The sequence below is a fragment of the Burkholderia sp. HI2761 genome (assembly GCF_002223355.1).
In the GTDB taxonomy this organism is placed as follows: domain Bacteria; phylum Pseudomonadota; class Gammaproteobacteria; order Burkholderiales; family Burkholderiaceae; genus Burkholderia.
Window position 1 is genome coordinate 1,415,357 of sequence record NZ_NKFN01000004.1, and the last position, 457,448, is coordinate 1,872,804.

General features: G+C 67.1%; 410 protein-coding genes, 14 tRNA genes, 1 other RNA gene and 3 pseudogenes (2 of these 428 running past the window's edge). 151 read left to right on the forward strand and 277 right to left on the reverse strand.

All coding sequences use genetic code 11. The features are described from left to right. The 5 genes from CFB46_RS13395 to CFB46_RS13415 all read right to left on the reverse strand — a co-directional run. On the reverse strand, positions 1-161 hold the start of the coding sequence (locus CFB46_RS13395; RefSeq protein WP_027784565.1) for a 3-ketoacyl-ACP reductase. The gene continues 580 nt to the left of window position 1, outside the view; 161 of the gene's 741 nt are visible here — the first part of the coding sequence; its start codon is at positions 159-161; its stop codon lies off the left edge, out of view. Positions 162-295: 134 nt separating this feature from the next. After that, positions 296-1,477, reverse strand: coding sequence for an acetyl-CoA C-acetyltransferase (locus tag CFB46_RS13400; protein ID WP_089500248.1), 1,182 nt, complete (start codon positions 1,475-1,477; stop codon positions 296-298). A gap of 99 nt (positions 1,478-1,576) precedes the next feature. Continuing rightward, positions 1,577-3,439 carry a class I poly(R)-hydroxyalkanoic acid synthase gene (phaC, locus tag CFB46_RS13405; protein WP_089500249.1) on the reverse strand — a complete coding sequence of 621 codons (1,863 nt, stop codon included), beginning with the start codon at positions 3,437-3,439 and terminating at the stop codon, positions 1,577-1,579. Between the two features lie 360 nt (positions 3,440-3,799). Continuing rightward, positions 3,800-4,639 carry a peptidoglycan editing factor PgeF gene (gene pgeF, locus CFB46_RS13410; RefSeq protein WP_089500430.1) on the reverse strand — a complete coding sequence of 280 codons (840 nt, stop codon included), beginning with the start codon at positions 4,637-4,639 and terminating at the stop codon, positions 3,800-3,802. A gap of 6 nt (positions 4,640-4,645) precedes the next feature. After that, entirely contained in the window at positions 4,646-5,851 is a 1,206-nt protein-coding gene (locus tag CFB46_RS13415) for an RluA family pseudouridine synthase (RefSeq protein WP_089500250.1), read from the reverse strand. Positions 5,852-5,892: 41 nt separating this feature from the next. Between CFB46_RS13415 and CFB46_RS13420 the strand changes: the two genes are divergently transcribed. Next, complete coding sequence (locus CFB46_RS13420) at positions 5,893-6,717, forward strand: outer membrane protein assembly factor BamD (protein ID WP_027784570.1); 825 nt, start codon at positions 5,893-5,895, stop codon at positions 6,715-6,717. A 121-nt stretch (positions 6,718-6,838) separates the two neighbouring features. Here the strand turns inward: CFB46_RS13420 and CFB46_RS13425 are convergent, their stop codons facing one another. The 3 genes from CFB46_RS13425 to CFB46_RS13435 form a co-directional block, all read right to left on the reverse strand. After that, complete coding sequence (locus tag CFB46_RS13425; protein WP_089500251.1) at positions 6,839-9,088, reverse strand: ATP-dependent DNA helicase; 2,250 nt, start codon at positions 9,086-9,088, stop codon at positions 6,839-6,841. A 55-nt stretch (positions 9,089-9,143) separates the two neighbouring features. Next, the gene (locus CFB46_RS13430) at positions 9,144-9,359 is read right to left on the reverse strand and encodes a YdcH family protein (RefSeq protein ID WP_006478692.1); all 216 of its coding nucleotides are present in this window, start codon (positions 9,357-9,359) and stop codon (positions 9,144-9,146) included. Between the two features lie 76 nt (positions 9,360-9,435). Further along, positions 9,436-10,185 carry a hypothetical protein gene (locus tag CFB46_RS13435; RefSeq protein ID WP_089500252.1) on the reverse strand — a complete coding sequence of 250 codons (750 nt, stop codon included), beginning with the start codon at positions 10,183-10,185 and terminating at the stop codon, positions 9,436-9,438. 164 nt (positions 10,186-10,349) lie between these two features. On the opposite strand from CFB46_RS13435, the gene CFB46_RS13440 reads away from it, so the two are divergent. Further along, positions 10,350-12,674: a Tex family protein gene (locus CFB46_RS13440; RefSeq protein ID WP_089500253.1), complete on the forward strand. Its 2,325-nt coding sequence runs from the start codon at positions 10,350-10,352 to the stop codon at positions 12,672-12,674. 117 nt (positions 12,675-12,791) lie between these two features. Here CFB46_RS13440 and CFB46_RS13445 read toward each other — a convergent pair whose 3' ends face one another. The 17 genes from CFB46_RS13445 to ndk form a co-directional block, all read right to left on the reverse strand. Continuing rightward, entirely contained in the window at positions 12,792-14,708 is a 1,917-nt protein-coding gene (locus CFB46_RS13445) for a potassium transporter Kup (RefSeq protein WP_027784574.1), read from the reverse strand. Between the two features lie 274 nt (positions 14,709-14,982). Beyond that, on the reverse strand, positions 14,983-15,579 hold the full coding sequence (locus CFB46_RS13450; RefSeq protein WP_006485899.1) for a phosphoribosyltransferase: 597 nt from the start codon (positions 15,577-15,579) through the stop codon (positions 14,983-14,985). A gap of 7 nt (positions 15,580-15,586) precedes the next feature. After that, a complete protein-coding gene (locus CFB46_RS13455; RefSeq protein WP_027784575.1) occupies positions 15,587-16,933 on the reverse strand; it encodes an adenylosuccinate synthase in 1,347 nt (448 codons plus the stop codon). Positions 16,934-17,047: 114 nt separating this feature from the next. Further along, positions 17,048-18,196 carry an ATP phosphoribosyltransferase regulatory subunit gene (locus tag CFB46_RS13460; protein WP_006496416.1) on the reverse strand — a complete coding sequence of 383 codons (1,149 nt, stop codon included), beginning with the start codon at positions 18,194-18,196 and terminating at the stop codon, positions 17,048-17,050. A gap of 113 nt (positions 18,197-18,309) precedes the next feature. After that, on the reverse strand, positions 18,310-18,501 hold the full coding sequence (locus tag CFB46_RS13465) for a DUF2065 domain-containing protein (protein WP_006478685.1): 192 nt from the start codon (positions 18,499-18,501) through the stop codon (positions 18,310-18,312). Between the two features lie 36 nt (positions 18,502-18,537). Beyond that, on the reverse strand, positions 18,538-19,437 hold the full coding sequence (hflC, locus tag CFB46_RS13470) for a protease modulator HflC (RefSeq protein WP_089500254.1): 900 nt from the start codon (positions 19,435-19,437) through the stop codon (positions 18,538-18,540). Between the two features lie 15 nt (positions 19,438-19,452). Beyond that, a complete protein-coding gene (gene hflK / locus CFB46_RS13475) occupies positions 19,453-20,799 on the reverse strand; it encodes an FtsH protease activity modulator HflK (protein WP_027784578.1) in 1,347 nt (448 codons plus the stop codon). 47 nt (positions 20,800-20,846) lie between these two features. Further along, complete coding sequence (gene hflX, locus CFB46_RS13480; RefSeq protein WP_179235074.1) at positions 20,847-22,019, reverse strand: GTPase HflX; 1,173 nt, start codon at positions 22,017-22,019, stop codon at positions 20,847-20,849. A 72-nt stretch (positions 22,020-22,091) separates the two neighbouring features. After that, positions 22,092-22,331, reverse strand: coding sequence for an RNA chaperone Hfq (gene hfq, locus CFB46_RS13485; protein ID WP_006399927.1), 240 nt, complete (start codon positions 22,329-22,331; stop codon positions 22,092-22,094). A 141-nt stretch (positions 22,332-22,472) separates the two neighbouring features. Next, positions 22,473-23,810: a ribosome biogenesis GTPase Der gene (gene der / locus CFB46_RS13490; protein ID WP_089500256.1), complete on the reverse strand. Its 1,338-nt coding sequence runs from the start codon at positions 23,808-23,810 to the stop codon at positions 22,473-22,475. Positions 23,811-24,057: 247 nt separating this feature from the next. Further along, positions 24,058-25,203, reverse strand: a complete 1,146-nt coding sequence (bamB, locus tag CFB46_RS13500) for an outer membrane protein assembly factor BamB (protein ID WP_089500257.1) — start codon at positions 25,201-25,203, stop codon at positions 24,058-24,060. 41 nt (positions 25,204-25,244) lie between these two features. After that, positions 25,245-25,874 carry a tetratricopeptide repeat protein gene (locus CFB46_RS13505; protein ID WP_006478678.1) on the reverse strand — a complete coding sequence of 210 codons (630 nt, stop codon included), beginning with the start codon at positions 25,872-25,874 and terminating at the stop codon, positions 25,245-25,247. 55 nt (positions 25,875-25,929) lie between these two features. After that, positions 25,930-27,270 carry a histidine--tRNA ligase gene (gene hisS, locus CFB46_RS13510; protein WP_027784582.1) on the reverse strand — a complete coding sequence of 447 codons (1,341 nt, stop codon included), beginning with the start codon at positions 27,268-27,270 and terminating at the stop codon, positions 25,930-25,932. A 20-nt stretch (positions 27,271-27,290) separates the two neighbouring features. Further along, on the reverse strand, positions 27,291-28,595 hold the full coding sequence (gene ispG / locus CFB46_RS13515) for a flavodoxin-dependent (E)-4-hydroxy-3-methylbut-2-enyl-diphosphate synthase (protein ID WP_027784583.1): 1,305 nt from the start codon (positions 28,593-28,595) through the stop codon (positions 27,291-27,293). Positions 28,596-28,707: 112 nt separating this feature from the next. Next, positions 28,708-29,724: a helix-turn-helix domain-containing protein gene (locus CFB46_RS13520; RefSeq protein WP_089500258.1), complete on the reverse strand. Its 1,017-nt coding sequence runs from the start codon at positions 29,722-29,724 to the stop codon at positions 28,708-28,710. A gap of 163 nt (positions 29,725-29,887) precedes the next feature. Next, the gene (gene rlmN / locus CFB46_RS13525) at positions 29,888-31,027 is read right to left on the reverse strand and encodes a 23S rRNA (adenine(2503)-C(2))-methyltransferase RlmN (RefSeq protein WP_089500259.1); all 1,140 of its coding nucleotides are present in this window, start codon (positions 31,025-31,027) and stop codon (positions 29,888-29,890) included. Positions 31,028-31,082: 55 nt separating this feature from the next. Continuing rightward, entirely contained in the window at positions 31,083-31,508 is a 426-nt protein-coding gene (gene ndk, locus CFB46_RS13530; RefSeq protein ID WP_027784586.1) for a nucleoside-diphosphate kinase, read from the reverse strand. Between the two features lie 249 nt (positions 31,509-31,757). On the opposite strand from ndk, the gene CFB46_RS13535 reads away from it, so the two are divergent. After that, a complete protein-coding gene (locus CFB46_RS13535; protein WP_006484459.1) occupies positions 31,758-32,456 on the forward strand; it encodes a Bax inhibitor-1/YccA family protein in 699 nt (232 codons plus the stop codon). Positions 32,457-32,519: 63 nt separating this feature from the next. On the opposite strand, the gene rlmD is transcribed toward CFB46_RS13535, so the two are convergent. After that, positions 32,520-33,917, reverse strand: a complete 1,398-nt coding sequence (gene rlmD / locus CFB46_RS13540) for a 23S rRNA (uracil(1939)-C(5))-methyltransferase RlmD (protein WP_089500260.1) — start codon at positions 33,915-33,917, stop codon at positions 32,520-32,522. Positions 33,918-34,144: 227 nt separating this feature from the next. On the opposite strand from rlmD, the gene CFB46_RS13545 reads away from it, so the two are divergent. Beyond that, a complete protein-coding gene (locus CFB46_RS13545; RefSeq protein ID WP_089500261.1) occupies positions 34,145-34,999 on the forward strand; it encodes an endonuclease/exonuclease/phosphatase family protein in 855 nt (284 codons plus the stop codon). 30 nt (positions 35,000-35,029) lie between these two features. Here the strand turns inward: CFB46_RS13545 and CFB46_RS13550 are convergent, their stop codons facing one another. The 10 genes from CFB46_RS13550 to ffs all read right to left on the reverse strand — a co-directional run bounded on the left by CFB46_RS13550 (position 35,030) and on the right by ffs (position 44,637). Beyond that, on the reverse strand, positions 35,030-35,806 hold the full coding sequence (locus CFB46_RS13550) for a 3'-5' exonuclease (RefSeq protein WP_089500262.1): 777 nt from the start codon (positions 35,804-35,806) through the stop codon (positions 35,030-35,032). 3 nt (positions 35,807-35,809) lie between these two features. Further along, entirely contained in the window at positions 35,810-36,898 is a 1,089-nt protein-coding gene (rpoS, locus tag CFB46_RS13555; protein ID WP_027784590.1) for an RNA polymerase sigma factor RpoS, read from the reverse strand. Positions 36,899-36,909: 11 nt separating this feature from the next. Beyond that, positions 36,910-37,815, reverse strand: coding sequence for a peptidoglycan DD-metalloendopeptidase family protein (locus CFB46_RS13560; protein WP_089500263.1), 906 nt, complete (start codon positions 37,813-37,815; stop codon positions 36,910-36,912). Between the two features lie 5 nt (positions 37,816-37,820). Then, on the reverse strand, positions 37,821-38,753 hold the full coding sequence (locus tag CFB46_RS13565) for a protein-L-isoaspartate(D-aspartate) O-methyltransferase (protein ID WP_027784592.1): 933 nt from the start codon (positions 38,751-38,753) through the stop codon (positions 37,821-37,823). Further along, positions 38,750-39,511, reverse strand: a complete 762-nt coding sequence (surE, locus tag CFB46_RS13570; RefSeq protein WP_027784593.1) for a 5'/3'-nucleotidase SurE — start codon at positions 39,509-39,511, stop codon at positions 38,750-38,752. The genes CFB46_RS13565 and surE overlap by 4 nt, the downstream gene beginning before the upstream one ends. A 222-nt stretch (positions 39,512-39,733) precedes the next feature. After that, a complete protein-coding gene (locus CFB46_RS13575; RefSeq protein ID WP_027784594.1) occupies positions 39,734-40,939 on the reverse strand; it encodes a CaiB/BaiF CoA transferase family protein in 1,206 nt (401 codons plus the stop codon). A 49-nt stretch (positions 40,940-40,988) separates the two neighbouring features. After that, complete coding sequence (gene recR, locus CFB46_RS13580; protein WP_027784595.1) at positions 40,989-41,585, reverse strand: recombination mediator RecR; 597 nt, start codon at positions 41,583-41,585, stop codon at positions 40,989-40,991. 31 nt (positions 41,586-41,616) lie between these two features. Continuing rightward, positions 41,617-41,943 carry a YbaB/EbfC family nucleoid-associated protein gene (locus CFB46_RS13585; protein ID WP_006482124.1) on the reverse strand — a complete coding sequence of 109 codons (327 nt, stop codon included), beginning with the start codon at positions 41,941-41,943 and terminating at the stop codon, positions 41,617-41,619. A 95-nt stretch (positions 41,944-42,038) separates the two neighbouring features. Beyond that, positions 42,039-44,411: a DNA polymerase III subunit gamma/tau gene (locus tag CFB46_RS13590; RefSeq protein WP_089500264.1), complete on the reverse strand. Its 2,373-nt coding sequence runs from the start codon at positions 44,409-44,411 to the stop codon at positions 42,039-42,041. Positions 44,412-44,538: 127 nt separating this feature from the next. Next, positions 44,539-44,637, reverse strand: an RNA gene (ffs, locus tag CFB46_RS13595) — signal recognition particle sRNA small type. Between the two features lie 387 nt (positions 44,638-45,024). Between ffs and trxA the strand changes: the two genes are divergently transcribed. From trxA to CFB46_RS13635, 8 genes are all read left to right on the forward strand, one after another. Continuing rightward, positions 45,025-45,351 carry a thioredoxin TrxA gene (gene trxA / locus CFB46_RS13600; RefSeq protein ID WP_006402348.1) on the forward strand — a complete coding sequence of 109 codons (327 nt, stop codon included), beginning with the start codon at positions 45,025-45,027 and terminating at the stop codon, positions 45,349-45,351. 194 nt (positions 45,352-45,545) lie between these two features. Beyond that, the gene (rho, locus tag CFB46_RS13605) at positions 45,546-46,808 is read left to right on the forward strand and encodes a transcription termination factor Rho (protein WP_006478662.1); all 1,263 of its coding nucleotides are present in this window, start codon (positions 45,546-45,548) and stop codon (positions 46,806-46,808) included. Positions 46,809-46,936: 128 nt separating this feature from the next. Beyond that, positions 46,937-47,437: a MerR family transcriptional regulator gene (locus tag CFB46_RS13610; RefSeq protein WP_089500431.1), complete on the forward strand. Its 501-nt coding sequence runs from the start codon at positions 46,937-46,939 to the stop codon at positions 47,435-47,437. After that, the gene (locus CFB46_RS13615) at positions 47,434-48,990 is read left to right on the forward strand and encodes an MFS transporter (protein ID WP_089500265.1); all 1,557 of its coding nucleotides are present in this window, start codon (positions 47,434-47,436) and stop codon (positions 48,988-48,990) included. The genes CFB46_RS13610 and CFB46_RS13615 overlap by 4 nt, the downstream gene beginning before the upstream one ends. Positions 48,991-49,028: 38 nt before the next feature. After that, a complete protein-coding gene (locus tag CFB46_RS13620) occupies positions 49,029-49,862 on the forward strand; it encodes a zinc-dependent peptidase (protein ID WP_089500266.1) in 834 nt (277 codons plus the stop codon). Positions 49,863-50,021: 159 nt separating this feature from the next. Next, positions 50,022-50,285 carry a type B 50S ribosomal protein L31 gene (locus CFB46_RS13625; protein WP_027784600.1) on the forward strand — a complete coding sequence of 88 codons (264 nt, stop codon included), beginning with the start codon at positions 50,022-50,024 and terminating at the stop codon, positions 50,283-50,285. Positions 50,286-50,428: 143 nt separating this feature from the next. Continuing rightward, entirely contained in the window at positions 50,429-52,261 is a 1,833-nt protein-coding gene (locus tag CFB46_RS13630; protein ID WP_089500267.1) for an ArnT family glycosyltransferase, read from the forward strand. Positions 52,262-52,263: 2 nt separating this feature from the next. Then, the gene (locus tag CFB46_RS13635) at positions 52,264-53,619 is read left to right on the forward strand and encodes an MATE family efflux transporter (RefSeq protein WP_089500268.1); all 1,356 of its coding nucleotides are present in this window, start codon (positions 52,264-52,266) and stop codon (positions 53,617-53,619) included. 11 nt (positions 53,620-53,630) lie between these two features. Here CFB46_RS13635 and lipA read toward each other — a convergent pair whose 3' ends face one another. From lipA to CFB46_RS13660, 5 genes are all read right to left on the reverse strand, one after another. After that, on the reverse strand, positions 53,631-54,596 hold the full coding sequence (gene lipA, locus CFB46_RS13640; RefSeq protein WP_089500269.1) for a lipoyl synthase: 966 nt from the start codon (positions 54,594-54,596) through the stop codon (positions 53,631-53,633). 2 nt (positions 54,597-54,598) lie between these two features. Next, positions 54,599-55,714: an acetoin dehydrogenase dihydrolipoyllysine-residue acetyltransferase subunit gene (locus CFB46_RS13645; RefSeq protein WP_089500270.1), complete on the reverse strand. Its 1,116-nt coding sequence runs from the start codon at positions 55,712-55,714 to the stop codon at positions 54,599-54,601. A gap of 4 nt (positions 55,715-55,718) precedes the next feature. Further along, positions 55,719-56,723 carry an alpha-ketoacid dehydrogenase subunit beta gene (locus CFB46_RS13650; RefSeq protein WP_089500271.1) on the reverse strand — a complete coding sequence of 335 codons (1,005 nt, stop codon included), beginning with the start codon at positions 56,721-56,723 and terminating at the stop codon, positions 55,719-55,721. A gap of 54 nt (positions 56,724-56,777) precedes the next feature. Beyond that, positions 56,778-57,761 (reverse strand): thiamine pyrophosphate-dependent dehydrogenase E1 component subunit alpha, encoded by a 984-nt coding sequence (locus CFB46_RS13655; protein WP_027784606.1) that lies wholly within the window; start codon positions 57,759-57,761, stop codon positions 56,778-56,780. A gap of 68 nt (positions 57,762-57,829) precedes the next feature. Then, the gene (locus CFB46_RS13660) at positions 57,830-58,888 is read right to left on the reverse strand and encodes an ATP-NAD kinase family protein (RefSeq protein ID WP_089500432.1); all 1,059 of its coding nucleotides are present in this window, start codon (positions 58,886-58,888) and stop codon (positions 57,830-57,832) included. 530 nt (positions 58,889-59,418) lie between these two features. On the opposite strand from CFB46_RS13660, the gene CFB46_RS13665 reads away from it, so the two are divergent. Then, positions 59,419-61,338 (forward strand): sigma-54-dependent Fis family transcriptional regulator, encoded by a 1,920-nt coding sequence (locus CFB46_RS13665; protein WP_089500272.1) that lies wholly within the window; start codon positions 59,419-59,421, stop codon positions 61,336-61,338. A gap of 19 nt (positions 61,339-61,357) precedes the next feature. Here CFB46_RS13665 and CFB46_RS13670 read toward each other — a convergent pair whose 3' ends face one another. After that, a complete protein-coding gene (locus CFB46_RS13670; protein WP_089500273.1) occupies positions 61,358-61,792 on the reverse strand; it encodes a carboxymuconolactone decarboxylase family protein in 435 nt (144 codons plus the stop codon). Next, positions 61,776-62,237: a MerR family transcriptional regulator gene (locus CFB46_RS13675; protein WP_027784610.1), complete on the reverse strand. Its 462-nt coding sequence runs from the start codon at positions 62,235-62,237 to the stop codon at positions 61,776-61,778. Before CFB46_RS13675 ends, CFB46_RS13670 begins: the two co-directional genes overlap by 17 nt. Positions 62,238-62,512: 275 nt before the next feature. Here CFB46_RS13675 and CFB46_RS13680 point away from each other — a divergent pair, with 275 nt between their 5' ends. Together CFB46_RS13680 and CFB46_RS13685 are read left to right on the forward strand one after the other, a co-directional pair. Beyond that, a complete protein-coding gene (locus CFB46_RS13680; RefSeq protein ID WP_089500274.1) occupies positions 62,513-63,115 on the forward strand; it encodes a ComEA family DNA-binding protein in 603 nt (200 codons plus the stop codon). Between the two features lie 88 nt (positions 63,116-63,203). Beyond that, on the forward strand, positions 63,204-63,635 hold the full coding sequence (locus tag CFB46_RS13685) for a YidB family protein (protein WP_027784612.1): 432 nt from the start codon (positions 63,204-63,206) through the stop codon (positions 63,633-63,635). A gap of 115 nt (positions 63,636-63,750) precedes the next feature. On the opposite strand, the gene clpB is transcribed toward CFB46_RS13685, so the two are convergent. Further along, on the reverse strand, positions 63,751-66,348 hold the full coding sequence (gene clpB, locus CFB46_RS13690) for an ATP-dependent chaperone ClpB (RefSeq protein ID WP_027784613.1): 2,598 nt from the start codon (positions 66,346-66,348) through the stop codon (positions 63,751-63,753). 155 nt (positions 66,349-66,503) lie between these two features. Next, a complete protein-coding gene (locus tag CFB46_RS13695; RefSeq protein ID WP_089500275.1) occupies positions 66,504-67,022 on the reverse strand; it encodes an Rrf2 family transcriptional regulator in 519 nt (172 codons plus the stop codon). Between the two features lie 244 nt (positions 67,023-67,266). On the opposite strand from CFB46_RS13695, the gene CFB46_RS13700 reads away from it, so the two are divergent. Beyond that, positions 67,267-67,827, forward strand: a complete 561-nt coding sequence (locus CFB46_RS13700) for a group III truncated hemoglobin (protein WP_089500276.1) — start codon at positions 67,267-67,269, stop codon at positions 67,825-67,827. A 77-nt stretch (positions 67,828-67,904) separates the two neighbouring features. Here CFB46_RS13700 and CFB46_RS13705 read toward each other — a convergent pair whose 3' ends face one another. The 6 genes from CFB46_RS13705 to CFB46_RS13730 all read right to left on the reverse strand — a co-directional run bounded on the left by CFB46_RS13705 (position 67,905) and on the right by CFB46_RS13730 (position 74,329). After that, positions 67,905-68,381, reverse strand: a complete 477-nt coding sequence (locus CFB46_RS13705; RefSeq protein ID WP_089500277.1) for a molybdenum cofactor biosynthesis protein MoaE — start codon at positions 68,379-68,381, stop codon at positions 67,905-67,907. A 107-nt stretch (positions 68,382-68,488) separates the two neighbouring features. Beyond that, positions 68,489-68,746, reverse strand: coding sequence for a molybdopterin converting factor subunit 1 (moaD, locus tag CFB46_RS13710; protein ID WP_027784617.1), 258 nt, complete (start codon positions 68,744-68,746; stop codon positions 68,489-68,491). Positions 68,747-68,765: 19 nt separating this feature from the next. Continuing rightward, on the reverse strand, positions 68,766-70,013 hold the full coding sequence (locus CFB46_RS13715) for a molybdopterin molybdotransferase MoeA (RefSeq protein WP_027784618.1): 1,248 nt from the start codon (positions 70,011-70,013) through the stop codon (positions 68,766-68,768). Between the two features lie 233 nt (positions 70,014-70,246). Beyond that, positions 70,247-71,698 (reverse strand): threonine synthase, encoded by a 1,452-nt coding sequence (thrC, locus tag CFB46_RS13720; RefSeq protein WP_027784619.1) that lies wholly within the window; start codon positions 71,696-71,698, stop codon positions 70,247-70,249. 10 nt (positions 71,699-71,708) lie between these two features. Further along, complete coding sequence (locus CFB46_RS13725) at positions 71,709-73,037, reverse strand: homoserine dehydrogenase (protein ID WP_089500278.1); 1,329 nt, start codon at positions 73,035-73,037, stop codon at positions 71,709-71,711. Between the two features lie 53 nt (positions 73,038-73,090). Then, the gene (locus CFB46_RS13730) at positions 73,091-74,329 is read right to left on the reverse strand and encodes a pyridoxal phosphate-dependent aminotransferase (protein WP_089500279.1); all 1,239 of its coding nucleotides are present in this window, start codon (positions 74,327-74,329) and stop codon (positions 73,091-73,093) included. Between the two features lie 315 nt (positions 74,330-74,644). On the opposite strand from CFB46_RS13730, the gene CFB46_RS13735 reads away from it, so the two are divergent. From CFB46_RS13735 to CFB46_RS13775, 9 genes are all read left to right on the forward strand, one after another. Continuing rightward, on the forward strand, positions 74,645-75,019 hold the full coding sequence (locus CFB46_RS13735) for an Mth938-like domain-containing protein (RefSeq protein WP_012328660.1): 375 nt from the start codon (positions 74,645-74,647) through the stop codon (positions 75,017-75,019). A gap of 124 nt (positions 75,020-75,143) precedes the next feature. Further along, positions 75,144-76,820, forward strand: coding sequence for a glycosyltransferase family 39 protein (locus tag CFB46_RS13740; RefSeq protein ID WP_089500280.1), 1,677 nt, complete (start codon positions 75,144-75,146; stop codon positions 76,818-76,820). Between the two features lie 13 nt (positions 76,821-76,833). After that, positions 76,834-77,205: an EamA family transporter gene (locus CFB46_RS13745; protein ID WP_027784623.1), complete on the forward strand. Its 372-nt coding sequence runs from the start codon at positions 76,834-76,836 to the stop codon at positions 77,203-77,205. 130 nt (positions 77,206-77,335) lie between these two features. Continuing rightward, positions 77,336-78,487, forward strand: a complete 1,152-nt coding sequence (locus tag CFB46_RS13750; RefSeq protein WP_089500281.1) for a DegT/DnrJ/EryC1/StrS family aminotransferase — start codon at positions 77,336-77,338, stop codon at positions 78,485-78,487. Between the two features lie 6 nt (positions 78,488-78,493). Continuing rightward, positions 78,494-79,531 carry a glycosyltransferase gene (locus CFB46_RS13755; protein ID WP_027784625.1) on the forward strand — a complete coding sequence of 346 codons (1,038 nt, stop codon included), beginning with the start codon at positions 78,494-78,496 and terminating at the stop codon, positions 79,529-79,531. Next, positions 79,528-80,475: a formyltransferase gene (locus CFB46_RS13760; protein WP_089500282.1), complete on the forward strand. Its 948-nt coding sequence runs from the start codon at positions 79,528-79,530 to the stop codon at positions 80,473-80,475. The genes CFB46_RS13755 and CFB46_RS13760 overlap by 4 nt, the downstream gene beginning before the upstream one ends. After that, entirely contained in the window at positions 80,472-81,527 is a 1,056-nt protein-coding gene (locus CFB46_RS13765) for a bifunctional UDP-4-keto-pentose/UDP-xylose synthase (RefSeq protein WP_011352307.1), read from the forward strand. The genes CFB46_RS13760 and CFB46_RS13765 overlap by 4 nt, the downstream gene beginning before the upstream one ends. Before the next feature lie 13 nt (positions 81,528-81,540). Beyond that, on the forward strand, positions 81,541-82,437 hold the full coding sequence (locus CFB46_RS13770) for a polysaccharide deacetylase family protein (RefSeq protein ID WP_089500283.1): 897 nt from the start codon (positions 81,541-81,543) through the stop codon (positions 82,435-82,437). A gap of 103 nt (positions 82,438-82,540) precedes the next feature. Further along, complete coding sequence (locus tag CFB46_RS13775; RefSeq protein WP_089500284.1) at positions 82,541-83,002, forward strand: peroxiredoxin; 462 nt, start codon at positions 82,541-82,543, stop codon at positions 83,000-83,002. A gap of 198 nt (positions 83,003-83,200) precedes the next feature. Here CFB46_RS13775 and CFB46_RS36755 read toward each other — a convergent pair. Further along, positions 83,201-83,442, reverse strand: a pseudogene (locus CFB46_RS36755) (hypothetical protein); the annotation flags it as partial. Here CFB46_RS36755 and CFB46_RS13785 point away from each other — a divergent pair. Further along, positions 83,338-85,140 (forward strand): PhoH family protein, encoded by a 1,803-nt coding sequence (locus CFB46_RS13785; RefSeq protein ID WP_089500285.1) that lies wholly within the window; start codon positions 83,338-83,340, stop codon positions 85,138-85,140. The pseudogene CFB46_RS36755 and the gene CFB46_RS13785 overlap by 105 nt on opposite strands. Positions 85,141-85,374: 234 nt before the next feature. After that, a complete protein-coding gene (locus CFB46_RS13790; RefSeq protein ID WP_089500286.1) occupies positions 85,375-86,466 on the forward strand; it encodes a C40 family peptidase in 1,092 nt (363 codons plus the stop codon). Between the two features lie 146 nt (positions 86,467-86,612). Here the strand turns inward: CFB46_RS13790 and CFB46_RS13795 are convergent, their stop codons facing one another. From CFB46_RS13795 to CFB46_RS13840, 10 genes are all read right to left on the reverse strand, one after another. Further along, on the reverse strand, positions 86,613-87,623 hold the full coding sequence (locus CFB46_RS13795) for an inorganic phosphate transporter (RefSeq protein ID WP_027784632.1): 1,011 nt from the start codon (positions 87,621-87,623) through the stop codon (positions 86,613-86,615). A gap of 10 nt (positions 87,624-87,633) precedes the next feature. Then, entirely contained in the window at positions 87,634-88,260 is a 627-nt protein-coding gene (locus CFB46_RS13800) for a DUF47 domain-containing protein (protein ID WP_006478627.1), read from the reverse strand. Between the two features lie 138 nt (positions 88,261-88,398). Continuing rightward, positions 88,399-89,781 carry a replicative DNA helicase gene (locus tag CFB46_RS13805; protein WP_027784633.1) on the reverse strand — a complete coding sequence of 461 codons (1,383 nt, stop codon included), beginning with the start codon at positions 89,779-89,781 and terminating at the stop codon, positions 88,399-88,401. Between the two features lie 142 nt (positions 89,782-89,923). Further along, complete coding sequence (rplI, locus tag CFB46_RS13810) at positions 89,924-90,376, reverse strand: 50S ribosomal protein L9 (protein ID WP_027784634.1); 453 nt, start codon at positions 90,374-90,376, stop codon at positions 89,924-89,926. A 27-nt stretch (positions 90,377-90,403) separates the two neighbouring features. Beyond that, positions 90,404-90,679 carry a 30S ribosomal protein S18 gene (gene rpsR, locus CFB46_RS13815; RefSeq protein WP_006486248.1) on the reverse strand — a complete coding sequence of 92 codons (276 nt, stop codon included), beginning with the start codon at positions 90,677-90,679 and terminating at the stop codon, positions 90,404-90,406. Positions 90,680-90,683: 4 nt separating this feature from the next. After that, positions 90,684-90,983 (reverse strand): primosomal replication protein N, encoded by a 300-nt coding sequence (gene priB, locus CFB46_RS13820; protein WP_027784635.1) that lies wholly within the window; start codon positions 90,981-90,983, stop codon positions 90,684-90,686. 40 nt (positions 90,984-91,023) lie between these two features. Further along, entirely contained in the window at positions 91,024-91,398 is a 375-nt protein-coding gene (rpsF, locus tag CFB46_RS13825; protein WP_027784636.1) for a 30S ribosomal protein S6, read from the reverse strand. 232 nt (positions 91,399-91,630) lie between these two features. After that, on the reverse strand, positions 91,631-92,524 hold the full coding sequence (locus tag CFB46_RS13830) for an anti-sigma factor family protein (protein ID WP_089500287.1): 894 nt from the start codon (positions 92,522-92,524) through the stop codon (positions 91,631-91,633). Beyond that, entirely contained in the window at positions 92,514-93,155 is a 642-nt protein-coding gene (locus CFB46_RS13835; protein WP_089500288.1) for an RNA polymerase sigma factor, read from the reverse strand. Before CFB46_RS13835 ends, CFB46_RS13830 begins: the two co-directional genes overlap by 11 nt. A 168-nt stretch (positions 93,156-93,323) precedes the next feature. After that, complete coding sequence (locus CFB46_RS13840; RefSeq protein ID WP_089500289.1) at positions 93,324-94,235, reverse strand: LysR family transcriptional regulator; 912 nt, start codon at positions 94,233-94,235, stop codon at positions 93,324-93,326. A gap of 172 nt (positions 94,236-94,407) precedes the next feature. Between CFB46_RS13840 and gcl the strand changes: the two genes are divergently transcribed. From gcl to lysM, 4 genes are all read left to right on the forward strand, one after another. Then, a complete protein-coding gene (gene gcl / locus CFB46_RS13845) occupies positions 94,408-96,183 on the forward strand; it encodes a glyoxylate carboligase (RefSeq protein WP_089500290.1) in 1,776 nt (591 codons plus the stop codon). 43 nt (positions 96,184-96,226) lie between these two features. Further along, positions 96,227-97,036, forward strand: coding sequence for a hydroxypyruvate isomerase (hyi, locus tag CFB46_RS13850; RefSeq protein ID WP_027784641.1), 810 nt, complete (start codon positions 96,227-96,229; stop codon positions 97,034-97,036). Positions 97,037-97,077: 41 nt separating this feature from the next. After that, on the forward strand, positions 97,078-97,971 hold the full coding sequence (locus tag CFB46_RS13855; RefSeq protein ID WP_089500291.1) for a 2-hydroxy-3-oxopropionate reductase: 894 nt from the start codon (positions 97,078-97,080) through the stop codon (positions 97,969-97,971). 461 nt (positions 97,972-98,432) lie between these two features. Further along, positions 98,433-98,903, forward strand: coding sequence for a peptidoglycan-binding protein LysM (lysM, locus tag CFB46_RS13860; protein ID WP_027807606.1), 471 nt, complete (start codon positions 98,433-98,435; stop codon positions 98,901-98,903). A 104-nt stretch (positions 98,904-99,007) separates the two neighbouring features. Here the strand turns inward: lysM and CFB46_RS13865 are convergent, their stop codons facing one another. Continuing rightward, positions 99,008-100,030 (reverse strand): asparaginase, encoded by a 1,023-nt coding sequence (locus CFB46_RS13865; RefSeq protein WP_089500292.1) that lies wholly within the window; start codon positions 100,028-100,030, stop codon positions 99,008-99,010. Positions 100,031-100,301: 271 nt separating this feature from the next. Between CFB46_RS13865 and CFB46_RS13870 the strand changes: the two genes are divergently transcribed. The 3 genes from CFB46_RS13870 to CFB46_RS13880 all read left to right on the forward strand — a co-directional run bounded on the left by CFB46_RS13870 (position 100,302) and on the right by CFB46_RS13880 (position 102,155). Further along, on the forward strand, positions 100,302-100,592 hold the full coding sequence (locus tag CFB46_RS13870; RefSeq protein ID WP_027784645.1) for a PsiF family protein: 291 nt from the start codon (positions 100,302-100,304) through the stop codon (positions 100,590-100,592). A 257-nt stretch (positions 100,593-100,849) separates the two neighbouring features. Next, positions 100,850-101,299 carry a membrane protein gene (locus tag CFB46_RS13875; protein WP_027784646.1) on the forward strand — a complete coding sequence of 150 codons (450 nt, stop codon included), beginning with the start codon at positions 100,850-100,852 and terminating at the stop codon, positions 101,297-101,299. A 268-nt stretch (positions 101,300-101,567) separates the two neighbouring features. Next, a complete protein-coding gene (locus CFB46_RS13880) occupies positions 101,568-102,155 on the forward strand; it encodes a BPSL1445 family SYLF domain-containing lipoprotein (protein WP_027784647.1) in 588 nt (195 codons plus the stop codon). A gap of 123 nt (positions 102,156-102,278) precedes the next feature. On the opposite strand, the gene CFB46_RS13885 is transcribed toward CFB46_RS13880, so the two are convergent. The 9 genes from CFB46_RS13885 to mltG form a co-directional block, all read right to left on the reverse strand. Then, positions 102,279-103,343 (reverse strand): glycosyltransferase family 4 protein, encoded by a 1,065-nt coding sequence (locus tag CFB46_RS13885; protein WP_089500293.1) that lies wholly within the window; start codon positions 103,341-103,343, stop codon positions 102,279-102,281. Positions 103,344-103,626: 283 nt separating this feature from the next. Further along, on the reverse strand, positions 103,627-104,802 hold the full coding sequence (locus tag CFB46_RS13890) for an AAA family ATPase (RefSeq protein ID WP_089500294.1): 1,176 nt from the start codon (positions 104,800-104,802) through the stop codon (positions 103,627-103,629). A 44-nt stretch (positions 104,803-104,846) separates the two neighbouring features. Continuing rightward, a complete protein-coding gene (locus CFB46_RS13895; protein ID WP_027784650.1) occupies positions 104,847-106,019 on the reverse strand; it encodes a mechanosensitive ion channel family protein in 1,173 nt (390 codons plus the stop codon). Positions 106,020-106,108: 89 nt separating this feature from the next. Next, positions 106,109-106,465, reverse strand: a complete 357-nt coding sequence (locus CFB46_RS13900; RefSeq protein ID WP_006485939.1) for a Rap1a/Tai family immunity protein — start codon at positions 106,463-106,465, stop codon at positions 106,109-106,111. Positions 106,466-106,586: 121 nt separating this feature from the next. Continuing rightward, positions 106,587-107,297, reverse strand: a complete 711-nt coding sequence (locus CFB46_RS13905; protein ID WP_027784651.1) for an ankyrin repeat domain-containing protein — start codon at positions 107,295-107,297, stop codon at positions 106,587-106,589. Between the two features lie 43 nt (positions 107,298-107,340). Next, a complete protein-coding gene (locus tag CFB46_RS13910; RefSeq protein ID WP_089500295.1) occupies positions 107,341-108,120 on the reverse strand; it encodes a TatD family hydrolase in 780 nt (259 codons plus the stop codon). Positions 108,121-108,261: 141 nt separating this feature from the next. Continuing rightward, positions 108,262-109,290: a DNA polymerase III subunit delta' gene (locus CFB46_RS13915; protein ID WP_027784653.1), complete on the reverse strand. Its 1,029-nt coding sequence runs from the start codon at positions 109,288-109,290 to the stop codon at positions 108,262-108,264. A gap of 19 nt (positions 109,291-109,309) precedes the next feature. After that, positions 109,310-109,930 carry a dTMP kinase gene (gene tmk, locus CFB46_RS13920; RefSeq protein WP_027784654.1) on the reverse strand — a complete coding sequence of 207 codons (621 nt, stop codon included), beginning with the start codon at positions 109,928-109,930 and terminating at the stop codon, positions 109,310-109,312. Then, positions 109,930-110,949 (reverse strand): endolytic transglycosylase MltG, encoded by a 1,020-nt coding sequence (gene mltG / locus CFB46_RS13925; protein WP_089500296.1) that lies wholly within the window; start codon positions 110,947-110,949, stop codon positions 109,930-109,932. The genes tmk and mltG overlap by 1 nt, the downstream gene beginning before the upstream one ends. A 77-nt stretch (positions 110,950-111,026) precedes the next feature. Here mltG and ygfZ point away from each other — a divergent pair, with 77 nt between their 5' ends. Both ygfZ and CFB46_RS13935 read left to right on the forward strand, forming a co-directional pair. Then, on the forward strand, positions 111,027-112,061 hold the full coding sequence (gene ygfZ, locus CFB46_RS13930) for a CAF17-like 4Fe-4S cluster assembly/insertion protein YgfZ (RefSeq protein WP_089500297.1): 1,035 nt from the start codon (positions 111,027-111,029) through the stop codon (positions 112,059-112,061). A 76-nt stretch (positions 112,062-112,137) separates the two neighbouring features. Then, complete coding sequence (locus CFB46_RS13935) at positions 112,138-112,983, forward strand: NRDE family protein (RefSeq protein WP_089500298.1); 846 nt, start codon at positions 112,138-112,140, stop codon at positions 112,981-112,983. Positions 112,984-112,999: 16 nt separating this feature from the next. Here CFB46_RS13935 and CFB46_RS13940 read toward each other — a convergent pair whose 3' ends face one another. The 6 genes from CFB46_RS13940 to CFB46_RS13965 all read right to left on the reverse strand — a co-directional run bounded on the left by CFB46_RS13940 (position 113,000) and on the right by CFB46_RS13965 (position 116,687). Further along, entirely contained in the window at positions 113,000-113,446 is a 447-nt protein-coding gene (locus tag CFB46_RS13940; protein WP_027784658.1) for a GNAT family N-acetyltransferase, read from the reverse strand. Between the two features lie 41 nt (positions 113,447-113,487). Then, on the reverse strand, positions 113,488-114,447 hold the full coding sequence (locus CFB46_RS13945) for an alpha/beta hydrolase (protein ID WP_089500299.1): 960 nt from the start codon (positions 114,445-114,447) through the stop codon (positions 113,488-113,490). A 159-nt stretch (positions 114,448-114,606) separates the two neighbouring features. Further along, positions 114,607-115,086 carry a PaaI family thioesterase gene (locus CFB46_RS13950; protein ID WP_006483907.1) on the reverse strand — a complete coding sequence of 160 codons (480 nt, stop codon included), beginning with the start codon at positions 115,084-115,086 and terminating at the stop codon, positions 114,607-114,609. Continuing rightward, positions 115,083-115,397 (reverse strand): Dabb family protein, encoded by a 315-nt coding sequence (locus CFB46_RS13955; RefSeq protein ID WP_006483902.1) that lies wholly within the window; start codon positions 115,395-115,397, stop codon positions 115,083-115,085. Before CFB46_RS13955 ends, CFB46_RS13950 begins: the two co-directional genes overlap by 4 nt. A 452-nt stretch (positions 115,398-115,849) precedes the next feature. After that, entirely contained in the window at positions 115,850-116,107 is a 258-nt protein-coding gene (locus tag CFB46_RS13960; RefSeq protein WP_027784660.1) for a hypothetical protein, read from the reverse strand. A 292-nt stretch (positions 116,108-116,399) separates the two neighbouring features. Then, a complete protein-coding gene (locus CFB46_RS13965; protein ID WP_027784661.1) occupies positions 116,400-116,687 on the reverse strand; it encodes a hypothetical protein in 288 nt (95 codons plus the stop codon). 875 nt (positions 116,688-117,562) lie between these two features. On the opposite strand from CFB46_RS13965, the gene CFB46_RS13975 reads away from it, so the two are divergent. Together CFB46_RS13975 and CFB46_RS36430 are read left to right on the forward strand one after the other, a co-directional pair. Continuing rightward, positions 117,563-117,883, forward strand: a complete 321-nt coding sequence (locus CFB46_RS13975) for a hypothetical protein (protein WP_027784663.1) — start codon at positions 117,563-117,565, stop codon at positions 117,881-117,883. A gap of 209 nt (positions 117,884-118,092) precedes the next feature. Next, entirely contained in the window at positions 118,093-118,308 is a 216-nt protein-coding gene (locus tag CFB46_RS36430; RefSeq protein ID WP_080681343.1) for a hypothetical protein, read from the forward strand. 132 nt (positions 118,309-118,440) lie between these two features. On the opposite strand, the gene arsN2 is transcribed toward CFB46_RS36430, so the two are convergent. The 5 genes from arsN2 to CFB46_RS14005 form a co-directional block, all read right to left on the reverse strand. Then, positions 118,441-118,869, reverse strand: coding sequence for an arsenic resistance N-acetyltransferase ArsN2 (gene arsN2 / locus CFB46_RS13985; protein WP_027784664.1), 429 nt, complete (start codon positions 118,867-118,869; stop codon positions 118,441-118,443). A 21-nt stretch (positions 118,870-118,890) separates the two neighbouring features. Next, positions 118,891-119,613, reverse strand: coding sequence for an arsenical resistance protein ArsH (gene arsH, locus CFB46_RS13990; RefSeq protein WP_089500433.1), 723 nt, complete (start codon positions 119,611-119,613; stop codon positions 118,891-118,893). 20 nt (positions 119,614-119,633) lie between these two features. Beyond that, the gene (gene arsB, locus CFB46_RS13995; protein WP_027784666.1) at positions 119,634-120,710 is read right to left on the reverse strand and encodes an ACR3 family arsenite efflux transporter; all 1,077 of its coding nucleotides are present in this window, start codon (positions 120,708-120,710) and stop codon (positions 119,634-119,636) included. Between the two features lie 67 nt (positions 120,711-120,777). Further along, complete coding sequence (locus tag CFB46_RS14000) at positions 120,778-121,272, reverse strand: arsenate reductase ArsC (RefSeq protein WP_027784667.1); 495 nt, start codon at positions 121,270-121,272, stop codon at positions 120,778-120,780. A 22-nt stretch (positions 121,273-121,294) separates the two neighbouring features. Then, the gene (locus CFB46_RS14005) at positions 121,295-121,630 is read right to left on the reverse strand and encodes an ArsR/SmtB family transcription factor (protein WP_027784668.1); all 336 of its coding nucleotides are present in this window, start codon (positions 121,628-121,630) and stop codon (positions 121,295-121,297) included. A 796-nt stretch (positions 121,631-122,426) separates the two neighbouring features. On the opposite strand from CFB46_RS14005, the gene CFB46_RS14010 reads away from it, so the two are divergent. Further along, positions 122,427-124,568: a hypothetical protein gene (locus tag CFB46_RS14010; protein WP_089500300.1), complete on the forward strand. Its 2,142-nt coding sequence runs from the start codon at positions 122,427-122,429 to the stop codon at positions 124,566-124,568. Between the two features lie 97 nt (positions 124,569-124,665). Here the strand turns inward: CFB46_RS14010 and CFB46_RS14015 are convergent, their stop codons facing one another. From CFB46_RS14015 to CFB46_RS14035, 5 genes are all read right to left on the reverse strand, one after another. Then, positions 124,666-126,066 (reverse strand): sensor domain-containing diguanylate cyclase, encoded by a 1,401-nt coding sequence (locus CFB46_RS14015; protein WP_027784670.1) that lies wholly within the window; start codon positions 126,064-126,066, stop codon positions 124,666-124,668. A 258-nt stretch (positions 126,067-126,324) separates the two neighbouring features. Further along, positions 126,325-127,503, reverse strand: a complete 1,179-nt coding sequence (locus CFB46_RS14020) for an acetyl-CoA C-acyltransferase (protein ID WP_027784671.1) — start codon at positions 127,501-127,503, stop codon at positions 126,325-126,327. Between the two features lie 50 nt (positions 127,504-127,553). Continuing rightward, a complete protein-coding gene (pncA, locus tag CFB46_RS14025) occupies positions 127,554-128,186 on the reverse strand; it encodes a bifunctional nicotinamidase/pyrazinamidase (protein WP_027784672.1) in 633 nt (210 codons plus the stop codon). A 44-nt stretch (positions 128,187-128,230) separates the two neighbouring features. Next, a complete protein-coding gene (locus tag CFB46_RS14030; protein ID WP_027784673.1) occupies positions 128,231-130,315 on the reverse strand; it encodes a 3-hydroxyacyl-CoA dehydrogenase NAD-binding domain-containing protein in 2,085 nt (694 codons plus the stop codon). Between the two features lie 191 nt (positions 130,316-130,506). After that, positions 130,507-132,150, reverse strand: coding sequence for a 3-(methylthio)propionyl-CoA ligase (locus CFB46_RS14035; RefSeq protein ID WP_027784674.1), 1,644 nt, complete (start codon positions 132,148-132,150; stop codon positions 130,507-130,509). Positions 132,151-132,328: 178 nt separating this feature from the next. Here CFB46_RS14035 and CFB46_RS14045 point away from each other — a divergent pair, with 178 nt between their 5' ends. The 5 genes from CFB46_RS14045 (at position 132,329) to CFB46_RS14065 (ending at position 136,144) form a co-directional block, all read left to right on the forward strand. Beyond that, positions 132,329-133,897 (forward strand): protein adenylyltransferase SelO, encoded by a 1,569-nt coding sequence (locus CFB46_RS14045; protein ID WP_027784675.1) that lies wholly within the window; start codon positions 132,329-132,331, stop codon positions 133,895-133,897. A gap of 43 nt (positions 133,898-133,940) precedes the next feature. Beyond that, positions 133,941-134,372 carry a peptide-methionine (R)-S-oxide reductase MsrB gene (gene msrB, locus CFB46_RS14050; protein ID WP_027784676.1) on the forward strand — a complete coding sequence of 144 codons (432 nt, stop codon included), beginning with the start codon at positions 133,941-133,943 and terminating at the stop codon, positions 134,370-134,372. 130 nt (positions 134,373-134,502) lie between these two features. Then, a complete protein-coding gene (locus tag CFB46_RS14055; protein WP_027784677.1) occupies positions 134,503-135,033 on the forward strand; it encodes a septation protein A in 531 nt (176 codons plus the stop codon). 1 nt (position 135,034) lies between these two features. Continuing rightward, positions 135,035-135,343 carry a BolA family protein gene (locus CFB46_RS14060; protein WP_027784678.1) on the forward strand — a complete coding sequence of 103 codons (309 nt, stop codon included), beginning with the start codon at positions 135,035-135,037 and terminating at the stop codon, positions 135,341-135,343. A gap of 18 nt (positions 135,344-135,361) precedes the next feature. After that, positions 135,362-136,144 carry a peptidylprolyl isomerase gene (locus CFB46_RS14065; protein WP_027784679.1) on the forward strand — a complete coding sequence of 261 codons (783 nt, stop codon included), beginning with the start codon at positions 135,362-135,364 and terminating at the stop codon, positions 136,142-136,144. Between the two features lie 171 nt (positions 136,145-136,315). Here CFB46_RS14065 and CFB46_RS14070 read toward each other — a convergent pair whose 3' ends face one another. Beyond that, positions 136,316-136,861 (reverse strand): GNAT family N-acetyltransferase, encoded by a 546-nt coding sequence (locus tag CFB46_RS14070; RefSeq protein WP_034185421.1) that lies wholly within the window; start codon positions 136,859-136,861, stop codon positions 136,316-136,318. 5 nt (positions 136,862-136,866) lie between these two features. After that, on the reverse strand, positions 136,867-140,931 hold the full coding sequence (gene purL, locus CFB46_RS14075; RefSeq protein WP_027784681.1) for a phosphoribosylformylglycinamidine synthase: 4,065 nt from the start codon (positions 140,929-140,931) through the stop codon (positions 136,867-136,869). Between the two features lie 329 nt (positions 140,932-141,260). On the opposite strand from purL, the gene CFB46_RS14080 reads away from it, so the two are divergent. From CFB46_RS14080 to pgi, 3 genes are all read left to right on the forward strand, one after another. Beyond that, positions 141,261-142,562, forward strand: coding sequence for an FAD-dependent oxidoreductase (locus tag CFB46_RS14080; RefSeq protein WP_027784682.1), 1,302 nt, complete (start codon positions 141,261-141,263; stop codon positions 142,560-142,562). A 52-nt stretch (positions 142,563-142,614) separates the two neighbouring features. Further along, positions 142,615-144,159 carry an NAD(P)H-hydrate dehydratase gene (locus tag CFB46_RS14085; RefSeq protein WP_027784683.1) on the forward strand — a complete coding sequence of 515 codons (1,545 nt, stop codon included), beginning with the start codon at positions 142,615-142,617 and terminating at the stop codon, positions 144,157-144,159. A gap of 111 nt (positions 144,160-144,270) precedes the next feature. Further along, the gene (gene pgi / locus CFB46_RS14090; RefSeq protein WP_027784684.1) at positions 144,271-145,893 is read left to right on the forward strand and encodes a glucose-6-phosphate isomerase; all 1,623 of its coding nucleotides are present in this window, start codon (positions 144,271-144,273) and stop codon (positions 145,891-145,893) included. 116 nt (positions 145,894-146,009) lie between these two features. Here pgi and CFB46_RS14095 read toward each other — a convergent pair whose 3' ends face one another. Beyond that, on the reverse strand, positions 146,010-146,711 hold the full coding sequence (locus CFB46_RS14095) for an ABC transporter ATP-binding protein (RefSeq protein WP_027784685.1): 702 nt from the start codon (positions 146,709-146,711) through the stop codon (positions 146,010-146,012). Between CFB46_RS14095 and CFB46_RS14100 the strand changes: the two genes are divergently transcribed. Next, a complete protein-coding gene (locus tag CFB46_RS14100; protein WP_027784686.1) occupies positions 146,710-147,384 on the forward strand; it encodes an arylesterase in 675 nt (224 codons plus the stop codon). The two genes, CFB46_RS14095 and CFB46_RS14100, sit on opposite strands and share 2 nt — an antisense overlap. Positions 147,385-147,455: 71 nt before the next feature. On the opposite strand, the gene CFB46_RS14105 is transcribed toward CFB46_RS14100, so the two are convergent. The 7 genes from CFB46_RS14105 to tig form a co-directional block, all read right to left on the reverse strand. Then, a complete protein-coding gene (locus CFB46_RS14105; RefSeq protein ID WP_027784687.1) occupies positions 147,456-149,393 on the reverse strand; it encodes a SurA N-terminal domain-containing protein in 1,938 nt (645 codons plus the stop codon). A 183-nt stretch (positions 149,394-149,576) separates the two neighbouring features. Continuing rightward, positions 149,577-149,653, reverse strand: a tRNA-Asp gene (locus CFB46_RS14110). A 23-nt stretch (positions 149,654-149,676) separates the two neighbouring features. Next, a tRNA-Val gene (locus tag CFB46_RS14115) sits at positions 149,677-149,752 on the reverse strand. Positions 149,753-149,972: 220 nt separating this feature from the next. Beyond that, on the reverse strand, positions 149,973-152,396 hold the full coding sequence (gene lon / locus CFB46_RS14120; RefSeq protein ID WP_006489349.1) for an endopeptidase La: 2,424 nt from the start codon (positions 152,394-152,396) through the stop codon (positions 149,973-149,975). Positions 152,397-152,593: 197 nt separating this feature from the next. After that, positions 152,594-153,865 (reverse strand): ATP-dependent Clp protease ATP-binding subunit ClpX, encoded by a 1,272-nt coding sequence (clpX, locus tag CFB46_RS14125; protein WP_027784688.1) that lies wholly within the window; start codon positions 153,863-153,865, stop codon positions 152,594-152,596. 164 nt (positions 153,866-154,029) lie between these two features. After that, positions 154,030-154,683, reverse strand: coding sequence for an ATP-dependent Clp endopeptidase proteolytic subunit ClpP (clpP, locus tag CFB46_RS14130; protein ID WP_006496351.1), 654 nt, complete (start codon positions 154,681-154,683; stop codon positions 154,030-154,032). Positions 154,684-154,823: 140 nt separating this feature from the next. Then, complete coding sequence (gene tig / locus CFB46_RS14135) at positions 154,824-156,170, reverse strand: trigger factor (protein WP_027784689.1); 1,347 nt, start codon at positions 156,168-156,170, stop codon at positions 154,824-154,826. A gap of 391 nt (positions 156,171-156,561) precedes the next feature. Here tig and CFB46_RS14140 point away from each other — a divergent pair, with 391 nt between their 5' ends. Together CFB46_RS14140 and CFB46_RS14145 are read left to right on the forward strand one after the other, a co-directional pair. Further along, positions 156,562-157,707 carry a glycerate kinase gene (locus CFB46_RS14140; RefSeq protein ID WP_089500301.1) on the forward strand — a complete coding sequence of 382 codons (1,146 nt, stop codon included), beginning with the start codon at positions 156,562-156,564 and terminating at the stop codon, positions 157,705-157,707. A 62-nt stretch (positions 157,708-157,769) separates the two neighbouring features. Beyond that, entirely contained in the window at positions 157,770-158,219 is a 450-nt protein-coding gene (locus tag CFB46_RS14145) for a MarR family winged helix-turn-helix transcriptional regulator (protein ID WP_027784691.1), read from the forward strand. Between the two features lie 206 nt (positions 158,220-158,425). Here CFB46_RS14145 and CFB46_RS14150 read toward each other — a convergent pair whose 3' ends face one another. Together CFB46_RS14150 and CFB46_RS14155 are read right to left on the reverse strand one after the other, a co-directional pair. Continuing rightward, positions 158,426-159,424 carry a 2-dehydropantoate 2-reductase gene (locus CFB46_RS14150; protein ID WP_027784692.1) on the reverse strand — a complete coding sequence of 333 codons (999 nt, stop codon included), beginning with the start codon at positions 159,422-159,424 and terminating at the stop codon, positions 158,426-158,428. Between the two features lie 105 nt (positions 159,425-159,529). After that, the gene (locus tag CFB46_RS14155) at positions 159,530-160,681 is read right to left on the reverse strand and encodes a helix-turn-helix transcriptional regulator (protein ID WP_027784693.1); all 1,152 of its coding nucleotides are present in this window, start codon (positions 160,679-160,681) and stop codon (positions 159,530-159,532) included. A gap of 132 nt (positions 160,682-160,813) precedes the next feature. Here CFB46_RS14155 and CFB46_RS35895 point away from each other — a divergent pair, with 132 nt between their 5' ends. The 5 genes from CFB46_RS35895 to CFB46_RS14175 all read left to right on the forward strand — a co-directional run bounded on the left by CFB46_RS35895 (position 160,814) and on the right by CFB46_RS14175 (position 164,726). Beyond that, a complete protein-coding gene (locus CFB46_RS35895) occupies positions 160,814-160,987 on the forward strand; it encodes a hypothetical protein (protein ID WP_179235068.1) in 174 nt (57 codons plus the stop codon). Then, positions 160,984-162,030 (forward strand): porin, encoded by a 1,047-nt coding sequence (locus tag CFB46_RS14160; RefSeq protein ID WP_027784694.1) that lies wholly within the window; start codon positions 160,984-160,986, stop codon positions 162,028-162,030. The genes CFB46_RS35895 and CFB46_RS14160 overlap by 4 nt, the downstream gene beginning before the upstream one ends. 21 nt (positions 162,031-162,051) lie before the next feature. Then, positions 162,052-163,260: an MFS transporter gene (locus tag CFB46_RS14165; RefSeq protein WP_027784695.1), complete on the forward strand. Its 1,209-nt coding sequence runs from the start codon at positions 162,052-162,054 to the stop codon at positions 163,258-163,260. A 14-nt stretch (positions 163,261-163,274) separates the two neighbouring features. Then, positions 163,275-164,384, forward strand: a complete 1,110-nt coding sequence (locus tag CFB46_RS14170) for a class II histone deacetylase (RefSeq protein ID WP_027784696.1) — start codon at positions 163,275-163,277, stop codon at positions 164,382-164,384. A gap of 111 nt (positions 164,385-164,495) precedes the next feature. Next, the gene (locus CFB46_RS14175) at positions 164,496-164,726 is read left to right on the forward strand and encodes a membrane protein (RefSeq protein WP_027784697.1); all 231 of its coding nucleotides are present in this window, start codon (positions 164,496-164,498) and stop codon (positions 164,724-164,726) included. 104 nt (positions 164,727-164,830) lie between these two features. Here the strand turns inward: CFB46_RS14175 and CFB46_RS14180 are convergent, their stop codons facing one another. Together CFB46_RS14180 and CFB46_RS14185 are read right to left on the reverse strand one after the other, a co-directional pair. Further along, positions 164,831-165,124 carry a hypothetical protein gene (locus CFB46_RS14180; protein ID WP_089500302.1) on the reverse strand — a complete coding sequence of 98 codons (294 nt, stop codon included), beginning with the start codon at positions 165,122-165,124 and terminating at the stop codon, positions 164,831-164,833. Positions 165,125-165,305: 181 nt separating this feature from the next. Next, positions 165,306-165,392: transfer RNA gene (locus tag CFB46_RS14185), tRNA-Leu, on the reverse strand. 246 nt (positions 165,393-165,638) lie between these two features. Here CFB46_RS14185 and hpnD point away from each other — a divergent pair. Beyond that, positions 165,639-166,472, forward strand: a complete 834-nt coding sequence (gene hpnD / locus CFB46_RS14190; protein WP_027784698.1) for a presqualene diphosphate synthase HpnD — start codon at positions 165,639-165,641, stop codon at positions 166,470-166,472. A gap of 10 nt (positions 166,473-166,482) precedes the next feature. Here hpnD and CFB46_RS14195 read toward each other — a convergent pair whose 3' ends face one another. From CFB46_RS14195 to CFB46_RS14205, 3 genes are all read right to left on the reverse strand, one after another. After that, on the reverse strand, positions 166,483-167,703 hold the full coding sequence (locus CFB46_RS14195; RefSeq protein ID WP_089500303.1) for a DUF1501 domain-containing protein: 1,221 nt from the start codon (positions 167,701-167,703) through the stop codon (positions 166,483-166,485). A gap of 67 nt (positions 167,704-167,770) precedes the next feature. Then, positions 167,771-169,273, reverse strand: a complete 1,503-nt coding sequence (locus tag CFB46_RS14200) for a DUF1800 domain-containing protein (RefSeq protein WP_027784700.1) — start codon at positions 169,271-169,273, stop codon at positions 167,771-167,773. Positions 169,274-169,407: 134 nt separating this feature from the next. Next, positions 169,408-169,686 carry a hypothetical protein gene (locus CFB46_RS14205; protein WP_027784701.1) on the reverse strand — a complete coding sequence of 93 codons (279 nt, stop codon included), beginning with the start codon at positions 169,684-169,686 and terminating at the stop codon, positions 169,408-169,410. Between the two features lie 258 nt (positions 169,687-169,944). Between CFB46_RS14205 and ompR the strand changes: the two genes are divergently transcribed. The 4 genes from ompR (at position 169,945) to CFB46_RS14230 (ending at position 173,424) form a co-directional block, all read left to right on the forward strand. Continuing rightward, a complete protein-coding gene (gene ompR / locus CFB46_RS14215; protein ID WP_006478565.1) occupies positions 169,945-170,679 on the forward strand; it encodes an osmolarity response regulator transcription factor OmpR in 735 nt (244 codons plus the stop codon). A gap of 41 nt (positions 170,680-170,720) precedes the next feature. After that, positions 170,721-172,082: an ATP-binding protein gene (locus CFB46_RS14220; protein ID WP_027784702.1), complete on the forward strand. Its 1,362-nt coding sequence runs from the start codon at positions 170,721-170,723 to the stop codon at positions 172,080-172,082. 189 nt (positions 172,083-172,271) lie between these two features. Next, complete coding sequence (locus tag CFB46_RS14225) at positions 172,272-172,820, forward strand: peroxiredoxin (RefSeq protein ID WP_006478563.1); 549 nt, start codon at positions 172,272-172,274, stop codon at positions 172,818-172,820. 76 nt (positions 172,821-172,896) lie between these two features. Continuing rightward, entirely contained in the window at positions 172,897-173,424 is a 528-nt protein-coding gene (locus CFB46_RS14230) for a carboxymuconolactone decarboxylase family protein (protein ID WP_006478562.1), read from the forward strand. 123 nt (positions 173,425-173,547) lie between these two features. Here the strand turns inward: CFB46_RS14230 and ispF are convergent, their stop codons facing one another. Beyond that, entirely contained in the window at positions 173,548-174,033 is a 486-nt protein-coding gene (ispF, locus tag CFB46_RS14235) for a 2-C-methyl-D-erythritol 2,4-cyclodiphosphate synthase (protein WP_027784703.1), read from the reverse strand. Between the two features lie 29 nt (positions 174,034-174,062). Then, the gene (ispD, locus tag CFB46_RS14240) at positions 174,063-174,773 is read right to left on the reverse strand and encodes a 2-C-methyl-D-erythritol 4-phosphate cytidylyltransferase (RefSeq protein WP_027784704.1); all 711 of its coding nucleotides are present in this window, start codon (positions 174,771-174,773) and stop codon (positions 174,063-174,065) included. 20 nt (positions 174,774-174,793) lie between these two features. Between ispD and mfd the strand changes: the two genes are divergently transcribed. From mfd to CFB46_RS14260, 4 genes are all read left to right on the forward strand, one after another. Continuing rightward, positions 174,794-178,351 (forward strand): transcription-repair coupling factor, encoded by a 3,558-nt coding sequence (gene mfd, locus CFB46_RS14245; protein WP_089500304.1) that lies wholly within the window; start codon positions 174,794-174,796, stop codon positions 178,349-178,351. A 104-nt stretch (positions 178,352-178,455) separates the two neighbouring features. Beyond that, a complete protein-coding gene (gene argE, locus CFB46_RS14250) occupies positions 178,456-179,676 on the forward strand; it encodes an acetylornithine deacetylase (protein WP_027784706.1) in 1,221 nt (406 codons plus the stop codon). A 60-nt stretch (positions 179,677-179,736) separates the two neighbouring features. Beyond that, positions 179,737-180,756, forward strand: a complete 1,020-nt coding sequence (locus CFB46_RS14255) for a threonine/serine dehydratase (RefSeq protein ID WP_027784707.1) — start codon at positions 179,737-179,739, stop codon at positions 180,754-180,756. A 144-nt stretch (positions 180,757-180,900) separates the two neighbouring features. Further along, positions 180,901-181,335, forward strand: a complete 435-nt coding sequence (locus CFB46_RS14260; RefSeq protein WP_027784708.1) for a DUF3574 domain-containing protein — start codon at positions 180,901-180,903, stop codon at positions 181,333-181,335. Positions 181,336-181,420: 85 nt separating this feature from the next. On the opposite strand, the gene CFB46_RS14265 is transcribed toward CFB46_RS14260, so the two are convergent. Beyond that, on the reverse strand, positions 181,421-183,943 hold the full coding sequence (locus CFB46_RS14265) for a penicillin-binding protein 1A (RefSeq protein WP_027784709.1): 2,523 nt from the start codon (positions 183,941-183,943) through the stop codon (positions 181,421-181,423). Positions 183,944-184,386: 443 nt separating this feature from the next. Here CFB46_RS14265 and CFB46_RS14270 point away from each other — a divergent pair, with 443 nt between their 5' ends. The 4 genes from CFB46_RS14270 to CFB46_RS14285 all read left to right on the forward strand — a co-directional run bounded on the left by CFB46_RS14270 (position 184,387) and on the right by CFB46_RS14285 (position 187,795). After that, a complete protein-coding gene (locus CFB46_RS14270) occupies positions 184,387-185,067 on the forward strand; it encodes a PspA/IM30 family protein (RefSeq protein ID WP_027784710.1) in 681 nt (226 codons plus the stop codon). Between the two features lie 89 nt (positions 185,068-185,156). Beyond that, entirely contained in the window at positions 185,157-186,347 is a 1,191-nt protein-coding gene (locus tag CFB46_RS14275; protein WP_027784711.1) for a tetratricopeptide repeat protein, read from the forward strand. Positions 186,348-186,585: 238 nt separating this feature from the next. Then, positions 186,586-187,017, forward strand: a complete 432-nt coding sequence (gene mscL, locus CFB46_RS14280; RefSeq protein WP_027784712.1) for a large conductance mechanosensitive channel protein MscL — start codon at positions 186,586-186,588, stop codon at positions 187,015-187,017. A gap of 331 nt (positions 187,018-187,348) precedes the next feature. Next, positions 187,349-187,795, forward strand: a complete 447-nt coding sequence (locus CFB46_RS14285; protein ID WP_027784713.1) for a hypothetical protein — start codon at positions 187,349-187,351, stop codon at positions 187,793-187,795. A 66-nt stretch (positions 187,796-187,861) separates the two neighbouring features. On the opposite strand, the gene CFB46_RS14290 is transcribed toward CFB46_RS14285, so the two are convergent. Continuing rightward, entirely contained in the window at positions 187,862-188,755 is an 894-nt protein-coding gene (locus CFB46_RS14290) for an NAD(P)-dependent oxidoreductase (RefSeq protein WP_027784714.1), read from the reverse strand. Between the two features lie 146 nt (positions 188,756-188,901). Here CFB46_RS14290 and CFB46_RS14295 point away from each other — a divergent pair, with 146 nt between their 5' ends. Further along, positions 188,902-189,111 (forward strand): dodecin, encoded by a 210-nt coding sequence (locus CFB46_RS14295; RefSeq protein ID WP_006493215.1) that lies wholly within the window; start codon positions 188,902-188,904, stop codon positions 189,109-189,111. Positions 189,112-189,328: 217 nt separating this feature from the next. Further along, positions 189,329-190,258, forward strand: a complete 930-nt coding sequence (locus tag CFB46_RS14300) for a LysR substrate-binding domain-containing protein (RefSeq protein WP_006478550.1) — start codon at positions 189,329-189,331, stop codon at positions 190,256-190,258. Positions 190,259-190,349: 91 nt separating this feature from the next. On the opposite strand, the gene CFB46_RS14305 is transcribed toward CFB46_RS14300, so the two are convergent. Beyond that, positions 190,350-191,762: an 8-oxoguanine deaminase gene (locus CFB46_RS14305; RefSeq protein ID WP_027784715.1), complete on the reverse strand. Its 1,413-nt coding sequence runs from the start codon at positions 191,760-191,762 to the stop codon at positions 190,350-190,352. Positions 191,763-192,270: 508 nt separating this feature from the next. Here CFB46_RS14305 and uraH point away from each other — a divergent pair. Together uraH and CFB46_RS14320 are read left to right on the forward strand one after the other, a co-directional pair. Next, positions 192,271-192,624, forward strand: a complete 354-nt coding sequence (uraH, locus tag CFB46_RS14315; protein WP_027784716.1) for a hydroxyisourate hydrolase — start codon at positions 192,271-192,273, stop codon at positions 192,622-192,624. 53 nt (positions 192,625-192,677) lie between these two features. Next, positions 192,678-193,871 carry a urate hydroxylase PuuD gene (locus CFB46_RS14320; RefSeq protein ID WP_027784717.1) on the forward strand — a complete coding sequence of 398 codons (1,194 nt, stop codon included), beginning with the start codon at positions 192,678-192,680 and terminating at the stop codon, positions 193,869-193,871. A 99-nt stretch (positions 193,872-193,970) separates the two neighbouring features. Here CFB46_RS14320 and CFB46_RS14325 read toward each other — a convergent pair whose 3' ends face one another. Further along, the gene (locus tag CFB46_RS14325) at positions 193,971-194,381 is read right to left on the reverse strand and encodes an ACT domain-containing protein (protein ID WP_027784718.1); all 411 of its coding nucleotides are present in this window, start codon (positions 194,379-194,381) and stop codon (positions 193,971-193,973) included. A 177-nt stretch (positions 194,382-194,558) separates the two neighbouring features. Between CFB46_RS14325 and CFB46_RS35265 the strand changes: the two genes are divergently transcribed. After that, entirely contained in the window at positions 194,559-194,723 is a 165-nt protein-coding gene (locus CFB46_RS35265) for a hypothetical protein (RefSeq protein ID WP_227789485.1), read from the forward strand. 76 nt (positions 194,724-194,799) lie between these two features. On the opposite strand, the gene CFB46_RS14330 is transcribed toward CFB46_RS35265, so the two are convergent. The 11 genes from CFB46_RS14330 to CFB46_RS14380 all read right to left on the reverse strand — a co-directional run bounded on the left by CFB46_RS14330 (position 194,800) and on the right by CFB46_RS14380 (position 205,014). After that, complete coding sequence (locus CFB46_RS14330) at positions 194,800-195,312, reverse strand: ureidoglycolate lyase (protein ID WP_027784720.1); 513 nt, start codon at positions 195,310-195,312, stop codon at positions 194,800-194,802. Then, positions 195,309-196,322 (reverse strand): allantoicase, encoded by a 1,014-nt coding sequence (gene alc / locus CFB46_RS14335; RefSeq protein WP_027784721.1) that lies wholly within the window; start codon positions 196,320-196,322, stop codon positions 195,309-195,311. The genes CFB46_RS14330 and alc overlap by 4 nt, the downstream gene beginning before the upstream one ends. Positions 196,323-196,384: 62 nt before the next feature. Further along, positions 196,385-196,906, reverse strand: a complete 522-nt coding sequence (uraD, locus tag CFB46_RS14340; protein ID WP_027784722.1) for a 2-oxo-4-hydroxy-4-carboxy-5-ureidoimidazoline decarboxylase — start codon at positions 196,904-196,906, stop codon at positions 196,385-196,387. Then, a complete protein-coding gene (gene puuE, locus CFB46_RS14345; RefSeq protein WP_027784723.1) occupies positions 196,903-197,856 on the reverse strand; it encodes an allantoinase PuuE in 954 nt (317 codons plus the stop codon). The genes uraD and puuE overlap by 4 nt, the downstream gene beginning before the upstream one ends. A gap of 147 nt (positions 197,857-198,003) precedes the next feature. After that, positions 198,004-198,795, reverse strand: coding sequence for an aspartate/glutamate racemase family protein (locus tag CFB46_RS14350; RefSeq protein WP_027784724.1), 792 nt, complete (start codon positions 198,793-198,795; stop codon positions 198,004-198,006). Between the two features lie 10 nt (positions 198,796-198,805). Next, the gene (locus CFB46_RS14355) at positions 198,806-200,290 is read right to left on the reverse strand and encodes an NCS1 family nucleobase:cation symporter-1 (RefSeq protein ID WP_027784725.1); all 1,485 of its coding nucleotides are present in this window, start codon (positions 200,288-200,290) and stop codon (positions 198,806-198,808) included. Between the two features lie 149 nt (positions 200,291-200,439). Then, positions 200,440-201,144: a GntR family transcriptional regulator gene (locus tag CFB46_RS14360; protein ID WP_027784726.1), complete on the reverse strand. Its 705-nt coding sequence runs from the start codon at positions 201,142-201,144 to the stop codon at positions 200,440-200,442. 320 nt (positions 201,145-201,464) lie between these two features. Further along, positions 201,465-202,403 carry a muramoyltetrapeptide carboxypeptidase gene (gene ldcA, locus CFB46_RS14365; RefSeq protein ID WP_027784727.1) on the reverse strand — a complete coding sequence of 313 codons (939 nt, stop codon included), beginning with the start codon at positions 202,401-202,403 and terminating at the stop codon, positions 201,465-201,467. Between the two features lie 100 nt (positions 202,404-202,503). Continuing rightward, a complete protein-coding gene (gene tadA / locus CFB46_RS14370; RefSeq protein WP_027784728.1) occupies positions 202,504-203,100 on the reverse strand; it encodes a tRNA adenosine(34) deaminase TadA in 597 nt (198 codons plus the stop codon). Next, positions 203,097-203,498, reverse strand: a complete 402-nt coding sequence (locus CFB46_RS14375) for a DnaJ family domain-containing protein (RefSeq protein ID WP_027784729.1) — start codon at positions 203,496-203,498, stop codon at positions 203,097-203,099. The genes tadA and CFB46_RS14375 overlap by 4 nt, the downstream gene beginning before the upstream one ends. Before the next feature lie 280 nt (positions 203,499-203,778). Continuing rightward, entirely contained in the window at positions 203,779-205,014 is a 1,236-nt protein-coding gene (locus tag CFB46_RS14380; protein WP_152777301.1) for an MFS transporter, read from the reverse strand. A gap of 303 nt (positions 205,015-205,317) precedes the next feature. On the opposite strand from CFB46_RS14380, the gene CFB46_RS14385 reads away from it, so the two are divergent. From CFB46_RS14385 to CFB46_RS14435, 11 genes and pseudogenes are all read left to right on the forward strand, one after another. Beyond that, on the forward strand, positions 205,318-206,088 hold the full coding sequence (locus CFB46_RS14385) for a GntR family transcriptional regulator (protein WP_027784731.1): 771 nt from the start codon (positions 205,318-205,320) through the stop codon (positions 206,086-206,088). Continuing rightward, a complete protein-coding gene (locus CFB46_RS14390) occupies positions 206,085-207,824 on the forward strand; it encodes a fumarate reductase/succinate dehydrogenase flavoprotein subunit (protein WP_027784732.1) in 1,740 nt (579 codons plus the stop codon). The genes CFB46_RS14385 and CFB46_RS14390 overlap by 4 nt, the downstream gene beginning before the upstream one ends. 11 nt (positions 207,825-207,835) lie before the next feature. Beyond that, complete coding sequence (locus CFB46_RS14395) at positions 207,836-208,081, forward strand: 4Fe-4S dicluster domain-containing protein (RefSeq protein ID WP_027784733.1); 246 nt, start codon at positions 207,836-207,838, stop codon at positions 208,079-208,081. Between the two features lie 48 nt (positions 208,082-208,129). After that, on the forward strand, positions 208,130-209,554 hold the full coding sequence (locus CFB46_RS14400; RefSeq protein ID WP_089500307.1) for an ABC transporter substrate-binding protein: 1,425 nt from the start codon (positions 208,130-208,132) through the stop codon (positions 209,552-209,554). 45 nt (positions 209,555-209,599) lie between these two features. Further along, the gene (locus CFB46_RS14405) at positions 209,600-210,475 is read left to right on the forward strand and encodes an ABC transporter permease (protein WP_027784735.1); all 876 of its coding nucleotides are present in this window, start codon (positions 209,600-209,602) and stop codon (positions 210,473-210,475) included. Continuing rightward, the gene (locus tag CFB46_RS14410; protein WP_089500308.1) at positions 210,472-211,260 is read left to right on the forward strand and encodes an ABC transporter ATP-binding protein; all 789 of its coding nucleotides are present in this window, start codon (positions 210,472-210,474) and stop codon (positions 211,258-211,260) included. The genes CFB46_RS14405 and CFB46_RS14410 overlap by 4 nt, the downstream gene beginning before the upstream one ends. 39 nt (positions 211,261-211,299) lie before the next feature. Further along, the gene (locus CFB46_RS14415; RefSeq protein WP_027784737.1) at positions 211,300-212,295 is read left to right on the forward strand and encodes a HEAT repeat domain-containing protein; all 996 of its coding nucleotides are present in this window, start codon (positions 211,300-211,302) and stop codon (positions 212,293-212,295) included. Then, the gene (locus tag CFB46_RS14420; protein WP_027784738.1) at positions 212,292-212,570 is read left to right on the forward strand and encodes a gamma-butyrobetaine hydroxylase-like domain-containing protein; all 279 of its coding nucleotides are present in this window, start codon (positions 212,292-212,294) and stop codon (positions 212,568-212,570) included. The genes CFB46_RS14415 and CFB46_RS14420 overlap by 4 nt, the downstream gene beginning before the upstream one ends. Positions 212,571-212,674: 104 nt before the next feature. After that, a pseudogene (locus CFB46_RS36880) lies at positions 212,675-212,770 on the forward strand (NAD(P)-binding domain-containing protein); the annotation flags it as partial. Positions 212,771-212,948: 178 nt separating this feature from the next. Further along, positions 212,949-213,422, forward strand: coding sequence for an NUDIX hydrolase (locus CFB46_RS14430; RefSeq protein WP_089500434.1), 474 nt, complete (start codon positions 212,949-212,951; stop codon positions 213,420-213,422). 91 nt (positions 213,423-213,513) lie between these two features. Beyond that, the gene (locus CFB46_RS14435) at positions 213,514-213,963 is read left to right on the forward strand and encodes an acetyltransferase (protein WP_089500309.1); all 450 of its coding nucleotides are present in this window, start codon (positions 213,514-213,516) and stop codon (positions 213,961-213,963) included. A gap of 82 nt (positions 213,964-214,045) precedes the next feature. Here the strand turns inward: CFB46_RS14435 and CFB46_RS14440 are convergent, their stop codons facing one another. Beyond that, entirely contained in the window at positions 214,046-214,669 is a 624-nt protein-coding gene (locus tag CFB46_RS14440; protein WP_051421400.1) for a 2'-5' RNA ligase family protein, read from the reverse strand. Positions 214,670-214,786: 117 nt separating this feature from the next. Between CFB46_RS14440 and CFB46_RS14445 the strand changes: the two genes are divergently transcribed. Next, entirely contained in the window at positions 214,787-215,404 is a 618-nt protein-coding gene (locus CFB46_RS14445) for a 3'-5' exonuclease (RefSeq protein ID WP_027784743.1), read from the forward strand. Positions 215,405-215,616: 212 nt separating this feature from the next. Here CFB46_RS14445 and guaA read toward each other — a convergent pair whose 3' ends face one another. The 5 genes from guaA to CFB46_RS14475 all read right to left on the reverse strand — a co-directional run bounded on the left by guaA (position 215,617) and on the right by CFB46_RS14475 (position 221,320). Next, entirely contained in the window at positions 215,617-217,236 is a 1,620-nt protein-coding gene (gene guaA, locus CFB46_RS14450) for a glutamine-hydrolyzing GMP synthase (protein ID WP_027784744.1), read from the reverse strand. 106 nt (positions 217,237-217,342) lie between these two features. Further along, a complete protein-coding gene (locus CFB46_RS14455; protein WP_027784745.1) occupies positions 217,343-217,951 on the reverse strand; it encodes a hypothetical protein in 609 nt (202 codons plus the stop codon). A gap of 6 nt (positions 217,952-217,957) precedes the next feature. Beyond that, complete coding sequence (guaB, locus tag CFB46_RS14460) at positions 217,958-219,418, reverse strand: IMP dehydrogenase (RefSeq protein WP_027784746.1); 1,461 nt, start codon at positions 219,416-219,418, stop codon at positions 217,958-217,960. A gap of 297 nt (positions 219,419-219,715) precedes the next feature. After that, a complete protein-coding gene (locus CFB46_RS14470; protein ID WP_027784747.1) occupies positions 219,716-220,528 on the reverse strand; it encodes a DUF2182 domain-containing protein in 813 nt (270 codons plus the stop codon). A 27-nt stretch (positions 220,529-220,555) separates the two neighbouring features. Continuing rightward, on the reverse strand, positions 220,556-221,320 hold the full coding sequence (locus CFB46_RS14475) for a DUF899 domain-containing protein (protein WP_027784748.1): 765 nt from the start codon (positions 221,318-221,320) through the stop codon (positions 220,556-220,558). Between the two features lie 114 nt (positions 221,321-221,434). Between CFB46_RS14475 and CFB46_RS14480 the strand changes: the two genes are divergently transcribed. The 3 genes from CFB46_RS14480 to CFB46_RS14490 all read left to right on the forward strand — a co-directional run bounded on the left by CFB46_RS14480 (position 221,435) and on the right by CFB46_RS14490 (position 224,461). Continuing rightward, on the forward strand, positions 221,435-222,655 hold the full coding sequence (locus CFB46_RS14480) for a hypothetical protein (RefSeq protein ID WP_027784749.1): 1,221 nt from the start codon (positions 221,435-221,437) through the stop codon (positions 222,653-222,655). 31 nt (positions 222,656-222,686) lie between these two features. Continuing rightward, on the forward strand, positions 222,687-223,373 hold the full coding sequence (locus CFB46_RS14485) for a Vgb family protein (RefSeq protein WP_027784750.1): 687 nt from the start codon (positions 222,687-222,689) through the stop codon (positions 223,371-223,373). Positions 223,374-223,495: 122 nt separating this feature from the next. Continuing rightward, on the forward strand, positions 223,496-224,461 hold the full coding sequence (locus CFB46_RS14490) for a DMT family transporter (protein WP_027784751.1): 966 nt from the start codon (positions 223,496-223,498) through the stop codon (positions 224,459-224,461). Between the two features lie 42 nt (positions 224,462-224,503). Here CFB46_RS14490 and CFB46_RS14495 read toward each other — a convergent pair whose 3' ends face one another. Continuing rightward, complete coding sequence (locus tag CFB46_RS14495; protein ID WP_027784752.1) at positions 224,504-224,827, reverse strand: RnfH family protein; 324 nt, start codon at positions 224,825-224,827, stop codon at positions 224,504-224,506. A 4-nt stretch (positions 224,828-224,831) separates the two neighbouring features. After that, positions 224,832-225,269: a type II toxin-antitoxin system RatA family toxin gene (locus tag CFB46_RS14500; protein ID WP_027784753.1), complete on the reverse strand. Its 438-nt coding sequence runs from the start codon at positions 225,267-225,269 to the stop codon at positions 224,832-224,834. Between the two features lie 99 nt (positions 225,270-225,368). On the opposite strand from CFB46_RS14500, the gene smpB reads away from it, so the two are divergent. Continuing rightward, positions 225,369-225,815, forward strand: a complete 447-nt coding sequence (smpB, locus tag CFB46_RS14505; RefSeq protein ID WP_027784754.1) for an SsrA-binding protein SmpB — start codon at positions 225,369-225,371, stop codon at positions 225,813-225,815. Between the two features lie 154 nt (positions 225,816-225,969). On the opposite strand, the gene CFB46_RS14510 is transcribed toward smpB, so the two are convergent. From CFB46_RS14510 to ppsA, 3 genes are all read right to left on the reverse strand, one after another. Next, positions 225,970-226,905: an SPFH domain-containing protein gene (locus CFB46_RS14510; RefSeq protein WP_027784755.1), complete on the reverse strand. Its 936-nt coding sequence runs from the start codon at positions 226,903-226,905 to the stop codon at positions 225,970-225,972. Positions 226,906-226,937: 32 nt separating this feature from the next. After that, entirely contained in the window at positions 226,938-227,372 is a 435-nt protein-coding gene (locus CFB46_RS14515; protein ID WP_027784756.1) for an NfeD family protein, read from the reverse strand. Between the two features lie 203 nt (positions 227,373-227,575). Next, positions 227,576-229,975, reverse strand: a complete 2,400-nt coding sequence (ppsA, locus tag CFB46_RS14520) for a phosphoenolpyruvate synthase (protein ID WP_027784757.1) — start codon at positions 229,973-229,975, stop codon at positions 227,576-227,578. Positions 229,976-230,352: 377 nt separating this feature from the next. Here ppsA and ppsR point away from each other — a divergent pair, with 377 nt between their 5' ends. Beyond that, entirely contained in the window at positions 230,353-231,168 is an 816-nt protein-coding gene (gene ppsR, locus CFB46_RS14525) for a posphoenolpyruvate synthetase regulatory kinase/phosphorylase PpsR (protein WP_027784758.1), read from the forward strand. A 97-nt stretch (positions 231,169-231,265) separates the two neighbouring features. On the opposite strand, the gene CFB46_RS14530 is transcribed toward ppsR, so the two are convergent. The 16 genes from CFB46_RS14530 to rpsB all read right to left on the reverse strand — a co-directional run bounded on the left by CFB46_RS14530 (position 231,266) and on the right by rpsB (position 246,911). Next, the gene (locus CFB46_RS14530; protein WP_027784759.1) at positions 231,266-232,048 is read right to left on the reverse strand and encodes a TrmH family RNA methyltransferase; all 783 of its coding nucleotides are present in this window, start codon (positions 232,046-232,048) and stop codon (positions 231,266-231,268) included. Continuing rightward, positions 232,045-232,689, reverse strand: a complete 645-nt coding sequence (rnhB, locus tag CFB46_RS14535) for a ribonuclease HII (RefSeq protein ID WP_027784760.1) — start codon at positions 232,687-232,689, stop codon at positions 232,045-232,047. Before rnhB ends, CFB46_RS14530 begins: the two co-directional genes overlap by 4 nt. Continuing rightward, entirely contained in the window at positions 232,686-233,855 is a 1,170-nt protein-coding gene (lpxB, locus tag CFB46_RS14540) for a lipid-A-disaccharide synthase (protein ID WP_027784761.1), read from the reverse strand. Before lpxB ends, rnhB begins: the two co-directional genes overlap by 4 nt. Before the next feature lie 3 nt (positions 233,856-233,858). After that, positions 233,859-234,647: an acyl-ACP--UDP-N-acetylglucosamine O-acyltransferase gene (gene lpxA / locus CFB46_RS14545; protein ID WP_027784762.1), complete on the reverse strand. Its 789-nt coding sequence runs from the start codon at positions 234,645-234,647 to the stop codon at positions 233,859-233,861. A gap of 67 nt (positions 234,648-234,714) precedes the next feature. Continuing rightward, complete coding sequence (fabZ, locus tag CFB46_RS14550; RefSeq protein ID WP_027784763.1) at positions 234,715-235,182, reverse strand: 3-hydroxyacyl-ACP dehydratase FabZ; 468 nt, start codon at positions 235,180-235,182, stop codon at positions 234,715-234,717. Between the two features lie 129 nt (positions 235,183-235,311). Further along, entirely contained in the window at positions 235,312-236,391 is a 1,080-nt protein-coding gene (gene lpxD / locus CFB46_RS14555) for a UDP-3-O-(3-hydroxymyristoyl)glucosamine N-acyltransferase (protein WP_027784764.1), read from the reverse strand. A gap of 16 nt (positions 236,392-236,407) precedes the next feature. Continuing rightward, on the reverse strand, positions 236,408-236,905 hold the full coding sequence (locus tag CFB46_RS14560) for an OmpH family outer membrane protein (RefSeq protein ID WP_034185423.1): 498 nt from the start codon (positions 236,903-236,905) through the stop codon (positions 236,408-236,410). 64 nt (positions 236,906-236,969) lie between these two features. After that, positions 236,970-239,279 (reverse strand): outer membrane protein assembly factor BamA, encoded by a 2,310-nt coding sequence (bamA, locus tag CFB46_RS14565; protein ID WP_034185424.1) that lies wholly within the window; start codon positions 239,277-239,279, stop codon positions 236,970-236,972. A 61-nt stretch (positions 239,280-239,340) separates the two neighbouring features. Then, positions 239,341-240,714: an RIP metalloprotease RseP gene (rseP, locus tag CFB46_RS14570; RefSeq protein ID WP_027784767.1), complete on the reverse strand. Its 1,374-nt coding sequence runs from the start codon at positions 240,712-240,714 to the stop codon at positions 239,341-239,343. An 11-nt stretch (positions 240,715-240,725) separates the two neighbouring features. After that, positions 240,726-241,922 carry a 1-deoxy-D-xylulose-5-phosphate reductoisomerase gene (locus tag CFB46_RS14575; RefSeq protein ID WP_027784768.1) on the reverse strand — a complete coding sequence of 399 codons (1,197 nt, stop codon included), beginning with the start codon at positions 241,920-241,922 and terminating at the stop codon, positions 240,726-240,728. Between the two features lie 14 nt (positions 241,923-241,936). Next, positions 241,937-242,758 (reverse strand): phosphatidate cytidylyltransferase, encoded by an 822-nt coding sequence (locus CFB46_RS14580; RefSeq protein WP_027784769.1) that lies wholly within the window; start codon positions 242,756-242,758, stop codon positions 241,937-241,939. Further along, positions 242,752-243,534 carry a polyprenyl diphosphate synthase gene (uppS, locus tag CFB46_RS14585; protein WP_006478494.1) on the reverse strand — a complete coding sequence of 261 codons (783 nt, stop codon included), beginning with the start codon at positions 243,532-243,534 and terminating at the stop codon, positions 242,752-242,754. The genes CFB46_RS14580 and uppS overlap by 7 nt, the downstream gene beginning before the upstream one ends. Positions 243,535-243,583: 49 nt before the next feature. After that, positions 243,584-244,144, reverse strand: a complete 561-nt coding sequence (gene frr, locus CFB46_RS14590; RefSeq protein ID WP_027784770.1) for a ribosome recycling factor — start codon at positions 244,142-244,144, stop codon at positions 243,584-243,586. A gap of 112 nt (positions 244,145-244,256) precedes the next feature. After that, entirely contained in the window at positions 244,257-244,970 is a 714-nt protein-coding gene (pyrH, locus tag CFB46_RS14595) for a UMP kinase (RefSeq protein WP_027784771.1), read from the reverse strand. A gap of 156 nt (positions 244,971-245,126) precedes the next feature. Next, positions 245,127-246,008, reverse strand: a complete 882-nt coding sequence (gene tsf / locus CFB46_RS14600) for a translation elongation factor Ts (protein ID WP_027784772.1) — start codon at positions 246,006-246,008, stop codon at positions 245,127-245,129. Between the two features lie 162 nt (positions 246,009-246,170). Further along, positions 246,171-246,911, reverse strand: a complete 741-nt coding sequence (gene rpsB / locus CFB46_RS14605) for a 30S ribosomal protein S2 (RefSeq protein ID WP_006758564.1) — start codon at positions 246,909-246,911, stop codon at positions 246,171-246,173. 377 nt (positions 246,912-247,288) lie between these two features. On the opposite strand from rpsB, the gene map reads away from it, so the two are divergent. From map to CFB46_RS14625, 3 genes are read left to right on the forward strand one after another with little or no spacing between them, the layout of a single operon-like run. Continuing rightward, entirely contained in the window at positions 247,289-248,104 is an 816-nt protein-coding gene (gene map / locus CFB46_RS14615; protein WP_012328760.1) for a type I methionyl aminopeptidase, read from the forward strand. Positions 248,105-248,150: 46 nt separating this feature from the next. Further along, positions 248,151-250,727 carry a [protein-PII] uridylyltransferase gene (locus CFB46_RS14620; protein ID WP_027784773.1) on the forward strand — a complete coding sequence of 859 codons (2,577 nt, stop codon included), beginning with the start codon at positions 248,151-248,153 and terminating at the stop codon, positions 250,725-250,727. 17 nt (positions 250,728-250,744) lie between these two features. Further along, positions 250,745-252,814 (forward strand): pseudouridine synthase, encoded by a 2,070-nt coding sequence (locus CFB46_RS14625; RefSeq protein WP_080681346.1) that lies wholly within the window; start codon positions 250,745-250,747, stop codon positions 252,812-252,814. A gap of 78 nt (positions 252,815-252,892) precedes the next feature. Here CFB46_RS14625 and def read toward each other — a convergent pair whose 3' ends face one another. From def to CFB46_RS14650, 5 genes are all read right to left on the reverse strand, one after another. Continuing rightward, positions 252,893-253,426, reverse strand: coding sequence for a peptide deformylase (def, locus tag CFB46_RS14630; RefSeq protein ID WP_027784775.1), 534 nt, complete (start codon positions 253,424-253,426; stop codon positions 252,893-252,895). Continuing rightward, a complete protein-coding gene (ligA, locus tag CFB46_RS14635; protein WP_027784776.1) occupies positions 253,423-255,498 on the reverse strand; it encodes an NAD-dependent DNA ligase LigA in 2,076 nt (691 codons plus the stop codon). Before ligA ends, def begins: the two co-directional genes overlap by 4 nt. Positions 255,499-255,663: 165 nt before the next feature. Continuing rightward, positions 255,664-256,953 carry a cell division protein ZipA C-terminal FtsZ-binding domain-containing protein gene (locus tag CFB46_RS14640; protein ID WP_027784777.1) on the reverse strand — a complete coding sequence of 430 codons (1,290 nt, stop codon included), beginning with the start codon at positions 256,951-256,953 and terminating at the stop codon, positions 255,664-255,666. 85 nt (positions 256,954-257,038) lie between these two features. Next, the gene (gene smc, locus CFB46_RS14645) at positions 257,039-260,551 is read right to left on the reverse strand and encodes a chromosome segregation protein SMC (protein ID WP_027784778.1); all 3,513 of its coding nucleotides are present in this window, start codon (positions 260,549-260,551) and stop codon (positions 257,039-257,041) included. A gap of 139 nt (positions 260,552-260,690) precedes the next feature. Next, positions 260,691-261,632, reverse strand: a complete 942-nt coding sequence (locus CFB46_RS14650) for a DMT family transporter (RefSeq protein ID WP_027784779.1) — start codon at positions 261,630-261,632, stop codon at positions 260,691-260,693. A gap of 159 nt (positions 261,633-261,791) precedes the next feature. On the opposite strand from CFB46_RS14650, the gene dapC reads away from it, so the two are divergent. The 6 genes from dapC (at position 261,792) to cls (ending at position 267,971) form a co-directional block, all read left to right on the forward strand. Beyond that, a complete protein-coding gene (gene dapC, locus CFB46_RS14655; protein WP_027784780.1) occupies positions 261,792-263,024 on the forward strand; it encodes a succinyldiaminopimelate transaminase in 1,233 nt (410 codons plus the stop codon). 44 nt (positions 263,025-263,068) lie between these two features. After that, positions 263,069-263,896, forward strand: coding sequence for a 2,3,4,5-tetrahydropyridine-2,6-dicarboxylate N-succinyltransferase (gene dapD / locus CFB46_RS14660; protein WP_006478479.1), 828 nt, complete (start codon positions 263,069-263,071; stop codon positions 263,894-263,896). Further along, positions 263,896-264,264, forward strand: a complete 369-nt coding sequence (locus CFB46_RS14665; RefSeq protein ID WP_006478478.1) for an ArsC family reductase — start codon at positions 263,896-263,898, stop codon at positions 264,262-264,264. The genes dapD and CFB46_RS14665 overlap by 1 nt, the downstream gene beginning before the upstream one ends. Positions 264,265-264,351: 87 nt before the next feature. Continuing rightward, on the forward strand, positions 264,352-265,491 hold the full coding sequence (dapE, locus tag CFB46_RS14670) for a succinyl-diaminopimelate desuccinylase (protein ID WP_027784781.1): 1,140 nt from the start codon (positions 264,352-264,354) through the stop codon (positions 265,489-265,491). 11 nt (positions 265,492-265,502) lie between these two features. After that, positions 265,503-266,411 carry a 50S ribosomal protein L3 N(5)-glutamine methyltransferase gene (prmB, locus tag CFB46_RS14675; RefSeq protein WP_027784782.1) on the forward strand — a complete coding sequence of 303 codons (909 nt, stop codon included), beginning with the start codon at positions 265,503-265,505 and terminating at the stop codon, positions 266,409-266,411. Positions 266,412-266,531: 120 nt separating this feature from the next. Beyond that, entirely contained in the window at positions 266,532-267,971 is a 1,440-nt protein-coding gene (cls, locus tag CFB46_RS14680) for a cardiolipin synthase (protein WP_027784783.1), read from the forward strand. A 63-nt stretch (positions 267,972-268,034) separates the two neighbouring features. Here cls and CFB46_RS14685 read toward each other — a convergent pair whose 3' ends face one another. Then, positions 268,035-268,514 carry a glutathione peroxidase gene (locus CFB46_RS14685; protein ID WP_027784784.1) on the reverse strand — a complete coding sequence of 160 codons (480 nt, stop codon included), beginning with the start codon at positions 268,512-268,514 and terminating at the stop codon, positions 268,035-268,037. Between the two features lie 135 nt (positions 268,515-268,649). On the opposite strand from CFB46_RS14685, the gene CFB46_RS14690 reads away from it, so the two are divergent. Beyond that, complete coding sequence (locus CFB46_RS14690; RefSeq protein WP_027784785.1) at positions 268,650-270,581, forward strand: ATP-binding cassette domain-containing protein; 1,932 nt, start codon at positions 268,650-268,652, stop codon at positions 270,579-270,581. A 184-nt stretch (positions 270,582-270,765) separates the two neighbouring features. Here CFB46_RS14690 and CFB46_RS14695 read toward each other — a convergent pair whose 3' ends face one another. From CFB46_RS14695 to alr, 3 genes are all read right to left on the reverse strand, one after another. Continuing rightward, entirely contained in the window at positions 270,766-271,032 is a 267-nt protein-coding gene (locus CFB46_RS14695) for a DUF2866 domain-containing protein (protein ID WP_027784786.1), read from the reverse strand. 148 nt (positions 271,033-271,180) lie between these two features. Then, the gene (gene radA, locus CFB46_RS14700) at positions 271,181-272,557 is read right to left on the reverse strand and encodes a DNA repair protein RadA (protein WP_027784787.1); all 1,377 of its coding nucleotides are present in this window, start codon (positions 272,555-272,557) and stop codon (positions 271,181-271,183) included. Between the two features lie 11 nt (positions 272,558-272,568). Further along, positions 272,569-273,639, reverse strand: a complete 1,071-nt coding sequence (gene alr, locus CFB46_RS14705; protein WP_027784788.1) for an alanine racemase — start codon at positions 273,637-273,639, stop codon at positions 272,569-272,571. A 218-nt stretch (positions 273,640-273,857) separates the two neighbouring features. On the opposite strand from alr, the gene lplT reads away from it, so the two are divergent. Further along, a complete protein-coding gene (lplT, locus tag CFB46_RS14710; RefSeq protein WP_089500311.1) occupies positions 273,858-275,165 on the forward strand; it encodes a lysophospholipid transporter LplT in 1,308 nt (435 codons plus the stop codon). 58 nt (positions 275,166-275,223) lie between these two features. Further along, a complete protein-coding gene (gene thiD, locus CFB46_RS14715; RefSeq protein ID WP_027784790.1) occupies positions 275,224-276,033 on the forward strand; it encodes a bifunctional hydroxymethylpyrimidine kinase/phosphomethylpyrimidine kinase in 810 nt (269 codons plus the stop codon). Positions 276,034-276,051: 18 nt separating this feature from the next. On the opposite strand, the gene CFB46_RS14720 is transcribed toward thiD, so the two are convergent. From CFB46_RS14720 to tsaB, 4 genes are read right to left on the reverse strand one after another with little or no spacing between them, the layout of a single operon-like run. Further along, the gene (locus CFB46_RS14720; protein ID WP_027784791.1) at positions 276,052-277,017 is read right to left on the reverse strand and encodes a DUF1853 family protein; all 966 of its coding nucleotides are present in this window, start codon (positions 277,015-277,017) and stop codon (positions 276,052-276,054) included. Then, positions 277,014-278,045: a uracil-DNA glycosylase gene (locus CFB46_RS14725; RefSeq protein ID WP_027784792.1), complete on the reverse strand. Its 1,032-nt coding sequence runs from the start codon at positions 278,043-278,045 to the stop codon at positions 277,014-277,016. The genes CFB46_RS14720 and CFB46_RS14725 overlap by 4 nt, the downstream gene beginning before the upstream one ends. Then, positions 278,032-278,532 (reverse strand): ribosomal protein S18-alanine N-acetyltransferase, encoded by a 501-nt coding sequence (gene rimI, locus CFB46_RS14730; RefSeq protein ID WP_027784793.1) that lies wholly within the window; start codon positions 278,530-278,532, stop codon positions 278,032-278,034. The genes CFB46_RS14725 and rimI overlap by 14 nt, the downstream gene beginning before the upstream one ends. Beyond that, on the reverse strand, positions 278,529-279,296 hold the full coding sequence (gene tsaB, locus CFB46_RS14735) for a tRNA (adenosine(37)-N6)-threonylcarbamoyltransferase complex dimerization subunit type 1 TsaB (RefSeq protein ID WP_027784794.1): 768 nt from the start codon (positions 279,294-279,296) through the stop codon (positions 278,529-278,531). The genes rimI and tsaB overlap by 4 nt, the downstream gene beginning before the upstream one ends. Before the next feature lie 147 nt (positions 279,297-279,443). Between tsaB and CFB46_RS14740 the strand changes: the two genes are divergently transcribed. The 3 genes from CFB46_RS14740 to aceA all read left to right on the forward strand — a co-directional run bounded on the left by CFB46_RS14740 (position 279,444) and on the right by aceA (position 283,324). After that, positions 279,444-279,713 carry an acyl-CoA-binding protein gene (locus CFB46_RS14740; protein WP_011352486.1) on the forward strand — a complete coding sequence of 90 codons (270 nt, stop codon included), beginning with the start codon at positions 279,444-279,446 and terminating at the stop codon, positions 279,711-279,713. Between the two features lie 357 nt (positions 279,714-280,070). Beyond that, positions 280,071-281,621, forward strand: a complete 1,551-nt coding sequence (locus tag CFB46_RS14745) for a DEAD/DEAH box helicase (RefSeq protein ID WP_027784795.1) — start codon at positions 280,071-280,073, stop codon at positions 281,619-281,621. Positions 281,622-282,016: 395 nt separating this feature from the next. Next, a complete protein-coding gene (gene aceA / locus CFB46_RS14750) occupies positions 282,017-283,324 on the forward strand; it encodes an isocitrate lyase (RefSeq protein ID WP_027784796.1) in 1,308 nt (435 codons plus the stop codon). Positions 283,325-283,533: 209 nt separating this feature from the next. On the opposite strand, the gene CFB46_RS14755 is transcribed toward aceA, so the two are convergent. Both CFB46_RS14755 and CFB46_RS14760 read right to left on the reverse strand, forming a co-directional pair. Beyond that, positions 283,534-283,968, reverse strand: a complete 435-nt coding sequence (locus CFB46_RS14755) for a universal stress protein (RefSeq protein ID WP_011549516.1) — start codon at positions 283,966-283,968, stop codon at positions 283,534-283,536. Between the two features lie 159 nt (positions 283,969-284,127). Beyond that, positions 284,128-285,033, reverse strand: a complete 906-nt coding sequence (locus CFB46_RS14760) for a LysR family transcriptional regulator (RefSeq protein WP_027784797.1) — start codon at positions 285,031-285,033, stop codon at positions 284,128-284,130. Between the two features lie 156 nt (positions 285,034-285,189). Here CFB46_RS14760 and CFB46_RS14765 point away from each other — a divergent pair, with 156 nt between their 5' ends. Both CFB46_RS14765 and aceB read left to right on the forward strand, forming a co-directional pair. Then, positions 285,190-285,951, forward strand: coding sequence for a haloacid dehalogenase type II (locus tag CFB46_RS14765; protein ID WP_027784798.1), 762 nt, complete (start codon positions 285,190-285,192; stop codon positions 285,949-285,951). A 67-nt stretch (positions 285,952-286,018) separates the two neighbouring features. Continuing rightward, positions 286,019-287,611: a malate synthase A gene (gene aceB, locus CFB46_RS14770; protein WP_089500435.1), complete on the forward strand. Its 1,593-nt coding sequence runs from the start codon at positions 286,019-286,021 to the stop codon at positions 287,609-287,611. Between the two features lie 130 nt (positions 287,612-287,741). On the opposite strand, the gene CFB46_RS14775 is transcribed toward aceB, so the two are convergent. Next, positions 287,742-288,155, reverse strand: coding sequence for a gamma-glutamylcyclotransferase family protein (locus CFB46_RS14775; protein WP_027784800.1), 414 nt, complete (start codon positions 288,153-288,155; stop codon positions 287,742-287,744). A gap of 278 nt (positions 288,156-288,433) precedes the next feature. Here CFB46_RS14775 and CFB46_RS14780 point away from each other — a divergent pair, with 278 nt between their 5' ends. Beyond that, positions 288,434-289,315: an AraC family transcriptional regulator gene (locus CFB46_RS14780; protein WP_027784801.1), complete on the forward strand. Its 882-nt coding sequence runs from the start codon at positions 288,434-288,436 to the stop codon at positions 289,313-289,315. 25 nt (positions 289,316-289,340) lie between these two features. Here the strand turns inward: CFB46_RS14780 and CFB46_RS14785 are convergent, their stop codons facing one another. The 9 genes from CFB46_RS14785 to gltX form a co-directional block, all read right to left on the reverse strand. Continuing rightward, the gene (locus tag CFB46_RS14785) at positions 289,341-289,805 is read right to left on the reverse strand and encodes a GNAT family N-acetyltransferase (RefSeq protein ID WP_027784802.1); all 465 of its coding nucleotides are present in this window, start codon (positions 289,803-289,805) and stop codon (positions 289,341-289,343) included. Positions 289,806-290,026: 221 nt separating this feature from the next. Beyond that, positions 290,027-290,103, reverse strand: a tRNA-Asp gene (locus CFB46_RS14790). Positions 290,104-290,176: 73 nt separating this feature from the next. Continuing rightward, a tRNA-Glu gene (locus CFB46_RS14795) sits at positions 290,177-290,252 on the reverse strand. A gap of 64 nt (positions 290,253-290,316) precedes the next feature. Beyond that, a tRNA-Asp gene (locus tag CFB46_RS14800) sits at positions 290,317-290,393 on the reverse strand. A gap of 80 nt (positions 290,394-290,473) precedes the next feature. Then, positions 290,474-290,549, reverse strand: a tRNA-Glu gene (locus CFB46_RS14805). A 63-nt stretch (positions 290,550-290,612) separates the two neighbouring features. Further along, a tRNA-Asp gene (locus tag CFB46_RS14810) sits at positions 290,613-290,689 on the reverse strand. Positions 290,690-290,767: 78 nt separating this feature from the next. After that, positions 290,768-290,843 (reverse strand) — tRNA-Glu (locus tag CFB46_RS14815). A gap of 137 nt (positions 290,844-290,980) precedes the next feature. Then, positions 290,981-291,056 (reverse strand) — tRNA-Ala (locus CFB46_RS14820). A gap of 129 nt (positions 291,057-291,185) precedes the next feature. Beyond that, complete coding sequence (gltX, locus tag CFB46_RS14825) at positions 291,186-292,595, reverse strand: glutamate--tRNA ligase (RefSeq protein ID WP_027784803.1); 1,410 nt, start codon at positions 292,593-292,595, stop codon at positions 291,186-291,188. A gap of 279 nt (positions 292,596-292,874) precedes the next feature. Here gltX and CFB46_RS14830 point away from each other — a divergent pair, with 279 nt between their 5' ends. Further along, complete coding sequence (locus CFB46_RS14830; protein ID WP_027784804.1) at positions 292,875-293,792, forward strand: patatin-like phospholipase family protein; 918 nt, start codon at positions 292,875-292,877, stop codon at positions 293,790-293,792. Positions 293,793-293,941: 149 nt separating this feature from the next. Here the strand turns inward: CFB46_RS14830 and CFB46_RS14835 are convergent, their stop codons facing one another. The 17 genes from CFB46_RS14835 to cysS form a co-directional block, all read right to left on the reverse strand. Beyond that, the gene (locus CFB46_RS14835; RefSeq protein WP_027784805.1) at positions 293,942-294,616 is read right to left on the reverse strand and encodes a C40 family peptidase; all 675 of its coding nucleotides are present in this window, start codon (positions 294,614-294,616) and stop codon (positions 293,942-293,944) included. Between the two features lie 128 nt (positions 294,617-294,744). Then, positions 294,745-296,367, reverse strand: coding sequence for an ABC transporter ATP-binding protein (locus CFB46_RS14840; RefSeq protein WP_027784806.1), 1,623 nt, complete (start codon positions 296,365-296,367; stop codon positions 294,745-294,747). Continuing rightward, complete coding sequence (locus CFB46_RS14845; protein WP_027784807.1) at positions 296,364-297,461, reverse strand: ABC transporter permease; 1,098 nt, start codon at positions 297,459-297,461, stop codon at positions 296,364-296,366. The genes CFB46_RS14840 and CFB46_RS14845 overlap by 4 nt, the downstream gene beginning before the upstream one ends. 48 nt (positions 297,462-297,509) lie before the next feature. After that, entirely contained in the window at positions 297,510-298,553 is a 1,044-nt protein-coding gene (locus tag CFB46_RS14850; protein WP_006481944.1) for a microcin C ABC transporter permease YejB, read from the reverse strand. Positions 298,554-298,605: 52 nt separating this feature from the next. Then, on the reverse strand, positions 298,606-300,480 hold the full coding sequence (locus tag CFB46_RS14855) for an extracellular solute-binding protein (protein ID WP_027784808.1): 1,875 nt from the start codon (positions 300,478-300,480) through the stop codon (positions 298,606-298,608). Between the two features lie 139 nt (positions 300,481-300,619). After that, positions 300,620-300,976 (reverse strand): hypothetical protein, encoded by a 357-nt coding sequence (locus tag CFB46_RS14860; protein ID WP_027784809.1) that lies wholly within the window; start codon positions 300,974-300,976, stop codon positions 300,620-300,622. Between the two features lie 336 nt (positions 300,977-301,312). Then, positions 301,313-301,645, reverse strand: a complete 333-nt coding sequence (gene cyoD, locus CFB46_RS14865; RefSeq protein ID WP_027784810.1) for a cytochrome o ubiquinol oxidase subunit IV — start codon at positions 301,643-301,645, stop codon at positions 301,313-301,315. Continuing rightward, entirely contained in the window at positions 301,646-302,254 is a 609-nt protein-coding gene (gene cyoC / locus CFB46_RS14870; RefSeq protein ID WP_027784811.1) for a cytochrome o ubiquinol oxidase subunit III, read from the reverse strand. Next, positions 302,254-304,260 (reverse strand): cytochrome o ubiquinol oxidase subunit I, encoded by a 2,007-nt coding sequence (cyoB, locus tag CFB46_RS14875; protein WP_027784812.1) that lies wholly within the window; start codon positions 304,258-304,260, stop codon positions 302,254-302,256. Before cyoB ends, cyoC begins: the two co-directional genes overlap by 1 nt. A gap of 3 nt (positions 304,261-304,263) precedes the next feature. Beyond that, complete coding sequence (cyoA, locus tag CFB46_RS14880; protein ID WP_027784813.1) at positions 304,264-305,151, reverse strand: ubiquinol oxidase subunit II; 888 nt, start codon at positions 305,149-305,151, stop codon at positions 304,264-304,266. 278 nt (positions 305,152-305,429) lie between these two features. Further along, positions 305,430-306,959 (reverse strand): complex I subunit 4 family protein, encoded by a 1,530-nt coding sequence (locus tag CFB46_RS14885; protein WP_027784814.1) that lies wholly within the window; start codon positions 306,957-306,959, stop codon positions 305,430-305,432. A gap of 843 nt (positions 306,960-307,802) precedes the next feature. Beyond that, a tRNA-Ser gene (locus CFB46_RS14890) sits at positions 307,803-307,896 on the reverse strand. 111 nt (positions 307,897-308,007) lie between these two features. Then, positions 308,008-309,261, reverse strand: a complete 1,254-nt coding sequence (locus tag CFB46_RS14895; protein WP_027784815.1) for an aspartate kinase — start codon at positions 309,259-309,261, stop codon at positions 308,008-308,010. Between the two features lie 342 nt (positions 309,262-309,603). Beyond that, positions 309,604-311,025, reverse strand: a complete 1,422-nt coding sequence (gene tilS / locus CFB46_RS14905) for a tRNA lysidine(34) synthetase TilS (protein ID WP_027784816.1) — start codon at positions 311,023-311,025, stop codon at positions 309,604-309,606. Between the two features lie 46 nt (positions 311,026-311,071). Next, positions 311,072-312,043: an acetyl-CoA carboxylase carboxyltransferase subunit alpha gene (locus CFB46_RS14910; protein WP_027784817.1), complete on the reverse strand. Its 972-nt coding sequence runs from the start codon at positions 312,041-312,043 to the stop codon at positions 311,072-311,074. A 103-nt stretch (positions 312,044-312,146) separates the two neighbouring features. Beyond that, complete coding sequence (locus tag CFB46_RS14915) at positions 312,147-312,974, reverse strand: DNA-3-methyladenine glycosylase family protein (RefSeq protein WP_027784818.1); 828 nt, start codon at positions 312,972-312,974, stop codon at positions 312,147-312,149. 43 nt (positions 312,975-313,017) lie between these two features. Next, a complete protein-coding gene (cysS, locus tag CFB46_RS14920; protein WP_027784819.1) occupies positions 313,018-314,415 on the reverse strand; it encodes a cysteine--tRNA ligase in 1,398 nt (465 codons plus the stop codon). Between the two features lie 234 nt (positions 314,416-314,649). Between cysS and CFB46_RS14925 the strand changes: the two genes are divergently transcribed. From CFB46_RS14925 to CFB46_RS14940, 4 genes are all read left to right on the forward strand, one after another. Further along, positions 314,650-315,375 carry a tetratricopeptide repeat protein gene (locus CFB46_RS14925; RefSeq protein ID WP_027784820.1) on the forward strand — a complete coding sequence of 242 codons (726 nt, stop codon included), beginning with the start codon at positions 314,650-314,652 and terminating at the stop codon, positions 315,373-315,375. 39 nt (positions 315,376-315,414) lie between these two features. Next, a complete protein-coding gene (locus CFB46_RS14930) occupies positions 315,415-315,990 on the forward strand; it encodes a peptidylprolyl isomerase (RefSeq protein ID WP_027784821.1) in 576 nt (191 codons plus the stop codon). Positions 315,991-316,078: 88 nt separating this feature from the next. Next, positions 316,079-316,570: a peptidylprolyl isomerase gene (locus CFB46_RS14935; RefSeq protein ID WP_027784822.1), complete on the forward strand. Its 492-nt coding sequence runs from the start codon at positions 316,079-316,081 to the stop codon at positions 316,568-316,570. Positions 316,571-316,597: 27 nt separating this feature from the next. Next, positions 316,598-317,398: a UDP-2,3-diacylglucosamine diphosphatase gene (locus CFB46_RS14940; RefSeq protein ID WP_027784823.1), complete on the forward strand. Its 801-nt coding sequence runs from the start codon at positions 316,598-316,600 to the stop codon at positions 317,396-317,398. 43 nt (positions 317,399-317,441) lie between these two features. Here the strand turns inward: CFB46_RS14940 and cysE are convergent, their stop codons facing one another. Both cysE and CFB46_RS14950 read right to left on the reverse strand, forming a co-directional pair. Beyond that, complete coding sequence (cysE, locus tag CFB46_RS14945) at positions 317,442-318,215, reverse strand: serine O-acetyltransferase (protein WP_027784824.1); 774 nt, start codon at positions 318,213-318,215, stop codon at positions 317,442-317,444. A gap of 278 nt (positions 318,216-318,493) precedes the next feature. Beyond that, positions 318,494-319,318: an RNA methyltransferase gene (locus CFB46_RS14950; RefSeq protein ID WP_027784825.1), complete on the reverse strand. Its 825-nt coding sequence runs from the start codon at positions 319,316-319,318 to the stop codon at positions 318,494-318,496. Between the two features lie 281 nt (positions 319,319-319,599). On the opposite strand from CFB46_RS14950, the gene CFB46_RS14955 reads away from it, so the two are divergent. Further along, complete coding sequence (locus tag CFB46_RS14955; RefSeq protein ID WP_027784826.1) at positions 319,600-320,403, forward strand: inositol monophosphatase family protein; 804 nt, start codon at positions 319,600-319,602, stop codon at positions 320,401-320,403. A 303-nt stretch (positions 320,404-320,706) separates the two neighbouring features. Further along, positions 320,707-322,329, forward strand: a complete 1,623-nt coding sequence (locus CFB46_RS14965) for an NAD(P)/FAD-dependent oxidoreductase (RefSeq protein ID WP_089500312.1) — start codon at positions 320,707-320,709, stop codon at positions 322,327-322,329. Positions 322,330-322,446: 117 nt separating this feature from the next. On the opposite strand, the gene CFB46_RS14970 is transcribed toward CFB46_RS14965, so the two are convergent. Both CFB46_RS14970 and CFB46_RS35290 read right to left on the reverse strand, forming a co-directional pair. Continuing rightward, positions 322,447-323,142: a methyltransferase family protein gene (locus CFB46_RS14970; protein ID WP_034185426.1), complete on the reverse strand. Its 696-nt coding sequence runs from the start codon at positions 323,140-323,142 to the stop codon at positions 322,447-322,449. A 75-nt stretch (positions 323,143-323,217) separates the two neighbouring features. Continuing rightward, positions 323,218-323,514: a hypothetical protein gene (locus CFB46_RS35290; RefSeq protein WP_143751619.1), complete on the reverse strand. Its 297-nt coding sequence runs from the start codon at positions 323,512-323,514 to the stop codon at positions 323,218-323,220. Positions 323,515-323,523: 9 nt separating this feature from the next. On the opposite strand from CFB46_RS35290, the gene mutS reads away from it, so the two are divergent. Beyond that, positions 323,524-326,181: a DNA mismatch repair protein MutS gene (mutS, locus tag CFB46_RS14975; RefSeq protein ID WP_027784830.1), complete on the forward strand. Its 2,658-nt coding sequence runs from the start codon at positions 323,524-323,526 to the stop codon at positions 326,179-326,181. Next, positions 326,162-327,433 carry a hypothetical protein gene (locus tag CFB46_RS14980; protein WP_152777306.1) on the forward strand — a complete coding sequence of 424 codons (1,272 nt, stop codon included), beginning with the start codon at positions 326,162-326,164 and terminating at the stop codon, positions 327,431-327,433. Before mutS ends, CFB46_RS14980 begins: the two co-directional genes overlap by 20 nt. Here CFB46_RS14980 and CFB46_RS14985 read toward each other — a convergent pair. Beyond that, complete coding sequence (locus CFB46_RS14985) at positions 327,413-327,955, reverse strand: FKBP-type peptidyl-prolyl cis-trans isomerase (protein ID WP_027784832.1); 543 nt, start codon at positions 327,953-327,955, stop codon at positions 327,413-327,415. The two genes, CFB46_RS14980 and CFB46_RS14985, sit on opposite strands and share 21 nt — an antisense overlap. A 32-nt stretch (positions 327,956-327,987) precedes the next feature. On the opposite strand from CFB46_RS14985, the gene CFB46_RS14990 reads away from it, so the two are divergent. Together CFB46_RS14990 and CFB46_RS36885 are read left to right on the forward strand one after the other, a co-directional pair. After that, the gene (locus CFB46_RS14990) at positions 327,988-329,208 is read left to right on the forward strand and encodes a cupin domain-containing protein (RefSeq protein WP_027784833.1); all 1,221 of its coding nucleotides are present in this window, start codon (positions 327,988-327,990) and stop codon (positions 329,206-329,208) included. A gap of 56 nt (positions 329,209-329,264) precedes the next feature. Continuing rightward, entirely contained in the window at positions 329,265-329,510 is a 246-nt protein-coding gene (locus tag CFB46_RS36885; protein WP_011657350.1) for a hypothetical protein, read from the forward strand. On the opposite strand, the gene CFB46_RS35900 is transcribed toward CFB46_RS36885, so the two are convergent. The 11 genes from CFB46_RS35900 to CFB46_RS15050 all read right to left on the reverse strand — a co-directional run bounded on the left by CFB46_RS35900 (position 329,511) and on the right by CFB46_RS15050 (position 338,885). Continuing rightward, complete coding sequence (locus CFB46_RS35900) at positions 329,511-329,714, reverse strand: hypothetical protein (protein WP_175888588.1); 204 nt, start codon at positions 329,712-329,714, stop codon at positions 329,511-329,513. A gap of 103 nt (positions 329,715-329,817) precedes the next feature. Then, positions 329,818-330,594 carry an MBL fold metallo-hydrolase gene (locus tag CFB46_RS15005; RefSeq protein WP_027784834.1) on the reverse strand — a complete coding sequence of 259 codons (777 nt, stop codon included), beginning with the start codon at positions 330,592-330,594 and terminating at the stop codon, positions 329,818-329,820. A gap of 4 nt (positions 330,595-330,598) precedes the next feature. Beyond that, positions 330,599-331,744, reverse strand: a complete 1,146-nt coding sequence (gene bamC, locus CFB46_RS15010; RefSeq protein WP_027784835.1) for an outer membrane protein assembly factor BamC — start codon at positions 331,742-331,744, stop codon at positions 330,599-330,601. A gap of 111 nt (positions 331,745-331,855) precedes the next feature. After that, positions 331,856-332,761 (reverse strand): 4-hydroxy-tetrahydrodipicolinate synthase, encoded by a 906-nt coding sequence (dapA, locus tag CFB46_RS15015; RefSeq protein WP_027784836.1) that lies wholly within the window; start codon positions 332,759-332,761, stop codon positions 331,856-331,858. A gap of 46 nt (positions 332,762-332,807) precedes the next feature. Beyond that, positions 332,808-333,410 (reverse strand): class I SAM-dependent methyltransferase, encoded by a 603-nt coding sequence (locus CFB46_RS15020; RefSeq protein ID WP_027784837.1) that lies wholly within the window; start codon positions 333,408-333,410, stop codon positions 332,808-332,810. Between the two features lie 8 nt (positions 333,411-333,418). Further along, a complete protein-coding gene (locus tag CFB46_RS15025) occupies positions 333,419-334,621 on the reverse strand; it encodes a tryptophan--tRNA ligase (RefSeq protein WP_027784838.1) in 1,203 nt (400 codons plus the stop codon). Positions 334,622-334,629: 8 nt separating this feature from the next. Further along, a complete protein-coding gene (locus tag CFB46_RS15030) occupies positions 334,630-335,292 on the reverse strand; it encodes a site-2 protease family protein (RefSeq protein ID WP_027784839.1) in 663 nt (220 codons plus the stop codon). 47 nt (positions 335,293-335,339) lie between these two features. Continuing rightward, complete coding sequence (locus tag CFB46_RS15035; RefSeq protein WP_027784840.1) at positions 335,340-335,972, reverse strand: L-threonylcarbamoyladenylate synthase; 633 nt, start codon at positions 335,970-335,972, stop codon at positions 335,340-335,342. A 72-nt stretch (positions 335,973-336,044) separates the two neighbouring features. Then, on the reverse strand, positions 336,045-336,875 hold the full coding sequence (locus CFB46_RS15040) for a 3',5'-nucleoside bisphosphate phosphatase (RefSeq protein ID WP_027784841.1): 831 nt from the start codon (positions 336,873-336,875) through the stop codon (positions 336,045-336,047). Positions 336,876-336,957: 82 nt separating this feature from the next. Then, positions 336,958-337,848: an alpha/beta fold hydrolase gene (locus CFB46_RS15045; RefSeq protein ID WP_027784842.1), complete on the reverse strand. Its 891-nt coding sequence runs from the start codon at positions 337,846-337,848 to the stop codon at positions 336,958-336,960. A gap of 179 nt (positions 337,849-338,027) precedes the next feature. Continuing rightward, entirely contained in the window at positions 338,028-338,885 is an 858-nt protein-coding gene (locus CFB46_RS15050) for a ferritin-like domain-containing protein (RefSeq protein WP_034185427.1), read from the reverse strand. Between the two features lie 143 nt (positions 338,886-339,028). Between CFB46_RS15050 and CFB46_RS15055 the strand changes: the two genes are divergently transcribed. From CFB46_RS15055 to CFB46_RS15065, 3 genes are all read left to right on the forward strand, one after another. Then, positions 339,029-339,553 carry a gamma carbonic anhydrase family protein gene (locus CFB46_RS15055; protein ID WP_027784844.1) on the forward strand — a complete coding sequence of 175 codons (525 nt, stop codon included), beginning with the start codon at positions 339,029-339,031 and terminating at the stop codon, positions 339,551-339,553. Positions 339,554-339,578: 25 nt separating this feature from the next. Further along, the gene (hslO, locus tag CFB46_RS15060; RefSeq protein WP_027784845.1) at positions 339,579-340,529 is read left to right on the forward strand and encodes an Hsp33 family molecular chaperone HslO; all 951 of its coding nucleotides are present in this window, start codon (positions 339,579-339,581) and stop codon (positions 340,527-340,529) included. Positions 340,530-340,666: 137 nt separating this feature from the next. Beyond that, complete coding sequence (locus CFB46_RS15065) at positions 340,667-341,032, forward strand: hypothetical protein (protein WP_027784846.1); 366 nt, start codon at positions 340,667-340,669, stop codon at positions 341,030-341,032. A gap of 89 nt (positions 341,033-341,121) precedes the next feature. Here CFB46_RS15065 and ftsB read toward each other — a convergent pair whose 3' ends face one another. The 9 genes from ftsB to CFB46_RS15110 form a co-directional block, all read right to left on the reverse strand. Then, on the reverse strand, positions 341,122-341,547 hold the full coding sequence (ftsB, locus tag CFB46_RS15070; protein WP_027784847.1) for a cell division protein FtsB: 426 nt from the start codon (positions 341,545-341,547) through the stop codon (positions 341,122-341,124). Between the two features lie 81 nt (positions 341,548-341,628). Next, entirely contained in the window at positions 341,629-342,912 is a 1,284-nt protein-coding gene (gene eno, locus CFB46_RS15075; protein WP_027784848.1) for a phosphopyruvate hydratase, read from the reverse strand. 107 nt (positions 342,913-343,019) lie between these two features. Continuing rightward, the gene (gene kdsA, locus CFB46_RS15080; RefSeq protein ID WP_027784849.1) at positions 343,020-343,874 is read right to left on the reverse strand and encodes a 3-deoxy-8-phosphooctulonate synthase; all 855 of its coding nucleotides are present in this window, start codon (positions 343,872-343,874) and stop codon (positions 343,020-343,022) included. Next, positions 343,871-345,529: a CTP synthase gene (locus tag CFB46_RS15085; protein ID WP_027784850.1), complete on the reverse strand. Its 1,659-nt coding sequence runs from the start codon at positions 345,527-345,529 to the stop codon at positions 343,871-343,873. The genes kdsA and CFB46_RS15085 overlap by 4 nt, the downstream gene beginning before the upstream one ends. A 190-nt stretch (positions 345,530-345,719) precedes the next feature. After that, positions 345,720-346,565: an alpha/beta fold hydrolase gene (locus tag CFB46_RS15090; RefSeq protein WP_027784851.1), complete on the reverse strand. Its 846-nt coding sequence runs from the start codon at positions 346,563-346,565 to the stop codon at positions 345,720-345,722. 138 nt (positions 346,566-346,703) lie between these two features. After that, positions 346,704-349,193 (reverse strand): DNA internalization-related competence protein ComEC/Rec2, encoded by a 2,490-nt coding sequence (locus CFB46_RS15095; protein WP_027784852.1) that lies wholly within the window; start codon positions 349,191-349,193, stop codon positions 346,704-346,706. Between the two features lie 57 nt (positions 349,194-349,250). After that, positions 349,251-350,039 carry a TatD family hydrolase gene (locus tag CFB46_RS15100; protein WP_027784853.1) on the reverse strand — a complete coding sequence of 263 codons (789 nt, stop codon included), beginning with the start codon at positions 350,037-350,039 and terminating at the stop codon, positions 349,251-349,253. Positions 350,040-350,105: 66 nt separating this feature from the next. Beyond that, a complete protein-coding gene (gene lolD, locus CFB46_RS15105; RefSeq protein ID WP_027784854.1) occupies positions 350,106-350,864 on the reverse strand; it encodes a lipoprotein-releasing ABC transporter ATP-binding protein LolD in 759 nt (252 codons plus the stop codon). Continuing rightward, positions 350,857-352,110: a lipoprotein-releasing ABC transporter permease subunit gene (locus tag CFB46_RS15110; protein WP_027784855.1), complete on the reverse strand. Its 1,254-nt coding sequence runs from the start codon at positions 352,108-352,110 to the stop codon at positions 350,857-350,859. The genes lolD and CFB46_RS15110 overlap by 8 nt, the downstream gene beginning before the upstream one ends. 147 nt (positions 352,111-352,257) lie before the next feature. Between CFB46_RS15110 and CFB46_RS15115 the strand changes: the two genes are divergently transcribed. The 5 genes from CFB46_RS15115 to CFB46_RS15135 all read left to right on the forward strand — a co-directional run bounded on the left by CFB46_RS15115 (position 352,258) and on the right by CFB46_RS15135 (position 358,979). After that, the gene (locus tag CFB46_RS15115) at positions 352,258-353,334 is read left to right on the forward strand and encodes a hypothetical protein (protein ID WP_034185429.1); all 1,077 of its coding nucleotides are present in this window, start codon (positions 352,258-352,260) and stop codon (positions 353,332-353,334) included. A 14-nt stretch (positions 353,335-353,348) separates the two neighbouring features. Next, entirely contained in the window at positions 353,349-355,046 is a 1,698-nt protein-coding gene (gene recJ, locus CFB46_RS15120; protein ID WP_027784857.1) for a single-stranded-DNA-specific exonuclease RecJ, read from the forward strand. 152 nt (positions 355,047-355,198) lie between these two features. Then, a protein-coding gene (prfB, locus tag CFB46_RS15125) for a peptide chain release factor 2 (protein WP_105132571.1) occupies positions 355,199-356,303 on the forward strand; the annotation gives its coding sequence in 2 pieces (ribosomal slippage) (positions 355,199-355,279 and positions 355,281-356,303; 1,104 coding nt in all). A 73-nt stretch (positions 356,304-356,376) separates the two neighbouring features. Further along, entirely contained in the window at positions 356,377-357,903 is a 1,527-nt protein-coding gene (gene lysS, locus CFB46_RS15130; protein WP_027784858.1) for a lysine--tRNA ligase, read from the forward strand. A 347-nt stretch (positions 357,904-358,250) separates the two neighbouring features. After that, complete coding sequence (locus CFB46_RS15135; RefSeq protein ID WP_089500314.1) at positions 358,251-358,979, forward strand: glycine zipper 2TM domain-containing protein; 729 nt, start codon at positions 358,251-358,253, stop codon at positions 358,977-358,979. Between the two features lie 150 nt (positions 358,980-359,129). Here CFB46_RS15135 and iscX read toward each other — a convergent pair whose 3' ends face one another. From iscX to CFB46_RS15195, 12 genes are all read right to left on the reverse strand, one after another. Further along, positions 359,130-359,339, reverse strand: a complete 210-nt coding sequence (gene iscX / locus CFB46_RS15140) for a Fe-S cluster assembly protein IscX (RefSeq protein ID WP_027784860.1) — start codon at positions 359,337-359,339, stop codon at positions 359,130-359,132. A gap of 19 nt (positions 359,340-359,358) precedes the next feature. Next, positions 359,359-359,700: an ISC system 2Fe-2S type ferredoxin gene (gene fdx / locus CFB46_RS15145; RefSeq protein WP_006478392.1), complete on the reverse strand. Its 342-nt coding sequence runs from the start codon at positions 359,698-359,700 to the stop codon at positions 359,359-359,361. An 88-nt stretch (positions 359,701-359,788) separates the two neighbouring features. Next, on the reverse strand, positions 359,789-361,657 hold the full coding sequence (hscA, locus tag CFB46_RS15150) for a Fe-S protein assembly chaperone HscA (RefSeq protein ID WP_027784861.1): 1,869 nt from the start codon (positions 361,655-361,657) through the stop codon (positions 359,789-359,791). A gap of 54 nt (positions 361,658-361,711) precedes the next feature. Beyond that, complete coding sequence (hscB, locus tag CFB46_RS15155; protein ID WP_027784862.1) at positions 361,712-362,239, reverse strand: Fe-S protein assembly co-chaperone HscB; 528 nt, start codon at positions 362,237-362,239, stop codon at positions 361,712-361,714. 96 nt (positions 362,240-362,335) lie between these two features. Next, positions 362,336-362,659 (reverse strand): iron-sulfur cluster assembly protein IscA, encoded by a 324-nt coding sequence (gene iscA / locus CFB46_RS15160; protein WP_014896627.1) that lies wholly within the window; start codon positions 362,657-362,659, stop codon positions 362,336-362,338. Between the two features lie 66 nt (positions 362,660-362,725). Next, a complete protein-coding gene (gene iscU, locus CFB46_RS15165; protein ID WP_006478389.1) occupies positions 362,726-363,133 on the reverse strand; it encodes a Fe-S cluster assembly scaffold IscU in 408 nt (135 codons plus the stop codon). A gap of 66 nt (positions 363,134-363,199) precedes the next feature. After that, entirely contained in the window at positions 363,200-364,423 is a 1,224-nt protein-coding gene (locus CFB46_RS15170; RefSeq protein WP_089500315.1) for an IscS subfamily cysteine desulfurase, read from the reverse strand. 65 nt (positions 364,424-364,488) lie between these two features. Next, a complete protein-coding gene (gene iscR / locus CFB46_RS15175) occupies positions 364,489-365,028 on the reverse strand; it encodes a Fe-S cluster assembly transcriptional regulator IscR (protein ID WP_006401955.1) in 540 nt (179 codons plus the stop codon). 114 nt (positions 365,029-365,142) lie between these two features. Beyond that, the gene (locus CFB46_RS15180) at positions 365,143-365,625 is read right to left on the reverse strand and encodes a low molecular weight protein-tyrosine-phosphatase (protein WP_027784864.1); all 483 of its coding nucleotides are present in this window, start codon (positions 365,623-365,625) and stop codon (positions 365,143-365,145) included. Positions 365,626-365,726: 101 nt separating this feature from the next. Then, positions 365,727-365,954 carry a hypothetical protein gene (locus CFB46_RS15185; protein ID WP_027784865.1) on the reverse strand — a complete coding sequence of 76 codons (228 nt, stop codon included), beginning with the start codon at positions 365,952-365,954 and terminating at the stop codon, positions 365,727-365,729. Between the two features lie 128 nt (positions 365,955-366,082). Continuing rightward, positions 366,083-367,495 carry a lactate utilization protein B gene (locus tag CFB46_RS15190; RefSeq protein WP_027784866.1) on the reverse strand — a complete coding sequence of 471 codons (1,413 nt, stop codon included), beginning with the start codon at positions 367,493-367,495 and terminating at the stop codon, positions 366,083-366,085. Between the two features lie 34 nt (positions 367,496-367,529). Then, positions 367,530-368,252 carry a (Fe-S)-binding protein gene (locus tag CFB46_RS15195; protein ID WP_027784867.1) on the reverse strand — a complete coding sequence of 241 codons (723 nt, stop codon included), beginning with the start codon at positions 368,250-368,252 and terminating at the stop codon, positions 367,530-367,532. A 183-nt stretch (positions 368,253-368,435) separates the two neighbouring features. On the opposite strand from CFB46_RS15195, the gene CFB46_RS15205 reads away from it, so the two are divergent. Beyond that, positions 368,436-369,245 carry an IclR family transcriptional regulator gene (locus CFB46_RS15205; protein WP_027784868.1) on the forward strand — a complete coding sequence of 270 codons (810 nt, stop codon included), beginning with the start codon at positions 368,436-368,438 and terminating at the stop codon, positions 369,243-369,245. Positions 369,246-369,356: 111 nt separating this feature from the next. Here the strand turns inward: CFB46_RS15205 and pbpG are convergent, their stop codons facing one another. Next, positions 369,357-370,523 (reverse strand): D-alanyl-D-alanine endopeptidase, encoded by a 1,167-nt coding sequence (gene pbpG / locus CFB46_RS15210; RefSeq protein WP_027784869.1) that lies wholly within the window; start codon positions 370,521-370,523, stop codon positions 369,357-369,359. A gap of 655 nt (positions 370,524-371,178) precedes the next feature. On the opposite strand from pbpG, the gene CFB46_RS15215 reads away from it, so the two are divergent. Further along, complete coding sequence (locus tag CFB46_RS15215; RefSeq protein WP_006481973.1) at positions 371,179-371,745, forward strand: phasin family protein; 567 nt, start codon at positions 371,179-371,181, stop codon at positions 371,743-371,745. A 194-nt stretch (positions 371,746-371,939) separates the two neighbouring features. Here CFB46_RS15215 and lpdA read toward each other — a convergent pair whose 3' ends face one another. The 3 genes from lpdA to aceE form a co-directional block, all read right to left on the reverse strand. Further along, complete coding sequence (lpdA, locus tag CFB46_RS15220) at positions 371,940-373,703, reverse strand: dihydrolipoyl dehydrogenase (protein ID WP_027784870.1); 1,764 nt, start codon at positions 373,701-373,703, stop codon at positions 371,940-371,942. A gap of 285 nt (positions 373,704-373,988) precedes the next feature. Further along, complete coding sequence (gene aceF, locus CFB46_RS15225; RefSeq protein WP_027784871.1) at positions 373,989-375,638, reverse strand: dihydrolipoyllysine-residue acetyltransferase; 1,650 nt, start codon at positions 375,636-375,638, stop codon at positions 373,989-373,991. A gap of 68 nt (positions 375,639-375,706) precedes the next feature. Beyond that, entirely contained in the window at positions 375,707-378,403 is a 2,697-nt protein-coding gene (gene aceE / locus CFB46_RS15230; RefSeq protein WP_027784872.1) for a pyruvate dehydrogenase (acetyl-transferring), homodimeric type, read from the reverse strand. A 273-nt stretch (positions 378,404-378,676) separates the two neighbouring features. Here aceE and fixL point away from each other — a divergent pair, with 273 nt between their 5' ends. From fixL to CFB46_RS15250, 4 genes are all read left to right on the forward strand, one after another. Then, positions 378,677-381,193: an oxygen sensor histidine kinase FixL gene (gene fixL, locus CFB46_RS15235; protein ID WP_027784873.1), complete on the forward strand. Its 2,517-nt coding sequence runs from the start codon at positions 378,677-378,679 to the stop codon at positions 381,191-381,193. Continuing rightward, positions 381,190-381,828: an oxygen response regulator transcription factor FixJ gene (gene fixJ / locus CFB46_RS15240; RefSeq protein ID WP_027784874.1), complete on the forward strand. Its 639-nt coding sequence runs from the start codon at positions 381,190-381,192 to the stop codon at positions 381,826-381,828. Before fixL ends, fixJ begins: the two co-directional genes overlap by 4 nt. Before the next feature lie 242 nt (positions 381,829-382,070). Further along, positions 382,071-382,931 (forward strand): bifunctional methylenetetrahydrofolate dehydrogenase/methenyltetrahydrofolate cyclohydrolase FolD, encoded by an 861-nt coding sequence (gene folD / locus CFB46_RS15245; RefSeq protein ID WP_027784875.1) that lies wholly within the window; start codon positions 382,071-382,073, stop codon positions 382,929-382,931. A gap of 246 nt (positions 382,932-383,177) precedes the next feature. Beyond that, positions 383,178-385,265, forward strand: a complete 2,088-nt coding sequence (locus tag CFB46_RS15250; protein WP_027784876.1) for a M3 family metallopeptidase — start codon at positions 383,178-383,180, stop codon at positions 385,263-385,265. A gap of 57 nt (positions 385,266-385,322) precedes the next feature. On the opposite strand, the gene dinB is transcribed toward CFB46_RS15250, so the two are convergent. Together dinB and CFB46_RS15260 are read right to left on the reverse strand one after the other, a co-directional pair. Next, positions 385,323-386,486 carry a DNA polymerase IV gene (gene dinB, locus CFB46_RS15255; RefSeq protein WP_027784877.1) on the reverse strand — a complete coding sequence of 388 codons (1,164 nt, stop codon included), beginning with the start codon at positions 386,484-386,486 and terminating at the stop codon, positions 385,323-385,325. 183 nt (positions 386,487-386,669) lie between these two features. Beyond that, positions 386,670-387,935: a branched-chain amino acid ABC transporter substrate-binding protein gene (locus tag CFB46_RS15260; RefSeq protein WP_256980660.1), complete on the reverse strand. Its 1,266-nt coding sequence runs from the start codon at positions 387,933-387,935 to the stop codon at positions 386,670-386,672. A 206-nt stretch (positions 387,936-388,141) separates the two neighbouring features. On the opposite strand from CFB46_RS15260, the gene CFB46_RS15265 reads away from it, so the two are divergent. The 3 genes from CFB46_RS15265 (at position 388,142) to CFB46_RS15275 (ending at position 390,445) form a co-directional block, all read left to right on the forward strand. After that, positions 388,142-389,089, forward strand: a complete 948-nt coding sequence (locus tag CFB46_RS15265; protein WP_027784879.1) for a LysR family transcriptional regulator — start codon at positions 388,142-388,144, stop codon at positions 389,087-389,089. A gap of 15 nt (positions 389,090-389,104) precedes the next feature. Further along, positions 389,105-389,635 (forward strand): ureidoglycolate lyase, encoded by a 531-nt coding sequence (locus tag CFB46_RS15270; RefSeq protein WP_027784880.1) that lies wholly within the window; start codon positions 389,105-389,107, stop codon positions 389,633-389,635. 117 nt (positions 389,636-389,752) lie between these two features. Continuing rightward, positions 389,753-390,445: an aspartate/glutamate racemase family protein gene (locus tag CFB46_RS15275; protein WP_027784881.1), complete on the forward strand. Its 693-nt coding sequence runs from the start codon at positions 389,753-389,755 to the stop codon at positions 390,443-390,445. Positions 390,446-390,540: 95 nt separating this feature from the next. On the opposite strand, the gene CFB46_RS15280 is transcribed toward CFB46_RS15275, so the two are convergent. Beyond that, positions 390,541-390,617, reverse strand: a tRNA-Met gene (locus CFB46_RS15280). Positions 390,618-390,800: 183 nt separating this feature from the next. On the opposite strand from CFB46_RS15280, the gene xth reads away from it, so the two are divergent. Further along, positions 390,801-391,577, forward strand: coding sequence for an exodeoxyribonuclease III (gene xth / locus CFB46_RS15285; protein WP_027784882.1), 777 nt, complete (start codon positions 390,801-390,803; stop codon positions 391,575-391,577). Positions 391,578-391,599: 22 nt separating this feature from the next. On the opposite strand, the gene CFB46_RS15290 is transcribed toward xth, so the two are convergent. From CFB46_RS15290 to glnA, 4 genes are all read right to left on the reverse strand, one after another. Beyond that, complete coding sequence (locus CFB46_RS15290) at positions 391,600-393,708, reverse strand: prolyl oligopeptidase family serine peptidase (RefSeq protein ID WP_027784883.1); 2,109 nt, start codon at positions 393,706-393,708, stop codon at positions 391,600-391,602. An 88-nt stretch (positions 393,709-393,796) separates the two neighbouring features. Next, positions 393,797-395,311, reverse strand: coding sequence for a nitrogen regulation protein NR(I) (gene ntrC, locus CFB46_RS15295; protein WP_027784884.1), 1,515 nt, complete (start codon positions 395,309-395,311; stop codon positions 393,797-393,799). Between the two features lie 46 nt (positions 395,312-395,357). Further along, complete coding sequence (gene glnL, locus CFB46_RS15300; protein ID WP_027784885.1) at positions 395,358-396,500, reverse strand: nitrogen regulation protein NR(II); 1,143 nt, start codon at positions 396,498-396,500, stop codon at positions 395,358-395,360. 160 nt (positions 396,501-396,660) lie between these two features. Then, positions 396,661-398,076 carry a type I glutamate--ammonia ligase gene (gene glnA / locus CFB46_RS15305; protein ID WP_027784886.1) on the reverse strand — a complete coding sequence of 472 codons (1,416 nt, stop codon included), beginning with the start codon at positions 398,074-398,076 and terminating at the stop codon, positions 396,661-396,663. Between the two features lie 406 nt (positions 398,077-398,482). On the opposite strand from glnA, the gene CFB46_RS15310 reads away from it, so the two are divergent. Then, positions 398,483-398,947 carry a rhodanese-like domain-containing protein gene (locus tag CFB46_RS15310; RefSeq protein WP_027784887.1) on the forward strand — a complete coding sequence of 155 codons (465 nt, stop codon included), beginning with the start codon at positions 398,483-398,485 and terminating at the stop codon, positions 398,945-398,947. 116 nt (positions 398,948-399,063) lie between these two features. Here the strand turns inward: CFB46_RS15310 and CFB46_RS15315 are convergent, their stop codons facing one another. From CFB46_RS15315 to hrpA, 5 genes are all read right to left on the reverse strand, one after another. After that, complete coding sequence (locus tag CFB46_RS15315; RefSeq protein WP_089500317.1) at positions 399,064-399,879, reverse strand: competence/damage-inducible protein A; 816 nt, start codon at positions 399,877-399,879, stop codon at positions 399,064-399,066. Then, positions 399,876-400,703 (reverse strand): EI24 domain-containing protein, encoded by an 828-nt coding sequence (locus CFB46_RS15320; RefSeq protein WP_089500318.1) that lies wholly within the window; start codon positions 400,701-400,703, stop codon positions 399,876-399,878. The genes CFB46_RS15315 and CFB46_RS15320 overlap by 4 nt, the downstream gene beginning before the upstream one ends. 126 nt (positions 400,704-400,829) lie before the next feature. Beyond that, the gene (locus CFB46_RS15325; RefSeq protein ID WP_089500319.1) at positions 400,830-401,804 is read right to left on the reverse strand and encodes a sterol desaturase family protein; all 975 of its coding nucleotides are present in this window, start codon (positions 401,802-401,804) and stop codon (positions 400,830-400,832) included. 16 nt (positions 401,805-401,820) lie between these two features. After that, a complete protein-coding gene (locus CFB46_RS15330; protein WP_027784891.1) occupies positions 401,821-402,810 on the reverse strand; it encodes a YVTN family beta-propeller repeat protein in 990 nt (329 codons plus the stop codon). Positions 402,811-402,989: 179 nt separating this feature from the next. Further along, complete coding sequence (hrpA, locus tag CFB46_RS15335; protein WP_089500320.1) at positions 402,990-407,186, reverse strand: ATP-dependent RNA helicase HrpA; 4,197 nt, start codon at positions 407,184-407,186, stop codon at positions 402,990-402,992. 23 nt (positions 407,187-407,209) lie between these two features. Here hrpA and argA point away from each other — a divergent pair, with 23 nt between their 5' ends. Both argA and CFB46_RS15345 read left to right on the forward strand, forming a co-directional pair. Continuing rightward, entirely contained in the window at positions 407,210-408,589 is a 1,380-nt protein-coding gene (argA, locus tag CFB46_RS15340; RefSeq protein WP_027784893.1) for an amino-acid N-acetyltransferase, read from the forward strand. Between the two features lie 54 nt (positions 408,590-408,643). Further along, the gene (locus CFB46_RS15345) at positions 408,644-408,919 is read left to right on the forward strand and encodes an oxidative damage protection protein (RefSeq protein WP_027784894.1); all 276 of its coding nucleotides are present in this window, start codon (positions 408,644-408,646) and stop codon (positions 408,917-408,919) included. 166 nt (positions 408,920-409,085) lie between these two features. Here the strand turns inward: CFB46_RS15345 and CFB46_RS15350 are convergent, their stop codons facing one another. The 3 genes from CFB46_RS15350 to CFB46_RS15360 form a co-directional block, all read right to left on the reverse strand. Then, positions 409,086-410,498, reverse strand: coding sequence for an MFS transporter (locus tag CFB46_RS15350; RefSeq protein WP_089500437.1), 1,413 nt, complete (start codon positions 410,496-410,498; stop codon positions 409,086-409,088). 88 nt (positions 410,499-410,586) lie between these two features. Continuing rightward, a complete protein-coding gene (locus CFB46_RS15355) occupies positions 410,587-411,783 on the reverse strand; it encodes a CaiB/BaiF CoA transferase family protein (protein WP_089500321.1) in 1,197 nt (398 codons plus the stop codon). Beyond that, positions 411,780-413,531: an acyl-CoA dehydrogenase family protein gene (locus CFB46_RS15360; RefSeq protein WP_089500322.1), complete on the reverse strand. Its 1,752-nt coding sequence runs from the start codon at positions 413,529-413,531 to the stop codon at positions 411,780-411,782. Before CFB46_RS15360 ends, CFB46_RS15355 begins: the two co-directional genes overlap by 4 nt. A gap of 172 nt (positions 413,532-413,703) precedes the next feature. On the opposite strand from CFB46_RS15360, the gene CFB46_RS15365 reads away from it, so the two are divergent. Further along, the gene (locus CFB46_RS15365; protein ID WP_089500323.1) at positions 413,704-414,606 is read left to right on the forward strand and encodes a LysR family transcriptional regulator; all 903 of its coding nucleotides are present in this window, start codon (positions 413,704-413,706) and stop codon (positions 414,604-414,606) included. Positions 414,607-414,618: 12 nt separating this feature from the next. On the opposite strand, the gene CFB46_RS15370 is transcribed toward CFB46_RS15365, so the two are convergent. From CFB46_RS15370 to CFB46_RS15385, 4 genes are all read right to left on the reverse strand, one after another. Next, a complete protein-coding gene (locus CFB46_RS15370; RefSeq protein ID WP_089500324.1) occupies positions 414,619-416,037 on the reverse strand; it encodes an amino acid permease in 1,419 nt (472 codons plus the stop codon). Between the two features lie 91 nt (positions 416,038-416,128). Further along, on the reverse strand, positions 416,129-417,199 hold the full coding sequence (locus CFB46_RS15375; RefSeq protein ID WP_373558188.1) for a porin: 1,071 nt from the start codon (positions 417,197-417,199) through the stop codon (positions 416,129-416,131). Between the two features lie 71 nt (positions 417,200-417,270). Then, complete coding sequence (locus CFB46_RS15380; RefSeq protein WP_089500325.1) at positions 417,271-417,657, reverse strand: RidA family protein; 387 nt, start codon at positions 417,655-417,657, stop codon at positions 417,271-417,273. 33 nt (positions 417,658-417,690) lie between these two features. Continuing rightward, positions 417,691-418,905 carry an amino acid aminotransferase gene (locus CFB46_RS15385; protein ID WP_089500326.1) on the reverse strand — a complete coding sequence of 405 codons (1,215 nt, stop codon included), beginning with the start codon at positions 418,903-418,905 and terminating at the stop codon, positions 417,691-417,693. A 192-nt stretch (positions 418,906-419,097) separates the two neighbouring features. Here CFB46_RS15385 and CFB46_RS15390 point away from each other — a divergent pair, with 192 nt between their 5' ends. Continuing rightward, on the forward strand, positions 419,098-419,580 hold the full coding sequence (locus CFB46_RS15390; RefSeq protein ID WP_089500327.1) for an Lrp/AsnC family transcriptional regulator: 483 nt from the start codon (positions 419,098-419,100) through the stop codon (positions 419,578-419,580). A gap of 82 nt (positions 419,581-419,662) precedes the next feature. Further along, positions 419,663-419,737, forward strand: a tRNA-Val gene (locus CFB46_RS15395). 116 nt (positions 419,738-419,853) lie between these two features. Here the strand turns inward: CFB46_RS15395 and CFB46_RS15400 are convergent. The 10 genes from CFB46_RS15400 to hutH all read right to left on the reverse strand — a co-directional run bounded on the left by CFB46_RS15400 (position 419,854) and on the right by hutH (position 432,484). Beyond that, a complete protein-coding gene (locus CFB46_RS15400) occupies positions 419,854-421,308 on the reverse strand; it encodes an aspartate aminotransferase family protein (protein ID WP_089500328.1) in 1,455 nt (484 codons plus the stop codon). Positions 421,309-421,342: 34 nt separating this feature from the next. After that, positions 421,343-422,680, reverse strand: coding sequence for a glutamine synthetase family protein (locus CFB46_RS15405; RefSeq protein ID WP_027784905.1), 1,338 nt, complete (start codon positions 422,678-422,680; stop codon positions 421,343-421,345). A gap of 12 nt (positions 422,681-422,692) precedes the next feature. Then, entirely contained in the window at positions 422,693-423,499 is an 807-nt protein-coding gene (locus CFB46_RS15410; RefSeq protein WP_089500329.1) for a gamma-glutamyl-gamma-aminobutyrate hydrolase family protein, read from the reverse strand. 753 nt (positions 423,500-424,252) lie between these two features. After that, the gene (gene hutG, locus CFB46_RS15420; protein ID WP_089500330.1) at positions 424,253-425,050 is read right to left on the reverse strand and encodes an N-formylglutamate deformylase; all 798 of its coding nucleotides are present in this window, start codon (positions 425,048-425,050) and stop codon (positions 424,253-424,255) included. 66 nt (positions 425,051-425,116) lie between these two features. After that, positions 425,117-426,493 carry a formimidoylglutamate deiminase gene (locus CFB46_RS15425; RefSeq protein ID WP_089500331.1) on the reverse strand — a complete coding sequence of 459 codons (1,377 nt, stop codon included), beginning with the start codon at positions 426,491-426,493 and terminating at the stop codon, positions 425,117-425,119. Between the two features lie 197 nt (positions 426,494-426,690). Next, on the reverse strand, positions 426,691-427,914 hold the full coding sequence (hutI, locus tag CFB46_RS15430; protein WP_089500332.1) for an imidazolonepropionase: 1,224 nt from the start codon (positions 427,912-427,914) through the stop codon (positions 426,691-426,693). 4 nt (positions 427,915-427,918) lie between these two features. Next, a complete protein-coding gene (locus CFB46_RS15435; protein WP_089500333.1) occupies positions 427,919-428,530 on the reverse strand; it encodes a HutD/Ves family protein in 612 nt (203 codons plus the stop codon). Between the two features lie 2 nt (positions 428,531-428,532). Beyond that, complete coding sequence (gene hutU / locus CFB46_RS15440) at positions 428,533-430,221, reverse strand: urocanate hydratase (RefSeq protein WP_089500334.1); 1,689 nt, start codon at positions 430,219-430,221, stop codon at positions 428,533-428,535. A 39-nt stretch (positions 430,222-430,260) separates the two neighbouring features. Further along, positions 430,261-430,956 carry a histidine utilization repressor gene (hutC, locus tag CFB46_RS15445; protein ID WP_027784912.1) on the reverse strand — a complete coding sequence of 232 codons (696 nt, stop codon included), beginning with the start codon at positions 430,954-430,956 and terminating at the stop codon, positions 430,261-430,263. A gap of 4 nt (positions 430,957-430,960) precedes the next feature. After that, positions 430,961-432,484, reverse strand: a complete 1,524-nt coding sequence (gene hutH, locus CFB46_RS15450) for a histidine ammonia-lyase (RefSeq protein ID WP_027784913.1) — start codon at positions 432,482-432,484, stop codon at positions 430,961-430,963. A gap of 212 nt (positions 432,485-432,696) precedes the next feature. On the opposite strand from hutH, the gene CFB46_RS15455 reads away from it, so the two are divergent. Further along, positions 432,697-433,617, forward strand: a complete 921-nt coding sequence (locus CFB46_RS15455; RefSeq protein WP_089500335.1) for a glutamate/aspartate ABC transporter substrate-binding protein — start codon at positions 432,697-432,699, stop codon at positions 433,615-433,617. 21 nt (positions 433,618-433,638) lie between these two features. On the opposite strand, the gene CFB46_RS15460 is transcribed toward CFB46_RS15455, so the two are convergent. Both CFB46_RS15460 and CFB46_RS15465 read right to left on the reverse strand, forming a co-directional pair. Next, positions 433,639-434,394: a 4'-phosphopantetheinyl transferase family protein gene (locus CFB46_RS15460; protein ID WP_089500336.1), complete on the reverse strand. Its 756-nt coding sequence runs from the start codon at positions 434,392-434,394 to the stop codon at positions 433,639-433,641. A gap of 129 nt (positions 434,395-434,523) precedes the next feature. Next, positions 434,524-435,564: an alpha/beta hydrolase family protein gene (locus CFB46_RS15465; RefSeq protein WP_089500337.1), complete on the reverse strand. Its 1,041-nt coding sequence runs from the start codon at positions 435,562-435,564 to the stop codon at positions 434,524-434,526. Between the two features lie 380 nt (positions 435,565-435,944). Here CFB46_RS15465 and CFB46_RS15470 point away from each other — a divergent pair, with 380 nt between their 5' ends. From CFB46_RS15470 to CFB46_RS36440, 3 genes are all read left to right on the forward strand, one after another. Further along, complete coding sequence (locus CFB46_RS15470) at positions 435,945-436,886, forward strand: LysR substrate-binding domain-containing protein (protein ID WP_089500338.1); 942 nt, start codon at positions 435,945-435,947, stop codon at positions 436,884-436,886. Positions 436,887-437,049: 163 nt separating this feature from the next. Further along, a complete protein-coding gene (locus CFB46_RS15475) occupies positions 437,050-438,282 on the forward strand; it encodes an MFS transporter (protein WP_089500339.1) in 1,233 nt (410 codons plus the stop codon). Then, positions 438,273-438,395, forward strand: coding sequence for a hypothetical protein (locus tag CFB46_RS36440; RefSeq protein ID WP_256980661.1), 123 nt, complete (start codon positions 438,273-438,275; stop codon positions 438,393-438,395). The genes CFB46_RS15475 and CFB46_RS36440 overlap by 10 nt, the downstream gene beginning before the upstream one ends. A 22-nt stretch (positions 438,396-438,417) precedes the next feature. Here the strand turns inward: CFB46_RS36440 and CFB46_RS15480 are convergent, their stop codons facing one another. Both CFB46_RS15480 and CFB46_RS15485 read right to left on the reverse strand, forming a co-directional pair. After that, positions 438,418-439,896, reverse strand: a complete 1,479-nt coding sequence (locus CFB46_RS15480; protein WP_089500439.1) for a cryptochrome/photolyase family protein — start codon at positions 439,894-439,896, stop codon at positions 438,418-438,420. A gap of 312 nt (positions 439,897-440,208) precedes the next feature. Beyond that, entirely contained in the window at positions 440,209-441,189 is a 981-nt protein-coding gene (locus CFB46_RS15485) for an acetyltransferase (protein ID WP_089500440.1), read from the reverse strand. 665 nt (positions 441,190-441,854) lie between these two features. Between CFB46_RS15485 and CFB46_RS15495 the strand changes: the two genes are divergently transcribed. Next, positions 441,855-443,222 (forward strand): MFS transporter, encoded by a 1,368-nt coding sequence (locus CFB46_RS15495; protein WP_027784922.1) that lies wholly within the window; start codon positions 441,855-441,857, stop codon positions 443,220-443,222. Then, on the forward strand, positions 443,209-444,258 hold the full coding sequence (locus tag CFB46_RS15500) for a lactonase family protein (RefSeq protein WP_089500340.1): 1,050 nt from the start codon (positions 443,209-443,211) through the stop codon (positions 444,256-444,258). Before CFB46_RS15495 ends, CFB46_RS15500 begins: the two co-directional genes overlap by 14 nt. Positions 444,259-444,336: 78 nt before the next feature. Here the strand turns inward: CFB46_RS15500 and CFB46_RS15505 are convergent, their stop codons facing one another. Continuing rightward, entirely contained in the window at positions 444,337-445,374 is a 1,038-nt protein-coding gene (locus tag CFB46_RS15505; protein ID WP_089500341.1) for an AraC family transcriptional regulator, read from the reverse strand. Between the two features lie 227 nt (positions 445,375-445,601). Here CFB46_RS15505 and CFB46_RS15510 point away from each other — a divergent pair. After that, positions 445,602-446,710, forward strand: a pseudogene (locus tag CFB46_RS15510) (fatty acid desaturase). A gap of 37 nt (positions 446,711-446,747) precedes the next feature. Here the strand turns inward: CFB46_RS15510 and CFB46_RS15515 are convergent. From CFB46_RS15515 to CFB46_RS15550, 8 genes are all read right to left on the reverse strand, one after another. Further along, positions 446,748-447,368, reverse strand: coding sequence for an HAD family hydrolase (locus CFB46_RS15515; RefSeq protein ID WP_089500342.1), 621 nt, complete (start codon positions 447,366-447,368; stop codon positions 446,748-446,750). 122 nt (positions 447,369-447,490) lie between these two features. Continuing rightward, complete coding sequence (locus CFB46_RS15520) at positions 447,491-448,363, reverse strand: hypothetical protein (protein WP_089500343.1); 873 nt, start codon at positions 448,361-448,363, stop codon at positions 447,491-447,493. A gap of 51 nt (positions 448,364-448,414) precedes the next feature. Then, entirely contained in the window at positions 448,415-449,071 is a 657-nt protein-coding gene (locus CFB46_RS15525; protein ID WP_089500344.1) for a TerD family protein, read from the reverse strand. A 97-nt stretch (positions 449,072-449,168) separates the two neighbouring features. Further along, positions 449,169-450,185 carry a DUF475 domain-containing protein gene (locus CFB46_RS15530; protein ID WP_027784929.1) on the reverse strand — a complete coding sequence of 339 codons (1,017 nt, stop codon included), beginning with the start codon at positions 450,183-450,185 and terminating at the stop codon, positions 449,169-449,171. Positions 450,186-450,228: 43 nt separating this feature from the next. Continuing rightward, entirely contained in the window at positions 450,229-450,969 is a 741-nt protein-coding gene (locus CFB46_RS15535; RefSeq protein WP_089500345.1) for a VWA domain-containing protein, read from the reverse strand. Positions 450,970-450,989: 20 nt separating this feature from the next. Beyond that, positions 450,990-452,096, reverse strand: a complete 1,107-nt coding sequence (locus CFB46_RS15540; RefSeq protein WP_089500346.1) for a toxic anion resistance protein — start codon at positions 452,094-452,096, stop codon at positions 450,990-450,992. Between the two features lie 356 nt (positions 452,097-452,452). Further along, entirely contained in the window at positions 452,453-452,869 is a 417-nt protein-coding gene (locus CFB46_RS15545; RefSeq protein ID WP_089500347.1) for a hypothetical protein, read from the reverse strand. A gap of 45 nt (positions 452,870-452,914) precedes the next feature. Next, positions 452,915-453,544, reverse strand: a complete 630-nt coding sequence (locus CFB46_RS15550; protein ID WP_089500348.1) for a LysE family translocator — start codon at positions 453,542-453,544, stop codon at positions 452,915-452,917. A gap of 332 nt (positions 453,545-453,876) precedes the next feature. Here CFB46_RS15550 and CFB46_RS15555 point away from each other — a divergent pair. Beyond that, positions 453,877-453,966, forward strand: a tRNA-Ser gene (locus CFB46_RS15555). Between the two features lie 232 nt (positions 453,967-454,198). Here the strand turns inward: CFB46_RS15555 and CFB46_RS15560 are convergent. The 3 genes from CFB46_RS15560 to acs all read right to left on the reverse strand — a co-directional run. Further along, positions 454,199-456,214 carry a sodium:solute symporter family protein gene (locus tag CFB46_RS15560; RefSeq protein WP_089500349.1) on the reverse strand — a complete coding sequence of 672 codons (2,016 nt, stop codon included), beginning with the start codon at positions 456,212-456,214 and terminating at the stop codon, positions 454,199-454,201. Beyond that, the gene (locus CFB46_RS15565) at positions 456,208-456,561 is read right to left on the reverse strand and encodes a DUF4212 domain-containing protein (RefSeq protein WP_089500350.1); all 354 of its coding nucleotides are present in this window, start codon (positions 456,559-456,561) and stop codon (positions 456,208-456,210) included. Before CFB46_RS15565 ends, CFB46_RS15560 begins: the two co-directional genes overlap by 7 nt. Positions 456,562-456,643: 82 nt before the next feature. After that, positions 456,644-457,448, reverse strand: partial view of an acetate--CoA ligase gene (gene acs / locus CFB46_RS15570; protein WP_089500351.1) — the end only. Its footprint extends 1,178 nt past the window's final position; the window shows 805 of its 1,983 coding nt (coding positions 1,179-1,983); its start codon lies beyond the right edge, outside the window; it ends in the stop codon at positions 456,644-456,646.

Consider the following 457,448-nt stretch of genomic DNA (forward strand, 5'->3'; position numbering starts at 1 on the left):
TCGTACCCGAGCGCCTTCTGCTCCTCGAGCCATTTCACCCGGCGCGGCGAGTTCGGGCCGCAACCTGCGACCACCTTGAAGCCGTCTTTCGACAGGCGCTGGCAGATGCTGGTGCCGATGCCGCCCATCCCGCCCGTTACGTACGCAATTCGCTGAGACATAAATCTCACTCCATTTTTTGGTTTCGAGAGCTGCCGAAGGCCCCCTCTGACTTCACGTGACGCCGGCCGAAGCCGCAATCGGCCGGCGCACGGATTCGGTTCGCCAGTGGCGAACGGCGGTTACGGACAGCCGGTTACGGACGTTCGACCGCGAGCGCGACACCCATCCCGCCGCCGATGCACAGCGACGCCAGCCCGCGCTTCGCATCGCGCTTGACCATCTCGTGCAGCAGCGTCACCAGAATCCGGCAGCCCGATGCCCCGATCGGGTGCCCGATCGCGATCGCCCCGCCGTTCACGTTCACCTTCGACGTGTCCCAGCCCATCTGCTTGTGCACCGCCAGCGCCTGCGCCGCGAACGCTTCGTTGATTTCCATCAGGTCCAGGTCGCCCGGCGTCCAGCCCGCGCGCTCCAGTGCACGGCGCGACGCCGGCACCGGGCCCATGCCCATCACGCTCGGGTCCACGCCCGCGTTCGCGTATGCCTTGATTCGCGCGAGCGGCGTCAGGCCCAGCGCCGCCGCCTTCTGCGCCGACATCACCAGCACCGCCGCCGCGCCGTCGTTCAGCCCCGACGCGTTCGCCGCCGTCACCGAGCCGTCCTTCGAGAACGCCGGCTTCAGCCCCGCCAGCGACTCCGCCGTCACGCCGTGACGCACGAACTCGTCGGTCGCGAACTGCAGCGGCTCGCCCTTGCGTTGCGGGATCGACACCGGCACGATCTCGTCGGCGAAGCGCCCGGCCTTCTGCGCGGCTTCCGCCTTGTTCTGCGACAGCGCCGCGAACGCGTCCTGCTCTCCGCGCGTAATCCCGTATTCCTTCGCGACGTTCTCCGCCGTGATGCCCATGTGGTACTGGTTGTACACGTCCCACAGCCCGTCGACGATCATCGTGTCGACCAGCTTCGCGTCGCCCATCCGGAACCCGTCGCGCGAGCCCGGCAGCACGTGCGGCGATGCGCTCATGTTCTCCTGGCCGCCCGCGATCACGATCTCGGCATCGCCCGCGACGATCGCGTTCGCCGCCAGCATCACAGCCTTCAGGCCCGAGCCGCACACCTTGTTGATCGTCATCCCCGGCACCGCGCTCGGCAGCCCCGCCTTGATCAGCGACTGCCGCGCCGGGTTCTGCCCGGAGCCTGCCGTCAGCACCTGGCCCATGATCACTTCGCTGACCTGCTCGGGCTTCACGCCCGCACGCTCCAGCACTGCGCGGATCACCGTCGCGCCCAGTTCGGGCGCCGCGATCTTCGCCAGCGAGCCGCCGAATTTGCCGACCGCGGTCCGTGCGGCCGATACGATCACTACATCCGTCATTTCCCTGTCCTCCAGGCCCGCACGACACGGCGCATCGTTACCGACCCTGTTAAAAAAACTGCGGTGCGCCGGACAGCGTGCGCCGCTGTCCGGTTTTCGTCAATCGCGCTGCAACACGTAGCGCCCGGGCGCCGGCTCGATCACCGGGAATTGCGCGGAACCCGGCTGGGCCGGCGGCGCGACCTTGCGGCCGCCGTACGCGTCGAGCCACTCGACCCACGTCGTCCACCAGCTTCCCGGCTGCTCGGTCGCCGCGGCGAACCAGTCGTCCGCGGATTCGGGCAGCTCGTCGTTGACCCAGTAGCTGCGCTTTTTCTTCGCCGGCGGATTGATCACGCCCGCGATGTGCCCCGACGCGCCGAGCACGAACTTCAGCGGGCCCGAGAGGATCGACGTCGATGCGTAGGCCGTCTGCCACGGCACGATGTGATCCTCGCGCGAACCGTAGATGAAGGTCGGCACGTCGACCAGCGACAGGTCGACCGACTCGCCACACACGGTCAGCGCACCCGGCTCGCGCAGCTTGTTTTCGAGATAGGTATGGCGCAGATACCACGCGTACATCGGGCCCGGCAGGCTCGTCGAATCGCTGTTCCAGTACAGCAGGTCGAACGGCGCGGGCGTACGGCCCTTCAGGTAGTTGTCGACGACGTAGTTCCACACGAGATCGTTCGGCCGCAGGAACGAGAACGTGTTCGCGAACTCGACGCCGCGCATCAGCCCCGGTTGCGTACCGGTCTTGCCGCCGATGGTCTGCTCGCGCATCTGCACGTGCGCCTCGTCGACGAACACGTCGAGGATGCCCGTGTCGGTGAAGTCGAGCATCGCGGTGAGCAGCGTCATCGACGCGGCCGGGTGCTCGCCGCGCGCGGCGAGCACCGCGAGCGCGGTCGCGAGCATCGTGCCGCCGACGCAGAAGCCGAGCGTGTTGATCTGCTCGCGGCCGCTGACCTGCTGCACGGCGTCGATCGCCGCGAGCAGCCCTTCGTTCATGTAGTCGTCCCACGTCTTGTGCGCGACCGATGCATCCGCGTTGCGCCACGACACGAGGAACACCTGATGGCCGTTCGACAGCGCGTGCGCGACGAGCGAATTCTCGGGTTGCAGGTCGAGGATGTAGAACTTGTTGATGCACGGCGGGACGATCAGCAGCGGCCGCTCGAACACCTTGTCCGTCTTCGGCGTGTACTGGATCAGCTGGATCAGGTCGTTCTCGTACACGACCGCGCCTTCGGTACATCCGAGGTTCTTGCCGACCACGAACTGCGATTCGTCGGTCTGCGAAATCTTGCCGCGCTGCAGGTCGCCGAGCAGGTTCATCATCCCCTGCCGCAGGCTTTCGCCCTGCGTTTCGAGAATCGATTTCTGTGCGTCGGGATTGAGTGCGAGGAAATTGCTCGGCGCGGCGGCGGCCGTCCATTGCTGGACCGTGAAACGGATACGCTCGCGCGTCTTCGGATCGGTCTGAAGCGCGTCGGCCAGCTCCTGCAGATAGCGCGCGTTGAGCAGATACCAGGCGGCCGCGAAGGCATGCGCGGGCGATGACTTCCACGCGTCGCCGCTGAAGCGGCGGTCTTTCAACTCCGGCGACTCGAGCTTCGCGGCGGCCGCCTGCTGCATCAGCGTCATGCAATCGCGCGCGTAGTCGGCCTGCAATGCCTGGAGCCGTTCCGGCGGAATCGCGGCGACCGGCAGCTTCAGCCCCGCGAACGGCGACGCCATCGCGCCGAGGTCGGGCATCGACGGCATCTGGAACGGAAACGACGTCGGGAACTGGAATGTCGCGAACGGGTTGACGGAGGCCGATGCCGTCGCGGCGCGCGCCGGGTCGGCAAAACCGCGCCACGCGTTCAACCACGACTCGAACATCTGCTGCATCGGCTGGGCGGCCGGATCGAAACCGGGACTGCCCGCGGAAGTGCCCGCATGAGCGGACGTCGACGAATTTTTCGATGCTGTCATTACCTGCCTTACCGGTGATTCGTGAGCGTCAATCGTGAAATCCTGCTCGCGCGCGGCGCGCCGGCTGCGAGCCGGGCCGTCATGCTCTGGAGAGGCGTCTCCAGATTCTGCCGCAGTGCGGTATTTTTATCATTATCGTTTTCCCCATGTGAAGCGTCCGGTCAAACCACTGAACATTTCCGCACGGAGATAATCCGCGCACGACAGACGGGACAAGGGTTTCGGTGAAACATAAAACATTTTGCTTGACTTGACCTCGGGATTTTTCATTCAGTCGCGCATGCACCGCCGCATTGCCGCGCCAATATCGAGATAACCCGATTTCGCGGCGCAACAAAGCCGGCGCGCATGCGCATGCGATCAATCGGCCAGCCAGATTGCCGCGGCCATGCGGCCCGTCACGCGGTCGCGCCGATACGAATAGAAACGTGCGCGTTCGGCGACCGTGCAGGCCGTCCCGCCGCTCACGTGCACCACGCCCGCACGCGCGAGTCGCAGCCGCGCGAGCGCGTACAGATCGGCAAGAAACTTGCCGGGTGCGCCGTCGATCGCGACGAACGCATGACGGGTTTCATCATGCTCCGACTGCGGAGCCGTGTCGAGAAACGCGTCGCGCACATCGACGCCGACCTCGAACGCCTGCGGGCCGATCGCAGGCCCGAGATACGCATGCAGCGTGTCCCTCGCGCCGCCCGCGAGCGCCGCGACGCGCGCGGCCGTCTGCTCGACGATGCCGGCCGCGAGCCCGCGCCAGCCCGCATGCGCGGCGCCGACCGCGCGGCCCTGCGCGTCGCACAGCAGCACGGGCAGGCAATCGGCCACCATCACCACGCAGACGGCGCCGGCCTGATCCGTGACGCTCGCGTCGGCCTGCACCGGCGCCGTGGCGGCAGGCGCCGCGGCGATCACCTCGTCCGCCCGGACGATCCGCGCGCCGTGAACCTGCTCGAGCCATGCGGCGCTCGACTGGCCAGCGAGGGCGAGCACGCGTGCACGATTGACGGCGACATGGTCGGGATCGTCACCGGTATGCAGGCCGAGATTCATCCCACCCGGCAGCGCGGCGCCATCCTGCCAGCGCCCGTACGGGCCTTCGCTCACACCGCCGTCGCGCGTCGTGATCAGCGCGCGCACGCGCGGCGACACCCGCCAGTCGGGTCGTACGCAGTCCTGCCACGTCAACGGCGCCAGGTTCGTCATCGGCACTCACTCCTCCTCATCGTCCGGGTACGGCTCGTCGTCGTGATACTCGCCGCCGAAATCGTCATCGTCGTAGACACCGTCGTCGTCGAACTCCTCGTCGCCCTGCCCGAAGCCGAGCGCCGCGACCAGTGCGTTCATGTCGTCCGGCAGCGGGCAGCGCCACTGCATCGCCTTGCCCGTGACCGGATGCACGAGGCCGAGCCGCCACGCATGCAGCGCCTGTCGTGCGAACCCGTCCGGCAGCGGCGCGACCGAACGCTTGCCGCGCGCGCGCCCGTAGACCGGATCGCCGAGCAGCGGATGCCCGGCGTGCGCGCAGTGCACGCGGATCTGATGCGTGCGGCCGGTTTCGAGATCGCACTGAATCGCCGAAACCGGCTGACGTTGCCACAGGCATGTGTCAACCGTACGGAAATGCGTACGCGCGGGCTTGCCCGACGCGCCGGTGACCACGGCCATGCGCGTGCGCTCGCGCGGGTCGCGGCCGATCGGCGCGTCGATCGTGCCCTCCTCGGGCATCGTGCCCCACACGAGCGCGAAATAGCGGCGCTTCACCGTGCGGGCCTGCAACTGGCGCACGAGGTCCGTCTGCGCGGCCAGCGTGCGGGCGACCACCATCAGGCCGGACGTTTCCTTGTCGAGCCGGTGGACGATCCCCGCGCGCGGCAGGCCGGCCGCCGCGTCGCCGTAGCGATGCAGCAGACCGTTGAGGATCGTGCCGCTCCAGTTGCCGGCGGCCGGATGCACGACGAGACCGGCCGGCTTGTTGATGACGACGAGCGCGTCGTCCTCATAGATCACGTCGAGCGGCACGGGTTCCGGCGTGAACGCGAGCTGCTCGGGCAGCAGATCGGGCACGAGCTCGATCTTCGCGCCGAGCGGCACGGGCTGGCGGATCTTCGCCGGCGCGCCGTCGATGAGCACGCGCTGCGCCTCGATCCAGCTCTGCAGGCGGCTGCGCGAGAATTCGGGGAACAGTTGGGCGAGCGCCTTGTCGAGACGTTCGCCGGCGAGCGACAGCGGCACTTCGACGATGCGCGGCGCCTCATCGGCCGCCACGGACGGCACAACGGGGGGGTGCAACACGTCGCCGGCCAGATCGTCGTCGAGGGAATCCCCCGACGCAGCGTCGGCGGGCCGATCGCTTGGGCTATAATCTTCGCGATTTGGTGTGCCCGGCTGGGCATTCTGCGAACTTGAACGGGTCATTTAGACTGGGTCACCGAGACTTGAAGCTAGGACATGCGAGCATGATGAATTCGACCAAACGTACGGCCAGAACCGTCGCCGCCCGGGCTGCGGCGGTAGCGGCCGTGGCCCTCATCGCCGGCTGCCACGGCTTGCCGCAGAAGCAGGACGAGACGGCTACCTGGTCGAACAACAAATTATACTCAGAGGCCCAGGACGCACTGTCCGGCGGCGACTGGGGCAAGTGCGCGAAATATTTCGAATCGCTGCAAGGCCGCGATCCGTTCGGCCATTTCGCGCAACAGGCACAGATCAACGTTGCATACTGCAACTGGAAGGACAACGAAGCGGCAGCCGCCGACCAGGCCGTCGACCGCTTCATCCAGCTCCACCCCGATCATCCGGATATCCCGTACGCGTACTACCTGAAGGGGATGATCCACTTCAACGACGATCTCGGCCTGTTCGGGCGCTTCTCCGGCCAGGACATGAGCGAACGCGATCCGCAGGCGCTGCGCGAATCGTACGATGCGTTCAAGGTCGTCGTCGATCGCTTCCCGAAGAGCAAGTACGCGCCCGATGCGGCCGCGCGGATGCGCTACATCGTCAACGCGCTCGCGTCGCACGAAGTGCACGCGGCCGACTACTACTATCGCCGCGGCGCGTATGTCGCGGCGATCAACCGCGCCCAGCTCGCGATCAAGGACTACAAGGGCGCGCCGGCGATCGAGGATGCGCTGCACATCATGATCCTGTCGTACGGCAAGCTGAACCAGCCGGAACTCGCCGAGGACACCAAGCGCGTGCTCGCGGGCACGTTCCCCGACAGCCCGTACGTCACGGGCCATTCGCGCCCCGGTGCGAAGAAGTCGTGGTGGCAGTTCTGAAGCACGGCGCGATGTAACACCGTTGCGCACACAAAAAACCCGGCCATCGAGCCGGGTTTTTTCATTGGCGCCGCATTCGGGCGGCGCCACGGCGTTCACGCGGCAAGCGCCGCGCGTGCGGTCACGCGCCCTTGTCCGCGCGGTGCTCGTCGAAGAAATCCTGCACGACCGCGATCTCGCGCGTGCGCTTGAACGGCGGCAGGCTTTGCCAGATCCGGCGCCCGTAAGGCTTGTCGACGAGTCGCGTATCGCAGATCATCAGCACGCCGCGATCCGTCTCCGCACGAATCAACCGGCCCGCACCCTGCTTCAGCGTGATCACGGCCTGCGGCAGTTGATGCACGGCGAACGGGCTCAGCCCCTTCTTCGTCAACGCATCGAGCCGCGCGGCCAGCACCGGGTCGTCCGGCGGCGCGAACGGCAGCTTGTCGATCACGACCAGCGACAACGCATCGCCGCGCACATCGACGCCTTCCCAGAAACTCTGGCTGCCGACCAGGATCGCATTGCCATACGCGCGGAAGCGGTCGAGCAGCTCGGTGCGGCTTGCGTCGCCCTGCACGAGCAGCGGCGTGTTCCAGCCGCGCGATTCGATCACGTCGCGCAGCTTCGACGCGATCCGGTCGACCGCGCGCAGCGTCGTGCACAGCATGAACACGCCGCCGCCGGATGCCTCGATCGCCGGCAGCGCGGCATCGAAAACGGCATCGGTAAAGGCTGGCGAGGACGGCTGCGGCAGGTTGCGCGGCACGTAAAGCAGCCCCTGCGACTGGTAATCGAACGGGCTGGCGAGCGTCATCGAACGACGCGAGCTGAGGCCCATCTGCGCCGCGTAGTGCGTGAAATCGCCGCGCACCGACAACGTCGCCGACGTGAACACCCATGCACGCGGCACGCCCGCACGCTGCTTCGCGAAAATCGGCGCGACCGACAGCGGCGTTTCATGGAGCTGGACGGTATGCGCGAACACCTCGACCCATCGCACCTTCTCGTTCGGATCGCCGTCGGAGGCCGCCTTGTCGCCGGCCGCGGCCGCGTCGGCCTTCGCAGCCGCTTCCGCCGCGCCGGGCGCGACCCAGCCCGCCAGCAGGTCCTGGAGCTCGCGGGCGCGCCGCAGGCACGCGCCGAGCGATTCCGCGCGCTCGGCCTGGCTCGCGAGCGCCGATGCGAGCGCATCGAGCGCCACGTCGAGCGCGTCGAGCGCACTGAACATCGGGTGATCGTCGCCGAGCTGGGCGAGCGACATGCGCACGATCTGGTCGTTCGCGAACGCGAGACGCAAGTCGCGCGCCGCGCGCTCGAGATCGCCACCGAGCTTCACCCACTCGACCGCGTCGCGCGCATGGCTCAGGCCTTCGGCCACCGTGTCGCGCGCGAGCTCGAGGATCTGCGTCGTCGACAGCGTCTCGCCGAAGAACAGCGTCGCCGTCTCCGGCAGCTGGTGCGCTTCGTCGAAGATGATCGTGTTCGCGTTCGGCAGCAGTTCGGCCATCCCCGTGTCGCGCAGCATGATGTCCGCGAAGAACAGGTGATGGTTGACCACGACGACGTCTGCCTGCTGGGCCTCGCGCCGCGCCTGCATCACGAAGCATTCCTTGTAGTGCGGGCATTCCTGGCCGAGGCAGTTGTCGCGCGTCGACGTGACCATCGACCACACGGGCGCCGTTTCCGGCACGCTCGCGAGTTCGGCCTTGTCGCCGCTCTTCGTGAGTTTCGCGAAGCGGACGATTTCCTGCAGATACGCGGTATCCTGCCGCGACGGCAGCCGGCCGTTGTCGGCCGTGCGTTGCAGGTAGTAATGGCACAGGTAGTTCGAGCGTCCCTTGAGCATCGCGACCGTCACCGGCACCGCGAGCGCGTTGCGCACGGTCGGGATGTCGCGCTGGAACAGCTGGTCCTGCAGGTGCTTCGTGCCGGTCGACACGATCACCTTGCCGCCCCACAACATTGCAGGCACGAGATACGCGTAGGTCTTGCCGGTACCCGTGCCGGCCTCGACGATCAGCGTGTTGTCGGCTGCGTCGTTGTCGGATTCGGCTGCCGCCGCGTCGTCCGAGGCCGGCCCGGCCGTCTTGTCGCCGTCGCCGAGGCGGCGCGCCGGCCGCTTGCGGGTTTCGAAGATCTCGGGCTCGGGCATCCGGCGTGCGGACGCTTCCATCGCCGACGCGACCGCGCGCGCCATCTCGATCTGCGACGTACGCGGCCGATAGCCGTCGAGCACGCGCGCCAGCAACCCGCCTTCGCCGAAGATCGTGTCGAGTTCGTCGACGCGCTTGCGGCTCAGCTCGAAAGTGCCGTCGGGCGCACGAACGCGCCCGGCGGGCGTCGTATCACGCCGGGCATCGGGGGTGGCTTCAAGCGGTGAATTCAAGGCAAGCGTTCCTGTGTCCAGCGCCCGAGCGGCGCCGGCGCTTGCCAGGCCGCGCTCAGGCGCGCTTATCCGGTTCGAGCTGCGATTGCAGCAAAATGATTTTGTCCTTGGCCGCCAGCTTTTCCTTCTTCAGCCGGTGCAGCGTGATGTCGTCGATGTCGGAGTGCCCTTCTTTCAGCTCGATCTCCCGAGCGAGCTGCTGGTGCTGCTCCTGCAATGCAGCCAAACGGTTGTGCAATTCCTGCTGCTGTTCCGTGTGACGGTTTTGCATACCTGCCTCCTCATCGAAGCAGCGCGACGGCTGGCGTGCCGACGCGCCCGAGACTGATCCCGATCAATTCAACACGTTACTGCCCCTGTTGTTGCTGCTTGGCCTTCTCGGCCGCTTCCTGCTGACGCCGCTCGACATCGGCCTGGTGCTGCGCGGCTTCCTTCTGCTTCTGCTCGTAGCGCGTGGCGTTGTCCGCCCGCTCCTGCGCCTTCTGCGCCGCCTGCTGGTGCGCCTGGTCGAGCTTGCGCTGGAAATCCGCCTGCTTCTGGTCGTATGCCTGCTTGCTCGCCGCGCGCTGCGGGCCTTCCGCGCCGCGCTGCGCCTGCTTCAGTGCATTCTGCTCCTGCTTGTCGCGGAATGCAGCCGCGTTGGCCGCGTCGTTCGCCGCCCGCTGCGGCGCTTCCGCCGCATTCTGGGCCTGCTTCAGCGCCTGCTGCTGGTCGCGCTGCTGCGCCCGCACCGCGCGCTGCTCGTCGTTGAGCGCGAGCTGCTCCTGGCGAATGCTTGCCCGCTCCTCGCGCATCTGGTCGCGCGCCTTGCCGAGACAGTGGTTGACGAAGAACGTGCTGTAACAATCGTGCTCCGCCACCGCATAACGATAATCGTTTTCCGCGGAGCGCTGATTGAGCACTTTTTGGCGGGCGTCGAAATCCGGGGCGGCCGAGGCCGCAACGGGCGCGGACGCAGCGGCGTCCGGCGCGCTGGCGCCCGAGGCCTGCGCGAATGCGCCGGAAGGCCCGGCAGACAAAGCGGCGGCGAGCGCTGCGCCGAGCGCGACGAGAGAAATGCGGGAAGTTGGCAACGTCGTAGGAAAGCTGCGGGACATGTGTCAAATTCTATCACCCCCGGCTGGACGCTCCGCCATTTATGGCAAAATGCCCCGCTTCATTCACCCGCGGCCTCTGGCCCGTCGGGCCCGCCGGGCAGCCCGCCGCTCCGGGCCTGCCGGCCCGCGCCGCGATTTCAGCAGGCAGACAAACCATCCACGACATGACGGAAACCGTAGCACTCAAGATCGTACAGCGCATCGCCACCGAACTGTCCGTCCAGCCGCGCCAGGTCGCGGCGGCCGTGCAACTCCTCGACGAAGGCTCGACCGTTCCGTTCATTGCCCGGTACCGCAAGGAAGTGACCGGCAACCTGGACGATACGCAGTTGCGCCAGCTCGAGGAACGCCTCCTGTACCTGCGCGAGCTCGAGGATCGCCGCGCCGCGATCCTGTCGAGCATCGACGAACAGGGCAAGCTGACCGACGAACTGCGTGCCGCGATCGACGCGGCCGACAGCAAGCAGGTGCTCGAGGATCTTTATCTGCCGTACAAGCCGAAGCGCCGCACGCGTGCGCAGATCGCCCGCGAGGCCGGCCTCGAGCCGCTCGCGCAGGCGCTGCTCGCGAATCCGCTGCTCGACCCGCAAACCGAGGCGGCCGCGTACGTCGACGCCGACAAGGGCGTCGCCGACGTGAAGGCCGCGCTCGACGGCGCGCGCGACATCCTGTCCGAACAGTTCGGCGAGACGGCGGAGCTGCTCGGCAAGCTGCGCGACTACCTGCACAACCAGGGCGTCGTGTCGTCGGCCGTGGTCGAGGGCAAGGAAAGCGAGGAAGGCGAGAAATTCCGCGACTATTACGACTACGCGGAAACGATCAAGACCGTGCCGTCGCACCGCGCGCTCGCGCTGTTCCGCGGCCGCAACGCGGGCGTGCTGACGATCAAGCTCGGCCTCGGCGAAGAACTCGACGCGCAGGTGCCGCATCCCGGCGAGGCGATGATCGCGCGCCATTTCGGCATCGCGAACCAGAATCGCCCGGCCGACAAATGGCTGTCCGACGTCTGCCGCTGGTGCTGGCGCGTGAAGGTGCAGCCGCATATCGAAAACGAACTGCTCACGCAATTGCGCGAAACGGCCGAAACCGAAGCGATCCGCGTGTTCGCGCGCAACCTGAACGACCTGCTGCTGGCCGCACCGGCCGGCCCGAAGGCCGTGATCGGTCTCGACCCCGGCCTGCGCACCGGCGTGAAGGTCGCGGTCGTCGACCGCACCGGCAAGGTGCTCGCGACCGACACGATCTACCCGCACGAACCGCGCCGCGACTGGGACGGCTCGCTCGCGAAACTCGCGCGCATCGCCGCGCAAACTCAAGCCGAACTGATCAGCATCGGCAACGGCACCGCGTCGCGTGAAACCGACAAGCTCGCGAGCGAACTGATCGCGAAGCACCCGGAGCTGCGCCTGCAGAAGATCGTCGTGTCGGAAGCCGGCGCGTCGGTCTATTCGGCGTCCGAGCTCGCCGCGAAGGAATTCCCCGAAATGGACGTGTCGCTGCGCGGTGCGGTGTCGATCGCGCGCCGCCTGCAGGACCCGCTCGCCGAACTCGTGAAGATCGAGCCGAAGGCGATCGGCGTCGGCCAGTACCAGCACGACGTGAATCAGCGCGAACTCGCCCGCTCGCTCGATGCGGTCGTCGAGGATTGCGTGAACGCGGTCGGCGTCGACGCGAACACGGCGTCGGCCCCGCTGCTCGCCCGTGTGTCGGGCCTGAATGCGACGCTCGCGCGCAACATCGTCGACTATCGCGACGCGAACGGCCCGTTCCCGTCGCGCGAGCACCTGCGCAAGGTGCCGCGCCTCGGCGACAAGACCTTCGAACAGGCCGCCGGCTTCCTGCGCATCAACGGCGGCGAGAATCCGCTCGACCGCTCGTCGGTGCACCCGGAAGCGTATCCGGTCGTCGAACGGATGCTCGCGAAGATCAACAAGCGCATCGACGACGTGCTCGGCAACCGCGAAGCGCTGTCGGGCCTGTCGCCGACGGAATTCGTCGACGAACGTTTCGGTCTGCCGACCGTGCGCGACATCCTGGCCGAACTGGAGAAGCCGGGCCGCGATCCACGCCCGGAATTCAAGACGGCCACGTTCCGCGAAGGCGTCGAGAAGGTCTCCGATCTCGTGCCGGGCATGACGCTCGAAGGCGTCGTGACGAATGTTGCCGCATTCGGCGCGTTCGTGGATATCGGCGTGCACCAGGACGGCCTCGTCCACGTGTCCGCGATGTCGACGAAGTTCATCAAGGATCCGCACGAAGTCGTGAAGGCCGGCCAGGTCGTCAAGGTGAAGGTGATCGACGTCGACGTGAAGCGCCAGCGCATTGCGCTGACGATGCGCCTCGACGACGACGCGGCAGCACCCGGCATGTCGTCGCGCGGCGGCCAGGATCGCGGCAACGCCGGGCGCGGCGGCGCCCGTCCGCAGCGTGCGCGCGAGCCGGAACCGGCCGGCGCGATGGCTGCGGCATTCGCGAAGCTGAAGCGCTGAGCAGTCGAAAGCCTCGACGCACAAAAAAACCCGCCGAAAGGCGGGTTTTTTGATTGCTTCGGAGAAGCGCGCGGCCTGATTCGGCATGGGCCGCATACGCGGCCCGCTTGCGCCCCGTCAGATCTCGATCTTCGTGCCGAGCTCGACGACGCGGTTCGCCGGAATCGAGAAGAAGTCTGTCGGCTTCGCCGCGTTCTGATGCATCCACGCGAATACGCGCTCGCGCCAGATCGACATCCCGGGCAGATGCGTCGGCACGACCGTTTCACGCGCGAGGAAGAACGACGTATCCATCAGCTCGAACGTCATGTCGTGCGCGCGGCCGAATTCCTCGAGCACGGCCTTCACGTCCGGTGTCTCGTTGAAACCGTACTCGGCCTTGACGATGTACAGCCCGCCGCCCGCATCGCGCGAACTCAGGCGCTTGTCGTCGCGCACGTAAGGAAAGTCGCGCGTGACGAACGTCAGGAAAATGGTTCGCTCGTGCAGCACCTTGTTGTGCTTGAGGTTGTGCAGCAGGCTGACGGGCACGAGCTTGTCGTTGCCGGTCAGGTAGATCGCGGTGCCCGACACGCGATGCGGCGGATGCGCGAGCAGCCCCTGCAGGAACGGTTCGAGCGGAATGCCGTCGGCGGCCGTGCGCTCCTTGACGATGTGGCGCCCCTTGTACCAGGTCATCAGCAGGAAGAACAGCAGCCCGCCGATGCCCAGCGGCAGCCAGCCGCCCTGCGCGACCTTCAGCAGGTTCGCGCCGAAAAAGCCGAGGTCGATCGCGAGGAACACCGCGATGATCGCGCCGACCAGTATCCGGTTCCAGTTCCACACCTTCACCATCACGACGCACGCGAGCACCGTCGTGATCACCATCGTCGCCGTCACCGCGATGCCGTACGCGGCCGCGAGGTTCTCGGAGCTCTTGAAGCCGACCACGATGCAGAGGATCACGAACAGCAGCAGCCAGTTCACGACCGGCACGTAGATCTGGCCGATCGCGAGTTCCGACGTATGCAGCACCTTCATGCGCGGCACGTAGCCGAGCTGGATCGCCTGCGACGTCAGCGAATACGCACCCGAGATCACGGCCTGCGACGCGATCACGGTCGCAACCGTCGACAGCACGACGAGCGGCAGCAGCCCCCATTCGGGCGCGAGCAGGAAGAACGGGTTCTCGATCGCCTTCGGGTTCTGGATCAGCAGCGCGCCCTGGCCGAAGTAGTTCAGCACGAGCGACGGCATCACGAGCCCGTATGCAGCGAGGCGAATCGGCTTCGCGCCGAAGTGGCCCATGTCCGCGTAGAGCGCTTCCGCGCCGGTCAGCACCAGCACGACCGAGCCGAGCACGACGTAGGCCTGCAGCAGATGGTCGGCCATGAACGACGCTGCGTAGTACGGATTGATGGCCGCGATGATGCCCGGCACGCGCATGATGTGGTACACGCCGAGCGCGGCGATCACGACGAACCACAGCACCATGATCGGACCGAACAGCTTGCCGACCAACGCGGTGCCGTGACGCTGGATCCAGAACAGCGCGATCAGGATCACGATCGTGATCGGCAGCACGAGGTGCGACAGGTGCGGCGTCGCGATCTCGAGACCTTCGACGGCCGACATCACCGAGATCGCCGGCGTGATCACCGCGTCCCCGTAGAACATGCATGCGCCGAATATCCCGAGCGCCATCAGCGCACCCGCGACGCGGGTTTTCGAGTCGAGCGGCCGCAGCGACAGCGCCATCAGCGCGAGCACGCCGCCTTCGCCGTTGTTGTCCGCCCGCATCACGAACAGCAGGTACTTGACGCCGACCACCAGGACGATCGCCCAGAACAGCAGCGAAATCACGCCGAGAATCGAGCTTTCGGTCAACGGAATGCCGTGCGCGGGGCTGAACGCCTCCTTGAGCGAATACAGCGGGCTGGTGCCGATGTCGCCGAACACGACGCCGATGGCTGCTATCGCTAGCGCCCGCATCGAGTGTTGCTGCGTCGAATGCGGCGCGTGTGCTGCGTCGGTCGCGTGGATCGTGTCGTTCATATGAAGCGTAATAATCGGGTCCGGGTCGGACAAAACGAGCGCTATTCTACTCGCGCCCCCGTGAAACGCCGCCCTGCTCTGTTGCCGTGAAACCACGTGATCCACGCTGCGCATGCAATCCGGCGCGAGCTGTGGCAGGGCTGCCATCATAGCCGGGGCGGCGCCGTCTGCCTACCGGATACGCAGCGCACGCCGCACCGCGCAAACGGTGCCGCAACGAAAAACGGCGCCGCAAGCGGCGCCGTACAAGGCTTTCGTTCGATCGGCCGGACGCTTACGCGCCCGAACCGTCGCGCTGCGCGCGACCGCGCTTGATCCACGCCTCGAGGTTGTGCGGACGAACCGTGTCCCACTCCTCGAACGGTTGATGAATCCACGGATTCGTCGGCAGGAACTGCGTGTGATAGTCGGGCTTGACCTTCGAGCACCCCTTGTACCAGAGCACGGCCGAACGCACGGCCGTCACGGACGGGTAGCGCTCCTTCAGGTGCTCCTGCACGCGCGCGAGCGTGACGCCCGAGTCGACGAGATCGTCGACCAGCAGCACGTTGCCCGCCAGATTGCCGCGCGTCATCGTGATGTATTGCGCGATGTCGAGCTCGCCCTGCTCGGTGCCGGCCGCTTCCCGGTACGAACTCGTCGCGAGGATCGCGAGCGGCACGTCGTAGATGCGCGACAGCTGGTCGCCGACGCGCAGGCCGCCGCGCGCGAGGCACAGGATCTGGTCGAACTTCCAGCCCGAGGCATGCACCTGGAGCGCGAGCAGCTCGATCAGACGGTGATACTCGTCCCAGCCTACCCACAGGTTCTTGTCGTCGTTGCGCGGATCGGTCATCAAGTCTGCCGCCGTCATCGTGATTTGCTGCGTCATCTGGAAATTACACCTTGAACGGATGGCGGAGCAGGATCGTTTCGTCGCGGTCCGGGCCCGTCGACACCATGTCGACCGGCACGCCAGCCACTTCCTGGACGCGGGCGAGGTAGGCCTGCGCGTTCGCCGGCAGCGCGTCCCACGTGTTGATCCCGACGGTGCTTTCCTTCCAGCCGGCGAACGTCTCGTACACCGGTTCGCAACGTGCGACATCGACCGCGCCGCGCGGCAGGATGTCCACGTCCTTGCCGTCGACGTGATAGCCGACGCACAGCTTGACTTCGTCGAGGCCGTCGAGCACGTCGAGCTTCGTCATGCACAGACCCGACACGCCGTTGATCTGGATCGAGCGGCGCAGCGCAGCCGCATCGAGCCAGCCGGTGCGGCGCGGACGGCCGGTGACCGAACCGAATTCCTTGCCGACGTTCGCGAGCGTGACGCCGATCTGGTCCTGACGCTGCGGGTTGTCCGCATCGTACAGCTCGCTCGGGAACGGGCCCGAGCCGACGCGCGTGCAATACGCCTTCGTGATGCCGAGGATGTAGTTGAGCTTCTGCGGACCGACGCCCGCGCCGGCCGACGCCGCGCCTGCGACGCAGTTGCTCGACGTGACGAACGGATAGGTGCCGTGGTCGATGTCGAGCAGCGTGCCTTGCGCGCCTTCGAACAGCAGGTTCTGGCCCGCGTTGTTCGCGTCGTACAGGCGGCGCGACACGTCGGCCACCATCGGCTTCAGGCGATCGGCATAGCCGAGCATCGTGTCGAGCGTGGCCTGGAAATCGACGGCCGCGCCGCCCAGATACTGGGTCAGCACGAAATTGTGGAAATCGAGATTTTCGCGCAGGCGATCGGCGAAGGTCTTCGCATCGAACAGGTCCTGCACGCGCAGCGCGCGGCGGCCGACCTTGTCTTCGTACGCGGGGCCGATGCCGCGGCCGGTCGTACCGATCTTGCCCGCGCCCTTGCGCGCTTCGCGCGCCTGGTCGATCGCGATGTGGTACGGCAGGATCAGCGTCGCGGCTTCGGAGATGAACAGGCGGTCGCGCACGTTCACGCCGGCTTCTTCGAGCTCGCCGATTTCCTTGAACAGTGCTTCGGGGGACAGGACGACGCCGTTGCCGATGTAGCAGGCGACGCCTTCACGCATGATGCCCGACGGAATGAGGCGCAAGATCGTTTTCTTGCCGCCGATGATGAGGGTGTGGCCGGCGTTGTGACCGCCCTGGAAACGCACGACGCCCTGAGCGTGGTCCGTCAGCCAGTCGACGATCTTGCCCTTGCCTTCATCACCCCATTGCGTTCCCACGACGACGACATTGCGCCCGGGAGTCACGTTCACTGCGCTGGCAGACATGTTGATTCGTTAGCTGGTTAAAAACGTATTCTACCTATGTTCGCGGGCGATTCCGAATTTTTCCGTTTCGCTTCAACGATATGCACGCCGAAGCACGGGCCCGCGAACACCTGTTTATCGGGGTTCGACCACCCATGCGCCGTTGCGCTCGACGAGCGAACGATCGCACGCGAACTCGTCGAGCACGTGGTCGTGGCCCGGCAGCGCCTGGATCACGACCTCGCCCGCATCGCGCAGCGCCGCGACGGCCGCGCCCAGCGCATCGTCCTGCGCCCACGGCGCGAGGATCGCGGTGCCGCGCGCCTCGACCGGCGAAATCCGCGCGAGCTCGCGCAGGTCGAGCGAGAAGCCGGTCGCCGGACGAGCCCGGCCATAGGCCTGCCCCACGTGGTCGTAACGGCCGCCGCGCGCGATCGCGTTCGGCACGCCGTCGATGTATGCGCTGAACATCGCGCCGCTGTGATACGCATAGCCGCGCAGGTCGGCGAGATCGATCGCGACCTCGACGCCCTTCGCCTGCGATGCAAGCTGCGCGAGATCGTCGAGCGCCCGCGTGATTTCGGGCAGCACCGGCAGGCGCGTGCGCGCCTCGGCGAGCACGCTCGCGTCGCCGTAGAGGTTCGGCAGCGCGCGCAGCGCGGCACGCGTATCGGCGCCGAGATCGTCGGTGAGTTCGTTCAGCAGCGGCACGTCCTTGCCCGACAGCGCGTCGTACAGCGACTCGCCACGCTCGGCGGCCTGCGCGTCGCGCGCCAGCAGCGCCGCCAGCACGCCCGCGTGACCGAGGTCGAGACGGATGCGCGACAGGCCCGCGAGATGCAGCGCGTCGAGCATCAGTTGCTGAATCTCGAGATCGGCTTCGAGCCCGGCGTGGCCGTAGATTTCGGCGCCGATCTGGATCTGCTCGCGCGTCGCGTGCAGGCCGCGCGGACGCGTATGCATCACGTGGCCCGCGTAGCAGAGGCGCGTCACGCCCTGACGGTTCAACAGGTGCGCGTCGATCCGCGCGACCTGCGGCGTGATGTCCGCGCGCAGGCCGAGCGTGCGGCCCGACAGCTGGTCGACCAGCTTGAAGGTACGCAGGCGCAGATCGGCGCCGCCGCTCGTCAGCAGCGACTCGAGATACTCGAGCAACGGCGGCATCACCATTTCGTAGCCGTACGAACGGAAGCGGTCGAGCAGCCGGCGGCGCAGCTCCTCGATCTTGCGCGCTTCCGACGGCAGCACGTCGGCGATATTCTCGGGAAGTAACCAGGTCGACATCGGTACGGTCCTACGACGGGAAACGGCGCGCGACACGCGCGCCGCGAGTTGAATCGGAACTTCGAAATCGGGCGGAACGAACGGCGGATACGCCGTCCGGATCGGGGCGCCGGTCAGGTCGCGAGCAGCAGCAGCACGAGCCCGAGCACCATCACGATCAGCCCGCCGATCCGGATATGATGCGGCGGCCGCTCGGCTATTCTACGAAACGTGTCGCGCCAGGCGACGGGAAACACGAAGGGGAACGCCCCCTCGATGATCAGCATCAGCGCTACTGCGAGCAACAACGAGCCAGCCAGGTCCATGCGAGCGACGGCGCCGCTCGACGCGGCGCCCCAAGGTCAATGTTTGCGGGGAGCAGGCGCCGCCGGTGCGGCACCGCCCGTCGGGCTGCGCATGAAGCGGAAGAACTCGCTGTCGGGATCGACGACGATGATGTCGTTGCGCTTGAACGTATTCCGGTAGGCCTGCAGGCTCGCGTAGAACTGATAGAACTGCGGATCGCGACCGAATGCATCGGCGGCGATCGTCGCGGCCTTCGCGTCGCCCTCGCCCTTGATCGTCTGCGCGGACTTGTACGCGTTCGCGAGCACGGCCTGCTGCTCGCGTTCGGCGTCGGCCTTGATCTGCTCGACGTCGGCCGCGCCTTGCGCACGCACCTGGGCCGCCTGATCGCGCAATGCGCCGATCATCCGTTGATAGACGGCGTCCGTCTGCGCGGCCGGCAGGTCGACACGCGTGAGCTGGACGTCGACCACGTCGACGCCGAAACCGGCCGCTTTCGCCTTCGCCGCATCGCGAGCCGCATCGGCGATCGCGCGCTGGCCGCCGAGGGCATCGTCGAGCGAGTGCTTGCCGAATGCATCGCCGAGCGCGCTCTTCAGCGTGCCGGACAGCCGCTCGGTCGCCGCCGCCGGGTCGCCGCCCGTCGCGGTGAAATATTTCATCGGATCGCTGATCCGATACTTCACCGCATACGCGACGAGCAGGTCGTGCTTGTCTTCGGTTGCCAGCTGCAGCGGATCGGACGACTCGAGCGATTGCAGGCGCGTGTCGATCAGCGTGGCCGTCTGCAGCGGCGGCGGCAGCTTGAAATGGAGGCCGGGGCCCGCGAGTTCCGGCTGCGTGCCGTCGCGGCCCGACAGCACGGCCGTATGGCGCGGATCGACGGTGAGGACCGTCGACGACGCCGCGAAGGCAACGATCACGATTGCGACGACGAGCGCAATGATTCGGTTCATGTTCTGCGCTCCCCGTTACTTCGTATCGTCTTCACGCGACCGGCTGCGAAACGCGTCGCGCGATCGCAGCACGTCGACACCCGACGCGGTGGCGGCCGGTGCGGCGCTCGCCGGCGCGGCTGCGGCTGCCGACGGCGCCGTGGCCGCCGGTGCCGACGCCGCATCGGCGGCGGACGCGCCGGTCGAGGTCGCGGCGTTTTGCCGCCCCTGCTCGACGAGCTTGTCGAGCGGCAGGTACACGACGCTGTTGCCGCCCTTGTTGCCGACGAACACCTTCGTCGCGTTCGAATAGATTTCCTGCATCGTCTCGAGGTACATCCGCTCGCGAATGACCGCGGGCGCCTTCGAGTACTGCGCGTAGACCTGCTTGAAGCGGTCCGCGTCGCCTTCGGCTTCCGTGACCACGCGATCGGCATACGCCTTCGCTTCGTCGACGAGCTTCGCCGCATCGCCCTGCGCCTTCGGCAGCAGGTCGCTCGCATACGCCTGCGCGGCGCGCTTCGCGGCCTCGCGCTCGTCGCGCGCCTTCGCGACTTCGGCGTAGGCGGCCTGGGTCTGGTCGGGCGCCGCGACGCTCTGCATCGTGACGGCCGTCACCTCGAGCCCCGACTGGTAGCGATCGAGATCGCGCTGGATCGCGCTGGAAAGCTGCTCGCGCAGCGCATCGCGGTCCTGGTTCAGCATGTCGGCCGCGCTGCGCGTGCCGACGATCGCGCGCACCGCGGCCTGAGCGGCCTGCGACACGCTGCGCTCGGGATCGACGCTGCGGAACAGGTAATCGGTGGCGGAACGGATCCGGTACTGGACGATGAAACGCACGTCGACGATGTCGGCATCGCGCGTCAGCATCGCGGCCTCCTTGACGTTCGCGAGGCGTACGACGTTGTTGCGGCCGATCTCGATCGAGCGGACCTGCGACGTGTCGACGATCTCGTGAGACGCGAACGGATACGGCGCGCGCCAGTGCACGCCCTGGCCGACCGTGCCCGACACCTTGCCGAGCTGCAGCACGACACCCGTCTGGCCTTCCTGCACGACGAACAGCCCGCTGCCCGCATAAACCGCGACCAGCACGCCGATCACGATGCCGACGCCGACCCGTGCGGCCCGGCCGTTGTCGGGACGGAAGCCGTTGCCGCCCTTGCCGCCGAACAGGCCGCTCAAGCGACGGTTGAAGTTACGCCACATCTCGTCGAGATCGGGCGGACCGTCGCCGTCGCCGCCTTGCGGGCGTTTCGATTCGTTCGCGCGGGGGCGGGATCCGTCCTTGCCATTGCCTTCGCCGCGTCCCCAGCGGGGATCGTTGATCGACAGCAAGGCGCGCATCCGCCGCCAGGTACTCCGCTCGTTGTATTCGTTCACCAGAATTTGTTCACCAGATTGGACGCCGGCGAACCGGCCGGGACCGGTTAGCGCCCGTGTTCGGAAATCGTGTGGTCTTCGTGCGGTTCAGCGGACGTGCCATCGAGCGCGTCGGGCAACGTCGCGCTGGAAAGGTGTTCCGCGGAGGCGATTTCGGCGATGGCGGCGCGCAACGTATCAAGACCCTGACCGGTGCGCGCGCTCAAAAAGACGCGCGAAATATTACCATACTCGTCCCGCTCGACCGCGTCGCCGCGGGCCGCCAGCTCGGGCACCGCGTCGATCTTGTTGAACACCAGCACCTGCCGGATCGTGTCCGCGCCGATCTCGTGCAGCACGCCGTTGACCTGCTCGATCTGCTCGAGCCTGACCGCGCTCGACGCATCGACCACATGCAGCAGCAGATCCGCATGGATCGTTTCCTCGAGAGTCGCGCGGAACGCCGCGACGAGCTGGTGAGGCAGCTCGCGGATGAACCCGACCGTATCGGACACGACGATCTGCCCGACCTCGTCGCCGAGATACACGCGCCGCGACGTCGTATCGAGCGTCGCGAACAGCTGGTCGGCCGCGTATGCCTGCGCTTTCGTCAGCGCATTGAACAGCGTCGACTTGCCCGCGTTCGTATAGCCGACGAGCGACACCGACATCGTGCCGCTGCGCGCGCGCTGCCGGCGCTGCGTGCTGTGCTGGCGGCGCAACCGGTCGAGCCGCGACTTCAGCATCTTGATGCGTTCGCCGATCAGCCGGCGGTCGGTTTCGAGCTGGGTTTCGCCGGGGCCGCGCAGGCCGATACCGCCCTTTTGCCGCTCGAGGTGGGTCCACGCGCGAATGAGCCGGGTCGACAGGTACTGAAGCTGCGCGAGCTCGACCTGCAGCTTGCCTTCGTGGCTGCGGGCACGCTGCGCGAAGATGTCGAGGATGAGGCTCGTGCGATCGATCACGCGCCTGTTAAGCGCCTGCTCCAGATTGCGTTGCTGGGCGGGCGCCAGGGCGTGATTGAAGATGACGATTTCGACGTCGTGCGCGTCGCAGGCAAGCCGCAGTTCTTCGGCTTTGCCGCTGCCGATGAACATCTTGGCATCGGGACTTGAGCGACGACCCGTGAGGGTGACGGCGGGACGGGCCCCCGCGCTGGAGGCGAGAAGACTGAGTTCTTCGAGACTGGCTTCGAAATCGGTCTTGCCGAAATCGATGCCGACGAGCGCTGCGTTGATCAAATTATCGGGTGTCAAGATAAGGCGGCTGGCATCGGTCGCTCGCGGCGACCGGATGCCGGCCGCTGCAATAGGTTAGGACGAAGCTTCCGCGTCCGGGTGGAAATTCACCGGGCGCGCCGGCACGACCGTCGAGATGGCGTGCTTGTAAACCATCTGGGTCACCGTATTACGGAGCAACACGACGTACTGGTCGAACGATTCAATGTTCCCTTGAAGCTTGATGCCGTTGACGAGGTAGATCGAAACGGGAACGTGCTCTTTGCGCAGTGCGTTCAAAAACGGGTCTTGTAACAATTGCCCTTTGTTGCTCATGGCGTACTCCATCTTTTTTTGCAGGTTGATCTGAATTGGCGGCGAAGAAAAAGAGATCCGGCGCCAATCGCTACACTATAGCCGATTTTGCCTGCCCCGCCCGGGCCTAGGCCATGCGGCCTGGCCGTTGCGGGGCATGCTTCAGCCCTTGTCCGCGTACGGGTTGTTCGACGAACGGAACTCTATGCGCAATGGAGTCCCGGTCAGCGAGAAAGTTTCGCGGAACCGGTTTTCGAGGTAGCGCTTGTAGGTTTCCGTCACCGCGTCGAGCGCGTTGCCGTGGATCACGATGATCGGCGGATTCTGGCCGCCCTGGTGCGCGTAGCGCAGCTTCGGACGCACCGGGCCGCGACGGCGCGGCTGCTGGAACTCGACGGCCTCGATCAGCGCGCGCGTGAGCTTCGGCGTCGGCAGCTTCGTCATCGCCGCCGCGTACGCGTCGTCGACCGAACGCATCAGCGCGCCGATACCCGTCTTCTTCGCGGCCGAAATGAAGTGCGATTTCGCGAAGTCGAGGAATTTCAGCTTGCGGGTCAAATCCGCTTTCGCGCGGTCGCGCGCGTGGTCGTCGAGGCCGTCCCACTTGTTGACGCCGATCACGAGCGCGCGGCCCTGCTCGACGACGAAGCCGGCGATGTGCGCGTCCTGGTCGGAAATGTCCTGCTGCGCATCCAGCAGAAGAATGACGACGTTCGCGTCGGAGATCGATTGCAGCGTCTTCACGACCGAGAACTTCTCGATCGCCTCGAACACCTTGCCGCGACGTCGCAGGCCGGCCGTGTCGATCAGCGTGTATTTCTTGCCGTTACGCTCGAAGTCGACGTAGATCGAATCGCGCGTCGTGCCCGGCATGTCGAACGCGATCACGCGGTCTTCGCCGATCAGCGCGTTGACGAGCGTCGACTTGCCGACGTTCGGACGGCCGACGATCGCGATCTTGATGCCGCGCGACGGATCGTCCACGTCCGCTTCCTCGGGCTGGCCCGCGTACGCGACCTCGAGCGCCTCGTTGATCATGTCGGTCACGCCGTCGCCGTGCGCGGCCGAGATCGCGCGCGGATCGCCGAGCCCAAGCTCGTAGAAGTCCGTCGCGACCGCCGTGTACTTCATCCCCTCGGCCTTGTTGACGACCAGGAAGATCGGCCGGCCGGTCTTGCGCAGGTAGTCGGCGATCGACTTGTCCTGCGGCGCGAGCCCGTTACGGCCGTCGACGATGAACACGACGACGTCGGCTTCCTCGACGGCCTGCCGCGTCTGGCGCGCCATTTCGTGCAGGATGCCGTCCTTCGCGACGGGCTCGAAGCCGCCGGTATCGACGACCAGATACGGCCGTTCGCCGACGCGCCCTTCGCCGTAATGGCGATCGCGCGTGAGGCCCGGCAAATCGGCGACCAGCGCATCGCGCGAGCGCGTGAGCCGGTTGAACAGCGTGGATTTCCCCACATTGGGGCGCCCAACGAGGGCAATGACCGGTTTCATCTGAGTTTTCTACGGTGAAGCGCAGCAGCGGGAGGCCCGCTGCTGCGGGCGGCTGCGCTGAATGAAAATATCACGAATTCGCGCCGCGCCGAATGCGCGCGCCGGGCGCGCGTTGCGCGCCGTCGTCTTTCGTCTCGAACTGCCTTTCAAATACCGAGCGGCCGGGAACACCGGCCGCCTTCAAGTCGCGCGGCCGCGGCGCGCGGGACCCGCCCGCCGCGCCACGGCCACGCTGGTTTCCTGCGCGTCAGCGCGGGCGGAACCCGTACAGGCCGCCGTCCTTCGTCTGCACGACGAGGGTATTGCCCGCGAGGACCGGCGCCGCCGTAATCGCGCTGCCGTCGGTCTTCATCCGCGCGATGAAGCTGCCGTCTTCGCGCGACAGGAAGTGCACGAAGCCCTTGTAATCGCCCATCACGACCGCATGCCCGAGCAGGTACGGCACGCCGACGTCGCGGCTCTTCAGCTTGTCGTTGCGCCAGAGCTGGTTGCCCGTGGCCGCGTCGTACGCGGTGACGACCGACCAGTCGTCGCCGCCGGCGACCACCGAATCGTCCTGCGCGAGGCCGCTGCGGCTCGAGAACGGCTTTTCCCACAGCGGACGCCCCGAGTTCGCATCGAAGCAGCCGAGCTGACCCTGGAACGTCACCGCGCAGGCTTGCGCACCCACGAGCGTCGGCGGGCCGCTGACGTCGTTGATGCGCTCGACCTCGGTCACGCCCTTCGGGAACGACACCGGGGTCTGCCAGAACGGCTCGCCCGTCTGCAGGTTGATCGCGACGAGCCCGCCGCCCGGGAAGCCCGCCAGCACGGCCGCGTCGCCCGCGAACGTCATGCCGGCCGACACGCGCAGGTTCAGCGGCACCGCGCGGTTGCGGTAGTTCCACTTCTGCTCGCCCGTCTGCGCGTTGAACGCGATCACCTGGCCGTCGATCGTGCGGACGACCACGAGGCCGTTACCGACGAGCGGCGGCGAGAAGATCTCGCCCTGCACGCTGGTCTTCCACAGCTGCTTGCCGTCCGGGCCCAGCACGAACACGCCGCCCTTCAACGCACCGACCGCGGTCAGGTTGCCGTCGCTGCCGACACCGGCCGACAGGTCCGAACCGACCTTCGAGCGCCAGAGCGTCTGGCCCGTCTTCGCGTCGATCTTCTCGACCGAACCGTTTTCGCCCGCCGCATAGACGGCGTCGCCCACGGCCACAGGCGAGAACAGGTAGCGTCCGGCCTTGCCGACGCTCGCCTTCCAGACCTGTTGCACGTCCATGACGGGCTTGAACTCGGTGAGCGGCGTCGGCACGCGGCGCGCGTCCTTCGACGACGAGCAAGCCGCCAGAGCGAGGACAGCCGCCGCGCAGGCAACGGGCACAGCGTAACGTTTCAGCAAATTCATCGGTTAGCGAAGCAGAGTTAAGAGGTTGAGGGGACCGGGATTCAGCCGCCGAGCGCGTCCAGCTTGAACTGCACGAGCTGGCGCGCAGACTGGTCGTCCTTCGACAGGCCGTCGAGCGCGAGCTTGTAAGCCGCGCGCGCATCGTCGGTCTTGCCTTGCGCGGCCAGCAGATCGCCGCGGCGATCGGCCACGAGGCCCTTGAATGCATCGACCGGCGTACCCGACAGCAGCGCGAGGCCCGCATCGTACGCCTTCTCGTCGAGCAGCAGCGACGCGAGGCGCAGCTTCGCGATCTGCTTGTACTCGTCGTCCTTGGCGTGATCGACGGCCCATTGCAGCTGCGCCTTCGCGCCAGCCGCGTCGCCGGCCGCATACAGCGTCTTCGCGGCCGCAAGGGCCGTCATCTGCGCATACGGCGTGCTGCCGAACTTGTCTTCCATGTCGGCAGCCGCGCGGGCCATCGTGGCCTTGTCGTTCGCGGCGGCAGCCTTCTGGACCTGCTCGTACAGCCCGGACGCCTCGGCAGCCTGACGGCGCTGCCAGTAGTTCCAGCCGTTGAAACCGGCCGCGACGACGAGCGCCGCGAGCACGATCCACGTGGTGAGGTTGCCCCAGCGGGCCCACCACGCCTTGAGACTTTCAATCGATTCTTGTTCGTCGTGATAACTCATCGGCGAGCGATTCCTTCCTGTTCAGGCTTTTCTTGTCGAGCGAATGCGAGCGCGATCAGTCGTCGCCGTCTTCGGCGGATGCAACCATCGCATTGATTAGGAATTCGGTCAAGCTTTCGACCGGTACGGTCTGCTGAACGTTCTTTTCCCCTTCCGCACCCGCGCCGCGCAACGCTTTCACGCCCACCGTGCCGTTCGCGACCTCTTCTTCGCCGAAGATCACCGCGAACGCGGCGCCGCTTGCATCGGCCCGCTTCATCTGCGACTTGAAGCTCGCCGGCGCGCCGTCCGCGCTGCAGTGGAAGATCACGTCGAGGCCCGTGTCGCGCAGGCGCTCGGCCGCGATGAACGCCTGTTCGCGCGCGGTTTCGCCCTGATGCACCACGTACACGTCGACGCCTTCCTGCTCGGGCGCCAGATCTTCTTCCTTCAGCAGCTCGAGGATGCGCTCGATGCCCATCGCCCAGCCGCACGCGGCGGTCGGCTTGCCGCCGAGCTGCTCGATCAGCGGATCGTAGCGGCCGCCGGCCGCGACCGTGCCCTGCGCGCCGAGCTTGTCGGTCACCCATTCGAACACGGTCAGGTTGTAGTAATCGAGGCCGCGCACGAGACGCGGGTTGATCTTGAACGGAATGTTGTTCGCGAGCAGCAGGCGCTGCAGCCCGTCGAAGTGCGCGCGCGATTCGTCGCCGAGGAAGTCGATCAGCTTCGGCGCGTTCTGCGCGATTTCCTGCAGCGCGGGATTCTTCGTGTCGAGCACGCGCAGCGGGTTCGTATACAGGCGGCGCTTTGCGTCCTCGTCGAGCACGTCGGCAAACTGCTCGAGGTACTTGATCAGCTCGACGCGGTGCGCGGCGCGCTCCTCGGCGAGACCGAGCGAGTTGATCTCGAGCTTGATGCCGGTCAGGCCGAGGTCGTCCCACAGGCGCTGGCACATCATGATGATCTCGGCATCCGCATCGGGACCCGCGAAGCCGAGCGCCTCGACGCCGACCTGGTGGAACTGGCGATAGCGGCCGCGCTGCGGACGCTCGTGACGGAACATCGGGCCGATGTACCACAGGCGCTTCGGGCCGTCGTACAGCATGTTGTGCTCGATCGACGCGCGCACGACGGCCGCGGTGTTTTCCGGGCGCATCGTCAGGTTCTCGCCGTTCAGCGCGTCGGTGAAGCTGTACATCTCCTTCTCGACGATGTCGGTGACTTCGCCGATGCCGCGCGTGAAGAGCTGCGTATGTTCGACGATCGGCGTGCGGATGTTCTGGTAGCCGTACGCGCGCAGCAGCGATTTCACGGTAGCTTCGAAGAATTCCCACAGGCCGGCATCCTGCGGAAGGATGTCGTTCATGCCTTTGACGCCGGTGAGCTTCTCGATCTTGCGTTTCTGTTCGGTCATCGTTCGTGTGTGTGGACGAATTAGTTCAGGGCCTCGGTGCGGCCGTAATTGCGTGCGACGTAGTCGCTGACGATCTGCTGGAATTCCTCGGCGATCCGCTCGCCGCGCAGCGTCTTGACCTTCTCGCCGTCGATGAAGACGGGCGCGGCCGGGTTCTCGCCCGAACCCGGCAGGCTGATGCCGATGTTCGCGTGCTTCGATTCGCCCGGGCCGTTGACGATGCAGCCCATCACCGCGACGTTCATCTTCTCGACGCCCGGATATTCCTTGCGCCAGGCGGGCATCTGCTCACGCAGGTAGGTCTGGATCTGCATCGCGAGTTCCTGGAACAGCGTGCTCGTCGTGCGGCCGCAGCCCGGGCACGCGATCACCATCGGCGCGAACGAGCGCAGGCCCATCGTCTGGAGGATTTCCTGGCCGACGATCACTTCGCCCGTGCGCGACGCGCCCGGTTCCGGCGTCAGCGAGATGCGGATCGTGTCGCCGATCCCTTCCTGCAGCAGCACGCCGAGCGCCGCCGTCGACGCGACGATCCCCTTCGAGCCCATGCCGGCCTCGGTCAGCCCGAGGTGCAGCGCGAAGCCGCAGCGGCGGCCGAGTTCGCGGTACACGGCGATCAGGTCCTGCACGCCGCTGACCTTGCACGACAGCACGATGCGGTCGCGGCCGAGGCCAAGCTCCACCGCGCGTTCGGCCGAGCCGATCGCCGACTGGATCAGCGCCTCGTACATCACGCTTTGCGCGTCCCACGGCTGCGCGCGCGCGCCGTTCTCGTCCATCATGCGTGCGAGCAGGTCCTGGTCGAGGCTGCCCCAGTTCACGCCGATCCGCACCGGCTTGTCGTACTTCGCCGCGGCTTCGATCATCTGCGCGAACTGCGTGTCGCGCTTCGCGCCCTGACCGACGTTGCCGGGGTTGATCCGGTACTTCGACAGCGACTCCGCGCAGCCCGGGTAGTCGCGCAACAGCAGGTGGCCGTTGTAGTGGAAATCGCCGACGAGCGGCACGCTCACGCCCATCCGGTCGAGCTGCTCGCGAATCGCCGGCACCGCGGCCGCGGCTTCGGGCGTGTTGACCGTGATGCGCACCAGTTCGGAGCCCGCGTTCGCGAGTTCCTTGATCTGGATCGCCGTGCCGATCGCATCGGCCGTGTCGGTATTCGTCATCGACTGCACGCGCACCGGTGCGTCGCCGCCGATCGTCACGAGTTGCCCGCCCCAGCGGACATCCACCGCATGCGATACACGGCGCGGCTGATGCCCGCCGAACACCGGCTCGGTTGAACAAATCTGACTGCTGCGTGGGGATTGAGCTTCGGATTGCATCGATAGATCCATTTACGCGGAATGCGCCGCGACGCGACGCATGAATTGAAAAAGCGCCGTGCCCTCACGGCCTGCCGAGATCGACGGCAAGCCTTCGCCACGGCGCTTGACGTCAGGGCAACGTGAACCGCGCCACGTTACCCCGCGCTGCCGAATATTTTGCCGGATCGACCGGTTTTCCGTCGAACGCAACCGCGTCGAGGCCGGCCTTGTTGCCGATCGTGACCTTGAACGGCCCCTCACCTGCAACCTGCTTCGTTTCGCCGGCTCGCACCAGCGCCGAGAACAGCTCCTTGCCGTTCTTGTCGCGCACGCTGAACCAGCAATCCTGCTTGACCTTCAATTCGATCATCGACTGGCCTGCCGCCACCACGACGCTCGCCGGCTGGGCCGGCGCGGCCGTGCTCGCCGCCGCCGTTGCCGCCACGGGCTGCGATGCCGCGGCCGTCGCGACCGGGGCCGCGGGCGCCGGAACAGCCGACGCAATCGCCTGCGCCGGAGCAGCCGATGCGGTAGCCGGCGCCGGAACCTCATTCGTCACCGCCGCCGACGCGCCATTCGTGGCCGCTTCTTCGGCAGACGACGATGCCGCCGCCGCGCTCGCGGCCGACGCATGCTCGGCGTCGCCGCCCTTGAAGCGCGCGAGCAGGCTCGCCGAATCGCCGCCAGTGTGCCACATCAGTACGGCGACCACCGCGACGACGACGATCCCCGTTCCCCACAGCCACGGATGGTGGCGCGACGAGCTGCCCAACGGAATCGACACGCGGCCGCGCGGCAGATCCGTGCCCGACGACGCGGGCATCGACAGGTCGACTTCCGGCACCCCGCGCTCGCGGCGCAGCGCCTGCGCGAACGGTTCCGGATCGACGCCGAGCATCTTCGCGTAGCTGCGCACGACCCCGAGCGCGAACGTCACGCCGGGCAAATGGCTGATGTCGCCGGCCTCGAGCGCCCGGAGCTTTTGCGGTGCGACCTTGAGTCGCGCCGACACGTCGTCGACCGACCAGCCCTTCGTCTCTCGAAGCTGCGCCAGCCGGCTGCCGACCGCCGCCAGCGATTCCAGTCCCGCCGGTGCCGGCTTCGCGGCATTCGTCTCTGCGCCGTTAGACGGCTGCGGCTCACTCATCCTTGTCCTCGCGTCGATTCTTCTTCACTGGCGGCTGCCGCCGGCTTCCGCCGGCCGGCACCCGCAACGGTTCATACCATGCGCGGCGCCGAGGCGCCGCGACCGATCGCTATTCGCGTGTTGCACCGCCAAAGGGTTCGGGCACCCCGGCCAGGTGCCCCCGTCAAACTGCCCGAACTTCGATGATTTTTCCTGCTGCGCCCGTTCGTTCCGCCAGGCGCGTACGATCCTTCACCGCGCCGGCCAGTTGCCCGCACGCGGCGTCGATGTCGTCGCCGCGCGTCTTGCGCACGGTCGTGACGACACCCGCGTCGATGAGGACCTGCGCGAAGCGCTTGATCTGCTCCGGCTTCGAGCGGATGAGGCCCGATTCCGGAAACGGATTGAACGGGATCAGGTTGAACTTGCACGGCACGTCGCGTGTGACGGCCAGCAGTTCGCGCGCATGCGCTTCGGTGTCGTTGACGCCGTCGAGCATGCAGTATTCGAACGTGATGAAGTCGCGCGGCGCGACTTTCAGATAACGCTGGCACGCAGCCATCAGCTCGCGAAGCGGATACTTCTTGTTGAGCGGCACCAGCTCGTCGCGCAGCGCATCGTTCGGCGCGTGCAGCGAAACGGCCAGCGCGACCGGCAACTCGGCGCCGAGGCGGTCCATCATCGGCACCACGCCGGACGTCGACAGCGTGACGCGACGGCGCGACAGGCCGTACGCGTTGTCGTCGAGCATCAACCGCATCGCGGGCACGACCGCGCTGTAATTCAGGAGCGGCTCGCCCATGCCCATCATCACCACGTTGGTGACGACCCGTTCGGCCTTGCCGTTCGGGCCGGGCGCGCGGCCCAGCGACGCTCGCAATGCAAATTCGGCCATCCGGAGCTGGCCGATGATTTCGGCTGTCGACAGATTGCGGGAGAAGCCCTGCTTGCCCGTCGAACAGAAGCGGCAGTTCACCGCGCACCCGGCCTGCGACGACACGCACAGCGTGCCGCGCGTCTCTTCCGGGATGAACACGGTTTCGACCGCATTGCCGTTTCCGACGTCGATCAGCCACTTGCGCGTGCCGTCGGCGGAAACGTGATCGCTGACGATGTCCGGCATCACGATCGATGCGCGGCCCTTGAGCTTCTCCCTCAGGGACTTCGCGAGATCGGTCATGCCGTCGAAATCGCCGGCGTTGTACTGGTGGATCCAGCGCTGCAACTGCTTGGCGCGGAACGGCTTCTCGCCCAGGCTGCCGCAGTACGCGACAAGACCCTCGGCGTCGAAGTCGAGAAGATTGACGGAAGTTTCGCTCGTCATGATGTGCTGCCTTGCCGCGTGCGCTGAATCCTGCCTACTTGCTGTCAGCCAGGGCTTAACGCGAGTAAACGTTCATTTCCGGGAAGAAGAACGCGATTTCGACCGCTGCCGTTTCCGCAGCGTCCGAGCCGTGCACGGCGTTCGCGTCGATGCTGTCGGCGAAGTCGGCGCGGATCGTGCCCTTTTCCGCCTTCTTCGGATCCGTCGCGCCCATCAGGTCGCGGTTCTTCAGGATCGCGCCTTCACCTTCCAGAACCTGGATCATCACCGGGCCCGAGATCATGAAATCGACGAGATCCTTGAAGAACGGACGCGCTGCGTGAACCGCATAGAACTTCTCTGCGTCGGCGCGCGACAGGTGTGCCATGCGCGATGCGATGATCTTCAGGCCGGCGCCTTCGAAACGGCTGTAGATCTGGCCGATCACGTTCTTTGCCACCGCATCCGGCTTGATGATCGACAGGGTGCGCTCGATTGCCATAAAAACTCCAAAAAATTAAGAAGTTACAGGTTCAAATGAATCCGCTATTGTAGCACGATCCCGTGTATCATTGCGATTGAACCCTTACACGAATGAAAGGTTCAGAATCCATATGTTTTGTGCCTCCGAGCCATTGAAACCTCGCGGCACGGAACGTATCTTAGCCATAGCTGCCCCGGTTTGCTGCGCCGCACATCGCGCGCGCCGAACCGGCCCCGGACGCTCACGCGTTCAATGTTAGGAGAAACCATGAACGACTATCCGTACAATTTCGGCCGCGGCGGTTCCGTCAGCACCGCCGAGGTTCGCAACCGCGTGCTGCGGAACACGTACTGGCTGCTCGCGCTGTCGATGGTGCCGACCGTGCTGGGCGCCTGGGTCGGCGTCGCGACGGGCTTCTCGCTGTTCGCGGCCACGAGCCCGATGATGAGCCTGCTCGCGTTTTTCGCGATCGCGTTCGGCTTCATGTTCGCGATCGAGCGGACCAAAAACAGCGCGGCCGGCGTGTTCGTGCTGCTCGGCTTCACGTTCTTCATGGGCCTGATGCTGTCGCGACTGCTGAGCTTCATCCTCGGCTTCTCGAACGGCCCGTCGCTGATCATGCTCGCGTTCGGCGGCACCGGCATCATCTTCGCCACGATGGCGACGATCGCCACCGTCAGCAAGCGCGACTTCTCCGGGCTCGGCAAGTGGCTGTTCATGGGCGTGATCGTGATCCTGCTCGCGTCGGTCGCGAACATCTTCCTGCAACTGCCGGCGCTGATGCTCACCGTGTCGGTGCTCGCGATCGCGATCTTCTCGGCCTACATGCTGTTCGACGTCCAGCGCGTCGTGAACGGCGGCGAGACGAACTACATCTCGGCCACGCTCGCGATCTACCTCGACCTGTACAACGTGTTCACGAACCTGCTCGCGCTGCTCGGCATCTTCGGCGGCAACCGCAACTGACGTTCGCTGCGCACCATGAAAAAACCGGCCCGCGGGCCGGTTTTTTTACGTCCGCCGCCCGGCTCAGTCGCGCTCGAACAGCGCGATCGATTCGACGTGCGACGTATTCGGGAACATGTTCACGACCCCGGCGCCCTTCAGCCGGTAACCGGCCTCGTGCACGAGCAGGCCCGCATCGCGCGCGAGCGTCGACGGGTTGCACGACACGTAGACGATGCGCTTCGGCAGCGGGCCTTCGCCGCTCTGCGCGATCTCGGCCAGCGCCTTCGACACGGCGAGCGCACCTTCGCGCGGCGGGTCGATCAGGAACTTGTCGAATGCGCCGAGTGCGCGGATGTCGTCGCCCGTCACTTCGAACAGGTTCCGGCACGCGAACGTCGTGTGGCCGTCGACACCGTTCTCGCGTGCGTTCGCCAGCGCGCGCGTGGTCAGCGTGTCGCTGCCCTCGATGCCCATTACTTCGCGCGACAGCCGCGCGAGCGGCAGCGTGAAGTTGCCGATTCCGCAGAACAGGTCGAGCACGCGATCGTCGCGCGACGGCGCGAGCAGGCGCAGCGCCCGGCCCACCAGCACGCGGTTGATCTGGTGGTTGACCTGCGTGAAGTCGGTCGGCTTGAACGGCATGCGGATGCCGAATTCCGGCAGCGTGTAGTCGAGCGATACGTCGAGCGGATAGAACGGCGTCACCGTGTCGGGGCCCTTCGGCTGCAACCAGAACTGCACGTTGTGCTCGTCCGCGAACGCGCGCAGCAGCGCTTCGTCGTCCGCATTGATCGGCTCCAACACGCGCAGCACGAGCGCGGTGACGGCCGAGCCGACCGCGAGTTCGATCTGCGGCATCCGGTCGCGAATCGACAGCCCTTCGACGAGCCGGCGCAGCGGCACGAGCATGGCCGACACGTGCGGCGGCAGCACTTCGCAGCTCGTCATGTCGGCGACGTAGCTGCTCTTCTTCTCGTGGAACCCGACCAGCACGCCGCCCTTCTTCGCCACGTTGCGCACGGTCAGGCGCGCACGGTAGCGATAGCCCCACGACGGACCGTGGATCGGCGCGAACATCGTTTCCGCACGCAGCTTCGCCAGATGCCACAAGTTGTCCTCGAGCACGCGCTGCTTGACCGCCACCTGCGCGCGCATGTCGAGATGCTGCATCGAGCAGCCGCCGCAGGTGCCGAAGAATTTGCACTTCGGCTGCGTGCGCATCACGCTCGGGCGCAGAATGTCGACTACCGTCGCCTGCTCGTAGCTCGGCTTGCGGCGATAGCTCGAATAAGTCACGCGCTCGCCCGGCAGCGCGCCTTCGACGAAGATCACCTTGCCCGGCTGACCGTCCTCGGTCATCGTGCGGCCGACACCGCGCGCTTCCATGTCGAGCGATTCGATCTCGAGAACCGGGGCGGGCCCGGGCGCGACGGGCGCGTTTTTCGATTTGCGCGCAGAAGTGGGGACGGCTTCGGACACCAGCTTTTCCTGACAAACGTTGAAGAAGGCGAGATTGTAGACGACGAAGGCGCCCGTCGCGCGCTTTGGATGACGCAGGCGCCGAACTTGCGCACGGACAGCCCTGTGGGGCGCCCGGGCGGCCCTGCAATGCGGCTTCGGGATGCGCCTGCGGCGAGCCGAGCCGAGCCGCAAAACGGCCCGGCAACGCCCGAGGCCCGACATTCCGCTCGACAGGAGATTCGACCATGCGATTGATCGACTGGAACATCCAATGGGGTCGGGACGCCGACGGCGTCGTCGATCTTTCCCGCACCGTCGCGGCCATCCGTCAACTCGGCGATTTCGACGTGCTGTGCCTGCAGGAAGTCACGCGCGGCTTCGATGCCCTGCCCGGCCGGCCGGGCCCCGACCAATTCGCCGAACTCGCCGCGCTGCTGCCCGGCTATACGATCGTCGACGCCATCGGCGCCGACCTGCCGGCCATCCGGCCGGGCGCCCCGCGCCGCCAGTTCGGCAACGCGATCGCGACGCGGCTGCCGCTCGGGCGCGTGCGGCGCCAATCGCTGCCGTGGCCGGCCGACGCCGGCGCACCGTCGATGCCGCGCGTCGCGCTCGACATCGAATTGCAGGCGCCCTTCGGATCGTTACGCGTGATCACCACGCATCTGGAGTATTACTCGGTGCGCCAGCGGCTTGCGCAGGTCGACGCGCTGCGCGACCGGCATCGCGAGGCCTGCGCGCACGCGGCACACCCGGCTCCCGCCGAAACCGCCGAGGGGCCGTTCAGCGCGACCGGACAACCGCGCGAGGCGATCGTCTGCGGCGATTTCAACAGCCCATTCGATAGCGACGCGTACCGGCGCTTCCTGGAGCCGATCGCCGACGCGCCGAGTTTCGTCGACGCCTGGGTCGCACGGCATCCCGGTCGTACGCCGCCGCCGACGGCCGGCGTCTACGATACGGTGCAATGGTCGGAGGGGCCGCTCGCGTGCGATTTCGTGTTCGTGACCGACACGCTGTTGCCGCGCGTCGTCGGCTGCAGGATCGACGGCGACGTACGCGCGTCCGACCACCAGCCGGTGCTGCTCGAACTGGCCTGATCGCGCCGGTTGCGGCACGGGCCGCCCGCGCTACGCGTCGAAGCCCGCCAGGTATTCGACCCAGTGCGGCGCCGGTTCCTGCGCAAGCGCGTTCTTGACGATCAGAATCTCGTCCGCGTACTCGCTCGGCGTCAGGCCGCCGCGCATCAACTGGAACCGGCAATACAGCAGGTAGGTGTTGACGACGTCGGTTTCGCAATAGTTGCGGATTTCGTCGATCCGCCCGTCCCGGAACGCCGGCCATACCTGGCTGCCGTCCATCCCGAGCTTGCCCGGAAAGCCGCACAGCTTCGCGAGCGCATCGAGCGGCGCGTTGGCGCGCGCCTGATACATCGCGAGCACGTCCATCAGGTCGGTATGCCGCGAGTGATAGCGCGAGATGTAGTTGTTCCACTTGAATTCGCGGTCGTCCTCGCCGAGATCCCAGTAGCGGGTGGCGGGAATGCCGTGCACGAGCGCGCGGTAATGGAGGACCGGCAGATCGAAACCGCCGCCGTTCCACGACACGAGCTGCGGCGTGTATTTCCCGATCACGCGGTAGAACGACTGAATCAGCGTGGCTTCGTCGTCCTGCGGCGTCCCGAGCGAGCGCACGCGAAAACCGTTGTTGTCGCGGAATACGCACGAGATCGCCGCGATCCGCTGCAGATGGTGCGGCAGGAAATCGCCGCCGGTCTTCTCGCGGCGTGCGGCGAATGCGTGTTCGGCCACCGCGGCATCGTCGAGCGTCGCGGGCAGGTCTTCCAGACGGCGAATGCCGTCGACATCGGGAATCGTCTCGATGTCAAAAACAAGAATCGGAGTCATCGGTTACAGAACGGCGTCCTTGCGCACGCCGTTGGAGGCGAAGAACCGCTTGAGGCGCACCAGCGCTTCCTGCTGGATCTGTCGCACGCGTTCGCGCGTGAGCCCCATCTCGTCGGCGAGCTCCTCGAGCGTCGCCGGTTCGATATGGTTCAGGCCGAAGCGGCGCTCGATCACGTGCCGGTGCTTGTCGGACAGCCGCGACAGCCACGCGCGCGTCAACGTTTCGAGCTCGCGGTGCTGCACCTCGGCGTCGGGCGACTGGCTCTGGTCGTCGGGCAGCAGATCGAGCAGGCTGCTCGCGGGATCGAGGTCGAGCGGCGCGTCGAGCGACGCCGTGTGTTCGTTGAGCGCGAGGATATCGGTGACTTCCTCGGCGGTCTTGCCGGTGAGATAGGCGATGTCGTCGATGCTGGCTTCGCGGCGCTCGGCCGCCTCGCCCGTCGACATCGAATTCTTTTCGAGGTGGCGCTTCGCGCGCAATACCTGGTTCAGTTCGCGGATCACGTGCACGGGCAGGCGCACCGTGCGGGCCTGGTTCATGATCGCCCGCTCGATGCTCTGCCGGATCCACCACGTCGCGTAGGTCGAGAAACGGAAACCGCGCGTCGGGTCGAATTTCTCGATCGCATGCATCAGGCCGAGGTTGCCTTCCTCGATCAGGTCGAGCAGCGGCACGCCGCGGTTCAGGTACCCCTTCGCGATACTGACGACGAGACGCAGGTTGCGCTCGATCATCACCTGGCGCGCCTCGAATTCGCCGGCCTTCGCGAGGCGCGAATAGCGCTGCTCTTCCTCGACGGTCAGCAGCGGCTTCACGCTGATGCGGTTCAGGTAATGCTGGATCGTGTCGGCCGTGAGCTCGGCCTGCAGCAGCGTGCGGAAATCGTCGACGTCGGGCGCCGCTTCCTGGCGGCCTTCGCGCTCGTCGTCGCCACCGTCCGCTTCGCCGTCGCGTGTATCGAGATCACGTTCGTTTTCCGCGGCGTCGTCCTCGTCGTCCGTCGAAGCACCTACTCGCCCCACCGATGCTTGCGTGGCACGACTGATCTTCTCAGACTCGGCTTGCGGCTCGTGGCGCTTCGATTTCGGCATGGTCGTCTCGGTTATTGAGGCGGCAAATACTTCAGCGGATCGACAGGCTTACCCTGCCGGCGAACCTCGAAATGCAGCATCACGCGGTCGGCATCGCTGTTACCCATCTCGGCGATCTTCTGCCCCTTCGTTACCGCGTCCCCCTCTTTTACCATCAAAGCGCGATTGTGTGCATACGCCGTGAGGTAAGTTGCATCGTGTTTGATGATAATGAGGTTGCCGTAGCCACGCAGGCCGTTGCCGGAGTAAACGACGCGGCCGTCCGCGGCCGCCTTCACGGCTTCGCCGGCCGTCCCGCCGATATTGACACCCTTGTTCTTCGCATCGTCGAACCCGTTCAGCACGGGGCCGCGCGCGGGCCATGCGAACGTCACGGGGCCGCTCGGCGCGGCAGCCGTATCGCTCGATCCGGTTGCCGCAGCCGGCGGCGTGGCGGCGAGCGAGGACGACGTGCCCATGGCCGGCGTGGCCGGCCCGCTGCTCAGCGGTGCGGTCGCGACTGCACCGCCGGCGATCGGCGCGGTGGCCGGCGCGCCCGCAGCCGGTACGCCCGCGACCGCGGCGCCGCCTGGCGGCGCCACGCGCAGCAACTGGTCGACTTCGATCTGGTTCGGGTTCGTCAGATTGTTCCACGACGCGATGTCGCGATAGTTCTGCCCGTTCTCCAGCGCGATCCGGTACAGCGTGTCGCCCGGCTTCACACGGTAGAAGCCCGGCGGCGGCGGGCCGAGCGGCACCGCGGGCTGCGCGGCGGCGGTCGTGCCGAGCGAGCCGGAGCGGTCGACGACGGGCGCGTTGTCGAGCCGCGTCGCACAGGCGGCCAGTAACGTGGAGAACGCAGCCACACAGATCGCGCGCTGGGCGAGCGTGAGCGGTTCCCTGGATCGGTTGTTTTGCATCGCGCGCAACATACTCATCGGTTTCAAATCACTCCGGATTTTAAAGGGACAAAGAAAACGCGATCAAGCCGGGACTCTCGCCATTGCGCGTGCGCAACGCGCTCGACGAGCGTGAGCACCTGGTGCTGCCCGCTCTGCGCGCCGACCGGCGCGATGAGCCGCCCGCCGATCGCGAGCTGCTCGAGCAGCGCCTGCGGCACGTCGAGCCCCGCCGCCGCGATCACGATCGCGTCGAACGGGGCCGCGGACGGCAGGCCGACACGCCCGTCGCCGTAGTGCAGACGGATGTTCGGCACGCGCAGCGGCCGCAGGTTCAGCTTCGCGCGCTCGTAAAGCGGCTTGATGCGTTCAATCGAATACACGTCGCGTGCCACGTGGCTCAGCACGGCGGCCTGATAGCCGCAACCGGTGCCGATCTCGAGCACGCGCTCGAGCGTGCGGCCGGCCATCGCGAGCTCGATCATGCGCGCGACGACCGACGGCTTTGAAATGGTCTGCTGGTGGCCGATCGGCAACGCCGAATCCTCGTAGGCCTGCGTCGCGAGCCCGGGATCCACGAACATGTGGCGCGGCACCGCGGCCATCGCGTCCAGCACGCGCGCATCGGTCACCCCGTTCGCGCGCAGGCGTTCGACCATCCGCTCGCGCACACGTTCCGACGTGAGCGCGAACGCGCCGGCCGGCACGATGCTCGGCGCAGCCGGCTTCGGCAGCGCAGGCTTCAGCACGGTCGGCTTCGGTGCGGTCGCCGGCTTCGCGGCGGCGATACCCGGCAGCGGCGCCCGCACGGCGGCCGGCTTCACCGCAACCGGTTTCAGCACGGCTGCGGGTTTGTCGGCGGCCTTCGACTTCGTGCCCGCCACTTGGCGTTCACCGGCCCGACCTTCCGACTTGCGTGGCGCTCGCTTGAGATCTTCGAGCGCGAGCGGGAACCGCTTCGCGCGCTCGCCGCTCATGAAGCCCGCCCTCCGGCGCGCGCCCATTCGCGCGTCGCGGGCAGCATCTGCGTATGCGTGAGATCGAGCTGCAGCGGCGTGATCGACACGAAGCCGTTTGCGACGGCGTGGAAATCGGTGCCCTCGCTGGCGTCCAGCGCCTCGCCCGCGGCACCGATCCAGTAAATCGGCTCGCCGCGCGGGTCGGTCTGGCGAATCACCGGCTGCGACGGATGACGCTTGCCGAGGCGCGTGACTTTCCAGCCCTTCTGTTGGTCGTACGGCAGGTTCGGAATATTGACGTTCAGCAGCGGCTGGCCGGGCAGCGGATGTGCGAGGTAGTGCGCGACGATTTCCGCGGCGACGCGCGCGGCATCGGCCAGATGGGCCCAGCCCTTGTCGACCAGCGAGAACGCGATCGCCGGCACACCGAACATGATGCCTTCGGTGGCGGCTGCAACTGTCCCCGAATAGAGCGTGTCTTCGCCCATGTTCTGGCCGTTGTTGATGCCCGACACGACGATATCCGGCCTCGCATCGGCCATCCCCGTCAGCGCAACGTGCACCGAATCGGTCGGCGTGCCGTTCACGTAGAAGAAACCCGTACCCGCTGCGCGCTGCACCGACAGCGGCCGCGACAACGTGAGGGAATTCGACGCGCCGCTGCAGTTCTGCTCGGGCGCGATCACCGTAAGCTCGGCCAGCGGCTGCAACGCTTCGCTGAGCGCGGCGAGACCGGGGGCGAGATAGCCGTCGTCGTTGCTGAGTAGGATTCGCATCCGGCGATTGTAACCGAGGAAAGATGGCGCGAGAGCGACAGTCCGGCCACCGCGGACGGGCGGGTATACGCATGGGCACGCGCTGCGCCGCCGCACTGCGCGGCGGCGTTCCACGCGCTGGGGAAAACACCGGGCCGCCGGGTTTTCCGCCCGGAGAAAATCTCCTTGGGAACATCATCCCGTCATCGGGCCGCCCGGCGCGACGCGCCAGGCCGGGTGCACTCAGATCGCGCCGGCCTCGCGCAGGGCGGCAATCGCCTGCCCGTCGTAGCCGAGGCCGCGCAGCACCTCGTCGGTATGCTCGCCGAGCTCGGGCCCGAGCCAGCGTGTTTCGCCCGGCGTATCCGACAGCTTCGGCGTGATGTTCGGCAGCGGAATGTCGGTGCCGTCGGCCAGCTTGAAACGCTGGATCATCTGGCGCGCGACGAACTGCGGATCGGTGAACATGTCGGCGGCGCTGTAGATGCGCCCGGCCGGCACGTCGGCCGCGTTGAGCACGACGAGCGCCTCGTCGATCGTGCGCGGCGCGAGCCACGCGGCGATCGCGTCGTCGATTTCCTGCGTGCGCGGCACACGCCCGTCGTTTTGCGCGAGCGCGGGATCGTCGGCGAGGTCGTCGCGTTCGATCGCCTTCATCAGCCGCTTGAAGATCGGATCGCTGTTGCCGCCGATCACGATGCTGCCGTCGCGGCATGCATACGTATTCGACGGCACGATGCCCGGCAGCGACGCACCGGTGCGCTCGCGCACCATCCCGTACACGCCGTACTCGGGCACCACGCTTTCCATCATGTTGAAGACGGCTTCATACAGTGCAACGTCGACCACCTGCCCGGCGCCGCCATTGACCTTGCGATGATGGAGCGCCATCAGCGCGCCGATCACGCCGTGCAGCGCGGCGATCGAATCGCCGATCGAGATGCCGATGCGCGGCGGCGGCAGATCCGGATAGCCGGTGATGTGACGCAGCCCGCCCATCGATTCGGCGATCGCGCCGAAGCCGGGCCGGTCGCGGTACGGGCCCGTCTGCCCGTAGCCGGACAGGCGCACCATCACGAGGCCCGGATTGTCGGCCGACAGCACGTCGTAGCCGAGCCCGAGCTTTTCGAGCAGGCCCGGACGGAAGTTCTCGATCACGATGTCGGCCTCGCTCGCGAGCTGCCGCGCGATCGCCTTGCCGGCGTCGGCTTTCAGGTTGAGCGTGACCGATTTCTTGTTGCGCGCCTGGACGGACCACCACAGCGACGTGCCGCCCTGCTCCGGGTGGAGTTTGCGCCACTTGCGCAGCGGGTCGCCGCCGTTCGGATCCTCGATCTTGATCACTTCCGCGCCGAATTCGGCGAACAGCCGCGACGCGAACGGCCCCGCGATCAGCGTTCCGAATTCGAGCACCTTGACGCCCGCGAGCGGGCCCTGGCTGACGCTCATGTGTCTCCCTGACATGAAGGAACGGCGCCGCCCGCGGGCGGCGCCCGGCTTACATCGTGCGGCGGTCGAGCATCGCGCGGGCGATGGTGCCCGCGTCGACGTACTCGAGCTCGCCGCCCACCGGCACGCCGCGCGCGAGGCGCGTGACCGCGAGCCCGCGCGCCTTGAGCGTCTGGCCGAGGTAGTGGGCGGTGGCTTCGCCTTCGTTCGTGAAGTTGGTCGCGAGCACGACTTCCTTGACGACGCCGTCGGACGCGCGCCGCACGAGGCGGTCGAAATGGATTTCCTTCGGGCCGATTCCGTCGAGCGGGCTCAGTCGCCCCATCAGCACGAAATACAGCCCGCGGTAGGTCATCGTCTGCTCGAGCATGATCTGGTCGGCAGGCGTCTCGACGACGCACAGCAGCGTCGGATCGCGCTCCTCGTCGCTGCAGACGTCGCAGATCTGCGCTTCGGTGAACGTGTTGCACTTCTCGCAGTGCTGCAGATGCTCGGTCGCGAACAGCAGCGAGCGGCCGAGCCGCTCCGCGCCCTCACGGTCGTGCTGCATCAGGTGAACCGCCATGCGCTGCGCGGATTTCGGCCCGACGCCGGGCAGCACGCGCAACGCTTCGACGAGAGCGGACAAGGCGGACGGCTGTTTCATACGGCGGCAAACGGTGACAAGGACGCCGCGCTCAGAACGGCAGCTTGAAGCCCGGGGGCAGCGGCAGGCCCGACGTCATCCCGCTCATCTTTTCCTGCGACGTTGCTTCGGCCTTGCGCACCGCGTCGTTGAACGCAGCGGCGACGAGATCCTCGAGCATGTCCTTGTCGTCCGCGAGCAGGCTCGGGTCGATCGACACGCGGCGCACTTCGTTGCGGCACGTCATCGTCACCTTGACGAGGCCGGCGCCCGACTGCCCTTCGACTTCGATGAGCGCAAGCTGCTCCTGCATCTTCTTCATGTTTTCCTGCATTTGCTGCGCTTGCTTCATCAGTCCGGCGAGGTTGCCTTTCAACATGGGAATACTCCTTCTTGATCGTGTGAAAACCGGCACGCGGCGCGTGCCGGCCAATGTGTGCGGGGCGTGATTGTGCCTGTCGCGGGGCGCTCAGTTCAATGCAGCGTCGGCGGCGCGCCGTCCGGCGCCGAATCGGCGAGCGGGCGCACCGATCCGTCGACGATGCGCGCACCGAACTCGCGCACGAGCTGCTGGACGAACGGATCGCCGTGAATCTCCTGCTCGGCTTCGCGCTGGCGCGCCGCGCGTGCGGCCGCATCGAGCGCTGCCGCGGTGCGCCGCGCGGGCCCGACCTCGACGCTCACCTCGACCGGCTTGCCGAGCGCATCGGCCAATGCGGCCTTCAGCTTCGCCACCTGTGCGGCGTCCGCATACTGCGGCACCGGCACGGACAATTTCAATGCGCTCGCATCGACGGCCGTCAGTTCGCTGTTGAACGCGAGCTGGTACGCGACACCCTTCAGCGGCAACCGCGCGGCCAGCGCCGGCCATTCGCCGTCGAAGCCGATCGGATCGAGCGCGATCGCGGGCGGCAACGGGCGCGAGTCGATCGGCGCGGCCGGACGCGCGTCCGCCGGCTTCGGCGTCACGCGCACGTCGTCGGGACCGCTGTCGAATACCGGCACGAAGCCGTCGTCGGAACCGCCGAACATCTCGTCGGCGCTGAGCGGTACGTAGTCGTCGGGCGGGATGTCTTCCCAAGGCGGCGACGGCTGGCGCGAATCGGCTGCTTGCGGCGCACGGGCAGCGGCACGCGGCGTCGGCACCTGGACGGCCGGACGCGGTGTGGCCAGCTTGTCGGCCGCCGGCTGGGTTGCCGCCGGCTTGGCGGCAGCAGCGCCTGCGCGCCCACGGTCCGACGACACGCGCATCCCCGCATTGCGCAGCACGTCGAGCGCGGCGGCGGCACCGCCTGCGCGCGCCGACCGCGCGGCGGCGGGTTCGGGCGATGCAGCGCGCGGCGCCGGTTCGGCCGCGGGAGCCGGTTCGTCGTTTCGCTGCATGGCGGCAACGGCAGGCGGCTCAGGTTCCTTGTGCGCGGGAGGCGGCATGTCGACTGCGGGCACTGCCTTCGCTTCCGGCTGCGGCGGCTCGATAGCTTGTGCGTGGGCCGTGACCGGTGCCGGTGCCGGTGCTGCCGACTCTGCCGGTGACGGGACGGCAACCGGTTGGGCGGCCGGCCGCTCGGCTTCGTCGCCTGATTGCGCCGGCGCCGAACGTGCGACCGGTGCAGCCGGCGCCGCGGCTTGCGGACGCGCTGCGGCAGCGGGCGCAGCCGATACCGGCTTCGCCGCGGCGGCTGCCGGTGCCGCGGCTGCGCGCGGGGCCGGCACCGTACGCGGCGGCACGGACGGCTGGCCGCCCGGCGCACTGCCGGCGCCAACGGTCGGCTCGAACGCGAGCATCCGCAGCAGCGTCATCGTGAAACCGGCGTATTCGTCCGGCGCCAGGCCGAGCTCGGCACGCCCTACGGTCGCGATCTGATAGAACAATTGAACCTGTTCGGGGCTCAGCGTCTCCGCGAAACGACGCAGGTCGGCCGCTTCCGGCCATTCGTCGAGCACCGAGCCCGGCGCGAACTGCGCCCATGCGATCCGGTGCAGCAGGCTCGCGAGATCCTGCAGCGCGGTCGAGAACGACAGGCTGCGCAGCGACATCTCGTCGGCAATCGCGAGGATTTCCGGGCCGTTGCTTGCCGCGAGCGCGTCGAGCAGGCGCACCATGTAAGTCTGGTCGAGCGCGCCGAGCATGCCCGACACCGCCGACTCGGTCACCTCGTTCGCCGAATAGGCGATCGCCTGGTCGGTCAGCGACAGCGCGTCGCGCATGCTGCCCTGCGCGGCGCGCGCGAGCAGACGCAGCGCCTGCGGCTCGAACGTGATCCGCTCTTCGCCGAGGATCCGCTCGAGATGCGACACGATGTGCCCGGCCGGCATCTGCTTCAGGTTGAACTGCAGGCAGCGCGACAGCACGGTGACGGGGATTTTCTGCGGATCGGTCGTCGCGAGGATGAACTTGACGTGCGGCGGCGGCTCTTCGAGCGTCTTCAGCATCGCGTTGAACGCGTGGTTCGTCAGCATGTGCACTTCGTCGATCATGTAGACCTTGAAGCGCGCATCGACGGGCGCGTACACCGCGCGCTCGAGCAGCGCGGCCATCTCGTCGACACCGCGGTTGCTCGCCGCATCCATCTCGACATAGTCGACGAAACGGCCCTCGTCGATCTCGCGACAGGCGCGACACACGCCGCACGGCTGCGACGTGACGCCGGTTTCACAGTTGAGCGCCTTCGCGAAGATCCGAGACAGCGTCGTCTTGCCGACACCGCGGGTTCCGGTAAACAGATAGGCGTGATGGAGACGCCCGCCGTCGAGCGCGTGCGTGAGCGCCCTGACGACGTGCTCCTGGCCGACGAGCGAAGCGAAATCCTTCGGACGCCACTTGCGTGCGAGAACTTGATAGGTCATCGGGAAATTGTATCAGTAACGCTGCGTCGCGCCGACACGCGAAACGGTGCGGAACACGGGCAAGGCGCAGGTCGAACGGAGTGTGACGCAGAAATAAAAAACGCCCTACGAACGGGGCGAGAAGGAAGGTGACGAGCCCAACCCTCGGCACTGGCAGAAAACGATTGTGGCTGCTTCGTTCCCGACCTGACCAGGTTCACCGCCCCACCATGCGAGGAGGCCCGTCACGGCATATTCTATCACCGCTTCCGGACGAATGCGACCGTTTGTTCGCATCAATGCGAATATCGCCGGGCAAACCGGCACGTCGTCCACTTGTACACGTCGAATGCGGCCCGCCCCTTGTAATTCGCGGACCGGCCTCCACCTGCGTGGCACGACGGTCGAACGTCGCGTCGTACCCCTACTCGCGTAGCGGCTACTATCGCCGCCCGCAGCAGATAGCAATTTAGGCTAATATGACGCCCGAACGACCCGCGAGCCGCGGCATGCAGCGCTTACGCCCTCTTTCCGGAAGGCGGAGTGGCCTGCCGCGGCGGCCGGCAGCCCACGGCGGCCGGTACGCCGCAACGCGCAAGCAGGCAGTCCCCGAACCGTAAGAGGTATTGACCCAATGAGCGAACAGATCAAACACATCAGCGACGCATCGTTCGAACAGGACGTCGTCAAGTCCGACAAGCCCGTACTCGTCGATTTCTGGGCCGAATGGTGCGGCCCGTGCAAGATGATCGCCCCGATCCTCGACGAAGTCGCGAAGGACTACGGCGACAAGCTGCAGATCGCGAAGATCAACGTCGACGACAACCAGGCCACGCCGGCGAAATTCGGCGTGCGCGGCATCCCGACGCTGATCCTGTTCAAGAACGGCGCGGCCGCCGCGCAGAAGGTCGGCGCGCTGTCGAAGTCGCAGCTCACCGCATTCCTGGACAGCCATCTGTAATACCGGCAGTTCCGCGGACGTGTTGTCAGTCGGCAACACGTCCGTCGTCAAGCCGACGATCGCTCGCTCAAGCGCGAATCGGCCTATGCTAGAATTAAAAAACGTCGGCAAGACGCATTAAGTCTCTGAGCGCTTCCGCTCGCCCTCCTCCCTTATTTTCTTTCGTCGCTTCTCCTCCCTGGCGGGTTCCCCGTATGCATTTATCCGAGCTCAAGTCTCTGCACGTGTCCGAACTGATCGAAATGGCCAATGGCCTGGAGATCGAAAACGCGAACCGCCTGCGCAAGCAGGAGTTGATGTTCGCCATTCTTAAAAAGCGCGCCAAGACGGGAGAGACGATCTTCGGCGACGGCACGCTCGAAGTGCTGCCGGACGGCTTCGGCTTCCTGCGCTCGCCGGAAATGTCGTACCTCGCGAGCACCGACGACATCTACATCAGCCCGTCGCAGATCCGGCGCTTCAACCTGCACACCGGCGACACCATCGAAGGTGAAGTCCGTACGCCGAAGGACGGCGAGCGCTACTTCGCGCTGGTGAAGGTCGACAAAGTCAACGGGCAGCCGCCCGAGGCCTCGAAACACAAGATCATGTTCGAGAACCTCACGCCGCTGCATCCGAACAAGCCGCTGTCGCTCGAACGCGAAATGCGCGGCGAGGAAAACGTCACGGGCCGCATCATCGACATGATCGCGCCGATCGGCAAGGGCCAGCGCGGCCTGCTCGTCGCGTCGCCGAAGTCGGGCAAGACCGTGATGCTCCAGCACATCGCGCACGCGATCAAGCAAAACCACCCGGACGTGATCCTGTTCGTGCTGCTGATCGACGAGCGTCCGGAAGAAGTGACCGAAATGCAGCGCTCGGTCGCCGGCGAAGTGATCGCCTCGACGTTCGACGAACCGGCCACGCGCCACGTCCAGGTCGCCGAAATGGTGATCGAGAAGGCCAAGCGCCTCGTCGAAATGAAGCACGACGTCGTGATCCTGCTCGACTCGATCACGCGTCTCGCGCGCGCATACAACACCGTGATCCCGGCGTCGGGCAAGGTGCTGACGGGCGGTGTCGACGCGAACGCGCTGCAGCGTCCGAAGCGCTTCTTCGGCGCGGCGCGCAACATCGAGGAAGGCGGCTCGCTGACGATCATCGGCACCGCGCTGATCGAAACCGGCAGCCGCATGGACGACGTGATCTACGAAGAGTTCAAGGGCACCGGCAACATGGAAGTGCACCTCGAGCGCCGTCTCGCGGAAAAGCGCGTGTATCCGTCGATCAACCTGAACAAGTCGGGCACGCGTCGCGAGGAGATGCTGATCAAGCCCGAGATCCTTCAGAAGATCTGGGTGCTGCGCAAGTTCATCCACGACATGGACGAAGTCGAGGCCATGGAATTCCTGCTCGACAAGATCCGTCAGACGAAGAGCAACTCCGAGTTCTTCGACCTGATGCGCCGCGGCGGCTGATCGCCCCCGCTCCGCGCCACGGCCGCCCGCGCAACCTGCCCGGCGGCCGTTTTTCGATCTCAACCTGAACGTGAACGTACAGGTTGATCTATAATCGCGTCATCGTCCCGCCGAATCTCGTCCACCCGATGCCGAACGATGCCTCCACCCCGCTGTTGACCGTCAGCGACGCCGCGTCGCGGCTCGGCGTCACGCCGCGCACGCTCAAATATTACGAAGAGCGCGGGCTCGTCACGCCGTCGCGCAGCGAAGGCCGCTACCGCCTCTACGACGAAGCCGACCTCGAGCGCTTCGCGCGCATCCTGCGCTTGCGTGCGCTCGGCTTCTCGCTGCACGGCATCACCGAAATGCTGAAGCGCCCGCTGGAAGAAACCGGCGACGGCCGGCGCCGCTATTCGGATGCGTCGCTGCGCGACATCCGCGCGGGCCTGGCCGAGCAGATCGATACGCTCGACCGGCGGATCGCGGCCGTCCAGCGCGAGCTGAAGGAAGCCGTCGCGCTGCGCAAGGAGTTGCAGCACGACATCGACTACGTCGAACGGCGCCTCGCCGGCGAAAACGCCGAGGCGCTGATCGCGCAGCGGCAGGCCGAAGCCGGCACGCGGCGCGCGCGCAAGGATCGCGAATGAACGCGGTGCCGGGCCGGCCGCCGCTGTGGAGCCGCGCGAACCTGCGCGCGGACCTGTTCCCGTGGGCGCTCGCGCTCGTCACCGGCATCGACTACTTCGACAACGCCGTCTTCTCGTTCTTCGCGAGCTACATCGCGGGCGGCATCAACGCGTCGCCCGACGAACTCGTCTGGTCGTCGAGCGCCTACGCGGTCACGGCCGTGCTCGGCATCCTGCAGCAACAATGGTGGGTCGACCGGCTCGGCCATCGCCGCTACGTCGCGGGCTGCATGCTGATGTTCTCGTTCGGCGCGATCGCGGCGGCGCTGGCCGACACGTCGCTGGAACTCGCGTTCGCGCGCGGCTTTCAGGGCTATTTCATCGGCCCGATGATGGGTGCGTGCCGGATCCTGATCCAGATCAGCTTCAAGCCGCAGGAACGTCCGCCCGCGACGCGCGCATTCCTGATCATGATCCTGCTAGGCAGCGCGCTCGCGCCGATCGTCGGCGGGCTGCTGGTCGCGCATTCGACGTGGCGCGCACTGTTCGCGTGCACGGCGCCGGCCGGCATCGCGTTCGCGATCCTCGCCTTGCTCACGCTGCCCGATTCGGGCCGCACGCCGGACGACGAACGCGGTTCCGGACATTTCTGGCCGTACGTCGTGTTCGCGCTCGCGCAAGGGGCGCTGCAGATCGTGCTGCAGCAGGTGCATTACCAGCTCTACAGCGGCTCGCCGATGCTGATCCTGCTGACGATCGCGGGGCTCGGCGCGCTCGCGTGGTTCGCGTATCACCAGTGGCATCACCCGACGCCGCTCGTGCGGCTGCATGCGTTTCGCGAGCGGACGTTCCAGATCGGGCTGCTGCTCTACATGTTCTATTACTACGAGACGACGGGCTTCAGTTACCTGACGTCGCGGTTTCTCGAGGGCGGGCTCGGCTATCCGGTCGAGAACGCCGGGCGCCTCGTGGGCACGATGTCGCTGATCTCCGCCACCGCGCTGTTCGCCTACCTGCGCTACGCGAAATTCGTCACGCACAAGAAGTGGTTCGTCGTGCCGGGGTTCGCGATCGCCGTCACGGCCGCGCTGTGGATGACCCGGATGACGCCGCAGGTCGGCGAAGCCGCGCTGATCGTCCCGCTGCTGCTGCGCGGGTTGCTGCTGCTGTTCATCGTGCTGCCGGTCGCGAACCTCACGTTCCGGATTTTCGCGATCGACGAATACACGCACGGCTACCGGCTGAAGAACATCGTGCGGCAACTGACGATCTCGTTCGCGACGTCGTCGGTGATCATCGTCGAGCAGCACCGGCTGGCCGTGCACCAGACACGGCTCGTCGAGCGTGCGAACGTGTTCGATCCGCTGTTCCAGCAGACCGTCGATGCGCTGACGCGCAGCTATGCGGCCGCCGGCCACGCGCTGAACGACGCGCACGGCCTCGCGATCGCGTCGATCGCGCGGATGGTGGCGCAACAGGCGTCGTTCCTCGCGTCGCTCGACGGCTTTTACTTCCTCGCGGGCGTGGCGCTCGTCGGCGGCCTCTTCGCGGCATGGCAAAAACAGATCGATTGAGTTAAAAGACAGGCTTTGGTTTTTCATCCGCGGCCTCCATGCTTTCGAAACTGACCCGCTGGTTCGACGACCGCCGCCGCGACCGCGCGCTGCGCAGCCATCCGATTCCCGACGCGCTGTGGCTGGAAACCGTCGAGCGCCTGCCGTTCCTCGCGACCCTGCCGCCCGACGCGCTCGGCCGGCTGCGGGAGCTGACGAGCCTGTTCGTCGCGAAAAAATCGTTTTCGACCGCGCACGGGCTCGAGCTGACCGACGCGATGATCGTCGCGATCGCCGCGCAGGCCTGCCTGCCCGTGCTGAATCTCGACCTGTCGCTGTACGACGGCTGGGTCGGCGTCGTCGTGTATCCAGGCGAATTCGTGATCCGCAAGACCGTGCAGGACGAGGACGGCGTCGTCCACGAAGTCGAGCAGGATGCGAGCGGCGAGGCATGGGAAGGCGGCCCCGTGATCCTCTCGTGGGAAGACGCGCAGATGACCGACGGCCGGGACGCGTACAACGTCGTGATTCACGAGTTCGCGCACAAGATCGACATGGTCAACGGCGCGGCCGACGGCTATCCGCCCCTTTTTCGCCGCTGGCATGCGCCGCATCTCGACGCACAGGCGTGGGCCGACGTGTTCGAACACGCATACGACCAGTTCTGCGGGCGCGTCGACGCGGTGCCGGACCGCGCGTGGGCGCGCTTCGAGCGGGACTCGCTGATCGATCCCTATGCGGCCGATCATCCGTCGGAATTCTTCGCGGTGTGCAGCGAGGCGCTGTTCGTACGGCCGAAAGCGTTCGAGTCCGAATTTCCGGAGCTGTACCGGTTGCTCGCGCGCTACTACCGGCAGGATCCGGCCGGCACCGGCGCGCTCGACGCACCATGAAAATTATTCGTCAACCGTCTGATTTTCTGGCATAATCGCCGTTTTTCGACCTTAGGCAAGTGGCTCGCGCCGGGCTTGGCGTCGTCTGGTGATACGCGAATTCGCGCACGCCGGCACGGCAAGCGGCGGGTTGGCTACCGCTCTCACCAAGGAAAGACCATGAAAGAAGGCATCCACCCGAATTACCGCGAAGTCGTCTTCCAAGACATGTCGAACGGCTTCAAGTTCATCACGCGCTCGACGATCCAGACGCGTGAAAACATCGAACTCGACGGCAAGACCTACCCGCTCGCCAAGATCGAAGTGTCGTCGGAATCGCACTCGTTCTACACGGGTCAGCAAAAGATCATGGACACGGCAGGCCGTGTCGAGAAGTTCAAGAACAAGTTCGGCGCACGCGCCAACGGCAAGGCTGCAAAGTAAGCTTTGCACCGATCCGGTGGTTGCAACGCACCGGTACCGCACGAAAGGGCAGCCCAGGCTGCCCTTTTTTGTCTCTGCTCGCCCGGAAGGCGCCGACCGGCGCCCGGGCAACGGCCTGACGCACAACAGCGGGCGCGACTACAATGCCGGATGCTCGAAACCGGCTCGACCGCGCGCAACCGCGCCGGCCGCCCGCCCATAACAAATCGCTCATCTGCATGAAGCCTGTCGTCCGTCTCACCGCCTCCGCCACGCGTGCGCTGCCGCGCTGGCTGCTGCTCACGCTCTGCTTCGTCTACGCGGCGTTCGGCCTGTTCGGCCGCGACCCGTGGAAAAACGAGGACGCGGCGGGTTTCGGCGTGATGTGGACGATGGCCAAGGGCAGCTGGCACGACTGGCTGCTGCCGAACCTGGTCGGCAAGTTCATCACGACCGACGGGCCGCTCGGCTACTGGCTCGGCGCGTTGTCGATCCGCGGCCTGGGCCCGTGGGTCGACGCGAGCAACGCGTCGCGTGTCGACACCGGCTTGCTGTTCTGCGTCGCGTGCGCGTTCGTCTGGTATGCGGCCTACCTGCTCGGCCGGCGCGCCGAGGTTCAACCGTTCAAATACGCATTCGGCGGCGAACCCGAGCCGCGCGACTACGGCCGCACGCTCGGCGACGGCGCGCTGCTGGTGCTCGTCGCCTGCTTCGGTCTCGCGGAACGCGGGCACGAAACGACGCCGCAGCTGGCGCAGTTCGCGTGGATCGCGATGCTGGTGTACGGGATCGTGCGCGGCATCGACAAGCCGCTGCAAGGCGCACTGTGGTGGGGCCTCGCGATCGGCCTCGTCGCGCTGTCCGGCAACCCGGTGCTGGTCGTCGCGCTGCTCGCGGGCACGGCCGCGCTGTGGCTCGTCACGCCCGAGATGCGCAACCTGCGCCTGCCGCTCGTCGGCGTGCCGCTCGCGGCCGCGATCTTCGCGCTATGGCCGCTCGCCGCGTTCGTCGCGGCGCCGGACGACGCGGCCTGGTTCTTCAACCAGTGGATCCATGGCAGCCTGATGCGCTTTTCGGGTCCGCCGACGGCCGTGCTCGGCTATGCGGCGAAGAACCTGCCGCTGTTCACGTGGCCCGCGTGGCCGCTCGCGATCTGGGCGTGGTGGAGCTGGGCCGGCATGCGCCGTCGCGCGCACATCGCGATTCCGCTGTCGGTTGCCGTGCCGCTCGTCGCGCTCGTGATCCTGCAAAGCCAGCAGTCGAACCGCATGTACATGCTGCTGCTGCCGCCGCTCGCGGTGCTCGCGACGTTCGCGCTGCCGACCCTCAAGCGCGGCGCGATCAACGCGATCGACTGGTTCGCGGTGCTGAGCTTCACGATCCTCGGCACCTTCGTGTGGCTCGTGTGGCTCGCGTCGCTCACCGGCTTCCCGCATCCGCTCGCGCGCAACCTCGCGCGCCTCGTGCCCGGCTACGAGCCGCATTTCAAGATCCTGTCGTTCATCTGCGCGGTGATCGTCACCGTGTGCTGGTGCTTCCTCGTGCGCTGGCGCGTCTCGCGGCAGCCGAAGGTGCTGTGGCGCAGCGTCGTGCTGTCGAGCGCGGGCACCACGCTGATGTGGGTGCTGCTGATGACGCTGTGGCTGCCGATCGTCAACTACGGCCGGACCTATCGCGATGTCGCGCAACAGATCGCCGTGCACCTGCCGTCCGACTACGAGTGCATCTCGCCGGTGCGGCTCGGCGACGCGCAGATCGCGACTTTCGCGTACTTCGGCAACATGCACTTCGATTTCTCCGGCGACTGCGACGTGATCCTGCGCCAGGACCGTGCCGACTTCGGCGAGCCGAGCGCGATGTCGCAATACGTATGGCGGCTCGTCTGGGAAGGCCGCCGCGTCGCCGACCGCGACGAGCGCTTCCGCCTGTACGAGCGCATCGAACGGCCGAAGACGCCCGTCAAGCGGCGTCCGCCGCGCCGCCAGGCGGCCGATTGACGATGTTCGGCGACGTCCGCCGGATCGTCGGTCTCGCGTGGCCGGTGCTGGTCGGCCAGCTCGCGATCATCGCGTTCGGCGTGATCGACACCGCGATGGTCGGCCGCTACTCGGCCGTCGATCTCGCCGCGCTCGGGCTCGGCTCGTCGATCTACGTATCGATCTATATCGGCCTGACCGGCATCCTGTCCGCGTTGCAGCCGATCACCGGGCAACTGTACGGCGCGCGGCGCTATGCCGAGATCGGCGAGGAAGTACGCCAGGCGCTGTGGCTCGCGCTACTGCTCTCGATTCCCGGCTTCCTGCTGCTGCATTTTCCCGAGCCGCTGCTGCGCGTCGCGCACGCACCCGCCGCGCTGCACGAGCGCACCGTCGACTACCTGCGCATCCTGTCGTACGGGCTGCCCGCCAGCCTCGTATTCCGTATCTACAACGCGCTGACCAACGCGGCCGGCAAGCCGCGGCTGGCGATGATCCTGCAGATCGGCGCACTGCTGCTCAAGTTTCCGCTGAACGTGTGGTTCATCTTCGGCGGCTTCGGCGTGCCGGCGCTCGGCGGCCCCGGCTGCGGGCTCGCCAGCACGCTGATCAACTGGGCGCTCGCGCTGATCGGCTACGCGCTGCTCGCGAAGCTCGACGTGTTCGCGCCGCTCGCGATCTTCTCGCGCTTCTGCTGGCCCGTGTGGGCGCGCCAGAAGGCGATCCTGAAGCTCGGCGTGCCGATGGGCCTGTCGTACCTGATCGAGGTCACGTCGTACACGTGCATGGCGCTGTTCATCGCGCAGTTCGGCACGACGACGCTCGCCGGCCACCAGATCGCCGGCAACATCGGCGCGGTGCTGTACATGACGCCGCTGTCGATCGGCGTGGCGGCGTCGACGCTGGTCGCGCGCGCGCTCGGCGCCGGACACGCCGAGGAAGCCCGGCTGCTCGGCCGGCACAGCGTGATGTTCGCGTGCGGTATCGCGGCCGCCTACGGCGTGCTCGTGTTCGCGCTGCGCCCGCTGATCGTCGGCGGCTATACGCCCAACCCGGCCGTCGCCGCGGCCGCGATGCCGCTCGTCGCGATCGTCGCGTGCTACCACGTGTTCGATGCGCTGCAGGTCACGTCGGCGTTCGTGCTGCGCGCGTACAAGGTGGCGGTCGTGCCGACCGTGATCTACGCGGTCGCGCTGTGGGGCGTCGGACTCAGCGGCGGCTACGTGCTCGGCTTCGACGTCGGCGGCATCGCGCCCGCCTGGCTGACCGGCGCGCGCGGCTTCTGGTTCGCGAACACGGTCAGCCTGATGCTGGCGGGCGCGGGGCTCGTGCTGTACCTGCGTCGCATCAGCCGCGCGCACGCCACCGCCGCGGCCTGACGCGCGGCGCGCTACGCGTCCTCCAGCACGTCGGCCGCGTGATACGACGAGCGCACGAGCGGGCCGGCGACGATTTCCCGGAAACCGAGCGCGAGCGCCTCGTCGCGCCATGCGGCGAACGCGTCCGGGCTTACGTATCGCCGCACCGGCAAATGGTGCGCCGACGGCGCGAGATACTGGCCGAGCGTCAGCACGTCGACCTCGTGTGCGCGCAGGTCGCGCAGCGTGTCGCGCACCTCGTCGTCGCGCTCGCCGAGCCCGAGCATCAATCCCGATTTCGTCACGAGCGTCGGCCGCGCGGCCTTCGCCTGCGCGAGCAGTTCGAGCGAGCCGCGATAGTCGGCGCCCGGCCGCGCCGCCCGGTACAGCGACGGCACCGTCTCGATGTTGTGATTGAACACGTCGGGCCACGCCGACGACAGCGCGTCGAGCGCACGTGCCGCGCGGCCGCGGAAGTCCGGCGTCAGCACCTCGACGCCGATGCCCGGCACACTCGCGCGCACCGCCGCGATGCACGCGGCGAAATGCGCGGCGCCGCCGTCGCGCAGGTCGTCGCGGTCGACCGACGTGATCACGACGTAGCGCAACCCGAGCGCCGCCGCCGCGTCGGCCAGTCGCGCGGGCTCGTCGGGATCGAGCGGCTCGGGACGGCCGTGCGCGACATCGCAGAACGGGCTCCGCCGCGTGCACAGCCCGCCCATGATCATGAAGGTCGCGGTGCGCTGCGCGAAGCACTCGCCGATGTTTGGACACATCGCCTCCTCGCACACGGAATGCAGCCGATGCTCGCGTAGCACGGCGGCCATGTCGGCCACCGCCGCGCTCATCATCGGCCGTGCGTGCAGCCACGGCGGCTTCGGCAGCGCCGCGCCGGCCGCGGGCTCGACGCGCACCGGAATGCGCGCGAGCTTGTCGCGACTTCTCGCGCCGGGCTGGCCGAGCGCCGTGAGGCTGGGTCGTTCGAGCGCGGCGGCCATCGTCAGTCTCCGAGAAACGCGACGATCAGGCGGTTCACGTCGGCGGCCGCCTCCATCTGCACCATGTGCCCGCTGCCGGCGATCACCTCGGCGCGCACGCCGTCCGGCAAGCCCTGCGCATGCCGCGCGGGAATCACCTGGTCGCGCTCGCCCCAGATCACCAGCGTGCGCGGCGCGAGCGTCGCGAGCCGGTCGCGGAACACCCGTCGCTGCGCGGCGCCGTCGAACGCGGCATGCGCGATTTTCTCCAGCGCGGCCTGCACGCCTTCGAGCCGCTTGTACTTGACGAGATCCTCGACGAGCTGCCGCGTGACCAGCGCGTTGTCCGCGAACAGCGCGCCCAGATGCGGCTTCAGCGTGTTGCGGCTGTTGCCGGCGACGAAGCCGTCGATGTAGGCGCGGTTGATGTCGGCGCCGAGCCCCGCGCTCGCGATCAGCGTGAGCGAGGCGACGCGTTGGGGCGCGCGCTCGGCCGCCGTCATCGCGACCGCGCCGCCCATCGAATGGCCGATCAGGTGCGCGCGCTCGATGTGCTGCGCATCGAGCAGCGCGAGCACCGCGTCGGCCAGTTCGTCGAGGCTGCCGGTCTCGACCGCCTTGCCCGACTCGCCGTGGCCGGGCAGATCGAGCGCCCACACCGGCCGGTGCGCGGCGAGATCCGCGTGATTGAACAGCCAGTTGTTCAGGTCGCCGCCGAAGCCGTGGATCAGCACGGCCGGCGTGCCGGAACCGTCGCCCAGCTTCAGGAAGCGGATCGTGCGGCCGCCGATCTGCGCCTTCTCCGGCTGCGGGCCGGCCGCCTCGTCGGCAGCCGCGCTCGGCACGAAATCGCGCTGGAAGTCGGCGATCGCCGCATCGATGTCGGCGTCGCTCGCATCGGCGGCCGCGACGACGCCGAGCAGCGCGCCGACGGGCAGCGTCTCGCCCTCCTGCGCCACCTGCCGGCGCAGCGTGCCGTCGAACGCGCACTCGACGCCCGACGAGATCTTGTCGGTCTCGACGTCGAGCACCTCGTCGCCCTTCGCCACGCGTTCGCCGATCGCCTTCAGCCAGCCGTTGACCTGCCCCTGCTCCATCGACAGCCCCCACTTGGGCATCGTGATCATGTGAATCGACATCGTGTCAGCTCCTCGTATTCAGGACCGCCTGCGCAATCGCATCGGCGGACGGGATGTACAGGTCTTCCAGCACGCCGGCGAACGGCGCGGGCGTATGCGGCGCGGTGACGAGCCCGATCGGCGCCTTCAGCGACCGGAATGCGCGCTGCGCGATGAGCGCGGCGATGTCGGTCGCGATCGAGCAGCGCGGGTTCGCTTCGTCGACCACCACCACGCGCCCGGTGCGCGCCGCGCTTTCGAGGATCGTTTCCTCGTCGAGCGGCGACGTCGTGCGCAGGTCGATCACGTCGCACTGGATGCCGTCCTTCGCGAGCGTCGCGGCCGCGTCCATCGCGAGATGCACCATCCGGCCGTACGTGACGATCGTCGCGTCGTCGCCCTCGCGCATCACGTTCGCCTCGCCGAACGGAATCGCATAGGATTCCTCTGGGACGTCGCCCTCCCGCGTATAGAGCAGCTTGTGTTCGAGAAAGATCACGGGATCGTTGTCGCGGATCGCCTGGATCAGCAGCCCCTTCGCGTCGTACGGCGTCGACGGGCACACGACCTTCAGCCCCGGAATGTGCGTGAACAGCGACGTGAGCATCTGCGAGTGCTGCGCGGCCGCGCGCAGCCCGGCGCCGTACATCGCGCGGATCACGACCGGCGTCACGGCCTTGCCGCCGAACATGTAGCGGAATTTCGCGGCCTGGTTGAAGATCTGGTCGAAGCACACGCCCATGAAATCGATGAACATCAGTTCCGCGACGGGTCGCATCCCGCACGCGGCCGCGCCGACCGCCGCGCCGATATAGCCGCCCTCCGACAGCGGCGTATCGAGCACGCGGCCCGGAAACTTGTGGAACAGCCCCTTCGTCACGCCGAGCACGCCGCCCCACGCGTCGTCCTCGCCCGGCGCGCCCGCGCCGCCCGCGTTGTCCTCGCCCATCACGATCACGCTGTCGTCGCGCGCCATTTCCTGCGCGAGCGCCTCGTTGATCGCCTGCGAATAAGTGATCTTCCTTGCCATGTCTGTCTCCTGGAATGTTCGGTTCGCCGTGCCGGCCGCTGGGTCAGGCCGCGCTCACGGATACGACACGTAGACGTCGGCCAGCAGGTCGGCGGCATCCGGCAGCGGCGCCGCCTTCGCCTGCGCGACCGCGTCGTCGATCAACGCCTTCACCTGTGCGTCGACCGCGCGCAGGTCGTCGGTGGTCAGCGCTTCGGCACGCACGACGCGCGTTTCGAAATGCTTCAGGCAGTCCTTCTCGTCGCGCAGCTTCTGCACTTCGCCCGGCGCGCGATAGGTTTGCGCATCGCCCTCGAAGTGGCCGAAGTAGCGCGTGAACTTCACCTCGACGAGCGTCGGGCCGCCGCCGTTGCGAGCACGTTCGACGGCCTCGCCGAGCGCCTCGTGCACCGCGAAGAAGTCGAAGCCGTCGACGATCACACCCGGCATCCCGAACCCGTTCGCCCGATCGGCGATGTTGTCGGTCGCGACCGACCAGCTCGACGACGTCGCTTCCGCATAGCCGTTGTTTTCGGCGACGAAGATCGCGGGCAGCCGCCACACCGACGCGAGGTTCATCGATTCGAAGATCACGCCCTGGTTCGACGCGCCGTCGCCGAAGAAGCACACGCCGACGCCGCCCGTCTTCTTGTGCTTCGCCGCGAGCGCCGCGCCGCACACGAGCGGGCCGCCCGCGCCGACGATCCCGTTCGCGCCGAGCATCCCCATCGACAGGTCGGCGATGTGCATCGAGCCGCCCTTGCCGTGGCAGACGCCCGTCTTCTTGCCGTAGATCTCGGCCATCATCCCGTGCACGTCGACGCCCTTCGCGATGCAATGGCCGTGGCCGCGGTGCGTGGTGGCCACGTAGTCGTCGAGGCCGAGGTGCAAGATCGTGCCGACGGCGGACGCCTCCTCGCCCGCGTACAGGTGAACGAAGCCGGGTATCTCGCCGGTCGCGAATTCGACGTGCAGGCGTTCCTCGAATTCGCGGATCGTGCGCATCAGCCGGTAGGCGTCCAGCAGCTTGTCCCTGCTGAGCTGTGTCGAAGCGGTCATGTGTGTCTCCTGGGTAGGTCTGACTACGAATGCCGCCCCGGCCATGCCGCGGCGGCGGACTTTGGCGTTCACTCGCGCCACGCGCCGGCGTCGCGCAGCAGTTGCCGCGACGATGCGTAGCGCAGCGTGCGGCCGACGTCGACCGTCAACGGCCCGCGCCAATCGAGCGAGATCTCGTAGCGATCGCCGCGCGCGACCTCGATCTCGCGCTCGCCGTCGAACGCGAGCGTGCCGCGCTCGAACGGAATCGCGTGCCACGCGCCCGGTTCGAGCCGCTCGCAACTGCGCATCACGACACGGTCGACGCGCCCCGGCGCGATCGGCGCGACGAGCGGTGTGCCGGCCGCGTTGCCGGCTTCCGCGAAGCGCATCGCGAGCCCGTGGGGCGCGCTGCGTTCGAGCGGCGCCCATGCGCCGCCGAGCGCGGACAGGCCGATGCCGTCCGGTTCCGCGAATGTGAGATAGAGCGAATCGATGTCGTTGGAGCCGGAAATCGCGCGCGCGCCGATGAAGCGCTGCCGCGCGGCGCACACGTCGACGAGCGCGATCTCCTCGCGCCCCGGCTGCGCGCCCGCGACGCAGCGCACGACGAGCCGCTTGTTGCGCACGAACGCGACCTCGGCCGGCACGGCGCCGCGCGCGGCGAGCCCTGCCGCGACGCCGGCGACGGTCGCCTCGCGATGTTCGGGAAACGCGTTGTTGGTGCCGGTGGACAGCGCGACGAGCGGCGTCGCGCCGCAATGCGCGGCTACCGCGCGATGAGTGCCGTCGCCACCGAGCACGACGATCAGCGACACGTCCATCCGGTGCAGATAGGCCGCGCCGGCCTGCGTGTCGGCGACGGAATCGGTGATCGGCAGGTCGACGAATTCGACCTCGGGCCAGCGCTCGTGCGGCGCGACCGCGCGATGCGTGTCGATCGCGCGCAGCAGCAGCGTCGCGATGCCCGTGCGGTCGCGCAGCGTCAGCACACGCTCGACGCCCATCGCGCCAAGGCCGGCCAGCAGGCGCACGATCATGTTCGCCTTCTCCGCGGTCGGAAACACGGATGCATGCGTCGTGAGGCGGCGGATGTCGCGCCCCGAGGCGGGGTTCGCGATCACGCCGACGGTAACGGGCGTCGTCACGGGTTTGTCTCCATCCAGTTGGCGGGGCCGGCGCAGTGGCGCATCGGCTTCGCCCGTTTCGTCCGCTGCCATCGACGGGCGGCGGATCGTCGTCGCCGACGCGATCGCGCCGGCTTGCCCTCATCTCTGCAAGCGGCGTGCCATCGTGCGTGCGATGGCCGCGAAACCCGCGTCCGCACTGGCGCGGCGGGCCTGCGCGTGTCCTGGATGCGCGGCCGTGACGACGCGGCGCACGTCGAATTCGCCGGGACGTCTCACGTCGTCGATACGGCGATGCGATCGCCGCGCCCCCCGCGCATGCGCGGCATTGCGCCCGCAAACCCTGCGTTCGCGCGGCGCCGCGCATGTAACGACCCGCCGGACGACCGCCGCACGCCACGCATGCGGCCGTCTCAACCGCGCGAGACACGGAGCGGTACCCGTGAGACGACCGTCTCACGCGCCTTGCGTGCTGCGATGCAATGTGATCCGCCGGACCGGATGTGCTACAAGAACAGCGACATCCCCGCCGTACGGAACCGGAGCCGACCATGCCCTACGCCGTCCCACAGGCCCAGCACGCCGATCGTGTACTCGGCGCGCTCGCCGGACGCCTGCCCGCGCCCGCCGATTCCGCGCGCCTCGTGTCGTCGTGGCAACGGTCGCTGGAGCGCTACCGTCTCGACCCCGCTTCGTCGATAGGCCCGCGCGTGCTGACCGCGGCCGAACTGCGCGAGGTGCGCGACAAGGAGGAAGCCTTCCTGCGCGCGTCGGGCCAGTGCCTGACGCGGCTGCACGACATGATCCGCGTCGCCGACTACTGCGTGATGCTGACCGACGCGCACGGCGTGACGATCGACTACCGGATCGACCGCGAACGCCGCAACGACTTCCGTCACGCGGGGCTGCACATCGGCTCGTGCTGGTCGGAAAGCGAGGAAGGCACCTGCGGCGTCGCGAGCGTGCTGACCGATCTCGCGCCGATCACCGTGCACAAGACCGATCACTTTCGCGCGGCGTTCACGACGCTCACGTGCAGCGCGGCGCCGATCTTCTCGCCGGGCGGCGAACTGATCGGCGTGCTCGACGCGTCGGCCGTGCATTCGCCGGACGGCCGCGACAGCCAGCGCCTCGTCTATCAGCTCGTGCGGCAGAGCGCGGCGCTGATCGAGGACGGCTACTTCGTGCACAGCACCGCGCAGCACTGGATATTGTTCGGGCATCCGAACCGTCACTACGTCGAGGCGCAGCCGGAATGGCTGATCGCGTTCGACGAATGCGGCAACATCGTCGCCGCGAACCGGCATGCGCGCGATGCGCTGCCCGCGCTGCGCGAGCCGCGCCATATCGACGAGATCTTCGATGCGACCGAGATGCCGCTGCGCGACGCCGCGCGGCTCGATGCGATCGTCGCGCTGCGGCTGCGCGCGACCGGCGCCCCGCTCTACGCGCGGCTGCGTGCGCCGCTACGGCGCACCGGCCGCGAACCCGGCGCGGCATCGCGCCGCCCGGGCAGCGCCGCGCCGCGTCACGTCGGCGCGCTGACACCGTTCCTGAACAGCAGCGAGCCGCGCATCGCGCAACAGGCCGAACTCGCGCTGCGCATCGCGAGCAAGCGGCTGCCGATCCTCGTGCTCGGCGAAACCGGCGCGGGCAAGGAAGTGTTCGCCCGCGCGATCCACGACGCCGGCGCGCGGCGCGCGCGGCCATTCGTCGCCGTCAACTGCGGCGCGCTGCCGGAGGCGCTGATCGAGAGCGAACTGTTCGGTTACGCGGCCGGCGCGTTCACCGGCGCACGCAAGCACGGCGCGCGTGGCAAGATCGCGCTCGCCGACGGCGGCACGCTGTTTCTCGATGAAATCGGCGACATGCCGCTCGCGCTGCAGACGCGTCTGTTGCGCGTACTGGCCGACGGCGAGGTCGTGCCGCTCGGCAGCGATACACCCGTGCGCGTCGACCTCGACGTGATCTGCGCGACCCACCGCGATCTCGCGCGAATGGTGGCCGACGGCACGTTCCGCGAAGATCTGTACTACCGGTTGAGCGGCGCGACGTTCGACCTGCCGCCGTTGCGCGAACGCGCGGACGTGCGCGACGTGATCGCCGCCGTGTTCGCCGAGGAAGCGCAGGCGACCGGCCACGTGCTCACGCTCGACGCGACGCTCGCCGAACAGCTCGCCGCGTACCCCTGGCCGGGCAACGTGCGGCAACTGCGCAACGTGCTGCGCTATGCGTGCGCGGTGTGCGACGCCGCGCGCGTGACGCGGCGCGACCTGCCGGCCGAGCTCGCCGCGCAACTCGGCGGCGCCCCGGCGGGCGCGCTGCCCGACGACGAACGCGGCCGCATCGTCGCCGCGCTCACCGCGCATCGCTGGCGGCCCGACGCGGCCGCCAGCGCGCTCGGCATGTCGCGCGCGACGCTGTACCGGCGCATCGCGAAGTACCGGATCGTCGCGCCGCATCGCGCGTGACGCGCAGGCGCATGCTCCGTCATGCGGGCTGCCCGGCCGCTTCGTTCGTGTCGTCCGCCACGCCGGCCGCTTCGTCGCGCCGCGTGAACACCTCGTGCGCGGCGAACAGCGCGTTGAGCGCGGCCGGCATCCCCGCATACACGGCCATCTGCATGAACACCTCGACGACCTCGTCGCGCGTGCAGCCGACGTTCAGCGCGGCCTCGATATGCACCTTCAATTGCGGCTGCGCGTTGCCGAGCGCGGCCAGCGCGGCGATCGTCGCGATTTCGCGCGCCTTCAGGTCGAGCTGCGGCCGGCTGTAGATGTCGCCGAAGCTGAATTCGACCAGCAGCCGCCCGAAGTCCGGCGCGATCGGTGCAAGCGCCGCGATCACGCGTTCGCCCACTTCGCCGTCGATTTCCTTGAGCTTGTTCCAGCCGCGCGTGTAGCGATCCTCAACGAGTCGTTCCATCGTGTCCGTCCTGTTCCGATAAAGAGTGAGAAGGATTCGCCCGTCGTTCCGTTTCCCGTTCCCGCGCCTCGTAGTACGCGATCTTGTCGCCGATCGCCTCGAGGCTCGCCTGCAGCTCCGCGATATGCGCGCGCACCGCGTCGCGATGCGCGACCAGCAAGTCGCGCCGCGCGCCGAACGTCGACTCGCCCTGCTCGCGCAGCACCGCGAACGCCTGCATCTGCGCGATCGGCATGCCGGTCGCCTTCAGGCGCATCACGAAGGCCAGCCAGTCAAGGTCGGCCGGCGCATAGAGCCGATGCCCGGCCGCCGTGCGCGAAATCGCGCGCAGCAGGCCGGCCTGCTCGTAATACCGCAACGTGTGCGTCGACACGCCCGTCAGTTCGGCGACTTGCCCGATCGTCAGCGGACCGGCGGCGGTGGGTTGGGATACGGTTTTCGACATGGCAGGAACAAGGTTAGGAGTTAGAGTTCACTCTAAGTCAAGCGTTGTCGAACGGCCAGTGTCGCGACCGCCGGCGACACCGTAAAGAATGGTCAAAATCGGCGCCCGGTATCGGTTTTGCCCTTTACAGCACCGCAAGCCTTCAGCAAGATTCGGTCAGCCTGTCTTAAAAAGGGCACGCATTTGTCCTATGCTTAACGGCGACGCCCGGCCAGCTCGCGCCCCGTCGTCCGTTGCAACAGCCATTCATCCGTCAGAACCAGGGAGCCTATGCCATGCTGAAGAAGCTGCTGATGCTGTTCGTCGCGCTATCGCTGTCGCTCGCCGCCGGCCTTGCCGCGGCCGTCGAAGTCAACACGGCCGACCAGGCCGCGCTCGAATCCGTGAAGGGTCTCGGGCCCGTGAAGTCGAAGGCGATCATCGACGAACGCACCAAGAACGGCCCGTTCAAGGACGCCGACGATCTCGCGAACCGCGTGAAGGGCCTCGGCACGAAGTCGGTCGGGCATCTCGAGGAAAACGGCCTGACGATCGGCGGCGCGTCGACGCCGCCGAAGGGCGTGAAGCTGTCGAAGCCGGCCGCGACGACGTCCGCGACCACGTCGACCACGACGTCGGCAGGCACCGCATCCACGTCCACGACCGCGACGGCCGGCACGGCGCCCGCGCCGACGGCGAGCGCACCGGAAGCGGCCTCCAAGCCGGCCAGGACCAAGCGCGCATCGAAGAAGGAAAAGGCGGCAGCGGCGGCAGCGGCATCCGCCGACGCGGGTGCGAGCGCATCGGCGGCCGCGTCGTCCACGAAGGCGACGAAGGGTTCGAAGAAGAAGAGCAAGAAGGACAAGGCAGCCTCCGCCGCCGCGGCGTCGGGCGCCTGATGTGCGCCGCGCGCGCGACGGCGTGCGCGCGGCATTCGTTCAACGGGCGCCGTCGTCACGGCGCCCTTTTCAGTGAAGGTGAAGAACCATGGGTCTCCTCGACATCGTTGGCGGTCTGATCGGCGGCCAGGCCGGCGGCAACTCGCAAAGCGCGCTGATCACGACCGCGCTCGAATTCATCAACAACCAGCCGGGCGGCCTGAACGGGCTGATCGAGAAGTTCAAGGCCGGCGGCGCCGGCGACGTGATCGGTTCGTGGGTCGGCAACGGCGAAAACCAGCCGATCTCGCCGGACACGCTGCAGAACGTGCTCGGCTCGGACGTCGTCGGCTCGCTCGCGAGCAAGGTCGGCATCGATCCGTCGCAGGCCTCGTCGATCCTCGCGCAGGTGCTGCCGCACGTGGTCAACGGCGCGACGCCGAACGGCGAAGTGCCGGCCGGCGGCCAGGTCGACACGTCGAACGTGCTCGGCACGCTCACGCAGCTCGCCGGCATGTTCGGCGGCAACAAGCAGGCCTGAGCGCCCGCCGCGACCGGGCGGCCCGTTCGGCCGCTCCATAAGCAAACACCCCGCCGAGGCGGGGTGTTTGTTTTTGCGCCCGGTGCGAACCGGGCGCGCTGCCGATGGCAGGCGATCAGTGAACGACGCGGTCGAACACGAACTGGCCGTCGTTGACGTCGACCGGGATCACGTCCTTCGGGCCGAAGCGGCCGGCGAGGATCAGCTTCGCGACCGGGTTCTCGATCTCCTGCTGGATCGCGCGCTTCAGCGGCCGGGCGCCGAACACCGGATCGTAGCCGACCTTCGCGATCTGTTCGAGGGCCGCGGGCGACACGTCGAGCGCCATGTCGAGCTTCGCGAGCCGGTCGTGCAGGCGCGCGAGCTGGATCTTCGCGATCGACTCGATGTTGCTGCGGTCGAGCGCATGGAACACGACGACGTCGTCGATCCGGTTCAGGAACTCGGGACGGAAGTGCTGCTTCACCTCGAGCCACACGGCGTCCTTGATCTCTTCCTGCGGCGCGCCCGTCATGGCCTGGATCACCTGCGAGCCGAGGTTCGACGTCATCACGATGACCGTGTTCTTGAAGTCGACCGTGCGCCCCTGCCCGTCGGTCATGCGGCCGTCGTCGAGCACCTGCAGCAGCACGTTGAACACGTCCGGATGCGCCTTCTCGATCTCGTCGAGCAGGATCACGCTGTACGGCTTGCGACGCACGGCTTCCGTCAGGTAGCCGCCTTCCTCGTAGCCGACATAGCCCGGCGGCGCGCCGATCAGCCGCGCGACGCTGTGCTTCTCCATGAACTCGCTCATGTCGATGCGGATCAGATGCTCTTCCGAATCGAACAGGAACGACGCCAGCGCCTTGCACAGCTCGGTCTTGCCGACGCCCGTCGGGCCGAGGAACAGGAACGAGCCGTACGGACGGTTCGGATCGGCGAGACCCGCGCGCGAACGACGGATCGCATCGGCCACCGCGCTGATCGCCTCGTCCTGGCCGACCACGCGCTCGTGCAGCTTTTCCTCGATGTGCAGCAGCTTCTCGCGTTCGCCCTGCATCATCCGCGACACGGGAATGCCCGTCGAACGCGACACGACTTCCGCGATTTCCTCGGCGCCGACCTGCGTGCGCAGCAGGCGCGGGCGGGTCGGGTTGTGCTGCTCCTGCTCTTCGGCCTGCGTGACCTGCTTCAGTTGCGACTCGAGCTGCGGCAGCTTGCCGTACTGCAGCTCGGCGACCTTCTCCAGCTTGCCTTCACGCTGCAGGCGCGCGATGTCCGCCCGCACCTTCTCGATTTCTTCCTTGAGCTGCGCGCTGCCTTGCACCGCGGCCTTCTCGGCGGTCCAGATCTCCTCCAGGTCCGCATATTCGCGGCCGAGGCGGTCGATCTCTTCCTCGATCAGCTGCAGGCGCTTCTGCGACGCTTCGTCCTGCTCCTTCTTCACGGCTTCGCGCTCGATCTTCAGCTGGATCAGACGACGGTCGAGCTTGTCCATCTCCTCGGGCTTCGAATCGATTTCCATCTTGATCTTCGAAGCGGCTTCGTCGATCAGGTCGATTGCCTTGTCGGGCAGGAAGCGGTCGGTGATGTAGCGATGCGACAGCTCGGCCGCGGCGACGATCGCCGGGTCGGTGATGTCGACACCGTGGTGCAGTTCGTACTTCTCCTGCAGCCCGCGCAGGATCGCGATGGTCGCCTCGACGCTCGGCTCGTCGACGAGCACCTTCTGGAAGCGGCGTTCGAGCGCGGCGTCCTTCTCGATGTACTTGCGGTATTCGTCGAGCGTGGTCGCGCCGATGCAGTGCAGCTCGCCGCGCGACAGCGCCGGCTTCAGCATGTTGCCCGCATCCATCGCGCCTTCGGCCTTGCCCGCGCCGACCATCGTGTGGATCTCGTCGATGAAGACGATCGTCCGGCCTTCGTCCTTCGCGATATCGTTGAGCACCGCCTTCAGGCGCTCCTCGAACTCGCCGCGATACTTCGCGCCGGCGAGCAGCGCGGCCATGTCGAGCGACAGCACGCGCTTGCCCTTCAGCGTCTCGGGCACTTCGCCGTTGACGATCCGCTGCGCGAGCCCCTCGACGATCGCGGTCTTGCCGACGCCCGGCTCGCCGATCAGCACCGGGTTGTTCTTGGTGCGGCGCTGCAGGATCTGGATCGAGCGGCGGATTTCGTCGTCGCGGCCGATCACCGGATCGAGCTTGCCCGCACGGGCGCGCTCGGTCAGGTCGACCGTGTATTTCTTCAGCGCCTCGCGCTGGCTTTCCGCGTCCTGGGTGTGCACCTGCGAGCCGCCGCGCACCGCGGCGATTGCGGCTTCGAGCGACTTGCGCGTGAGGCCGTGCTGGCGGGCGAGCTTGCCGGCGTCGCCCTTGTCGTCGGACACGGCGAGCAGGAACATCTCGCTCGCGATGAACGTGTCGTTGAGCTTCTGCGCTTCCTTGTCGGCCTGGTTCAGCAGCCCGGCCAACTCGCGGCCGATCTGGATGTCGCCGCCCGTGCCCGTCACTTGCGGCAGGCGCGAAATGGCTTCGTTCAGCGCGCCTTGCAGCGCCTGCACGTGCACGCCCGCGCGCGACATCAGCGAGCGGGCCGAACCGTCCTGCTGCGCGACCAGCGCCGCGAGGACGTGAACGGGTTCGATGTATTGATTGTCGCGGCCTGCCGCAAGGCTTTGCGCGTCCGCGAGTGCTTCCTGGAACTTGGTGGTGAGCTTGTCGATTCTCATTTAGTCGAGACCTCCAATTTTCGATTAACACCAAGATGAGGATGGTTATGCGGCTTTCAAGCGAAATTCGGGTTGATTCAGCGCAAAAAATGCCGGATAGCCTGAAAACGGTCCAGCGGCGTGATGAGGTGGGCGCGGCGCGCGGCGCGCGCGTGTCAGTGGGTGTTGGACGACGGCTCGGCGGCGGCCGGCGCGTCGTCCGGCACCGGCGCGGCACGCACGAGCGTGACCGGACGGATGCCGAGCAGCGCCACGAGCGGCGACGCGGGCTCGGCCAGTTCGCCGAGCGTGTGACGATCGAGTTCCGCGAAGAATGCATCGCGCGCGGCCGCCAGCACGCCCTTCAGCCGGCACTGCGGCTCGATCACGCAGCCGCGCGACTCGCTGCCGTCGGGCGAAAAGCAGCCGACCAGCGCGAAGTCGTTTTCGGTCGCCCGCACGACCTGGCCGACCGTCAGTTGCAGCGAATCGGCAAACAGCCGCAACCCGCCGTTGCGGCCGCGAACGGTGTCGACCCAGCCCAGCTCGCCGAGCTGCTGGACGACTTTCATCAGATGGTTCTTCGAGATGCCGTAGGCGTCCGAGATTTCCTGGATCGTCGCGAGCCCCTCGCCGCGCACGGCCAGGTACAGCATCACGCGCAGCGAATAGTCGGTGTAGTCGGTGAGTCTCATGGGCGAATACGGAAAAGATCGATCGTGCCCCGTTACGTGAGCCGGGCGGATCGCGATGCGTGCAGGGCCGATTGACGGTGCCGTTGCGCGGCCCCCGGGTTGCCGGGATCGCGTGCGCGCAATAAGATGCGTGATATCTACACGTTTTCCAGGGGTTACAGGACGCTATTTTGCGTCAAAATCCGGCCGGCGTCCTGCTCGTCGCCCGTGCCGTCGCCCCCGATCTACCGGCCCTTTTTTTGTCATGACTGCCCTGCCCGCCTCGCCCGAACCCGCACCGGCCCGCCCCCGCGACGCCGAGCCGACCGAAGACAACATCCGCGATCTCGTCTACGCGTTCTACGACCGCGTGCGCGCCGATCCGCTGCTCGGGCCCGTGTTCGATGCGAAACTGGCCGGTCGCTGGGACGATCATCTGCCGAAGATGGTGACGTTCTGGTCGAGCCTCGTGCTCGGCACCAAGGGCTATCGCGGCAACGTGCAGCAGGCGCACCAGCCGCTCGACGGAATCGAGCCGGCCCATTTCAGCCGCTGGCTGTCGCTGTTCCTGAAAACCGTCGAGGCGCGCTACGCGCCGCCCGCCGCGATCCGTTTCATGGAGCCCGCGCTGCGGATCGCGCAGAGCCTGCAGTTGAGCCGGTTCGGTTGGGACTACCGGATTCCGCCCGAGCAGCAGGCGCTGCTCGACGCGATCGCGCCGCGCCGCCCCGACGCGGGCGACGATCCGCATGCGTTGCCGTCGCGCGCCCGCGGCGAGCCGTTTCCGACGAAGATCATCGGGCGCGGCGTCGACCCGGACGCGTAACGCCCCTCGCCCCTCGCCCCTCCCGCACGACGACGGCGCGCATGCGGCACATCGCCGCATCGTTCCGCGCGCCGCGCTCAACGCGGCGTGTTGCCCGACTCGACGCCCCAGCGCGCGAGCGCGGCATCGTCGGTACTGCGCGCATCGACCCAGCGCTCGCCGTCCGGCGTCGTTTCCTTCTTCCAGAACGGCGCTTCGGTCTTCAGATAGTCCATCACGAACTCGCACGACGCGAACGCATCGCCGCGGTGCGACGCGACCGTCGCGACCATCACGATCTGGTCGAGCGGCAGCAGCCTGCCGACGCGATGCACGATCGCGACGTCGATGCCCGGCCAGCGCCGGCCGGCCTCGGCCGCGATCTTCTCGAGCGCCTTCTCGGTCATTCCGGGATAGTGCTCGAGTTCCATTGCGGCGATCGCATCGCCTTCGTTCAGGTCGCGCACCGTGCCGACGAAGCACGCGAGCGCGCCGATCTTCGGGTTGCGCGCGCGCAATGCCGCCACTTCGGCATTCAGATCGAAATCGTCGGTCTGGACTCGTACCATAGCCATCGTCTGCTCCTGTCGACCCGAGTTAGCGCTTTAGCGCTTACTCGGGTCCCATGCAAAGCTGTCGAACCGAGTTGGCGCTTCAGCGCTTACTCGAGCCCCATGCAAGCTCAACCGCCCGTCACCGGCGGGAAGAACGCGACCTCGCAACCTTCGGTGATCCGCGTGTCCGGGTCGGTCATCTCGTGGTTGCATGCCATGCGCAATGCGCGCCCTTCGGCGAGCGTGTCGGCCCACGCGCCGCCGCGCACGCGCAGCCACGCGCGCACGTCGCCGACGGTCGTCACGCTGTCCGGCACGTCGGCTTCTTCGTCGGCCACGCCCAGTGCTTCGCGCACGCTTGCAAAAAATTTCAGCTGAATCTTCATGGTTCGGGGAGCCGCCGCGTTACGACAGCAATTCGGAAAACGGAATGAAACGCACGGTCTCGCCCGCGCTGATCGCGTGCTGCGGCGGATTGTCGATCAGGCCGTCGCCCCAGACCGTCGACGTGAGCACGGCCGAGCTCTGGTTCGGAAACAGGTCGAGGCCGCCGGCTGCATTGACGCGCGCACGCAGGAATTCGTTGCGCCGGTCGCCCTTGCTCTGCGAAAAATCGGCACGCAGCGACAACGCGCGCGGCGCGACGTCGCGCACGCCGGACAGGCGCAGCAGGAAAGGCCGCACGAACAGCAGGAACGTGACGAAGCTCGAGACGGGGTTGCCGGGCAGGCCGATGAAATGCGCGTCGGCGCGCTCGTCGTCGCGGCGCACCGCGCCGTACGCGAGCGGCTTGCCGGGCTTCATCGCGATCTGCCACAGCGCGAGCCGCCCTTCGGCCTCGACGGCCGGCTTCACGTGATCCTCGTCGCCGACCGACACGCCGCCGCTCGTCAGGATCACGTCGTGATCGCGGGCGGCCGCGCGCAGCGTATCGCGCGTCGCGGCCAGCGAGTCGGGCACGATCCCGTAGTCGGTCACGTGGCAGCCGAGCCGCTCGAGCAGCCCGCGCAGCGTGAAGCGGTTCGAGTTGTAGATCGCGCCGGGCTTCAGCGGCTCGCCGGGCATCGTCAGTTCGTCGCCGGTGAAGAACACCGCCACGCGAATCCGCCGCACGACCGACAGTTGCGCGCAGCCGACCGATGCGGCCAGGCCGAGCGCCTGCGGCGTGAGCCGCGTGCCGGCCGGCAGGATCACCGCACCCTGACGGATGTCCGCGCCCTGCGCTGTGATCCATTCGCCGGCCTTCGGCGTATGCAGGATCTCGACCGCGTCGCCGTCGGCCGACGTCTGCTCCTGCATCACGACGGCATCGGCGCCGGGCGGCACCGTCGCGCCGGTGAAGATCCGCGCGGCCGTACCGGCCGCGAGCGGCGCGGCCGGATGGCCGGCCGGAATGCGCTGCGACACCGGCAAGCGTCGATCGCCGTGCAGCAGATCGGCGACGCGCACCGCATAACCGTCCATCGCGCTCGTGTGCATCGGCGGCACGTCGAGCGGCGAGCTCACGTCGGCCGCCAGCACGCGGCCGAGGGCGTCGAGGGTGGCGACGGTTTCGGCGCCGGGCAGCGGCTTCGCGGCATCGAGCAGCGCGGCGAGCGCCTCGGCGGTCGACAGCATCGGCGTGCGCGGCGCCGCGGGATTCGGGTTCGACATCGATGGAATCGGGGATCGTTGAAGTCAATACGTCATTGTAGCGACGCCGCCACGCGCACGCGCGATATGGCGAGCATGCGAACACCGTGATCGGCGCGAACCCGCGGGTCCGGCACTTCTTTCGCGCCACATGCGATGCCACGGGCCAAACGAAACGGCCGGAACCCCGATCCGTTCGACGAATCGGCATTCCGGCCGCCCTGCACGACCGGGCACGTCGGCCCGGCCGCGCGTCATGCGCCCGTATGGGCGGCGATGAAGTCCTTCACCTGCTGCGCGTCGGCCTTCACGACCTCGAAACGTTGCGGCAGCGCCTCGAGCCCGTCGAATGCGGCCGGCCGCTCGGCTTCGCGATCGAGCGCTTCGCGGATCGTCTCGCCGAACTTGATCGGCTGCGCCGTCTCGAGCACGACCATCGGCACGCCGGCCTCCAGATGCTCGCGCGCGACCTTCACGCCGTCGGCCGTATGCGTATCGATCATCGTGTCGTAGCGCGAGAACACGTCGCGGATCGTCGCGATGCGGTCGGCGTGGCTGCTGCGGCCGGACACGAAACCGAATTCGGCGACGCGCGCGAAATCGCCGCTCGCCGCGAGATCGAAGCCACCCTTCTCCTCGACGTCGCGGAACAGTTGCATCACGCGGGCCGGATCGCGGCCGAGCAGGTCGAACACGAAACGCTCGAAGTTCGATGCCTTCGAGATGTCCATGCTCGGGCTGCTCGTGTGATAGGTGTTCTCGGCGCTGCGCACGCGATACGCGCCGGTGCGGAAGAACTCGTCGAGCACGTCGTTCTCGTTGGTCGCGACCACCAGCTTCGCGATCGGCAGCCCCATCATCCGCGCGATGTGGCCCGCGCAGACGTTGCCGAAGTTGCCCGACGGTACCGTGAACGACACGCGCTCGTCGTTGGACCGCGTCGCCGCGAAGTAGCCCTTGAAGTAGTACACGACCTGCGCGACGACGCGCGCCCAGTTGATCGAGTTGACCGTGCCGATCTTCTGCCGCGCCTTGAACGCGTGATCGTTCGACACGGCCTTCACGATGTCCTGGCAGTCGTCGAACACGCCTTCGACCGCGAGATTGAAGATGTTCGGGTCCTGCAGGCTGAACATCTGCGCCGTCTGGAACGCGCTCATCTTCTTGTGCGGCGACAGCATGAACACGCGCACGCCGGCCTTGCCGCGCATCGCGTATTCGGCCGCGCTGCCGGTGTCGCCCGACGTCGCGCCGAGGATGTTCAGCGCTTCGCCGTGCTTCGCGAGCGTGTACTCGAACAGGTTGCCGAGCAACTGCATCGCCATGTCCTTGAACGCGAGCGTCGGGCCGTTCGACAGTTCGAGCAGCGACAGCGCCGTCCCGTTCTCGGTGCCGAGCGTCTTCAGCGGCGTGATGTCGGACGCGTTCTCGCCGTGGCGCGTGTTGCTGTACACGGCCGCCGTATACGTGCGGCGCGTGATCGCGCGCAGGTCGTCGGCCGGCACGTCGTCGCAGAACTTCGACAGGATCTCGAACGCGAGATCCGCGTACGACAGCGTGCGCCAGCGCGCGAGCTCGTCGGCGGACACCGTCGGATACTCGGCCGGCAGGTAGAGCCCGCCGTCCTTCGCGAGACCGCCGAGCAGGATGTCGGAGAACGTATGGCGCTCGCCGATGCCGGCGCCGCGCGTGGAGATGTAGTTCATGTCGTCAGCCTCAGTTCAGCGCTTCCATGCGCAGCTTCGTCACCTTCGACACGACGGTCGCGAGGCTCTCGATTTGCGCGATCGCCGCATTGACGTTCTTCTCGACCGTCTCGTGCGTGATCAGGATGATGTCGGTTTCGCCGTTCGCGCCGTCGATCTGCTCCGATTCCTTCTGCAGCAGCGCGTCGATCGAGATGCCCGATTCGGCGAGGATGCGCGTGATGGCGGCGAGCACGCCGGTCTGGTCGGCGACGCGCAGGCGCAGGTAGTAGCCGCTCGTCACTTCCTCGATCGGCAGGATCGGCGTGTTCGACAGGCTGTCCGGCTGGAACGCGAGGTGCGGCACGCGATGCTCGGGATCGGCCGTATGCAGGCGCGTGACGTCGACGAGATCCGCGACGACGGCCGATGCCGTCGGCTCCGCGCCCGCACCCTTGCCGTAGTACAGCGTCGTGCCGACCGCATCGCCGTGCACGACGACCGCGTTCATCGCGCCCTCGACGTTCGCGAGCAGGCGCTTTTCCGGAATCAGCGTCGGGTGCACGCGCAGCTCGATGCCGTTTGCGGCGCGGCGCGCGATGCCGAGCAGCTTGATCCGGTAACCGAGCTCTTCCGCGTAGCGGATGTCGGTCGCGTCGAGCTTGCTGATGCCTTCGACGTACGCACGGTCGAACTGCACCGGCACGCCGAACGCGATCGCGCTCATGATCGTCGCCTTGTGCGCGGCGTCGACGCCTTCGATGTCGAAGGTCGGATCGGCTTCCGCGTAGCCGAGTTCCTGCGCGGCCTTCAGCGCGGTCGCGAAGTCGAGCCCGCGGTCGCGCATTTCCGACAGGATGTAGTTGGTCGTGCCGTTGATGATGCCGGCGATGTACTGGATGCGGTTCGCGGTCAGTCCTTCGCGCAGCGCCTTGATGATCGGGATGCCGCCGGCGACGGCCGCCTCGAACGCGACCATCACGCCTTGCTCGCGCGCGGCTTCGAAGATCTCGGTGCCGTGCACCGCGAGCAGCGCCTTGTTCGCCGTCACGACGTGCTTGCCGTTCGCGATCGCGCGCAGCACGAGCTCGCGCGCGACGCCCGTGCCGCCGATCATCTCGGCGACGATCGCGATCGACGGATCGTCGACGACCGCGTTGAAATCGTCGGTGATCTGCGCGGTGCCGGCGTGAGCGCCGAGCGCGGCCTGCGCCTTGGCCGGGTTGCGCACGGCAATGCGCGCGACCTCGATGCCGCGCCCCGCGCGTCGTTTGATTTCTTCCTGGTTGCGGTGCAACACCGTGAAGGTGCCGCTGCCGACGGTGCCGAAGCCCAACAGGCCAACTTTGATCGGTTCCATGCTGCGTGTGATCGATGAGTAAGAAGTAGTGAGTTCCGTGTGGCTCTGCCCGCTCAGACCGAATGGCGCTTGCGGTAGCCGTCGAGGAAGCGTGCGATCCGGTTGATCGAATCGGTCAGGTCGTCGAGGTTCGGCAGGAAGACCACGCGGAAGTGGTCCGGCGTCGCCCAGTTGAAACCCGTGCCCTGCACGAGCAGCACGCGCTCCTCGAGCAACAGGTCGAGAATGAACTGCTGGTCGTTCTGGATCGGGTAGAGCTTCGGGTCGAGGCGCGGAAACATGTACAGCGCGGCCTGCGGTTTCACGCAGGTCACGCCCGGGATCGACGTCAGCATGTCATACGCGAGTTCGCGCTGCTTGTACAGGCGCCCGCTCGGCACGATCAGCTCGTTGATGCTCTGGTAGCCGCCGAGCGCCGTCTGGATCGCGAACTGGCCGGGCACGTTCGCGCACAGGCGCATCGACGACAGGATGCCGAGCCCCTCGAGGTAATCCTTCGCGTGCCGGCGGTTGTCGCCGCCGAGGCCCGACACGGCCATCCAGCCCGCGCGATAGCCGCACGACCGATAGCTCTTCGACAGGCTGTTGAACGTGACGGTGATCACGTCCTCCGACAGCGCGCCCATCGCCGTGTGCTCGAGGCCGTCGTAGACGATCTTGTCGTAGACCTCGTCGGCGAACACGATCAGCCCGTGCTGGCGCGCGATTGCGAGCAGCTCGAGCAGCAATTCGTCGGAATAAAGCGCGCCGGTCGGGTTGTTCGGGTTGATCACGACGATCGCCTTCGTGTTCGGCGTGATCTTGCCGCGGATGTCGTCGAGATCGGGCATCCACGCGTTCTGCTCGTCGCACACGTAGTGCACGGGCGTGCCGCCCGACAGGCTCACGGCCGCCGTCCACAGCGGGTAGTCGGGCGCGGGCAGCAGCACTTCGTCGCCGTCGTTCAGCAGCGCCTGGGTCGCCATCACGATCAGTTCGGACGCGCCGTTGCCGATGTAGATGTCGTCGAGCCCGACGCCGACAACGCCCTTTTCCTGCGTGTAGTGCATCACGGCCTTGCGCGCCGAGAACACGCCCTTCGAATCCGAATAGCCGGACGACGCCGGCAGGTTGCGGATCATGTCCTGGATAATTTCGTCCGGCGCGTCGAAACCGAACGGCGCGAGATTGCCGATGTTCAGCTTGATGATGCGGTGGCCTTCTTCCTCGAGGCGCTTCGCGTGCTCGAGCACCGGGCCACGGATGTCGTAGCAGACGTTGAGCAGCTTGTTCGACTTCTGAATCGGTTTCACGACGACACGGTTCCTGGGTTGGCCTTGCGGCCGGGGGACGGGATCAAAACTGGAAAGCGGCCGGTCTGTGCGCGCTGTCTAGACTGGGAAAAAGCGGCGGTCGGACGCGGCTTGTGACGGCGCACGACGCAAGTGGCGCCCGCAGGCGACCAAAAAGTTATAATTTAGCGGATTTTGGCCGACTTTCGCAATGCACCATAGCCGCGCCGGGCCCGCGCCGTCGGGCGTGAGCGCGTGCCCGAGGGTGCGAAACCGGCCGGGCAGGCCCGTACGGCCCTGCCAATCCATTCCCCTACGGAACCGCGGAATACCGATTTGAAACTGCACCAGGACACGAGCGGCGCGCTCAACACCGTCACCGGCTACGGCCCCGATTATGTCGACGTCAATCTCGAACGCCATGAAACGAGCGTCATCGTGCTGCCCGGCGCGCCGGTCCAGGCCTGGCCGGTGTCGTCGTTCGACGCGCTCGCGCCCGAGCATTTCGCGATGCTGCTCGACCCGACGCCCGAACTCGTGATCTTCGGCAGCGGCGCGCGGCTGCGCTTCCCGCACCCGCGGCTCGTCGCGGCGCTCACCGCGAAGCGGATCGGCGTCGAGACGATGGATTTCCAGGCCGCCTGCCGCACCTACAACATCCTGATGGCCGAGGGCCGCAAAGTCGCCGCCGCGCTCTTAATTGAACGTTAATCCCCGATGCGGTAAAACTCGGGCCGGCGCAGCGGGTCGATCCCCGGATCGCCCCGGCCAGGCCGCCCGCCCCCGGCGCACCCCGCCGGCGGCCCGTCACAACAACCAAACAGGCTGAAAACCCATGAACGATACGCCGTCGAGGCTACCGCTCAATCGCATCACGCTCGTCCTCCTGCTCGTCGCGCTCGCGATCGTCTGGTTCGCACCGCTCGGGCTGCGCCACCTGATCCCGAGCGACGAAGGCCGCTACGCGGAAATGGCGCGCGAGATGTTCGTCACCGGCGACTGGATCACGCCGCGCTACAACGGCTACAAGTACTTCGAGAAGCCGCCGCTGCAGACCTGGCTGAACGCGCTGACGTTCGCGTGGTTCGGCATCGGCGAATGGCAGGCGCGCCTCTATACCGCGGTGGCGAGCTTCGCCGGCGTGCTGCTCGTCGGCTACACCGGCGCGCGCCTGTTCAACCCGCTGTCGGGCTTCCTCGCGGCCGTCGTGCTCGCCAGCTCGCCGTACTGGAACCTGATGGGCCACTTCAACGCGCTCGACATGGGGCTCGCGTTCTGGATGGCGCTGTCGCTCTGCTCGCTGCTGCTCGCGCAACGGCCCGGGCTGCGCCCGGCCGCCGTGCGCGGCTGGATGTGGGCGTGCTGGGCCGCGATGGCGTTCGCGGTGCTGTCCAAGGGCCTCGTCGGCCTGATCCTGCCCGGCGCCGTACTCGTGCTGTATACGCTGGTCGCGCGCGACTGGGCGCTGTGGAAGCGCCTGTACCTGGTGAGCGGCCTCGTGATCTTCTTCGCGATCGTCGCGCCGTGGTTCGTGCTCGTCCAGCAGCGCAACCCCGAATTCTTCAATTTCTTCTTCGTCGTCCAGCAATTCCGCCGGTATCTGACCCCGGAACAGAACCGTCCGGGGCCGCTGTACTACTTCGTGCCGGTGCTGCTGGTCGGCTTCCTGCCGTGGCTGTCGGTCGCGTGGCAGAGCATCCGCCATGCGCTGCGCATGCCGCGCCAGCCGAACGGCTTCTCGCCGATGCTCGTGCTGCTGATCTGGAGCGCGTTCATCTTCCTGTTCTTCAGCGCGTCGCATTCGAAGCTGATCTCGTACGTGCTGCCGGTCGCGCCGGCGCTGGCGCTGATCATCGGCGCGTACCTGCCGCTGATGACGGCCGACCGCTTCCGTCGCCACCTGCTCGGCTACCTCGTGTTCTTCGTCGCCGCGGCGTTCGGGATCATCTTCCTCGCTTACCAGGGCGACGCACGCACGCCGAACGCACTGTACCGCGCGTTCCAGCTGTGGCTGTACGCCGGTCTCGCGGTCTCGGCCGCGCTGACGCTCGCGGCCGCATGGCTGAACCGCCGCGCGGGCGTGGCCGCCGCGCTCGCCGCATTCGGCGCCGCATGGCTCGCGTTCGGCACGATCGGCGGCACCGGGCACGACGAGTTCGGCCGCTACAGCTCGGGCGCACTGCTCGCGCCGGCCGTGCGCGCCGAACTGGCGAAGCTGCCGCCCGACACGCCGTTCTACTCGGTCGAAATGCTCGATCACACGTTCCCGTTCTACATGGGCCACACGACGATCATGGTCCAGCGCCAGGACGAGCTCGCGTTCGGGATCTCGGTCGAGCCGAACAAGTGGATCCCGACCGTCGGCGAATGGATCACGCGCTGGAAGCAGGACACCCATGCGCTCGCGATCATGGGGCCCGGCCAGTACGACGCGCTGGTCAAGGAAGGCGTGCCGATGCGCGTGATCGCGCGCGACAACCGCCGCGTGATCGTCGAGAAACCGCAATCGTAAGGACGTCCCCCGCATGAATCCCGTTTCGTTCGTCTGCATCATCACCGGCGTGATGCTCAACGCCTGTGCGCAACTTCTGCTCAAAGCCGGCGTCAACGCCGTTGGACACTTCGAATTCAGCCGTGCGAACATCATCCCGGTCGGGTTCAAGATCGCGACCCAGCTGCCGATCATCGGCGGGCTCGGCTGCTACGTGCTGAGCGTCGTCGTGTGGATCGTCGGGCTGTCGCGGGTCGACGTGTCGATCGCGTACCCGATGCTGTCGCTCGGCTACGTCGTCAACGCGTTCGCGGCGTGGTACCTGTTCGGCGAGGTGCTGTCGGTCCAGCGGCTCGTCGGCATCGGCATCATTCTGATCGGGGTGCTCGTGCTTGCACGAAGCTGAGCATGCCTCGCGGCGTTAAGCGTCCGCCTACAAAAAATCACGGTGCGAATCCGCCAACCGGTGTTTAATGCCGGTTTCGGACGGATCGCCCGACCCTTTTATTACACGCCATTACAGGCCAAACGCGTTCATGAGCCAGACTACCGCTCCGTTTCTGCCGTTCACCCGCCCCGAGATCGATGAGGAAACCATCCAGGGCGTCGTCGACGTGCTGCGCTCGGGCTGGATCACCACCGGCCCGCAGTGTCAGAAATTCGAAGCCGCGCTGTCCGAGTACTGCGGCGGCCGGCCGGTCCGCGCATTCAATTCGGGCACCTGCACGCTCGAGATCGGCCTGCGCATCGCGGGCGTCGGCGCCGGCGACGAGGTGATCACGACGCCGGCTTCGTGGGTCTCGACCAGCAACGTGATCATCGAAACGGGCGCGACGCCCGTGTTCGCGGACATCGATCCCGTCACGCGCAACATCGACCTCGACAAGCTCGAGCAGGCGATCACGCCGCGCACGAAGGCGATCATCCCCGTGTTCCTGTCCGGCCTGCCGGTCGACATGGACCGCCTGTACGCGATCGCCCGCGCGCACAACCTGCGCGTGATCGAGGACGCCGCGCAGGCGTTCGGCTCGACGTGGCAGGGCAAGCGCATCGGCGCGATCGGCGACATCGTGTCGTTCAGCTTCCACGCGAACAAGAACCTGACGACGATCGAAGGCGGCGCCCTCGTGCTGAACAACGAGGACGAAGCCGTGCTCGCGCAGAAGTACCGGCTGCAGGGCATCACGCGCACCGGCTTCGACGGGATGGACTGCGACGTGCTCGGCGGCAAGTACAACCTGACCGACGTGGCCGCGCGCGTCGGCCTCGGCCAGTTGCCGCACATCGAGCGCTTCACCGCGCAGCGCCGCGCACTCGCCCGCGCGTATTTCGCCGCATTCGACGGCGGCGCGGCCGCGAAGCTCGGCGTCGGCCTGCCGGTCGCCGAATTCGAGAACGGCAACTGGCACATGTTCCTGATCACGCTGCCGCTCGAGCGGCTGTCGATCCCGCGCGCCGAGTTCATGGCGCAGATGAAGGAACGCGGCATCGGCACGGGCATCCACTACCCGGCGATCCATCTTTTCACGCTGTACCGTGCGCGCGGGTTCAAGGAGGGCATGTTCCCCCACGCCGAACGGTACGGCGCGTCGACCGTCACGCTGCCGCTGTTTACGCAGATGACGGAAGGCGACGTGCGTCGCGTGGTCGACGCCGTCAATCAGATTTGCGAACAATACGGAAAATAAGCGTACATGAGTCCCCTTGAAGCACGCGCCGGGCATCCGGGCGCCGCGCACCTGGACGCCGGCCGGCCCGAAGTGTCGGTCATCATCCCCGTGTACAACGAGGAAGACGGCCTCGCCGCGCTGTTCGCGCGGCTGTATCCGGCGCTCGACGCACTCGACACGTCGTACGAAGTGATCCTGATCAACGACGGCAGCCGCGACCGCTCGGCCGCGATGCTCGCCGATCAGTTCCACGTACGGCCCGACACGACGCGCGTGGTGCTGCTCAACGGCAACTACGGCCAGCACATGGCGATCCTCGCCGGCTTCGCGCAATCGCGCGGCGAGATCGTCATCACGCTCGACGCCGACCTGCAGAACCCGCCCGAGGAAATCGGCAAGCTGATCGCGAAGATGCGCGAGGGCTACGACTACGTCGGCTCGATCCGCAAGCAACGCCAGGACAGCCTGTGGCGACGCAAGGCGTCGCAGATGATGAACCGGCTGCGCGAGCGCATCACGCGCATCAAGATGACCGACCAGGGCTGCATGCTGCGCGCATACAGCCGCCGCATCATCGACACGATCAACGTGTGCGGCGAAGTCAACACGTTCATCCCCGCGCTCGCGTACACGTTCGCGCAGAAACCGACCGAAATCGAGGTCGCGCACGAGGAACGCTTCGCGGGCGAATCGAAGTATTCGCTGTACAGCCTGATCCGGTTGAACTTCGACCTGGTGACCGGCTTCTCGGTCGTGCCGCTGCAGTGGCTGTCGTTCATTGGCGTGATCCTCTCGCTCGGCTCGGCCGCGCTGTTCGTGCTGCTGCTCGTGCGCCGCTTCATCGTCGGCGCGGAAGTGCAAGGCGTGTTCACGCTGTTCGCGATCACGTTCTTCCTGCTCGGCGTGATCATCTTCGCGCTCGGCCTGCTCGGCGAATACGTCGGCCGCATCTACCAGCAGGTGCGCGCGCGGCCGCGCTACCTGATCCAGGCCGTGCTCGAGCAGCACGACGGCGTGCCGCCGGTGCCGGCCGCCGCGAACCGCCCGGGAGCCGCGCAATGAAGCCGCGCGCGGTCGTCTTCGCGTATCACAACGTCGGCGTGCGGTGCCTGCAGGTGCTGCTCGCGCGCGGCGTCGACGTCGCGCTGGTCGTCACGCACGAGGACAATCCGAACGAGAACATCTGGTTCGGCAGCGTCGCGTCCGTCGCGGCCGAGCACGGCATTCCGGTCGTCACGCCGGCCGATCCCGCCGATCCGGCGCTGCGCCGCGCGGTGTCCGACGCGCAGCCCGATTTCATCTTCTCGTTCTACTACCGGCACATGCTGCCGGCGGACCTGCTCGCGATCGCGCCGCGCGGCGCATACAACATGCATGGTTCGCTGCTGCCGAAATACCGGGGTCGGGTACCGACCAACTGGGCCGTGCTGAACGGCGAGACCGAGACCGGCGCGACGCTGCACGAGATGGCCGCCAAGCCCGACGCGGGCGCGATCCTCGCCCAGACCGCGGTGCCGATCCTGCCGGACGACACGGCCGCGCAGGTGTTCGACAAGGTCACGGTGGCCGCCGAGCAGACGCTGTGGCGCGTGCTGCCCGCGCTGCTCGCGGGCGAGGCGCCGCACCTGCCGAACGATCTCGCGAGCGGCAGCTACTACGGCGGGCGCAAGCCCGAGGACGGCCGCGTCGACTGGTCGAAGCCGGCCGCGCAGGTCTACAACCTGGTGCGCGCGGTCGCGCCCCCGTATCCGGGCGCGTTCACGGACGTCGGCGGCGCGCGCTTCGTGATCGCGCGCGCGCGCCTCGCGGCGCCCGGCAGCGCGGCAGCGGCCGCCGCGGCAGATTTGCCGCCCGGCCTGCACGTAAGCGATAATGCGCTATTCGGCGTCTGCGGCGACAGCCGCGCCCTATCCATTCTCGAGCTGTGGCAGCAGCGCGACGGCAGCGAAACCGTCGTGACGCCCGCGGAATTCGCGCAGTTCATTCATTCTTCCCGTCATTCATGAAAGCAAAAAAAGTCCTGATCCTGGGTGTGAACGGCTTCATCGGCCATCACCTGTCGAAGCGCATTCTTGAAACCACCGATTGGGAAGTGTTCGGCATGGACATGCAGACCGACCGGCTGGGCGACCTCGTCAACCACGAGCGGATGCATTTCTTCGAAGGCGACATCACGATCAACAAGGAGTGGGTCGAGTATCACGTGAAGAAGTGCGACGTGATCCTGCCGCTCGTCGCGATCGCGACGCCGGCCACCTACGTCCAGCAGCCGCTGCGCGTGTTCGAGCTCGACTTCGAGGCGAACCTGCCGATCGTGCGTTCGGCCGTCAAGTACGGCAAGCACCTCGTGTTCCCGTCGACCTCCGAGGTCTACGGCATGTGCTCGGACGAGCAGTTCGACCCGGACGCGTCGGCGCTCACCTACGGCCCGATCAACAAGCCGCGCTGGATCTATGCGTGCTCGAAGCAGCTGATGGACCGCGTGATCTGGGGCTACGGGATGGAAGGCCTGAACTTCACGCTGTTCCGTCCGTTCAACTGGATCGGCCCGGGCCTCGACTCGATCTACACGCCGAAGGAAGGCAGCTCGCGCGTGGTCACGCAGTTCCTCGGCCACATCGTGCGCGGCGAGAACATCAGCCTCGTCGACGGCGGCTCGCAGAAGCGCGCGTTCACCGACATCGGCGACGGCATCAGCGCGCTGATGAAGATCATCGACAACAAGGACGGCGTCGCGTCGGGCAAGATCTACAACATCGGGAATCCGAAGAACAACTTCTCGGTTCGCGAGCTCGCGCACAAGATGCTCGAACTGGCCGCGGAATTCCCCGAGTACGCCGATTCGGCCAAGCAGGTGAAGCTCGTCGAAACGACGTCCGGCGCCTACTACGGCAACGGCTACCAGGACGTGCAGAACCGCGTGCCGAAGATCGACAACACGATGCAGGAGCTCGGCTGGGCGCCGCAGGCGACGTTCGACGACGCGCTGCGCAACATCTTCGAAGCGTATCGCGGCCACGTCGCCGACGCGCGCGCGCTCGTCGAACAGCAAGGCTGACCGGGACGTTCGCTTGGCTCGTATCGTCCTCAAGATCGACGTCGACACGCTGCGCGGCACGCGCGAAGGCGTGCCGAACCTCGCGCGCATCTTCGATCGCTTCAATGCCCGCGCGACCTTCCTCTTCAGCCTCGGGCCCGATCACACGGGCTGGGCGCTGCGGCGCGTGTTCCGTCCGGGCTTCCTGAAGAAGGTGTCGCGCACGTCGGTGGTCGAACACTACGGCGTGAAGCAGCTGATGTACGGCGTGCTGTTGCCCGGCCCCGACATCGGCCGCCGCGCGATCGCCGACATGCGCGCGATTCACGAGGCCGGCTTCGAATGCGGGATCCACACGTGGGATCACGTCTACTGGCAGGACAACGTGCGCGTACGCGATCGCGACTGGACCGCGCGTGAAATGCAGAAGAGTCATGCGCGCTTCATCGAGATCTTCGGTGCGCCGCCCGTCACGCACGGCGCGGCCGGCTGGCAGATGAACGACTCGGCATTTGAGCAGATCGACGCGTGGGGGATGCGCTATGCATCCGACGGCCGCGGCCACTCGCCGTACCTGCCCGTGGTCGGCGGCCGCACGCTGTCGCACGTGCAGATGCCGACCACGCTGCCGACGCTCGACGAAGTGCTCGGCATCGACGGCGTCGACACGCACAACGTCGCCGCGCACCTTCTCAAGTTCACCGAAACCAATCCGCACGACCAGGTGTTCACGCTACATGCGGAACTGGAAGGCCAGAAGCTCGCGCCCGTATTCGAGCAATTGCTCGCCGGCTGGCGTGCGCAAGGCCACACGTTCGCGACGATGGGCGACTACCACGCGACGCTGGACCGCGACTCGCTGCCATCGTACCCTGTCGCGTGGGGCGAAATCCCCGGCCGCTCCGGTGAACTGATCGTCCAGCCCGACTGAGTTCGCGCGCGAGCCGGCGCTGCGCCCTTGCGGCGCGCTGCCGCGACGCCCCGCCGAACCGCGCCGCCGCAGCGGCGCCCGTCCATAACAACAGGAGAAACACGTGTCCGTCGAAGTTGACCGTCAAGTTCCCGATTTCACCGCACCGGCCACGGGCGGCGACATTTCGCTGTCCGACCTGAACGGCAAGAAGCTCGTGCTGTACTTCTATCCGAAGGACAACACACCGGGCTGCACGACCGAAGGGCTGCAGTTCCGCGATCTCTACCCGAAGTTCAAGAAAGCCGGTGCGGAAGTCATCGGCGTGTCGCGCGATAGCCTGCGCTCGCATGACAATTTCAAGGCCAAGCTCGAACTGCCGTTCCCGCTGATCTCCGATGCCGACGAAGTGCTGTGCGCGTTGTTCGATGTCATCAAGATGAAGAAAATGTATGGCAAGGAAGTGCGCGGAATCGAGCGCTCGACGTTCCTGATCGACGCCGACGGCGTGCTCCGTCAGGCATGGCGCGGCATCAAGGTACCGGGTCACGTGGACGACGTGCTAAAGGCTGTACAAGCGCTTTGAGGCGCGTTATATTGGGCCGCAATGAATGCCAGTTCGCCCCATATTTCTCGTAGCTGCGCCGGTGCCCGTTGCAATGTTTGCCGGCATCTGACGCGCATCACGACGGCATCAGCCGAGCCGCATGTCCCTGTCGACGGGGCAGCGGCTTTTTTTATGGAACGCGCGCCGGCCCTCTCCGGTCCGGCCCTTACCGCATCGAGGAGCTGATCGACACTTAGGCGAACCGGCTAGACGAAATTCCTGTGCGCCACCGCGCGCAAACTGCATGCGTCTACGTCACGCAGGATGCGATCAGCGGCGCACTTCATGCGACACGATTCCTCCCGAGGGACACCATGCCTTTGCCTACTCCCCCCAGCAAGCTCGGCAGCCTGCTGCCGCCCGACGAATACAAGGCGAAAGCGCGGCCCGCGAAAGCCGCGAAGAAATCCGCCGAAGGGGACGCATCCACAGCCGGCGACTATGGCCCGGCGAGCGTGGCCCAACCGATGATCGAAGCCGCGAACACGGCCGCGCCGTTGCGCGCCGTCGCGTCTCCGGCGCCCGATGCCGCGAGCGTACCCGCGCGCGGCCGCAAGACCAGGCAGACGGCCGCCCTGCTGCAGCCGTTGCAGGCGCCGGTCGAACCCGCGGCGCCCGTCGTTGCACGCAACGACAAGCCGGCCGCCGACAAACCGGCCGCAACGCCCGCGCGCAACGCCGGCGCCGCGACGAAGTCGCGCGGCCGCAAGCCCGCCGAAGCCGAACTGCAGAAACTGTTCGTGCTCGACACCAACGTGCTGATGCACGACCCGAGCAGCCTCTTCCGCTTCGAGGAACACGACGTCTATCTGCCGATGATGACGCTCGAGGAACTCGACAACCACAAGAAGGGGATGTCCGAAGTCGCGCGCAATGCTCGCCAGGTCAGCCGCACGCTCGACGCGCTCGTCGCCGACGGCGGCCCGATTTCGGCCGGCATTCCGCTGTCGCGCCTCGGCAGCCGCGACGCGCTCGGCCGCCTGTACTTCCAGACGAAGCTCGCGGACATCGCGCCCGTCGAAGGCCTGCCCGAAGGCAAGGCCGACAACCAGATCCTCGGCGTCGTGCGCGCGCTACAGCGCGACCGGCCGGATCGCCAGGTCGTGCTGGTGTCGAAAGACATCAACATGCGGATCAAGGCGCACGCGCTCGGCCTGCCTGCGGAAGACTACTTCAACGACCAGGTGCTCGAGGATTCGGATCTCCTGTACAACGGCGTGCGTGAGCTGCCGCAGGACTTCTGGACCAAGCACGCGAAGGGCATGGAGAGCTGGCAGGACACGAAGACGGGTACCACGTACTACCGCGTGACGGGCCCGCTCGTCGCGTCGATGCTCGTCAACGAGTTCGTCTATCTGGAGCCGCAGAACGGCGAGCCGACGTTCCACGCGATCGTCCGCGAGCTGAACGGCAAGACGGCGCTGCTGCAGACGCTGCGCGACTACAGCCACCACAAGAACAACGTGTGGGGCATCACCGCGCGCAACCGCGAGCAGAACTTCGCGCTGAACCTGCTGATGAACCCCGAGATCGACTTCGTCACGCTGCTCGGCCAGGCCGGCACCGGCAAGACGCTCGTCGCGCTCGCGGCCGGCCTCGCGCAGGTGCTCGACGACAAGCGCTACAACGAGATCATCGTGACGCGCGCGACCGTGCCCGTCGGCGAGGACATCGGTTTCCTGCCCGGCACCGAGGAAGAGAAGATGCAGCCGTGGATGGGCGCATTCGACGACAACCTCGAAGTGCTGCAGAAGACCGACGACGCGGCCGGCGAATGGGGCCGTGCCGCGACGCAGGAGCTGATCCGTTCGCGCCTGAAGGTGAAGAGCATGAACTTCATGCGCGGCCGCACGTTCGTCGACAAGTATCTGATCATCGACGAGGCGCAGAACCTGACGCCGAAGCAGATGAAGACGCTCGTCACGCGCGCGGGCCCCGGCACGAAGATCGTCTGCCTCGGCAACATCGCGCAGATCGACACGCCTTACCTGACCGAAGGCAGTTCGGGCCTGACTTACGTCGTCGACCGCTTCAAGGGGTGGGGCCACAGCGGCCACGTGACCCTCGCGCGCGGCGAACGCTCGCGGCTCGCCGACTACGCGTCGGACATTCTGTAACGCGCAAGCCGGCCTCGGCCGGCTTTCGACGCCACGCGGCGCTCCGTTTCCGGAGCGCCGTTTTTATTTGGGGTCGAAGACAAAAGTAACGCTTCGTCACGCAACAACGCAGTTTACGCGCGAAACTTCAAGTAAATTCTCAAGAATGGTTGCTTAAGCCCCGCCAGAGCGTCTACCATCGGGTCTGTCTGTTGTCATACGATTCGCGAGCGCGCCGCGCTCGCCCGCCTTGCCATGCTTCGAATCTGGGTTCCCGTCGCCGTCGTCTCCCTGCTTGCGGCCTGTTCCAGCGTGCCGCCGCAGTCGGCATCGCGTTCCGCTTCGGGCATGAAGATCACGACGCCGCGTGCATTCCCGGCGCCCGCCAATTTCCCGAAATTCGTCGACCACAGCGTCGGTCAGGAAGAAATCTCGATCCAGGCGATGAGCCTCGTCGGCGTCCCGTATCGCTGGGGCGGCAACACGCCGACGAGCGGCTTCGACTGCAGCGGGCTCGTCCGCTACGTGATCGGCCGCGCGGCCGACGTGAACCTCCCGCGTACGACCGCCGACATGAGCGGCCGCGGCGTGTCGGTCGAACCCGACGAGATCGCGCCGGGCGACCTGATCTTCTTCAATACGACCGGGCGCCCGCATTCGCACGTCGGTATCTATGTCGGCAAGCTGCGCTTCGTCAACGCACCGTCGACGGGCGGCACCGTCCGGCTCGACTACCTGACGAATCCGTACTGGGCCAAGCGCTTCGACGGCATTCGCCGCGTCGCGCCGCCGCGCTCGGCCCCGACGCCGTTCGATGCGCCGACCTACGAGGCCAAGCGCGACGCGCCACGCAATCCGCCGGCGGTCGCGGCCGCTCCGGTGGTCGTGACGGCTGCCGCCGCACCGCGTCAACCCGCGTATGCACCGTCGCAAGCAAGGGCGACGCAGGCGACGGCGACGACCGCCCCGCCCGCGCCGGTCGTGACGGCCGCCGCAGTTGCACCGCCTGCACCGGCCACCGATCCGTACGAGCCGCCGCCACCGCGGATGCAGGCGGCCCAGCAGCAAGCCACGTCCGCGAATGACGCCATGCCCGCGATGACGGCCGATGCAGCAGCGGCCGCCCCGGCGGAAACCGGCACGCAGATTCCGACGACCGCGCTGACGGCCGCCCAGGCCGCCGCCTTCGATGCCGAACCGCCACCCGCCACCGCATCGGCGCCCCCGCGCGGTATCGAGCCCGCGCCCGTGCAGGTGTTACGTGCATCGACGCAATCCGCGCCCGTCAGGCCGCGCACCGGTACGGCGGACGATCCGATCGCGCGGTTTGCGAACGGCAGTTACTGACCGGTCGCTCGCATCCGCCCGTCAACGACGTTGGCGGCGTCTGCCGCCCTCCACTTCGTCGCCACCCCAGCCCCCAAAAAAAATGCGCCGCAGCCTTTCGGCTTGCGGCGCATTTGATGTCGATGTCGATCCGGTAGTGTCGGCGCTCAGAAGATCTGATGTCCGAGCCACCACCCGCCGGCCGCGAACAGCGCGGCCGCCGGCAGCGTCAGCACCCACGCCCACACGATGTTGCCGGCGACGCCCCAGCGCACGGCCGACAGCTTCTGCGTCGCGCCGACACCGACGATCGCACCGGTGATCGTGTGCGTGGTCGACACGGGAATGCCGAGGAACGACGCGATGAACAGCGTGATCGCGCCACCGCTTTCCGCGCAAAAACCGCCGACCGGCTTGAGCTTCGTGATCTTCTGGCCCATCGTGCGCACGATGCGCCAGCCGCCGAACAGCGTGCCGAGGCCCATCGACAAGTAGCACGCGCCGATCACCCAGGCCGGCGGCGCATCGGCGGTCGCCGACGCGTAACCGCTCGCGATCAGCAGCATCCAGATGATACCGATCGTCTTCTGTGCGTCGTTGCCGCCGTGACCGAGGCTGTACAGCCCGGCCGACAGCAGTTGCAGCCGGCGGAAACGCCGGTCGACCTTGCTGGGCGCGGTACGGAAATACAGCCACGACACACCGAGCATGAACAGCGAACCGAGGATGAAACCGAGCAGCGGCGAAATGAAGATGAACGCGATCGTCTTCAGCAGCCCGTCGATGTTCAGCGCACCCCAGCCGGACTTCGCGAGCGCCGCGCCGACGAGGCCGCCGATCAGCGCGTGCGACGAGCTCGACGGAATCCCGTAGTACCACGTGATCACGTTCCAGCCGATTGCACCGATCAACGCGCCGAACACGACGTAATGGTCGACGATCTCGGGATCGATCGTGCCTTTACCGACGGTCTGCGCGACTTTCAGGTGGAAAATGAAGTACGCGATCACGTTGAACGCGGCCGCGAACACCACGGCCTGCTGGGGCTTCAGCACCCCTGTCGACACGACGGTGGCGATCGAGTTCGCCGCATCGTGAAAGCCGTTCATGAAATCGAATACGAGCGCGACGAGCACCAGCGTCGCGACCATCCAGAGGGCGAGTTGTATCGAATGCATCGTGGTCCGCTCAGGCGTTTTCCAGCACGATGCCTTCGATGATGTTCGCGACGTCCTCGCACTTGTCGGTGATCTCCTCGAGCAGCTCGTAGATCGCCTTCAGCTTGATGAGCGTCTTCACGTCGTCTTCCTCGCGGAACAGCTTCGACATCGCCGCGCGCAGCACGCGATCGGCCTCCGACTCCCAGCGGTCGATTTCCTCGCACTGCTTGAGGATCTGGGCCGACTGCTTCATGTCGGACAGCAAGCCGACGGCCTGCTGCACGTGTTGCGCCGATTGCGTGACGATGTGCGCGAGCTGGCTCGCCTCGGACGTGACGGACTGCACGTCGTACAGCGACACGGCCGTCGCGACGTCTTCCATCAGGTCGAGGATGTCGTCCATCGTCGTGATCAGCTTGTGGATCTCGTCGCGATCGAGCGGCGTGATGAAGGTCTTGTGCAACAGATCGATCGCCTCGTGCGTGAGCTTGTCGGCGGCCTTCTCGGCGATTTGCACGTTTTGCTTGTGAATCTCGGCGTCGGCGAGATTGTCGATCAGCAGTTCGAGCTCGCGGCCACCGGAAACGATGTGCTTCGCGTGCGCGTTGAAGAGTTCAAAGAACTTGCCCTCGGTGGGCATGAATCGACCGAACATGGGATTCCTGAGAGATTGTCAAACTACTGTCACGAAAACGGGCGACATTGTACCGTTTCCGGTCGCGCCGCGGCGCGCGCACATGCACGCGCCGGGATTGGATACAACGTTTGGCGAAATAGGGGTTTACTTCCGGCGTTATTCGCCGTGGAAGGTTTGCGCCCCTGCAAAATTGTCGAACTTCGTGTATTGACCGATGAACGTGAGCCGAACGGGGCCGATCGGACCGTTACGCTGCTTGCCGATGATGATTTCCGCGGTGCCCTTGTCGGGACTGTCCGGGTTGTAGACTTCGTCGCGGTAAATGAACAGGATCACGTCCGCATCCTGTTCGATTGCGCCCGATTCGCGCAAATCGGACATCACCGGGCGCTTGTTCGGGCGCTGTTCGAGGCCGCGGTTCAGCTGCGACAGCGCGATCACCGGCACGTCGAGTTCCTTCGCGAGGCTCTTCAGCGATCGCGAAATTTCCGAAATCTCGGTCGCGCGGTTCTCGCCCTGCGACGAACCCGACATCAGCTGCAGGTAGTCGACGATGATCAGGCCGAGCTTGCCGCATTGCCGCGCAAGTCGCCGTGCGCGGGAGCGCAATTCCATCGGGTTCAGGCCGCCCGTTTCGTCGATGAAGAGCTGCGCCTCGCTCATCTTCTGCACCGCGTGCGTCAGTTTCGGCCAGTCCTCGTCCGTCAGGCGGCCCGTGCGCATCCGGTGCTGGTCGAGCCGGCCGATCGAGCCGAGCATACGCATCACGAGCTGGGTGCCCGGCATTTCCATCGAGAACACCGCGACCGGCAGCCCGTACTCGACCGCGACGTATTCGCCGATGTTCATCGAAAATGCGGTCTTCCCCATCGACGGTCTTCCGGCCACGATGATCAGCTCACCACCGTGCATCCCGGACGTCATCCGGTCGAGGTCGATGAAGCCCGTCGGCGTGCCCGTGACGTCGCTCGGATTCGCGGTGTGGTACAGCGTGTCGATGCGCTCGACCACCTGCGTGAGCAGCGGGCCGATCTCGAGGAAGCCCTGGTTGCCGCGCGCGCCCTCTTCGGCGATCGAGAACACCTTCGATTCGGCTTCGTCGAGCAGCTGGCGGACTTCCTTGCCCTGCGGATTGAAGGCGTCGGCCGAGATTTCGTCGGCGACCGACACGAGCCGGCGCAGCACCGCGCGGTCGCGCACGATTTCCGCGTAGCGGCGGATGTTCGCCGCGCTCGGCGTGTTCTGCGCCAGGGCGTTCAGATAGGCGAGCCCGCCGACGTCGTCGGCCTTACCGGACGTGGTCAGCGCTTCGTACACGGTCACGACGTCGGCCGGGCGTGTCGACGCGATCAGCCGGCCGATATGCTCGTAGATGATCCGGTGGTCGTAGCGATAGAAATCGCCCTGCGACAGGAAGTCGGCAATCCGGTCCCATGCCGCGTTGTCGAGCAACAGGCCGCCGAGCACCGACTGTTCGGCTTCGACCGAATGCGGCGGGACTTTCAGCGATTCGATTTGGGGATCTTGCGGCGCGTTCATGGGTTGGGATTATCGCGAATAGATGGCGGCAGCGCTACCACCGCTTGCGGGAGCGAGCGGACAATAAAAAAGGCAGGCCCCGGTTGCCCGGGCGCCTGCCCTTGTCCGAGCGACGGAAGCCGCCCGGCAAGCTTGCATACGCTTACGCGTGGTCGCCGATCACGTTGATCGTGACGTCGACGACGACGTCCGTGTGCAGCGCGACCTGGACGTTGTGCTCGCCGATCATCTTCAGCGGGCCTTCCGGCATGCGCACTTGCAGCTTCTCGACTTCGTAGCCTGCCTTCTTCAGCAGTTCCGCGACGTCGCCGTTCGTGACCGAGCCGAACAGACGGCCGTCGACGCCCGACTTCTGCGTGATTTCGAACGTCTGGCCGTTCAGCTTCTCGCCGACTGCCTGCGATGCCGCCAGCTTTTCAGCGGCGATCTTTTCGAGTTCAGCGCGGCGCACTTCGAATTCGGCGATCGCTTCCTTCGTTGCACGGCGAGCCTTGCGGTTCGGGATCAGGAAGTTGCGAGCGTAACCGTCCTTGACCTTGACGATGTCGCCGAGGTTACCCAGATTGGCGACTTTTTCCAACAGAATGATTTGCATTCGAATTCTCCTTATTGCGTCGCCTGATTACGCCTTGTGCTGATCGGTGTACGGCAGCAGCGCGAGGAAACGCGCACGCTTGATGGCCGTATCCAGCTGACGCTGATAGTGCGCCTTCGTACCCGTCAGACGAGCCGGCGTGATCTTGCCGTTTTCGCCGATGAAGTCCTTCAGCGTTTCCGTGTCCTTGTAGTCGATTTGCTCGACGCCGGCAGCCGTGAAACGGCAGAACTTCTTGCGCTTGAAGAGCGGGTTTTGTTGCTGACGACGCTTGTCGAATTTCTTACCAGTCGGGCGGGGCATGATTTCAGTCCTTTCCAATGTCCTGCAATGCTGTGATGTGAAACACCAAGGTTCTCGCGTTGCGACTTTTCTTGGCCAGGAAGCCCGTGAACAGCGTTTCGACGCCCATTTCACGACTTTCCAGCCTGCCGCTCGCCTCACCGGCCGCCACCGCCTCGATCGTCATTTCGACCTGACGGGGAATGCCTGCTTCGACGACTTCCGTGCGGTGATGCAATGTGGCGCTTGCGATCGGAACACCTGCCGGCGTATATCGCACCGGTGCGCGTTCGACGACGCTCGCCGTCAATTGCAACTTGTTCACGTAAGTGGCGCGCTCCTTGATGGCTTAATGAGTGACGAACTTAAGCCTGCGCTTCGGCCGGCTGAGCTGCAGCCGCCTTCTTGGCTTCTTCGCGCTGAACTTCCTTCATCATCGGCGACGGGCCGGTTTCGGCCTTCTTCATCTTGACGATGAGGTGGCGCAGCACGGCGTCGTTGAACTTGAACGCGTGTTCGAGTTCGTCGAGCGTCGTCTGGTCGCACTCGATGTTCATGCAGACGTAGTGAGCCTTCGCGAGTTTCTCGATCATGTAGGCCAGTTGGCGACGGCCCCAGTCTTCGACACGGTGGATCTGGCCGCCGTGCGACGTGATCGTGGTCTTGTAACGCTCGATCATCGCGGGCACTTGCTCGCTTTGATCAGGGTGCACGATGAATACGATTTCGTAATGACGCATTACACACTCCTTGTGGATTAAAGCCACCCGGGCGTCTGAACCGGTGTGGCAAGTGAGAAGCCGAAGATTCTAACCCGGTTACGGGGCGCGTGCAAGGTCAATCGATGATTTGCAAACGGATTCGGCCGTGTTTTCAAAGACTTGAACAGGAATGCCGGTGCAAACGACCATCGTTCGGCCCTTCTGGCGTCGGGGTCGGAACGGCAACGTGCCGGCCCCGACGCCGCAGCGGTCATTCGCCGGGCGTGCCCGCGAGCCGCGCGTCGAGCGCCGTCCGGAACGCCGCGAGCGCCGACGGCTCGGCGTCGGTCACGGCCCACCACGTCATCCCGGCCGCGTTCCAGCGATCGAGCGCATAGCCCTGCGACACCGTCGAATACGGCGCGGACGGCCGCTGCCCCGCCGGCTGCACGTAGACGTCGACCACGTGCTGCCGGTGACGGTAGACGAGCACCGCGACGCGGCGACGCCCGACGTAGTCGAGCCGGCCGCCGATCAGCGCGAAGCCGTTCGTGGCGAGATCCTCGACCGGCGGCGCATAGTCGAGCCGGCCGTTGAACCACGGCTTGACCGTGTGCTGGTCGGTCGAGATCACGTCGATGTCGCGCGCCGACAGGTCGGCCCGCACGTGGCTCGCGACGAGTTCGTCGACCATGCGGTCGGTGTCGGCATGGCGGGCGGACCATGCCATTCCGCCCGCCGCCGCGAGCGCCATCAGCAGTGCGACGCCCCAGCCGAGGCCCGGCAACGCGGCCACGCGGGGCCCGGTACCGGACGATACCGGTCGTGCCGACCCGCCACGCCCGGTCAGCCAGGAGAACCAGTCGCGCCCGCGCGGCCGCCGCGGCGGTGACGGGGACTCAGGCCGCGGCTCGACCCGCGACGGCTCATGGGCATGCGCGTCGGCGGCTGCCGGCAGGCTCGCGAGGATGCTCGCCCGAAGCGCGTCCGGCGCGCGGTGATAATCGGCCTGCCGGACGGCCTGCACCAGCGTGACGATTCGCGCACGTTCGCGGCGGCACGCCTCGCACCCCTCGACATGCTGCTGGACCCGCAACGCATCGGGCGCCGACAGCTCGCGGTCGACGTCCGCGTCCAGCAATGCTCGCGCTTCGTTACAGTCCATCGATAGCCTCCGATGCGGTTCCGCCGGCCGATGCACGGCCCGGTCGGCCTTCGGTCGCCGGCGCCGGCGCGTCGCCCAGCAGCGCGGCGAGCTTGCGCCGGCCGCGCGCGAGCCGCGACATCACCGTGCCGACCGGCACATCCGCGATCGCCGCGATCTCGCGGTAGCTCAGGTCCTCCATCTCGCGCAGCACGAGCACCTCGCGATATTCAGGCGGCAGCTTCGCGAGCGCCGCATTCACGAGCCGCACGTTCTCGCCGCGCAGCAGGTGCGCCAGCGGATCCTCCGTGGCCGGCTGCCAGTCGTCGGGCACGTCGGCGTCGTCGAGCGTATCGGGCAGCGCGACCTCGTGCGCATGCGTGCGCCGCCGCCACTCGGTGTACCAGGTGTGGCGCACGATCGTCAGCAGCCACGGCCGCGCGTTGTCGCCGCGACACGAATCGACGAAGCGCAGCGCGCGCATGCACGCGTCCTGGACGACGTCGTCCGCATCGCCGGCGCTGCCGCTCAGCCAGCGCGCGAGGTTGTAGGCGGCGTCGAGATGCGGCAGCACGAGCGTGCGAAACCGCTCGCCGCGCGCGACCGCATCGTGCGCCGCCCGTTCATCGACCGCCTGTCCGGCTTGCCCCACATGGCCTCCCTGGTCCCGGCGGCCGACGCCGCGCCCGTTCCGCGCACGACGCCCGGACAGACAGGCAACGTGCGCGCTCGATGACCTTACCGCTGCTGCGTCGAGTTTATTCCCGCGCCGGGCGCACGAAGCGTAAAAAATCGCCGGACGGCCGGACGGGCCGCCCCGTTACGGCGTGGTGCTCCAGTAGCCGGGGCGCGCGTACGCGGCGCGCAGGTAGTCGATGAAATAGCGCACGCGCGCCGGCACGTAGCGCTGCTGCGGGTAGACCGCGAGGATGTCGTAGTCGGGCAACGCATATTCGTCGAGCACGGTCTCGAGCGCGCCCGTTTCGAGCTGCGCGGCGATTTCCCACGTCGAGCGCCAGCCGAGCCCGAGCCCTTCGGCCACCCAGCGATGCAGCAGCTCGCCGTCGTTGCAGTCGAGATTGCCGGTCACGCGCATCGTCGCGATCTTGCCGTGGCGCTGGAAATACCAGCCGCGGTTCTGGCCGCCCTGCAGGTTGAACGCGAGACAGTTGTGCTTCAGCAGATCGTCGAGCGACTTCGGCCGGCCGTGCTTGCGGAAATACTCGGGCGTGCCGCACACCACGCGCCGGTTCGACGCGAGCTTCACCGCGACGAAGTTCGGATCGACCGCGCCGCCGATCCGGATCGACAGGTCGTAGCCCTCGCGCACGAGATCGACGACGCGGTCGGTCAGGTTGAACGACAGCTGCATCTCCGGCTTGTCGGCCAGAAAGCCCGGCGCGTGCGGCGCGACGTGCTTGCGGCCGAACGCGGCCGGCGCCGACACGATCAGGTGGCCGCTCACCGCGCGCCGCCCGGCGGCCAGCTCGTTCTCGGCCTGATCCCATTCGGTGAGCAGCCCGCGGCAGCGCTCGAGGAACGCGGCCCCCTCCTCGCTGACGACCAGCCGCCGCGTCGAGCGATACATCAGCTTCACGCCGAGGCGCTTCTCCAGCGCGTCGATGCGCCGCCCGAGCACCACCGGCGACACGCCCTCCTCGAGCGCCGCCGCCGCGAGGCTGCCGGCATCGGCCACCCGCACGAACGTCTCGATCTGCTTGAAGCGATCCATCTTTCGTCTCCGTCTGCGTTCCGACACCGGCGGGAAGCCCCGTCCGGCGGTCATTCCATACTTTTAGTTTCGAAATAAGCGACTTCGGCTGATCTTATCAAACCTTTCCTGCATCCCTAAAGTGTTCCCAACAGACCGATTCGCAAGATCCGCCACATTCAAGGAGACATTCATGGCCAAGATGAGAGCCGTCGACGCAGCCGTACTCGTGCTCGAGAAGGAAGGCATCCAGACCGCGTTCGGCGTGCCCGGCGCGGCGATCAACCCGTTCTACTCGGCCATGCGCAAGTCGGGCGGCATCAGCCACGTGCTGGCGCGCCACGTCGAAGGCGCATCGCACATGGCCGAAGGCTTCACGCGCGCCGCACCGGGCAACATCGGCGTGTGCATCGGCACGTCGGGCCCCGCCGGCACCGACATGATCACCGGCCTCTACTCCGCGTCCGCCGACTCGATTCCGATCCTCGCGATCACGGGCCAGGCACCGCGCGCGCGCCTCTACAAGGAAGACTTCCAGGCCGTCGACATCGAATCGATCGCGAAGCCGGTCACCAAGTGGGCCGTCACCGTGCGCGAACCGGCGCTCGTGCCGCGCGTGTTCCAGCAGGCGTTCCACCTGATGCGCTCGGGCCGTCCGGGCCCGGTGCTGGTCGACCTGCCGATCGACGTGCAGCTCGCCGAAATCGAATTCGACATCGACACGTACGAACCGCTGCCGATCTACAAGCCCGCGGCCACCCGCGCGCAGATCGAGAAGGCGCTCGCGATGCTCGACGACGCGGACAAGCCGCTGATCGTGTCGGGCGGCGGCGTGCTCAACGCGGCGGCCGAAGACCTGCTCGTGCAGTTCGCCGAAACGGTCGGCGTGCCGGTGATCCCGACGCTGATGTCGTGGGGCGCGATTGCCGACGACCATCCGCTGATGGCCGGCATGGTCGGTCTGCAGACGTCGCACCGCTACGGCAACGCGACGATGCTCGCGTCCGACTTCGTGCTCGGCATCGGCAACCGCTGGGCGAACCGTCACACGGGCAGCGTCGAGGTCTACACGAAGGGCCGCAAGTTCGTGCACGTCGACATCGAGCCGACGCAGATCGGCCGCGTGTTCGGCCCCGATCTCGGCATCGTGTCGGACGCGAAGGCGGCGCTCGAACTGTTCGTCTCGGTCGCACGGGAATGGAAGGCGGCCGGCAAGCTGAAGGACCGCAGCGCATGGGTGGCCGACTGCCAGGAACGCAAGCGCACGCTGCAGCGCAAGACCCACTTCGACAACGTGCCGGTCAAGCCGCAGCGCGTGTACGAAGAGATGAACAAGGTGTTCGGTCGCGATACCTGCTACGTCAGCACGATCGGCCTGTCGCAGATCGCCGCCGCGCAGTTCCTGCACGTGTTCAAGGCGCGCAACTGGATCAACTGCGGCCAGGCCGGCCCGCTCGGCTGGACGATCCCCGCCGCGCTCGGCGTGCGTGCGGCCGATCCGAGCCGCCCGATCGTCGCGCTGTCCGGCGACTACGACTTCCAGTTCATGATCGAGGAGCTGGCGGCCGGCGCGCAATTCAAGCTGCCGTACGTGCACGTCGTCGTGAACAACTCGTACCTCGGGCTGATCCGTCAGGCGCAGCGCGCGTTCGACATGGACTACTGCGTGCAGCTCGCGTTCGACAACGTGAACGCGCCGGAACTGAACGGTTACGGCGTCGACCACGTGGCCGTCGCGGAAGGCCTCGGCTGCAAGGCGCTGCGCGTGTTCAAGCCGGAAGAAATCGAGCCGGCGCTGCGCCAGGCGCAAACGCTCGCGGAAGAGTTCAGCGTGCCGGTGGTCGTCGAAGTGATTCTCGAGCGCGTGACGAACATCTCGATGGGCACCGAAATCGACGCGATCAACGAATTCGAGGAGCTCGCCGAAAAGGCCGAGCACGCACCGACCGCGATCTCGATGCTCGACTGACCCGCACGACATTTTTGACTGACCGACCGAAGAGGCTTAGCTCATGCCGAAGTTTGCTGCAAACCTGACCATGCTGTTCAACGAAGTGCCGTTCCTCGACCGCTTCAAGGCGGCCGCGGACGCGGGCTTCGACGCCGTCGAGTTCCTGTTCCCGTATCCGTACGCGAAAGAGGAACTCGCCGAACGGCTCGAGACGCACCGTCTGCGCCTCGTGCTGCACAACCTGCCCGCCGGCAACTGGGACCTGGGCGAGCGCGGCATCGCGTGTCTGCCCGATCGCGTCGACGAGTTCCAGGAAGGCGTCGGCCGTGCGATCGAGTATGCGAAGGCGCTGAAGGTGCCGCAGCTGAACTGCCTCGTCGGCATCCCGTCGGCGAGCACGGCGCGCGACAAGACGTTCGTGACGATCGTCGACAACCTGCGCTTCGCCGCCGATGCGCTCAAGCGCGAAGGCATCCGCCTGCTCGTCGAGCCGTGCAACAGCTTCGACATCCCGGGCTTTGCGCTGAACCGCTCGTCCGAAGGGCTCGACGTGATCCGCGCGGTCGGCTCGGACAACCTGTTCCTGCAGTACGACATCTATCACATGCAACGCATGGAAGGCGAACTGGCCGCGACGATCGAACGCAACCTCGCGTCGATCGGCCACGTCCAGCTCGCGGACAACCCGGGCCGCAACGAGCCGGGCACCGGCGAGATCAACTACGCGTTCCTGTTCGCGCTGCTCGACCGGCTCGGCTATGCCGGCTACGTCGGCTGCGAATACAAGCCCCGTACCACCACGACGGAAGGCCTCGGCTGGCTGCAAAGCGTGGCCGGCTGCGCACCGGCCTCGGCGCGTCGCGCCGCCTGAGTCGCACCCTTCCCGTTTTCAGCCCCATAGGAGACTTTCACATGGCAACCATCGGTTTCATCGGCCTCGGCATCATGGGCGCGCACATGGCGCGCAACCTGCTCAAGGGCGATCATCAGCTCGTCGTGAACGGTGCGTTCCCGATTCCGGACGACCTGCGCGGCAGCGCGAAGGTCGTCGCGAGCTCGACCGAAGTCGCGCGGCACGCCGACATCATCATCTCGATGGTGCCGGACACGCCCGACGTGCGTAACGTGCTGTTCGCCGACGACGGCGTCGCGAAGGGCCTGACCGCCGGCAAGCTCGTGATCGACATGAGCTCGATCTCGCCGCTCGACACGCAGGAATTCGCCAAGCAGATCAACGCACTCGGCTGCGACTACCTCGACGCGCCGGTGTCCGGCGGCGAAGTCGGCGCGCGCGAAGCGACGCTGACGATCATGGTCGGGGGCCCGGAGCAGGCGTTCGAGCGCGCGAAGCCGCTGTTCGAGAAGATGGGCAAGAACATCACGCTCGTCGGCGACAACGGCGCGGGGCAGACCTGCAAGGTCGCGAACCAGATCATCGTCGCGCTGAACATCGAGGCGGTCGGTGAAGCGCTGCTGTTCGCCGCGCGCTCGGGCGCCGATCCGGAGCGCGTGCGCCAGGCGCTGATGGGCGGCTTCGCCGCGTCGCGCATCCTCGAAGTGCACGGCGCGCGGATGACCAGGCGCACGTTCGATCCGGGCTTCCGCATCGAGCTGCACCAGAAGGACCTGAACCTCGCGCTCGACGGCGCACGCAAGCTCGGCCTCGCGCTGCCGCACACCGCGAGCGCGCAGCAGCTGTTCAGTGTGTGTGCATCGCACGGCGGCAAGGCATGGGATCACTCGGCCCTCGTGCGCGCGCTCGAGATCATGTCGAACTTCGAGATCGGCCAGACGCCGGCCGCGTAACGCGGATGCGGTAACGCGCGCTTTCGCCGCGATGGCGCAGGCGCGCGACGAATACACGCGACCGGCCGCGGCCGGTCGCATCGATGCGCGACGCACGCGCGCATCACGGTGGGGCGCCCCGCCCCGCATCGCCAACGGCGTGCGGGACGGGGGCGAAAAACGCCGCTCTGGGCTGAGAGCGGCGTGGTGGGGTCCGCAGCGGCACCCGGCGGCGCCGGGGAAGCCTTGGTCGGTCAGACGTCGTCGTCGGGTGTCCGCCTGTCGGATTTCGCGTATTACATTTCTTTACGTTCGAGCGTGCGATTTTTCATGCAATCGTCGCGTTGAACGCCTACACTTTCGCCACGCCTTTCGAGAAAACCGCCGCGCCTGCGCGCCCCTTCCGGGGCCCGCACCCAGCGCGGTGTTTTTTTCGCCACTTCACGGCGCGTTTTCTTTTCAACCACCTAAGGAGTGCAACGATGGGTCTTCTTTCGTTTATCAAGGAGGCGGGTGAAAAACTGCTGGGTCACGCCGATGCACAGGCAGCGGAAGATCCGAATGCCGCGAACCAGACTGCGGCCGATGCAATCAAGAATTACATCAGCTCGCAAGGTCTCGACACGTCGAACCTGACCGTCGCGTTCGACGGCGCATCGCGCACCGTCACGCTGTCGGGCAGCGTTGCCGATCTCGACACGAAGGCGAAGGTCAAGGTCGCGGCCGGTAACGTGCAAGGCGTCGCGGGCGTCAACGACGACGATCTGCAACCGGACGATCCGGAAGTGCAGTACCACGACGTGAAGCCGGGCGACACGCTGTCGGCGATCGCCAAGGAAGTCTATGGCGATGCGAACAAGTACCCGGCGATCTTCGAGGCGAACAAGCCGATGCTGTCGAGCCCGGACCGGATCTACCCGGGCCAGAAGCTCGTGATTCCGCCGCAGTCCTGAGCGCGCAGTCCCGAGCGTTCTCGTAGCACCGACGCAAAAATGGCAGGCCAGTGGCCTGCCATTTTTTATGCGCGCCGCACGCCGCCCGAGCGGCGCGCCATCCGTCACAGCATATCGAATGCGCGCTGCAGTGCGCCTCGATCCTGAATGCCGTTCGCGAGCGCGAGCATCAGCAGCACGCGCGCCTTGAACGGATGCAGCGAGCCCGCGCTCACGAAACCGAGCGCATCGTCGCTCGCGGCGCCGTTGCGCATCACGTGTCCCGAACCGACGCGCGACGCACGGACCACCGCCACGCCCGCGCTCACCGCATCGGCGAGCGCCGCCTGCAGCGTCGTATGGATCGACCCGTTGCCGGTGCCCGCGACGACGAGTCCGCGCACGCCGGCCGCGACGAGCGCGTCGACGGCCGTGCGCGTCACGCCCGCATAGCTCGCGACGACTTCGACCGGCGGCCACGCCGCGGCGATCGCCAGTTGCGTGTCGCGCGTGCGTGTGACGCGGCGTGCGAATTCGACGCGGCCGTCCTGCACCCAGCCGAGCGCGCCGAGCTCCGGAGACTGGAACGCATCGACCGCATAGGTGCTCGTCTTCACGACGTCGCGCGCGCCGTGGATCCGGTTGTTGAACGCGACCAGCACGCCCTGCCCGCGCGCGGACGGATGCGCGGCCACCGTCACCGCGTTCAGCAGGTTCAGCGGGCCGTCGGACGACAGCGCGGTGGCCGGCCGCATCGCGGCCGTCAGCACGACCGGCTTGTCGCCCCGGACGACCAGATGCAGCGCATACGCGGTTTCCTCGAGCGTATCGGTGCCGTGGGTGATCACGATGCCGTCGATGGCCGGGTCGGCCATCAGCGCGTCGATCCGCGCGGCGAGCGTGTTCCACAGCGGCAGCGCGAGATCCTTGCTGTCGATGCTGGCGACCTGCTCCGCGTCGATGCGTGCGACCGACGCGAGCGCCGGCACGGCGTCGACCAGGAAATTGACGCCGAGCGCGCCGGCCTGGTAGCCGGCCGTGCTGGCCGCGTCGGGCGCGGCGCCGGCGATCGTGCCGCCGGTGGCGAGTACGGCGATGCGCGGCAGCGCCGCCGCGGACGAAGGGGATGCGGTGTTCGGTGTATTCATGGCCGCGATTGTAATGGCTCGCGGCCGGGAGCCGGCAGGTTCCGGCGCGGCGGCCGGCAGAGGCCGGCGCGCATCATGGTTTGTCCCGATCTCCGGGCCGCGCGCGCCGTCAACGGCCGTGGCGTGCGCAACGTTATAGGAAGTGCCGTTTTGGTGTTTTCACCTTGATTTGCCATAATCGGAGCGCGTGGTGCGATGTGGCCCTGTCCTCGTCGCGTCGCGCTTCGTGACGGCGTCGATCACACGCAATTCACCCCATGGGAGTGTCGAAATGAAAATCCAATCGCTCGTAGCCGCAGTGCTTCTCGGCGGCATGCTGGCTTCCCCCGCATTCGCGGCGAACAGCCAGCAGGACAAGATGAAGGCCTGTAACACCCAGGCATCCGGAAAGACGGGCGACGAACGCAAGGCGTTCATGAAGGACTGCCTGTCGGCGAAGCCCGCGAAGGCGATGACGCAGCAGGAAAAGATGAAGGCATGCAACACGCAGGCCACCGGCAAGAAGGGCGACGATCGCAAGACGTTCATGAAGAGCTGCCTGAGCAACCAGCCGGCCGCCTGAGTTCCGGCGCTCCCGTCTCGAATGCCGCGCCCCGCTTCGGCGGGCGCGGCATTTTCGTTTTCGTTGCATGCGCATCGACGCACGCATTCCAGCATTTCCCGCCCCGTTTTTCCGCCTGCCGGCCCGGTGCCCCCACATGGTGCGGCAATTCGCCGCGTTTTCTTCTATGATGGCTGCAACGCGGCCCACCCAAGACCAAGAAGCGCCATCGGGCCGCCCTCGAGACGGACGCGCACGCGCGTCAAACGGAGGCTTGGATGGCATGGAGACAACACCGCTGGTTCCGCCGCTGGCTGATCGTGATCGTGTTCTGGGCGGTGCCCGTCGCGATCGTCGCCGTACGCGAGATCCGCGAGGAAATGGCCTACAACAAGGCGGACCTGCAGCTCGCGCTGACCACCTGGCAGCTCACCGACGCACAGCAGGCCGCCGGCGCCGCCGCGAAGTGCCACGGGGATCCTGACGAAGCGCGCGCGGCCGGCTGCCCGGCCGAGGTGCTCGCCGCCAACGCGCCGCGCCAGCAGGCGGCTCGCGATGAATACGTGGTGCGCCGCAATACGCTCGCCGGCTACCTGTGGCATGCGTTCGTCGGCTACTGGGTCGTGCCGGCCGCATTCCTGTTCGCGTGCGGCGTCGTGATCGCGCTGATCCGCCGCGCGCTGCGCCGCCCGCCGATCAAGCCGCCCGTTCCGCCCGTCCCGCACTGACACCGGCGCGCGCCACGAACGCCGCCGCCTTCCCGCCCGACCGTCGCGCGCCCCGCATGCCGACCACGCCCGCGGCGCGCCCCACGCGTCGGCGCCGCTTCATCCGTCGGCGCCGCTTCGTCCGTTGGCGCGCCGCGACACCCCCACGCGATTTGACGCTTTTTCACGCGGCAACGAAAAGAGGCCGTAAGCCGCTGTGATATAACTGCCGACGTGATCCGCTCCTTGAGCGAGACTCACTCCGAACATCATCCGATGGAGAACAACGATGCAAAAACGGAATCTTGTGCTGAAAGCCGCCGCTGCGCTCATCGTCGGTAGCCTCGCGCTCACCGGTTGCACCACCACCCCGGACAAGCCGGACAACGCCGCGACCAACGCGTCCAAACGCCAGTCGATCGACGCGAGCGTCGACGCCACGCTGTCGCGCATGTACTCCACGGTCAAGGGTTCGCGCGAGCTCGTCGCGAAATCGCGCGGCGTGCTGGTCTTCCCCGAAGTGCTCCAGGCCGGCTTCATCGTCGGCGGCCAGTCCGGCAACGGCGCGCTGCGCGTCGGCGGCAGCACGGTCGGCTACTACAACACGTCGTCGCTGTCGGTCGGGCTGCAGGCCGGCGCGCAGTCGAAGGCGATCGTGTTCCTGTTCATGACGCAGCAGGCGCTCGACGAATTCCGCAACTCGGACGGCTGGGCCGCCGGCGCCGGCGCATCCGTCGCACTCGTGAAGATGGGCGCGAACGGCGCGGTCGACTCCAACACGGCCACTGCACCGATCCAGGTCGTCGTGCTGACCAACGCCGGCCTGATGGGCGACGTGTCGATCAACGGCACGAAGGTCACGAAGCTCAAGATCTGACGTTGACGCACTGCCCGCGCGTGCCGCGCGCGGGTCATGCGCAAACGGCGATGTCCTTGCGGGCATCGCCGTTTTTTTATCCGCCGGCGCCATGCGCCCAGGCGTTCAGCGTGGTCAGGCCGATCAGGTCGTCGAGTCGATCACCTTGAAGCGCGAGCGCTTCTGCGCGCGAATCACCGACTGGTACACGTCCACGTACTCCTGCGCCATCCGGCGCGACGTGAAGCGCTCCTCGAAGCGCTGGCGCACACGCGCACGCGGCAGCAGGTGCAGCCGGTTCACGGCGGCCACCGCGCTGATCTCATCCTCGACGATGAAACCCGACACACCCTCGTCCACCACTTCGGGCACCGCGCCGCGGTTGAACGCGATCACCGGCGTGCCGCACGACATCGCCTCGATCATCACCAGGCCGAACGGCTCCGGCCAGTCGATCGGAAACAGCAGCGCATGCGCGCCCGACAGGAATTCAGCCTTCTCGTGATCGGCGATCTCGCCGATGTATTCGACGTGCGGCAACGCGAAGAGCGGCTTGATCTCGCGGTCGAAGTATTCCTGGTCGGCCGCGTCGATCTTCGCGGCGATCCGGATCGGCAGCCCGCACTGGCTGGCAATGCGGATCGCGGTGTCGACGCGTTTTTCCGGCGAGATGCGGCCGAGGAACGCGAGATAGCGCGGCTCGACGGGCTGCGGCAGGTACAGCGTATCGGGCAGCCCGTGATAGACGGTCGTCAGCCATTTCGCCTGCGGCAACGGCTGGCGCTGCGAATTGGAAATCGAGATCACCGGCGCCGTGTTGAACGTGTCGAACACCGGTTGCTGCTCGGGCAGGTCGAGCCGGCCGTGCAGCGTCGTCACGTAAGGCGTTTCCTGTCGGTTGAAGACCGAGAACGAGTAGTAGTCCATGTGGAAATGGAGCACGTCGAAATCCTTCGCGCGGCGCGCGACCGTCTCCATCAGCAGCATGTGCGGCGCGACCCGGTCGCGGATCGACGAATCGAGTCGCAGCGCGCGCGGCCACACGGGCTCGAGCTTCGCGCGCGTGGTCGAATCGCCGCTCGCGAACAGCGTCACATCATGGCCGAGTTCGACGAGCGCCTCGGTGATGTAGGACACGACGCGCTCCGTGCCGCCGTACAGCTTCGGCGGCACGGATTCGGTCAGCGGGGCGATCTGGGCAATTCTCATGGTCCACGTCTCCTGTGTCCTGTCCGTTGCGGTGCAGCCGCCGGGGGTCCGCGCTTGCGCGCACCCCGCCCGCGTCCATGCCGCGCCGGCCGGCGTGGCGCCAGCCGGTTATCTCATTATTATTCGCGATCCCGCCGAGCGGAACCGCCGGTCTTTCATTTTTTGGGGGTTGTTACAGACCGGATACATTCCGCCGAGCGGGCCGGCCGCCTCGCATCGAGGAGGCCGGGGCCGATCCGATGCCTTCGGCGCCTATCACGACCCAAAGCACGCCATCAGGCTGTCAGCGCGACGGCCACTTCCAGGCCGGCAGGTCGCGCGAATCGGCATCGACGAGCGCGGTCGCACCGAGCTGCTTGTCGAGCACCAGCGATTCGCAGCCGGCCTCGCGCTCGAGCGTCGCGACGAGCCGTGCCGCGTGCGACACGACCAGCACCTGCGAACGCCGGGCGGCCTGCGCGATCAGGCGGCCGAGCGCCGGCAGCAGATCGGGATGCAGGCTTGTCTCGGGTTCGTTCAGCACCATCAGCGCCGGCGGCCGCGGCGTCAGCAGCGCGGCCGCCAGCAGCAGGTAGCGCAGCGTGCCGTCGGACAGCTCGGCCGCCGTCAGCGGCCGCAGCAGCCCCGGCTGGCGCATCAGCACGTCGAAGCGGCCGCGGCCGCCGGGATTGTCGATCTCGACCGACGCACCGGGAAACGCGTCGTCGATCGCCGCATCGAGTGCCACGCCGTCGCCGATTTCGCGGATGGTCTGCAGCGCGGCGGCCAGGTCGGTCCCGTCGTCCGCGAGCACCGGCGTATGGGTACCGATGTGCGACTGGCGCGCCGGCGCCCGTGCATCGGCTCGGAAATGGTCGTAGAAGCGCCACGAGCGGATCCGCTCGCGCACCGCGATCATCTCGGGCGCCCCGGTCGGATCGGCGAACTCGGTCATCATGCTGTCGAAGCTCGCGACCGGTTGCGGAATCGTCTGCCAGTCGCCCGCCGCGGTACGCGCGCGAATCTGTGCGCCCTGCCGGTCGACCAGCAGCGTGGACGGGCGCGGCAACGCGCCGCCCCAGATGCATTCGCGCTTGATCACCGGATCGAGCGCGAACGCCGAGTTGCTCGGCAGCGGCAGACCGAGATCGATCGAATAGCCGAAATCGTCGCACGCGAAGCCGAGCTTCAGGCTCACCGGCCCGTTGCGCACGGTGCCCGTCACCGGCACCTCGCCGGCCAGCATCGCGCGCGAGAAGCGCTCGGGGCCGGCCCATAACGCCGACGGCAAGCCGCCCTCGCGCGCGAGCGACGGGATCACGCGGCCCTGCGCGGTGTCGGCGAGCAGCCGCAGCGCGCGGTACACGCTCGACTTGCCGCTGCCGTTCGGCCCCGTGACGACGTTGAGCCCCGCGAGCGGCACGATCAGCTCGCGCAGCGAGCGGTAATTGGCGATGGCGAGCGTCTTCAGCGCGGTCATGGGAATGGGCAATGGGGCATGGCAGGCAGGCGCCGGGGCCGCGTTCAGCGGCCGTCGACGGCCTGCGGATCGGCTGCGGTGTTGGCCGCCGTGCTGGCGGCAGGCGACCGCGCGTGCGGCCGTTCGGGATTCGGCGCATCGGGCGCGGATTCGTGCGGATACAGCTCCATCCGGTTGCGCGGCAGGCATTGCGGATAGCGGTTCTGCAGATAGGCAATCAGCCCTTCGCGCACGCGGCAGCGCAGATCCCAGCACGACGACGAGTCGGCCGCGCTGACGAGCGCACGCAGCTGCATCGTGCGCTCCGTCGCATCGGTCACCTGCAGCACCTGCACACGGCCGTCCCATTCCGGCGCGGCGTGGACGAGCCGCGCGAGTTCCTCGCGCAGCGGCGCGAGCGGCGTACGGTAATCGACCGACAGGTAAACGGTGCCGATGATCTCCGCGCTGCTGCGCGTCCAGTTCGTGAACGGGTTCTCGATGATCCATTGCAGCGGCACGACGAGACGCCGCTGGTCCCACAGTCGCACCGACACGAACGAGCCGGTGATTTCCTCGATGCGCCCCCACTCGCCCTGGATCACGACCACGTCGTCGAGCCGGATCGGCTGCGTGAGCGCGATCTGCAACCCGGCAATCAGGTTGCCGAGCACCGGCCGCGCGGCGATACCGGCGACCAGCCCTGCCACACCGGCCGATGCCAGCAGGCTCGCGCCGATCTGGCGCACGTTCGGGAACGTCATCAGCGCGGCGCCCGTGCCGATGATCACGATCAGCACCATCACGGTCCGCACGAGTACCTTGGCCTGCGTATGGATGCGCCGCGCCTGGAGATTGTCGGCCGTATCGATCGGATGGGCCTGGATGATCGCGTCGCCGACGCCGGCCGCGAGCCGCACCAGCAGCCACGTGAGCGACACGATGGAGCCGACCGCGGCCGCGGTGCGCATGCCGCGCACGAACGACATGCCGTCGTCCGCCTGGAGCCACAGGAATTCGAGCGCCAGCAGCGCCAGCACGACGAGCGACGGCTTGTCGATGTAGCGCAGGATCGCGCTCATCAGCGGATACGGCTGCGCGACACGCTTGACGACGCGTGCGCCGAGGCGGTGCACGACCGTGACGACCAGTATGACGATGACCGACACGCCCAGCGTGCCGAGCCACGAATGCAACGGCGCATCGGCGATGCGCTGCAGTTCCTCGATTGAAATCATCGGCGCCCTCGAGTGATGAAGCGCACAGGCTTCGTCCTGGATGCGTCGGCGACGTCCGGGCCGCGCACGCGCCCGGACACGGCGTCAGATCAGTTGCCGCTCCTGCAGGGAAACGCCTTGCCGAGACCGAGCGACACCGCGGTGCTCGCGTTGTAGTCGGCCAGCTTCGGATTTTCCGCGATGTACTTGCGCACCGCGTCCGTCATCTGTTGCGCCCGGATGTCGGGCGGCAGACAGAAGTACTGACCGACGCGCGGCCCCGTGGTGCCGCCGATCGCATCGATCGTGTTGTAGACGCCGTCGGCGGCGCCTTCGATATAGGCCGCGCACGACGCCCGCGACTTGACGTCCGTCTTCGCGCACAGCCGGTCGAGATCCGCGCCCGTGAAAGCCGCCGCCGACAACGGCACGGCAAACGCCGCGGCACAAAACATTGCGCGCAACATGGTGTTCCTTATGTCAATGCGGCCGGAGACCGCCTGCTGCGTTGGCCGGTGCGGCGCCGGATGCCCGCCGGCTCCGGCCGGAAGCCGGCCGGGCGGACAGCCGCCGCCGCACCAAAAACCGTTATTTTGCACTCTTTTGAGCATCTGCCGGCGCCCCCGCACCGATACGCGTCGTCCGCTTGCTCAGGATCCCGATCGCGTCCGGCGCGTTGTAGTGCTTCGCGAACTCGAGCGCGGTGATGCCGAGCTGGTTCTTCACCTGCGGATCGGCGCCCTGGTCGAGCAGCAGCGTGACCGTCGACGCATGGTTGCCGCGCGCGGCCATCATGAGCGGCGTCGTGCCGTTCGGCGATGCGGTGTCGATGTACGCGTCATGGTCGAGCAGCACCTTGACGACCGCGTCCTGGCCGTTGGTCGCCGCGTAGTGCAGCGGCGCCCAGCCCTTCTTGCCGACTTCCGCGCCCTTGTCGATCAGCAGCTTGACGAGGTCGAGGTCGCCGTTCAGCGACGCGAGCATCAGCGCGTTTTCGCCGGCCTTGTCTTCCTTCTCGAGATCGACGTTCGGCGTCGTGGCGATCGCCGCCGCGACCTTGTCGGACTTCTCGCGCGCGGCGATCACGAGGATCGGGTCGCCGTTCGGCGCGAGCGTGTTCGGATCGAGCTTGCCGCTCTTGAGCTGCTTGCCGATATCGGCGATGTCGTCGAACTTGACGGCCTTGACGATCGCGTCGAGCGACTCGGCATGCGCGCCGGCGGCGGCGAACAGCCCGCTCGCGACGAATGCGGCCGCAACGAGTGCGCGTTTGGGCAAATGGTTGGTCGGCTTCGTCATTGTTGTGGGCTCCTTCCCTGGGTTGTCGGCTGCGCGCACGTCGTTAGCGGGCGATCTTGAACAGCCGGAAAAAGTTCTGCGTCGTCGCATCGGCGAGCGCCTCGACGGCGATCCCGCGTTCGGATGCGATAAAGCGTCCGACATGGCTGACGTACGCAGGTTCATTCGGCTTGCCGCGATACGGCACCGGCGCGAGGTATGGCGAGTCGGTCTCGATCAGCAGCCGGTCGAGCGGCACGCGCCGCGCGACGTCCTGCACGTCGGTCGCGCTCTTGAACGTGACGATACCCGACAGCGAGATATGGAAGTTCTGCGCGAGCGCCTGCTCGGCGACCGGCCACGGCTCGGTGAAGCAGTGCATCACGCCGCCCGGCACGTCCGCGCGCTCCTCGGCCATGATCCGCAGCGTGTCCTCCGACGACGCGCGCGTGTGGATGACCAGCGGCTTCATCGTCGCGGTCGCCGCGCGGATGTGCGTGCGAAAGCGTTCGCGCTGCCATTCCATGTCGGCGATCGAGCGGCCTTCGAGGCGGTAATAGTCGAGGCCGGTTTCGCCGATCGCGACGACCTTCGGGTGCGCGGCCATCTCGACGAGCTCGGCGAGCGTCGGCTCGCGCATCTCCTCGTGATCGGGATGCACGCCGACCGATGCGTACACGTTGTCGTGCGCTTCGGCGATCGCGAGCACGTCGGGCAGCGTCTCGAAATCGACCGACACGCACAGCGCGTGCGTGACGTCGTGCTCGCGCATGTTCTCGAGAACGGCCGGCAGACGGTCGGCCAGGCCCTTGAAATTGATGTGGCAGTGAGAGTCGACGAACATCGTGTTTCCTGAATACGTGAGACGGGCGCTCATGCGCCCGCCGGCATGCGGCACCGGGCGGCGTGGGCGGGCCGGCCGGCCACGGTCGCACCGCCGCGTGATCCGTTCATCGTTTCGCAACTCATCGGAAACAATGTCGGATCAAGCAAACATTTCCCGATATCCGAGAAACAATTCCTCGAATACGAGCCGCGCGTTGAGCGGATGGTTCTCGACCGTCCGCTGCCGCGTCACGGCTTTCATGAAGCGCGCGAAGGCGTTCGCGTCGACCGCTTCCGCGCAGCGCGCAAGGGCCGCCGCGTGCATCGGGAAGTAGCGCGGCGCACCGGCCATCCGCTGGGCGAGCAGATCGTACAGCCAGCGCTGCAGCCAGCCGAGCACCAGCGGCACCGGCAGCTTCTGCAGCGTCTCGCCGCATGCGAACGGATCGCAGCCCGCACCGGCGGCCAGTTGCCCCAGCGTGTAGTCGCGCAGCGGGCGGTTCTCGTCGCTCGCGAGCGCCAACGCGGCGAGCGGCGCGCCGCCGGCCTCGGCGAGCAGCGCGCTGGCGTGATCGACACCCTGCGCGGCGAGCCACGCGGCGGCGGCCTCCGGCGCCGGCACGCTCATCGGCCACTGGCGGCAGCGGCTGATGATCGTCGGCAACAAGCGGTCGATGCGTGCCGACACGAGCAGGAACACGACGCCGGCCGGCGGCTCCTCCAGCGTTTTCAGCAGCGCGTTCGACGCGGCGACGTTGAGCGCCTCGGCCGGATACAGCACGACGACGCGCGCGCCGCCGCGGTGCGAACCCACCCCGCAGAAGTCGAGCAGCGCGCGCACCTGCTCGATCTTGATTTCCTTGCTCGGCGCACGCGTCTTCTTGCCGCCTTCGTCCGCATCGGCCGGCTTCGCGTCGTCCGCCGCACCCGGCGCCTCGCCCGCCAGCGCCTCGGGCAGCACGATCCGGTAGTCCGGATGGTTGCCCTGCGAGAACCAGTTGCAGGCCGCGCAGGCGCCGCACGGTTCGCCGTTCGGCTGCGGCGATTCGCACAGGAAGCCCTGCGCGAGATGCTGCGCGAACTGCAGCTTGCCAATCCCGGCCTGACCGTGCAGCAGCAGCGCATGCGGCCATTGCGCGCGCAGTTGCTGCAGGCGGTTCCAGTCGTCGGTTTGCCACGGATAGATCATGGGGTGCGTTCCTTGCGGGTTACAGCGCGGCGAGCACGCGTTCGAGCTGCTGGCGGATCTCGGGAATCGATCGCGTCGCATCGACGATCGCGAAGCGGTGCGGCGCCTCTTCCGCGCGCCGCAGATATTCGGCCCGCGTGCGGGTGAAGAACGCGTCGGACTCGCTTTCGAACTTGTCGGGCATGCGCGCGGCGCCGCGACGCTCGCTCGCGACCTGCGGCGCGACGTCGAACAGCACCGTGAGGTCGGGCTGGAAACCGCCCTGCACCCAGCGCTCGAGCGTCTCGAGCTTGTCGCGCGGCAGCCCGCGGCCGCCGCCCTGGTACGCGAAGGTCGCGTCGGTGAAGCGATCCGACACGACCCAGTCGCCGCGCGCGAGCGCCGGCTCGATCACGAGCGCGAGATGCTCGCGACGCGCGGCGAACATCAGCAGCGCTTCCGTCTCGAGATCCATCGGCTGGTTCAGCAGGATCTCGCGCAGTTTCTCGCCGAGCTGCGTGCCGCCCGGCTCGCGGGTGACGACGACCTGCCGTCCGGCCGCGGCCAGCCGGCCCTGGAGGCGTTCGCAGAACCATGACAGGTGGGTGGTCTTCCCCGCCCCGTCGATGCCTTCGAACGTGATGAATTTACCGCTCGCCATTATTGACCTCGTATGTACTTGTCCACGGCCTTGTTGTGGTCGCCGAGCGTGTCCGAGAACACGCTCGTGCCGTCGCCCTTCGCGACGAAATAGAGCGCGCTCGTCGGAGCCGGATTGATCGCCGCCTGCAGCGCGGCGACACCCGGCAACGCGATCGGCGTGGGCGGCAGCCCGCGTCGGGTGTAGGTATTGTAAGGAGTGTCGGCCTGCAGGTCGCGCTTGCGCAGACGGCCGTCGTACGCGTCGCCGAGCCCGTAGATCACCGACGGATCGGTCTGCAGCGGCATGCCGATCCGCAGCCGGTTCGCGAACACGGCCGCGACGAACGCGCGGTCGGCCGCGTGGCCGGTTTCCTTCTCGACGATCGACGCGATCGTCAGCATTTCGTAAGGCGTCTTGTACGGCAGCCCCGGCGTGCGCGCGGCCCATGCCTCGTCGATGCGCGTCTGCATCAGCCGGTAGGCGCGCCGATAGATGTTCAGGTCGCTCGTGCCCTTGTCGAACAGGTAGGTATCGGGAAAGAACAGCCCCTCGCCGCTGCCGCGCTGCACCGCGCCGTCCGATGCGCCGATCGCGCGCAGCAGCTCGGCGTCGCTCATGCCGGCCGTCGAATGCGCCAGATCGGGGTTCGCGTCGAGTTCCGCGCGCATCCGCTTGAAGGTCCAGCCCTCGATGACCGTCGCGACGTACTCGTTCACGTCGCCGCGCGCGATCTTCTGCAGCACGTCATAAGGCGTGATGCCGGTCTTGAATTCGTAGTTGCCCGATTTGAGCCGGCTCGACAGCCCGAGCACGCGCGTCATCGCGACGAAGGCGAGCGGCTCGACCGGCACGCCGCCGCGCTTGAGCTGCAATGCGACGCTCTTCACGCTGCTGCGCGGCTTGATCGTGACGTCGAGCGATGCCGAGCCCAGCAACAGCGGCCGGGTCGCCCAGTAATACCCGCCGCCCGCGCCGGCAGCGGCCACAACGACGGCCAGCGCCACGATCGTCGCGGCGCATTTCTTCAGTAGGGACATGGAAACGTGACTCAGGTAAGACCCATATAATACTTGCTCGCCTCCGTCAAAGTCAGGGTTGACTGTTCCCTCATTCCATGAGCACACCGTTCGCTTCACCGGCTGCCCAGGCCGCATCTGCCTCGCTCCCCGTTTTCCCCCGCCCGTCCGCCGCCGATTTCGAAGCGCCGGGCGCCTGCATGCCGCTGCCGCAGTTCGGTGTGATCGACGTGGCCGGCGACGACGCCGCGACGTTCCTGCACAGTCAGCTCACCAACGACATCGAGCATCTCGACGCCGGCAGCGCCCGGCTGTCCGGGTACTGCTCGCCGAAAGGCCGCTTGCTCGCGTCGTTCCTCGCGTGGCGGGCCGGCCACGGCGTGCGCCTGCTCGTGTCGAAAGACGTGCAGCCGGCCGCGCAGAAGCGGCTGTCGATGTTCGTGCTGCGCGCGAAGGCGAAGCTGACGGACGCGAGCGACACGCTCGCGGTGGCCGGCTTCGTCGGCGACGTGCGCGAGGCGCTGTCGGGCATCTTCGATGCGCTGCCCGACGGCGTGCACGTGAAGGTCGACGGCGCGGCCGGCGCGTTGATCCGCGTGCCCGATGCGGCCGGCCGCAAGCGCTATTTGTGGATCGGCCCGCGCGCCGAAGTCGACGCGCGCGTCGCCGCGCTGGCCGGCACGCTGCCCATCGTGTCGCCCGCCGTGTGGGACTGGCTCGACGTTCGCGCGGGCGAGCCGCGCATCACGCAGCCGGCCGTCGAACAGTTCGTCCCGCAGATGGTCAACTTCGACGTGATCGGTGCCGTTAACTTCAGGAAAGGGTGCTACCCGGGCCAGGAAGTGGTGGCGCGCAGCCAGTACCGCGGCACGATCAAGCGCCGCACCGCGCTCGCGCACGTCGCCGGCGAGACCGATACCGTGCATGCCGGCGTCGAGCTGTTCCACAGCGACGACCCGGGCCAGCCGTGCGGGATGATCGTCAATGCGGCGGCCGCGCCGGCCGGCGGCGTCGACGCGCTGGTCGAGATCAAGCTCGCCGCGCTCGACGGCGGCACGGTGCACCTCGGTTCGGCCGACGGCCCGGCGCTCGCGTTCGATGCGCTGCCGTACGCGTGGCCGACCGAAGCCTGATGCACTGACAACCCGTTCGCGCGCCGGCTCGCGAGTCGCAGCCGGCGCGCGACGTTTCCTGCGAGAGATTCGCCCGATGTGTCTGATTGCCTTCGACTGGCAGCCCGATGCCGCCGCCGGTCCCGTGTTTACCCTCGCCGCCAATCGCGACGAGTTCTTTCGCCGGACCAGCGCGCCGCTCTCGTGGTGGGAGGACGTGCCGGGCGTACTGGCCGGCCGCGATCTCGAAGCGGGCGGCACGTGGCTCGGCGTATCGCGCGACGGCCGCTTCGCCGCGCTGACCAACTACCGCGCGCCGTTCGACATCCGCGCGGGCGCGCCGACCCGCGGCAAGCTGGTATCCGACTTTCTCGGCGGCCCGTCCGCGGCGCCGCTCGACTATCTCGCGCAGCTTGCCGAGCATGCGGCCGTGTACAACGGCTTCAACCTGCTCGTCGGCGACTGGCGCCGGCGCGAACTCGCGTGGTTCTGCAACCGCGCGCCCGAGGGCGAAAGCCGTGTCGCCGCGCCCGTCGCGATCGCGCCGGGCGTGCATGCGCTATCGAATGCGCGGCTCGACACGCCCTGGCCGAAAGTGGTGCGCAAGCGCGCGGAGCTCGGCACGCTGCTCACCGACAATCCGACCCCGTCGCTCGACGAACTGATCACGCTGATGCGCGACCCGCACGTCGCGGACGACGACGCCCTGCCGCACACGGGCATTCCGATCGAGCGCGAACGTGCGCTGTCGGCCGCGTTCATCGAGACACCCGAATACGGCACGCGCGGCACCACGGCGCTGCGCGTCACGATGAAGGAAGGCGTGCGGCTGACGGTCGAGATCAAGGAGCGCAGCGACGACGACGGCTCGCACCGGACCGCCCGCCCGGGCGCGTTCGAGCGCGCGTTCACGTTCGATATCGACGCGACGCGGCCGCGCTGAACGCACGCATTGCGCGCTACGGCGCGCGTGCCATCTCGACGTGCGGCACGCCGGCTTCGACGAACGGTTCGCCGACCGCCGCGAAGCCGTGCCGCAGATAGAACGACACCGCCGAATCCTGCGCGTACAGCCGCACGACCGCTTCGCCGCGGCGCCGTGCGGCATCCAGCAGCGCATTCAGCACGGCCGACCCGACACCCTGCCCGCGCACGTCGGCCAGCACCGCGACGCGGCCGATCGTGCCGGACGGCAGCAATCGCCCCGTCGCGACCGCGCGGCGCACGCCGGTCGCCGCGTCGGTCCGGTACGCGACCGCATGCAGCGACAGCGGATCGTCGTCGTCGAGTTCCCATTCCGGCGGAATCTGCTGCTCGCGCACGAACACCGCGTCGCGAATCCGCGCAGCGTCGCCGCCCAGTACCGTCCAGTCGCCCGTTTCCACCACGCCCACGCCGTTCGTCATCGCAGCTCTCCCGCGGCATGCGCGCCTTCACGCGCTCGCCGTCAAACTTCGTCGAATGCAGCCTTCAGCGCCGCGACCGCATCGGCATGCGCGGCCCGCACTTCCGGCACGTAGCCGCCCATCTTGAAGAATTCGTGGATCATCCCCGGATAGCGGACCAGCGTGACCGCGTTGCCGGCCGCGCGCAACTTGTCCGCGTACGCGGCGCCCTCGTCGCTCAGCGGATCGAATTCGGCCGTCGCGATCCATGCCGGCGCGACACCCGCGAACGACGGCGCATCGCGCGTGCCGTCGAGCGGCGCGAAACGCCAGTCGTCGCGGTCCGCCCGATCGCGCACGTATTGCGCGAAGAACCACTGGATCGTGTCCTGCGTCAGCAGGTAGCCGTTCGCGAGCCGTGCGTGCGATTCGGTGTCCTGGTGGCCCGTCACGCCCGGATAGATCAGCAGTTGCAGCGCAAGGCGAATGCCCGCGTCGCGCGCGAGCACCGCGCACACCGTCGCGAGCGTCCCGCCCGCACTGTCGCCGCCGACCGCCAGCCGCGCGGCGTCGATGCCGAATGTGGCGGCCTCGCGATGCAGCCACTGCAATGCGTCGTCCGCGTCGTTCACCGCGGTCGGAAACCTGTGTTCGGGCGCGAGCCGGTAGCCGACCGACAGGACCGCGCATCGCGCATCGTGCGCGAACATCCGGCACAGCGCATCGTGCGTGTCGACGCTGCCGACCGTGAAGCCGCCGCCGTGGTAGTACACGAGCGCGGGCAGCGGCTCGGCCAGGCTCGGCTCGACCGGCAGATACAGCCGCGCACCGATCGTGCGGCCGTCCCGCGTCGGCACGGCGCATTCCTCCACCGAATGCATCGGCGCCGGTGCGACGTCGAGGATCGGCGCGCTCTTCTCGTATGCGGCGCGCGCCTGCTGCGGCGTCTGGTGGTGGTACGACGGGCGTTTCGCGCGCTCGATCATGTCGAGCACCTGGGCGATCTTCGGATTCAGCGGCATCGGTATGGACGGCGCCGGCGTGGCGCCGTGAACGGACAAGCGTGACATGATGCCACGCGCGCGCCCGGCGGGCGCGGCGCGCGGTGTGCCGGCCAGCCCGTGCTCCAAAACGAGACGGCCCTGCCTCATCGAAGAGACAGGGCCGTGCGTGACGGATGCTTACGCGTCGCTCGGGCCGGGCTGGGCGTCCGGCGCGGTGCGCGAGCGTTGCCGCTTGATGTCGCGGCCGACCGCGAGCCGCCGCATGTACTTGAACGTACCGAGCGCCTTCGCGACGAAATTGCCGTCGCTGTCGCGCACTTCGCCTTCGCAGTAGGCCATCGTCGTCGAGCGGTGCATCACGCGCCCGTAAGCGCGCAGCTCGCCGCGGCCCGGCTGCATGAAGTTCACCTTCATCTCGACCGTGACGACGCCGACGCCGTCGTCGGTCAGGCTGCGCGCCGCCATCGCGAGCGCGATATCGGCGAGCGTCATCGTCACGCCGCCGTGCGCGATGCTCCACGTGTTCATGTGGCGCTCCTCGAGCGGCAGCACGATCTCGCTCGCGCCATCCTTCGCGGACACGAGCTGCACGCCGAGCAGATCGACGAACGGGCTTTCGATCGACGGGCCTTCCGTCGGGGTTGCCGCGTCGCTCATCGTGCGTTGTCGACGATGTAGTCGACGCACTCGCGCGATTCGGCCACCGCGACGACGAATTTCTTCACTTCCTGGTGGACCGGATGCACCTGGTATGCGTCGAGCGCGGCCTTGTCGGCGAAATCGGAGACGAGCACGATGTCGGCGGTCGCGTCGAGGCCCGGCGTCGCCACGCCGACGTCGATCTGCAGGGTACCCGGCACGAGGTCGCGGCAGCCTTCGAGCTTTTCCTTCAGCTTCAGCGCGTTCTGCGCACGCGTCGCGCCTTCCGCCGATTCCTTCAACTTCCACATGACGATATGTCTGATCACTTCGTTCGCTCCTGTTCGTGTTGGTTCGGCGCTTCGCCTGCAACCGTTGCCAGTCGGGCGCTGTCGGCCCTTCCCACCGTTCGCTCGCATTCGCTCGAAGTCGCGCTCGGCCGAGAAAAAGCGGGTATCGCCTGCAATCTTCGAGGGCGGCCCCCGCGTCTCATCGTGCCACTTGCCGACGTCGAGATCCGACGAGCAAACACAGGCGACAAGCCTACCAAACTTACGGGCGCCAATGGCGCCGTATCTCGGGGTTCAGTCATCCGGCGCCAAGCGCTGGCGCTGCCGATACGGGATTGCCGGGAAGGAGCGTTTATTCGCGATCGGCGAATATCCGCCGTTGGTTTCCAGGACGGCCGATACAAATCCCGCATCCTTCTCGCGCCATTCGTAACCGCGCGATAACCCGCAAACGACAATATTCCCGCGCACCGACAGACGCCCAACCCGCGTCAGGCGACGGGGTTATCGTCCCCGACGACCACGCCGAGGAGCACATCGATTGCAGCACGCCCGGCGGCTTCAGCGATGAGATAAGCCCACCGGCGCGTATAGGGGCCGTTGTGCAGCGAAATCTTGCCGCCGCGCCCACCCACGACACGAAGATTGTCCGCGCCCTTGATCTGAAACGTGACGTCGTAGAGATCCGCAGCGGCCGGCGTGAGTTCGACATGGATTTCGAATCCGCGGTACACGATCATCCGATACATGGGACGCTCCGTTGAGGGTCAGAGGGCAGCCGGTAACCGGAGCGGGAGTTCGCTAACCGCTGCGAACCCGTGCGCAACCCGCCTCGCGGCACGCGAGACAATGCGCAAGCACATCGACGTTGATTTGCACGACCGATACCGGTCTGGAAGAACCCCGGCGCCAGGCTCGTCACTTCGCGCCGAGATGCGTCCCGCCGATGTCCACCCGGATCGTTTTTTCCACAAAAAACGACGGTGAAACAGGCCAGCAGCGACGACGCCGGTCGATTGCCCGCGTACGCCCGCAGCGCGTTCACATGTCGACGACCGAAGCGCCGCTCACCTTCCCGTCGACGATGTCCTTTCCCTGCTGCCCGGCAGCGCGCCTCGCCACGCCGAAATCGGAGAATGCCTCGGGCTGGTTTAGCCGAAAAACGCGACCTTCCGGAGAGCTGGCCATCGATGCCGGACGACAGATTCGCACCGCGACGTCATACCCTTCGGCGTAACGGGAATGTCGGTCAAAGCGATCGAACGTGCGGGAGAAGACAAGAGGATGAAGTTCGTACCCCTTGTAGAGAAAAAACGGGTATGCCGGCATGTTGGTCACTCCACAGGGGGGAGGCCCACTATACATGGGAACAGGCAGCGCAGGGCGACGCAGATTTCTCCGCCTTGCACTTGCCGAAGGCGCTCTCGCGCGCATCGCGATCGCCCGGTCTGCAAGCGGATCGCTGCCTGCACGTGACGACGGATATCAGCCGGCGAAGCCGGCACCTACACGGCCCGAACCAGCGCCGTTTTTTCCGCTGCGTTCGCCTCTCGAGCGGCGCGCCCTGTCTGTTCGTAGTCTTTAAAAATGGGCGATCACGAACGACGGCATCGGATACGAGTACGTCGCGTCGCAGCCGAAATAAAACCGTTGCGTCATCGGCGATGCGCGTATGATGGTCTCATCCGAGCCCCATTTGCAGATTGACGGCTCGCCCCTCTCCCCGGTTTCGTGTCGCCCCTGCTTGCGCACAACCTTCCCTCCTCTTGCGACACCCGTCGTGCGGCAACGCCCCAGTTCGCAATCGGCTCCTGCGCCGTGAACTCGAGTGTTCTAGCGGGCAGCCCGTCAAGAGGCAAAACGCAATCAAAAGGCGGCAAACATGAACGGGTACTGTGATGCGGAACGCGAACTGGTACATATCAGGCGAGCGATCGGCCTGCTTGAGCAGGCACGGCATGCGTTCGTCAACAGATCGTCGGTCAGCGATCCAGCGTATTGGCGCATCAGGCTCAACAAACTTCGCACGCAGTCCGAGCGAAACAGGATCCTCGAACTTCAGGTGGACGAGCTTTTGGGGCGCCTCGGACGAATCCAGGATTCGCGCCCCCGCAAGTAGGCGCCTCGTTTCGCACCCTTTTCCCGTGCACGCGTAATCCGGGAGGCCGTTCGAGCGAATCGGATTCAAACTTCGGAGCAACATCATGATCGACACCAATCCACGCAACACGTTTCGGCACCTTCCACTTTCGCCCGAGCAAGACGCGGAAATCCGGCACTACATCAAGAAGAAAGAGCAAAGGGGGGAACAATGGGACACCCCGGAACTGGCGATGATGCTTGAAGACATGCTTTCCCCGCCGCCCAGCGACGACGACGAGGAGCCCGAGCCTGGCGTCGAGGAAACGAAGCTCGCCTGCGAGTATGCGCTGGCATCGATCGACGAAGCCATGGAATCCGGTTCCGCAAGCGAAGAACGACTCGCGATCGTGGAAGCCGAGGAAATGAAGCACCCCAGGCGATAAGGCCTTGCCCGCGTCCCCGTGTGATGTCCGCGACCTGACGATCGCTCGAGGCCGCCGTCCCGGATACCTTCGGAAGCAGGTCCGATAGCGACCTTCTCGTACAGGGCGAGCATGCAGGCAACAGCAGCCAGCACCCGAGGCGATGGCTCAATGATCGGCTCGCATGGGCCGACAGCGATTCTCGACGATGACAACGTCTGGAGAAGAAAATGCTCTTCAATTCGACACGGTTCCGGATCGATCCGACACCACGCAGGGCCGATCGGCAGTACGTCGCACACGTGAGGATTACCACGATACTCGTGGACGGAGCGGAGCGAGAAGTACACACGAGCGGCGATCTGGCGGCCTTCGAGCGTCGCGACGATGCAGTTGCGTACGCAACTAAATGGGCGGAGGGATGGCTGACGTCGCAGTTTGGTTGATCGCCGTCTCGATACTCCGTACCTCACTACGTTGCCCTGCCGGAAGGCTCATGGCCGGACAGAAGGCTCGAAACCGCGCATCGAATGCGGTTGCCGGCAGCCCCCCGAAGCGTGCGGTGATCGCCGTAACGCTTAAAGAACCCGCAGCATTGAAACGGCCGACTCCGGACACACGCCCTGAAACTGCGGCGACGCGAGCACCGCAGACGGCACGTCCCCTCGTGCAACGCGCACGAAACCCAGACGGGCGAAATAGCTCTCCGCGGTCGTCGTGAGCAGCACCAACGACCGAACGTTGCGGGACAGGCACGCATCCACGAGCCGCGACACGATCACCCGCCCGACGCCGGCATCGCGTACGTGCGCGGCGACCGCAACGGAACGCAGCAGCGCGACGTCACCGTAATACTCGATACCCCCGCATCCGCATATCGTCGAATGCTCGATCGCAACGACGAAACGTTGCACATGGCTTGCGACGCCGTCGGCTGGCAAGGCGTTCTCGCGCAGCAATGCTTCAATCGACGGCAAGTCATCGACAGCGGCGCAACGGATCTCCATCTTCGCTCCTTCCGTCGGATGCTAGATGCTTCGCTGGTTCACACGCCGTGAAAGCGCTTCGGCGCTCTCCTTCCGTTCGCTGTACCGATCGACCAGGTACGGACCGATGTCTCTCGTCAGCAACGTAAATTTGACCAATTCTTCCATCACGTCCACGACACGATCGAAATAAGCGGATGGCTTCATCCGCCCCGCTTCGTCGAACTCCATGAACGCCTTCGCCACCGACGACTGGTTCGGGATGGTCAGCATGCGCATCCAGCGTCCGAGCACACGCATCTGGTTCACCGCGTTGAACGACTGCGAACCGCCGCTCACCTGCATCACCGCGAGCGTCTTGCCCTGCGTCGGCCGCACGGCGCCGATCGACAGCGGAATCCAGTCGACCTGCGACTTCATGATGCCCGTCATCGCGCCGTGCCGCTCCGGCGAGCACCACACCATCCCTTCCGACCACATCACGAACTCGCGCAGCTCGACGACCTTGGGATGACTGTCGGGCGCGTCATCCGGTAGCGGCAGCCCGCTCGGATTGAACACGCGGACTTCGGCGCCCGTCGCCGTAAGCAAGCGTGCCGCTTCCTCGACCAGCAAGCGGCTGAACGAGCGCTCGCGCAGCGACCCATAGAGCAGCAGAATCCGGGGAGGATGAGTCGACGGCGCCGCCGGCCGCAATTGGGCGGCATCCGGCACGCGGAACAGCGCGGTGTCGAGTTGCGGTAAATCGTTCAGGTAGTCGGTCATGTGCAGATGCTCCGATGTGTTCAGGCCCGGCACTCGTACCAGCCCTTCGACCGATTGACGACACGCACGACCAGCAACATCACCGGTACCTCGATCAGCACGCCGACGACGGTCGCCAGCGCGGCGCCCGAGTGAAATCCGAACAGGCTGATCGCCGCCGCGACGGCCAGCTCGAAGAAGTTGGACGCGCCGATGAGCGCCGACGGACATGCAACGCTGTGCTTCTCGCCGACCGCGCGGTTGAGCCAGTAGGCCAGTGCCGAATTGAAGAACACCTGAATCAGGATCGGTACCGCGAGCAGCGCGATCACGAGCGGCTGCGCCAGAATCGCCGCGCCTTGAAATGCGAACAGGAGTACGAGCGTCGCGAGAAGCGCGGCGATCGACCAGGGAGCAATCCTCACCATCGCGGCATCGAATGCGGCCGCGCCCTTTGCGAGCAGGCGCTTGCGCCACAACTGCGCGAGGATCACCGGAACGACGATGTACAGCACGACCGATGTGACCAGCGTCGCCCACGGTACGGCGATCGCCGACATGCCGAGCAGCAGCCCGACCAGCGGTGCGAACGCGATCACCATGATGCTGTCGTTCAGCGCGACCTGCGACAACGTGAACAGCGGATCGCCATCCGTGAGCCGACTCCACACGAATACCATCGCCGTACACGGCGCCGCGGCAAGCAGAATCAGGCCCGCGATGTAGCTATCGAGCTGGTCCGTCGGCAACATCGGTGCGAACAGGTGGCGAATGAACAGCCAGCCCAGGAACGCCATCGAGAACGGCTTGACGAGCCAGTTCACGACGAGCGTGACGCCGATGCCTTTCACGTGCCGACGTACCTCGTGCAACGCGGCGAAGTCGACCTTGACGAGCATCGGGATGATCATCACCCAGATCAGCAGCCCGACGGGCAGATTGACCTGCGCGTATTCCATCCGGCCGATCTGCTGGAACAAACCGGGCAGCACCCGGCCGAGCGCGATACCTGCGACGATACACAGCGCGACCCAGACAGTAAGGTAGCGCTCGAAGAAATTGATGGCCGGCTTGTTGGCAGCGGCCTTGCTCGGCGGGGCAGCGTTGTACGTGGTCATTGCACGGGGTTCGGTCTCGAAGGCGTCGCGCGCCGCTCGCGTCGGCGGCGGGCCGCGGTATGGGCGATCAGTTTCGCGAGATATCGGTCAACGCGTCCTGAAACTCGGCATTGCTCATGCGCTCGAGCGGCAACGCCAGCAACTGCAGCATGCGATAGCCGATCGCCTGACGCGTCAGGTCGAAGGCAAGTCGCCTGCCTTCGTCATCCCCGACCGCATTCGACGGATCGGCGTAACCCCAATGGACCTTGACGGGGCTGCCGGGCCAGTACGGGCACGTTTCGGCTGCCGCACTATCGCACACCGTGATGACGACACGCATCTCGGGCGCCCCGTCGCCGACGAATTCGTCCCAGCTTTTACTGCGGTATCCGTCGACGTCCGCGCCGGCGTTCGTGAGCGCCTCCAGCGCGAACGGATTGAGGCGACCGCTCGGCGCACTGCCGGCGCTGTACGCCCGGACGTCCTTGCCGAGCCTCGCGGCCCAGAAATTGAGCATGCCCTCCGCCAGCACGCTGCGGGCGGAGTTGTGGGTGCAGAGAATCAGTACGTTCGTGGTCATGGGCGATGCACGCGAAGGCGCGTCAGGATTGGCCGCTACCGGGCGTGGAGCACGCCGACACCGGCGAACATGGATTGCCGCCGCAGCAGTTCTCGGTGAGGTACGCGACCAAGCCGTTCATCGTCGCGAAGTTTCCGCAATAGAACACGAAGCGGCCTTCTTGCCGGCTCGTCACGAGTTGCGCATACGCCAGTTCCTTCAAATGGAAGGACAGTGACGACGGCGGCACGTCCAGCAACGTGGCGATCTGCCCGGCGGACATGCCTTCCGGCCCGGCCTGGACGAGCGCGCGAAATACGGCGAGCCGGGACTCGTGCGCGAGCGCTGCAAGCGCGGCGATGATTTGGTTCGATTCCATATTTCTATAATAGTCGAAATATGGAACGTTGCGTAGCGTGACGCTGGAAATGTCGTCGGTCCGAGTCCACGTCAGGTAATGAAAAGGTATCGAATCACCTGCCCTTCAATGCTCAGGGCGACGATCCGCGTTCAGCGACGGTAGCCGCCCCGCCCGCCCGATCTGGCGATTCCGATGGGAGCGCACGCACAATCCTGGTCGAAGGGCAGGAACGCGGATTGCACGGCTTCGCGCCCACCGTCCCGGGGCGCGTCGGCTCCTTACCCAAATGGCCGACACAAACATGACGATTCCTCTACTGTCCGGCATCAATCGCCGGCGCGATACGGTATTGCCGATCGTTTTTGTCACCGGATATCCGAAGTGAATTAATTCGAATCCATTAAATCGCACATTTTACCGGCATGACGGGTAATAATTGCGACCATCTTTCCAATTCAATAGTCGCCGACAAAAACATTATTGACTTGGACTTTCTCGAAAATTTAGAATCGCCTACGACGGCTTACGTATCATTTTCTTCGCCGCTCCGGATTCGCCACTCACCCGCGCGAAGGGCTTTCGCATTGCCTTCCTCGCGGAGCATCGATGCGTCACCCCTTGTCGTTTTTAAGCTTCCGGCATTTATTGGCCATTCGGTTATTTGCCAACCTATTTTCTTTTCGAAGAATCGCAACATCCCGATTAATTCCCGTCATTCTCGGGAATGAATTCAAACCGGGATCAAGCGGACCCAAGATCCGCCGATCAGAACATCCGGATATAAAAATCGCCAGTCATCAGGAGGGACATCAACATGCATCGCCTTGCGAAGTCGCTGTGTCTCGGGCTCGTCTGCGCCGGTCTGCTGTCGGCCTGCAACGACGACGACGTCAAATCGAACAGCCCGCCGTCGAACACCGCCGCGTTGTCGTTCCGTATGGATACCGGCGGCCAGATCAACGCGTTCTACCGGCAGGACAAGGTCGCCGCGCACCTGCTCGTGCGCTCGTCGACGAAGCCGCGCCTGCTCGTGGTCTTCCCCGCCGGCAACAGCGGCACCGGGCTGTGGTTCGACGACACCGCGCAGCCGGTGAACTGGAGCCTCGACACGCCGCCGTCCGCGCTGTCGGCGCCGGACGCACACGGCCGCCCGCTGTACGGCATCGGCGCCGACGTGTCGGTCGACACCGGTACGCTGACGATCCGCCAGGGCGTGCTCAGCAACGTGCGCTTCCTGCGCGACTTCAACGGCGGCGCCACGATTCCGCAACAGATCCTCACCGCGCCGACGGTCCAGGGCAGCACCGCGCAATGGCAACGCGACCGGATCGACGGCGCGCCGGGCTATGCGCTGCGCATCACGCTGCGCGACGGCGGCAGCATCGCGCCGGCAGCGGGCGGCAAGCTCGTGCTGAGCGCGCCGGCGGGCTCGCACACGCTGAAGCTGCACATCGATGCGCTAACGGGCGAGACGCCGCTGTCGCCGATCGCGCACGCCGACCTGTTCGCCCCGTCCGTGAATCCCGACCCGGTCAGCCAGAACGTGCTCGAATTCCTGAGCTTCAACGACAAGCTGCTGGCCGGCTCGTGGCAGTACGACACGTACTTCGGCCGCGACACGCTGATCTCGGTCCGCATGCTGATGCCCGTGCTCGAACCCGCGGCGATCGAGGCCGGGCTGTCGTCGGTGCTGAGCAGACTGTCGGCCGACGGCAAGGTCGCGCACGAGGAAGGCATCGGCGAATTCGCGCTGATCGACAACCAGAAGAACGGGCGGCCGAACGATCCGACACCGACCTACGACTACAAGATGATCGACAGCGACTACCTGCTCGCGCCGATCGCGGCCGCGTGGCTGGTCGACGATACGCGCGGCCAGGCCCGCGCGGCCGCGTATCTGGCGCAGCGCGGCAGCGACGGGCAGACCAACGGCAGCCGTCTCGTCGTCAATCTGCTGCACGTCGCGACGACCGCGCAGCCGTTCGCGCAGCAGCCGTCGGTCGCGAACCTGATCCACCTGCGGCCCGGCGAAATCGTCGGCAACTGGCGCGACAGCACCGACGGCCTCGGCGGCGGCGTCTACCCGTACGACGTGAACGCGGTGCTCGTGCCGGCCGCGCTGCGCGCGGCGAACGCGTTCCTCGCCCGTGGCCTGCTCGATCCGTACCTCGACGCGGGGCAGCGCGCGACGCTCGCCAACACGGCGAACGAAGCGGCCGTCTGGGAAACGCAGGCGCCGCCGCTGTTCCAGGTCAGCGTGCCGGCCGCGCAGGCAGCCACCGACGTATCGGCCTATGCGCCGTCCGCCGGCGTGCCGGCCGGCGCCGCGCCCAACGCCCCGCTGGCCTTCTACGCGCTGTCGCTCGACCAGCAGGGCAACCCGATTCCGGTGATGAATTCCGACGGCGGCTTCGCGCTGCTGTTCGGCACGCCGCCGGACGATCAGCTGCAGCGGATCGTCGCCGACGTCACGCGGCCGTTCCCGAGCGGGCTCGTGACCGATGCCGGGATGCTGATCGCGAACCCCGCGTATGCGAGCCCGTCGCTGTGGCCGAAGTTCACGAGTTCCGCGTATCACGGCACGGTGATCTGGTCGTGGCAGCAGGCGATGTGGGTGGCCGGGCTCGATCGCCAGCTCGCGCGTCAGGACCTGTCGGCCACGACACGCACGCTGCTCACGCAGGCGCGGCAGACGATCTGGCAGGTGATCTCGAACGGGCGCGACATGCGCACCTCGGAAATGTGGACGTGGTCCTACGTGAACGGCAAATATCAGACCGACGCATTCGGCACGCGCAGCGCCGATGCGACCGAAGCCAACGCGGCGCAGCTCTGGAGTACGACGTATCTCGCGATCCGCGATCCGCAGCAGCGCGCGGGCAAGTACTGGTGGCAGGCGTCGCAGCCGATACAGGACGAACGGCCGAAGCAGGCGACCGCGGTGGCGTCGCGCTAGCGCGTCGCCGCGCGCGTGCCGACCGGCACCGGCATCGGCGCTGGTCTGCAAAAGCCCCGGCGGCGCGCCCGCCGCCGGGGCGTCGGTGGAATGCGGATCATCGCGACACCACGCGGTTGCGCCCTTCCCGCTTCGCCTGGTACAGCCGCTCGTCGACCACCCGCAGCAGCGCATCGACCGTGCTGCCGTCGACGCCGTATTGCGCGACGCCGACGCTGACCGTCACCTGCACGCGCTTGAAGTCGAGCCCGAACGGCGCACTCGCGATCGACGAACGCACGCGCTCGGCCGTCATCCGCGCGCCCTCGAGCGGCATGTCCGGCAAGAGCGCCATGAACTCCTCGCCGCCGACCCGCGCAAGCGCGCCCGCCGGCCGGATCGCCTCGAGGCACTGGCGCACGACGCCGCGCAGCACCTCGTCGCCGATCTGGTGCCCGTATGCATCGTTGATATTCTTGAAATTGTCGAGATCGAGCGCGAGCAGGCAGAACGGCGTGCCGTCGCGCTCGGCCCGCACGATCTCGCGCTCGACCTGCGCGATGAACTGGCGGCGGTTCGACGCGCCCGTCATCGGGTCGGTCGCGGCCATGTACTCGAGCTTCTGGTTCGTGCGCCGCAGCTCCTGCAGCGCGCTTTCGGTGCGCGCCATCGATTCCGACAGCCGGCTCATCAGATCTTCCTGGCTGTAGATCGCCGAGAACGAGCGCGTCGTCTGCAGCGCCTGCACGACGCCGTAACTGAGCAGGAAGAAGCCGCCCGCGAAGATCGCATGCGCGAGCCACCACATGTGATTCCACGGCTTGCCGAGGATGAACGCGAGCGACGACAGCGCGAACGCCATGATCGACACGCCGTAGATCACCATCAGCGGCGAGCGGATCCGCCGCGCGAGCAGCAGCCCCACGTTCAGCAGCGAGAACACCAGCGCGCCGCCTTCCATCGACAGCCGCGTGCCGAGCGCGCCCGCGACCGGCGAATACGCGATGTACGCGACCGCCACGTTGACGATCACGAAGAACACGATCCACGGCAGCCACGTCCGCGCGCTCGTGCGCTTGTCGATCCGGTCGGGCGGACGCGAATACGACAGCAGGCCCGTGAGCAGCAGCGCCGACATCACGAAGCGCGATGCGGGCCCGTACAGCAGGAACAGCCAGATATTGTGGTGCGCCATCCCGGTGAATGCACCGTGCAGCGCATAGATCATCGCGAAGCCGAGAAAGCCCAGCGTCAGCCAGCGCAACAGCGGCTCGCCGGACGACCGGTAGCACACCCACGTCACGTAGGTGACGAACGCGCCTTCGAGGGTCGCCGCCGCGATCGCGATTTCATGGAAGGCGTGGCTCTCGAACACGACGCTCCGGTCGCTGAAGAACCACAGATAGGCAATCAGATACGCAGGCAGCAGCGCGAATCCGACCAGCAGGCATTTCGCGTAGAGCCTCGCGGCCGCGCTGACGACGCGCGGCGGTTCCCCGGCTGCATGGGTCGTACTCATTCGGTCCCCGGTCGGTCTGCTGTGATGATTCGAATCTTCGCGGCACGGATCGCACGACGCACGATCCGGCCCATCGTGCCGAAAGGCAAATGTCAGAGCAAGTATAGGTGGGGCAATTCGTTTGACAAGTCAGGGGAAACGGCATTGCCGGGTGCATGCCTTTTGCTTCCCGATCGTTGCGAATGGCGCGGGGCCGCGCCGATTCGCCGCGGCGGCGTGCGGTGACGCCGAAGCGCGACCGCGGCCGCCGCTCAAAGATCAGAGGATTTCGAACAGGCCGGCCGCGCCCTGCCCGCCGCCGATGCACATCGTGACGACCACGTACTTCACGCCGCGCCGCTTGCCTTCGATCAGCGCATGGCCCGTCAGGCGCGCGCCCGACACGCCGTACGGATGACCGACCGCGATCGCGCCGCCGTTCACGTTCAGGCGGTCCTCGGGAATCCCGAGCGTGTCGCGGCAGTACAGCACCTGCACCGCGAACGCCTCGTTCAGTTCCCACAGGCCGATGTCGTCGACTTTCAGCCCCGCCTGCTTCAGCAGCTTGGGCACCGCGAACACCGGGCCGATGCCCATTTCGTCCGGTTCGCAGCCGGCCACCGCGAAGCCGCGGAACGCGCCGAGCGGCTGCAGCCCGTCGCGCTGGGCGGCCTCGGCGCTCATCACGACGCACGCCGACGCGCCGTCCGAGAACTGGCTCGCATTGCCCGCGGTGATCACGCCGCCCGGCACGGCCGAGCGGATCTTCGACACGCCTTCGAGCGTCGTGTCGGGGCGGATGCCCTCGTCGGCCGATACCGTCACTTCCTGCGTGAACAGGCGCCCCGTCGCCTTGTCGGCGATGCCCGCGAGCACGGTGATCGGTACGATCTCGTCGCGGAAGCGCCCGGCTTCCTGCGCGGCCGCGGCGCGCAGTTGCGACTGCACGCCGTACGCGTCCTGCCGCTCCTTCGAGATGCCGTAGCGCTGCGCGACGTTCTCGGCCGTCTGCAGCATGTTCCAGTAGATCTCGGGCTTGTGCTGGACGAGCCAGCCTTCCTGGATCATGTGCCGGTTCATCTCGTTCTGCACGCACGAGATCGATTCGACGCCGCCGGCCACATAGATGTCGCCTTCGCCCGCGATGATCCGCTGCGCGGCCAGCGCGATGGTCTGCAGCCCCGACGAACAGAAACGGTTCACCGTCATCCCCGGCACGCTCACCGGCAGCCCGGCGCGCAGCGCGATCTGCCGCGCGATGTTCGCGCCCGTCGCGCCTTCGGGGTTCGCGCAGCCCATGATCACGTCCTCGACGCGCGCCGGGTCGAGCTTCGCGCGTTCGAGCGCCGCCGCGACCACGTGGCCGCCGAGCGTCGCGCCGTGCGTCATGTTGAAGGCGCCGCGCCAGGATTTCGCCAGCGGCGTGCGTGCGGTCGATACGATTACGGCTTCGGTCATGCGAGTCTCCTTCGGTCCTGCTTCATGTCCTGAATCGGATGGGGAATGCGCTACGCCGCCGGGCGCGCGCCGGCGGACGTCGCATGCGCGACGCCCGCTGCCTGCATCTGCTGCCATGCGCGTGCCAGCGACCCGTTCAGGTCGATCGCACGGCACGCATCGTTGATCACCGCGGCTTCGAAACCGGCCGCGCGCGCATCGAGCGCCGACCACGCGACGCAATAGTCGGTCGCGAGCCCGCAGCACCACACGCGCTTCGCGCCGAGTTCGCGCAGGTAGCCCGCGAGCCCCGTGCGCGTCGTGCGGTCGGCTTCGACGAACGCGGAATAGCTGTCGACCTGCGCGTCGCCGCCCTTGCGGATCACGAGCCGCGCGTGCGGGATGTCGAGGTCGCGATGCAGCGCCGCGCCGTCGGTGTCCTGCACGCAATGCACGGGCCACAGCACCTGCTCGCCGTACGGCAGGGCGAGCGTCGAGAACGGCTCGCGGCCCGGATGGTTCGCCGCGAACGACACGTGCTCGCTCGGGTGCCAGTCCTGCGTGAGCACGACCTGGTCGAAACGTTGCGCGAGCGCGTTGATCACGGGCACGACCGCATCGCCGTCGGGCACCGCGAGCGCGCCGCCCGGCATGAAGTCGTATTGCACGTCGATCACGAGCAGGACGTCGTCGGTGCGTTTCATTGCATGTCTCCAGACAGGATCGGCCGCGCCGCGAGGCGGCGCCGTCAGCCGTTGAACCCGCGGCCGGCCTTCGCCAGTTCCGCGATCGACGGCGCGAGTTGCCACGCGTCGCCGTTCGGCGCCGCCGCATAGCGGCGAATCGCGCGCTCGACGTTGTAGAGGCCGACCGCGTCCGCATACAGCATCGGGCCGCCGCGCCACAGCGGGAAGCCATAGCCGGTCAGATAGACCATGTCGATGTCGGACGCCTTCGACGCGATCTTCTCCTCGAGGATCTTCGCGCCTTCGTTGACGAGCGCGAACACCAGCCGCTCGACGATCTCGTCGTCGCCGATCTTGCGCCGCTCGACGCCGCGCTCCTTCGAATACGCGACGACCATCTCGTCGACGAGCGACGACGGCTTCGCCTTGCGATCGCCCGGCACGTAGTCGTACCAGCCGGCGCCCGTCTTCTGGCCGAAGCGACCCTGTTCGCACAGGCGGTCGGCGATCTTCGAATACTGCAGCCCGGGCTGCTCGACGTAGCGCCGCTTGCGGATCGCCCAGCCGATGTCGTTGCCGGCGAGGTCGCTCATCCGGAACGGCCCCATCGCGAACCCGAACTTCTCGATCGCGCGGTCGACCTGCGCGGGCAGCGCGCCTTCCTCGAGCATGAACAGCGCCTGGCGGATGTACTGCTCGATCATCCGGTTGCCGATGAAGCCGTCGCACACGCCCGACACGACCGCCGTCTTGCGGATTTTCTTCGCGACGGCCATCACGGTCGCGAGCACGTCCTTCGCAGTCTGTGCGCCGCGCACGACCTCGAGCAGCTTCATCACGTTCGCCGGGCTGAAGAAGTGCATGCCGACCACGTCCTGCGGACGCTTCGTGAACGCGGCGATCTTGTCGACGTCGAGCGTCGACGTGTTCGACGCGAGGATCGCGCCCGGCTTCGCGACTTCGTCGAGCTTGCGGAACACCTGCTCCTTCACGCCGAGCTCCTCGAATACGGCCTCGACGATCAGGTCGGCGTCCTTCAGGTCGTCGTAGGACAGCGTCGGCGCGATCAGCGCCATGCGCGCGTCGAGCTTCTCCTGCGTGAGCTTGCCCTTCTTCACCTGCGCGTCGTAATTCTTGCGGATCGTCGCGAGGCCGCGCTCGAGCGCCTCCTCCTTCGTCTCGAGCAGCGTGACGGGCAGCCCCGCGTTGATGAAGTTCATCGCGATCCCGCCGCCCATCGTGCCCGCGCCGATCACGCCGACCCGGCGGATCTCGCGCAGCGGCGTGTCGGCCGGCACGTCGGGAATCTTGCTAGCCGCCCGCTCGCCGAAGAACGCATGACGCAGCGCGCGGCTTTCCGGCGTCATCATCAGCGCGACGAAACCTTCGCGCTCGGCGATGCTGCCCTTGTCGAAACCGTTCAGCACGCCGGCCTCGATCGCGTCGATGCACTTGTGCGGCGCGGGGAAATTCGGCGCGGCGGCCCGCGCGGAATTGCGTGCGAACTGGATGAAGCCCGCCGCGTTCTCGTGGACGATCTTGCGATCGCGCACGCGCGGATGCGGCCCCTTCTGCGCGCCGACCGTGCGGGCGAACGCGACGGCCGCGTCGAGCGGATCGCCGTCGGCCATTTCGTCGAACAGCCCGCTCTTCGCGAGTTGCTCCGACGGCACCGGCGCGCCCGACACGATCATGTTCAGCGCGGTTTCGAGCCCGACCGCGCGCGGCAGGCGTTGCGTGCCGCCCGCGCCCGGCAGCAGCCCGAGCTTCACTTCGGGCAGCGCGACCTGCGCGCCGGGCGCCGCGACGCGGTAATGCGCGCCGAGCGCAAGCTCCAGGCCGCCGCCCATCACGACGCTGTGCAGCGCCGCGACGACCGGCTTCGCGCTCGCCTCCACCGCGCGGATCACGGTGTGCAGCGTCGGCTCCTGCAGGGCCTTCGGCGTATTGAATTCGGTGATGTCGGCGCCGCCCGAGAACGCGCGGCCCGCGCCGGTCAGCACGATGGCCGTGACCGACGGATCCTGCGCGGCGCGATCGAGCGCGTCCATGACGCCCTGGCGGGTCGACAGGCCGAGCCCGTTGACGGGCGGATTGTTGAGCGTGATGACGGCCACGCCGTCGCGAGTCGAGTAATCCACTGCCATCTGCCTGCCTCCATGCATCGCGCGCCGGATTGGCTGCGCTTCATTGTGCGCGGTCGAACGGCCGCATGTCCGGATGAACGGAGGCAGCATACAACGAAAAAGCACGGTCGTTCAATTTGAATTTTGCTCCCGATCCGGGGACGGATCGGGAGACCGATTCGCAGGCCGGCGGCGGCGGCCCGGCACGGGGCTTACGGCTCGCACACCGCCGTCGGCAGCACGTAATCGCGGAACGTCTCGCGCAGCTTCAGCTTCTGCAGCTTGCCGGTCGCCGTGTGCGGCAGAGATTCGACGAACACGACGTCGTCGGGAATCCACCATTTCGCGACCTTGCCCTCGTAGAACGCGAGCAGCGTGTCGCGGCTCAGGTTCGCGCCTTCGCGCGGCACCACGACGAGCAGCGGGCGCTCGGTCCATTTCGGGTGCGCGCAGGCGATGCAGGCGGCTTCGGCCACCCCCGGATGCGCGATCGCGACGTTCTCGATGTCGATCGAGCTGATCCACTCGCCGCCCGACTTGATCACGTCCTTGCTGCGGTCGGTGATCTGCAGGAAGCCGTCGGGGTCGATCGTCGCGACGTCGCCGGTCGGAAACCAGCCGTCCGACAGCGGCGACGCATCGCCGCGAAAGTAGTGGTCGATCACCCACGGCCCGCGCACCTGCAGTTCGCCGAACGCGATGCCGTCCCACGGCAGCTCGCGGCCGTCGTCGCCGACGATGCGCATGTCGACGCCGCAGATCACGCGCCCCTGCTTCTCGAGCAGCCGGCGCTGCGCGTCGAGCGGCCGCTGCGACTGCGCCCAGTTGAGCTTCGCGAGCGTGCCGAGCGGCGACAGTTCGGTCATCCCCCACGCATGGATCACGCGCACGCCGTATTCGTCCTCGAACGTACGCAGCATCGCGGGCGGGCACGCGGAGCCGCCGATCACCGTGCGGTTCAGCGTCGAGAAACGCACGCCGGCTTCGCGCATGTAGTTCAGCAGGCCGAGCCACACGGTCGGCACGCCCGCGGAGAACGTCACGCGCTCGGCCTCCATCAGCGCGTACAGCGATTTCCCGTCGAGATCCTTGCCGGGCAGCACCAGCTTGCCGCCCGTCAGCGGCACCGCGTACGGCAGCCCCCAGGCGTTGACGTGGAACATCGGCACGACGGGCAGCACGGCGTCCATCGCGGACAGGTTCATCGCGTCGGGCAGCGCGGCGCCGTACGCGTGCAGCACGGTCGAGCGATTCGAATACAGCACGCCCTTCGGGTTGCCGGTCGTGCCGGACGTGTAGCAGAGCCCCGACGCCTGCCGCTCGTCGAGACGCGGCCAGTCGTAGCGGCCGTCCTCGGCTTCGACGAGCGTTTCGTAGCAGAGGAACGGCGTGGCGCCGGACGGCAGGTGCGCGGCGTCCGTCATCGCGATCCAGCCCTTCACGTGCGGGCATTGCGGCGCGATCGCGTCGACCAGCGGCGCGAAATTGATGTCGAACAGGACGTAACGGTCTTCCGCGTGATTGACGATGTACGCGATCTGTTCGGGAAACAGGCGCGGGTTGATCGTGTGGCACACGGCGCCCATCCCGCCGATCGCGTAATACGCCTCCAGATGCCGGTAGCCGTTCCACGCCAGCGTGCCGACGCGCTCGCCGGTTTCGACGCCGAGCCGCGCGAGCGCCTGCGCCAGCTGCTTCGCGCGGCGTTCGCAATCGCGGTACGTGTAGCGATGCAGGTCGCCTTCCACGCGCTTCGACACGATCTCCGTGTCGCCGGCGTGCCGCGCGGCATGCGAAATCAGCGACGACACCAGCAGCGGCACATCCATCATCTGGCCCAGCAACGGCTTACCCATCGTCTTGTTCTCCCTGAGGATGCGAATCGGTGACCAGCCTGGGGGCCGTTTCCGTACGGAAGCGGTCCCGGTGCGCGCCCGTCAGCGGCCCCGGACGGGCGTGGCGCGCGATGCGCGGGCCGCCATGCGGGCGGCGCGACGCCGCCTTACAATATCGGCTTACCCAGAGGCGCTCAACATGTCGTTTTCCCGAAGCGCAGCCGATGCGGCTGACACTCTCCCCGACCTCCCCGCGACGCTCGGCGCGCCCGCCGAACGCGCGTTCGTCACGCTCGGCGACGCGTTTCATACGCGACTGCCGGCCGCGCCGCTTGCCGCGCCGTACGTCGTCGGCTGTTCCGACGAAGTCATGCAATTGCTTGGCCTGCCGCCCGCGATCGCCGCGCAGCCCGGTTTCGCCGAACTGTTCGCCGGCAACCCGACGCGCGACTGGCCCGCGCACGCGATGCCGTACGCGTCGGTCTATTCCGGCCACCAGTTCGGCGTGTGGGCCGGCCAGCTCGGCGACGGCCGCGCGCTGACGATCGGCGAATTGCCGGGCACCGACGGCCGGCGCTACGAACTGCAGCTCAAGGGCGGCGGCCGCACGCCGTACTCGCGGATGGGCGACGGCCGCGCGGTGCTGCGCTCGTCGATCCGCGAATTCCTGTGCTCGGAAGCGATGCATCACCTCGGCATCCCGACCACGCGCGCGTTGACGGTGGTCGGCTCCGACCAGCCGGTGGTGCGCGAGGAGATCGAAACGGCGGCCGTCGTCACGCGCGTGTCGGAGAGCTTCGTGCGCTTCGGCCACTTCGAGCACTTCTTCTCGAACGATCGCCCCGACCTGCTGCGCCAACTTGCCGATCACGTGATCGACCGCTTCTATCCGGCCTGCCGCGACGCGGACGATCCGTACCTCGCGCTGCTCGAGGCCGCGACGCTGCGCACTGCCGACCTCGTCGCGCAGTGGCAGGCCGTCGGCTTCTGCCACGGCGTGATGAACACCGACAACATGTCGATCCTCGGCGTGACGATCGACTACGGCCCGTTCGGCTTCGTCGACGCGTTCGACGCGAACCACATCTGCAACCACTCCGATACCGGCGGCCGCTATGCGTACCGGATGCAGCCGCGCATCGCGCACTGGAACTGCTACTGCCTCGCGCAGGCGCTGCTGCCGCTGATCGGGCTGCAGCACGGCATCGCCGACGACGATGCGCGCGCCGAGCGCGCGGTGGACGATGCCCAGGCCGTGCTCGCGAAGTTTCCGGAGCGCTTCGGTCCCGCACTCGAACGCGCGATGCGTGCGAAGCTCGGCCTCGAGCTCGAACGCGAGCACGACGCCGACCTCGCGAACAAGCTGCTCGAGACGATGCACGCGAGCCACGCGGATTTCACGTTGACGTTCCGCCGGCTCGCGCAGATCTCGAAGCACGACGCGAGCCGCGACGCACCCGTGCGCGACCTGTTCATCGACCGCGAAGCGTTCGACGCATGGGCGAACCTCTACCGCGCGCGGCTGTCCGAGGAAACGCGCGACGACGCGGCGCGCGCGATTGCAATGAACCGCGCGAACCCGAAATACGTGCTTCGCAACCATCTGGCCGAAGTCGCGATCCGGCGCGCGAAGGAAAAGGATTTTTCGGAAGTCGAGCGGCTCGCGCAAATCCTGCGCCGTCCGTTCGACGAACAACCGGAGCATGAAGCGTACGCGGCGTTGCCGCCCGACTGGGCCGGCTCGCTCGAAGTGAGCTGCTCGTCCTGAGCCTGCAACCCGCGCATCTCGACCGACCGATCAGGAGAACCCCATGTCACACGATTCCGACGATAAGACCTTCCCGTACCAGAAGGACGACGCCGAGCTGCGCCGCCGGCTCACGCCGATGCAGTACGAGGTCACGCAGCACGCGGCGACCGAGCGCGCGTTCACCGGCGAATACACCGACACCGAGGATGCCGGCATCTACAAGTGCGTCGTCTGCAGCACGCCGCTGTTCGAATCCGGCGCCAAGTTCCACTCGGGCTGCGGCTGGCCCAGCTACTTCAAGCCGCTCGACGGCGAAGTGATCGACGAGAAGGTCGACTACTCGCACGGGATGGTGCGCGTCGAGGTGCGCTGCAACCACTGCGGCGCGCATCTGGGCCACGTCTTCGAGGACGGCCCGCGCGATCAGACCGGTTTGCGGTACTGCATCAATTCGGCTGCGTTAAACTTCGAGTCCCGACCCGAAAACGAATGAGCGGCGCCGGGCGGATCTGCCGGGCGGCCAGCCTCGGGCCGGACCGCCCCGATCCGCGACGGCGATGCCTGGCGGGTCCCTACAACGATGACAGGCCGCGCCAGCGGCCCGTCACGCAGCTGCGAGCGCCATGAAATTCCTGTTCGATCTGTTTCCGATCATCCTGTTTTTTGTCGCCTTCAAGGTCTGGGGCATCTTTACCGCCACCGCGGTCGCGATCGTCGCGACGCTGGCCCAGGTCGCCTGGGTCGCCTTCCGGCACCGGAAGGTCGACACGATGCTGTGGGTCAGCCTCGGCGTGATCGTCGTGTTCGGCGGCGCCACCCTCGTCCTGCATGACGAGAAATTCATACAATGGAAACCGACCGTGCTGTACTGGCTGTTTGCGATCGGGTTGCTCGCCGCGCGTTATGCGTTCAGCAAGAACCTGATCGAGAAGATGATGGGCAAGCAGCTCACGCTGCCGTCGCCCGTGTGGGACAAGCTGAACGTCGCGTGGGCGATGTTCTTCGCGGTGCTCGGCGTCGCGAACCTGTACGTGGTGCACAACTTCACCGAATCGCAATGGGTGAACTTCAAGCTGTTCGGTACGACGGGCGCGATGGTCGTATTCATCATCCTGCAGAGCCTGTGGCTCACGAAGTACCTGAAGGACGAATGACATGAGCGACGCCTTTCTCCACGCCTCCCCCGACGAACGCATCGCGCTGATCGAAGCGCGCCTCACCGCGTCGCTCGCCCCGCTGTCGCTCGCCGTGCGCGACGACAGCGCGCAGCACGCAGGCCACGCGGGTGCCTCCGCCGGCGGTCATTTCACGGTCACGATCGTGTCGTCCGCGTTCGCGGGCAAGCCGCGCGTCGCGCGGCACCGGCTGGTGTATGATGCGCTCGCTGATGCGATGCAGCGCGGCATTCACGCGCTCGCGATCGTGGCTTACACGCCCGAAGAATTCAACGAATCTTCAATCTAGTCTCATTAGGAATTCCCGATGATCCTGAAATCCCCCCGCCTGTGGGTCGCGGCGGCTGCATTTGCAGCGGCACCGGCATTCGCCCAGAACATCGCCGTCGTCAACGGCACGCCGATTCCGAAGTCGCGCGCCGACGCGATGGTCGCGCAGCTCGTTCAGCAAGGCCAGACCGACGGCCCGCAACTGCAGCAGGCCGTGCGCCAGGAACTCGTGAACCGCGAAATCCTGATGCAGGAAGCGATCCGCGAAGGCATCCCGAATCGTCCGGACGTGAAGGCGCAAGTCGCCGTCGCGCAGCAGACCGTCGTGCTGCGCTCGATGATCGAGAGCTTCCTGAAGAAGAACCAGCCGACCGACGCCGAAGTGAAGGCGCGTTACGACAACCTCGTCAAGGGCGCCGGCGGCAACCGCGAATACCACCTGCACCACATCCTCGTCAGCGACGAGCAGCAGGCGAAGGACCTGATCGCGAAGATCAAGGCCGGCGCGAAGTTCGAGGATCTCGCGAAGCAATACTCGAAGGATCCGGGTTCGGGCAAGAACGGCGGCGATCTCGACTGGTCCGACCCGAAGGCGTACGTGCCGGAATTCGCGGCCGCCGCGCAGAAGCTGCAGAAAGGCCAGATGACCGATACGCCGGTGAAGACGCAGTTCGGCTGGCACATCATCCGCGTCGACGACATCCGCGACATCGCACCGCCGCCGTTCGAGCAGGTGAAGGCGCAGATCGCCCAGCAGCTCGTGCAGCAGAAGCTGCAGGCGTTCGAGGAAGGTCTGCGCCAGCAGGCCAAGATCCAGTAACGCCGGCGCGCGTCGCACGCGCATCGAAAAGCCGCTCTTCGGAGCGGCTTTTTCTTTTGGCGCGCACGAACACGTGTCTCGCGACGCGACGGCGCTCAACCGGCGCGCAATAAAAAACCGCTCCGAAGAGCGGTTTTTCCCGTGTCGGGCATCGCCTGCCCGCAGGGTTCGCTACGCGGGATAAAACACGTCGTGATAACGCGCTTCGCCCGACGGCAGCGGCGCCGATTCGTCGAACGGCAGCGCGAGAAAATACTCGGGCGGCACGCCCGGAAACACGATGCCGCCGTGCGGTTCGAACCCGAAACGCGCGTAATACGCCGGCTCGCCGAGCACCACGCAGCCGCGCGCGCCGAGCCGCCGCAACGCGTCGAGCCCCGTGCGCGCGAGCCCCGCGCCGATGCTCTGCCGCTGGCAATCGGGCCGCACCGCGAGCGGCGCGAGTCCGTACCACTGCTGGCTGCCGGCCGGCTCGCCGCCGATCGCGACGGGCGAAAACGCGACGTGCCCGACGATACGCCCGTCGCGCTCCGCGACGAGCGATACGCTCAGCGCGCCGTCTGCGCGCAGTGTCTCGACGATGCGCTGCTCGAACGCCCCGCCCTGCGGCTCGCCCGCGAACGCCGCCCGGATCACGCGGCCGATCGCGTCGGCCTCGCCCGCCCGTTCGTCACGCAGCGTGACGACCTCGACCGGTGCGTTCGGGTCGAACATCATCCGGATCAGCCGATCCAGCGGCGCGCGTTGCGGAACACCCGCATCCACGGGCTCGCTTCGCCCCAGCCTTCCGGGTGCCAGCTCATCGTGACCGTGCGATGCACGCGCTCCATGTGCGGCATCAGCACCGAGAAGCGGCCGTCCGCCGTCGTGACCGACGTGATGCCGGCCGGCGAACCGTTCGGGTTGAACGGATAGCGCTCGGTCGCTTCGCCGCGGTGATCGACGTAACGCATCGCGACCGCGACGCGATCGATGTCGCCCTGCTGCGAAAAGTCCGCATAGCCTTCGCCGTGCGCGACCGCGACCGGAATCCGCGAGCCTTCCATGCCCGCGAAGAAGATCGACGGCGACTTCTCCACTTCGACGAACGAGAAGCGCGCCTCGAACTGCTCGGACTTGTTGCGCGTGAACTTCGGCCACGCTTCGGCGCCCGGGATCATCGACGCGATGCTCGACAGCATCTGGCAGCCGTTGCAGATACCGAGTGCGAACGTATCGGGACGCGCGAAGAAGGCCGAGAACATGTCGGCGAGGTTCGCGTTGAAACGGATCGTCTTCGCCCAGCCTTCGCCCGCGCCCAGCACGTCGCCGTACGAGAAACCGCCGCACGCGACCGCGCCCGCGAAATCGGCCAGCGTCGCGCGGCCCGCGAGCAGGTCGCTCATGTGCACGTCGTGCGCGTCGAAGCCCGCGCGATCGAACGCATACGCCGTTTCCAGATGCGAGTTCACGCCCTGTTCGCGCAGGATCGCGACGCGCGGCCGTGCGCCCGTCGCGATGAACGGCGCGGCGATGTCGTCGGCCGGATCGAACGTCAGCACCGGCGAGATGCCCGGATCGGCCGCGTCGAGCAGCGCGTCGTATTCGGCATCCGCGCAGGCGGGGTTGTCGCGCAGGCGCGCGATGCGCCAGCTCACTTCGCTCCATGCGCGATGGAGTTCGGTACGCGGCGCGCCGAAGATCTTCTTCGCATCGCGGTACACCTCGATCACGTCGCGATCGTTGACCGAGCCGATCACGTGCGAACAGGTCGACAGGCCGAACTCGCGCAGCGCACCGAGCACCGCGTCGCGGTCGGACGCGCGCACCTGCACGATGGCGCCGAGCTCTTCGGAGAACAGCGCGCGCAGCGTGCGATCGTCGCGACGGCCGCTCGTCTGCTTCGCCCAGTCCTTCGCGTCGCCGTAGTCGGATTCGTGGTTCGGGTCGAGCGTCAGCATGTCGACGTTCAACGACACGCCCGCACGGCCCGCGAACGCCATTTCGCACACGGTCGCCCACAGGCCGCCGTCCGAGCGGTCGTGGTACGCGAGCAGCTTGTCTTGTGCATTGAGCGACTGGATCGCGTTGAAGAAGCGCTTCAGGTCTTCCGCGTCGTCGACGTCCGGCGTCGCATTGCCGACCTGCTGCGTGACCTGCGCGAAGATGCTGCCGCCCATCCGGTTCTTGCCGCGGCCCAGATCGATCGCGATCAGCACGCTGTCGCCCGCGTCCGCCACGCGGCGCAGTTGCGGCGTGAGATGGCGGCGCACGTCATCGACCGGCGCGAACGCGGAGATGATCAGCGACACCGGCGACACCACTTCCTTCGCGACGCCCTGCTCGTCCCACTTCGTCTTCATCGACAGCGAGTCCTTGCCGACCGGGATGCCGATCCCGAGCGCCGGGCACAGCTCCATGCCGATCGCCTTGACCGTGTCGAACAGCGCGGCGTCCTCGCCGGCCGTGCCGCATGCGGCCATCCAGTTCGCCGACAGCTTCAGCTTGTCGAGCGACGCGATCGGCGCGCTCGCGATGTTCGTGATCGCTTCGCCGACGGCCATGCGGCCCGATGCCGGCGCGTCGATCACCGCGAGCGGCGTACGCTCGGCCATCGTCATCGCCTCGCCCTTGAAGCCCGCGTAGTCGAGCGCGGTGATCGCGCAGTCGGCCACCGGCACTTGCCACGGGCCGACCATCTGGTCGCGCACCGACGTACCGCCGACCGAACGGTCGCCGATCGTGATCAGGAACGACTTGCTGCCGACCGTCGGGTGCTTCAGCACGTCGAGCGCGACTTCCGACAGCGCGATGCCCGTCACGTCCACCGGCGCACGCTCGGTGCTCACGCGCACGACGTCGCGGTGCATGCGCGGCGGCTTGCCGAGCAGCACTTCCATCGGCATGTCGACCGGGTATTCGTCGGCGCCCGTCGCTTCGTCGTCGACGAGCTTCAGCTGGCGTTCGTCGGTCGCGACACCGACCACCGCGAACGGGCAGCGCTCGCGCGCGCAGATCGCCTCGAAGCGCGGCAGGTCGGCCGGCGCGATCGCCAGCACGTAACGCTCCTGCGCCTCGTTCGACCAGATTTCGCGCGGCGACAGGCCCGATTCCTCGAGCGCGACCTTGCGCAGTTCGAAGCGCGCGCCCTTGCCCGCGCCGTCGACGATCTCGGGGAACGCGTTCGACAGGCCGCCCGCGCCGACGTCGTGGATGCTCAGGATCGGGTTTTCCGCGCCGAGCTGCCAGCAGCCGTTGATCACTTCCTGCGCGCGCCGCTCGATTTCCGGGTTGCCGCGCTGCACCGAGTCGAAATCGAGCTCGGCCGTGTTCGCGCCGGTCGCCATCGAGCTGGCCGCGCCGCCGCCCATGCCGATCCGCATGCCGGGGCCGCCGATCTGGATCAGCAGCGAGCCCGCCGGCACGTCGTGCTTGTGCGTATGCTGATCCGCGATGTTGCCGAGGCCGCCCGCGATCATGATCGGCTTGTGATAGCCGTGCACCGTGCCGCCGACGTTCTGCTCGTACACGCGGAAGTAGCCGCCGAGGTTCGGGCGGCCGAATTCGTTGTTGAACGCGGCGCCGCCGAGCGGGCCGTCGATCATGATCTGCAGCGGCGACGCGATGCGGTCCGGACGGCCGTAGGGGCCGTGCTGCTCGTTCGGGTTGCGCTCGGCCACCGGCTGCGCCGCGTCGCGTGCGCTTTCCCACGGCTGGCGGGCGTCGGGCAGGTCGAGGTTCGACACGGTGAAGCCCGTGAGGCCGGCCTTCGGACGCGCGCCGCGGCCCGTCGCGCCTTCGTCGCGGATCTCGCCGCCCGCGCCGGTCGCCGCACCCGGGAACGGCGAGATCGCCGTCGGATGATTGTGCGTCTCGACCTTCATCAGCGTGTGCGTGAGCTCGGTGTGGCGGGCATAACGCTCGCCCGGCTCGCCGGCCGCACCCGCGTTGCGCGGGAACCAGCGTTCGGCTTCGGCGCCGACCATGATCGACGAGTTGTCCGAATACGCGACGATCGTGCCCTGCGGGCTCAGCTTCTCGGTGTTGCGGATCATCGCGAACAGCGACATGTCCTGCGCTTCGCCGTCGATCGTCCACTGCGCATTGAAGATCTTGTGGCGGCAGTGTTCGCTGTTCGCCTGCGCGAACATCATCAGTTCGACGTCGGTCGGGTTGCGTTCGAGCTTGCGGAACGCGTCGACCAGGTAGTCGATCTCGTCGTCGGCGAGCGCGAGGCCCAGCTCGACGTTCGCGCGCTCCAGCGCGCCGCGGCCGACGCCCAGCACGTCGACGCTCGCGAGCGGCTTGGCCGGCAGTTCGTCGAACAGGTGCTTCGCGTCGTCGCGCGCCGCGACCACGCTTTCGGTCATCCGGTCATGCAGCGCGGCCGCGACGGCCGCGCGTGCGTCGTCCGACAGCACCTTCTTGCCGCCGAGCAGGCCCGACTTCAGCGTGACCGTGAATTCGACGCCGCGCTCGATGCGGCGCACCTGCGTGAGGCCGCAGTGCTGCGCGATGTCGGTCGCCTTGCTCGCCCACGGCGAAACCGTGCCGAAGCGCGGCAGCACGACGAAGGTCTCGGTCGCGCCCTTCTCGCCCGCCGGCTGGAACGGCTCGCCGTAGTGCATCAGCGCGTCGATGCGCGCGCTGTCGTCGGCCGACAGCGGCTCGGCCGCATTGACGAAGTGCAGGAACTGGCCGCGCACCGCGACGATGTTGGCGTCGATTTGCCTGAGCGTGTCGAGCAGACGGGTTTGACGGAAATCGGAGAGGGCCGAAGCGCCGGGAAAACACGAGAAGTGAGCCATGGGCTGGACTGACGTCGATGAGTCGCGCGAGGTGGCGACGTGGGGCGAAAGGAAGGCCGTAATTATACCCGGAAGTCGGCCGCCCAAGACCGCCGATCGGTAGTCCGCGTGCACCGCCCCGGTGCCCGGGCGCACGGCGCGCACGGCCGCCCGCCGGAGCGGCCCGCGGCGGCCCGCGCGCCGGCCGCCGCGGCGCGAGCGCACGACCTGGTGCTCGGCCGGCGCCGGCTAGCGCACTTTTGGCGCTATCATTCCGGGTTGACCGGGCCTCGGCCCTCAGCGAATTCTCACCGGGCGGCGTGCGCGCCGCCCGTCATCGAAGCAATCCAATGGATGTCATCGTCATCGGCGGCGGAATCAGCGGCGTCGCCACCGCCTACCAGCTGCGCGCGGCCGGCCATCGCGTGTGCGTGGTCGAACGCCACGCGACCGTCGCGCAAGGTGCGACCTACGGCGACGGCGGCGCGCTGCTGCCGAGCCCGCTCGACGTCTGGTTCGGCCCGACTTTCATGCGCCAGCGCCAGTCGCGCGACAGCGGCGTCGTCTACAAGCCGGGCTTCAACGGCGGCGTGCGCCACTTCGTCAAGCAGCTCGGCACGCTGCGCGAGCCCGACGCGTTCGCCGCGCAGTACGCGCGGCTGCGCCCGCTGATCGACGTGTCGCGCGACACGCTCGCCGATATCGAGGCGCGCCTCGAGCTCGAATTCGAGCAGAAGCCCGGCATCCTGCACGTCGTGCGCGATCCGCGCGACTGGGACGCGCTGCAACCGGCGCTCGACCTGCTGCGCACGCTCGACCAGCCGTACCGCACGCTCACCGCCGACGAATGCGCGGCGCTCGAACCGTCGGTGCCGGCCGAGCCCGGCTTTGCCGGCGGCGTGCTGCTCGAAACCGAGCGCACCGGCAACTGCCCGCTGTTCGCGAAACTGGTCAAGCAGACGCTCGACGAGCACGGCGTGCAGTTCCGCTTCGGCGCGGACGTCGCCGCGATCCGCGTCGACAACGGCCGCGCGGCGGTCGAGCTCGTGCCGCCGGGCAACCGGAGCGCGGCGAAGGCGCGCGAGGTCGACGTGATTTCCGCCGACGCGATCGTGGTCGCCGCCGGCGCCGGCAGCATCGCGCTGCTCGAACGGCTCGGCTGGCGCCTGCCGCTGCACCCGGTGCGCGTCCATACGCTCACCGCGCCAGTCGCGTACGAAGAACACGCACCGCACCTGAGCGTCGTCGATTCGATCAAGCGGATCTCGATCACGCGCACCCATCAGCGGCTGCGCGTCGGCGGGGCCGCGGTGCTGCAGAGCCAGGCCGACACCGCGAAACCGCTCGCCGAGCCGCTGTCCGAAGCCGCGCTCGCGCTCCTCGGCCAGGCCGTCCATGACTGGGTACCGGGTGCCGCGAAGATCTCGGCCGCGCTGTCGTGGCAAGGCACGCAACTGCTGTCGCCCGACGGTCTGCCCGTCGTGGGTCCGACCCCGCATCCGCGCGTGTTCGTCAATTTCGGCCATGGCCCGGCCGGCTGGGGCCTCGCGTGCGGGTCTGCTAAAGTGGTGACCGACTATCTGGGCGGCAACGTCCAGCACTGGCCCGCCGACACGCTCGCCGCGCTGAGCGCCGGCCGCTTCACGACCTGACCGCCGCGGGCCGGCCCGTGGCGGCATCCTTGCCAGCCGCCACGATCCCGCGATGACCGTTACCCGCCCGCTTCCCGATTCCGATCCGATCGCGCTGCTGCGCGTCGCCGACCTGCGCGCGGCCGAAGCCGATGCAACCGCCGCGCTGCCGCCGCACACGTTGATGGGCCGCGCCGGCGCCGCCGCCGCGCGCTGGCTGTCCGAGCGCGTCGCCGGCGACGATCGCCCCGTCTGGTTCGCGGTCGGCCCCGGCAACAACGGCGGCGACGCGCTGGTGGCCGCCGCGCAGCTCCAGCAGCTCGGCGTCGCGACGCATGCTTGGATGCCGGTGCCGGTCAAACCGGACGACGCGCAATGGGCACTCGGTGTCGCGCGCACGGCAGGCGTGCCGTTGTCGGCCGCCCCGCCCGCGTCGCTGGAAGGCTATGCGTGGGTCGTCGACGGGCTGTTCGGCATCGGTCTCGGCCGCGCGCTCGACGGCACGTTCGCCGAGCAGGCCGCACGCATCGCCGCCCATGCGCGCGACGGCGGCCGCGTGCTCGCGCTCGACGTGCCGAGCGGGCTCGACAGCGACACGGGCCGGATCGTCGGCGCGGGCGTCGCCGTCGCAGCCACCCATACACTCACCTTCATCGGCGCGAAGCCCGGCCTCTACACGGGCGACGGCCGCGATCTCGCCGGCGAGATCCACGTCGCGTCGCTCGACGTCGCGCCGCCCGCCGCCCCGGCCATCGTGCTGAACGCGCCCTCGCTGTTCGCCGCGGCGCTGCCCGCGCGCGCGTTCGCGTCCCACAAGGGCACGTACGGCAGCCTCGCGGTGCTCGGCGGCGACACGGGCATGTGCGGCGCACCGATCCTCGCCGCGCGCGCCGCGCTGTTCGCGGGCGCCGGCAAGGTGCACGTCGGCTTTCTGGGCGCGGGCGCGCCGCCGTACGATCCGCCCTTCCCCGAGCTGATGCTGCATCCGGCCGACACCCTCGGCCTCGGCACGATGACCGCAATCGCGGCCGGTTGCGGGCTCGGCACGCGCGAGGCCGCGGCGACGCTCGTACGCGACGTGCTCGCGCAAGACATCGCGACGCTGCTCGATGCCGACGCGCTGAACCTCGTCGCGACGCACGCGGACCTCGCGGCCGCCGTCGTCAGGCGCGGCGCGCGCGGCAATCCGTGCGTACTGACACCGCATCCACTCGAAGCCGCGCGCCTGCTCGGCGGCGACACGGCAGCCGTGCAGCGCGACCGCGTCGCGGCCGCGCAGGCGCTCGCCGCCCGTTACGCGGGCGTCGTCGTGCTGAAAGGCTCGGGCACGGTGATTGCAGCGCCCGACGGGCGGGTGGCGATCAACCCGACCGGCAATGCGGCGCTCGCCACCGGCGGCACCGGCGACGTGCTCGGCGGCCTGATCGGCGCGCTGCTCGCGCAGCGGGTCGCACCGTATGAGGCGGCGCTGGCGGGCGTCTATCTGCACGGCCTCGCGGCCGACACGCTGACCGCAAACGGCACCGGCCCGGCCGGGCTCACCGCGGGCGAGCTCGCGCCGATGGTGCGCACGCTGATCAATCGCCTTTTTTATCCGTCGCCGCGCGCCGACACGTAACGCCGCTATACTGACTGCCCCGCCGCACGGCGGGCCTTCTCGTCCGCCGGCTTTCCGATCCCGATGAGCCGGCGCGGCATTCCTCCCGATTCACGCTTCACTCGAACCGCCATGACGCTGAAATCGCTCCCCGCCTGGACTGCCCTTCAATCCCACTTCGAACAGATCCGCCACGCGCGGCTGCGCGACTGGTTCGCGCCGGAAAACGACCGCGCGCCGACCCGCGCCGAACGCTTCACGATTCCGGGCGGCGGTCTCGCGGCCGATTTCTCGAAGAACCGCATCGACGACGAAACGCTGCGCCTGCTCGTGCAGCTCGCGCGCGATGCGGGCGTCGAAGCGCGCCGCGACGCGATGTTCGCGGGCGAGATCGTCAATCCGACCGAAGGCCGCGCCGCGCTGCACACCGCGCTGCGCGCGACCGACCCGCAGGCGCCGTTCCACGCGCAGGTGAGCGCCGAGCGCGCGAAGATGGCGACGTTCGCGCGCGCCGTGCGCAGCGGCACGTGGACGGGCCATACGGGCAAGCGCATCCGCCACGTGATCAACATCGGCATCGGCGGCTCCGATCTCGGGCCGAAGATGGTCGTGCATGCACTGCACCACGTCGCCACGCCCGACATCACGACCCACTTCGTGTCGAACGTCGACGGCGCCGATCTCGCACGCGTGCTCGAACAGGTCGATCCCGAGGAAACGCTCGCGATCATCGTGTCGAAGACCTTCACGACGCTCGAGACGATGACGAACGCACGTTCGCTGCGCGACTGGTTCGTCGCGCGCGGCTGCCCCGAGGATGCGCTCGCGAAGCACTTCGTCGGCGTGTCGGCGAACCCGGCCGAAGTCGTGAAGTTCGGCATCGCCGCCGACAACGTGTTCGAAATGTGGGATTGGGTCGGCGGCCGCTATTCGCTGTGGTCGGCGGTCGGCTTGTCGATCATGATCGCGGTCGGCCCCGAACAGTTCGACGAGCTGCTGGCCGGCGCGAACGACATGGACCGTCACTTCCGCGAAGCGCCGCTCGAGCGCAACCTGCCGGTGCTGCTCGGCCTGATCGGCATCTGGTACCGGAATTTCTTCGGCTCGCAGAGCTATCTCGTCGCGCCGTATTCGGAAGCGCTGCATTACCTGCCGTCGTACCTGCAGCAGCTCGAAATGGAGAGCAACGGCAAATCCGCGCGCCTGGACGGCACCTTCGTCGACTACCCGACCTCGGCCGTCACGTGGGGCGAGCCGGGCACCAACGGCCAGCATGCGTTCTTCCAGATGCTGCACCAGGGGCCGACGATCGTGCCGATCGACTTCATCGCGGTGCTGACGCCCGAGCATCCGCTCGCGAGCCATCACCCGAAGCTGCTCGCGAACTGCTTCGCGCAGAGCGAGGCGCTGATGCTCGGCCGCACGCTCGAGGAAGCGCGCAAGGTCGCCGGGCCCGGCAAGGAAGCGCTCGCGCCGCACCTGACGTTCCCCGGCAACCGCCCGACCACGACGCTGCTCGTCGATGCGCTGACGCCGCGCACGCTCGGTGCGCTGATCGCGCTTTACGAGCACAAGGTGCTCGTGCAGGCGACGGTGTGGGACATCAATCCGTTCGACCAGTGGGGCGTCGAGCTCGGCAAGATTCTCGGCAAGGTCGTCGAAGCCGACCTGTCGGCCGAATCGGTCGATCCGGCGAAGCACGACTCGTCGACCACGGCGCTGATCGAGCGCGCCCGCGCGGCGCTCAAGCGTTGAAGCCGTTAAAGCCGTTAAAGCCGTTGAAGCCGTTGAAGCGCTGACGCGACGGCGTCATGCCCGTGCCGGCCGCGCAATCCACGCCGCGCGGCCGGCACGAACATTCACGCGCTGCGCTAAGCCGCGTGCGGCGCGACGATGCGCCCGGCGTCGATGGTCACCGTCGTTGCGCAGCGGCGCGCGAGTTCGGCATCGTGCGTGACGAGCACCAGCGTCGCGCCATGCGTGCGGTTCAGTTCGAACATCAGGTCGATGACCGCGTGTCCGGTTGCAGCATCGAGGCTGCCGGTCGGCTCGTCGGCGAACAGGATCGCCGGGCGCGTGACGAACGCGCGTGCGAGTGCGACGCGCTGCTGTTCGCCGCCCGACAGCAGCTTCGGATAATGCGCGGTACGCTCGCCGAGCCCCACCTGCACGAGCAGCGCCCGCGCGCGGTCGGCTGCGTCGCGCGCGCTGATGCCGCCCTGCAGTTCGAGCGGCAGCATCACGTTCTCGAGCGCCGTCAGGTGCGGCATCAACTGGAACGACTGGAATACGAATCCGACCGCGCCGTTGCGCAGCGCCGCGCGTTCGTCCTCGTCGAGCTGGTCGAGCGCGCGACCGAGCAGGCGAACCGTGCCGCTCGTCGCGCTGTCCAACCCCGCAAGCAGGCCGAGCAGCGTCGATTTGCCCGAGCCCGACGCGCCGACGATCGCGAGGCTGCTGCCCGACTGCACGGCGAGCGTGATGCCGTCGAGGATCGTCAGCTCGCCCGTTGCATCGGCAACCCGTTTGCACACGTCATGGACTTCGATGATCGGATCGGTAATCTTGAACATGGACACGACATTTCGCTGGAAAAGACGCGCGGCGGCCGCCGCGCTGCTGGGCACCCTGCTGGCCGTCACCGTCACCGTGCCCGCGCGCGCCGCGACGGCACCGGCATCGAGCCCGCCCGTGATCGTCGTGCTCGGCGACAGCCTGTCGGCCGAATACGGATTGCCGCGCGACACCGGCTGGGTGTCGCTGCTGCGGCAACGGCTTTCGACCGAGCGAATCGATTATAGCGTCGCGAACGCCAGCGTCAGCGGCGACACCACGAGCGGCGGCCGTGCGCGGTTGCCCGCGGTGCTGCAGCGGCTCAAGCCCTCGATCGTCGTCGTCGAGCTCGGTTCGAACGATGCGCTGCGCGGCGTGCCGCTCGCGACGACCGAGCAGAATCTGCGCGACATCATCGCGAGCGCGCGGCGCACCCAGGCGAAAGTCGTGCTGGTCGGCATGTACGTGCCGCCCAATTACGGCCCCGATTACACGCAGAAGTTCCATGCGGTCTATACGCGGCTGTCGAAAGATCTCGGCGTGCCGCTCGTGCCGTTCCTGCTGGCCGGCATCGAGAACAAGCCCGAAATGTTCCAGGCCGACCAGATGCATCCCGCGCAGCAGGCCCAGCGCATTCTGCTCGACAACGTGTGGCCGGCGCTGAAGCCGTTGCTCGGCAAGCCGCACGGCTGAGCGCGGCGCACCGGAAAACAAAAAGCCCCGCTTCGAGCGGGGCTTTTTGATGGTTGCGGGCAAAACGATGCTCAGTTGTCGCCGTCCTGCTGCTGGCCGGCCGTCGTGCTGCCGTACAGCTTCACCTTCGAGCGATCGCGCAGCGCGGCGAGGTACGCTTCGCCTTCGCTCTGCGCGTCGACCTGCGCCATCTGCTGCTGCGCGGCCGCCAGTTGCTGCGGATCGACCGCCGAACCGGGGATCACCGCGTTCACACGGTAGATCGCATAGCCGTCCGCGCCGAGGTCGACACCGACGTAAGCCGGCAGCGTCTTCGCATCGACCTTGTAGACCGCGCTCAGCGCAGCCGGCGTCAAGCCCTGCGCCTGCGTGCGCGACACCTTCTGCGCGGCCGCGAGCCCGTCGGTCGACTTCGACTTCTGCAGTTCGGCCAGCTTCGCCGCACCGTCCTTCTTCGCGAGTTCCGCGGCCTGCTCGGCGATGACCTTCTGGCGCACGACGTCCTTGATCGTGTCGAGCGCGGGCACCGCCGCCGGCTTGTGCTCGGTCACGCGCGCCGAGATCAGCGTGTTGTTGCCGACGTCGATCGCCTGCGTGTTGTTCTGGTTCTTCACCGCGTCGTTCGCGAACACGGCGGCCAGGAACTTCGGATTGTTCAACGGGCTCGTCGGCGGCAACTGCGGATTCGGCACCGGCGTGACGGTGGCCGTCTGGATCGTCAGCTTGTACTTGTCCGCGGCCGGCTGCAGCGTCTTCGCCTTTTCGTAGACGGTCGACGTGAAGCCTTCCGCGTTGTCCGAGAACGCCTTCGATGCGTACTGCTGCTTCAGGTCGACCGCGATCTGGTCCTTCACGTCCGCGAACGGCTTGACGATCGCCGGCTTCACTTCGGTTGCCTTCAGGATGTGGAAACCGAGATCCGACTGCACGATCCCGCTCACGTCGCCCTGCTTGAGCGAGAACGCCGCATCGTCGAACGCCTTGCCGCCCGCGGTCGAGCCGCGCGTGATGAAGCCGAGGTCGCCGCCCTTCGCTGCCGACGGCGCGTCCTGCGAGTTCTTCTGCGCGATCTGCGCGAACTGGTCCGGGTGCGCCTTCACGTCGGCGAGCAGTTGCTCGGCCTTCGCCTTCGCGGCCGCCTTGTCGGCCGCGCTGGCGCTGCCCGGCGCGGCGATGAAGATGTGGCTCACGCGCACCTGTGCTTCGGTACGGAAGTGCGTCGGATTGTCGTCGTAGAACTTCTTGATGTCCGCCTCGGTCGGCTGCGCGCTCGCGGCCGCCGCGGCCGGCGAATAGACGAGGTACTGGATCGTCGCGGTTTCCGGCGTCGCGAAGCTCTGCTTGTGTGCGTCGTAGTACGCGGTGAGCTGCGCGTCGGTCGGCTGGACCTTCGCCGCGAAGTCGCTCGCCTTCAACACGAGCGCCTGCACTTCACGCTGCTGCGCGGCGAGTTCGGACAGGCGTTGCGCGAGGCTCTTCGGCGTGAACGCGCTCGACACGATGCTCGCCGGAATCTGCTGGAGCGAGAGGCTGTAACGCACGCGCTCCTGGTACTGCTCGGGTGTCATCCCCTGGAACGACAGCAGTTGCGCGTAGCGTTCGACGTCGATCGTGCCGTCGGGCTTCTTCAGCGACGCGATCATCGGGTCGCTCATCAGCGCGTCGCGCACGGCGTTGTCGGATGCGGTCAGGTGCAGGCGTTGCGTCTCGTCGGCCAGCACGCGTTGCTGGATCAGGCCATCGAGCACCTGCTTGCGATGCTCGGGCGTGTCGAACATCTTCATGTCGAACTGCCCGCCGAGCGCCTGGCGCGCCTGGTCGATCTGCTGGCGGAACGCGCCGTCGAATTCGACCCGCGTGATCTTGTGCCCGTTGACTGCCGCGACGTTCGCACTGTCGTCGAAGAAGCCGCGGAAGCCTTGGATCCCGACGAAACCCAGCCCCGGCAATACGATCAAGAGCAGGAGCGCCATCATCAGGCGCTGGTGATTACGGAAGAAATCGAGCATGCGTGACGGGAAAATTGGACAAAACGTCCGATATTACAACATACGGGGTGGGACGGGCGAAAAGCGGGCACGGAACGAACCCGCAAGCGGCTTCCTCCACTCCGCAGTCACGCGCCCGCAAGCGGGCGCAAAACCGAACGCACAAACAACAATGCCCGCACGAGGCGGGCATTGTTGTTTGTTTGGCGGAGCGGACGGGACTCGAACCCGCGACCCCCGGCGTGACAGGCCGGTATTCTAACCGACTGAACTACCGCTCCTTGGTCTGGCTGAATCGTGAAACTGGTGGGTGCTGAGGGGTTCGAACCCCCGACCTACGCCTTGTAAGGGCGCCGCTCTACCAGCTGAGCTAAGCACCCGTTTCCGATTCGTTCCGACTGCGATCTGCGTTTCCGCATCAACAATCAGCGAGCCCGCAAGTTTAATTCATCCCCGATCATTTTGCCAAGCCTGCTGCGTGATTTTTTTAACGCACGCGCTCGCACGATTCCCTCGCACGATTCCGATCCACATAAAAAAACCCGCGGACACCGCCGCGGGTTTCGTGAACAACCGTCGGCCACGACGGTGCTCAGGGCCTCAGTGCTTGACGACTTCCGTCGAGCCGGCATCCTTCGCCGCCTCGCCGACCGGCGCTGCTGCCTTCGCTTCTTCTTCCGGCGGCAGCGGAGTCGGCGAACGCTCGAGCGCGAGCTCCAGCACCTTGTCGATCCAGCGGACCGGCACGATCTCGATCGCGTTCTTCACGTTGTCCGGAATGTCCGCGAGATCCTTCACGTTCTCTTCCGGAATCAGCACGAGCTTGATGCCGCCGCGGTGAGCCGCCAGCAACTTTTCCTTCAGCCCGCCGATCGGCAGCACTTCGCCACGCAACGTGATTTCGCCCGTCATCGCGACATCGGCCCGCACGGGAATACCCGTCAGCACCGACACCAGCGCGGTCGTCATCGCACCGCCGGCGGACGGACCGTCCTTCGGCGTCGCACCTTCCGGCACGTGGATGTGGATGTCCTGCTTCTCGAACGCCTCGTCCTTGATACCGAGACGACGCGAACGCGAGCGCACGACCGAACGTGCGGCCTCGACCGACTCCTTCATCACGTCGCCGAGCGAACCCGTGCGGATCACGTTGCCCTTGCCCGGCATCACCGCGGCTTCGATCGTCAGCAGATCGCCGCCGACTTCCGTCCACGCGAGGCCCGTCACCTGACCGACCTGGTTTTCCTTCGCCGCGAGGCCGAAGTCGTACTTGCGCACGCCGAGGAACGTATCGAGGTTCTCGCCATCGACCTTGATCGCGCCCGATGCCTTCTTCAGCAGCAGCATCTTCACGACCTTGCGGCAGATCTTCGACACTTCCCGCTCGAGCGAACGCACACCGGCTTCGCGCGTGTAGTAGCGGATGATGTCGCGGATCGCCTGCTCGGTGACGTCGATCTCGCCTTCCTTCAGCCCGTTGTTCTTCTTCTGCTTCGGCAGCAGGTAACGCTGCGCGATGCTGACCTTCTCGTCTTCCGTATAGCCCGACAGACGAATCACTTCCATCCGGTCGAGCAGCGGCGGCGGGATGTTCAGCGAGTTCGACGTCGCGACGAACATCACGTCCGACAGGTCGAAGTCGACTTCGATGTAGTGGTCGGCGAACGTGTGGTTCTGTTCCGGATCGAGCACTTCGAGCAGGGCCGACGACGGATCGCCGCGGAAATCCATGCCCATCTTGTCGACTTCGTCGAGCAGGAAGAGCGGATTGCGCACGCCGACCTTCGCGAGGCTTTGCAGGATCTTGCCCGGCATCGAACCGATATACGTGCGGCGGTGGCCGCGGATCTCGGCTTCGTCACGCACGCCGCCGAGCGCCATCCGGACGAACTTGCGGTTCGTCGCACGGGCGATCGACTGACCGAGCGAGGTCTTGCCGACGCCCGGAGGCCCGACGAGGCACAGGATCGGCGCCTTGACCTTGTCCACGCGCTGTTGCACCGCGAGATACTCGAGGATCCGTTCCTTGACCTTCTCGAGGCCGAAGTGATCCTCGTCGAGCACCTGCTCGGCGTTCGACAGGTCGTTGTTGACCTTGCTCTTCTTGCGCCACGGCAGGCCGATCAGCGTGTCGATGTAGTTGCGCACGACGGTGGCTTCCGCCGACATCGGCGACATCAGCTTCAGCTTCTTCAGCTCGGCGTCGGCCTTCTTCTTGGCTTCCTTCGGCATGCGCGCGGCGTTGATGCGCTTCTCGAGTTCCTCGAGATCCGCGCCTTCCTCGCCTTCGCCCAGTTCCTTCTGGATCGCCTTGACCTGCTCGTTCAGGTAGTACTCGCGCTGGCTCTTTTCCATCTGGCGCTTCACGCGCCCGCGGATGCGCTTTTCGACCTGCAGGATGTCGATCTCGGCTTCGAGTTGCGCGAGCAGGTGCTCGAGGCGCTCGATGACCGGGAACATTTCGAGGATGTGCTGCTTCTGGTCGAGCTTCAGCGGCAGGCGCTCGGCGATCATGTCGGCGAGACGGCCCGCTTCGTCGATGCCCGACAGCGACGTGAGGATCTCCGGCGGGATCTTCTTGTTCAGCTTCACGTACTGGTCGAACTGCGACACGATCGCGCGACGCAGCGCTTCCGTCTCGGCGCTGTCGGCGTGATCGGGCTCGAGCGGCATCACTTCGCAGGAGAACTGCGTCTCCTGTTCTTCGATGGACAACGCCTTCGCGCGCTGCAGGCCCTCGACGAGCACCTTCACGGTGCCGTCCGGCAGCTTCAGCATCTGCAGAATGTTGGCGATACAACCGACCTCGTACATGTCCTTTTCGGTCGGTTCGTCCTTGGCCGCGGTTTTCTGGGCGACGAGCATGATGTGCTTGCCGCCTTCCATCGCTGCTTCGAGGGCCTTGATCGATTTCGGCCGGCCCACGAAGAGCGGAATGACCATGTGCGGGAAAACGACGACGTCCCGCAGCGGCAGCAGCGGGAGCGTGATGCGTTCCGGCGGGAGAAGTTGGGTGCCTGACATTTCATTTCCCCATGAGTGGAATCAATTGTTCGGTAATTGAGGCCGCCACAACGAATTGCAAGCCTTCAAGTGCGGGAAATATTCGGTAAGAAAGTAACCACCGCGTGTCGAGTCAGAGTTACCCACAAGATAAACGAAAAAAAGCCGCCCACGGACTCATGAACGGCCTTTTTCGCTGAACATCGTCGGCAAGCCGGTCAGTTCGAACCCGCCACCTTCGGCGTGTCCTCGTAGATCAGCAAGGGCTTGCCGTCCCCATCGATGACGTTCTCGTCGATGATGACTTTGCTGACCCCTTTCATCGTCGGCAGCTCGTACATCACGTCGAGCAACGCCTGTTCGATGATCGAACGCAAACCGCGCGCGCCGGTCTTGCGGCGGATCGCCTTGCGGGCGACTGCCTGCAATGCGCCCGGCCGGATTTCCAGCTCGACGCGCTCCATCGCGAACAGCTTGTGATACTGCTTGACGAGCGCATTCTTCGGCTCGACCAGGATCTTCATCAGCGCGACTTCGTCGAGCTTGCCGAGCGTCGCGACCACCGGCAGGCGGCCGATCAATTCGGGGATCAGACCGAATTTGATCAGATCTTCCGGTTCCGTTTCGCGCAGCACTTCGCCCGCGTCGCGTTCCTGCTTGCTCTTGACCGTCGCGCCGAAGCCGATGCCGGTTTTCTCGGTACGATCGGTGATCACCTTTTCGAGACCGTCGAACGCGCCGCCGCAGATGAACAGGATGTTGGTCGTGTCGACCTGGATGAAATCCTGGTTCGGATGCTTGCGGCCGCCCTGCGGCGGCACCGACGCCATCGTGCCCTCGACGAGCTTCAGCAGCGCCTGCTGGACGCCCTCGCCCGACACGTCGCGCGTGATCGACGGGTTGTCCGACTTGCGGCTGATCTTGTCGATTTCGTCGATGTAGACGATCCCGCGCTGGGCCTTGTCGACCTCGTAGTTGCAGTTCTGCAACAGCTTCTGGATGATGTTCTCGACGTCCTCGCCGACGTAGCCGGCTTCGGTCAGCGTCGTCGCATCGGCGATCACGAACGGCACGTTGAGCAACCGCGCGAGCGTCTGCGCGAGCAGCGTCTTGCCGGAGCCCGTCGGGCCGATCAGCAGGATGTTGCTCTTCGACAGCTCGACGTCGTCCTTCTTGTCGAGATGCTTCAGGCGCTTGTAGTGGTTGTACACGGCCACCGCGAGGATCTTCTTCGCGCGCTCCTGGCCGATCACGTACTGATCGAGGATGTCGCGAATTTCCTGCGGGCTCGGCAGATCCGACCGGGACAGGCTGGCCTCGACGCCGGCGGCAGCCGCTTCGTCGCGAATGATCTCGTTGCAAAGGTCGATACATTCATCGCAGATGAACACCGACGGGCCCGCGATGAGTTTTTTCACCTCATGCTGGCTTTTCCCGCAAAACGAGCAATACAACAGCTTCTCGCTGTTCGAACCTTTTTTGTCCGCCATGAATGTAGAGCCTCCGGACAGGTAAATGACATGATACGCCGAATGCTCCGAACGCCGCGCCTAGGGCGCGACCGGAGCCGGCCGGATGCGCTTGCCGCAGAGGCTCGGGGCGTGCGGAACATAGCAGGGGCGCCGCGCGAATCGGGGCGGCACCCCACTTAAGTTTACGGGCGCTTCAGCAGCACCTGATCGATCAGCCCGTACGCCTTCGCGTCCTCGCTCGACATGAAGTTATCACGGTCGGTGTCGCGCGCGATGCGCTCGACGTCCTGGCCCGTATGCTGCGCGAGCAGGTTGTTCAACCGTTCCTTCAGGTAGAGGATCTCGCGCGCCTGGATCTCGATGTCGGATGCCTGGCCGCGCGCGCCGCCCAGCGGCTGGTGAATCATCACGCGCGAATTCGGCAGCGCGAAGCGCTTGCCCTTCGCACCCGACGCGAGCAGGAACGCGCCCATGCTGGCCGCGAGGCCCATGCACAGGGTCGACACGTCCGGCTTGATGAACTGCATCGTGTCGTAGATCGCCATCCCGGCCGACACCGAGCCGCCCGGGCTGTTGATGTAGAGGCTGATGTCCTTGTCGGGATTCTCGCTCTCGAGGAACAGCAATTGCGCGACCACGAGATTGGCGGTCTGGTCGTTCACTTCGCCGACCATGAACACCAGGCGCTCCTTCAGGAGACGCGAATAGATATCGTACGAACGCTCGCCGCGGCCGCTCGTTTCGACGACGATCGGCACCAGCCCCAGCGCTTGCGCCTCGAAACCCTGCGGCGCGTTCGAAGCAAGCATGTCCAGCAATTCAGCGCGAGTGATCATTCAATGAACCTTGTTCGAATGGAAAATTGAACGGTAGGAAGCCGCCCGCTCAATCGCCATATTAATGGCAACCGTGCGCTTGACGTAAAAACGGCGTGCGGGCCGTCGCTCCGACAGCCGGCACGCCGCTAGAGCGACACTTACGCTTGCGCCGATGCGCTCGCGAGTGCCTCGAAGCTCACTTCCTTGTCCGTCACCTTGGCCTTGCCCAGCACGAAATCGACGACGTTGCTTTCAACGACGAACGCTTCCATCTCGGCGAGGCGCTGCTGGTTGGAATAATACCAGCGGACCACTTCCTTCGGGTCTTCGTAGCTCTTCGCGAACTCGTCGACTTCCGCGCGGATCTGTTCCGGCTTCGCTTCGAGGCCGTTCGACTTCACCAGCTCGGCCAGCACGAGGCCCAGCTTCACGCGGCGCTCCGCCTGCTCGGCGAACATCTCGGCCGGGATCGGTGCGTCCTTCGCGTTCGGCACGCCGCGCTGCGCCAGGTCCTGGCGAGCCATTTCGACGAGACGTTGCTGGTCCTGCTCGATCAGCGCCTTCGGCACGTCGAGTTCGGAAATCTTCAGCAGCGCGTCCATCACCTGGTTCTTGACGATCGACTGCGTGCGGCGCTTCGCTTCGCGCTCGAGGTTTTCCTTGATCTCGGCGCGCATCTTCGTGAGGTCGCCGTCTTCGATACCGAGCGACTTCGCGAATTCGGCGTCGATTTCCGGCAGGTGCGGCCACTCGATCTTCTTCATCGTGACCGTGAACTGCGCCGTTTTGCCGGCGACGTCCTTGCCGTGGTAGTCATCCGGGAACTTGAGGTCGAACGTACGCTGTTCGCCGACCTTCAGGCCCAGCGCCGCCGTTTCGAATTCCGGCAGCATGCGGCCTTCGCCGAGCACGAACGGGAAATCTTCGGCCGTGCCGCCCTGGAACGCGACGTCGTCGATCTTGCCGACGAAGTCGACCGTCACGCGGTCGCCGTCCGTCGCCGCGGTGTCAGCACCGCCGTCGCCGTGCTCGCCGGCTTCGCCGCGTGCGTGGTAGTGCACGCGCTGCTTGCGCAGGATGTCCAGCGTGCGGTCGATTTCGGCGTCGCCGATCGACGTCGTCGAGCGTTCGACTTCAGCCGTCGCCAGATCGCCGATCTTCACTTCCGGGTAGACCTCGAACGTCGCGTCGAACGCGTACGCATCTTCGGCTTGTTCCTGCTTCGGCTCGAAGCTCGGCTGGCCGGCGACGCGCAGGTTTTCCGCGCGGCTGATCGTGAAGAATTCCTGGCCGATCTTGTCGCTCAGCACTTCCGCCTCGACCTGACCCGAGTACTGTTGCGCGACCATCTTCAGCGGCACCTTGCCCGGGCGGAAACCCGGCATGCGAACGTTCTTCGCGAGTTTCTGGATGCGGGCGTCGATTTCCTTCTGCACGGTGTCTTTCGGCAAAGAAATCGTCACGCGGCGTTCAAGCTTGCCGAGGTTCTCAACAACGTTAGCCATGGCTTCAATCGTCCTAAAATTATTCGAGCGAATCGGGTTTTCCTTGCCGTGCCTGCCTGCAGCGTGAGGTGCGTCGCACTCACACGCCGCGCCGGAGCGCCACGCCATCCCTGCACGCGCCGAATGGCTAGCGCAAGCGGCTCGGAGCACGGCTTTGGCCGGAAGAATCGACTATTCTAGCAAACAATTTTCCTCGTACCGCCAGATCGGCGCGACTCGCGTGTGTCCCGCTCCATCGACGGCCCGTCGCACGACCCTGCACGCGGATCGCCGCTATGCCGAACGGCGTATCCACCCCGGGCCCACCATCCTGTAAGCTCCGATAGCGTGTGAGCCACCTGCGTGGCCCGACTCTTCTTTCTTCACACCAATCACGCCTTCCGGAGACACCATGCCGCAACACCCGTCCGCGCCTGTCGTCGTCATCGCGCCCGATTCGTTCAAAGGCTCGCTTTCCGCCGAGCAGGTCGCGGACGCGATCGCCACCGGCATTCGCCGCGCCCGGCCCGACGCCGTGGTGCGCTGCTGCCCGATGGCCGACGGCGGCGAAGGCACGCTCGACGCGATGCTGGCGGGCGGCGGCACGCGGCGCACGCTGCGGGTGGCCGGCGCGTCGCTGGCGGCGCGCGACGCGGCGGTGGGCGTGATCGATGCGCGCACCGCGATCGTCGAGACGGCCGAGATCGTCGGCATTACCGACCCGGTCGGCATGAGCGTGCCGGTCGACGCGCGCAGCACGCGCGGAATGGGCGAGGCGATCCGCGCGCTGCTCGACGACGGCGTGCGCCGCTTCTTCGTCGCGCTCGGCGGCAGCAGCACCAACGACGCGGGCGCCGGGCTGCTCGCGGGCCTCGGCCTGCAGTGCTTCGACGCGGGCGGCCAGCCGGTCGAGCCCGTGCCGTCGCGGCTCGCCGACATTGCGCGGATCGACGCGTCGGGGCTCGATCCGCGTCTGAAGGAAACGGAATTCGTCGGCATGTCCGACGTGGACAACCCGCTGACGGGCGCGCATGGCGCCACCGCCGTGTTCGGTCCGCAAAAGGGCGTGACGGCCGCGCAGGTCGCGCTCCTCGATGCGGCCCTCGCCTGCTTCGCCGACCTGCTCGAAGCCGCGCTCGACCGCCGCGGCCGCGATCTGCCGGGCGCGGGCGCCGCGGGGGGCCTCGGTTTCGCGCTGCACATGCTCGGTGCACGCTTCGAGGCCGGTGCCGAAGTGGTGGCGCGCCAGGTCGGGCTCGACGCCGCCCTGGCCGGCGCCGATTGGCTGATCACCGGCGAAGGCCGCTCCGATGTGCAGACGCTGCACGGCAAGGCGCCGTTCATCGCGTGCCGCCACGCGCGGGCCGCCGGCGTGAGCGCATCGCTGCTGTCGGGCGCGGTCGACCCGGCCGCGCTGCCGCGCCTGTCCGAGCATTTCGCCGGCTGTTTTTCGCCGGCGCCCGGGCCGATCACGCTCGACGTCGCGATCCGCGACGCGGCCAACCTGCTCGCGAACGAAGCAGAACAGTTGACACGCCTGAAGTACGGTGCACACTGACCGTTGACCCGAGCGCGCGATACAGGAACAATCGGGCCCGCCCTTTTTCTTCAGGATTCGACATGAAAGGCCGTTCAGCCGGGCTCGATCAGTTTCTGACCTATCGCCTCCATGCGCTCACGAAGCGTTCCGACCGCGGGATCGGCGAGGTGTACCGGCACAAGCTCGACATCTCGCTGCCCGAGGCGCGCGTGATCGCCGCCGTCGGCGCGTTCGGCCCGTTCTCGATCATGGATCTCGCGCGCCACACCAATCTCGACAAGAGCCAGGCAAGCCGCGCGGCCGAAGCCCTGCTGCGTCAGGGGCTGCTAGAGCGCAGCGCGAGCGAGGAAGACGGCCGGATCGTGCTGATCGCGCTGACCCCTGACGGCCGCGCGCTGCATCGCAAGATCATGCCGATCGTGCGCAAGTGGAACGACGGCTTGCTCGCGTGCCTGTCCGACAGCGAACGTCAGACGTTCGAGCGGCTGCTCGACAAGGTCGTTGCGCACGCAGTCGAACGCGACGACTGAGCCGAATGTCGGCCTCGGCATCGCCGGTTCGCCGGTTTGCCGAGCACTGCCGGCAGCATTGATCCGAGGAATCGTACAGGTCGCCCGGGTCGCGTCACGCGCGATCCGGGCGGCCTGTCTTGCATCATGCGGCGGCATCGCGCGAAGCGCGCGGGGTCACGTTGCCGGCGTTGCCGACGGCCGCTAATTCAGCGGCCTCGTGTGCATTACAACCCGCTGTTCGCCGCGCGCTGACGCAACAATCCGAGCACCGCGTCGCAGTACGGCGTCGGCACGCCAAGCTTGCGGCCGAGTTCCGGAAACACGCCGAGGATCGGCCCGATCTCGAGCGAGCGCCCCGCCTCGAAATCCTGCAGCATCGACGTCTTGAACGCGCCGAGCTTGCGCGTGACCGCGATCCGCTCGGGGCCGCTCATCCCGGTGGACAAGCCGAGCTTCGCGCCGATCGAAGCCGCCTCCTCCATCATCCGCAGCGCGAGATCCTGCGTGAACGGATCGTCGAGCAACTGCTCGGCCGTCGACCCGGTCAATGCGCTCAGCGGGTTCATGTTCATGTTGCCCCACAGCTTCGTCCAGATCTCGGTCCGGATCGCGGGCGTCGACTCGACGTCGAAACCGCCGGCCGTGAGCGCCGCGGCGAACCGCGCCGTGGCCGTATCGAGCCGCGGATCGGGCGTGCCGACGATCAGCCGGTTGCCGCGCCCGCGGCGCACGACGCCCGGCGCGTCGGTACTCGACGACAGGTGCACGACGCAGCCGATCGCCTGCGCGGGCGGCAACGCGGCCGACACCGCACCGGCCGGATCGACCGCATCGAGCGGCACGCCGTCGAGCGCCCCTTCGAGCCCGTGCGTGAACCACCACGGCAGCCCGTTCATCGCCGCGACGATCACCGTATCCGGCCCGACCAGCGGCGCAATGCGCGCGGCCAGCGCCGGCAGCGCCTGCGCCTTCAGCGCGATCACCACGTAGTCCTGCACACCGAGCGCGGCCGCATCGTCGCTCGCGCGCACCGGCACCGACGCGGTTGCGCCCGCCTCGTCGATCACGCGCACGCCGTGCGTATTCAGCGCATCGAGCGTCGCACCGCGTGCGTATGCGCTCACGGTCATGCCGGCTTTCGACAACGCGGCCGCGAGCAATCCGCCGATCGCGCCGACCCCGACCACCGCCGCGCGCACCGACCCTGAATTCGTGTCGTTCATGATGAAATTCCGTCTCCCGGGAGCTGACGAGCATAACGCTCAATGGTTGCGGGCACAACCTTTCAGGCGGCGTACCGCGGATCGTGCGGTACGCGCTCGTGCCTCTCAGCGCGGCATGCCGCCCGCTTCCACCGCTTCGTCGTCGATCGCGCCGCTGCTCGCGCCGAGCACGCCGGCGATCTGGCTCTTGTCGTGCATGCCGAGCTTGCGGTACGCGCAGCGCAGATAGTGGCGCACGGTCGTCGGCGAGATCGCCATCTGCTGCGCGACTTCCTTGTGCGAACGGCCGGTGCCGTAATAGCGGATCGCCGCGAGCTCGCGCGGGCTCAGCCGGTCGAGCAGCGAGCGCGGCCGCGCCTCGATCTGGAACAGCCCCGCGACGGGCACGCACTGGATGCGCAGTGCGTCGCCGACGAACGGCCGGCCCGGCTGGCGCCGCAGGTGCGCGACGAGCGGCTCCGGCACGCGTGCACCGACCCAGGCCGGCCATTCGGTGCGCAGCACGTCGTCGAAACCGTGATCGGCATGGTGCAGCACACCGAAGTTGTCGCACAGCGCACGCGCCGCCGGCGCGACCGTGTCGGCGCGCTCGCGTTCGCGCGTGAGCTGCGCGGCGCGATTGATCGTCAAGGCGGCCGCGAGATGCGGAATGACTTCCTCGAAACGATGCGCGTCGTCGTCGCTGAACGGCCGGTTCAGGCCCTGACGGTAGATCGACACGAACGTCGTCAGGCCGAAGCGGCGATCGAGCGTACACACAAACATCAGTTGCGCGAGCCCGTACTTCACGCACCAGTCGCGAAACCGCCCATCGAGCCCCGGCTCGACGACCGACAGCCGCACCGCGCGGCCGTGCGCGCCGTGCAACGTGCGGTGCGCGAGCGGGTCGCAATCGCGCACGCGCTTCCAGTCGGTGAAGAACGCGTGCGGCAACCGGTACAAAAAGCTGTTGTGCATCACCGGGCCGGTCGGCACATGGGTCGCGACGCCCGTCCACGCGGCATCGAACGGAACGAGCGCCTGCAGCAGCGAAAAGAACCGGTATTCGAATTCGCCGATGGCGGACTGCGCGGCCACCGCGTACAGGTCGAGCAGCATCAGCCCGAGTGCGCGCTGCGCTGCGTCGCCGCGCGTGACGCCATCGAAATCGGCACGCCGGGACGGCAGCGGCGGCCACGCGCGTTCGTCGAGCACGATGGCGGCCGGCACGTCGCGCAGCGCGTCGAGATCCTGCCCGATATCCGTCGTGATCCTCACCTTCCGCTCTCCTGTCCGGTCGGGCTGCTGATGTGCGCAACGACACCGGCCGATTATAGCGAGCGACTTTTTTGGCGGGCCACGACGCCGGAACGCTCGCCAGCCCCATCCATTTGAACGGTACATCGCACGTTGCTGCTGCGCAGCACGGCGCGCGGCGGCATCGCGCGGCGTTCACGCCGCGCACCGCGGGTTTTCCGCACCGTTCATCTGGACGACTGTTCGACGGTTTTCCCGCTGCGGACACTGCGTCGCGATGACACCAACGACGCACCGATGCAGGAAGGTATGGAGAACCCCACGTGACGAGACCCCACTTCATCCGCACGGCCGCGGCCGCCGCGACGCTTGCCGTGTGCGGTGCCGCCGCGCATGCGCAGTCCACCCTCACGCTGTACGGCGCGCTCGACGCCGGCGTGCAATACCTGACGCACGCCGACGGGCACCATTCGGCCGTGCAGTTGCAGAACTACGGCATCCTGCCTTCGCAGTTCGGGATCAAGGGCCGTGAGGATCTCGGCGGCGGGTGGCGGGCGCTGTTCAAGCTCGAACAGGGCTTCAACGTCAACGACGGCGCCCCGACCGTGCGCGGCTACGCGTTCTTCCGCGGTGCATACGTGGGCATCGCTGGGCCGGTGGGCACCGTCACGCTCGGCCGCCAGTTCAGCGTGCTGTTCGACAAGACACTGTTCTACGACCCGCTCTGGTATGGGTCGTACAGCGGCCAGGGCGTGCTCGTGCCGATGAACGCGAACTTCATCGACCACTCGGTCAAATACCAGTCGCCGACGTTCGCCGGCTTCGACGTCGAAGCGCTCGCCGCGACCTCCGGCGTCGCGGGCAATACGCGCGCCGGGCGCGTGCTCGAGCTCGGCGGCCAGTACACGAGCAACGGCCTGTCGGCGAGCGCGGTGCTGCATCAGGCGCACGGCGACGTATCGGCGGCGGCCGATGCGTCCGCGCGGCGCCGCGAACTCGGCACGCTCGCCGCACGTTATGCGTTCGCCACGCTGCCGCTCACCGTGTATGCGGGCGTCGAACGCCTGACCGGCGACCTCGACGCGGCCCGCACGATCGTCTGGGGCGGTGCGCGCTACCTGACGTCGAGCGGGATCGGCCTGAACGCGGGCGTCTACCACACCGATTCGCGCACGCCGGCGATCGGCCACCCGACGCTGTTCATCGCGAGCACCACGTACGCGCTGTCCAAACGCACCGTCGCATACGTGAACCTCGGCTATGCGCGCAACAGCGGCCAGAGCTCGCAGACCGTCTACGAATACGACCCGACGCCGCTCGCCGGTGCGTCGCAGTTCGGCGCGATGGTCGGCATGTACCACCTGTTCTGATTCCCCCAACGAGATCCCGCCATGAAAACCCTCTCCCCCGATGCCGCCCTCCCGCCCGACGGCCGCGCGTCGACGTTCGCGCGCTCGACGCTCGTCGCGCTCGTCGTGTTCGCGGCCATCACGCCGCTGTTGCTGCTCGTGGCGCCCGCCGTCGCCGGTCAGCTCGCCACGCAGCTCGGCTTGTCCGCGTCGCAGATCGGCACCTACTTCTTCGTCGAACTCGGCGCGTTCAGCCTCGCGACCGTGCCGTCGTACCTGTGGCTCGGACGAGTCGACGCACGCCGCGTAGCGGCGTTCGCCGTCGCGCTGTTCGGCGCTGGCAACCTGCTGACTGCGCTGTGGATGCCGGGGTTTGCCGCGCTGCTCGCGCTGCGCGCCATCACCGCGCTCGGCGGCGGCTCGCTGATGGTGCTCTGCATGACGAGCGCGGCGACGAGCAGGAACAGCGACCGCGTGTACGGCCTGTGGGTCGTCGGCCAGTTGATCGCGGGCGCGATCGGCCTGTTCGTGCTGCCGCACGTGTTCGCCGCGTTCGGGCTGCGCGCGCTGTACATCGCGCTCGCCGTGCTCGCGCTGCTCGCGGCGCCGCTGTCGCGCGGCTTTCCGTCGTCGCTCGGCACGCGGACGGCATCCGCATATACGGCGCGCGGCGACGCGCCGCCGACGCCGCGCCGCTTCGTCGTGCTCGCCATCGGCGCGGTGCTGACGTTCTATCTCGCGATCGGCAGCGTATGGACGTTCGCGAGCCGCGCGGCGGCCGAGGCCGGGCTCGATCCGCAGTCGACCGGCAACGTGCTCGCAATCGCGAGCGTGATGGGGATCGCCGGCGCGGCGCTCGCGTCGTGCGCGGGCGGCCGGCTCGCGCGGCGCGCGATGCTGGCGGCGGGCTACGCGCTGCTCGCGGCGTCGCTCGTCGCGCTCGCCGCGATGCGTGACACCGGCGGCTACAGCGCGGCGATCTTCGCGTTCAAGTTCGCGTGGACCTTCGTGCTGCCGTTCGTTCTCGCGACGGTCGCGCAGATCGACACGTCGGGCCGCCTCGTCGCGACACTGAACTTCGTGATCGGCGCGGCGCTCGCCGCCGGCCCGCTGCTGGCCGGGCTGATGCTCGACGCCGGCGGCACGATGCGCGCGCTGTTCGCGGCCGCGACGGCCGTCGCGATCGTGTCGTTCGCCGCGCTGCGCCACATCGATCGCCGCGCGCGCCCTTCCGTTTCCTCCCAACCGTGACAGGTCACGCATCCATGAATCGCACTGCCTTTTTCACCGACGAACGCACTTTCTGGCATACCGGCGGCACGCACGCGTTGTTCTTCCCGGTCGGCGGCTGGGTCCAGCCCCCGTCGAGCGCGGGCTACGCGGAATCGCCCGATTCGAAGCGCCGCTTCCTGTCGCTCGTGCAGGCGTCGGGCCTGGCCGCGCGGCTCGACCTGCACGGCGCCGAACCCGCGACCACCACCGACCTGCTGCGCATTCATCCGGCGCACTATCTCGACGCGTTCCGCGCGCTGAGCGACGCGAACGGCGGCGACCTCGGCGATCTCGCGCCATTCGGCAAGGGCAGCTACGAGATCGCCGCGCTGTCGGCCGGTCTCGCGATCGCGGCGGTCGATGCGGTCGTCGGCGAGCGCGCGGCGAATGCGTTCTCGCTGTCGCGGCCGCCCGGCCATCACTGCCTGCGCGACCGCCCGATGGGCTTCTGCATGCTCGCGAACATCCCGATCGCGATCGAGGCTGCCCGCGCGAAGTACGGCATCGAGCGCGTCGCGGTGATCGACTGGGACGTGCATCACGGCAACGGCACGCAGTCGATCTACTACGACGATCCGGATACGCTGACGATCTCGCTGCACCAGGACCGCTGCTTCCCGCCCGGCTACAGCGGCGCGGACGATCGCGGCGAAGGCGCCGGCGTCGGCGCGAACCTGAACGTGCCGCTGCTCGCGGGCAGCGGCGACGACGCATACCGGTATGCGTTCGAGCGGATCGTGCTGCCGGCGCTGGCGCGTTTCCGCCCCGAGCTGATCGTCATCGCGAGCGGCCTCGACGCGAGCGCGGTCGATCCGCTCGCGCGCATGCAGTTGCATACCGACAGCTACCGGTTCATGACCCGTGCGGTGAAAGAAGCCGCACAACGCCATTGCGGCGGGCGGCTCGTGATCGTTCACGAAGGCGGCTATTCGGAGGCGTACGTACCGTTCTGCGGGCTGGCGATCGTCGAGGAACTGGCCGGCGTGCGCACCGAGGTCGCCGATCCGATGCTCGACCTGGCGATCGCGCAGCAGCCGGGCGAGCGGTTCGTCGCGTTCCAGCGCGAGCTGCTCGACGAACTGGCCGTGTCGTTCGGGTTGTAACGCGCGCTGACAAACGATACCGGGCCGGCATGCGCCGGCCCTTGCGCGATCGGTACGGATGGGGTTTCCTGTGTCTTTACCCCTGTTCCGGCCCGAGGCCGCACTTTTCCGATGAAATCGTCCCCGCGCGATAACAACGACACCGCCAAAACGCGCCGCCAGCCGTCGAAGCTGGCCCTGAACATCGCCGCCGTGACGGTCGGCCTCATCACGTTCGCGATCGGCGCGGCGTGGGTGATCTATAGCTGGATCGTCGATCGCGAAGCGCAGTATTTCGCGATTCCGCTGGTGTTCTCGGTGCCGGTGATCGTGGCCGTCGCGATTCGCAGCTTCTGGGAATAGGCGTGCCGGAAACGACGAAGCGCCGCGGTCGAGCGACGCGAGGCGCTTCGTATCGCGCTCGTTTCAACCGAAGCGGTACGCTCCGCGATCCGCGTGCCAGCGAGTCACAGGCCGGGACGCGGGCACGGATTGGGGGCTGCGCCCTGATATCCGCCGGCGACGGCACCTAGCGCGGCGCCCGCCAGCGACGTGCCGAGCGCTTTCAACACACCCTCCGTCGACAGCGGCTCGCCGCTCGACATCACACGCCCCGAGTACGCGGAGCATGCGGACGACGATGCAACCGTCTTCACGGGTGTGGCGCTCCACGCGACGTTGTCGGCAGGCGTATTGGCGAAGGCCGGCGCGGCCAGCAGCAGCGCGAGAACGGAAATCGGGATGCGTACGGTGTGTTTCATCGGCGGCCCCTTGTGTCGTTGTACTGCTTGTACGAAAAGTGGCCACGATATTACACGCGGCCGGCTTGTCGGACGAGGCCGGATGCCGGGCGACGAAACCGGCGTCAATAAAAAAGCGCTGCGGTCAGCCGACCGGCAGCGCTTTTTCGCGAACGCCCCCGACGGGGACACGTTCGACTTCTGGTGCGTGAGGCCGGACTCGAACCGGCACACCCTTGCGGGCGTCAGGACCTAAACCTGGTGCGTCTACCAATTTCGCCACTCACGCGCATTTCCGTCGCCTGACCGCACGGGACGCAAGATGCGTGCTCCACGCGCCCGGGACCGCTCGGGACACGTCAGCCAGCCCGAAAACCGGCACGCCCGATCAGGCGAGCGCGAGATTCTACCCGATCCGTGCGGCCTTGTCTCGCCCCGCCGGCGCCCGTCGTGCCGCGGTGCTAGAATGCCGCGCTCGACGTTTCGGCAGCGCGCCGCCGCGCGTCCCCCGAACCCGCCCCACCCGATTGAGCCCGTGAACTTCGACGACTACTGTCAGCAAAAGGCCGCCCCCGCAGGTTCCAGCGTCTACTACGCGCTGCGCCAGGCGCCGCTCGCCACGCAGCCGCGCCTGACCGCGCTGTTCGCGCTGCGCCGCGAACTCGAGGAAACCGTCAAGGAAACCAGCGATCCGACCATCGGGCACACGAAGCTCGCGTGGTGGCACAAGGAACTCGCGGCGCTGGCCGACGGACAACCGTCGCACCCCGTCACGAAGGCGCTCGCACAGCATCACCCGGCGATCGCCGTCGAGGCCGATGCGCTGCGCACGCTCGTCAACGGTTACGGGATGGACCTCGAACAGGCGCGCTACCTCGATTTCGCGAACCTGCAGCGCTATATCGCGCAGGTCGGCGGCACCTTCGCGTCGCTGGTCGCCCGCGCCAGTTCGGCGAACCCGGCCGCCCCGCAACCGTGGGCCGCGGACGTCGGCCGCGCGCTGATGCTCGCGCAATTCGTGCAGGAACTCGGCAACGACGCGCGCCACGGCCGCATCTATCTGCCGATCGACGAACTGCAGCGCTACGACGTGACCGCGGCCGATCTGCTGAACCGCCGCTACAGCCCGGCATTCACCGAATTGCTGCAATTCCAGACGACCCGCGCGCGCGACGCGCTCGCGGCAGCCGATGCGGCGATTCCCGCCGCCGAACGCCGCGCGCAGCGCACGCTGCGCGCGCAGATCGCGCTGGCCGGCGCGCTGCTCGACGAAATCGCGCGCGACGGCTACCAGGTGCTGCACCAGCGCATCGCGCTGACGCCGATCCGCAAGCTGTGGATCGCGTGGCGCGCCGCGCGCCGCCGTTAAGCGGCGCGCATCACGCCTTCAGCAGCGGCAGCGTGTCGAAACGCTGCTGCAGCACGCGCGTCGCGTCGAGCCCCCACCACGGCCCGAGCACGGTCGCGTAAAGCTGGCGGAAATCGACCGCGACCGGCAGGTTGCCGTTGCCGTCGAGCCGCCCGAGCGCCGGCGGCGCACCGTACAGCCCGCCCGCCACGCGGCCGCCCATCACGAAATGCGGGGCGGCCGTGCCGTGATCGGTGCCGTTGCTCTGGTTCTCGCGCACGCGCCGCCCGAATTCCGCATACGTCATCACGAGCGTCTCGTTCCAGCGCCCCAGTTCGATCAGCGCTGCGCGCATCGCGCTCATCCCTTCCGCGAACTGCTTGAGCAGCGCGGCGTGCTGCCCCGGCTGGTTCTGATGCGTGTCGAAGCCGTTGAGCGTCAGGCGCAGCACCGCGACACCGTCCTGCGCGCCGGGCCCGGACGCTTCGCACGCGGCCAGCACCTGCATCGCGGTCTTCACCGACGTGCCGAACGCACCGGCCGGAAACGCCGTCCTGAATTCCCGCATGCCGCCGCGCGGGCGCAGCCGGTCGGCCGCCTTCACGATGTCGTTCTCGACGTCGATGATGTGCGCGAGCGCCGGGTTCTGCTCGCGCAGCGACGACGGCTCGGCGAGCCGGGCCGCACGGATGAACTGCGCGGGATTGACGAGCGCGATCGCGCGCGCGCCATTCGACAGCGGCCCCATCTCGGCGCTGCCGAGCACGACGCCGTCCGCCGCGAAACCGGGCGGCACGGGCGCCTGCGCGAACGTGCGCGTGAGCCAGCGTTCGTGCAGGTACTGATCCGAGCGCGATGCGGTGTCCCAGATCTCGATCGAGCGGAAATGCGACAGGTTCGGCTGCGGATAGCCGACACCCTGCACGACCGCGACCTGCCCGTCGCGCCACAGCGGCATCAGCGGCGCGAGCGACGGGTGCAGCCCCGTCTGCGCGTCGAGCTGCAGCACCTGCTCGCGCTTGATGCCGATGCCGCGCCGGAACGAGTAGTACAGCGGGTCCGCGTACGGCACCACCGTGTTGAGGCCGTCGTTGCCGCCCTTCAGCTCGACGAGGATCAGCACGTTCGCATACCCGGCCGCCGGCTTTCGCCCGGCCTGCGGCGCGGCGGCCGCCATCGCGGGCGCCTGCCACATCGACACGCCGGCCGCCGCCGCGGCGCCCGTCAGCGTCAGAAAATCACGTCGGTTCATCGCACGTCCTTTGGTTCGCCGCCCGGCGCCTTTGCCGCGGCGGCCGCCCGCTTCGTCGTTGTTCGGATCATTTCAGTTGATAGGCCGGATCCATCAGCAGCGCCTCGAGATACGCGCTGCCGGTCGAATCCGTGTCGATCGCCGCGACCGGCGAGAGTTGCAGCACCGCGTGCTGCAACTGCAGCTCGGTCGATAACCCCGCGATCGCCTGCGGCCGCGCACGATACTGGGCGAGCCAGCGCTCGAGGTCGAAACGCAAGCCGCCGCGCGCCGGCTTCGCGGGCATGCCGCGCTGGCCGGCGGCGGACGCCGCGCTGGCCACCGGCATCGCATGCGCATGCGCGTTCGGCGACGGCGGAATCCCACGGGCCGGCGGGCGCATGCCGGCCGTCTCGGTCGCGCGGAACAACTGCTCGACGAACTGCTTGCGCGACAGCAGCGTGGTGCTGTTGATCCACAGCGCGCCGCCCGGCCAGCCCTTCACGTTCGGCGGATAGAACAGGTTCTGTCCGAGCGTGCGCACGGTGTTCGCGAGCATCTGCGGATCGCCGTACGCCACGTCGAACAGTCGCACCGACCCGACCACGAATTCCGCCGGCGACTTGACCAGCACGCCGCGGTTGCGCGGATCCCAGAACGCGTCGGTCGACCACAGCGCGGCGAGCGCCGCGCGAATATCGTAGCCGCTCGCGCGAAACCGCTCGGCCACCGCGTCGAGCGCACGCGGCTCCGGCGTATCGGACACGAACTCGCGCCACAGCTTGCCGGCGATGAAGCGCGCGGTGCCCGGCCGCTTCAGCAGGATGTCGAGAAAGCCGTCGCCGTCGAACGGCCCGGTTTCGCCGAGGATCGTCTTGTCGCCGGCATCGTGCCATTCGGGCCGCACCGCGAAGCGCAGCGTGTCGGGATCGACCGTCCAGCCCGTCATCGCGCGCGCGGCCTCGGTCACGTCGTATTGCGTGTAATGCCCTTCGCCGAGCGTGAACAGCTCCATCACCTCGCGCGCGAAATTCTCGTTCGGACGACCCTTGCGATTGCTCGCGCCGTCGAGATACTGCAGCATCGCCGGATCCTTCGCGACCGCGTGCAGCAGCGTGCCGAAGTTGCCGAGCGCCTCGCGGCGAAACAGCGCGTTCTGCGCGGCCATCGTCTGCGGATAAGACACCTTGTCCTGCCCGGACGTGAAATGCCCGTGCCAGAACAGCGTCATGCGCTCGGTGAGCGGCGACGGCGTCGCGACCATCTCGTTGACCCAGGCCGCACGCAACGTGTCGTAGCGGCGATTGCGCTCGCGCTGCTCGTCGCGCCGCATCTCGGGCGTCAGTGCCTGGCGCTGCGCACGCGTCGGCGGCGGCTCGGCGAGCCAGTCGGGCCACGTCGTGACGGGTTCGCGTCGCGCGCTGCCGAGCGTATCGGCCACGACCTGCGCACGCGTCATGCCGACGATGCGCGCGACCTCGGCGGGAGCGGGAGAGAAACCGGTGCGACTGAGGAAAAACAGCGCGTCGTCGGCATCGAGCGGCGACTGCATGGCAGGCGACGGCGCCGGTGCGGCAGCGTTCGCTTTCATCGTCATGGACTCCCGGAACGCACCGGCGGTGCGGATGCCCGTACAACGGCATTCGGCAGCCGAAAGTTGACGGAAAAAGTGCTACGAATTCTTTCCGCGCGGAGATTTCCGCGCAAGGCGAACGACGGCACGGATCAGCGCTTGTACAACTCGCGAACGGCGTCTTCGATGTGCTGGCGCAACAGGTGTCGCTCTTCGGGCGTCATGTGCCCGTCGCGACGGCGCTGTTCGAGATCGGGAGGCACGGCGGAACGGACCGTCATGTCGGCGGCGCGATCGGGCTGCGGCGCCTTGCCGCGCGGCAGCTTGCGCGACGATGCGCCCTGCTCGGGGCGCTGCGCATAGGCGGGGTTCGACGCATACGGACCGGCAAGTGCGATCGTCAGCATCAGTGCAATCCGGGCAGATCGCATGACCGTCCTCGCTTCTTTGGTCGATTTGTTCCCTTCGTCACGCGGCAACCGGCTACCTCTGGTACTTGAAAAACCCTGCGGAATTCGGGTGTGCAAAGATGAAAGATGGAGTGCTGGGGAGTATCTAACGAATTTCGGCTTCGAGTAAAGGAATCTCTATAGCGTGCCTTTACTCGGTGCGACACTACGGGTAAATTTTGTAACCGACTGTAACGCACGAAAACACGCGGCCGTGCGCCAATTCCCATTCGCGATAAGATGCCGATCATGGAAACGAAAAACCCCTCGAAGATTCTCGTTGTCGACGACGACCCCCGCCTGCGCGACCTGCTGCGCCGCTATCTCGGCGAACAGGGTTTCAACGTCTATGTCGCGGAAAACGCAACCGCGATGAACAAGCTCTGGGTACGCGAGCGTTTCGACCTGCTCGTGCTCGACCTGATGCTGCCCGGCGAAGACGGCCTGTCGATCTGCCGCCGGCTGCGCGGCAGCAACGACCGCACGCCGATCATCATGCTCACCGCGAAGGGCGAGGATGTCGATCGCATCGTCGGCCTCGAGATGGGCGCCGACGATTACCTGCCGAAGCCGTTCAACCCCCGCGAACTGGTCGCGCGCATTCATGCGGTGCTGCGCCGCCAGGCGCCGGCCGAACTGCCGGGTGCGCCGTCGGAAACCACCGAGGTGTTCGAGTTCGGCGAATTCTCGCTGAATCTCGCCACGCGCACGCTGACCAAGTCCGGCCAGGAAATTCCGCTGACCACCGGCGAATTCTCGGTGCTGAAAGTGTTCGCGCGTCACCCGCGCCAGCCGCTGTCGCGTGAGAAGCTGATGGAGCTCGCACGCGGCCGCGAATACGAAGTGTTCGACCGCAGCCTCGACGTGCAGATCTCGCGCCTGCGCAAGCTGATCGAACCGGATCCGGGCAGCCCGCGCTTCATCCAGACCGTCTGGGGTCTCGGCTACGTGTTCATTCCGGACGGCGCCGCCTGAGCTTTTTCCTTCCCGGTTTCGCCCCGCCCACGGCCCGTCCCATGCGTATCGACCGGCGCCTTCTGCAGCTCGCGTTCGGCGGGCTGTTCTGGCGCACCTTCCTGCTGATCGCGCTGCTGATCTCGGTCAGTCTCGCCGCGTGGTTCCAGAGCTTTCGCGTGATCGAACGCGAGCCGCGTGCGCAGCGCGTCGCGCTCCAGCTCGTCGCGGTCGTGAAGCTTACGCGCACCGCCCTGCTCTATTCCGATCCCGACTTGCGGCGCGCGCTGCTGCAGGATCTCGAGAGCAACGAGGGCGTGCGCGTGTACCCGCGCGAGAAAACCGACAAGTTCAAGCTGCAGCCCGACGAATCGCTGAACCGCCTGATCGAACACGATATCCGCAGCCGCCTCGGCGACGATACCGTGATCGCGCAGTCGGTCAACGACATTCCCGGCGTATGGATCAGCTTCAAGATCGACGACGACGATTACTGGGTCGCACTCGATCGCGACCAGCTCGACAACGTCACGGGCCTGCAGTGGGCCGGCTGGGGGCTGTTCGCGCTCGCGTTGTCGCTGTTCGGCTCCGCGTTCATCACGAGCCTCGTGAACCGGCCGTTCTCGCGGCTCGCGCTCGCCGCGCGCCAGGTCGGTTCGGGTCAGGCGCCCGAGCCGCTGCCCGAGCGCGGGATGGGCGTCGCGGCCGATACCAACCGCAGCTTCAACCAGATGGTGCGCGACCTCGAACAGCTCGAGGCCGATCGCGCGCTGATGCTCGCGGGCATCTCGCACGACCTGCGCACGCCGCTCGCGCGGCTGCGGCTCGAAACCGAGATGAGCCCGTCCGACCAGGCGACCAAGGACGCGATGGTCGACGACATCGAACAGATGGACCGCATCATCGCGGCCTTCATCGACTATGCGCGCCCGTCGCAGCGCAAGCCCGAGCCCGTCGACCTGTCGTCGGTCGCGCAGGACGTCGCCGCGCGCGTGTCGGGCGAGGACGGCGTCGAGATCCGCACGCGGCTCGCGCCGAGCGCGATCATCGAAGCCGACGAGACCGACATGCGGCGCGTGATCGGCAACCTCGTCGAGAACGCGCGCAAGTACGGCCAGAGCAAGCAGGACGGCATCTCGCGCATCACGCTCGAGACGCGCGTGTCGCATGCGCGCGTCGAGCTGTCGGTAAGCGACGAAGGCCCCGGCATCCCCGAGGATCAACTGCCGCTCGTGATGCGGCCGTTCTATCGCGTCGACACCGCGCGCACCAAGGCGGACGGCACGGGCCTCGGAATGGCGATCGTACTGCGGCTCGTCGGCCGCTACCGCGGCGCGCTGCGCCTGCGCAACCGCCACCCGGAAGCCGGCCTCGAAGTCACGCTCGAATTCCCCGGCGCCGGCAAGGCGCGTGCGACCGCATGACACGTTCGCGCACGCATCTTGCGCGTCACACTATCGATCCGGTTGACAAAAGCTATGAGGATCGTTAGTCAAAATCTATTGAAGCGCTACTTTAATAGTGTTATAGTCGTACCCATGCTGTCACATCATCGTTGCAGCACCGAGGTAGTTTGACTCAGTCTTCTTCCCAACTCACACAGGAGTATCCGCATGAAAACCGTGGGCGATAAACTCGAAGCTTTCACCGTCGTAGCCGCGAAGCCGGGCTTCAATAATCACGAGGAAAACGGCCAGTCGGCGTTCGAGACCGTCACCGAAGCGTCGTTCCCGGGCAAGTGGAAGATCATCTACTTCTATCCGAAGGATTTCACGTTCGTGTGCCCGACGGAAATCGTCGAGTTCGCGAAGCTCACGAAGCAGTTCGAAGAGCGCGACGCCGTCCTGCTCGGCGGCAGCTCGGACAACGAATTCGTCAAGCTCGCATGGCGCCGTGAGCACAAGGACCTCGACAAGCTGAACCACTACTCGTTCGGCGACGTCAAGGGCGAGCTGATCGACCAGCTCGGCGTGCGCGACAAGGAAGCCGGCGTGGCCCTGCGTGCAACGTTCATCGTCGATCCGGACAACACGATCCAGCACGTTTCGGTGAACAACCTGAACGTCGGCCGCAGCCCGGAAGAAGTCCTGCGCATTCTGGACGGCCTGCAAACGGACGAACTGTGCCCGTGCAACCGTGCAGTCGGCGGCGCAACGCTGTAAGCGCATCGATGCACGAAGCCCGCGGCGCACGTCCTGCCTGCGGGCTTTTTTAACGGCCAACCCATAGGAGATATCAATGGAATTCATCGACTCGATTAAGGCACGTATCCCCGACTACGCGAAGGACATTCGCCTGAATCTCGACGGCACGATCTCGCGCTCGTCGCTCGAAGGCACCGACGCGGTCGGCGTGGCGCTGGCGGCGGCCATCGCGGCGAAGAGCACGGTGCTGGTCAAGACGATCCGCGAAGCCGGCGTGCTGTCGCCCGAGGAGACGAACGCCGTGCTGACGGCGGCCGCGCTGATGGGGATGAACAACACCTGGTATCCGTATGTCGAGATGGCCGACGACGCCGACCTGAAGACGCAGCGCGCCGAATTGCGGATGGGCGCGTATGCGACGCACGGCGGCGTCGACAAGCGCAAGTTCGAGATGTACGCGCTGGCCGCGTCGATCGTCGGCAAGTGCCACTTCTGCGTGAAGTCGCACTATGCGCTGCTGAAGAACGAGCAAGGGATGACCGTCACGCAGCTGCGCGACGTCGGTCGCATCGCGTCGGTGATCAACGCCGCCGCGCAGGTGATCGCCGCCGAAGGCGAATGAGCGATCCGGCCGCGCGGCCATGAGCCGCGCCGGCTGCCAACGAAAATGCCACGCATTCGCGTGGCATTTTTCATTTCGGCGGCACGGCGGGCAGCGCGAACCGGACGCCGCCACGGCCGGACGTCAGTCGCCCTGCCTCACCAGCAGCGCGGCGGCCTGTGCCTCGATACCCTCGCCGCGGCCGAGATAGCCGAGCTTCTCGTTGGTCTTCGCCTTCACGTTCACGCGATCGAGCGGCAGCCCGAGATCCGCCGCGATGTTCGCGCGCATCCCGTCGATATGCGGTGCGAGCTTCGGCGCCTGCGCGATCACGGTGCTGTCGACGTTCTGGATCGCGAAGCCGGCCGCTTTCACGCGGGCGACGCACTCGCGCAGCAGCACGCGGCTGTCCGCGCCCTTGAACGCCGCATCCGTGTCGGAGAAATGGCGGCCGATGTCGCCCAGCGCGGCCGCACCGAACAGCGCGTCGGTGATCGCGTGCAGCAGCACGTCCGCGTCCGAGTGGCCGAGCAGGCCGCGCTCGTACGGAATCGTCACGCCGCCGATGATGAGGGGGCGCCCCTCGACGAGCTGGTGCACGTCGTAGCCTTGTCCGATTCTGAAATCCATGCGTAATCCGGTTTGAGATGAGGTGAAAGTCAGGAAGCGTTCGCGGGGCGCTCGAGAATCGCTTCCGCGAGCGCGAAATCTTCCGGGTACGTGACCTTGAAGTTGCGCAGGCTGCCCTGCACGACGCGCGGCGTGTGGCCGGCCCATTCGATCGCGCTCGCTTCGTCGGTCAGGTCGTGCCCTTCGCGCTGCGCCTGCAGGATCGCGTCGCGCAGCATGCCGATGCGGAACATCTGCGGGGTCTGCGCCTGCCACAGCGCGTCGCGCGACTCCGTGCGCGCGATCGCGTCGCCGCCGGCCGGCACGCGCTTGAGCGTGTCCGCCACCGGCAGCGCGACGATGCCGCCGACCGGATCGTCCTTCAGCGTCGCGACGAGCGTGCGGATCAGCGCCGGCGTGATGCCCGGGCGCGCGGCGTCGTGCACGAGCACCCAGTCGTGGTCGGTCGCGCCGAATTCGGCCAGCTCCAGCAGCCCGTTCAGCACCGACGCCTGGCGCGAGCCGCCACCGCAGCGGCGCACCGCGAAGCGCAGGCCCGCGAAGCGGCGGGCGTCGAAATGGGAATCGTCGGGCGCGAGCACGACAAGCGTCTGCGCGAACTCGCTGCACGCGTCGAACGCGGCGAGCGTGTAGTGCAGCAGCGCGCGGCCGGCCAGCGTGCGGTATTGCTTCGGCACGGCCGAGCCGGAACGGCTGCCCGTGCCGGCACAGGGAATCAGGGCGAAAAGTCGGGGAGTCACGAAGGGGAAACGCCGGAAAGATGAAATCGAGAAGCGGATTTTATAATAGGTCTTTCGTCTCGACCGGCGCACCGCGTGCGCCCGTGCACGCCACCCCTGCCGTCCCTATGCCAGATAACGCTTCCACCCCGTCCGCTTCACCCGTTGCCCGCGTCAAGCCCGGCCAGCGTTTCGCCTTCGACGGCGCGCACGGCTCCGCCGATGCGCTCGCCATCGCCCGTTATCTCGCCGACAACCGCCCGGACGTGCCGCTCCTCGCGGTGATCTGCGCGAACGCGGCCGACGCGCAGCGGCTGTCCCAGGAAATCCCCTATTTCTCGCCCGATGCGCGCGTGCGCCTGCTGCCCGACTGGGAAACGCTGCCGTACGACACCTTCTCGCCGCACCAGGACCTCGTGTCCGAGCGGCTCGCGACGCTGCACGACCTCGGCGAGGGCCGCTGCGACATCCTGCTCGTGCCCGCCACCACCGCGCTGTACCGGATGCCGCCGGCCTCGTTCATGGCCGCGTACACGTTCGCGTTCGCGCAGGGCGAGCGGCTCGACGAGGCGAAGCTGAAGGCGCAGCTCACGCTGGCCGGCTACGAGCACGTGAGCCAGGTCGTGCGACCCGGCGAATACTGCGTGCGCGGCTCGCTGATCGACCTGTACCCGATGGGCTCGCCGCTGCCGTACCGGATCGACCTGTTCGACGACCAGGTCGATTCGATCCGCGCGTTCGATCCCGACACGCAGCGCAGCCTCTACCCGGTGCGCGACGTGCGCCTGCTGCCCGGCCGCGAGTTCCCGTTCGACGAAGCCGCGCGCACGGCCTTCCGCAGCCGCTGGCGCGAAACCTTCGAAGGCGACCCGAGCCGCGCGCCGATCTACAAGGACATCGGCAACGGCGTGCCGTCGGCCGGCATCGAGTATTACCTGCCGCTGTTCTTCGACGAGACGGCCACGCTGTTCCACTACCTGCCGCAGAACGCGCATCTCGTGTTCACCGGCGATCTCGACGCATCGATCCGCCGCTTCACGGCCGATACGAAGCAGCGTCACGCGTTCCTCGCGCACGATCGCGAGCGGCCGATCCTCGAGCCGCGGCGGCTGTTCCTGTCCGACGAGGATTTCTTCGCGTTCGCGAAGCCGTTCGCGCGCGTCGTGCTGCCCGCGCAGCCGGCCGGCGGCTGGGCGACCGCGCTGCCCGAGCTCACGGTCGACCGCCATGCCGACGATCCGCTCGCCTCGCTGCGCACGTTCGTCGAAGCGTCGGGCAAGCGCGTGCTGCTGACCGTCGAATCGGCCGGCCGCCGCGAGACGATCCTGCAACTGCTCGCCGAGCACCACCTGCGCCCCGCGTCGAACGACCACTTCGCGGGCTGGCTCGCGAGCGACGAACGCTTCGCGCTCGGCGTCGCGCCGCTCGCGAGCGGCTTCGCGGTGCCGGGCGAAGGCTATGCGATCGTCACCGAGACCGAGCTGTACGGCGCACTCGGCCGCCGCGCGGGCCGCCGCCGGCAGGAACAGGCGAGCAACGTCGACGCGATGGTGCGCGACCTGTCGGAGCTGAAGGTCGGCGACCCGGTCGTCCACGCGCAGCACGGCATCGGCCGCTACATGGGCCTGGTGTCGATGGATCTCGGCGAGGGCGAGACCGAATTCCTGCATCTCGAATACTCGGGCGACAGCAAGCTCTACGTGCCCGTCGCGCAACTGCACGTGATCTCGCGCTACAGCGGCGCCGATCCCGACAGCGCGCCGCTGCACGCGCTCGGCTCCGGCCAGTGGGAGCGCGCGAAGCGCAAGGCCGCGCAGCAGATCCGCGATACGGCCGCCGAGCTGCTGAACCTGTACGCGCGCCGCGCGGCCCGCGAAGGCCACGCGTTCTCGCTCGACCCGCGCGACTACGTGAAATTCGCGGAAAGCTTCGGCTTCGAGGAAACCCCCGACCAGGCCGCGGCGATCGCGGCCGTGATCGGCGACATGACGAGCGGCAAGCCGATGGACCGCCTCGTGTGCGGCGACGTCGGCTTCGGCAAGACCGAGGTCGCGCTGCGCGCGGCGTTCATCGCGGTGCTGGGCGGCAAGCAGGTCGCGCTGCTGTCGCCGACCACGCTGCTCGCCGAGCAGCACACGCAGACCTTCATCGACCGCTTCGCGGACTGGCCGGTGCGGATCGTCGAGCTGTCGCGCTTCAAGACCACGAAGGAAATCAACGCGGCGATCGCGCAGATCAACGAAGGCACGGTCGACATCGTGATCGGCACGCACAAGCTGCTGTCGTCGGACGTGCAGTTCAAGCGCCTCGGCCTCGTGATCATCGACGAGGAGCACCGCTTCGGCGTGCGCCAGAAGGAAGCGCTGAAGGCGCTGCGCGCGGAAGTCGACGTGCTGACGCTCACCGCGACGCCGATCCCGCGCACGCTCGGGATGGCGCTCGAAGGGCTCCGCGATTTCTCGGTGATCGCGACCGCGCCGCAGAAGCGACTCGCGATCAAGACCTTCGTGCGCCGCGAGGAAGAAAGCGTGATCCGCGAGGCGATGCTGCGCGAGCTGAAGCGCGGCGGCCAGGTGTACTTCCTGCACAACGAGGTCGAGACGATCGAGAACCGCAAGGCGATGCTCGAGGCGCTCGTGCCCGAGGCACGCATCGTGATCGCGCACGGCCAGATGCACGAACGCGAACTCGAACGCGTGATGCGCGATTTCGTCGCGCAGCGCGCGAACGTGCTGCTCTGCACGACCATCATCGAGACCGGCATCGACGTGCCGAGCGCGAACACGATCATCATGCACCGCGCGGACAAGTTCGGCCTCGCGCAGCTTCACCAGTTGCGCGGCCGCGTCGGCCGCTCGCACCACCAGGCCTATGCGTACCTGCTGGTCCACGATCCGCAGTCGCTGACCAAGCAGGCGCAGCGCCGGCTGGAAGCGATCCAGCAGATGGAGGAACTCGGCTCGGGCTTCTATCTCGCGATGCACGACCTCGAGATCCGCGGCACCGGCGAAGTGCTCGGCGACAAGCAGTCGGGCGAAATCCACGAGATCGGCTTCCAGCTCTATACGGACATGCTGAACGACGCGGTGAAGGCGCTGAAGAACGGCAAGGAGCCCGACCTCACCGCCCCGCTCGCCGCGACGACCGAAATCAACCTGCATGCGCCCGCGATCCTGCCGGCCGACTACTGCGCGGACGTACAGGAGCGGCTGTCGCTGTACAAGCGGCTCGCGAACTGCGAGCACGGCGACGCGATCGACGGCATCCAGGAGGAACTGATCGACCGCTTCGGCAAGCTGCCGCCGCAGGCGCACGCGCTCGTCGAGACGCACCGGCTGCGGATCGCCGCGAAGCCGCTCGGCATCGTGAAGATCGACGCGAGCGAGGTCGCGATCGGGCTGCAGTTCGAGCCGAATCCGCCGATCGACCCGATGCGAATCATCGAGATGGTGCAGAAGCATCGCCACATCAAGCTCGCGGGCCAGGACAAGCTGCGCATCGAGACGCGCTCGCCCGACCTCGCGATCCGCGTGTCGACGATCAAGGAAACGCTGCGTGCGCTCGGCCCGAAACAGGGAGCGGCCGTCGCGGCCCGTTGATGCGATCCTGACGGGCGCGACGTTGCTGCACCGCATCGCGCCCGACGAAGGCGGGCCGGCGCGTTTTTGAGTATGATTTCCCATTCATCAGACGGAGTTTTGCCATGTCCACTCTCGACGCGACGGCGCCGTCCGCCGCAACCGAAGGCGACGCATCGCTCGTCAGCCTGCCCTGGGTCAAGCAACTCGTGTCGATGGACACGACGAGCCGCGTGCCGAACCTCGGCCTGATCGAAACGGTGCGCGACGCGCTCGCCGCGAAGGGCATCGCGTCGACGATCACGCACGATCCGCGCGAAGGCTGGGCGAACCTGTTTGCCACCGTGCCCGCGCACGACGGCTCGACGAACGGCGGCATCGTGCTGTCGGGCCACACCGACGTCGTGCCGGTCGACGGCCAGCAGTGGGACAGCAATCCGTTCGCGCCGGAAATCCGCGACGGCCGCCTGTACGGCCGCGGCACCTGCGACATGAAAGGCTTCATCGGCACGGCGCTCGCGCTGCTGCCCGAGATGCAGGCGACGAAGCTCGCGAAGCCGATCCATTTCGCGCTGTCCTACGACGAGGAAATCGGCTGCGCGGGCGCACCGCTGATGATCGCCGATCTGGTGAAGCGTGGCGTGCAGCCGTCCGGCTGCATCGTCGGCGAGCCGACCAGCATGCGGCCGATCATCGCGCACAAGGGCATCAACGCCTACCGCTGCTGCGTGCGCGGCCACGCGGCGCATTCGTCGCTGACGCCGAAGGGGCTCAACGCGATCGAGTATGCGGCGCGCCTCATCTGCCACATCCGCGACATCGCCGAGCGCTTTCGCGCCGAAGGCCCGTTCGACGAACTGTACGACGTGCCGTTCACCACCGCGCAAACGAGCACGATCCAGGGCGGCAACGCGATCAACACGGTGCCGGCCGAGTGCCGGTTCGACTTCGAATTCCGCAACCTGCCGACGCTCGATCCCGAGCAGATCTTCACGCGCATCGAAGCGTATGCGCGGGAAACGCTGTTGCCGCAGATGCTTCGCGAACATCCGAACGCCGCGATCGAGTTCTCGAAGATCGCCGCGGCGCCCGGCCTCGACGCGACCGAACAGGCCGCGATCACGCAGCTCGTGCGTGCGCTGACGGCCGACCAGGACAAGCGCAAGGTCGCGTACGGCACCGAGGCCGGCCTGTTCGAACGCGCGGGCATCCCGAGCGTCGTGTGCGGGCCCGGCAACATCGAGCAGGCGCACAAGCCGAACGAATATGTCGAGCTCGCGCAGCTCGCCGGCTGCGAGCAGTTCCTGCGCAAGTTCATCCGCAGCATGTCGGTCGACGCGCACTGACTGCCTCCCGCCACGCCGGCCCGCGTGTGCGGGCCGGCCCACTCCGCTACCCGCCACGTCATGTCGACTGAACAACAGGGCACCGCCCATACGACGATCGACGGCGAGCCGATTCCGACGCTCGACGAAATCGCCGCGCAGCATTTCGCGTTGTCGCCCTGGGTCGCGCGCACGCCCGTGTTCGAGCGCGCCGATCTGCCTTCCCTCGAAGGCACGCACGTCAACTTCAAGTTCGAACTGCTGCAGGCGAGCGGCAGCTTCAAGGCGCGCGGCGCGTTCACGCACCTGCTCGCGCTCGACGAAGGCCGCAAGAACGCCGGCGTCACCTGCGTGTCGGCCGGCAATCACGCGGCGGCCGTCGCGTATGCGGCGATGCGGCTCGGCAGCAGCGCGAAGGTCGTGATGTTCCATACCGCGAGCCCGACGCGCATCGCGCAGTGCAAGCAGTACCGTGCGGAAGTCGTGCTGGCGGGCAGCGCGTCGCAGGCGTTCGATCTCGTGCGGCGCATCGAGGCCGAGGAAGGCCGCTTCTTCATTCATCCGTTCAACGGCTATCACACGATCCTCGGCACCGCGACGCTCGGCTACGAATGGGCGACGCAGACGCCGGATCTCGACGCGGTGATCGTGCCGATCGGCGGCGGCGGCCTCGCGGCCGGCATGGCGACCGCCCTGCGGCTCGCGAATCCGCGCGTGCACGTGTACGGCGTCGAGCCGGAAGGCGCCGACGCAATGAGCCGCAGTTTCGCGGCCAATCACACGATCAAGATGAGCGCGATGCAGACGATCGCGGATTCGCTGATGGCGCCGCATACCGAGGAATACAGCTACCAGCTGTGCCGGCGCCACGTCGATCGCATCGTGACCGTGTCCGACGACGCGCTGCGTGCCGCGATGCTGTTCCTGTTCTCGCATCTGAAGCTGTCGGTCGAACCGGCGTGTGCGGCCGCGCTCGCCGCGCTGCTCGGCCCGCTGCGCGAAACGCTGCAGGGCAAGCGCGTCGGCGTGCTGCTGTCGGGCACGAATACCGACCCCGCCACGCTCGGCATGCATCTCGCGCACGCGAAATTGCAGCACTGACCCGCACCGGGCGTCGACGGACCACCCTAGGGTTATCCCCAGATTATGTTGACAGCCCTGTTGATAACCCGCCGGACACGTACGCAAGTGGTTGAGCGCGCAGCGTTTTGCGCGCGCGAAGGTCGATCGACGCGAAATGGGCAGATGCGGCGGCTGGCCGCATGCGCGGCGGCGCTCGCACTGCTCGCCGGTTGCGCCGCGCCGCCCTCGTTCACATCGAACGCGCAACCTGTGTCCTGCACGCAACCGGGCGAAAGCCGCATGTTGCAGGCCGACCTGCTGTTCGGTCGCGACATCGCGGGGCGCGGCCCCGTCACCGATGCCGAACGCGCGGCCTTCCTCGCCGACACGGTCACGCCGCGGTTTCCCGACGGCCTCACCTACTGGGACACGCACGGCCAATGGCGCGATCGCACGACCGGCGCGGTCACGCGCGAAGACAGCTTCGTGATCCGTATCATTGCCGACGACACGGCCGACACGCGCGCACGGCTCGCTGCGATCCGGCAAGCGTACGTCCAGCGGTTTCACCAGCAATCGGTCGGCATGACCGTCGTGCCGGCCTGCGCGTCGTTCTGATTCACCGTCTTCCGCTGCCTGCCGCGTGCAAAAAAAAACGGGCGCCCGAAGGCGCCCGTCGCATGGGTGAAGAACAGCGTACCGCTTACTTGTTCTCGAACATGTCCATGATCTGCTGCTTCTCCTGCGGCGTGACGGGCGGCGGCGCCAGCCCTGCCGCGCCGGCCGAGCCGAGTGCGTCGTTCGCGCTGATCGCGTTCTCGGCCGGGTTGATGTCGACGTTCGCGACGAAGCCGTTGCCCGGCGTGCGATCGGCGTAGTACAGCTCGCCGTCGATCGAGGTCAGGCCGTCCGGCATCGGCATCTGCTGCTCGGGCACGCCGTTCAGCGCGGTGCGCATGTAGTTCACCCAGATCGGCAACGCGAGCTGCGCGCCGAATTCGCGGCTACCGAGGCTCTTCGGCTGGTCGAAGCCCATCCACGCGACCGCGACGAGCGATTGCTGATAGCCGGCGAACCAGCCGTCCTTCGCGTCGTTCGTGGTACCCGTCTTGCCTTGCAGGTCGTTGCGGCCCAGCGCGTTGGTGCCCGCGCCCGTGCCGGCCGTCGCGACCGAATGCAGCAGGCTGTTCATCACATACGCGTTGCGGCCTTCGATCGTGCGCGGCGCCGTGCCGCCCGCGACCACCGGCTGCGACTTCTGCAACGCCTGGCCGCGCGCGTCGTCGACTTCGGCGATCAGGTACGGATCGACCTTGTAACCGCCGTTCGCGAACACCGCATAGCCGGTCGCGAGCTGCAGCGGCGTCACGAGGCCCGCGCCGAGCGCCATCGGCAGGTAAGGCGGCGTCTTCGCCGGATCGAAGCCGAAGCGCTGCGTCACGTACTGCTGCGCATACTGCGTGCCGATCGACGCGAGGATCCGGATCGATACCAGGTTCTTCGAACGCTGCAGGCCGGTGCGCATCGTCATCGGGCCGTCCGGCTGGTCGTCGTCCTTCGGCTCCCATGCGGTGCCGCCCGGCACGCTCGGCGGGAAGTACAGCGGCGCGTCGTTGATCATCGTCGCCGGCCCCAGCCCCTTGTCGAGCGACGCCGAGTAGATGAACGGCTTGAACGAGGAGCCCGGCTGCCGCCATGCCTGCGTCACGTGGTTGAACTTGCTCTTGTTGAAGTCGAAACCGCCGACGAGCGAGCGGATCGCGCCATCCTGCGGCGCGATCGCGACGAGCGCGCCTTCGACCTGCGGCAACTGCACGACCTGCCAGCCCGTCTTGCCGTCCTTCAGCACGCGCACGACCGAGCCCGGCTTGATGCGCAGCGTGTTGTTCGCGCGCGGCCCCAGCGCGGCCGACACGAAGCGCAGCCCGGCCGGCCCGATCGTCGTGGTCGCCCCGCCGACGAACTGCACCTCGACCGCGTTCGGCGATGCCGACAGCACGACCGCCGACTGCAGGTCGCCGTTGTCCGGATGATCGGCGAGCGCGTCGTCGATCGCCTCGTCGCGCTCGTCGCCGGCCGCCGGCAGGTTGATCGACGCTTCGGGGCCGCGATAGCCGTGACGGCGCTCGTAGTCGAGAATGCCGCGACGCACGGCCTGATACGCGGCTTCCTGGTCGGCCGAGTTGATCGTCGTCGTGACGGTCAGGCCGCGCGTGTAGGTTTCGTCCTTGTATTGCTGGTACATCATCTGCCGCACCATTTCGGCGACGTACTCGCCGTGCACCGCGTACTGGTTGCCCGGCGTGCGCACGTGAATCTCTTCCTTGATCGCTTCGTCGTACTGCGGCTGCGTGATGTAGCCGATGTCGAGCATGCGCTTCAGGATGTATTCCTGACGCACCTTCGCGCGCTTCGGATTGACGACCGGGTTGTACGCGGACGGCGCCTTCGGCAGCCCCGCGAGCATCGCCGCTTCCGCGAGCGTGATGTCCTTCAGGTCCTTGCCGAAATACACGCGCGCCGCGGCCGCGAAGCCGTACGAGCGCTGGCCGAGATAGATCTGGTTCATGTACAGCTCGAGGATCTGGTCCTTCGTCAGGGCCTTCTCGATCTTGTACGCGAGCAGCATTTCGTAGATCTTGCGCGTGTAGGTCTTCTCGCTCGACAGGAAGAAGTTGCGCGCGACCTGCATCGTGATCGTGCTCGCGCCCTGGCGCGCGCCGCCGTGCATCAGGTCGGCCACGCCCGCGCGCAGGATGCCGAGGAAATCGACGCCGCCGTGCTCGTAGAAGCGGTAGTCCTCGATCGCGAGCACGGCCTTCTTCATCACGTCGGGGATGTCCTGGAAGCGCACGAGGCTGCGGCGCTCCTCGCCGAACTCGCCGATCAGCACGTGATCGGCGGTGAACACGCGCAGCGGCACCTTCGGCTGGTAGTTGGTCAGCGCATCGAGCGACGGCAGTTGCGGCGCCATCACGACCAGCGCGTAACCGACGATCAGCGCGCCGACGACCGCCAGTGTCGCGAACAGGCCGACGAACCACAGCGCGACGCGCGAGCCGAACGTGCGGCGGCGCCCTCCGCCACCTCCGCTGCGCTGCTGCGCGCGGCGGCCGTCGTCGTGATCGTCGTCATCGGGGTAATAGGCTCCGGACGGCGAACGGCGCAGCGTGTAGTGGGGTTCGTTCCTGTCGGAAGAAGAAGGCGGTCGTTTGATAATTGGCATGTCGGAATGGCGGGCGTACATCGCGCCCTCGGACGCATGCGGAAATGCAAGCGGATGAATCAGAGTGGGTGCATCGAGATGCGGCTGTCACGTCGACAGACCCCGCCGCGCGGCGATCCGTTCCCGCGACGTGACAGCGCATTTTAATGAAATCGATCGGGGGCCTTCGCGATTTTTTGTAAAAATTCCCGCAATGCCGTGATTTCCGGAACGTATTGTCGGCATCCTCGGCCTATGATGGACACGCAACACGGCACGCGCGGGCGAATTTCTTTCAGCGGCGAAAGGTTGGGCGTCCCGATGCGCGAGCCGCTTGAACTCGCGCGTTTAAGCCGTATTTAAGTGAACCGGTGGTGTAATATCCGCCGGCTCACGCGGGTCGGAATCGGCTCGCGGCGGGCACTGCCGCGGTCACGCGGCGCCTTTCAACCACGGAGGATTTCATGTCGCTTTTCGACTCTATTTCGCGCACGATCAAAGGCCTGCTGAACGATGCGGCCGATTCGGTACAGGATCCGTCGCGCGACGCACGGCAGATCGTGCGGGAGCTCGACGACAGCATCGGCCGTGCCGAGAATTCGCTGATCGAGATCGAGGCACAGGTCGCGACCCAACGCAGCAAGCGCGATGCGGCCGACGACAAGGTGAAGAAGTACGAGGACGGCGCGAAGCGCGCGCTGCAGGGCGGCGACGAAGCGCTCGCCCGCGAGGCGCTCGCCGCCCAGTCGAACGCGGAAGCCGAGCGCGATGCGCTCGCGGCCGAGCTGACGACGCTCGAGCCGTCGGTCGAGAAGCTGAAGGGGCAGATCGCCGACATGCGTCAGCGCCGCAACGACCTGAATGCGCGCTCGAACATCCTGCAGGCCAAGCAGGAAATCGCGCAGGCGAAGGACGTGGCCGCCAGCGCGCTGGGCGGTATCGGCGGCAAGAACCTGTCAGAGGACTTCCAGAAGCTCGAGGACAAGGTCGCGCTGCAGAACGCACGCTCGGATGCGCGCATCAATTCGGCCGATGCGTCGAGCGGCAAGGCGCTCGACGACAAGCTCGCGGCGTTGAACAAGGGCCCGTCGGTCGAGGATCGCCTCGCCGCGCTGAAGAAGCAGCTCGATACGCCCGCGCAGTAACCGCCGCGCGGGCAACCGCGCCGCGCCCCGGCCCGGGTGCGCGGCGCGAACCGATCGTCAGGAGACGGGCGCCTGCGCCCGGTTCGACCATGAAGAAATCCCTCGCCGCACTCGGCCTCTCGCTGATGTTGCTGTCGTCCGCCGCGTTTGCGGTCCCGTCGCTGCAGCAGGTCGAGCAATCGATCGCGCAGCGCGACTGGCAACGCGCCGACACGCAGCTGTCGCAAGTCATCGACGCCCATCCGAACAACGCGCACGCGCGCTACCTGTATGCGCAGGTGCTGGACCGCGAAGGCCGCGCGTCCGACGCGCTCGCGCAACTGCAGCGCGCGAAATCGCTCGATCCGCAGCTGCGCTTCACCGACGCGTCGCATTTCGCGCAGACGGAGTCGCGCATTCGCGCCGACGCCGCGCGCGTGAGCGGCAACACGCCGTCGGCCACGCAGGCCGGCACGCTGCAGCCGGGGCTCGCCCCCGCCGTCGCGCCGGCGGAAAAGCACGGCCCGTCGACCGGCATGTGGATCGGCCTCGGGCTGATCGTCGCCGTGATCGCGCTGGTGCTGCGCTGGACGCTCCGGCGCGCGCGCACGGCCGACAACGGCCGCGCCGACGACGAACGCCGCACGCAGCTCAAGCGCGCGACCGACGTGCTGAACGACATCCGGCCGCTGAAGCTCGATGCGAAACTGTCGACGGCGCCCGGCGCCGCGGCGCTGACCGGCGAACTCGAAGCGATCGAGAACGACGCGCGCACGCTCGTCGAGACGCTGTCGAACGGCAAGAATCCGGTGCCGCCGTATCGCGTCGACGAACTCGAACAGCGTCACGCCAGCGTGAAGGCACGCGTCGAAGGCCGCCCCGACCCGGCCGCGCAGCCCGCGGCGCCGGCGAACGGCAGCGGCTCCGTGTACGCGCAGGAAGCCGACCGCATGACGGGCGCCCAGGGCCAGCCGTATCAGCAACAGCCCTACCCGCCGCAACAACCCTATCCGCAACAGCAGCCGCCCGTCGTGATCCAGCAAGGCGGCGGTTTCGGCGGCGGGATGGGCGGCCTGCTGACCGGCGTGCTGCTCGGCGAAGCGATGTCCGGCGGCCGCGAACGCGTGGTCGAACGCGACGTGATCGTCGACGGCGAGCGCCGCCGGCAGGAAGCCGACCCGGGCTTCGATCTCGGCCGCGGCGACGATTCGAACTGGAGCGACGGTAGCAGCGGCGGCGGCGGCGGCGGCGGGATGGACCTCGGCAGCAACGACGACGGCTGGACCGACGACAACACCTGAACACCCGCGCACCGGGCGTCGACGTGCGTGTCGACACCCGGTGCGCGCACGCCAGGCCCTGCTGCATGGCCGGTCGCGCCGACGCGCGGATTTGTCAATCATTTCAAGATGGACTACCGGCAATGGGGTGCGTTCGCTATCATGCGGCCATCGGCGTGCCTCCGACCTTCATTCGACGCAAAGCAATCCTGCGCGTCGCGGCACGCCTCCCTCGCCCCCAACCAGGAGAAAGCCGCTCATGAGCATCATCAAGGAATTCAAGGAGTTCGCCGTCAAGGGCAACGTGATGGATCTCGCCGTCGGCGTGATCATCGGCGGCGCGTTCTCGAAGATCGTCGACTCGGTCGTGAAAGACCTCATCATGCCGGTCATCGGCGTGGCGACCGGCGGTCTGGATTTCTCGAACAAGTTCGTTCTGCTCGGCACCATCCCCCCGTCGTTCAAGGGTAATCCCGATTCGTTCAAGGACCTGCAGGCCGCGGGCGTCGCCGCATTCGGCTATGGCTCGTTCATTACCGTGGCGATCAATTTCGTGATCCTCGCGTTCATCATTTTCCTGATGGTGAAATTCATCAACAAGCTGCGCAAGCCGGACGAAGCCGCGCCGGCCGCGACGCCGGAAGACATCGTGCTGCTGCGCGAGATCCGCGATTCGCTCAAGCAGCGCTGATCGCCGCGTCGCGCCAGCCAGGCCCGCCTCGAGCGGGCCTTTTTATTGCGCACGCGATGCACCGCCGCATGCGGCCCATCTCATTTTTTTGTGACGAGCGAATGCACGCGCGGGAAAAGCAGGTCTATGATGGAGACTAAACGACAGTACGGGCGCCAAGACGCTGGCTGTGTCGATCATGGCGAGCAGGTCGACGGGAGACATTGATCGTCGTACTGCACGAATGCAGCATTTTCGTGTGCTATAAAGGATCGACATGCGGCGTACATAGCCGGGAGTGGGTCGCATGAAAGTGCCGCATTTCTTGCAATTGTTTTTGAGGCGAGTGTTTATGTCCTTCCCGAAAAAACGTCGGCGTGCGCAGCAGGACGGCCAGGAGTCATTCCTCGCGGTCTTGCGCCACTCGAAACCGTTTGCCCAACTCGACACCAAGATTGCCCGCGCCCGCGCGCAGGACGAACCCGTCCTCTATGCGCACGTGCTGCCCGGCCTCGACGTGCTCCTGTGCAGCGTCCGCGGCGCGCAGCCGCCGTATCCGGCCATCGCCGAGCTGCGCAAGCGCTGCATCGAATCGATCGCCAACGCACTCGAGCAGCCGCTCGACGGCCTCGAAAACGGCGGATACTGGTACGAAGCGAACGGCTTCGGCTTCCTCGTCTTCGCGAGCCGTGCGCGGGCGCGCATCCTGCCCGAGTTTGGTGCAGGCACGAAAGCGAGCCTGCGCGGCGGCCTCGGCCGCCAGAACGCCGGCGACACGACACCCCGCTCGCTCGGCTGATCCGCCAGCCCTTCGATGGGCCGCCTCCGGGCGGCCCATTTGTCATTCACGCGCCCCGCTTGCCCGTCACGACGCCTGCCGACGGCCGTTGTTCGGCCGCACGATGTCGACGAACGCGGCGAAATCGGCGCCGGCGAGCCCCTGCGCGGCGCCGAGCCTCAGCACCTGCTGCACGGTGGCCGACACGGGCATCACCGCGCCCGTATCGCGCGCGGCGTCCGCGATTGCATCGACATCCTTCTGGAACGTACCGAGCGCGCCGATCGGTGGATGACCGCCCGACGTCATGCGCGGCACGAACGTCTGCAGCAGCACCGAATCGGCCCAGCCGCCGGCCAGCGCCTCGGCCAGGCGCGCGGCGTCGATGCCGCTCGCCTGCGCCAGGCCGACCGCCTCGGCGATCGCGGTGACCGTCGCGGTGACGATCGCCTGGTTGCACAGCTTCGCCGTCTGGCCCGCGCCTGCGTCGCCCATGTGGGTGATGCGCGACGCATACGTATCGATCAGCGGGCGCACCGCGTCGAGATCCGCCGCGCGGCCGCCCGCCATCACCGCGAGCGTGCCGGCCTGCGCGCCCGGCACGCCGCCGGACACCGGCGCATCGACCCAGCCGACTCCCAGTGCGGCCGCGCGCGTCGCGTAGTCGCGCGTGGCGGCCGGCGGAATGCTCGAATGATCGACGATGCGCAGCAGGCGGCGCGCGCCCGCGTCACCGGAAAGCAGCCCGTGCTCGCCGAACACGACGTCGCCGACCGCACGGCCGTCGAGCACGCACACGAATACCGTATCGACGCGCTCGGCCAGCTCGCGCGGCGTGCCGACCACCTGCGCGCCGTCCTTCACCAGCGCGTCGGCCTTGTCGCGCGAGCGATTCCACACGCTGACGCGATGCCCGGCCGCCAGCAGATGCCGAATCATCGGCGCGCCCATCAATCCCGGTCCGCAAAATCCGACTTCCACGATGTTCCTCGTCTCCGATATGGGTTGCACTTGCCGCCCATCATACCTATCACTCAAGAAGCCGGGCATGCACGGCACCGTTGCGGGACCGTTGCGGGACCGCGCCTTGCACCGGCCCACCATACGAACGTCCCAGGGAGCGCATCATGAGCGACCACGTGTACAAGATGATCGAGCTGACCGGTTCGTCGCGGCAATCGAGCGACGACGCGATCCGCAACGCGATCTCGAAAGCCGGCAAGACGTTGCACAACCTGCACTGGTTCCAGGTGACCGAAACGCGCGGCCACATCGAAGGCGATCAGGTCGTGCACTGGCAAGTCACGCTGAAGGTCGGCATGCGCATCGACGACTGACGCACCCGCCGCCTCGCCCGCCGCGCCGCGATCCGGTCCGCGCGATTCGGATCCGCGCGGCGCCACGCCCCCGTCTTTCCCCGTTCAGGCCCCCTGTCGCGGCCCGGCCGGCGGATGCCTGCGGGTATCCATCCCTTGACGCTGATTTTCGTTCATATTAAAAACGATATACCCCACCGACCCCTCGATCAGCCCAGCCATATAAACCGGAGATAACATGAGTCAGCAACGCGAGGCGATCGACACGTACCTCTTGCGCGTCTTGCACACCTTGTTGATGGAGCGCAGCGTCACGCGCGCGGCCGTCAAACTGAACCAGTCGCAACCGGCGATCAGCGCCGCGCTGCGGCGCCTGCGCGACATCACCGGCGATCCGCTGCTGGTGCGCGGCAAATCCGGCATGGTGCCGACCGAATACGGGCTGCGCCTGCTCGAGCCTGTGCAGAACGCGCTGCGTGAAATCGAGCGCATCAAGTTCCAGCAGCACAATTTCGACCCGGCCACGTCGATCCGCTGCTACCGGATCGGCTGCCCCGACTACCTGAACGTGCTGTTCGTGCCGACCGTCGTCGAACGCTTTCGGCTGGCCGCGCCGAACGCGACGCTCGAGTTCCACTCGCTCGGCCCCGCGTTCGACTACGAGCTCGCGCTGGAAGACGGCAAGCTCGACATCGTCGTGGGCAACTGGCCCGAGCCGCCCGAGCAACTGCACCTGTCGAACCTGTTCGTCGATGAAATCGTCTGCCTGATGAGCAACACGCACCCGTTCGCGAAGCGCGGCGGGCTCACGCTCGACCAGTACCTGAACGCGCCGCATCTCGCGCCGACGCCGTATTCGGTCGGCCAGCGCGGCGCGATCGACGTGCATCTCGCGCGCGAGCGGCTCAAGCGTCATGTGGTCGTCACGCTGCCGTACTTCAACCTCGCGCCTTACGTGCTCGTGAAGTCGGACCTGATCTTCACGACCACGCGGCTGTTCGCCGATCACTACGCGAAGTTCCTGCCGCTGTCGGTCGTGCCCGCACCGCTCGACTTCCCGCCGATGCAGTACTACCAGCTGTGGCACGAGCGCTGCCATTACTCCGACGAAGTGCGCTGGCTGCGCAGCCTCGTCGCCGAAGCCACCCGCACGCTGATCGAGGCGTAGCGGCTCACGCCGCCCGCGCCGTCACGGCGCGGTGCGGCGATGGCCGGCGGCACGCCCGCCAACGCGGCGGCCGCACGGCTTCAACATGGCTTCAGCGCGATGCGTCGACGAGTGCGTGCGCCAGCGCGTTGTGACGCTCGATCACGGGCGGCAGATCGAGCGTCGCGAGCCGCCCTTCCCGCACCACCACCTTGCCGTTCACCACCGTGTACGCCGTCTGCGACGGCGCGCAGAACACGAGCGCCGCGACCGGATCGTGCAGCGCGCCCGCGAACAGCGGCTGACGCAGGTCGAACGCGGCGAAGTCCGCGGCCATGCCGGGTTTCAGCGCACCGATGTCGTCGCGGTTCAGCACCTTCGCGCCGCCGAGCGTCGCGATTTCGAGCGCTTCGCGCGCGGTCATCGCGTCGGGCCCGAAGCCGACCCGCTGCAGCAGCAGCGCCTGGCGCACTTCCGCCACCATCTGCGCGCCGTCGTTCGACGCGGAGCCGTCGACGCCGAGGCCAACCGGCACGCCCGCGAGCCGCATCTTCTTCACCGGCGCGATACCGGACGCCAACCGCATGTTCGAACAGGGGCAGTGCGCGACACCCGTGCCGGTACGCGCGAACAGACCGATGCCCGCATCGTCGAGCTGCACGCAGTGCGCATGCCACACGTCGTGGCCGACCCAGCCGAGATCTTCCGCGTATTCGGCGGGCGTCATCCCGAACTTCTCGCGGCTGTACGCGATATCGTTGACGTTCTCCGCAAGGTGCGTGTGCAGCGACACGCCGTACTCGCGCGCGAGCACGGCCGCGTCGCGCATCAGCTCGCGGCTCACCGAGAACGGCGAGCACGGCGCGACCACCATGCGCAGCATCGCGTAGCGGCCTTCGTCGTGATAGGTCTCGATCAGGCGCTGCGTGTCGCGCAGGATGTCGGGTTCGCGCTCGACGACCGAATCGGGCGGCAGCCCGCCGTCGCGCTGGCCGACACTCATCGCGCCGCGGCTCGCGTGAAAGCGCATGCCGATCCGCTGCGCGGCGCCGATGCTGTCGTCGAGCCGGCTGCCGTTCGGGTAGATGTACAGATGGTCGCTCGACGTCGTGCAGCCCGACTGCAGCAGCTCGGCCATCGCGGTGAGCGTCGACACCTCGATCATCTCGGGCGTGAGATGCGCCCAGATCCGGTACAGGTTCGTGAGCCAGCCGAACAGCTCGGCGTTCTGCGCGGCCGGCACCGCGCGCGTGAGGCTCTGATACATGTGGTGGTGCGTGTTCACGAGCCCCGGGATCACGAGGTGGCCGCGCAGGTCGAGCACTTCGTCGGCCGTGTCGGGCAGCTCGGCGCTCGGGCCGACCGCGACGATCCGGTTGTCTTCGATGTAGAGCCCCGCGTCGCGCAGCTCGCGGCGCGTGTCGTCCATGGTCACGAGCACGTCGGCGTGCTTGACCAGCAGGGTCGTCGGGCGGGATGAAGAGGAGTTCGGCGCGCGTGCGCCAGCGTGCTGCTCGAGATTCATGCGTTCTCCGCGTCGGTCAGCCTCCAGGGGCTGTCCTGGAAGCGGTCACACAGCCGTTCGAACGCTGAATCGCGGCACGCCCCGGTGCCTGCGTCCGTTCGAACGCCCTGGCCCGGTTACCCGGCGTGCTCGCCGTCTTCGGGGTACGCGCCGGCCACGGGCCGATGCGCACGGCGGGAGGATCGCCCAAGCGCGCGCCGCGCACAATGCGCGATCCGGAATACCGCCCTTCAGGGATTCGATATGGTACGCCGCGCGACGCCCCGCCGGGCGGCCGGAACCCTCGCTCGAAGCCGTATCCGGCGTGCCGTCGACAGCCGCTCATGCGCGGCGCATTATCTTTGATATCGCGCCCGTATTTGCGTGGGGAACCTTTTTACAATGCCTGCACGGCGCTCGCTTCAATCTCGCCGACGGGTATGTAGCCACGTGACGTGGAGCCTCGATCCGCCGCACAGTCAATGGATCGAGTCGCCGCCGAACCTCGCATTCACACAGGGAACAACGAATGGGAAAGCTCACTACCCACGTACTCGATACGGCGCACGGCCGCCCCGGCGCTGCCATCAAGGTGGACCTCTACGCGCTGGACGGCGATTCGCGCCGCGCGATCAAGACCGTGCTGACCAATAGCGACGGCCGCTGCGACGAACCGCTGCTCGAAGGCGCCGCGCTCGCCGCCGGCGAATACGAACTCGTGTTCCATGCCGGCGACTACTTCGCGGCGCTCGGCGTGAAGGTGCCCGAACCCCGCTTCGTCGACCGCGTCGTCCTGCGCTTCGGCATCGCCGACACCGGCTCGCACTACCACGTGCCGCTGCTCGTGTCGCCGTGGTCGTACAGCACCTATCGCGGCAGCTGACACACGTATCGGCGCCTGCATCAAGACAAACGATCTGAGTCTGGAGGAGTTTCATGGAAGGCTTCATCACCGACTGGCTGAACCTCGCGCTGCGATGGCTGCACGTCATCGTCGCCATTGCGTGGATCGGCGAGTCGTTCTATTTCGTCGCGCTCGACAACAGCCTGAAACCGCCGACCGACCCGAACCAGCGCAAGCGCGGTGTGTTCGGCGAGCTGTGGCACGTCCACGGCGGCGGTTTCTACAACATGCAGAAGTACACGGTCGCCCCGCCGGAAATGCCCGACGACCTGCACTGGTCGAAGTGGCCGTCGTACACGACCTGGCTGTCGGGCTTCACGCTGTTCTTCGTGCTGTACCTGCTCGCACCGAACACGTACCTGATCGACAAGAACGTGCTCGACATGGGGCCGGTGGTCGCCGTCGCCTCCGCACTCGGCTTCCTCGCCGCCGGCTGGATCGTCTACGACTCGCTGTGCCGCATCCTCGGCACCAACGATCGCGTGCTCGGCATCTGCGTGGGCCTCTACGTCGTGATCGCGGCATACCTCGCGTGCCACATCTTCTCGGGCCGTGCCGCCTACCTGATCGTCGGCGCGATGCTCGCGACGATCATGTCGGCAAACGTGTTCTTCGTGATCATCCCCGGCCAGCGCAAGATGGTCGACAAGATGCTCAAGGGCGAGGAACCGAACCCGATCTACGGCAAGCGCGGCAAGCAGCGTTCGGTGCACAACACGTACTTCACGCTGCCGGTCGTGTTCGCGATGCTGTCGAACCACTATGCGATGACGTACACGAACAAGTTCAACTGGGTCGTGCTCGTGCTGATCATGCTGGCCGGTGCGCTGATTCGCCAGTTCTTCGTGATGCGTCACCGCGGCAAGCAGCTGTGGTATCTGCCGATCGGCGGCGTCGCGCTGCTGTCGGGCGCGCTGGTGTGGACGATGCCCAAGCCGGTCGCCCCGGAAGCGCAAGCGGCCAACGCACCGAAGATCGTGATCAACGACATCATGCCGGTCCTGCAGCAGCGCTGCGTCGAGTGCCACTCGGCCAAGCCGACGCTGATGGGCAGCGCGCCCGCGGGCGTGATGTTCGACACGCCGGATGAAGTGTCGAAGAACGCGCAACGTATCTACGATCAGGCCGTGCGCCTGAAGGCGATGCCGATCGGCAACGTCACGCACATGACCGACGACGAGCGGATGAAGCTCGCGGCCTGGTTCGAGGGCGGCGCGGTCAAGTAAGCCGCCGCGCGCCGGAAGTCGTTCGCCGGCGCCATCCTCTCCGTTCGCGGGCCCGGTGACGGGCCCGTTTTTTTGCCTGCGCGCAATACCCTTCTCGCGTCAGCCGTGCATCGCGTCGCGCTGTAGTGCGACGAGCGCATCGAGCGCGCGCGGGCCGTCGTCGAACGGCACGAAGATGTGATCGTGATACGCGGCGGCCATCACGTTGCAACTGATGCCGGCCGCGCCGAGCGCTCGCGCGAATGCCGCGGTGAGCCCGACGGCGGCAAGATCGGAATGCACGGTCAGCGTGATCCACGCGGCGCGGAACAGCACGGGCCAGCCGCGACGCACGGCCGTCTCCTCGCCGACCACGACCGTCAGCCCTTCCGCTTCGCGGAAGGTCGCAATCGTGTCGGACAACGACACGTCTCCCTCTTTGGGCAGTGACACGAACGCGAACGCACCCGGATGCAGTTCGGGTTGCATCGTGCGCAGCAGGATCGCGAGGTCGTTTTCAGGTTGGCTCATCGAAGGAACACGTCCGGAACCGGACGTCGTGCGGTGAAGGTGCACGCACCATAGCACGCGCGAGGAACGGCGCCATGCACGCCCCGCCGCGATTTCGTCCGCAAGCCAGCGTCGGAACGCGGGTACGCTTCGGGTCACCTCACTTCGTCGACGGATGCCGGCAGCCGGGCAATCGCCTTGATCTCGAACTGGAAGCCGCACAGCCAGGTCACGCCGACGGCAGCGAAGCTGCGCGTGTGCGTCGACTGGGTCGCCGAGTTGATGGCGCGGCATGCGCCGGTCGCGAACCGGCGGCGCGGCAGCCGTGGTTCGCGCGATACCGGCAAGACCGCGTCGACCTGATTCGCGAGCCGGCCAGCGCACATAAAAAAACCCGCGCGGATTGCGCGGGTTTCGACGGACGGACGGACGGCCCGACTCAGGCCGTCAGCGCATGCAGCGCGTCGTCGGTCAGCCACAGCGATTCCTGCAGATCCTGCTCGTTCAGGTTCAGCCCGTCGCCGCCACGATCGACGACGATGAAGTCGCTGACGCCGCCGAGCGCGATCAGCGGGTGATGCCACACGCCTTTCGCATAGTTGACGCCCTGCCAGCCGCTCGTCACGAACGCGCGGATCTTCGCCGGATCGAGATCGCCCGCGGGCGCGACGACGACGAGATACGGCTGGTCGTTCAGCGGCACGAACGCCTGGCTGCCGAGCGGATGCCGCTCCAGCATCTTCACCTCGAACGGCAGCGTACGCGGCTGGCCGCGGAACAGGTTGACGAGCGTGCGACCGCCTTCATCGGTCACGTCGACTTTCGCGAGATCGTGAAAGCGGATCGTCGTGCCGAGGTTGATCGGAATCTGCTTCGCCCCTTCCGTTTCGATCACGTCGCCGAACGGCGCAAACGCTTCCTTGGTCAGCGGTTCGATGGCAAGCGTCTTCATTTGTCGAGCGTCCCCCACAGACGCAGGCGCGACACGCCGCCGTCAGGAATGATGTTCAGTCGCACGTGCGTGACGGGGCCGAGCGACGCGATGTCGTGTTCGAAGTAGTGCTGCTTGTCCATCTGCAGCTTCTGTTCGCCGAGCAGCACCGGCCAGAACATCGACTGCGTGATCAACGAGCTGTCGGTGCCGCCCGACACGTAGGCGGCCTGGATCGAGCAGCGATCCGGGTAGTTGCCCTTGAAGAACGCGGTATCGACTTCGATCTTGCGGATCACGCCCGGCTGTGCGAGCGCGATGATCGCCCAGTCGTTGCCCGGCTCGCGGCGGCGGCGGGTTTCCCAGCCGTCGCCCATGTTCACGCCGCGGCCCGGCAGCAGCAGGTTCGACGCGACGCCGAAGTGCTGGTTGTTCGCCGCCACCACGTAACCGCCGTTTTCCATCGCCGCGAGGTCGAACTGCTCGGTCGCGCTCGCGCCTGCCCAGTCGAGCTGCGGCTGGCCGTACACGCGCAGGCGCGCGATGCCGCCATCCGGGTAGATGTTCACGCGCAGGTGCGTAAACGCCCGCGCGTCGCTCGCTTCGACGTAGTGATGACTGTTGCCTTGCAGCGTGGTCGACGCGACGATCTCGACCCACTCGGTCGCCTGCGTCGGCGCGCCGTCGGCCACGAACGCGGCCTCGATCGACGCGGCCGGCGGGAAGTTGCCGGTGAAGTGGCTCGTGTCGATGTCGAAGCCCTTGATCACGCCGGGGCGCGCGAGCTTGACGATGCACCAGTCGTAGCCGGTCGTGCGCTTGCGGCGCGTCTCCCAGCCGTCCATCCACTTGCCGTGGTCGTCGTACTTGCCGGGGATGAAGACGGCCGGCTCGGGGTTCAGCATCCGGTCCTTCGGCGCGAAGAAATCGTCGCTGGCCTCGAGCGCCTGCGCACCGAGACGCGGGTCGGCAAGATTCACGTAGCGCCGCGTGAAATCGGGTGCGTTCGGATCGAGAAGCGGAACAGCCATGATGTTTCCTTGTTTCAGTGAGGCGATCGGGCCGCTGCGACGCAGCAGGCCGTATTGCGGTGTCAGGCGTCGATCAGGTCGTCGAGGCGAAAGCGCGCGATCCGGTAGATCTGGTCGAGGCTCGCGCGCAGCTCCTCGGCGCGCGAATGATTCACGCGCGACTCGAAGTTCGCGATGATGCCGTGGCGGTCATAGCCGCGCACCGCGAGGATGAACGGGAAGCCGAACTTCTCGCGATACGTGCGGTTCAGCGTCAGCAGCTTGTCGAATTCTTCCTGCGTGCACTGGTCGAGGCCCGCGCCGCTTTGCTCGCGGGTCGACTCGGCCGTCAGTTCGCCGCGCACGGCGGCCTTGCCGGCCAGCTCCGGGTGGGCGTTGATCAGGGCGAGCTGGCGCGCTTCGCCGCCGGTTTCCACCGCATCCGACATCGTCTTGTGCAGCGCGTCGATGCTCGCGAACGGCCGCTCGCCCGCGGCGACTTCGGCCACCCACGGCGAATGTTCGAAAATCCCCGACAGCGCCGCGACAAATGCGCTCGGCGCCATCGTGTTCAGTTGTTCCAACGTATAGCGCATCGCCTTCATGCTTTCCCTTCGTTTCGATGATTGGGCTGATACGGATGATGTTCACGCCAGTGACGCGCGATATCGACACGGCGCGTCACCCATACGCGATCGTGCTTCTCGATGTGATCGAGGAACCGCTGCAGCCCGCGGAACCGGCCCGGCCGGCCGAGCAGCCGGCAGTGCATGCCGATCGACAGCATCTTCGGCGCCTCGTCGCCCTCCGCGTACAGCACGTCGAATGCGTCGCGCAGGTAGTCGAAGAAGTGATCGCCGGTGTTGAAGCCCTGCGGCGTCGCGAAACGCATGTCGTTCGTGTCCAGCGTGTACGGCACGATCAGTTGCGGCGACGTGCGGCCGCCCGACACCTCCACGTCCATCCAGAACGGCAGGTCGTCGCCGTAGTTGTCGGAGTCGTACAGGAAGCCGCCGTATTCGGCGACCAGGCGGTGCGTGTTGGGGCTGTCGCGGCCGGTATACCAGCCGAGCGGACGCTCGCCCGTCACGCGCTCGATCGCTTCCATCCCGAGGCGCATGTGCTCGGCTTCGAGTTCCGGCGTCATGCTCTGGTAGTGAATCCAGCGCCAGCCGTGGCACGCGATTTCGTGGCCGAGCTCGACGAATGCACGGGCAAGCTCCGGATGGCGCTCGATCGCCATGCCGACGCCGAATACCGTCAGCGGCATCCCGCGCTTCTCGAATTCGCGCAGGATGCGCCACACGCCGGCGCGCGACCCGTATTCGTAAATCGACTCCATGCTCATGTGGCGGTCCGGATACGCGGCCGCGCCGACGATTTCGGACAGGAACTGCTCGGAGCCCGGATCGCCGTGCAGCACGCAGTTCTCGCCGCCCTCCTCGTAATTCAGCACGAATTGCACGGCGACACGGGCGCGCCCCGGCCAGTTCGCCTGAACGGGATGGCGGCCGTAGCCGATCAGGTCGCGAGGATAGTTGGGATCGAGTGACATGGTTCGAAATGCAACGAAAGCGGGCTGAAACAACGGGTTCGCACCGACCGCGCGGTGCCGGAGGCTGGCCGCGCAAGCCGATGCGATGACGGCCCAGTGTAGCGAAAAGGTTCATACGCGCCCATACAGCGGCGCAGATAGTGCGTGTCAGACGGTGTGTATGTGCGGTTGCGGCAAATCGGGGGCCGAATCCGCCGCATCCCCGTCCGGCGGGCTGAAGCGGGCGAACGCGCCGTCGTAGCGCTTCGGCAGCGGCCGCGCGTAGTCGCCGCGCTTCGCGGTCGCGAGGCGCAGCGCGACGAGCGCCTCGGCCCACTTGACGGCCGCCGTGACGCCCTCGACCACCGGCGCGCCGATCTGCTGCTCGATCTCGTGCGCGAATTCGGCCATCCCCGCGCAGCCGAGCACGATCGCGTCGGCGCCGTCCTCGTCGAGCGCGCGCCGGCATTCGTCGACGATGATCCGGCGCGCGGCCGAACCGGGCCGGTCGAGTTCGAGCACCGCGACGTCGGTCGCACGCACGTTGCGGCAGAACCGCTTCATCCCGTACCGCTCCGCGAGGTGCCATGCCATCCCGCAAGTGCGCGCGAGCGTCGTGACGACCGAGAAGCCCGGCGCGAGCACGCTCGCCGCATGCATCGCGGCCTCGGCGATGCCGATCACCGGCCCGCGCGCGAGCTCGCGCGCCGCATACAGGCCCGGATCGCCGAAACATGCGATCACGTACGCGTCGCAGCCGTCGCGCTCGCCCAGTGCGATCTCGGCGAGCAGCCCCGGCGTCGCGAGCGCCTCGTCGTAATACCCTTCGATCGACGGCGGCCCCATCGGCGGGCTCACGGCCACGATCTCCGTGCCGGCCGCCGCGACCTCGCGCGCGCACCGGCCCATCGCGTCGGTCATCCGCTGCGTCGTATTCGGATTGATCAGTCGGATCTTCATTGCACGCTCCTTACGCCTTCGCGCTCACGAGCAGCCGGTAGAACACGAAGCCGAGCCCCGCGCCGATGAACCACGAGAAATTCGCGACGCCCTGCCAGCCCGGCACCATCACGCAGACGACCGCGATCACCGCGGCCGGCAACAGCGCGGCGAGCGCGCGGCGGTTCACGCCGCCCGTGTACCAGTAGGTGCCGCTTTCCGACATCGTGTACAGGTCGTCGCGCACGAGGCGGCCGCGCTTGACGAGGTAGAAGTCCGCGATCAGCACGCCGTACAGCGGACCGATGAACGCGCCGAGCACGTCGAGCGTGTAATGGATCACGGCCGGATTGTTGAACAGGTTCCACGGCGTGATGAAGATCGACGCGACGGCCGCGAGCATCCCGCCCGCGCGCCAACTGATCAGGCGCGGCGCGACGTTCGAGAAATCGAACGCGGGCGACACGAAGTTCGCGACGATGTTGATGCCGATCGTCGCGATCGTGAACGTCAGTGCGCCGAGGATCACCGCGGTCGGATGGTCGATGCGGCCGACCGTCTCGACCGGGTCGGTGATCAGTTCGCCGAACACCGGCAGCGTCGCGGCGGTGGTAATCACCGTGACGAGCGAGAACGCGAGGAAGTTGACGGGCAGCCCCCAGAAATTGCCGCGCTTCACCTCGCCGAACGAGCGGCAGTAGCGCGAGAAATCGCCGAAGTTGAGCATCGGCCCGGAGAAGTACGACACGACGAGCGACACGGCGGTGATCATCACAGGGATCACTTCCGCGCCGTGATACTTGACGCCGCCGAGGTTGATGCCGATGTTGCGCCAGCCCGCGCGCCACACCATGTAGCCCGCCAGGATGAACATCACGACATAGACGGCCGGGCCCGCGAAGTCGATGAACTTCTTGATCGTCTCCATCCCGTTCCAGAACACGAACGCCTGGAGCACCCACAGCAGCATGAAGCCGGCCCAGCCGACCGCCGACAGCCCGAGGAAGCCGTAGCGATGGACGTCCGCATACGGCAGCCATTGCGGGAAGAATTTCAGCACGACGATCACGAGCGCGCTCGACGCGAGATAAGTCTGGATGCCGTACCAGGCGATCGCGATCAGCCCGCGGATCACGGCCGGCACGTTCGCGCCGAGCACGCCGAAGGTCGCGCGGCACGCGACCGGATACGGCACGCCGATCTGCTGGCTCGGTCGCGCGATCAGGTTGCACAGCCCGTTCACGAGGCCGATGCCGACGATCAGCGCGATCAGCACCTGCCAGCTCGTCAGCCCGAGTGCGAACAGGCTGCCCGCGAACACGTAGCCGCCGACGCTGTGCACGTCCGACATCCAGAACGCGAAGATGTTGTACGCACCCCATGTCTGATTTTTAAGGGGTGCCAAATCTTCGTTGTACAGACGTTCGCTGTAACCATCCGGCAGTGCCGGGTCGCCGCCCTCGCCGCCTTCTTCCGCCGGATAGGCGCTGTCGTGCGCCACACTGAACTGAGCCATGACTTCTCCTTGACGCGGCCGGGTGGCCGCTCCACCGTCATCGATATCGCTCCGGATCGTCGCCCGGAGTCGGACCAGCGGCCCGCGGCAAACACCGCAGGCCTGCATTGCTCTCGTCGTGTGGCGCGCGGCCGGGTTCGCGTCGCCGTTCAGGCGCCGCCGAACACTTCGCGCAAATCGACCTGCCCTTGCGCGGGCCGGTCCAGCATCTTCAGTTCGACATGCTGCAGGTGGCGCGCCATCAGCGTCACCGCCCGCTTCGGATCGCCCGCCTCCAGTGCGGCGAGGATCTCGTCGTGGTCGTCGCACGAGCACGGGCTGCGCCCGTGCGATTCGTACAGCGCCGACATCAGCGTCGAACGTGCGACGAGCCCTTCGAGGCACTCGCTGAGCGTCGCATTGCCCATCAGCGTCGCGAGCGCCGTATGGAATTCGCCCGACAGCCGGATCCACGCCGCGAAATCGTGCCGCTCGAACGCCTTGCGCTCCTTGTCGATCAGCGCCGCGACGCCCTTCAGCCGCCTGGCGCCGGGGCCGGTCGCGAGCCGCTCGACCACGGCAAGCTCGATGATCCGGCGCATCTCGAACACTTCATGCACGTCCTGCAGCGTCGGGCTCGCGACGAACGCGCCGCGGTTCGGCTCGAGGTCGACCAGCTTGTCGGTCGCGAGCTGCGCGAGCGCCTGGCGGATCGTCCCGCGCTTCACGCCGAACACGTCGCAGAGCTGCGCCTCCGTCAGCTTCGCGCCGGGCGCGAGCCGATGCTCGAGGATCGCGGTACGGATGCGCTCGGCGATCGCTTCGGGACCGGCTGCACCGGACGGATGGGAATCGGGCTCGTTCATGATCTGCATCGTGTGATGATCCTCATCCTAGGACGGACATAAAGATTGTCAACAATTCTTTTGCAGGATTTCGCACAATTGGCGCGCGGCGGCATGTCTCCATTCGGTGCGCCGCGCACAGAATTCATGCGCAGCAAGCCGAACAGGCAATATGGAGGCGCTTCTCGTCGTATACCCGTCCGGTCATTTTGTTGACAAAAATGGTGCACAACCGGATGAAGATCGGGCAGACGTCGATGAAAAATATGGACCGTTAGTTGCGCATTTACATAAAGAAAAAGGCGGGAAACGATGAACCGACCCCGCCCTTTCGATCGATCGTCCCGCCCTCAGCTGAGGTGCGGATAGTCCGACAGCGTGAGCCGGAACCCGTGCGCATTCGCGACCAGTTGCGCCTGGGCGCCGAACGGCAGCGTCAGCAGGTCGGGCACATGGCCGAACTGGAGCCCCGTGACGACCGGAATCCCGACCACCGCGCGCACTTGATCGATCATCGCCTGCATGTCGTAGCCGTTGTCGTACTCGAACGGCCGCGCTCCGGTGAACTGGCCGAGCACGAGCGCCTGCTGGCGTGCGAGCAGCCCCGACAGATGCAATTGATAGATCATCCGTTCGATCCGGAACGGCTGCTCGTTGACGTCTTCGATGAACAGGATGCCGCCCTCGATGTCGGGCATGTACGGCGTGCCGATCAGCGACGTGAGGATCGCCAGGTTGCCGCCCCACAGCGTGCCCGTCACGTTCACCGTCTGCACCTGCGGTGCGTCGGCGACGATCGTCGTGCTCGGCTGCGTCAGCGTCTGCCAGAAATGTTGCATCGTGAAGTCGCTCGGCGTTTCCGCGCCGAAATCCGCCGACAGCATCGGGCCGCCGAACGTCTTGATGCGCGCCTTCGCGTACAGCGCCAGCTGGATCGCCGTGAAGTCGCTGTGACCGACGAGCGCGACCGGCTGATCGCGCAACCGGCGTTCGAGCCCGCGATAGTCGAGCCCGTGCAGGATGCGCGCGGCGCCGTAGCCGCCGCGCACCGCGAGCGCGATGTCCGGCAGCGGCCGCTCGGGATCGGCGAGGCGGTTCAGATCGCCCGCCCGCTCGCCGTCGGTGCCGCCGAAACGCTGGAAGCGCCGCTGCGTCGCCTCGATGTTCTCGATGCGCTGCTGCGCGGTGCTGAGGCGCTCGAGCGCGCGATTGATCGCCTCGGGGTCGTGCGGATAGCCGGACGGCGCCAGCAGACGGATGGTGTAGGACGCGGCGGGCTGGAAGGACATGGCGAAAGGTGTCGGGGTCGTCAAACCTGCTTAGAGGGTCCGAACCGTGCCCGGTTCACGAAAAACCATGCATACGCGCCATGACGGGCGCGGCGGACGCCTATGACGCGCCGGATTCGGCGTCGCGGGCGAGCCGCGCTTCGCGCAGCGCGCGACGGCGCTCGGCGAAAAACGACTTCAGCGCGGCGCCGCACTCGTCGGCGAGCACGCCGCCGGTCACTTCGGTGTGGTGGTTGAGCTGCGGATTCGCGAATGCGTCGATCACGCTGCCGCACGCGCCCGTCTTCGGATCGGCGGCGCCATAGACGACCCGCGCAATGCGCGCATGCATGATCGCGCCTGCGCACATCAGGCACGGCTCGAGCGTCACGTACAACTCGCAGCCGGGCATCCGGTAATTCTGCAGTTGCCGGGCGGCCATGCGCAGCGCGGCCATTTCGGCATGCGCGGACGGGTCGTGCCCGCCGATCGGATGGTTGAAGCCGCGTGCGATCACTTCGTCGCCGCGCACGAGCACCGCGCCGACCGGCACTTCGCCGGCCGCGCGCGCCTCTTCGGCGGCGGCTTGGGCAAGACGCATGAAATGCAGGTCGCGCGCCGATACGGGCGCGGTTTCGTGAACGGGAGAATCGGCGGCGGGGTCAGCGGCCGCGGCGGCTGCCGAGCAGGCTGCGTCGTGCAGCGCGTCCGACGTCACATCGTCCCCGCTTCGGCGGGCGCGTCGTCGAGCCCGCGCTCGCACAGGCGTTCCGCGATGCGCCGACAGTAGTCGCGCGGCATCACCATCGGGCCGCCGCGCAGCGATTCGAGCGCCATGTCGAGCGCGAGGATCTTCGCCTGCAGCCGGCAGCGCGCGGCACGGTCGCTGACTGCCTGCACTTCGTCGTGCAGGTTGCGCAGCGCGCGCAGTTGCTCGACGGCCGGCGGCACGAAGCCCGCGTTCTTCAGGATACGGTTGGCCACCCGCACCTCCTCGGGCACGAGCAGGTCGTCATCCAGCGCCTGCGGCGCGCCGGTACCCGGCAAATCGTCGAACTCGCCCCGCGCGGCGGCGGCGGCAATACGTTGTTCGACCAGGGCGTCAAGCAATCTCATCAGTCAATGGGAACAATGCGGCAGGCCGAATTCTAGCAGGGTGACGCCGGTATGACAGGCTCTTCGAATATATGCTCGATATTGCATTTTTAGGGGCCGAATCGCAGCGCATGCGCGCCGATCGCCACCACTTGCCGCTCTGCTGCGCCGCAGCAGGCTGAGCGCCGTCCGGACGCTTTCAGACGGAGGCAATATCCGCACCCATTTTTTATCCACGACGTTCCCACTGGCCGCTGCCGACTCGACGAAAACGCCAGCCGCCCCCGCCTGCGCTGCCCGATTACGCTGCCGCCGTTTCCGGCCGCGCTTTCGCGAACGGGCGGAACATCGTCGCGATCAGGAACGCGCCGATCCCGATCGCGAACGATCCGAGGTACAGCCAGCCGTAGCTGCCGAGCGTGTCGACGATCAGGCCGCCCGCGACCGGGCCCGTGGCCATCCCGAGGCTGCCGGCCATCGCGCAGCCGCCGATCACGGTGCCCATCATCCGCAGCGGGAAATTCTCGCGCGCGAGCACCGAATACAGCGGCATCACGCCCGCATAGATGAAGCCGAACAGCGTCGCGACCGCGTAGAAGCCGTCGAGCGTGCGCACGAAGTAATAGCCGAGCGCGCCGAGCGCCTGCGCGAGCAGCCCCGCCACCAGCATGCGCTTCGCGCCGAGGCGGTCGCCGAGGATCCCGAACGCGATCCGGCCGCCCATGCCCGCGAGCCCTTCGACGCTGTAGATCGACACTGCGGCGATCAGCGGAATCCCGCAGGTCACCGCGTAGCTGACCGTATGAAAGATCGGGCCCGAATGCGTCGCGCAGCAGAAGAAATTGGTCAGCAGCAGCACCCTGAACTGCGGCGAGCGCAGCGCATCGGCGACCGACATCGCGGCGGGCGTGCCGGCGGACGCAGGCGTGGGCACAGTGCGCGCGGGTGCCGCGTCGAGCGCCGGCGCCCGACGCACCAGCAGCGACACCGGAATCATCACGACGGCCGCCAGCGCGGCGATCAGCAGCATCGACGTGCGCCAGTCGCGCACCGACACGAGCCATGCGGCCAGCGGCGCCATCGTCATCGGCGCCATCCCCATGCCTGCCGACACGAGCGATACCGCGAGGCTGCGGTGCGTGTCGAACCAGCCGGTCACGCACGCCATCATCGGCGCGAATATCGCGGCCGTCGCGCTGCCCACGGCCAGGCCGAAGGTCAGCTGAAACACGAGCAGCGACGGCGCGCGGCTCGCCAGCGCCAGGCTCGCCGACAGCAGCACGGCGCCCGCGATGACGACCGGCCGCGTGCCGACGCGGTCCGACAGGCTGCCCCATGCCATGCTCGCAAACGCCATCGCGATGAAGCCGAGCGTCATCGCGCCGGAAATGCCGGTCATCGACCAGCCCGTATCGCGCGCGATGGACCGCAGGAACACCGGTAACGAAAACATCGCGCCGATCGCGACGCAGCCCATCAGGCCGCCCGCGGCGACGATCACCCAGCGGTATCGGGAATCCGGTATGTGGCGTGTCATGTGGCATCTCCTCGTTCGTTGCGCCATTCGCGGCAATCGGGCGCCAGCCGCATGGCGCGGCGTGCTGCCCGCTCGATATCGATACGACGGGCGACGCAGCGGGAAATCGACATGTGCGGCGCATGGGCCGTGGAATTTTTATTGTCGGCGATTCAGCGCGACTCGCAAGGGTCGAATCATCCGGGCGCCCGCCAGCTGCCGCGCCGCTTTTCCGAAACGGGAAATTCGAAAGCAGAAATGGTTGGTTGGGGCACGCACTGGCGCTGGCTACACTCGCCCCATCTTGTCATAACAAGTTGACCGATGACTTCACCCAACGTCGTGCCGCTGTCCGGGGCCCCGCTCTACGTGCAGATCAAGGACACGCTACGCGCGCGCATTCTCGACGGCACCTATGCACCGCACAGCCGGATGCCGTCCGAGCACGAACTCTGCGCGATGTTCGACGTCAGCCGCATCACGGTGCGCCAGGCGCTCGGCGACCTGCAGAAGGAAGGCCTGCTGTTCAAGCTGCACGGCAAGGGCACGTTCGTGTCGAAGCCGAAGGCCTTCCAGAACGTGACGTCGCTGCAGGGGTTCGCCGAGGCGATGTCGTCGATGGGCTACGAGATCGTCAACCAGTTGCGCAGCCTGCGCACCGTGAAGGCCGATCGCCATCTCGCGACGAAGCTGAACGTGCCCGAAGGCGCGCCGCTCGTCGAGATCCACCGCGTGCGGCTGCTGAACCGCGAACCCGTGTCGCTCGAACAGACCTGGGTGCCCGAAGCGCTCGGCAAGCGCCTCGCCGGCGCCGATCTCGCGACCCGCGACATCTTCCTGATCCTGGAGAACGACTGCGGCATTCCGCTCGGCCATGCCGACGTGTCGATCGACGCGATCCTCGCCGACGACGAAATCGTCGACGCGTTGCACGTCGAGGAAAGCAGCCCCGTCCTGCGTATCGAGCGTCTCACGCACGACGCATCGGGTGCGCCGATCGACTACGAATACCTCTACTTCCGCGGCGACGCCTTCCAGTACCGGCTGCGCGTCGATCGGCAGAAGGCGCGCAAACCTGCAAGGAACCCGCGATGAATACCCATGTGCACGAATACGACGTCGTCGTGGTCGGCGGCGGCACGGCCGGCCCGATGGCGGCCATCAAGGCGAAGGAGCGCGATCCGTCCCTGCGCGTGCTGCTGCTCGAGAAGGCCAACGTGAAACGCAGCGGCGCGATCTCGATGGGGATGGACGGCCTGAACAACGCGGTGATTCCCGGTCATGCGACGCCCGAGCAGTACACGCGCGAGATCACGATCGCCAACGACGGGATCGTCGACCAGGAAGCCGTGTACACGTACGCGACGCACAGCTTCGCGACGATCGAGCAGCTCGACCGCTGGGGCGTGAAGTTCGAGAAGGACGGCACCGGCGACTACGCGGTGAAGAAAGTCCATCACATGGGCTCGTACGTGCTGCCGATGCCGGAGGGCCACGACATCAAGAAGGTGCTGTACCGGCAACTCAAGCGCGCACGCATCGCGATCACGAACCGGATCGTCGCGACGCGCGTGCTGACCGATGCGCAGGGCCGCGCGAGCGGCGTGCTCGGCTTCGATTGCCGCACCGCCGAATTCCACGTGATCCGCGCGAAGGCCGTGATCCTCTGCTGCGGCGCGGCCGGCCGCCTCGGTCTGCCGGCATCGGGCTACCTGATGGGCACGTACGAGAACCCGACCAACGCGGGCGACGGCTACGCGATGGCCTATCACGCGGGCGCGGCGCTCGCGAACCTCGAATGCTTCCAGATCAATCCGTTGATCAAGGATTACAACGGCCCGGCGTGCGCGTACGTGACGGGCCCGCTCGGCGGCTTCACCGCGAACGGCAAGGGCGAGCGCTTCATCGAATGCGACTACTGGAGCGGCCAGATGATGTGGGAGTTCTACCAGGAACTGCAGAGCGGCAACGGCCCCGTGTTCCTGAAGCTCGATCATCTCGCGGAAGAAACGATCCGGACCATCGAGCAGATCCTGCATACGAACGAACGGCCGAGCCGCGGCCGTTTCCATGCGGGGCGCGGCACCGACTACCGCAGCCAGATGGTCGAGATGCACATCTCGGAGATCGGCTTCTGCAGCGGCCACAGCGCATCGGGCGTGTACGTGAACGCGCGCGCGGAGACGACCGTGCCGGGGCTGTACGCAGCCGGCGACATGGCGGCCGTTCCGCACAACTACATGCTCGGCGCCTTCACGTACGGCTGGTTCGCCGGGCAAAACGCGGCCGACTACGTGGCCGGCCGCGAACACGCGCCGGTGGACGATCAGCAGGTCGATGCCGAGCGCTCGCGCGTGCTCGCGCCGTTGCTGCGCGAGCGCGGCCTGGCGCCGGCGCAGGTCGAGTACAAGCTGCGCCGCATGGTGAACGACTACCTGCAACCGCCGAAGGTGACGCGCAAGATGGAAATCGGGCTTCAACGTTTTGACGGAATTACTGAGGATATCGAAGAAATCAAGGCGGACAATCCACATGAACTGATGCGTGCGGCCGAAGTACGCGCGATCCGCGATTGCGCGGAAATGGCCGCACGCGCGTCGCTGTTCCGCACCGAGAGCCGCTGGGGGCTGTACCACCATCGCGTCGATTTTCCGCACCGCAACGACGCCGAATGGTTCTGCCACACGTGGCTGCGCAAGGATGCCGCGGGCGCGATGCGCAGCGAGAAGCGGCCGGTCGAACCGTACGTCGTGCCGCTTGCCGACGACGAACGCGGCGCCTATGCGCAGTTGCGCATCCGCGAACCGGCCGCGCTCGCGGCCGCCCTTTGAGGAACCTTGCCATGCCCCATACCCCGCACGACATCTTCCAGCGCGGCAGCGCGCCCGTGACGATCGACGAGGCGCTGTGCATCGCCGACAAGGGCTGCACCGTCTGCGTCGACGTGTGCCCGCTCGACCTGCTCGCGATCGACGTCACCAAGGGCAAGGCGTACATGCAGTTCGACGAATGCTGGTACTGCATGCCGTGCGAACGCGACTGCCCGACCGGCGCGGTCAAGGTCGACATCCCTTACCTGCTGCGCTGACACGGCGCGCCACCCGCGCACTGCCCCCCACTACCGGACTCACGACACATGAAGAGAACGCTACGGATGTTCCGCCTGCTCGCCGCGTCGATCGCGGTCGCGGCCACCGGTTTCGCGCATGCGGAGACGATCCGCATCGCGATCGGCACGCAGGACACGACGATCAATTGCGCGACCGGCGGCCTGCTGATCCGCGAACTGCATCTGCTCGACAAGTACCTGCCGCGCACCGGCAAGTACCAGGACGTGAAGTACGACGTGCAGTGGAAGGATTTCACGTCCGGCGCGCCGCTGACCAACGAGATGGTCGCCGGCAAGCTCGACTTCGGCGCGATGGCCGATTTCCCCGGCGCGCTGAACGGCGCGGCGTTCCGCAAGGCCGGCCGCCGCAGCGTGTTCATCACCGTGCTCGACGGCAGCATCGACGGCAGCGGCAACGGGATCGTCGTGCCGTCGAATTCGACGGTGCGCGGGCTGGCCGACCTGAAGGGCAAGACGATCTCGGTGCCGTTCGCATCGACCGCGCACGGCATGCTGCTGCGCGCGATCAAGGCCCAGGGCTGGAACCCCGATACCGACGTGAACATCGTCACGCAGGCGCCCGAAGTGGCCGGCAGCGCGCTGAAGGCGAACAAGATTGACGCACATGCGGACTTCGTGCCGTTCGCCGATCTGTTCCCGTACCGCGGCATCGCGCGCAAGATCTACGACGGCGCGCAGACCCACGCGCCGACCTTCCACGGCGCGCTCGTCGACGCGGATTACGCGCTGCGCTATCCGGAAATCGTGGTGGCCTATCTGCGCGCCGCGATCGAAGCGAACCGCTTGCTCGCGCAGAACCCGGAAAAGTACAGCCTGCTGATCGAGAAGGTCACCGGCATCGAGGCGCCAGTCGACTACCTGTATCACGGGCCGCTCGGCATCCAGACCCGCGACCTGACGTGGAAGCCCGAATACCGGCAAGCGGTCGCGACGGCCATCGACACGCTGAAGCTGCTGAAGAAGACCGACACCGCGCCCGACCCCGCGACGTTCGTCGACGATCGCTATATCCGTGCGGCATTCAAGGCGTCCGGGCTCGACTACGACGCGGCGCTCAAGCACTCCGGCAAGCAGCCGCTCGTCGCGAACGACGCGTCGACCGGCAAGCCGATCCACGACTTCAACGATGTCGCACAGGTCTGGCTCGCCGGCGACGACGCCGTGCGCCACTATGCCAGCCCCGCCGCCGCGTTTGCGGCGCTCGGCAAGCTCGGCCCGTCCGCGAAGGTGCGCGCCGTGTTCGTGCATGACCACGGAAGCGGCCTGAAGCTGTTCGCCGACCAGGCGTGGTACGTGAAGGACGCGCACGGCGTGCTCACCGCGTTCCTGCTGAAGTCGGGCGCCGACGCGTACGCGCAGCAGGTATCGGGCGCGGTGGTCGACTATGCGGCCGCGAAGACCGTCACCGCGCAGGCGCTCGCCGCGCGCTGAGCGTCGCACGCCCCCTCTTTCCCTTCGTCGACACCGGACTTCCGCATGGCTGCCACCCTCGACCTCGTCAAACGCCGCGTCACCGACGCACCGCGCAGCGGTGATGCCCGCTCGCCGCATTTCGCCGCGCGCCGCCGCCCGACACCGATGCGCCGCCGCGCATGGCGTATCGCATCGCTCGCCGCCTGCATCGCGCTGTGGCAAGCGGCCGTCCACTGGCGGCTGTCGCTCGGCATCGTCACGTTCGCGAACGTACCCGCGCCGGCCGACGTCGGCCCCGCGCTGGCATCGTTCCTGCAATCGCCGAAGCTGCCGATGCACTTGTTCGCGAGCATCACGCGCGTGCTGGCCGGCTTCGTCGCGGCGGCCGTCGCCGGCATCGGCCTCGGGCTCGCGATCGGCCGCTATCGCGCGCTCGAGGACACGCTGCTGCCGCCGCTCGAGATGCTGCGGCCGATTCCGGCCGTCGCGTGGATTCCGCTCGCGATCCTGATGTTTCCGTCGTCGGAGCTGAGCATGATGTTCATCACGTTCGTCGGCGCGCTGTTCCCGATCCTGCTCAATACCGTGCATGGCGCCGAAGCCGTCGACCCCCGGCTCGTCGCGACCGCGCGCAGCCTCGGCACGCGCGGCCTCGCGCTCTATGCGGAAGTGATCCTGCCCGGCGCCGCGCCGTCGATCTTCACGGGCCTGTCGATCGGGATGGGCACCGCGTGGTTCTGCCTCGTCACGGCCGAGATGATCGCCGGTCAGTACGGCATCGGCTATTTCACGTGGGAATCCTATACGTTGCAGAACTACCCGGACATCGTGGTCGGCATGGCGCTGATCGGCCTGCTCGGGATGGGCAGCAGCCTGCTCGTCAAGCGCATCGGCGCGGCGCTCACGCCGTGGTACGCACCGCGCGGAGGCCGGCCATGAGCGCAGCGGACACGACCTCGGCCGCACCCGGCCGCGTCGGCGTGCGCGCGCTGACGATCGAACTCGGCCCGCCGCATGCGCGCTTCGCGGCGCTCGATGCGCTCGACGTCGACATCGCGCCCGGCGAATTCGTCTGCGTGCTCGGGCCGTCCGGCTGCGGAAAATCGACGCTGCTCGGCGCGCTCGCCGGCCACGTCGCGGCCACGCACGGCGAGATCGTCGTCGATGGCGAACCGGTCGACCGCCCGCATCCCGATCGCGGGCTCGTGTTCCAGCAGCACACGCTGTTTCCGTGGAAGCGCGTGATCGACAACGTCGCGTTCGGCCTGAAGATGAAAGGCGTGAGCGCACACGAACGCCGCCGCGAAGCGGCCGAACTGCTCGAACTCGTCGGGCTCGGCGGCTTCGGCGCGCACTACCCCGCGCAGCTTTCCGGCGGCATGCAGCAGCGCGTCGAGATCGCCCGCGTGCTGATCAACCGGCCACGCGTGCTGCTGATGGACGAGCCGTTCGGCGCGCTCGACGCGCAGACGCGCCGGATGATGCAGACGCTGCTGCTCGACATCTGGTCGCGCATCGGCACGACCGTGCTGTTCGTCACGCACGACATCGAGGAAGCGCTGTTTCTCGGCGACCGCATCCTGATGCTGTCGCCGCGGCCCGCGCGCATCGTCGCCGACATCCGCGTGCCGCTCGCGCGCCCCCGCACCGACGACAGCACGACCGAGCCCTCGTTCGTCGACATCAAGCGCCGCTGTCTCGCGCTGTTGCGCAACGCCGCGTGAGCGTGCGTGCCTGCCCCTTCACCGCACCGATTTTTTTCCATGACCGCTTCTTCCTCCGCTTTCCCGCTGCCCGGCGTGCCGGCCGCCGAACATGCCGCGCTCGTCGCGCGCTTCGCCGCGGCCGATGCATCGGTGCGTCGCATCGCGCTGCTCGAACTCGCCGATCTCGAGGCGCCCGAACTCGTGCCGTCGTTCGTCGCGGCGCTGCGCGACGATCCGTCGGCCGACGTGCGCAGCGAGGCCGCGCGCGTGCTCGACGCATGGGAGCAGCCCGATGTCGTCGACGCGCTGTGCCACGCGCTGCTCGATCCGGACGACGGCGTGCGCGCGACGGCCGCGCAGAGCCTGTCCGAACTGAAGAACGCGGCATCGGGCGCCGTGCTTTGCCGCTGGGCCGACCGGCCCGAGCCGTTCGTGCGCGGTGCCGTACTGCGCGGCTTGCGCGAATTGCGCGACCCCGACGCATTCGCGCCCGCGCTGCGCGCGCTCGACGCGAGCGCCGCTGCCGTACGCGCCGAGGCAGTCGTCGTGCTCGGCTGGCTCAAGGACGGCCGCGCGCTGCCGCCGCTCGCCCGCGTCGCGACCACCGACGCCGATGCCGACGTGCGGCGCGCCGCGGTCGGCGCGATCGGATTTGCCGCGGCCGGCGATACCGCCGTCGTCACCGCGTTGCTCGCGGCGCTGCGCGACGTCGAATGGCAGGTGCGCGAAGAAGCGGCTGCCACACTCGGCAAGCTGCGCGCCGCCGTTGCGCGCGATCCGCTCGTCGCCGCGCTCGACGACGATTACTGGCAAGTGCGCCTGCGTGCCGTACGCGCACTTGGCCAATTGCGCGACGCGGCCGCGGCATCGGCCGTCGTCGCGCTGCTCTCTCATGCGATCAGCAACCTGCGCAAGGAAGCCGCGCTCGCGCTCGGCGAATTGCGCGACCGGGCGACGCTGCCCGCGCTGCACGACGCGCTCGACGATCGCGACCCCGAAGTCCGCAAGGCCGTGCGGATCGCGATCGGACAGATCGACGAGGCGTCGCGATGATCGCGCCGACCGAAATCGCACTCGATCACCGGGCACGCGCACTGACGCTTCATTGGCCCGACGGCGCCACGCAACGCATCGGCTATGCACGGTTGCGCAGCGATTGCCCGTGCGCGGAATGCCGAAAAGTCCGGTTCGACGGCGGCCACATCGACGCGCGGCCGGGCCTGACGCTCGACGGCGTGGAAGCGCTCGGCTACGGCGTACGCTTCCTGTTCGGCGACGGCCATGCACGCGGTATTTATCCGTGGCCTTACCTGGCGGGCCTCGCGTAGTGGCGATGACGCGGCGTTCGCGGTCGCGGGACAGATGGCAGGCATGCGAAAACGCTGCGATACTGACGCCCACGATCGTCGCCACCTACCGTGGGAGCAGCACCATGCAAACCGCAGTCGGATTTATCGGCCTCGGCGTGATGGGCACGCCGATGGCGCTCAATCTCGCACGGGCCGGCATGCCGCTCGTCGCGCGGAGCATCGGCATCGCGTCGCCGCCGCTCGACATCCGCCACGCGTTTTACGGCGAAACCAAGCAGGCCGGACATGGCGCGGCCGACATGGTCGTGATCCGTGCGATCGAACGACGTTCTGGAAACGCCCGGTGAGCCGCGTGCACACCCGCGCGTTCGTTCGAACCAACGGATACGCATGACCATGTCCGCAACCGGCCACGCTGCTTCCTTGCGCCCCGTTCCCGCCGTGATCGGCATCGTGCTGCGCGAACGCGACGTGCTGCTCGTGCGCCGCGCGAATCCGCCCGATGCGGGCTGCTGGGGCTTCCCCGGCGGTAAGATCGAGCCGGGCGAGCCGCTCGCGGATGCGGTCGTGCGCGAGATCGCGGAAGAGACGACGGTCGACGTGGAAGCGCTCGACATCTTCACCGCGCTGGATGCCTTCGATTACGATGCGCACGGCGCAGTGCGCCAGCATTTCATCATGGTCGCGGTGCTGTGCAGATGGCTGCGCGGCACGCCTGCCGCCGGCGACGATGCACTCGACGCACGCTGGTTCGGCATCGACGAACTCGACCGCGACGATTTGCCGATGAGCGCGGGCGTGCGCGACGTCACGCTGAGGGCAATCGAGCGAGCGGCGGTGCTGGGCAACGCGCGTCCGCCATTCGCCTGACACTTCGCTGTCGCTTGTGCATCAGCGCGATGCATTCGTTCCGTCACGGAGCAAGCTACCTGCCGAGCGCAGAATCACAACGTATCAAACCATGATCAGAATTCGACAATCCACCGAGGCCGACGGCGCACGCGCGCTGAATATCTGGCGCAACGCCGTCGACGCCACGCATCACTTCCTGAGCGACGACGATCGTCGTTCAATCGAATCCGAAGTCGTCGCGTTTCTGCCGCGCGCACCGCTCGACCTGGCCGTCGACGAGAGCGATCGTCCGATCGGTTTCATGCTGCTCGACGGTAGTCACATGGAAGCGCTGTTCGTCGATCCCGCCCACCACGGCGCGGGAGTCGGGCGGCGGCTGGTCGAGGAAGCGCTCAAGCGCCATCCCGATCTGTCGACCGACGTCAACGAACAGAACGAAGCGGCGGCGGGATTTTATGAGCGGCTCGGATTCGAGCGCTGCGGGCGATCGGAGCGGGATGGACAAGGGCGCCCTTATCCGCTGATTCACCTTCGTTATCGCGGTGGCGATCGGGACTAAGCTGGCGGCCCGGCGGGCACGGGACACTGCACCGGCCCGGTCAGGATGCGCAGAAAACGACACCACACTTGCGGCATCACGATCATCCCGACGGGCCACCGGTCGTCAGCGGCCAGCGCCCCAACACGTCGTAGTGCGACTTGCCGAGCCAGCTATCGATCAGGACGAAGTCGAACGCGGTCCAGGTAATCGGCTCGACCCTGTACTCGTCTGGCCTCCCCGCGCCGTACAGCAGCGTCACGTGCGGGGTGAAACTCGACGGAAAAACGCGCACGCCCGCTCGTTTCAGCGCGTCTCGCAACCGCCGTCGAAAATCGATCAAGTCTTCCAGACCGGCCCGCCCCGTCAGCACCAGCGGCTGATGCCCGGGCCGCCCATTGAAGCTGATGATCTTGTCGAACCTCACGGAGAAAGACGGCACAGCCACGCGGTCCGCCACCGCACGTGCCCGCGCAAGGGTGGCACCCGGCACATAAGCGAAATCGCCCAGAGAACCCAGCGTGACATGCAGACGCTCGGTATCCATCGGGCTGTCCTTCTCGAGTTGCAAGCTTTTGGCCATGCCGGCAATGCGCACGGCCGCAGCCGGATCCGGCATCACGGCGAAAAAGAAGCGGTGCACGGGAACCGGCGGCGGCGTATCGAATCCGGGTAGCGTCAGTTGAGTCACGGTGGCATCTCCGACAGGCCGGGAGCGTAATTTCATTATCGTCAATCGGAAGCCGGTCCGCTCGCCGCTCGATGAATCCGCCGTTCGCGAGCACGAAAATGCTACCCTCTCGGCCAAACTCGACATCCTCTGATGAAGCATCCGAATTCAACCATGCAAACCGTCGCGGTACTGGACTTCGAAACAACCGGGCTGTCGCCGAATCTGGGCGACCGTGCGACCGAAATTGCCGTCATCCTGCTACGCGACGGGCAAGTCGTCGACCGTTTCCAGAGTTTGATGAATGCAGGCAGACGCATCCCGTCCGATGTCGTTGCGCTCACCGGCATCACGAACGACATGATCGCGACGGCGCCGCCGGCGTCCGACGTCATGAAGGAAGCGGCGGCGTTCGTCGGCAAGCATGCGATCGTGGCCCACAACGCCGGGTTCGACAAGCGCTTCTGGCAGTCGGAACTCGGGGCGCTCGGCATGTCGGCCGACCATGCGTTTGCGTGCACGATGCTGGTGGCGAGACGGATCTACCCGGACGCCAGGAGTCACCGCCTGTCGAGCCTGGCCGAGATGCTGCGGTTGCCGCAAACGGGCCGTGCGCACCGCGCGATGGTCGATGCCGAGATGGCTGGCCATCTGTGGTGCAGGTTGCAGCACGATATTTCGCGGACTTATGGACTGGATCGGATCGATCACGCGTTGATGTCGCGAGTCCAGGCGACGACCAAGGCGAAGGTGCCGATGTATCTGCGGTCGCTCGTGCGTGCGCATGCGTGATGTATCCGAGACCGGAACGGAAAACACCACGCTCGCTGACTGACGTCGCGCGTTAACGCAAAACGGCCTGGCAATTGCCAGGCCGCTTCTTGCCCCGACGTCAGCCGGAACAGCAATCCAGCCGAACCGGCAAGCCGCTTCCGACCTATCGCGACATCAAACGATACGCAACGCGACGCAAGCGGAATCGAATGCCGATTCGGCCGGAATGCTTACTCCCACTCGATCGTCGCCGGCGGCTTCCCCGAGATGTCGTACACGACCCGGTTGATCCCGCGCACCTCGTTGATGATCCGATTCGACGCGCGGCCGAGCAGCGCGTACGGCAGGTGCGCCCAATGCGCGGTCATGAAGTCGGTCGTCTGCACCGCGCGCAGCGACGTCACGTAGTCGTACGTGCGGCCATCGCCCATCACGCCGACCGACTTGACCGGCAGGAACACCGCGAACGCCTGGCTCGTCAGGTCGTACCAGCTCTTGCCGACATCGGCCTCGCCGCACAGGCCGGCAGCCGCATCGTGCGCGGTCGCGGTCGTGTTGCGCAGCTCCTCGATGAAGATCGCGTCCGCACGGCGCAGCAGGTCCGCGTACTCGCGCTTCACTTCGCCGAGAATCCGCACGCCCAGGCCCGGGCCCGGGAACGGATGACGGTACACCATCTCCGGCGGCAGGCCGAGCGCGACGCCCAGCTCGCGCACTTCGTCCTTGAACAGGTCGCGCAGCGGCTCGAGCAGCTTCAGGCCGAGCGTTTCCGGCAGGCCGCCGACGTTGTGGTGGCTCTTGATCGTCGTCGCCTTCTTCGTCTTCGTGCCGCCCGATTCGACCACGTCCGGGTAGATCGTGCCCTGCGCGAGCCACTTCGCCTTCGCCAGCTTCTTCGCCTCGGCCTGGAACACCTCGACGAACTCGCGGCCGATGATCTTGCGCTTCGCTTCCGGATCGGTCACGCCGGCCAGATGACCGAGGAACTGGTCGGACGCATCGACGTGCACGACCTTCGCATGCAGGCGGCCCTCGAACATGTCGAGCACCATCTTGCCTTCGTTCAGGCGCAGCAGGCCGTGGTCGACGAACACGCACGTCAACTGATCGCCGATCGCACGATGGATCAGCGCGGCCGCGACGCTCGAATCGACGCCGCCCGACAGGCCGAGAATCACTTCCTCGTCACCGACCTGCTCGCGGATCTTCGCGACGGCTTCCTCGATGTGGTTCTTCATGATCCAGTCGGGCTTCGCGCCGGCGATCTGCAGCACGAAGCGTTCGATGATCTGGCGGCCCTTCACGGTGTGCGTGACTTCCGGGTGGAACTGCACCGCGTAGTAGCCGCGCGCCTCGTCGGCCATGCCGGCGATCGGGCAGCTCGGCGTCGACGCCATCAGCGCGAAGCCCGGCGGCAGCTCGGCAACCTTGTCGCCGTGGCTCATCCAGACCTTCAGCATCCCGTGGCCTTCGGCCGTCGTGAAATCCTCGATGCCGTCGAGCAGGCGCGTATGGCCGTGCGCACGCATTTCCGCGTAGCCGAATTCGCGATGGTCGCTCCACTCGACCTTGCCGCCGAGCTGCACGGCCATCGTCTGCATGCCGTAGCAGATGCCGAGCACCGGCACGCCGAGATCCCACACCGCCTGCGGCGCGCGCAGCTGATGGTCTTCGTACGTGCTCGCGTGGCTGCCCGACAGGATCACGGCCTTCGGCGCGAACTCGCGGACGAAGTCGTCGGACACATCGTTCGGATGGATTTCGCAGTAGACGTGCGCTTCACGCACGCGCCGTGCAATCAGTTGGGTGACTTGCGAACCGAAGTCGAGAATCAGGATTTTGTCGTGCATGGCTGCGGACGGGATGAAGAGAATAAGAAAAGCAGCGCATCGAGCGCTGCGTCAAAAGCATGGACAGCGGCGTCGGGCGGCGGCGGCACGCGCGACGCATCGCCGGTCAATCCTGCGACGGCGGGCGCGCGTCGAACGCGACGCTGCCTGACGCGCGCTCGGACGCGGCCGATGGGGTCGCCGCGGCCGGCGCCGCCGAAGGCGCCACCGGACGGCCGACGACCGGCTCGACCCGCGGCTGCGCTGCGGAGGCGGAGGCCGGCGCCGGTTCGACCGGACGCTTCGCGTCCCGGCCCTCGAGCGCCTGCACTTTCTCGCGCCGGCGCACGGCCGATGCGAGCCGCACGCCGCCGAGGCCGAGCACGATCAGCGCGACCCCGGCCACGGCCGACAGCACCCGGCCGGCGGCGGCGAGCGCGGGCCCGTTGCCGGTGCCGATCGACCACACGACCGTCAGCACGCCGGTCAGCCAGTACACGTGGCCGACCGACCGTGCGACGGGCGCCGTGAGATCGCCGTTGAACGCCGCATGAAACGCGAGCCACGCGAGCCCGAGCAGCGCGATACCGAACGCCTGGCCGAGCATCGCCGGCTGGATGTTCGCCAGTTGCAGCGCGTTGAACAGCGCCTGCCAGGGCGTCAGCACGAACAGCACGCCGAACGCCAGCAGCAGCACGGCATCGACGATCAGCACGGCTCGCAGCAGCGGTTTCATCGGCGATCAGTCCACGTGATAGTTCGGTGCTTCCTTCGTGATCTGCACGTCGTGCACGTGCGACTCGCGCATGCCCGCCGCGGTGATCTGGACGAATTCGGCCTTCTCGTGCAGCTCGTCGATCGTCTTGCAGCCGCAGTAGCCCATGCTGGCGCGCACGCCGCCGACCAGCTGGAACAGGATCGCGTTGACCGAACCCTTGTACGCGACGCGGCCTTCGATGCCTTCCGGCACGAGCTTGTCGATGTTCGCCGAGTTGTCCTGGAAGTAGCGGTCTGCCGCGCCGTCCTTCATCGCGCCGACCGAACCCATGCCGCGATACGACTTGTACTGGCGGCCCTGGTACAGGAACACGTCGCCCGGCGCCTCTTCGGTGCCCGCGAACATGCTGCCCATCATCACCGCGTTCGCGCCGGCCGCGAGGGCCTTCGACACGTCGCCCGAGAAGCGCACGCCGCCGTCGGCGATGCACGGCACGCCGGTGCCCTTCAGCGCTTCCGACACGTTCGCGATCGCGCTGATCTGCGGCACGCCGACGCCCGCGACGATCCGCGTCGTGCAGATCGAACCCGGGCCGATACCGACCTTGACCGCGTCCGCGCCGTATTCGACGAGCGCCTTCGCGGCGGCGGCCGTCGCGATGTTGCCGCCGATCACCTCGACGTGCGGGAAGTTCTGCTTGACCCAGCGCACGCGCTCGAGCACGCCCTTGCTGTGACCGTGCGCGGTATCGACGACGATCACGTCGACGCCGGCCTGCACCAGCAGCTCGACGCGCTCTTCGTTGTCCGGACCGACGCCGACCGCCGCGCCTGCGCGCAGCTTGCCGTGTTCGTCCTTGCACGCGTCCGGGTGCTCGGTCTGCTTCGTGATGTCCTTGACGGTCATCAGGCCGCGCAGTTCGAACGCGTCGTTGACGACCAGCACGCGCTCGAGGCGGTGGCTGTGCATCAGCGCCTTCGCTTCGGCAAGCGGCGTGCCTTCCTTGACCGTGACGAGGCGCTCGCGCGGCGTCATGATCGACTTGACCGGCTCGTCGAGGCGCGTTTCGAAACGCAGGTCGCGGTTCGTAACGATGCCGACGAGCTGCGGGCCTTCGACGACCGGGAAGCCCGAGATGCCATGCTGGCGCGACAGCGCGATCACGTCGCGCACCTTCATTTGCGGCGGCACCGTGATCGGGTCGCGGACGACGCCCGACTCGAAACGCTTGACCTTCGCGACTTCGCGGGCCTGTTCGGCCGGCGTGAGGTTCTTGTGGACGATACCGACGCCACCCTGCTGCGCCATCGCGATCGCGAGGCGACCTTCGGTGACCGTGTCCATCGCGGCGGACACGAGCGGCATGTTCAGGGAGATGTTGCGGGTCAGCTTGGTCTTGAGGCTGGTGTCGCGCGGGAGAACGTCGGAGAAGGCGGGAACGAGGAGCACGTCATCGAAAGTGAGTGCTTTTTGGATCAGACGCATGGCAAATCCTATGGGCGCAAAAGCGAATTATACGCGAAGCGCCACGAATTTTCACAACACGAACAACGGCTTAGCCGGTTCCGGCCGTTCGGGGGCCGAATCGTTCGGATCGCCGTTCGGTTCGTTTTCGATCGCTTTTCGTTTCATCGCCGCATCGAGCCATTCGCGCAACCGGCGGCTGGGCGGCAAGTGCCCGCGTCGCGGCAGGGCCGCAGGGCCGCGGCGGAAGCGGCCGCGGCGGAAGCGGCCGCGCACGGCGCGCCCGGCGACCCGCCGAAGCGGCTTGCCTGCCGTGCGTCACGCCAGCCCGGCCGCGCGGACGATCATCGCCATGCCGCCCGCCGCCGCCCCGCAACCGACGACCCTCGCGACGCGCCCGCCGGCCGGCGCAACGCGTTCGGCGGCGATCGCCGCCGTCACGGCGGCCATCACGCGCAGATCCATCATGCCGGCCGCCAGCGCGATCGCCATCAGGTTGCCGCAACACGCCCCGCACCGGATGGCAGCGCGCACGCCGTACCACCATGCCGTGACGGACGACGCTCGCGACTGGTGTGCGTGCGCCGCCGCCTGCCGGCCGTGCCCGCAGCACGCCAGCCGGCGCGCCTTCCATCCGGAGAATTGCAACGCGCCCGCGGCCAGCACGATGGCGCCGGCCACGAAGGGCATCGCACGGGCGAGCGCCGGTAGCCGGGCGGCGGCCGCCGTCAGTGCGAGGCCGGCCGGAAACACGAGCGCTCCGAGCGCCATCCAGACCGAGAAATATCCCGCCCCCGCGACGACGACGAGCCAGGCCGAGCGCGCCGTCCGCGGGCCGATGCGCTGCCGGTAATGCCAGAGCTGCGGCGCGAGCACGGGCAGCATCATCGTCACCGTCATCGCGCCCCACATTCCGGCGAACGCCGCGAACGCGCGCCCGGCGCCCTGACCGCACGGCCGCAGCCAGGCGGCCGAGGCCATCCAGCCGCCGGGCATCGGCTCGCCGCCCATCGCGGCCATCGATGCGTGCTGCCCCAGCCACGCCATCGCGGCGACCGCGAACACGGCCGCGACCGCCACGCCGAATGCCCGCGGATCGGCGGCCGTCTCGCCGGTTGTCGGCCGTGTCATCGCGTGCTCCCGCTCGCAGCCGGCCGATCAGCCGCGCGCGTACTCGTCGTGACGGCGCCACCACGGGCCGGCCTCGTTGCGGCCGCGCGGCGCGCGATCGAGCCACTGGTACATCCCCCACAATCCGTCGAGGCCACGCGCGTAGGTCGAATACGTGTGATAGACGGCGCCGTCCTCGCGCACGAACGCGCTCATCCCCGGCCGGTCGCGCGAATACGTGGCCGCATCGGTGCCGCACGTGGCCGCGAACTGCACGACGGGCGCCGGCGGCGGATCCATGTCCATCGCGTGGCCGGCCCGCGCATAGTTGTATTCGACGTCGCCCGCGCGCTGCTGCGTTTCGGTGAACGACACGTTGAAGTCGAAGTTGAAATCGCTGCCGACCGACGACGCCCACGGAAACGTCCACCCCATCCGCTGCCGGTACGCGAGCAGTTTCGCGAGCGGCGCGCGCGACACGGCTGCGAGCGTCACGTCGTGGTGCGCCAGATGCACGGCGAAGCCGTCGAAGCCGTCGGCGAGCGCCGAGCACGACGGGCAGCCCGCCTTGTAGTCGGGACCGAACATGAAGTGATAGACGAGCAGTTGCGAACGGCCGCGAAACAGGTCGTCGAGCGTCGCCTGTCCGGCTTCGGTATCGAATCGGTAGGTCTTGTCGACGCGCACCCACGGCAGCGCCTGGCGCCGCCGCGCGAGTTCGTCGCTTTGCCGCGTCAGCGCCTTTTCCGCGTCGAGCAGCGCGCGGCGTTCGACCAGCCATGCGTCGCGTGTTCCGGTGAGATGAGTCGTCATTGCGGGTTGCTCCTTCCGATGGGTATCCGGGCACGGCGTACGGAGCCGTGTGCGTGGTGCTAGATTAGTGCCGGGCATCGGACCGGAGGGAGTGACAAGTGTGTCGGGATTCGAATGGATTCGCTGATCACGGCGGCCGCGCGCGCGCTCGCGGCCGGTGACGCGCTCGGTGCGCTGAACCGCGTCGCGCTGCGCGACGATGCGCCGGCGCTCGCGCTACGCGGAATCGCGCTCGCGCAACTCGGCGATTTCGAACGGGCGCGAGCGCTCGTGCGCGGCGCCGCACGGGCATTCGGCGCGAAGGAAGCGATCGCACGGGCGCGCTGCGTCGTCGCGGAGGCCGAGATCGCGCTCGCGTCGCGCGACCTGCACTGGCCGACGCGTGCGCTCGATGCGGCCTGCGCGACGCTCGACGCGCACGGCGACCGCGCGAACGCCGCGCATGCCCGCTATCTCGGCGTGCGCCGGTTGCTGCTGATCGGTCATCTCGACGAGGCCGAGCGGCTGCTCGCGCATCTCGATCCCGCACCGCTGCCGCCCGCGTCGCGCGCCGCCCATGAATTGATCGCGGCCGGCATCGCGATGCGCCGCATTCGCACGCAGGCGGCCCGCGCGGCACTTGCCCGGGCGCGGACGGCCGCCCGCGCCGCCGGCATCGCCGCGCTGACGGCCGAGGTCGACACCGCGGCGCGCGTGCTCGACGCACCGGCCGCGCGGCTCATCGCACGCGGCACGTCGCGGCTCGTCCCGCTCGACGAAGTCGAGGCGCTGTTCGAGTCGAATGCGCTCGTCGTCGACGCGTGCCGCCACACGGTGCGCGACGCGCGCACGACCGTATCGCTCGCGCGGCGTCCAGTGCTGTTCGTGCTCGCGCGTGCGCTCGGCGAGGCGTGGCCGGCCGACGTGTCGAGAAACGCACTCGTCGCCGCCGCGTTCCGTGCGAAACAGGCCGACGAATCGCATCGCGCGCGGCTGCGGGTCGAAATGGGCCGGCTGCGCGCGGTGCTGCGCCCGCTCGCGAACGTCGTCGCGACGCCGCGCGGCTTCGCGCTCGAACCGCTCGGCGTGCGCGAAACCATCGTCCTCGCGCGCCCGGTCGACGATCGCCATGCGGCCGTGCTCGCGCTTCTCGCCGACGGCGAAGCGTGGTCGAGCTCCGCGCTGGCGCTCGCACTTGGCGCCAGCCAGCGCACCGTGCAACGCGCGCTCGATGCGCTCGCGGAAACCGGCAAGGTTCAGGCGCTCGGCCGCGGGCGCGCGCGCCGCTGGATGACGCCGCCGCTGCCCGGATTCGCGACGACCTTGTTACTCCCGGTTGCGCTGCCGGGAGATTAGGATGGCCCCATCGAACAACGAGGTGACGAACATGAAACGCTCCACTGCAGACATCCTTCGCGAGTACGGCCCGTTTCCGGGTGTCGACGGCGTGCACGGCGTCACGTTCGACGGGCAGCACGTGTGGTACGCGTCCGGCGACAAGCTGAATGCGCTCGACCCCGAGCGCGGCACGACAGTCCGTTCGCTCGACGTCGCCGCGCACGCGGGCACCGCGTTCGACGGCCGCCACCTGTTCCAGATCGTCGAGGACCGCATCGAGAAGATCGATCCCGAATCGGGCCGCGTGCTCGCGACGATTCCGGCGCCCGGCGGCGGCGCCGATTCGGGGCTCGCGTGGGCGGAAGGCACGCTGTGGGTCGGCCAGTACCGCGAACGCAAGATTCATCAGGTGGATCCGCAATCGGGCGCCGTGCTGCGCACGATCGAATCGAACCGCTTCGTCACCGGCGTGACGTGGGTCGACGGCGAGCTGTGGCACGGCACGTGGGAAGCCGACCAGAGCGACCTGCGGCGCATCGATCCGCGCACGGGCCAGGTGCTCGAGCAGATCGACATGCCGGCCGGCGTCGGCGTCGCGGGGCTTGAATCCGACGGTCATGACCGCTTCTACTGCGGCGGCGGCAACAGCGGCAAGCTGCGTACCGTGCGCCGCCCGGCGCGCACGCGTGCCGCCACCGACGGCACAGAAGCGACACCCGATCCGGTAGAGGACTGATTCGCCGCCCGTCGAAGCCGCGCGACGCGCCGAACCATGCTCCGAGTGCAGGAATGAACAAGACGCCGCCGTGGCGGCATCGCTAAGATGCGCGCACCTCGGTCATTTGTTCGGAGCGGTCGATGCGGCGCGGCGTGGTGTACGGTGTCCTGGCAGGCGCCCTGTGGGGCATGGTGTTTCTCGTTCCGCGGCTGCTGACCGATTTCTCGCCGCTGCTGCTGAGCGCCGGCCGCTACGCGATGTACGGCCTCGTGTCGCTCGCGGCCGCGTTGCCCGCCACCCGCTCGCTGCTCGCACGGCTGACTCGCGAGGATCTCGCCGCACTGGTGAAGCTCGCCATCGTCGGCAACGTCGCGTATTACGTGCTGCTGTCCGGCGCCGTGCACCTGATCGGCATCGCGCCCAGTTCGCTGATCGTCGGCGTGCTGCCCGTGACCGTCACGCTCGCGGGCCTCGGCGAGCGCGGCGCCGTGCCGCTGCGGCGGCTCGCCGCCCCGCTCGCGCTGGTGATCGCGGGCATCGTCTGCATCAACGTCGACCTGTTTACGTCCGACGCCGCGCACGCGACGACGCTCGCTCGGAAGCTCGCGGGCATCGCCTGCGCGGCGGGCGCGCTCGCGAGCTGGACCTGGTATGCGGTAGCGAACACACGATACCTGCAACGCCATCACCGCTTCGGCGGCAACGAATGGTCGGTGCTGTGGGGTGTCGTGACGGGCCTGCTCGGCGGGCTCTGCTGGCTGGCGATCCTCGCGCTGCCGGCCGGCATGGTGCAGGCGGCCGTCCCGGCATCGCGCTGGCAGTTGTTCTGGCTGCTGAATCTCGTGCTCGCGATCGGCGCGTCGTGGCTCGGCAACGGGCTGTGGAACGCCGCGTCGAAGCGGCTGCCGCTCACGCTGTCGGGTCAGTTGATCGTGTTCGAAACCGTGTTCGCGATGCTGTACGCGTTCGTGTACGACCGGCGGATGCCGCATGCGCTCGAGATCGCCGCACTCGTGCTGCTGCTCGCCGGCGTATACGGCTCGGTGCGACGGCATGGCGACACGCCGGGCAGCGCGCCCACAAACGCAAACGCCGCGGCCCACTGAGCGCCGCGGCGTTCGATCCGACCAATCCGGGCGAACAACGCGTCAGCGCGCGTCCTTGTGCAGCCACTTGCGGCCCTCGATCGAGCCGTCGCGGCGGGATTTGTCGACACGCCGCTGGCGCGCAAGCTTCGGATCGACGATCAGCGGACGGTAGATCTCGACACGGTCGTGATCGACGAGCGGCGCATCGAGCGGCGCGAGCTTGCCGTGGACGCCCGTCTTCGCGTGCGCGAGATCGATCTCCGGGTGCAGCGCGAGCACGCCGCTCGCGTCGATTGCCGAGCGCACGGTCGCCCCTTCGGGCAGCGACAGCGGAATCAGCGTCTGGCGCTCCGGCAGTGCGTAGCAGACTTCGATCGACAGCATCGCGTCACCCCTTTCCGTAGCGCTGGTCCGCGCGCTTCACGAACGAATCGACGAACGTGTTCGCGATGTGGCTGAACACCGGCCCGATGATCTTCTCGAGCAGGATGCTCGAAAACTCGTAGTGCAGCGCGAATTCGATCTTGCACGCATCAGCGCGCAGCACCGTGAAACGCCACGAGCCCGTGAATTTCTTGAACGGGCCGTCCGTGAACTCCATGTCGATCCGCGTCGGGCGCTGCTGCGTGTTGCGCGTCGCGAAATGCTGCTTGATGCCCTTGAAGTTGATGTCGATGCGCGCTTCCATTCCGCTCTCGTCCTGACGGCGAATCTCGACACCGCCGCACCAGGGCAGGAAATTGGGGTAATCGGCCACGTCGGTGACGAGGTCGAACATCTGTTCCGCCGAGTGACGGATCAATACGGTTTTCTGGACATCTGCCATAAATCGCGCGGCATCGCTTGAAGTGGGAAAGCCAAGCCGGGCGATTCTCGCCCCGCTTTGCTAAAATCGTGATTTTAAACGACTTGGCCCGATCCTTTCATGAGCATCATCGATAACAGGAAAGCGCACTTCGATTATCACATCGAGGAACGCTACGAGGCGGGGCTGGTGCTTGAGGGCTGGGAAGTCAAGGCGCTGCGCGCCGGACGCGGCCAGATCAAGGAAGGCTACGTCGTGGTGAAGAACGCCGAGATCTTTCTGATCGGGACCCATATCAGCCCGCTGCCCGAAGCCTCGACGCACATCCAGCCCGACCCGGTTCGCACGCGCAAGCTGCTGCTGCACCGCGAGGAAATCAAGAAGCTGATCGGCAAGGTCGAGCAGCGCGGCTACACGCTCGTGCCGCTGAACTTCCACTACAAGGGCGGTCGCGTGAAATGCGACATCGCGCTCGCGAAGGGCAAGAAGCTGCACGACAAACGCGAAACCGAGAAGAAACGCGACTGGGAACGCGAGAAGGCGCGCATCATGCGCGCCGGCACCTGACGCACGCAACGTTCATCGCAAACGACACGGCCCGCTCGAAGCGGGCCGTGTTGCTTTGGACTCCCTGAATCGCACCGGCTAGTCACCCGGCGGCGCGACGATTCGCCGCACGGCGCGGCGCACGCGGCAGCCGCGCGCGCATCGATCATCGGGCTCAGCCCTTCGCGCCGGACGCCGCCCCCGCGCTCTTGACGATCGTCAGCGCCGACGAGATCGCGGTGCCGAGATCCGACAGGTTCGACGGCACGATCAGCGTGTTGCCCTGCTTCGCGAGATTCGCGAACGCGCCGACATACTGCTCGGCGACCTTCAGGTTCACCGCGTCCATCCCGCCTTGCGACTGAATCGCGCTCGCGATCTTCTGGATCGCCTGCGCGTTCGCCTCGGCCACCGCCAGAATCGCGGCGGCTTCGCCCTGCGCCTGGTTGATCGCCGCCTGCCGCTCGCCTTCGGACTTCTGGATCGCGGCTTCGCGCGCACCCGACGCGAGGTTGATCTGCTCCTGCTTGCGGCCTTCGGACGCGGCAATCAGCGCACGCTTTTCGCGCTCCGCGGTGATCTGCGCCTGCATCGCGTGCAGGATCTCCTTCGGCGGCGTCAAATCCTTGATCTCGTAGCGCAGCACTTTCACGCCCCAGTTCGCCGCGGCGTCGTCGAGTGCCGACACGATGCTGTGGTTGATGAAATCGCGCTCCTCGAAGGTTTTGTCGAGCTCGAGCTTGCCGATCACCGAGCGCAGCATCGTCTGCGACAACTGCGTGATCGCGAGCACGAAGTTGCTCGACCCGTACGACGCCTTCATCGGATCCATCACCTGGAAATACAGCACGCCGTCGACCTGCAACTGCGTGTTGTCGCGCGTGATGCAGACCTGGCTCGGCACGTCGAGCGGAATCTCCTTCAGTATGTGCCGGTACGCGATGCGATCGACGAACGGCAGCACGATATTGAGGCCGGGCGACAGCGTCGCGTGGTAGCGCCCGAAGCGCTCGAGCACCCACGCATGCTGCTGCGGGACGATCTTCACCGTCTTCGACACGATCACGATCGCCATGACGAGCAGGACAACCCAGATGATCAGCGAATCCATGAATATTTCCTCCTTGTTGTATCAGCGGACGATCAGCCCGCGGGTTTCGCCACGACCACGAGGCAATTGCCGCGCACGGCGCTCACCTGGTACACGTGCGCATCGTCGCGCTCGCCGTGCGCGAGTTCGACGTCCCAGTCGGCCCCGCGATACTGCACGCGCGCGCGGCCGTCACGCCACGCGTCGACCGTGACGGTCGAGCCGATATCGAGATTGACGTCGGGATTCGTCGACGTGTCGCGCTTCTGCTTGCGGCCGAGCCCCGAGCGACGCAGCACGATCATCGCAACGATCGCGACCGCGGCCGCCGCGCCGAACTGCACGTGCGGCGCGAAACCGGCCAGGTGCAACAACCCGCCCGCGAGAAAGCCGAGCGCGATCATCAACAGATAGAACGTGCCCGTCAGCAACTCGGCGACGACCAGCACACCCACCCCGCCCCACCAGAACAGATGCCCCGACATCATTGTGGTCTCCCGGAAAACGGCCCCATGCTCACTCTCGTTCACTGCCCCGGAGGGGCGGCCGGTACGCCTGGGACGGTTCGACACGTACCGACAAACAAAAACACCCCGGTGCTTACCGGGGTGTTTATAGCATGAACCTTGCATTTTGCCTTCATTGAAGGAGCGATGGTGCCGCTCCTTCAATGAAAAGGCATGACCGACCGTTACTTCCGGTTGGCGAGCGCCTGCCACGTATCGATGATCGTGTCGGGGTTCAGCGAGATCGACGCGATGCCTTCGTCGGTCAGCCACTGCGCGAAGTCCGGGTGATCGGACGGGCCCTGGCCGCAGATACCGACGTACTTGCCCATCTTGCGGCAGGTATCGATCGCACGCTTCAGCAGGAACTTGACGGCCGGGTCGCGCTCGTCGAAGTCGACTGCCAGCAGTTCCATGCCCGAATCGCGGTCGAGGCCGAGCGTGAGCTGCGTGAGGTCGTTCGAGCCGATCGAGAAACCGTCGAAGTGTTCCAGGAACTCTTCGGCGAGGATCGCGTTGGTCGGGACTTCGCACATCATCACGAGACGCAGGCCGTTTTCGCCGCGCTTCAGGCCGAACTTGTCGAGCAGGCCGACGACGCGCTCCGCCTGCTTCACGGTCCGCACGAACGGCACCATGATCTCGACGTTGGTCAGGCCCATCTCGTCGCGCACGCGCTTCAGTGCACGGCATTCCATCTCGAACGCCTGCGCGAAATCGTCGGCGATGTAGCGCGACGCGCCGCGGAAGCCCAGCATCGGGTTTTCCTCGTCCGGCTCGTAACGCGAACCGCCGATCAGCTTCTTGTACTCGTTCGACTTGAAGTCGGACAGACGCACGATCACGGGCTTCGGATAGAACGCCGCCGCGATCGTCGCGACGCCTTCCGTCAGCTTGTCGACGTAGAACTGACGCGGCGACGCGTGGCCGCGCGCAACGCTCTCGACCGCCTTCTTCAGGTCCTGGTCGATGTTCGGGTACTCGAGAATCGCCTTCGGGTGAACGCCGATGTTGTTGTTGATGATGAACTCGAGACGCGCGAGGCCCACGCCGGCGTTCGGCAGTTGCGAGAAGTCGAACGCGAGCTGCGGGTTGCCGACGTTCATCATGATCTTGACCGGGATTTCCGGCAGTTCGCCGCGCTGCACTTCCGTGACTTCCGTCTCGAGCAGCCCGTCGTAGATCTTGCCTTCGTCGCCTTCCGCGCACGACACGGTGACGAGCGCGCCGTCCTTCAGGATGTCGGTCGCATCGCCGCAGCCGACGACTGCCGGCACGCCGAGCTCACGCGCGATGATCGCCGCGTGGCAGGTGCGGCCGCCACGGTTCGTGACGATCGCCGCCGCACGCTTCATCACCGGCTCCCAGTTCGGATCGGTCATGTCGGCCACCAGCACGTCGCCCGGCTGCACGCGTTCCATTTCCGACGGATCCTGGATCACGCGCACGGGGCCCGCACCGATCTTCTGGCCGATCGCACGACCCGTCGCGAGCACCTGCGACTGGCCCTTCAGCTTGAAGCGCTGCTCGGCCTTGCCCGTTGCCTGGCTCTTCACCGTTTCCGGACGTGCCTGCAGGATGAAGATCTTGCCGTCGCGGCCGTCCTTGCCCCACTCGATGTCCATCGGACGCTGGTAGTGCTTCTCGATGATGACCGCGTACTTCGCCAGCTCGATCACGTCCTCGTCGGTGATCGAGTAGCGGTTGCGCTGCTCGTGCGGCACGTCGACCGTCTTCACGCGGCCCGGCTCGCCCGGCTGCGTGAATTCCATCTTGATCAGCTTCGAGCCGATCGAGCGGCGGATGATCGGGTACTTGTCCTGCGCGAGCGTCGTCTTGAACACGTAGAACTCGTCCGGGTTCACCGCGCCCTGCACGACGGTTTCGCCCAGGCCGTAGCTCGACGTGATGAACACGGCGTCCTTGAAGCCCGATTCGGTATCGATCGTGAACATCACGCCGGCGGCGCCGACGTCCGAGCGGACCATGCGCTGCACACCGGCCGACAGCGCGACTTCGGCGTGAGTGAAGCCCTTGTGCACGCGGTAGGAGATCGCGCGGTCGTTGTACAGCGACGCGAACACGTGCTTCATGCGGTCGAGCACGTCGTCGATGCCGACGACGTTCAGATACGACTCCTGCTGGCCGGCGAACGACGCATCGGGCAGGTCTTCCGCGGTCGCGGACGAGCGCACGGCGAACGACAGCTCGCCCGGCGAGCCGTTCTTCAGCACTTCGAACTGCTCGCGGATTTCCTGCTCGAGGCGCGCCTGCAGCGGCGCATCGACGATCCACTTGCGGATTTCGGCGCCGGCTTCGGCGAGCGCCTTCACGTCGTCGATGTCGAGCGACTCGAGACGCTTGGCGATACGATCGGTCAGGTCGTTGTGCTTGAGGAAATCGCGGAACGCGAGCGCGGTCGTGGCGAAACCGGTGGGTACGCGAACGCCTGCTTCGGAAAGCTGGCTGATCATCTCGCCGAGCGACGCATTCTTGCCGCCCACGATCTCCACATCGGTCATCCGCAACTGCTCGAACGGAATTACATACGCCTGGTCCTTTGCGACGTTTGCTGCGTTAGTCATACAAGCCCCTAAGTGTGAAAAAAATACTCGATCGCGCAAGTGGGCTCGAACGCGGGCGCTTGCAAAAAGGCGCGGCGCGTCTTGCGCAACCTGTTAGATAAACACTCGCAGCGGCGGAAATCTCCCGACCCCGATTTGCAAAAATCCCGGCAGAAGGGCGATATTTGCAGACAAATCGCCAGACTTGCCGGGAATTCGGAAATCGCGCGGCCCAGCCACCGGGCGCCGTTCGCGCCCCGCCCTCGCAATTGCTTATCCAACAGGTTGCCGCTATTCTACCGTGCCGGCTGCCGGATGTGGCGCGACCTTGTCACTGGGTCTGGAGGCGCACCTCCAGCCGCCCGCGCAACCGCCCTTCACGCTCGACGTCCAGATTCATGCTGCCTACCGTATTCATCGTCTCCGACGGCACCGGGATCACTGCCGAAACCTTCGCGCATTCGATCCTCTCCCAGTTCGACCAGAAATTCCGCCTCGTGCGCGTGCCGTTCGTCGACTCGCTCGACAAGGCCTATGCGACCGTCGAGAAGATCAACGAGGCCGCCGTGCACGACGGCCGCCGCGCGATCGTGTTCACGACGCTCGTCGACAGCGAATCGAACGACATCGTCAAGCGCTCGAACGCGCTCGTGCTCGACATGTTCCAGCGCTTCGTCGAACCGCTCGAGCAGGAACTGGAACTCAAGTCGAGCCACGCGATGGGCCGTGGCCACCAGAATGCGGACACCGAGGAATACAAGACGCGAATCGAGGCGATCAACTTCTCGCTCGCGCACGACGACGGCCAGTCGAACCGCAACCTGTCGGAGGCCGACGTGATCCTCGTCGGCGTGTCGCGCAGCGGCAAGACGCCGACGAGCCTGTATCTCGCGATGCAGTACGGCGTGAAGGCAGCCAACTATCCGCTGATTCCGGAGGATTTCGAACGCGGCAAGCTGCCGTCGGCGCTGTCGGCGTACAGCGACAAGCTGTTCGGGCTGTCGATCGACCCGCAGCGCCTGTCGGAGATCCGCAACGAGCGCCGGCCGGGCAGCAAGTATGCAGCGCCCGAGAACTGCCGCTACGAGATCAACGAGGCCGAGGCGATGATGCGCCGCGAAGGAATCAAGTGGCTGTCGTCGACGCACAAGTCGATCGAGGAAATCGCGACGACGATCCTGCAGGAAATCCGCCTCGACCGGCAGTCCTACTGAGCGCGAGCGCGCCGACGGCCGTCCGGCCGTCGCCGAAAGCAACAAGGCCGCGTCAAACGCGGCCTTGTTTCGTTTTACGGCAAATGCGCGCGCGGCGTCACGCCGGTCGCTGCTGCCGCACCTGCTCGAACAGGCAAACTGCCGCCGCCGCGGCGACGTTCAGCGACTCCATCCCGCCCGGCTGCGGAATCGTCACGCGATGCGTGGCCGCGTCGCGCCAGAACGCCGACACGCCGGCGCCTTCGTTGCCGAACACCCATGCAACGGGCCCCGACAGGTCGCAGTCGTAGACCGCCTGCGCGCCGTGCGAGTCGGTCAGCGCGACCGGTACGGCGAGGCGCTCGGCAAGCGACGCGGCTTCGATATCCTCATGGATCGACAGCAGGAAATGCGCGCCCATGCCCGAACGCAGCACCTTCGACGACCACGCATAGGCCGTCCCCGGCGCGCAGAACACGTGACGCACGCCGGCCGCCGCCGCGCTGCGCAGGATCGAACCGACATTGCCGGCATCCTGCACGCCGTCGAGCACGACCGACGTGTGCGTCACGCGTGCGGGCAGCGGTTGCGCCGGCCGATCGACCAGCAGCAGGAAGCCGACGCCGTTGACGACGTTCGACAATTGCCCGAACAGCGCGTCCGGCAGCGTGACGATCCGCTGCGCGTCGATACGCGCGACGATCGCCTGCGCCTCGGCGTGGCCGAGCGCGCCTTCGGTCGTGACGCACAGCTCGGGTGTCGCACCCGTATCGAGGTACGCGCTCGCCAGGTGGAACCCTTCGAGCAGCGCCTGGCCGCTGCGGCGCTGATGGGGCGTCGAACCCGCGAGCGCCTTCAGGCGCTTGTACAGCGGGTTGTCGCGGGAAGTAATGCTTTTCATCGAATCAGATCGAGCGCTTCACGGACGGGCGCGAACGAGCGCCGATGCGCTTCGCACGGGCCGTGCTCGCGCAATGCGGCAAGATGTTTCGCGGTGCCGTAGCCCGCATGCACGTTGAAGCCGTACACCGGGAAGCGTTCGTGCAGGTCGACCAGCATCCGGTCGCGCGTGACCTTCGCGAGGATCGATGCGGCCGAGATGCTCGGCACGAGCGCGTCGCCGCTGACGATCGCCTCGGCACGCACGGTCAGCGTCGGGCACCGGTTGCCGTCGATCTGCGCGAGCGTCGGCAGCACCGACAGCCCCTCGACGGCCCGCTTCATCGCGAGCATCGTCGCGTGCAGGATGTTCAGCGTATCGATCTCGTCGACGCTCGCCGACGCGACGCAATACGCGTGCGAACGCGCGACGATCAGGTCGTACAGCATGTCGCGCTTCTTCGCCGACAGCACTTTCGAATCGTCGAGCCCGTCGATCGGCCGGGCCGGATCGAGAATCACCGCGGCGGCCACCACCGGACCCGCGAGCGGGCCGCGGCCTGCTTCGTCGACACCGCAGACGATCTCGTCCGGACGGCTGAAATCGAAACCGCCCTGCCCGTCGCTCGACGCGCGGCGGCGGGGTGCACGGACCGCGGTCATGCGCGCCCCTTGCGTTGTTCGAGCACGCGCACGACGGCCTCGGCCGCCTTCGCGGCCGTGTTCTGCCGCAGCGAAAGATGCATTTCGGTAAATACTTCGGTCAGCGTGCGGCGGTTCGCGTCGTCGCGCAGTTGCGTGAGCGTCGCATCGGCCAGCGCCTCGGGCGTCGCGAAATGCTGCAACAGTTCGGGCACGACGAAGCGCCCCGCCAGGATGTTCGGCAAGCCGACATACGGCAGGTAGCCCTGCCGACGCATGATCTGCCCGGTCAGCCAGGGCACCTTGTACGAGATCACCATCGGCTTCTTCAGCAGCGCGGCTTCCAGCGTGACGGTGCCGCTCTTCACGAGGATCGCGTCGGCGGCCGTCATCGCGACCTGCGAACGGCCGTCGGTGATCGTCAACGCGAGCTGCGGGTGCGCGTCGACGAGCGGCTGCAGCAGTTCGCGCAGTGCAGGCGTCGCGGCCGGCATCACGAACCGCACGCCGGGCTCGCGCTGCTGCATCAGCGCCATCGCCGCGAAGAACGTCGGGCCGATCAGCGCGATCTCCGAGCGCCGGCTGCCCGGCAGCACCGCGATCACGGGACCGTCGGCCGGCAGACCCAGCGCGATGCGCGCGCCGTGCGTGTCGGGTTCGAGCGGAATGTCGTCGGCGAGCGGATGGCCGACGTAGGTCGATGCGACGCCGGCCTTGTCGAGAATCGCCGGTTCGAACGGGAACAGGCACAGCATGTGATCGACGGACTTCGCGATCTTCTTGATCCGGCCGCCGCGCCACGCCCAGATCGACGGGCACACGAAGTGGATCGACGGGATGCCCGCGTCGCGCGCGGCCTGTTCGACGTTGAAGTTGAAATCGGGCGCATCGACGCCGATGAACGCATCCGGCCGCTCGGCGAGCAACTGGCGCTTCAGTTCGCCGCGAATCCGCAGGATCTCGGGAATCTGGCCCAGCGCCTCGACATAGCCGCGCACCGTCAGCTTGTCCATCTGCCAGTGCGAGTCGAAGCCCTGCGCGATCATGCGCGGCCCGCCGATCCCGTAATACTGGGCCGATTCGGGCAGCCGCTCGCGCAGGCCGCCGAGCAGCGACGCCGCGAGCAGGTCGCCCGACGGCTCGCCGGCCACCATCGCGAGCCGGAGCTGGTTGGTCGGGAGCGGCATCGCCTAGCGGATGATGCCGCGTTGCGACGCGACGACGAACTCGACGAGCGCCTTCACCGGTGCATCGCCTTCGCCGCCCGCTTGCGCGAGCTCGCTCAGTTGCACCTTCGCTTCCTCGAGCGACAGGCCGTTCTTGTACAGCACGCGGTACGCGCTGCGCAGCGCCGAGATCGCGTCGGCCGAGAAGCCGCGCCGGCGCAGCCCTTCGACGTTGATCCCGTGCGGCTCGGCCTTGTTGCCCGCCGCGATCACGAACGGCGGAATGTCCTGCACGAGCGCCGATGCGCCACCCAGCATCGAATGCGCGCCGATGCGCACGAACTGGTGCACGCCCGACATGCCGCCGACGATCGCCCAGTCGCCGATCTCGACGTGGCCCGCCATCTGCGCGTTGCTCGACAGGATCACGTGGCTGCCGACGGTGCAGTCGTGGCCGATGTGCACATAGGCCATGATCCAGTTGTCGTCGCCGAGCGTCGTCACGCCGACGTCCTGCACGGTGCCCGTGTGAATCGTCGTGAATTCGCGGATCGTGTTGCGATTGCCGATCACGAGCCGGGTCGGTTCGTCCTTGTACTTCATGTCCTGCGGACGGCCGCCGACCGACGCGTAATGGCCGATGCGGTTGTCCTCGCCGAGCGTCGTATGGCCTTCGATCACGCTGTGCGAGCCGATCGTCGTGCGCGCGCCGATCGTGACGTGCGGGCCCACGATCGCGTACGGGCCGATCTCGACCGATTCGTCGATCTGCGCGCCCGGCTCGACGATCGCGGTAGGATGAATCCTGGTCATGCGCCGTTGCCTCTCGATATGATGTGTCGCGTTGCTCGCGTTACGTTACCCATGCGTGCCGCGTCGCTCAGGGCGCCGCGTCGGCCGTCTTGACCGTGCACATCAGTTCGGCTTCCGCCGCCACCTTGCCGTCCACTTCCGCCACCGCCTTGAATTTCCAGATGCCGCGGATGTAGCGCTCGAACGTCACGTTCAGGATCAGCTGGTCGCCCGGTTCGACCACGCGCTTGAAGCGGGCACCGTCGATCCCGACGAAGTAATACAGCGTGTTTTCCGGATCCTTCGGCGTCTCTTCCGCGAACGTCAGCAGCGCCGCGGCCTGGGCGAGCGCCTCGAGGATCAGCACGCCCGGCATCACCGGCCGCTTCGGGAAGTGCCCCTGGAAGAACGGCTCGTTGATCGACACGTTCTTCAGCGCTTTGATCCCTTTGTGCGGCTCGAGTTCGAGCACGCGATCGACGAGCAGAATCGGGTAGCGATGCGGCAGCAGCGTGAGGATCTTGTGGATGTCGAGATTGATTTTTTCAGTGCTCATGATGGTTCGTCTCACGCAGAGGCTGCGCGGTGGTGATGCAAAGGCTGAAGCGGGCCGCCGCGCGGCCCAGTCTGACAAACCGGGCCGGTTGCGCTGGCCGTGCCCGGTTCGTGGTCTCGCATGATGCGCTCAGGCGTGGGTGCCGCCCTGGGCGGCGAGCGCGGCTTCGAGCGCCTTGATGCGCTCGCGCAGCTTGTCGAGGTTGCGCACGAGCGCGGCGCTCTTGTTCCATTCGCCGTGGTCGACGGCCGGGAACGCGCTGGTATAGATGCCGGCCTTCGGCAGCGACTTCGATACGCCCGACTTCGCGGTGATGATCACATAATCGCCGAGCGTCACGTGGCCGGCGATCCCCGCCGCGCCGCCGATCATGCAATGGCGGCCGATCGTCGTGCTGCCCGCGATGCCGGCGCTGCCGGCGATCACCGTGTACGCGCCGATCCGGCAGTTGTGGCCGATCTGGACCTGGTTGTCGATCTTCACGCATTCCTCGATGACGGTATCCGCCATCGCGCCGCGGTCGATCGTCGTGTTCGCGCCGATTTCGACGTCCGGGCCGATCGTCACGCCGCCGACCTGCGGGATCTTGACCCAGCTGCCGGTGCGCGCGTCGCCGTCGCCGACGAAATCCGGTGCGAAGCCGAAGCCGTCCGAGCCGATCACGGCGCCCGAATGGACGATCGCGCGCGGGCCGATCTTGCAGCCGTGGTACACCGATGCGTTCGGATAGAAATGCGAGCCGGCGCCGATCGTCGTGCCGCGGCCAACGAATACGTTCGCGTCGAGCTGTACGCCGTCTTCGATCACCGCGCCGGCCTCGACCGTCACGTGCGGGCCGATCACCGCGGTCGCGGCGACCTTCGCCGCCGGATCGATCGTCGCGCTCGGATGCACGCCGGCCGCGCGCGGCGGCATGGCGAGATCGATGAACATCTGCGCGACGCGCGCGAAGTACGCGTACGGATTCGGCGTCACGATGAAATTGCGGGCTTTGGCGGCCGCACCCAGCTTTTCGAGATCCTTCGGCGCGATCAGCACCGCGCCGGCGCGGGTCGTCTCGACCTGCGACAGGTACTTCGGGTTCGCAAGAAACGCGAGTTGCTGAGGGCCTGCCTGGTCGAGCGGCGCGAGGCCGCCGACCGTGCACTGTGCATCGCCGGCGATCTCGCCGCCGAACCGCTTTACGAGTTCATCGAGCGTCAATGCCATTCGTCGTCTGCTCCGTTCAGTTCGTCGAGCCGGACGCGAGCGCCTTGAGCACCTTGTCGGTGATGTCGATGCGCGGGCTGACGTACACGGCTTCCTGCACGATCAGGTCGTAGTTCTGCTGCTCGGCGATCTGCTTGATGACCTTGTTCGCCCGCTCCAGCACGGCCGCCAGTTCCTCGTTGCGACGCTGGTTCAGGTCTTCGCGGAACTCGCGCTGCTTGCGCTGGAAGTCGGTGTCGAGCTGAGCGAGATCGCGCTGCTTCTGCGCGCGATCGGCCGCCGACAGCGACGTGCCGCCCTTGTCCAGCGAATCGGACATCGACTTCAGACGCGCCGCCAGATCCTGCAGATCCTTGTCGCGCTTCGCGAACTCGGCTTCGAGCTTCGTCTGCGCCGCTTTCGCGGGCGCCGACTCGCGCAGGATCCGATCCGAATTGACCGCCGCGATGCGGGCGACGTCCTGTGCGTGCACCGTTGCCGCGCCCAGGGCCAGCGCAACGGTCAGCGCGCACATCACTCGTTTCGAAAACTTACCGGTTAGCAAAATTACCCTCTCGTTGCTGTTGTCATGCGTTCGGTCAGAACGCCGTCCCGATCTGGAACTGGAATTTCTGGTACTGGTCGCCTTCGTGCTTCTGCAGCGGGAAGCCGAGACTCAGTTTCAGCGGGCCGATCGGCGAAATCCATGCGAGACCCACACCGTAGCCGTAGCGCAGGCCGTTGGAGCCCGTACTCGTGCCGCCCGGCGCATTGCCCCACACGTTACCGCCGTCGAGGAACGTGAACACGCGCAGCGTGCGGTCGTAACCCGTGCCCGGCAGCGGGAACGTCAGCTCGATGTTGCCGACCAGCATCTTCGAACCGCCGATCGGGTCGTTCGTCTTCGTGTCGCGCGGGCCCAGCGAGCTCGGCTCGTAGCCACGCACGGAGCCGATACCGCCCGCGTAGTAGTTCTTGAAGATCGGGTACGGGTTGCCGATACCGTTACCGTAGCCGCCCTGCAGGTTCAGGCCCAGGATGAAGCCGCGCGAGAACGAATAGTAGTATTGCGCCTGCAGGTCGGCCTTGTAGTACTGGATCTTGCCGACCGGCACGCCGTACTCCATGTTCGCCTGCGTGAAGTAGCCGCGGCTCGGAATCAGCGCGCTGTCGCGCGCATCGCGCGACCACGCCACCGTCAGCGGCACCGTGTTCGACACGCGGCCGAACTCGTTCACGTAATCCTGGTAGCTCTGCGGCGTGTTCGAATCGACGTCGAGGCGGTTCTGCTCGAAGCCCGCGCCGAAGTACACGGTGTCGACTTCCGAGAACGGAATGCCGAATTTCAGGTTGCCGCCCGCGCTGATGATCCGGAAGCTCGAGCTCGTCGAATAGTAGAGCGGCTGGTACGTACGGTAGAAGACGTCCGTGATCCGCTTGATGCCGTCGACCGTGAAGTACGGGTCGACCTGCGTGACGGTCAGCGTACGATAGCTCTTCGCGGTGTTGACGTTCACCGACAGGCTCGTGCCCGAACCGAACACGTTGTCCTGCGACACGCCGGCCGACAGCACGACCTTGTCCGTCGACGAGAAGCCGGCGCCCAGCGTGATCGCGCCGGTCGGCTTTTCGTCGACCTTCACGTTCACGTCGACCTGGTCGTTCGTGCCTTCGACCGGCACCGTCGTCACGTCGACGTTGGTGAAGTAGCCGAGACGGTTCACGCGGTCCTTCGACAGCGCGAGGCGGTTCGAGTCGAACCACGAGCTTTCGAGCTGGCGCATTTCGCGGCGCACCACTTCGTCGCGCGTGCGCGTGTTGCCGACCACGTTGATGCGGCGCACGTACACGCGGCGGCTCGGGTCGACGACGAGGTTCAGGTTCACCTTGTGGTTCGCCTGGTCGATGTCCGGCTGCGCGTTGACGGTCGCGAATGCATAGCCGTATTCGCCGAGCTTGTCGACGATCGACTTGGTGGTCTGCTGCAGCTTTTCGGCCGAGAAGCGGTCGCCCGGCTTGATCTTGATCAGCTTGTTGAGTTCGGCCTCGCGATCGAGCAGGTTGCCCGACAGCTTGATGCCCGACACCGTGTACGGCTCGCCTTCGTGCAGCGTGACCGTCAGGTACATGTCCTTCTTGTCCGGCGAGATCGACACCTGGGTCGACTCGATGTTGAACTCGAGGTAGCCGCGGTTCAGGTAGTACGAACGCACGGCCTCGAGGTCGCCCGTGAGCTTTTCCTTCGAGTACAGGTCGTTCTTCGTGTACCAGGAGAACCAGTTCGGCGTCGACAGCTGCATCTCGTCGCGCAGCGTGCTGGTGCTGAACGCCTTGTTGCCGATGAAGTTGATCTGGCGGATCTTCGCGCTCGGGCCTTCGGCGACCGCGAACAGGATCGACACGCGGTTCGCGTCGACCGGCGTGATCGTCGTCTTGACCTCGGCCGCATAGAAGCCGCGCGTCAGGTACTGGCGCTTGAGCTCCTGCTCCGCCTTGTCGACGAGCGCCTTGTCGTAGTAGCGGCCATCGGCGAGGCCGACCGCGCGCAGCGCCTTCGTCAGGTTGTCCTTGTCGAATTCCTTCGTGCCGGTGAAGTCGATCGACGCGATGGCCGGACGCTCCTGCACCTGCACGATCACGACGTTGCCCTGCGTGGCGATGCGAACGTCGTTGAAAAAGCCCGTCGCGTACAACGCGCGGATTGCTTCGGATGCCTTGTCGTCCGTGAAGGTATCGCCCTGCTTGATCGGCAGATAGGCGAACACCGAACCCGCTTCGACGCGCTGCAGCCCCTCGATCTTGATGTCTTGCACCACGAACGGTGCCGCTGCATGCGCCGCGAGGCCGTGCGCGGCGAGCGCGGCCGCTGCAACTGTCTTAGGTACAAAGCGATGAGGTTTGAACAACATGCATCCCCAGTATTTAGCTGCATCAAATCGGGCGGCTGGCCAGCGGCCGCCGCCTGACGCTTCAGAAATGGATTAACCGAGCCAGATCGTTGAACAGCGCGATCGCCGACAATGCGACGATGCAGATCAACCCGGCTCTTTGCAGAATCAGCTGCCAGCGCTCCGAGACGGCTTTCCCGGTCGCGGCTTCAACCGCATAATATAACAGATGCCCCCCGTCCAAAACGGGAATCGGCAACAAGTTCAGGACGCCAAGGCTAATGCTGACAAGGGCGAGGAACGACAGGAACGCCGACGGGCCGAGCCGCGCGCTCTTGCCTGCGTAGTCGGCGATCGTCACCGGGCCGGACAGGTTCTTCAGCGACGCGTTGCCCGTGATCATGCGCCCGAACATCTTCAGCGAATACACGGAAATGTCCCACGTGCGGTGCGCGCCGAGCCGCAGGCTCTCGATCGGCCCGTAGCGCACGTCCACCGACGGCGCGTGCATCGACAGCGCCGCGCCGATCCGGCCGACCTGCTGCCCGGATTCGTCGTCGCGCTGCATCTGCGGCACGATCGACACCGTCCGCACGGCGCCGTTGCGCTCGATCTGCAGGTCGAGCGGCTGCCCCGCATGGTGCTTCACCGTATCGATGAAGCGCGCCGCGCCGCCGATCGGCTTGCCGTCGAGCGCGACCAGCTTGTCGCCGACTGTCAGGCCCGCCCGCTCCGCCGCGCTGCCCGGCTGCACCGACGCGACCGACAACGTGCCGCCGCCAGCCTCGAAGCCCAGATGGGCCATGAAGTCGTCGTCGAGCTGGCTGTCGGGCACGTTACGCAGGTCGACGCGGAAATCGAACGTCGTCGCATTGCCGTCGCGCGCGCCGAGCACGACCTCGCGATGGTCGAATGCGGCCGACAGCAGCTTCCAGCGCAGGTCCGACCACGATCGCACCGGTTCGGACTCGCCACCCTGCGCGTCGCGGATCGACACGACCGTCTCGCTGCCGTCGAAACCCGCGCGCGCCGCCGCGGTGCCGGCGGCCGGCGGCGCGACGATCGCGGTCGGCTCGGTCACGCCGGTGGCGAATACGACGGAGAACAGCGCGATTGCCAGCAGGAAGTTCGCAATCGGCCCGGCCGCGACGATCGCGATACGCTTGTAGACCGACTGGCGATTGAATGCCTGCCCGAGCTCCTCGGGCGGGATGCCGGGGCCCGGATCACGCTCGTCGAGCATCTTCACGTAGCCGCCGAGCGGCAGCACGGACAGCGTCCACTCGGTGCCCGTCCTGCGGCTGACCCAGCGCGCGACGGGCTGGCCGAAACCGATCGAGAAACGCAGCACCTTCACGCCGCACCAGCGCGCGACACGATAATGTCCGTACTCATGCACGACGACCAGTATCCCGATCGCCACCGCAAACGCGACCAGTTCGACCAGCACGTTCATGAGCACCCCATTCAGACCGTACGCTCCACGCGTGGCGCAGGCGCTTTTGCAATGATCGCGGCGGCGAGGCGGCGAGCCTCGGCATCCGCCGCGAGGACGTCGTCGAGCCCGTCGGGCGCGCGGTTCGGCAGCGTGTTGAGCACCGCGTCGACCGTCGCCGCGATCGCCATGAAGCCGATCCGGCGCTCGAGAAATGCTTCGACCGCCACTTCGTTCGCCGCGTTCAATGCGGCGCTCGCGATACCGCCTTCCTCGAGTGCCTTCAGCGCGAGCGCGAGGCACGGGAAGCGCGCGTAATCGGGCTTCTCGAACGACAGCTGGGCGATCTGCGCGAGGTCGAGCTGATCGACGCCCGCGTCGACGCGCTCGGGGAATGCGAGCGCGTGTGCGATCGGCGTACGCATGTCGGGGTTGCCGAGCTGCGCGAGCACCGAGCCGTCGCGGTACGACACGAGCGAATGGATCACGCTCTGCGGATGGATCAGCACGTCGATCCGGTCGCCCGGCAGCCCGAAGATCCAGTGCGCCTCGATAACCTCGAGGCCCTTGTTCATCATCGTCGCGGAATCGACCGAGATCTTGCGGCCCATCACCCAGTTCGGATGCTTGCACGCCTCGTCCGGCGTCACGTCGACGAGCGTGGCCGGCTCGCGCGTGCGGAACGGGCCGCCCGATGCGGTCAGGATGATCTTCGAGATCCCGCCGTGCCCGGCCGCGTCGCGCGGCATGCACTGGAAGATCGCGTTGTGTTCGCTGTCCACCGGCAGCAGGATCGCGCCATGGTCGCGCACGGCGTCCATGAAGATCGCGCCCGACATCACGAGCGCTTCCTTGTTCGCGAGCAGGATCCGCTTGCCGGCGCGTGCGGCCGCCAGGCTCGGCGCGAGGCCGGCCGCGCCGACGATCGCCGCGACCACCGTGTCGCAGCCGTCGCTCCTCGACACGTCGACGAGCGCCTGCGGCCCGTGCAGCACGATCGTCTTGCTGCCCGCCGCGCGCAGTTTCGCATCGACGTGCGCGGCCGTCGCGGCATCGCCGACCACCGCCACTTCAGGCGCGAAGCGCAGACACTGCTCGACGAGCTTGTCGCCGTTGCGGTGCGCGGTCAGCGCGTAGACCGAGAAGCGCTCCGGATGGCGCGCGACCACATCGAGCGTGCTGTCTCCGATCGAGCCCGTGGAACCGAGCAATGTCAGACGTTTTTGCATAACAGAAATAATGGTTAACCAAGCAGCAGCATCGCGAGCGGCAGCACCGGCAGCAGCGCGTCGACACGATCGAGCACGCCGCCGTGGCCCGGCAGCAGTCCGCTCGAATCCTTCACACCCGCCTGCCGCTTCAGCAGCGACTCGAACAGGTCGCCGATCACGCTGTACGCGACCAGCAGCGTCAGCGCGGCCCACGCGCCGGGCATCCCGTAACGAGCGGCAAATGCAGAAAACAGGGTCGGTTCGAATGCATGCGTGGCCATCGCGATACCGGCGACGACCATCACCGCGAACCAGCCGCCGATCGCACCTTCCCAGCTCTTGCCGGGGCTGATGGTGATGGCCAGTTTACGCTTTCCGAAGGCCTTGCCGGCGAAGTATGCGCCGATATCGGCCAACCAGACGACCAGAAGCAGCGACAGCACGAACGGTACGCCCTGCGCGCGGGCTGCGACGAGCGCGTGCCAGCAGGCGGCGAACACGACGAGGCCCGCGACCAGCAGGAACGGCCGCCAGACGCCGCCCGCGAGCGCGGGCTTGCGCCGCAGCGCGAACGGGCCGACCAGCAGCCAGAACACGCCGGCCGCCATGAAAAGGGGCCGGGACGATGCGGCATCGACGCCGAGCGGCGCGGTGACCGCGAGCGCGAGCGCCGCGACGACCGCATAGACGATCGGGCCCGCGCCGCCGAGCTTCAGCAGGCGCGCCCACTCCCACGCGGCGAACACGAGCACGACGCCGATCAGCGCGCCGAACCCATCGAGCGGCGCGAACAGCGTCACCGGCAGCAGCACTGCCAGCATCACGATCGCCGTGATCACACGGGTTTTCAGCATGAAAGGGAGTCGGCGTTCTGCGATTGCGGTTCGAGCTGCGCACTCGTGCGCCCGAAACGGCGCTCGCGCTCGGTATACGACGCCATCGCGTCGGCCAGTGCCGCGCCGTCGAAATCCGGCCAGTACTTGTCGGTGAAATAGAATTCGGCGTACGCGAGCTGCCACAGCAGGAAGTTGCTGACGCGCTGCTCGCCGCCGGTGCGGATGAAGAGATCGGGCTCCGGCGCGTAGGCCATTGCCAGGTGCGGCGCGAACGCGTCCTCGGTCACTTCGACCTCGCGACCTTCGCGCACGGCCTGCTCGACGAGCTTCTTCGTCGCCTGCAGGATGTCCCACCGGCCGCCGTAGTTGGCTGCGATGGTGAGCGTCAGACGGGTATTGCGCGCCGTCTTGGTTTCGGCGCGGCGGATCAGTTCGCGGATGCGCGGCTCGAAACGGTCGAGATCGCCGACGACACGCAGGCGGATCCCGTTCGCATGCAGCTTGCCCACTTCGCGCTCGAGCGCGGTGATGAACAAGCGCATCAGGAACGACACTTCGTCGTTCGGCCGGCGCCAGTTTTCCGAACTGAACGCGAACAGCGTCAGGTATTCGACGCCGGCGCGCGCGCAGCCTTCGACCACCGCCCGTACGGCATCGACGCCGCGGGTATGCCCCGCGACGCGCGGCAAGCGGCGTTCGGTCGCCCAACGGCCGTTGCCGTCCATGATGATCGCGATGTGACGCGGCACGACACCGACGTCAGGCACGCGAACGGTAGAGCTGGTATAGGTCATGGCCGTTGAGACAGTAATGCGGGAAGAAGGCGGCGCGCGAGGACGGTCGTCAGACCGTCATGATCTCGGCTTCCTTGGTCTGCACGAGCTTGTCGATTTCGGCAACGTGCTTGTCGGTCAGCTTCTGCACGTCGTCGCTCGCACGGCGCTCGTCGTCTTCCGAGATTTCCTTGTCCTTCACGAGCTTCTTCAGCGCTTCGTTCGCGTCGCGGCGCAGGTTGCGGACGGCGACCTTGGCCGTTTCGCCTTCGCTCTTCACGACCTTGGTCAGCTCGCGGCGGCGCTCTTCCGTCAGCGCGGGCATCGGCACGCGGATCAGGTCGCCGGACGTCGCCGGATTCAGGCCCAGATCGGCTTCGCGGATGGCCTTCTCGACCTTCGCGACCATGTTCTTTTCCCACGGCTGCACGCCGATCGTGCGCGCGTCGACGAGCGTCAGGTTCGCGACCTGCGAGATCGGCACCATCGAGCCGTAGTAGTCGACCTGCACGTGATCGAGCAGACCGGTGTGTGCACGGCCCGTACGGATCTTGGCCAGATCGTTCTTGAACGCTTCGATCGAGCGCTGCATCTTTTGCTCGACGCCCTTCTTGACATCAGCGACACTCATTTCAACCTCCGAACCTTCAAACCATCAAACCTTCAAAGAACGCGAGCCCCGCCCGACGCATGTCGCGCGCCGCGGCCGGCAACCCGCGCCGGTCGCCCGCATCCGCGGGAGTTTACACGTGGACGAGCGTACCTTCGTCCTCGCCCAGCACGATGCGCTTGAGCGCGCCCGGCTTGTTGATCGAAAACACGCGAATCGGCAGCTTCTGGTCGCGGCACAGCGCAAACGCCGTCGCGTCCATCACCTGCAGGTTGCGGCTGATCGCCTCGTCGAAGCTGATCGTCGCGTAGCGCGTGGCCGACGGATCCTTCTTCGGATCGGCAGAATATACGCCATCGACCTTGGTCGCCTTCAGCACGACCTCGGCGCCCACTTCCGAGCCGCGCAGCGCGGCGGCGGTGTCCGTCGTGAAGAACGGGTTGCCGGTGCCGGCCGCGAAGATCACGACGCGGCCTTCCTCGAGCTGACGGATCGCGCGGGGCCGGATGTACGGCTCGACGACCTGATCCATGCGCAGCGCGGACTGCACGCGCGCCTCGATGCCGGCGTGGCGCATCGCGTCCTGCAGCGCCAGCGCGTTCATCATCGTCGCCAGCATCCCCATGTAGTCGGCCGTCGCGCGGTCCATCCCGGCCGCGCCGCCCGCGACGCCGCGGAAAATATTACCGCCACCGATCACGACCGCGAGCTGCGTCCCGAGACGCACGACTTCCGCGATATCGGCCACCATCCGTTCGATCGTCGCGCGATTGATGCCGAAGGCATCGTCGCCCATCAGCGCTTCGCCGGAGAGTTTGAGGAGGACGCGTTTATAGGCATTGGACATAGGGGCTTCCGAGCGACGAGAGGATGACAACCACGAACTGTAGGGGCGAAATACTGATTCGGGCAAGCGCCGCCGACCGGACCGGGGTTCCCGGCCGGCCGGCGACGCCGCCGGCCGCGGCGGAGCGGACGCCCGCCGCGGATACTGCCTGACTGCTTACTGCTGCTTTGCTGCTGCGACTTGCGCGGCCACTTCGGCGGCGAAGTCGTCCTGGCGCTTCTCGATGCCTTCGCCGACGACGAACAGCGCGAACTTCTGCACTGCGGCATTCGCTGCCTTCAGCATCTGCTCGATCGTCTGCTTGTCGTTCTTCACGAACGGCTGGTTCAGCAGCGACACTTCCTTCAGGTACTTCTGGACGCTGCCGTCGACCATCTTCGCGACGATTTCGGCCGGCTTGCCCGATTCGGCAGCCTTCTGCTCGGCCACGCGGCGCTCCGTCTCGATCAGTTCCGCCGGCACGTCGGCCGACGACAGCGCGACCGGCTTCATCGCGGCGATGTGCATCGCGACGTCCTTGCCGACCTGCTCTTCCGCGCCCGTGTACTCGACGATCACGCCGATACGCGCGCCGTGCAGGTACGTGGCGATCTTGTTCGCGGTTTCGAAACGGACGAAACGGCGGATCGACACGTTCTCGCCGATCTTGCCGATCAGCGCGAGACGCACTGCGTCGACGGTCGAGCCTTCGAGCGGCAGCGCCGACAGCGCGCCCACGTCGGCCGGGTTCTGCGTCGCGACGAGTTCCGCGACCGTCTTCGAGAAGGCGAGGAAGTCGTCGTTCTTCGCGACGAAGTCGGTTTCGCAGTTCAGCTCGACCAGCGCGCCGGCGTTGCCGCCGACGAACGATGCGACGACGCCTTCCGCCGTCACGCGCGATGCGGCCTTGCTCGCCTTGTTGCCGAGCTTGACGCGCAGCAGTTCTTCAGCCTTGGCCAGATCGCCGTCGGCTTCCGTCAGCGCCTTCTTGCACTCCATCATCGGTGCGTCGGTCTTTGCGCGCAGTTCTGCCACCATGCTTGCGGTAATTGCCGCCATCATTCGCTCCTTGAGTCTGTGTTCACAACGCCGCCCGCTTGGACGCGAACGGCCGAGATTCGTTTCCGGACCCGCGCCGATTCGGCGCGATCAGGTCCGGCGCACAAGCTTAAAAAAAGGGGGCCTGTTGAGAGCCCCCTTTTTGCGCCGGCTCGGGGCCAGTTACGCGTTTTCCTCGACGTACTCGTCGTCGCCGCGCGCCGCCTGGACCACTTCGTTGACCGCGTTCGCACGGCCTTCGAGGATCGCGTCGGCCACGCCTTCAGCGTACAGCGCGACTGCCTTGCTCGAGTCGTCGTTGCCCGGGATCACGTAGTCCACACCTTCCGGCGAGTGGTTCGTGTCGACCACGGCGATGACCGGCACGCCCAGCTTGTTCGCTTCCGTGACGGCGATCTTGTGGTAGCCGACGTCGATGACGAAGATCGCGTCCGGAATGCCGCCCATGTCCTTCACGCCGCCGATCGACTTCTGCAGCTTGGCGATTTCACGTTCGAACAGCAGCGCTTCCTTCTTGCTCATCTTCTCGGTTTCGCCCGATTCGACAGCCGCTTCCATGTCCTTCAGGCGCTTGATCGATACCTTCAGCGTCTTGAAGTTGGTCATCATGCCGCCGAGCCAGCGTGCGTTGACGTACGGCATGCCCGCACGTTGCGCTTCCTGGGCGATCGTGTCACGCGACTGGCGCTTCGTGCCGACGAACAGGATCGTGCCGCGGTTCGCTGCCAGCTGGCGCACGTACTTCTGTGCGTCCGTGAACATCGGCAGCGTCTTTTCGAGGTTGATGATGTGAATCTTGTTGCGGTGACCGAAAATGAACGGAGCCATCTTCGGGTTCCAGAAGCGCGTCTGGTGACCGAAGTGGACACCCGCTTCCAGCATTTGGCGCATCGTAACTGCCATGTAAATTCTCCACGAGGGTTGGGTCTTAAGCCGGCTGCCGTACCGCCGCGCGAACCCGCCCGAAGGGCGAGCATGCCGCGCGGCCGGCACCCTGGGTGCGCCGGCTTGCGATTCGACACGTGCAAGATGCCCGTGCCGTAAGCCTTTCACCGCGATGCCGCCCCAACATGGGGACAATTCGGCATTTGGATATCGACTTAGCCAAAGAGTATAGCACGCGGATTTGTCCGCTCTCAAGTCGCGCGGCACTTTCGCTTGCCGCGCGGCAGCGGGCCGGACAATCGGCGAAAACCCGCAGCCGCGCGGCCGGCAGGGGCTGCGAGGCCCGCCATAAGGTGCGATAATCCGTCAATTCACCGCATTCCAGGCATACCTCGATGGCTATTACGCTCAAAAACGAACACGATATCGCGGAGATGCGCGTTGCCTGCCGTCTCGCGAGCGAAGTGCTCGACTTCATCACGCCGCACGTCGTCGCGGGCGTCACGACCGCCGAACTCGACCGGCTCTGCCACGAGTTCATGCTCAACGAGCAGGGCACGATCCCCGCGCCGCTGAACTACCAGCCGCCCGGCTATCCGCCGTACCCGAAGGCCACCTGCATTTCGGTCAACGACGTGATCTGCCACGGCATTCCCGGCGAGAAGGTGATCAAGAACGGCGATGCGCTGAACATCGACATCACCGTGATCAAGAACGGCTATTTCGGCGACACCAGCCGGATGTTCATCGTCGGCGAGGGGTCGATCCTCGCGAAGCGCCTCGTGCAGACGACCTACGAATGCATGTGGCTCGGCATCGACCAGGTCAAGCCCGGCGCGCACCTCGGCGACATCGGCTACGCGATCCAGAAGCACGCGGAAGCGCAAGGCTACAGCGTCGTGCGCGAATACTGCGGCCACGGCATCGGCACGGTGTTCCACGAGGATCCGCAGGTCGTCCACTATGGCCGCCCGGGCACCGGCATCGAGCTGAAGGCCGGGATGATCTTCACGATCGAGCCGATGATCAACGCCGGCAAGCGCGACATCCGCACGATGCCCGACCAGTGGACGGTCAAGACGCGCGACCGCAGCCTGTCCGCCCAGTGGGAGCACACGGTGCTCGTCACCGAAACCGGCTACGAAGTGCTGACCGTGTCGGCCGGCACGCCGGCGCGCCCCGTGTTCGCGCAACCGGCCGCCGCCGTCTGAGCGCCGTCGCGCCCGCCCGCCCACTTCCGCACCTGAACGGCCGCCCATGAGCGCTCACGCTGCCCCCTCGCCCGAAGCGCTGTCGCGGCGCGCCGAATTCAAGGCCGCCAAGACGGAGATGCTCGAGCGCTTTCGCCGCGCGGCGAACGTCGCGCCGCTGATGCACGCGCTGTCGAAACTCACCGACGACGCACTGAAGCGCGTGTGGGACGAATGCGGGCTGCCCGCGACGCTCGCACTCGTCGCCGTCGGCGGCTACGGGCGCGGCGAGCTCGCGCCCTATTCCGACGTCGACATCCTCGTGCTGCTGCCCGATGCGCACGACCCGGCGCTCGACGCGCGCATCGAGCGCTTCATCGGAATGGCGTGGGATCTCGGCCTCGAGATCGGCAGCAGCGTGCGGACGGTCGCACAGTGCATCGAGGAGGCGTCGCAGGACGTCACGGTGCAGACCTCGCTGCTGGAAGCGCGCCGCATCGTCGGCAGCACCGCGCTGTTCGAGCGCTTCACCGTGCGCTACCACGAAGCGCTCGACGCACGCGCGTTCTTCACCGCGAAGGTGCTCGAGATGCGCCAGCGCCACGCGAAGTTCCAGGACACGCCGTACAGCCTCGAACCGAACGTGAAGGAGAGCCCCGGCGGGCTGCGCGACCTGCAGACGATCCTGTGGATCGCGCGCGCGGCCGGCTTCGGCAGCAGCTGGCGCGAACTCGACACGCGCGGCCTCATCACCGATCGCGAAGCGCGCGAGCTGCGCCGCAACGAAGGCTTCCTGAAGACGCTGCGCGCGCGGCTGCACGTGATCGCCGGACGCCGTCAGGACATGCTCGTGTTCGACCTGCAGACGCAGGCCGCCGAAAGCTTCGGCTACCAGCCCACGCAGGCCAAGCGCGCGAGCGAGCAGCTGATGCGCCGCTACTACTGGGCAGCGAAAGCCGTCACGCAGCTCGCGACGATCCTGATCCAGAACATCGAGGCGCAGCTCTTCCCCGCGACGAGCGGCATCACGCGCGTGCTGTCGGCCGATCGCTTCGTCGAGAAACAGGGGATGCTCGAGATCGTCGACGACGGCGTGTTCGAACGCCATCCCGACGCGATCCTCGAAGCGTTCCTGCTGTACGAAACGACGCGCGGCGTGAAGGGCCTGTCCGCCCGCACGCTGCGCGCGCTGTACAATTCGCGCGAAATCATGAACAACGCGTGGCGCCGCGATCCGCAGAACCGCGACACGTTCATGCGGATCCTGCAGCAACCCGAAGGGATCACGCACGCGTTCCGGCTGATGAACCAGACGAGCGTGCTCGGCCGCTATCTGCTGAATTTCCGCCGCATCGTCGGGCAGATGCAGCACGACCTGTATCACGTATATACGGTCGACCAGCACATCCTGATGGTGCTGCGCAACATCCGCCGCTTCGCGGTGGCCGAGCATGCGCACGAATACCCGTTCTGCAGCCAGCTGATCGGCAACTTCGAGCGCCCGTGGGTGCTGTATGTCGCGGCGCTGTTCCACGACATCGCGAAGGGCCGCGGCGGCGATCACTCGACGCTCGGAATGGCCGACGCGCGGCGCTTCTGCCGCGAGCACGGCATCGCCGGCGACGACGCGGCGCTGATCGTGTGGCTCGTCCAGCATCACCTGACGATGAGCCAGGTCGCGCAGAAACAGGACACGAGCGACCCCGAAGTCATCAAGCGCTTCGCCGAGGTCGTCGGCAACGAACGGTATCTCACCGCGCTCTACCTGCTGACCGTCGCCGATATCCGCGGCACGAGCCCGAAGGTGTGGAACACGTGGAAGGGCAAGCTGCTCGAGGATCTCTACCGCATCACGCTCGCGGTGCTCGGCGGCGCGAACCCCGACGCGCATTCGGAGCTGAAGTCGCGGCAGGAGCAGGCGCTCGCGCTGCTGCGCCTGGAAACCGTGCCCGACGATGCGCACCGCGCGTTGTGGGATCAGCTCGACGTCGGCTTCTTCCTGCGTCACGACGCGGCCGACATCGCGTGGCAGACGCGCGTGCTGTACCGGCACGTGAACGCCGAAACCGCGATCGTCCGCGCGCGGCCGTCGCCGATCGGCGACGCGCTGCAGGTACTCGTGTACGTGAAGGACCGCCCCGACCTGTTCGCGGGCATCTGCGCGTATTTCGACCGCAACGGGCTGTCGGTGCTCGATGCGCGCGTCAGCACGACGCGGCACGGCTATGCGCTCGACAACTTCATCGTCACGCAGACCGAACGCGACGTGCGCTACCGCGACATCGCGAATCTCGTCGAACAGCAACTCGCGACGCGGCTCGCCGAAACCGCACCGCTGCCGGAGCCGTCGAAGGGCCGCCTGTCGAGGCTGTCCCGGACGTTTCCGATCACGCCGCGCGTCGACCTGCGGGCCGACGAGCGCGGTCAGTACTACATCCTGTCCGTGTCCGCCAACGACCGGCCGGGCCTTCTCTATTCGATCGCGCGCGTACTCGCCGAACATCGGATCGGCGTCCATGCGGCGCGGATCAATACGCTCGGCGAGCGCGTCGAAGACATCTTCCTGCTCGCGGGCGCCGGCCTGTCCGACAACCGCCTGCAGATCCAGCTCGAAACCGAATTGCTGCGTGCGATCGCAGTCTGAATGAATCCCCAGCGTTTATGCGCACCAAATTAACCGTCAAGAATCCGAAGCCGGCGTCGCCGACTCGCGCCCCCGTCCGCTCCGGCAGCCTCGTCGCCCGCAAGGCGGTGCGCCCCGCCGCGCCGCCCGCCGGGGACAAGCCGGCCCGCCCGAAGAAGGCGTCTTCGGCAGCCGCCGGCGACCGCCCGTTCAAGCCGCGCGGTGCCGCAGGCGCCGAGCGCCCGGGTGCGGATCGCGCACCGGCCAAGCGTGCGCCGCGTGACGGCGGTGCCGAACGCGGCCCGCGAGCCCCGTATCGCGACAACGCAGCCGGCGAAGGTGCGAAGCGCAGTTTCGGCGACCGTCGCACGTCGTCCGATCGCCCGCCGCGCCGCAGCGACGACGATACGCGTCCGCGTCGTGCGGCAGGTGGTGACGACAGCAAGCGTCCGTCCTACCGCGACAACACAGCCGGCGAAGGCGCGAAGCGCAGCTTCGGCGATCGTCGTACGCCGTCGGATCGCCCGCCACGACGCAGCGACGACGATGCGCGTCCGCGTCGTGCGGCAGGTGGTGACGACAGCAAGCGTCCGTCCTATCGTGACAAGGCAACCGGCGAAGATGCGAAGCGCAGCTTCGGCGATCGCCGCACGCCGTCGGATCGCCCGCCGCGCCGCAGCGATGACAATGCGCGTCCGCGCCGTGCGGCAGGTGGTGATGACAGCAAGCGTCCGCGCCGTGCGGCAGGTGGTGATGACAGCAAGCGTCCGCCCTATCGTGACAAGGCAGCCGGCGAAGATGCGAAGCGCACCTTCGGCGACCGTCGTACGCCGTCGGATCGCCCGCCGCGCCGCAGCGATGACGATGCGCGTCCGCGCCGTGCGGCAGGTGGTGATGACAGCAAGCGTCCGTCCTACCGCGACAAGGCAACCGGCGAAGGTGCGAAGCGCAGCTTCGGCGACCGCCGCACGCCGTCCGATCGCCCGCCGCGCCGCAGCGATGACGATGCGCGTCCGCGCCCTGCGGCAGGTGGTGACGACAGCAAGCGTCCGTCCTATCGTGACAAGACAGCCGGCGAAGGCGCGAAGCGCAGCTTCGGCGACCGCAGCACGCCGTCCGATCGCCCGCCGCGCCGCAACGACGACGATGCGCGTCCGCGCCGTGCGACAGGCGGTGACGACAGCAAGCGCCCGTCCTACCGCGACAAGGCAACCGGCGAAGGCGCGAAGCGCAGCTTCGGCGACCGCCCGGCCCAGCCCGCGCGCGACGGCGAGCGCCGTTCGTTCGGCGCGGTGAAGACCGCGCAACCCGTCAAGCGCGCGGCGGCCGACGTCGACTACGGCGACGAAACGGGCCTGATGCGCCTGTCGAAACGGATGTCCGAACTCGGCATGTGCTCGCGCCGCGAAGCCGACGAATGGATCGAAAAAGGCTGGGTGCTCGTCGACGGCGAACGCATCGACACGCTCGGCACCAAGGTGCGCGCCGACCAGAAGATCGAGATCGACGAGCGCGCGAGCGCCGCGCAGGCCGCGCAAGTGACGATCCTGCTGCACAAGCCGGTCGGTTACGTGTCGGGCCAGGCGGAAGACGGCTACGAGCCGGCGGCCGTGCTGATCACGCGCGCGAACCGCTGGAGCGGCGATCATTCGCCGGTGCGCTTCTCGCCGCAGCACCTGCATGCGCTCGCACCGGCCGGCCGTCTCGACATCGACTCCACCGGCCTGCTCGTGCTGACGCAGAACGGCGTGATCGCGAAGCAGCTGATCGGCGAGCAGTCGGACATCGACAAGGAGTACCTGGTGCGCGTGCGCTTCGGCGAACGACTGCTCGACATCGATCAGCACTTCCCGGCGGAATCGCTCGCGAAGCTGCGCCACGGCCTCGAGCTCGACGGCGTCGCGCTGAAGCCCGCGCTGGTGAGCTGGCAGAACGGCGAGCAGTTGCGGTTCGTGCTGCGCGAAGGCAAGAAGCGCCAGATCCGCCGCATGTGTGAACTGGTCGGCCTCGACGTGATCGGCCTGAAGCGTGTGCGGATGGGCCGCGTGATGCTCGGCGCGCTGCCGCAGGGCCAATGGCGCTACCTGTCCGCCGACGAGACGTTCTGACCTCGGGCACGTCACGTGCACCCGCCATGAAAAAACCCGCTTGCGCGGGTTTTTTCTTTTCCACGGGAGCGCGGCCGATCAGTCGTCGTCGGCCGGATCGAGGCCCGGGAACAACACCTCGGTGAAGCCGAAGCGCGTGAAGTCGGTAATCCGCATCGGATACAGCTTGCCGATCAGGTGATCGTATTCGTGCTGGACCACCCGCGCGTGGAACCCCTCGGCGACACGATCGATCTTCTCGCCGAACTGGTCGAAGCCGCTGTAGCGCACTTTCGCGTAGCGGCTGACGACGCCACGCATGCCCGGCACCGACAGGCAGCCTTCCCAGCCCTCTTCCATCTCCGGCGGCATGTACTCGATCTTCGGGTTGATCAGCACGGTCTCGGGCACCGGCGGCGCATCCGGGTAGCGGTTGTTGTTGCCGAAGCCGAAGATGATGATCTGCAGCCCGATGCCGATCTGCGGCGCGGCCAGCCCGGCGCCGTTCGCGTGGTGCATCGTCTCGAACATGTCCGCGACGATCTCGTGCAGCTCGGCGGTATCGAACCGCTCGACCGGTTGGGCGACTTCGAGCAGGCGCGGATCGCCCATCTTCAGGATCTCGCGAATCATGGCGTATTGCCCTCCAGGAGTTGGTGCAGACCGTCTTCGTCCAGCACGGGGATGCCGAGTTCCTCGGCCTTCGCGAGCTTGCTGCCGGCTTCGGCGCCCGCGACCACGTAATCCGTCTTCTTCGATACCGAACCCGCCACCTTGGCGCCCGCCGCTTCGAGCATCTCCTTCGCCGCATCGCGCGTGAGATTCGGCAGCGTGCCCGTCAGCACGACGGTCTTGCCCGCGAGCACACCCTGCGGCGCCTTCGGCGCGGGCGGCCCTTCCGGCCACGTGACCTTGCCCGGCGCGCGCAACTGCTCGATCACGGTCCGGTTGTGCTCCTCCGCGAAGAACTGATGGAGCGATTCGGCGACGATCGGCCCGACGTCGTTGACTTCGAGCAGTTCCTCGATCGACGCGTCCATGATCGGCGTCAGCGAGCCGAAATGCTTCGCGAGATCCTTCGCGGTCGATTCGCCGACATGACGGATGCCGAGCCCGTAGATGAAGCGCGCGAGCGTCGTATGCTTCGCCTTCTCGAGCGAATCGAGCAGATTCTGCGCGGACTTCTCGGCGAACCGGTCGAGTTCGGCCAGCGTCGCGAAGCCGAGATTGAACAGGTCGGCCGGCGTACGTACCAGTTTCAGTTCGACGAGCTGGTCGATGATCTTCTCGCCGAGGCCGTCGATGTCGAGCGCGCGGCGCTGCGCGAAATGCCACAGCGCCTGCTTGCGCTGCGCCGGGCAGAACAGCCCGCCCGTGCAGCGCGCGATCGCCTCGTCCGGCAGGCGCTCGATCTTCGAGCCGCACACCGGACATTCGGTCGGCATCACGAATTCGGCCGCATCCGCCGGGCGCCGGTCGAGCAGCGCGCCGACGACTTCCGGAATCACGTCGCCCGCGCGGCGCACGATCACGGTGTCGCCGATCCGGATGTCCTTGCGGCGCACTTCGTCCTCGTTGTGCAGCGTCGCATTGGTCACGGTCGCACCGCCGACGAACACCGGCTCGAGACGCGCGACCGGCGTGATTGCGCCGGTACGGCCGACCTGCACGTCGATCGCGACGAGCTTCGTCAGCGCTTCCTGCGCGGGAAACTTGTGCGCGAGCGCGAAGCGCGGCGCACGCGACACGAAGCCGAGCCGCTCCTGCTCGTCGCGCCGGTTGACCTTGTAGACGACGCCGTCGATGTCGTACGGCAGCGAATCGCGCTTCTCGCCGACCTTGCGGAAGAAATCGAGCAAGCCTTCGGCGCCGTGCACGACCGCGCGCTCGCGGTTCACCGGCAGGCCGAACGCCTCGTACCAGTCGAGCAGCGCGCTGTGCGTGTCGGGCATCGGCATGCCGTCGAGCACGCCGATTCCGTACGAGAAGAACGACAGCGGACGCTGCGCGGTGATCTTCGAGTCGAGCTGGCGCAGGCTGCCGGCCGCCGCGTTGCGCGGGTTCGCGAATTCGCGCTGCTCGGCCGCGCGCTGGCGCTCGTTCAGGCGTGCGAAATCGCGCTTGAACATCAGCACCTCGCCGCGCACGTCGAGCAAGGCCGGCACGTGCTTGCCCTTCAGCTTGAGCGGAATCGAGCGGATCGTGCGCACGTTCTCGGTCACGTCCTCGCCCGTCGTCCCGTCGCCGCGCGTCGATGCCTGCACGAACACGCCGTGCTCGTAGCGCAGCGAAATCGCGAGGCCGTCGAACTTCAGTTCGCACGCGTATTCGACGGGCTCCGTCACCGAGCCGGCGAGATCGGTCGTCTTGGCGAGCGCGTCGGCGACGCGCTTGTCGAACGCGACGACGTCCTCGTCGGCGAAGCCGTTGTTCAGCGACAGCATCGGCGCATCGTGGACGACTGGCGTGAAGCCGCCGGCCGCTTCGCCACCGACGCGCTGCGTCGGCGAATCGGGCGTCACGAGTTCGGGATGGTCGGTTTCGAGTTGCTGCAGCTCACGGAACAGCCGGTCGTATTCCGCGTCGGGCAGATCCGGCTGGTCGAGCACGTAATAGGCGTAGTTCGCCCGCTCGAGTTGGTCGCGCAGCCACGCGGCGCGCGCGTCGGGCTGGCTGGCTGGCGGTTCGGCTTGGGTTCGGGCCATGCTGGCGGCAGATTCGTTCTGAAAAAATCGGATGCCCGATTATCTCAGTTTGACGTCGCGGCGGGGCACGCAATGCGGGCCCGATGACATGCTGCAGCGCACACGAAACGGTGCGCGCCGCAGCGACGAACGACGGCGCCGCCGAGCGCCGTCCGCGCCGTCGCGTTACTGGCTGAAGAGACGGCGCGTGACCGGCGAACCGGCCGGGATGCCGGCTTCCTCGAGCTTCGCATACAGCTTCATCAGCTGCTGCTCGATCGCGAGCAGTGTCGACTCCGGCAGCGGCCGGCGCGAATCGTCGACGACGCGTGCGCCGATCCGCTCGGACAGCGACTTCGCGTAATCGCACATCAGCCGGAACGGCAGGATGTCCTCTTCGGCCACCGGCACGTCGAGCACCAGCGTGATCATGTTGCCGCCCTTGTACGTCAGGTCGTCGCGCAGGAAGTTCGTATCGCCGAACTGCAGCATGAACACCGGGTTCTGCTTCGCGTCGAGCTTCACGAAACGCGTGCCGTCGCGCGACAGCAGCAGCCCGTCCTGGGAAGCGACCGCCTGCACGTAGTTCGCGGACCACGGCGCGCCGTCCGACATCACGTTGATCGACAGCTGTGCGTCGCACTGCGCGGCAAACGCGTCGAGCTCGCGCGCCATCGCGACCGTTTCCATCATGTCCGGGAATTCCGGCGCGCCGTCGATCGCGTCGGCGAACTGCTGGACGCCCGTCACGAATTCGGAGAATTCGAGCTCGTTCAGCGCGCCGCCGCGGTTCGCGAGCTGCGCGGCCGCGCGCAGCTCTTCATAGCGCACGCCGTTCTGCAGCAGCTCCCACTGGCCGCCTTCCGGCTTGCCTTCGATATGCACGGGCTTGCTGCCCGCGCGGCGCAGCCGCTGCGCAAACGGCAGGATCTTGTCGCCCGGCAGCGGCCCGGTGAGGCGGATCGGCACGATGCAGTCGATGCGGCGGTCGACGATCGCGGGCGGCGTCGACGAGATCGTCGTCGCGGCCGGCATCACCGGTTCGGTCGGCTCGGCCGGTTCGGCCGCCGCTTCGCGTGCGGCGGCGGGTACGGCTTCTTCACCGGCCGCCGGTTCAGTCGATTCCGACGACGTGTCGACGCCCGTCGCCTCGGCCTGCAGGTCGGCCGGCGTATCGGCCGGTGCCGCGCCGCCGGCGCCCCCGCCGAACGTCGGCTCGACGCGCGCGGCTTCGGCCGCGGCCGTCGTCGTCGCCGCGACCGGTGCCGCGGGCTCGCGGCGCACCGGCTGACGCACCGGTTCGATGAACGGCAACTCTTCGTCGCGCTCGGGGCGGTTCATCGCCTCGGCCGCTTCCTCCGGCATCGGGCGCGGCATCCTGCGCCGCACTTTCGCGCCCTGCCATGCGTTGTAGACCACGACGCCGCCCACCACGACGGCGCCCGCGCCGATCAAACCGAGTGTCAACTCGTCCATGCACGCTCCATCAGCAATTCTTTTTCGTCGGGACCGCGAACGGGCGCCCATGCGCCGCGCGAACGCGATCCGGTTTCGTCAAACGTCAATTCTGGGCAAAACCCGCGGCGGTTTCCATGTCCACCGCAACGATCCGCGACACGCCCTGCTCCTGCATCGTCACGCCGATCAGCTGCTGCGCCATTTCCATCGCGATCTTGTTGTGCGAGATGAACAGGAACTGCGTCTTGTCGGACATCGCGCGCACGAGATTCGCGAAACGCTCGGTGTTCGCGTCGTCCAGCGGCGCGTCGACCTCGTCGAGCAGACAGAACGGCGCCGGGTTCAGCTGGAACATCGCAAACACCAGCGCGGTCGCGGTCAGCGCCTTCTCGCCGCCCGACAGCAGGTGAATCGTCGCGTTCTTCTTGCCGGGCGGCTGCGCCATCACCTGCACGCCGGCATCGAGAATCTCGTCGCCCGTCATGATCAGCTTCGCCTGGCCGCCGCCGAACAGGCGCGGGAACAGGTCGCTGAAATGACGGTTGACCTCGTCGAAGGTGCCCTGCAGCAGCGTGCGGGTTTCCTGGTCGATCTTGTGGATGGCGTCCTCGAGCGTCGTGATCGCGTCGATCAGGTCGGCCGATTGCGCGTCGAGGAACACCTTGCGCTCGCTCGCGGCCTTCAGTTCGTCGAGCGCGGCCATGTTGACCGGGCCGAGCGCATTGATCGCGTTGTTCAGGCGCGTGACTTCGCCCTGCAGGTACGACGGCTTCAGATCCGGCGTGAGCTTCTCGCTCAGCGCGGCCTCGTCGACCTCGGCCGTCGCGAGCTGCTCGGCGAACTGCTCGACGGCCAGGCGCGCGGCCTGCTCCTTCAGTTGCAGCTCGGTGATGCGGTCGCGCAGCGGCTGCAGCGAACGCTCGGCGACGAGTCGCTGCTCGTCCGACGCGCGCAGCTTCGCGGTCAGGTCGTCGAGCTCGATGCGCGCGGCCTGCAGCGCCTCTTCCTTCACCGCGCGAATCTCGAGCGCGTCCTGCAGGCCGGTGTGCGCGGTCTGCTCGTTGATCGTCTCGAGTTCGGCCCGCGCGTCTTCCAGCGACGCGGCGACGCGCTCGCTCTGCTCGTGCGCCACCTGGATCGTGCGCTTGAGTTCGTCGATCCGCGTCACCGCGTTGCGTGCGGCGAAGCGCGCGTCGTTCGCGCCGCGCTCGAGATCGCGCGCTTCCTGACGCGCCTGCGTCAGCGATTCGTCGAGCGACTCGAAGGCGAGCTGGTTGTCCTCGAAGCGCGCCTGCAGTTCCGCGAGCTCGCCGTCGAAGCGCTCGAAATTCGCTTCCGACTCGGCGCGCAGCGCACGCTGCTCTTCGATCTGCGCGCCGATTTCCTCGAGTTCCTCGCGGATCTGCGTGCTGCGCTGCGTATAGCGTTCGTGTGCCTGCGCGAGCTTCAGCACGTCCATCTGCAGCGCATGCACGCGCTGCGTCGCACGTTCGGCCTGCGCGCGCACGTCGCCGAGCGCCTGCGTGGCCTGCGTGTGCGCGGCTTCGGCACGCACGGCGGCCGTGCGCGCCTCGTCGGCGAGCAGCGCCTGCGCACGCACCTGCCGCGCGAGGTTTTCGATTTCCTGCTGGCGGGCCAGCATCCCGGCCTGCTCCGAATCGGCGGCGTACAGCTGCACGCCGACGCGCGTGACGATATGGCCGGCCTTGACGACGAACGCGCCGCCTGCCGGCAGTTGCGCGCGCGTCGCGAGCGCCTGCGCGACGTCGTCGGCGACGTAGACGTTCCCGAGCCAGTCGTTCAGCACCGCGCGGATGCCCGCGTCGTCGATGCGCACGAGCGACAGCACCGGCCGCAGCCCGGCCACCGCGGCGGGCGGCTCGCCGGCCGCGGGCGGCGCATAGAACGCGAGCTTCGCGGGCGGCGCATCGGTCGCGAATGCCTTCACCCAGTCGAGATTCGATACCTCGAGCGCGGCGAGACGCTCGCGCAGCACGGCCTCGAGCGCCGCTTCCCAGCCGGCCTCGACATGCAGCTTCTTCCACAGACGCGGCAGCGCGCCGAGCTCGTGCTTGTCGAGCCACGGCTGCACCTTGCCTTCGGTCTGCACGTTTTCCTGCAGCTGCTTCAGCGCGGCGAGGCGCGCCTCCAGCTGGTGGATCTGCGCGGCTTCGGCCTGCACGCGCTCCTGCGCGGCGCGGCGTTCGCCGTCGAGACGCGGCACCGTTTCCTGTGCGTCGGCAAGGCGCGCCTGCGCTTCCGCGAGGATCTCTTCCTGCTCGGCCAGCTGCATGCGCAACTCTTCGAGCTGCGTTTCGTCCGGCGCATCGAGCCCGCCCGCCTCGCTCTTCAGGCGCTCGTGGCGCTGCTGAAGCTGCTGGAGCTGCTGGTCGGCGTTGCGCTGGTGCGCGGCTTCGAGCTTCAGCGACTGCTCGGTCTGCGCGATCCGCGCGCGCTCGTCGTTGAGCTGCGCCTGTGCGTCGCGCCACTTCGCTTCGAGCGCCGGCAGCGCATCGTGCTTCGCGGCCGCGTTGTCCTCGGCGAGCGCGGCCTTCTCGTCGGCCATCGCGCGCGCCTCTTCGGCTTCCTCGAGCTCGTCCTGCGACTTCTCGGCCTGCGCGCGCCACTGCTCGCGCTGCGCGTTCAGCGCGGCGATCTGCGCCTGCACGCGATTGCGCGATTCGACGATGAACTTGATCTCGGCTTCGAGACGGCTCACCTCGGCGTTCGCCTCGTAGAGCGCGCCCTGCGCGCCCTGCATCGCGTCGCTGGCCGAGTAGTGCGCGACGCGCAGCGTCTCGAGCTGCGCCTCGACTTCGCGCAGCTTCGCCGTCTGCGCCTCGAGGTCGATCTGCGCCTGTTCGATCGCACGCTGCTGCTTCTGCTGCTCGCCGGCGGCCTCGTTCTTGCGCAGCAGCCACAGCAGGCGCTGCTTCTCCTCGCCGTCGGCGACGAGTTCCTTGTACTTGGTCGCGACCACGGCCTGCGACTCGAGCTTCTCGAGATTCGCGCCGAGTTCGCGCACGATGTCCTCGACGCGCGTCAGGTTCTCGCGCGTGTCGTGCAGGCGGTTCTCGGTCTCGCGGCGGCGTTCCTTGTACTTCGACACGCCGGCGGCTTCCTCGAGGAACACGCGCAGCTCTTCCGGCTTCGCCTCGATGATCCGCGCGATCATGCCCTGCCCGATGATCGCGTACGCACGCGGCCCGAGGCCCGTGCCGAGGAAGATGTCCTGGATGTCGCGGCGGCGCGCCGGCAGGTTGTTGATGTAGTAGCTCGACGTGCCGTCGCGCGTCAGCACGCGCTTGACGGCGATTTCGCCGTACTGGCCCCACTGCCCGGCCGCGCGGCCGTCGGAGTTGTCGAAGATCAGTTCGACGCTGGCCCGGCTGCCGGGCTTGCGGGCGGTCGAACCGTTGAAGATCACGTCCTGCATCGATTCGCCGCGCAACTCGGACGCGCGCGACTCGCCGAGCACCCAGCGCACGGCATCGATGATGTTGGACTTGCCGCATCCGTTCGGGCCGACCACGCCGACAAGCTGGCCCGGAACCTGGAAATGCGTGGGATCGACGAAGGATTTGAAGCCAGCGAGTTTGATCGAGCTCAGACGCACGGCGGTATCGGATGTGAAGAAGGTGTGAAACGGACGGGGCCGCACGGCGCGGGGCCGGAGAGCCCCTGCGCGCCACGCGCCCCGGAATTCAAAAACGGGGCCGCGCGCATCCAGCGTTGGGCCCCGCAAACGGCTTCCATCATACCATCGCGCGTGCGCCGTCCCGACCGTCGCCGGGTTTGTCCGGTGCCGGCGCGGCACGATGGACCCGGCTCGACAGCAGCGTCGCGAGTACGATGCACGCGCCGCCCGCCCACTCGCGCGCGCTCGGCAGCTCGTTCGCGAACACCCACGCCGACAGCGCGGTGATCACGATCTCGAACAGCATGATGATCGACGCGCGGTTCGCCGGCACGCGCGCGAGGCCGTACTGGACGAGTAGGTTGTTCGACGCCATCGTCACGCCGATCGCCGCGATGATCAGCGCGGCCACGCCCAGCTGAGGGCTCGCCGGCGCGGCCGGCAGCCCTTCGAACAGCGACGCGATCGCGCCGAACACGGCCGCGCCGCCGAACAGCGTCGCGGTGCGCATTTCGGCGCGCATGTCGGGCAGCTCGCGGCTCGCCTTGATCACCAGCACGTTGCTCATCGCGAAGCTCAGCCCGGCCGCGAGGCCCGCCCATTCGGCCGGGTTGGCCGGCAGCGGCAAGCCGAGCGTCGGCGACCACAGCATCAGCATCGCGCCGCCGATCGACAGCGCAGCGAGCCCCGCGCCGGCCCAGGTCAGCCGTTCGCGCAGCAGGAAGTGCGCGTAGATCGCGGTCCAGGCCGGCGTCAGGTAGAACAGCAGCATCACGCGCAGCACCTCGCCGTGGATCGTGCCCCATACGAACCCGAGGTTCGTCACGCCGGCCGTCACCGCGATGCCCGGCAGCACCCAGTGCCAGCGCAGCGTCGCGATCGTGCGGTGCCGCGCGACGATCACGAACAGGAACGCGACGAGGCTCGTCAGCGCGCTCGCGAGCGTGCCCGTCACGCCGAGCGACGCGAGGATCCGCAGCGGATACCAGATCAGGCCCCACACCGACGCGCCGATCAGGATGGCCAGCGTCGGCAGGCTGCCGCGTACCGCGTTGTTCATTTGGTTCGATACCCTTTATTCGACCGGCCCGGCCGCCGCTCCGGCAGGCCGTGACCGCATTCCGTCACGCTATAATCGTCCGCTGCGACCCGCGCGCCCGACGCGCCCGTTCGCAGCCGCGCGGCGCGCCCGCCGCTTCTTTCGCTCCAACCGGCCGCGATGGCCGCTTCGCCCGTGAACCCTCGACTCGACTCGCTCCAGCCCTATCCCTTCGAAAAGCTGCGCGCCCTGTTCAAGGACGTGACGCCTTCCGGCGACCTCAAACCGATCAGCTTCGGCATCGGCGAGCCCAAACATGCGACGCCGGCGCTGATCCGCGAGGCCGTGGTAGCCGCGCTCGACGGCCTCGCGTCGTACCCGGCCACGGCCGGCTCGGACGCGCTGCGCACGTCGATCGCGCACTGGATCGAGCGCCGCTACGGGCTGCCGGCGATCGATCCGGCCACCCAGGTGCTGCCGGTGTCGGGCTCGCGCGAGGCGCTGTTCTCGCTCGCGCAGACCGTGATCGATGCACGGCCGTCCGCGCAGGGCGAGAAGGCGATCGTACTCTGTCCGAATCCTTTCTATCAAATTTACGAAGGCGCGGCGCTCCTGGCCGGTGCCGAACCCTATTTCGCGAACAGCGACCCGGCGCGCAACTTCGCGTGCGACTACGCGGCCGTGCCCGATGACGTGTGGGCGCGCACGCAGCTGCTGTACGTATGCTCGCCCGGCAACCCGACGGGCGCCGTGCTGACGCTCGACGACTGGCGCGAGCTGTTCGCGCTGTCGGACCGCCACGGTTTCGTGATCGCGTCCGACGAGTGCTATTCGGAAATCTATTTCGACGAAGCGGCGCCGCCGCTCGGCGGCCTCGAGGCCGCGCATCGCCTCGGCCGCGGCTTCGAGCGGCTCGTGATGCTGTCGAGCCTGTCGAAGCGCTCGAACGTGCCGGGCATGCGCTCGGGCTTCGTCGCCGGCGACGCCGCGCTGCTGAAGAAATTCCTGCTGTACCGCACGTACCACGGCGCCGCGCTGTCGCCGGTCTGGCAGCACGCGAGCATCGCCGCGTGGAACGACGAGGCGCACGTGCGCGAGAATCGCGCGCTGTACCTCCAGAAGTTCAATACGGTCACGCCGATGCTCGCCGACGTGATCGACGTGAAGCTGCCCGACGCCGCGTTCTACCTGTGGGCCAACGTGTCGCGCACCGGCCTGTCGGACACCGAGTTCGCCCGCCGCCTGTACGCCGACTATAATGTGACGGTTCTGCCCGGCTCGTACCTCGCGCGCGATGCGCACGGCACGAACCCGGGCCGCGATTTCATCCGGATCGCGCTCGTCGCGGGCACCCCCGAATGCGTCGAGGGCGCGCAACGCATCGTCGATTTCTGCCGCTCTCTCGCGCGGTAATCGTCCATCCCGATCAATTCCATCCATCTCCTGCGAAAACGAACATGTCGCAACAACTTCAGCAAATCATCGATACCGCCTGGGAAAACCGCGCCGAGCTGTCGCCGAAGGCCGCGCCCGCCGACGTCCGCGAAGCCGTCGCTCACGCGATCGAGCAGCTCGACAAAGGCGCACTGCGCGTCGCCGAGAAAATCGACGGCAACTGGACCGTGCACCAGTGGCTGAAGAAGGCCGTGCTGCTGTCGTTCCGCCTGGAGGACAACGCGCCGATGCCGGCCGGCGGCTACTCGCAGTTCTACGACAAGGTGCCGTCGAAGTTCGCGAACTACACGGCCGAAGATTTCGCCGCGGGCGGCTTCCGCGTCGTCCCGCCGGCCATCGCGCGCCGCGGCTCGTTCATCGCGAAGAACGTCGTGCTGATGCCGTCGTACACCAACATCGGCGCGTACGTCGACGAAGGCACGATGGTCGACACGTGGGCGACGGTCGGTTCGTGCGCGCAGATCGGCAAGAACGTGCACCTGTCGGGCGGCGTCGGTATCGGCGGCGTGCTCGAGCCGCTGCAGGCGAACCCGGTCATCATCGAGGACAACTGCTTCATCGGCGCGCGCTCGGAAGTCGTCGAAGGCGTGATCGTCGAGGAGAACTCGGTGATCTCGATGGGCGTGTACCTCGGCCAGAGCACGAAGATCTACGACCGCGAGACGGGCGAAGTCAGCTACGGCCGCATCCCGGCCGGCTCGGTCGTCGTCGCCGGCAACCTGCCGTCGAAGGACGGCTCGCACAGCCTGTACTGCGCGGTGATCGTGAAGAAGGTCGACGCGAAGACGCGTGCGAAGGTCGGCCTGAACGAACTGCTGCGAGGCGACTGATGGCGAAGCCGCACACCGTGGTCGTCTACGGCATTCCGAACTGCGACACCGTGAAGAAGGCCCGTGTGTGGCTCGACGATCACGGCGTCGAATTCGAGTTCCACGATTTCAAGAAGCTCGGCGTCAGCGCGCCGCTGATCGAAGACTGGCTGAAGGACGTGTCGCTCGACGCGCTCGTGAACAAGCGCGGCACCACGTGGCGCGGCCTGGACGACGCGATGAAGGCGGCCGCCGAAACCAAGACCGGCGCGGTCGCGCTGATGATCCACAAGCCGTCGGTCATCAAGCGCCCCGTGCTCGTCGTCAACGGCCGCGTGAAATCGCTCGGCTTCGTGGCCGATCAATACGCGGCGCTGTTTGCCGCATAGAGCCGCCCCGGCGCCCGCGGGCGCCGCCCGACGCCCTGTCGCTGCCGGCCACCGTGCCGGCATTTTTTATCGAAAGTGGTCCGAACCATGTCCGCCACCCTAGCCCTTACCGAACAACTGATCGCACGCGCGTCCGTGACGCCCGACGACCAGCACTGCCAGCAGATCATGACCGAGCGCCTCGCCGCGCTCGGCTTCGAATGCGAGACCATCGCGTCGCACGGCGTGACCAACCTGTGGGCCGTCAAGCGCGGCGCCGACGGCCGCGAGGGCAAGCTGCTCGCGTTCGCGGGCCACACCGACGTCGTGCCGACCGGCCCGCTCGAACAGTGGACCTCGCCGCCGTTCATCCCCGCCCATCGCGACGGCAAGCTGTACGGCCGCGGCGCGGCCGACATGAAGACGTCGCTCGCGGCGTTCGTCGTCGCGTCCGAGGAATTCGTCGCGGCCCATCCCGGCCACCGCGGCGCGATCGCGTTCCTGATCACGAGCGACGAGGAAGGCCCGGCCACCGACGGCACCGTGAAGGTCGTCGAACTGCTGCAGGAACGCGGCGAGCGGCTCGACTACTGCATCGTCGGCGAGCCGACGTCGAGCGCCGAGCTCGGCGACGTCGTCAAGAACGGCCGCCGCGGATCGATGTCCGGCGAACTCGTCGTCAAGGGCGTGCAAGGCCACATCGCGTATCCGCACCTCGCGAAGAACCCGATCCACCTGCTCGCGCCGGCGCTCGCCGAGCTCGCGGCCGAACAGTGGGACGAAGGCAACGAATACTTCCCGCCGACCACCTGGCAGGTGTCGAACCTGCACGCCGGCACCGGCGCGACCAACGTGATCCCCGGCCACGCCGACCTGCTGTTCAACTTCCGCTTCTCGACCGCGAGCACGGTCGAAGGCCTGCAGGCCCGCGTGCACGCGATCCTCGACAAGCATGGCCTCGAATACACGCTGAAGTGGTCGGTGAGCGGCCTGCCGTTCCTCACGCCGCGCGGCGAACTGTCGGGCGCGCTGGAAAACGCGATCCGCGCCGAGACCGGCATCACGACCGAGCTGTCGACGACGGGCGGCACGTCGGACGGACGCTTCATCGCGCGCATCTGCCCGCAGGTGATCGAGTTCGGCCCGCCGAACGGCAGTATCCACAAGATCGACGAGCACATCGAGGTGCGCTTCGTCGACCCGCTGAAGAACGTGTACCGACGCGTGCTCGAACAACTGATCGCCTGACGGAGCCTCGCATGACGACACCTTTTGCCACAATCCGCGACCTGCTGCGCTATGCGGTCACGCGCTTCTCGAAAGCGAAGCTCGCGTTCGGCCACGGTTCCGACAACGCGTACGACGAAGCGGCCTACCTCGTGCTGCATACGCTCGACCTGCCGCTCGACACGCTCGAGCCGTTCCTCGACGCGCGCCTGCTGCCCGACGAAATCGCGGCCGTGCTCGCGGTGATCGAACGACGCGCGACCGATCGCGTGCCGGCCGCCTACCTCACGCATGAAGCGTGGATGCACGGCCACCGCTTCTACGTCGACGAACGCGTGATCGTGCCGCGCTCGTTCATCGGCGAACTGCTCGACGACGGGCTGCAGCCGTATGTCGCCGATCCCGAGCAGGTCGGCGCGGTGCTCGAACTGTGCACCGGCTCCGGCTGCCTCGCGATCCTCGCGGCGAGCGCGTTCCCGAACGCCGAGATCGACGCGGTCGACCTGTCGGACAAGGCGCTAGAAGTCGCGGAAATCAACGTGCGCGACTACGGCCTCGAAGACCGCATCGGGCTGCACCGCGGCGACCTCTACGCGCCGCTGCCCGCGTTCCGCACCGATCCCGACTCGCGCTACGACGTGATCCTGACGAATCCGCCGTACGTGAACGCCGCGTCGATGGCCGCGCTGCCGCCCGAATACCGGCACGAGCCGGAAATGGCGCTCGCCGGCGGCGACGACGGGATGGACATCGTGCGACGCATCGTCGCCGACGCGCACCGCTGGCTGCATGACGACGGCGTGCTCGTCGTCGAGATCGGCAACGAGCGCGAGCACGTCGAAGCGGCGTTCGGCGGCCTCGAACTCACGTGGCTGCCCACCAGCGCGGGCGACGACGCCGTGTTCCTGATCCAGGCGTCGGACCTGCCGCGCAAGGCCTGAGCGTTTCCGTCTCGCCCGCCGTGCGGCGCACCGTTGCGCCGCACGGTTGGGTAAGATGCGCGTAGGCGGCCGCCCGGCTGCACGACCTCGGGAGTCCCTTCGGGAGTCCTTTACGCGCCCATGACCCTCGACTGGCTACATCTCGGCACCCTGATCCTGACCGTCCACGTGCTCGGAATCGTCGCGGCGTGCCACGCAATCATGAACACGCGCACGTCGCAAGGCGCGATCGCGTGGGCCGTCTCGCTCACGGCCATGCCGTACCTGACGCTCGTTCCGTACCTGTTCCTCGGCCGCAGCAAATTCTCCGGCTACGTCGACGCCCGCCGCCACGAGCTGGAAATGTTGCGCACGCACACACCGCGCTCGCCGTGGCGCACCACCGACGCGACCGACGGGCCGGCCGCCGACGCGCTGGGCCAGGCCGCCGTGCTCGCGCTCACGCGGCTCGGCGGCATGCCGTTCCTCGGCGGCAATTCGGTGCGCACGCTCGTGAACGGCGACGCGACGTTCTCGGCCATCCTGTCGGCGATCGACGCCGCGCGCGACTACGTACTCGTCCAGTTCTTCATCGTGCGCGACGATGCGCTCGGCCGGATGCTGCGCGACGCGCTGCTCGCGCGCGCGGCCGCCGGCGTACGCTGCTGCCTGCTGTATGACAGCATCGGCAGCTTCGACCTGCCGCACGGCTACGTCGACGCATTGCGCCGGGGCGGCGTCGAGGTCCATCCGTTCGCGACCAACCGGAAATTCGTCAACCGCTTCCAGCTGAACTTCCGCAACCATCGCAAGATCGTCGTCGTCGACGGCAATCGCGCGTTCGTCGGCGGCCACAACGTCGGCGTCGAATATCTCGGCGCGAACCCGCGCCTGTCGCCATGGCGCGATACCCACATCGAGATACGCGGCCCCGTGGTGGCGAGCATCCAGTACGTGTTCGCCGAAGACTGGCATTGGGCGACGCAGAAGCTGCCGCCCATCGCGCTGCCGCCGCCCGCGCAACCCGGCGACGGCATGCATTGCCTCGCGGTGCCGATGGGGCCGGCCGACAAGCAGGAAACCGGCTCGCTGTTCTTCGTCGAATCGATCAATGCGGCCCGCGAGCGGGTCTGGATCACCACGCCGTACCTCGTTCCCGACGAAGCCGTGCTCTGCGCGCTGAAGCTCGCCGTGATGCGCGGCGTCGACGTACGCATCCTGATCCCGAGCCGGCGCGACCACTACGTCGTGTTCGAGGCGTCCAAGCTTTACGCGCGCGACCTCATCGATGCGGGCGTGAAGGTGTTCCGCTACCGGCCCGGCTTCCTGCACCAGAAGGTCGTGCTGATCGACCGCGTCGCGGCGGCGATCGGCAGCGCGAATCTCGACAACCGCTCGTTCCGCCTCAATTTCGAGGTGATGGTGCTGACCGTCGACCCGGCGTTCGCCGACGAAGTCGAGACGATGCTCGATGCCGACTTCGCGCAGGCGTACGAGGTCGATGCGGACGAATACCGGCAGTCGCCCGCGTGGCGGCGCATCGCGATGCACGTCGCGCGGCTGTTCGCGCCGATCCTGTAACGGCCCTGACGACCGCCGCGCCCGCGCGATCCGCACCGGCGCGACACACGCCGCGCGGCGCCGTCACAGCAGCTTGTCGATGTCCGCGGCGATTTCCTCAGGCTTGGTGGACGGCGCGTAGCGCTTGACGATGCACCCTTCGCGGTCGATCAGGAATTTCGTGAAATTCCACTTGATCGCCTTGAGGCCGAGAATGCCGGGCGCCTCGTCGGTCAGGTAGCGATACAGCGGATGCGCATGGTCGCCCTTCACGTCGATCTTCGCGAACATCGGGAAGGTGACGCCGTAGTTGCGCTCGCAGAACGCGCCGATCTGCGCGGCGTCGCCCGGCTCCTGCTTGCCGAACTGGTTGCACGGGAAGCCGAGCACGAAGAAGCCGCGCGCCGAGTACTGGTCGTACAGCTTCTGCAGACCCGCGTACTGCGGCGTGAAACCGCACTCGCTCGCGGTATTGACGATCAGCAGCACCTTGCCGCGATACGCATCGAGCGATACCGGCGCACCGGCGAGCGTCTCTGCGCTGAATGAATACAGGGTGGACATCGGGCACTCCTTTACGAAACCGGATCGACGTGGAGTCTAGGCGAAATTGCGCCGTTGCGGCATCCGCCGAACGGCCGATGCCCGGCGCGACCGGCGCGCGGTCTAGAATAGCGGTTTTGGCCAGTCATTTCCGCCGTGATCCGTTTCAATCAGTTCAGCCTTGCGCGCGGCACCAAGCCGCTGTTCGAGTCGACCTCGTTCGTGCTCAATCCCGGCGAGAAAGCCGGCCTGATCGGCGCGAACGGCGCCGGCAAGTCGACGCTGTTTTCCGTCCTGCGCGGCGAGCTGCATTCCGACGGAGGCGATTTCTCGATGCCGCCGTCGTGGCGGATCGCCCACGTGTCGCAGGAAACGCCCGCGGTCGACCGCTCGGCGCTCGACTACACGCTCGACGGCGATGCCGCGCTGCGCGAGATCGAGGCCCGCATCGCCGCCGCGTCGGCCGCGCATGACGGCGCCGCCGAAGCCGACGCGCACGCGGCGTTCGCCGATGCCGACGGCTACACCGCGCCGGCCCGCGCCGAAGCGCTGCTGCTCGGCCTCGGCTTCACGCTCGCGCAAACGCGCGAATCCGTCGCGAGCTTCTCCGGCGGCTGGCGCATGCGGCTGAACCTCGCGCAGGCGCTGATGTGCCGCTCCGACCTGCTGCTGCTCGACGAGCCGACGAACCACCTCGACCTCGATGCGATCGTGTGGCTCGAGGATTGGCTGCACCGCTACCCCGGCACGCTCGTCGTGATCTCGCACGACCGCGAATTCCTCGATTCGATCTGCAACGTCACGCTGCATCTGGAAAACCGCCAGGTGAAGCGCTACGGCGGCAACTACTCGCAGTTCGAAGTGCTGCGCGCGCAGCAACTGGCGCTGCAGCAAAACGCATACGAAAAGCAGCAGAAGACGATCGAGCACCTGCAGAGCTTCGTCGACCGCTTCAAGGCCAAGGCGACCAAGGCCAAGCAGGCGCAAAGCCGGATGAAGGCGCTGGAGAAGATGGAGTTGATCGCGCCCGCGCACATCGCGTCGCCGTTCACGTTCGAATTCCGCACGCCCGATGCCGCACCGAACCCGATGATGGTGATGGAAGACGTCCGTTGCGGCTACCACACCGATGACGGAGCGGACATCCCGATCGTCGAGCGCGTCGCGCTGTCGATCCAGAACGGCCAGCGCATCGGCCTGTTGGGCGCGAACGGCCAGGGCAAGTCGACGCTGATCAAGACGCTGGCCGGCACGCTCGCGCCGCTGTCCGGGCACGTCCGCGACGGCAAGGGCCTGACGATCGGCTATTTCGCGCAGCACCAGCTCGAAACGCTGCGCGAAGACGATTCGCCGCTCGCGCACCTGGCGCGGCTCGCGCCCGATACGCGCGAGCAGGAGTTGCGCGACTTCCTCGGCGGCTTCAATTTCTCGGGCGACATGGCGACCAGTCCGGTCGGGCCGTTCTCGGGCGGCGAAAAAGCGCGCCTCGCACTGGCACTGATCATCTGGCAGAAGCCGAACCTGCTGCTGCTCGACGAACCGACGAACCACCTCGATCTCGAAACGCGCCACGCGCTGACGATGGCGCTCGCGCAGTTCGAGGGCACGCTGATCCTCGTGTCGCACGATCGTCACCTGCTGCGCGCGACGACCGACCAGTTCATGCTGGTCGCGAAGCACCGGCTGCAGCCGTTCGACGGCGATCTCGACGACTACCGCGACTGGCTGCTGCAGCATGCGGCCGAGCAGCGCGCGGCCGCGAAGGCCGACAGCGCGGCAGCCGCGGGCGCCGATGCGGGCGTCAACCGCAAGGATCAGAAACGCCAGGCGGCCGAGGAACGCCAGCGGCTGTCGCAGTTGAAGAAGCCGCTGCAGAACCGCATCACGAAGCTCGAAAGGGAAATGGAAACGCTGCACGCGGAGAAGGCGCGCCTCGACGCGTTCGTCGCCGATCCGGCGAGCTACGAGGCCGCGCGCAAGACGGAACTGACCGACGCGATCCGCAAGCTCGGCGAGGTCAATACCCGGCTCGAGACGGTCGAGGCGGACTGGCTTGCCGTGCAGGAAGAACTCGAGCAGATCGGCTGACCGCGGCCGCCGGGGCCGTCAGCCGATGATCGCGTCAACGGCATCATCGGCGGCGTGTCACGTCGGGGCGTCAACGCCCCACGAACCCGCCCGGCCGCGGAAACGACGAGGCCGAGCACCCAGGCCCGGCCTCATCGTCATTGTTGCGTTCGACAGGGCTGCGTCGGCCCGCCGCGCCATCCGCTCAGCGGCGCGGCAGCGTGTCGCGCGGCATCTGCTCGTCGTCGCCCATCAGGTATCGGCGCCCTTTGGTCGGCCGGCGGATCGCCGCGGCGACTTCCGCTTCCGTCACATCCTCGGACACGACCTTGCGCGCGAGGCGCCCTTCTTCGTCGATCCATTCGACGATCCGGCATCCGCCGCCCCACGGCTGGCGAATCGGCTCCGACACGCGGCAGCCGCGCAAGTTGTAAAGGCGTCCGCCAGGCGCTTCCCCGTACGATTTCAACATAGGTTCCCTTCGCATTACGCGGTTCGACGATCCGGAAAAGGATAGGGAAAAGCGATGTCCGGCGGGTTACAGTCGCCTACATATTCTTTACAGCGAATTACGCGACAGATCGTCCGTCGACGCCCGGCCCGAGCGCGGGCCGGGCCGCTCATTCAAGATCGCGCACGCGGTCGATCGCCTGCTCGAGCCGCTCGACGGCCATCACGTTCAGCCCTTCGATCGGCTGTTTCGGCGCATTCGCCTTCGGAATCAGCGCGGACGTGAAGCCGAGCTTCGCCGCTTCGCGCAGCCGCTCCTGCCCGCGCGGGGACGGCCGGATCTCGCCCGCCAATCCCACCTCGCCGAATACGATGAGCCCTTTCGGCAGCGCCTTGTTGCGCATCGACGAGTGAATCGCGAGCAGCACCGCGAGGTCGGCGGCCGGTTCGGTGATCTTCACGCCGCCCACCGCATTCAGGAACACGTCCTGGTCGAAGCACGCGATGCCCGCGTGCCGGTGCAGCACCGCGAGCAGCATCGCGAGCCGGTTTTGCTCGAGGCCGACCGCGAGCCGGCGCGGGTTCGGCACGTGCGCCGTATCGACGAGCGCCTGGATTTCGACGAGCAGCGGGCGCGTGCCTTCCTGCGTGACGAGCACGCACGAACCGGGCACGACCTGCTCGTGCTGCGACAGGAACAGCGCGGACGGGTTGGCTACGCCGCGCAGCCCGCGCTCGGTCATCGCGAACACGCCGAGTTCGTTGACCGCGCCGAAGCGGTTCTTGAACGCACGCACGAGCCGGAACGACGAATGCGTGTCGCCCTCGAAATACAGCACCGTGTCGACGATGTGCTCGAGCACGCGCGGGCCGGCCAGGTTGCCTTCTTTCGTCACGTGCCCGACCATGATGATCGCGGTGCCCGACTGTTTTGCGATGCGCGTGAGCTGCGCCGCGCATTCGCGCACCTGCGCGACCGAGCCGGGCGCCGACGTGAGCGCGTCCGAGTAGACAGTCTGAATCGAGTCGATGACGGCCACGTCCGGCCGCTCCGCGTCGATCGCGGCCTGGATCTTCTCGAGCTGAATCTCGGCGAGCAGCTTCAGTTCGGCCGCCGGCGCGCCGCCGTCGAGCAGCGCGAGCCGTTGCGCGCGCAACGCGATCTGCGCGGCCGATTCCTCGCCGCTGATATATAGAGCGCGCCGCTCGTTCGCGATATCCGCGAGCGACTGCAGCAGCAACGTCGACTTGCCGATGCCCGGATCGCCGCCGATCAGCACGACGCCGCCGGGAACCAGCCCGCCGCCCAGCACGCGGTCGAATTCGCCGATGCCGGTCGAGAAGCGCGGCACGTCGGCGGCCTCGATGTCGGCGAGACGCTGCACCGGCGCCCGCTTCGCGAGCGACTGGAAACGATGGGCCGCCGGCGACTCGGCGACCGATTCGACGAGGGTGTTCCATGCCTGGCACGACGGGCACTGGCCCTGCCACTTGGGGGTCTGTCCGCCGCACTCGCTGCAGACGTAAATCGTTTTCTGTTTGGCCACGCGCGACGCCCTTATTCCGCTCGCACCGGCACGCGCGCGGCGACCGCGCACATCAGCTCGTAGCCGATCGTGCCGCAATGACGCGCGACGTCGTCGATCGGCAGCGCATTGCCCCACAGCTCGACACGAGCGCCGACGCCGGCCTGCGGACACGGCGTCAGATCGACGGTGATCATGTCCATCGACACGCGACCGACGATCCGCGTGCGGATGCCGTCGACGATCACGGGCGTGCCTTCCGGCGCGACGCGCGGATAGCCGTCCGCGTAGCCGCACGCGACGACGCCGATCCGCATCTGCGCCTGCGCGGAGAACGTCGAGCCATAGCCGATCGCCTGGCCCTTCGCGATCGTCTGCACCGCGATCAGCTCGGACGCGAGCGTCATCGCGGGCTTCAGCCCCGTGTCGGCGATATCGGACGACAGCCCGGACGGCGACGCCCCATACAGCACGATCCCCGGCCGCACCCAGTCGAAGTGCGTGTCCGGATGCCACAGCACGGCCGCCGAATTCGCGAGACTGCGCGCGCCGGCGATGTTTTCCGCGCCACGCTCGAAGGTCGCGAGCTGCTCGGCGACGCCGCGCTCGTTGTCCGCGTCCGAAAAATGGGTCATCAACGTGATCTGACCGATGCCGGGGCACGCGCGGGCGCGCTCCCACGCGGCACGGTACTTCTCCGGCGCGTAACCGAGCCGGTTCATCCCGCTGTTCATCTTGAGCTGCACGTTGACGGGCTTCGACAGCCGCGCCGTTTCCAGCATCCGCATCTGCTCGTCGTTGTGGACGGTCGTCGTCAGGCTGTAGCGGTCGATCACGTCGATGTCGGTCGAGCGGAAGAAGCCTTCGAGCAGCAGGATCGGGCCGGCCCAGCCGAGCTCGCGCAGCTTCACGGCCTCGTCGAGGTCGAGCAGGCCGAAGCCGTCGGTGCCGCGCAGGCCCGGAAACGCGCGGGCGAGACCGTGGCCGTACGCGTTGGCCTTGACGACCGTCCAGACCTTGGACGGGCCGGCAAAGCGGCGGACGACGGAGAGATTGTTCGCGAGAGCGGCGGTATGGATGGTGGCGGAGATCGGGCGCGGCATGGGAAATTTACGTAAAGACGCTTGCGAATCATCAGCTTACCGCGCCTTTTGAGCACCGAAGCCGACAATTTGCGGAACGATCGGGGAATCTTGCTAGTCCGAATTCGCGTATTTTCATGTTATAAAGCCGTGCGCACAACCCATTTCGAACGGAATAAGCCGATCGCATATCAGGCGGCCTACGCGGCCCTGCCGCAGCGACGAAAGCATCGCATCAGATGAAAAAAGGTTTTTACACCATCATGGCCGCGCAGTTTTTCTCGTCGTTGGCCGACAATGCGCTCCTCATCGCCGCCATCGCCCTGCTGAAAGACCTCCACGCCCCCAACTGGATGACACCGCTGCTGAAGCTGTTCTTCGTGTTGTCGTATGTGGTGTTGGCGGCGTATGTCGGTGCCTTCGCGGATTCGCGCCCGAAGGGCCGCGTGATGTTCATCACCAACTCGATCAAGGTGGTCGGCTGCATGGTCATGCTATTCGGCGCCCACCCGCTGATCGCGTACGGGATCGTCGGCTTCGGCGCGGCGGCCTACTCGCCCGCCAAGTACGGGATTCTCACCGAGCTGCTGCCGGCCGACCGGCTGGTCGCCGCGAACGGCTGGATCGAAGGCACGACCGTCAGCTCGATCATCCTCGGCACCGTGCTCGGCGGCGCGCTGATCAGCCCGCACATCGCAGCGCACGTGATCGCGCACACGCCCGCCTGGATCGGCACGCCCGCCGAAGCCGCGATGGCGATCATCATGGCGATCTACGTGGTCGCCGCGCTGTTCAACCTGCGCATTCCCGACACGGGCGCCCGCTATCCGAAGCAGGAACGCGGCCCGGTCAAGCTGCTCACCGATTTCGCCGACTGCTTCATGGTGCTCTGGCGCGACAAGCTCGGCCAGATCTCGCTCGCGGTCACCACGTTGTTCTGGGGGGCGGGCGCGACGCTGCAGTTCATCGTGCTGAAATGGGCCGAGGTGTCGCTCAACATGTCGCTGTCCGAAGGCGCGATCCTGCAGGCCGTGGTCGCGGTCGGCGTCGCGGGCGGCGCGATCGCCGCCGCCGCCCGGATTCCGCTGAAGAAGTCGCTGTCCGTGCTGCCCGTCGGCATCATCATGGGCATCGCGGTGATGCTGATGGCGTTCTACACGCGCGACCTGTTCCCGTCGCACTGGGCCTTGCACTTCGGCCATCTGCGCCTGCCGTTCTACCTGATCGTCGCCTACATCTTCCTGATCGGCGTCGGCGCGCTGTCCGGCTACTTCGTCGTACCGATGAATGCGCTGCTGCAGCATCGCGGCCACGTGCTGCTGTCGGCCGGCCATTCGATCGCGGTGCAGAACTTCAACGAGAACCTGTCAGTGCTTGTGATGCTGTGCCTGTATGCGGTGCTCGTGTGGCTCGACGTGCCGGTCGGCGTCGTGATCGTGCTGTTCGGCACGTTCGTCTGCCTGACGATGTGGCTCGTGATGCGCCGCCACCAGGCGAACCAGCGTCAGTTCGACTCGGTCGCGCTGATCGGCGAATCGCGGCACTGACGCTACACTTTCCGTTTCCGTCCGCCGACGCCGGTCCTCGCACCGGCGCGTTGCCCTCATGACGCACCCGATACCCAACATCCTGACGATCGCCGGCTCCGATTCGGGCGGCGGCGCAGGCATCCAGGCCGACCTGAAGACGTTTTCCGCGCTCGGCGCGTATGGCGCGAGCGTGATCACCGCGCTGACCGCGCAGAACACGCGCGGCGTGACGGGCGTGCATGCGCCGGACGCCGCCTTCGTGACCGCGCAGCTCGACGCGGTGTTCGACGACATCCGCATCGATGCGGTCAAGATCGGGATGCTCGCCAACGCGGCGATCGTGCACGCGGTAGCCGACGCGCTGCGCCGTTACGTGCCGCGCTTCGTCGTGCTCGACACGGTGATGATCTCGAAGAGCGCCCACGCGCTGCTCGCGCCCGATGCCGTCGACGCGTTGCGCGACACGCTGCTGCCGCTCGCGACCGTCGTCACGCCGAACCTGCCCGAAGCGGCCGCACTGCTGAACGATGCGCCCGCCACCACCGAAGACGACATGGTCCGGCAAGGCCAGGCCTTGCTGCGAACGGGCGCGCGCGCCGTGTTGATGAAGGGCGGCCACCTGCCCGACGCGTCCGCGAGCCCGGACTGGCTCGTCGAAGCGACACGCACCGTGCGGCTCGACGGCGCGCGCGTGCCGGTCAGCAATACGCATGGCACCGGCTGCACGCTGTCGTCGGCGATCGCGGCACTGCTGCCGCAGCAACCCGACCTGGAAAGCGCGGTACGCGAGGCAAAGACCTACCTGACCGGCGCGATCGCCGCGAGCGGCCACCTCGACGTCGGCCACGGCGTCGGCCCGGTCCATCACTTTCATCGCTGGTGGTGAACGCCGGCTGACGCGGCGTCAGCGATCCTGCGCCGCAAACGCCTGCGCGCGCGCCGGCCAGTCGTCGGGCACGACGAAACCGCGCGCCGTCTCGCGCCACGTGCCGTCGCCGCCCTGTTCATGGATGCCGATCAGGTCGGGCGTCTGGCGCGTCGCGAGCACGGGCGGCAGTTCCGGTGCGCTCGCCAGCGGCTCGGGCTCGAAACCTGCGCCCCCGGCGGCACGCCGCGGCGCCAGCCATGCCAGCCTCGGCAACACGCTCCATGCCGCGCCGTCGCGCTGCGCGGCCGCCCACGCCGGCCACTGCGCGTGCGTCAGCCAGAAACCGCGCGGGTGATCCGGCGCGATTTCGGCGGACACCGGCGATACCGGCACGCCGTGCGGATGGAACAGCCAACCCTTGATGAACATCTGCGCGTCGGACGGTGCGCCGTAGCCGAGCCGGGCAAAGCCGTCGTGTTCGCCGAGCCGCAACTGGTGGTCGAGCAGCCGGCTGCGCTTGAGGTCGAACCGGTCGACGAGATTGGGGCCGACGAAGTCGGCGAGCGACGCGCCGTCGCGGATCGGCGCACACAGATAGCACTTCACCGCGAGTTCCCAGTGCAGGCGCCGGCCGTCCGGCGCATCGACGAGAAAGTCGACTTCGCCGAGCGTGCGGCCGTTGCTGCGCAGCGGCAGATTGGCCGCGACGAGCCGCAGCGACGGCCCGTGCGTCAGAAAGTACTCGAGCAGGCATTCGGCGTAGCGGCCGAGCCGGGTGGGACGAAACCCGGCGAGCGCGCGATGCAGCGGCCCGGGCTGCGCATCGAGCGCGGCGAGCCACGCTTCGACGGCCGCTTGCCCGGCCGCATCCGGCCAAGGGCACGCGAGCGGCGCGCCCGGCACCGCGGTGAGCAGGCTCGGACTGGCCAGCAGCCAGCCCAGGTCTCGCACCGCGACGTCATGCAGCGTATCGACGAATGCGCACGCCGCGCCGGCCGTCATTGCCCGGCCGAACCGTGCGCGTCGGCGCCTTCCGCACGCTTGAACGTGTCGCGCGCGAGGCACAGATCGGCCCACGCCTTCGACTTGTCCTGCAGGCTGCGCAACAGGTAGGCCGGGTGGTAGGTGACGATCACCGGCACGCCCTCGTACGCATGCACGCGGCCGCGCAGCGATGCGATGCTCGCGTCCGTCTTCAGCAGCGTCTGCGCGGCAAAACGGCCGAGCGCGACGATCAGCTTCGGCTTCACGAGCGCGACCTGGCGCTGCAGATAAGGCTCGCAGCTCGCGACCTCGTCCGGCTCCGGGTTGCGGTTGCCGGGTGGGCGGCACTTGATCACGTTCGCGATGTACACGTTGTCGCCGCGCTTGAGCGACAGCGACTGCAACATGTTGTCGAGCAGCTTGCCGGCCTGGCCGACGAACGGCTCACCCTGCTTGTCCTCGTTCTCGCCCGGCGCTTCGCCGATCAGCATCCAGTCCGCTTCGCGGTCGCCAACCCCGAACACGGTGTTGGTCCGCTTCTCGCACAGACGGCACAGCGTGCAGTCCGCCACGCGCGCGGCCAGTGCCTCCCAGTCGAGCGCGGCGACCGGTGTGCCGGCGGGACGCGATTCGGCGGCCGGCACGAAATCGCCCTGCGGCGCCGCGTCGAACCAGGCGAAATCGTCGTCCCCGGCAGGCGGCGCATCATCCTTCGACGGCATCGTATCGGACGATGCGGGCGATGCGGCCGACTCGGCCGATGCCGCCTGCGCGGGCGGCCGATCGCCATCGACGACATCGTGCGCCGGCGCCCGCGACTCGCGAGCCGGCAAGCCGCCGGCAGCGCCGCGCGCGACGCCCGCTGGCGCAGCGTCCTGCACCGGTGCACGCGCTGCGCGCACCGGCCGATCGGCCGCGACGACGGAACCGTCGTCGGCCGCCGCGGTTTGCGCGACGGCTGCCGCGTCGTCGTCCGCGCGCTGCCCACGCCGCACCCAGATCTGCGCGAGGCCCAGTTCCTCGAGCGCCGCTTCAGCCCATGCCATGCGCATCCCCCTCGTCCTTGTTCAGCGTCAGACGCATCACGATCGCGTCCTCCCGGCTGCGATGCTTCGCCGGATAGTAGTTCTTGCGCCGGCCGATCGTCACGAAGCCGAAGCGCTCGTACAGATGGATCGCGCGCGGATTGGACGGCCGCACTTCGAGCAGCATGCCGTCGAGCCGCTCCGCGCGCGAAATGCGCACCGCCTCGCGCAGCAGCGCGAGGCCCGCGCCCGCATGCTGCGCGGCCGGCGCGACGCACAGGTTCAGCAGATGCATCTCGTCGACCACGGGCATCAGCACGCAATAGCCGATGAGCGACCCGGTCACGTGCCGCAGGCATACGCCCAGATAGCCGTTGCGCAACGAATCCTCGAAGTTGCCGCGGCTCCACGGAAATTCGTACGCGACGTGTTCGATCGCGACGACCTCGTCGAGATCGGCGTCCGTCATCGGCGCCAGATAGCGGTCGCTCAGCAGCACACCCGTCATCCCTTCGCTCCGCCCGTCTGCGCGGCCCGTGCCGCGATGCGCTCGGCCGTGGTCTGCGCGACCTTGTCGCGCACGTATTCGGGCGCGGCCTGGTCGGCCGGTACCGCACGCCCCGCGCGGAATGCGCGCAGCGCGGCATGCGCGACCGCCAGCGCATGCGGCAGCGCGTCGCCGTCGATCGCGGCGGCCCGCGCGGCGGCCGGCAATTGCGCGCCGAACGCCGCGGCCGCATTGCCGGCGAGCGTGAACGGCGCGTCGGGTACGCCGACGGCACCCGGTGCATCGAGCGACGCCGGATGCACCACGCGCCAGTCGCCGGCGCCGTCGTCCCACGCGAAATCCGCCCAGTAGGCTTCGTCCATCCGCGCGTCGAGCGCGGCGAGCACGCGGGCCGTGTCGGGCGCGCGCAGTCGCGCGTGCTCGGCGCACGCGAGCAGCGTGCCGATCGGCACGACCGGCAGCCCGCCCCCGAACGCGAGGCCCTGGGTAATGCCCGTCGCGGTACGCAGGCCCGTGAACGAGCCGGGGCCCGCGCCGAACGCGATCGCGTCGCAGTCGGCGAGCGTCAGCCCGGATTCGGCGAAGAGCTCCTGGATCGCCGGCAGCACGCGCGTGCTCGACACGGCGCCCGTCAGCTCGTGACGGATCCAGGTTTGCGGGGTGGAAACGGCGTCATCGGCGTGGGCCGAGCGCAGCAGCGCGACCGAGCAGTATTCGGTCGACGTATCGATGGCGAGGAGCACTGTTTGCGTCATGGCCGACATTGTAATGCGCCGCCCCGCTCCCACGGGCGATCGGGCCCGATCTGTGCACGCGAGCGGCGCCGGCCGCGGTTTGGAAGGATCGCTCGACCCCGCGCGGCGGCCCGCTTGTTAAGATCGGCCGATCTGAAACCCTTACGGAGACACCCGATGAGCGAACTCACCGCCCAATTCGACCAGGCCCAGATCGACGTCAAGCAACTGACGGAACGGCCGGGCAACCTGACCCTGCTGCGCCTGTACGCGCTCTTCAAGCAGGCGACCGACGGCGATGCGCACGGCGACAAGCCCGGCTTCACCGATATCGTCGGCAAATACAAGTACGATGCGTGGGACGCCCTGAAGGGCACGTCGCAGGATGCGGCGAAGCAGCAGTACATCGAACTCGTCGAGTCGCTGAAAAACGGCACGGCGTCCTGACCGGATCGTCCCCGCCGCAATCGGCAATCAAATCAGTGGCGCAGCGCAGCAAATTTCTTTATAATGCGGCCTGCGTCACCTCCCGCGCTCGGCTCGCAAGCCGTTCCGGCCCGACGCCTCGTAGCGTTAAGCTCCAATCCGGTTTAGAACCTGTCCCCTCCTGCTTCGACCTTCGCGGTCGTCAACTAGGCTGGCGGTCCCGCTCCTGAAGCGCGCCGCACCCAAAACAGCTTCTAATGCCTCATCCGCCGACGGTTCGGCGGATTGCTCCCGTTTCCCGATTTGCTCGATGAATCCGACGACTTGGGTATGCGCGATTGGCGCCGACGTTTCACCCACTGTGTTTCAAGGATTGTTATGACTTCGAGCATCAACTCCAGCCCGCTCAACGTGATCGCCGACCAGGCGCTCGGTCTCGACGCCGCCGCCGCACCGGCCGTGGTCGAACCGGCGTCGGACGAGCCGAGCTTCGCGTCGCTCGGGTTGTCGCCGGAGATCGTCTCCGCGCTGGAGGCTGCCGGCTATGTGAAGCCGACGCCGGTCCAGCAGCGCGCGATCCCGGCCGGCATCGCCGGCCGTGACCTGCTGGTGTCGAGCCCGACCGGTTCGGGCAAGACGGCCGCATTCATGCTGCCCGCGATCGAGCGTTTCGCGCAGCTCCAGAAGACGCAGGCGCAGCAGCCCCGCGCCCCGCGTGAACCGAACACCGGCGACCGCCGCGTCCGCCGCCCGCAGCCGGTATCGCGCCCGAGCCTGCTCGTGCTGACGCCGACCCGCGAACTCGCGATGCAGGTCACGACGGCCGCATCGACCTACGGCAAGCACCTGAAGCGCCTGCGCACGGTCAGCATCCTCGGCGGCGTCGCCTACGGCCAGCAGCTGATGCTGCTCGCGAAGAACCCGGAAATCCTGGTTGCCACGCCGGGCCGCCTGCTCGATCACCTCGAGCGCGGCCGCATCGACCTGTCGGAACTGAAGATGCTCGTGCTCGACGAAGCCGACCGCATGCTCGACATGGGCTTCATCGACGACATCGAAACCATCGTCGCGGCCACGCCCGCGTCGCGCCAGACGATGCTGTTCTCGGCCACGCTCGACGGCAAGATCGGTTCGCTGACGGGCCGCCTGCTGAAGGATCCGGAACGCATCGAGATCCAGCAGCGCCTCGAGTCGCGCACGAACATCGCGCAGACCGTGCACTACGTCGACGATCGCGACCACAAGGATCGCCTGCTCGATCACCTGCTGCGCGACGACGCGCTCGACCAGGCGATCATCTTCACGGCGACCAAGATCGACGCCGACCAGCTCGCCGGCCGTCTCGCCGACGCAGGCTTCGAATCGGCCGCGCTGCACGGCGATCTCCCGCAGGGCGCGCGTAACCGCACGATCCGTGCGCTGCGCGAGCGCCGCGTGCGCGTGCTGGTTGCCACCGACGTCGCGGCACGCGGCATCGACATCCCGGGCATCACGCACGTGTTCAACTACGATCTGCCGAAGTTCGCGGAAGACTACGTGCACCGTATCGGCCGTACCGGTCGCGCGGGCCGCTCGGGTATCGCGGTGAGCCTCGTGCATCATGCCGAGCAAGGCGCGCTCAAGCGTATCGAGCGCTTCGTGCGCTCGCCGCTGCCGGTCAACGTGGTCGAAGGTTTCGAACCGCGCAAGTCGCCCCCGCGTAACGGCGGCACCGGCGGCCGCGGCCGTCCGGGCGGCAGCACCGGCGGTCGTCGTTTCGGCGGCAAGCCGGGCGGCGGTTATGCGGGCAACGGCAACGGTGCCGGCCGCAGCCACGGCGGCGGCAATGGCGGCGGCTGGAGCGGCAAGCCGGGCGGCAGCCGTGACGGCGGCCCGCGTCGCGACGGTCAGCGCAGCGGCGCCCCGCGCCGCAGCAATTCGGCATCGTAAGCACACACGGGCGGCCCTCGGCCGCCCGGCGGATCGGGTACCGCCCAATCCAGCCAAACCGGCGCATCCGCGCCGGTTTTTTTTCGCCCGCCGCTCATTTCACGATGCGGAAAATTTTTTTGCGTCGTAAAAAATCATGCTGCAGGGCACAACCTCCGCGATTGCGGGATAGGAAAACGCGTTTCTTATCTCGAAATTTAGACGGCAAGCCGTTGATTCCCAACAACTAAAAAAATCCTCACTTCCCGATGCAGCCCCTGTTTCGGTGCCGCCAATTTGCCTAGACTCTTATACAAGACTTCGCGAAACGGAATGCACCGCTTCCCCGCTTCGCGAACGGCATCACCACGGTCAGATTCGGCCCGTCACGCATACACCGCCTCAAGGAGCTCATCATGTCGCGTCAGCAACAGGCACAGGAACTGCAGCAGCAATGGGAAACCGATCCGCGCTGGAAGGGCATCAAGCGCAGCTACTTGGCCGAGGACGTGGTCCGCCTGCGCGGCTCGATCCCGATCGAGCACACGCTGGCCAAGCGCGGCGCGGAAAAACTGTGGCGCCTCATCAACGACGAGCCGTTCGTCAACGCACTCGGCGCGCTGACCGGCAACCAGGCGATGCAGCAGGTGAAGGCCGGCCTGAAGGCCATCTACCTGTCCGGCTGGCAAGTGGCCGGCGACGCGAACGTCGCGGGCGAAATGTACCCGGACCAGTCGCTGTACCCGGCAAACTCGGTGCCGCTCGTCGTGAAGCGCATCAACAATACGCTGACGCGCGCCGACCAGATCCAGTGGTCGGAAGGCAAGAACCCCGGCGACGAAGGCTACGTCGATTTCTTCGCCCCGATCGTCGCCGATGCGGAAGCCGGTTTCGGCGGCGTGCTCAATGCGTTCGAACTGATGAAGGCGATGATCGAGGCCGGCGCATCGGGCGTCCACTTCGAAGACCAGCTCGCGTCGGTGAAGAAGTGCGGCCACATGGGCGGCAAGGTGCTCGTGCCGACGCGCGAAGCGGTCGCGAAGCTGTCGGCCGCGCGTCTCGCGGCTGACGTGATGGGCACGCCGACCGTGCTGGTTGCGCGCACCGACGCGGAAGCGGCCGACCTGATCACATCCGACGTCGACGACAACGACAAGCCGTTCCTGACGGGCGAGCGTACGGTGGAAGGCTTCTTCCGCACGAAGCCGGGCCTCGAACAGGCCATCTCGCGCGGCCTCGCGTACGCGCCGTACGCGGACCTGATCTGGTGCGAAACCGGCAAGCCCGATCTCGAGTACGCGAAGAAGTTCGCGGAAGCAATCCACAAGCAGTTCCCGGGCAAGCTGCTGTCGTACAACTGCTCGCCGTCGTTCAACTGGAAGAAGAACCTCGACGACGCGACGATCGCGAAGTTTCAGAAGGAGCTCGGCGCGATGGGCTACAAGTTCCAGTTCATCACGCTGGCCGGCTTCCATGCGCTGAACTACTCGATGTTCAATCTCGCGCACGGCTATGCCCGCACGCAGATGAGCGCATTCGTCGAACTGCAGCAGGCGGAGTTCGCGGCAGCCGACAAGGGCTTCACGGCCGTCAAGCACCAGCGCGAGGTCGGCACGGGCTACTTCGACGCGGTGACGCAGACGGTCGAGCGCGAAGCGTCGACGACCGCGCTGCATGGCTCGACCGAGGACGAACAGTTCTTCGACGGCAAGAAGGTCGCGTAACACGCAGTGGCGTGACGCCGATGCCGCCGCGTCTCTTGACGCCGCGGCATCGGCCACCGGACAACAATCAGGGAGGAGACGGCAGGCGCGCGAGTCTCATTGCGCGACCGGCCGCGCGGCCTGCGGGCCGCCAGCAACGATGCGCGCCGGCTTCGTCCGGCGCGCCCTTTTTCCGCGGCGCAGCCCGCCCGGCCACGGCCGGCGCTGCCCTACCGATAGACGATCACCGGAATTTTCGTATGGGTCAGCACGCGCTGCGTCTCGCTGCCGATCAGCAGGCTGCCGAGCCCGCGGCGTCCGTGGGACGCCATGAAGATCACGTCGCACCCGCCGCGCTCGGCCGCCTCGATGATGCCGAGATACGGCGACGGATGCACGCTCGTCCACGTGTCGCACGCGACGCCGGCCGCCTTCGCGGCCGCTTCCACCTCGTCGAGATGCGCACGCGCCTCGCGCTCGCTGCGCGCGCGAAAATCGGCGGGCGGCTCGATGATCACTTCGGAAAACGGCGAGTACGGGTATTGCGGCAGGCACGCGTAGGCCGTCACGCGCGCGCCGACCGCACGAGCCAGGTCGATCGCGCCGTCGATCGCCTTTTGCGACAGTTCGGAACCGTCGGTTGGAACGAGGATGTGCCGGAACATCGCGCCCTCCTTCGTCAATCGCGCGCCGCGCGCCGCGGCTCCAGCGGAGCCGGCCGCGACACGGCGCGCATGCCTCTTACGATTGTAGTGTGCGAAACCGCGCTCACCGCGTCGCCAGCGGGTTCGCCCTCATATCGGAAACGCGCGGGCGCGCGTCGCCTACTCGCCCCAATAGCCGGGTCGCTCGTACGTGTGCTTCAGGTAATCGAGAAACAGGCGCACCCGCAGCGGCAGATGCCGGCGCTGCGGAAACACCGCATGGATGCCGATCGGCGGCGCGGCGAACGCGTCGAGCACGCTGACGAGCCGGCCGGCCGCGATGTCCTCGCCGACTTCCCACCACGAACGCCACGCGAGCCCGTAGCCTTCGAGGCACCACTCGTGCAGCACCGCGCCGTCCGAGCATTCCATCGTGCCGTTCACGCGGATCGACACGACCTTGTCGCCGTCCTGGAACGCCCACCCGCGCTGCTGGTTCGCGTTCGCCGCGAGTGCGAGGCAGTTGTGGCGAGCGAGTTCCGCGAGCGTGGCGGGCGTGCCGCGCCGCGCGAGATACGCGGGGGACGCGACGCACACGCGGCGGTTTTCGCCGAGTTTCAGCGACACCAGCGACGAATCGGGCAGCTCGCCGAGCCGCACCGCGCAATCGAACCCCTCGTTGACGAGGTCGACCATCCGGTCGGACAGGTCGAGCGTGACCGACACGTCGGGGTGCCCGACGCTGAATTCGGGCACGAGCGGCGCGACGTGCCGCCGGCCGAAGCCGGCCGGCGCGGAAATCCGCAGATGGCCGCTCGCCTTGACGCCGCCGGCGGACACGCTTGCCTCCGCGTTCTGCATGTCGTTGATGATGCGCTGGCAATCCTCGAGGAACGCCGAACCCTCGAACGTCAGCGTGAGCTTGCGCGTCGTGCGCACGAGGAGCTTCACGCCGAGCCGCTCCTCGAGCGCGTCGAGGCGGCGGCCGATGATCGCCGGCGCGACGCCTTCCGCGTGCGCAGCCGCCGACAGGCTGCCTTTCGCCGCGACCGCGGCGAATGTTTCGATCTGTTTGAACCGGTCCATGACTCCCGAAAGGACGGCCTCGCCGCCCTTCAAATAGCTTGAGCCGCTCAAGATTAGGTATATGAAAGTAAAAGATCAAGTGATGATTAGCGTCTTTTTTAGCACCTTCGATCACGAATAGAATCGACCCGACCTCTGAAACTGGAGCGCAAGGCTATGTCGGCCACAACGACACTCTCCTCTCCCGACGCTATCCTCTTCGACGCATTCGGCACGTTGTTCGACGTGCGCGCCGTGCTGGCCGCGGCGGAGCAGATGTTTCCCGGTCACGGGGAACGGCTGTCGCAGCTGTGGCGACGCAAGCAGATCGAATACTCGCAGTTGCGCACGCTCGCCGATCCGGCCGGCGCCCGCTATCGCCCGTTCCGGGACATCACGCTCGATGCGCTGCGGTTCGCCGCGCGCCGGCTCGGGCTCGCGCTGAACAGCGCGGCCGAGAAGCGGCTGATGGACGAATACGCGTGCCTGTCCACCTATCCCGATACGGTGCCCGCGCTGCGCAAGCTGCGCGCGCTCGACCCGCGCCCGCCGCTCGCGATCCTGTCGAACGGCACCCCGCAGATGCTCGACATCGCGATCAAGAGCGCCGGCATGTCCGGGCTGTTCGATCGCGTGCTGTCGGCCGACACCGTGCGCGCGTACAAGCCGAGCCCGGCCGCTTACGCACTCGGCACCGCCGCGTTCGGGGCGAATCCGCGCGACATCGTGTTCGTGTCGTCGAACGCGTGGGACGTCGCCGGCGCCACCTGGTTCGGCTACACGACGTTCTGGCTCAACCGCACGGGTGCGCCCGCCGAGGAACTCGGCGCGCCGCCCCACGGCACGGGCACCGGCATGGCCGACCTGCTCGCCTTTCTCGCCACCCCGGCTCCGTCCGGCAGACCCGCGAACCGCACGCGCCCCGGCCCGGGTGCATGACGCTCGCGGCGCTGCCGCCTTCCCCCTTCACCGAAACCGCAACTGACCGACCAAGGAGATGAGACTCATGAGCACCCCGATCACGCTGCCGCAAGGCATGACGATCACCGGCGAAATCAAGCCGGGTTACGAAGCCATCCTGACGCCCGACGCGCTGGCACTCGTCGCGGCGCTGCACCGCACGTTCGAATCGCGCCGCCAAGCGCTGCTGCAGGCGCGCGTCGAGCGCACGAAACGCCTCGACGCGGGCGAGCGCCCCGACTTCCTGGCCGAGACGAAAGCGATTCGCGAAGGCGACTGGAAGGTCGCGCCGCTGCCGGCCGACCTGCAATGCCGGCGGGTCGAGATCACGGGCCCCGTCGAGCGCAAGATGATCATCAACGCGCTGAACTCGGGCGCCGATTCATACATGACGGACTTCGAGGATTCGAACGCACCGAGCTGGACGAACCAGATCGACGGCCAGATCAACCTGAAGGACGCGATCCGCCGCACGATCTCGCTCGAGCAGAACGGCAAGTCGTACAAGCTGAACGACAAGGTCGCGACGCTAATCGTGCGCCCGCGCGGCTGGCACCTCGACGAGAAGCACGTGACGGTCGACGGCCAGCGCGTGTCCGGCGGCATCTTCGATTTCGCGCTGTTCCTGTTCCACAACGCGAAGGAACTGATCGCGCGCGGTTCCGGCCCGTACTTCTACCTGCCGAAGATGGAAAGCCATCTCGAGGCGCGCCTGTGGAACGACATCTTCGTCGCCGCGCAGGAAGCGGTCGGCGTGCCGCGCGGCACGATCCGCGCGACGGTGCTGATCGAGACGATCCTCGCCGCGTTCGAGATGGACGAGATCCTGTACGAACTGCGCGAACACAGCTCGGGCCTGAACGCCGGCCGCTGGGACTACATCTTCTCGGCGATCAAGAAGTTCAAGAACGACCGCGACTTCTGCCTGGCCGACCGTTCGAAGATCACGATGACGGTGCCGTTCATGCGCGCGTACGCGCTGCTGCTGCTGAAGACCTGCCACAAGCGCAACGCGCCGGCGATCGGCGGGATGGCCGCGCTGATCCCGATCAAGAACGATCCGGAGGCGAACGAGAAGGCAATGGGCGGCGTGCGTTCGGACAAGGCCCGCGACGCGACCGACGGCTACGACGGCGGCTGGGTCGCGCACCCGGGCCTCGTGCCGATCGCGATGGAAGAATTCGTCAAGGTGCTCGGCGACAAGCCGAACCAGATCGCGAAGCAGCGCGACGACGTCCAGGTCGAAGGCAGGAACCTGCTCGACTTCCAGCCGGAAGCGCCGATCACCGAAGCCGGCCTGCGCAACAACATCAACATCGGGATCCACTACCTCGGCGCGTGGCTCGACGGCAACGGCTGCGTGCCGATCCACAACCTGATGGAAGATGCGGCCACGGCCGAGATTTCCCGCTCGCAGGTATGGCAGTGGATCCGCTCGCCGAAGGGCGTGCTCGACGACGGCCGCAAGGTCACGGCCGAACTCGTGCGCGAATTCGCGAAAATCGAGCTCGACAACGTGAAGCGCTCGGTCGGCGGCAACACGCAGCCGTACGAACGCGCCGCGGCGATCTTCGAGCGGATGTCGACGTCGGAAGGCTTCACCGAATTCCTGACGCTGCCGCTGTACGAGGAAATCTGACGACGCCGTCTGCTGCGATCGCCGGCTGGCCACGCCGTGCCGGCGATCGCATGCGATGGCGGCATGAAAAAAGCGCCCCGCGGGGCGCTTTCTCTTTTGCGGCGAATCCGGCCGCCGCCCGCGGGCACGCTCAGGCGGCTTCCTGCTCGCGCCGGTGCTGAACCCAGTCGCCGGACGCGATGCGCGGGCGCCCGGCCGCCGCATGCGCGGCAACCGGATAATACAGGCAGGCGTACTGTCGGCCGCCGAGCTCGACGGTCACCTCTTCCGGCTTGAACAGCGAGTCGACGCCCGGATAGACGCGCTCGATCTCGTCGAGCACCGGGACGAGCTGCTCGTCGACCTCGTAGACGTCGCCCCAGACCAGCGACTTGCCGGCCGGCCCGGCGATCATGCCCGGATACGTGCCGAAATCGTACAGTTCGCCCGGCAGCGCGGCGGCGCCCAGCAGCGTCGGCGCGGCGATTCCGTGGCGAGCGGCCGCATGGCCGATGTCGTTGGCCTGTCCGGCTCTCAAGGTGCCATAGACGAATACGTGGCGCATCGTGGTTCTCCTCTTCGATTCGTGTGTTGCCGTGTTCGCGTGCGATCGGTGCGCGATTGGCATGCAATTGCGCACGCATCGATAGACCGCGATACCGGCCCGATGGTTCGAACCGTCGGCGCGCGCGGCCGCACGCAGCCGCACGCAGCCGCCCCGGATTTGCCGGTGCCCACACAAAGTTCATTTGAACCCGGCATGATGGCCCGAAAAACCGCCGCATGCGCAAGCGCTGCGCCTTCTAAAATAACGGCATCGCCGCCGCGCCGCCCGAACCGTTCATGAATCCGCCCGCCCAAGCCGACGTATCGAACCCGTACGACGTCATCGACATTCCGCCGGAATTCGCGCCGACCGCCGTCCATCCGATGCGCGTGCGCGCGCGGCAGGTCGATGCCGGCCGCCGCATTCCGCTGCACACACATGCGTGGGCGCAACTCGCGTACGCGTCGCGCGGCGTGCTGCGCGTCGCGACGACCGGCACGACCTGGATGGTGCCGCCGTCCCGTGCGATCTGGGTGCCGCCGCACGTCACGCACGAAGTCATGATCGTCGAAGAGGCCTATTTGCGCACGCTGTATATCGACGAGTCGATCGTGCCGGACGGGCTCGATGCCTGCCGCGTCGTCGAGGTGACGGGGCTGCTGCGCGAACTGATCGTCGCACTCGACGCGCGCGACCTGAGCGCCGCGCGCGAGCGCCTGCTGTACGGGCTCGTGCTCGACGAGCTGAGCCATGCCGAACCGTTGCCGCTCGCGGTGCCGATGCCCGACGAGAAACGGCTGCGCCTGCTGTGCGAATCGGTACTCGCGCACCCCGCGCATGCGGAGTCGCTCGAGCACTGGGCAAGCGAGGTCGGCGCGAGCACGCGCACGATATCGCGACTATTCAAGCAGGAACTCGGGGTGAGCTTTTCGCAGTGGCGCCAGCAGGCGCTGCTCGCGCGGGCAATCCCCCTGCTGAACCAGGGGCGCCCGCTGTCGCATATCGCGCGTGAGCTCGGCTACCAGAGCCAGAGCGCGTTCTCGGCCATGTTCCGCCGTGCGTTCGGCGAAAGCCCGCGCGCGTTCATGCTCCGCGGCTACGAGCATCGAGGCCCGGACGGCGGCGTCGCGGACGACGAAACGCCAAACGACGACGGCGCGATCGGCACGGCCCGCTGATCGCTCGCTCCGGCGCGCCGGACCGTCAGACCGGCCGCACCATGTGGCGGATCGAGCCCAGTTGCGCGAGCCGCGGCCCGGTGACCCGGTAGCCCATGCGCAGGTACAGATGCGCGGCAGGATTGTCGACGAACACGCGCAACTGCAGTTCGTGCAGCCCGCGCGCACGCGCCCAGCGATGCGCCATCTCGAGCATATAGGTGCCGGCGCCCTGCCCGCGATGGCCGGCCGCGATCTGCACGTCGCGGATATGCAGCGAATCGCCCTCCTCGGTCACGCGCAGCACGCCGATGCGCTCGCCGTCGGCCTCGAGGATGAAGTTCTCGGATTCGCGCCAGCTCGCATAGAACAGGTCGCTGCGCCACACGAGCCCATGGCGCTTGTAGTAGCCGCCCATGTTGCCGTGCGTCAACGCTTCGGCATACGGAAAATCGCCGGGCTCCGCTGGCCGGAGCTGATACAGGAGTCGCAGGTCGGTCGGATCGAGCATCGCGCAGGAGTCGGAAACGCATCCCGCCACGATAGCGCAGTCGCGTGCGGATGCAATCGCGAATTTCTCGTAGGGGGTGCGGCGTCTGATGCAGCACCCGGCCCGGGTGGCAAGCGCAGCCCTTCGAGTCCCGCCGGAAGCCGCGCAGTCACGTGCCCGCAAGCGGGCGCAACGAGCGACACCAATGAAAAAGCCCGCACAAGGCGGGCTTTTTCATTTTCTGGCGGAGCGGACGGGACTCGAACCCGCGACCCCCGGCGTGACAGGCCGGTATTCTAACCGACTGAACTACCGCTCCAGTCTTGCTGCTTGCCTGGCAGGCGTCGGTTACTTCCTGCCGGCGCGTCGTTTGTTCGAACGACGCCGAAATCTGGCGTCCCCTAGGGGATTCGAACCCCTGTACTCACCGTGAAAGGGTGATGTCCTAGGCCTCTAGACGAAGGGGACAACGTACTGCTTACATCCTTAACGAGAAAGCCCGTTCAAAAACGCTTTTGAACGGGCTTCGTTCTGGCGGAGCGGACGGGGCTCGAACCCGCGACCCCCGGCGTGACAGGCCGGTATTCTAACCAACTGAACTACCGCTCCAGCTTTTCTGCACCACCGCCCGCAGGATCTCGTCACGTTCCTGCATGCGTTGCGACACTTCTACGAAACGCCGCTGAATCTGGCGTCCCCTAGGGGATTCGAACCCCTGTACTCACCGTGAAAGGGTGATGTCCTAGGCCTCTAGACGAAGGGGACAACGTACTGCTTACATCTTTAATACAAAAGCCCGCTCAAAAACGTCTTGAACGGGCTTCGTTCTGGCGGAGCGGACGGGACTCGAACCCGCGACCCCCGGCGTGACAGGCCGGTATTCTAACCGACTGAACTACCGCTCCAGCTTTCTTACCCAACCCGCAGGACGTCGGTTACGTTCCTGCAAGCCTTGCGACACTTCTACGAAACGCCGCTGAATTTGGCGTCCCCTAGGGGATTCGAACCCCTGTACTCACCGTGAAAGGGTGATGTCCTAGGCCTCTAGACGAAGGGGACAAAATCTTTTCAGATTCGTCTGACTTTCGCTATTTACTTCTACTCAACAGCGAAGGCCGGAATTCTAACTGCTTTGAATCATTTTGTGAAGCATTTATTACTACCGCTGCTTCGCAAATCAATCCAGTTTGTTCTGTTGGTGGAGGTAAGCGGGATCGAACCGCTGACCTCTTGCATGCCATGCAAGCGCTCTCCCAGCTGAGCTATACCCCCTTGCAGAACAGAAATGAGATTATATGGACCGATTCTGAACTTGTAAATACCCTTTTTACGATCCGCATGAAATTTTTTGCGAAGCAGCCCGCTCACTCCTGTGCGGACCGCTTCGCACGCGCGCGAACGTCAAGCCAGCGCGGCCTCGATGCGCGACACCACGACGTCGCGACCGAACAGCACGAGCACCGCGTCGATCGACGGCGTGTGCGTCGTGCCCGCCACCAGCAGACGCACCGGCATCGCGAGCTGCGGCATCTTCAGCTTGTGCGTGGCGAGCGTCGCCTTCAACGCGGCGGACACCGCTTCCTTCGTCCAGTCGGCCGCCTTCAGCGCAGCGACGAGATCGGCCAGCGCCGGCCGCACCGCATCGGTCACGTGCTGCGCGAGCGCATCGGCCTCGGGCGCCGGCACGCGGTAGAACATCGTCGCGCCTTCCGCGATCTCCTTGACCGTCGTCGCACGATCCTTCATCAGGCCGACCACCGCGTCGAGCGCGGGGCCCGTCGCGATCGCCGCGTCGTCGATGCCGAGCGCGTCGAGGAACGGCTTCGCGAGTTCGGCGAGGCGCGCGTTGTCGGCTTCCTTGATGTAATGCGCGTTCAGCCAGCTCAGCTTGCTGTGGTCGTACTGCGCGGGCGACTTGCCGAGATGCTCGAGATCGAACCATTCGACGAACTGCTCGCGCGAGAAGATCTCGGCGTCGCCGTGCGACCAGCCGAGCCGCGCGAGATAGTTGACGACGGCCTCCGGCAGGAAGCCCGCGTCGCGGTACGCCATCACGCTCATCGCGCCGTGCCGCTTGCTCATCTTCTCGCCCTGCTCGTTCAGCACGGTCGGCAAGTGTGCGTAGACGGGCGGCTCGCCGCCGAGCGCATTCAGGATGTTGATCTGGCGCGGCGTGTTGTTCACGTGGTCGTCGCCACGGATCACGTGCGTGATGCCCATGTCCATGTCGTCCACCACCACGCAGAAGTTGTAGATCGGCGTGCCGTCCGGGCGCGCGATCACGAGGTCGTCGAGTTCCTCGTTCGAGATCTCGACACGCCCCTTCACCGCGTCGTCCCACACGACCGTGCCCGTCAGCGGATTGCGAAAGCGCAGCACCGGCTTCACGCCGGCCGGCGGCTCCGGCAGCACCTTGCCGGGCTCCGGACGCCACGTGCCGTCGTAGCGCGGCTTCAGGCCGGCTTCGCGCTGGCGTTCGCGCAGCGCGTCGAGTTCCTCGGCCGACATGTAGCACGGGTACGCGAGGCCCTTCTCGAGCATCTGCGCGAGCACTTCGCGATAGCGGTCCATCCGCTGCATCTGGTAGATCGGACCTTCGTCGAAATCCAGCCCGAGCCATTGCATCCCTTCGAGGATCGCATCGACCGCTTCCTGCGACGAGCGCTCGACGTCGGTATCCTCGATGCGCAGCACGAACGTGCCTTTCATCTTGCGGGCGAACGCCCACGGATAGAGTGCGGAGCGGATGTTGCCGAGGTGGATGAAGCCGGTGGGACTCGGCGCGAAGCGGGTACGGACAGGACGGGTCATAAACGGTAACTCGAACGCCTGGGGCGCATGAATGATTCGACGCGGGACGACGACGGCAGCCCCGACAGCAACGGAGCCGGCGACGCCCGGAACGGGAAAGAAGCCGGAATTATACTCGCGCCGGACATCGCGCCAAGCGCACCGCTTGCTTTATGATGTGCGCGCCGCGGCCGCCAGCCGGCGCGGCGCCGGCCGCACGGAACCCGCCGCGCGGCCGCTCGGAACCTATCGCCGCCGCGGGCCGTGTAACCCGCCGCCAAGCCGCCGGAGAACCATTCGATGTCGTCCCCTCGCCTGTCGCGCCGCCACTTCACGATTGCGTGCGCGTCCGCCAGCCTCGCCGCCTGCACCTCCTTCGGCGACAAGTCCCGTCCCGGCACGGCCCTGCCGCAGGAGAAGCCCGTCAAGATCGGCATCGCACTCGGCGGCGGCGCCGCGCGCGGGTTCTCGCACATCGGCGTGCTGAAGGCGCTCGAGGCGCGCGGCATTCCGATCGAAATCGTCGCCGGGACGAGCGCGGGCTCGGTGGTCGGCGCGCTCTACGCGTCCGGCATGAACGGGCTGCAGATCAACAAGATCGCGCTCGACATGGACCAGGCGTCGATCAGCGACTGGGCGCTGCCGTTTCGCTCGCGCGGCCTGCTGCAAGGCGTCGCGCTGCAGAACTTCCTGAACAAGACGCTCAACAACCGGCCGATCGAGAAGATGGCGAAGCCGCTCGGCATCGTCGCGACGGACCTGCAAAGCGGCCAGCCGATCCTGTTCCAGCAAGGCAATACCGGGCTGGCGGTACGCGCATCGTGCAGCGTGCCATCGGTGTTCGAGCCGGTGAAGATCGGCAATCGCGAATATGTGGACGGCGGCCTGGTGAGCCCGGTGCCGGCATCGTTCGCGCGCAAGATGGGAGCGAGCTTCGTGATCGCGGTCGACATCTCGGCGCGGCCGGACGGCGCGGCGACCAACAACCCGATCGAGATGCTGCTGCAGACCTTCACGATCATGGGCCAGACGATCAAGACCTACGAACTCGACAAGTATGCGGACGTCGTGATTCGCCCGAACCTCGCGGCGATGGGCGGCAGCGACTTCAACCAGCGCAACGCGGCGATCCTCGCGGGCGAGGAAGCGGTCGCTCGCATCATGCCGGAACTGCAGCGCAAGCTCGCGGCGGCACGCGGCGTGGCTACCGCCGCGTAAGCCGCGACGGGCGGCTGCGGCACACGGCGCCTCCCGGTGGCCGGCGCAACGCCTTCCGCCTCGTCGTCCGCGCCAGTCCAAAAACAAAAAACCCTGCCGCCTTTCGGTGACAGGGTTTTTTATCGTCCGGCCCGACCGACCGGCAAACGTCAATTGTTGCCGTTCACCGAATCGTCGCCGATCGTCGCACGCACGCGCTGACGCAGGTCTTCTGCCTTCATCGGGAATTCCGATTCGATCCGGCGCGCGCCCGTGAAACGCTTTTCCCAGTAGCCGCTGTCGAGATCGTCGACGCGCACGGTGCTGCCCGTCGACGGCGAATGCACGAACTTGTTGTCGCCGATGTAGATGCCGACGTGCGAGAACGTGCGGCGCATCGTGTTGAAGAACACGAGATCGCCCGGCTTCAGGTTGCTCATGCTCACCTTCTCGCCGACGCGGCTCATTTCTTCCGCGCGACGCGGCAGCGACATGCCGAGCGTGTCCTGGAACACGTAGCGCACGAAGCCGCTGCAGTCGAGGCCCGAATCCGGCGAGTTGCCGCCCCAGCGATACCGCACGCCGATCATGTTCAGCGCGCCGACCACCACGTCGCCTGCCTTGCCCGCCATGCCGGCAAGGAACGACTTCGCGCCGCCGCTCGACGGCTGCGCGCTGGTCTGCTGGAGGGAGGCACCCGACCCGATCTGAGTCGAATTGGTGACATTCTGGTTAAAACTGCTGACTTCGTCGGCGAACGCGCCGGGAGCTGCTGCGAACAGGGCGCCGATGAATAGCCCGGCGATGGTGCGCGCGCATGCCTGGGTCAGGGATCGATGCTGCATTGGTCGATGGAATTTGCTTAAAAATCAGCTGATTGGCGGAAAATTTCGGTCGATACTAGCCAGCGCGTAATCGTTTGTCAAAACAAATTAATAAATACAATCGAGATGGTCCGACCATTGGACGTCTATCACGCTTTCCAGACCGCTTTCAACAGCTTTTGTGTGTAAGGATGTGACGGTCTGGTGAACACGTCGGACACCTCCCCCGACTCCACGACGGCGCCGTCCTGCATCACCGCGATGCGGTGCGCCATCGCACCGATCACCTCCAGGTCGTGGCTGATGAAGACGTAGCCGAGGTTGTATTTCTGTTGCAAATTCGCGAGCAGCTTCAGCACCTGCTGCTGGATCGACACGTCGAGCGCGGAAGTCGGCTCGTCGAGGATCAGGATGCGCGGCTCCAGCACCAGCGCGCGCGCGATCGCGATCCGCTGGCGCTGGCCGCCCGAGAATTCGTGCGGATACCGGTGCAGCACCGTGCGGTCGAGGCCGACTTCGCGCAGCACCGCGAGCGACTTCGCGCGGCGCGCGTCGGGCGTCATGTCGGGGCGATGCAGCTCGAGCCCCTCGCCGACGATCCGCTCGATCGTGTGACGCGGCGAAAGCGAACTGAACGGATCCTGAAAGACCACCTGCATGTTCGAGCGCAGCGCGGTCTGTTCGCGGCCGCGATAGGTCGACAGCGCGCGCCCCTGGAATTCGATCTCGCCGCCGACCGTCTTCTGCAGCCCGAGCAGCGCCATCGCGAGCGTCGACTTCCCCGATCCCGACTCGCCGACGATGCCGAGCGTTTCGCCCTGCCGCACCGACACCGATACGTCCGCGACGGCCGTCACCGGCACCGTGCCGAACCAGCCCGCGAAGCCCGGCCGCTTGCGCGCGAACTGCACGCTCACGTGGCGCGCGTCGAGCACGACGGGCGCGATCGGCATCACCGGCGTGACCGCGCGTTGCGGCCGGCTGTTCAGCAGCCGCTGCGTATACGGATGCTCGGGCGCCGCGAAGATCCGCTCGACGGGCCCGCTCTCGACGAGCCGGCCGTGCTCCATCACCGCGACGCGCTGCGCGAAGTGCCGCACGAGATTCAAATCGTGCGTGATCAGCAGGATCGACATCCCGCGTTTTTCCGCTTCGTCGCGCTGCAACTCCAGCAGCAGGTCGACGATCTGCGCGCGGATCGTCACGTCGAGCGCGGTGGTCGGCTCGTCGGCCAGCAGCAGGCGCGGCCGGCACGCGAGCGCCATCGCGATCATCGCGCGCTGCCGCTGACCGCCCGACAACTGGTGCGGGTAGCTGTCGACGCGCTTCTCGGGCTCCGCGATGCCGGTGCGCGCGAGCAACGCGATCGTGCGCTTGCGCGCCTCCACGGCCGATACGCCGTCGTGCAGCACGATCGTCTCGCCGATCTGCACGCCGATCGTATACAGCGGGTTGAGCGCCGTCATCGGCTCCTGGAAGATCATCGCGATGTCCGAGCCGCGCAGCCCGCGCATCTCGCGCTCGCTCTTGCTTGCCAGATCCTGCCCCGCGAAGCGGATCGCGCCGCCGACTTCGGCGTCGCGCAGCAACCGCAGGATCGACAACGCGGTCACGCTCTTGCCGGACCCCGACTCGCCGACGAGCGCGACCCGCTCGCCGCGCCCGATCGCGAGCGTCACGTCGTCGACGGCCACCGTGTCGCCGAAGCGCACATGCAGATGCTCGAGCGACAGCAGCGGTTCGTCCGCCTTCGATACGACCGCGTCGCTCATCGCTGGCCTCCCGCGGCGCGCACCGAATCGGCGATGCGCGTGTCGAGCGCGTTGCGCAGCGCATCGCCCATGAAGGTCAGCAGCAGCAGCGTCGCGACCAGCACGCCGAACGTCGACAGCGAGATCCACCATGCGTCGAGGTTGCCCTTGCCCTGCGCGAGCAGTTCGCCGAGGCTCGGCGTCGGCGGCGGCACGCCGAGCCCGAGGAAGTCGAGGCTCGTCAGCGCGAGGATCGAGCCGCTCATCCGGAACGGCAGGAACGTGATCACCGGCGTGAGACTGTTCGGCAGCACGTGGCGCCAGATGATCTGCCCGTTCGTGAGCCCCATCGCACGGGCCGCGCGCACGTAGTCCTGCGTGCGGTTGCGCAGGAATTCCGCGCGCACGTAGTCGGCGAGGCCGATCCAGCCGAACAGCGACAGCAGCACGATCAGCAGCAGGAAGCTCGGCTCGAAGATCGACGCGAAGATGATCAGCAGGTACAGCTCGGGCAGCGAGCTCCAGATCTCGATCAGCCGCTGCCCGACGATGTCGATACGCCCGCCGAAGAAGCCTTGCACGGCGCCCGCGGCGATCCCGAGCAGCGTGCCGATCACGGTCAGGATCAGCCCGAATTCGACCGACACGCGGAACCCGTACACGAGCCGCGCGAGCAGGTCGCGGCCCTGCGCGTCGGTGCCGAGCCAGTTCTCGCGCGACGGCGGCGCCGGGTTCGGCACGTTCGAGAAGTAGTTCAGCGTGTCGTAGTAATAGCGGTTCGGCGGATAGACGACGAAGTTGCCGGGCGCCTCGAGCCGCTTGCGCACATACGGATCGAGATAGTCGGCCGGCGTCGGGAAATCGCCGCCGAAGGTCGTCTCCGGGTACGCCTGGAACATCGGGAAATAGGTCTGGCCGTCGTAGCGCACGACGAGCGGCTTGTCGTTCGACCACAGCGGCGCCGCGAGGCTCGCGGCAAAGGCCACGACGAAGATCACGAAGCTCCAGTAGCCGAGGCGCTGCTGCCTGAAGCGCTGCCACACGCGGCGGGCGGGCGACGGCGACACGCGCGCCCGTGCGGCGTCGATGCGGGAAGAGACGACGGCCCGGTTCATCGCGCGCCTCGCCCGCTGGCGCCGGGCATGCGAATGGCTCGTTTCATGTCAGCGCTCCAGGTTGTCGAATTGAATGCGCGGATCGACCCACACATAGCAAAGATCGGAGATCAGCTTGGTCGCGAGCCCGATCAGCGTGAACAGGTACAGCGTGCCGAGCACGACCGGGTAGTCGCGCCGCACGACCGATTCGTACGACAGCAGCCCGAGGCCGTCGAGCGAAAACAGCGTCTCGATCAGCAGGCTGCCCGTGAAGAACGCGCCGATGAACGCGGCGGGGAAGCCGACGATCAGCGGCAGCATCGCATTGCGGAACACGTGCTTCCACAGCACGCTGCGCTCGGAGAGCCCCTTCGCGCGCGCGGTCAGCACGTATTGCCGGCGGATCTGGTCGAGGAACGCGTTCTTCGTGAGCATCGTGACGACCGCGAAGCTGCCGACGACCGACGCGGTGATCGGCAGCGCGATGTGCCACAGGTAGTCGAGCACCTTGCCGACGAGCGACAGTTGCGCGAAGTTGTCCGACGTGAGGCCGCGCAGCGGAAAGAGCTGCCAGAACGAGCCGCCGCCGAACAGCACGAGCAGCAGCACGCCGAGCACGAAGCCCGGAATCGCATAGCCGACGAGCACGACGAGGCTCGTCGCGACGTCGAACGGCGAACCGTTGCGCACCGCCTTCGCGATGCCGAGCGGCACCGAGATCAGATACGTGAGGAAGAACGTCCACAGCCCGATGCTGATCGACACGGGCAGCTTCTGCACGACCAGCGACCACACGCTCTGGTGGCGAAAATAGCTGTCGCCGAGATCGAAGCGCGCGAAGCGTTTCAGCATCAGCCAGTAGCGTTCGAGCGGCGGCTTGTCGAAACCGTACAGCGCCTTGAGCTGCGCGAGCTGCTGCGCGTCGACGCCGGTGTGCGCGCGCATCCCGAACGGCGTCGCGCCCTGCTCCGTCGCGCCCTTGCGCAATTCCTGCACGGCCTGCTCGACCGGGCCGCCCGGCACGAACTGGATCACCGCGAACGTGAGCGTCAGCACGCCGACGAGCGTCGGGATCATCAGCAGCAGGCGTTTGAGGATGTAGCTCCACATAGGGCGTCGACTCGTGATCGGGTGGCTGGGTTGGACGAAGGGCCGGCGCGGGTCAGTGATCGGGCTGCGCCCACCAGGTCGACACGACCCAGCCCTCGGCCGAATAGTACAGCGGCAGCGTCTGCGGATAGGCCAGCGTGCGCTTGTACGCGATGCGGTGCGTCGTGCTGTACCACTGCGGGACCGCGTAGTAGCCGTGCATCAGCACACGGTCGAGCGCGTGCGTCGCGTCGAGCAATTCCTCGCGCGTCTGCGCGGTGCCGAGCGCATGCAGCAACGCGTCGACGGCCGGCGATTTCAGCCCGATGAAGTTGTCGGAGCCCGGCTCGTCGGCGAACTTGCTCGCGTAACGCGAGTATTGCTCGGTGCCCGGCACCTGCACGCCCGGCAGGCGGATCGTCGTCATGTCGTAGTCGAACGCATCGAGGCGCTTTTGCAGCAGCGCGTAATCCGCCGTGCGAAAGCGCACGTCGATGCCGAGCTTCGCGAGGTTGCGCCGGTAGGCGGTCACGACGCCTTCCATCGCGCCGCCCGCATCGTCGAGGATCTCGAACGCGAACGGCTCGCCCTTCGCATTGCGCAGCGCGCCGTCGCGATAGGTCCAGCCGGCCTGCTCGAGCAGCGCGCGCGCCTTCAGCAGGTTCGCGCGCAGCGAGCCTGGCGGATTCGTGTCCGGCTGCGTGACCATCGGGCCGAACACGGCCGGATCGAGCTGCGCGCGCAGCGGCTCCAGCAGCTTCAGCTCGCCCTCGCCCGGCGTACCGGTCGCCTGCAGGTCGGTGTCGGCGAAATAACTATCGAGGCGCGTGTATGCGCTGTAGAACAGCTGGCGGTTCAGCCATTCGAAGTCGAACGCGAGATCGAGCGCCTGGCGCACGCGCACGTCGCGGAACAGCGGCCGGCGCAGGTTCATGAAGAAGCCCTGCATGCCGGCGCCGTTATGTTGGCGGAATTCGCGCTTGACGAGCTCGCCGCTGTCGAAGCGCTTGCCGACGTCGCGCCGCGTCCAGTTGCGCGCGATGTACTCGACGAGCACGTCATATTCGCCGGCCTTGAACGCCTCGAGCCGCGCGACGCCGTCGCCGTACAGCTTGTAGACGATCCGCTCGAAGTTGTTGGTGCCGATCCGTACCGGCAGATCGGCGCCCCAGTACGCGGGATTGTGCCGGTAGGTGATCGTGCGGCCGTTGTCGTAGCGCTCGATCAGGTACGGGCCGCTGCCGATCGGCTGCTCGAACGCGAGCTGGTCGAACGGGATGCGCGAGCCGTCCGCGCGCACTCCCCACTTGCGCGAGAACACGGGCACGCCGCCGGCGATCAGCGGCAACTCGCGATTCGCGCTGCGGAACTCGAACCGCACGGTGGCCGGATCGACGACCACGGCCTTCGCGATCTCCGCGAAATACGCGCCGAACTGCGGTGCGGCCTGCTTGCTCTTCAGCGTGTCGAACGAAAACTTGACGTCGTCGGCCGTGACGCGATCGCCGTTCGAGAAGCGTGCGCGCGGATTCAGGTGGAACGTGACCGAGCGGCGGTCCGGTGCGACGTCGATGTCGTCGGCCAGCAGCCCGTAGGCGGACGCCGGTTCGTCGGAGCTGCCGGTCGCGAGGCTCTCGAACAGCATGTCGATGCCGGGTGCGGAGTTGCCGCGCAACGTGAACGGATTGAATTTGTCGAACGACGTCATCCGGTTCGGGTTCGCGAGCACGAGCGTGCCGCCCTTCGGCGCGTCGGGGTTCACGTAGTCGAAATGCTTGAAGCCCGGCGGATACTTCGGCTCGCCGTACTGCGCAATGGCGTAGGCCGCGTGCGCGCACGGCGCGGCCAGCGCCGCGTGCAGCATCAGCACCGCGGCCACACGGCCGGCGGCCCGCAGCGCGCCGAGGCAGGCGCGCGCGGCGGCGGCCCGGGGCGAACCCTTCGTCATAGAGGCTCTTCGGTCGAATGAGGGGAGTAACGTGGGCGATTCTACCCATTCAACGTGTCGAGCCAAAAGAAAACCGCCACGCGGGCGGTTTCCTCACGAGCAGCTGTCGCGCACGCGGCACGCATGCGCGACCGGTCGATCAGCGCCAGCCGTTGTGGCGGCCGTGATCCCAGTGGCCGCGATCGTCGCCCCAGCCGCGCCCATGGCGGCGATACCATTCGTCGCGGCCCCAGTAGCGGCGGCCGTCCCAGTAGCGGTCGCCGTGCCAGCCGATCACGATTGCCGGCGCCGGCGCGTACACGGGCGCCGGTGCATAGACAGGCGCCGGCTGATAGACGACCGGCGGAGGCGGCGGCGCATACACGGGCGCGGGCGCGACGTAGACCGGTGCCGGCACGCCGACGTTGATCCCGACATTGACTCCCGCCATTGCTGCGCCCGACACGAGCAAGGCTGTCATACCGGTCAGGAGCGAGGCAACACGCAAAGTCTTCATGGATTCCTCTTCTGGTTGTGTCATGTGTGATTCGACTATAGCGGCAAGCGCCGTCTCCGCATATTTCAAGTTTGTAAGAACTGATGCGCGGCATCGCAACGGGAAGCCCGCGCTAACGTCTTGTAACAATCGGCGACCCGACGGCGGCGCCCGAGACCCTTTGCGCCCTTCCCGGGTTTGCACTCGATTCGGCGATGCGCGCCACGCGCCGAATCATACTGCCTTCGCCTGCGGGCAGGCGCCGCCGGCACCGACGCAAACCCTCCCCCGACGGACGAAAAAAAAGCGGCACTCGCGCGCCGCTTTCCCGGGTGGCGCATCGCGCCACGCTGCCGCTCAACGCGACATCATGTTCATGCTGACGTTGTGCATCACCCACAGCGTGCCGACGATCAGGATCGCCGCGGTCAACACCGTATAGCTGAACGCCATCACGTTCCAGCGCTGGCCCGACGAGCCGTTCATGTGCAGGAAGTACACGAGGTGCACGATGATCTGCACGAACGCGAGCACGGCCAGCCCGATCAGCGACGCATGCGGCGACAGCACGCCGCCCATCACGAGGCCGAACGACGCGGCCGTGAGCAGCACCGACAGGATGAAACCGGCGACGTAGCCGCCGACACTGCCGTGCCCTTCTTCGAGTTGAGACGAATGCGAATGGGCCATTTAGATCACGCTCGCGAGATAGACAAAGGAAAACACGCAGATCCACACGATGTCGAGGAAGTGCCAGAACAGGCTCAGGCACGTCAGGCGTCGCAGGTCGCGATCGGTGAGATCGCCGCCGCGCAACACGATCTGCGCGGCCAGCACGATCATCCACAAGAGGCCGGCCGTCACGTGCAGCCCGTGCGTGCCGACCAGCGTGAAGAACGCCGACAGGAACGCGCTGCGCTGCGGGCCGGCGCCTTCCGCGATCAGGTGCGAGAACTCGCGCAGCTCCATCGCGAGAAACGCCGCGCCGAGCACGAACGTCACCGCGAGCCACGCGAGCAGCGCACCGCGCCGCTGCTTGTACGCCGCAAGCATCGCGAAACCGTACGTGATGCTCGACAGCAGCAGCGCGGCGGTTTCGACCGCGACGCCAGGAATGTCGAACAGCTCTTTCGCGGTCTGCCCGCCCGCGTACTGGTGGCCGAGCACCGCGAACGTCGCGAACAGCGCCGCGAAGATCACGCAGTCGGTCATCAGGTACAGCCAGAAACCGAACACCGAATGCGACGGCGGATGGTCGTCGTGCTCGAGCAGGGTTGCGCTCAAGGTTTTCTGCAACATCAGTTGGCCTCCAGTTCCACGTCGTCGACGCGCGCGGCCGTGCGCTTCGTCGGCTGCTTGTCTTCGGTCTTGCGCACCGTCGACGCAGGGATGTAATAGCCGTCGTTATCGCGCGAGCTGTAGATCACGAGCGTCGCGATGATTCCGACGAGCCCGCCGATCGCCATCCACCAGATGTGCCATACCAGCGCGAAGCCGAGCACCAGGCTGAAGATCGCGATCACGAGGCCCGCACAGGTATTCGATGGCATGTGGATGTCGCGAATCGCCGCCGGGTTCGGCCGGCCCTCGCCGCGCCCCTTCATGTCCGCATACGCGTCCAGCGTGCGCACCTTCGGGATCACCGCGAAGTTGTAGTCGGCCGGCGGCGACGAGGTCGCCCACTCCAGCGTACGGCCGCCCCACGGGTCGCCCGTCGTGTCGCGGTACTCGGGCAGATGGCGGTTGCGGATGCTGACCACCAGTTGCAGCAGCTGGCACGCGATGCCGATCGCGATCAGCACGGCGCCGAACGCGGCGACCAGCAGCCACGGATGCCACGCCGGGTTGTCGTAGTGGTTCAGGCGGCGCGTCATGCCCATGAAGCCGAGCACGTAGAGCGGCACGAACGCGACGTAGAAGCCGACCTGCCAGAACCAGAACGCGGCCTTGCCGAGCTTCTCGTTCAACTTGAAGCCGAACGCCTTCGGGAACCAGTAGTTGAAGCCCGCGAGATAGCCGAACAGCACGCCGCCGATGATCACGTTGTGGAAGTGCGCGATCAGGAACAGGCTGTTGTGCAGCACGAAGTCCGCGCCGGGAATCGCCATCATCACGCCGGTCATGCCGCCGAGCGTGAACGTGACCATGAAGCCGATCGTCCACAGCACGGGCGTCGTGAATTCGATCCGGCCGCGGTACATCGTGAACAGCCAGTTGAACACCTTCACGCCGGTCGGAATCGCGATGATCATCGTCATGATCCCGAAGAACGCATTCACGTTCGCACCCGAGCCCATCGTGAAGAAGTGATGCAGCCACACGAGGAACGACAGCACCATGATCGCGCACGTCGCGTACACCATCGTCTTGTAGCCGAACAGCGGCTTCTTCGCGAACGTCGCGATGACTTCCGAGAAGATCCCGAACGCCGGCAGGATCAGGATGTACACCTCCGGATGGCCCCACGCCCAGATCAGGTTCAGATACAGCATCGCGTTGCCGCCGGCGTCGTTCGTGAAGAAGTGCATGCCGAGGTAACGATCGAGGCCGAGCAGCGCGAGCGTCGCGGTCAGGATCGGGAACGACGCCATGATCAGCACGTTCGTGCAGAGGGCCGTCCACGTGAACACCGGCATCTTCATCAGCGTCATGCCGGGCGCGCGCATCTTGATGATCGTCACGAAGAAGTTCACGCCGGTCAGCAGCGTGCCGACGCCGGAAATCTGCAGCGCCCACAGGTAGTAGTCGACCCCTACCCCCGGACTGAACTGCAGCTCCGACAGCGGCGGATACGCGAGCCAGCCCGTCTGCGCGAATTCGCCGATCACGAGCGACAGGTTGATCAGGATCGCGCTGACCGCCGTCATCCAGAACGACAGCGAGTTGATGAACGGGAACGCGACGTCGCGCGCACCGATCTGCAGCGGCACGACCAGGTTCATCAGGCCGACCATGAACACCATCGCCATGAAGAAGATCATGATCACGCCGTGTGCCGTGAAGATCTGGTCATAGTGGTGCGGCGGCAGGTAGCCGGGCGCGTTGTACGCGAGCGCGAGCTGCATGCGCATCATGATCGCGTCGGCGAAGCCGCGCAGCAGCATGATCAGCGCGACGATGATGTACATCACGCCGAGTCTCTTGTGGTCGACCGTGGTCAGCCATTCCGTCCACAGCCATTTCCAGCGGCCGGTGATCGTCAGCGCGGCGAGAATGCCCAGCACGACCAGCCCCATGAAGGCGCCGGCCCCCATGATGATGGGCTGATCGAACGGGATCGCCGAAAGTGTGAGTTTGCCGAACATGCGTTACCCCTTCGTGCCGCAGGCGGCGTCCTTCAGGTCGAGGACGTGGCCATCGTTGTATTTCGCGATGATGTTGTGGAAGAGCCGCGGATCGACCGACGAGAAGTAGCGCACCGGCGCCTTCTCGCTCGGCTGCGCCACGCCGCCGTACATGGTCGCGTCGAGTCGGTCCGGGGACGCCTTCACCTTCTGCACCCAGGCATCGAACTGCTCGCGCGGCTCGGCGAGCGTGCGGAACTTCATGTCGGAGAAACCGCGGCCGCTGAAGTTGGCGGACGTGCCCGCGTAGTTGCCGGGCTCGTCGGCGATCAGATGCAGGCGCGTCTGCATGCCGGCCATCGCGTAGACCTGGCCGCCGAGCTGCGGGATGAAGAACGAATTCATCACCGAATCCGACGTGATGCGGAAGTTCACCGGCGTACCGACCGGAATCGCGAGCTGGTTCACCGACGCGATGCCGAGTTCCGGATAGATGAACAGCCACTTCCAGTCGAGCGCGACCACCTCGACGTCGATCGGCTTCACCGCCGATTCGAGCGGCTTGTACGGATCGAGCTCGTGCGTGGTCTTCCACGTGAGCACGCCGAGGAACAGGATGATCAGCGTCGGCACCGTCCAGATCACGACCTCGATCGCGGTCGAGTGCGACCAGTTCGGCGCGTAGGTGGCGTTGCGATTGGACGCGCGATAACGCCACGCGAACCACAGCGTGAGCAGGATCACCGGCACGACGACGATCAGCATCGCCCACGTCGAGGTTGCGATCAGCGCCTTTTCGGCGGCGCCGACGCTTCCTTTCGGATTTAGTACATCTAAATTACATCCTGACAGGCTTAAAGCCGCGCCGATTGACATCAGCGCCGCCCAGCCTCTTGAAGCTCTTCTTTTCATCACACCGCCCGAGGGTCATTGAATCCGTTTGCGTATGCCCGATGCGCATTCGATTCACGAAATTGGCCGAATCATACGTCGCGCGAGTGCGATGAAAAACCTGTGCATGCGGCAAATCATCATTGCAAAATCTGCCGTGAGTCACATTGTCGCGGGGCAATTTCACGCAGCCGGAAGCGCGCCCGACACTCCCCGTGCCGGACCTCGATCGATGCGTGCGCAACGATGCTTGCCGCGCGATGCGGCCCGCTCGAGCGGTGCGGCTCGGTGCGCCGCGATCAGTCGTGCGTCGATGCCATGTACGACGGCTGGGCCTGCGCGGGGCCGTCCCCTGCCGGCACTTTCGAACGGCTCGCCTCCTGGATCAGCTTGCCGACGGTCGGATCGATCGCATCGGTGAACGGCTTCGGATCGATGCCGACCGCCAGCACGATCAGCGCGAGCGACGCGAACATCACGATCTCGCGACGATTCAGGTCGGCGAGCTTCGCGACCCGCTGGCTCGAGACCTTGCCGAACACCACGCGCTTGAGCATCCATAGCGTGTACGACGCGCTGAGGATCAGCGTGAGCGCCGCGATCGCGCCGATCCAGAAGTTGAAGCGGATCGCGCCCATGATCACCATGAACTCGCCGACGAACCCCGACGTGCCCGGCAGGCCGACGTTGGCCATCGCGAACAGCAGCGTGAAGGTCGCGAAACGCGGCATCACGCCCGCCACGCCGCCGTACGCGGCGATCTCGCGCTGCCGGGTGCGATCGACGAGCACGTTCACGCACAACAGCATCGCGCCCGCCACGAAGCCGTACGACACGAGCTGCACGATCGCGCCTTCGACGCCGATCCGGTTGAACAGGAACAGCCCGAGCGTGACGATCCCCATGTGCGCGACCGTCGAATACGCGAGCAGCTTGCCGAGATCGGTCTGCGCGAGCGCGATCAGGCTCGCATAGACGATCGCGAACAGCGACAGCGCGATCACGGCCGGCGCGAAGAAGTGGCTCGCATCGGGCGTGATCGGTAGCGCAAAGCGCAGGAACCCGTAACCGCCGAGCTTGAGCATCGCGAGCATCAGCGCGGCGCCGGTCGGGCCGTCCGTGTACACGTCGCTCAGCCACGTGTGGACCGGCCACATCGGCACCTTGACCGCGAATGCGGCGAAGAAGCCGAGGAACACCAGCAACTGCGGCGCGAAGCCGAGCTGCAGCGTGCGCCACACGGCCATGTCGAACGTATGCGACTGCGCGTACAGGTACAGCATCGCCATCAGCAGCAACAGCGAGCCGGTGAACGAGATGAAGAAGAACTTCACGGCCGCATAGACGCGGCGCTCGCGCCCCCACGTGCCGATCAGCAGGTACAGCGGAATCAGCGTCGCCTCGAAGAAGATGAAGAACAGCAGCCCGTCCTGCGCGGCGAACACGCCGACCATCAGCCCCGACAGGATCAGGAACGACGCGTAGTACTGCGCGACGCGCACCGTGACCGATTCCCACGACGCCACCACCACGACGAGCGTCGTGAATGCGGTCAGCACGACCAGCCACAGCGACGCGCCGTCGATGCCGACCCGCCATCCGGCGTTGAATGCCGCCAGCCAGTCGCGTCTTTCGACGAACTGCATCATCGCGGAATGCGCATCGAAGCCGGCAATCAGCGGGACGACGGCCGCCAGCCCGGCAATCGCGCCGACCAGCGCGATCAGTCGTATCCGGCGCGAATGCTGGTCGGAACCGGCGCGCAGCAGCACCGCGCCGAACAGGATCGGAACCCAGATGGCCAGGCTCAGGAAGGGAAAGTCGTGCATGTCAACAAGGCCTTGAGGAGGTCGCGCCTTGCATCGGGGAAAGGCGCAACGAAAGGAACGAAATCAAATCGACAGGTAGATTTCGTGAATCGCCAATGTTGGCAAAATGTAAAGCGGCGTCATCGGAAAACTTGACGCCGCTCAAACGCGATCGGGTTTACCAGCATAAGGCGATTGATTGTTTTCTGCAGCGCAGCAGAACGTTATTTTTCGGTGTCGGCGTAGTTCGCTGATTTTTATGAGTAATTTTTTGTAGTGCTCGATGCGCTGCGTTGCGCAAATCGACGCGGCGCCGCATTTTGATGGCAATCGGTCAGGTCGAAGGGTCGGAACAAGAGAGCTGACAGGCGGCGGTGCAGCGATTGTCTGGTCCTCGTTTCCTTACACAGATACTTTCATTTTTATTTCCGTTGATGTCGCGTGCCTTCGCACCGCCTCTTTCACTCGGCTAGCCGCAAACGCCGATAACCCAAGCGGTTCCCTACGGGTCTCGTCATCGCACGATAGTGATCGTGCCGTACGGGAGCCGTGGACCGTCGCATGCCGATACACGAGCAGGTGTGCGTAACGTGCGTGGCTGTCGACCAACCGGCCGATAGGTCGATGAGGCAGAATGACGGGAACGGAATGCGGGTTTGCCGAGCGCATTGCCTTGAGTCGCATCCGACGATCCGCGATATGTAGCGCATGACGCCGCTCAGGTCGAACTCATCGCTCGATTGAGCGTACCGACGATGCGCGCCCGAGGACGAGATCCGTCGAGCATCGATGCCCGACGCACGACGGGCCGAAAAAGAAAAAGCCCCGCAAGTCCGAGAACTTGCAGGGCTTTGTCACCGCTTTTGGCGGAGACGGAGGGATTCGAACCCTCGATCCAGGTTTTGGCCCAGATGCTCCCTTAGCAGGGGAGTGCCTTCGACCTCTCGGCCACGTCTCCCAAACCTTCGCTCGCACCAGGGAGGCAGTGCGACGAGAACAAGATCATATAGGGTTTGGAGCCGTTGGTCAATTTCCATGATGCATTTTCTTCAATGCATCACGAAAAAATTCACGATGCCTGGTCGAGTTCGAATACCTTGTGCAGCGCGCGGACAGCCAGCTCCATGTATTTCTCGTCGATCAGCACCGAAATCTTGATCTCGGACGTCGAGATCATCTGGATGTTGATGCCCTCTTCCGACAGCGTGCGGAACATCTTGCTCGCGACGCCCACGTGCGAACGCATGCCGACGCCGACGACCGACACCTTCGACACCTTCGGGTCGCCCTGCACGCGCTCCGCGCTCACATGGCCCTGCACCTGGTTGGTGAGGATGTCCATCGCCTTCTGGTAGTCGCCGCGGCCGACCGTGAACGTGAAGTCGGTCTTGCCTTCGACGCTCTGGTTCTGGATGATCATGTCGACGTCGACGTTCGCATCGGCTACCGGGCCGAGGATCTGATATGCGATGCCGGGCTTGTCGGGCACGCCCATCACCGCAATGCGTGCTTCGTCGCGCTGAAACGCGATGCCGGAAATGACTGCCTTTTCCATGGTCTCGTCTTCTTCAAAAGTAATCAGGGTGCCCGAGCGCATTTCTTCGTCGAGCGCAATCAGCGGATCGGTCAGGCTCGACAGCACACGCGTCTTCACCTGGTATTTGCCGGCGAATTCGACCGAGCGGATCTGCAGGACCTTCGAGCCGAGGCTGGCCATTTCCAGCATCTCCTCGAACGTCACGCGATCGAGGCGGCGCGCCTCTTCGACGACACGCGGATCGGTCGTGTAGACACCGTCGACGTCGGTATAGATCAGGCACTCTTCGGCACCCAGCGCAGCCGCCACCGCCACCGCCGACGTGTCCGAGCCGCCCCGGCCCAGCGTCGTGATGTGGCCGTCCGGATCGACGCCCTGGAAACCCGTGATGATCACGACCTTGCCTGCGTTCAGATCGGCCTTCACGCGCTCGTCGTCGATCGAGTGAATGCGCGCTTTCGTGTACGCGTTGTCGGTCTTGATCGGTACCTGCCAGCCTGCATAGCTCACGGCCTCGACGCCGATTTCCTGCAGCGCGATCGACAGCAGGCCGACGCTGACCTGCTCGCCGGTCGACGCGATCATGTCGAGCTCGCGCGGGCTCGGCTGGCTCGAAATCTCTTTCGCAAGACCGAGCAGACGGTTGGTTTCGCCGGACATCGCCGAGGGCACGACCACCATCTGGTGCCCGGCCTGATGCCATTTTGCGACGCGTTTCGCGACGTTCTTGATGCGCTCGACCGAGCCCATCGAAGTGCCGCCGTATTTATGTACGATGAGTGCCATTGTCGTTCTGAACTGGAGGAGAAACCGCACGGGCGCGCTGAGCAGGCCGCATGGCCGTTCGGTCACGCGGCTTGTGGCTGTGGACGGACGACGAGGGGGGCGGCTGGGATGCAACACGCAAGCGTGACGGATTTTGCCCGGAAGGCCGATCAGGCCGCGCAAACCGGGTACGTCACGCGGAAAACCTGCACAAAACGCTCAAAAATCGAGCCGAGCAAACGACCGAGCGTACCCGATAGAAGCCCACTTGACAAGCCGGGCGCCCTGTCGGCGGCCGTTCCGGCGCTGTTTACCAAATGGTGAAAAAGGGCACGCCATCGCGCCGTGGGCAACGCGCCGCCGCTAGGCGATCAGCAGGTCGGGACGCCATTCGATCTGGCGCCATGCGGCGGCGCCGGGCGCCGCGTCGTCAGGCACGTCGATGTCGCGATTGACGCCCAGCCGCGGCACGTAGATCAGCCGCTCGCCCGCGAACAGCAGCGGCACGTCGCGCTGCCAGGCGGGCACGCCGCGCTCCTGGAACAGGTTCTTCAGCGTCCGGCCCGGCCCGCCCGGCGACGTACGCATCCGTTCGCCGCCGGCCCGGGCGCGCGCCGCCAGTCGCGCGCCGCGCAGCAGCCCTTCCGGCACCGCATCGGCGCTGCCCGCGTCGGCCGGCGCGAACACGAACGTGCCGCGCCATCCCGGCAGGCGCCACACTTCCTGTCCGTCCCATGCGAGCGCCGCCTCCGGTCGCGGCGTCCCCGTGCCGTCGTCGGCCGGTTCGCTGCTGTCGCCCGCTTCCCAATAGACGACATCGCGATAGAGCCGCAGACACTGCCCCGCGTGATCGAGGCGCAGCGCATGCGCGTCGTGCGCCGCGCGCAGTTGCCGCATCATGTTGGCAAGCCGGGCAGCCGAGGCGCCCGGCAAACCGAGCCGACGCATCCAGAAGCGCAGCAGGTTCGCGCCTCGCGTGTCGTCGAACGCGACCAGCGCGTCGCGCGACAGCGCCTGACCGTCGTCGCGCACGGCGACGGCGAAATCCAGCTCCGCCAGATCGTCGAGCAGCCGCTGAGCGGCCGCCGCATGCTGGGCCGCGCGACCGAGCGCATCGCGAAAACCCGGGAAATGCACGGCCAGCGCCGGCAGCACGTCGATGCGCAGCGCATTGCGCGCATAGCGCGTATCGCCGTTGGATTCGTCGTCGATCCACGCGAGCGCGCGCTGCTTCGCATAGCGCTCAAGTTGTGCGCGCAACAATCGCAGCAATGGACGCACACGTTCGGTGCTCGTGCCGTCGGGGCGATAACGCGGCGCCATCGCGGCAAGCCCCGCGATCCCGGCACCGCGCAACAGTTGCAGCAGCACGGTCTCGGCCTGGTCGTCCGCATGCTGCGCGACCCACAGCGCCGCCACACCGTGGCGCTCGCCCATCTCGTCGAGCGCCGCGTAGCGACGCTCGCGCGCCGTCGCCTCGATTCCGAGCCCGCTGTCGCGCGGCACGTCGACGTGCATCGATTCGAATACGACACCGAGCCGTGCCGCTTCCGCTTCGGCATGCGCGACCCATGCGTCGGCGTTCGCGCTCAGGCCGTGATGCACGTGCAGCGCGACGCAGCGCGATGCACCCGCGACGCGCACGGCCGCATCGAGCAGCACCGTCGAATCGAGGCCGCCGCTGTAGGCGATTGCGATGCGCGCATCCGGCGGCAGGCCGGAAAGCGCAACGCCGACCGCGTCGAGTACGACGCGGTCGGCGGAGAATTCGGTGGGCGGGATCACGAGCGGGATGCGCGCACGGCGGCGCGCGAATTGAATACGCAGCCGGTCATGCGCCGGGCGTGGTTTCCTTGTACTTGCCGTAGGCCATCAGGCGCTCGAAGCGGCGCTCGCGCAGCGCATCGATGCTCATGCCCTGGAACTGGCGCAGCGAATCGGCCAGCGCACGGCGCAGCAGCGCGGCCATGCCCTTCGGATCGCGATGCGCGCCGCCGAGCGGCTCGTTGATGATCTTGTCGATCAGGCCGAGCGCCTTCAGGCGGTGCGCGGTCAGGCCCAGCGCTTCCGCGGCTTCCGGCGCCTTCGCGGCGCTCTTCCACAGGATCGACGCGCAGCCTTCCGGCGAGATCACCGAGTAAGTCGAGAACTGCAGCATCATCACGGTGTCGGCCACGGCGATCGCGAGCGCGCCGCCCGAACCGCCCTCGCCGATCACCGTCGTGATGATCGGCGTCTTCAGCTCGGCCATCACGTACAGGTTGCGGCCGATCGCCTCCGACTGGCCGCGCTCTTCCGCGCCGATGCCCGGGTACGCGCCCGGCGTGTCGACGAACGTGAAGATCGGCAGCCCGAACTTCTCGGCCAGACGCATCAGGCGTTCGGCCTTGCGATACCCTTCCGGACGCGGCATCCCGAAGTTGCGCGCGGCGCGTTCCTTCGTGTCGCGGCCCTTCTGGTGACCGATCACCATGCAAGGATGGCCGCCGAAGCGTGCGAGACCGCCGACGATCGACAGGTCGTCCGCGAACGCGCGGTCGCCATGCAGTTCGTGAAAATCGGTAAACAGTTCCGCAACGTAGTCGAGCGTGTACGGCCGCTGCGGGTGCCGCGCGATCTGCGAAACCTGCCACGGCGACAGGTTCGCGTAGAGGTCTTTCGTCAGTTGCTGGCTTTTCTTCGACAGCCGCTCGATTTCTTCCGAAATATCGACAGCCGAGTCGTCCTGCACGAATCGCAGCTCTTCGATCTTGGCCTCGAGTTCGGCGATCGGCTGTTCGAAATCCAGAAACGTGGTCTTCATGTGTTCGAATCCTTGGGTCTTACGGCAGCGCGTATTCTACCCGCGCGGGCGACACTCAAAACCGGCTCTCAACTATTGATGTTCAAAACCCGATAGCCGACACTCAGGCGTCGGTGTCGGGCGCATCGAGGCTGCGCCACATGTACCAGGTCGCGACGGTGCGCCACGGCTCCCAGTTGGCCGCGACCTCGCGCGCCTCGCTGCGCGTGACGGGTTCCCCGCTGAAGTAATTGACGCTGATCGCGCGGATGAGGCCCGGGTCGTCGAGCGGCAGCACGTCCGGCCGCGACAGGTTGAAGATCAGGAACATCTCGGCCGTCCAGCGGCTGATGCCGCGGATCTGCGTGAGTTCCGCGATCACGTCCTCGTCGTCCATCGACGTCCATTTGTCGACGTGCAGCGCCCCCGACACGAAATGCTGCGCGAGATCGAGAATGTATTCCGTCTTGCGCTTCGACAATCCGCACGCGATCAGCTTGTCCGCGCCGAGGCGGATCACCGGTTGCGGCGCGAGTTTCGGACAGGCGTCCTCGATGCGCGCCCACAGCGACTGGGCGGACGGCACCGAAATCTGCTGACCGACGACCGAGCGCGCGAGCGTGACGAACGGGTCGCCGCGCTTCACGAGATGCGCGGGGCCGAACTTCGGAATCAGTTTCTTCAGGATCCGGTCGCGCTTGACGAGGTCCGCGCACGCCTTGTCCCAATAGGCAGGACGCACGACGACCTCCTCGCCGTCCGCTTCGGACACACGTGTCTTGCGGGCCGCGTCGGCGGCCGGCAACGCGGCCGCGGGCGGCGCATGACCGTTGAGCGCGCCGTTCGGCGCGGCGCGCGTCGCGTCCGCCTTCGTCGCCGGTACGCGCTTGGCTGCCGGACGCGCGGCGACCGAGGTCGCGCGCCTGACCGGCGCTTTTCTGGCCGTTGCCATCTTGCCTCCTACCTGACGGATCGGTCAGTGGAATGCGCCGCGCTCATACGCGACGCCATTCGGTCGATCCGCCCGGTTTGTCTTCAAGTGCGATGCCGGCTTCGAGCAATTCCGCCCGGATCCGGTCCGCTTCGGCATAGTCCTTCGCTTGCTTCGCCGCGACGCGCGCGGCGATCTTCGCGTCGATCTCGTCGGCAGCGAGCCCGCCCGCCTGCGCGGCGCCCGACGCCTGCTGCAGGAACGCGCGCGGTTCGCGGCCCAGCAGGCCGAGCAGGCCCGCCAGTTGTTTCAGTTGCCGCGCGAGCGACGCATCGCGCGAGCGGTTGACTTCGCCCGCCAGTTCGAATAGCGTCGCCACCGCGACCGGCGTGTTGAAATCGTCGTTCATCGCGGCCGCGAAACGCTGCGCGTGCGGCTCGTTCCAGTCGAGCGCGAGCGTATCGGCGTCGACGTCCTTCAGCGCGGTGTACAGACGCGTGAGCGACGCGCGCGCATCGTCGAGATGCACGTCGCTGTAATTGAGCGGCGAACGGTAGTGCGTGCGCACGATGAAGAAGCGCATGACTTCCGCGTCGTAACGCTCGAGCACTTCGCGGATCGTGAAGAAGTTGCCGAGCGATTTCGACATCTTCTCGTTGTCGACCTGCACGAAGCCGTTGTGCATCCAGTAGTTGACGAACGTCTGGCCGGTCGCGCCTTCGCTCTGCGCGATCTCGTTCTCGTGGTGCGGGAATTGCAGATCCTGCCCGCCGCCGTGGATGTCGAAGTGATTACCGAGCAGCGTGCAGCCCATCGCCGAGCACTCGATGTGCCAGCCCGGGCGACCCATCCCGTACTTCGACGCCCACGACGCGCCTTCCGGATCTTCCGGCTTCGCGCGCTTCCACAGCACGAAGTCGAGCGGATCTTCCTTCGCGTCGTTCGCGGCGACGCGCTCGCCCGCGCGCAGATCGTCGAGCGACTTGCCCGACAGCTTCCCGTAGTTCGCGAACTTGCGCACCGAGTAATTGACGTCGCCGTCGCGCGCCTGGTACGCGTAGCCGTTCGTCTCGAGCGACTCGATCATGCCGAGCATCTGCGGGATGAACTGCGTCGCGCGCGGCTCGATGTCGGGCCGCTGGATGCCGAGCGCGGCTTCATCCTCGTGCATCGCGCCGATGAAGCGGTCGGTCAGCGACTTGATCGTCTCGCCGTTCTCGACCGCACGGCGGATGATCTTGTCCTCGATGTCGGTGATGTTGCGCACATACGTGACCCGATAGCCGATCGCACGCAGCCAGCGCTGGACGAGGTCGAACACGACCAGCATGCGCGCGTGGCCCACGTGACAATAGTCGTAGACGGTGATCCCGCATACGTACATCCGCACTTCGCCGGACTGGCGCGGCACGAAAACTTGCTTGTCACGCGCGAGCGTGTTGTAGATGCGCAGTGATTCCATAGAGATGAACCGTGAGCCGAAGGAAACCGCCCTGGCGAAGCTCGCCCAGCATGTGAAACGGACGGACCGTCTGCCGCGGCGCCAGGCCGCGCGTCCTCGATATCACATGGGGCGGTCAGGCTGCAAGCACAGCGGTGACGGCCACGAGAGGCTAAGAAAGACTGTCTGACGCTCGCCGGAACGCGCAGACGTTTTGTTAGAATGGGTCGGAGTATAACATTCCGATTTACGCCTATGAAACCTCATCACGGCCGCGCGCGAAGCGCTGCGACCCTCGTTGCGACTACCGTGATGGGCGTCGCGCTGACGCTCTTCGCGGCCCCCGCGGCGCATGCGCAGAAAGCCCCGGCCACCGCCGACGGCACCCCCGAAATCGACTCGTCCATCGCCGGCAAGCAGTGGAAGCAGGCGCTCGCGCAGCTCGACGCGCGCATCGCGTCGAATCCGCACGACGTGCAGGCGCAGTTCAAGCGCGGCACCGTGCTGGCCCGCCTGAACCGCGACGACGACGCGATCCAGCAGTTCGTCGCGATCACGCAGGCGTACCCCGAACTGCCCGAGCCGTACAACAATCTCGCGGCGCTCTACGCGAAGCACGGCCGCTATGACGAAGCGCGCACCGCGCTCGTCACCGCGACGCAATCGAATCCGGGCTACTCGCTCGCGTACGAGAACCTCGGCGATCTCTACCTGCGGCTCGCGGCCGAATCGTACAAGCGCGCGCAATCGCTCGGCCGCACGAGCGGCGCGACCGCGCAACGCCTCGCCGATCTCCAGAAGATCGTGTCGCCGTCGAAGGCCGCGCCGAATGCCCGCGCGGTCGCGCCGGCCACGCGCGACTACACCGACCGCGCAGCCGCGAACGTGAGCACCACCACGCTGCCGATGTCGCCGACGTTCCAGTTCAGCGGACCGTCGGGCGCACTGGCGGCGCCGTACGTCGCGCCGCCGTCGCAATAAGCGGCGCGGCCCCTTTTCCCTCCCAACCTGAGGATCGCAATGAAACGTCTGTTGCTGGCGCTTGGCGGCGCCGCCCTTCTCGCGACCGCGCCCGCGTTCGCGCAAACGGCCACCGCGCACCCCGTCGTGCAGCTGAAGACCTCGCAGGGCGACATCCGCGTCGAGCTCTATCCGGAGAAGGCGCCGAAGTCGGTTGCCAACTTCCTCGATTACGTGAAGTCCGGCCAGTACAACGGCACGATCTTCCATCGCGTGATCAAGGGCTTCATGATCCAGGGCGGCGGCTACAAGACCAACTTCGAGGAGAAGCCGACCCGCGCGCCGATCCCGCTGGAGAGCCGCAATGGTCTGAAGAACCTGACGGGCACGATCGCGATGGCGCGCACCAGCGACCCGAATTCGGCCACCGCTCAGTTCTTCATCAACACGGTCGACAACAGCGGCCTCGACTACCCGAACCCGGACGGCAACGGCTATGCGGTGTTCGGCAAGGTCGTGTCGGGTCTCGACGTCGTGAAGAAGATCGAAGGCGTGGCGACGACCTCGCGCGGTCCGATGCAGGACGTGCCGGCCCAGCCGGTCCTGATCGAATCGGCCAGCATCGTCTCGAAGTAAGAACCTGCCGGCACGTCCGGCGCCTCACGCGGCCGCGTCGCACGACCGGCCGCGTGCCATTTAAACCGCCTCATCGAAGGAATTCATCATGGTTGAACTGCATACGAACCACGGCGTGATCAAGCTCGAACTCGACGCCGAGAAGGCACCGAAGACGGTCGAGAACTTCCTGAACTACGTGAAGAAGGGCCATTACGACGGTACCGTGTTCCATCGCGTGATCAACGGCTTCATGATCCAGGGCGGCGGCTTCGAGCCGGGCCTGAAGCAGAAGCCGACCGACGCGCCGATCGACAACGAAGCGAACAACGGCCTGAAGAACGACAACTACACGGTCGCGATGGCGCGCACCAACGATCCGCACTCGGCGACCGCCCAGTTCTTCATCAACGTGAACGACAACGACTTCCTGAACCACTCGTCGCCGACGCCGCAGGGCTGGGGCTACGCGGTGTTCGGCAAGGTCGTCGAAGGCCAGGACGTGGTCGACAAGATCAAGGGCGTCAAGACGGGCAACGCCGGCTTCCATCAGGACGTGCCGGCCGACGACGTCGTGATCGAAAAGGCCGTGGTGGTCTGACCCACCCGCCGTTACGGAGGCACTTCGATGTTGCAGGAGAGTCCGCCGCGAAGCGTCTCCGCGGGCGTGCCGGGCGAGCGCGAGTACGCGCAAGCCGCACGCCCGTTCCTGTTTCTCTCCGATCTGCATCTGAGCGAAGCGATTCCCAAGACGGTCGCCGCGTTCGAGCATTTCGTGAAATACACCGCCGACAGCGCCGATTCGGTGTTCATCCTCGGCGACCTGTTCGAATACTGGATCGGCGACGACATCCTCGACGACGATCCGTTCGCCGCGCGCATGGCCGCGCTGATGCACACGTTCTCGGAACGCGGCATCGCGCTCTACGTGATGCACGGCAATCGCGATTTCCTGCTCGGCCGGCGCTTCATGAAGGCCGCCGGCGCGATGCTGCTGCCCGATCCTTCGCTGATCACGGCGTTCGGCCAACGCATCGTGCTCGCGCACGGCGACGCGCAATGCACAGCCGACCGCGGCTACCAGGTGTTCCGTCGCTTCGCGCGCAACCGCGTCGCGCAATGGCTGTTTCTCGCGTGGCCGCTCCGCTGGCGCCGCGCACTCGCGCAGCGCATGCGCTCGACCAGCGAAGCGGGCCGCATGCGCCCTGCTTCGGCCATCTACGACGTCACGCGCGAAGGCGTGGCCGCGCTGTTCCGGAAAAGCCGCGCGAGCGTGATCATTCACGGCCACACGCACCGCCCCGCGTGTCACGCGGAAGCGGGTGGGATCCGCTGGGTGCTGCCCGATTGGGATCTCGATCACGGCACGCCGCGCGGCGGCTACCTGCGCGTCGATGCGGAAGGCATCCATGCGATGCCGCTCGACTGACGCCGCCGCGCCGACCAGCAGCCGTCGGCGCCCTGCTCGTTCGTTACATCTGGCGTTCGACCGTCTTGCCTTCCAGCACCGCGGACAGCCTGCGCAGGTCGAGGCGCGCCGCGTCGGCGCCCTGCAGCGTTTCCAGATGCGTGCCGAGCCGCTCGAGCGCGGCGACAATTTCATCGACGCGGCGGCTTTCCTTCGCCGCGTGATCGATCAACCCGTGAATCGCGAGCGACATCGGATCGTCGGCATTCGGCGTGATCCCGTACGCGCAGAACGCCGCCCGCTCGGGCTGCGGCTTCGGCTGCGCCGGCATCACGATGCGCGCCGGATTGCCGACCGCCGTGCCGCCCGCCGGCACCGGCTTGACGACCACCGCGTTCGAGCCGATCTTCGCGCCCGCGCCGACCGTGAAACCGCCGAGCACCTTCGCGCCGGCGCCGACGATCACGCCGGCCTCGAGCGTCGGGTGGCGCTTCGCGCCGCGCGTGAGCGACGTGCCGCCCAGCGTCACGCCCTGGTAGATCGTGCAGTCGTCGCCGATGATCGCCGTCTCGCCGATCACGACACCCATGCCGTGATCGATGAACACGCGCCGGCCGATCGTCGCGCCGGGGTGGATCTCGATCCCGGTCAGGAATCGGCCGGCCTGCGACGCGAACCGCGCGAGCCAGTAGCGTTTCGCGCGCCAGCATGCGTGCGCGAAACGGTGCAGCACGAGCGCATGCAGCCCCGGATAACAGGTCAGCACTTCCCATGCACTGCGAGCGGCGGGATCCCGCTCGCGAATCGTTGCAACGTCTTCGCGCAGTCTCGTGAACATGATGTGATCTGGGAAAAGGCCGGCGCGCATCGCCGGCAATGCCGGCCGTTATCGCGCCGGGTCATTTGCTTATGACGTCCGGCGATTGTAGGGCCAGTCGCGCGCGGCCGCACGCGGTCGCATGTTCACCCCGCCGCCGGCGCGGGTATTCGCCGGGACGCATGCTGGGGCGGGGTTTCCGGGGGCGGTCAGACGATAGCCGGACGCGGCGCTTAGGGCTGGTCAACGCGTGACGAGCCGACCAAACGACGCATCCGTCGGGCCGGAGCGCCGACCCCTTACGCGTCGTCGCCCGGCTTGCCCGATTTCAGCAGGATGTGCTTCGCGACGCCGCGCAGGATGTTGACCTCCTCGCGCTCGAGGCCCGTGCGCGCGAACAGGCGCCGCAGCCGCGACATCAGCTTCTTCGGATTGCGTGGATCGAGGAAGTCGAGCGCGATCAGTGCGTTCTCGAGGTGCACGTACATCCCCTCGATCTCGTCGCTCCGCGCGAGCGTGCCGACTTCGGCCTGCGGCTGCGCCGACGGCTCGCTCGCCTGCTCGAGAAACGCGACGCGCAACTCGTACGCGAGCACCTGCACGGCCTGCGCGAGATTCAGCGAACTGTAGGCCGGATTGGCCGGAATGTGCGCGAGCGCGCTGCACTGCTCGACATGCTCGTTCGCGAGACCGGTGCGCTCGTTGCCGAACACGAGTGCGATGTCGCCCGTGCCGACCTGCGCGCTCGCCTGCGCGGCGGCCGCGCGCGGCGCGAGGCGCGGCGGCCCGTATTCGCGCGTGCGCGCGGTCAGCGCGATCGACCAGTGAACGCCGGACAGCGCTTCGCCGAGCGTCGGCACGACGTGCGCGGACGCGAGGACGTCGTCCGCGCCGCTGGCCATCGCGATCGCCTCCGGGTCGCTCTGCACGTGCGGCACGCGCGGCGCGACCAGCACGAGGCGCGAGAAGCCCATCGTCTTCAGCGCGCGGGCGGCCGCCCCGACGTTGCCGGGATGGCTCGGCTCGACGAGCACGAAGCGAGTGGACGTGAAGCCGCCGGACGGCGGCGAGGACGAGGCCGCGCCCGATTCGGACGGCGCGGCGGTGTTCTGCGAGGTTTCCACTACGATACGACTCGGTTCATCAGAATGGCCGTATGGTATCGCCATCGCCCCCGCAAACCCACTCGTCCGGACGGCCAGTGGGGGTTTCCCCGCATGCCGGTCGCCTGAAACCGGCGAAAATCGGGTAAAATCATGCCTTTACGCGTTGCGCACCGCGCAGCGCGGGTCGTACCCCGCTCTTTGTCAATTCGCGTCTCACCTCGCCCCGGCACGCTTGCGCCGTTCCGGGCGGTTGTCCCACTTCGTGGCGGCCCGTGCCGCCGGCTACAGGATCCAGGCTCATGCATCCCATGCTCAACATTGCTGTCAAGGCTGCGCGCCGCGCCGGACAGATCATCAATCGTGCGTCCCTCGATCTCGACCTGATCGAGATCCGCAAGAAGCAGCAGAACGACTTCGTCACCGAAGTGGACAAGGCCGCCGAAGACGCGATCATCGAGACGCTGAAGACCGCCTACCCCGACCACGCGATCCTCGCGGAGGAATCGGGCGCATCGGAGAACGAATCCGAATTCAAGTGGATCATCGATCCGCTCGACGGCACGACCAACTTCATCCACGGCTTCCCGTACTACTGCGTATCGATCGCGCTCGAGCACAAGGGCGTCGTCACGCAGGCCGTCGTCTACGATCCGAACAAGAACGACCTGTTCACGGCCACCCGCGGCCGCGGCGCGTACCTGAACGACCGCCGCATCCGCGTGGGCCGCCGCGACCGTCTGTCGGACGCGCTGGTCGGCACGGGCTTCCCGTTCCGCGAGAAGGACGGCCTCGACGCATACGCGCGCCTCTTCACCGAGATGACGCAGGCCTGCACGGGCCTGCGCCGCCCGGGCGCGGCGGCGCTCGATCTCGCGAACGTCGCGGCCGGCCGCCTCGACGCATTCTTCGAGCAAGGCATCAACGTGTGGGACATGGCGGCGGGCAGCCTGCTGATCACCGAGGCCGGCGGCCTCGTCGGCAACTACACGGGCGACGCCGATTTCCTGCATCGCCACGAGATCGTCGCCGCGAACCCGAAGATCTACGCGCAGATGATCCCGATCCTGAACCGCTACAGCCGCGTGCATCCGGCAGCGGAGTAAGCCCGGGCCGCGCCCGCGTGGCGCGGCTTTCGCGCAAACCGCTCGCGCGGCGTCGTCACGACGGCGCGACGATCGCCCGAAACGCGGGAAAATCTTCCGTGCACACGGGTCGCTTCGTGCGCCTATCCTGAAGTTGCTCGCGTTGCCCGTACGGATCGGCGTGCTGCCGCCCGCACCGCTGGTCCCGCAACGACAGCGCATGGTTTGCGTCCGGCATGCCCGCGCGGCGAACGACGCCGCCGGCATGCCGGCCCGCCTGTATCAACACCGCCACGGCGCCGTGGCAATCGCATCCGAGTCCCCATGTTACGGCTAAGCGAAATTAAACTCCCCCTCGATCACCCCGACAGCGCGCTCGAGGCCGCGATTCGCGCGCGCCTCGCGGAGCTCGGCGTGGCGGAAGACGGGCTGCTCCGTTACTCCGTGTTCCGCCGCGCGCACGACGCGCGCAAGCGCGCCGACATCAAGCTTACGTATATCGTCGACGTCGAAGTCGACGACGAAGCAGCCGCGCTCGAGCGCATCGCCGGCAAGCCGCATTGCGGCGTGACGCCCGACATGACGTACCACTTCGTCACCAAGGCGCCCGAACACGCCGATTTCCTGCGCCCGGTCGTCATCGGCATGGGGCCGTGCGGGCTGTTCGCAGGGCTGATCCTCGCGCAGATGGGGTTCCGTCCCATCATCCTCGAACGCGGCAAGGCCGTGCGCGAGCGCACCAAGGACACCTTCGGCCTGTGGCGCAAGAGCGTGCTCAATCCCGAATCCAACGTGCAGTTCGGCGAAGGCGGCGCGGGGACGTTTTCCGACGGCAAGCTGTACAGCCAGATCAAGGATCCCAACCACTATGGCCGCAAGGTGCTGGACGAATTCGTCAAGGCCGGCGCACCCGAGGACATCCTGTATCTGAGCCGGCCGCACATCGGCACGTTCCGACTCGTCAGCATGGTGGAAAAAATGCGCGCGTCGATCCACGAACTCGGCGGCGAAGTGCGTTTCGAAACCCGCGTCGACGACGTCGAAATCGACCAGGGCAAGGTACGCGCGCTCAAGCTGTCGAACGGGGAAACGCTGCGGTGCGACCGCGTGGTACTGGCCGTGGGCCACAGCGCGCGCGACACGTTCCAGATGCTGCACGACCGCGGCGTCTACATCGAAGCCAAGCCGTTCTCGCTGGGTTTTCGCATCGAGCATCCGCAGGGGCTGATCGATCGCAGCCGCTTCGGCAAGTTCGCGGGCCACAAGCAGCTCGGCGCGGCCGACTACAAGGTGGTCCACCACGCAAGCAACGGGCGCGCCGTCTACAGCTTCTGCATGTGCCCGGGCGGCACGGTGGTCGCCGCGACCTCGGAGCCCGGCCGCGTGGTCACCAACGGGATGAGCCAGTATTCCCGCGCCGAGCGCAATGCGAATGCGGGCATCGTCGTCGGCATCACGCCGGACGACTATCCGGGCGGCCCGCTCGCCGGCATCGCGTTCCAGCGCAAATGGGAAGAACGCGCGTTCGAACTCGGCGGCGGCGATTACCGCGCGCCGGGCCAACTGGTCGGCGATTTCATCGCGGGCCGGCCGTCGACGTCGCTGGGCGCCGTGGAGCCGTCGTACAAACCCGGCGTGAATCCGACCGATCTCAGCACCGCGCTGCCGGACTACGTGATTGAAGCGATTCGCGAAGCCCTGCCCGAGATCGACAAGAAAATCGCCGGCTTCGCGATGCACGATGCCGTGCTCACCGGCGTGGAAACGCGCACGTCGTCGCCGATCCGGATTCGGCGCAAGGACGACTACCAGAGCATGAACGTCGAAGGCCTGTATCCGGCCGGCGAAGGCGCCGGGTATGCGGGCGGTATCTATTCGGCGGCGATCGACGGGATCGAGGTCGCGCAGGCGGTGGCGCTCAGTCTGACGTCGACGCACGCGTCCTGATCTGCGATACGGGGCCGGCGCGCGAAGGTCCGTGACCCGAGCGCGCCGGCTTTCGCGTGTCCGCCGCGCCCATGCGCGTCATCGACGCCCAGCCATTGCGCGCTTTCGGCGTTCCCGTCAAAACACGCCTGGAATCAACCGGTACCGGACCTTCGTCTTGTACGCACGATAATCCGCGTCTTCCGACAGCACCCGCTCTTCCATTCTGATTCGCCCGATCTGCAACAGCATCCAGACGCCGATCGTGAGAGCGTTTCGGGTACTGAAGTTCGAGAGCAGAAAACCGATTTCGGACAGCAGGTAACCGACATAGATCGGGTGACGCATGAACCGGTACGCACCCGTCGAGACGACTCCGCGATTGGCTGGCAGCAGGCCGAACGAGCGCCCCAGCGACAGCTTCGCGAATAGTTGCCACGCAATCCCGCAAATTTGCCAGGTGCCTCCGGCCCACTCCGGAATCAGTTGCGTACTGGCGGTCAGTTGGTAGGCGAGGCAATAGAACGACCCGCCAAGAGAAAAGCACACCGCGACGGGGTGCCAGTCGCGTCGCGTCGGCAATTTCGCAAAAGCCGACATGCCGACGGTCAGTACCGCGGAGACCAGCAGCAGGATCAGCGTGATCCGGCTCGGATCCGATCGCCACGACATATAAATCAGATAAGCAAACACGCCCAGCACGGTTACCGACAACACGCGTGCGCCAAGCTCGATCAGATCGATCCGCTCCGATTCATCTGCGCCCCCTCCAGCGGGCAGCGCCGCGGTACTTTGCGAGCATGCGCCCGCCGCTTCTCCTATGGCCTGCTTCATGTTCGTGCCCCGTTATTTATTGCGTTTTTATATATTGCCGTTTCAGGCTAGCACGCGCATTCCATTTAAACGTATTTAAGTTTCGGTTTTGCGGGGTTGATTGGTGTAAGTCCCGAGAGCATCGGCAAATGGTAGAGCCGACCCACGTTCGGACTCGCGACCGACGTGCCGCTCAATCAGTTTGATGGCGCCGGGCGCCCAACGCTGCGAGAGCAGTTCGGCAAAGTCGGGCCCTTTGCGGGTGGGCAATCGGGTGAGTACGTCCGTCAAATCTCGACTGTGCGCCATCGCCAACAACTGGCCGAATGGCGAACTTCGCGCGTACACGTCGAAGCCACTGGTAAACTCGGGCAACCCAAGCAACAACTTCATGCCTGACCTATGACCACGCTGTCGCCCGAGGCCTTTGCCGGCCATACCCCGATGATGCAGCAATACCTGCGCATCAAGGCCGATCATCCGGACACGCTCGTCTTCTACCGGATGGGCGACTTCTACGAGCTGTTCTTCGAGGATGCGGAAAAAGCGGCACGTCTGCTCGACCTGACCCTCACGCAGCGCGGCGCGTCGGCCGGCACGCCGATCAAGATGGCCGGCGTCCCGCATCACGCGGTCGAACAGTATCTGGCGAAGCTCGTGAAAATGGGCGAATCGGTCGCGATCTGCGAGCAGATCGGCGATCCGGCCACGTCGAAGGGCCCGGTCGAGCGCAAGGTCGTGCGCGTCGTCACGCCCGGCACGCTGACCGATGCCGCACTGCTGTCCGACAAGAACGACGTCTACCTGCTCGCGATGTGCACCGGCCACAACAAGCGCGGTGTCGCGGTCAATATCGGCCTCGCGTGGCTGAACCTCGCGAGCGGCGCGTTGCGGCTCGCCGAAATCGAGCCCGAGCAGCTTGCCGCCGCGCTCGAACGCATCCGGCCGGCCGAAATCCTGACGCCGGACGGCGCAACCGATGCCATTCCCGCCGGCGTGGGTGCGAGCAAGCGCGTGCCGGCCTGGCACTTCGACATCGCGTCGGGCACGCAGCGCCTGTGCGACCAGCTGGACGTCGCGAGCCTCGACGGTTTCGGCGCGCATTCGCTGACGAGCGCATGCGGCGCGGCCGGCGCGCTGCTGCTCTACGCGGCGGCCACGCAAGGCCAGCAACTGCGGCACGTGCGCAGCCTGAAGGTCGAGAACGAAACCGAATACATCGGCCTCGATCCGGCTACGCGCCGCAACCTCGAACTGACCGAGACGCTGCGCGGCACCGAGTCGCCCACGCTGTATTCGCTGCTCGACACCTGCTGCACGACGATGGGCAGCCGCCTGCTGCGCCACTGGCTGCATCACCCGCCGCGCGCCTCCGTTGCCGCGCAGTCGCGCCAACAGGCGATCGGCGCGCTGCTGGACGCACCGGCCAACGCGAGCCTCGATGCGTTGCGCAGCGCGCTGCGCCAGATCGCCGACGTCGAACGGATCACCGGACGTCTCGCACTGCTGTCCGCGCGCCCGCGCGACCTGTCGAGCCTGCGCGACACGTTCGCCGCGCTGCCGGCACTGCGCGAGCGCATCGGCGCGATCGTCGCGAACGCGGATGCCCTCGCGCGCGTCGATGCAGCGCTCGCGCCACCCGCCGAATGCCTCGACCTGCTGACGAACGCGATCGCGACCGAGCCGGCCGCGATGGTGCGCGACGGCGGCGTGATCGCGCGCGGCTACGATGCCGAGCTCGACGAGCTGCGCGACATTTCGGAGAACTGCGGGCAGTTCCTGATCGATCTCGAAGCGCGCGAGCGCGCGCGTACCGGCATCGCGAACCTGCGCGTCGAATACAACAAGGTGCACGGCTTCTACATCGAGGTCACGCGCGGCCAGACCGACAAGGTGCCCGACGATTACCGCCGCCGCCAGACGCTGAAGAACGCCGAACGCTACATCACGCCGGAACTGAAGACCTTCGAGGACAAGGCGCTGTCCGCACAGGAGCGCGCGTTGGCGCGCGAGCGCGCGCTGTACGACTCGGTGTTGCAGGCGCTGCTGCCGTTCATCCCGGAGTGCCAGCGCGTCGCATCGGCCCTCGCCGAACTCGACCTGCTGGCCGCCTTCGCCGAACGCGCTCGCGCGCTCGACTGGGTCGCGCCGACCTTCACCGACGAGATCGGCATCGAAATCGAGCAGGGTCGTCATCCGGTCGTCGAAGCGCAGGTCGAGCAGTTCATCGCGAACGACTGCCGGTTCGGCACCGAGCGCAAACTGCTGCTGATCACCGGGCCGAACATGGGCGGTAAGTCCACGTTCATGCGGCAGACCGCGCTGATCGCGCTGATGGCGTACGTGGGCAGCTACGTGCCGGCGAAATCGGCGTGCTTCGGCCCGATCGACCGGATCTTCACGCGCATCGGCGCGGCCGACGATCTCGCGGGCGGCCGCTCGACCTTCATGGTCGAGATGACCGAAGCCGCGGCGATCCTCAACGACGCGACGCCGCAAAGCCTCGTGCTGATGGACGAGATCGGCCGCGGCACGTCGACCTTCGACGGCCTCGCGCTCGCCTGGGCCATCGCGCGCCACCTGCTGGCGCACAACGCGTGCTACACGCTGTTCGCGACGCACTACTTCGAGCTGACGCAACTGCCGGCCGAATTCCCGCAGGCGGCCAACGTCCACCTGTCGGCCGTCGAGCACGGCCACGGGATCGTGTTCCTGCACGCGGTCAACGAAGGCCCGGCGAACCAGAGCTATGGCCTTCAGGTCGCGCAGCTCGCAGGCGTCCCGGCGCCCGTGATCCGCGCCGCGCGCAAGCACCTCGCGTACCTCGAACAGCAGTCGGCATCCCAGCACACGCCGCAACTCGACCTCTTCAGCGCGCCGCCGGCGGCCATCGACGATCTCGAATGCGCGGACGCGCCGGCGCTGCCCGACGCGCCGCATCCGGCGCTCGAGAAACTACGCGACATCGATCCCGACGATCTCAAGCCGCGCGAGGCGCTCGACCTGCTGTACGAACTGCGCACGCTGGTCCGGTCGCACGATGCCGACGGGCACGCGTAAGCGCATTGCGCGGGGCCTGCCGGCCCGCGCCGCCGCCGCGCTCGCCGCGACACTGCTTGCGCTGGCGCAGGCCGGTGCGCTGGCCGCGCCGCCCAAGCGCAGTGCCGCGCCCTACTCGTTCGCGGTCGTGTCGGGCGTCATCAATGGGCCGTCTGACGAACCGGCCGCGCAGCGGCTGCTCGATGCGATCGCACGCGAGCGCAACCTCGCGTTCGTCGTCTACGCGGGCGACATCAAAGGTTCGAAGGAAGCATGCCGCGACACGCTGTATTCGCAGCGCGGCGCGATCCTGGATTCGGCGCGCGTGCCGCTCGTGTTCATTCCCGGGCACGACGACTGGATCGCGTGCAACACCGCGGCCGGCGGCGGGTACGATCCGGTCGAGCGGCTCGATTTCCTGCGACAGACACTGCTCGCCGACTCGGCGCTGCCCGACCCCGGTGCACTGCAGATTACGCGGGAGAGCGAAGTCGCACGGTTCCGGCCATATCGCGAGAACGCGCGCTGGATGCGCGACGACATCGTCTACGTCGCACTCAACGCGCCGGCGCCGAACAACCATTATTCGACGGCGGGCGGCCGCAACGGCGAATTCGAGGACCGCATCATCGCGAACGGCTTCTGGATCGACCATACGGCCGAATATGCGAAGCGGCGCGAAGCGCGCGCGATGGTCGTGATTTTCGAGGGCGATCCGCAGTTCGAACGCTACGAACGCTCGGAGCGCTTCGCGTGGCTGCGTTTCAACCGGCCGCGCGTACGCGACGGCTTCCGTGAACTGAAACGAACATTGGTGAAGGCGGCGGCGACGTTCCGCGGCCCGATACTGGTGATGCACGCGAGCGGCGAACCGCTGGCGAACGGCTTTCTGATCGACCGTCCGCTGCATGCCGACGACGGTGAGTTGGTAGGAAACGTGACGCGCGTTGCGATCGGACCGCGCAATCCGGCGAATCAGTGGGTCAAGGTGACCGTCTCGCCGGCGCGGCAGACGATCTTCAACGTGAGCCTGCAGGAGGTGCCGAAGAACCTGCCGGTACCGCCCACGCTGCCGCTCGTGCCGCGCGACGACGTGCCGCTGCCGCAGATGCCGGAAATCCCCGCGCTGCCGGCGCTGCCCGACTCGTCGTCGGTCGCGCCGCCGTTGCAGGGCGACGGCGCCGCACCAGGCGGCGCGTCGTGGCCGGCACCGCCCCCCGCATCAGGGCCGGCGCCGGGCCTGCCGGCAAGCTCAGTGCAGGGTACGCCCTGACGGCGCTTCGCCGTCCTCGTCGTCATCCTCGTCGACGATCTCCAGCCCTTCCGCGCCATGCGCGTGCTCGTGCTCGATTTCGTCTTCGGTGGCTTCGCGCACGTCCTTCACGGTCAGCGCGAAACGCAGCGCCATGCCCGCCAGCGGGTGATTGCCGTCGAGCACGACCTTGTCTTCGGCGATATCGGTGACCGTATAGATCAGCGAGTCGACTTCCTCGTCAGCGTCTTCCGGCGTGCCTTCGAACTGCATGCCCACTTCGAGCGGCTCGGGAAAACGATCGCGCGGCTCGATCTTCACGAGCTCGGGATCGTAGTCGCCGAACGCGTCCTCCGGCTCGAGCTGGATCTGCGCCTGGTAGCCCGCCTCGTGCCCGTCGAGCTGTTCCTCGATCTTGGGGAACGTGCCATCATAGCCGCCGTGCAGATAGACCATCGGCTCGTCGCTTTCCTCGATCAGATTGCCCTGTGTGTCCGACAGCTTGTAAGTGACCGATACGACGGTGTTTTTTGCGATCTTCATCCAATTCTCCCAATTACAAGTCTCATTATACGATGCCCAACCGGTCTCAAGCCGAACCGCGGGATACCGCTGCGGCCACGCTCGGCGCGCCGCCCCCCGATCTTCCCACGCCGCTGCTCGGCGGTCTCACGCCGGCGCAATTCATGCGCGGCTACTGGCAAAAGAAGCCGCTGCTGATCCGCCAGGCGATCCCCGGCGTCGCATCCCCGGTCACGCGCGATGCATTGTTCGAGCTCGCCGCCGACTATGACGCGGAATCGCGATTGATCACCCATTTTCGTAACAAGTGGCAACTGGCGCAGGGTCCGTTCGAGCCGGACTCGCTGCCCGCGGTCACGCGCAAATCCTGGACCTTGCTCGTGCAGGGACTCGACCTGCACGTCGACGCGGCCCGCGCGCTGCTCGACCGCTTCCGCTTCATCCCCGACGCGCGGCTGGACGACCTGATGATCTCGTATGCGACGGACGGCGGCGGCGTCGGCCCGCACTTCGATTCATATGACGTATTCCTGCTGCAAGTCGAAGGCCGGCGCCGCTGGCGGGTCGGCGCGCAGAAAGATCTGTCGCTGCAGCCGGACGTACCGCTGAAGATCCTCGAAAACTTCGAGCCGAGCGACGAATGGGTGCTGGAGCCCGGTGACATGCTGTACCTGCCGCCGCACATCGCGCACGACGGCGTCGCCGAAGGCGAGTGCATGACCTGCTCGATCGGCTTCCGGGCCCCGTCCGCCGGCGAGCTGGGCGCCCAGTTCCTGTACTACCTCGCGGAGCGCGGCGGCCTGCGCGACGCGGGGGGCGACGATCTCTACCGCGATCCGAAGCAGCCGGCCGTCGACGCGCCCGCGCAACTGCCGCCGGCCATGGTCGAACGGGTCGCCGAGATCGTCGACGCGATCCGCTGGCGCAAGCGCGACGTCGCCGAATTTCTCGGCTGCTATCTGAGCGAGCCCAAATCGAACGTCGTTTTCGACGCGCCGGAGCGTCCGCTGTCCGAGGCCGCGTTCGTCACGCAAGCGTCCCGCCGTGGCGTGAGTCTCGACAGAAGGGCCGCATTGATGTATAACGCGCGCTCGTACTTCATTAATGGCGAGGAAGGACCGCTCGAGCAAGCCGATGAATGGCTGCCCGAACTGGCCAATCACCGCCAGATGGAGGCGAAACGGTTTGTAACACTATCCCGGGTTCCCTCGATGACAGCCTTGTTGCACGAGTGGTATCGTGCGGGCTGGATACGGGTCGGAAGCCGGAATTAGTGTGAGTCGCCCCGTATGCCCGTCCAGATCAAATTCTGTATGGGAAAGACAACGTATTGACCCCGCATTTGTCGACGGTCGATAGGAAAGTGCATATAATTTCCGCCCAAGCCGTAGGGAAGATTCACGCTCTAGAAGTGCGTCTCCACCAGCGGCCCAGGTCGGTGTTGGAGCACATTACCGGTATTGTTTCGCGCTGTTGCTTACCTTTAACCATAAAAGGACGTGATCATGAAGAAATCCCTCCTCGTAGCTTCCCTGTTGGCTGCTGTTGCACTGGCTGCTTGCAACAAGAGCGCTGATCAAGCTGCTTCGTCGGCTGCAAGCGACGCTTCGGCTGCTGCTTCGTCGGCTGCTTCGGCAGTTGCTGGTGCTGCGAGCGACGCTTCGGCTGCTGCTTCGTCGGCAACGGCTGCTGCGAGCGACGCTGCTGCTGCAGTGGCGTCGGCTGCTTCGGCAGCGACGGCTGCTCCGGCTTCGGGCGCAAGCCAGTAAGCCTTCAGCATTAGCTGAAAAAAAACCGGCCCGAGGGCCGGTTTTTTTACGTCTGTCGCTTTCGAATCGAGCGGCCGCCAGCCGCCTGGAGCCGCCGCAGCGGCCCTGCCCCGCTCATCCGAGCATCAGCCAGTCGAAGCCCGCGTCCTGCGAGGCCACGATCACGTCTTCCCCGTCCGTCCCGAGTACGCCGCCAAACGCCCGGCGAGCCAGTTCCGGCAGGTTGTTCTGCTGGCTCAGATGAGCCGCGACCAGATGCTGGAGACGGCTGCGTTCGAGCGACGCGAGGATGTCGGCCGCCGCGTCGTTGCTCAGGTGGCCATGGTTGCCGCCGATCCGCGCCTTCAGCGACTGCGGATAGCGGCTGGCGGCGAGCATCGCGGTATCGTGGTTGGATTCGAGCACGAGCGCGTCGCAGCCGCTCAGGACGGCCGTGATGTGCGGCGTGGCCATCCCGACGTCCGTCAGCACGCCGAGCCGGCGGCTTCCGTCCGTGAAGACGAACTGGAGCGGTTCCCGCGCATCGTGGGGGACCGTATAGGGCATCACGGCCAGATCGCGTATCGCGGCCGTCTCGTCGCCCCATAGCACGTGGAGATCGACATCGGCCTCGTCCGCGCCGACCGCGCGCGCGGTGCCCCAGCTCATGTAGAGCGGCAGCGAGGCACGGCGCGCGAGCGTCAGCGCACTGCCGACGTGGTCGCTGTGTTCATGGGTGATGAGAATCGCATCGAGATCGGCGATGCAGAGATTCAGTCGGCCGAGCCGGCGCTCGACCTCCTTGGCGGAAAAGCCGCAGTCGAGCAGCACGCGCGTGGTCGTCGTGCCGCTCGAGGCCTCGACGACGAGCGCGTTGCCTTCGCTGCCGCTTCCGAGGCTGGAGAATCGCACGCGCTCAGTTCAGCTGCGCGTGCAGCAGCGAAATGAGCCGCTGCGCGTCCGACGAGTTGTCGACCTGGCCGTTCGCGCCGACCACCGCGACCTGCGTACCGCCATTGCCCTGCGAACGCACGTTGATCAGATATTCCTTGCCGGGCTTGGCCGCCGACGGGCCGCCGTAGAACAGCTTGCCGAACAGGCCGTCACGCTTGAGCTCTTCCATCGAGTTCGCGTAACGCACGGTGTACACGCCCTTCTCGCGGTCGCGATTGTCGACCGTGAAGTTGGTCCGGTCGAGCGCCAGGCCCACGCGCAGCCACGCGCGGTCGAACGACTCGGCCAGTTGCAGCGTCGCTGCGCCGCCGCTCGTGTCGCCGACCTGCGCCGGCGCCGTCGCGGGGCGCGCATCGGTCAGCAACTGCTTCGCCTGTGCGTCGGTCAGGCCGAACTTCTGCATCAGCTTCGACAGGAACACGGCTTCGAGCACCGGGTTGCGCGGACGCTCTTCCCAGCGCGACGACGTGCCGCCCTGCGGGCCGACCATCATTTCTTCCATCGCGCTGTGCGTGATCGAGATGTCGGTATTGCCGTCCGACGTCCGGTTCACGAGCGTGCGGAAGCGGTCGCGCGTACCCGACGAATAGGCGAAATCGATGACCTTGCCGATCGTGCGGCGGAACCAGTCGTCCGGAATGTTCGCGCGGTTCTCGGCCCAGTCGGTGGCCATGATGCCCGTCGACGGCGCATCGGTCTTCAGCGAGAAGCCGTTCTCCTGCCAGAACTCCTTCAGGATCGGCCACAGCTGCTCGGGCGTTCGGCCGTCGACGACGAGCCAGCGGCGGTCACCGTCGCGCTCGATGTGCATGCCGAGCGGATCCTGCGCGCTCGGGATGCCGTCGGTCGCGTTGCCGGCCTGCGTCGTGGCCCGCGGCGGCAGCGTGCCGAGCCCGGCGTTGGTCGGCGGCGCGACGAACTGCTGCGTCGTCGGCACCGGCTTCAGGTCGCTCGGCACCGCGAGCGGCGGCGCCGAGCCGGTATTCTTGTAGTTGACCCGGTCAGGGGCCAGGTAGTCGTTCAGCGTATCGCAGCCAGCGAGCGCGCCCAGCGCCAGCGCCACCACCGACAACTGGATGGCGCGAGAGGAAATGGCGAAACGTTTCATGAAATCCTTCGTCTTGCTAGAACGCTCGTCAGGAGCGGCGCCGGACGGAGCCGGCCGGTGCGGGTTGATCAGGGGTCGAGCCGGCGGCCGCAGGACGCGGCCGCCTGGGCATCAGGCGAGAACGCCGGCCTCGACGAGGGCCGAACGCACGGCATCGTGACAGCGCTCGTCGAGCGCCGTGAGCGGCAGCCGGATGCCGCCCTGCATCTTGCCCATCGCCTGCAGCGCCCATTTCACCGGGATCGGGTTCGCTTCGATGAACAGGTTCTTGTGCAGCGACAGCAGCTTCATGTGCAGCGTGCGGGCCGTCTGCACGTCGCCGGCCAGCGCCGCGCGGCACAGCTCGCTCATCGCGCGCGGCGCGACGTTCGCGGTCACCGAGATGTTGCCGTGGCCGCCGAGCAGCATCAGCGCGATCGCGGTCGGATCGTCGCCGCTGTAGATCGCGAAATGCTTCGGCGCGGCCTTGATCAGGTGCGCGGCGCGATCGATGTTGCCGGTCGCTTCCTTCACGCCGATGATGCCCGGTACCTGCGCGAGGCGCAGCGTCGTCTCGTGCGCCATGTCCGCGACCGTACGGCCCGGCACGTTGTACAGGATCACCGGCAGGTCGACCGCTTCGGCGATCGTGCGGAAGTGGCGGTACATGCCCTCCTGCGTCGGCTTGTTGTAGTACGGCACGACCTGCAGCGTCGCGTCCGCGCCGACCGCCTTCGCGTGCTTCGTCAGCTCGATCGCCTCGGCGGTCGAGTTGCCGCCCGCGCCCGCGATGATCGGGATGCGTTTGCCCGCATGCTCGACCGCCGTGCGGATCATCAGGATGTGCTCTTCGACGCTGAGCGTTGCCGACTCGCCGCTCGTACCGACGACGACGAGCGCATCGGTGCCTTCCGCGATGTGCCAGTCGATCAGTTTGCGAAACGCCGGCAGATCGAGACTGCCGTCTTCGAGCATCGGGGTGACGATCGCGGGGATGCTGCCGCGGATTTGAATGCCGTCTTGGGTGCCGTTAGCCATGAAACGCGATTGAATGTGTACCGGTAAACATTGAGATTGTAGCGGATTAGCCGGGCAGTTCGTAACGTGGAATTCCCGCCCCCGCCTTCGGGGTCGCGCCCTCGCGCACCGCGCAGAGACGCTGGACGAACGCCTCGCGCGGCGCGACGACGAAACCGTCCTCGTACGCGACCACCCGCAGGTGGCCGCGCACGGCGTCCAGCAACTCGCCGGGGGCGAGCAGGAACGCGGGGTTGGACGGTTTTCCGACCGTTTCGTTTCCTTGCGCGAAGGTTTCGTAGATCAGCACGCCGCCCGGCGCCACGGCATCGAGCAGATAGGGCCAGAGCGGGCGATGCAGATAGTTGGTGACGATCACGGCCGCGAACCGCTCGCCGGCCGGCAGCGGCCACGGCGCGCCTTCGAGATCGGCCGCGCGGGCGGCGACGCCGGGAATCGCGCGCAACGCGGCCAGCGCGGCCGGATCGCGGTCGAGCGCGACGACCGGATGCCCGCGCGAAGCGAACCAGCGCGCATGGCGGCCGCCGCCCGCGGCGACGTCGAGCATCGCACCGCCGGCCGGCACGAGCCGCGCCCATTGCGCAACCCAGCGCGACGGCTCGGCCTGGCCGACGTGGCCGCCCGCGGCGGCGATGACGGACTCGCTCATGCGCCGGATCAGTTGTACGACAGGCCCATCGCGTCGCGCACGTCGCGCATCGTTTCCGTCGCGTACTTGCGCGCCTTGTCGCAACCGTCCGCGACGATCGCGCGCAGCAGCGACGGATCGTCCATGTATTTCTGCGCACGCTCGAGCATCGGCTGCTGTTCGCGCAGGATGCCTTCGACGACCGGCTGCTTGCAGTCGAGGCAGCCGATGCCCGCCGAGCGGCAGCCCTTCTGCACCCATTCGTGCGTCGCTTCGTCCGTATAGACCTGGTGAAGCTGCCACACCGGGCACTTGTCGGGATCGCCCGGATCGGTGCGGCGCACGCGTGCGGGGTCGGTCGGCATCGTGCGGACCTTCTTCGTGATCGTCTCGGCGTCTTCACGCAGGCCGATCGTGTTGCCGTACGACTTGGACATCTTCTGCCCGTCGAGGCCCGGCATCCGCGACGCCTCGGTCAGCAGCGCCTGCGGCTCGACCAGGATGATCTTGCGCGCGCCTTCGAGATAGCCGAACAGGCGCTCGCGGTCGCTCATCGACAGGCTTTGCGATTCCTGCAGCATCGCGCGCGCCTGTTCGAGCGCCTCGTCGTCGCCTTCCTGCTGATACGCGTTGCGCAGCTCGTGATAGAGCTTCGCGCGCTTGCCGCCGAGCTTCTTCGCGGCTTCGAGCGCCTTCTCCTCGAAACCGGGCTCGCGGCCGTACAGATAGTTGAAGCGGCGCGCGATCTCGCGCGTCATCTCGACGTGCGGCACCTGGTCCTCGCCGACCGGCACGAGCGAGCCGCGATACAGCAGGATGTCGGCGGCCATCAGCACGGGGTAGCCGAGGAAGCCGTAGGTGGACAGATCCTTGTCCTTCAGCTTCTCCATCTGCTCCTTGTAGGTCGGCACGCGTTCGAGCCAGCCGAGCGGCGTGCTCATGCCGAGCAGCAGCGCGAGTTCCGCATGTTCGGGTACCTTGCTCTGGATGAACAGCGTCGCCTGCCCCGGATCGATGCCGGACGCGAGCCAGTCGATCAGCACGTCCCACACGTTCTTCTCGATGACCTCGGGCGTCTCGTAGTGCGTCGTCAGCGCGTGCCAGTCGACGACGCAGAAGAAGCACGGGTACTCGGACTGCAGCTTCACCCAGTTTTTCAGCACGCCGTGGTAATGACCGAGGTGCAGCGACCCGGTGGGTCGCATGCCGGAGAAAATACGTTCTGGGAACATGATTGTCGTTAGAAAAGCGAGGCGAAGGGAGACAGGATGGCGTTCAGGACGGCATAGCCGACGTTGACGAGCGGACGCAGCCAGAAGTTCGTCAGCACGCCCGTCGTGACGAGCACGAGGACGATGATGAAACCGTACGGCTCGATGCGCGACAACGCGATCGATTGCCTGGTCGGCAGCAACGCCGCCAGGATGCGGCCGCCGTCGAGCGGCGGCAGCGGAAACAGGTTCAGCACGCCGAGCACGAGGTTCGCGCTGACGCCGGCGAACGCCATCCGCGTGAAGAACGGCTCGTCGATGCCGACGGCCGGCAGCACGAGGGTCAGCAGGCCCCAGACCAGTGCCTGCACGAAGTTGCAGGCCGGGCCCGCGAGCGCGACCCACAGGCTGCCCCAGCGCGGATTGCGCAGGTTGCCGAACGACACCGGCACCGGCTTCGCATAGCCGAACAGGAACGCGCCGCCGGTCAGGAAGTACATCGCGAGCGGAATCGCGATCGTGCCGAGCGGGTCGATGTGGCGCATCGGATTGAACGACACGCGCCCCATCGCGTAGGCGGTGTTGTCGCCGAGCAGGCGCGCGGCGTAACCATGCGCGGCCTCGTGCAGCGTGATCGCGAAGATCACGGGCAGCGCGTAGACGGCGATGGTCTGTATCAGGGAAGCATCCATATCGCGTTATTGTAACAAGCGCACTCGCGCAAAAACGGCACGGCGCGTCATGCGGCCGAGAGTCCGAACGGTTCGAGCGCGCCGCGGCCCGCGCGGACGAGTTCGGGCGCATCGCCGGTCAGGTCGATCACCGTCGACGGTTCGCGCGGACACGCGCCGCCGTCGATCACGAGATCGACCTGTTTCTCCAGCCGCGTGCGGATTTCTTCGGGATCGTTCAGCGGTTCGTCGTCCGGCGGCAGGATCAGCGTCGTGCCGAGCAACGGCTGGCCAAGCGACTCCAGCAGCGCGAGCGTGATCGCGTGATCGGGCACGCGCAGCCCGATCGTCTTGCGCGACGGGTGCGACAACCGGCGCGGCACTTCCTTCGTCGCCTGCAGGATGAACACGTACGGGCCCGGCGTCACCGACTTGATCTGCCGGTACTGGCGGTTGTCGACCATCGCGAAGTTGGCGAGCTCGGACAGGTCGCGCACGAGCAGCGACAGGTGCTGCTTCTCGTCGAGGCCGCGAATCCGGCGCACGCGCTCGACCGCATCCTTGTCGTCGAGATGGCACGCGAGCGCATAGCTCGAATCGGTCGGCATCGCGATCACGCCGCCCTTGCTGACGATCTCCGCCGCCTGCTTGATCAGGCGCGGCTGCGGATTATCCGGATGAATCCTGAAGAACTGGGACATGGGGACACGTAAAGAGGGAGAAGTCGGATGCGCGCCTCGGCGGCAACGCGGGCGGCCCGAAGCCGCCGGGCGTCAGAGCCAGCGCTCCCAGACCGGCGTCAGGTCGGGCGGCAACGGCGGCAGGCCGCCGAGCTCGATGCGGCCCTCGCCCGGCGCGTGGAAATCCGAGCCGCGCGACACTTCGAAGCCGAAGCGGCGCGCAACGTCCGCGTATTCGCGGTACTGGTCGGGCGTGTGACTGCCCGTGATGACCTCGATCGCGCGGCCGCCGAGATCGATGAACTCGCCGAAGAACGCGTCGAATTCGACCGGCGTATAGCGATAGCGGCCCGGATGCGCGACCACCGCTTCGCCGCCTGCCGCGCGGATCCAGCCGACCGCGTCGGACAGGGACGCCCAGCGATGCGGGACGAAGCCGGGCTTGCCGTCGCCGAGCAGGCGGTCGAACACGTCGGACGTCGATTCGGCGTGGCCGTTCTCGACGAGAAAGCGCGCGAAGTGCGTGCGCGAGATCAGATCGGGATTCGATACGTATTTCAGCGCGCCTTCGTACGCGTCGGGAATACCGAGCGTCGCGAGCTGCTCCGCGATCGCCAGCGCGCGCGCCGCGCGGCCGTGGCGCGTGCGGTACAGGCCGTCGACCAGCACCGGATTGGCGGGATCGATGTGCAGACCGACGATGTGCACGGTGCGCGAGGCCCACGTGACGGAAATCTCGACGCCGCTCAGGTAGCGCATGCCGAGCGCTTCCGCCTCGCTGCGCGCCGCCGCCTGGCCGCCGATCTCGTCGTGGTCGGTCAGCGCCCACAGGGTCACGCCGCCCGCATGCGCACGGCGCGCGACGTCGGCGGGCGACAGCAACCCGTCGGAAACATTGGAATGGCAGTGGAGATCGGCGTTCATCGTAGGCATGGCAGGTAAGGCCTCATTCTACTGCAACGCGGCAATTGCGCCGCCCGCCTGCCGCGCCGACGGCGCCACGCGCCTACGCGCAGAACGCCTCGATCAGCGACGCGATCTGCTCGGGCTGGTCGTGATGCACCATGTGGCCGGCATCCTCGACGAGTTTCTCGCGCCAGTCGGGGAATGCGTTGAAGCGCGCCTTGAATTCAGGCAGCGGGATGTCGCCGGCGAGATGCGCGAGCGTCGGCGAATTGACGGCCTCGACGTGCAGCACCTTCGCGCGCACCTGCTTCCAGATGGCCATCACTTCGTCGAGCCGGTACAGCAGCGGGCCCGGCATCTTGTGCGCCGGGTCGGCGAGCAGGTGGTAGAGGCCGTCGTCGCCGCGTTTCGACCAGTGCGCGGCGAGAAACGCGGCGCGGCGCGGGTCGAGCCGCGGATTGGTCTTGATCAGGCGCGCCGCCACGTCGTCGAGGGATGCGTACGGCCGCAGCGCGGGTGGCTCGCGCAGCTCGTCGAGCCAGCCGCGCAGCCGGCGCGGCGCCTGTTCGGCGCGGGCCGGCGCGAGCCCGAACCCTTCGAGGTCGACCACGCGCCGCACCCGTTCCGGCCGTGCGCCGGCATACAGGCACACGACGTTCGCGCCCATGCTGTGCCCGACCAGATTGACCTCGCCGGTCGGCGCATAGCGCTCGACGAGCGCATCGAGATCGCCCAGGTACTCGTGGAACCAGTAGTGGCCGCCGCCCTGCCGCGCGACCGGCCAGTCGGACAGCCCGAAGCCGCGCGCGTCCGGCGCGATCACCTGCCAGTCGCCCGCCAGCGCATCGACGACGAACTGGAACGACGCCGCGACGTCCATCCAGCCGTGCAGCATGAACAGCGTCGGCGCGTCGGGCCGGCCCCAGCGCCGCACATGCAGCCGGACGCCGCGCACCGTGACGAAATCGGAAACAGAACTCGTGGCACTCATTGCAGCCGCCAAAAAAAGAATGATCGTTCGATTATAGCGGCGACGCCTTGGTTCCGGCGATCGGCAATCGAGCTACCGCTCTAGCGGCAAGGTCGTTCCAGGGCCGGCCGGCAGGACACCATCGATCGGGCGCGCGAGTCGGCCGGCGGTCGCCCGGGACGCAGCCGAACGTGATCCGGCTAATGCGCGGGGCGTTCGTCCGCCGCGTCCTGCGCGGCCAGTTCGTCGAGTTCGGCCTGCTCGAAGCCGGCATCGCGCCGCGCATCGAAATTGAACGGGCCGCGCAGCCGCGGCGCGTGGTATCGCTCGGCGAGCTGCCGATAAGTCGGCACGGGATCGCGGCCGGCTGCATCGCACAAATGGCGGAACCAGCGGTTGCCGACCGCGACATGGCCGATTTCGTCGCGCAGGATCACGTCGAGGATCGCGGCCGACGCATCGTCGCCCGCCTGCACGAGCCGCGCGCGGATCGGCGGCGACGCGTCGAGCCCGCGGGCCTCGAGCGTCCGCGGCACGAGCGCCATGCGCGCCAGCACGTCGTCCTTGGTCCGCTCGCACATCTCCCACAGCCCGTTGTGCGCGGGAAAATCGCCGTAGGCGTGCCCGAATGCCGCGAGCCGGTCGGACAGCAGCGTGAAGTGATAGGCCTCCTCGGCCGCGACCTTCAGCCAGTCGGCATAGAACGCGTCCGGCAGGCCCGCGAAGCGCCAGACCGCGTCGAGCGCCAGATTGATCGCATTGAATTCGATATGGGCGAGCGCGTGCAGCAGCACGGCGCGCCCTTGCGGCGAGCGCATGCTGCGCCGCTCGAGCTGACGCGGCTCGACGAGCGGCGGCCGCGCCGGGCGCCCAGGCAGATCGGCCGGTTCGCGCAGTTGAAGCGACGGCGCGATCGCGGCCTGCCCGGCCCGCAGCGCATCGTGCAGCGCGCGTACCTGCGCGGCCTTGGCCGCCGGCTCGGTCACGCGCAGCGCATCGAGCGCCACGCTGCGCACACAGGCCAGCGTCTGGCCGAAAGAAGAAGACGCGATGCTCATAAACGGGGACACCTTGCGTACGCATCGCGGGAGCACAGGCACGCGACGGTTTACAATATGCGTTTGTTCCGCGGCGCCACGCGCCGGGCAAACCGGACGCGCCATTCTACCGGCGCCCATCATCGAAGAGACAAGGAGACTCCGTGACGATCTACAAGCTGGGCGAGACGGCCCCGACGATCCACGAAAGCGTATTCGTCGCCGATACGGCAGCCATCATCGGCAAGGTCGTGCTCGCGGAAAACGCGAGCGTGTGGTTCGGCGCGACGATTCGCGGCGACAACGAGACGATTACGGTGGGCGCCGGCAGCAACGTCCAGGAAGGCGCGGTTCTGCATACCGACCCGGGGTTTCCGCTGACGATTGCCGAAAACGTGACGATCGGGCACCAGGCCATGCTGCACGGCTGCACGATCGGCGAAGGTTCGCTGATCGGGATTCAGGCGGTGGTCTTGAATGGAGCGGTCATCGGCCGCAACTGTCTGGTTGGTGCCGGCGCGGTCGTGACGGAAGGCAAGACGTTCCCGGACAACTCGCTGATTCTCGGCGCACCGGCGAAAGTCGTGCGCGAGCTGTCGGCCGAAGACGTCGCGCGGCTGCGCGCGAACGCGAAGACGTATGTCGAGCGACGCGCGCATTTCAAGGAGCAACTCGTGCGGATCGGGTGATTCGCACGGATTTCAAGGAAGAAGAGTGAGCGACCAGTTACAGAAATTCATGTTCAATGCGGCGCCCGTGCGCGGCGAGATCGTTTCGCTGCGCAACACGTGGCAGGAAGTGCTCGCCCGCCGCGACTACCCTGCCCCCGTGCGCACGGTGCTCGGCGAGATGATGGCCGCGTGCGCGCTGCTGTCCGCGAACCTGAAATTTCACGGCACCCTGATCATGCAGATCTTCGGCGACGGGCCGGTCCAGATGCTGGTCGTCCAGTGCGGGTCCGATCTGTCGATGCGGGCCACCGCGAAGTTCTCGGGCGACGCCGCGCAGACGATCGGCGACGACACGAGTTTCGCGACGCTCGTCAACGCGAGCGGCCACGGCCGCTGCGTGATCACGCTCGACCCGGCCGACAAATTGCCGGGCCAGCAGCCGTACCAGGGCATCGTGCCGCTGAACGGCGTCGACGGCCCGCTCGAATCGGTGTCGCAGGTACTCGAGCACTACATGCATCACTCGGAGCAGCTCGACACGCGGCTGTGGCTCGCGGCCGATCGCGACCGCGCGGTCGGCATGCTGCTGCAGAAGCTGCCGGGCGACGGCGGGATCGTGCCGCGCAACGCCGAAACCGATATCGACACGTGGGAGCGCGTGTGCACGCTCGGCGGCACGCTGTCCGCGAAGGAACTGCTCGAGGTCGAACCGGAAGTCGTGTTCCGCCGGCTGTTCTGGCAGGAAAACGTGCAGCACTTCGAACCGGCCGGCACGCGCTTCCAGTGTTCGTGCTCGCGCGAGAAGGTCGGTGCGATGCTGCGCATGCTCGGTCGCGAAGAAGTCGACAGCGTGATCGTCGAGCGCGGCCACGTCGAGATCCACTGCGAGTTCTGTAACCAGCGCTACGAGTTCGATCCGGTCGACGTCGCGCAACTGTTCGCGGCGCCCGGTGTCGAAACCGGCATCGCACCCGCGACCGGCCAGCGTCACTGAGCCGTGCGCTCGTGCCCGCCACCGGCGCGGCACGGGCGCATAATGACGCACGAGCGCCGCATGCGCGGCTCAGGCGCCGGAGGCCCTGCCTCCCATGCCAGTCGCTTTCCACGGTCGGCGCGCCGCAGGAGAAACACATGAATCGCCGCCCCTTCGGGACCATCCGCACCATCGCCCTGACGAGCATGACCGCCGGCACGCTCGCGCTTGCCGGCTGCGCGATGCCGCCGCCGACCTCCACGATCCTGAGCCGCCTGCCCGAACCGGGCGCGTCGGGCGGCCAGCCGCCCGTGCTGTCGAGCGCCGAACGCAAGCGCTACGACGAGATCGACCAGCAGGTCCTGCGCGAGCAGAACAGCGCGATGGCGGCCGAAGCAGCCGCGCGCGCGTGGGCCTATTACTCGCCGCCGCCCGTGACGGTCTATGGCGGGTACTACAGCGGAGGATGGGGCAATCGCTGGGGCACGGGCGTCGGTTACGGCTATCCGGGCTGGTGGTGGTGAGCAGGGATCGCCCGACCGATTGACGACTGGCAGGAAATAAAAAAGCGCGGCATTTCCCGCGCTTTTTCAATGGATTCGACGTATCGCGCTCAGTGATGCGCCGCCTTGCCCTTGTCGCCGCCATGATGGCGCGACGGCTTCGCGATCGACTGCGGATTCGGCACGACCCGCACGGGCGCCGCGGAGACGGTGCCGCGCGTCGACGTATTCGACGGCGTGTTGTTCAGCGGCCCCGCAGGCGCGTTCGGCGACACGAACTGCACGAATACCTCGCCGTCCTTCACCATGCCCATCTCGTAGCGCGCACGCTCCTCGATCGCCGCGGTGCCGCTCTGCAGATCCTGCACTTCGCCGGCGGTGCGCTCGTTACGCAGCTTCTCGTCCGCGTTCTTCTGAAGCTGGTCGTCGAGCTGCTGACGCAATTCGTGCACCCGCAGCCAGCCGCCGTGTCCCCACCATAGGGGGTACTGAATGAGCGCCAGCAAGGCAATCAGGACGACAGTGACAAGCCGCATGTAAGAGACGCAGATATAAGAAGCGCCGCTCCGCGCACAGGCACAGAGCGGCGTCGAGATGACGAACCCGATAGTAGCGCGTTAGCGCAGGTTATAGAAAGCCGATTTACCCGGGTAGCTCGCGATGTCGCCGAGATCTTCCTCGATACGCAGCAGCTGGTTGTACTTCGAGATGCGGTCGCTGCGCGACAGCGAACCCGTCTTGATCTGACCGGCGTTCAGGCCGACCGCGATGTCCGCGATCGTCGAATCTTCCGTTTCGCCCGAGCGATGCGAAATCACGGCCGTGTAGCCCGCGCGCTTCGCCATTTCGATCGCCGCGAACGTTTCGGTCAGCGTACCAATCTGGTTGATCTTGATGAGGATCGAGTTCGCGATGCCCTTCTCGATGCCTTCCTTCAGGATGCGCGTGTTCGTGACGAACAGATCGTCGCCGACGAGCTGCACCTTCTTGCCGAGGCGCTCGGTCAGCAGCTTCCAGCCGTCCCAGTCGCTTTCGTGCATGCCGTCCTCGATCGACACGATCGGGAACTTGTCGGCGAGCGTCGCGAGGTAGTCGGTGAATTCGGCCGACGACAGTTGCAGGCCTTCGCCCGCGAGCTGGTACTTGCCGTCGTGGTAGAACTCGGATGCCGCACAGTCGAGCGCGAGCAGCACGTCTTCGCCCGCACGGTAGCCTGCCTTCTCGATCGCCTGCAGGATCGTCGACAGGCACTCGTCGTTGCTGCCGAAGTTCGGTGCGAAACCGCCTTCGTCGCCGACGGCCGTGCTCATGCCGCGGTCGCTCAGGATCTTCTTCAGCGCGTGGAACACTTCCGCGCCGCAACGCAGCGCTTCACGGAACGTCGGCTGGCTGACCGGGACGATCATGAATTCCTGGATGTCCAGGCTGTTGTTCGCGTGCGCGCCGCCGTTGACGATGTTCATCATCGGCACCGGCAGTTGCATCGCGCCCGAACCGCCGAAGTAACGGTACAGCGGCAGGCCGGCTTCTTCAGCGGCGGCCTTCGCGACGGCCATCGACACGGCCAGCATCGCGTTCGCGCCGAGGCGCGACTTGTTGTCGGTGCCGTCCAGCTCGAGCAGGGTCTTGTCGAGGAACGCCTGTTCCGACGCGTCGAGGCCCATGATGGCTTCGGAGATTTCGGTGTTGATGTGCTCGACCGCCTTCAGCACGCCCTTGCCGTTGTAGCGGCCGGCTTCGCCGTCGCGCAGTTCGATCGCCTCACGCGAGCCGGTGGACGCGCCCGACGGCACCGCCGCGCGGCCCATCGTGCCCGATTCGAGCAGCACGTCGCATTCGACGGTGGGGTTGCCGCGCGAATCCAGGATCTCGCGGCCGATGATATCTACGATTGCACTCATGGGTTTCCTCTGAGAATGACGATGGATTCTTTCAAACTGCGACGGCGTGCGCGCCGGAACCGCTTTCGCTACAGACGCGCGAAGCCGTCGCAAGGTTCATTCGATCTTTAATTGAAATCGTTTTCCAGGAACGGGTTGCGCTTCACCGCCTGGTCGAGCGTGACGAGCGTCTCCAGCAACGCGCTCATCCGGTTCAGCGGCACCGCGTTCGGGCCGTCCGATTTCGCCTCGGCCGGATTCGGATGCGTTTCCATGAACAGACCCGCGACGCCCGTCGCGACCGCCGCACGTGCGAGCACCGGCACGAATTCGCGCTGGCCGCCCGAGCTCGTGCCCTGTCCACCCGGCAACTGCACCGAGTGGGTCGCGTCGAATACGACCGGCGCGTTCGTCTCGCGCATGATCGCGAGCGAACGCATGTCCGACACGAGATTGTTGTAGCCGAACGAGACGCCGCGCTCGCACGCCATGAAGCGGTCTTCCGACAGCCCCGCGTCGCGTGCGGCGTCGCGCGCCTTGTCGATCACGTTCTTCATGTCGTGCGGCGCGAGGAACTGGCCCTTCTTGATGTTGACGGGCTTGCCCGAGCGCGCGCACGCATGGATGAAATCGGTCTGACGGCACAGGAACGCCGGCGTCTGCAGCACGTCGACGACCGATGCGACCTGCTCGATCTCGTCGATCGAATGCACGTCGGTCAGCACCGGCAGGCCGAGCTGGCGCTTCACCTCGGACAGGATCCGCAGGCCCTCGTCCATTCCGAGGCCGCGAAACGATTTGCCCGAGCTGCGGTTTGCCTTGTCGTAGGACGACTTGTAGATGAACGGAACGTTCAGCTTCTCGCAGATCTCCTTCAGGCGGCCGGCCGTGTCGATCGTCATTTGCTCCGATTCGACGACGCAGGTACCCGCGATCAGGAAGAAAGGCTTGTCGAGACCGACCTCGAAATCGCACAGCTTCATGCTTGCACTCCGCGCGCTTGCTTGTTGGCGAGCGCGGCTTCGACGAACGACTTGAACAGCGGATGACCGTCACGCGGCGTGGACGTGAATTCCGGGTGGAACTGGACGCCGACGAACCACGGGTGCATCGAACGCGGCAGCTCCATCATTTCCGGCAGATCCTCGCTCGGGGTACGGGCGCTGATGATAAGGCCGCCGGCTTCGAGCTGGGGCACGAAGCGGTTATTGACTTCATAACGGTGGCGATGGCGCTCGTTCACGTCCTTGCCGTAGATTTCTTCCGCCATCGTGCCCGGCTTGATCGGGCAGCGCTGCGAACCCAGGCGCATCGTGCCGCCGAGGTCGGATTCCTCGGTACGCGTCTCGACCTTGCCTTCGCGGTCGTACCATTCGGTGATCAGCGCGACCACGCGCTCCGGCGTGTCCGGATCGAATTCCGTGCTGTTCGCCTGCTTCAGGCCGCCGACGTCGCGCGCGAATTCGATCACCGCGAGCTGCATGCCGAGGCAGATGCCGAGATACGGCACCTTCGACTCGCGCGCATAGCGGATCGCCGCGATCTTGCCTTCCGTGCCGCGACGGCCGAAACCGCCCGGCACCAGCACGGCGTCGAGATGCTTCAGGCTGTCGACACCGTTCGCCTCGAGCTCTTCCGAATCGATGTACTCGATGTTGACCTTGGTCGACGTGTGGATCGACGCATGGCGCAGCGCCTCGATCAGCGACTTGTACGACTCGGTCAGGTCGACGTACTTGCCGACCATGCCGATCGTCACTTCGTGCTTCGGATGCTCGAGCTTTTCGACGAGCGCCGACCACATGCTCAGGTCGGCGTCCTTCGGCGACAGCTTCAGCTCCTCGCAGATGATCCGGTCGAGGCCCTGGTCGTGCAGCATCTGCGGAATCTTGTAGATGCTGTCGGCGTCCCACACCGAGATCACGGCGTCTTCGGGCACGTTCGAGAACATCGAGATTTTCTTCGATTCGTCGTCGGGGATGCGGCGATCCGCACGGCACAGCAGCACGTGCGGCAGGATGCCGATCTCGCGCAGCTTCTGCACGCTGTGCTGGGTCGGCTTCGTCTTCAGTTCGCCGGCCGTCGCGACGTACGGCACGAGCGTCAGGTGCACGAAGCACGCGCTGTTGCGACCGAGGCGCAGGCTCATCTGGCGCGCGGCCTCGAGGAATGGCAGCGACTCGATGTCGCCGACCGTGCCGCCGATCTCGACGATCGCGACGTCCGGCTCGCCGCAGGTGGCCGATGCCGCCCCGCGCTCGATGAATGCCTGGATTTCGTTCGTGATGTGCGGAATCACCTGCACGGTCTTGCCGAGATAGTCGCCGCGGCGTTCCTTGCGGATCACCGATTCGTAGATCTGGCCGGTCGTGAAGTTGTTGGCCTTGCGCATCTTCGTGCTGATGAAGCGCTCATAGTGGCCGAGGTCGAGGTCGGTCTCCGCTCCGTCTTCCGTCACGAACACTTCGCCGTGCTGGAACGGGCTCATCGTGCCGGGGTCGACGTTGATGTAGGGATCGAGTTTGAGGAGGGTGACTTTCAGACCGCGCGATTCGAGGATCGCGGCGAGAGAGGCGGCGGCAATACCCTTGCCGAGGGAAGAAACTACGCCGCCGGTGACGAAAACATATTTGGTCATCGCTGGATGCTCGCGGGAAAAACGGATTATACCGTAAAGCCCGCCCTTTTCTCAGCAATTGACGCGATGAGACGTGATGATCGCGCCCTTTCGTGCCGCCCCGCGCCAACCGTGCGCGGCGGTGCGAACCGACCGTCCGGTCGGCGCCGCGCGCGTGCGCCGGCGGGCGTTCCGGCCGCCGGACGAGGCGTCAGGCGCGCCTCGCCATCGGCGCGCCGGCCTGCGAGGCGCCACCCTCTTCCGCCTTCAGCGAATTCAGCATCCGCTGCAATGCGCGGGCGGTCTCGATCGGCCGCTCCATCGGGAACAGGTGGCTCCCCTCGAGCCATTCGATGCGTCCGCGCGTCGCGCGGCGCGTCGCTTCGAGTCCGACCTGCCGGACCTCGCGCGAGCGCGTGCCGGCGAGAAAGCCGAGCGGCACCGGCGCGCCGTGCGCGAGCCGCGGGCCGAGCGTGTGCGGCAGCGTCCGGTAGATCAGGTATTCGACCTGACGGTCGAACGCCAGCGCGCGCTCGCCGTCGGCGCCGGCCTGCGGGATCCCGTGGTCGATATAGTCGGCGAGCATCCGCTCGTCCCAGCGCGCGAACGCGGGCTTCTCGCGGAAGTGCCGCCAGACCTCCTCGCGGCTCATCCAGCGCGTGCGCCGGTTGCGCGTCGCCGCGGCCGGCGACAGCCGCTCGTCGAGCCCCGCCCACTGGCTCGCGCGCAGCGCGCCGGCACGCCAGCCCGCGATGATCGGCGAATCGATCATCACGACGCCGCGCACCCATTGCGGCTTCTTCAGCGCGGCCATCAACGACAGGTAGCCGCCGAGCGAATGGCCGACGAGCCAGACCGGGCGCTCGTAGCGGCTGCCGATGTCGTCGAGCAGTTGCTCGACGAGATGCGGCCAGTCGCGCGTCACCGGGTAGCGGCGGTCGTGGCCGATCCGTTCGATGTAGCGCAGCTCGTAGTCGTCGGCCAGTTCGGCGAAGATCGTCCGGTAGGTCGACGCCGGGAAGCCGTTCGCATGCGAGAAGTGGAGGATGTCCTTCAAACGCCGATGTCTCCTTGGTCGACGGGAGCGGTGCTTCGGCACTTGCTCCCGTCCCGTGCTTCGTATTCTGTCGGAACCGTGCTTCGGCACGCTACGCCGGCCCCGGGCTTTCCCCTGACAAGCCGGCCTTCGCCGCGCTTACCGGTCCATCCAGTACCGGCGCCGTTCGTCGCGATAGCGCGCGAATGCAAACCCGCCGCCGGCCGGCGCGACGTCGAATCGCACGGCGCCGTCGCGATCGGTGCGCGGCAACGGAATCCCGCGCGCCTCGTAGCGGGCGAGCACGGTCCGGTGCGGATGCCCGAAACGATTGCGATAGCCTACAGGAAATACCGCGACGCGCGGTCCGACCGAATCGAGGAAAGGCTCGATCGACGACGTGCGGCTGCCGTGGTGAGGAACGACCAGGATCTGCGCGGCCAGCGCGTCGCGCGCATCGGCCACCAGCCGGCGCTCGGCGGCGGCCTCGATGTCGCCCGTCAGCAGCGCCGACGTGCCGCCCGCATCGATGCGCAGCACACACGATTGGCCGTTCGACGAACCCGTGCCCACCCCGCCCGGCGGCCACAGCATCGTGAACACGACGCCGTCCCACGTCCACCGCTGCCCGGTCGCGCACGGCAGCCGATCGGTCACGCCGGCCGCCTGCGCATCGCGCCACAGCCGATGCCGCGGCGCAATGCCGGCCAGCAGCTGGCGCACGTCGGTGGCCGCATAAACGGCCGGTGCGCCGCCCGCATGATCGGCATCCGCATGACTGAGCACGAGCGAATCGATCGTCGCGATGCCGCGCGCCCGCAACGCCGGCGCGACGATCCGCGTACCGGCGTGGGACGACTCCACGCCCGGCCCCGCATCGAACAGCAAGGTCCGCCGCGCGGTTTCGACCAGCACCGCCGCGCCCTGCCCGACGTCGAGCACGGTCAGCCGGAAGCCGCCCGGCGGCGGCGCATCCGGCGCCGGCGCGACGAGCGGCAGCCACGTCAGCGGCGCCGCCCAGCGCAACGGCCAGCCGCGCGGCATCAGCGCCCACGCGACACCCATGCATGCCAGCGCCAGCACCGGCCAGTCGGGCATGCGCAGCCAGAACACGCCGGCCGGCCAATCGGCCAGGTGCCCGAGCAGCGTCATCATCGGTGCGAGCGCCGCATGCGCAAGCCGAAAGGCCGCCGCATCGAGCGGCGGCGGCAGCGCGATGCCGGCCAGCACGACCGGCGTCACGACCGAGCTGACCCACGGAATCGCGAACGCATTGCCGAACGGCCCCGACAGGGAAACCTGCGCGAACCATGCGGCGGTGAGCGGTGCAAGCCCGATCGTCACCGCGTACTGCACGCGCGTCGCCTCGGCGAAGCGGCGCCGGCAGCGCGTCGCCCACGCACGCAACCGGCTCCGCAAGCCGGCCATGCGGCTTTCCGCGCCCGCTTCGTCGATCCCGTCGGCCTCGCGCACCGCGCGCCAGCCGGCAACGGCCAGCAGGATCACCGCGACCGCACCGAACGACAGCCAGAACCCGGCCGACAGCACGGCCCACGGATCGGCGAGCAGCACGCCGCCGAGCGCCACGCACAGCACCGCCGACGTCGGTACGCTGCGGCCGGCCAGATACGCGATGCCGCCGGCCGCGATCATCCACCACGCGCGCTGCGCCGGCACGTTGAAGCCGGCGAGCGCGGCATAGCCCGCCGCGGCGGCCAGCGCGGCAAGCGCGGCCGCGTAAGGCGCCGGCAGCACGAGCGTCGCGGCTCGCCCGCGCCAGCGCACGCGGCGCCAGACCATCGAGACGAGCCAGCCGGCGATCGCGCCGACCAACCCGACGTGGAGACCGGAAATCGCGACCAGATGGCTCGTGCCCGTGTTGCGCAGTACGCGCCAATCGTCGTCGCCGATGCCCGACTGGTCGCCGATCGCCAGCGCGGCGACGATGCCGCGATGCGCCGCATCGGTACCGAGCACCTCGTCGATGCGTGCCCGCAGGACGTCGCGCACCCGATCGATCGCTGCACGCCATCCCGATGCGCGCCCATCGAGCAGGACCGCCCGACGCGGCGCACTGACATAGCCGATCGCCCGGATGCCCGCGGCGAGCCACGCCGCCTCGCTGTCGCGCACGCCGGGATTGGCCTCGGCATGCGGACGCTTGAGACGCACGACGAAATGCCAGCGCTGGGCCGCACGCAAATCGGGAAGCGCATCGCGTGTCGCGGATGCGCCATACGCGCGCCACGACAACCGGATCAATGGCGGAAAACGGGTGAGCCCCGCATCGTTCGATTCGACCGCGAACAGCAGCCGCGCACTTGTCTCGTCGACGACGGGCAGCCCGCGGATCACGCCCGTGACGACGATGTCGCGCCCTTCCCACTCGACGGGCAGACTGTCGCGCAGCCGCCATTCGGCTCGCGCGGCCGCATAGCCGAACCCCGCGACGCCGGCCGCGACCGCGCACAGCATCCATCCGCATGCAACGACCGCACGCGTGCGCCGACGACGCACGCACCACGCGCCCAGCGCCGCGCAGCCCGCGAGCACGGCTGCTCCGATCGTCCATGCGATCGCCCCCGGCAACGCCGCCTGCCGCTGCAGCACGACGACGCCGAGCGCGAACGCGATCCACCACACGCGCATTCCGCCTCCTCGTCGACCCGGCGCCACCCCTGCGAATGCGGTGCCTTCCGGCAACGATTATGCGGACGAAAGTGCGAGTCGCGGCAGCGCGGCGAGCGCGTTAGCCGAAGTGCATAGGGACAATTCGCCGGCATCGAGCCCGCGCAATTCGGCGAGCACGCCGCCGATGCGCGGCACCTGGTCGGGCGTATTGCGGGATTTGTATGCCCATTCGGGCGCGATGTCGGGCGCGTCAGTCTCGACGACGAGCGCGTCGAGCGGCAATTCGGCGGCGAGCCGGCGGATCTGCCGCGCGCGCGTGAAGGTCACGTTGCCGCCGAAGCCGAGATGCAGCCCCTGCGCAAGATACGCTTCGGCCTGCTGGAAACTGCCGTTGAACGCATGCGCGATGCCGCGCCGCACACCGAAACGGCGCAGCCCGGCCAGCACGCGGTCCTGCGACTTGCGCACGTGGCACAGCACCGGCAAATCGAATTCCCGCGCCAGCCTGAGCTGGCCCTGGTAGAAGAACTGCTGCCGGTCTTCGTCGAGGCCCGGCACGAAATAGTCGAGCCCGATCTCGCCGATCGCGACGAAACGCGGATCGTCGAGGCTCGCCTCGATCTCCATGCGCAGCCGGTCGAGATCCGCGTCGCGCGCCTGCGGCGTGTACATCGGATGGATGCCGAGCGCGTACACCGCGCCCGGCGTGCGCTGCGCGAGTTCGCGCACCGTCGTGAAGTTGTCGCGCCCGATGCTCGGAATCACGATGCGCGACACGCCGGCCGCGCGCGCAGCCTGCGCGACCGCGTCGCGGTCGGCGTCGAATTCGGCGGCATCGAGATGGCAGTGCGTGTCGATCCACATGGCAGCGGTCCTGCGCCGTTGCGCCGTGCCGGATGAGCCGGCGGCCGGCCAAGGGCGCGTTCCTTCTTACACCGGCAGCGCCGGCTCCTCGTGCAGCACCCCGTCGCGCAGCCGCATGATGCGGTCGCAGCGCGCGGCGAGATCGGGATCGTGCGTGACGATCACGAAGCTCGTTTCGAGCGTCTCGGACAGTTCGAGCATCAGGTTGAACACCGTGTCGGCCGTCGTGCCGTCGAGGTTGCCGGTCGGCTCGTCGGCGAGCACGCAGGCCGGCTTCGTGACCAGCGCGCGCGCGATCGCGACACGCTGCCGCTCGCCGCCCGACAGCTCGCCCGGCCGGTGCTTCGCACGCGGACCGAGACCGACGCGTTCGAGCATCGTCTGTGCCTGCTCGCGCGCGTCCTCGGTCGTCATCCGGCGGATGCGCAGCGGCATCGCGACGTTGTCGAGCGCCGTGAACTCGGGCAGCAGGTGGTGGAACTGGTAGACGAAGCCGAGCGCGCGGTTGCGCAGTTCGTTGCGCTCGCGCTCGGCGAGTTGCGTAAACGGCTTGCCGAGCAGCGACACTTCGCCGGCGCTCGGCTCGTCGAGCCCGCCCAGCACGTGCAGCAGCGTGCTCTTGCCGGAGCCCGACGCGCCGACGACCGCGAGCTTCTCGCCACGCCGCACCGTCAGCTCGGTGTTGTTGAGCACCTGCACGTTGAAGCCGCCCTGCACGAACGCCTTCGTGATCCCGCGCGCCTGAAGCACGTATTCCTGCATACCTGCCGAATCCTGTTTGTTGTGTTGTCGTGAATCCGCGAATGCGGTCGCGCGGTCATTCATAGCGGAGCGCCTCCGCCGGTTTCACCTTCGCGCCGCGCCAGCTCGGATAGAGTGTGGCGACGGCCGACAGCGCGAACGCGATCAGCCCGATCCGGATCACGTCGCTCGCGACGAGTTCGGATGGCAGCTCGCTGATGAAATACACCGACGGCGGCAGGAACTGCACGCCGAACAGGTGCTCGATCATCGGAATCAGCCACGGGATGCTCCACGCGATCAGGCAGCCGAGCGCGACGCCGGACGCGGTGCCGACGAAGCCGATCGTCACGCCCTGCACGACGAAGATCTTCATGATCGACCCCGGCTGCGCGCCGAGCGTGCGCAGGATCGCGATATCGGCCTGCTTGTTGGTCACCGTCATCACGAGCGACGACACGAGGTTGAACGCGGCCACCGCGATGATCAGCGTGAGGATGATGAACATCATCCGCTTCTCGATCTGCACGGCCGAGAACCACGTCTTGTTCTGCTGGGTCCAGTCGCGGATGTACAGGCTGCCCGACAGCGTATGCGACAGCTCGACCGCGACCTGCGGCGCCTTCTGCATGTCGGTGAGCCGCAGCCGCACGCCGGTCGGCGCGCTCATCCGGAACAGCGCCTCGGCGTCGCGGATGTTGATCATCGCGAGCGTGCTGTCGTATTCGTAGTGGCCCGATTCGAACACGCCGACGACCGTGAACTGCTTCAGGCGCGGCATCATGCCGGCCGGCGTGATCGAGCCTTCGGGCGCGACGAGCGTGACCTTGTCGCCGACCGTCACGCCGAGGTTGCCGGCGAGCGCGTCGCCGAGCACGATGCCGAACTGGCCCGGCACGAGCGCGCCGAGCTGGCCGCCCTTCATGTCCTTGCCGATGTCGGACACCTGCGGTTCGAGCGTCGGCTCGACGCCGCGCAGCATCACGCCGCTCACCGCGTCCTGGCGCGTGAGCAGCGCCTGCGCGTCGACGTACGGCGCCGCGCCGATCACCGACGGATTGCGGCGCGCTTCCTGCGCGGTCAGTTGCCAGTCGGGCATCGAACCCGTCGGCGAGAACACCTCGACGTGCGCGAGCACCGACAGCATGCGGTCGCGCACTTCCTTCTGGAAGCCGTTCATCACCGACAGCACGACGATCAGCGCCGCGACGCCGAGCGCGATCCCGAGCATCGAGACGAGCGCGATGAAGGAAATGAAGCCGTTGCCGGTCGTGCGTTTGCCGGCGCGCGTGTAGCGCCAGCCGATCTGCCATTCGTACGGAAGTTTCAAGCGAATCCTTTCTGCTGGTTACGGCGGGATGGCGGCCCGCGGCCGGACCGCCATCCGGCGGCGGCCGCCCGGGCGCGATCGAAAAAACGGTCGCGGGACGCGAACGGGCGGTCAGCCGGCCCGATCACGCGCGCAGTTTGCCATACAATGCGCACCATCATGCACGACCGACGCCTCCATTTTCTCGTTCCGTTCGCGCTGCCGTCCGCGGCCGATGCGGCCTCGTCCCTGCACACGCTCGACAGCCCCGCGCTCCAGAAGTTGCTCGCCCGCGCGAGCCTCGTCGAGCGCGTGGCCGGCGAGGACTTCCAGCGCACGCTGCCGCACGAGCGCTGGCTGGCCAGCCGGTTCGGCGCCACGCACGGCAACGCCGCGGACGAGGCGCCGCTCGCGCCCTACATGCTGCTGGCCGACGGCGGCGATCCCGGCGCGCACGCATGGGCGTGCGTCGAGCCCGTGCACGTCGAAATCGCGCACGATCACCTGGTGCTCGTCGACCCGGCCGCCCTCGCGCTCGACGACGGCGACGCGGCCGCGCTGCTCGCGGTCGCGCGGCCGCTGATCGAGGAGCTGGGCGTGCGGCTGGAAGCGCCGAACCCGGCGCGCTGGTATCTGTCGAGCGATCAGCTCGCGCGCCTCGCCGGCGCTGCGCCGCTGCGCGCCAGCGGCCGCAACATCGAGATCTGGCTGCCGCACGAGGCGCATACGGGCGAGCGCTCGCGGATGTGGATGAAACTGCAGAACGAAGTGCAGATGGCGTGGTTCCAGCATCCGGTGAACGAAGCCCGCGAGGCCCGTGGGCTGCCGGCCGTCAATTCGATCTGGTTCCATGCACAGGGCACGCTGAAGCCGGTCGGCAAGCCGTTCGCGCGCGTGCTGTCCGCGTCGCCCGCCGCGCTCGGCCTCGCGCGCGCCGCGCAAACCGAAGCCGGCAGCCCGCCCGCGACGTTCGGCGCGCTGCCGGCCGCCGACGGCGCGACGCTCATCGAGCTGCCGGCGCTGACCACCCCGTTCATCGAGCAGGACTGGGCGCGCTGGCACGACGGACTCGCCACGCTCGAGCGCGACTGGTTCGCGCCGGCGCTCGCCGCGCTGCAGACCGGCGAGCTGGCGGCCGTCGATTTCACGCTGTGCGGCGACACGAGCTCCGTGACGCTGCACGCGACGCGCGGCGACCTGCGCAAGTTCTGGCGCCGCCGCACGCTCGCCTCCCTGTTCGAATAACCAAGCCAACCCGAATGACCCGGATCGTTACCCGCCCCGTCGCGCCCGCCGACGCCGAAGTGCTCGCGCGCCACGGCCTGCACCCCGTTCTCGCGCGCCTGTACGCTTCGCGCGGCGTGCAGTCGCCCGTCGACATCGAGACCGCGCTCGCACGCCTCGTGCCGCCCACCGAGCTGAAAGGCTGCGCCGATGCGGCGGTGCTGCTCGCCGACGCGCTCGCCGACAAGCGGCGCCTGCTGGTCGTCGCCGACTACGACTGCGACGGCGCGACCGCCTGCGCGGTCGCGGTGCGCGGCCTGCGGATGTTCGGGGCGCAGATCGACTACCTGGTGCCGAACCGCTTCGAATACGGTTACGGCCTCACGCCCGAGATCGTCGAGCTCGCGGCCGCGCGCAAGCCCGACCTGCTGATCACCGTCGACAACGGGATCGCGAGCGTCGCCGGCGTCGAAGCCGCGAACGCGCGCGGCATCGACGTGCTCGTGACCGACCACCACCTGCCCGGCGACGCGCTGCCCGCCGCACGCGCGATCGTCAACCCGAACCAGCCCGGCTGCGCGTTCCCGAGCAAGCACCTCGCCGGCGTCGGCGTGATGTTCTACGTGCTGCTCGCGCTGCGCGCCGAGCTGCGCCGCCGCGGCGCGTTCGCGAGCAAGGAAGCCGAGCCGCGCCTCGACGGCCTGCTCGACCTCGTCGCGCTCGGCACCGTCGCCGACGTCGTGCGGCTCGACGGCAACAACCGCGTGCTCGTCGCGCAGGGGCTGCAGCGCATCCGCAACGGCCGCATGCAGCCGGGCATCGCCGCGCTGTTCCGTGCCGCCGCGCGCGAAGCGCGCACCGCGTCGGGCTTCGATCTCGGCTTCGGCCTCGGCCCGCGCCTGAACGCCGCCGGACGGCTGTCCGACATGTCGCTCGGCATCGAATGCCTGATCACCGACGACATCGGCCGCGCGTGGGATCTCGCGCAGCAGCTCGACGTGATGAACCGCGAGCGCCGCGAAATCGAGGCCGGCATGCAGCAGCAGGCGCTCGCCGATCTCGCCGACGTCGATCCGGCCGACGCATGCACGATCACGCTGTTCAATCCCGAGTGGCACCAGGGCGTGATCGGCATCGTCGCCGGCCGTCTCAAGGAAAAATTCCACCGCCCGTCGTTCACGTTCGCGCACGCCGACGACGACGGCAAGCGGGTCAAGGGGTCCGGCCGGTCGATCGCGGGCTTCCACCTGCGCGACGCGCTTGACCTCGTGTCGAAGCGCGAACCGGACCTGATCGTCGCGTTCGGCGGCCACGCGATGGCGGCCGGCCTCACGCTCGACACCGAAAACGTGCCGCGCTTCGCGGCCGCGTTCGAGGCCGTCGCGCGCGAATGGCTGTCCGACGACGCGCTCGCCCGCGTGATCGAAACCGACGGCGAGCTCGAGGACGCGTACTTCACGCCGCAGTTCGTCGGCCTGCTCGACGAGGCCGTCTGGGGGCAAGGGTTTCCGGCCCCGCTTTTCTCGGGCGAATTCGACATCGTGTCGCAGTCGCTCGTGAAGGAAAAGCACCTGAAGCTGCAGCTTGCGCGCGGCCGCCAGCGCTTCAACGCGATCTGGTTCAACCATACCGAGCCGCTGCCGGCGAGCGCGCTGGTCGCGTACCGGCTCGTCGCCGATACGTGGAACGGCGTCACGCGCGTCCAGTTGATCGTCGAACACGCGGCCGGTTGAGCCCGCCACCCGGCCGCGACGCGCCGCCGCACGCGTGCGCGCCGCGCCGGACGGGGCCGTCGACACGCGTGCAGGCACCGTTTGCGTCACCGGGCAACCCTGCCGATCGGCTATAATTCCGCTTTTTTACGAAGCCGGAACAGCGAACGATCATGGAAGCGGAACGTCTCAACGCGATCGAAAGCTCCCTGCTCGACCTGCGCAATCGCGCGGGCGAGCTTCGGGGGTATCTTTGACTACGACGCCAAAGCTGCGCGTCTGACCGAAGTCAACAAGGAACTCGAAGACCCGAACGTCTGGAACGATTCGAAGAACGCCCAGGCGCTCGGCCGCGAGAAGAAGCTGCTCGAAGGCGTCGTCACGACGCTCACGGCGCTCGATAGCGACCTGCGCGATGCACTCGAGCTGTTCGAGATGGCACGCGAGGAAGGCGACGAGGATACGCTTCTCGCCTCGGAGGACGACGCCGCGAAGCTCGAAGCGCGCGTCGGCGACATCGAGTTCCGCCGGATGTTCTCGAACCCGGCCGATCCGAACAACTGCTTCATCGACATCCAGGCCGGCGCCGGCGGCACCGAGGCATGCGACTGGGCGTCGATGCTGTTGCGCCAGTACCTGCGCTACTGCGAACGCAAGGGCTTCAAGGCCGAAGTGCTCGAGGAGTCCGACGGCGACGTCGCCGGCATCAAGAACGCGACGGTCAAGGTCACGGGCGAATACGCATACGGCTTCCTGCGTACCGAAACGGGCATCCACCGCCTCGTGCGCAAGTCGCCGTTCGACTCGTCGGGCGGCCGCCACACGTCGTTCTCGTCGGTATTCGTCTATCCGGAAATCGACGACTCGATCGAAGTCGAGATCAACCCGGCCGACCTGCGCATCGACACGTACCGCGCATCGGGCGCCGGTGGCCAGCACATCAACAAGACCGACTCCGCGGTGCGGATCACGCACATGCCGACGGGGATCGTCGTGCAGTGCCAGAACGACCGCTCGCAGCACCGCAACCGCGCCGAAGCGATGGCGATGCTGAAGTCGCGCCTGTACGAAGTCGAAATGCGCAAGCGCCAGGCCGAGCAGGACAAGCTCGAATCGAGCAAGACCGATGTGGGCTGGGGCCACCAGATCCGCTCGTACGTGCTCGACCAGAGCCGCGTGAAGGACCTGCGCACGAACGTCGAAATGAGCAACACGCGGGCGGTGCTCGACGGCGACCTCGACGACTTCATCAGCGCGAGCCTCAAACAGGGCGTGTAAGCGCCGCGGCGCGGCCTGCCCGCGCCGCCCTTTCCGTTTGCGTTGCCGCACCCCACTCCGAATTCCGACCATCATGACCGAACCGACCCAAACGCAGCCCGCCGTCACGGCGGACGACAACCAGATCATCGCCGAGCGCCGCGAGAAGCTGCGCGCGTTGCGCGAGCAAGGCGTCGCCTATCCGAACGACTTCCGGCCCGAGCACCACGCAGCCGACCTGCAGGCCAAATTCGCCGATTCGGACAAGGCCGCGCTCGAAGCGAACCCGGTCGAGGTGTCGGTGGCCGGCCGCATGATGCTCAAGCGCGTGATGGGCAAGGCGAGCTTCGCGACGGTGCAGGACGGGTCGGGCCAGATCCAGTTCTTCGTGACGCCGAACGACGTCGGCGCCGACACCTACGACGCGTTCAAGAAGTGGGACCTCGGCGACATCGTCGCCGCGCGCGGCGTGCTGTTCCGCACCAACAAGGGCGAGCTGTCGGTCCAGTGCAAGGAGCTGCGCCTGCTGTCGAAGGCGCTGCGGCCGCTGCCGGACAAGTTCCACGGCCTGTCCGACCAGGAAATGCGCTACCGCCAGCGCTACGTCGACCTGATCGTCACGCCGGAAACGCGCGACACGTTCCGCGCCCGCACGAAGACGATCGCGTCGATCCGCAAGTTCATGGACAACGCCGAGTTCATGGAAGTCGAGACGCCGATGCTGCACCCGATCCCGGGCGGCGCGGCCGCGAAGCCGTTCGTCACGCATCACAATGCGCTCGACATGCAGATGTTCCTGCGCATCGCGCCCGAGCTGTACCTGAAGCGCCTGATCGTCGGCGGCTTCGAGCGCGTGTTCGAGATCAACCGCAATTTCCGGAATGAAGGCGTCTCGCCGCGTCACAACCCGGAATTCACGATGATGGAGTTCTACGCCGCGTACACCGACTACCGCTGGCTGATGGACTTCACCGAGCAATTGATCCGCCAGGCGGCGATCGATGCGCTCGGCACCGCGACGATCCAGTACCAGGGCCGCGAGCTCGACCTCGCGAAGCCGTTCCATCGCCTGACGATCACCCAGGCCATCCAGAAGTACGCACCCGACTACACCGACGGCCAGCTGTCGGACGACGCGTTCCTGCGCACCGAACTGAAGCGCTTCGGCGTCGACGTGTCGCAGCCGGCGTTCCTGAACGCAGGTATCGGCGCGCTGCAGCTCGCGCTGTTCGAGGAAACGGCCGAGGCGCAGCTGTGGGAACCGACGTTCATCATCGACTACCCGATCGAGGTGTCGCCGCTCGCGCGCGCATCGGATACGGTGCCGGGCATCACCGAGCGTTTCGAGCTGTTCATGACCGGCCGCGAGATCGCGAACGGCTTCTCGGAGCTGAACGATCCGGAAGACCAGGCCGCCCGCTTCAAGAAGCAGGTCGAGCAAAAGGATGCGGGTGACGAGGAAGCGATGTTCTTCGACGCCGACTACATCCGTGCGCTCGAATACGGGATGCCTCCGACGGGCGGCTGCGGGATCGGCATCGACCGTCTCGTGATGCTGCTGACCGACAGCCCGACGATCCGCGACGTGCTGCTGTTCCCCCATCTGCGCCGCGAAGACTGACGGCCGCCCCGGCGTGTGCGCCGCGCCCCGTGGCGCGCACGCGTCAGCTTTGTAACGACGCGTAAATCCCGTCAGGCGGCGTCTGCCGGCCTTCGATCCCTCCCCGTTTTATTCCCTCGTCGCGACGCCTTTCTCCGGGTTTTCCCGGAAACGGCCGCCGGCGCCCGGCTGCAATTCGTTACACCTTGATACGGCGCGCCGCTTGGCCGTGGACGACACTCCTGTTGCGTCACCACGCATGACCACGGGACCAGAACGAGGCGCCGGAACGCCGAGTCTGCTCGCTCCCGAGCGTGGGATCCTGTTCCGGCGCAGTGCGCCGATCCGGATCGACCTTGGAGAAAAAAATGGACAACCAGACTCAGACCACGCCGCAAAAGCAACGCCTCCACCCGCTCATCGCCACCGCGGCCGGTGCCGTCATCATCGCCAGCCTCGCGGCGACGGCAGCGATCACGGGCGTATTCCCGAAGGCCAGCAGCAGCAATGAACAGAACGGCCAGACCCAGGCCGCGCTGATCGCGTCGCAACCGGCCGTCGACACGGCCGCGGCCGCCAGCGCCGCGCTGGCCGCGCAAGCGCAGCGGCAGGCAGCGGAACAGGCCGCCGCGCAGCAGAAGGCCGCCGTCGCGCAGGCCGAGCCGAAGCCGGCGCCGCGCCCGGCTGCGCCGCACCGCCGTCATACGACCGCCCCGCAGCCGCCGCAATACGCGCAGCAGCCGTCGGCGCCCGCGCAAGCCTACTGCCAGAGCTGCGGCACGGTGGTCGCGATCACGCAGACGCGTACGCCGGGCCAGAGCTCGGGGATCGGCGCCGTGGGCGGCGCAGCAGCCGGCGGCCTGCTCGGCAACCAGTTCGGCAACGGTAACGGCCGCACCGCGATGACGATCATCGGCGCGCTGGGCGGCGGTCTCGCCGGCAACCAGGTCGAGAAGCAGGTCCGCGCGGAAACCGACTATCAGGTGCAAGTGCAGATGGAAAGCGGCGCGACGCGCACGTTCACGTACCACAACCCGCCGCCGGTCGGCCAGGGCCAGCGCGTGCGGATCGAGAACGGCACGCTGGTCGGCGCGTAAGCACCTGATCGCGTAAGCGCCGGCGCCCTTGCCCGCATGTCGTGCGCGGGCATCCCGCCAAAAACGAAAAACGGCTCGCGAGCAAACGCTCGCGAGCCGTTTTTCATGGGCGCGGCGTGCGCCGTGGCGGCGCATGCCCTGACCGGTCGGTCAGTCTTCGTCGTCGAAATCCGCTTCGTCGATCCAGTGTGCCTGGATCGCCTCGAGGATCTTCTCGCCCGAGTGCGTCGGGTCGTCGGCGAAGCCGTCGAGTTCGAGTACCCACTGGCGCAGGTCGACGAAGTTGACCCGCTGCGGGTCGATGTCCGGGTACTTGTCCGCCAGCGCAATGGCTATTTCACGCGAATCGGTCCATTTCATCGCCTGCCTCCGGTTCCTGTCAGTGATTTTCCTTCGCGTGGTTGATCGAGTACTTCGGAATCTCGACCACCAGGTCCGAATCTTCCTTCACGATCGCCTGGCACGACAGGCGCGACGTCGGCTCGAGGCCCCACGCCTTGTCCAGCAGATCGTCCTCGTCCTCCTCGGACGGCGTCAGATCGTTGAAGCCTTCGCGGATCACCACGTGGCACGTCGTGCATGCGCACGACTTCTCGCATGCATGCTCGATCTCGATCCCGTGATCGAGCAGGTTGTCGCAGATACTCTTGCCGGGCGTCGCGTCGATCACCGCGCCATCCGGGCACAGTTCGACGTGAGGCAGCACCACCAGTTGAGGCATGTCCGTTCCGTCAGTCAGGGTGCGGCGCCACGCGCCGCATGGTTCATCGTCGCGCGGGCCGTTGCCGGCCGATGCGCGGTTCGTGGGTTCAGATCTCGTCGAGCCGGCGGCCCGACAGCGCGCGCTTGATGCTCTTGTCCATCCGGCGCGCCGCGAATTCGTCGGTACCGTCGGCCAGCGCCTTGGTCGCCGCTTCGATCGCATTCGTATCGTCGCCCTGCGCGACCGCGCGCAACGCCACGGCCAGCGCGTCGATCTGCTCGCGCTCGGCGGCATCGAGCAGCTCACCGTCGGCCGCCAGCGCGGCCTGCGTCGCCTCGAGCATCCGCTCGGCCTCGACCTGCGCTTCGCGCAGCGCGCGGGCGCGCATGTCGATTTCGGCGGTCTTGAAGCTATCCTCCAGCATTTTCGCGATGTCGTCGTCGGCGAGGCCGTACGACGGCTTCACGACGACCGATGCCTCGACGCCGGACAACTGCTCGCGTGCAAACACCGACAGCAAGCCGTCCGCGTCGACCTGATAGGTCACGCGAATGCGTGCGGCGCCCGCCGTCATCGGCGGAATGCCGCGCAGCTCGAAGCGCGCGAGCGACCGGCAGTCGGCGACGAGCTCGCGCTCGCCCTGCACGACGTGGATCGCCATCGCGGTCTGGCCGTCCTTGAAGGTCGTGAATTCCTGCGCACGCGCGATCGGAATCGTCGAGTTGCGCGGAATGATCTTCTCGACGAGCCCGCCCATCGTCTCGACACCGAGCGACAGCGGGATCACGTCGAGCAACAGCCAGTCGTCGCCGGTGCCGCGATTGCCCGCGAGCAGGTCGGCCTGGATCGCCGCGCCGAGCGCGACGACCTGATCCGGATCGAGGTTCACGAGCGGCGGCTGGCCGAAATACCTGGCGACCGCGTCGCGGATCACCGGCATGCGCGTCGCGCCGCCCACGAGCACGACACCCTTGATGTCGGCCGGCGTGACCTGCGCATCGCGCAGCGCCTTGCGGGTCGGCGTGAGCGTGCGCTGCACGAGCGGCTCGACGAGCGACGCGAACGTGTCGTGCGAAATCGTCTGCACGAGCCGCGCACCACTCGACAGCGTCACGTCGAGCGCCGCCTGCGGCGCGGACGACAGCGCTTCCTTCAGCACCCGCACACGATCGAGCAGCAGGCGCACGTCCTCGGGCGCGAGCGTCTTCGCGTCGATACCGGCCTGCGCGAGCACGTGAGCGAACAGCGCATGGTCGAAATCGTCGCCGCCGAGCGCCGAATCGCCGCCCGCGGCCAGCACTTCGAACACGCCCTTCGTCAGCTTCAGGATCGACAGGTCGAACGTGCCGCCGCCGAGGTCGTACACCGCGTAAAGGCCTTCGGCCGCGTTGTCGAGACCATAGGCGATCGCGGCGGCGGTCGGTTCGTTCAGCAGGCGCAGCACGTTGAGGCCCGCGAGACGCGCGGCATCCTTGGTTGCCTGGCGCTGCGCGTCGTCGAAGTACGCGGGCACCGTGATCACCGCGCCGACCAGATCGTCGCCGAGCGAATCCTCGGCGCGATGACGCAGCGTCGCGAGAATTTCGGCCGAGACTTCGACCGGGCTCTTCACGCCGTCGATCGTGCGGATCTGCACCATGCCCGGCGCATCGACGAATTCGTACGGCGCGTTCGCCGCGCCTTCGACTTCGGCCTTGCCGCGGCCCATGAAGCGCTTGACCGACACGATCGTGTTGCGCGGATCGGTCGCGGCCTGCTCCTTCGCTTCGTGGCCGATACGGCGGCCGCCCTTCTCGAGGTAACGGACCACCGACGGCAGCAGCACGCGGCCCGCTTCGTCCGGCAGGACTTCAGGCACGCTGTTGCGCACGGCGGCGACGAGCGAGTTCGTCGTGCCGAGGTCGATCCCGACGGCGAGTCGCCGCTGGTGCGGCGCCGGCGCCATGCCCGGTTCGGAAATTTGCAGTAAAGCCATCTTGGTTCGTTCGGGCGCTCGGCCCGTTTGCTGCGCGTGCCGCAAGGCACGCGGTTAAGTTTCGAGACGCTCGATCTGCGCGCCCACTTCCGACGCGACCCGTTCGATGAACATCAGCTGACGCACGGCTTCCGCAGCGGCCTGATCGGCACCGCTGTCGAGCAGCGTGCCGAGGCGCTCGACGCGCACGCGCTTCTCGTCGCGCAACTCGGTGAGCAATGCATCGAGCGCGTCGACGTTGCGGGCGGCCGCGGCATCCTCGATGCCCTCGCGCCACTCCATCTGCTGCATCAGGAATGCAGGTTCCATCGCGGTGTTGTTTTCCGCGCCGATGTCCACGCCGCGCAGCGACAGCAGGTAGGACGCGCGCTTCAGCGGGTCGCGCAGCGTGCGGTATGCCTCGTTCGCGCGGGTGGCCCATTGCATCGCGATGCGCTTTTGCGCATCGCCGGCCGCCGCGAAGCGGTCCGGGTGCACCTGCGTCTGCACCGTCCGGTAGGCGGCGTCGAGCGCCGTCTCGTCGAGCGCGAATTGCGCCGGCAGGTGAAACAGGTCGAAATGGCTGTCTTTGAGCGAAACCATTGTCGCGTTCAATTCCGGTTCGTCGCGCGGCAAACGCCGCACATTAAAAAGGCGGCCCGTGCCGCCTCTTGCCCGCATCGCGCGGAGGGAGCCGCGTCACACGCGGAACGATTCCCCGCACCCGCACTCGTCCTTCACGTTCGGGTTGTTGAACTTGAACCCTTCGTTCAGGCCTTCGCGGGCGAAGTCGAGCTCGGTGCCGTCGATATAGGCGAGGCTCTTCGGATCGACGATCACCTTCACGCCGTGGCTCTCGAACACCTGATCCTCGGGAGCCAGCTCGTCGACATACTCGAGCTTGTACGCGAGCCCCGAGCACCCGGTCGTGCGAACGCCAAGCCGCAGGCCCACCCCCTTGCCGCGACGGACGAGGTATTTCTGGACGTGCTGTGCTGCTTTTTCGGTCAGTGTAATTGCCATGATGTCCTTGCCGCGGCGTGCCACCGGGGCCCGCCGCGTTTCCTTCCTAGCCGCTCTCGATGCCGCTCAGGCTGCTGCCTGATCGCTTTCCTTGGTGTCGTGGCGCTTCTTGTAGTCGGCCACGGCTGCCTTGATCGCGTCTTCCGCGAGGATCGAGCAGTGAATCTTCACCGGCGGCAACGCGAGTTCCTCGGCGATCTGCGTGTTCTTGATCGACAGTGCCTCGTCGAGCGTCTTGCCCTTCACCCATTCGGTGACGAGCGAGCTCGATGCGATCGCCGAACCGCAACCGTAGGTCTTGAACTTCGCGTCTTCGATCACGCCGTCCGCGCCGACGCGAATCTGCAGCTTCATCACGTCGCCGCAAGCCGGCGCGCCGACCATGCCCGTGCCGACCGTGTCGTCGTCCTTCGCGAACGAACCGACGTTGCGCGGGTTTTCGTAGTGATCCAGAACCTTGTTGCTGTAAGACATGACTCAGACTCCTTGACTCGTTACGCTGCGTGCGTCAATCCGCGCGCGGTTGCATTCAATGCGGTATCAGTGTGCGGCCCATTCGATCGTCGACAGATCGATGCCTTCCTGGTGCATTTCCCAGAGCGGCGACAGTTCGCGCAGCTTCGCGATCTTGCTGTTCAGCAGGTCGATCACGAAGTCGACTTCCTGCTCCGTCGTGAAGCGGCCCACCGTGAAGCGGATCGAGCTGTGCGCGAGTTCGTCGTTGCGGCCGAGCGCACGCAGCACGTACGACGGCTCCAGCGACGCCGACGTGCACGCGGAGCCCGACGACACCGCGACGTCCTTGATCGCCATGATCAGCGACTCGCCTTCGACGAAGTTGAAGCTGATGTTCAGGTTGTGCGGGACACGTTGATCCATGTCGCCGTTCACGTAGGTTTCCTCGATCTGCGACAGGCCGCGCAGCAGCTTGTCGCGCAGCATGCGGATGCGCTCGTTCTCGGTCGCCATTTCCTCGCGCGCGATGCGGAACGCTTCGCCCATGCCGACGATCTGGTGCGTCGGCAGCGTGCCCGAACGCATGCCGCGCTCGTGACCGCCGCCGTGCATCTGCGCTTCGATGCGCACGCGCGGCTTGCGACGCACGTACAGCGCGCCGATGCCCTTCGGGCCGTAGGTCTTGTGTGCCGAGAACGACATCAGATCGACCTTCAGCTTCGCGAGGTCGATCACGACCTTGCCGGTCGACTGCGCGGCATCGACGTGGAACACGATGCCCTTCTCGCGGCAGATTTCGCCGATCGTCCCGATGTCCTGAATCACGCCGATCTCGTTGTTCACGTGCATCACCGACACGAGGATCGTGTCCGGGCGCAGCGCGGCCTTGAACACGTCGAGGTCGATCAGGCCGTCATCCTTCACGTCGAGGTAGGTGACGTCGAAACCGTCGCGCTCGAGCTCGCGGCAGGTGTCGAGCACGGCCTTGTGCTCGGTCTTCACCGTGATGATGTGCTTGCCCTTGCCCTTGTAGAAGTTCGCGGCGCCCTTGATCGCGAGGTTGTCCGACTCCGTGGCGCCGGACGTCCAGATGATCTCGCGCGGATCGGCGTTCACGAGTGCGGCCACCTGCTCGCGCGCTTCCTCGACCGCGCGCTCCGCGTCCCAGCCATAGGCATGGCTACGCGACGCCGGGTTGCCGAACTGCTCGCGCAGGTACGGCACCATCTTGTCGACCACGCGCGGATCGACGGGCGTCGTCGCGCTGTAATCCATATAGATGGGCAGGTGGAGAGTCTCTTGGGTCATCTGTCGCTCCGGGTATTCTGTGCAGGGACTATGTGCGTTATGGGGTATGGCGGGCGCCTTCGCGCTCACGAACTCGCGATGTTGAACACCGAATTGGGGCCGAGCGGCATCGTGCGCACGGGCTCGGCCGGTGCGGCGACGGGCTCCGGCGCGCGACGGTCGCGCAGCACCGCCGGGGCGCCCTCGCGTGCGCGCTGCTGATCGACGAGATCCTGCAGCGACACCGAATCGAGGTATTCGACCATCTTCTGGTTCAGCGTCGACCACAGCTCGTGCGTCATGCAATGGCCGTCGGGCTGCTTCGAGCCGTCGCACGTGCCTTTGCCGCCGCACTGCGTGGCGTCAAGCGGTTCATCGACCGCGATGATGATGTCGGCAACGGTGACATCCTGCGCGCGACGCGCGAGGTTGTAGCCGCCGCCCGGGCCGCGCACGGATTCGACGATTTCATGCCTGCGCAGCTTGCCGAACAGCTGTTCGAGATACGAGAGCGAAATCCGCTGGCGCTGGCTGATGCCTGCAAGCGTCACCGGGCCCTGCTCCTGGCGCAGTGCCAAGTCAATCATCGCCGTGACGGCGAAACGGCCTTTGGTGGTGAGTCTCATGGTGTCTAGGGGACTGCAATCTTGACGATTTTGGTCAAGTATAAATATTTGACGTTTTTAGTCAAGTATCCATGTCTTTGAAAGGGTATTCGCAGACCGCTGAATACCGCCCGGTCAGCGCGCCGTGCGTGCGCGCAGCGTCTCCAGCAGCCCCGCGCATGCGCGCTCGACCTGGTCGAGCACCTGCTCGAAGCCCTGCGCGCCGCCGAAATAGGGGTCGGCCACTTCGGTTTCGGTCGCGCCAGGTGCGAATTCCATCAGCAGGCGCACCTTGTCGCGATGCTGCGGCGGACAACGGCGGCGCAGTTCGGCGAGATTCGCTTCGTCCATCGCGAGCAGCAAGTCGAACTGCTCGAAATCCGCCGCGCTCACCTGTCGCGCGCGCAACGCCGACAGATCGTAGCCGCGGCTACGGGCCGCCGCCTGCGCACGCGTATCGGGCGGCTCGCCCACGTGCCAGTCGCCGGTGCCGGCCGAATCGATCGCGATCCGGTCGGCCAGCGCGGCCGCGTCGACCTGGTGGCGCATCACGCCCTCCGCGGTGGGCGAACGGCAGATGTTGCCGAGACAGACGAAACAGATCGCAACGCGGGTCATCGCACTATCGGAAAGCCGCGGCGAGCCGCGTGGGTGAAGAACACGCCATTATACAAAGGGGGCCTAAATCGCGCCGCCGCGCGAAGCGACGGCGCCATGCCTCACAGCGCCTTCGGCGCAGCGAGCACAATGTCGCCGGATGCTGCCGGCAGCGGCTGCGCCGCGTCGCCGACCAGCCCGAACGACACCGCGCGCGCCAGTTCGGCGGACGCCTGGTGAACCTCGAGTGGGCCGCGCGACGGCGCACCGGCCATCGCATGCAGATAGGCAACCGCTGCCAGCGGGACCACGATTGCCAGCGGCCAGTACATCGATATTGTCTTTTTCATGATGCGGACCTCCTTGACCTCGTACCCCGAAACCCAATTCCGGGGACTACAGACGAGATTCTATAGGTCGCATCTATCGAGATAAATATGCAAATAGCGAACGCACTGTTGCTGCCCGCTGAACAGTGTCAGCCGAGATGGCTTTGCGACGCCGCGTACAGCTCGCGGAACGTGCGCCCGGTCGGCGTCGGCATGTCGCGCGTATCCATCCAGCCGCCCATCATCGGCAGGCGCCGCAGCGTGCCGGCGTTGCCGCCCAGCCGCTCGAGGACGCGCACCGCGAGCTTCGTCGTCAGCGCATACAGCATCGGCCGCCGTGCGAAGAAGCCCCACACGGCGAGCCCTGCGCGCTCGCGCCAGGGCCGCAGGTGGCGCTCGACCTGCTTCTCGCGCAGCGTGCGCAGCAGGTGCGACAACGGAATCCCGGCCGGACATACGCTGTCGCATTCGCCGCACAGCGTCGCGGCCTGCGGCAGGTCGAGCGTGCGGTCGAGTCCGACGTAGCTCGGCGTCAGCACCGATCCCATCGGGCCCGGATAGACCCAGCCGTACGCATGACCGCCGACCTTCTGGTACACCGGGCAATGGTTCATGCACGCGCCGCAGCGGATGCAGCGCAGCATCTCCTGGAATTCGCCGCCGATCAGGCCGGTGCGGCCGCCGTCGACGAGCACCACGTAGTTGTGTTCGGGGCCGTCCTCGTCGCCCTGCCCGCGCGGCCCGCTCAGCAGCGAGAAATAGTTCGACGTCTTCTGCCCCGTCGCGGAGCGCGGCAGCAGACGCATCGCGGTCGCGAGATCCTCGAGCGTCGGCAGCACCTTCTCGATGCCCGTCACCGCGACATGCACGCGCGGCATGACCGTGCACATGCCCTCGTTCCCTTCGTTCGTCACGAGCGCGACCGAGCCCGTTTCCGCGATCACGAAGTTGCCGCCCGTCACGCCCATGTCGGCCGACATGAAATGCGGGCGCAGCACCTCGCGCGCCTCGCGCGTCATGTCCGGAATCTCGGTGAGCCGCTCGCGCCGGTGCGTACGCGCGAACAGGTCGGCGATCTCGTCCTTGTCCTTGTGCACGACGGGCGCAATGATGTGGCTGGGCGGCTCGTTGTCGTTGATCTGCAGGATGTATTCGCCGAGGTCCGTCTCGATCGACTGCACGCCCATCTCGGCGAGCACCGCGTTCAGGCGCATTTCCTCCGACACCATCGACTTGGTCTTGATGACCTTCTTCACGCCGTGCCGGCGCGCGATGTCGGCCACGAGCCGCGCGGCGTCCGCGGTCGTTTCGGCGAACAGCACCGTCGTGCCGCGCCGCGTCGCCTCACGCTCGAACGCCTCGAGCCACACGTCGAGATTCTCCAGCGCACGGTTGCGGCGCGCCTTGAGCGCGGCGCGCGTGGCCGGGAAGTCGATCATGGTCATCGCATCGGCGCGCGCGGACACGAACTTCGTCGACAGCTTCTTCAGGTTCTGCTGCAGGCGCTCGTCGGCCAGCTTCTGGCCGGCGCGCGCCTTGAAATGCATCGATTGGACTTGCATCGCGGTATCGGGGAAAAGTGAGCGGAACCGGGCGTCAGACGTCGCCCGCCAGCACCTGCGCGACGTGCAGCACGCGCGTGTCGCGGTCGCCGGTGCGGCGCAACCGCCCTTCGATGTTCAGCATGCAGCCGAGATCGCCGAGCACGACGGCGCCCGCGCCGGACGCGCGCACGTTCGCGCATTTCTCGTCCGCGATGGCCGCCGAGATGTCGCCGTACTTGACCGCGAACGTACCGCCGAAGCCGCAGCAATGCTCGCAGTCCTTCATCTCGGTCACCGCGACGCCGCGCTGCGCGAGCAGCGCGCGCGGCTGCGCCTTCACGCCGAGCTCGCGCAGGCCCGAGCACGCGTCGTGATAGGTGACCGGCCCGGCGAATTCGCCCGGCGCGAGCGACACCTTCGCGACGTTGGCAAGGAAATCGGTCAGCTCGTGGACTTTCTGCTGGAACCGCGTGTAGCGCCCCATCAGCTCGGGATCGTCGCGGAACAGGTCGCCGTAGTGCGTGCGGATCATCCCGCCGCACGAACCCGACGGCGCGACGACGTAATCGAACTGCTCGAACTCGCGCAGCGTCTTTTCAGCGAGGTCGCGCGCGAGCGCGCGGTCGCCCGAGTTGTAGGCCGGCTGGCCGCAGCAGGTCTGCGTGGGCGGCACGATCACCTCGTAGCCGGCGTCGCGAATCAGCTTGAGCGCCGAAAAACCGATTTCGGGGCGCATCAGGTCGACCAGGCAGGTCACGAACAAACCGACTCGCATACGTGCTCCTTCGAGAAAACGGCCCTCATTATCCGACGTTTGGCCAGCAAGACCAACGCCGGCGCGCGCGCAAGCCCCCGGTGCGCGAAGCGAGGACTTCCTCGAACGGCGTTCGCTTTTTTCACAATACGAGATACAATCGGTTCAACACCGCTTGACGCGTCAACCGATTCCTCCCCCGACATGAGCCAACCCAACCCGGATTCAAAAACGTCGATCCAGGTGATCGAACGCATGATGCGGTTGCTGGACGCGCTCGCCGCGCACAGTGACCCGGTCAGCCTGAAGGAACTTGCGCAGCGCACGGAGCTGCACCCGTCGACCGCCCATCGCATCCTCAACGACATGGTGACCTGCCGTCTCGTCGACCGCTCCGACCCCGGTACCTACCGCCTCGGCATGCGGCTGCTCGAGCTCGGCAATCTCGTGAAGGCCCGCCTGTCGGTGCGCGACGCGGCGCTGATGCCGATGCGCGAGTTGCACCGCCTCACCGGGCAGACCGTGAACCTGTCGGTGCGCCAGGGCGACGAGATCGTCTACATCGAGCGTGCGTACTCGGAGCGCTCGGGGATGCAGGTCGTTCGCGCGATCGGCGGCCGCGCCCCGCTGCACCTCACGTCGGTCGGCAAGCTGTTCCTCGCGGCCGACGAAACGTCGCGTGTGCGTGCCTATGCGACGCGCACGGGGCTGTCCGGCCATACCCAGAACAGCATTACCGAGATCTCGAAGCTCGAGCGCGAACTGACCCTCGTCCGCCAGCAATCGTGCGCGCGCGACAACGAGGAACTCGAACTCGGCGTGCGCTGTATCGCCGCCGGCATCTACGACGATTCGGGCAAGCTCGTCGCGGGCCTGTCGCTGTCGGCACCGGCCGACCGCCTGCAGGATGCGTGGCTCGGCCAGTTGAGCCGGACGGCGCTCACCATCTCGGAATCGCTGGGCTACCGGCCGGCGCCCGTGAAGGACGTGGACGGGTTGCAGCGGCAGGCGTAAGCCGCGCCATCGGCCCGGTTCCGACTCCGGTTCCGCCGGACGAAAAAAGCCCCGCGATTGCGGGGCTTTTTCTTTGCGGCGACCGGTACGGCGGCGAACCGCCGCACACGATCAGGTACCGCCGCTCGGCGTGTTGGCCGCCGTCAGGCGCTCGCCGCCGCCGGCATCGAGCCAGTTGCGCAGGCGCGATGCGTCGGCGAAGCGCGAATACTTGCCGAACGAATCGAGCAGCACCATCACCATCGGCCGGCCGTGGATCGTTGCCTGCATCACGAGGCATTCGCCCGCTTCGTTGATGAAGCCCGTCTTCTGCAGGCCGATGTCCCACGAGCCGTTGCCGCGGATCAGCGCGTTGGTGCTGTTGTAGACCAGGTTACGCTTGCCCGTGTACACCTCGTAGGTGCGATCGGTCGAGAACTGGCGGATCATCGGGTACTGGTACGCCGCATTGACCATCTTCACGAGGTCGCGCGCGCTCGACACGTTCGAGCTCGACAGGCCGGTCGAATTCTCAAAGTGCGTATCGGTCATGCCGAGCGACTTCGCCTTCGCGTTCATCGCCGCGATGAACGCCGGACGGCCACCCGGGTAGTAACGCGACAGCGCGGCGGCCGCGCGGTTTTCCGACGCCATCAGCGCGATGTGCAGCATGTCCTCGCGCGACAATACCGAGCCGACCGACAGGCGCGAGCCCGTGCCCTTCTCGTAGTCGCGGTCTTCGTCGGTGACTTCGAGCGGGTCGGTCATCGGCGACTTCGAGTCGAGCACGACCATGGCCGTCATCAGCTTCGAGATCGACGCGATCGGCACGACCGCGTGCGAATTCTTGTCGAACAGCGGCTCGCCGGAATTCTGGTCGACGACGTACGCGACGCTGGAGCGCAGCGCGAGCGCGTCGGGCGTGTCGTGCAGGCCGAATGCCTGGCCGACCGTCGGACGGCGCGGCTGGAACGCGACCTTGCGCACCGCGCCGCGATGGCCGCCATGCACGCCGTTCGCCGCGAGCGTCATGCGCTTTCGCGACGCTTTCGCGCGCGGCGCATCGGCCGCGGCGACCTTCGCGGAGTTGTCGGAGCTCGCCTTGGCCGACTTCTTCTTCGCTGACGAAGCAGGAGCGACGGCTTTTTTCTTGGCGGCTTGGGTCTTCGCAGTGGCGGCGAAGGCGTCAGCAGGCGTGACGGACGCGGTGGTCGCGAGCAACGCGACTGCGACCGACACAGCCGTGCCGAGCGTCATGCTCTGCAACAATCTGCGCGGTGAAAACGATTCGGCTTTCATTGGGGTCTGGACAAAGCGGGCGGGAGGTTTCCGCAAGTGTAGTTAAAGCTGAAAAAAAGAGCAATATTAGGCACTTACCGATCGTCTTTAAACCGGAATGTAAGAGTCGGCCAACCTCCGGCCAATCGACCCTTGCGCACCCATTGAAAAAATCCATGGGATGCCCTGCCCGACAGCGCCCGTCTCCCGATTACACACGGTTAATTGAGATAACGTCACTTCGGAGACGATTTAAAGCGGGGAAAGTACGTATCCGGTGCTCGGCATGCCAAAGGCGCCGGCCTCGACCCGTGGCGGCGGCACGTCGCCACGGCACGCGCATCGAAACGGCGCGTTTTTCGACAGGAACAGAAGGATAACGTTCCATGGGCCTGTCAGGTTTACCTGCGCATGATCATGGTGCGGCGCGCTTGCCCCGCCGCCGTGCGCACCATGTGGGAACGTGCCTGAAACCGATTCCGGACGACCGCGATAACTCGTTGTTTTATCGATAATTTGTCGTGATTGTGCAACGCACAAAAAATACTTGACATCCGTTTTCTCTGCCCTAAAATAGGCCTCATTGCTGCGTTGCACAAAGCACGCGGCGCCGAAGTTCCCCAGTGTAGTGCCCTTTATTTCTGCGATCGACGTGATCGCTTTTCAGGAGCTTGACATGTCCTTGCTGACCCCCGAGCAAATCGCCGCCGCCCAAAAAGCCAACCTCGAAAGCCTGTTCGGTCTGACGACCAAGGCGTTCGAAGGCGTCGAAAAGCTGATCGAACTCAACCTTCAGGTCGTGAAGTCGACGCTGGCCGAGGGCCAGGAAAACGCACAGCGTCTGCTGTCGGTGAAGGACGCGCAGGAACTGATCGCGCTGCAAGCGAGCCTGTCGCAGCCGGTCGCGGAAAAGGTGCTGTCGTACGGCCGTCACCTGTACGAAATCGCATCGTCGACGCAAGCCGAGTTCGCGAAGGTTGCCGAAGCGCAGTTCGAAGAGCAGAACAAGAAGGTCCAGGCACTCGTCGACAACGTCGCGAAGAACGCCCCGGCCGGTTCGGAAACGGCTGTCGCCGCACTGAAGTCGGCACTGAACGCTGCGAACACCACGTACGAAACGGTTCAGAAGGCCACGAAGCAAGCCGTCGAAATCGCCGAAACGAACTTCAACGCTGCTGCTGCCGTCGCAACGAAGGCTGCAACCGCCGCTGCCGCACGTCGTTCGAGCAAGCCGGCCGCGTAAGCGTCCCCTGCTCCTGAAAGAGCCGCGCCCAGCGCGGCTTTTTCGTTTCTGGCGCAAGAACGCGCGCGGGAGCAGCAAACCGCCCGTTCCGATCGATCGCCTGTCGCACGCCGCGCAAAAAAAACGCCGCCGCCCGGTTTGCCCGGGCGGCGGCGTTTTTTTTGGCCGGCACTTGGGGTGCCGGGCCGATCGCGTTACTTCTTGCGCTGCGGCGGCAAGTCGGTACAGACGCCTTCGTACAGCTCGGCGGCCATGCCGACCGATTCGCCGAGCGTCGGGTGCGGATGGATCGTCTTGCCGATGTCTTCCGCGTCCGCGCCCATCTCCACGGCGAGGCACACTTCGCTGATCAGGTCGCCCGCGTTCAGGCCGACGATGGCCCCACCGATCACGCGATGGGTTTCCTCGTCGAAGATCAGCTTCGTGAAGCCTTCGTCGCGGCCGTTCGCGATCGCGCGGCCCGAAGCGGCCCACGGGAACACGGCCTTGCCGTACTTGATGCCCTCGGCCTTGCACTGGTCTTCGGTCTTGCCGGCCCACGCCACTTCCGGATCGGTGTAGGCCACCGACGGGATCTGCAGTGCGTCGAAGTACGCCTTTTCGCCGTGCGCGGCTTCCGCGGCGACGTGGCCTTCATGCACGGCCTTGTGCGCGAGCATCGGCTGGCCGACGATATCGCCGATCGCGAAGATGTGCGGCACGTTCGTGCGCATCTGCTTGTCGACGTCGATGAAGCCGCGATCCGTGACCGCGACGCCGGCCTTGTCGGCACCGATCTTCTTGCCGTTCGGGCTGCGGCCCACCGCGACCAGCACGAGGTCGTAGCGCTGCGCTTCCGCGGGCGCCTTCTCGCCCTCGAACTTCACGTAGATGCCGTCTTCCTTCGCTTCCGCGCCGACCGTCTTGGTCTTCAGCATCACGTTGCCGAAGCGCTTCGCGTTGTACTTTTCCCAGACCTTCACGAGATCGCGGTCGGCGCCCATCATCAGGCCGTCCATCATTTCGACGACGTCGATCTCGGCGCCGAGCGTCGCGTACACCGTCGCCATTTCGAGGCCGATGATGCCGCCGCCGATCACGAGCATGCGTTTGGGCAGCTGGCGCAGTTCGAGCGCGCCCGTCGAATCGACGACACGCGGATCTTCCGGCATGAACGGCAGCTTCACGGCCTGCGAGCCCGCGGCGATGATCGCCTGCTTGAACTTGACGACCTTCTTGCCGTTTTCGCCCTGCACTTCCATGTGATACGGATCGACGAATGCACCGACGCCCGTGACGACTTCAACCTTGCGTGCCTTCGCCATGCCGGCGAGGCCCGTCGTCAGCTTCTTGACGACGCCGCCCTTGAAGTCGCGCAGCTTGTCGAGATCGACCTCCGGCTTGCCGAACGAGATGCCGTGCGACGCGAGCGCCGCGGCTTCGTCGATCACGAGCGCCGTGTGCAGCAGCGCTTTCGACGGGATGCAGCCGACGTTCAGGCACACGCCGCCGAGCGTCGAATAGCGTTCGACGAGCACGGTCTTCATGCCGAGATCGGCTGCGCGGAACGCAGCCGAGTAGCCGCCGGGGCCGGCGCCGAGCACGAGCATGTCGCACTCGATGTCGGCGGCGCCGCCATAGCTGCCGGCTTGCGGCGCGGGTGCCGGAGCGGCCGCGGCCGGAGCCGGCGCAGCCTTCGGCGCTTCGGGCGCTTTCGCGGGTGCGGGTGCGGCTGCGCCTGCCGAGGCTTCGACGATGGCGATGATGGTGCCTTGCGAGACTTTCTCGCCGGCTTTGACCTTGACTTCCTTGACGGTGCCGGCGACGTCGCTGGGCACTTCCATGGAGGCTTTATCGGATTCGAGCGTGATGAGCGTTTGCTCTTTTTCGATCACGTCGCCGGGTTTGACGTTGACTTCGATGACATCGACGCCGCTGAAATCGCCGATATCCGGAACCTTGACTTCGATGAGACTCATGACTGTCCCCTTCTTGATTGACTGCAGACAGAGGGGGAGGAACCCGCGAGAGAACCTGACGACGGCCGGCGAAAGACTGCGAGCTTGGGCAGGACCACCTTTGCCGTCCGCCCAAGGACGCGCCTTTCTTTTGGTTACTTTTCTTTGGAAGACAAAGAAAAGTGACCGCCGCCCCGCGCAGGGGCGACGCTAATAGACCGTTAGCACAACAGGTTCAACGACGACGACGGCGTGGAGAACAACAACAAAAACCAAACCACGCCCCCGCGAGCCCCACCCCGCTCATCAAAGAATGATGCGACGGAAATCCCCGAGCAACGCCCCGAGATACGCATTGAAACGCGCGGCTTCGGCGCCATCGATGACGCGATGGTCATACGACAGCGACAGCGGCAGCATGAGCCGCGGCACGAACTGCTTGCCGTCCCACACCGGCTTCATCTGGCCGCGCGACAACCCGAGGATCGCCACTTCCGGCGCGTTGATGATCGGTGTGAAGTTCGTCCCGCCGATCCCGCCGAGCGACGAAATCGAGAAGCAGCCGCCCTGCATCTGGTCCGGCTTCAGCTTGCCTTCGCGCGCGGCCTTCGACAGGTCGCTCATTTCCTTCGCGATGTCGACGAGGCCCTTCTTGTCCGCATCGCGAATCACCGGCACGACGAGGCCGTTCGGCGTATCGGCCGCGAAACCGACGTGGAAGTACTGCTTGAACACGAGGTTGTCGCCGTCGAGGCTCGCGTTGAAGGTCGGGAATTTCTTCAGCGCGGCGACGACCGCCTTGATCACGAACGCGAGCATCGTGAACTTCACGCCCGCCTTTTCGTGTTCCTTGTTCAACTGGACGCGCAGCGCTTCGAGCTCGGTGATGTCCGCTTCGTCGTTGTTCGTGACGTGCGGGATCATCACCCAGTTGCGATGCAGGTTCGCGCCCGAGATCTTCTTGATGCGCGACAGCGGCTTCGCCTCGAACGGGCCGAACTTCGAGAAGTCGACCTTCGGCCACGGCAGCAGGTTCAGCTCGCCGCCGCCTGCCGGTGCGGCTGCCGCGGCCGGTGCCGCACGCTGGCCCGTCATCACGCCCTTCACGAAGCCCGTGACGTCGTCCTTCGTGATGCGGCCCTTCGGACCCGAGCCCTGCACGCGCGAGACTTCGACGCCGAGTTCACGCGCGAACTTGCGGACCGACGGCGATGCGTGGCTGGCGCGGTATTCGCCGGACGGCGCGGCGGCCGGTGCCGGCGCGGCCTTCGCGGGTGCAGCGGCGGGCGCCGGAGCGGCCGCGGCCGGAGCCGGTGCGCTGGCCTGCGGCGCAGCGGCAGCCGGTGCGCCGGCGGCTTCGAGCAGCACGATCAGCGTGCCTTCCGACACCGAATCGCCCACCTTCACCTTGATGTCCTTCACGACGCCGGCAGCCGGGCTCGGCACGTCCATCGTCGCCTTGTCCGACTCGAGCGTGACGAGCGACTGCTCCTTCTCGACCGTGTCGCCGACCTTCACGCCGATCTCGATCACCGGCACGTCCTTGTAGTCGCCGATGTCGGGCACCTTCACTTCGAGCGTGCCGCCGGACGCTGCCGGTGCGGCAGCGGGCGCCGCGGCGGCCGGTGCCGGCGCTGCTGCCGGTGCCGGAGCGGCGGCCGGAGCCGGAGCCGGAGCCGCGGCCGGTGCAGCCGCGCCGTTCGCCTGGGCGGCCGCGCCGCCTTCGAGCAGGACGATCAGCGAACCTTCCGACACGGAATCGCCGACCTTGACCTTGATTTCCTTCACGACGCCGCCCACCGGGCTCGGCACGTCCATCGTCGCCTTGTCCGACTCGAGCGTGACGAGCGACTGCTCGGGCTCGACCGTATCGCCGACCTTCACGCCGATCTCGATGACCGGCACGTCCTTGTAATCGCCGATATCCGGCACCTTCACTTCGATCGCTTGACTCATCTGTTTCTGTCTCCATGGCTGCGCGCGCTCCTCGCGGGAGCGGCGCGCGGCATCACACGGCGTGTGCGTTAAACGGTCATCGGGTTGGGCTTGGACGGATCGAGGTTGTACTTGGCGATCGCGTCCGCGACCACCTTGCGCTCGATCGTGCCTTCGTCGGCCAGCGCGTTGAGCGCGGCGACGGTGACCCAGTGACGGTCGACCTCGAAGAAGTGACGCAGTTTCTCGCGGGTGTCCGAACGGCCGAAGCCGTCGGTGCCCAGCACGACGAAGCGGCGATCGATCTGGCCGCGGATCTGGTCGACCAGCGCACGGACGTAGTCGGTCGATGCGATGACCGGGCCCTGCGTGTCCTTCAGGCACTTCTGCACGTGCGACAGGCGACGCTCCTCGGTCGGATGGAGCAGGTTCCAGCGCTCGACCTGATGGCCTTCGCGCGCGAGCTCGGTGAAGCTCGGCACGCTCCACAGGTCGGCGGCGACGCCCCAGTCGTTCTTCAGCAGGTCGGCAGCCGCGATCACTTCGTTGAAGATCGTGCCCGCGCCGAGCAGCTGGACGCGCGGCGCCTTCTTGTCGGCGTCGGCCTTCTTGAACGCGTACATGCCCTTGATGATGTCGGCCGCCACGTGCTCGCCCTGCGGAATCGCCGGGTGCTCGTAGTTCTCGTTCATCACCGTGATGTAGTAGTACACGTCTTCCTGGTCCTGCACCATGCGGCGCAGGCCGTCCTGGACGATCACCGCGAGTTCATAGCCGAACGTCGGGTCGTAGCTCACGCAGTTCGGCACCGATGCCGCCCACAGCAGCGAGTGACCGTCTTCGTGTTGCAGGCCTTCGCCGTTCAGCGTCGTACGGCCCGCCGTGCCGCCCAGCAGGAAGCCGCGCGAACGCATGTCGCCCGCGGCCCATGCGAGGTCGCCGATCCGCTGGAAGCCGAACATCGAATAGAAGATGTAGAACGGCACCATGATCTCGCCGTGCGTCGAATACGACGTCGCCGCCGCGATCCAGTCGCACATGCCGCCCGCTTCGTTGATGCCTTCCTGCAGGATCTGGCCCGTCTGCGATTCCTTGTAGAACATCAGCTGGTCGGAATCCTCCGGCACGTACTTCTGGCCTTCCTGGTTCCAGATACCGATCTGGCGGAACAGGCCTTCCATGCCGAACGTACGCGATTCGTCCGGGACGATCGGCACGATGCGCTTGCCGAGCGCCTTGTCCTTCAGGAGGATGTTCAGGATCCGCACGAACGACATCGTCGTCGAGATCTCGCGGCCTTCGCCCGTGCCCTTCAGCAGCGGCTCGAACGCGTCGAGCGCCGGCACCGGCAGCGACGTCGCCTTCTCGCGGCGGTGCGGCAGGTAGCCGCCGAGGTCCATGCGCTTCTGGCGCATGTATTCGAGTTCCTTCGAGCCTTCCTCGAACTTCAGGTACGGCACGTCGGCGATCTGCTCGTCGGTGATCGGCAGGCGGAACTGGTCACGGAACTTCTTCAGTTGCTCGACCGGCAGCTTCTTCTGCTGGTGCGTGATGTTCATCGCCTGGCCCGACTCGCCCATCCCGTAGCCCTTGATGGTCTTCGCGAGGATGACGGTCGGCGCGCCCTTCGTGTTGGTGGCTTCGTGGAACGCCGCGTAGATCTTGTGCGGATCGTGGCCGCCGCGGTTCAGCGCCCAGATGTCGTCGTCCGACCAGTCGGCGACGAGCGCCTTCAGTTCAGGCGTGTTGAAGAAGTGCTCGCGAACGAACGCGCCCGACTCCGACTTGTACGTCTGGTATTCGCCGTCGACGCATTCCATCATCCGGCGCATCAGCGCACCCGTCTTGTCGCGGGCGAACAGCGCATCCCAGCGGCTGCCCCAGATGACCTTGATCACGTTCCAGCCGGCGCCGCGGAATTCCGATTCGAGTTCCTGGATGATCTTGCCGTTGCCGCGCACCGGGCCGTCGAGACGCTGCAGGTTGCAGTTGATCACGAACACGAGGTTGTCGAGCTTCTCGCGGCTCGCCATGCCGATCGCGCCGAGCGATTCCGGCTCGTCCGTCTCGCCGTCGCCGAGGAACGCCCATACCTTGCGGCCTTCCGTCTTCGCGATGCCGCGCGACTCCAGGTACTTCATGAAGCGTGCCTGGTAGATCGCCATGATCGGGCCGAGACCCATCGACACGGTCGGGAACTGCCAGAAGTCCGGCATCAGCCACGGGTGCGGGTACGACGAAATGCCCTTGCCGTCGACTTCCTGGCGGAAGTTGTCGAGCTGCTCTTCCTTCAGGCGGCCGAGCAGGAACGCGCGCGAGTATACGCCCGGCGACGAGTGGCCCTGCACGAACACGAGATCGCCGCCGTGCTGGTCGGACGCCGCGTGCCAGAAGTGGTTGTAGCCGACGTCATAGAGCGTCGCGGCCGACGCGAACGACGCGATGTGGCCGCCGACGTTGGTGTCCTTGCCTGCGCGCAGCACCATCGCCAGCGCGTTCCAGCGCGTGTACGAACGGATGCGGTGCTCGATGTCCTGGTCGCCCGGAATCTTCGCCTGGGCTTCGAGCGGAATCGTGTTGATGTACGGGGTATTGGCGGAGAACGGCAGGTGTTCGCCGTGCATGCGGGCGAATTCGATCTGCTTTTCGATCAGGTAATGCGCACGGCCGGTGCCCACGGAGGAGATCACGCCATCGAGCGACTCGAGCCACTCGACGGTTTCTTGCGGGTCGTCGTCACGTTCGGCGGCGACATATTTCATCACTTCGTTCGGTACAGCGGACATTCTCGTCTCCTGGGTCCTGGAATGTGAGGATCGCTCTCGTGCAGACGTCGCGACGCGGCCGGCTGCGGGCAAGCTCCGACGGATTGTAATGAGCGTGGACGGGCCTGCGCAACAAAATTTTCGAATCGTGAGATCTTTTCTCACCATACGAAATATTGCTGCGCTGCACCTATATTTCAGGGCTCCGCAGCCCGTCTCGTCGGAACAAAACCGTTTCCGTTCAACATATCCGGTATAGGTTTTCCATGTATTGCGCTGCGCTACAATCCTGCCATGTTGACCGATCGGCTTTTCGCACGCTCGGCGCGACCGCCGGGCCCGCCGGCGGAGTCGCAGCCGTCCCGTTGGCACCACGGACCGTGGTGGTCCAACTCCTATTTGCTGACGCCGCTGCTGTCGATCCTGGTGTTCCTCGTCGTGATGAGCCTCATCCTGTGGAGCCTCAACCGGCGCGAACAGCAGCAGCAGGAAGACACCCTCTTTCGCAACGTCGCGTGGGCCCAGCAGCAGATCCGCCTGTCGATGACGGGCGCGCAGGAACAGTTGCAGGCGCTGTCGCGCGACCTCGCATCCGGCCGCCTCGACCAGAACGCGTTCCAGATGGCCGTCGCGGACGTGATGCAGACGCATCCGGAAATCCTCTACCTGAACTGGTACACGGCGCCGGGCGTGCAGCGCTGGCCGGCCGTGCATCCGCCGCTGCTCGGCCAGCGGCTCGCGAAGCCCGGCGACGCGCAGATGCAGGACGCCGTGCGCGGTGCGTACGACGAGGCGCGCAGCACGCGCCGCCAGGCCTATTCGCCGCTGATCTACGACGACTTCGGCAACGGCTTCATCACGTTGCAGACGCCCGTGATGCGCGGCGACCGCGAATATCTCGGCTCGATCGCCGCGGTGTTCTCCGTCGAGGGCATCCTGAAGCACGACATCCCGCAGGAACTGTCGTCGAAGTACAAGATCTCGATCACCGATTCGAACAATCGCGAACTGTCGTCCACGTCGACGCGCCCGCGCCTGCCGCGCGACTCGCACTACGATCTCCCGCTCGACCCGCCCGGCCAGGGGCTGACGGTGCGCGTGTACGCGTTCCCGCAACTCACGAACCTGACCAACAACACGCTCGTGTGGCTGGTCGCCGGCCTGTCCTGCTTCGTGCTGTGGAGCCTCTGGAGCCTGTGGAAGCACACGCGCCAGCGCTTCGAGGCGCAGCAGGCGCTGTATGCGGAAGCGTTCTTCCGCCGCGCGATGGAAAACTCGGTGCTGATCGGCATGCGCGTGCTCGACATGCATGGCCGCATCACGCACGTGAACCCCGCGTTCTGCCGGATGACCGGCTGGGACGAAACCGATCTCGTCGGCAAGGTCGCGCCGTTCCCGTACTGGCCGCGCGACGCATACCCGGAAATGCAGCGCCAGCTCGACATGACGCTGCGCGGCAAGGCGCCGAGCTCGGGCTTCGAGCTGCGCGTGCGGCGCAAGAACGGCACGCTGTTCCATGCGCGCCTGTACGTGTCGCCGCTGATCGACAGTTCGGGCCGCCAGACCGGCTGGATGTCGTCGATGACCGACATCACCGAGCCGAAGCGCGCGCGCGAAGAGCTCGCGGCCGCGCACGAACGCTTCACGACGGTGCTCGAAAGCCTCGACGCCGCGGTGTCGGTGCTCGCCGCCGACGAAGCCGAGCTGCTGTTCGCGAACCGCTACTACCGCCACCTGTTCGGGATTCGCCCGGACGGCCACCTCGAACTGTCCGGCGGCGGCTTCGACCGCGCGCAGGCGTCGTCCGACTCGATCGACATGGTCGACGCGTTCGCGGGCCTGCCGGCCGCCGCGCTGACGAGCAGCACGGCCGATGCGCAGGAAGTGTACGTCGAGAGCATCCAGAAGTGGTTCGAGGTGCGCCGCCAGTACATCCAGTGGGTGGACGGCCATCTCGCGCAGATGCAGATCGCGACCGACATCACGACCCGCAAGAAGGCGCAGGAACTCGCGCACCAGCAGGAAGAAAAGCTGCAGTTCACGAGCCGATTGATGACGATGGGTGAAATGGCGTCGTCGATTGCTCACGAATTGAATCAGCCGCTCGCCGCGATCAACAACTACTGCTCGGGCACGCTCGCGCTCGTGAAGAGCGGCCGCGGCACGCCCGAGACGCTGCAGCCCGCGCTGGAAAAGACCGCGCAGCAGGCGCTGCGCGCCGGGATGATCGTCAAGCGGATCCGCGAATTCGTGAAGCGCAGCGAGCCGAAGCGCCAGCCGGCGCGGGTCGCGGACATCGTCGCCGACGCGGTCGGGCTCGCCGAAATCGAGGCCAGAAAGCGCAGGATACGGATCGTCACGGAAATCCTCGCAAGAATGCCTATTATTTATGTCGACCCCGTGCTGATCGAACAGGTGCTGATGAACCTGATGAAGAACGCAGCCGAGGCGATGGCCGACGTGAAGCCGGCGTCGGTGGACGGCGTGATCCGCGTCGTCGCCGACATCGATGCGGGCTTCGTCGACATCCGTGTGATCGACCAGGGCCCGGGCGTCGACGAAGCGACCGCCGAGCGCCTGTTCGAACCGTTTTACAGCACCAAGTCCGATGGCATGGGCATGGGGCTGAACATCTGCCGTTCGATCATCGAATCGCATCGGGGGCGTCTGTGGGTGGTCAACAACGTCGAGCCGGATGGCCGCATTTCCGGCGCGACGTTCCACTGCAGTCTGCCCATTGGGGAACCCGCTGATCTCGGCCAAGGGGGGCGCGAGGCATCGGCATCACATACCGTTACGGGAGAACTATGAATAGCCCTGTCACCACCACTCAGGAAACCGTCTTTGTCGTCGACGACGACGAGGCCGTACGGGACTCGCTGCGCTGGCTGCTGGAGGCGAACGGCTATCGCGTTCAATGCTTCTCGAGCTCCGAGCAGTTCCTCGATGCGTACCAGCCGGCGCAGCAGGCCGGCCAGATCGCTTGCCTGATCCTCGACGTGCGGATGTCGGGCATGAGCGGCCTCGAATTGCAGGAACGCCTCATCGCCGACAATGCCGCGCTGCCGATCATCTTTGTCACCGGTCACGGCGACGTGCCGATGGCCGTGTCGACGATGAAAAAGGGTGCGATGGACTTTATCGAGAAACCGTTCGACGAAGCCGAGCTGCGCAAGCTCGTCGAGCGGATGCTCGACAAGGCCCGAAGCGAAAGCAAGAGCGTCCAGGAGCAGCGTGCCGCGAGCGAACGGCTGTCGAAGCTGACCGCGCGCGAGCAGCAGGTGCTCGAGCGGATCATCGCGGGCCGCCTGAACAAGCAGATCGCCGACGACCTCGGCATCAGCATCAAGACCGTCGAGGCGCACCGGGCGAACATCATGGAAAAGCTCAACGTCAACACGGTGGCCGATCTGCTGCGCCTCGCGCTGTCGAAGAAACAGGCCTGAGCATGTTCCCCGGCCGCGGCGGCGCTGCCCGCCCGGCCCGCAACCGGTGTTTTCCGCCCCGCGCGATGCGGCCCACTCGCGCGGCGGCAGCCGTTCCTCCCGGCGCACGAGCGCCGCGGCCATGACGCTTCCCGTTGATTCGCTGTCGGACGGCGGCAGGCGAACGGTATAATTACGTGCTTTGCTACGGCGCTTCGGGCGCCGTACGCCCGCATTCCAACTTCCCGGCAGAACCCACCACCATGACAGCCCTCCTCATCGACGGCAACGCCCTTTCGAAGACCTTGCGCGGTCAGGCCGCCGAACGCGCCGCCGCGCTGACCGCACGCGGCCACCAGCCCGGTCTCGCGGTGATCCTCGTCGGCGCCAACCCGGCGAGCGAAGTCTACGTGCGCAACAAGATCAAGGCATGCGAGGACAACGGTTTCTTCTCGCTGAAGGATGCGTACCCGGCCACGCTGTCGGAAGCCGACCTGCTCGCGCGCATCGACGAACTGAACCGCGACCCGAAGATCCACGGCATCCTGGTCCAGCTGCCGCTGCCCGCGCATATCGACAGCCACAAGGTGATCGAGGCGATCGCGCCGGAGAAGGACGTCGACGGCTTTCACGTCGCGAACGCCGGTGCGCTGATGACCGGCAAGCCGCTGTTCCGCCCGTGCACGCCGTACGGCGTGATGAAGATGTTCGAAGCGCACGGCATTGCGCTGCAAGGCGCGAACGCGGTCGTGATCGGCCGCTCGAACATCGTCGGCAAGCCGATGGCGATGATGATGCTCGACGCCGGCGCGACCGTGACGATCTGCCACAGCAAGACGCGCGACCTCGCCGCGCATACGCGTCAGGCCGACATCGTGGTCGCCGCGGTCGGCAAGCGCAACATCCTGACCGCCGACATGGTGAAGCCGGGCGCGACGGTGATCGACGTCGGCATGAACCGCGACGACGCGGGCAAGCTGTGCGGCGACGTCGATTTCACGGGCGTGAAGGAAGTCGCCGGCTACATCACGCCGGTGCCGGGCGGCGTCGGCCCGATGACCATCACGATGCTGCTGATCAACACGATCGAATCCGCCGAACGCGCCGCTGCCGCCGCAGCCTGAGGCCCCACCCGCTCAGCCGGCGCGCGGTTCCGTGCGCCGGCGCCTCGCCAGCCGCAATCGCGCAGCCGCATCGCGCCAGCCGGCACGCCCGACACCGCGCATCCGACCCTGCGTCAATCGCACCGTTAGAAACTAACGATTGGAAAGCGCGCGAGGCGCCCCAATAATATTGATATCGGGCGCGTTCGCGCCCCGCCGCCGTTACCCTTTTCATCCCGGTTCATCCGGCAACAGACAGGGAGTCTTATGTCCGCCAGCGCCAATACCAATCCGCTCCTCGACTTCTCCGGCCTGCCCCGTTTCGGCGAGATCCGGCCGGAGCATGTGACGCCCGCGCTCGACACGCTGCTCGCTGCCGCCAGCCGCGCGGTCGAAGCGGCGAGCGCGAGCGAGACGCCGTCGACCTGGGCCACCGTGGTCGAGACGGTCGAGCAGGCCACGGAGCCGCTCGGCCGCGCATGGGGCATCGTCGGCCACCTGAACGCAGTCGCCGACACGCCCGAACTGCGGGCTGCCTACGGTGAAAACCTGCCGCGCGTGACCGAGTTCTGGTCGAGCGTCGGCCAGAACCTCGCGCTGTACGAAAAATACAAGGCGATCGCCGCGAGCGCCGAATACGCGACGCTGTCCGCCGAGCGCAAGAAGATCCTCGACAATGCGCTGCGCGACTTCCGCCTGTCGGGCGCCGAGCTGCCCGAGGACCAGAAGCCGCGCTTCGCGGAACTGCAGGAACAGCAGGCCGCGCTGTCGAAGGCGTTCTCCGATCATGTGCTCGACGCGACCAACGCGTACGCGTACTTCGCCAAGGACGAAGCCGAGCTGGCCGGCCTGCCCGGCGACGCGATTGAAGCCGCCCGCGAAGCTGCCCAGAAGGACGGCAAGGAAGGCTGGAAATTCACGCTGCATTTCCCGTCGTACTTCCCGGTGCTGCAATACGCCGACAACCGCGCGCTGCGCGAGACGCTCTACCGCGCCTATGCGACCCGCGCATCGGAACTCGGGCCGCAGTACGGCGACGGCAAGGCCGAATGGGACAACACGGCGATCGTCGCCGACGCGCTGAAGCTGCGCCGCGAAGAGGCGCAGATGCTCGGCTATCGCAACTTCGCCGAAGTATCGCTCGCGCCGAAGATGGCCGAATCGCCGCAGCAGGTGATCGCGTTCCTCGAGGATCTCGCGACGCGCGCACGCCCGCACGCGGACAAGGACTGGGACGAGCTGCGCACGTTCGCCGCGAAGGAACTCGGCCTCGCCGAACTCGCGCCGTGGGACGTCGCATACGCGGCCGAAAAGCTCCGCCAGCAGCGCTATGCGTTCTCGGAAAACGAGGTCAAGCAGTACTTCCCGGAACCGGCCGCGCTGAAGGGCCTGTTCACCGTCACCGAGACGCTGTTCGGCGTGAAGATCAAGCCGGACGACGCGCCGGTATGGCACAAGGACGTGCGCTTCTTCCGCGTCGAGAATCGCGACGGCTCGCTCGTCGCGCAGTTCTATCTCGACCTGTACGCGCGCGAAGGCAAGCGCGGCGGCGCGTGGATGGACGACGCACGTTCGCGCGCGAAGCGCGGCAGCGACGTGCAGACGCCCGTCGCGTACCTGACCTGCAACTTCTCCGCGCCGGTCGGCGGCAAGCCCGCGTGCTTCACGCACGACGAGGTCATCACGCTGTTCCATGAATTCGGCCACGGGCTGCACCACATGCTCACGCGCGTCGACGAACTCGGCGTGTCGGGCATCAACGGCGTCGAATGGGATGCGGTCGAACTGCCGTCGCAGTTCATGGAAAACTTCTGCTGGGAATGGGACGTGCTGTCGTCGATGTCGTCGCACGTCGATACGGGCGCCGCGCTGCCGCGCGAGCTGTTCGACAAGATGATCGCCGCGAAGAACTTCCAGAGCGGGCTCGGCACGCTGCGCCAGATCGTGTTCTCGATGTTCGACATGCTGCTGCACGTCGACTTCGACCCGGCCGGCGCCACCGGCGTGACCGCATTCGCGCGCGAGATCAACGAGCGCTATCACGTGATCCCGCAGGCGGCGTTCTCGCGCTGGCCGAACACGTTCAGCCATATCTTCGCGGGCGGCTACGCGGCCGGCTACTACAGCTACAAGTGGGCCGAAGTGCTGTCGGCCGATGCGTACGCGGCGTTCGAGGAAGCGGCCGCCGCCAGCGGCAGCGTGCTCGACGCGGCAACCGGCACGCGCTATCGCCGCGAAATCCTCGAGGTCGGCGGCAGCCGTCCGGCGATGGAGTCGTTCAAGGCGTTCCGCGGCCGCGAGCCGCAGATCGACGCGCTGCTGCGCCACAACGGGATGGCCGCGCCCGCGCACTGAGCGCGTCGCCCGGCCGCACCGGCAGCATCGACAGGCACCGCTTCGGCGGTGCTTTTTTCATGGCGCGGACGATTCGTCGTCGAACAGCAGGAATTGCCCGTGGCGCTCGGCCGTGTCCTCGTCGATACGCACGCCGACGCCGAGCAGTCGCACCGGCTGCGCGCGCCGCAACAGCCCCTTCGCAAGCAGCGTGACGGCCGTCTCGGCATTCGTCGCGTCGGCCACGCACTCGACCGTCGTGCGCTGGAAATCGGCGAAGCGAATCTTCACGTACAGCTTGCGGATCGACCGCGCGGCGCCCGCACGATCGATCCGCGCGTCGAGCTGCACGACGAGGCGGCGGATTTCATCCGCGCATTGCTCGAGCGTCGTCAGGTCGGTCACGTAGGTCGTCTCGACGCTGACCGACTTGCGCTCCTGATCGGCCTGCACGGGCCGCTCGTCGATCCCGCGCGACAGTTCGTACAGCCGCCGCCCGAACGCGCCGAATTCGCGGTGCAGGTCGATCAGCGGCCAGTCGCGCAACTGCGCGCAAGTCTGGATGCCGAGCCGGTCGAGCCGCGTGGCCGTCACCTTGCCCACGCCGTGCAGCTTGCGCACCGGCAGCGCCGCGACGAACGCGTCGATCTCGTGCGGCCGCACGACGAACAGCCCGTCGGGCTTGTTCCAGTCGGACGCGATCTTCGCGATGAACTTGTTCGGCGCGACGCCCGCCGACACGGTCACGCCGACCGTGTCGCGCACGCGCTCGCGGATCTCGCGCGCAATCAGCGTCGCGCTGCCCTGGCATCGCTCCGACCCGCTGACGTCGAGATACGCCTCGTCGAGCGACAGCGGCTCGACGTCGGGCGTGTAGTCGCGATAGATCGCCATGATCTGCCGCGACGCCGCGCGGTACTTGTCCATCGCCGACGGCAGGATCAGCAGGTCCGGACACTTGCGCATCGCCAGTGCCGACGACATCGCCGAATGCACGCCGTAGCGCCGCGCCTCGTAGTTGCAGGTCGCGATCACGCCGCGCTGGTCGGGGCGGCCGCCGACCGCGAGCGGCCGGTTGCGCAGCGACGGATCGTCGCGCATCTCGACCGATGCGTAGAAGCAGTCGCAGTCGCAGTGGATGATCTTGCGCGCGCGCGGCGGCGCGTCGCCGGGCGGCAGCGCGTGCGGATCGGCAGGCGGGATGGTGGTCGGGTTCACGGTGCCGATACTGTACAAAAACACAGTTCCGGTTTCAAGATCGCCGTGCAACCGCGTCGGGCCGCCGCCGGGAATGCAACATTCGCCGGCATTGGCCGCGCCCCGTACCGGCGTTCACTTCCGGGGCAATGGCCTGCCCTCGCGCCTGCCGATCGGCAGGCGTCACGCGTTGCGGTGCCGCTGCCCCCCTCAATCGCGACGGCCGGCTTACATACGCACCACGTCTGCCACGGTCTTCTTGCGATCCTTGAACTGATAGATCGAAATCGCGGCATGCTTCAGGTCGCCGTGCGCGTCAAACGAGATCGTCCCCGTCACACCGTCGTACTGCGTCGAAGGCATCGCCGCGAGCACCTTCGCCCGATCGATCGACCCGGCGCGCTGGATTGCGTCGTAAATGACATACACCGCATCGTAAGCGAAGGGCGCGTACGCATCGATCCGCGTTCGATAGCGGGCAACATAGCGGTTGCTGAAATCCTGCCCTTTCGGCATCTTCGAGAGCGGAAGCCCTGCCTCCGAACACACGAGATTGTCGATCGCATCCCCCGCCAGACCGACCATCTTGTCGGTGCATGCGCCGTCTCCGCCGAGCACGCGCGCCCGGATGCCCAGATTCGCGGCCTGCTTCACCAGTGGCCCCGCGGTCGCGTCCGATCCACCGTACATGATCACGTCAGGCTGAAGACCCTTGACCTTCGTCAGAATTGCACGAAAGTCGATCGCCTTGTCGTTCGTCGCCTCGCGCGTGACGATCCGGGCACCCGACGCTTTCGCCGCCTGCTCGAACTCGTTCGCGAGGCCTTGTCCGTAAGCGGTCGAATCGTCGATGACCGCGATGCGCGTCGCGTGAAGCGTGCCGATTGCGTACCGGGCAAGGGCCGGCCCCTGCATCGCGTCGGTTGCCACCAGGCGGAACGCCGTCTTGTACCCCTGCTGCGTAAAGACCGGATTCGTCGACCCCTGCGATATCTGCGTAACATTCGCATCGCGGTAGATGCGGGAAGCCGGGATCGACACGCCTGAGTTGATATCGCCAACGACCGCGACGACGCCGTCGTCGACCAGCTTTTGGGCAATCTGCGTGCCCGTGCGCGGGTCGGCCGCGTCATCCTGCGAATCGAGCTGGAAGCGTACCGGCTTGCCGCCGACGACCGGATGCCGGCTGTTGATTTCGTCGATCGCGAGGCGGGCGGCATTCTCGCTGTCCTTGCCCATGTTCGCCAGTTGCCCGGTGAGCGGCGCAGCATGGCCGACGAGCACCACGGTCTGATTGTCCGCGCGGGCTTGCACACTTGCCGCGACGAGTAGAACGGCGGTGCCGACGAGCGGCAGGCGAGGAAAATTGGGCTTCACGGGGCAACTCCGGTATCGAAGTGATCGAACGGCGCAGTCGCGATGATGTCCGCTCATCCGACCGCATGCAGCCCAGTGTTCAATCGCCGAAATTCCGCGTCCAACAACAAATTGCATTCGTCGCCCACAAATAAAATCTATCGTGTCGCACGGCCATCATCGGAAAATCGTCGAACACTGCAGCCGATCCGGTCTGATTCGTGCAATTGGGGCCGCCCTCACCCGACAAGATTTTCCATGATCGAGCCAACAATTTTTCTCGCCACAACGGCAAACGCATCGCGTTAAACTGCCGCTCAATCCCACAGCGTTGGGCGTGCGACATGAACATGCGTTTTCTCGAGACCTTTGTCTGGCTGGCCCGCCTGCGCAACTTCCGCCTGACTGCCGAACGCATGCATGCGACCCAGGCCGCCATATCGAGCCGCATTTCCGCCCTCGAGCAGGAAATGGGCGTGCGGCTGTTCGACCGGGGACCACGAGAGGTCACGCTGACCCAGGTGGGCACGAAGGCGCTCCCCTTCGCGGAACAGATCCTCAAGCTGAATCAGAACATGCTCGAGAGCGTCGGCGACCGGTCGAAGATTTCAGGACTGCTGAGGCTCGGTGCGGTGGAATCGATCATTCATACGTGGCTGCCCGAATTGCTCAGGCGCGTACGCGACGAATACCCGAATCTCACCATCGAGCTGACCGGCGACACTTCATCTCACCTGGTTGCCCAGCTTGCCAGCGGCCACATCGACGTGGCCCTGCAGACCACACCGGCCACGGGTGCGGAAGCGTCCAGCATCATGCTCGGCAGTCTGCCCATGTGCTGGATCGCGAGTCCGTCGCTCAGCATCTCGGACGAGGCACTTTCAGAAGCGGAACTCGCTGCATTCCCGATCATCGGATTCGCACGCCACTCCCTGCCGCACACGTTCCTGGTCGATCTCTTCGAGTCGGTCGGCGAACCCACCGCCCAGATCAACTGCATGTCGTCGGTCGCGGCGATCATCCACATGGTGGTCGACGGCTTCGGCATCGCCGTATTGCCAAGTGCGTTCGTCATGAAGGAACTGGCAGCCGGTCGACTGCAAATGCTCAAGGTCACGCACCGCGTGCCCGCACTGCCGTTGATCGCCGCGTACCGCCGCAATCCGGATACCCTCCTGCCGGAATCGATCGCTCGACTGGCGCTCGCCGTCATGCTCGACTTTGCGCTTGCGAACGGCCCGCAATTTGCCCTTCTCCCCGACACCGACAACACATCCCCCTCCAACATCTGATCCGGAGCGACGCTCATGGGCATGGCACAGCGCATTTCAATTCAGCAACTCGCTCCCGAGGCGTGCGCACCCTACGGCACGATGCTGGGCAAGCCACCCAGCATCGACAGCAACGTACCCGTGTTCCTGAGCCAGGCATCCGATTTCTGGCGCGAACATCTATTCGACCCGGGCACATCGGACAAGGCGGAAATTCTCTGGGTGCGATACCGCAATGGCGACATGAGCATCAACTCGCTCGAGACACACCGTCTCACCGAGCAGGCCATCGTCCCGCTGACAGGTACGGTCATCCATGTCGTCGCCTGTTCGACCCCGGATGGCACACCGGACATGGCAACGCTACGTGCATTCCGCATTGCTCCGGGAGCAGGCATGGTGATGCGCCCTCACACCTGGCATACGACGCGCGTGACGCAGCCCGAGGTCACCTGCCTGATGTTGACCCGTCCGTCGACGACATGCGATCTCGTCGTCCACTTGCGGACCGGAGCGCCGGCATGCGAAAGCGAAATCCGCGCGATCGCGCCGCACTGCATCGATTGACGCGGCTTGCAGGCGGCCAGCGCCGTACCGGCCCGCTTTGCGCGGATCGTACCGGCCGGGCCTAGGCAGCGGCGCCTATACTCGTCTGCCGCGACACACGAAACGCCAAGGTGATGAATGAAGACGATCGGATTGATCGGCGGGATGAGCTGGGAATCGTCGGCCGAGTACTATCGGCTGATCAACCGCCACTCGAAGGCATTGCACGGCGGCCACCACAATGCAAAGAGCGTGCTGGTCACGGTCGACTTCGCCGAAATCGAAGCGCTCCAGCGCACGCACGACTGGGCAGCGCTCGGCGAACGGATGGCCGATGCCGCACGGCAGCTCGAAGCGGCCGGCGCCGATCTCGTCGTGCTGACGACCAATACGATGCATCGCGTGCACGACGCGATCGAAGCCGCGGTGACGCTGCCGTTCCTGCACATCGCCGATCCGACCGGCAGCGCGCTGCGCGACGCGGGCGTCGAGCGTGTCGCCCTGCTCGGCACGCGCTACACGATGGAGTTGCCGTTCTATGCGGAGCGGCTGCGCGGGAAGTTCGGGATGGAGGTGCTCGTGCCGGATGAAAGCGGGCGCGACGACGTGCACCGCATCATCTACGACGAGCTGTGCCACGGCGTCGTCGACGCGGCGTCGCGCACGACGTACGTGTCGATCATCGAAGGACTGGCGAAGCGCGGCGCCCAGGCCGTGATCCTCGGCTGCACGGAAATCACGCTGCTGATCGGCGCGGACGACTCGCCGCTGCCGGTGTTCGACACGACCGCGCTGCATGCGAAGGCGGCAGTCGAGTGGGCGGCGCGCTGAACGGCGCGCAGAAAACGAAAAACCCGGCACGAAGCCGGGTTTTTTGCCGACGAAGTGCGCATCGGTCAATTGCGCTGCACATCGTCTGGTGTGCTTGGTTGCGGGGACAGGATTTGAACCTGTGACCTTCGGGTTATGAGCCCGACGAGCTGCCAGACTGCTCCACCCCGCGTCAGAGAAATAAATTATAGGGTGAGGAAGTACTCACGTCAACACTTTTGTCACAATTTCTACTTCCACTGCCCAGGCGTCGATGCGCGACACGTGCGCGACGCTGCATGACGCGTGCGTTCGCACCCCATGCTCGCGGTAAGATGGCGGCCTTCGCATTCACGCCGCACACACCCTCCCGTTCATGAAAATCGCCACCTGGAACGTCAACTCGCTCAATGTCCGCAAACAGCATGTGCTCGACTGGCTCGCGCAAAGCCGAGTCGACGTACTGTGCCTGCAGGAACTGAAGCTGCCGGACGAGAAATTCCCGCGCGCCGATCTCGAGGCCGCCGGCTACCGCAGCTGGTTCACGGGCCAGAAGACCTACAACGGCGTCGCGATCCTCGCGCGCGACACGCTCGCCGTCGACGAATCGGACATCGTGCGCAACATCCCGGGCTTCGACGATCCGCAGCAGCGCGTGATCGCCGCGACGGTCGACGGCGTGCGCATCGTGTCCGCCTACTTCCCGAACGGCCAGGCGCTCGACTCCGACAAGTTCGTCTACAAGATGCAGTGGCTCGACGCACTGCAGGCGTGGCTGCGCACCGAGTTGCAGCGTCACCCGAAGCTCGCGCTGCTCGGCGACTACAACATCGCACCGGAAGACCGCGACGTGCACGATCCCGCGAAATGGGAGGGCCAGAACCTCGTGTCGCCGCAGGAGCGCGCGCACTTCGCGCAGTTGATCGAACTCGGCTTCGTCGATGCGTTCCGCCGCTTCGAGCAGCCCGAGAAGACCTTCACGTGGTGGGACTACCGGATGATGGCGTTCCGCCGCAACGCGGGGCTGCGCATCGACCACATCCTGCTGTCGCCGGCGCTCGCGTCGTCCTGCGCGTCGTGCGAGGTCGATCGCGCGCCGCGCACGTGGGAACAGCCGTCCGACCACACGCCCGTCGTCGCGATCGTCGGCTGATCGCGCAAGCGCCCTCGCGCGATCAGCGCCGCGCGGGCGCCGGCCCGAGATGGGTCCACAGGAAGCCGAATTCGGCCGCGTCGGACTCGGCGCGTTCCAGATCGTCGGCGCTGCCGTGGCCGCCGTCCGTGTTCTCCCAGTACCACACCCGTTCGTGACCGAGCGCCCGCATGCGCGCAGCCATCTTGCGTGCATGCGCGGGATGCACGCGGTCGTCACGGGTCGACGTCGTCAGCAACAACGGCGGATACACGACACCATCGCGCACCCGGTGATACGGCGAATACGCGGCCAGCGCCGCGCCTTCGCGCGGATCGTCCGGGTCGCCGTATTCGTCGAGCCATGCGGCGCCTGCGTGCAGCTTCGGATAGCGCTGCATGTCGAGCAGCGGCACACGGCACAGCACCGCGCCGAACAGCTCCGGCCGCTGCATCATGCACGCGGCGACCAGCAGTCCGCCGTTGCTGCCGCCCTCGATCCCAAGTTGCGCGGCGGTCGTCACGCCGGTCGCGGCCAGATCCTCGGCAACCGCGATGAAATCGTCGAACGAACGCTGCCGGTGTTCGCGCTGCGCGTCGACGTGCCAGCGCGGCCCGAATTCGCCGCCGCCGCGGATGTGCGCGAACGCCATCACGCCGCCGCGTTCGAGCCAGCCGATGCCGAACGCATCGCTGTAGCCCGGCAGATTCGGAATCGCAAAGCCGCCATAGCCGGACAGCAGGCACGGCCGCGCGACGCGCGCCCCGCCTTCCGGGGCGTCGAGCGCATCGCGCGGCCCGATCAGCGTGTACGGCACCACCGTGCCGTCGCGCGAGCGCGCGCTCGCGCGGCGTACGACGAGCCCGGCGGCGTCGAACTGCACCGGCGGCCGGTCGAGCAGCACGCGGCGCGCGTGCGCATCGTCCGCGCGATCGGCAAGATCGGCCAGCCAGCATTCGGGCGGATCGAGATACGTGTCGACATCGACGTACACCTCGTCGTTCAGCGTCGATTCGACGGGCTCGATGTCGATCTGTGCATCACCTGGCCAGTCGAACGGCCGCGCGTCCCACGTCCACGCACCGTCGTCGGCCTGCCGCGGTTGCCACAGCATCGTGCGGTTGTGCACGTCGTCGAGCCAGCTCGCGATCAGCGTCGTGCGCGTGTGCGTCCACGTACAGGCGGACGTCGTCGGCCGCGGCGCGAACAGCGTCGTGAATTCGCGCGCGCCGGCGAGAAACGCCTGCTCGCGGATCGCGAGCAGCGAGCCGCCCGCGTGGCGCACGCCGTCGCAATCCCAGTCGAGGCGCGGCTCCAGCACGAGCCAGCCTTCCCAGAACCCGACCTCGACATGCGTCGGCACGTCGTAGCGCGCCCATTCGCCCGCCTCCGTCAGCCGGTACGCATGCGCGTCGAAGAAATCGACGCTGCGCCACGCGACGTGGCGGTTGTCGATCGGATCGAAGCCCGCGCCCGCGCTGATGTCGTCGGGTTCGCCGCGAAATACGACGGGCGCATCGGCAAGCGCCGTGCCGCGCACCCAGCGCCGCGCTTCATACGGATAGCCGGCCGCGGTCGCATGCGCTTCGCCGCGATCCCAGCTCACGTAGACGGTGTCGCGATCGATCCAGCCGACCGTGTGATGGCCCGGCTCGTCGATCGTGAAGCCGCCGTCGACGAAACGGCGCTCGACGAGATCGAATTCGCGCACGACGACCGCGTCGGCGCCGCCCGGCGACAGCGACAGCAGCACGCGATCGCCGTCCGGATACAGGATCGCCTCCTGCTCGAACACCCACGACTCGCCCTCTTCGGCGCCGAGCGCGTCGACGTCGAGCAGCGTTTCCCATGCCGGCTGGCCGGCCCGCCAGTCGGCCCAGCGCGTGCGGCGCCACAGTCCCTTCGGATGGAGATCGTCCTGCCACAGGTCGTACGCCCAGTCGCGCCAGCGGGTCGGAATCACCGGGCGTTCGCGCGGCAGATACGCTTTCGCGAGACGCGCGCTCAGCGCGCGATAGGCATCGTCGTCACGCAGTGCGGCGCGCGTGCGCGCATTCTGCTCGTCGACCCACGTGCGGGCACGCTTGCTGTCGAGCGCTTCGAGGAAACGGAACGGGTCGGCCCCGGCGGGCCAGCGGAAGGAATCGGACATTGGGGATCGGCGCGATGGCAAGCTGCATGCAAACCGCGATTATGTCCGATCGCGGCATGCGCGGGCCCGCGCATGCCGCGAATCGTGCTCAGGGCTCCAGATGGAGTTCCTGGATCTTGCGCGTGATCGTGTTGCGGCCGATGCCGAGCCGCTCCGCGGCCTCGACCTTGCGGCCGCGCGTGAAATCGAGCGCCTCGCGGATCACGGCCGCCTCGAAGCGGCGCGCGAGCTCGTCCATCACGTCGGCCGAGTTCTCGCGCAACAACCGCGCGACTTCGGTGCGAAGCCCGTGTTCCCACAGCGGGTAGCCGGCCGGCGCGCTGCCGTTCGCCGCACTCGCGACCGGCGCGGCGGCGACCGGCGTTGCACCGATCGCGGCAGGCGCCGCCGCGTGGCCGCCGCTGCCGTGTACGTCCGCGCCGTCGCCCGACGCGACGACCGGCGCCCCGGCCGGCACGAGATCGGGCGGCAAGTCCTTGATCTCGACCGTCTGCGCGGGCGCCATCACGGTCAACCAGTTCGCGAGATTCTCGAGCTGCCGCACGTTGCCGGGAAACGGCAGCGACGAGAGATACGCGAGCGCGTCGTCCGACACGCGCTTCGGCTCGACGCCGAGATCGCGTGCGCTCTTCTGCAGGAAGTGGCGCGTGAGCAGCGCGATGTCCTCGCTGCGTTCGCGCAGCGGCGGCAGGCGCAGCCGGATCACGTTGAGCCGGTGGTAAAGGTCCTCGCGGAACAGCCCCTGCCGCACGCGCGACTCGAGATTCTGGTGCGTCGCGGCGATCACGCGCACGTTCGCGCGCAGCGGGTTGTGGCCGCCGACCCGATAGAACTGCCCGTCCGACAGCACGCGCAACAGGCGCGTCTGCAGGTCGAACGGCATGTCGCCGATTTCGTCGAGGAACAGCGTGCCGTTCTCGGCCTGCTCGAAGCGGCCCTGCCGCGTCGTCTGCGCGCCGGTGAACGCGCCGCGCTCGTGGCCGAACAGCTCGGATTCGAGCAGATCCTTCGGAATCGCCGCCGTGTTCAGCGCGATGAACGGCCCGTTGGCGCGCGGGCTGTGACGGTGCAGCGCCCGTGCGACGAGCTCCTTGCCGGTGCCCGACTCGCCGGTGATCAGCACGGTCGCGGCCGAATGCGACAGCCGGCCGATCGCACGGAACATGTCCTGCATCGCGGGCGCCTGCCCGAGCATCTCGGGCGCCTCGGTTACGCGCTCGTCCTGCGGCACGCCGCCGCGCAGGCTTTCTTCCACCGCGCGGCGGATCAGCTCGACCGCCTTGTCGACGTCGAACGGCTTCGCGAGGTATTCGAACGCGCCGCCCTGGAACGCCGCGACGGCGCTGTCGAGATCGGAGAACGCCGTCATGATGATGACGGGCAGGCCCGGCAGCCGCTCGTGCATCGCCTGCAGCAACTCGAGGCCCGAGCCGCCCGGCATCCGGATGTCGGACACGAGTACCTGCGGCGTCTCGTGGTCGAGCGCGGCCAGCGCGTCGCGCACGTTCGCGAAACTCTTCGTCGCGAAGCTGTCCCGGGCGAGTGCCTTTTCAAGCACCCAGCGGATCGATTGGTCGTCGTCTACTATCCAGATCGGCTTCATAGGTCGGTCAGATATGGGGAAATCCGGTGAATCGCACTGTCGCCGCTCAATGGTCGAGCGGCAGCAGAATCTGAAATTCGGTACGTCCGGGCCGGCTTTCGACCTCGATCATCCCGTCGTGTTGCTGCACGAACGTCTGCGCGAGCGTGAGGCCGAGGCCGCTGCCGTCGTCGCGTCCGGACACGAGCGGGTAGAAGATCCGGTCGCGGATCTCTTCCGGAATGCCGGGCCCGTTGTCGATCACGTGCAAGTCCAGTGCCAGCCGGTACAGGCGCTTGGCGATCGTCACCTTGCGCGCGATGCGCGTGCGCAGCTCGATCCTCGCGTCGCCCTGCGCGATCCGTTCGCGCAGCGCCTGCGCGGCATTGCGCACGATGTTCAGCAGCGCCTGGATCAACTGCTCCTTGTCGCCGCGCAGGTCCGGCACGCTCACGTCGTAATCGCGCTCGATCGTGAGCCCGCGCGGGAATTCCGCGAGCATCACCGCGCGTACGCGTTCGCACACTTCGTGAATGTTCACGTCGCCGACGATATGCGGATGCCGGTGCGGCTCCAGCAACCGGTCGACGAGCGTCTGCAGGCGGTCGGACTCCTTGATGATCACCTGCGTGTATTCGCGCAACTCGCCGCGCTCGCGCTCGCCCAGTTCGAATTCGAGCAGCTGGGCCGCGCCGCGAATGCCGCCGAGCGGATTCTTGATCTCGTGCGCGAGGTTGCGGATCAGTTGCTTGTTGACCGCGGTCAGGTCGTGGATGCGCTCTTCCCGATCGGTGCGCGACTGCCGTTCGTTCTCGAACAGCTCGACGAGCACGAAATCGGGCGCGGTCTCGATGAAGCCGACGATCGCGTGCACATGCAGCGGTTCACGGCCGGGCCGGTCGAGCACGGTATCGAGGTGCGTCGCGTGAAAGCGCTCCTCGCCGATCGCGGTGATCGTCGACGCAAGCTCGTTCGCGTTCGGGAAAATCTCGCCCCACGGCCGCTGCGCGAGCTGCCGCCGCGAGATGTCGAGCATCGCTTCCGCGGACGGGTTCGCGAACGCGATCCGCAGCGTCTTGCGGTCGAGCACGATCACGACCGTCGGCAGCGCCTCGAGCCCCGCCAGCAGACCCGAGCGCGAAAGCCGCTCGTCGTCCGTCAGTCGTTCGGGCTGCCCCGTTTTCGCCTTGATCAGATTCTTCAGAACCATCTGCGTGCTTGTCGCGCCTCACCGGGCCAGAAAATGAAAATCGTCGGAACAAAAAAGGGACGGCCGGACGCCGTCCCCTTCAGACTCCGCCGTTCCCGCCGCACGCCGCGCGACGGGAACGAACCGGCATGACGGCGCTGAATCGAAGCGCCATCGCCGATTAGAGCGAGTAGTACATCTCGAACTCGATCGGGTGCGTCGTCATGCGGAACTTCGCCAGCTCCTGCTCCTTCAGCGCGAGATACGCGTCCAGCATGCTGTCCGTGAACACGCCGCCGCGCGTCAGGAACTCGCGATCCTTGTCGAGCGCCTCGAGTGCCTGGTCGAGGCCCGCGCACACGGTCGGGATCTTTGCATCTTCTTCCGGCGGCAGGTCGTACAGGTTCTTGTCCGCTGCTTCGCCCGGATGGATCTTGTTCTGGATCCCGTCGAGGCCGGCCATCATCAGCGCCGTGAAGCACAGGTACGGGTTCGCCATCGGATCCGGGAAGCGCGTTTCGATACGGCGGCCCTTCGGGTTCGACACGTGCGGAATGCGGATCGATGCCGAGCGGTTGCGCGCCGAGTAAGCGAGCTTGACCGGTGCCTCGAAGTGCGGGACCAGACGCTTGTACGAGTTCGTCGTCGGGTTCGTGATCGCGTTCAGTGCACGGGCGTGCTTGATGATGCCGCCGATGTAGAACAGCGCCAGTTCCGACAGGCCGGCGTAGCCGTTGCCCGCGAACAGGTTCTGGCCGTCCTTCCAGATCGACTGGTGAACGTGCATGCCCGAACCGTTGTCGCCGACGACCGGCTTCGGCATGAAAGTCGCCGTCTTGCCGTACGAGTGCGCGACGTTATGGATGATGTACTTCGACCATTGCGTCCAGTCGGCGCGCTGCACGAGCGTCGAGAACTTCGTGCCGATTTCGTTCTGGCCCTGGCCCGCCACTTCGTGGTGGTGCACTTCGACCGGAATGCCGAGCTGTTCGAGCAGCAGGCACATTTCCGAACGCATGTCCTGGAACGTGTCGACCGGCGCGACCGGGAAGTAGCCGCCCTTCGTGCCCGGACGGTGGCCCGTGTTGCCGCCTTCGAATTCCTTGCCGGCCGACCACGGTGCTTCTTCCGAGTTGATCTTCACGAAGCAGCCCGACATGTCCGTGTTCCACTGGACCGAGTCGAAAATGAAGAATTCCGGTTCCGGACCGAAGAAAGCCGTGTCGCCGATGCCCGTGCTCTTCAGGTACGCTTCGCCGCGCTTCGCGAGCGAACGCGGATCGCGCTCGTAGCCCTTGCCGTCGGCCGGTTCGACCACGTCGCAGGTCAGCACGAGGGTCGACTCTTCATAGAACGGATCGACGAAGGCAGCGCTCGGGTCCGGCATGAGCAGCATGTCCGACGCCTCGATGCCCTTCCAGCCCGCGATCGACGAACCGTCGAATGCATGACCGCTCTCGAACTTGTCTTCGTCAAACGCCGAAACCGGCACCGACACGTGCTGTTCCTTGCCGCGCGTATCCGTGAAGCGGAAATCGACAAACTTGACGTCCTCGTCCTTCACGAGCTGCATGACGTCGGCGACGGTTTTACTCATAACCTCTTCTCCTGATTGAACAATTCCGGCGGACTGGGAACCGCCTCGTTTATCGAGCTGACCGGGGTCTTGCTTTAGCGCAGCGCGCCCCGATTCGACCGAATTCTATTTAGCAGCTTCCGTGCCACCTTGACGCAGGAGCGGCGCGAATCGCGCCGAGGCTCGCCACGACGGGGCTGCGCTGCGCGATTCCGGGGCCTGGCGGCGCACCGGCCGCTCGCCGAAAGCACCGCCATGGTGCAATCTTCGCCATCCCTCGCGTCCACCGTCTCATTTTGGTGCATGCGCATCATTCTGCACTCTTTTGGTGAACCCGGGTACACCGCGCGCGCCTCGCTGCATGCGGATATCCGTGCCGCGACGCCGCGCTAGAATGATCGTTTGACCGATACGGAGACTCCCTGCCATGAGTACGCTCGACCAGCTTTACGCGAAGGCCGACGAACGCCGCGCACAAGGCGCGCTCAACTACGCCGGCGCGCTGCTGCCGGTCGAGGCATTCGAACTGCTGCAGCTCGACCCGTCGGCGCGCCTCGTCGACGTGCGCACGCGCGCCGAGCTCGACTGGATCGGCCGCCCGCTCGTCGGCGACGGCCAGTACCTGCACCTCGAATGGACGCGCTACCCGGGCGGCGTGCCGAACGCCGAATTCGTCAACGAACTGAAGGCGGCCCTCCCGGCCGATACGCCCATCCTGTTCCTGTGCCGCAGCGCCGCACGCTCGAAGCTCGCCGCGGTCGCGTCCGCGCAGGCGGGCTACACGAAGGCGTTCGACCTGCTCGAAGGCTTCGAGGGCGCGAAGGACGCCGAAGGCCACCGCAAGACGGTCGACGGCTGGTGCTTCCGCAAACTGCCGTGGATCGGCGCCTGACGGCGCGCCGGGCCCGCCGGTTGCGACAGCCTCATCGTCGAGCCGGGCGATGACATGCCGATGACGGGCCGCGTTGCGCGGCCCGTTGCTTTTAGTGCGGCAGCGTTGCAGGCCGCTCAGGCGCGCGGCGTATCGGGCTCGACGACGTCGCCGCCGAGTAGGTGCACGCCTTCGCGCAGCTTCACGAACGCGGCCGCGACCGCTTCGGGCTCGCCCTTCACGCCGAGATCGATGTGGCGGCGCGCGTAGATGCCGCCGCGCTCCGCGTCGCCGACGCTCGGCAGGCTGAACACGCGCACGCCCGGGAAATCGCGCTCGATCTTCTCCATCAGCGGCGTGAGCGTCGATTCCGGCAGCTCGAATACGTACAGCGAACGCTCCGCATGCGGCGTCGCGTGATGCAGATGCGCGTACTTCGTATCGAGCACCCATTCGATCATCGGCCACGCCATCACCGGGAAGCCCGGCACGAAATGGAGATGGCCGACCGAGAAGCCGGGAATCCGGTTATAGCCGTTCGGGATGATCGTCGAGCCGGCCGGGAACACGCCCATGTTGAAGCGGTGCTGGTTTTCCGGCGATTCGAAGTCGACCGGCGTGGCCGGATCGGCGTGCGTCTCGCGGATCCGCTCCGCGATCAGCGCCTTCGCCTCAGGATGCAGCTCGAGCGGCACGCCGAGCGCGGCGGCCGCGCACTGGCGCGTATGGTCGTCCGGCGTCGCGCCGATCCCGCCCGTCGAGAACACGATGTCGCCCGACGCGATCGCGCGCGCGAGCGTCGCCGTGATGCGCGCCGGATCGTCGCCGACGTATTCGGCCCAGTCGAGCGCGAGGCCCCGCGCGCCGAGCAACTCGATGACCTTCGCCAGATGCTTGTCCTGCCGGCGACCCGAAAGGATTTCGTCGCCGATGATGACGATGCCGATACTCATGCCTGCCCCATGTCGATTGCGGTGGCGCGCGTACTCGCGCGCAGGTCTTCCAGCGCGCGCAGGCAATAGTGCCCGAACCACAGCGCCGAGAAGACGAGGATGAAAGCGTAAACCCAGATCATGGCGGCCGCGACGAACGGGAACAGCACCATCATCCAGACCGACGAGACCCACACGAAGGTCGGCACGGTGCCGAGCAGCCCGGTCGCGACGCCGATGCCGATCAGCGGCCAGCGGTGCCGGCGCACGAGCGCGCGGCGCTCGTCGCGGCTCGCGTGCAGCGCGAGCGCATCGTAGGTCATCACGCGGTACGTGAGCCAGCCCCAGATCACCGGCGGCAGCAGCGCGAAGAACGGCGGAATCAGCCACAGCGGGATCGTGACGACGAGCAGCACGACGCCGACGAGCGCGGCGCCGAGCGAATTGAACACGCTGCCGAAGAAGGTGCCGCCCCGCTTCGCCTCGAGCGCCGCGAACTGCCGATTCGACAGGTGCTTGATCACGACCGGCATCGAGATCGTCGCGATCAGCAGCAGCACGGTCAGCACGATCAGCGGAATGGCGAGCGACACGACCACGAACGGCGCGACGACCGCATGCAGCTGCGACATGCCGATCGCATCGAACGCGCGATACAGCGCGGCCGTCAGTACGAAGCCGTCGAGCGCGCCGCGCGCGAGGTCCAGCAGTGTCTGCCACGAGAACCACAGCACGGCGCCCCACAGCAGCGCCGACACGACGAACGGCATCAGGGTGAGCCACAGCATGCGCGGGTGCAGCGCGCTGGCGAGCGCCCGGACGAAGGAACGCAGCAAGTCGTTCATGCGAGCCTATGGAGTCTTGATTGACGAAGAAAAACGGGGAAAGGATAAACCACACGGCCCGCATGCGCCAAAGCGCATGCGGGCCGTGTGGAAGCGTCGTTCAACGGGAGAATGGACGGATCGGGATCAGGCCGACGCCGCGCCGCGCTTCGCGGGAAACAGGCGCCGGAAGATCCGCACGAACGCCAGGCCGTGCTGCGACCAGAAGCCGTCGCCATAGGACACGCCCTCGACCTGCTCGCGGATGCCGGTCGGCTCGACCGTGCGGTTCCACGACGCGGTGCCGAACATCATGTCCCACCACGGGAACAGCACGCCGAAGTTGCAGCCGTACTTGGTGCCTTCGTGGCCGTAGCCGACCGCATGGTGCCGGCGGTGGAAGATCGGGCTGACGAGCAGGCGTTCGCCGATGCGGCCGTACGACAGCCGCGCATTCGTATGCTGGATGCTCTGCAGGAAGTTGGTGACCGCGGTCAGCACGACGAACTGCGACGGCGTCACGCCGATCACGAGCGCGATCGCCGCGAAGAAGCACGACTGAAGCACGTCGTCGAGCAGGTGGTTGCGGTCGTCGCACCACAGCGACATCTGCCGCTGGCTGTGATGGACTGCGTGCAGCTCCCACCAGAGGCCGAACTTGTGCTGCCAGCGGTGATACCAGTAGCCGGCGAAGTCGAGCACGACGAGGTAGATCGCGAATGCGACGATCGGCTGCGAGGTCACGCCCGGCCACAGATAGTCGAGGTTGACGTTCGCGACGCCATGCAGGTGCAGCCACGCCTGGAAGCGGTCGAACACCGGCTGCAGCGCGAAGAAGAAGAACAGCGTGTAGACGCCGAGCTTCGAGATCGCCGTGTAGATCACGTCGACCCGCACCGCGCGGCGGTTCTTCCAGCGTTCGACCGGCAGCAGCGCCTCGAGCGGGCGCAGCAGCGCGAACATCAGCACCATCTGCAGCGCGCCGATGATCACCCAGTACAGCGCGTCGTAGGTGTCCTCGTCATAGTCCATCAGGTTGAACTTGAAGAGGAGCGGCTGCACGACGTCGACGTACAGCCAGGTCTGAATGTCCGACACGAACGCATCGATCAGGTGCAGCATCGCTCGCCTCCGCCCGTCACGCGCCGTTCGCCGCCTTCCACGGCGCGCGGTCGTAGAAGTAGATGCCGTGCGGCGAGCGGCCGACGGCGATCGTCTGCACCAGCTTGCGCGAGGCCAGATCGATGATCCCGACCTTCTTCGCGAAGCGGAACGTCACCCACAGCGTCTTCTTGTCGGCGGACAGCTCCATGTCGTCGGGGCCCGGCAGCAGGCCGGTGATGTCGCCGACGTTGGTGAGCGTGTTCTCGTCGAGGATGCTGATCGTGTTCGCGACCCGGTTCGTGACCGCGACGTGCGTGCCGTCGGCGAGCGAGCGGAAGTTGTGCGCGCCCTTGCCCGTGTAGATCTGCTTGACGACCTTCTGGTTGCGCCAGTCGACGACCGCGACGTAATCCGCGCCGGTCATCCCGACCAGCAGGAATTTGTCGTCCGGCGTGAGCCACAGGCCGGCCGGCACCTTGCCGACCTTCATCTTCCACTTGACCGTCTGCGTCGGCAGGTCGATCGCCGCGATCTCGCCGGACACCTGCAGCGACACGAGCAGCGTCTTGCTGTCCTTCGTGAACGCGAGGTGGCTCGGCATCACCGCGAGCGGCACGCGCTTCACGAGGCGCAGGTCGCGGCCGTCGTAGCCGTAGATGTCGACGCGGTCGAGCCGCAGGCCGGCCGCCGCGAACCATTTGCGGTCGGGCGAGAAGCCGAGCTGGTAAGGATCGTCGATCCCTTCGACGGTGCGCTGCAGCTTGCCCGTCTTCGGATCGAGGAACATCAGGCTGTTCGAGACCGAATTCGCGACGATCAGCGACCCATTGTCGGGCGTCGCCATCAAATGGTGCGGTTCCTTGCCGGTCGGCATCGTGGAAACGACTTCGCGGGTCTGCTGGTCGATCAGGGAAAGCGTCGCTTCGGCCGAATTGAGGACGATCACGTTATTCGCGTGTGCGGCGGGCGCCAGCACGGCGGCGGCCAGCGCAAGCGTGCGGCCGAAGGAAAGGAAAGTGCGCATGAAGACTCACGTCGTGGAACAGCAGTCATTGTAGAACGTTCGGCGGGCCCCTCCGGTTGACCCATGCCGGTATTGCGCCACTTCGACGCACGCCCTGCCTGCCGGACGAGCCGCCGCGGCAGGCGCCGCGGTGCAGGCCCCGGGCGGGCGCCGGTGCGGGCCGGCAAACCGATGTGGCGCTAGCGCTGCATCGACTCCCAGACCTTGTGCAGACGCTTGACAGAGACCGGCATCGGCGTGCGCAGTTCCTGCGCGAACAGCGAAATCCGCAATTCCTCGAGCAGCCAGCGGAATTCAGCGAGCCGCGCATCGGCGACGCCGCCGCGCTGCGACACCGCGCGCTGGTACTGCTGGGCGAGCGGCAGCAGCTCGGCCGACTGCTTCGCGTCGCGCGCCGGGTCGGCCTTCAGCTTGTCGATCCGCAACGCGATGCCCTTCAGATAGCGCGGGAAATGCGCAAGCTGCGTGTAAGGCGTGTCGATCACGAAGCGCTTGCCGACCAGCGCGGCCAATTGCTGCTGCAGGTCCGCATGGGCCTGCGCGAACGGCTTCGCCTGCGCGAGCTTCTTCACGAGGCCCGCGTATTCGGCCAGGATCTGCCCGACGAGCCGCGCGATTTCCTGCGCGAGCAGGTTCAGGCGGCTGCGGCCCTCGTCGCGGCGCGCGTGGAAGCTCGCGTCGTCGTCGGGCAGCGGGTCCTGCAGGCACGCGCGGTCGAGCGCCGTGTCGATCAGCTGGTCGCGCAACTCGTCCTGCGTGCCGAGCGACATGTACTGCATCGCCATCTCGCGCAGGCCCGGCAGGTTCTTTTCCAGGAACTTGATCGGCTCCTTCAACTGCAGCGCGAAAAGGCGCCGCAAGCCGGCCCGGTGGATGCGCGCGGCCTCCTCCGGCGAATCGAACACCTCGACGTCGCAATGCGTGCCGCGATCGACGAGCGCCGGATAGCCGTACAGCGTCTGGCCGCGCCGGCGGATTTCGAGCAGCTCGGGCAGCTTGCCGAAATTCCACGTCGTCAGGTTCTCGTACAGCGCCGTCGCGCCGGTTTCCGCCGGGGCGCCCGTCTGTGGCGCCGCGCCCTTGCCGGCCTTCGCGCCGCGGCCGGCGGCACCGGCCGTGGCGGCAGCCGCCGCCTGGCCGCCTGCCTGACCGGCCTCGGCATCGCCGCCGGTCGCGATCGTCGACGCCGCCGCGATCTTCTGGAACTGCTGCTGCGCCTGCGCGCCCAGCTCCTGGCGAAGCTGCGCGAGATTGCGCCCCATCGCGAGCTGACGGCCGTGCTCGTCGATCACCTTGAAATTCATGAACAGGTGCGCGGGCAGCGTCTCGAGCTTGAAGTCGGCCGTCTTCATCGCGACCTGCGTCTCGCCGCGCACGTCGGCGATCAGCGCCTCGACGAGCCCGCCCGCCCCGAAGCGCTCGCGACCCATCCGCTCGACGAAGCCGGCCGCGTACTCGGGCAGCGGCACGCAATGCCGGCGCAGCTTCTGCGGCAGCGACTTCAGCAGCAGTTGCACCTTTTCCTTGAGCATCCCCGGCACGAGCCATTCGCAGCGGCGCGCGTCGACCTGGTTCAGCGCGAAGAGCGGCACCGCGAGCGTCACGCCGTCGCGCGGCGTGCCGGGCTCGAAGTGGTACGTGAGCGCCATCTCGACGCCGGCCATCGTCGCGCGCTTCGGGAACAGGTCGGTCGTCACGCCGGCCGCCTCGTGGCGCATCAGGTCGTCGCGCGACAGGTACAGCAGCCGCTGCTTGTCCTCCGCCTGCCCGCCCTTCCTCACCTCGTCGCGATACCAGCGCTCGAACGCGGCGCCCGTGTGGATGCCTTCTGGAATCGCCTGGTCGTAGTACGCGTAGATCAGCTCGTCGTCGACCAGTACGTCCTGCCGGCGCGACTTGTGCTCGAGCTGCTCGATGTCGGCCAGCAGCTTGCGGTTGTGCGCGAAGAACGCGAGCTTCGTGTCGAACTCGCCTTCGACCAGCGCGCCGCGGATGAACAGCTCGCGTGCGCGCGCCGGGTCCTGCTTGCCGAACGCGACGCGCCGCCGGTGGTAGATCGGCAGCCCGTACAGCGTCGCGCGCTCGAACGCGCTGACCTGCGCCGGACGCTTTTCCCAGTGCGGTTCCGACAGCGATTTCTTCAGCAGATGCGCGCCGATCTTCTCGACCCACTCGGGCTCGATCTTCGCGAGGCAGCGCGCGTACAGCCGGCTCGTCTCGACGAGTTCGGCCGCCATCACCCAGCGGCCGGCCTTCTTCGCGAGCGCGGAGCCCGGCCACAGGTAGAACTTGATGCCGCGCGCGCCGAGGTAATGCGGATCGTCGTCGGCCTTCATCCCGAGGTTGCCCAGCAGCCCCGTCAACAGGGCCAGATGGATCTGCTCGTAGGTGGCCTCGACTTCGTTGAGCCGCCAGCCGTGCTCGCGCACGACCGTCAGCAACTGCGAATGGACGTCGCGCCATTCGCGCAGCCGCAGATGCGACAGGAAGTTCTGCCGGCACGCGTCGACGAGCTGGCGATTCGACTTCTTGTGCGCGACGGCCTCCTCGAACCACGCCCAGATCTTCAGCCACTGCAGGAATTCGGAGCGCTCGTCGGCGAACCGGCGGTGCGCCTGGTCGGCCTGCTCCTGCGCTTCGATCGGGCGATCGCGCGGGTCCTGCACGGACAGCGCACTGGCGATGATCAGCACCTCGCGCAGCGACTGCTGGTCGCGCGCGGCGAGAATCATCCGGCCGACGCGCGGGTCGAGCGGCAGCCGCGCGAGTTCGCGGCCGAGCGGCGTCAGCGCGTTGTCGTCGTCGACCGCGCCGAGTTCGTTGAGCAGCTGGTAACCGTCCGCGATCGCGCGGCCCGGCGGCGGTTCGAGGAACGGGAACGATTCGATCGCCGTCAGGTGCAGCGACTTCATCCGCAGGATCACCGACGCGAGCGACGAGCGCAGGATTTCCGGGTCGGTGAAACGCGCCCGCGCCTGGTAGTCGGTTTCCTCGTACAAACGGATGCAGATACCGTCGGCCACCCGGCCGCAGCGGCCCGCGCGCTGGTTCGCGGCCGCCTGCGAGATCGACTCGACCTGCAACTGCTCGACCTTGTTCCGGTACGAATAGCGCTTCACGCGCGCGAGGCCGGTGTCGACGACGTAGCGGATGCCCGGCACCGTCAGCGAGGTTTCGGCCACGTTGGTCGCGAGCACGATCCGGCGCGTGTTCGACGCCTTGAACACCTTGTCCTGGTCGGCCGCCGAGAGTCGCGCGAACAGCGGCAGGATCTCGGTGTGCGGCGGATGGTGCTTGCGCAGTGCCTCGGCCGCCTCGCGGATCTCGCGCTCGCCGGGCAGGAACACCAGCACGTCGCCGGGGCCTTCGCGGCACAGCTCGTCAACCGCGTCGACGATCGCGTCCATCAGGTCGCGCTCGGCTTCGCGCGCGGTCTTCACGCGATCGCGGCCGCCCGTGCCCTCGGCGTTCTTCACCGCCGGGCGATCCTCGGCCACCGGACGGTAGCGCATCTCGACCGGATACAGCCGCCCGCTCACCTCGATCACGGGCGCCGGGCGCGCGTCGGTGCCGAAATGGCGCGCGAAGCGGTCGGCGTCGATCGTCGCGGACGTGACGATCAGCTTCAGGTCCGGCCGCCTCGGCAGGATTTCCTTCAGATAGCCGAGCAGGAAGTCGATGTTCAGGCTGCGCTCGTGCGCCTCGTCGATGATCAACGTGTCGTACGCCTTCAGCAGCGGATCGGTCTGCGTCTCGGCGAGCAGGATGCCGTCCGTCATCAGCTTGACGGATGCGCCCGGCGCGAGATTGTCGGTAAAGCGCACCTTGTAGCCGACCACCTCGCCGAACGGCGTGCCGAGCTCCTCGGCGATCCGGCGGCCGGTCGACGACGCGGCGAGCCGGCGCGGCTGCGTATGGCCGATCAGGCCCGTGCCGCCGGCGCCGAGGCCGCGGCCGAGATCGAGACAGATCTTCGGCAACTGCGTGGTCTTGCCCGAGCCGGTTTCGCCGCAGACGATGACGACCTGATGGCCGGCGATCGCACGCGCGATCTCGTCGCGCTTGCCCGACACGGGCAGGCTTTCCGGGTACGTGATCGGCGGAACGGGATTCGGCGGGACGGCGGCGCGCGGCGCACGCTCGCGGCGCGGGGCCCGCTCGCCCGTCGGCTGCGGCGCACCCTTCGCGGGCGACTGCCGCGCGTCGCCGCGCCGTTCGTCGTTGCGCGGCGCGTGTGCCGGCGTGCCCGCCGGCTTCTCCTGCTGCTGGCGCGGCGGCTGGCCCGGCTGCTCGCGCGCATCGGCCGCACCGTCCGGGTGCTTCGCCGACGGCGTATTGGCCCGCGTCGGCGCGGGACTTTTAGAAACATTCGACATGGGGGCGCATTATAATCCCGCCCATGAATTCCCAAACCGACCTCCCTCCCGCCCAGACCGGCGCCGCGACGCCGCCGGCCGCCGACGATTCGGCCGCCAGCCACGCGCAGTTCGTCGACTGGATGCGCTCCGTCGCGCCCTATATCCACAAGTTCCGCAACAGCACGTTCGTCGTGGGGTTCGGCGGCGAGGTGGTGCAGCAGGGGCTGCTGAATGCGCTCGTGTCCGACATCGCGCTCCTGCAGGCGATGGGCATCCAGATCGTGCTGGTGCACGGCTCGCGCCCGCAGGTCGAGGAGCAGCTGAGCCTGCACGGTGTCGAATCCGAGTTTTCGCACGGCCTGCGCATCACCGATGCGCGCGCGCTCGAATCCGCGAAGGAAGCGGCCGGCGAAGTGCGTCTCGACATCGAGGCCGCGATCAGCCAGGGTCTGCCGAACTCGCCGATGGCGCACGCGCACATCAGCGTCGTGTCGGGCAACTTCGTGACCGCGCGGCCGGTGGGGATTCTCGACGGGGTCGATTTCGCGCACACGGGCATCGTGCGCAAGATCGACGCCGAATCGATCCGTCATTCGCTCGCGAGCCGCAAGCTCGTGCTGCTGTCGCCGCTCGGTTTCTCGCCGACCGGCGAGGCGTTCAACCTGTCGATGGAAGACGTCGCGTCGGCGGCCGCGATCGCGCTGCGCGCCGACAAGATCATTTTCCTGACCGACGGGCCCGGCATCGTCGACGACGAAGGCGAGCTGGTGCGCGAAATGTCGCTCGACGCGGCCGCCGAGCTGCTCGATTCCGGCAACATCCAGGGCGACGACGGGTTCTTCCTGAAGCATTCGATCCGCGCCTGCCGCGGCGGCGTGACCCGCGCTCACCTGATCCCGCAGTCGCTCGACGGCAGCATGCTGCTCGAACTGTTCCTGCACGACGGCGTCGGCACGATGATCTCGTACGAGAACCTCGAAAGCCTGCGCGAAGCGACGCCGGACGACGTCGGCGGCATCCTGTCGCTGATCGAGCCGCTCGAGTCGGACGGCACGCTGGTGCGGCGCGGCCGCCACCAGATCGAACGCGACATCGACCACTTCTCGGTGATCGAGCACGATGGCGTGCTGTTCGGCTGCGCGGCGCTGTACCCGTACCAGCAGGAAAAGATCGGCGAAATGGCGTGCCTGACGGTGGCGCCCGAAGCGCAGGGCTCGGGCGACGGCGAACGCCTGCTCAAGCGCATCGAGCAGCGCGCCCGCGCGCGCGGCCTCACGCACATCTTCGTGCTCACGACGCGCACCGAGCACTGGTTCCTCAAGCGCGGCTTCGTCAAGGTCAGCGTCGACGACCTGCCGGAAGACCGTCGCAAACTCTATAACTGGCAGCGCAAGTCGCTCGTGCTGATGAAGCAGCTCTGAGCACCGGCACGACTGCCCTTCCCCCCCAGACACCGATTACAGGAGAAGTACACGATGGCTCGAATGATCCAATGCGCGAAGCTCGGCAAGGAAGCCGAAGGCCTCGATTTCCCGCCGCTGCCGGGCGAACTCGGCAAGCGCATTTACGAGAGCATCTCGAAGGAAGCGTGGCAAGGCTGGCTCAAGCAGCAAACGATGCTGATCAACGAAAACCGCCTGAACATGGCCGACCCGCGCGCGCGCCAGTACCTGATGAAGCAGACGGAGAAGTACTTCTTCGGCGACGGCGCGGACCAGGCGTCGGGCTACGTGCCGCCGACGGAAGGCTGAGCGCCGCGAATCGCGAATCGCGCGGGGCCGGTCGCGCCGGCCTCGTCGCGCGAATCAAGCAAACGGCACCGTGCAATCGCACGGTGCCGTTTGCTTTTGGGGGAGCGCCATCGACGCGGACCCGCCGGTGCGCTCGATGGCGTCCCGACGAGCCGCCGTGCCCGACTCATCCCACCGGTTTCAACGTGCCGCGATCGTCCGGCGGCGCACCGGCGCCGGATGGGTGATCCGCGCCGGCGCCTTCCGTGCCCCATTCCGCCGCATCGCTGCGTTCGGCCGTCGACAGTTCGTCCGCGCGATATCCGGTGCGATTCAGCAGCGCCAGCATGCACGCCAGCGACACGAGTGCATAAAGCCCCGACGCAACCGCGACGCCGACGATGCTGCCCGTCGCGTTCAGGATCGCCTGCGCGAGCACCGGCGTGCCGCCGCCGACCACCAGCGCGCTCAACTGATACGCGAGCGACAGGCCCGTATAGCGGATGTTGGCCGGAAACACGCGCGCGAGCACGCCGCCGACCGCGCCGTAGAACATCGCCGACGGAATCGTCGAAATGCACATGCCCGCGACGGCGACCCAGTATGAACCCGTCGCGAGTGCATGGAACATCACGGGCATCAACACGATTTCCGGGATCAGGATCCAGCACATCGCGCGCCGCATGTCGACCTTCGACACGAACCACGCGCCGACCGGCTGCATCAGAAATTGTACGACGAGCGAGATCGACAGGATGCCGAGGAACGTGCCCTGCGCGTAACCGAGCGTCTTCGTCGCCCACGACAGCGCGAACGTGCTGCGAAAATACGTGACGTTGATCACCGGCAGCGTGCCGGCCGCGAGCAGCACGACCACCCAGTGATCGCGCACGACGTCGCGCAGCGGCAGCTTCACCGTGCGCTTGCGCGCGAGCACGCGCTGCATGTCGACCGACTCCTCGAGCCTCAGCCGGATCACCATGCCGATGATCACGAGCACGGCCGACAGCAGGAACGGAATGCGCCAGCCCCACATCAGGAACGACGGCGTCGGCAGCGCGCTCAGCGCGAAGAACGCGGCCGTGGCCAGCAGGTTGCCGGTGGGCGAGCCCTGCTGCGCGAACGCCGCATACAGGATGCTGCGATGCTTCGGCGCATTCTCGCTCGCGATCAGCACCGCGCCGCCCCACTCGCCGCCGACCGCGATGCCCTGCAGCACGCGCAGCACGACGAGGCCCGCCGGCGCCCATACGCCGATCGACGCATAGCCGGGCAGCAGGCCGATGCCGGTCGTCGCCAGCCCCATCATCACCAGCGTGATCACGAGCGCGGTCTTGCGGCCGACGCGATCGCCGAGATGCCCGAACACGATCCCGCCGAGCGGCCGCGCCGCGAAACCGGCCCAGAACGTGACGAACGCGAGCAGCGTCGCGACGCCGGGATCCATCGTGCTCGAAAAGAACACCTTGCCGAACACGAGCGCCGCGGCCGTGCCGTAGATGTAGAAGTCGTACCACTCGATCGTGGTGCCGACGAACGCCGCGAAGGCGGCGCGGCCGGGCCGCGGCTGCGCGGCGGGCGGGGATTGCGGACGGCTCATCGATGTCTCCATGTTGGTGATCGGGGGCGCGACTGTCGCGCGCCTTTCCCGGGTGGCCGGCATTGCGCCGCCGGCCGGTGGCGTCATGTCAGTCGGACGCCGTTTTCAGCACGCCGGCATCGAGCAGTTGCTGCTGAAGTGCGCGATCGACGCCGAGCCGATCGAGCACCGCTCGCGTGTCGCGACCGAGCGCGGGCGGCGCCGACCGGTAGGTGGCCGGCGTGCGCGACAGCTTCACCGGCGACGCGGTGCCGCGATACGCGCCGATCTCGACGAACAGGTTGCGGTGCAGCGCATGCGGATCGTGCGCGACGTCGGCCACCGTGCGCACCGGCCCGCACGGCACGCCGGCCGCCATCAGGTCGCGCGCGAGCGGCTCGCACGCGTGCGCGGCGAGCCGCGTTTCCAGTTCGGCCTTCAGCTCGGGCCGGTGCGCGCAGCGGCTGCGGTTGTCGACGAAACGCGGATCGCCGGCGAGCGCCGGCGCACCGAGATGCGCGACGAGCCGCGCGAACTGCCGGTCGTTGCCGACCGCGAGAAAGATCGGCACCGTGGCCGTGCGGTAGCTGTCGTACGGCGCGATGTTCGGATGCGCGTTGCCGCTGCGTTCCGGTACGCGGCCCGAACCGAAGAAGTTCGGCAGGTGCGGATGCAGCAGCGACACGCCGCAGTCGTACAGCGCCACGTCGATCGACTGCCCGCGCCCGCTCTTCTCGCGCTCCGCGAGCGCCAGCAGGATGCCGGCGAGCGCGTTGAGCCCCGTGACCATGTCGACGATCGGCAAACCGATGCGCGTCGCGCCGCCATCGCGTTCGCCGTTCACGCTCATCAGCCCGGCCATCGCCTGGATCACCGCGTCGTAGCCCGGCAGGCCGCCGAGCGGGCCGTCGTCGCCGAAGCCCGTCACCGCGCAGTGGATCAGGCGCGGAAAGCGCGGCTGCAGGTCGCGTGCGTAGTCCATGCCCCAGCGCGCGAGCGTGCCGGGCTTGAAATTCTCGACAAGCACGTCGGCCTCTTCGAGCAGGCGCCACAGGATCGCCCGCCCTTCGTCGTGCGACAGATCGAGCGCGAGCCCTTCCTTGTTGCGGTTCACGCCCATGAAATACCAGGCCGTGTCGCCGAGGAACGGCGGCCCCCAGCCGCGCGTCTCGTCGCCGCCGGGCGGCTCGATCTTGACCACCGTCGCGCCGTGATCGGCGAGCGCCTGCGTGCAGTACGGGCCGCCGAGCACCCGGCTCAGATCGACGACCTTCAGGCCGTCCAGTGCGCCACGCGTCGCGCTCATCGCTCGACCTCCGGCAGCAGGTCGAGCGCCGTGTCGAGCGCGACCGGCAGGCCGCGCAGCAGCGCGTCGGACGCGGCCGATTCGTCGTCGCGCGGTGCCGGCGCGAGCGGATCGACCGGCAGCAGCTTGTGCCGCACGATCAGGTGCGCCAGCGCGAGACGCCTGAAATCCGGTGCGAGCCGTGCGCCCTCGCAGGCCATCAGCACGGCCGCGCTCGCGTAATACAGCGCGGACGCGGCCTGCCGCACGCGCGCGTCGTCGCCCTCCTCGGCGACCCGCGCGAGCGCATCGCAGGCCCGCGCGAGAATGCGCCGCAGCGCCGTGCGGCTCGCGTCGGGCAGCGGCGCCGCGCCCAGACGATCGCCGAGGAACGTGCGCAGCGCGTCGAGCGCATGCTCGCGCTGCGCGGCGCGCGCGACATCGAGCGCGACGATGTTGCTCGTGCCTTCCCAGATCGAACCGAGGTGCGCGTCGCGCACGAGCCGCGCATCGCGCCATTCCTCGATATAGCCGGTGCCGCCGCGCACTTCCATCGCATCGCCCGTCACGCGGCGCGCGTCGCGGCATGCGCGGAACTTGATCAGCGGCGTCAGGATCCGCACGCAGCGCGCGGCCTGCTCGTCGCCCGCATCGGCCTGCGGCAGCAGCAGCGCGATCTGCATGAACATCGTGCGCGCGGCCTCGGCCGGCAGCAGCATCTTCATCAGTTGGCGCTGCATCAGCGGCATCTCGATCAGCTTGCGGCCGAACGCGTCGCGATGCGCGGCGACGTGCAGCGCCTCGTTCAGCGCGCGCCGCATCAGCCCGGCCGCGCGCACGCCGTTCGACAGCCGCGACATGTTGATCATGTCGGCCATCTGGTGAAAGCCGCGGCCGATCTCGCCGATCAGGTAAGCCTGCGCGCCTTCGAGCGCGATCTCGCCGCTCGCCATCGACCGGCTGCCGAGCTTGTCCTTCAGGCGCACGATCCGGTAGCGGTTGCGCGTGCCGTCCGGCAGCGTCTTCGGCAGGAGGAACAGTGCGAGGCCCTTGATGCCGTCCGGCGCGCCGTCGGGCCGCGCGAGCACCATCGCGAGATCGGCGTCCGCATTCGAGCAGAACCACTTGTCGCCGGTCAGGCGCCAGACGGTCTCGCCGCGCGCGTCGGTTTCGCGGGTCGCGCGCGTCGCGATACGGCCGACATCGGAGCCGGCCGCCTGCTCGGTCATGAACATCGCGCCCTGGTACAGCGTGTCGAAGTCGCGCGACGCGAGCCTCGGCAGGTAGCGCGCGACGAGCGCGGGATCGCCGAAGCGGCGCAGCGTGCGCGTCAGCGAATCGGTCATGCTGACCGGGCAGCACAGCCCGAATTCCGCCTGCACGAACAGGAACGTCAGCGCGTACTTGACGAGCGGCGGCACGGTGTCGGATCCATGACTCAGCGACGCGAGCCCGAGCTCCGCATACGCGACCCGTTCGAGCGCGACGTACGCCGGATCCTTGTCGATCCGCTGCACGGCCTCGCCGCGCCGGTTGCGGTGCTCGAGCACGGGCGGATGCTTGTCCGCGCGCGACGCCCATTCGTCGAGTTCGCCCGATACGCGCTCGCCGAGCGCGCGCAGCCGCGGCTCGAGTTCGGCATAGTGCGCGTCGCCGAGATGCAGCTTCAGCAACGCGCCAAGATCGGGATCGACGGTGAAGAAATTGATGCCCCGGCTGTCGGGGATATTGGATGCGCCGGTGTCCGGCGTTCGAGCGGTGTCGTTCATTCGTGCGTCTCCTGAATTGCCTGCACCTCGGCCGCGACGGACGCCGCGGCGCCCGGACGGCCCGGTGCAAAGCCTTCGCAGAGCGTAGGCGCGCGATCGATAAGCGTCCAATACACGATTTGTCCGGTACGATAGATATCGCTTATCGATGCCGACGCCGGGAGGAGACACCATGGAACTGAGGCAGTTGCGCTACTTCGTGGCGGTTGCCGAGGAGCTGCATTTCGGGCGCGCGGCGAAACGCCTGTTCATCTCGCAGCCGGCGCTGAGTTTCGACATCCGCAAGTTCGAGGACGCGCTCGGCGTGCAGCTCTTCTCGCGCACCAACAAGACCGTCGCGCTGACCAATGCGGGAGAGGTGCTGCTCGGCGAAGCGCGTCGGCTGCTGCTGCAGGCGGCCGAAGCCGAGCGCCTGACGGTGCGCTCCGCGTCGGGGCTCGCCGGCCGGCTGCGGATCGGCTTCGTCCACTCGATGCTGTATCGCGGGCTGCCCGATGCGGTGCGGCGCTTCGAGGCCGACTATCCGGGCGTCGAGGTCGTGCTGAGCGAGATGAACACGCACGCGCAGGTGCAGGCGATCCAGCGCGGCCAGATCGATCTCGGCTATGCGCACTGGGGCCACTTCCCGCCCGAGGTCGAATCGGCGCCGGTCTATGCGGAGCCGTTCGTGTGCTGCCTGCCGGCCGCGCATCCGCTCGCGCGGCGCAGGCAGGTCGCGCTCGCCGCGCTCGCGACAGAACCCTTCATCCTGTTTCCGCGCGAAGCAGCGCCGCACTATCACGACCTGATCATCGCGCAGTGCGTGAACGCGGGATTCAGTCCGCTGATCCGGCACGAGGCGCGGCTGTGGCAGACGATCCTCTCGATGATCGAGTTCGGGATGGGCATCGCGCTGGTGCCGCGCGTGCTGCAGCAGGCGAAAAGCGACCGGCTCGCGTTCCTGCCGCTGAGGGATGCGTCGCTCGAATCGCGCACGCTCGCGCTGAAACGCAGCGGCACCGCCGAACCGGTGGCGCTGCGCTTTGCCGGCTACGTGCGCGCATCGATCGACGCGCTGCCCGCGCTGGCGGGATGAGCGGGCGGCTCGCTACTTCGCTTCAGGCTGCAGCGCCGGCTGCGGGCGGCGATACCACACCGCGTACACGACCGAGAGCGCAATCAGGAACGGAATGCCGAAGATCAGCGTCATGTGGAATTCGGCCGTGAAGTAGGTCGTCACCATCACCGCGAGCATCAGGCCCGCGCCGAGCAGCGTCAGCAGCGGAAAACCGCGCATCCGGAATGCGGGCGCAGGCAGGCCGAGCGCCGCGCGGCGGCGCCGAAAGCAGTAATGCGTGACGAAGATCATCATCCACGTAAACAGCGCGCCGAACATCGACACCGCCATCATGATCGTGAACGACGCGTCCGGATACAGCACGCTCAGCACCGTCGCGAGCGCGATGCCGAGCGTCGACAGCATCAGCGCGCCGAACGGCACGCCGCGCGCGCTCACTTCGCCGAGCGCCTTCGGTGCATGCCCCGCGCGCGACAGGCTGAACATCATCCGCGTCGTGATGTAGAGCTGGCTGTTCATCGCGGACAGCGCGGCGACCAGCACGACGAAGTTGATCAGCCCGGCCGCGCCCGGCAGGCGGATCGCCTCCATCACCTTCACGAACGGGCTTTCGTCGCGCCCCGCCGCCGTCCACGGGACGATCGCGAGCATCAGCGCGAGCGTGACGAGGTAGAACAGTACGAGCCGCACGATCGTCGAGCGGAACGCACGCGTGACCGCGCGCTCGGGATCCTCCGCTTCGCCGGCCGCGACCGCGATCATCTCGATGCTCAGGTAGCTGAAGATCGACACGATCACCGCGACCCACGTCCCCCACGGGCCCTTCGGAAAGAAGCCGCCGCGATCCGTGTAGTGGTGGAAGCCCGCGCGCGCCGCGCCGTCGCCGACCAGCCCCGGATTGCCGAACACGACATACGCGCCGAGCACGATGAAGCCGACGATCGCCGCGATCTTCACGACCGAGAAACCGTATTCGACCGCGCCGAACACGTCGACGCTGCGCGCGTTGATGAACACCAGCAGCGCCGAGAAACCGACGATCCACAGCCAGCCGGGCACGCCGGGAAACCAGTACTTCATGTACAGCGCGATCGCGGTGACTTCGGTGCCGACCGCGAGCACGATGCACGCCCAGTACGCGTAGCGCACGAGGAACCCGGCCCACGGGCTCACGTAATGCTCGGCGTATGCGCCGAACGAACCGGATGTCGGGTGCGCGACCGTCATCTCGGCGAGACAGCCCATCAGCAGCAGCGAGATGAACGCGCCGATCGCATAGCTGACGAGCACGCTCGGGCCCGCGAAGCCGATCGCGAAGCCGCTGCCGAGAAAGAGACCGGTGCCGATGGCGCCGCCGATCGCGATCATCGCCATCTGCCGTGCGGAAAGCGTGCGGCGCAGACCTTGTTCGCGCGCCGCGATATGCTGGAATTGCCCTTCTGGTTGCATCGAATGACCTCGTTCGAAAGCGATTGTCCGGTCGAAACGTCGGCGGCGCGCGGGCCGGCGCCGGACCGGCCGGCCGCCGCGCGCCGCGGGTTCAGAACAGATGGCGCAGGCCGGCCGCGATGCCCGTCTGGTTGCCGCGCCCGGGCATTTCGGTGAACGCGCCGCCGGTCACGCGGTTGTAGTCGACCGTCGCGTAGACCTGCGTCGCCTTCGACAGTGCGTACTCGGCCTCGAGCACGCCCGTATAGCGCTTGCCGACGTTGCCGGCGACGCCGTTGACGTTGCGGATGTCGTCGTAATACGCGACGCCCGTCACCGACACCGCAGGTGTGACCTTGACGCTCGCGCCCGTGTAGAAGATCGCGTCGCGGCGCGGGTTGTCCGCGAACGACCCGTAGCTCACCTGGCGGCCCGGCGCGTTCAGCAGCACCTCGTCGAGCACGCCCGAGCGATCGATGCCGCCGAGATAACCCGCGTACAGCGTCGCCGCGCCGAATGCGTAGCGCGCGCCCGCCCCCCAAGCCTGCTGCGCGCGGCTCTTCAGGTCGCGCACCTGCTGGTACGTCGCGCCGACCATCAGGCCGCCCTGCGTGTACGACACGCGCGTGCCCCAGTATGCATTCGCGCCGAGGCCGCCCGCGACGCCGCCGAAGCCGTAGCTCGCGCCGACGTTCAGCCCGCCGAACGTGCCGTCGTAACTGACGACGTTGCTCGCGCGGCCTTGCGTGAGGAAGTACGGCCACATGTTGGCCGTGTAGTTGCCGACCGTCAGCGGATCGAGATCGCCGAACAGGTTGAACGCCTCGGTCGCCTGGCGGCCGAGCTTCACGGTACCCCAATCGCTCGCGAGGCCGACATACGCGTAGCGGCCGAACAACGCGCCGTCGAGCTGCCCGTTTTGCGGCTCGAAGCCGCTCTCGAGCCGGAAGATCGCCTGCAGCCCGCCGCCGAGCGCTTCGCTGCCCTTCAGCCCCCAGCGGCTGTTCGTGATCGCGCCGTTGGTCATCTGCACGCCCGCGTCGTTCGACGCGTCGGCATGCGTCGTGTAGCGGATGCTCTGGTCGACGATGCCGTACAGCGTCACGCTGCTCTGCGCCGACGCACCGCTCGCGGCGAGCGCGCCCGCCATCATTGGCAGTGCCAATCGATAAATCTTCCTCATGTTCTCCTCCAGTCTTGTTTTCGTTTCCTGTTGATCGTGGTAACTACCCACCGCGTAACGCGGTGTTCCTGCTAGGCGCGCGCCGCCGGCAACGCAACGTACGCGACGAGCTCGACGCGCATCGCCGGATGCGCGAAACCCTGCACGCCGACGCACGTCCGGTTCGGATAGGGTTCCCGGAAGTGGCGCCGGTATTCGGCGTCGAATTCGGGCATCGCCTTCACGTCGGACAGGTAGACGAGCACCTGCGCGACATCGTCCATCGTCGCGCCGGCCGCCGCGACGGCCTTCGCGAGATTCTCGAGCGTGACGCGCGCCTGCTCGGCCATCGTGTCGCCGACGATCGCGCCGGACGCAGCGACCGGCCCGTGACCGGTAAACATCAGCCCGCAGGCGCGGGTCGCCCACGAGAACGGTTGCGCGAGCAGGGGCAAGTCGACCGGGATCGTTTCAGCCATCGTATGTCATCCTTATGATCGGGATCGGGACGCTCAGGCGGCCTGGCGCGACGCACCGCCGAGCACGTCGGCGATCGCGTTCGCGACATGGTCGACGTTCGCGTCGTTCAGGCCCGCGATGCACATCCGGCCCGAGCGCAGCAGATAGACGCCGTGCGATGCCCGCAGCCGGTCGACGTCGGCCGCGGCGATGCCCGTATAGCTGAACATCCCGCGCTGGGCGACGAGCGCGTCGAACGCGCGTCCCGGCAGCCCCGCATCGAGGCGCGCCTTCAGTTCTCCGCGCATCCGCTTGATGCGCGTGCGCACCTGCGCGACTTCGCCTTCCCAGCGCGCGCGCAGCGCGTCGTCGTTCAGCACCGTCGACACGAGCTGCGCACCGAACAGCGGCGGGCTCGAATAGGTGCGGCGCACGCCGGCCTGCAACTGGCTCAGCACCGTCGCGGCCTCGCCCGCGTTCGCGCAGACGATCGACAACCCGCCGACGCGCTCGCCGTACAGCGAGAAGTTCTTCGAGAACGAGTTGCCGACGATCGCCGGCAGCCCCGCATCGACGATCGCGCGCACGGCCCATGCATCATCGGCGAGACCGTCGCCGAAACCCTGGTACGCCATGTCGAGGAACGGAATCAGCCCGCGCCGCGTGAGCACGTCGATCACCGCGCGCCATGCATCGCGATCGAGGTCGAGCCCTGTCGGGTTGTGGCAGCACGGCTGCAGCAGCACGACGCTGCGCGCCGGCAACGCGTCGAGCGTCGCGAGCATCTCTTCGACGCGGATGTCGTTGCGCGCTGCGTCGTGGTACGGATACGTGTGCACCTCAAGGCCGGCCGCCGAGAAGATCACGCGATGGTTGTCCCACGTCGGGTCGCTGATCCAGATCGCGCTGTCGGGGAAATAGCGCTTCACGAATTCCGCGCCGAGCCGGATCGCGCCCGATCCGCCTAGCGTCTGCAGCGTCGCGATGCGCCCTTCCGCGAGCGCCGCGCAATCGTCGCCGAAGACGAGGCGCTGCACGCCCTGCCGGTAGGCGGCGAGCCCTTCCATCGGCAGATACGTATGCGGCGCATCGGCTTCACGCAAGCGCCCGGCCGCGACGCGCGTGCTGTCGAGCACCGGAATCCGGCCCGTGTCGTCGTAGTAAAGGCCGATGCTCAGGTTGACCTTGTGCGGATGCGCATCCTGCTGGAAGGCCTGGAACAGCGACAGGATCGGATCGCCCGGATAGGCGGGAACGTGTTCGTACATGGCGGAATGACGGTAAAGATTGAAGGCGGCGGCACCGACCGGCGGCATCGCGTTGCGTCGGGCCGTGCGGTCGAGGCATGGGGCGCATGTTATCGAGGACGAAATAGAATGAGCTTCACTTTTCGATGACGAACCGCGCCGATTGCAGTAGAGTCTGCGATTCTCATCTCAAAATTCATCAGATTCTGCGAAATGGCTCTGGATCGAACCGATATGCGAATCCTCCGGCACCTCGAACGTGACGGTCGCATCAGCAATCAGGACCTCGCGAACGCGGTCGCGCTGTCGCCGTCGGCATGCCTGCGTCGCGTGAAGCTGCTCGAGGAACGCGGCGCCATTTCGGGGTATCGCTGCACGATCGAGCCGAAGAAGGTCGGCGTCGCATTCGAGGCGCTCGTGCATGTGTCGATGCGGCCGGACGTGCCCGAGTGGCACGACCGGTTCGTCGAATCGATCCAGCAGTGGCCGGAAGTCATCGCGGCGCAGATCGTGACGGGCGGATCGAACTACGTGCTGACGGTTCGCGCGCGCGACCTCGATCATTATTCGGACTTCGTGATCAATCGGCTGCACCGCGCGGCGGGCGTGATGTCGATCAATTCGAGCATCGTGCTCGCGACGCTCAAGCGCGACGGTTCGATCCTCGATCTCGTCGAGCCGTCGACGGCCGGCTGACCGATCGTTGCGCCGGCCTGAAAAAAATTTGCGGAAAGGGCTTTACGAACCCAAAAAGCTCTGACATAATTTCAGCTTCTTTGGGCGGTTAGCTCAGCGGTAGAGCACTGCCTTCACACGGCAGGGGTCACTGGTTCGATCCCAGTACCGCCCACCAAAGAATTCAAGGGCCTGCGTCTCACGACGCAGGCCCTTTTCGTTTTGGCGGCGCGCGTGGCCTGCGTGAGGCGGGCGCCGCATCGTTCGACGCCGCGCCCTCACGCAGGCGCCGGCTTACCGTACCTGCCCCACCCGCTCCGCCGTCGCGTCGAACGCGCGCTTCGCCTTGTCGACGATCTCGTCGACCTCCGCCTCGCGAATCACGAGCGGCGGCGACAGCAGCATCCGGTCGCCGGTCGCGCGCATGATCAGGTTGCCGTTGAAGCAGAAGTCGCGGCAGATCGTGCCGACGTCGACGTCCGCGCCGAAGCGCTCGCGCCGGTGCCGGTCGCGCGCCAGTTGAACGCCGGCGACGAGCCCCGCTCCCGCAATCTCCCCGACGATCGGATGATCGCCCAGCGCGTCGCGCAGGCGGCGCTGGAAATACGGGCCGATATCGGTCTTCACGCGCTCGACGATGCCTTCGTCGCGCAGCAACTTCAGGTTCGCGACCGCGACGGCCGCCGCCACCGGGTGGCCCGAGTACGTGAGGCCGTGATTGAATTCGCCGTTGTCGATGATCGGGCGCGCGATGCGCTCGTGGATGCCCACCGCGCCCATCGGCACGTAGCCCGACGTGAGGCCCTTCGCCATCGTGATCAGGTCCGGCTCGACGCCGAAGTGCTGGTGCGCGAACCATTCGCCGGTGCGCCCGAAGCCGCCGATCACTTCGTCGGCGACGAGCAGAATGCCGTACTGGCGGCAGATCCGCTGGATTTCCGGCCAGTACGTCGACGGCGGGAAGATCACGCCGCCCGCGCCCTGGAACGGCTCGCCGATGAACGCCGCGACGTTCTCCGCGCCGAGCTCGAGGATCTTCGCTTCGAGCTGCCGCGCACGCGCAAGACCGAATGCTTCCGGCGTCTCGCTCGGCTGCGCTTCGCCGAAGAAATACGGCTGGTCGATGTGCACGATGTGCTCGACCTTCGACGGCATCTGCTCGTGCATGTAGCCCATCCCGCCGAGCGTGCCGCCGGCGATGGTGGAGCCGTGGTAGCCGTTCCTGCGCGAGATCACGTACTTCTTCTGCGGCTTGCCCTGTACGCGCCAGTATTGATGCACGAGACGCAGCACCGTGTCGTTGCCTTCCGAGCCGCTATTGCAATAGAAGAAGTGGTTGAAGCCGGCGGGCGTCACTTCCGCGAGCATCGCGGAGAGTTCGATCACCGGCGGGTGCGTGGTCTTGAAGAACGTGTTGTAGAACGGCAGTTCCTGCAGCTGGCGATACGCGGCGTCGGCGAGTTCCTTGCGGCCGTAGCCGACGTTCACGCACCAGAGGCCGGCCATTCCGTCGATCACCTTGTTGCCGTCCGAGTCCCACAGGTAGACGCCGTCGGCCTTGACGATCACGCGGCTGCCCGCGCGATTGAGCGCGCCCATGTCCGAGAACGGATGGATGTGGTGCGCGGCGTCGAGCGCGCGGTATTCGGCGGTCGAGCGTGCCTGCGTCGCGCGCGGCGCGGCGGCCGTGGCAGCCGTGGCGTTCGGTGCGGCCGGCTGGACCCAGGCCGATTCATTGCGGTAAGTCATGTTTTCTCCGTGATTCCGTATGCGGTTGGCACGCTCACACGTGCAGCAGCAAATGCCTGCGTTCCCACGAGCTGATCACGCGGAAGAACGCTTCGTATTCGGTCTCCTTCAACGCGAGGTAGGCCTTCACGAACTTGTCGCCGAGAATGCCGGCGAGCGGCTCGCACGCGGCCATCAGCGAGATGCCCTCCTCGAGGTTGCGCGGCAACTGGTACGGCAGGTCGTAGCCGTCCGATGCGATCGGCTCGGTCGGCGCGAGTTGTTGCGTCATGCCGAGATAGCCGGCGGCGAGCGTCGCCGCCAACGCGAGGTACGGGTTGCAGTCGACGCCCGGAATCCGGTTCTCGATGCGCCGCGCGACCGGCGTCGACTGCGGGATCCGGAACCCCACCGTGCGGTTGTCGTAGCCCCACTGCACGTTGATCGGCGCGGCCATGAAGCGCGACAGGCGGCGATACGAATTGATGTACGGCGCGAAGATCGGCATCAGCGCCGGCGTGTACTTCTGCAGCCCCGCCAGATAGCTGTGGAACAGCGGCGACACGGCGCCGTTTTCGTCGGCGAACAGATTGCGCCCGGTGCGCATATCCGCGAGGCTCTGATGAATGTGCATCGCGGAACCCGGCTCGTTTTCCATCGGCTTGGCCATGAACGTCGCATACATGTTGTGGCGCAGCGCGGCCTCCCGCACCGTGCGCTTGAACAGGAACACCTGGTCGGCCAGCGGCAGCGCGTCGCCATGCACGAAGTTGATCTCCATCTGCGCGGCGCCCACTTCGTGAATCAGGGTCTCGATATCGAGGCCCTGCATTTCGCAATACTCGTAGATGTCCTCGAACAGCGGATCGAACTCGTTGACGGCCTCGATCGAATACGACTGGCGGCCCGTTTCCGCCCGCCCCGTACGACCGACAGGCGGACGCAGCGGCAAGTCGGGATCGGCGTTCATGTCGACCAGATAGAACTCCAGTTCGGGCGCGACCACGGGCTTCCAGCCCTTCGCCTCGTACAGGTCGAGCACGCGGCGCAGCACGTAACGCGGCGAGATCTCGACCGGCGAGCCGTCGAAATGCACGCAATCGTGGATCACCTGCGCGGTCGGATCGACCGCCCACGGGATCAGGCAGATCGTCGACGGATCGGGCACGCACACCATGTCGGGATCGGTCACGCCGGTCAGCGTGCCGTCCTCCGGATAGTCGCCGGTGACGGTCTGCACCATCACGGCCTGCGGCAGGCGCATCGATTCGCCGGACTCGAATTTGTTGCGCGGAATGATCTTGCCGCGCGCGATGCCCGCCATGTCGGGAATGATCGCCTCGACTTCGGTAATGCGGTGCTGTCGCAGGAATTCGCTCAGTTCGGGTTGCATGATCGGCCTCGTTCAGTCGATGTCGGATGCGGCCGGCGACGGCGTCGCGCCGCCGGCCGCATGAATGCGGCGGGTCATGTGCGCGCGGCACGCCGCGCCGAATGCCGCGAAGATGTCGCGCGACAGCGGCTGCTCCGCGTAGCGCCACTCGGGATGCCACTGCACGCCCAGCGCGAACGCACGCGCGCCGCGCACGCTGACGGCCTCGACCAGTCCGTCGGGCGCGCTCGCTTCGATCGCGAGCCCCGCGCCCAGGTGCGCGATGCCCTGGTCGTGCAGCGAATTGACGGTCGCCTCGTGCGCGCCGCGCGCGACCCGCTGCAGCAGGCCGCCGGGGGCGAGCTGCACGACGTGCGAGGGACCGTACTGCCGTTCGAGCGGATCGTCCGGCCGTTCGCGATGGTCGTCGAAGCCGGTCGTCGCATGCAACCGCTGATGCAGCGTGCCGCCATACGCGACGTTCAGCTCCTGCATGCCGCGGCAGATTGCGAGCACGGGCACGCCCGCGTCGATTGCCGCGCGGATCAGCGGCAACGCGGTCGCATCGCGCGCCGGATCGTGCAGCATGTCGGACGCGCTCGCGGCGCCGCCGTAATGATGCGGCTCCACGTTCGAATAGCTGCCCGTCAACAGCAGCCCGTCGATGGCCGCGACGATCGCGTCGGCCGGCTGCCGCGCGCCGAGCGCGGGCAGCACGAACGCCAGCGCGCCGGCGCCGTCGACGACGGCGGCGAGGTACTTCTCGCCCGCCGTGTGGTTCGGATGCGCACCGCGCAGGATGCGGTCGGCGGTCACGGCTACGATCGGTCGCGCACGCATCGGCGTCTCTCCGGTGATGGCGCGCGACACGCTTGCGCGCACAACGATGCAGGTTCTCGGGTGCGCCACACGCGCGCGCCATCGCGCAACGCACGCGCAAACGCCAGCCAAAACGCAAGCGCATGCGCGAGCCTGCCGCGCGAACGCCACGGCAACGGGCGGTGCGGTCCGGGACGGAAGCGGAAAGGGACGCTAGGGCAACAACGATGCGCTGCCGTCGCACTGCACCGCGCTGAACACGTGCGCGGTCACGAGATTGAAGCGGCGCGGGCCGCGATGGGAAATGGCGAAGAAGCGGGGCTCGCGTAACGGGGCGGCGCGCGTGCCGCGATCAGCATGCCGGTTCGGCCCGGCCTGAGGCGGCGCGCCCGCCGACGGACTTCGCGTCCGGCGTATCGAAGGGCTGGCGGCTTTCACGATCGTACTCGACTGACTGATGAAGACAGGACACGTGTCGCAATGCCGCGTGGCGGCACGTGAGGATGATGTCTCGCGGCGGATTCGGTGCAGGCCGGCCATCGTCGATGGCCTCGCCGCCGGTACGCGCGTGACGACTTCCTGACATTCAGCTTATATCACTTAAAAATTGCGTCAAATTTTCAGGTGCCGATGACGACATCGATCAGACGAAAAAAACGGCATCGACCCGCGCGGATCGATGCCGTTTTTGTGCGTTGCACCGGCTTGCCTGCTACGTGTCGACGGGGCGCGACGCACCGTCGCGCCGCGCTGCCGCATGGCAGCGGCCCGTGCTCAACGATGCGCGAGCGCGGTTTCGACGAGCGCCTGCAGCAGCGGCACGATCCGCGCTGCACGCGCTTCGTCGTACGCGTACGGACGCGTCTCTTCCATGTACGTGATTTGCGACAGTTCAAGCTGCACGGCCTCGACACCGGTGTCGGGCACGCCATAGTGACGCGTGATGTAGCCGCCCTTGAAGCGCCCGTTCGCGACGGCCGTATAGCCGCCATGCGCGAGCACGCGCGCAGCCAGCGCCTCCGCGAGGCCGGGCGCAGCACTCGCGCCGCTCGACGTGCCGAAGTTGAAATCCGGCAGGCGGCCGTCGAAGAAACGCGGCACGTGCGAGCGGATCGAATGCGCTTCCCACACAAGCACGCGGCCGTGTTCGCCCTTCAGGCGCGCGATCTCGCGTTGCAGCGCGTCGTGATACGGCAGCCAGTAACGGTCGCGGCGACGCATGATCTCGTCGTTGCCGGGCAGCGCGTTCGCCGGATAAAGCGGCGCCTTGTCGAACGTATCGACCGGCACGAGCCCCGTCGTGTCCTGCCCCGGATACAGGTTCTCGTTGTCGGGCGGACGGTTCAGGTCGACGACGTAACGCGCGTGCGACGGCACGAGGATCGATGCGCCGAGATCGGCCGCGAAGCCGTACAGCCGCTCGAGATGCCAGTCGCAATCGTCGACGAAGCGCGCGTCGGGCGTCATCGTCGCGGCGATGTCGTCGGGGATGTGCGTGCCTGCGTGAGGAATCGAGATCAGCAGCGGCAGCGTGCCCTGCTTCAGCGTGAATACAGCCGGTTGTTCAGTCATGTCGCATCACCGTAAGAGTCTGCCGGCGCACGCATGCGGCATGCAGCGTGCGCCGGTCGCCACGCGTCAGCGCAGCAGTTGCGCCAGCGCGGCGCGGTAGTCGGCATACGCGGCGGCTTCGTCGCGATGGCGGCGGCCGCTCACGACGCGCTCGCCGCCTGTATAGACGTCGAGCACCGGCGTCTCGCCGTGCTCGGCGAACACGATGCCCGACAACCATGCCGCGCTGCCGTGTTCGGCGATCGCCGGATGATCGGGATCGAGCACGAGCCAGTCGGCGCGGCAGCCTGCGCGCAGCGCACCGACGCGTCGCCCGCTCGCTTGCGCGCCGCCCGCGAGCGACGCATCGAACAGGCGATCGGCGACGTGCGCCTGCGGCTCGCTCGCCAGCACGTTGCGCGCGCGGTGTACGAGCCGCTGCCCGTATTCGAGCAGGCGCAGTTCCGAGCGCCACTCGACCGACGCGTGGCTGTCCGAGCCGATGCCGATCACGCCGCCCTGCGCGAGATAGTCGACGGCCGGAAACACGCCGTCGCCGAGGTTCGCTTCGGTCGTCAGGCACAGGCCCGCGACCGCGCGACGCTTCGCGAGCGCCGCCGTCTCGGCCGCGTCGACGTGCGTCGCGTGCACGAGGCACCAGCGCGCATCGACGTCGAAGCGATCGAGCAGCCATTGTACGGGGCGTGCGCCGTAGGCACGAACGCAGTCGTCGACTTCGGCCGTCTGCTCGGCGATATGGATGTGCACCGGCGCATCGTCGGGCAGCCCTTCGAGCAGCACGCGCAGCCCGTTTTCGGACACCGCGCGCAGCGAGTGCGGCGCGACGCCGTAGCGCAGCCCGCCGTGCTCGGGTGCCGCGCGACGCATCGCGTCGAGCAGTTCGAGCACGCCGTCGGGCGTGTTGATGAAGCGGCGCTGATCGTCGCGCGGCGGCTTGTTGCCGAAGCCGGCGAACTGGTACGACACGGGCAGCATCGTGATGCCGATGCCGGCCGCTCGCGCGGCATCGACCACGCGCGTGCCGAGCTCAGCGATCCGGGGATAGCGCGAGCCGTCCTGCGCGTGATGCACGTAGTGGAATTCGCACACCGACGTGTAGCCGCACTTGAGCATCTCGACATACAGCCAGCGTGCAATCGCCGCGAGCGCGTCGGGCGTGATCTTCAGCGCGAAGCGGTACATCAGGTCGCGCCAGCTCCAGAAGCTGTCGGCGGGATTCGCGCGGTATTCGGTGAGTCCCGCCATCGCGCGCTGGAACGCGTGCGAATGCAGGTTCGGCATGCCGGGCAGCACCGGCCCGGCCGCGCGCGCGACACCTGCCGGTGCAGCGGTGTCGGGCGTCACGTCGGTCAGCGTGCCGGTTGCGTCCCAGCGCAGCAGCACGTTGCGGCGCCAGCCATCGGGCAGGTAGGCATGGTCCGCGAACAACAGGGTATCGGTCATGGCGAGTCCTCATCGACCGGATCGAGCGCGTCAGCGTCTCGTCCGGCCCGGTGCCGCGGCCGGCAGGCGCGCGCGTCGCGCCCAGCGCCTGCCTCGCGGCGATCGACCGGACGGCGCGGTCGCGCGCCGGGTCCGGTCCCATGCAAAGCGTCGGCCGGACCGGGGCCGTCACGGCCCGGCCCGATCCGTCGCGAAACTTATCCGTTCATCCGGCGAAACACGGTCGTGCCGCCGCGTACGACCTGCTCGCACAGCGGCCGGCCGATCCAGTACGCCAGCTCGGCCAGCGAGCCAACCGACCAGACGGCGAAATCGGCCTGGCGACCGACCTCGAGCGCGCCGTGGCGATCCGCGCGGCCAAGCGCCGCGGCCGCATGGCGCGTGACGCCCTGCAGCACCTCGGGCACCGTCATGCGGAACAGCGTGCAGCCCATGTTCAGCGTCAGCAGCAGCGATTCGAGCGGCGACGTGCCGGGGTTGTGATCGGTCGCGAGTGCGATCGGCACGCCGTGCTTGCGCAGCAGCTCGATCGGCGGCAGTTGCGTTTCGCGGATGAAGTAGTACGCGCCCGGCAGCAGCACGGCGACCGTGCCGGCCGCCTTCATCGCCTCGATGCCGGCTTCGTCGAGAAATTCGAGATGGTCGGCGGACAGCGCGCGGTAACGCGCGGCGAGCGCCGTCCCGCCCGCATTCGACAGTTGCTCCGCATGCAGCTTCACCGGCAACCCGCGCCGCGTCGCGGCCTCGAAAACGCGCTCGGTCTGCGCGAGCGAGAAGCCGATGCGTTCGCAGAACACGTCGACCGCGTCGACGAGCCCTTCATCGGCCAGCGTCGGCAGCATCCGGTCGCATACTTCGTCGATGTACGCGTCGGCGCGCCCCGCATATTCGGGCGGCAGCGCATGCGCGCCGAGGAAGGTCGTATAGACCGTGACTGCGAAGCGCTCGCCGAGCTGACGCGCGACGCGCAGCATCTTGCGCTCGCTCGCGAGGTCGAGCCCGTAGCCCGACTTGATCTCGATCGCGGTCACGCCTTCGGCGAGCAGCGGCTGCAGTCGTGCGGCGGCCTGCACGAACAGCGTCGTCTCGTCGGCCGCGCGCGTCGCGCGCACCGTCGACACGATCCCGCCGCCCTGCCGCGCGATTTCCTCGTAGCTGACGCCGGCGAGGCGCTGCGCGAACTCGTCGGCACGCGTGCCGCCGTACACGAGGTGCGTATGACAATCGACGAGGCCCGGCGTCACCCACGCGCCGTGCAGGTCCTCGCGCCGCCAGTGCGCATAGCCGTGCGGCAGCGCGGACAACGCGCCGAGCCACGCGATCGCGCCGGTTTCGTCAACGGCGATCGCCGCGTCGTCGATCGTCTCGTCGGGATGGCCGTGCGGACACAGCCTCAGGTGATGCCAGACAGTCGGTTTCATGCGTTCAGTCTCGTTCGCCGACGGTGAGCGATACGGCGAGCAGCGCGCCGCTTCCGCTCACGACGACGTCAAACGCACGCCGCGGCCCGTCGAGCCGCAACGTGTCCATTTCCTGCAGTGCATGGTGCGCGCCGTCGATCTCGACATCGACCGCACCCGTTGCACTGAACAGCAGGACGGTGTCGGCGTGCTCGATGCGGTGCGCGCCCTCGTGCCACACGTCGACCGACCCGCGCGCGGCCGAACGGCGCGTCATCAGGTTGAAGTCGCGCGTCGCGCCGTCGTGCAGCGTCGCGTCGATCGCCGTCTCGCCCGCGAAATCCGCACGGGTCAGCGGTGCGTCGAGCACGTGCCGCGTGCCGCCCGCTTCAGCGAGCGTCATGCCCGCGCCGGACAGCAGCACGAGCGTGCGGTCGACGCCGTCGAAACGCGAGAACGGCCCGGCCGTGCCGACGTCCGCAACGCTCACGCGCCAGGAGAACGCGTCGAGCGCGGCCCCCGGCGGAAACGTGCCGATCTCGCGCGTCACGCCGCCGCCGTTCTTCCACGGCGACGCGACGAGATCCGCTGCGCGGATCATCGTCGCGTTCACCGGCGCCTGGTCGAGCGCCGTCATGCTCAGCGGCCGAGCATCGGCAGCTTCAGGCCGGCTTCGCGGGCCGTCTGCTGCGCGAGTTCGTAGCCGGCGTCCGCGTGGCGCATCACGCCCGTCGCCGGGTCGTTCAGCAGCACGCGACCGAGACGCTCGTGCGCGTCGGCCGTGCCGTCGGCGACGATCACGACGCCCGAGTGCTGCGAGAAGCCCATGCCGACGCCGCCGCCATGGTGCAGCGACACCCACGATGCGCCGCCCGCGGTGTTCAGCAGCGCGTTCAGCAGCGGCCAGTCGCTGACGGCGTCCGAACCGTCCTTCATCGATTCCGTCTCGCGGTTCGGGCTCGCGACCGAACCGGTGTCGAGGTGGTCGCGGCCGATCACGATCGGGGCCTTCAGTTCGCCGTTCTTCACCATCTCGTTGAACGCCTGGCCGAGACGATAGCGATCCTTCACGCCGACCCAGCAGATCCGTGCCGGCAGGCCCTGGAACGCGATGCGTTCACGCGCCATGTCGAGCCAGTTGTGCAGGTGCGGATCGTCGGGGATCAGCTCCTTCACCTTCTGGTCGGTCTTGTAGATGTCTTCCGGATCGCCCGACAGCGCGACCCAGCGGAACGGGCCCTTGCCTTCGCAGAACAGCGGGCGGATGTATGCCGGCACGAAGCCCGGGAAGTCGAACGCGTTCTCGACGCCCATTTCCAGCGCCATCTGGCGGATGTTGTTGCCGTAGTCGAGCGTCGCCGCGCCGCGGTCCTGCAGCGCGAGCATCGCGCGCACCTGGACGGCCATCGATTGCTTCGCGACCTTCACGATGCTCTGCGGATCGACCTTCTGCGCTTCGCGCCATTGCGCGACGGTCCAGCCTTGCGGCAGGTAGCCGTTGATCGGGTCGTGCGCGCTCGTCTGGTCGGTCACGCAGTCCGGCGTGACGCCGCGTTCGACGAGTTCCGTGAACACGTCGGCCGCATTGCCGAGCAGGCCGATCGACACCGGCTTGCCGGTGCGCTTCGCTTCCTCGATCATGCCGAGCGCTTCGTCGAGCGTCGTCGCCTTCTTGTCGACGTAGCGCGTCTTCAGGCGGAAGTCGATACGCGTCTCGTCGCATTCGACCGCGATCATCGAGAAGCCGGCCATCGTCGCGGCGAGCGGCTGCGCGCCGCCCATCCCGCCCAGGCCGCCCGTCAGGATCCAGCGACCCGACGGATCGCCGTTGAAGTGCTGGTTCGCGACCGAGAAGAAGGTTTCGTAGGTGCCCTGCACGATGCCCTGGCTGCCGATGTAGATCCAGCTGCCGGCCGTCATCTGGCCGTACATCATCAGGCCCTTGCGGTCGAGCTCGTGGAAGTGATCCCAGTTCGCCCAGTGCGGCACCAGGTTCGAGTTCGCGAGCAGCACGCGCGGCGCATCCTTGTGCGTGCGGAACACACCGACCGGCTTGCCCGACTGGATCAGCAGCGTCTCGTTTTCTTCGAGATCCTTCAGCGACGCGAGGATCTGGTCGTAGCATTCCCAGTTGCGCGCCGCGCGGCCGATGCCGCCGTACACGACGAGCGCGTGCGGATGCTCGGCGACTTCCGGGTCGAGGTTGTTCTGGATCATCCGGTAGGCCGCTTCGGCCAGCCAGGTCTTGCAGGTCTTCTCGCTGCCGCGCGGCGCGCGGATCGTGCGCGTCGGATCGAGACGGGGATCGATGTGTTTCGGATGGTTCATGACGACTGCTCCCGAAGGAAAGTGAATATCAATAAGGAATCAGAAATGCCCGGTGAAGCGATAACGGCTGCCGGGATGCCACAGATTCGCCACCGAGGCGACGACGCCCTGCGACCAGGTGCGCCGATGTAAAACCAGACACGGCTCGACGTCATCCATCCGCAGCTGCTCGCGCCGCTCCGGCGCCGGGGCCGCCGCTTCGATCCGGTACTCGACCCGCTGCAGCGGCGCCGCGCGCATCAGGTACAGGTTCGGCGTCGTGTTCGTGAAATCCTGCTCGGCGTAATCCGGCGCGACCGCCGGATTCACCCATCGTTCTTCGAGCTGCACCGGCTCGTCGTTCTCGAAGTGCAACACCTGCGAATGAAACAGCTTCGCGCGCACGGCCACCTGCATCTCGTCGGCGAGCGCCTCGTCGGCGCGGATCGTCTCGAGGCCGAGCACGCTGGCGCGATACGCATGCCCGCGCGCGTCGACCTCCTCCGAGATGCTGCGGATCGCCACCAGCGTCGACTCGTACTTCGGCCGCGCGACGTAGGTGCCGGCGCCCTTCATGCGCGTGAGCACCTGCTCGGCCGTCAACTCGCGCAGCGCGCGGTTGACGGTCATGCGCGCCACCTTGAACTCGCGCGCCAGCTCGTTCTCGGACGGCACCTGGTCGCCCTCCTCCCACTCGCCTGCGTGGATGCGGGCCAGGATGAAATCCTTGATCTCCTGGTAGACCGGCGCGCTCATGGGCTTACTGTTCCGATGCGAACGAGAACGGGCTGAGCTTCGCGAACGCACGCTCGCCGACCAGCTTCGCGATCGCCGCGATGTCCGGCGCGAAGTAGTGGTCGAGTTCGTAATGCTCGACCTTGGCGCGGATCGTTTCCATCACGGGCGCCAGCTTCGGGCTCGTGTGGTACGGCGCGCGCAGGTCGACGCCCTGGGCGGCGGCCAGCAGTTCGATCGCGAGGATGTGCTTCGTGTTGTCCGCGATATCGGCGAGCTTGCGCGCGGCGAACGTCGCCATCGACACGTGGTCTTCCTGGTTCGCGGAAGTCGGCAGCGAGTCGACCGACGCCGGGTGCGCGAGCGTCTTGTTTTCCGACGCGAGGGCGGCCGCCGTCACGTGCGCGATCATGAAGCCCGAGTTCACGCCGCCGTCCCGCACGAGGAACGGGGGCAGGCCCGACAGCGTCGCGTCGATCAGCAGCGCGATGCGGCGTTCGGCCAGCGCGCCGATTTCCGCCGCGGCGAGCGCGAGGTTGTCGGCTGCGAACGCGACGGGTTCCGCGTGGAAGTTGCCGCCCGACAGCACTTCGCCGGTATCCGGGAAGATCAGCGGGTTGTCCGACACGGCGTTCGCCTCGATCAGCAGCACGTCGGCCGCATGGCGCATCTGGTCCAGGCACGCGCCCATCACCTGCGGCTGGCAGCGCAGGCTGTACGGGTCCTGCACCTTGTCGCAGTCGCGGTGCGACTGGTTGATCGGCGAGCCTTCGAGCAGTTCGCGGTACGACGCGGCCGCGTCGATCTGGCCTTGATGGCCGCGCAATTCGTGGATGCGTGCGTCGAACGGCTTCACCGAACCGGCTGCCGCGTCGACCGACAGCGCGCCCGCGACGAGCGCGGTGCGGTACAGGTCTTCGATCGCGAACATGTTGTCGAGCGCCAGCGCGGTCGACGCCTGCGTGCCGTTCAGCAGCGCGAGGCCTTCCTTCGCCTGCAGCGTCAGCGGCGCGAGGCCCGCGACGCGCAGACCGTCGAGCGCGCTCGCGCGCTCGCCGCGGATGAACACTTCGCCGACGCCGAGCAGCACGGCCGACATGTGCGCGAGCGGCGCGAGGTCGCCCGATGCGCCGACCGAGCCCTTCACCGGGATCAGCGGCAGCACGTCGGCGTTGAACAGCGTGATCAGCGCATCCATCACTTCACGGCGGATGCCCGAGTGGCCGCGGCCGAGGCTCGACAGCTTCAGCGCCATCAGCAGGCGCACCGACGAACGCTCCATCGGCTGGCCGACGCCGACCGCGTGCGACAGCACCAGATTCTTCTGCAGCAGTTCGAGCTGGTCGTGCGGGATGTGGGTGCTCGCCAGGCGGCCGAAGCCCGTGTTGATGCCGTAGGCCGGCTCACCCTTCGCGGCGATGTCGGCGACGGCCTTCGCGCCCGCGTCGATCTTCGCGAAGCTCGCCGGGTCGAGCTTCAGTTGCACGGATTCGCGAGCGATCTGGCGCAGTTGCGGGAGGGTCAGGTGGCCGGGGGTCAACGTAATCATGTGAGCAATCCTGTCTAGACAAGTTCGGAATGGATTGAAGTGTAGCCACGTCAACTTGTCTAGACAACCCGTTTTTCGCCGATTTCGACTCGGGAGTTTCCCTATGTCCGTCATGGCCCGCCGGACTTGCCCGACAGGCCCGGGTATTAACATATGTTGCAATTATTTTGTCTTTGTCAACATACGGATCACCATTCGCCTCGGAGACCGCCATGCCCTTCCCGTCACGATTCGCCGCCCGCGTCGGCCGCCCCCTGCTCGTCGCCGCGTGCGCGCTTGCGTGCGGCGCGTCCTTCGCCGCCGAGCCGTTGTCCGGCACCCTCGAGAAGATCCGGCAGGCCAATCTGATTTCGATCGGCCATCGCGAGACGTCGGTGCCGTTTTCGTACGTCGATGCGGGCGGCTGGGTCATCGGCTTCTCGCAGGACCTGTGCGACCGCGTGATCGCCGCGGTGAAGGCGCGCACCGGCAAGCCCGACCTGCAGGTGCGCTTCATTCCGGTCACGTCGCAGAACCGCATTCCGCTCGTGCAGAACGGCACCGTCGATCTCGAATGCGGCGTGACGACCAATCTCGCCGCGCGCCATGCGCAGGTCGCGTTCTCGACCACCTTCTTCGTCGCGACGACGCGCCTGCTCACGCGCACGAACTCGGGCATCCGCGACTTCCCCGATCTCGCCGGCAAGACGGTCGTGACGAACCAGGGCACGACGTCCGAACGCCTGCTGCGCAAGATGAACGAGGAAAAGAAGATGAACATGCAGATCATCAGCGCGAAGGACTACGGCGAAGGACGCCTCACGCTCGAATCGGGCCGCGCGGCCGCGTACATGATGGACGACGTGCTGCTCGCGGGCGTGCGCCAGCTCGCCGCGAAACCGGCCGACTGGCGGATCGTCGGCACGCCGCAATCGTCGGAAGCCTACGGGTTCATGCTGCGCAAGGACGACCCGCAGTTCAAGGCGCTCGTCGACGGCGTGCTCGTGCAACTGATGAAAAGCGGCGAGATCAACGCGCTGTACGACAAATGGTTCATGAAGCCGGTGCCGCCGAAGGGGCTGGCGTTCGACTTCCCGATGAGCGACGTGATCAAGGCGCGCTACGCGGCGCCGAGCGACGCGCCGCTCGAGTAAGCGCCGCGCGTCGGCACGGGCCTACGCGCGCGTCCACGCGACGCACGCCGCGTAGCCGGGCGCCGCGTCGAGCCACGCTGCGTCGAGCGCCGCGACGCCGGCGGCAGGCGCGGCCGGCTCGACGATCGTCGTCGCGGGCGTCGCCGCGTCGCGCGGCGGCACGACCGCGAACGCGCGCAACCCGCCGACGATGCCGGTGCCAAGCGCCTTGAGCAGCGCCTCCTTCGCGGACCACACCCGCATGAATTCACCCTCGCGGGCGCCGGGCGGCAGACCGTCGAGATACGCGAGCTCGTCGGGTGCGCACACTTCGCGCGTCAGCGCGCGCCAGTCGGTCGCGCGGTTGCAGCCCTCGATATCGACGCCGACGCGACCCGCCGGCGCCCAGGCGAGCAACGCATGATCGCCCGCATGCGACACGTTGAAGTCGAGCGACGCGCGATGCGCGCGGTCCAGCGACGGCCGCCCCGATGCGTCGACGACGATCGCGACCGCGTGCGGGGCGATGCCGAGCGCCGCGCCGAGCATGTCGCGCAGCGCGGCGCGCGTCGCCGCACTGCGGACCGCATCCTCGTGCCGCAGGAAGCGCGCGGCGCGTGCGCGCTCGTCATCGCTCAGCGCCGCATACGCGGGCGACGCGAGCGGCACGCGCCAGTCGAAATCGACGCGCGCGATCCGCACGCCGGTACGCGCCGCGGTGGGCGGCACGTCGAGTGCATGCACGCGCCACGCGCGCGGCGTTGCGACGGGAGAAGCGGAATCGGACGGAATGGACATCGACGCGCGGCAGCTGGGCCGTAAAACGAAACGTCCGATGTTAATCGATCGCGCCGGCCTGCGGCCGCTGCCGCTGCCGCTGGATCGGGATGCAAACCGGGATGGCGCGTTGCGTTCGTGGACGCCGGGTCATCCGTTCGCGGCCATGCCCGGCACACTGCCCCCCGTCACCCGTCCGCGCGACGCCGGGTGCAGCGCATGCACGGCGCCCGACGCATCGGCCGACAGCACGCCGTGTTGCAGCCAGTACAGCGCGACGGGCCACAGCGTGTCGGTGAAGCGGCTGTGGAAAAACGCGAAATGGCCGATCGCATCGACGCCGATGTCGGCCGGCGCGATCCGCAGATGCGTGACGTTGCTGCCCGTGTAATAGCCGACCAGCCGCTCGATCGCATCGACCGTGCCGAACGCGTCGTCGTCGAGGCCGATCGCGAGCATCGGCGCCGACAACCCCGCGAAGCGTGCCGGCAACGCGGCGCGGCTCGCCGCGCCGTCGTCGAGCACGCGGCCGATGTAGCCATCCTCGAAACGCGGCTGCGAACGCGCCCACGACAGCGCGATCCCGCGCGGCGTGTCCTCCATCCAGCCGAGCCGCTTCGCGGGCACGTAGCCGAACACGGCGGCGAGCGCGGGCATCGCGACATGCCATTTCCACCACATGCGGCGTCGCTCGGCCGGCAGGTAATCGCGCCAGTACGCATACTGCGCGCCGACGGTCACCACATGCCGCACGTGCACGTTCGATGCCGCGAGGCCGAGCACGCAACCCCCGATGCTGTGCGCGACCACATCGAGCGGCTGGCCTGGAAACGCGTCGCGGGCGTATTGCAGCGCGGCCTCGCAATCGAGCCGCCCCCAGTCGAGCCAGGTCGCGCGCAGCTTCGCGAGCTGCGCCGGGCGCGACCCGCCGATGCCGCGATAGTCGTAGACAAGCACGTCGCGTCCCTGTGCGAACAGCCAGGCCGCGAAACGAAAGTAGTAGTCGCAGCGCACCGACGTCGCGCAGTTGACGACCGTCACGGGCCGCGTGGCGCCGCCGCCGCGATGGCGCCAGACATGGCCGCGCAATGCGTAGCCGTCGGCCGCGCGCAGCGTCACGGGCTCGGGCGGCAATGCGTCCGCCGCGCGACTGCCCTGCGCCGCTCCGCTTTCCTCGTTCGAAATCGTCATCGTGTCTCCTGTCGACCCCAGTTAGCGCTTTAGCGCTTACTGGGGTCCCATGCATAGCTGTCGACCCCAGTTGGCGCTTTAGCGCTTGTTGGGGTTCCATGCATCGCTGTCGAACCCGGTTAGCGCTTTAGCGCTTACTGGGGTCCCGTGCATCGCTGTCGAACCCGGTTAGCGCTTTAGCGCTTATCGGAATCCCATGCATCGCTGTCGCCCCCAGTGGGCGCTCGAGCGCTTACCGAGGTCCCCTGCTTCACGCTCGGTCCGGTGAACGCTTCAGCGCTTACTCGGCCCACTCCTCCGCGATCAACCCGCCTCCATTGAACTTGACGCGTGCCGCGTTCTCAACCAATCTTGCTGCTCCGTTCGCATGAGTCACACGCATGTCAACGCCACTCGTCCGTCTCCCGTCGCTGGATCTCATCCGCGGTTTCGTCGCCGCCGGCCGCCGCATGAGCATCACGCTCGCCGCGCAGGACTTGTGCGTCACGCAGTCGGCGGTCAGCCGCCAGATCCACGCGCTCGAAGCGCATCTCGGCGTGACGTTGCTGCAGCGCGGCTACCGGATGATCGCGTTCACGCCGGAAGGCGAGCGGCTGTTCCGCGTCGCCGATGCGGCGCTGCACAGCCTGCGGGACACCGTCGCGTCGCTCGCCGCCGGGCGCGAGCGCCAGCCCGTGACGATCACCGCCAGCATCGGCGTGACCGCGCTGTGGCTGCTGCCGCGGCTCGGGCGGTTGCAGGCGCGGCTGCCCGGGATCGACCTGCGCGTCGCCGCGAACGACAAGGTACTCGATTTGCGCGCCGAAGGCATCGACCTCGGCATCCGCTACTGCCCGCGCGAGCGTGCGCCGGCCGGTGCGCTGCGCCTGTTCGACGAGATCGTCGTGCCGGTCGCGCATCCCGCGCTCGCCGCGCGGCCGGTCGCAAGCGCGGCGGCGATCGCCGATCACGTATTGCTCGAATTCGACGGGCCGCCGCAACCGCAACTGCAGTGGCACGCGCACCTGCACGCGGCCGGGCTCGGCGACGCCCGCCCGAAAGGCGTGTTGCGCTTCAACCAGTACGACCAGGTGATCCAGGCCGCGATCGCAGGCCAGGGCATCGCGCTCGGCCGGCTCGCGCTCGTCGCGCCGATGCTCGCCGACGGCCGGCTCGCGGTGCTCGGGCCGCAGACGCAGACGCTGTCGGAAACGTACGGCTACTGGCTGTTCCAGCACGATCCGGCCCCGCGCCGCGAAGTCGCCGACGTGCGCGACTGGATGCTCGCCGAAGCGGCCGAATGCGATGCGGCGATGCACGCGCACGATACGACGTCGGCCTGAGCCGGCGGTGCGGATGCACGTGACCGCAGGCAACCGCCGCCCCCTTCGCATTCCCGTTACGCATGCCAACCTGACCGAATGATCGCTTGAGCGACGGCGGCCGCGCTCGTCTAATCGGATCGAGCGCGGCCGTTTCGCCGCGCGCCTTCATCCGGAGACACGCATGACCCCGATCGAGCAGGAAGTCCGGCGCCGATGGCTGCCCATGCTGGCAGGCGGCCTGATCATGGGCGCCGCGCTCGGCATCCGCCATGTGCAGGGCCTGTTCCTCGCGCCCGTCTCGCTCGACCACGGCTGGTCGCGCGAAGCGTTCGGGCTCGCACTGGCGTTGCAGAACCTGATCTGGGGCGTCGCCCAGCCATTCACCGGGATGGTGGCCGACCGCTTCGGCTCGGTGCGCGTGATCGTCGCCGGCATGCTGCTGTACGCGGCCGGGCTCGTCACGATGGCGCATGCGGCCACGACCGGCCTGTTCACGGTCGGCGCCGGGCTCGTGATCGGCGTCGCGCTGTCGGGCTCGGCGTTCGCGTCGATCTACGGCGCACTGAGCCGCCTGTTCCCGTCCGAGCGGCGCGGCTGGGCGCTCGGTGTCGCCGGCGCGATCGGCGGGCTCGGCCAGTTCTGCATGGTGCCCGTCGCGCAGGAACTGATCGGCGGCATCGGCTGGCGGCACGCGTTCATCGCGCTGGCGCTCGTCGCCGCACTGCTCGCGCCGCTCGCCGTGCTGCTGCGCGACCGGCCCGCGCAAGCGTCCGGTGCCGCCGCCGGCCCCGATCAGTCGATCGGCGAAGCCGTGCGAGAGGCGTTCGCGCATCGCGGCTTCTGGCTGCTGAACGCGGGCTTCTTCGCGTGCGGCTTCCAGCTCGCGTTCATCGCGACGCATCTGCCCGCATACCTGCTCGACCACGGGCTGCCGGCGCGCCACGCAAGCGTCGCGCTCGCGCTGATCGCGCTGACCAACGTGGCCGGCACCTACGCGTGCGGGCAGCTCGGCGGGCTGCTGCGGCGCAAGTACGTGCTGTCGGTGCTGTACCTCGTGCGCGCCTTCGCGATGGCCGCGTTCGTCGCCGTGCCGCTGTCGCCCGCGAGCGTCTATCTGTTCGCGGCCGTGATGGGGTTCACGTGGCTCGGCACGGTGCCGCTGACGAACGGCGTGATCTCGCAGGTGTTCGGCGTGCGCTACATCGCGACGCTGTTCGGCTTCGTGTTCTTCGGGCACCAGCTCGGCAGCTTCTTCGGCGTGTGGCTCGGTGCGATCGTGTACGACGCGACGCATTCGTACCTGCCGCTGTGGATCGGTTCGATCGCGCTCGGCGTGCTCGCGGCGCTGCTGCACCTGCCGATCGACGACGCGCGTGTCGCGCGCCCGGCATCGGGCAACGCGGCATGGGCATGATGCGCGCGGCGCTGGCCGCCGGCATGCTCGCGTTCGTCGCGTGGTGCGGCGCGGCCTACTTCGATTCGGGCGTCGCGTACGCGCTGCTCGAGCACGTCGCGTTCTGCAATTGATGCGGTAAACCGGAGCGGTCGGTCAGCGGCGCTTCGGCAACGCGGCCAGCGCATCGAGCGCCCGGGCGCGCGCGGCTGCGTGCTCGACGAGCGGCGCCGGGTAGTCGACGCCCAGCCGTACACCGGCCGCCTCGAGCGCCAGCGGCGACGCTTCCCAGGGCGCATGGATCGACGCATCGTCGAGGCCGGCGAGCTCGGGCACCCAGCGCCGCACGTACGCGCCGTCCGGGTCGAACTTCTGCCCCTGCGCGACCGGATTGAAGATGCGGAAATACGGCGCGGCGTCGGCGCCGCAGCCGGCCACCCATTGCCAACTCGCCGCGTTGTTCGCGGGATCGGCGTCGACCAGCGTGTCGCGGAACCATGCTTCGCCCGCGCGCCAGTCGATCAGCAAATGCTTGATCAGGAACGATGCGACGACCATCCGCACGCGGTTGTGCATCCAGCCGGTCGTCCACAACTCACGCATACCCGCATCGACGAGCGGGTAGCCGGTCCGCCCGCGCTGCCACGCACGTAACGCGGCAGGATCGTCGCGCCACGGCATCGCATCGAATTGCGCGCGGAAGTTGTCGGTCGCGAGCGCCGGGAAGTGATACAGCAGCATGTAGCTGAATTCGCGCCAGCCGAGCTCGCTCAGGAATTTGTCGGCGTGCGCCGCGTATGCCGCGCCGCCCGCACTCGCGGCGCCTTGCACCGCATGCCACACCTGTCGCGGCGACACGTTGCCGAAGCGCAGGAACGGCGACAACCGGCTCGTCGTCGCGCCGTCGGGCCGGTCGCGCGCTTGCGCATAACCGGCGAGCGATGTCGTCAGGAACGTGTCGAGTTGCACGTGCGCGCCGGCTTCGTCGGGTGCCGGCCACGCATCGCGCAGGCCGCCGGCCCAGTCCGGTGCATGCGGACGCAACGCGAGCGCGTCGAGCGCCAGCGCGCGGTCGCGCACGGCCTTCGGCCATGGATGAAACGCGATCCGCTCGGGGGCCGGCAGCGGCGCGGCGATCGTGCGATCGCGCCGCGCCGCGCGCCAGTACGCGGTGAACACCTGATACGGGCCGCCGCTGCCCGTCAGCACTTCCCACGGCTCGTTCAGCAGGCTGCCGTTGCTGCTCTCCACCGTCACGTCGCGCGCCTTGAGCGACGCCTTCAGCGCCGCGTCGGCGTCACGCTGCGGCTGCGCATAGCGACGGTTCCAGTACACGGCCGCCGCGCCCGTGTCGCCGACGACGCGCTCGATCTCGCGCTGCGCGTCGCCGCGCAACAGCAGCAGGCGCCCGCCATGCCGCGCGAGCGCGGTGTCGAGCCCTGCCAGCGACCCGTGCAGCCACCAGCGCGCCGCACCGCCGAGCGCGGGCCCGGCGTCGGCTCCCGTGTCGTCGACGAAGACGCAGACGAGCGGCCGGCCGGATGCGACCGCGCGCGTCAGCGCGGGCTGATCGGTCACGCGCAGATCGTCGCGGAACCAGACGATTGCGGGGGCAACGGACGGCTGAGCGGGCACGGGCACCTCGATGGCGAAAGCAAAAGAGACGCGTATTGTCGCGGCTGCGCTGCACGGTGTCGACGCCGGCCGTCGCAGCCAGCACGCCACGGCGACACCGCGTGCGACCGCACGATCCGCTTCAATCCGATGGAAGTCGCACTGCCAGACGATGGCACGCACGGGATATTTCTCTGGGTGGGTACGTCGACCGGTTCGTGCCCACCGCCCACCGCCGACGCAACGCCGAACGCATCGAGTCACGCCGCGTCGGCCCGACGGGCCCACCGTGCCCCGGTGCGACCGGCTGATCCAGTCACACGATGCGTCGCATCAATCGAGCCGGAATGCGGCCTCGAAGCGCTCGGCAAACGCGTCGAACTCGGCTTCCGGCAGATGGTTGATGCCGCCCGCGCGCTTGCGCCCGCCGCCGGTCGCGAAGCCGCGGCAGAACTCGTCCGCGCCGATCGGCCGGCCGTCGGGCACGCGTACGCTGACGACGAGCCCGCCGCCCGCTCGCGGCGACAGCACCGCGAGCGCCGCATGCGGCGCATTGCGCACCCGCTCGTTCGCGAGCATGCCGGTCGCGCGCCGCGCCCATGGATGATCGGGCATCCGGACCAGCGTCGCGCCCGGCACCTCGCGCACCGGCGCGAGCGCGCATGCACGCGCCATGTCGTCGCGGTAGCCGTCGCGCAACGCGGCGAACACGGCCGTCTCGCGCACGAAATCGAGCGGATCGATGCACGGCAGCATGGCGTCCGCGAGCGCCGCCGGATCGAAATGCAGATCGCCGACGCACTCGCCGTATGCGTTGTAGTTCAGATAGCGCCCGAGTTCCGCGAGCACGCCACGCTCCGCTTCGTCGACGCCGTGCTCGCGCGCCAGCGCATCGCCGAGCGCCGGCAGTTCGTCGCCGAATGCCGCGACGATCGCCCAGCGCACGTACCGGCCGCCGAGATAGCGGTCGACGATCGCACTCGTGCAGACGTCGGCTGCCATGTCGATATGCGCGTCGAAGCGCGGGTGATCCGGCAGCTCGCCTGCAAAGTGATGGTCGAAGTAACGGACCGTCGCGCCGTCGCGCAGCAGCCGCGCGCACGCGTCGCGGTTCTGGTCGTGCGACACGTCGAGTACGGTGACGATGTCGCCTGCGCCCACGTCGATACGCTCGAGCAGCCTGATGTCGCGCTTCACGCCGGTCACGAGCGTGCCGTGCACGCGCTCCGCGAGCCGCAGTTGCTGAAGGGCGCACAGGCCGTCCGCGTCGCCGTTGAACGCGAACACATGCCGCGCGTACTGGTTGTCCTGCATGATCCGTTGCTCCATCTTCAAGACATGAAATCGCCGAGGTTCGCGGGTCGCGGCGAGCGGCGAGCGGCGCGCCCGTCGCCGCGTTCGCGTCGTCGCATGCGGGAATCCGCGCCGCCTGCGCGCCATCGTCGTCGGGCGGCAGCTTCGCGAGCGCGATGTTCGACGCGATCGGCGCGATGATCGGTTCCTCCGTCATCCCGTAGTTGGCGGCTGTCTGCCGGACATAGGTCTGCGTCGGCACATCCCTGTCGATGCCGTTCTCACGAATGCCGCGCACGGCGGGTTCGCACGCCGGGTATTTTGCCGCAACCGCAAGCACGTCCTTTAATAGAGCGTAGTTGCCCTGCCCTGCAAACGGCTTGCGGGTCACGTGCGTGTCGTTCATCACGATCGCGCCGTGCTTCTGCCGCTTCATATGCGACACGGCTCCGCGACACGACGCGCACCGCACCGAAGGCCTTCCCTTGTCATACGTCATCAGACGTGACAAACAGCGCATTCATCTCGCAACCTTCGTCATTATTTGGGACATTTCCGGGTAAACCCGCGACGTCATCCATGACGCTCCGGCGTACCATGTCATACGACGACATACTACATAGATCGCCACCCAGACGCCGACGCGGGCTGCCGCCCCGTCCGCCGCCGCCCGACCGGAGACACCCTTGAACCCGCCCTCGTCCGCCCTGCCCGGCCGCGACCCGCTCGCGTCCGCCGTCTCGAAAGTGAAGTGGCACGTGCTGCCGCTCGTGCTGATCATGTTCATCGCGAACTACATCGACCGCGTGAACGTCGGCTTCGTCGATCGCCATCTCGAAGCGTCGATCGGTATCGGCGCGGCCGCGTATGGGCTCGGCGCCGGGCTGTTCTTCGTCGGCTATGCGCTGTTCGAAGTGCCGTCGAACCTGCTGATGCAGCGCTACGGCGCGCGCGTATGGCTCGCGCGAATCATGGCGACGTGGGGCATCGTCGCGGCCGCGATGGCGTTCGTGTGGAACGACACGTCGTTCTACGCGCTGCGCTTCCTGCTCGGCGCGGCCGAGGCCGGCTTCTTCCCCGGCGTCGTGCTGTACCTGTCGCAATGGCTGCCGCCGCAGGAGCGCGGCAAGGCGATGGCGATCTTCCTCGGCGGCTCCGCGTTCGCGTCGGTGCTGTCCGGGCCCGTCACCGGCGCATTGCTGTCGATCCGGGGCTTCGGCCTCGAAGGCTGGCAATGGATGTTCCTGATCGAAGGGATGTTCTCGGTCGCACTGTGCGGCGCCAGCTGGCTGCTGCTGAAATCGCATATCCGCGACGCGACGTGGCTCACGCCCGAAGAACGCACGGCCCTCCAGAACGCGCTCGACGACGAGCGCGCGACGCGCGACGTCCGCTCGAACGTGCCGGTGCGCGCCACCACGCTGCTGCGCGATCCGCAGATCATGCTGTTCTGCTTCCTGTACTTCTCGATCCAGCTGACGATCTACGCGGCCACGTTCTGGCTGCCGACCATCATCCGCAAGATGGGCGGCCTCACCGATTTCCAGGTCGGCCTGTACAACACGATTCCGTGGATGATCGCGATCGGCGCGATGTACGGCTTCGCGGTGCTGTCGTCGAAGTGGAAGCATCCGCAGCGCTGGCTCGCGGTCGCGCTCGTGCTCGCCGCGTGCGGGCTGTTCGCGTCGACGTCGCCCAATCCGGTGTGGTCGTTCGCGTCGATCTGCTTCGCCGCGCTCGGCTTCAAGGCGGCGGCGTCGCTGTTCTGGCCGATTCCGCAGGGCTATCTCGACACGCGCGTGGCCGCGGCCGTGATCGCGCTGATCAACTCGGTGGGCAACCTCGGTGGCTTCGTCGCGCCGACGGCCTTCGGCTATCTGAAGCAACATACGGGTTCGATCACGGGCGGGCTGTATGCGCTCGCGATCGCTTCGCTCGTCGCCGCGGTCGCCGCGCTGTTCGCGCGCACGCAGCGGCGCAGCGATCCGCCGCGTGGCCGGCCGGCCGACGAATCCCTCACGCACGCCTCGATGCTCCGCCATGCCGAACACTGACCGCCTGACCGTCGTCGTCTCGAATGCCGCCGACGGCGACCTCGCCACGTTCTCCCTCGCCGGCGACGGCACGCTCGCCCCGCTCGCCCGCTATCCCGCAGCCGACGCCGCGATGCCGATCGCCGTGCAGGCCGACCGCACGCGGCTCTACGTCGCGACACGCGGCGAGCAGCCGACGATCGTCGCATTCCGCGTCGTCGCCGCCGCGGGCGCGCTCGCACGCATCGGCACGACCGCGATCGACGCGAGCCATGCGTACCTGTCGCTTGACCGCAGCGGCCGCTGGCTGCTCGGCGCATCGTACGGCGCAAGTTCGCTGAGCGTCTACGACGCGGCGCGCGTGCGCGACGGCGACGGCACGCCGCTGCAAGTCGTGGGCGGCATCGCGAACGCGCACGCGGTGATCGTGTCGCCGGACAACCGTTTCGCGTACGTCAGTTCGCTCGGCTCCGACCGCGTGTTCGGCTTCGCGCTCGTCGAGGACGCCGCCGGCCTGCGCGCGGTCGAACACGGCGAAACGCGCGTGCCGGCCGGTTTCGGTCCGCGTCACCTGCGGTTCGCGGATGACGGCCGCACGCTGGTCGTCGTCGGCGAATTCCAGGCCACGCTCGCGACCTTCGCCCGCGACACCGCCACCGGCCGGCTCGGCGATGTGCACGTGAGCGCACGCCACCCGGCCGTCGCCGAACTCGCGCAAGGCCATGCGCGCCCGCCCGCCCCCACCGAGCCGTCCGTGTGGGCCGCCGATCTGCACCTGACGCCCGACATGCGTTTCGCGTACGTCAGCGAGCGCACGTCGAGCCAGTTGCTCGGCTATCGCCGCAACGAAGACGGGTCGTTCGCCCCCGCACACGCGACGGCTACCGAAACGCAACCGCGCGGGTTCGCGATCGATCCCTCGGGACGCTGGCTCGTCGCCTGCGGCGAACAGTCGGAACACGTGGCGGTGTATGCGATCGCGCCGGACGACGGCACGCTGTCGCTGCACGCGCGCGTGCCGGGCGGACGCGGCGCGAACTGGATCGCGATCGTCTGAAGACCTGAAGGTTCGAAGGAGGTTTGAAGCAGCATCGGTGCCTGCGCGGAAACCGGCACGCCGATGCGGGTGCGGCGTTCAGCGCCGCTCGCTCGGCGCAACGCCGGTCCAGCGCTTGAACGCGCGCGTGAAATTGGCACGGTCGGTATAGCCGACGCGCGCCGCGATCTCGTCGACCGGCAGCCGCGTGCCTTCGAGCAGCCGCAGCGCGTCGCGCAGCCGGATCTCGTCGAGCAGCGCCGAATAGGTCGCGCCGTATTCGGCGAGCTTGCGCTTGAGCGTGCGCGCCGACACGTGCAACTCGCGCGAGACGTCGTCGACGGACGGATAGCCGCGTTCGCCGCAGATCAGCAGGTTGCGCACGCGCTCGACGATGCTCTCCGCATAGCCGAGCCGCGCGAGTTCCGCCTCGCACTGCTGGACGATCATCTGCGCGGTCTGCGCATTCGCGGTGCCGATCGGCTCGTCGAGCAGCGCGGCGTCGCAGCGGATGCGGTTCGCGCTCGCATCGAAATGGCAGCGCGGCAGCCGCGCGCGATAACGGTCGAACCACGGCGGCTCGGGCCATTCGAAATGGAGTTCGGCACGCGACTGCAGCGTGCGCCCCGGCGTCGGATACAGCAGCGAATTGAACAGGATCGCGGTCTCGACCAGGAAGTTTTCCACCGCGAACTGGCGCAGCCGGCCGAGCGGAAACGCTTCGAGCACGTCGATGTCGACGATGCCGTCGAGCTGCGCGAGCCGCACCGAGAAGAATGGCACGCGCGTCGGCAGGTAACGGATGCCGAGCGCGATCGCCTCGCCGAGCGTCGCGCAACTCATCAGCCCGAAGCCGATCAGCCCCGCTTTCGTCAGGCTGCTGCGCAAGCCGATCTCGATCGCGATCGACGGATCGTCGGTCGCGTCGAGCAGGTTGAACACGATCGCCGCCTGCTGCAGCGGCGTGATGCGCGCATCGGGCTGCGCGAGCCGGCCGCGCTCGACGCCCGAGCCGGCGAGAATGCGGCCCCCGTCGATGCCGCGCTCCTCGGCCAGCATCAGCATGAACAACGCATACGCGGACGACACCGTCGCCTTGTTCAACTGGCGCGCGGCATCCGGAACGGACAGGACCATTGCGGCTCACTCCGGGCGGTTTCGGCGGATTGTAGCGTCGCTGGCCCGAAATGACACCGCGGCGGCACTCTAGCCATGCACCGGCGCATCGCACACCGGACTGCCGCCCAATGTGGCCCGAAATGACACCACCATTGGCACCGACGGCCCTCGCATGCGCTCCGGCACACGCCTATGCTTGTCACATCGGCATTGCGCCCTACTCTTTCCCGCACGGATTCCGGTCGATGAGCCAACCCGCACGAACCGTCTTTCGAAACGATGCCGACAAGGTCGCGTACGTCCGCCGCGCAGTCAACGCCGCGAGCGACGCGATCCGCGCGCGCTTTCCGCTGCTCGACAATCAGAACCTCGTCGGCGCGACCGTGATGGCCGTGTCGGTGAGCGCGATGCTCGCGATCGCATGGCTGTATGCGCGCGGCGCGATCGCGTGGTACGTCGCGCTGCCGCTCGCCGCGTTCGTCACGTCGCTGATCCACGAACTCGAGCACGACCTGATCCACCTGATGTACTTCAAGAAGACGCCGTGGGCGTATCACCTGATGATGGCGCTGTGCTGGCTCACGCGGCCCGGCACGATCAACCCGTGGACGCGCCGGCGCATGCACCTGCATCACCACAAGGTGTCGGGCGGCGAATCGGATCTCGAGGAATTCGGCATCACCAACGGCGAACGCTGGGGGTGAAGCGCCTGTTGATGATCGCGGACGGCATGCTCGCCGTCGTGCTCCGGCCGGCCGCGATGCGCCGCAAGGTGAAGCAGTACGTGGCCGCGCAGCCGGTGCAGGATCCGTCCGAGCGCCTGCAGTTGCGCGTCGAGCAGGTGTCGTCCTACATGCCGGTCGGTCACCTGTACTACACGCTGTGGCACGCGTTCGTCGTCTATCACGTCAGCCTGTTCGCGCTGCATGCGTTCGGCTATGCGGTGGCGGTGCCCGCCGTCGTCGAACGGGTGATGCGCGCCGTCGATTTCCTGGCCGTGGTGTGGCTCGGGCCGAACTTCGTGCGCAGCTTCTGCATCAACTTCGTCAGCTCGAACATGCACTATTTCGGCGACATCGATTCGCGCAACGTGATCCAGCAGACGCAGGTGCTGAACCCGTGGTGGATGCTGCCGTTCCAGCTGTTCTGCTTCAATTTCGGCAGCACGCACGCGATCCACCACTTCGTGGTGCGCGATCCGTTCTACATCCGCCAACTGACCGCGCGCACCGCGCATGCGGCGCTGCGCGAAGTCGGCGTGCGCTTCAACGACGTCGGCACGTTCGCGCGCGCGAATCGCTGGGGCGGCTATCGCCCGTCACGCGGCACGCCCCACGCGCAGGCCGACGCGTAACGTCGGCGGCGCGGCACATCGGCGCTTCGGCGCTTCGTCAATCGCCGATCGGCGGCATCGGCCCCTGCCCGCGGATCCACGACCAGTTCGCGAGCTCGGCCATCTCCTTGTCGCCGCGGCTGTCGCCGTACGCGAACAACTGCTTCGGCGGCCGGTTGCCCCACCATCCGCGCAGCCGCACGACCTTCTGCGGCCCCCAGCAGTTCTCGCCGTCGAGCCGCCCGACGAAGACGCCGCGCTCGAACGCGAGCCGCGTCGCCAGCACGGCATCGAAGCCCGCCGACTTCGCCCACTTCTCCAGATACAGCGACGGCGACGCGCTGACCAGCACGACTTCATGCCCGCGCGCGCGATGCTCGCGAATACGGTCGAGCATTTCCGGACGCACGAGGCTCGGCAGATAGGTGTCGACGAACCCGCGCGCCTGCGCGTCGAGTACGTCTTCGCGAATCGGCCCGAACGCGAACGACGCGAACTTCGCCTTCGCGTCGCCGCGCGACAGCAGCCCGGCCTTCATCGCGACGATCCACGGCAGCGCGCGCAGCCCGGCCCACGCGAAACGCGGCGTGCCGACCGCGTGGCGGACGAAATGACGAAAGCTGTCGGTAGTCGTGATGGTGCCGTCGAAATCGAAGGCGGCGACGATGCGGTCGGTCATGGAGAATCGGCGGGAAAGCGATGAGATGCCCGGGAAGATAGCAGACTCGCGGCCGCGCGCGCCAAACCGTATCGACCGACACGAGACCGCGCGTCGAAGCGCGTGCGGTCTTATCGGTTCGCTCAGCGCGGCGGCCGCGCGGCCAGCGCCGCCGGCAGCACGACGTTCATCAGGTGATCGGCGCGCGACAGCAGGTCGGTCACGCGCTCGTCGAGCCCGCGCAGTTGCGCCGGCTGCATCCGGATCTGCTGGACGGCCTGCCCGACGATGTTGCGGCGATCGAACAGCGTGCGCTCGACGCCCGCATCGTCCGGCGCCCGCACGACGTCCGACACCGCGCTCAGCGCGGCGAGCACGACCACGAGGTTCTCTTCCGCATGACGGACCTTCGCGGCGAGTTCCTCGGTACGGCGCGGGAAAAAGCCGAGCGACTGCTTGAGCGCGCCGAGCGCCGCGCGGTAGTCGACATGGCCGGATGCCGCACCGAACCAGCGTTCGAACATGCCGGCCTTGCGCGTCGCCTGCGCGAGCATCCCGGCCATCATGTCGGCCGCGCCGAGCTCGTTGAATTCGCGCGTCGTCGCCGCGACGGCCTCGACGAGGTTGCCGGCCGTCTCCAGCGCGCCGTCGCCGATCGTCGCGACCGTCGCGAGCTTCAGCGGCACCAGTTGCCGGATATGCCGCTCGATACGCGGCGCGTACTCAGGATAGAGATTCGGACAACTGGCCTGTGCGGCGCGGAAGCACGCTTCAAGCTGCGGGTGATTCGATTCGCCGAACAGCGCGCGGCCGACCGCATCGGCGGGCGCCGTACGCACCGCTGGATCGGACGCGGGCGCCGGCCCGAAGTCGAGCGCCTGAGGGGCGGGCCGCGCCGGCGCACGCGCGACCGGCGCACCGGGCGCGGCCGGCGCGTCGAACGCAAGACGCCCGGGCGTGTGCTCGGGCGTCGTATCGAACTCGAGCCGCTTCGGCTCGTCGGACGGATTCGTCATCGCTGCTTCCTGCCCGGCGCGGCGGGCTTCCGCGCGGCGGGCTGCCGCCAGTCAGACCGCGCCGCCGTACGCCCGGACGAAATCGCCGAGGCCGCGGTTGTAGCCGGCGCCGACCGCCTTGAACATGAAGTGGCCGTCGCGACGATAGAAGCTGCCGACCTGCACCGACGTCTCCATCGAGAAGTCTTCCTCGAGCGCGTACTTCGCGATCACCGTGCCCGACACCTCGTCGGCGATCTGGATGTAGCTGTTACGAACCTGCCCGAAATTCTGGCGGCGCGCCTCGGCCTGGTCGATCGTCACCACCACCGAGACTTCCTCGACGTCGGCCGCGAGCTTCGTCATGTCGATGAAGATCACTTCGTCGTCGCCGTCGCCGCTGCCCGTGCGGTTGTCGCCGCTATGCACGACACCCATGCACTTCGACGAAGGCATCCCGCGCTTCGGGAAATCGTCGCCCGGCTGGATGAAGGTTTCCTTGCGCTCCATCGTGCGCACTTCGCTGTTGTAGAACACGAAATGCTGATCCGAGATCAGTTTCGGATTGCTCTGCGCGTCGTACTTGCACAGGAACACCGACACGTCGAGATCGAAATCCGTCCCCGTGTCGGTCGCGTTCGCGTCCCAACCGAGACCGATGCGGAATTTCTGCGTGCCGGGCGCTTCCTTCGACAGGTTGACGCGACCGCCTTTCGACAAATTGATCATCTGAACCTCTTCTGCTGGAACCGCCGTGGTGCCGGCGGCGATGCCGGGCCGCGCGCGGCGGCCCCTTCGTTGATGGTTGTCGCGCCGTGTGACGCGCTTACTTGCTCGCCACCGCGGCGCGGTTTTCCTTGCGCTGCACGACGATCGACGACCACACGGCCGCGGCGATCATCGCCGCGCCGATCAGGCCCGTGACGACCTCGGGCACCTCGAACTTCACGCCCAGGAACATGATCGTCGCGAGCGCGCCGATCGCCCAGAACGCGCCATGCTCGAGAAAGCGGTACTGCGCGAGCGTGCCCTTCTTCAGCAGCACGAGCGTCATCTCCCGGATGTAGGCCGCGCCGACGCCGAGGCCGAGCGCGATCAGGAAGATGTTGTTCGACAGCGCGAACGCGCCGATCACGCCGTCGAAGCTGAACGACGAATCGAGCACTTCCAGATACATGAAACCCGCGACGCCTTCGCGCACCACGCGCGTGCCCGTGTCCTCGCCGCCCACCAGGTCGCCCACGCCGTGCGCGATCACGAAGCCGATCACGCCGAACGCGCCCGCGAGCAGGAAGCTGACCTGCTCGGTCGCCGGCACGTAGAACGACGCCACGATCACGATCGCGAGCGTCAGCGCCACTTCCAGCGCGGTGATGCGGCCGAGATGACGCATCGGGCCTTCGAGGAAGCCGATCCAGTGCTCGTCCTTCTCGGTGTCGAGCATGAACTTGAAGAACACCATCAGCAGAAACGCGCCGCCGAACGCCGACACCTCGTGATGCGCGGACGTCAGCACCGCCGCGTACTTGTCCGGCGATTCGATCGCGAGCGTCAGCGCGTCCCACAGGCCGATGTGGCCGATCACCGCGACGATCAGCAGCGGAAACACGAGCCGCATGCCGAACACCGCGACCGGCAGGCCGAACACCATGAAGCGGTTGCGCCACTTCTCCGACCAGTTCTTGAGCACCGATGCGTTGACGACCGCGTTGTCGAGCGACAGCGAAATTTCGAGCACGCACAGGACCGCGACGATCAGCATGTCCTTCACGCCGCCGAGGAGATAGGCCGCGATCAGCGCGAGCGCCGTGAGCGACAACGGGATCTTGAAGTCTTTCAACATGATGGGGTAATCGAGTTCAGAAAAGTGGGCAAGCGGCACGCGCTTACTTCGCGCGCACCCAGTCGCAGAATTCCTGCGTGATCAGCTGTTCGTAGATCTGTTCGTCGCTGAGGTCGAGCGATTCGAGATGCAAGAAGCCGACGTTCGGCATTTCGTCCGCGACTTCCGCGAGGAAATCGAATTCGCTCGGATCGCCGACGCCGACGAGCGACCAGTACAACGGGAAATGCTGCGATTCGGTCAGCAACTGGCGCACCCGCTTGCGGTCGTTCTTCGGGTTCTGGCCGTCGGTGACGAACAGCACCCATGCGGGCAGATGGCCGTTCACGGGCGCCGAAGCGGCCGGCGCGGACGTGTCGTCCGCACCGCCGAACAGCCGGCTCAGGAAGCCGCGCTTTTCCACTCGCTTCGGCTCCGGCGCGCGGAAGAAGAAGTCGACGATGTCGTTCATCACCGGCGCGTACTGCGTGCCGCCCCACTTGTCGATCCGCGCGTTGAGCACATGGTCGGAAATGTACGAGCCGTAGTTGTCCGGCGTCGCGGTCGGCAGGCGGTCGTAGCCTTCGGTGAAGGTCCACGTGTCGACTTCGCCGTTGTCGTCGAACTTCAGTGCGATGCCGAGAATCCGGTCGTGCGTCTCCTGGATCACGCCCGACTGGTACAGCGGCTTCGCGGAGCCCGAGATGTCGAGCGCCGCGCCGACGCGCACGACGGGCGGCTTCAGGAGCTGACGTTTTTCGAGGACGATCGCGACCTTCGCCGCGCGTTTCTCAAGCGTAATCATGCGGTGTTCTCTCAGTTCTCTTAGTTGTGCTTCGGAGCGAATCGGGTGATCAGGTCCTGTTCGAGCTGGCGCAGGCGCGGCGCGTCCTGCTCGCGCTGGCGGCGGCCGTCGGCGATGATCTGCGTGACGTCGTCGAACGCGCCGAACAGTTGCTGCTGCGCGTATTCGAACGTGTCGGTCGAGATCACCGGACGCTGGCCGAGCTTCGCGACTTCCTGCGCGTTCTGGCGATTCAGGTCGGCCTGCGCGCGGATCGCTTCGTCGGCCGCGTCGTACGTCGCGTTCGCGAGCGCCGCCGCGCGCTTCGTGCTGAGCTGCTCGAGATAGAGCGCGAACGCGTTGGTCCATGCGGGGATCAGCACGGTCTTGATCGTCATGAACTTCGACGTCAGCGTGCGTTTCTGGTCCTGCTCCATCCGGATCTGCGGCGCGAGCTGCTTCGACATCAGCATCGCGCGGTCGAGGTCGTCGAGCTTGCTCTCGAGCGCGTCGACCTTGCGCTTCACGTCGAGCAGGCGCTGCGCGGCGAATGCGTCGTCTGCCGGCTGCTGGCCGGCCGCGAGATGCGCGCGCAGCGTCGCGAGCGCCGTTTCGCCGTGCGCCTTCGACTGCGCGAGCTCCTGGTGCAGCGCGTAGTTGTCGTTGTACATCCGCTCGAGCTCGTCGATGCCGGCCTTCTGGCGCTGCGCATGGTTTTCGAGCTCGACCACGAGCGTGTCCATCCGCTTGCTCACCGACTCGTATTGCGACAGCAGCTTCTCCTTGGTCGAGCGAAACAGCCGCGTGACCTGCGTGAGCAGCCCGCCCTTGTCGGCGCCGCGCGGGTCGAGCCCCTTCGCGGTCGTGATCAGTTCGTTGAGCTTGTCGCCGAACTGGTCGGCGTCCGATGCACGGACGCTCGCGAGAATCTGCTGGGAGAAGGCGGCGATCCGCGTGCCCTGCGTCGCGCCGAGCTGGTCGATCTCGTCGACGGTGATCAGGCGCGCGTGTTCCGTCGGCTGCGCTGCCGGCACGACGGCGTTGGCGCCGTGGGCGACGGCGGCTGGCACGGCGACGGGCGACAAGGACGGAGTGGAAGGACGAGCGCTGACCGCATCGGATTTGTTGTCGTCGAATAGCGGCTTCATGTGGCTACCACGTTTCCTTTTCTGCTTTTTGCTACGTGTTGTCGTGCGCGCAAGGCGCGCTTGCGCGGTTGCCGTCGTGCTCTCTCACGGGCGGCAGACGGACAATAAAGGGGGACGGGGCGGCGCGTCAAGGGAAGGAATTCTTTCAATTTCCATACTATTTGTAATGAAGTGCGTGGAGGCGACGCTCGACCGCCGCCGGCGCCTACCGTCATGCATGTTGATCACGCAAGATTCGGGCACATTCAAACTTACATGTCTGATCAATATGAAAGAAAAATGAAATCACCGGTTTCTTGCGGATTTCAGACAGCGCATGTGCGCGGGCGAAGCACGCGTGAGGCGCCGATCGCGCGTTATCGGCCCGGTACGTGATTCATGCCGAGCCGGGGAAGGATGAACGGCACGGATAGGTCACGAATCGTGAAATTCCATCGTCCGTCGATATCCACGAACGTCGCGCTGAAATGCCGGTAGTCGGCCCACGTGATGACGTCCAGATGGCACGACGCATACATCGCGCCGACCGTGCGTTGTGCTCGCACCTTCAGCGGATCCTTCGACACGAGCGTGAATGTGACGGCTTCCTCGAACGGGCAGTCATAGTCGGTGACTAGGAGATACGCGGTCGGCGTCTCGAACTGGCGAAGCAGCACGTAACCGGAAACGGCGAGACCGGAACGCACACCGCCCATGAGCACATGTGTGCGTGACGGCCACGAGTCGTAAGGACCGTCGTGCGTCTCGAGCGTAAAGCGATCGATCGGCTTCATCGCCGCGCCGGCTTCGGCATGCCGATATCCCGTTGCATCGCCGCTTCAGTTCGCGGCCTTGCGATACAGCGCAACATACCCCGCGAGCATCAGCAGCAGCGCCCCGCTGACCCGGTTCAGCCACTTCTCCCCCGCGGCCCTCCATACGCGAACCGAATGCACGCCGAGCAGCGCGTAACCGGTCATTCCGATGACGTCGATCGCAACGATCGTCGCCGCGAGAATCGCGTACTGCGGCGCGATGGCATGCGACCGATCGACGAACTGCGGCAGCAGCGCGGACATGAACAGGTAGTACTTCGGGTTGCTCATCGCGACGAAGAAGCTCTTCAGAAAGGCGCTCCGACGATCGGGCGTCGCGGGCACGCATGGCTGCGCAGCCGCGGCCCCGCCGCTCGACATCAGCATCCGGATGCCCACGTAGGCGAGCCACGCCGCACCGAGCAGCTTCAGCGTCACGAACGCCGCTTCCGACGCGTCGAGCAGCACGCCGAGGCCGAAGCCGACCAGCGCGACGAGCACGACGTCGGCCGTGACGGCGCCGAGCATGCCGATCATCGCGTGACGCAATCCGTACCGCGAACCGTTGCTCATTGCGAGCAATACCGTCGGGCCGGGCGTCGCGACACCGACGGACAGGATCAGCGCAAAGGCGAGCAAGGTGGAGAGCGACATGGCGTGGCGTTCCTTTTAAAGATAGCGGCGCGGACGGTCGGCATCGTCATCATGATCGGCCCGACAGGCCGCAACCGGTACGGTCGGTTTGTTACGGCGAATGCGGACTTCACATGATTGTATGTCCGTCCCGACGCCCGCTCGGAGGCTGTGCGCTGCCGTCCGTGAACGGTACCCAGTTGTCTCGAGTCGCACCGGACACCACGTGCAATGCGGGCTAGGCGCCGTAGGGCGCCCCGCGCTCGGTGTGACTGTCGATGACGACAGATTTCCCAAGGGCGAGGAAGGGAGTGGCGGGCCGCCGCCAGAGTTTGCTATACTCTCGGTCTTCCGGAGAGATGGATGAGTGGTTTAAGTCGCACGCCTGGAAAGCGTGTATAGGTGTAAGCCTATCGGGGGTTCGAATCCCCCTCTCTCCGCCAGTATTCGATGTCCGCGCCAGCGGGCATTTTCGTTTCCGGAGAAAAGCAAGCCGATGGTTCGGCTTGCGCGGGGGATTCGAAGGGATTCGCTTGCAAGCGAATCCGCGGCCCGCGCTTGTGTGGGCGAATCTCCTCTCTCCGCCAGAATGCACGAAGCTCCTTGATTTCCCGATACATCAAGGGGCTTTTCATTTGGGGCGCCGACCCGTCCCACCTCCGCCCGTCCCCGCACTCACGGATGCCGAATGTAATCCACCAGCGCCCGCGTGTACTCATCCGGCCGCTTGTCGCACAGGCTCACCACGATCGCCACCGCGAACCCCGCCGGCACGCCGAACACGCCTGAGCTGATCGGCTCGATCCCGAACCACGCGTGCCCGGCGAACCCGGTCAGTTGCGTGAAAAACGGATAAGTCGACACGATGTAGTACACACACACGGCCAACCCCGTCACCATCCCCGCAATTGCGCCACGCGTCGTCGTGCGCTTCCAGAACACGCCCAGCACCAGCACCGGGAAGAAGCTCGACGCCGCCAGCGAAAACGCGGCGCCGACGAGAAACAGGATCTTCCCGGTATTGAGCGACGCGACATACGACGCGAACAGCGCCACCCCCAGCAGCAGCACCTTCGAGATCGTCACGCGCCGCTGGCTCGTGGCATCGGGCGCGACCATGCAGTAATAGACGTCGTGCGACAGCGCGTTCGCAATCGTCAGCAGCAGCCCGTCCGCGGTCGACAACGCCGCGGCCAGCGCACCGGCCGCGATCAACCCCGACACCACGTACGGCAGCCCCGCGATCTCCGGCGCGGCCAGCACGACCATGTCCGGCTGCATCTGGATTTCCGACCAGTGGACGATGCCGTCGCGAATCACCTCGACGACGCTGATCAGGTCGGGTTCGAAGTGATGCCATTGCGTGACCCACGCCGGCAATTCGGCGAACGGCCGCCCGACGAGATTCGCGAGGATCTCGTACTTGATCAGCACCGCGAGCACCGGCACGCTCAGGTAGAACAGCGCGATGAAGAACAGCGTCCAGCCGACGGAGCGCCGTGCGGACGCGACCGACGTGGTCGTGTTGTAGCGCGTCAGGATGTGCGGCAGGCTCGCGGTGCCGAGCGACAGGCACAGCAGCAGCGCGAGGAAATTCCGCTCGCGCGGCTTGCGTTCGTCTTCGCTCGCGGCCGGAAACGGCTCGTGCATCGGCACGGGCGGCTCGGCACGCGCGAGCAGCTCGTCACGCGCCTGCGTCCACGCCACCCGCGCCGCCGCCGGATCGCGCGGGAAATCGGCCAGTTCGCGCTCGCGCTGGCTGATCTCGCGCAGCGGCCCGTTGTGACGCCGCAGGTCCGCAAGCTGGTCGACGAGATGCCGGCGCGCGTCCGCATGGGACGCCGGCAACCGGTCGAGCCGCGTCTGGATATCCGCGGCTTGCCGGCGGTACGCATCGCGCACCTGCTGCTCGTCGCGCGCGTCGCGCACCTGTGCCTCGAGCGCCGCGACACGCTCCATCAGCTTGCCGTAATTGAACTGCGGCACGGGGCCGAGTCCATTCTTCATCGCGATCAGCGACACCGGAATCAGGATCGCGCTGATCAGGATGATGTACTGCGCGACCTGCGTCCACGTGACCGCCCGCATCCCGCCGAGAAACGAGCACACGAGAATACCCGCGAGCCCGCAGAAGATGCCGATCGCGAAATCGACGCCGATGAAGCGCGTCGCGATCAGGCCGATCCCCTGGATCTGCGCGACCAGGTAGACGAAGGAGCACAGGATCGCCGCGCCGGCGGCGAGCGCGCGCACGGCCGTGCTCGAAAAGCGCGTGCCGAGAAAATCGGGAATCGTGTAACGCGCGAGCTTGCGCACGTACGGCGCGAGCAGGAACGCGACGAGGCAGAACCCGCCCGTCCACCCCATCACGTAAGCGAGCGCGTCGTAACCGGTCGCGTAGAGCGAGCCGGCCAGGCCGATGAACGACGCGGCCGACAGCCAGTCGGCCGCGGTCGCCATCCCGTTGAACGCGGACGGCACGCGCCGCCCGGCCACGTAGTACTCGACGAGATCGGACGTGCGCGACAACAACCCGATCACCGCGTACACGGCGATCGGCACGAACAGGAACACGTAGCCGATCCACACGCCCGAGCCCATCGCGCGCTCGATCCGCCACATCAGCAGCACGAATCCGAGGAACCCGAGGGTGTAGAGCGCGTACGCGCGTATCAGTCGATGCGTCAGCATGAATCAGCGCCGCCGTTCGCGTGGCCGGCGCGTGCCGCATGCTCGTCGTACGCGCGGCGCAGCGTGCGGTCCGCGCGCTGCATCAGCCCGATGTAGACGACGATCAGCACGAGGTACACGAGAATCGCGCCCTGCGCGCCGACATAGAACGGCAGGCTGAAGCCGGCGAAGCGAACGCCGGCGAGCGCAGGCCCGAAGAACGGCACGATGAACGACACCGCGAAGCCGATCACCATCAGCACCGCGATCAGCGCGACGTTGAAGCGCCAGTAGCGTGCGTGCGCCCGCGCGAGCGGCTCGGGAACGGGGGGTGGCGCAGCAGGCGCCGAACGGGTCGGAACGGTCATGCCGTTATGTAGCAAAAAGCCCCTGCGCGGGCAATCGGGATTGCCGCGCAGGGGCTCGTGCGCGTAACGCGCAACCGGATGCTCAGCGCACTTCGGTGAGCTGCTCGAGGATGGCCGGATTCTCGAGCGTGGACGTATCCTGCGTGATCGCCTCGCCCTTCGCGAGCGAGCGCAACAGGCGCCGCATGATCTTGCCCGAGCGCGTCTTCGGCAGGTTGTCGCCGAAGCGGATGTCCTTCGGCTTCGCGATCGGCCCGATCTGCTTGCCGACCCAGTCGCGCAGCGTCTTCGCCAGCGCCGCGGCTTCGTCGCCTTCCGGGCGCGAACGCTTCAGCACGACGAACGCCACCACCGCCTCGCCCGTCGTGTCGTCCGGACGGCCCACCACCGCCGCCTCGGCCACCAGCTCGTGCGACACCAGCGCCGACTCGATCTCCATCGTGCCCAGCCGGTGGCCCGACACGTTCAGCACGTCGTCGATCCGGCCCATGATCGTGAAGTAGCCGCTCTCCTTGTCGCGCACGGTGCCGTCGCCGGCGAGATACAGCCGCCCGCCGAGCTCCTCCGGGTAATAGCTCTTCTTGAAACGCTCCGGGTCGCCCCAGATCGTGCGGATCATCGCCGGCCACGGCCGCTTGACGACGAGAATCCCGCCTTGCCCGTTCGGCACGTCCTGGCCCGTCTCGTCGACCACCGCGGCCGTGATGCCCGGCAGCGGCAGCGTGCACGAGCCCGGCACGGTCGGCGTGGCGCCCGGCAGCGGCGTGATCATGTGGCCGCCGGTTTCGGTCTGCCACCACGTGTCGACGATCGGGCAGCGCTCGTGGCCGACGTGCTTGTGGTACCACATCCACGCTTCCGGATTGATCGGCTCGCCCACCGTGCCG

Bases quoted from the DNA above. Each gene is read 5' to 3' on its own strand.
- CFB46_RS13400 (WP_089500248.1), bottom strand. From the start codon at position 1,477: ATGACGGATGTAGTGATCGTATCGGCCGCACGGACCGCGGTCGGCAAA.
- phaC (WP_089500249.1), bottom strand. From the start codon at position 3,439: ATGACAGCATCGAAAAATTCGTCGACGTCCGCTCATGCGGGCACTTCC.
- pgeF (WP_089500430.1), bottom strand. From the start codon at position 4,639: ATGACGAACCTGGCGCCGTTGACGTGGCAGGACTGCGTACGACCCGAC.
- CFB46_RS13415 (WP_089500250.1), bottom strand. From the start codon at position 5,851: ATGACCCGTTCAAGTTCGCAGAATGCCCAGCCGGGCACACCAAATCGC.
- CFB46_RS13420 (WP_027784570.1), top strand. From the start codon at position 5,893: ATGATGAATTCGACCAAACGTACGGCCAGAACCGTCGCCGCCCGGGCT.
- CFB46_RS13430 (WP_006478692.1), bottom strand. From the start codon at position 9,359: ATGCAAAACCGTCACACGGAACAGCAGCAGGAATTGCACAACCGTTTG.
- CFB46_RS13435 (WP_089500252.1), bottom strand. From the start codon at position 10,185: ATGTCCCGCAGCTTTCCTACGACGTTGCCAACTTCCCGCATTTCTCTC.
- CFB46_RS13440 (WP_089500253.1), top strand. From the start codon at position 10,350: ATGACGGAAACCGTAGCACTCAAGATCGTACAGCGCATCGCCACCGAA.
- CFB46_RS13445 (WP_027784574.1), bottom strand. From the start codon at position 14,708: ATGAACGACACGATCCACGCGACCGACGCAGCACACGCGCCGCATTCG.
- CFB46_RS13450 (WP_006485899.1), bottom strand. From the start codon at position 15,579: ATGACGCAGCAAATCACGATGACGGCGGCAGACTTGATGACCGATCCG.
- CFB46_RS13455 (WP_027784575.1), bottom strand. From the start codon at position 16,933: ATGTCTGCCAGCGCAGTGAACGTGACTCCCGGGCGCAATGTCGTCGTC.
- CFB46_RS13460 (WP_006496416.1), bottom strand. From the start codon at position 18,196: ATGTCGACCTGGTTACTTCCCGAGAATATCGCCGACGTGCTGCCGTCG.
- CFB46_RS13465 (WP_006478685.1), bottom strand. From the start codon at position 18,501: ATGGACCTGGCTGGCTCGTTGTTGCTCGCAGTAGCGCTGATGCTGATC.
- hflC (WP_089500254.1), bottom strand. From the start codon at position 19,437: ATGAACCGAATCATTGCGCTCGTCGTCGCAATCGTGATCGTTGCCTTC.
- hfq (WP_006399927.1), bottom strand. From the start codon at position 22,331: ATGAGCAACAAAGGGCAATTGTTACAAGACCCGTTTTTGAACGCACTG.
- der (WP_089500256.1), bottom strand. From the start codon at position 23,810: ATGAAACCGGTCATTGCCCTCGTTGGGCGCCCCAATGTGGGGAAATCC.
- bamB (WP_089500257.1), bottom strand. From the start codon at position 25,203: ATGAATTTGCTGAAACGTTACGCTGTGCCCGTTGCCTGCGCGGCGGCT.
- CFB46_RS13505 (WP_006478678.1), bottom strand. From the start codon at position 25,874: ATGAGTTATCACGACGAACAAGAATCGATTGAAAGTCTCAAGGCGTGG.
- hisS (WP_027784582.1), bottom strand. From the start codon at position 27,270: ATGACCGAACAGAAACGCAAGATCGAGAAGCTCACCGGCGTCAAAGGC.
- ispG (WP_027784583.1), bottom strand. From the start codon at position 28,595: ATGCAATCCGAAGCTCAATCCCCACGCAGCAGTCAGATTTGTTCAACC.
- CFB46_RS13520 (WP_089500258.1), bottom strand. From the start codon at position 29,724: ATGAGTGAGCCGCAGCCGTCTAACGGCGCAGAGACGAATGCCGCGAAG.
- rlmN (WP_089500259.1), bottom strand. From the start codon at position 31,027: ATGACGAGCGAAACTTCCGTCAATCTTCTCGACTTCGACGCCGAGGGT.
- ndk (WP_027784586.1), bottom strand. From the start codon at position 31,508: ATGGCAATCGAGCGCACCCTGTCGATCATCAAGCCGGATGCGGTGGCA.
- CFB46_RS13535 (WP_006484459.1), top strand. From the start codon at position 31,758: ATGAACGACTATCCGTACAATTTCGGCCGCGGCGGTTCCGTCAGCACC.
- CFB46_RS13545 (WP_089500261.1), top strand. From the start codon at position 34,145: ATGCGATTGATCGACTGGAACATCCAATGGGGTCGGGACGCCGACGGC.
- CFB46_RS13550 (WP_089500262.1), bottom strand. From the start codon at position 35,806: ATGACTCCGATTCTTGTTTTTGACATCGAGACGATTCCCGATGTCGAC.
- rpoS (WP_027784590.1), bottom strand. From the start codon at position 36,898: ATGCCGAAATCGAAGCGCCACGAGCCGCAAGCCGAGTCTGAGAAGATC.
- CFB46_RS13560 (WP_089500263.1), bottom strand. From the start codon at position 37,815: ATGAGTATGTTGCGCGCGATGCAAAACAACCGATCCAGGGAACCGCTC.
- CFB46_RS13565 (WP_027784592.1), bottom strand. From the start codon at position 38,753: ATGAGCGGCGAGCGCGCGAAGCGGTTCCCGCTCGCGCTCGAAGATCTC.
- surE (WP_027784593.1), bottom strand. From the start codon at position 39,511: ATGCGAATCCTACTCAGCAACGACGACGGCTATCTCGCCCCCGGTCTC.
- CFB46_RS13575 (WP_027784594.1), bottom strand. From the start codon at position 40,939: ATGAGCGTCAGCCAGGGCCCGCTCGCGGGCGTCAAGGTGCTCGAATTC.
- recR (WP_027784595.1), bottom strand. From the start codon at position 41,585: ATGAAACAGCCGTCCGCCTTGTCCGCTCTCGTCGAAGCGTTGCGCGTG.
- CFB46_RS13585 (WP_006482124.1), bottom strand. From the start codon at position 41,943: ATGTTGAAAGGCAACCTCGCCGGACTGATGAAGCAAGCGCAGCAAATG.
- CFB46_RS13590 (WP_089500264.1), bottom strand. From the start codon at position 44,411: ATGACCTATCAAGTTCTCGCACGCAAGTGGCGTCCGAAGGATTTCGCT.
- trxA (WP_006402348.1), top strand. From the start codon at position 45,025: ATGAGCGAACAGATCAAACACATCAGCGACGCATCGTTCGAACAGGAC.
- rho (WP_006478662.1), top strand. From the start codon at position 45,546: ATGCATTTATCCGAGCTCAAGTCTCTGCACGTGTCCGAACTGATCGAA.
- CFB46_RS13610 (WP_089500431.1), top strand. From the start codon at position 46,937: ATGCCGAACGATGCCTCCACCCCGCTGTTGACCGTCAGCGACGCCGCG.
- CFB46_RS13615 (WP_089500265.1), top strand. From the start codon at position 47,434: ATGAACGCGGTGCCGGGCCGGCCGCCGCTGTGGAGCCGCGCGAACCTG.
- CFB46_RS13620 (WP_089500266.1), top strand. From the start codon at position 49,029: ATGCTTTCGAAACTGACCCGCTGGTTCGACGACCGCCGCCGCGACCGC.
- CFB46_RS13625 (WP_027784600.1), top strand. From the start codon at position 50,022: ATGAAAGAAGGCATCCACCCGAATTACCGCGAAGTCGTCTTCCAAGAC.
- CFB46_RS13630 (WP_089500267.1), top strand. From the start codon at position 50,429: ATGCCGGATGCTCGAAACCGGCTCGACCGCGCGCAACCGCGCCGGCCG.
- CFB46_RS13635 (WP_089500268.1), top strand. From the start codon at position 52,264: ATGTTCGGCGACGTCCGCCGGATCGTCGGTCTCGCGTGGCCGGTGCTG.
- lipA (WP_089500269.1), bottom strand. From the start codon at position 54,596: ATGGCCGCCGCGCTCGAACGACCCAGCCTCACGGCGCTCGGCCAGCCC.
- CFB46_RS13645 (WP_089500270.1), bottom strand. From the start codon at position 55,714: ATGTCGATTCACATGATCACGATGCCCAAGTGGGGGCTGTCGATGGAG.
- CFB46_RS13650 (WP_089500271.1), bottom strand. From the start codon at position 56,723: ATGGCAAGGAAGATCACTTATTCGCAGGCGATCAACGAGGCGCTCGCG.
- CFB46_RS13655 (WP_027784606.1), bottom strand. From the start codon at position 57,761: ATGACCGCTTCGACACAGCTCAGCAGGGACAAGCTGCTGGACGCCTAC.
- CFB46_RS13665 (WP_089500272.1), top strand. From the start codon at position 59,419: ATGCCCTACGCCGTCCCACAGGCCCAGCACGCCGATCGTGTACTCGGC.
- CFB46_RS13670 (WP_089500273.1), bottom strand. From the start codon at position 61,792: ATGGAACGACTCGTTGAGGATCGCTACACGCGCGGCTGGAACAAGCTC.
- CFB46_RS13675 (WP_027784610.1), bottom strand. From the start codon at position 62,237: ATGTCGAAAACCGTATCCCAACCCACCGCCGCCGGTCCGCTGACGATC.
- CFB46_RS13680 (WP_089500274.1), top strand. From the start codon at position 62,513: ATGCTGAAGAAGCTGCTGATGCTGTTCGTCGCGCTATCGCTGTCGCTC.
- CFB46_RS13685 (WP_027784612.1), top strand. From the start codon at position 63,204: ATGGGTCTCCTCGACATCGTTGGCGGTCTGATCGGCGGCCAGGCCGGC.
- clpB (WP_027784613.1), bottom strand. From the start codon at position 66,348: ATGAGAATCGACAAGCTCACCACCAAGTTCCAGGAAGCACTCGCGGAC.
- CFB46_RS13695 (WP_089500275.1), bottom strand. From the start codon at position 67,022: ATGAGACTCACCGACTACACCGACTATTCGCTGCGCGTGATGCTGTAC.
- CFB46_RS13700 (WP_089500276.1), top strand. From the start codon at position 67,267: ATGACTGCCCTGCCCGCCTCGCCCGAACCCGCACCGGCCCGCCCCCGC.
- CFB46_RS13705 (WP_089500277.1), bottom strand. From the start codon at position 68,381: ATGGCTATGGTACGAGTCCAGACCGACGATTTCGATCTGAATGCCGAA.
- moaD (WP_027784617.1), bottom strand. From the start codon at position 68,746: ATGAAGATTCAGCTGAAATTTTTTGCAAGCGTGCGCGAAGCACTGGGC.
- CFB46_RS13715 (WP_027784618.1), bottom strand. From the start codon at position 70,013: ATGTCGAACCCGAATCCCGCGGCGCCGCGCACGCCGATGCTGTCGACC.
- thrC (WP_027784619.1), bottom strand. From the start codon at position 71,698: ATGAACTACATCTCCACGCGCGGCGCCGGCATCGGCGAGCGCCATACG.
- CFB46_RS13725 (WP_089500278.1), bottom strand. From the start codon at position 73,037: ATGGAACCGATCAAAGTTGGCCTGTTGGGCTTCGGCACCGTCGGCAGC.
- CFB46_RS13740 (WP_089500280.1), top strand. From the start codon at position 75,144: ATGAACGATACGCCGTCGAGGCTACCGCTCAATCGCATCACGCTCGTC.
- CFB46_RS13745 (WP_027784623.1), top strand. From the start codon at position 76,834: ATGAATCCCGTTTCGTTCGTCTGCATCATCACCGGCGTGATGCTCAAC.
- CFB46_RS13750 (WP_089500281.1), top strand. From the start codon at position 77,336: ATGAGCCAGACTACCGCTCCGTTTCTGCCGTTCACCCGCCCCGAGATC.
- CFB46_RS13755 (WP_027784625.1), top strand. From the start codon at position 78,494: ATGAGTCCCCTTGAAGCACGCGCCGGGCATCCGGGCGCCGCGCACCTG.
- CFB46_RS13760 (WP_089500282.1), top strand. From the start codon at position 79,528: ATGAAGCCGCGCGCGGTCGTCTTCGCGTATCACAACGTCGGCGTGCGG.
- CFB46_RS13765 (WP_011352307.1), top strand. From the start codon at position 80,472: ATGAAAGCAAAAAAAGTCCTGATCCTGGGTGTGAACGGCTTCATCGGC.
- CFB46_RS13785 (WP_089500285.1), top strand. From the start codon at position 83,338: ATGCCTTTGCCTACTCCCCCCAGCAAGCTCGGCAGCCTGCTGCCGCCC.
- CFB46_RS13790 (WP_089500286.1), top strand. From the start codon at position 85,375: ATGCTTCGAATCTGGGTTCCCGTCGCCGTCGTCTCCCTGCTTGCGGCC.
- CFB46_RS13795 (WP_027784632.1), bottom strand. From the start codon at position 87,623: ATGCATTCGATACAACTCGCCCTCTGGATGGTCGCGACGCTGGTGCTC.
- CFB46_RS13800 (WP_006478627.1), bottom strand. From the start codon at position 88,260: ATGTTCGGTCGATTCATGCCCACCGAGGGCAAGTTCTTTGAACTCTTC.
- CFB46_RS13805 (WP_027784633.1), bottom strand. From the start codon at position 89,781: ATGAACGCGCCGCAAGATCCCCAAATCGAATCGCTGAAAGTCCCGCCG.
- rplI (WP_027784634.1), bottom strand. From the start codon at position 90,376: ATGCAAATCATTCTGTTGGAAAAAGTCGCCAATCTGGGTAACCTCGGC.
- rpsR (WP_006486248.1), bottom strand. From the start codon at position 90,679: ATGCCCCGCCCGACTGGTAAGAAATTCGACAAGCGTCGTCAGCAACAA.
- rpsF (WP_027784636.1), bottom strand. From the start codon at position 91,398: ATGCGTCATTACGAAATCGTATTCATCGTGCACCCTGATCAAAGCGAG.
- CFB46_RS13830 (WP_089500287.1), bottom strand. From the start codon at position 92,524: ATGGACTGTAACGAAGCGCGAGCATTGCTGGACGCGGACGTCGACCGC.
- CFB46_RS13840 (WP_089500289.1), bottom strand. From the start codon at position 94,235: ATGGATCGCTTCAAGCAGATCGAGACGTTCGTGCGGGTGGCCGATGCC.
- gcl (WP_089500290.1), top strand. From the start codon at position 94,408: ATGGCCAAGATGAGAGCCGTCGACGCAGCCGTACTCGTGCTCGAGAAG.
- hyi (WP_027784641.1), top strand. From the start codon at position 96,227: ATGCCGAAGTTTGCTGCAAACCTGACCATGCTGTTCAACGAAGTGCCG.
- CFB46_RS13855 (WP_089500291.1), top strand. From the start codon at position 97,078: ATGGCAACCATCGGTTTCATCGGCCTCGGCATCATGGGCGCGCACATG.
- lysM (WP_027807606.1), top strand. From the start codon at position 98,433: ATGGGTCTTCTTTCGTTTATCAAGGAGGCGGGTGAAAAACTGCTGGGT.
- CFB46_RS13865 (WP_089500292.1), bottom strand. From the start codon at position 100,030: ATGAATACACCGAACACCGCATCCCCTTCGTCCGCGGCGGCGCTGCCG.
- CFB46_RS13870 (WP_027784645.1), top strand. From the start codon at position 100,302: ATGAAAATCCAATCGCTCGTAGCCGCAGTGCTTCTCGGCGGCATGCTG.
- CFB46_RS13875 (WP_027784646.1), top strand. From the start codon at position 100,850: ATGGCATGGAGACAACACCGCTGGTTCCGCCGCTGGCTGATCGTGATC.
- CFB46_RS13880 (WP_027784647.1), top strand. From the start codon at position 101,568: ATGCAAAAACGGAATCTTGTGCTGAAAGCCGCCGCTGCGCTCATCGTC.
- CFB46_RS13885 (WP_089500293.1), bottom strand. From the start codon at position 103,343: ATGAGAATTGCCCAGATCGCCCCGCTGACCGAATCCGTGCCGCCGAAG.
- CFB46_RS13890 (WP_089500294.1), bottom strand. From the start codon at position 104,802: ATGACCGCGCTGAAGACGCTCGCCATCGCCAATTACCGCTCGCTGCGC.
- CFB46_RS13895 (WP_027784650.1), bottom strand. From the start codon at position 106,019: ATGATTTCAATCGAGGAACTGCAGCGCATCGCCGATGCGCCGTTGCAT.
- CFB46_RS13900 (WP_006485939.1), bottom strand. From the start codon at position 106,465: ATGTTGCGCGCAATGTTTTGTGCCGCGGCGTTTGCCGTGCCGTTGTCG.
- CFB46_RS13905 (WP_027784651.1), bottom strand. From the start codon at position 107,297: ATGACGAAGCCGACCAACCATTTGCCCAAACGCGCACTCGTTGCGGCC.
- CFB46_RS13910 (WP_089500295.1), bottom strand. From the start codon at position 108,120: ATGTTCGTCGACTCTCACTGCCACATCAATTTCAAGGGCCTGGCCGAC.
- CFB46_RS13915 (WP_027784653.1), bottom strand. From the start codon at position 109,290: ATGATCTATCCGTGGCAAACCGACGACTGGAACCGCCTGCAGCAACTG.
- tmk (WP_027784654.1), bottom strand. From the start codon at position 109,930: ATGGCGAGCGGTAAATTCATCACGTTCGAAGGCATCGACGGGGCGGGG.
- mltG (WP_089500296.1), bottom strand. From the start codon at position 110,949: ATGTCCCTACTGAAGAAATGCGCCGCGACGATCGTGGCGCTGGCCGTC.
- ygfZ (WP_089500297.1), top strand. From the start codon at position 111,027: ATGAGCACACCGTTCGCTTCACCGGCTGCCCAGGCCGCATCTGCCTCG.
- CFB46_RS13935 (WP_089500298.1), top strand. From the start codon at position 112,138: ATGTGTCTGATTGCCTTCGACTGGCAGCCCGATGCCGCCGCCGGTCCC.
- CFB46_RS13940 (WP_027784658.1), bottom strand. From the start codon at position 113,446: ATGACGAACGGCGTGGGCGTGGTGGAAACGGGCGACTGGACGGTACTG.
- CFB46_RS13945 (WP_089500299.1), bottom strand. From the start codon at position 114,447: ATGCCGCTGAATCCGAAGATCGCCCAGGTGCTCGACATGATCGAGCGC.
- CFB46_RS13950 (WP_006483907.1), bottom strand. From the start codon at position 115,086: ATGAGCGACGCGGCAACCCCGACGGAAGGCCCGTCGATCGAAAGCCCG.
- CFB46_RS13960 (WP_027784660.1), bottom strand. From the start codon at position 116,107: ATGTATCGGATGATCGTGTACCGCGGATTCGAAATCCATGTCGAACTC.
- CFB46_RS13965 (WP_027784661.1), bottom strand. From the start codon at position 116,687: ATGCCGGCATACCCGTTTTTTCTCTACAAGGGGTACGAACTTCATCCT.
- CFB46_RS13975 (WP_027784663.1), top strand. From the start codon at position 117,563: ATGATCGACACCAATCCACGCAACACGTTTCGGCACCTTCCACTTTCG.
- CFB46_RS36430 (WP_080681343.1), top strand. From the start codon at position 118,093: ATGCTCTTCAATTCGACACGGTTCCGGATCGATCCGACACCACGCAGG.
- arsN2 (WP_027784664.1), bottom strand. From the start codon at position 118,869: ATGGAGATCCGTTGCGCCGCTGTCGATGACTTGCCGTCGATTGAAGCA.
- arsH (WP_089500433.1), bottom strand. From the start codon at position 119,613: ATGACCGACTACCTGAACGATTTACCGCAACTCGACACCGCGCTGTTC.
- arsB (WP_027784666.1), bottom strand. From the start codon at position 120,710: ATGACCACGTACAACGCTGCCCCGCCGAGCAAGGCCGCTGCCAACAAG.
- CFB46_RS14000 (WP_027784667.1), bottom strand. From the start codon at position 121,272: ATGACCACGAACGTACTGATTCTCTGCACCCACAACTCCGCCCGCAGC.
- CFB46_RS14005 (WP_027784668.1), bottom strand. From the start codon at position 121,630: ATGGAATCGAACCAAATCATCGCCGCGCTTGCAGCGCTCGCGCACGAG.
- CFB46_RS14010 (WP_089500300.1), top strand. From the start codon at position 122,427: ATGCATCGCCTTGCGAAGTCGCTGTGTCTCGGGCTCGTCTGCGCCGGT.
- CFB46_RS14015 (WP_027784670.1), bottom strand. From the start codon at position 126,066: ATGAGTACGACCCATGCAGCCGGGGAACCGCCGCGCGTCGTCAGCGCG.
- CFB46_RS14020 (WP_027784671.1), bottom strand. From the start codon at position 127,503: ATGACCGAAGCCGTAATCGTATCGACCGCACGCACGCCGCTGGCGAAA.
- pncA (WP_027784672.1), bottom strand. From the start codon at position 128,186: ATGAAACGCACCGACGACGTCCTGCTCGTGATCGACGTGCAATACGAC.
- CFB46_RS14030 (WP_027784673.1), bottom strand. From the start codon at position 130,315: ATGGCAGTGGATTACTCGACTCGCGACGGCGTGGCCGTCATCACGCTC.
- CFB46_RS14035 (WP_027784674.1), bottom strand. From the start codon at position 132,150: ATGGGTAAGCCGTTGCTGGGCCAGATGATGGATGTGCCGCTGCTGGTG.
- CFB46_RS14045 (WP_027784675.1), top strand. From the start codon at position 132,329: ATGTCGTTTTCCCGAAGCGCAGCCGATGCGGCTGACACTCTCCCCGAC.
- msrB (WP_027784676.1), top strand. From the start codon at position 133,941: ATGTCACACGATTCCGACGATAAGACCTTCCCGTACCAGAAGGACGAC.
- CFB46_RS14055 (WP_027784677.1), top strand. From the start codon at position 134,503: ATGAAATTCCTGTTCGATCTGTTTCCGATCATCCTGTTTTTTGTCGCC.
- CFB46_RS14060 (WP_027784678.1), top strand. From the start codon at position 135,035: ATGAGCGACGCCTTTCTCCACGCCTCCCCCGACGAACGCATCGCGCTG.
- CFB46_RS14065 (WP_027784679.1), top strand. From the start codon at position 135,362: ATGATCCTGAAATCCCCCCGCCTGTGGGTCGCGGCGGCTGCATTTGCA.
- CFB46_RS14070 (WP_034185421.1), bottom strand. From the start codon at position 136,861: ATGATGTTCGACCCGAACGCACCGGTCGAGGTCGTCACGCTGCGTGAC.
- purL (WP_027784681.1), bottom strand. From the start codon at position 140,931: ATGGCTCACTTCTCGTGTTTTCCCGGCGCTTCGGCCCTCTCCGATTTC.
- CFB46_RS14080 (WP_027784682.1), top strand. From the start codon at position 141,261: ATGGATGTCATCGTCATCGGCGGCGGAATCAGCGGCGTCGCCACCGCC.
- CFB46_RS14085 (WP_027784683.1), top strand. From the start codon at position 142,615: ATGACCGTTACCCGCCCGCTTCCCGATTCCGATCCGATCGCGCTGCTG.
- pgi (WP_027784684.1), top strand. From the start codon at position 144,271: ATGACGCTGAAATCGCTCCCCGCCTGGACTGCCCTTCAATCCCACTTC.
- CFB46_RS14100 (WP_027784686.1), top strand. From the start codon at position 146,710: ATGGACACGACATTTCGCTGGAAAAGACGCGCGGCGGCCGCCGCGCTG.
- CFB46_RS14095 (WP_027784685.1), bottom strand. From the start codon at position 146,711: ATGTTCAAGATTACCGATCCGATCATCGAAGTCCATGACGTGTGCAAA.
- CFB46_RS14105 (WP_027784687.1), bottom strand. From the start codon at position 149,393: ATGCTCGATTTCTTCCGTAATCACCAGCGCCTGATGATGGCGCTCCTG.
- lon (WP_006489349.1), bottom strand. From the start codon at position 152,396: ATGTCAGGCACCCAACTTCTCCCGCCGGAACGCATCACGCTCCCGCTG.
- clpX (WP_027784688.1), bottom strand. From the start codon at position 153,865: ATGGCGGACAAAAAAGGTTCGAACAGCGAGAAGCTGTTGTATTGCTCG.
- clpP (WP_006496351.1), bottom strand. From the start codon at position 154,683: ATGATCACTCGCGCTGAATTGCTGGACATGCTTGCTTCGAACGCGCCG.
- tig (WP_027784689.1), bottom strand. From the start codon at position 156,170: ATGGCTAACGTTGTTGAGAACCTCGGCAAGCTTGAACGCCGCGTGACG.
- CFB46_RS14140 (WP_089500301.1), top strand. From the start codon at position 156,562: ATGCCGCAACACCCGTCCGCGCCTGTCGTCGTCATCGCGCCCGATTCG.
- CFB46_RS14145 (WP_027784691.1), top strand. From the start codon at position 157,770: ATGAAAGGCCGTTCAGCCGGGCTCGATCAGTTTCTGACCTATCGCCTC.
- CFB46_RS14150 (WP_027784692.1), bottom strand. From the start codon at position 159,424: ATGAACGACACGAATTCAGGGTCGGTGCGCGCGGCGGTGGTCGGGGTC.
- CFB46_RS14165 (WP_027784695.1), top strand. From the start codon at position 162,052: ATGAAAACCCTCTCCCCCGATGCCGCCCTCCCGCCCGACGGCCGCGCG.
- CFB46_RS14170 (WP_027784696.1), top strand. From the start codon at position 163,275: ATGAATCGCACTGCCTTTTTCACCGACGAACGCACTTTCTGGCATACC.
- CFB46_RS14175 (WP_027784697.1), top strand. From the start codon at position 164,496: ATGAAATCGTCCCCGCGCGATAACAACGACACCGCCAAAACGCGCCGC.
- CFB46_RS14180 (WP_089500302.1), bottom strand. From the start codon at position 165,124: ATGAAACACACCGTACGCATCCCGATTTCCGTTCTCGCGCTGCTGCTG.
- CFB46_RS14195 (WP_089500303.1), bottom strand. From the start codon at position 167,703: ATGAACCGACGTGATTTTCTGACGCTGACGGGCGCCGCGGCGGCGGCC.
- CFB46_RS14200 (WP_027784700.1), bottom strand. From the start codon at position 169,273: ATGAAAGCGAACGCTGCCGCACCGGCGCCGTCGCCTGCCATGCAGTCG.
- CFB46_RS14205 (WP_027784701.1), bottom strand. From the start codon at position 169,686: ATGCGATCTGCCCGGATTGCACTGATGCTGACGATCGCACTTGCCGGT.
- ompR (WP_006478565.1), top strand. From the start codon at position 169,945: ATGCCGATCATGGAAACGAAAAACCCCTCGAAGATTCTCGTTGTCGAC.
- CFB46_RS14220 (WP_027784702.1), top strand. From the start codon at position 170,721: ATGCGTATCGACCGGCGCCTTCTGCAGCTCGCGTTCGGCGGGCTGTTC.
- CFB46_RS14225 (WP_006478563.1), top strand. From the start codon at position 172,272: ATGAAAACCGTGGGCGATAAACTCGAAGCTTTCACCGTCGTAGCCGCG.
- CFB46_RS14230 (WP_006478562.1), top strand. From the start codon at position 172,897: ATGGAATTCATCGACTCGATTAAGGCACGTATCCCCGACTACGCGAAG.
- ispF (WP_027784703.1), bottom strand. From the start codon at position 174,033: ATGGATTTCAGAATCGGACAAGGCTACGACGTGCACCAGCTCGTCGAG.
- mfd (WP_089500304.1), top strand. From the start codon at position 174,794: ATGAAATCGAGAAGCGGATTTTATAATAGGTCTTTCGTCTCGACCGGC.
- argE (WP_027784706.1), top strand. From the start codon at position 178,456: ATGTCCACTCTCGACGCGACGGCGCCGTCCGCCGCAACCGAAGGCGAC.
- CFB46_RS14255 (WP_027784707.1), top strand. From the start codon at position 179,737: ATGTCGACTGAACAACAGGGCACCGCCCATACGACGATCGACGGCGAG.
- CFB46_RS14260 (WP_027784708.1), top strand. From the start codon at position 180,901: ATGCGGCGGCTGGCCGCATGCGCGGCGGCGCTCGCACTGCTCGCCGGT.
- CFB46_RS14265 (WP_027784709.1), bottom strand. From the start codon at position 183,943: ATGCCAATTATCAAACGACCGCCTTCTTCTTCCGACAGGAACGAACCC.
- CFB46_RS14270 (WP_027784710.1), top strand. From the start codon at position 184,387: ATGTCGCTTTTCGACTCTATTTCGCGCACGATCAAAGGCCTGCTGAAC.
- CFB46_RS14275 (WP_027784711.1), top strand. From the start codon at position 185,157: ATGAAGAAATCCCTCGCCGCACTCGGCCTCTCGCTGATGTTGCTGTCG.
- mscL (WP_027784712.1), top strand. From the start codon at position 186,586: ATGAGCATCATCAAGGAATTCAAGGAGTTCGCCGTCAAGGGCAACGTG.
- CFB46_RS14285 (WP_027784713.1), top strand. From the start codon at position 187,349: ATGTCCTTCCCGAAAAAACGTCGGCGTGCGCAGCAGGACGGCCAGGAG.
- CFB46_RS14295 (WP_006493215.1), top strand. From the start codon at position 188,902: ATGAGCGACCACGTGTACAAGATGATCGAGCTGACCGGTTCGTCGCGG.
- CFB46_RS14300 (WP_006478550.1), top strand. From the start codon at position 189,329: ATGAGTCAGCAACGCGAGGCGATCGACACGTACCTCTTGCGCGTCTTG.
- CFB46_RS14305 (WP_027784715.1), bottom strand. From the start codon at position 191,762: ATGAATCTCGAGCAGCACGCTGGCGCACGCGCGCCGAACTCCTCTTCA.
- uraH (WP_027784716.1), top strand. From the start codon at position 192,271: ATGGGAAAGCTCACTACCCACGTACTCGATACGGCGCACGGCCGCCCC.
- CFB46_RS14320 (WP_027784717.1), top strand. From the start codon at position 192,678: ATGGAAGGCTTCATCACCGACTGGCTGAACCTCGCGCTGCGATGGCTG.
- CFB46_RS14325 (WP_027784718.1), bottom strand. From the start codon at position 194,381: ATGAGCCAACCTGAAAACGACCTCGCGATCCTGCTGCGCACGATGCAA.
- CFB46_RS14330 (WP_027784720.1), bottom strand. From the start codon at position 195,312: ATGAAGACGCTTGCCATCGAACCGCTGACCAAGGAAGCGTTTGCGCCG.
- alc (WP_027784721.1), bottom strand. From the start codon at position 196,322: ATGGCTGTTCCGCTTCTCGATCCGAACGCACCCGATTTCACGCGGCGC.
- uraD (WP_027784722.1), bottom strand. From the start codon at position 196,906: ATGAAGGCGATGCGCTATACGTTGGAACAACTGAACACGATGGCGCCG.
- puuE (WP_027784723.1), bottom strand. From the start codon at position 197,856: ATGTCACTCGATCCCAACTATCCTCGCGACCTGATCGGCTACGGCCGC.
- CFB46_RS14350 (WP_027784724.1), bottom strand. From the start codon at position 198,795: ATGAAGATCCGACTGATCAATCCGAATACGACGCAGCGGATGACCGAC.
- CFB46_RS14355 (WP_027784725.1), bottom strand. From the start codon at position 200,290: ATGGCTCAGTTCAGTGTGGCGCACGACAGCGCCTATCCGGCGGAAGAA.
- CFB46_RS14360 (WP_027784726.1), bottom strand. From the start codon at position 201,144: ATGCAGATCATGAACGAGCCCGATTCCCATCCGTCCGGTGCAGCCGGT.
- ldcA (WP_027784727.1), bottom strand. From the start codon at position 202,403: ATGTCCTTCCAGCCCGCCGCGTCCTACACCATCCGTCTGCTGGCGCCG.
- CFB46_RS14375 (WP_027784729.1), bottom strand. From the start codon at position 203,498: ATGAGATTGCTTGACGCCCTGGTCGAACAACGTATTGCCGCCGCCGCC.
- CFB46_RS14380 (WP_152777301.1), bottom strand. From the start codon at position 205,014: ATGACACGCCACATACCGGATTCCCGATACCGCTGGGTGATCGTCGCC.
- CFB46_RS14385 (WP_027784731.1), top strand. From the start codon at position 205,318: ATGACTTCACCCAACGTCGTGCCGCTGTCCGGGGCCCCGCTCTACGTG.
- CFB46_RS14390 (WP_027784732.1), top strand. From the start codon at position 206,085: ATGAATACCCATGTGCACGAATACGACGTCGTCGTGGTCGGCGGCGGC.
- CFB46_RS14395 (WP_027784733.1), top strand. From the start codon at position 207,836: ATGCCCCATACCCCGCACGACATCTTCCAGCGCGGCAGCGCGCCCGTG.
- CFB46_RS14400 (WP_089500307.1), top strand. From the start codon at position 208,130: ATGAAGAGAACGCTACGGATGTTCCGCCTGCTCGCCGCGTCGATCGCG.
- CFB46_RS14405 (WP_027784735.1), top strand. From the start codon at position 209,600: ATGGCTGCCACCCTCGACCTCGTCAAACGCCGCGTCACCGACGCACCG.
- CFB46_RS14410 (WP_089500308.1), top strand. From the start codon at position 210,472: ATGAGCGCAGCGGACACGACCTCGGCCGCACCCGGCCGCGTCGGCGTG.
- CFB46_RS14415 (WP_027784737.1), top strand. From the start codon at position 211,300: ATGACCGCTTCTTCCTCCGCTTTCCCGCTGCCCGGCGTGCCGGCCGCC.
- CFB46_RS14420 (WP_027784738.1), top strand. From the start codon at position 212,292: ATGATCGCGCCGACCGAAATCGCACTCGATCACCGGGCACGCGCACTG.
- CFB46_RS14430 (WP_089500434.1), top strand. From the start codon at position 212,949: ATGTCCGCAACCGGCCACGCTGCTTCCTTGCGCCCCGTTCCCGCCGTG.
- CFB46_RS14435 (WP_089500309.1), top strand. From the start codon at position 213,514: ATGATCAGAATTCGACAATCCACCGAGGCCGACGGCGCACGCGCGCTG.
- CFB46_RS14440 (WP_051421400.1), bottom strand. From the start codon at position 214,669: ATGAAATTACGCTCCCGGCCTGTCGGAGATGCCACCGTGACTCAACTG.
- CFB46_RS14445 (WP_027784743.1), top strand. From the start codon at position 214,787: ATGCAAACCGTCGCGGTACTGGACTTCGAAACAACCGGGCTGTCGCCG.
- guaA (WP_027784744.1), bottom strand. From the start codon at position 217,236: ATGCACGACAAAATCCTGATTCTCGACTTCGGTTCGCAAGTCACCCAA.
- CFB46_RS14455 (WP_027784745.1), bottom strand. From the start codon at position 217,951: ATGAAACCGCTGCTGCGAGCCGTGCTGATCGTCGATGCCGTGCTGCTG.
- guaB (WP_027784746.1), bottom strand. From the start codon at position 219,418: ATGCGTCTGATCCAAAAAGCACTCACTTTCGATGACGTGCTCCTCGTT.
- CFB46_RS14470 (WP_027784747.1), bottom strand. From the start codon at position 220,528: ATGACACGGCCGACAACCGGCGAGACGGCCGCCGATCCGCGGGCATTC.
- CFB46_RS14475 (WP_027784748.1), bottom strand. From the start codon at position 221,320: ATGACGACTCATCTCACCGGAACACGCGACGCATGGCTGGTCGAACGC.
- CFB46_RS14480 (WP_027784749.1), top strand. From the start codon at position 221,435: ATGGATTCGCTGATCACGGCGGCCGCGCGCGCGCTCGCGGCCGGTGAC.
- CFB46_RS14485 (WP_027784750.1), top strand. From the start codon at position 222,687: ATGAAACGCTCCACTGCAGACATCCTTCGCGAGTACGGCCCGTTTCCG.
- CFB46_RS14490 (WP_027784751.1), top strand. From the start codon at position 223,496: ATGCGGCGCGGCGTGGTGTACGGTGTCCTGGCAGGCGCCCTGTGGGGC.
- CFB46_RS14495 (WP_027784752.1), bottom strand. From the start codon at position 224,827: ATGCTGTCGATCGAAGTCTGCTACGCACTGCCGGAGCGCCAGACGCTG.
- CFB46_RS14500 (WP_027784753.1), bottom strand. From the start codon at position 225,269: ATGGCAGATGTCCAGAAAACCGTATTGATCCGTCACTCGGCGGAACAG.
- smpB (WP_027784754.1), top strand. From the start codon at position 225,369: ATGAGCATCATCGATAACAGGAAAGCGCACTTCGATTATCACATCGAG.
- CFB46_RS14510 (WP_027784755.1), bottom strand. From the start codon at position 226,905: ATGGATTCGCTGATCATCTGGGTTGTCCTGCTCGTCATGGCGATCGTG.
- CFB46_RS14515 (WP_027784756.1), bottom strand. From the start codon at position 227,372: ATGATGTCGGGGCATCTGTTCTGGTGGGGCGGGGTGGGTGTGCTGGTC.
- ppsA (WP_027784757.1), bottom strand. From the start codon at position 229,975: ATGACTAACGCAGCAAACGTCGCAAAGGACCAGGCGTATGTAATTCCG.
- ppsR (WP_027784758.1), top strand. From the start codon at position 230,353: ATGCTGCCTACCGTATTCATCGTCTCCGACGGCACCGGGATCACTGCC.
- CFB46_RS14530 (WP_027784759.1), bottom strand. From the start codon at position 232,048: ATGAAAAGCATTACTTCCCGCGACAACCCGCTGTACAAGCGCCTGAAG.
- rnhB (WP_027784760.1), bottom strand. From the start codon at position 232,689: ATGACCGCGGTCCGTGCACCCCGCCGCCGCGCGTCGAGCGACGGGCAG.
- lpxB (WP_027784761.1), bottom strand. From the start codon at position 233,855: ATGCCGCTCCCGACCAACCAGCTCCGGCTCGCGATGGTGGCCGGCGAG.
- lpxA (WP_027784762.1), bottom strand. From the start codon at position 234,647: ATGACCAGGATTCATCCTACCGCGATCGTCGAGCCGGGCGCGCAGATC.
- fabZ (WP_027784763.1), bottom strand. From the start codon at position 235,182: ATGAGCACTGAAAAAATCAATCTCGACATCCACAAGATCCTCACGCTG.
- lpxD (WP_027784764.1), bottom strand. From the start codon at position 236,391: ATGGCATTGACGCTCGATGAACTCGTAAAGCGGTTCGGCGGCGAGATC.
- CFB46_RS14560 (WP_034185423.1), bottom strand. From the start codon at position 236,905: ATGTGCGCGCTGACCGTTGCGCTGGCCCTGGGCGCGGCAACGGTGCAC.
- bamA (WP_034185424.1), bottom strand. From the start codon at position 239,279: ATGTTGTTCAAACCTCATCGCTTTGTACCTAAGACAGTTGCAGCGGCC.
- rseP (WP_027784767.1), bottom strand. From the start codon at position 240,714: ATGAACGTGCTGGTCGAACTGGTCGCGTTTGCGGTGGCGATCGGGATA.
- CFB46_RS14575 (WP_027784768.1), bottom strand. From the start codon at position 241,922: ATGCAAAAACGTCTGACATTGCTCGGTTCCACGGGCTCGATCGGAGAC.
- CFB46_RS14580 (WP_027784769.1), bottom strand. From the start codon at position 242,758: ATGCTGAAAACCCGTGTGATCACGGCGATCGTGATGCTGGCAGTGCTG.
- uppS (WP_006478494.1), bottom strand. From the start codon at position 243,534: ATGACCTATACCAGCTCTACCGTTCGCGTGCCTGACGTCGGTGTCGTG.
- frr (WP_027784770.1), bottom strand. From the start codon at position 244,144: ATGAGTGTCGCTGATGTCAAGAAGGGCGTCGAGCAAAAGATGCAGCGC.
- pyrH (WP_027784771.1), bottom strand. From the start codon at position 244,970: ATGTCCAATGCCTATAAACGCGTCCTCCTCAAACTCTCCGGCGAAGCG.
- tsf (WP_027784772.1), bottom strand. From the start codon at position 246,008: ATGGCGGCAATTACCGCAAGCATGGTGGCAGAACTGCGCGCAAAGACC.
- rpsB (WP_006758564.1), bottom strand. From the start codon at position 246,911: ATGGCAGTTACGATGCGCCAAATGCTGGAAGCGGGTGTCCACTTCGGT.
- map (WP_012328760.1), top strand. From the start codon at position 247,289: ATGGCTATTACGCTCAAAAACGAACACGATATCGCGGAGATGCGCGTT.
- CFB46_RS14620 (WP_027784773.1), top strand. From the start codon at position 248,151: ATGAGCGCTCACGCTGCCCCCTCGCCCGAAGCGCTGTCGCGGCGCGCC.
- CFB46_RS14625 (WP_080681346.1), top strand. From the start codon at position 250,745: ATGCGCACCAAATTAACCGTCAAGAATCCGAAGCCGGCGTCGCCGACT.
- def (WP_027784775.1), bottom strand. From the start codon at position 253,426: ATGATTCGCGAGATCCTGAAGATGGGCGATCCGCGCCTGCTCGAAGTC.
- ligA (WP_027784776.1), bottom strand. From the start codon at position 255,498: ATGGCCCGAACCCAAGCCGAACCGCCAGCCAGCCAGCCCGACGCGCGC.
- CFB46_RS14640 (WP_027784777.1), bottom strand. From the start codon at position 256,953: ATGGACGAGTTGACACTCGGTTTGATCGGCGCGGGCGCCGTCGTGGTG.
- CFB46_RS14650 (WP_027784779.1), bottom strand. From the start codon at position 261,632: ATGAACAACGCGGTACGCGGCAGCCTGCCGACGCTGGCCATCCTGATC.
- dapC (WP_027784780.1), top strand. From the start codon at position 261,792: ATGGCCGCTTCGCCCGTGAACCCTCGACTCGACTCGCTCCAGCCCTAT.
- dapD (WP_006478479.1), top strand. From the start codon at position 263,069: ATGTCGCAACAACTTCAGCAAATCATCGATACCGCCTGGGAAAACCGC.
- CFB46_RS14665 (WP_006478478.1), top strand. From the start codon at position 263,896: ATGGCGAAGCCGCACACCGTGGTCGTCTACGGCATTCCGAACTGCGAC.
- dapE (WP_027784781.1), top strand. From the start codon at position 264,352: ATGTCCGCCACCCTAGCCCTTACCGAACAACTGATCGCACGCGCGTCC.
- prmB (WP_027784782.1), top strand. From the start codon at position 265,503: ATGACGACACCTTTTGCCACAATCCGCGACCTGCTGCGCTATGCGGTC.
- cls (WP_027784783.1), top strand. From the start codon at position 266,532: ATGACCCTCGACTGGCTACATCTCGGCACCCTGATCCTGACCGTCCAC.
- CFB46_RS14685 (WP_027784784.1), bottom strand. From the start codon at position 268,514: ATGTCCACCCTGTATTCATTCAGCGCAGAGACGCTCGCCGGTGCGCCG.
- CFB46_RS14695 (WP_027784786.1), bottom strand. From the start codon at position 271,032: ATGTTGAAATCGTACGGGGAAGCGCCTGGCGGACGCCTTTACAACTTG.
- alr (WP_027784788.1), bottom strand. From the start codon at position 273,639: ATGCCGCGCCCGATCTCCGCCACCATCCATACCGCCGCTCTCGCGAAC.
- lplT (WP_089500311.1), top strand. From the start codon at position 273,858: ATGAAAAAAGGTTTTTACACCATCATGGCCGCGCAGTTTTTCTCGTCG.
- thiD (WP_027784790.1), top strand. From the start codon at position 275,224: ATGACGCACCCGATACCCAACATCCTGACGATCGCCGGCTCCGATTCG.
- CFB46_RS14720 (WP_027784791.1), bottom strand. From the start codon at position 277,017: ATGACGGCCGGCGCGGCGTGCGCATTCGTCGATACGCTGCATGACGTC.
- CFB46_RS14725 (WP_027784792.1), bottom strand. From the start codon at position 278,045: ATGGCATGGGCTGAAGCGGCGCTCGAGGAACTGGGCCTCGCGCAGATC.
- rimI (WP_027784793.1), bottom strand. From the start codon at position 278,532: ATGACGGGTGTGCTGCTGAGCGACCGCTATCTGGCGCCGATGACGGAC.
- tsaB (WP_027784794.1), bottom strand. From the start codon at position 279,296: ATGTCGGCCATGACGCAAACAGTGCTCCTCGCCATCGATACGTCGACC.
- CFB46_RS14740 (WP_011352486.1), top strand. From the start codon at position 279,444: ATGAGCGAACTCACCGCCCAATTCGACCAGGCCCAGATCGACGTCAAG.
- CFB46_RS14745 (WP_027784795.1), top strand. From the start codon at position 280,071: ATGACTTCGAGCATCAACTCCAGCCCGCTCAACGTGATCGCCGACCAG.
- aceA (WP_027784796.1), top strand. From the start codon at position 282,017: ATGTCGCGTCAGCAACAGGCACAGGAACTGCAGCAGCAATGGGAAACC.
- CFB46_RS14755 (WP_011549516.1), bottom strand. From the start codon at position 283,968: ATGTTCCGGCACATCCTCGTTCCAACCGACGGTTCCGAACTGTCGCAA.
- CFB46_RS14760 (WP_027784797.1), bottom strand. From the start codon at position 285,033: ATGGACCGGTTCAAACAGATCGAAACATTCGCCGCGGTCGCGGCGAAA.
- CFB46_RS14765 (WP_027784798.1), top strand. From the start codon at position 285,190: ATGTCGGCCACAACGACACTCTCCTCTCCCGACGCTATCCTCTTCGAC.
- aceB (WP_089500435.1), top strand. From the start codon at position 286,019: ATGAGCACCCCGATCACGCTGCCGCAAGGCATGACGATCACCGGCGAA.
- CFB46_RS14775 (WP_027784800.1), bottom strand. From the start codon at position 288,155: ATGCGCCACGTATTCGTCTATGGCACCTTGAGAGCCGGACAGGCCAAC.
- CFB46_RS14780 (WP_027784801.1), top strand. From the start codon at position 288,434: ATGAATCCGCCCGCCCAAGCCGACGTATCGAACCCGTACGACGTCATC.
- CFB46_RS14785 (WP_027784802.1), bottom strand. From the start codon at position 289,805: ATGCTCGATCCGACCGACCTGCGACTCCTGTATCAGCTCCGGCCAGCG.
- gltX (WP_027784803.1), bottom strand. From the start codon at position 292,595: ATGACCCGTCCTGTCCGTACCCGCTTCGCGCCGAGTCCCACCGGCTTC.
- CFB46_RS14830 (WP_027784804.1), top strand. From the start codon at position 292,875: ATGTCGTCCCCTCGCCTGTCGCGCCGCCACTTCACGATTGCGTGCGCG.
- CFB46_RS14835 (WP_027784805.1), bottom strand. From the start codon at position 294,616: ATGCAGCATCGATCCCTGACCCAGGCATGCGCGCGCACCATCGCCGGG.
- CFB46_RS14840 (WP_027784806.1), bottom strand. From the start codon at position 296,367: ATGAGCGACGCGGTCGTATCGAAGGCGGACGAACCGCTGCTGTCGCTC.
- CFB46_RS14845 (WP_027784807.1), bottom strand. From the start codon at position 297,461: ATGAACCGGGCCGTCGTCTCTTCCCGCATCGACGCCGCACGGGCGCGC.
- CFB46_RS14850 (WP_006481944.1), bottom strand. From the start codon at position 298,553: ATGTGGAGCTACATCCTCAAACGCCTGCTGCTGATGATCCCGACGCTC.
- CFB46_RS14855 (WP_027784808.1), bottom strand. From the start codon at position 300,480: ATGACGAAGGGTTCGCCCCGGGCCGCCGCCGCGCGCGCCTGCCTCGGC.
- CFB46_RS14860 (WP_027784809.1), bottom strand. From the start codon at position 300,976: ATGAAGACTTTGCGTGTTGCCTCGCTCCTGACCGGTATGACAGCCTTG.
- cyoD (WP_027784810.1), bottom strand. From the start codon at position 301,645: ATGGCCCATTCGCATTCGTCTCAACTCGAAGAAGGGCACGGCAGTGTC.
- cyoC (WP_027784811.1), bottom strand. From the start codon at position 302,254: ATGTTGCAGAAAACCTTGAGCGCAACCCTGCTCGAGCACGACGACCAT.
- cyoB (WP_027784812.1), bottom strand. From the start codon at position 304,260: ATGTTCGGCAAACTCACACTTTCGGCGATCCCGTTCGATCAGCCCATC.
- cyoA (WP_027784813.1), bottom strand. From the start codon at position 305,151: ATGAAAAGAAGAGCTTCAAGAGGCTGGGCGGCGCTGATGTCAATCGGC.
- CFB46_RS14885 (WP_027784814.1), bottom strand. From the start codon at position 306,959: ATGCACGACTTTCCCTTCCTGAGCCTGGCCATCTGGGTTCCGATCCTG.
- CFB46_RS14895 (WP_027784815.1), bottom strand. From the start codon at position 309,261: ATGGCACTCATCGTACATAAATACGGCGGCACTTCGATGGGCTCGGTC.
- CFB46_RS14910 (WP_027784817.1), bottom strand. From the start codon at position 312,043: ATGAAGACCACGTTTCTGGATTTCGAACAGCCGATCGCCGAACTCGAG.
- CFB46_RS14915 (WP_027784818.1), bottom strand. From the start codon at position 312,974: ATGGCAACGGCCAGAAAAGCGCCGGTCAGGCGCGCGACCTCGGTCGCC.
- cysS (WP_027784819.1), bottom strand. From the start codon at position 314,415: ATGGAATCACTGCGCATCTACAACACGCTCGCGCGTGACAAGCAAGTT.
- CFB46_RS14925 (WP_027784820.1), top strand. From the start codon at position 314,650: ATGAAACCTCATCACGGCCGCGCGCGAAGCGCTGCGACCCTCGTTGCG.
- CFB46_RS14930 (WP_027784821.1), top strand. From the start codon at position 315,415: ATGAAACGTCTGTTGCTGGCGCTTGGCGGCGCCGCCCTTCTCGCGACC.
- CFB46_RS14935 (WP_027784822.1), top strand. From the start codon at position 316,079: ATGGTTGAACTGCATACGAACCACGGCGTGATCAAGCTCGAACTCGAC.
- CFB46_RS14940 (WP_027784823.1), top strand. From the start codon at position 316,598: ATGTTGCAGGAGAGTCCGCCGCGAAGCGTCTCCGCGGGCGTGCCGGGC.
- cysE (WP_027784824.1), bottom strand. From the start codon at position 318,215: ATGTTCACGAGACTGCGCGAAGACGTTGCAACGATTCGCGAGCGGGAT.
- CFB46_RS14955 (WP_027784826.1), top strand. From the start codon at position 319,600: ATGCATCCCATGCTCAACATTGCTGTCAAGGCTGCGCGCCGCGCCGGA.
- CFB46_RS14965 (WP_089500312.1), top strand. From the start codon at position 320,707: ATGTTACGGCTAAGCGAAATTAAACTCCCCCTCGATCACCCCGACAGC.
- CFB46_RS14970 (WP_034185426.1), bottom strand. From the start codon at position 323,142: ATGAAGCAGGCCATAGGAGAAGCGGCGGGCGCATGCTCGCAAAGTACC.
- CFB46_RS35290 (WP_143751619.1), bottom strand. From the start codon at position 323,514: ATGAAGTTGTTGCTTGGGTTGCCCGAGTTTACCAGTGGCTTCGACGTG.
- mutS (WP_027784830.1), top strand. From the start codon at position 323,524: ATGACCACGCTGTCGCCCGAGGCCTTTGCCGGCCATACCCCGATGATG.
- CFB46_RS14980 (WP_152777306.1), top strand. From the start codon at position 326,162: ATGCCGACGGGCACGCGTAAGCGCATTGCGCGGGGCCTGCCGGCCCGC.
- CFB46_RS14985 (WP_027784832.1), bottom strand. From the start codon at position 327,955: ATGAAGATCGCAAAAAACACCGTCGTATCGGTCACTTACAAGCTGTCG.
- CFB46_RS14990 (WP_027784833.1), top strand. From the start codon at position 327,988: ATGCCCAACCGGTCTCAAGCCGAACCGCGGGATACCGCTGCGGCCACG.
- CFB46_RS35900 (WP_175888588.1), bottom strand. From the start codon at position 329,714: ATGCTGAAGGCTTACTGGCTTGCGCCCGAAGCCGGAGCAGCCGTCGCT.
- bamC (WP_027784835.1), bottom strand. From the start codon at position 331,744: ATGAAACGTTTCGCCATTTCCTCTCGCGCCATCCAGTTGTCGGTGGTG.
- dapA (WP_027784836.1), bottom strand. From the start codon at position 332,761: ATGGCTAACGGCACCCAAGACGGCATTCAAATCCGCGGCAGCATCCCC.
- CFB46_RS15020 (WP_027784837.1), bottom strand. From the start codon at position 333,410: ATGAGCGAGTCCGTCATCGCCGCCGCGGGCGGCCACGTCGGCCAGGCC.
- CFB46_RS15025 (WP_027784838.1), bottom strand. From the start codon at position 334,621: ATGTTCCCAGAACGTATTTTCTCCGGCATGCGACCCACCGGGTCGCTG.
- CFB46_RS15030 (WP_027784839.1), bottom strand. From the start codon at position 335,292: ATGGATGCTTCCCTGATACAGACCATCGCCGTCTACGCGCTGCCCGTG.
- CFB46_RS15035 (WP_027784840.1), bottom strand. From the start codon at position 335,972: ATGTCCCAGTTCTTCAGGATTCATCCGGATAATCCGCAGCCGCGCCTG.
- CFB46_RS15040 (WP_027784841.1), bottom strand. From the start codon at position 336,875: ATGAACGCCGATCTCCACTGCCATTCCAATGTTTCCGACGGGTTGCTG.
- CFB46_RS15045 (WP_027784842.1), bottom strand. From the start codon at position 337,848: ATGAGTGCCACGAGTTCTGTTTCCGATTTCGTCACGGTGCGCGGCGTC.
- CFB46_RS15050 (WP_034185427.1), bottom strand. From the start codon at position 338,885: ATGAGCATCGCGTCTTCTTCTTTCGGCCAGACGCTGGCCTGTGTGCGC.
- CFB46_RS15065 (WP_027784846.1), top strand. From the start codon at position 340,667: ATGAATCGCCGCCCCTTCGGGACCATCCGCACCATCGCCCTGACGAGC.
- ftsB (WP_027784847.1), bottom strand. From the start codon at position 341,547: ATGCGGCTTGTCACTGTCGTCCTGATTGCCTTGCTGGCGCTCATTCAG.
- eno (WP_027784848.1), bottom strand. From the start codon at position 342,912: ATGAGTGCAATCGTAGATATCATCGGCCGCGAGATCCTGGATTCGCGC.
- kdsA (WP_027784849.1), bottom strand. From the start codon at position 343,874: ATGAAGCTGTGCGATTTCGAGGTCGGTCTCGACAAGCCTTTCTTCCTG.
- CFB46_RS15085 (WP_027784850.1), bottom strand. From the start codon at position 345,529: ATGACCAAATATGTTTTCGTCACCGGCGGCGTAGTTTCTTCCCTCGGC.
- CFB46_RS15095 (WP_027784852.1), bottom strand. From the start codon at position 349,193: ATGCGCGTGTGGTGGATCGCGTTCGCGCTCGGCGTCGTCGTGCTGCAG.
- CFB46_RS15100 (WP_027784853.1), bottom strand. From the start codon at position 350,039: ATGTGGATCGACACGCACTGCCATCTCGATGCCGCCGAATTCGACGCC.
- lolD (WP_027784854.1), bottom strand. From the start codon at position 350,864: ATGAATGACCGCGCGACCGCATTCGCGGATTCACGACAACACAACAAA.
- CFB46_RS15115 (WP_034185429.1), top strand. From the start codon at position 352,258: ATGCGCACCATCATGCACGACCGACGCCTCCATTTTCTCGTTCCGTTC.
- recJ (WP_027784857.1), top strand. From the start codon at position 353,349: ATGACCCGGATCGTTACCCGCCCCGTCGCGCCCGCCGACGCCGAAGTG.
- lysS (WP_027784858.1), top strand. From the start codon at position 356,377: ATGACCGAACCGACCCAAACGCAGCCCGCCGTCACGGCGGACGACAAC.
- CFB46_RS15135 (WP_089500314.1), top strand. From the start codon at position 358,251: ATGGACAACCAGACTCAGACCACGCCGCAAAAGCAACGCCTCCACCCG.
- iscX (WP_027784860.1), bottom strand. From the start codon at position 359,339: ATGAAATGGACCGATTCGCGTGAAATAGCCATTGCGCTGGCGGACAAG.
- fdx (WP_006478392.1), bottom strand. From the start codon at position 359,700: ATGCCTCAACTGGTGGTGCTGCCTCACGTCGAACTGTGCCCGGATGGC.
- hscA (WP_027784861.1), bottom strand. From the start codon at position 361,657: ATGGCTTTACTGCAAATTTCCGAACCGGGCATGGCGCCGGCGCCGCAC.
- hscB (WP_027784862.1), bottom strand. From the start codon at position 362,239: ATGGTTTCGCTCAAAGACAGCCATTTCGACCTGTTTCACCTGCCGGCG.
- iscA (WP_014896627.1), bottom strand. From the start codon at position 362,659: ATGGCAATTACACTGACCGAAAAAGCAGCACAGCACGTCCAGAAATAC.
- iscU (WP_006478389.1), bottom strand. From the start codon at position 363,133: ATGTCTTACAGCAACAAGGTTCTGGATCACTACGAAAACCCGCGCAAC.
- CFB46_RS15170 (WP_089500315.1), bottom strand. From the start codon at position 364,423: ATGACCCAAGAGACTCTCCACCTGCCCATCTATATGGATTACAGCGCG.
- iscR (WP_006401955.1), bottom strand. From the start codon at position 365,028: ATGAGACTCACCACCAAAGGCCGTTTCGCCGTCACGGCGATGATTGAC.
- CFB46_RS15180 (WP_027784864.1), bottom strand. From the start codon at position 365,625: ATGACCCGCGTTGCGATCTGTTTCGTCTGTCTCGGCAACATCTGCCGT.
- CFB46_RS15185 (WP_027784865.1), bottom strand. From the start codon at position 365,954: ATGAAAAAGACAATATCGATGTACTGGCCGCTGGCAATCGTGGTCCCG.
- CFB46_RS15190 (WP_027784866.1), bottom strand. From the start codon at position 367,495: ATGCAAGTCCAATCGATGCATTTCAAGGCGCGCGCCGGCCAGAAGCTG.
- CFB46_RS15195 (WP_027784867.1), bottom strand. From the start codon at position 368,252: ATGCGAGTCGGTTTGTTCGTGACCTGCCTGGTCGACCTGATGCGCCCC.
- CFB46_RS15205 (WP_027784868.1), top strand. From the start codon at position 368,436: ATGAGCCAACCCAACCCGGATTCAAAAACGTCGATCCAGGTGATCGAA.
- pbpG (WP_027784869.1), bottom strand. From the start codon at position 370,523: ATGAAAGCCGAATCGTTTTCACCGCGCAGATTGTTGCAGAGCATGACG.
- CFB46_RS15215 (WP_006481973.1), top strand. From the start codon at position 371,179: ATGTCCTTGCTGACCCCCGAGCAAATCGCCGCCGCCCAAAAAGCCAAC.
- lpdA (WP_027784870.1), bottom strand. From the start codon at position 373,703: ATGAGTCTCATCGAAGTCAAGGTTCCGGATATCGGCGATTTCAGCGGC.
- aceF (WP_027784871.1), bottom strand. From the start codon at position 375,638: ATGAGTCAAGCGATCGAAGTGAAGGTGCCGGATATCGGCGATTACAAG.
- aceE (WP_027784872.1), bottom strand. From the start codon at position 378,403: ATGTCCGCTGTACCGAACGAAGTGATGAAATATGTCGCCGCCGAACGT.
- fixL (WP_027784873.1), top strand. From the start codon at position 378,677: ATGTTGACCGATCGGCTTTTCGCACGCTCGGCGCGACCGCCGGGCCCG.
- fixJ (WP_027784874.1), top strand. From the start codon at position 381,190: ATGAATAGCCCTGTCACCACCACTCAGGAAACCGTCTTTGTCGTCGAC.
- folD (WP_027784875.1), top strand. From the start codon at position 382,071: ATGACAGCCCTCCTCATCGACGGCAACGCCCTTTCGAAGACCTTGCGC.
- CFB46_RS15250 (WP_027784876.1), top strand. From the start codon at position 383,178: ATGTCCGCCAGCGCCAATACCAATCCGCTCCTCGACTTCTCCGGCCTG.
- CFB46_RS15260 (WP_256980660.1), bottom strand. From the start codon at position 387,935: ATGCAATTTGTTGTTGGACGCGGAATTTCGGCGATTGAACACTGGGCT.
- CFB46_RS15265 (WP_027784879.1), top strand. From the start codon at position 388,142: ATGAACATGCGTTTTCTCGAGACCTTTGTCTGGCTGGCCCGCCTGCGC.
- CFB46_RS15270 (WP_027784880.1), top strand. From the start codon at position 389,105: ATGGGCATGGCACAGCGCATTTCAATTCAGCAACTCGCTCCCGAGGCG.
- CFB46_RS15275 (WP_027784881.1), top strand. From the start codon at position 389,753: ATGAAGACGATCGGATTGATCGGCGGGATGAGCTGGGAATCGTCGGCC.
- xth (WP_027784882.1), top strand. From the start codon at position 390,801: ATGAAAATCGCCACCTGGAACGTCAACTCGCTCAATGTCCGCAAACAG.
- CFB46_RS15290 (WP_027784883.1), bottom strand. From the start codon at position 393,708: ATGTCCGATTCCTTCCGCTGGCCCGCCGGGGCCGACCCGTTCCGTTTC.
- ntrC (WP_027784884.1), bottom strand. From the start codon at position 395,311: ATGAAGCCGATCTGGATAGTAGACGACGACCAATCGATCCGCTGGGTG.
- glnL (WP_027784885.1), bottom strand. From the start codon at position 396,500: ATGGTTCTGAAGAATCTGATCAAGGCGAAAACGGGGCAGCCCGAACGA.
- glnA (WP_027784886.1), bottom strand. From the start codon at position 398,076: ATGAGTAAAACCGTCGCCGACGTCATGCAGCTCGTGAAGGACGAGGAC.
- CFB46_RS15310 (WP_027784887.1), top strand. From the start codon at position 398,483: ATGAGTACGCTCGACCAGCTTTACGCGAAGGCCGACGAACGCCGCGCA.
- CFB46_RS15315 (WP_089500317.1), bottom strand. From the start codon at position 399,879: ATGAGTATCGGCATCGTCATCATCGGCGACGAAATCCTTTCGGGTCGC.
- CFB46_RS15320 (WP_089500318.1), bottom strand. From the start codon at position 400,703: ATGAACGACTTGCTGCGTTCCTTCGTCCGGGCGCTCGCCAGCGCGCTG.
- CFB46_RS15325 (WP_089500319.1), bottom strand. From the start codon at position 401,804: ATGCTGCACCTGATCGATGCGTTCGTGTCGGACATTCAGACCTGGCTG.
- CFB46_RS15330 (WP_027784891.1), bottom strand. From the start codon at position 402,810: ATGCGCACTTTCCTTTCCTTCGGCCGCACGCTTGCGCTGGCCGCCGCC.
- hrpA (WP_089500320.1), bottom strand. From the start codon at position 407,186: ATGTCGAATGTTTCTAAAAGTCCCGCGCCGACGCGGGCCAATACGCCG.
- argA (WP_027784893.1), top strand. From the start codon at position 407,210: ATGAATTCCCAAACCGACCTCCCTCCCGCCCAGACCGGCGCCGCGACG.
- CFB46_RS15345 (WP_027784894.1), top strand. From the start codon at position 408,644: ATGGCTCGAATGATCCAATGCGCGAAGCTCGGCAAGGAAGCCGAAGGC.
- CFB46_RS15350 (WP_089500437.1), bottom strand. From the start codon at position 410,498: ATGAGCCGTCCGCAATCCCCGCCCGCCGCGCAGCCGCGGCCCGGCCGC.
- CFB46_RS15355 (WP_089500321.1), bottom strand. From the start codon at position 411,783: ATGAGCGCGACGCGTGGCGCACTGGACGGCCTGAAGGTCGTCGATCTG.
- CFB46_RS15360 (WP_089500322.1), bottom strand. From the start codon at position 413,531: ATGAACGACACCGCTCGAACGCCGGACACCGGCGCATCCAATATCCCC.
- CFB46_RS15365 (WP_089500323.1), top strand. From the start codon at position 413,704: ATGGAACTGAGGCAGTTGCGCTACTTCGTGGCGGTTGCCGAGGAGCTG.
- CFB46_RS15370 (WP_089500324.1), bottom strand. From the start codon at position 416,037: ATGCAACCAGAAGGGCAATTCCAGCATATCGCGGCGCGCGAACAAGGT.
- CFB46_RS15375 (WP_373558188.1), bottom strand. From the start codon at position 417,199: ATGAGGAAGATTTATCGATTGGCACTGCCAATGATGGCGGGCGCGCTC.
- CFB46_RS15380 (WP_089500325.1), bottom strand. From the start codon at position 417,657: ATGGCTGAAACGATCCCGGTCGACTTGCCCCTGCTCGCGCAACCGTTC.
- CFB46_RS15385 (WP_089500326.1), bottom strand. From the start codon at position 418,905: ATGTACGAACACGTTCCCGCCTATCCGGGCGATCCGATCCTGTCGCTG.
- CFB46_RS15390 (WP_089500327.1), top strand. From the start codon at position 419,098: ATGGCTCTGGATCGAACCGATATGCGAATCCTCCGGCACCTCGAACGT.
- CFB46_RS15400 (WP_089500328.1), bottom strand. From the start codon at position 421,308: ATGACTTACCGCAATGAATCGGCCTGGGTCCAGCCGGCCGCACCGAAC.
- CFB46_RS15405 (WP_027784905.1), bottom strand. From the start codon at position 422,680: ATGCAACCCGAACTGAGCGAATTCCTGCGACAGCACCGCATTACCGAA.
- CFB46_RS15410 (WP_089500329.1), bottom strand. From the start codon at position 423,499: ATGCGTGCGCGACCGATCGTAGCCGTGACCGCCGACCGCATCCTGCGC.
- hutG (WP_089500330.1), bottom strand. From the start codon at position 425,050: ATGACTGAACAACCGGCTGTATTCACGCTGAAGCAGGGCACGCTGCCG.
- CFB46_RS15425 (WP_089500331.1), bottom strand. From the start codon at position 426,493: ATGACCGATACCCTGTTGTTCGCGGACCATGCCTACCTGCCCGATGGC.
- hutI (WP_089500332.1), bottom strand. From the start codon at position 427,914: ATGAAACCGACTGTCTGGCATCACCTGAGGCTGTGTCCGCACGGCCAT.
- CFB46_RS15435 (WP_089500333.1), bottom strand. From the start codon at position 428,530: ATGACGGCGCTCGACCAGGCGCCGGTGAACGCGACGATGATCCGCGCA.
- hutU (WP_089500334.1), bottom strand. From the start codon at position 430,221: ATGAACCATCCGAAACACATCGATCCCCGTCTCGATCCGACGCGCACG.
- hutC (WP_027784912.1), bottom strand. From the start codon at position 430,956: ATGAGCGCGCCGGTCTACCAGGAGATCAAGGATTTCATCCTGGCCCGC.
- hutH (WP_027784913.1), bottom strand. From the start codon at position 432,484: ATGATTACGTTGACCCCCGGCCACCTGACCCTCCCGCAACTGCGCCAG.
- CFB46_RS15455 (WP_089500335.1), top strand. From the start codon at position 432,697: ATGCCCTTCCCGTCACGATTCGCCGCCCGCGTCGGCCGCCCCCTGCTC.
- CFB46_RS15460 (WP_089500336.1), bottom strand. From the start codon at position 434,394: ATGTCCATTCCGTCCGATTCCGCTTCTCCCGTCGCAACGCCGCGCGCG.
- CFB46_RS15465 (WP_089500337.1), bottom strand. From the start codon at position 435,564: ATGACGATTTCGAACGAGGAAAGCGGAGCGGCGCAGGGCAGTCGCGCG.
- CFB46_RS15470 (WP_089500338.1), top strand. From the start codon at position 435,945: ATGTCAACGCCACTCGTCCGTCTCCCGTCGCTGGATCTCATCCGCGGT.
- CFB46_RS15475 (WP_089500339.1), top strand. From the start codon at position 437,050: ATGACCCCGATCGAGCAGGAAGTCCGGCGCCGATGGCTGCCCATGCTG.
- CFB46_RS36440 (WP_256980661.1), top strand. From the start codon at position 438,273: ATGGGCATGATGCGCGCGGCGCTGGCCGCCGGCATGCTCGCGTTCGTC.
- CFB46_RS15485 (WP_089500440.1), bottom strand. From the start codon at position 441,189: ATGCAGGACAACCAGTACGCGCGGCATGTGTTCGCGTTCAACGGCGAC.
- CFB46_RS15500 (WP_089500340.1), top strand. From the start codon at position 443,209: ATGCCGAACACTGACCGCCTGACCGTCGTCGTCTCGAATGCCGCCGAC.
- CFB46_RS15505 (WP_089500341.1), bottom strand. From the start codon at position 445,374: ATGGTCCTGTCCGTTCCGGATGCCGCGCGCCAGTTGAACAAGGCGACG.
- CFB46_RS15515 (WP_089500342.1), bottom strand. From the start codon at position 447,368: ATGACCGACCGCATCGTCGCCGCCTTCGATTTCGACGGCACCATCACG.
- CFB46_RS15520 (WP_089500343.1), bottom strand. From the start codon at position 448,363: ATGACGAATCCGTCCGACGAGCCGAAGCGGCTCGAGTTCGATACGACG.
- CFB46_RS15525 (WP_089500344.1), bottom strand. From the start codon at position 449,071: ATGATCAATTTGTCGAAAGGCGGTCGCGTCAACCTGTCGAAGGAAGCG.
- CFB46_RS15530 (WP_027784929.1), bottom strand. From the start codon at position 450,185: ATGTTGAAAGACTTCAAGATCCCGTTGTCGCTCACGGCGCTCGCGCTG.
- CFB46_RS15535 (WP_089500345.1), bottom strand. From the start codon at position 450,969: ATGATTACGCTTGAGAAACGCGCGGCGAAGGTCGCGATCGTCCTCGAA.
- CFB46_RS15540 (WP_089500346.1), bottom strand. From the start codon at position 452,096: ATGAAGCCGCTATTCGACGACAACAAATCCGATGCGGTCAGCGCTCGT.
- CFB46_RS15545 (WP_089500347.1), bottom strand. From the start codon at position 452,869: ATGAAGCCGATCGATCGCTTTACGCTCGAGACGCACGACGGTCCTTAC.
- CFB46_RS15550 (WP_089500348.1), bottom strand. From the start codon at position 453,544: ATGTCGCTCTCCACCTTGCTCGCCTTTGCGCTGATCCTGTCCGTCGGT.
- CFB46_RS15560 (WP_089500349.1), bottom strand. From the start codon at position 456,214: ATGCTGACGCATCGACTGATACGCGCGTACGCGCTCTACACCCTCGGG.
- CFB46_RS15565 (WP_089500350.1), bottom strand. From the start codon at position 456,561: ATGACCGTTCCGACCCGTTCGGCGCCTGCTGCGCCACCCCCCGTTCCC.